The organism is Nocardia bhagyanarayanae (assembly GCF_006716565.1).
In the GTDB taxonomy this organism is placed as follows: Bacteria; Actinomycetota; Actinomycetes; order Mycobacteriales; family Mycobacteriaceae; genus Nocardia; species Nocardia bhagyanarayanae.
In genome coordinates this window covers 805,566-1,265,264 of record NZ_VFPG01000001.1, presented here as the reverse complement: position 1 = coordinate 1,265,264, position 459,699 = coordinate 805,566, and the positions used below count along the sequence as shown (strand labels likewise).

The 459,699-nt window shown below is 68.9% G+C and carries 415 protein-coding genes, 7 tRNA genes, 1 other RNA gene, 2 pseudogenes and 2 riboswitches (2 of these 427 running past the window's edge); of the genes and pseudogenes, 233 read left to right on the top strand and 192 right to left on the bottom strand.

Annotation, left to right across the window (positions count from 1 at the left end; all coding sequences use genetic code 11):
* From FB390_RS05120 to FB390_RS05090, 7 genes are all read left to right on the top strand, one after another.
* Positions 1-208, top strand: the final stretch of a protein-coding gene (locus tag FB390_RS05120; protein ID WP_141807909.1) for an alpha/beta hydrolase-fold protein. Its footprint begins 1,670 nt before the window's first position; only the last 208 of its 1,878 coding nucleotides appear in the window; its start codon lies off the left edge, out of view; its stop codon occupies positions 206-208.
* Between the two features lie 102 nt (positions 209-310).
* The gene (locus FB390_RS05115; RefSeq protein ID WP_141807908.1) at positions 311-862 is read left to right on the top strand and encodes a DUF732 domain-containing protein; all 552 of its coding nucleotides are present in this window, start codon (positions 311-313) and stop codon (positions 860-862) included.
* Positions 853-1,842 carry a cutinase family protein gene (locus FB390_RS05110; RefSeq protein ID WP_141807907.1) on the top strand — a complete coding sequence of 330 codons (990 nt, stop codon included), beginning with the start codon at positions 853-855 and terminating at the stop codon, positions 1,840-1,842. Before FB390_RS05115 ends, FB390_RS05110 begins: the two co-directional genes overlap by 10 nt.
* A 168-nt stretch (positions 1,843-2,010) precedes the next feature.
* Positions 2,011-3,030: an LLM class F420-dependent oxidoreductase gene (locus tag FB390_RS05105; RefSeq protein ID WP_141807906.1), complete on the top strand. Its 1,020-nt coding sequence runs from the start codon at positions 2,011-2,013 to the stop codon at positions 3,028-3,030.
* A 193-nt stretch (positions 3,031-3,223) separates the two neighbouring features.
* Positions 3,224-5,143 carry a long-chain-fatty-acid--AMP ligase FadD32 gene (gene fadD32 / locus FB390_RS05100; RefSeq protein WP_141807905.1) on the top strand — a complete coding sequence of 640 codons (1,920 nt, stop codon included), beginning with the start codon at positions 3,224-3,226 and terminating at the stop codon, positions 5,141-5,143.
* Positions 5,144-5,254: 111 nt separating this feature from the next.
* Positions 5,255-10,477 (top strand): polyketide synthase Pks13, encoded by a 5,223-nt coding sequence (gene pks13, locus FB390_RS05095; RefSeq protein WP_141807904.1) that lies wholly within the window; start codon positions 5,255-5,257, stop codon positions 10,475-10,477.
* Entirely contained in the window at positions 10,474-12,018 is a 1,545-nt protein-coding gene (locus FB390_RS05090) for an acyl-CoA carboxylase subunit beta (RefSeq protein WP_141807903.1), read from the top strand. The genes pks13 and FB390_RS05090 overlap by 4 nt, the downstream gene beginning before the upstream one ends.
* 71 nt (positions 12,019-12,089) lie before the next feature.
* Here FB390_RS05090 and FB390_RS05085 read toward each other — a convergent pair whose 3' ends face one another.
* Positions 12,090-12,587, bottom strand: a complete 498-nt coding sequence (locus tag FB390_RS05085; RefSeq protein WP_141807902.1) for a peptidylprolyl isomerase — start codon at positions 12,585-12,587, stop codon at positions 12,090-12,092.
* A gap of 145 nt (positions 12,588-12,732) precedes the next feature.
* Between FB390_RS05085 and FB390_RS05080 the strand changes: the two genes are divergently transcribed.
* Positions 12,733-16,062 carry an arabinosyltransferase domain-containing protein gene (locus FB390_RS05080; RefSeq protein WP_141807901.1) on the top strand — a complete coding sequence of 1,110 codons (3,330 nt, stop codon included), beginning with the start codon at positions 12,733-12,735 and terminating at the stop codon, positions 16,060-16,062.
* Between the two features lie 157 nt (positions 16,063-16,219).
* Here FB390_RS05080 and FB390_RS33395 read toward each other — a convergent pair whose 3' ends face one another.
* From FB390_RS33395 to dprE1, 6 genes are all read right to left on the bottom strand, one after another.
* Positions 16,220-16,381, bottom strand: a complete 162-nt coding sequence (locus FB390_RS33395; RefSeq protein WP_169810867.1) for a hypothetical protein — start codon at positions 16,379-16,381, stop codon at positions 16,220-16,222.
* A 251-nt stretch (positions 16,382-16,632) separates the two neighbouring features.
* Complete coding sequence (locus FB390_RS05075; protein ID WP_141807900.1) at positions 16,633-19,887, bottom strand: arabinosyltransferase domain-containing protein; 3,255 nt, start codon at positions 19,885-19,887, stop codon at positions 16,633-16,635.
* 107 nt (positions 19,888-19,994) lie between these two features.
* Positions 19,995-21,827 (bottom strand): glycosyl transferase, encoded by a 1,833-nt coding sequence (locus tag FB390_RS05070; RefSeq protein WP_246123860.1) that lies wholly within the window; start codon positions 21,825-21,827, stop codon positions 19,995-19,997.
* 183 nt (positions 21,828-22,010) lie between these two features.
* Positions 22,011-24,047: an arabinofuranosyltransferase gene (locus FB390_RS05065; RefSeq protein ID WP_185757211.1), complete on the bottom strand. Its 2,037-nt coding sequence runs from the start codon at positions 24,045-24,047 to the stop codon at positions 22,011-22,013.
* A 311-nt stretch (positions 24,048-24,358) separates the two neighbouring features.
* Positions 24,359-25,138, bottom strand: coding sequence for a decaprenylphospho-beta-D-erythro-pentofuranosid-2-ulose 2-reductase (gene dprE2, locus FB390_RS05060; protein ID WP_141807899.1), 780 nt, complete (start codon positions 25,136-25,138; stop codon positions 24,359-24,361).
* Positions 25,135-26,622 carry a decaprenylphosphoryl-beta-D-ribose oxidase gene (gene dprE1 / locus FB390_RS05055; RefSeq protein ID WP_246124235.1) on the bottom strand — a complete coding sequence of 496 codons (1,488 nt, stop codon included), beginning with the start codon at positions 26,620-26,622 and terminating at the stop codon, positions 25,135-25,137. Before dprE1 ends, dprE2 begins: the two co-directional genes overlap by 4 nt.
* A gap of 196 nt (positions 26,623-26,818) precedes the next feature.
* Here dprE1 and FB390_RS05050 point away from each other — a divergent pair, with 196 nt between their 5' ends.
* Complete coding sequence (locus FB390_RS05050) at positions 26,819-27,277, top strand: GtrA family protein (RefSeq protein WP_141807898.1); 459 nt, start codon at positions 26,819-26,821, stop codon at positions 27,275-27,277.
* A 121-nt stretch (positions 27,278-27,398) separates the two neighbouring features.
* Here FB390_RS05050 and FB390_RS05045 read toward each other — a convergent pair whose 3' ends face one another.
* From FB390_RS05045 to FB390_RS05035, 3 genes are all read right to left on the bottom strand, one after another.
* Positions 27,399-28,046 (bottom strand): pyridoxamine 5'-phosphate oxidase family protein, encoded by a 648-nt coding sequence (locus FB390_RS05045; protein WP_141811556.1) that lies wholly within the window; start codon positions 28,044-28,046, stop codon positions 27,399-27,401.
* A gap of 231 nt (positions 28,047-28,277) precedes the next feature.
* Complete coding sequence (locus FB390_RS05040) at positions 28,278-30,467, bottom strand: molybdopterin oxidoreductase family protein (protein WP_141807897.1); 2,190 nt, start codon at positions 30,465-30,467, stop codon at positions 28,278-28,280.
* Positions 30,468-30,639: 172 nt separating this feature from the next.
* The gene (locus FB390_RS05035) at positions 30,640-31,122 is read right to left on the bottom strand and encodes a hypothetical protein (protein ID WP_141807896.1); all 483 of its coding nucleotides are present in this window, start codon (positions 31,120-31,122) and stop codon (positions 30,640-30,642) included.
* 255 nt (positions 31,123-31,377) lie between these two features.
* Here FB390_RS05035 and FB390_RS05030 point away from each other — a divergent pair, with 255 nt between their 5' ends.
* Positions 31,378-31,935, top strand: coding sequence for a DUF4282 domain-containing protein (locus tag FB390_RS05030; protein ID WP_141807895.1), 558 nt, complete (start codon positions 31,378-31,380; stop codon positions 31,933-31,935).
* A 223-nt stretch (positions 31,936-32,158) separates the two neighbouring features.
* A complete protein-coding gene (locus FB390_RS05025; RefSeq protein ID WP_141807894.1) occupies positions 32,159-33,037 on the top strand; it encodes a helix-turn-helix domain-containing protein in 879 nt (292 codons plus the stop codon).
* A gap of 1 nt (position 33,038) precedes the next feature.
* On the opposite strand, the gene FB390_RS05020 is transcribed toward FB390_RS05025, so the two are convergent.
* Positions 33,039-33,443, bottom strand: coding sequence for a MarR family winged helix-turn-helix transcriptional regulator (locus tag FB390_RS05020; protein ID WP_141807893.1), 405 nt, complete (start codon positions 33,441-33,443; stop codon positions 33,039-33,041).
* An 85-nt stretch (positions 33,444-33,528) separates the two neighbouring features.
* Between FB390_RS05020 and FB390_RS05015 the strand changes: the two genes are divergently transcribed.
* Positions 33,529-34,995 (top strand): MFS transporter, encoded by a 1,467-nt coding sequence (locus FB390_RS05015; RefSeq protein ID WP_141807892.1) that lies wholly within the window; start codon positions 33,529-33,531, stop codon positions 34,993-34,995.
* 82 nt (positions 34,996-35,077) lie between these two features.
* Here the strand turns inward: FB390_RS05015 and FB390_RS05010 are convergent, their stop codons facing one another.
* Together FB390_RS05010 and rfbA are read right to left on the bottom strand one after the other, a co-directional pair.
* Complete coding sequence (locus tag FB390_RS05010; protein ID WP_067786654.1) at positions 35,078-35,626, bottom strand: dTDP-4-dehydrorhamnose 3,5-epimerase family protein; 549 nt, start codon at positions 35,624-35,626, stop codon at positions 35,078-35,080.
* Positions 35,627-35,628: 2 nt separating this feature from the next.
* On the bottom strand, positions 35,629-36,501 hold the full coding sequence (gene rfbA / locus FB390_RS05005) for a glucose-1-phosphate thymidylyltransferase RfbA (protein ID WP_141807891.1): 873 nt from the start codon (positions 36,499-36,501) through the stop codon (positions 35,629-35,631).
* A 320-nt stretch (positions 36,502-36,821) separates the two neighbouring features.
* Between rfbA and FB390_RS05000 the strand changes: the two genes are divergently transcribed.
* Together FB390_RS05000 and FB390_RS04995 are read left to right on the top strand one after the other, a co-directional pair.
* Positions 36,822-37,814: an alpha/beta hydrolase gene (locus tag FB390_RS05000; protein WP_141807890.1), complete on the top strand. Its 993-nt coding sequence runs from the start codon at positions 36,822-36,824 to the stop codon at positions 37,812-37,814.
* Positions 37,815-37,929: 115 nt separating this feature from the next.
* Positions 37,930-38,340 carry a hypothetical protein gene (locus tag FB390_RS04995; RefSeq protein WP_141807889.1) on the top strand — a complete coding sequence of 137 codons (411 nt, stop codon included), beginning with the start codon at positions 37,930-37,932 and terminating at the stop codon, positions 38,338-38,340.
* Here FB390_RS04995 and FB390_RS04990 read toward each other — a convergent pair.
* A complete protein-coding gene (locus FB390_RS04990) occupies positions 38,315-39,067 on the bottom strand; it encodes a DUF8020 domain-containing protein (protein WP_141807888.1) in 753 nt (250 codons plus the stop codon). The genes FB390_RS04995 and FB390_RS04990 overlap by 26 nt on opposite strands.
* A gap of 384 nt (positions 39,068-39,451) precedes the next feature.
* On the bottom strand, positions 39,452-40,165 hold the full coding sequence (locus tag FB390_RS04985) for a DUF8020 domain-containing protein (protein ID WP_141807887.1): 714 nt from the start codon (positions 40,163-40,165) through the stop codon (positions 39,452-39,454).
* Between the two features lie 305 nt (positions 40,166-40,470).
* On the opposite strand from FB390_RS04985, the gene rfbB reads away from it, so the two are divergent.
* Positions 40,471-41,481, top strand: a complete 1,011-nt coding sequence (gene rfbB, locus FB390_RS04980; RefSeq protein WP_141807886.1) for a dTDP-glucose 4,6-dehydratase — start codon at positions 40,471-40,473, stop codon at positions 41,479-41,481.
* Positions 41,482-41,676: 195 nt separating this feature from the next.
* Here rfbB and FB390_RS04975 read toward each other — a convergent pair whose 3' ends face one another.
* Complete coding sequence (locus FB390_RS04975; RefSeq protein WP_246123859.1) at positions 41,677-43,317, bottom strand: DUF2142 domain-containing protein; 1,641 nt, start codon at positions 43,315-43,317, stop codon at positions 41,677-41,679.
* Complete coding sequence (locus FB390_RS04970) at positions 43,314-44,303, bottom strand: glycosyltransferase (RefSeq protein ID WP_141807885.1); 990 nt, start codon at positions 44,301-44,303, stop codon at positions 43,314-43,316. The genes FB390_RS04975 and FB390_RS04970 overlap by 4 nt, the downstream gene beginning before the upstream one ends.
* Positions 44,304-44,413: 110 nt before the next feature.
* On the opposite strand from FB390_RS04970, the gene FB390_RS04965 reads away from it, so the two are divergent.
* Positions 44,414-44,956 (top strand): GtrA family protein, encoded by a 543-nt coding sequence (locus tag FB390_RS04965; protein ID WP_185756944.1) that lies wholly within the window; start codon positions 44,414-44,416, stop codon positions 44,954-44,956.
* Positions 44,957-45,083: 127 nt separating this feature from the next.
* Positions 45,084-46,982 carry a glycosyltransferase gene (locus FB390_RS04960; RefSeq protein WP_141807884.1) on the top strand — a complete coding sequence of 633 codons (1,899 nt, stop codon included), beginning with the start codon at positions 45,084-45,086 and terminating at the stop codon, positions 46,980-46,982.
* 42 nt (positions 46,983-47,024) lie between these two features.
* Here the strand turns inward: FB390_RS04960 and FB390_RS04955 are convergent, their stop codons facing one another.
* The 7 genes from FB390_RS04955 to FB390_RS04925 form a co-directional block, all read right to left on the bottom strand.
* On the bottom strand, positions 47,025-47,645 hold the full coding sequence (locus tag FB390_RS04955; protein ID WP_141811553.1) for an antibiotic biosynthesis monooxygenase: 621 nt from the start codon (positions 47,643-47,645) through the stop codon (positions 47,025-47,027).
* A 192-nt stretch (positions 47,646-47,837) separates the two neighbouring features.
* On the bottom strand, positions 47,838-48,689 hold the full coding sequence (locus FB390_RS04950) for an SDR family oxidoreductase (protein ID WP_141807883.1): 852 nt from the start codon (positions 48,687-48,689) through the stop codon (positions 47,838-47,840).
* Between the two features lie 153 nt (positions 48,690-48,842).
* Positions 48,843-49,889: a ribosome small subunit-dependent GTPase A gene (rsgA, locus tag FB390_RS04945; protein ID WP_141807882.1), complete on the bottom strand. Its 1,047-nt coding sequence runs from the start codon at positions 49,887-49,889 to the stop codon at positions 48,843-48,845.
* 247 nt (positions 49,890-50,136) lie between these two features.
* A complete protein-coding gene (gene glfT1 / locus FB390_RS04940; RefSeq protein WP_246123858.1) occupies positions 50,137-51,132 on the bottom strand; it encodes a galactofuranosyltransferase GlfT1 in 996 nt (331 codons plus the stop codon).
* Positions 51,129-51,980 (bottom strand): galactan export ABC transporter ATP-binding subunit Wzt/RfbE, encoded by an 852-nt coding sequence (gene wzt / locus FB390_RS04935; RefSeq protein ID WP_141807881.1) that lies wholly within the window; start codon positions 51,978-51,980, stop codon positions 51,129-51,131. The genes glfT1 and wzt overlap by 4 nt, the downstream gene beginning before the upstream one ends.
* A gap of 11 nt (positions 51,981-51,991) precedes the next feature.
* Positions 51,992-52,828 (bottom strand): galactan export ABC transporter permease subunit Wzm/RfbD, encoded by an 837-nt coding sequence (gene wzm, locus FB390_RS04930; RefSeq protein WP_141811551.1) that lies wholly within the window; start codon positions 52,826-52,828, stop codon positions 51,992-51,994.
* Positions 52,829-53,080: 252 nt separating this feature from the next.
* Entirely contained in the window at positions 53,081-53,683 is a 603-nt protein-coding gene (locus FB390_RS04925; RefSeq protein WP_141807880.1) for a bacterial proteasome activator family protein, read from the bottom strand.
* A 356-nt stretch (positions 53,684-54,039) separates the two neighbouring features.
* Between FB390_RS04925 and FB390_RS04920 the strand changes: the two genes are divergently transcribed.
* Positions 54,040-55,242: a cysteine desulfurase-like protein gene (locus FB390_RS04920; protein WP_067789854.1), complete on the top strand. Its 1,203-nt coding sequence runs from the start codon at positions 54,040-54,042 to the stop codon at positions 55,240-55,242.
* 7 nt (positions 55,243-55,249) lie between these two features.
* On the opposite strand, the gene FB390_RS04915 is transcribed toward FB390_RS04920, so the two are convergent.
* On the bottom strand, positions 55,250-56,254 hold the full coding sequence (locus FB390_RS04915) for a zinc-binding dehydrogenase (protein WP_141807879.1): 1,005 nt from the start codon (positions 56,252-56,254) through the stop codon (positions 55,250-55,252).
* A 59-nt stretch (positions 56,255-56,313) separates the two neighbouring features.
* Here FB390_RS04915 and FB390_RS04910 point away from each other — a divergent pair, with 59 nt between their 5' ends.
* The 3 genes from FB390_RS04910 to FB390_RS04900 all read left to right on the top strand — a co-directional run bounded on the left by FB390_RS04910 (position 56,314) and on the right by FB390_RS04900 (position 58,168).
* The gene (locus tag FB390_RS04910) at positions 56,314-57,525 is read left to right on the top strand and encodes a lactate 2-monooxygenase (RefSeq protein ID WP_141807878.1); all 1,212 of its coding nucleotides are present in this window, start codon (positions 56,314-56,316) and stop codon (positions 57,523-57,525) included.
* 123 nt (positions 57,526-57,648) lie between these two features.
* Positions 57,649-58,059, top strand: coding sequence for a MarR family transcriptional regulator (locus FB390_RS04905; protein WP_141811550.1), 411 nt, complete (start codon positions 57,649-57,651; stop codon positions 58,057-58,059).
* A gap of 24 nt (positions 58,060-58,083) precedes the next feature.
* Positions 58,084-58,168, top strand: a tRNA-Ser gene (locus FB390_RS04900).
* Positions 58,169-58,689: 521 nt separating this feature from the next.
* Here the strand turns inward: FB390_RS04900 and FB390_RS04895 are convergent.
* From FB390_RS04895 to FB390_RS04870, 6 genes are all read right to left on the bottom strand, one after another.
* The gene (locus FB390_RS04895) at positions 58,690-58,944 is read right to left on the bottom strand and encodes a hypothetical protein (protein WP_141807877.1); all 255 of its coding nucleotides are present in this window, start codon (positions 58,942-58,944) and stop codon (positions 58,690-58,692) included.
* 434 nt (positions 58,945-59,378) lie between these two features.
* Positions 59,379-59,921, bottom strand: coding sequence for a hypothetical protein (locus tag FB390_RS04890; protein ID WP_141807876.1), 543 nt, complete (start codon positions 59,919-59,921; stop codon positions 59,379-59,381).
* Between the two features lie 2 nt (positions 59,922-59,923).
* Positions 59,924-60,640: a hypothetical protein gene (locus tag FB390_RS04885; RefSeq protein ID WP_141807875.1), complete on the bottom strand. Its 717-nt coding sequence runs from the start codon at positions 60,638-60,640 to the stop codon at positions 59,924-59,926.
* The gene (locus tag FB390_RS04880; RefSeq protein ID WP_141807874.1) at positions 60,637-60,957 is read right to left on the bottom strand and encodes a type VII secretion target; all 321 of its coding nucleotides are present in this window, start codon (positions 60,955-60,957) and stop codon (positions 60,637-60,639) included. Before FB390_RS04880 ends, FB390_RS04885 begins: the two co-directional genes overlap by 4 nt.
* A 720-nt stretch (positions 60,958-61,677) precedes the next feature.
* Complete coding sequence (locus FB390_RS04875) at positions 61,678-62,499, bottom strand: phosphatase PAP2 family protein (RefSeq protein ID WP_141807873.1); 822 nt, start codon at positions 62,497-62,499, stop codon at positions 61,678-61,680.
* Between the two features lie 141 nt (positions 62,500-62,640).
* Entirely contained in the window at positions 62,641-63,729 is a 1,089-nt protein-coding gene (locus FB390_RS04870) for a nitric oxide synthase oxygenase (protein ID WP_425465894.1), read from the bottom strand.
* Positions 63,730-64,194: 465 nt separating this feature from the next.
* Here FB390_RS04870 and FB390_RS04865 point away from each other — a divergent pair, with 465 nt between their 5' ends.
* Complete coding sequence (locus tag FB390_RS04865; protein WP_141807872.1) at positions 64,195-65,247, top strand: alpha/beta hydrolase; 1,053 nt, start codon at positions 64,195-64,197, stop codon at positions 65,245-65,247.
* Between the two features lie 36 nt (positions 65,248-65,283).
* On the opposite strand, the gene hisC is transcribed toward FB390_RS04865, so the two are convergent.
* The gene (gene hisC / locus FB390_RS04860; protein WP_141807871.1) at positions 65,284-66,360 is read right to left on the bottom strand and encodes a histidinol-phosphate transaminase; all 1,077 of its coding nucleotides are present in this window, start codon (positions 66,358-66,360) and stop codon (positions 65,284-65,286) included.
* 151 nt (positions 66,361-66,511) lie between these two features.
* Here hisC and FB390_RS04855 point away from each other — a divergent pair, with 151 nt between their 5' ends.
* The 7 genes from FB390_RS04855 (at position 66,512) to FB390_RS04820 (ending at position 74,405) form a co-directional block, all read left to right on the top strand.
* Positions 66,512-67,228 (top strand): dienelactone hydrolase family protein, encoded by a 717-nt coding sequence (locus FB390_RS04855; protein WP_141807870.1) that lies wholly within the window; start codon positions 66,512-66,514, stop codon positions 67,226-67,228.
* A 91-nt stretch (positions 67,229-67,319) separates the two neighbouring features.
* Positions 67,320-67,409 (top strand) — tRNA-Ser (locus FB390_RS04850).
* Between the two features lie 36 nt (positions 67,410-67,445).
* Positions 67,446-67,518, top strand: a tRNA-Arg gene (locus FB390_RS04845).
* A 97-nt stretch (positions 67,519-67,615) separates the two neighbouring features.
* Positions 67,616-68,995: an IS607 family element RNA-guided endonuclease TnpB gene (gene tnpB, locus FB390_RS04840; protein ID WP_185756942.1), complete on the top strand. Its 1,380-nt coding sequence runs from the start codon at positions 67,616-67,618 to the stop codon at positions 68,993-68,995.
* Between the two features lie 175 nt (positions 68,996-69,170).
* On the top strand, positions 69,171-69,758 hold the full coding sequence (locus FB390_RS04835) for a hypothetical protein (RefSeq protein ID WP_141807868.1): 588 nt from the start codon (positions 69,171-69,173) through the stop codon (positions 69,756-69,758).
* Positions 69,759-70,209: 451 nt separating this feature from the next.
* On the top strand, positions 70,210-71,616 hold the full coding sequence (locus FB390_RS04825) for a lipase/acyltransferase domain-containing protein (RefSeq protein WP_141807867.1): 1,407 nt from the start codon (positions 70,210-70,212) through the stop codon (positions 71,614-71,616).
* A 2-nt stretch (positions 71,617-71,618) separates the two neighbouring features.
* Positions 71,619-74,405 carry a CHAT domain-containing protein gene (locus FB390_RS04820; protein ID WP_141807866.1) on the top strand — a complete coding sequence of 929 codons (2,787 nt, stop codon included), beginning with the start codon at positions 71,619-71,621 and terminating at the stop codon, positions 74,403-74,405.
* Between the two features lie 6 nt (positions 74,406-74,411).
* Here the strand turns inward: FB390_RS04820 and FB390_RS04815 are convergent, their stop codons facing one another.
* The 5 genes from FB390_RS04815 to FB390_RS04795 all read right to left on the bottom strand — a co-directional run bounded on the left by FB390_RS04815 (position 74,412) and on the right by FB390_RS04795 (position 78,180).
* A complete protein-coding gene (locus FB390_RS04815) occupies positions 74,412-75,140 on the bottom strand; it encodes a maleylpyruvate isomerase family mycothiol-dependent enzyme (RefSeq protein WP_141807865.1) in 729 nt (242 codons plus the stop codon).
* Positions 75,137-75,550, bottom strand: coding sequence for a RidA family protein (locus tag FB390_RS04810; protein WP_141807864.1), 414 nt, complete (start codon positions 75,548-75,550; stop codon positions 75,137-75,139). The genes FB390_RS04815 and FB390_RS04810 overlap by 4 nt, the downstream gene beginning before the upstream one ends.
* Before the next feature lie 40 nt (positions 75,551-75,590).
* Complete coding sequence (locus FB390_RS04805) at positions 75,591-76,295, bottom strand: DUF998 domain-containing protein (RefSeq protein WP_141807863.1); 705 nt, start codon at positions 76,293-76,295, stop codon at positions 75,591-75,593.
* Positions 76,296-76,622: 327 nt separating this feature from the next.
* Entirely contained in the window at positions 76,623-77,042 is a 420-nt protein-coding gene (locus FB390_RS04800; protein WP_141807862.1) for a very short patch repair endonuclease, read from the bottom strand.
* A 4-nt stretch (positions 77,043-77,046) separates the two neighbouring features.
* Positions 77,047-78,180, bottom strand: coding sequence for a DNA cytosine methyltransferase (locus FB390_RS04795; RefSeq protein WP_185757208.1), 1,134 nt, complete (start codon positions 78,178-78,180; stop codon positions 77,047-77,049).
* Between the two features lie 313 nt (positions 78,181-78,493).
* Here FB390_RS04795 and FB390_RS04790 point away from each other — a divergent pair, with 313 nt between their 5' ends.
* The 5 genes from FB390_RS04790 (at position 78,494) to FB390_RS04770 (ending at position 86,463) form a co-directional block, all read left to right on the top strand.
* Positions 78,494-79,744, top strand: a complete 1,251-nt coding sequence (locus tag FB390_RS04790; protein ID WP_141807860.1) for a KasA/KasB family beta-ketoacyl-ACP synthase — start codon at positions 78,494-78,496, stop codon at positions 79,742-79,744.
* A gap of 141 nt (positions 79,745-79,885) precedes the next feature.
* Complete coding sequence (fadD32, locus tag FB390_RS04785; protein WP_185756941.1) at positions 79,886-81,805, top strand: long-chain-fatty-acid--AMP ligase FadD32; 1,920 nt, start codon at positions 79,886-79,888, stop codon at positions 81,803-81,805.
* 176 nt (positions 81,806-81,981) lie between these two features.
* Positions 81,982-83,835, top strand: a complete 1,854-nt coding sequence (locus FB390_RS04780; RefSeq protein WP_141807859.1) for an ABC transporter ATP-binding protein — start codon at positions 81,982-81,984, stop codon at positions 83,833-83,835.
* Positions 83,836-83,837: 2 nt separating this feature from the next.
* A complete protein-coding gene (locus FB390_RS04775; protein WP_141811547.1) occupies positions 83,838-85,745 on the top strand; it encodes an ABC transporter ATP-binding protein in 1,908 nt (635 codons plus the stop codon).
* Between the two features lie 112 nt (positions 85,746-85,857).
* Positions 85,858-86,463, top strand: coding sequence for a putative glycolipid-binding domain-containing protein (locus tag FB390_RS04770; protein ID WP_141807858.1), 606 nt, complete (start codon positions 85,858-85,860; stop codon positions 86,461-86,463).
* 166 nt (positions 86,464-86,629) lie between these two features.
* Here the strand turns inward: FB390_RS04770 and FB390_RS04765 are convergent, their stop codons facing one another.
* A complete protein-coding gene (locus tag FB390_RS04765; RefSeq protein ID WP_246123854.1) occupies positions 86,630-87,580 on the bottom strand; it encodes a prephenate dehydrogenase in 951 nt (316 codons plus the stop codon).
* 58 nt (positions 87,581-87,638) lie between these two features.
* Here FB390_RS04765 and FB390_RS04760 point away from each other — a divergent pair, with 58 nt between their 5' ends.
* The 5 genes from FB390_RS04760 (at position 87,639) to FB390_RS04740 (ending at position 89,693) form a co-directional block, all read left to right on the top strand.
* A complete protein-coding gene (locus FB390_RS04760) occupies positions 87,639-88,178 on the top strand; it encodes a tRNA adenosine deaminase-associated protein (RefSeq protein ID WP_141807856.1) in 540 nt (179 codons plus the stop codon).
* 72 nt (positions 88,179-88,250) lie between these two features.
* Positions 88,251-88,727, top strand: coding sequence for a nucleoside deaminase (locus FB390_RS04755; protein ID WP_141807855.1), 477 nt, complete (start codon positions 88,251-88,253; stop codon positions 88,725-88,727).
* Positions 88,728-88,792: 65 nt separating this feature from the next.
* Positions 88,793-88,883 (top strand) — tRNA-Ser (locus FB390_RS04750).
* 115 nt (positions 88,884-88,998) lie between these two features.
* Positions 88,999-89,256: a hypothetical protein gene (locus FB390_RS04745; RefSeq protein WP_141807854.1), complete on the top strand. Its 258-nt coding sequence runs from the start codon at positions 88,999-89,001 to the stop codon at positions 89,254-89,256.
* The gene (locus tag FB390_RS04740; protein WP_141807853.1) at positions 89,253-89,693 is read left to right on the top strand and encodes a hypothetical protein; all 441 of its coding nucleotides are present in this window, start codon (positions 89,253-89,255) and stop codon (positions 89,691-89,693) included. The genes FB390_RS04745 and FB390_RS04740 overlap by 4 nt, the downstream gene beginning before the upstream one ends.
* Here FB390_RS04740 and FB390_RS04735 read toward each other — a convergent pair.
* Complete coding sequence (locus FB390_RS04735; protein WP_141807852.1) at positions 89,633-90,064, bottom strand: winged helix-turn-helix transcriptional regulator; 432 nt, start codon at positions 90,062-90,064, stop codon at positions 89,633-89,635. The genes FB390_RS04740 and FB390_RS04735 overlap by 61 nt on opposite strands.
* An 83-nt stretch (positions 90,065-90,147) precedes the next feature.
* On the opposite strand from FB390_RS04735, the gene FB390_RS04730 reads away from it, so the two are divergent.
* A complete protein-coding gene (locus tag FB390_RS04730) occupies positions 90,148-90,882 on the top strand; it encodes an NADPH-dependent F420 reductase (protein WP_425465843.1) in 735 nt (244 codons plus the stop codon).
* Between the two features lie 227 nt (positions 90,883-91,109).
* Here the strand turns inward: FB390_RS04730 and FB390_RS04725 are convergent, their stop codons facing one another.
* Complete coding sequence (locus tag FB390_RS04725; protein WP_141807850.1) at positions 91,110-91,382, bottom strand: hypothetical protein; 273 nt, start codon at positions 91,380-91,382, stop codon at positions 91,110-91,112.
* Between the two features lie 236 nt (positions 91,383-91,618).
* On the opposite strand from FB390_RS04725, the gene FB390_RS04720 reads away from it, so the two are divergent.
* On the top strand, positions 91,619-91,819 hold the full coding sequence (locus FB390_RS04720) for a hypothetical protein (protein WP_067789709.1): 201 nt from the start codon (positions 91,619-91,621) through the stop codon (positions 91,817-91,819).
* A 173-nt stretch (positions 91,820-91,992) separates the two neighbouring features.
* Here FB390_RS04720 and FB390_RS04715 read toward each other — a convergent pair whose 3' ends face one another.
* Positions 91,993-92,949, bottom strand: a complete 957-nt coding sequence (locus FB390_RS04715; RefSeq protein WP_342780392.1) for an NADP-dependent oxidoreductase — start codon at positions 92,947-92,949, stop codon at positions 91,993-91,995.
* 106 nt (positions 92,950-93,055) lie between these two features.
* On the opposite strand from FB390_RS04715, the gene FB390_RS04710 reads away from it, so the two are divergent.
* Positions 93,056-94,030 carry a GlxA family transcriptional regulator gene (locus FB390_RS04710; protein ID WP_141807849.1) on the top strand — a complete coding sequence of 325 codons (975 nt, stop codon included), beginning with the start codon at positions 93,056-93,058 and terminating at the stop codon, positions 94,028-94,030.
* 147 nt (positions 94,031-94,177) lie between these two features.
* Here the strand turns inward: FB390_RS04710 and FB390_RS34085 are convergent.
* Positions 94,178-94,462: pseudogene (locus FB390_RS34085) on the bottom strand (EamA family transporter); the annotation flags it as partial.
* On the opposite strand from FB390_RS34085, the gene FB390_RS34080 reads away from it, so the two are divergent.
* Together FB390_RS34080 and FB390_RS04700 are read left to right on the top strand one after the other, a co-directional pair.
* A complete protein-coding gene (locus FB390_RS34080; protein ID WP_185757277.1) occupies positions 94,358-95,008 on the top strand; it encodes a hypothetical protein in 651 nt (216 codons plus the stop codon). The pseudogene FB390_RS34085 and the gene FB390_RS34080 overlap by 105 nt on opposite strands.
* Before the next feature lie 152 nt (positions 95,009-95,160).
* On the top strand, positions 95,161-95,406 hold the full coding sequence (locus FB390_RS04700; protein ID WP_246123853.1) for a hypothetical protein: 246 nt from the start codon (positions 95,161-95,163) through the stop codon (positions 95,404-95,406).
* 43 nt (positions 95,407-95,449) lie between these two features.
* Here FB390_RS04700 and FB390_RS04695 read toward each other — a convergent pair whose 3' ends face one another.
* Together FB390_RS04695 and FB390_RS04690 are read right to left on the bottom strand one after the other, a co-directional pair.
* Complete coding sequence (locus tag FB390_RS04695; RefSeq protein WP_141807847.1) at positions 95,450-97,747, bottom strand: MMPL family transporter; 2,298 nt, start codon at positions 97,745-97,747, stop codon at positions 95,450-95,452.
* Between the two features lie 227 nt (positions 97,748-97,974).
* Positions 97,975-100,275, bottom strand: coding sequence for an MMPL family transporter (locus FB390_RS04690; protein WP_141807846.1), 2,301 nt, complete (start codon positions 100,273-100,275; stop codon positions 97,975-97,977).
* 203 nt (positions 100,276-100,478) lie between these two features.
* On the opposite strand from FB390_RS04690, the gene FB390_RS04685 reads away from it, so the two are divergent.
* The 4 genes from FB390_RS04685 (at position 100,479) to FB390_RS04670 (ending at position 105,285) form a co-directional block, all read left to right on the top strand.
* Positions 100,479-101,072: a TetR/AcrR family transcriptional regulator gene (locus tag FB390_RS04685; RefSeq protein WP_141807845.1), complete on the top strand. Its 594-nt coding sequence runs from the start codon at positions 100,479-100,481 to the stop codon at positions 101,070-101,072.
* A 36-nt stretch (positions 101,073-101,108) separates the two neighbouring features.
* Complete coding sequence (locus tag FB390_RS04680) at positions 101,109-101,567, top strand: RrF2 family transcriptional regulator (protein ID WP_141807844.1); 459 nt, start codon at positions 101,109-101,111, stop codon at positions 101,565-101,567.
* A 68-nt stretch (positions 101,568-101,635) separates the two neighbouring features.
* Positions 101,636-103,369, top strand: a complete 1,734-nt coding sequence (locus FB390_RS04675; protein ID WP_141807843.1) for an ABC transporter ATP-binding protein — start codon at positions 101,636-101,638, stop codon at positions 103,367-103,369.
* Complete coding sequence (locus FB390_RS04670; protein WP_141807842.1) at positions 103,366-105,285, top strand: ABC transporter ATP-binding protein; 1,920 nt, start codon at positions 103,366-103,368, stop codon at positions 105,283-105,285. Before FB390_RS04675 ends, FB390_RS04670 begins: the two co-directional genes overlap by 4 nt.
* A gap of 49 nt (positions 105,286-105,334) precedes the next feature.
* Here FB390_RS04670 and FB390_RS04665 read toward each other — a convergent pair whose 3' ends face one another.
* The gene (locus tag FB390_RS04665; RefSeq protein WP_141807841.1) at positions 105,335-105,967 is read right to left on the bottom strand and encodes a TetR/AcrR family transcriptional regulator; all 633 of its coding nucleotides are present in this window, start codon (positions 105,965-105,967) and stop codon (positions 105,335-105,337) included.
* A 49-nt stretch (positions 105,968-106,016) separates the two neighbouring features.
* Between FB390_RS04665 and FB390_RS04660 the strand changes: the two genes are divergently transcribed.
* Both FB390_RS04660 and tgt read left to right on the top strand, forming a co-directional pair.
* The gene (locus tag FB390_RS04660) at positions 106,017-106,964 is read left to right on the top strand and encodes a saccharopine dehydrogenase NADP-binding domain-containing protein (RefSeq protein ID WP_221639212.1); all 948 of its coding nucleotides are present in this window, start codon (positions 106,017-106,019) and stop codon (positions 106,962-106,964) included.
* Between the two features lie 390 nt (positions 106,965-107,354).
* A complete protein-coding gene (tgt, locus tag FB390_RS04655) occupies positions 107,355-108,608 on the top strand; it encodes a tRNA guanosine(34) transglycosylase Tgt (protein WP_141807839.1) in 1,254 nt (417 codons plus the stop codon).
* Positions 108,609-108,967: 359 nt separating this feature from the next.
* Here the strand turns inward: tgt and FB390_RS04650 are convergent, their stop codons facing one another.
* Positions 108,968-109,750, bottom strand: a complete 783-nt coding sequence (locus FB390_RS04650; RefSeq protein ID WP_141807838.1) for a queuosine precursor transporter — start codon at positions 109,748-109,750, stop codon at positions 108,968-108,970.
* Between the two features lie 182 nt (positions 109,751-109,932).
* On the opposite strand from FB390_RS04650, the gene FB390_RS04645 reads away from it, so the two are divergent.
* Complete coding sequence (locus FB390_RS04645; RefSeq protein WP_141807837.1) at positions 109,933-110,490, top strand: DUF4190 domain-containing protein; 558 nt, start codon at positions 109,933-109,935, stop codon at positions 110,488-110,490.
* 269 nt (positions 110,491-110,759) lie between these two features.
* Here FB390_RS04645 and FB390_RS04640 read toward each other — a convergent pair whose 3' ends face one another.
* From FB390_RS04640 to FB390_RS04630, 3 genes are read right to left on the bottom strand one after another with little or no spacing between them, the layout of a single operon-like run.
* Positions 110,760-111,521, bottom strand: coding sequence for an RDD family protein (locus tag FB390_RS04640; RefSeq protein ID WP_141807836.1), 762 nt, complete (start codon positions 111,519-111,521; stop codon positions 110,760-110,762).
* A gap of 46 nt (positions 111,522-111,567) precedes the next feature.
* On the bottom strand, positions 111,568-112,515 hold the full coding sequence (gene gluQRS, locus FB390_RS04635; protein WP_141807835.1) for a tRNA glutamyl-Q(34) synthetase GluQRS: 948 nt from the start codon (positions 112,513-112,515) through the stop codon (positions 111,568-111,570).
* Between the two features lie 24 nt (positions 112,516-112,539).
* Positions 112,540-113,085: a DUF309 domain-containing protein gene (locus FB390_RS04630; protein WP_141811544.1), complete on the bottom strand. Its 546-nt coding sequence runs from the start codon at positions 113,083-113,085 to the stop codon at positions 112,540-112,542.
* Positions 113,086-113,505: 420 nt separating this feature from the next.
* Here FB390_RS04630 and FB390_RS04625 point away from each other — a divergent pair, with 420 nt between their 5' ends.
* Positions 113,506-113,715, top strand: a complete 210-nt coding sequence (locus FB390_RS04625; protein ID WP_141807834.1) for a DUF397 domain-containing protein — start codon at positions 113,506-113,508, stop codon at positions 113,713-113,715.
* A 77-nt stretch (positions 113,716-113,792) separates the two neighbouring features.
* Here the strand turns inward: FB390_RS04625 and qcrB are convergent, their stop codons facing one another.
* Complete coding sequence (gene qcrB / locus FB390_RS04620; protein WP_141807833.1) at positions 113,793-115,439, bottom strand: cytochrome bc1 complex cytochrome b subunit; 1,647 nt, start codon at positions 115,437-115,439, stop codon at positions 113,793-113,795.
* A 119-nt stretch (positions 115,440-115,558) separates the two neighbouring features.
* On the opposite strand from qcrB, the gene FB390_RS04615 reads away from it, so the two are divergent.
* On the top strand, positions 115,559-117,169 hold the full coding sequence (locus FB390_RS04615) for a WS/DGAT/MGAT family O-acyltransferase (protein WP_185756940.1): 1,611 nt from the start codon (positions 115,559-115,561) through the stop codon (positions 117,167-117,169).
* 10 nt (positions 117,170-117,179) lie between these two features.
* Here the strand turns inward: FB390_RS04615 and FB390_RS04610 are convergent, their stop codons facing one another.
* Positions 117,180-117,632 carry a hypothetical protein gene (locus FB390_RS04610; RefSeq protein ID WP_141807831.1) on the bottom strand — a complete coding sequence of 151 codons (453 nt, stop codon included), beginning with the start codon at positions 117,630-117,632 and terminating at the stop codon, positions 117,180-117,182.
* Positions 117,633-117,777: 145 nt separating this feature from the next.
* Here FB390_RS04610 and FB390_RS04605 point away from each other — a divergent pair, with 145 nt between their 5' ends.
* Positions 117,778-120,006 (top strand): hypothetical protein, encoded by a 2,229-nt coding sequence (locus FB390_RS04605; protein WP_246124234.1) that lies wholly within the window; start codon positions 117,778-117,780, stop codon positions 120,004-120,006.
* A complete protein-coding gene (locus tag FB390_RS04600) occupies positions 120,003-120,449 on the top strand; it encodes a GtrA family protein (protein ID WP_141807830.1) in 447 nt (148 codons plus the stop codon). The genes FB390_RS04605 and FB390_RS04600 overlap by 4 nt, the downstream gene beginning before the upstream one ends.
* Positions 120,450-120,471: 22 nt before the next feature.
* Here the strand turns inward: FB390_RS04600 and FB390_RS04595 are convergent, their stop codons facing one another.
* Complete coding sequence (locus FB390_RS04595; RefSeq protein ID WP_141807829.1) at positions 120,472-121,152, bottom strand: hypothetical protein; 681 nt, start codon at positions 121,150-121,152, stop codon at positions 120,472-120,474.
* A gap of 269 nt (positions 121,153-121,421) precedes the next feature.
* Here FB390_RS04595 and FB390_RS04590 point away from each other — a divergent pair, with 269 nt between their 5' ends.
* On the top strand, positions 121,422-122,231 hold the full coding sequence (locus tag FB390_RS04590) for an NmrA family NAD(P)-binding protein (protein ID WP_141807828.1): 810 nt from the start codon (positions 121,422-121,424) through the stop codon (positions 122,229-122,231).
* A 142-nt stretch (positions 122,232-122,373) separates the two neighbouring features.
* Here the strand turns inward: FB390_RS04590 and FB390_RS33385 are convergent, their stop codons facing one another.
* Together FB390_RS33385 and FB390_RS04585 are read right to left on the bottom strand one after the other, a co-directional pair.
* Positions 122,374-122,544, bottom strand: a complete 171-nt coding sequence (locus FB390_RS33385) for a hypothetical protein (RefSeq protein ID WP_185756939.1) — start codon at positions 122,542-122,544, stop codon at positions 122,374-122,376.
* A gap of 543 nt (positions 122,545-123,087) precedes the next feature.
* Positions 123,088-123,175, bottom strand: a tRNA-Ser gene (locus FB390_RS04585).
* Positions 123,176-123,347: 172 nt separating this feature from the next.
* On the opposite strand from FB390_RS04585, the gene ffs reads away from it, so the two are divergent.
* Positions 123,348-123,442: signal recognition particle sRNA small type (gene ffs, locus FB390_RS04580), an RNA gene on the top strand.
* A 223-nt stretch (positions 123,443-123,665) separates the two neighbouring features.
* Positions 123,666-124,955, top strand: coding sequence for an aspartate aminotransferase type Ic (locus FB390_RS04575; RefSeq protein WP_141807827.1), 1,290 nt, complete (start codon positions 123,666-123,668; stop codon positions 124,953-124,955).
* A gap of 138 nt (positions 124,956-125,093) precedes the next feature.
* Here the strand turns inward: FB390_RS04575 and FB390_RS04570 are convergent, their stop codons facing one another.
* Entirely contained in the window at positions 125,094-125,531 is a 438-nt protein-coding gene (locus FB390_RS04570) for an SRPBCC family protein (RefSeq protein ID WP_141807826.1), read from the bottom strand.
* 10 nt (positions 125,532-125,541) lie between these two features.
* The gene (locus FB390_RS04565) at positions 125,542-126,390 is read right to left on the bottom strand and encodes a methyltransferase domain-containing protein (RefSeq protein WP_425465842.1); all 849 of its coding nucleotides are present in this window, start codon (positions 126,388-126,390) and stop codon (positions 125,542-125,544) included.
* A gap of 96 nt (positions 126,391-126,486) precedes the next feature.
* On the opposite strand from FB390_RS04565, the gene FB390_RS04560 reads away from it, so the two are divergent.
* The 3 genes from FB390_RS04560 to FB390_RS04550 all read left to right on the top strand — a co-directional run bounded on the left by FB390_RS04560 (position 126,487) and on the right by FB390_RS04550 (position 129,526).
* Positions 126,487-127,071, top strand: a complete 585-nt coding sequence (locus FB390_RS04560) for an HhH-GPD-type base excision DNA repair protein (protein WP_141807825.1) — start codon at positions 126,487-126,489, stop codon at positions 127,069-127,071.
* 118 nt (positions 127,072-127,189) lie between these two features.
* Positions 127,190-127,906, top strand: a complete 717-nt coding sequence (locus FB390_RS04555) for a DUF8020 domain-containing protein (RefSeq protein ID WP_141807824.1) — start codon at positions 127,190-127,192, stop codon at positions 127,904-127,906.
* A gap of 351 nt (positions 127,907-128,257) precedes the next feature.
* Positions 128,258-129,526, top strand: a complete 1,269-nt coding sequence (locus FB390_RS04550; protein WP_141807823.1) for an ROK family protein — start codon at positions 128,258-128,260, stop codon at positions 129,524-129,526.
* Positions 129,527-129,704: 178 nt separating this feature from the next.
* Here the strand turns inward: FB390_RS04550 and FB390_RS04545 are convergent, their stop codons facing one another.
* On the bottom strand, positions 129,705-131,330 hold the full coding sequence (locus FB390_RS04545) for a DUF2207 family protein (protein WP_141807822.1): 1,626 nt from the start codon (positions 131,328-131,330) through the stop codon (positions 129,705-129,707).
* 317 nt (positions 131,331-131,647) lie between these two features.
* Here FB390_RS04545 and FB390_RS04540 point away from each other — a divergent pair, with 317 nt between their 5' ends.
* Positions 131,648-132,568, top strand: a complete 921-nt coding sequence (locus tag FB390_RS04540; protein ID WP_141807821.1) for a neutral zinc metallopeptidase — start codon at positions 131,648-131,650, stop codon at positions 132,566-132,568.
* Between the two features lies 1 nt (position 132,569).
* A complete protein-coding gene (locus tag FB390_RS34075) occupies positions 132,570-133,748 on the top strand; it encodes a neutral zinc metallopeptidase (protein ID WP_141807820.1) in 1,179 nt (392 codons plus the stop codon).
* Between the two features lie 6 nt (positions 133,749-133,754).
* Here FB390_RS34075 and FB390_RS04530 read toward each other — a convergent pair whose 3' ends face one another.
* The 3 genes from FB390_RS04530 to FB390_RS04520 form a co-directional block, all read right to left on the bottom strand.
* Entirely contained in the window at positions 133,755-134,444 is a 690-nt protein-coding gene (locus tag FB390_RS04530) for a TetR/AcrR family transcriptional regulator (RefSeq protein ID WP_141807819.1), read from the bottom strand.
* Entirely contained in the window at positions 134,441-136,690 is a 2,250-nt protein-coding gene (locus FB390_RS04525) for an MMPL family transporter (protein WP_141807818.1), read from the bottom strand. Before FB390_RS04525 ends, FB390_RS04530 begins: the two co-directional genes overlap by 4 nt.
* A 113-nt stretch (positions 136,691-136,803) precedes the next feature.
* Positions 136,804-137,628: a hypothetical protein gene (locus FB390_RS04520; RefSeq protein WP_141807817.1), complete on the bottom strand. Its 825-nt coding sequence runs from the start codon at positions 137,626-137,628 to the stop codon at positions 136,804-136,806.
* Between the two features lie 494 nt (positions 137,629-138,122).
* Here FB390_RS04520 and FB390_RS04515 point away from each other — a divergent pair, with 494 nt between their 5' ends.
* From FB390_RS04515 to FB390_RS04500, 4 genes are all read left to right on the top strand, one after another.
* Complete coding sequence (locus FB390_RS04515; protein ID WP_141807816.1) at positions 138,123-140,984, top strand: DNA polymerase III subunit gamma and tau; 2,862 nt, start codon at positions 138,123-138,125, stop codon at positions 140,982-140,984.
* A 335-nt stretch (positions 140,985-141,319) separates the two neighbouring features.
* A complete protein-coding gene (locus FB390_RS04510) occupies positions 141,320-142,534 on the top strand; it encodes an acetyl-CoA C-acetyltransferase (RefSeq protein ID WP_141807815.1) in 1,215 nt (404 codons plus the stop codon).
* Between the two features lie 40 nt (positions 142,535-142,574).
* The gene (locus tag FB390_RS04505) at positions 142,575-144,725 is read left to right on the top strand and encodes a 3-hydroxyacyl-CoA dehydrogenase NAD-binding domain-containing protein (RefSeq protein WP_141807814.1); all 2,151 of its coding nucleotides are present in this window, start codon (positions 142,575-142,577) and stop codon (positions 144,723-144,725) included.
* A 133-nt stretch (positions 144,726-144,858) separates the two neighbouring features.
* The gene (locus FB390_RS04500; RefSeq protein ID WP_246123850.1) at positions 144,859-145,947 is read left to right on the top strand and encodes an esterase-like activity of phytase family protein; all 1,089 of its coding nucleotides are present in this window, start codon (positions 144,859-144,861) and stop codon (positions 145,945-145,947) included.
* Between the two features lie 18 nt (positions 145,948-145,965).
* On the opposite strand, the gene FB390_RS04495 is transcribed toward FB390_RS04500, so the two are convergent.
* Positions 145,966-146,406, bottom strand: coding sequence for a MarR family winged helix-turn-helix transcriptional regulator (locus tag FB390_RS04495; protein WP_141807812.1), 441 nt, complete (start codon positions 146,404-146,406; stop codon positions 145,966-145,968).
* A gap of 341 nt (positions 146,407-146,747) precedes the next feature.
* Between FB390_RS04495 and FB390_RS04490 the strand changes: the two genes are divergently transcribed.
* A complete protein-coding gene (locus FB390_RS04490) occupies positions 146,748-150,278 on the top strand; it encodes a protein kinase domain-containing protein (protein ID WP_425465893.1) in 3,531 nt (1,176 codons plus the stop codon).
* Between the two features lie 18 nt (positions 150,279-150,296).
* Here FB390_RS04490 and FB390_RS04485 read toward each other — a convergent pair whose 3' ends face one another.
* Complete coding sequence (locus tag FB390_RS04485; RefSeq protein ID WP_141807811.1) at positions 150,297-151,613, bottom strand: class I SAM-dependent methyltransferase; 1,317 nt, start codon at positions 151,611-151,613, stop codon at positions 150,297-150,299.
* Entirely contained in the window at positions 151,610-153,052 is a 1,443-nt protein-coding gene (locus FB390_RS04480; RefSeq protein ID WP_141811540.1) for an FAD-binding oxidoreductase, read from the bottom strand. Before FB390_RS04480 ends, FB390_RS04485 begins: the two co-directional genes overlap by 4 nt.
* A 225-nt stretch (positions 153,053-153,277) precedes the next feature.
* Here FB390_RS04480 and FB390_RS04475 point away from each other — a divergent pair, with 225 nt between their 5' ends.
* Positions 153,278-153,712, top strand: coding sequence for an SRPBCC family protein (locus FB390_RS04475; RefSeq protein ID WP_141807810.1), 435 nt, complete (start codon positions 153,278-153,280; stop codon positions 153,710-153,712).
* 94 nt (positions 153,713-153,806) lie between these two features.
* Here the strand turns inward: FB390_RS04475 and FB390_RS04470 are convergent, their stop codons facing one another.
* From FB390_RS04470 to FB390_RS04460, 3 genes are read right to left on the bottom strand one after another with little or no spacing between them, the layout of a single operon-like run.
* Entirely contained in the window at positions 153,807-154,157 is a 351-nt protein-coding gene (locus FB390_RS04470; protein WP_141807809.1) for a VOC family protein, read from the bottom strand.
* A gap of 6 nt (positions 154,158-154,163) precedes the next feature.
* Positions 154,164-154,991: a MerR family transcriptional regulator gene (locus FB390_RS04465; protein ID WP_141807808.1), complete on the bottom strand. Its 828-nt coding sequence runs from the start codon at positions 154,989-154,991 to the stop codon at positions 154,164-154,166.
* Positions 154,992-155,037: 46 nt separating this feature from the next.
* Positions 155,038-155,616 carry a hypothetical protein gene (locus FB390_RS04460; protein ID WP_141807807.1) on the bottom strand — a complete coding sequence of 193 codons (579 nt, stop codon included), beginning with the start codon at positions 155,614-155,616 and terminating at the stop codon, positions 155,038-155,040.
* A gap of 130 nt (positions 155,617-155,746) precedes the next feature.
* On the opposite strand from FB390_RS04460, the gene FB390_RS04455 reads away from it, so the two are divergent.
* From FB390_RS04455 to FB390_RS04445, 3 genes are read left to right on the top strand one after another with little or no spacing between them, the layout of a single operon-like run.
* Positions 155,747-156,088 carry a YbaB/EbfC family nucleoid-associated protein gene (locus FB390_RS04455; RefSeq protein ID WP_141807806.1) on the top strand — a complete coding sequence of 114 codons (342 nt, stop codon included), beginning with the start codon at positions 155,747-155,749 and terminating at the stop codon, positions 156,086-156,088.
* Positions 156,089-156,103: 15 nt separating this feature from the next.
* Positions 156,104-156,712: a recombination mediator RecR gene (recR, locus tag FB390_RS04450; RefSeq protein ID WP_097246155.1), complete on the top strand. Its 609-nt coding sequence runs from the start codon at positions 156,104-156,106 to the stop codon at positions 156,710-156,712.
* 14 nt (positions 156,713-156,726) lie between these two features.
* Positions 156,727-157,347, top strand: coding sequence for a LysE family translocator (locus FB390_RS04445; protein WP_141807805.1), 621 nt, complete (start codon positions 156,727-156,729; stop codon positions 157,345-157,347).
* Between the two features lie 3 nt (positions 157,348-157,350).
* Here FB390_RS04445 and FB390_RS04440 read toward each other — a convergent pair whose 3' ends face one another.
* Complete coding sequence (locus FB390_RS04440; protein WP_141807804.1) at positions 157,351-157,995, bottom strand: hypothetical protein; 645 nt, start codon at positions 157,993-157,995, stop codon at positions 157,351-157,353.
* A gap of 104 nt (positions 157,996-158,099) precedes the next feature.
* Here FB390_RS04440 and FB390_RS04435 point away from each other — a divergent pair, with 104 nt between their 5' ends.
* Positions 158,100-158,735 (top strand): Uma2 family endonuclease, encoded by a 636-nt coding sequence (locus FB390_RS04435; RefSeq protein WP_141807803.1) that lies wholly within the window; start codon positions 158,100-158,102, stop codon positions 158,733-158,735.
* A gap of 11 nt (positions 158,736-158,746) precedes the next feature.
* Here FB390_RS04435 and FB390_RS04430 read toward each other — a convergent pair whose 3' ends face one another.
* Positions 158,747-158,953 (bottom strand): hypothetical protein, encoded by a 207-nt coding sequence (locus tag FB390_RS04430; RefSeq protein WP_141807802.1) that lies wholly within the window; start codon positions 158,951-158,953, stop codon positions 158,747-158,749.
* A 371-nt stretch (positions 158,954-159,324) separates the two neighbouring features.
* On the opposite strand from FB390_RS04430, the gene FB390_RS04425 reads away from it, so the two are divergent.
* Both FB390_RS04425 and FB390_RS04420 read left to right on the top strand, forming a co-directional pair.
* Entirely contained in the window at positions 159,325-162,201 is a 2,877-nt protein-coding gene (locus tag FB390_RS04425) for a circularly permuted type 2 ATP-grasp protein (RefSeq protein WP_141807801.1), read from the top strand.
* The gene (locus FB390_RS04420; protein ID WP_141807800.1) at positions 162,198-163,112 is read left to right on the top strand and encodes a transglutaminase family protein; all 915 of its coding nucleotides are present in this window, start codon (positions 162,198-162,200) and stop codon (positions 163,110-163,112) included. The genes FB390_RS04425 and FB390_RS04420 overlap by 4 nt, the downstream gene beginning before the upstream one ends.
* A 79-nt stretch (positions 163,113-163,191) precedes the next feature.
* Here the strand turns inward: FB390_RS04420 and FB390_RS04415 are convergent, their stop codons facing one another.
* The 5 genes from FB390_RS04415 to FB390_RS04395 form a co-directional block, all read right to left on the bottom strand.
* Complete coding sequence (locus FB390_RS04415) at positions 163,192-163,902, bottom strand: type 1 glutamine amidotransferase (RefSeq protein WP_141807799.1); 711 nt, start codon at positions 163,900-163,902, stop codon at positions 163,192-163,194.
* Positions 163,895-165,115 (bottom strand): MurT ligase domain-containing protein, encoded by a 1,221-nt coding sequence (locus FB390_RS04410; protein WP_141811539.1) that lies wholly within the window; start codon positions 165,113-165,115, stop codon positions 163,895-163,897. The genes FB390_RS04415 and FB390_RS04410 overlap by 8 nt, the downstream gene beginning before the upstream one ends.
* Before the next feature lie 229 nt (positions 165,116-165,344).
* A complete protein-coding gene (locus tag FB390_RS04405; RefSeq protein ID WP_141807798.1) occupies positions 165,345-165,977 on the bottom strand; it encodes a pyridoxamine 5'-phosphate oxidase family protein in 633 nt (210 codons plus the stop codon).
* A 246-nt stretch (positions 165,978-166,223) separates the two neighbouring features.
* A complete protein-coding gene (locus FB390_RS04400) occupies positions 166,224-167,933 on the bottom strand; it encodes a hydroxysqualene dehydroxylase (RefSeq protein WP_141811538.1) in 1,710 nt (569 codons plus the stop codon).
* 243 nt (positions 167,934-168,176) lie between these two features.
* The gene (locus FB390_RS04395) at positions 168,177-169,109 is read right to left on the bottom strand and encodes an EamA family transporter (protein WP_141807797.1); all 933 of its coding nucleotides are present in this window, start codon (positions 169,107-169,109) and stop codon (positions 168,177-168,179) included.
* A 122-nt stretch (positions 169,110-169,231) separates the two neighbouring features.
* On the opposite strand from FB390_RS04395, the gene FB390_RS04390 reads away from it, so the two are divergent.
* Entirely contained in the window at positions 169,232-170,128 is an 897-nt protein-coding gene (locus tag FB390_RS04390) for a LysR family transcriptional regulator (protein ID WP_141811537.1), read from the top strand.
* Between the two features lie 18 nt (positions 170,129-170,146).
* Here FB390_RS04390 and FB390_RS04385 read toward each other — a convergent pair whose 3' ends face one another.
* Positions 170,147-171,925 (bottom strand): MinD/ParA family ATP-binding protein, encoded by a 1,779-nt coding sequence (locus tag FB390_RS04385; protein WP_246123848.1) that lies wholly within the window; start codon positions 171,923-171,925, stop codon positions 170,147-170,149.
* Between the two features lie 379 nt (positions 171,926-172,304).
* Positions 172,305-174,098: a 2-isopropylmalate synthase gene (gene leuA / locus FB390_RS04380; RefSeq protein WP_141807796.1), complete on the bottom strand. Its 1,794-nt coding sequence runs from the start codon at positions 174,096-174,098 to the stop codon at positions 172,305-172,307.
* Positions 174,099-174,364: 266 nt separating this feature from the next.
* Between leuA and FB390_RS04375 the strand changes: the two genes are divergently transcribed.
* From FB390_RS04375 to FB390_RS04360, 4 genes are all read left to right on the top strand, one after another.
* Positions 174,365-175,132: a sulfite exporter TauE/SafE family protein gene (locus tag FB390_RS04375; RefSeq protein ID WP_141807795.1), complete on the top strand. Its 768-nt coding sequence runs from the start codon at positions 174,365-174,367 to the stop codon at positions 175,130-175,132.
* A gap of 139 nt (positions 175,133-175,271) precedes the next feature.
* Entirely contained in the window at positions 175,272-176,945 is a 1,674-nt protein-coding gene (locus FB390_RS04370; RefSeq protein ID WP_246123847.1) for an alpha/beta hydrolase, read from the top strand.
* A gap of 138 nt (positions 176,946-177,083) precedes the next feature.
* Positions 177,084-178,670: a GMC oxidoreductase gene (locus FB390_RS04365; RefSeq protein ID WP_484213829.1), complete on the top strand. Its 1,587-nt coding sequence runs from the start codon at positions 177,084-177,086 to the stop codon at positions 178,668-178,670.
* Positions 178,671-178,766: 96 nt separating this feature from the next.
* Positions 178,767-179,615 carry an ion transporter gene (locus tag FB390_RS04360; RefSeq protein ID WP_141807793.1) on the top strand — a complete coding sequence of 283 codons (849 nt, stop codon included), beginning with the start codon at positions 178,767-178,769 and terminating at the stop codon, positions 179,613-179,615.
* A gap of 1 nt (position 179,616) precedes the next feature.
* On the opposite strand, the gene FB390_RS04355 is transcribed toward FB390_RS04360, so the two are convergent.
* From FB390_RS04355 to FB390_RS04340, 4 genes are all read right to left on the bottom strand, one after another.
* The gene (locus FB390_RS04355; RefSeq protein ID WP_141807792.1) at positions 179,617-180,831 is read right to left on the bottom strand and encodes a low temperature requirement protein A; all 1,215 of its coding nucleotides are present in this window, start codon (positions 180,829-180,831) and stop codon (positions 179,617-179,619) included.
* 131 nt (positions 180,832-180,962) lie between these two features.
* Entirely contained in the window at positions 180,963-181,484 is a 522-nt protein-coding gene (locus FB390_RS04350) for an SRPBCC family protein (RefSeq protein WP_246123846.1), read from the bottom strand.
* A 180-nt stretch (positions 181,485-181,664) separates the two neighbouring features.
* A complete protein-coding gene (locus FB390_RS04345; RefSeq protein ID WP_141807791.1) occupies positions 181,665-181,859 on the bottom strand; it encodes a DUF1918 domain-containing protein in 195 nt (64 codons plus the stop codon).
* A gap of 58 nt (positions 181,860-181,917) precedes the next feature.
* Positions 181,918-182,490 (bottom strand): TetR/AcrR family transcriptional regulator, encoded by a 573-nt coding sequence (locus tag FB390_RS04340; protein ID WP_141807790.1) that lies wholly within the window; start codon positions 182,488-182,490, stop codon positions 181,918-181,920.
* Positions 182,491-182,563: 73 nt separating this feature from the next.
* Here FB390_RS04340 and FB390_RS04335 point away from each other — a divergent pair, with 73 nt between their 5' ends.
* Both FB390_RS04335 and FB390_RS04330 read left to right on the top strand, forming a co-directional pair.
* Positions 182,564-183,130 carry a dihydrofolate reductase family protein gene (locus FB390_RS04335; RefSeq protein WP_141807789.1) on the top strand — a complete coding sequence of 189 codons (567 nt, stop codon included), beginning with the start codon at positions 182,564-182,566 and terminating at the stop codon, positions 183,128-183,130.
* Positions 183,131-183,177: 47 nt separating this feature from the next.
* Positions 183,178-183,753 (top strand): dihydrofolate reductase family protein, encoded by a 576-nt coding sequence (locus tag FB390_RS04330; RefSeq protein ID WP_141807788.1) that lies wholly within the window; start codon positions 183,178-183,180, stop codon positions 183,751-183,753.
* Positions 183,754-183,759: 6 nt separating this feature from the next.
* Here FB390_RS04330 and FB390_RS04325 read toward each other — a convergent pair whose 3' ends face one another.
* The gene (locus FB390_RS04325) at positions 183,760-184,170 is read right to left on the bottom strand and encodes a YjbQ family protein (RefSeq protein WP_141807787.1); all 411 of its coding nucleotides are present in this window, start codon (positions 184,168-184,170) and stop codon (positions 183,760-183,762) included.
* Positions 184,171-184,335: 165 nt separating this feature from the next.
* Here FB390_RS04325 and FB390_RS04320 point away from each other — a divergent pair, with 165 nt between their 5' ends.
* From FB390_RS04320 to FB390_RS04310, 3 genes are all read left to right on the top strand, one after another.
* Positions 184,336-185,601 (top strand): aspartate kinase, encoded by a 1,266-nt coding sequence (locus tag FB390_RS04320; protein WP_141807786.1) that lies wholly within the window; start codon positions 184,336-184,338, stop codon positions 185,599-185,601.
* 78 nt (positions 185,602-185,679) lie between these two features.
* On the top strand, positions 185,680-186,714 hold the full coding sequence (locus FB390_RS04315; protein ID WP_141807785.1) for an aspartate-semialdehyde dehydrogenase: 1,035 nt from the start codon (positions 185,680-185,682) through the stop codon (positions 186,712-186,714).
* A 116-nt stretch (positions 186,715-186,830) separates the two neighbouring features.
* On the top strand, positions 186,831-187,442 hold the full coding sequence (locus FB390_RS04310; RefSeq protein WP_141807784.1) for a hypothetical protein: 612 nt from the start codon (positions 186,831-186,833) through the stop codon (positions 187,440-187,442).
* A gap of 98 nt (positions 187,443-187,540) precedes the next feature.
* Here the strand turns inward: FB390_RS04310 and FB390_RS04305 are convergent, their stop codons facing one another.
* Both FB390_RS04305 and FB390_RS04300 read right to left on the bottom strand, forming a co-directional pair.
* On the bottom strand, positions 187,541-188,899 hold the full coding sequence (locus tag FB390_RS04305; RefSeq protein WP_141807783.1) for a serine hydrolase domain-containing protein: 1,359 nt from the start codon (positions 188,897-188,899) through the stop codon (positions 187,541-187,543).
* Between the two features lie 76 nt (positions 188,900-188,975).
* A complete protein-coding gene (locus tag FB390_RS04300; RefSeq protein ID WP_141807782.1) occupies positions 188,976-190,244 on the bottom strand; it encodes an APC family permease in 1,269 nt (422 codons plus the stop codon).
* Between the two features lie 363 nt (positions 190,245-190,607).
* Between FB390_RS04300 and FB390_RS04295 the strand changes: the two genes are divergently transcribed.
* Both FB390_RS04295 and FB390_RS04290 read left to right on the top strand, forming a co-directional pair.
* The gene (locus FB390_RS04295; RefSeq protein ID WP_141807781.1) at positions 190,608-191,924 is read left to right on the top strand and encodes an ATP-binding protein; all 1,317 of its coding nucleotides are present in this window, start codon (positions 190,608-190,610) and stop codon (positions 191,922-191,924) included.
* A gap of 13 nt (positions 191,925-191,937) precedes the next feature.
* Positions 191,938-193,023, top strand: coding sequence for a tetratricopeptide repeat protein (locus FB390_RS04290; protein ID WP_141807780.1), 1,086 nt, complete (start codon positions 191,938-191,940; stop codon positions 193,021-193,023).
* Between the two features lie 47 nt (positions 193,024-193,070).
* On the opposite strand, the gene FB390_RS04285 is transcribed toward FB390_RS04290, so the two are convergent.
* Positions 193,071-193,688, bottom strand: coding sequence for a TetR/AcrR family transcriptional regulator (locus tag FB390_RS04285; RefSeq protein WP_246123845.1), 618 nt, complete (start codon positions 193,686-193,688; stop codon positions 193,071-193,073).
* Between the two features lie 169 nt (positions 193,689-193,857).
* On the opposite strand from FB390_RS04285, the gene FB390_RS04280 reads away from it, so the two are divergent.
* The 6 genes from FB390_RS04280 to FB390_RS04255 all read left to right on the top strand — a co-directional run bounded on the left by FB390_RS04280 (position 193,858) and on the right by FB390_RS04255 (position 198,797).
* Positions 193,858-195,075, top strand: a complete 1,218-nt coding sequence (locus FB390_RS04280) for an alkane 1-monooxygenase (RefSeq protein WP_141807779.1) — start codon at positions 193,858-193,860, stop codon at positions 195,073-195,075.
* The gene (locus FB390_RS04275) at positions 195,075-195,260 is read left to right on the top strand and encodes a rubredoxin (protein ID WP_141807778.1); all 186 of its coding nucleotides are present in this window, start codon (positions 195,075-195,077) and stop codon (positions 195,258-195,260) included. The genes FB390_RS04280 and FB390_RS04275 overlap by 1 nt, the downstream gene beginning before the upstream one ends.
* Positions 195,257-195,442, top strand: a complete 186-nt coding sequence (locus FB390_RS04270) for a rubredoxin (RefSeq protein ID WP_141807777.1) — start codon at positions 195,257-195,259, stop codon at positions 195,440-195,442. The genes FB390_RS04275 and FB390_RS04270 overlap by 4 nt, the downstream gene beginning before the upstream one ends.
* Positions 195,439-196,668 (top strand): NAD(P)/FAD-dependent oxidoreductase, encoded by a 1,230-nt coding sequence (locus FB390_RS04265; RefSeq protein ID WP_141807776.1) that lies wholly within the window; start codon positions 195,439-195,441, stop codon positions 196,666-196,668. The genes FB390_RS04270 and FB390_RS04265 overlap by 4 nt, the downstream gene beginning before the upstream one ends.
* 117 nt (positions 196,669-196,785) lie before the next feature.
* Entirely contained in the window at positions 196,786-197,235 is a 450-nt protein-coding gene (locus tag FB390_RS04260; protein ID WP_141807775.1) for a Fur family transcriptional regulator, read from the top strand.
* A 71-nt stretch (positions 197,236-197,306) separates the two neighbouring features.
* Complete coding sequence (locus FB390_RS04255; protein WP_141807774.1) at positions 197,307-198,797, top strand: catalase; 1,491 nt, start codon at positions 197,307-197,309, stop codon at positions 198,795-198,797.
* Between the two features lie 85 nt (positions 198,798-198,882).
* Here the strand turns inward: FB390_RS04255 and FB390_RS04250 are convergent, their stop codons facing one another.
* Positions 198,883-199,620 (bottom strand): TetR/AcrR family transcriptional regulator, encoded by a 738-nt coding sequence (locus tag FB390_RS04250; protein WP_141807773.1) that lies wholly within the window; start codon positions 199,618-199,620, stop codon positions 198,883-198,885.
* Positions 199,621-199,774: 154 nt separating this feature from the next.
* Here FB390_RS04250 and FB390_RS04245 point away from each other — a divergent pair, with 154 nt between their 5' ends.
* The 3 genes from FB390_RS04245 (at position 199,775) to FB390_RS04235 (ending at position 203,335) form a co-directional block, all read left to right on the top strand.
* Entirely contained in the window at positions 199,775-201,325 is a 1,551-nt protein-coding gene (locus tag FB390_RS04245) for an MFS transporter (protein WP_141807772.1), read from the top strand.
* Between the two features lie 489 nt (positions 201,326-201,814).
* Positions 201,815-202,306, top strand: coding sequence for a hypothetical protein (locus FB390_RS04240; RefSeq protein WP_141807771.1), 492 nt, complete (start codon positions 201,815-201,817; stop codon positions 202,304-202,306).
* A 360-nt stretch (positions 202,307-202,666) separates the two neighbouring features.
* Complete coding sequence (locus FB390_RS04235; protein WP_141807770.1) at positions 202,667-203,335, top strand: arsenate reductase ArsC; 669 nt, start codon at positions 202,667-202,669, stop codon at positions 203,333-203,335.
* A 68-nt stretch (positions 203,336-203,403) separates the two neighbouring features.
* Here FB390_RS04235 and FB390_RS04230 read toward each other — a convergent pair whose 3' ends face one another.
* From FB390_RS04230 to FB390_RS04195, 8 genes are all read right to left on the bottom strand, one after another.
* On the bottom strand, positions 203,404-204,648 hold the full coding sequence (locus FB390_RS04230; RefSeq protein ID WP_141807769.1) for an FAD-dependent monooxygenase: 1,245 nt from the start codon (positions 204,646-204,648) through the stop codon (positions 203,404-203,406).
* A gap of 148 nt (positions 204,649-204,796) precedes the next feature.
* Positions 204,797-206,524: an allophanate hydrolase gene (gene atzF, locus FB390_RS04225; protein ID WP_141807768.1), complete on the bottom strand. Its 1,728-nt coding sequence runs from the start codon at positions 206,522-206,524 to the stop codon at positions 204,797-204,799.
* On the bottom strand, positions 206,521-210,123 hold the full coding sequence (gene uca, locus FB390_RS04220; protein ID WP_141807767.1) for an urea carboxylase: 3,603 nt from the start codon (positions 210,121-210,123) through the stop codon (positions 206,521-206,523). The genes atzF and uca overlap by 4 nt, the downstream gene beginning before the upstream one ends.
* Before the next feature lie 9 nt (positions 210,124-210,132).
* A complete protein-coding gene (locus FB390_RS04215) occupies positions 210,133-210,840 on the bottom strand; it encodes a GntR family transcriptional regulator (protein ID WP_141807766.1) in 708 nt (235 codons plus the stop codon).
* Between the two features lie 819 nt (positions 210,841-211,659).
* Positions 211,660-211,941 (bottom strand): hypothetical protein, encoded by a 282-nt coding sequence (locus FB390_RS04210; RefSeq protein ID WP_141807765.1) that lies wholly within the window; start codon positions 211,939-211,941, stop codon positions 211,660-211,662.
* Between the two features lie 158 nt (positions 211,942-212,099).
* A tRNA-Pro gene (locus FB390_RS04205) sits at positions 212,100-212,173 on the bottom strand.
* Positions 212,174-212,233: 60 nt separating this feature from the next.
* The gene (locus FB390_RS04200) at positions 212,234-213,148 is read right to left on the bottom strand and encodes a DUF8017 domain-containing protein (RefSeq protein ID WP_141807764.1); all 915 of its coding nucleotides are present in this window, start codon (positions 213,146-213,148) and stop codon (positions 212,234-212,236) included.
* A 121-nt stretch (positions 213,149-213,269) separates the two neighbouring features.
* Entirely contained in the window at positions 213,270-214,232 is a 963-nt protein-coding gene (locus tag FB390_RS04195; RefSeq protein ID WP_141807763.1) for a metallophosphoesterase, read from the bottom strand.
* Between the two features lie 166 nt (positions 214,233-214,398).
* Between FB390_RS04195 and FB390_RS04190 the strand changes: the two genes are divergently transcribed.
* Entirely contained in the window at positions 214,399-214,863 is a 465-nt protein-coding gene (locus FB390_RS04190) for a GatB/YqeY domain-containing protein (RefSeq protein ID WP_141807762.1), read from the top strand.
* Positions 214,864-214,976: 113 nt separating this feature from the next.
* Here the strand turns inward: FB390_RS04190 and FB390_RS04185 are convergent, their stop codons facing one another.
* Positions 214,977-217,331, bottom strand: coding sequence for a penicillin-binding protein (locus FB390_RS04185; RefSeq protein WP_141807761.1), 2,355 nt, complete (start codon positions 217,329-217,331; stop codon positions 214,977-214,979).
* A 377-nt stretch (positions 217,332-217,708) separates the two neighbouring features.
* Here FB390_RS04185 and FB390_RS04180 point away from each other — a divergent pair, with 377 nt between their 5' ends.
* A complete protein-coding gene (locus tag FB390_RS04180; protein ID WP_011206869.1) occupies positions 217,709-218,032 on the top strand; it encodes a WhiB family transcriptional regulator in 324 nt (107 codons plus the stop codon).
* A gap of 86 nt (positions 218,033-218,118) precedes the next feature.
* Here the strand turns inward: FB390_RS04180 and bagB are convergent, their stop codons facing one another.
* A complete protein-coding gene (gene bagB / locus FB390_RS04175) occupies positions 218,119-219,231 on the bottom strand; it encodes an ATPase BagB (RefSeq protein ID WP_141807760.1) in 1,113 nt (370 codons plus the stop codon).
* Positions 219,228-220,247 (bottom strand): ATPase BagA, encoded by a 1,020-nt coding sequence (gene bagA / locus FB390_RS04170; protein WP_141811532.1) that lies wholly within the window; start codon positions 220,245-220,247, stop codon positions 219,228-219,230. The genes bagB and bagA overlap by 4 nt, the downstream gene beginning before the upstream one ends.
* Positions 220,248-220,446: 199 nt before the next feature.
* Here bagA and sp36 point away from each other — a divergent pair, with 199 nt between their 5' ends.
* Genes sp36 through FB390_RS04155 form a run of 3 tightly spaced genes read left to right on the top strand, consistent with a single transcriptional unit; the run spans position 220,447 to position 221,920 of the window.
* Positions 220,447-220,611, top strand: a complete 165-nt coding sequence (sp36, locus tag FB390_RS04165) for a Sp36 family protein (protein ID WP_085999251.1) — start codon at positions 220,447-220,449, stop codon at positions 220,609-220,611.
* A gap of 3 nt (positions 220,612-220,614) precedes the next feature.
* The gene (locus FB390_RS04160; RefSeq protein ID WP_141807759.1) at positions 220,615-221,088 is read left to right on the top strand and encodes a RidA family protein; all 474 of its coding nucleotides are present in this window, start codon (positions 220,615-220,617) and stop codon (positions 221,086-221,088) included.
* Between the two features lie 40 nt (positions 221,089-221,128).
* Positions 221,129-221,920: an MBL fold metallo-hydrolase gene (locus FB390_RS04155; protein WP_141807758.1), complete on the top strand. Its 792-nt coding sequence runs from the start codon at positions 221,129-221,131 to the stop codon at positions 221,918-221,920.
* A 75-nt stretch (positions 221,921-221,995) separates the two neighbouring features.
* On the opposite strand, the gene FB390_RS04150 is transcribed toward FB390_RS04155, so the two are convergent.
* Together FB390_RS04150 and FB390_RS04145 are read right to left on the bottom strand one after the other, a co-directional pair.
* Positions 221,996-222,670, bottom strand: a complete 675-nt coding sequence (locus FB390_RS04150) for a Crp/Fnr family transcriptional regulator (RefSeq protein WP_011206875.1) — start codon at positions 222,668-222,670, stop codon at positions 221,996-221,998.
* A gap of 136 nt (positions 222,671-222,806) precedes the next feature.
* Positions 222,807-223,049: a hypothetical protein gene (locus FB390_RS04145; protein WP_067790206.1), complete on the bottom strand. Its 243-nt coding sequence runs from the start codon at positions 223,047-223,049 to the stop codon at positions 222,807-222,809.
* Between the two features lie 244 nt (positions 223,050-223,293).
* Here FB390_RS04145 and nth point away from each other — a divergent pair, with 244 nt between their 5' ends.
* From nth to FB390_RS04125, 4 genes are all read left to right on the top strand, one after another.
* On the top strand, positions 223,294-223,974 hold the full coding sequence (gene nth, locus FB390_RS04140; RefSeq protein ID WP_185756935.1) for an endonuclease III: 681 nt from the start codon (positions 223,294-223,296) through the stop codon (positions 223,972-223,974).
* Between the two features lie 62 nt (positions 223,975-224,036).
* Positions 224,037-224,654, top strand: coding sequence for a TlpA family protein disulfide reductase (locus tag FB390_RS04135; RefSeq protein ID WP_185757205.1), 618 nt, complete (start codon positions 224,037-224,039; stop codon positions 224,652-224,654).
* A 133-nt stretch (positions 224,655-224,787) separates the two neighbouring features.
* On the top strand, positions 224,788-225,507 hold the full coding sequence (locus tag FB390_RS04130; RefSeq protein WP_141807755.1) for an NUDIX hydrolase: 720 nt from the start codon (positions 224,788-224,790) through the stop codon (positions 225,505-225,507).
* On the top strand, positions 225,504-226,697 hold the full coding sequence (locus tag FB390_RS04125) for a MarP family serine protease (RefSeq protein WP_141807754.1): 1,194 nt from the start codon (positions 225,504-225,506) through the stop codon (positions 226,695-226,697). Before FB390_RS04130 ends, FB390_RS04125 begins: the two co-directional genes overlap by 4 nt.
* Before the next feature lie 67 nt (positions 226,698-226,764).
* On the opposite strand, the gene FB390_RS04120 is transcribed toward FB390_RS04125, so the two are convergent.
* From FB390_RS04120 to acs, 4 genes are all read right to left on the bottom strand, one after another.
* On the bottom strand, positions 226,765-227,700 hold the full coding sequence (locus tag FB390_RS04120) for an alpha/beta fold hydrolase (RefSeq protein WP_141807753.1): 936 nt from the start codon (positions 227,698-227,700) through the stop codon (positions 226,765-226,767).
* Positions 227,701-227,752: 52 nt separating this feature from the next.
* Positions 227,753-228,259, bottom strand: coding sequence for a phage holin family protein (locus FB390_RS04115; RefSeq protein WP_141807752.1), 507 nt, complete (start codon positions 228,257-228,259; stop codon positions 227,753-227,755).
* Positions 228,260-228,383: 124 nt separating this feature from the next.
* Positions 228,384-229,604 (bottom strand): Na+/H+ antiporter NhaA, encoded by a 1,221-nt coding sequence (gene nhaA, locus FB390_RS04110; RefSeq protein ID WP_141807751.1) that lies wholly within the window; start codon positions 229,602-229,604, stop codon positions 228,384-228,386.
* 164 nt (positions 229,605-229,768) lie between these two features.
* Positions 229,769-231,724 (bottom strand): acetate--CoA ligase, encoded by a 1,956-nt coding sequence (gene acs / locus FB390_RS04105; protein WP_141807750.1) that lies wholly within the window; start codon positions 231,722-231,724, stop codon positions 229,769-229,771.
* 294 nt (positions 231,725-232,018) lie between these two features.
* Between acs and FB390_RS04100 the strand changes: the two genes are divergently transcribed.
* Genes FB390_RS04100 through FB390_RS04080 form a run of 5 tightly spaced genes read left to right on the top strand, consistent with a single transcriptional unit; the run spans position 232,019 to position 238,013 of the window.
* Positions 232,019-233,626: a peptide ABC transporter substrate-binding protein gene (locus tag FB390_RS04100; RefSeq protein ID WP_425465841.1), complete on the top strand. Its 1,608-nt coding sequence runs from the start codon at positions 232,019-232,021 to the stop codon at positions 233,624-233,626.
* 60 nt (positions 233,627-233,686) lie between these two features.
* A complete protein-coding gene (locus tag FB390_RS04095) occupies positions 233,687-234,613 on the top strand; it encodes an ABC transporter permease (protein WP_141807748.1) in 927 nt (308 codons plus the stop codon).
* Entirely contained in the window at positions 234,606-235,559 is a 954-nt protein-coding gene (locus tag FB390_RS04090) for an ABC transporter permease (RefSeq protein WP_141807747.1), read from the top strand. Before FB390_RS04095 ends, FB390_RS04090 begins: the two co-directional genes overlap by 8 nt.
* Before the next feature lie 8 nt (positions 235,560-235,567).
* A complete protein-coding gene (locus FB390_RS04085; RefSeq protein ID WP_141811531.1) occupies positions 235,568-237,238 on the top strand; it encodes a dipeptide ABC transporter ATP-binding protein in 1,671 nt (556 codons plus the stop codon).
* 28 nt (positions 237,239-237,266) lie between these two features.
* Entirely contained in the window at positions 237,267-238,013 is a 747-nt protein-coding gene (locus FB390_RS04080; RefSeq protein WP_141807746.1) for a Fic family protein, read from the top strand.
* A 764-nt stretch (positions 238,014-238,777) separates the two neighbouring features.
* Here FB390_RS04080 and FB390_RS04075 read toward each other — a convergent pair.
* Entirely contained in the window at positions 238,778-239,647 is an 870-nt protein-coding gene (locus FB390_RS04075; protein ID WP_185756934.1) for an HAD family hydrolase, read from the bottom strand.
* A gap of 367 nt (positions 239,648-240,014) precedes the next feature.
* Between FB390_RS04075 and ssd the strand changes: the two genes are divergently transcribed.
* From ssd to FB390_RS04040, 7 genes are all read left to right on the top strand, one after another.
* Positions 240,015-241,127, top strand: a complete 1,113-nt coding sequence (ssd, locus tag FB390_RS04070) for a septum site-determining protein Ssd (protein WP_141807745.1) — start codon at positions 240,015-240,017, stop codon at positions 241,125-241,127.
* Positions 241,124-242,311, top strand: a complete 1,188-nt coding sequence (locus tag FB390_RS04065) for a TadA family conjugal transfer-associated ATPase (RefSeq protein ID WP_141807744.1) — start codon at positions 241,124-241,126, stop codon at positions 242,309-242,311. Before ssd ends, FB390_RS04065 begins: the two co-directional genes overlap by 4 nt.
* Positions 242,312-242,390: 79 nt before the next feature.
* Complete coding sequence (locus FB390_RS04060; protein ID WP_141807743.1) at positions 242,391-243,179, top strand: type II secretion system F family protein; 789 nt, start codon at positions 242,391-242,393, stop codon at positions 243,177-243,179.
* 33 nt (positions 243,180-243,212) lie between these two features.
* The gene (locus tag FB390_RS04055; RefSeq protein WP_141807742.1) at positions 243,213-243,827 is read left to right on the top strand and encodes a type II secretion system F family protein; all 615 of its coding nucleotides are present in this window, start codon (positions 243,213-243,215) and stop codon (positions 243,825-243,827) included.
* 420 nt (positions 243,828-244,247) lie between these two features.
* Positions 244,248-244,490, top strand: coding sequence for a DUF4244 domain-containing protein (locus FB390_RS34600; protein WP_281292415.1), 243 nt, complete (start codon positions 244,248-244,250; stop codon positions 244,488-244,490).
* A gap of 122 nt (positions 244,491-244,612) precedes the next feature.
* Positions 244,613-244,918 (top strand): TadE family type IV pilus minor pilin, encoded by a 306-nt coding sequence (locus FB390_RS04045; protein WP_246123843.1) that lies wholly within the window; start codon positions 244,613-244,615, stop codon positions 244,916-244,918.
* The gene (locus FB390_RS04040; RefSeq protein WP_141807741.1) at positions 244,915-245,325 is read left to right on the top strand and encodes an Rv3654c family TadE-like protein; all 411 of its coding nucleotides are present in this window, start codon (positions 244,915-244,917) and stop codon (positions 245,323-245,325) included. The genes FB390_RS04045 and FB390_RS04040 overlap by 4 nt, the downstream gene beginning before the upstream one ends.
* Positions 245,326-245,620: 295 nt before the next feature.
* On the opposite strand, the gene FB390_RS04035 is transcribed toward FB390_RS04040, so the two are convergent.
* Complete coding sequence (locus tag FB390_RS04035) at positions 245,621-247,972, bottom strand: DEAD/DEAH box helicase (RefSeq protein ID WP_246123841.1); 2,352 nt, start codon at positions 247,970-247,972, stop codon at positions 245,621-245,623.
* Between the two features lie 499 nt (positions 247,973-248,471).
* Here FB390_RS04035 and FB390_RS04030 point away from each other — a divergent pair, with 499 nt between their 5' ends.
* The 3 genes from FB390_RS04030 to FB390_RS04020 all read left to right on the top strand — a co-directional run bounded on the left by FB390_RS04030 (position 248,472) and on the right by FB390_RS04020 (position 253,092).
* Entirely contained in the window at positions 248,472-248,678 is a 207-nt protein-coding gene (locus tag FB390_RS04030) for a cold-shock protein (protein ID WP_011206895.1), read from the top strand.
* A 1,025-nt stretch (positions 248,679-249,703) separates the two neighbouring features.
* Positions 249,704-252,529, top strand: coding sequence for a type I DNA topoisomerase (topA, locus tag FB390_RS04025; protein ID WP_246124231.1), 2,826 nt, complete (start codon positions 249,704-249,706; stop codon positions 252,527-252,529).
* A 59-nt stretch (positions 252,530-252,588) separates the two neighbouring features.
* The gene (locus FB390_RS04020) at positions 252,589-253,092 is read left to right on the top strand and encodes a mycothiol transferase (RefSeq protein WP_141807738.1); all 504 of its coding nucleotides are present in this window, start codon (positions 252,589-252,591) and stop codon (positions 253,090-253,092) included.
* 57 nt (positions 253,093-253,149) lie between these two features.
* On the opposite strand, the gene FB390_RS04015 is transcribed toward FB390_RS04020, so the two are convergent.
* Positions 253,150-253,695, bottom strand: coding sequence for a DJ-1/PfpI family protein (locus tag FB390_RS04015; RefSeq protein ID WP_141807737.1), 546 nt, complete (start codon positions 253,693-253,695; stop codon positions 253,150-253,152).
* Between the two features lie 171 nt (positions 253,696-253,866).
* Here FB390_RS04015 and FB390_RS04010 point away from each other — a divergent pair, with 171 nt between their 5' ends.
* From FB390_RS04010 to FB390_RS03995, 4 genes are all read left to right on the top strand, one after another.
* Complete coding sequence (locus FB390_RS04010; RefSeq protein ID WP_141807736.1) at positions 253,867-255,060, top strand: DNA polymerase III subunit delta'; 1,194 nt, start codon at positions 253,867-253,869, stop codon at positions 255,058-255,060.
* Between the two features lie 71 nt (positions 255,061-255,131).
* A tRNA-Thr gene (locus FB390_RS04005) sits at positions 255,132-255,207 on the top strand.
* A 209-nt stretch (positions 255,208-255,416) separates the two neighbouring features.
* Complete coding sequence (locus tag FB390_RS04000) at positions 255,417-255,974, top strand: hypothetical protein (RefSeq protein WP_141807735.1); 558 nt, start codon at positions 255,417-255,419, stop codon at positions 255,972-255,974.
* An 8-nt stretch (positions 255,975-255,982) separates the two neighbouring features.
* On the top strand, positions 255,983-259,951 hold the full coding sequence (locus FB390_RS03995) for a WD40 repeat domain-containing protein (RefSeq protein ID WP_141807734.1): 3,969 nt from the start codon (positions 255,983-255,985) through the stop codon (positions 259,949-259,951).
* 1 nt (position 259,952) lies between these two features.
* On the opposite strand, the gene FB390_RS03990 is transcribed toward FB390_RS03995, so the two are convergent.
* The gene (locus tag FB390_RS03990) at positions 259,953-260,306 is read right to left on the bottom strand and encodes a DoxX family protein (protein WP_221639209.1); all 354 of its coding nucleotides are present in this window, start codon (positions 260,304-260,306) and stop codon (positions 259,953-259,955) included.
* 91 nt (positions 260,307-260,397) lie between these two features.
* Here FB390_RS03990 and FB390_RS03985 point away from each other — a divergent pair, with 91 nt between their 5' ends.
* Positions 260,398-261,291 carry a LysR family transcriptional regulator gene (locus FB390_RS03985; RefSeq protein WP_141807732.1) on the top strand — a complete coding sequence of 298 codons (894 nt, stop codon included), beginning with the start codon at positions 260,398-260,400 and terminating at the stop codon, positions 261,289-261,291.
* A 51-nt stretch (positions 261,292-261,342) separates the two neighbouring features.
* Here FB390_RS03985 and FB390_RS03980 read toward each other — a convergent pair whose 3' ends face one another.
* Positions 261,343-262,398: an alpha/beta fold hydrolase gene (locus FB390_RS03980; RefSeq protein WP_141807731.1), complete on the bottom strand. Its 1,056-nt coding sequence runs from the start codon at positions 262,396-262,398 to the stop codon at positions 261,343-261,345.
* 600 nt (positions 262,399-262,998) lie between these two features.
* Between FB390_RS03980 and FB390_RS03975 the strand changes: the two genes are divergently transcribed.
* From FB390_RS03975 to FB390_RS03965, 3 genes are all read left to right on the top strand, one after another.
* Complete coding sequence (locus FB390_RS03975) at positions 262,999-263,376, top strand: glyoxalase superfamily protein (RefSeq protein ID WP_141807730.1); 378 nt, start codon at positions 262,999-263,001, stop codon at positions 263,374-263,376.
* Between the two features lie 110 nt (positions 263,377-263,486).
* A complete protein-coding gene (locus tag FB390_RS03970; RefSeq protein ID WP_141807729.1) occupies positions 263,487-263,948 on the top strand; it encodes a DUF2752 domain-containing protein in 462 nt (153 codons plus the stop codon).
* A 224-nt stretch (positions 263,949-264,172) separates the two neighbouring features.
* Positions 264,173-264,358: a hypothetical protein gene (locus FB390_RS03965; protein WP_141807728.1), complete on the top strand. Its 186-nt coding sequence runs from the start codon at positions 264,173-264,175 to the stop codon at positions 264,356-264,358.
* Between the two features lie 6 nt (positions 264,359-264,364).
* Here FB390_RS03965 and FB390_RS03960 read toward each other — a convergent pair whose 3' ends face one another.
* From FB390_RS03960 to FB390_RS03950, 3 genes are all read right to left on the bottom strand, one after another.
* Entirely contained in the window at positions 264,365-265,714 is a 1,350-nt protein-coding gene (locus tag FB390_RS03960; protein WP_141807727.1) for a M1 family metallopeptidase, read from the bottom strand.
* Positions 265,714-269,676 carry a Pls/PosA family non-ribosomal peptide synthetase gene (locus FB390_RS03955; RefSeq protein WP_141811527.1) on the bottom strand — a complete coding sequence of 1,321 codons (3,963 nt, stop codon included), beginning with the start codon at positions 269,674-269,676 and terminating at the stop codon, positions 265,714-265,716. Before FB390_RS03955 ends, FB390_RS03960 begins: the two co-directional genes overlap by 1 nt.
* 229 nt (positions 269,677-269,905) lie before the next feature.
* Entirely contained in the window at positions 269,906-270,535 is a 630-nt protein-coding gene (locus FB390_RS03950) for a LysE family translocator (RefSeq protein WP_185756933.1), read from the bottom strand.
* 99 nt (positions 270,536-270,634) lie between these two features.
* Positions 270,635-270,748: riboswitch (SAM riboswitch) on the top strand.
* Positions 270,749-270,795: 47 nt separating this feature from the next.
* Here FB390_RS03950 and FB390_RS03945 point away from each other — a divergent pair.
* On the top strand, positions 270,796-272,115 hold the full coding sequence (locus tag FB390_RS03945) for an aminotransferase class V-fold PLP-dependent enzyme (protein ID WP_141807725.1): 1,320 nt from the start codon (positions 270,796-270,798) through the stop codon (positions 272,113-272,115).
* Between the two features lie 81 nt (positions 272,116-272,196).
* The gene (locus tag FB390_RS03940; RefSeq protein ID WP_141807724.1) at positions 272,197-272,796 is read left to right on the top strand and encodes a Uma2 family endonuclease; all 600 of its coding nucleotides are present in this window, start codon (positions 272,197-272,199) and stop codon (positions 272,794-272,796) included.
* 6 nt (positions 272,797-272,802) lie between these two features.
* Here FB390_RS03940 and FB390_RS03935 read toward each other — a convergent pair whose 3' ends face one another.
* Positions 272,803-273,354, bottom strand: a complete 552-nt coding sequence (locus FB390_RS03935; RefSeq protein WP_342780389.1) for a flavin reductase family protein — start codon at positions 273,352-273,354, stop codon at positions 272,803-272,805.
* A 99-nt stretch (positions 273,355-273,453) separates the two neighbouring features.
* Positions 273,454-273,930: a YbaK/EbsC family protein gene (locus FB390_RS03930; RefSeq protein ID WP_141807723.1), complete on the bottom strand. Its 477-nt coding sequence runs from the start codon at positions 273,928-273,930 to the stop codon at positions 273,454-273,456.
* A 112-nt stretch (positions 273,931-274,042) separates the two neighbouring features.
* On the opposite strand from FB390_RS03930, the gene FB390_RS03925 reads away from it, so the two are divergent.
* From FB390_RS03925 to FB390_RS03905, 5 genes are all read left to right on the top strand, one after another.
* Entirely contained in the window at positions 274,043-274,864 is an 822-nt protein-coding gene (locus tag FB390_RS03925) for a crotonase/enoyl-CoA hydratase family protein (RefSeq protein ID WP_141807722.1), read from the top strand.
* A 79-nt stretch (positions 274,865-274,943) separates the two neighbouring features.
* Entirely contained in the window at positions 274,944-275,441 is a 498-nt protein-coding gene (locus FB390_RS03920; protein ID WP_141807721.1) for a MarR family winged helix-turn-helix transcriptional regulator, read from the top strand.
* Positions 275,438-277,231, top strand: coding sequence for an MDR family MFS transporter (locus FB390_RS03915; RefSeq protein WP_141807720.1), 1,794 nt, complete (start codon positions 275,438-275,440; stop codon positions 277,229-277,231). The genes FB390_RS03920 and FB390_RS03915 overlap by 4 nt, the downstream gene beginning before the upstream one ends.
* The gene (locus FB390_RS03910) at positions 277,228-278,478 is read left to right on the top strand and encodes a sensor histidine kinase (protein WP_141807719.1); all 1,251 of its coding nucleotides are present in this window, start codon (positions 277,228-277,230) and stop codon (positions 278,476-278,478) included. The genes FB390_RS03915 and FB390_RS03910 overlap by 4 nt, the downstream gene beginning before the upstream one ends.
* Positions 278,466-279,125: a response regulator gene (locus FB390_RS03905; protein WP_141807718.1), complete on the top strand. Its 660-nt coding sequence runs from the start codon at positions 278,466-278,468 to the stop codon at positions 279,123-279,125. The genes FB390_RS03910 and FB390_RS03905 overlap by 13 nt, the downstream gene beginning before the upstream one ends.
* Here the strand turns inward: FB390_RS03905 and FB390_RS03900 are convergent.
* Together FB390_RS03900 and FB390_RS03895 are read right to left on the bottom strand one after the other, a co-directional pair.
* Positions 279,095-280,600 (bottom strand): alpha/beta hydrolase, encoded by a 1,506-nt coding sequence (locus tag FB390_RS03900; RefSeq protein ID WP_141807717.1) that lies wholly within the window; start codon positions 280,598-280,600, stop codon positions 279,095-279,097. The two genes, FB390_RS03905 and FB390_RS03900, sit on opposite strands and share 31 nt — an antisense overlap.
* Positions 280,601-280,671: 71 nt before the next feature.
* Positions 280,672-281,835 (bottom strand): serine hydrolase domain-containing protein, encoded by a 1,164-nt coding sequence (locus FB390_RS03895; protein ID WP_141807716.1) that lies wholly within the window; start codon positions 281,833-281,835, stop codon positions 280,672-280,674.
* 329 nt (positions 281,836-282,164) lie between these two features.
* Between FB390_RS03895 and FB390_RS03890 the strand changes: the two genes are divergently transcribed.
* On the top strand, positions 282,165-282,407 hold the full coding sequence (locus FB390_RS03890; protein ID WP_067789945.1) for a hypothetical protein: 243 nt from the start codon (positions 282,165-282,167) through the stop codon (positions 282,405-282,407).
* 147 nt (positions 282,408-282,554) lie between these two features.
* Here the strand turns inward: FB390_RS03890 and FB390_RS03885 are convergent, their stop codons facing one another.
* Positions 282,555-283,046 carry an inorganic diphosphatase gene (locus tag FB390_RS03885; RefSeq protein WP_067789948.1) on the bottom strand — a complete coding sequence of 164 codons (492 nt, stop codon included), beginning with the start codon at positions 283,044-283,046 and terminating at the stop codon, positions 282,555-282,557.
* Between the two features lie 231 nt (positions 283,047-283,277).
* Here FB390_RS03885 and FB390_RS03880 point away from each other — a divergent pair, with 231 nt between their 5' ends.
* The 4 genes from FB390_RS03880 (at position 283,278) to hpt (ending at position 287,768) form a co-directional block, all read left to right on the top strand.
* Complete coding sequence (locus tag FB390_RS03880) at positions 283,278-284,684, top strand: D-alanyl-D-alanine carboxypeptidase/D-alanyl-D-alanine-endopeptidase (protein WP_141807715.1); 1,407 nt, start codon at positions 283,278-283,280, stop codon at positions 284,682-284,684.
* Positions 284,685-284,697: 13 nt separating this feature from the next.
* Entirely contained in the window at positions 284,698-285,813 is a 1,116-nt protein-coding gene (locus tag FB390_RS03875; protein ID WP_141807714.1) for a zinc-dependent metalloprotease, read from the top strand.
* A 227-nt stretch (positions 285,814-286,040) separates the two neighbouring features.
* Complete coding sequence (tilS, locus tag FB390_RS03870) at positions 286,041-287,156, top strand: tRNA lysidine(34) synthetase TilS (RefSeq protein WP_141807713.1); 1,116 nt, start codon at positions 286,041-286,043, stop codon at positions 287,154-287,156.
* Positions 287,157-287,210: 54 nt separating this feature from the next.
* Positions 287,211-287,768 carry a hypoxanthine phosphoribosyltransferase gene (hpt, locus tag FB390_RS03865; protein WP_141807712.1) on the top strand — a complete coding sequence of 186 codons (558 nt, stop codon included), beginning with the start codon at positions 287,211-287,213 and terminating at the stop codon, positions 287,766-287,768.
* A gap of 18 nt (positions 287,769-287,786) precedes the next feature.
* Here hpt and FB390_RS03860 read toward each other — a convergent pair whose 3' ends face one another.
* Genes FB390_RS03860 through FB390_RS03850 form a run of 3 tightly spaced genes read right to left on the bottom strand, consistent with a single transcriptional unit; the run spans position 287,787 to position 293,363 of the window.
* On the bottom strand, positions 287,787-288,494 hold the full coding sequence (locus FB390_RS03860) for a cyclase family protein (protein ID WP_141807711.1): 708 nt from the start codon (positions 288,492-288,494) through the stop codon (positions 287,787-287,789).
* A 16-nt stretch (positions 288,495-288,510) separates the two neighbouring features.
* Positions 288,511-290,667 (bottom strand): serine/threonine protein kinase, encoded by a 2,157-nt coding sequence (locus tag FB390_RS03855; RefSeq protein ID WP_141807710.1) that lies wholly within the window; start codon positions 290,665-290,667, stop codon positions 288,511-288,513.
* The gene (locus tag FB390_RS03850) at positions 290,664-293,363 is read right to left on the bottom strand and encodes a serine/threonine-protein kinase (RefSeq protein ID WP_141807709.1); all 2,700 of its coding nucleotides are present in this window, start codon (positions 293,361-293,363) and stop codon (positions 290,664-290,666) included. The genes FB390_RS03855 and FB390_RS03850 overlap by 4 nt, the downstream gene beginning before the upstream one ends.
* A gap of 271 nt (positions 293,364-293,634) precedes the next feature.
* On the opposite strand from FB390_RS03850, the gene FB390_RS03845 reads away from it, so the two are divergent.
* Positions 293,635-295,020 (top strand): amidase, encoded by a 1,386-nt coding sequence (locus FB390_RS03845; protein WP_246123839.1) that lies wholly within the window; start codon positions 293,635-293,637, stop codon positions 295,018-295,020.
* 18 nt (positions 295,021-295,038) lie between these two features.
* Here the strand turns inward: FB390_RS03845 and FB390_RS03840 are convergent, their stop codons facing one another.
* The 3 genes from FB390_RS03840 to FB390_RS03830 form a co-directional block, all read right to left on the bottom strand.
* Entirely contained in the window at positions 295,039-295,923 is an 885-nt protein-coding gene (locus tag FB390_RS03840; RefSeq protein ID WP_141807707.1) for a LysR family transcriptional regulator, read from the bottom strand.
* Between the two features lie 470 nt (positions 295,924-296,393).
* Entirely contained in the window at positions 296,394-297,227 is an 834-nt protein-coding gene (locus FB390_RS03835) for an SDR family oxidoreductase (RefSeq protein ID WP_141807706.1), read from the bottom strand.
* Positions 297,224-298,831, bottom strand: a complete 1,608-nt coding sequence (locus FB390_RS03830; RefSeq protein ID WP_141807705.1) for an aldehyde dehydrogenase family protein — start codon at positions 298,829-298,831, stop codon at positions 297,224-297,226. The genes FB390_RS03835 and FB390_RS03830 overlap by 4 nt, the downstream gene beginning before the upstream one ends.
* 144 nt (positions 298,832-298,975) lie before the next feature.
* Here FB390_RS03830 and FB390_RS03825 point away from each other — a divergent pair, with 144 nt between their 5' ends.
* Complete coding sequence (locus tag FB390_RS03825) at positions 298,976-300,274, top strand: PucR family transcriptional regulator (protein WP_246123838.1); 1,299 nt, start codon at positions 298,976-298,978, stop codon at positions 300,272-300,274.
* A gap of 6 nt (positions 300,275-300,280) precedes the next feature.
* On the opposite strand, the gene FB390_RS03820 is transcribed toward FB390_RS03825, so the two are convergent.
* Positions 300,281-300,529: a DUF2277 domain-containing protein gene (locus FB390_RS03820; RefSeq protein WP_141807704.1), complete on the bottom strand. Its 249-nt coding sequence runs from the start codon at positions 300,527-300,529 to the stop codon at positions 300,281-300,283.
* A 132-nt stretch (positions 300,530-300,661) separates the two neighbouring features.
* Between FB390_RS03820 and FB390_RS03815 the strand changes: the two genes are divergently transcribed.
* Positions 300,662-301,498 (top strand): DUF1266 domain-containing protein, encoded by an 837-nt coding sequence (locus FB390_RS03815; RefSeq protein WP_141807703.1) that lies wholly within the window; start codon positions 300,662-300,664, stop codon positions 301,496-301,498.
* A gap of 226 nt (positions 301,499-301,724) precedes the next feature.
* Here FB390_RS03815 and FB390_RS03810 read toward each other — a convergent pair whose 3' ends face one another.
* Positions 301,725-302,738: a hypothetical protein gene (locus tag FB390_RS03810; RefSeq protein WP_246123837.1), complete on the bottom strand. Its 1,014-nt coding sequence runs from the start codon at positions 302,736-302,738 to the stop codon at positions 301,725-301,727.
* 474 nt (positions 302,739-303,212) lie between these two features.
* On the opposite strand from FB390_RS03810, the gene ftsH reads away from it, so the two are divergent.
* The 19 genes from ftsH to FB390_RS03715 all read left to right on the top strand — a co-directional run bounded on the left by ftsH (position 303,213) and on the right by FB390_RS03715 (position 322,258).
* Complete coding sequence (gene ftsH, locus FB390_RS03805; RefSeq protein WP_141807702.1) at positions 303,213-305,621, top strand: ATP-dependent zinc metalloprotease FtsH; 2,409 nt, start codon at positions 303,213-303,215, stop codon at positions 305,619-305,621.
* 143 nt (positions 305,622-305,764) lie between these two features.
* Entirely contained in the window at positions 305,765-306,379 is a 615-nt protein-coding gene (gene folE, locus FB390_RS03800; protein ID WP_141811523.1) for a GTP cyclohydrolase I FolE, read from the top strand.
* A 62-nt stretch (positions 306,380-306,441) separates the two neighbouring features.
* Positions 306,442-307,269 carry a dihydropteroate synthase gene (gene folP / locus FB390_RS03795; protein WP_141811522.1) on the top strand — a complete coding sequence of 276 codons (828 nt, stop codon included), beginning with the start codon at positions 306,442-306,444 and terminating at the stop codon, positions 307,267-307,269.
* Positions 307,266-307,703, top strand: coding sequence for a dihydroneopterin aldolase (gene folB / locus FB390_RS03790; protein ID WP_141807701.1), 438 nt, complete (start codon positions 307,266-307,268; stop codon positions 307,701-307,703). Before folP ends, folB begins: the two co-directional genes overlap by 4 nt.
* Positions 307,700-308,248 carry a 2-amino-4-hydroxy-6-hydroxymethyldihydropteridine diphosphokinase gene (gene folK / locus FB390_RS03785; protein WP_141807700.1) on the top strand — a complete coding sequence of 183 codons (549 nt, stop codon included), beginning with the start codon at positions 307,700-307,702 and terminating at the stop codon, positions 308,246-308,248. Before folB ends, folK begins: the two co-directional genes overlap by 4 nt.
* Positions 308,245-308,721, top strand: coding sequence for a DUF3180 domain-containing protein (locus FB390_RS03780; RefSeq protein ID WP_246123836.1), 477 nt, complete (start codon positions 308,245-308,247; stop codon positions 308,719-308,721). Before folK ends, FB390_RS03780 begins: the two co-directional genes overlap by 4 nt.
* A gap of 70 nt (positions 308,722-308,791) precedes the next feature.
* Entirely contained in the window at positions 308,792-309,820 is a 1,029-nt protein-coding gene (locus FB390_RS03775) for a DUF6779 domain-containing protein (RefSeq protein WP_141807698.1), read from the top strand.
* Positions 309,821-309,954: 134 nt separating this feature from the next.
* Positions 309,955-310,887, top strand: coding sequence for a Rossmann-like and DUF2520 domain-containing protein (locus FB390_RS03770; RefSeq protein ID WP_141807697.1), 933 nt, complete (start codon positions 309,955-309,957; stop codon positions 310,885-310,887).
* The gene (gene panC / locus FB390_RS03765) at positions 310,887-311,813 is read left to right on the top strand and encodes a pantoate--beta-alanine ligase (protein ID WP_141807696.1); all 927 of its coding nucleotides are present in this window, start codon (positions 310,887-310,889) and stop codon (positions 311,811-311,813) included. The genes FB390_RS03770 and panC overlap by 1 nt, the downstream gene beginning before the upstream one ends.
* Positions 311,814-311,829: 16 nt before the next feature.
* Complete coding sequence (gene panD, locus FB390_RS03760) at positions 311,830-312,249, top strand: aspartate 1-decarboxylase (protein ID WP_141807695.1); 420 nt, start codon at positions 311,830-311,832, stop codon at positions 312,247-312,249.
* A gap of 28 nt (positions 312,250-312,277) precedes the next feature.
* Positions 312,278-313,072 carry a type III pantothenate kinase gene (locus tag FB390_RS03755; protein ID WP_067790002.1) on the top strand — a complete coding sequence of 265 codons (795 nt, stop codon included), beginning with the start codon at positions 312,278-312,280 and terminating at the stop codon, positions 313,070-313,072.
* A gap of 189 nt (positions 313,073-313,261) precedes the next feature.
* The gene (locus FB390_RS03750; RefSeq protein WP_246123835.1) at positions 313,262-313,858 is read left to right on the top strand and encodes a cysteine dioxygenase; all 597 of its coding nucleotides are present in this window, start codon (positions 313,262-313,264) and stop codon (positions 313,856-313,858) included.
* 8 nt (positions 313,859-313,866) lie between these two features.
* Positions 313,867-314,289 (top strand): rhodanese-like domain-containing protein, encoded by a 423-nt coding sequence (locus tag FB390_RS03745; protein ID WP_141811520.1) that lies wholly within the window; start codon positions 313,867-313,869, stop codon positions 314,287-314,289.
* Between the two features lie 411 nt (positions 314,290-314,700).
* Positions 314,701-316,206 (top strand): lysine--tRNA ligase, encoded by a 1,506-nt coding sequence (lysS, locus tag FB390_RS03740; protein ID WP_141811519.1) that lies wholly within the window; start codon positions 314,701-314,703, stop codon positions 316,204-316,206.
* Positions 316,207-316,361: 155 nt separating this feature from the next.
* Positions 316,362-316,721, top strand: coding sequence for a histone-like nucleoid-structuring protein Lsr2 (locus tag FB390_RS03735; RefSeq protein WP_067790005.1), 360 nt, complete (start codon positions 316,362-316,364; stop codon positions 316,719-316,721).
* A gap of 231 nt (positions 316,722-316,952) precedes the next feature.
* Positions 316,953-317,513: an FHA domain-containing protein gene (locus tag FB390_RS03730; RefSeq protein ID WP_246124229.1), complete on the top strand. Its 561-nt coding sequence runs from the start codon at positions 316,953-316,955 to the stop codon at positions 317,511-317,513.
* A 148-nt stretch (positions 317,514-317,661) separates the two neighbouring features.
* Complete coding sequence (locus tag FB390_RS03725; RefSeq protein ID WP_141807693.1) at positions 317,662-318,252, top strand: anthrone oxygenase family protein; 591 nt, start codon at positions 317,662-317,664, stop codon at positions 318,250-318,252.
* Positions 318,253-318,364: 112 nt separating this feature from the next.
* The gene (locus FB390_RS03720; protein WP_141807692.1) at positions 318,365-319,309 is read left to right on the top strand and encodes an esterase/lipase family protein; all 945 of its coding nucleotides are present in this window, start codon (positions 318,365-318,367) and stop codon (positions 319,307-319,309) included.
* Between the two features lie 390 nt (positions 319,310-319,699).
* Positions 319,700-322,258, top strand: a complete 2,559-nt coding sequence (locus tag FB390_RS03715; protein ID WP_141807691.1) for an ATP-dependent Clp protease ATP-binding subunit — start codon at positions 319,700-319,702, stop codon at positions 322,256-322,258.
* Positions 322,259-322,376: 118 nt separating this feature from the next.
* Here FB390_RS03715 and FB390_RS03710 read toward each other — a convergent pair whose 3' ends face one another.
* The 4 genes from FB390_RS03710 to FB390_RS03695 all read right to left on the bottom strand — a co-directional run bounded on the left by FB390_RS03710 (position 322,377) and on the right by FB390_RS03695 (position 326,164).
* Positions 322,377-323,186: an LLM class flavin-dependent oxidoreductase gene (locus tag FB390_RS03710; protein ID WP_141807690.1), complete on the bottom strand. Its 810-nt coding sequence runs from the start codon at positions 323,184-323,186 to the stop codon at positions 322,377-322,379.
* A gap of 13 nt (positions 323,187-323,199) precedes the next feature.
* Positions 323,200-323,454: an SHOCT domain-containing protein gene (locus tag FB390_RS03705; RefSeq protein WP_141807689.1), complete on the bottom strand. Its 255-nt coding sequence runs from the start codon at positions 323,452-323,454 to the stop codon at positions 323,200-323,202.
* 176 nt (positions 323,455-323,630) lie between these two features.
* Entirely contained in the window at positions 323,631-324,314 is a 684-nt protein-coding gene (locus FB390_RS03700) for a response regulator transcription factor (protein WP_141807688.1), read from the bottom strand.
* On the bottom strand, positions 324,314-326,164 hold the full coding sequence (locus tag FB390_RS03695; protein WP_141807687.1) for a histidine kinase: 1,851 nt from the start codon (positions 326,162-326,164) through the stop codon (positions 324,314-324,316). The genes FB390_RS03700 and FB390_RS03695 overlap by 1 nt, the downstream gene beginning before the upstream one ends.
* Positions 326,165-326,400: 236 nt before the next feature.
* On the opposite strand from FB390_RS03695, the gene FB390_RS03690 reads away from it, so the two are divergent.
* Positions 326,401-327,324, top strand: a complete 924-nt coding sequence (locus tag FB390_RS03690; RefSeq protein ID WP_141807686.1) for an ABC transporter ATP-binding protein — start codon at positions 326,401-326,403, stop codon at positions 327,322-327,324.
* Positions 327,321-328,169: an ABC transporter permease gene (locus tag FB390_RS03685; protein WP_141807685.1), complete on the top strand. Its 849-nt coding sequence runs from the start codon at positions 327,321-327,323 to the stop codon at positions 328,167-328,169. The genes FB390_RS03690 and FB390_RS03685 overlap by 4 nt, the downstream gene beginning before the upstream one ends.
* Before the next feature lie 71 nt (positions 328,170-328,240).
* Here FB390_RS03685 and FB390_RS03680 read toward each other — a convergent pair whose 3' ends face one another.
* Positions 328,241-328,849, bottom strand: a complete 609-nt coding sequence (locus tag FB390_RS03680; RefSeq protein WP_141807684.1) for a TetR/AcrR family transcriptional regulator — start codon at positions 328,847-328,849, stop codon at positions 328,241-328,243.
* Positions 328,850-328,950: 101 nt separating this feature from the next.
* Between FB390_RS03680 and FB390_RS03675 the strand changes: the two genes are divergently transcribed.
* From FB390_RS03675 to FB390_RS03660, 4 genes are all read left to right on the top strand, one after another.
* The gene (locus FB390_RS03675) at positions 328,951-329,598 is read left to right on the top strand and encodes an FMN-dependent NADH-azoreductase (RefSeq protein WP_185756932.1); all 648 of its coding nucleotides are present in this window, start codon (positions 328,951-328,953) and stop codon (positions 329,596-329,598) included.
* A 1-nt stretch (position 329,599) separates the two neighbouring features.
* Entirely contained in the window at positions 329,600-329,920 is a 321-nt protein-coding gene (locus FB390_RS03670; protein ID WP_141807682.1) for a DMT family transporter, read from the top strand.
* 60 nt (positions 329,921-329,980) lie between these two features.
* Positions 329,981-330,436, top strand: coding sequence for an SRPBCC family protein (locus tag FB390_RS03665; RefSeq protein WP_141807681.1), 456 nt, complete (start codon positions 329,981-329,983; stop codon positions 330,434-330,436).
* A gap of 90 nt (positions 330,437-330,526) precedes the next feature.
* Positions 330,527-330,967, top strand: coding sequence for an OsmC family peroxiredoxin (locus FB390_RS03660; protein ID WP_141807680.1), 441 nt, complete (start codon positions 330,527-330,529; stop codon positions 330,965-330,967).
* A 47-nt stretch (positions 330,968-331,014) separates the two neighbouring features.
* Here FB390_RS03660 and FB390_RS03655 read toward each other — a convergent pair whose 3' ends face one another.
* From FB390_RS03655 to mhuD, 4 genes are all read right to left on the bottom strand, one after another.
* A complete protein-coding gene (locus tag FB390_RS03655; protein ID WP_141807679.1) occupies positions 331,015-331,482 on the bottom strand; it encodes a hypothetical protein in 468 nt (155 codons plus the stop codon).
* Between the two features lie 35 nt (positions 331,483-331,517).
* The gene (locus FB390_RS03650) at positions 331,518-332,360 is read right to left on the bottom strand and encodes a CbtA family protein (RefSeq protein WP_246123834.1); all 843 of its coding nucleotides are present in this window, start codon (positions 332,358-332,360) and stop codon (positions 331,518-331,520) included.
* Positions 332,351-332,545 (bottom strand): CbtB domain-containing protein, encoded by a 195-nt coding sequence (locus FB390_RS03645; protein WP_141807678.1) that lies wholly within the window; start codon positions 332,543-332,545, stop codon positions 332,351-332,353. The genes FB390_RS03650 and FB390_RS03645 overlap by 10 nt, the downstream gene beginning before the upstream one ends.
* 65 nt (positions 332,546-332,610) lie before the next feature.
* Positions 332,611-332,792: riboswitch (cobalamin riboswitch) on the bottom strand.
* A 52-nt stretch (positions 332,793-332,844) separates the two neighbouring features.
* Positions 332,845-333,162 (bottom strand): mycobilin-forming heme oxygenase MhuD, encoded by a 318-nt coding sequence (gene mhuD, locus FB390_RS03640; RefSeq protein WP_141807677.1) that lies wholly within the window; start codon positions 333,160-333,162, stop codon positions 332,845-332,847.
* Positions 333,163-333,233: 71 nt separating this feature from the next.
* Here mhuD and FB390_RS03635 point away from each other — a divergent pair, with 71 nt between their 5' ends.
* Positions 333,234-333,977 carry an alpha/beta fold hydrolase gene (locus FB390_RS03635; RefSeq protein ID WP_141807676.1) on the top strand — a complete coding sequence of 248 codons (744 nt, stop codon included), beginning with the start codon at positions 333,234-333,236 and terminating at the stop codon, positions 333,975-333,977.
* Between the two features lie 161 nt (positions 333,978-334,138).
* Here FB390_RS03635 and FB390_RS03630 read toward each other — a convergent pair whose 3' ends face one another.
* The gene (locus FB390_RS03630; protein WP_141807675.1) at positions 334,139-335,065 is read right to left on the bottom strand and encodes an HhH-GPD family protein; all 927 of its coding nucleotides are present in this window, start codon (positions 335,063-335,065) and stop codon (positions 334,139-334,141) included.
* Positions 335,066-335,164: 99 nt separating this feature from the next.
* Here FB390_RS03630 and FB390_RS03625 point away from each other — a divergent pair, with 99 nt between their 5' ends.
* Together FB390_RS03625 and FB390_RS03620 are read left to right on the top strand one after the other, a co-directional pair.
* Positions 335,165-335,788: a carbonic anhydrase gene (locus FB390_RS03625; protein WP_141807674.1), complete on the top strand. Its 624-nt coding sequence runs from the start codon at positions 335,165-335,167 to the stop codon at positions 335,786-335,788.
* A gap of 124 nt (positions 335,789-335,912) precedes the next feature.
* The gene (locus tag FB390_RS03620) at positions 335,913-336,575 is read left to right on the top strand and encodes a DUF7974 family protein (RefSeq protein ID WP_141807673.1); all 663 of its coding nucleotides are present in this window, start codon (positions 335,913-335,915) and stop codon (positions 336,573-336,575) included.
* Between the two features lie 6 nt (positions 336,576-336,581).
* Here FB390_RS03620 and disA read toward each other — a convergent pair whose 3' ends face one another.
* From disA to FB390_RS03605, 3 genes are all read right to left on the bottom strand, one after another.
* Positions 336,582-337,862: a DNA integrity scanning diadenylate cyclase DisA gene (gene disA, locus FB390_RS34070; RefSeq protein WP_246124228.1), complete on the bottom strand. Its 1,281-nt coding sequence runs from the start codon at positions 337,860-337,862 to the stop codon at positions 336,582-336,584.
* Positions 337,863-337,951: 89 nt separating this feature from the next.
* The gene (radA, locus tag FB390_RS03610) at positions 337,952-339,352 is read right to left on the bottom strand and encodes a DNA repair protein RadA (RefSeq protein ID WP_141807672.1); all 1,401 of its coding nucleotides are present in this window, start codon (positions 339,350-339,352) and stop codon (positions 337,952-337,954) included.
* A gap of 99 nt (positions 339,353-339,451) precedes the next feature.
* Entirely contained in the window at positions 339,452-340,096 is a 645-nt protein-coding gene (locus FB390_RS03605) for a copper chaperone PCu(A)C domain-containing protein (protein ID WP_141807671.1), read from the bottom strand.
* A 421-nt stretch (positions 340,097-340,517) separates the two neighbouring features.
* Here FB390_RS03605 and carD point away from each other — a divergent pair, with 421 nt between their 5' ends.
* From carD to FB390_RS03575, 6 genes are all read left to right on the top strand, one after another.
* Positions 340,518-341,006 (top strand): RNA polymerase-binding transcription factor CarD, encoded by a 489-nt coding sequence (gene carD / locus FB390_RS03600; RefSeq protein WP_011206964.1) that lies wholly within the window; start codon positions 340,518-340,520, stop codon positions 341,004-341,006.
* Positions 341,007-341,008: 2 nt separating this feature from the next.
* On the top strand, positions 341,009-341,701 hold the full coding sequence (ispD, locus tag FB390_RS03595; RefSeq protein ID WP_141807670.1) for a 2-C-methyl-D-erythritol 4-phosphate cytidylyltransferase: 693 nt from the start codon (positions 341,009-341,011) through the stop codon (positions 341,699-341,701).
* A gap of 13 nt (positions 341,702-341,714) precedes the next feature.
* Entirely contained in the window at positions 341,715-342,182 is a 468-nt protein-coding gene (gene ispF, locus FB390_RS03590; RefSeq protein ID WP_141807669.1) for a 2-C-methyl-D-erythritol 2,4-cyclodiphosphate synthase, read from the top strand.
* Between the two features lie 134 nt (positions 342,183-342,316).
* Positions 342,317-343,720, top strand: coding sequence for a cysteine--tRNA ligase (gene cysS / locus FB390_RS03585; protein WP_141807668.1), 1,404 nt, complete (start codon positions 342,317-342,319; stop codon positions 343,718-343,720).
* Positions 343,720-344,700, top strand: coding sequence for a 23S rRNA (guanosine(2251)-2'-O)-methyltransferase RlmB (rlmB, locus tag FB390_RS03580; RefSeq protein ID WP_141807667.1), 981 nt, complete (start codon positions 343,720-343,722; stop codon positions 344,698-344,700). Before cysS ends, rlmB begins: the two co-directional genes overlap by 1 nt.
* Before the next feature lie 147 nt (positions 344,701-344,847).
* On the top strand, positions 344,848-345,126 hold the full coding sequence (locus FB390_RS03575; RefSeq protein WP_141807666.1) for a DUF4190 domain-containing protein: 279 nt from the start codon (positions 344,848-344,850) through the stop codon (positions 345,124-345,126).
* Positions 345,127-345,137: 11 nt separating this feature from the next.
* Here the strand turns inward: FB390_RS03575 and FB390_RS03570 are convergent, their stop codons facing one another.
* Together FB390_RS03570 and FB390_RS03565 are read right to left on the bottom strand one after the other, a co-directional pair.
* Positions 345,138-345,947, bottom strand: a complete 810-nt coding sequence (locus FB390_RS03570; RefSeq protein ID WP_141807665.1) for an enoyl-CoA hydratase/isomerase family protein — start codon at positions 345,945-345,947, stop codon at positions 345,138-345,140.
* A gap of 19 nt (positions 345,948-345,966) precedes the next feature.
* Complete coding sequence (locus tag FB390_RS03565; protein ID WP_141807664.1) at positions 345,967-347,136, bottom strand: acyl-CoA dehydrogenase family protein; 1,170 nt, start codon at positions 347,134-347,136, stop codon at positions 345,967-345,969.
* 234 nt (positions 347,137-347,370) lie between these two features.
* On the opposite strand from FB390_RS03565, the gene FB390_RS03560 reads away from it, so the two are divergent.
* A complete protein-coding gene (locus tag FB390_RS03560; RefSeq protein WP_141807663.1) occupies positions 347,371-347,892 on the top strand; it encodes a hypothetical protein in 522 nt (173 codons plus the stop codon).
* A 69-nt stretch (positions 347,893-347,961) separates the two neighbouring features.
* A complete protein-coding gene (locus FB390_RS03555) occupies positions 347,962-351,126 on the top strand; it encodes an AfsR/SARP family transcriptional regulator (protein ID WP_141807662.1) in 3,165 nt (1,054 codons plus the stop codon).
* Between the two features lie 43 nt (positions 351,127-351,169).
* Here the strand turns inward: FB390_RS03555 and FB390_RS03550 are convergent, their stop codons facing one another.
* The 6 genes from FB390_RS03550 to kstR all read right to left on the bottom strand — a co-directional run bounded on the left by FB390_RS03550 (position 351,170) and on the right by kstR (position 358,304).
* On the bottom strand, positions 351,170-351,781 hold the full coding sequence (locus tag FB390_RS03550) for a maleylpyruvate isomerase family mycothiol-dependent enzyme (RefSeq protein WP_141811517.1): 612 nt from the start codon (positions 351,779-351,781) through the stop codon (positions 351,170-351,172).
* A 35-nt stretch (positions 351,782-351,816) separates the two neighbouring features.
* Positions 351,817-352,686, bottom strand: a complete 870-nt coding sequence (locus tag FB390_RS03545; RefSeq protein WP_141807661.1) for a metal ABC transporter permease — start codon at positions 352,684-352,686, stop codon at positions 351,817-351,819.
* Complete coding sequence (locus tag FB390_RS03540; protein WP_141807660.1) at positions 352,683-353,591, bottom strand: metal ABC transporter ATP-binding protein; 909 nt, start codon at positions 353,589-353,591, stop codon at positions 352,683-352,685. The genes FB390_RS03545 and FB390_RS03540 overlap by 4 nt, the downstream gene beginning before the upstream one ends.
* Positions 353,592-353,611: 20 nt before the next feature.
* Positions 353,612-354,445, bottom strand: a complete 834-nt coding sequence (locus tag FB390_RS03535; protein WP_141811516.1) for a metal ABC transporter solute-binding protein, Zn/Mn family — start codon at positions 354,443-354,445, stop codon at positions 353,612-353,614.
* Positions 354,446-354,690: 245 nt separating this feature from the next.
* A complete protein-coding gene (otsB, locus tag FB390_RS03530) occupies positions 354,691-357,261 on the bottom strand; it encodes a trehalose-phosphatase (protein ID WP_141807659.1) in 2,571 nt (856 codons plus the stop codon).
* A 392-nt stretch (positions 357,262-357,653) separates the two neighbouring features.
* The gene (gene kstR / locus FB390_RS03525; protein WP_067790127.1) at positions 357,654-358,304 is read right to left on the bottom strand and encodes a cholesterol catabolism transcriptional regulator KstR; all 651 of its coding nucleotides are present in this window, start codon (positions 358,302-358,304) and stop codon (positions 357,654-357,656) included.
* A gap of 147 nt (positions 358,305-358,451) precedes the next feature.
* On the opposite strand from kstR, the gene FB390_RS03520 reads away from it, so the two are divergent.
* From FB390_RS03520 to FB390_RS03490, 7 genes are all read left to right on the top strand, one after another.
* Positions 358,452-360,620 (top strand): acyl-CoA dehydrogenase family protein, encoded by a 2,169-nt coding sequence (locus FB390_RS03520; protein WP_141807658.1) that lies wholly within the window; start codon positions 358,452-358,454, stop codon positions 360,618-360,620.
* A 23-nt stretch (positions 360,621-360,643) separates the two neighbouring features.
* The gene (locus tag FB390_RS03515) at positions 360,644-361,708 is read left to right on the top strand and encodes an acyl-CoA dehydrogenase family protein (RefSeq protein WP_141807657.1); all 1,065 of its coding nucleotides are present in this window, start codon (positions 360,644-360,646) and stop codon (positions 361,706-361,708) included.
* Positions 361,693-362,853, top strand: coding sequence for an acyl-CoA dehydrogenase family protein (locus FB390_RS03510; RefSeq protein ID WP_141807656.1), 1,161 nt, complete (start codon positions 361,693-361,695; stop codon positions 362,851-362,853). Before FB390_RS03515 ends, FB390_RS03510 begins: the two co-directional genes overlap by 16 nt.
* Before the next feature lie 16 nt (positions 362,854-362,869).
* Positions 362,870-363,808, top strand: a complete 939-nt coding sequence (locus tag FB390_RS03505; RefSeq protein WP_141807655.1) for a bifunctional MaoC family dehydratase N-terminal/OB-fold nucleic acid binding domain-containing protein — start codon at positions 362,870-362,872, stop codon at positions 363,806-363,808.
* Entirely contained in the window at positions 363,805-364,224 is a 420-nt protein-coding gene (locus FB390_RS03500) for a MaoC family dehydratase (protein WP_141807654.1), read from the top strand. Before FB390_RS03505 ends, FB390_RS03500 begins: the two co-directional genes overlap by 4 nt.
* Positions 364,217-365,395, top strand: a complete 1,179-nt coding sequence (locus tag FB390_RS03495) for a lipid-transfer protein (protein WP_141807653.1) — start codon at positions 364,217-364,219, stop codon at positions 365,393-365,395. The genes FB390_RS03500 and FB390_RS03495 overlap by 8 nt, the downstream gene beginning before the upstream one ends.
* Positions 365,396-365,493: 98 nt before the next feature.
* Complete coding sequence (locus FB390_RS03490) at positions 365,494-365,931, top strand: NUDIX hydrolase (RefSeq protein WP_141807652.1); 438 nt, start codon at positions 365,494-365,496, stop codon at positions 365,929-365,931.
* 56 nt (positions 365,932-365,987) lie between these two features.
* Here the strand turns inward: FB390_RS03490 and FB390_RS03485 are convergent, their stop codons facing one another.
* Entirely contained in the window at positions 365,988-366,566 is a 579-nt protein-coding gene (locus tag FB390_RS03485; RefSeq protein ID WP_141807651.1) for a TetR/AcrR family transcriptional regulator, read from the bottom strand.
* Positions 366,567-366,644: 78 nt separating this feature from the next.
* Here FB390_RS03485 and zapE point away from each other — a divergent pair, with 78 nt between their 5' ends.
* From zapE to FB390_RS03455, 6 genes are all read left to right on the top strand, one after another.
* Positions 366,645-367,682, top strand: coding sequence for a cell division protein ZapE (gene zapE, locus FB390_RS03480; protein ID WP_141807650.1), 1,038 nt, complete (start codon positions 366,645-366,647; stop codon positions 367,680-367,682).
* 182 nt (positions 367,683-367,864) lie between these two features.
* Positions 367,865-368,785 carry a DUF4129 domain-containing protein gene (locus tag FB390_RS03475; RefSeq protein WP_141807649.1) on the top strand — a complete coding sequence of 307 codons (921 nt, stop codon included), beginning with the start codon at positions 367,865-367,867 and terminating at the stop codon, positions 368,783-368,785.
* Positions 368,782-369,279 carry a hypothetical protein gene (locus FB390_RS03470; protein WP_141807648.1) on the top strand — a complete coding sequence of 166 codons (498 nt, stop codon included), beginning with the start codon at positions 368,782-368,784 and terminating at the stop codon, positions 369,277-369,279. Before FB390_RS03475 ends, FB390_RS03470 begins: the two co-directional genes overlap by 4 nt.
* Positions 369,280-369,306: 27 nt before the next feature.
* Positions 369,307-370,269: an AAA family ATPase gene (locus FB390_RS03465; RefSeq protein ID WP_141807647.1), complete on the top strand. Its 963-nt coding sequence runs from the start codon at positions 369,307-369,309 to the stop codon at positions 370,267-370,269.
* Positions 370,266-371,549 carry a DUF58 domain-containing protein gene (locus FB390_RS03460; protein ID WP_141807646.1) on the top strand — a complete coding sequence of 428 codons (1,284 nt, stop codon included), beginning with the start codon at positions 370,266-370,268 and terminating at the stop codon, positions 371,547-371,549. Before FB390_RS03465 ends, FB390_RS03460 begins: the two co-directional genes overlap by 4 nt.
* Entirely contained in the window at positions 371,546-372,004 is a 459-nt protein-coding gene (locus FB390_RS03455) for a hypothetical protein (protein WP_141807645.1), read from the top strand. Before FB390_RS03460 ends, FB390_RS03455 begins: the two co-directional genes overlap by 4 nt.
* Positions 372,005-372,144: 140 nt before the next feature.
* Here FB390_RS03455 and FB390_RS03450 read toward each other — a convergent pair whose 3' ends face one another.
* Positions 372,145-373,005 (bottom strand): MaoC/PaaZ C-terminal domain-containing protein, encoded by an 861-nt coding sequence (locus FB390_RS03450; protein WP_141807644.1) that lies wholly within the window; start codon positions 373,003-373,005, stop codon positions 372,145-372,147.
* A 275-nt stretch (positions 373,006-373,280) separates the two neighbouring features.
* Positions 373,281-374,999 carry a 3-oxosteroid 1-dehydrogenase gene (kstD, locus tag FB390_RS03445; RefSeq protein WP_141807643.1) on the bottom strand — a complete coding sequence of 573 codons (1,719 nt, stop codon included), beginning with the start codon at positions 374,997-374,999 and terminating at the stop codon, positions 373,281-373,283.
* A 114-nt stretch (positions 375,000-375,113) separates the two neighbouring features.
* Between kstD and FB390_RS03440 the strand changes: the two genes are divergently transcribed.
* The 6 genes from FB390_RS03440 (at position 375,114) to FB390_RS03415 (ending at position 380,649) form a co-directional block, all read left to right on the top strand.
* The gene (locus FB390_RS03440) at positions 375,114-376,739 is read left to right on the top strand and encodes an FAD-binding protein (RefSeq protein WP_141811515.1); all 1,626 of its coding nucleotides are present in this window, start codon (positions 375,114-375,116) and stop codon (positions 376,737-376,739) included.
* Between the two features lies 1 nt (position 376,740).
* The gene (locus FB390_RS03435) at positions 376,741-377,526 is read left to right on the top strand and encodes a 2-keto-4-pentenoate hydratase (protein ID WP_141807642.1); all 786 of its coding nucleotides are present in this window, start codon (positions 376,741-376,743) and stop codon (positions 377,524-377,526) included.
* Positions 377,527-377,536: 10 nt separating this feature from the next.
* The gene (locus FB390_RS03430; RefSeq protein WP_141807641.1) at positions 377,537-378,445 is read left to right on the top strand and encodes an acetaldehyde dehydrogenase (acetylating); all 909 of its coding nucleotides are present in this window, start codon (positions 377,537-377,539) and stop codon (positions 378,443-378,445) included.
* A gap of 12 nt (positions 378,446-378,457) precedes the next feature.
* On the top strand, positions 378,458-379,495 hold the full coding sequence (gene dmpG / locus FB390_RS03425; RefSeq protein ID WP_141807640.1) for a 4-hydroxy-2-oxovalerate aldolase: 1,038 nt from the start codon (positions 378,458-378,460) through the stop codon (positions 379,493-379,495).
* 149 nt (positions 379,496-379,644) lie between these two features.
* The gene (locus FB390_RS03420; protein ID WP_141807639.1) at positions 379,645-380,451 is read left to right on the top strand and encodes an SAM-dependent methyltransferase; all 807 of its coding nucleotides are present in this window, start codon (positions 379,645-379,647) and stop codon (positions 380,449-380,451) included.
* A gap of 51 nt (positions 380,452-380,502) precedes the next feature.
* A complete protein-coding gene (locus FB390_RS03415) occupies positions 380,503-380,649 on the top strand; it encodes a DUF1059 domain-containing protein (protein WP_141807638.1) in 147 nt (48 codons plus the stop codon).
* Between the two features lie 61 nt (positions 380,650-380,710).
* Here the strand turns inward: FB390_RS03415 and FB390_RS03410 are convergent, their stop codons facing one another.
* The 4 genes from FB390_RS03410 to FB390_RS03395 form a co-directional block, all read right to left on the bottom strand.
* Positions 380,711-381,109 (bottom strand): ArsR/SmtB family transcription factor, encoded by a 399-nt coding sequence (locus FB390_RS03410; protein WP_141807637.1) that lies wholly within the window; start codon positions 381,107-381,109, stop codon positions 380,711-380,713.
* On the bottom strand, positions 381,109-381,765 hold the full coding sequence (locus FB390_RS03405; RefSeq protein ID WP_141807636.1) for an SRPBCC family protein: 657 nt from the start codon (positions 381,763-381,765) through the stop codon (positions 381,109-381,111). Before FB390_RS03405 ends, FB390_RS03410 begins: the two co-directional genes overlap by 1 nt.
* Positions 381,766-381,891: 126 nt before the next feature.
* The gene (locus FB390_RS03400) at positions 381,892-382,662 is read right to left on the bottom strand and encodes an SDR family NAD(P)-dependent oxidoreductase (RefSeq protein WP_141807635.1); all 771 of its coding nucleotides are present in this window, start codon (positions 382,660-382,662) and stop codon (positions 381,892-381,894) included.
* Positions 382,663-382,744: 82 nt separating this feature from the next.
* Positions 382,745-383,359, bottom strand: a complete 615-nt coding sequence (locus FB390_RS03395) for a DUF2867 domain-containing protein (protein ID WP_141807634.1) — start codon at positions 383,357-383,359, stop codon at positions 382,745-382,747.
* Between the two features lie 132 nt (positions 383,360-383,491).
* Here FB390_RS03395 and FB390_RS03390 point away from each other — a divergent pair, with 132 nt between their 5' ends.
* Positions 383,492-384,046: a TetR/AcrR family transcriptional regulator gene (locus tag FB390_RS03390; RefSeq protein WP_141807633.1), complete on the top strand. Its 555-nt coding sequence runs from the start codon at positions 383,492-383,494 to the stop codon at positions 384,044-384,046.
* 8 nt (positions 384,047-384,054) lie between these two features.
* On the opposite strand, the gene FB390_RS03385 is transcribed toward FB390_RS03390, so the two are convergent.
* A complete protein-coding gene (locus FB390_RS03385) occupies positions 384,055-384,627 on the bottom strand; it encodes a YdeI/OmpD-associated family protein (RefSeq protein ID WP_141807632.1) in 573 nt (190 codons plus the stop codon).
* A gap of 137 nt (positions 384,628-384,764) precedes the next feature.
* Here FB390_RS03385 and FB390_RS03380 point away from each other — a divergent pair, with 137 nt between their 5' ends.
* On the top strand, positions 384,765-385,523 hold the full coding sequence (locus tag FB390_RS03380) for an SDR family oxidoreductase (RefSeq protein WP_141807631.1): 759 nt from the start codon (positions 384,765-384,767) through the stop codon (positions 385,521-385,523).
* A gap of 164 nt (positions 385,524-385,687) precedes the next feature.
* Here the strand turns inward: FB390_RS03380 and hsaB are convergent, their stop codons facing one another.
* The 4 genes from hsaB to hsaA are packed head-to-tail and all read right to left on the bottom strand — an operon-like array spanning position 385,688 to position 389,251.
* A complete protein-coding gene (gene hsaB / locus FB390_RS03375) occupies positions 385,688-386,275 on the bottom strand; it encodes a 3-hydroxy-9,10-secoandrosta-1,3,5(10)-triene-9,17-dione monooxygenase reductase subunit (RefSeq protein WP_141807630.1) in 588 nt (195 codons plus the stop codon).
* A 23-nt stretch (positions 386,276-386,298) separates the two neighbouring features.
* A complete protein-coding gene (gene hsaC / locus FB390_RS03370; RefSeq protein WP_141807629.1) occupies positions 386,299-387,204 on the bottom strand; it encodes an iron-dependent extradiol dioxygenase HsaC in 906 nt (301 codons plus the stop codon).
* A 2-nt stretch (positions 387,205-387,206) separates the two neighbouring features.
* Positions 387,207-388,088, bottom strand: coding sequence for a 4,5:9,10-diseco-3-hydroxy-5,9,17-trioxoandrosta-1(10),2-diene-4-oate hydrolase (hsaD, locus tag FB390_RS03365; RefSeq protein WP_141807628.1), 882 nt, complete (start codon positions 388,086-388,088; stop codon positions 387,207-387,209).
* Complete coding sequence (gene hsaA / locus FB390_RS03360; RefSeq protein ID WP_141807627.1) at positions 388,088-389,251, bottom strand: 3-hydroxy-9,10-secoandrosta-1,3,5(10)-triene-9,17-dione monooxygenase oxygenase subunit; 1,164 nt, start codon at positions 389,249-389,251, stop codon at positions 388,088-388,090. The genes hsaD and hsaA overlap by 1 nt, the downstream gene beginning before the upstream one ends.
* A gap of 198 nt (positions 389,252-389,449) precedes the next feature.
* Here hsaA and FB390_RS03355 point away from each other — a divergent pair, with 198 nt between their 5' ends.
* Positions 389,450-390,670: a 3-ketosteroid-9-alpha-monooxygenase, oxygenase component gene (locus FB390_RS03355; protein WP_141807626.1), complete on the top strand. Its 1,221-nt coding sequence runs from the start codon at positions 389,450-389,452 to the stop codon at positions 390,668-390,670.
* Positions 390,670-391,002, top strand: coding sequence for a hypothetical protein (locus FB390_RS03350; RefSeq protein WP_141807625.1), 333 nt, complete (start codon positions 390,670-390,672; stop codon positions 391,000-391,002). Before FB390_RS03355 ends, FB390_RS03350 begins: the two co-directional genes overlap by 1 nt.
* 64 nt (positions 391,003-391,066) lie before the next feature.
* Here FB390_RS03350 and FB390_RS03345 read toward each other — a convergent pair whose 3' ends face one another.
* Positions 391,067-391,477 carry a cupin domain-containing protein gene (locus tag FB390_RS03345; RefSeq protein ID WP_141807624.1) on the bottom strand — a complete coding sequence of 137 codons (411 nt, stop codon included), beginning with the start codon at positions 391,475-391,477 and terminating at the stop codon, positions 391,067-391,069.
* A 32-nt stretch (positions 391,478-391,509) separates the two neighbouring features.
* Positions 391,510-392,553 carry a saccharopine dehydrogenase NADP-binding domain-containing protein gene (locus FB390_RS03340; protein ID WP_185756931.1) on the bottom strand — a complete coding sequence of 348 codons (1,044 nt, stop codon included), beginning with the start codon at positions 392,551-392,553 and terminating at the stop codon, positions 391,510-391,512.
* A 96-nt stretch (positions 392,554-392,649) separates the two neighbouring features.
* On the opposite strand from FB390_RS03340, the gene FB390_RS03335 reads away from it, so the two are divergent.
* Complete coding sequence (locus tag FB390_RS03335) at positions 392,650-393,567, top strand: AraC family transcriptional regulator (RefSeq protein ID WP_141807622.1); 918 nt, start codon at positions 392,650-392,652, stop codon at positions 393,565-393,567.
* Between the two features lie 84 nt (positions 393,568-393,651).
* On the opposite strand, the gene FB390_RS03330 is transcribed toward FB390_RS03335, so the two are convergent.
* Genes FB390_RS03330 through FB390_RS03320 form a run of 3 tightly spaced genes read right to left on the bottom strand, consistent with a single transcriptional unit; the run spans position 393,652 to position 395,871 of the window.
* On the bottom strand, positions 393,652-394,056 hold the full coding sequence (locus tag FB390_RS03330; RefSeq protein ID WP_141807621.1) for a hypothetical protein: 405 nt from the start codon (positions 394,054-394,056) through the stop codon (positions 393,652-393,654).
* Positions 394,056-395,273: an FAD-dependent oxidoreductase gene (locus FB390_RS03325; protein WP_141807620.1), complete on the bottom strand. Its 1,218-nt coding sequence runs from the start codon at positions 395,271-395,273 to the stop codon at positions 394,056-394,058. Before FB390_RS03325 ends, FB390_RS03330 begins: the two co-directional genes overlap by 1 nt.
* Positions 395,260-395,871 carry a TetR/AcrR family transcriptional regulator gene (locus FB390_RS03320; RefSeq protein ID WP_141807619.1) on the bottom strand — a complete coding sequence of 204 codons (612 nt, stop codon included), beginning with the start codon at positions 395,869-395,871 and terminating at the stop codon, positions 395,260-395,262. Before FB390_RS03320 ends, FB390_RS03325 begins: the two co-directional genes overlap by 14 nt.
* 162 nt (positions 395,872-396,033) lie before the next feature.
* Between FB390_RS03320 and FB390_RS03315 the strand changes: the two genes are divergently transcribed.
* Positions 396,034-397,215 carry an NAD(P)/FAD-dependent oxidoreductase gene (locus tag FB390_RS03315; RefSeq protein WP_141807618.1) on the top strand — a complete coding sequence of 394 codons (1,182 nt, stop codon included), beginning with the start codon at positions 396,034-396,036 and terminating at the stop codon, positions 397,213-397,215.
* A 756-nt stretch (positions 397,216-397,971) separates the two neighbouring features.
* Here the strand turns inward: FB390_RS03315 and FB390_RS34810 are convergent.
* The 11 genes from FB390_RS34810 to FB390_RS03265 form a co-directional block, all read right to left on the bottom strand.
* Positions 397,972-398,190: an MmyB family transcriptional regulator gene (locus tag FB390_RS34810; protein ID WP_425465892.1), complete on the bottom strand. Its 219-nt coding sequence runs from the start codon at positions 398,188-398,190 to the stop codon at positions 397,972-397,974.
* 145 nt (positions 398,191-398,335) lie between these two features.
* Positions 398,336-399,427: an NAD(P)/FAD-dependent oxidoreductase gene (locus tag FB390_RS03310; RefSeq protein ID WP_246124226.1), complete on the bottom strand. Its 1,092-nt coding sequence runs from the start codon at positions 399,425-399,427 to the stop codon at positions 398,336-398,338.
* 174 nt (positions 399,428-399,601) lie between these two features.
* The gene (gene sigJ / locus FB390_RS03305) at positions 399,602-400,546 is read right to left on the bottom strand and encodes an RNA polymerase sigma factor SigJ (RefSeq protein ID WP_141807617.1); all 945 of its coding nucleotides are present in this window, start codon (positions 400,544-400,546) and stop codon (positions 399,602-399,604) included.
* A gap of 27 nt (positions 400,547-400,573) precedes the next feature.
* Positions 400,574-401,326 (bottom strand): DUF427 domain-containing protein, encoded by a 753-nt coding sequence (locus tag FB390_RS03300; RefSeq protein ID WP_141807616.1) that lies wholly within the window; start codon positions 401,324-401,326, stop codon positions 400,574-400,576.
* Between the two features lie 83 nt (positions 401,327-401,409).
* Complete coding sequence (locus FB390_RS03295; RefSeq protein WP_141807615.1) at positions 401,410-402,651, bottom strand: MFS transporter; 1,242 nt, start codon at positions 402,649-402,651, stop codon at positions 401,410-401,412.
* Complete coding sequence (locus tag FB390_RS03290; protein WP_141807614.1) at positions 402,648-403,115, bottom strand: MarR family winged helix-turn-helix transcriptional regulator; 468 nt, start codon at positions 403,113-403,115, stop codon at positions 402,648-402,650. Before FB390_RS03290 ends, FB390_RS03295 begins: the two co-directional genes overlap by 4 nt.
* A gap of 196 nt (positions 403,116-403,311) precedes the next feature.
* A complete protein-coding gene (locus FB390_RS03285) occupies positions 403,312-404,358 on the bottom strand; it encodes an acyl-CoA dehydrogenase family protein (protein ID WP_141807613.1) in 1,047 nt (348 codons plus the stop codon).
* Positions 404,355-405,386 carry an acyl-CoA dehydrogenase family protein gene (locus tag FB390_RS03280; RefSeq protein WP_141807612.1) on the bottom strand — a complete coding sequence of 344 codons (1,032 nt, stop codon included), beginning with the start codon at positions 405,384-405,386 and terminating at the stop codon, positions 404,355-404,357. The genes FB390_RS03285 and FB390_RS03280 overlap by 4 nt, the downstream gene beginning before the upstream one ends.
* On the bottom strand, positions 405,383-406,525 hold the full coding sequence (locus FB390_RS03275; protein ID WP_141807611.1) for an acyl-CoA dehydrogenase family protein: 1,143 nt from the start codon (positions 406,523-406,525) through the stop codon (positions 405,383-405,385). The genes FB390_RS03280 and FB390_RS03275 overlap by 4 nt, the downstream gene beginning before the upstream one ends.
* Complete coding sequence (locus FB390_RS03270; RefSeq protein WP_141807610.1) at positions 406,525-407,421, bottom strand: enoyl-CoA hydratase; 897 nt, start codon at positions 407,419-407,421, stop codon at positions 406,525-406,527. Before FB390_RS03270 ends, FB390_RS03275 begins: the two co-directional genes overlap by 1 nt.
* Positions 407,421-408,980: a FadD3 family acyl-CoA ligase gene (locus tag FB390_RS03265; RefSeq protein WP_425465840.1), complete on the bottom strand. Its 1,560-nt coding sequence runs from the start codon at positions 408,978-408,980 to the stop codon at positions 407,421-407,423. Before FB390_RS03265 ends, FB390_RS03270 begins: the two co-directional genes overlap by 1 nt.
* Before the next feature lie 77 nt (positions 408,981-409,057).
* Here FB390_RS03265 and FB390_RS03260 point away from each other — a divergent pair, with 77 nt between their 5' ends.
* From FB390_RS03260 to FB390_RS03240, 5 genes are all read left to right on the top strand, one after another.
* Positions 409,058-410,251 (top strand): acyl-CoA dehydrogenase family protein, encoded by a 1,194-nt coding sequence (locus FB390_RS03260; protein ID WP_141807608.1) that lies wholly within the window; start codon positions 409,058-409,060, stop codon positions 410,249-410,251.
* Entirely contained in the window at positions 410,248-411,048 is an 801-nt protein-coding gene (locus FB390_RS03255; RefSeq protein ID WP_141807607.1) for an SDR family oxidoreductase, read from the top strand. Before FB390_RS03260 ends, FB390_RS03255 begins: the two co-directional genes overlap by 4 nt.
* 146 nt (positions 411,049-411,194) lie before the next feature.
* Complete coding sequence (locus FB390_RS03250; RefSeq protein ID WP_141807606.1) at positions 411,195-411,926, top strand: hypothetical protein; 732 nt, start codon at positions 411,195-411,197, stop codon at positions 411,924-411,926.
* 129 nt (positions 411,927-412,055) lie between these two features.
* Entirely contained in the window at positions 412,056-412,361 is a 306-nt protein-coding gene (locus FB390_RS03245; RefSeq protein ID WP_185756930.1) for a hypothetical protein, read from the top strand.
* The gene (locus FB390_RS03240; protein WP_141807605.1) at positions 412,354-412,887 is read left to right on the top strand and encodes a hypothetical protein; all 534 of its coding nucleotides are present in this window, start codon (positions 412,354-412,356) and stop codon (positions 412,885-412,887) included. The genes FB390_RS03245 and FB390_RS03240 overlap by 8 nt, the downstream gene beginning before the upstream one ends.
* Before the next feature lie 179 nt (positions 412,888-413,066).
* On the opposite strand, the gene FB390_RS03235 is transcribed toward FB390_RS03240, so the two are convergent.
* From FB390_RS03235 to FB390_RS03205, 7 genes and pseudogenes are all read right to left on the bottom strand, one after another.
* Positions 413,067-414,251: an acetyl-CoA C-acetyltransferase gene (locus FB390_RS03235; RefSeq protein WP_425465839.1), complete on the bottom strand. Its 1,185-nt coding sequence runs from the start codon at positions 414,249-414,251 to the stop codon at positions 413,067-413,069.
* An 8-nt stretch (positions 414,252-414,259) separates the two neighbouring features.
* Positions 414,260-414,877: a TetR/AcrR family transcriptional regulator gene (locus tag FB390_RS03230; RefSeq protein WP_185756929.1), complete on the bottom strand. Its 618-nt coding sequence runs from the start codon at positions 414,875-414,877 to the stop codon at positions 414,260-414,262.
* A 398-nt stretch (positions 414,878-415,275) separates the two neighbouring features.
* Positions 415,276-415,422, bottom strand: a pseudogene (locus tag FB390_RS34065) (oxidoreductase); the annotation flags it as partial.
* Between the two features lie 292 nt (positions 415,423-415,714).
* Entirely contained in the window at positions 415,715-416,791 is a 1,077-nt protein-coding gene (locus FB390_RS03220) for an NAD(P)H-dependent flavin oxidoreductase (protein WP_141807603.1), read from the bottom strand.
* A 73-nt stretch (positions 416,792-416,864) separates the two neighbouring features.
* On the bottom strand, positions 416,865-417,623 hold the full coding sequence (locus FB390_RS03215; protein WP_141807602.1) for a CoA-transferase subunit beta: 759 nt from the start codon (positions 417,621-417,623) through the stop codon (positions 416,865-416,867).
* Between the two features lie 4 nt (positions 417,624-417,627).
* Positions 417,628-418,506: a CoA transferase subunit A gene (locus FB390_RS03210; RefSeq protein WP_141807601.1), complete on the bottom strand. Its 879-nt coding sequence runs from the start codon at positions 418,504-418,506 to the stop codon at positions 417,628-417,630.
* A 26-nt stretch (positions 418,507-418,532) separates the two neighbouring features.
* Positions 418,533-419,297, bottom strand: coding sequence for an enoyl-CoA hydratase family protein (locus FB390_RS03205; protein WP_141807600.1), 765 nt, complete (start codon positions 419,295-419,297; stop codon positions 418,533-418,535).
* 86 nt (positions 419,298-419,383) lie between these two features.
* Between FB390_RS03205 and FB390_RS03200 the strand changes: the two genes are divergently transcribed.
* The 5 genes from FB390_RS03200 (at position 419,384) to FB390_RS03180 (ending at position 424,347) form a co-directional block, all read left to right on the top strand.
* Complete coding sequence (locus tag FB390_RS03200) at positions 419,384-420,175, top strand: SDR family oxidoreductase (RefSeq protein WP_141807599.1); 792 nt, start codon at positions 419,384-419,386, stop codon at positions 420,173-420,175.
* A gap of 32 nt (positions 420,176-420,207) precedes the next feature.
* Positions 420,208-421,116: an SDR family oxidoreductase gene (locus tag FB390_RS03195; protein WP_141807598.1), complete on the top strand. Its 909-nt coding sequence runs from the start codon at positions 420,208-420,210 to the stop codon at positions 421,114-421,116.
* A 657-nt stretch (positions 421,117-421,773) separates the two neighbouring features.
* Positions 421,774-422,802 (top strand): hypothetical protein, encoded by a 1,029-nt coding sequence (locus tag FB390_RS03190; RefSeq protein WP_221639202.1) that lies wholly within the window; start codon positions 421,774-421,776, stop codon positions 422,800-422,802.
* A gap of 10 nt (positions 422,803-422,812) precedes the next feature.
* The gene (locus FB390_RS03185) at positions 422,813-423,328 is read left to right on the top strand and encodes an ImmA/IrrE family metallo-endopeptidase (protein WP_141807596.1); all 516 of its coding nucleotides are present in this window, start codon (positions 422,813-422,815) and stop codon (positions 423,326-423,328) included.
* Positions 423,325-424,347: a hypothetical protein gene (locus FB390_RS03180; RefSeq protein ID WP_141807595.1), complete on the top strand. Its 1,023-nt coding sequence runs from the start codon at positions 423,325-423,327 to the stop codon at positions 424,345-424,347. Before FB390_RS03185 ends, FB390_RS03180 begins: the two co-directional genes overlap by 4 nt.
* Positions 424,348-424,772: 425 nt before the next feature.
* Here FB390_RS03180 and FB390_RS03175 read toward each other — a convergent pair whose 3' ends face one another.
* Both FB390_RS03175 and FB390_RS03170 read right to left on the bottom strand, forming a co-directional pair.
* The gene (locus tag FB390_RS03175) at positions 424,773-425,189 is read right to left on the bottom strand and encodes a helix-turn-helix domain-containing protein (protein ID WP_011207048.1); all 417 of its coding nucleotides are present in this window, start codon (positions 425,187-425,189) and stop codon (positions 424,773-424,775) included.
* Positions 425,190-425,552: 363 nt separating this feature from the next.
* Complete coding sequence (locus FB390_RS03170; RefSeq protein ID WP_141807594.1) at positions 425,553-426,716, bottom strand: steroid 3-ketoacyl-CoA thiolase; 1,164 nt, start codon at positions 426,714-426,716, stop codon at positions 425,553-425,555.
* Between the two features lie 131 nt (positions 426,717-426,847).
* Between FB390_RS03170 and FB390_RS03165 the strand changes: the two genes are divergently transcribed.
* Positions 426,848-428,113, top strand: coding sequence for a cytochrome P450 (locus FB390_RS03165; RefSeq protein ID WP_141807593.1), 1,266 nt, complete (start codon positions 426,848-426,850; stop codon positions 428,111-428,113).
* Between the two features lie 85 nt (positions 428,114-428,198).
* Here FB390_RS03165 and FB390_RS03160 read toward each other — a convergent pair whose 3' ends face one another.
* From FB390_RS03160 to FB390_RS03145, 4 genes are read right to left on the bottom strand one after another with little or no spacing between them, the layout of a single operon-like run.
* A complete protein-coding gene (locus tag FB390_RS03160) occupies positions 428,199-428,618 on the bottom strand; it encodes a nuclear transport factor 2 family protein (RefSeq protein ID WP_141807592.1) in 420 nt (139 codons plus the stop codon).
* Positions 428,615-429,784 (bottom strand): thiolase domain-containing protein, encoded by a 1,170-nt coding sequence (locus tag FB390_RS03155; RefSeq protein ID WP_141807591.1) that lies wholly within the window; start codon positions 429,782-429,784, stop codon positions 428,615-428,617. The genes FB390_RS03160 and FB390_RS03155 overlap by 4 nt, the downstream gene beginning before the upstream one ends.
* Entirely contained in the window at positions 429,781-430,815 is a 1,035-nt protein-coding gene (locus FB390_RS03150) for a thiolase domain-containing protein (RefSeq protein ID WP_141807590.1), read from the bottom strand. The genes FB390_RS03155 and FB390_RS03150 overlap by 4 nt, the downstream gene beginning before the upstream one ends.
* Positions 430,816-430,827: 12 nt before the next feature.
* On the bottom strand, positions 430,828-431,793 hold the full coding sequence (locus FB390_RS03145) for a Zn-ribbon domain-containing OB-fold protein (protein ID WP_141807589.1): 966 nt from the start codon (positions 431,791-431,793) through the stop codon (positions 430,828-430,830).
* A 220-nt stretch (positions 431,794-432,013) separates the two neighbouring features.
* Between FB390_RS03145 and FB390_RS03140 the strand changes: the two genes are divergently transcribed.
* Both FB390_RS03140 and FB390_RS03135 read left to right on the top strand, forming a co-directional pair.
* Positions 432,014-433,051 (top strand): LLM class F420-dependent oxidoreductase, encoded by a 1,038-nt coding sequence (locus tag FB390_RS03140; RefSeq protein ID WP_141807588.1) that lies wholly within the window; start codon positions 432,014-432,016, stop codon positions 433,049-433,051.
* Positions 433,052-433,091: 40 nt separating this feature from the next.
* A complete protein-coding gene (locus FB390_RS03135; protein ID WP_246123832.1) occupies positions 433,092-434,630 on the top strand; it encodes an acyl-CoA synthetase in 1,539 nt (512 codons plus the stop codon).
* A gap of 1,084 nt (positions 434,631-435,714) precedes the next feature.
* Here the strand turns inward: FB390_RS03135 and FB390_RS03130 are convergent.
* Complete coding sequence (locus tag FB390_RS03130) at positions 435,715-436,707, bottom strand: sigma-70 family RNA polymerase sigma factor (protein ID WP_141807586.1); 993 nt, start codon at positions 436,705-436,707, stop codon at positions 435,715-435,717.
* Positions 436,708-436,885: 178 nt separating this feature from the next.
* Here FB390_RS03130 and FB390_RS03125 point away from each other — a divergent pair, with 178 nt between their 5' ends.
* A complete protein-coding gene (locus tag FB390_RS03125; RefSeq protein WP_067791250.1) occupies positions 436,886-437,305 on the top strand; it encodes a VOC family protein in 420 nt (139 codons plus the stop codon).
* A gap of 61 nt (positions 437,306-437,366) precedes the next feature.
* Here the strand turns inward: FB390_RS03125 and FB390_RS03120 are convergent, their stop codons facing one another.
* On the bottom strand, positions 437,367-438,149 hold the full coding sequence (locus tag FB390_RS03120) for a crotonase/enoyl-CoA hydratase family protein (protein WP_141807585.1): 783 nt from the start codon (positions 438,147-438,149) through the stop codon (positions 437,367-437,369).
* A 60-nt stretch (positions 438,150-438,209) separates the two neighbouring features.
* On the opposite strand from FB390_RS03120, the gene FB390_RS03115 reads away from it, so the two are divergent.
* Positions 438,210-439,859, top strand: a complete 1,650-nt coding sequence (locus FB390_RS03115; RefSeq protein WP_141807584.1) for an acyl-CoA synthetase — start codon at positions 438,210-438,212, stop codon at positions 439,857-439,859.
* A 54-nt stretch (positions 439,860-439,913) separates the two neighbouring features.
* Here FB390_RS03115 and FB390_RS03110 read toward each other — a convergent pair whose 3' ends face one another.
* A complete protein-coding gene (locus tag FB390_RS03110) occupies positions 439,914-441,095 on the bottom strand; it encodes an FAD-dependent monooxygenase (RefSeq protein WP_141807583.1) in 1,182 nt (393 codons plus the stop codon).
* A 101-nt stretch (positions 441,096-441,196) separates the two neighbouring features.
* Between FB390_RS03110 and FB390_RS03105 the strand changes: the two genes are divergently transcribed.
* On the top strand, positions 441,197-441,808 hold the full coding sequence (locus FB390_RS03105) for a TetR/AcrR family transcriptional regulator (RefSeq protein ID WP_141807582.1): 612 nt from the start codon (positions 441,197-441,199) through the stop codon (positions 441,806-441,808).
* A gap of 78 nt (positions 441,809-441,886) precedes the next feature.
* Here FB390_RS03105 and FB390_RS03100 read toward each other — a convergent pair whose 3' ends face one another.
* A complete protein-coding gene (locus tag FB390_RS03100; protein WP_141807581.1) occupies positions 441,887-442,990 on the bottom strand; it encodes an acyl-CoA dehydrogenase family protein in 1,104 nt (367 codons plus the stop codon).
* A gap of 20 nt (positions 442,991-443,010) precedes the next feature.
* The gene (locus FB390_RS03095) at positions 443,011-444,204 is read right to left on the bottom strand and encodes an acyl-CoA dehydrogenase family protein (RefSeq protein WP_141807580.1); all 1,194 of its coding nucleotides are present in this window, start codon (positions 444,202-444,204) and stop codon (positions 443,011-443,013) included.
* Between the two features lie 151 nt (positions 444,205-444,355).
* Between FB390_RS03095 and FB390_RS03090 the strand changes: the two genes are divergently transcribed.
* The 12 genes from FB390_RS03090 to FB390_RS03035 all read left to right on the top strand — a co-directional run bounded on the left by FB390_RS03090 (position 444,356) and on the right by FB390_RS03035 (position 456,049).
* Positions 444,356-444,544, top strand: coding sequence for a ferredoxin (locus FB390_RS03090; protein ID WP_141807579.1), 189 nt, complete (start codon positions 444,356-444,358; stop codon positions 444,542-444,544).
* Between the two features lie 44 nt (positions 444,545-444,588).
* Positions 444,589-445,494 carry a 3-oxoacyl-ACP reductase gene (locus FB390_RS03085; RefSeq protein WP_141807578.1) on the top strand — a complete coding sequence of 302 codons (906 nt, stop codon included), beginning with the start codon at positions 444,589-444,591 and terminating at the stop codon, positions 445,492-445,494.
* A 298-nt stretch (positions 445,495-445,792) separates the two neighbouring features.
* Positions 445,793-446,557: an MlaE family ABC transporter permease gene (locus FB390_RS03080; RefSeq protein ID WP_141807577.1), complete on the top strand. Its 765-nt coding sequence runs from the start codon at positions 445,793-445,795 to the stop codon at positions 446,555-446,557.
* Positions 446,558-446,561: 4 nt separating this feature from the next.
* On the top strand, positions 446,562-447,413 hold the full coding sequence (locus FB390_RS03075) for an MlaE family ABC transporter permease (protein WP_141807576.1): 852 nt from the start codon (positions 446,562-446,564) through the stop codon (positions 447,411-447,413).
* 6 nt (positions 447,414-447,419) lie between these two features.
* On the top strand, positions 447,420-448,589 hold the full coding sequence (locus FB390_RS03070) for an MCE family protein (protein ID WP_141807575.1): 1,170 nt from the start codon (positions 447,420-447,422) through the stop codon (positions 448,587-448,589).
* The gene (locus FB390_RS03065; protein ID WP_141807574.1) at positions 448,586-449,611 is read left to right on the top strand and encodes an MCE family protein; all 1,026 of its coding nucleotides are present in this window, start codon (positions 448,586-448,588) and stop codon (positions 449,609-449,611) included. Before FB390_RS03070 ends, FB390_RS03065 begins: the two co-directional genes overlap by 4 nt.
* Entirely contained in the window at positions 449,608-450,672 is a 1,065-nt protein-coding gene (locus tag FB390_RS03060) for an MCE family protein (RefSeq protein ID WP_141807573.1), read from the top strand. Before FB390_RS03065 ends, FB390_RS03060 begins: the two co-directional genes overlap by 4 nt.
* Positions 450,669-451,931, top strand: coding sequence for an MCE family protein (locus FB390_RS03055; protein ID WP_141807572.1), 1,263 nt, complete (start codon positions 450,669-450,671; stop codon positions 451,929-451,931). Before FB390_RS03060 ends, FB390_RS03055 begins: the two co-directional genes overlap by 4 nt.
* Positions 451,931-453,178, top strand: coding sequence for an MCE family protein (locus FB390_RS03050; protein WP_425465838.1), 1,248 nt, complete (start codon positions 451,931-451,933; stop codon positions 453,176-453,178). Before FB390_RS03055 ends, FB390_RS03050 begins: the two co-directional genes overlap by 1 nt.
* Positions 453,175-454,593 (top strand): MCE family protein, encoded by a 1,419-nt coding sequence (locus FB390_RS03045; RefSeq protein WP_141807570.1) that lies wholly within the window; start codon positions 453,175-453,177, stop codon positions 454,591-454,593. Before FB390_RS03050 ends, FB390_RS03045 begins: the two co-directional genes overlap by 4 nt.
* The gene (locus FB390_RS03040; RefSeq protein WP_141807569.1) at positions 454,590-455,564 is read left to right on the top strand and encodes a hypothetical protein; all 975 of its coding nucleotides are present in this window, start codon (positions 454,590-454,592) and stop codon (positions 455,562-455,564) included. The genes FB390_RS03045 and FB390_RS03040 overlap by 4 nt, the downstream gene beginning before the upstream one ends.
* Positions 455,561-456,049 carry a h domain protein gene (locus FB390_RS03035; protein ID WP_141807568.1) on the top strand — a complete coding sequence of 163 codons (489 nt, stop codon included), beginning with the start codon at positions 455,561-455,563 and terminating at the stop codon, positions 456,047-456,049. The genes FB390_RS03040 and FB390_RS03035 overlap by 4 nt, the downstream gene beginning before the upstream one ends.
* Before the next feature lie 188 nt (positions 456,050-456,237).
* Here the strand turns inward: FB390_RS03035 and FB390_RS03030 are convergent, their stop codons facing one another.
* The gene (locus tag FB390_RS03030) at positions 456,238-457,260 is read right to left on the bottom strand and encodes an NADPH:quinone oxidoreductase family protein (RefSeq protein WP_246123831.1); all 1,023 of its coding nucleotides are present in this window, start codon (positions 457,258-457,260) and stop codon (positions 456,238-456,240) included.
* A gap of 105 nt (positions 457,261-457,365) precedes the next feature.
* Here FB390_RS03030 and FB390_RS03025 point away from each other — a divergent pair, with 105 nt between their 5' ends.
* Positions 457,366-457,977, top strand: coding sequence for a TetR/AcrR family transcriptional regulator (locus FB390_RS03025; RefSeq protein WP_141807566.1), 612 nt, complete (start codon positions 457,366-457,368; stop codon positions 457,975-457,977).
* A gap of 114 nt (positions 457,978-458,091) precedes the next feature.
* On the opposite strand, the gene FB390_RS03020 is transcribed toward FB390_RS03025, so the two are convergent.
* Together FB390_RS03020 and FB390_RS03015 are read right to left on the bottom strand one after the other, a co-directional pair.
* Positions 458,092-459,546, bottom strand: coding sequence for a sensor histidine kinase (locus tag FB390_RS03020; RefSeq protein WP_141807565.1), 1,455 nt, complete (start codon positions 459,544-459,546; stop codon positions 458,092-458,094).
* A 98-nt stretch (positions 459,547-459,644) separates the two neighbouring features.
* Positions 459,645-459,699, bottom strand: partial view of a response regulator transcription factor gene (locus FB390_RS03015; RefSeq protein WP_141807564.1) — the end only. The gene runs 683 nt beyond the window's last position; the window shows 55 of its 738 coding nt (coding positions 684-738); the start codon falls outside the window, past its right edge; its stop codon occupies positions 459,645-459,647.

Here is a 459,699-nt window from a genome sequence, read left to right as displayed (position 1 = left end):
CGGCAACATCTATTGGAGTCCGCTCTCCGGAGCCTGGGCGGTGCGCAACGGGCCGATGATGGACGCCTGGCAGGGCGTCGGCTTCGAGAACGGCAAACTGGGGTATCCGATCAGCGACGAGTTCGCGATTCCGGGCGGCGTGCGGCAGAACTTCCAAGCCGGGTTCATCACGGTGGTGAACGGCAAATCGGAGGTTCACGGTCTTTGATTCCGACCGGTCTGTCGGCTGACTCGCGCCGGTCGGCCCGTCGTTGCCATTACCCTGGGGGCGACCGATCCCCCTTGCCCAATAGATCGAGGACAGAAATACATGCATCGGACCCGAGGAAAGGTACTCGGCGTCGCCGTGGCGATCGCCGCGACCGGCCTGCTCAGCGCCTGCGGTGACAACGACTCGACCGCGACGAGCACGCCGACTCTGAAGCCGACGACGACGACCTCGTCGCCGGCCGCCGCCGCGCCGACCAGCCCGGCCGAGACCGGCCACGAAGGCCACGAGACCGCCCCGGCTCCCGCGCCCGAGCAGGCGCCGCCGCCCGCCGAGACCGTCGCGCCGGAGCGCCCGGAGCCGGTGCCGACGAACGTGGTGCCGCCCGCCGACACGTCGAACCTCACCGAGAAGGACCGCAAGTTCCTCGACGCGCTGAAGGCGCAGGGCATCACCCCGTCCAGCCCGGATATCGCGCTGAGCATCGGTAGCTACGTCTGCCAGGGCGTCGCCTCGGGCGCGTCCGAGCAGGACCTGACCACGTTCGTCAACGCGATGGCCGGTTCCGACCCGTCCTTCGACCCGGCCAAGATGCCGGTCGAGCAGGCCGGTCAGATCTACATTCAGACGGCCAAGCAGAACTACTGCCAGTGAGCGCGCGCGGTTCGAGACCCCGCCGGCTTCGGCCGGTGGGGTGCCTGGTCGCGCTGGCGGTCGTCGCGCTGATCGTCGTCGTGGTGATCTTGCTGTGGTTCCTGCTGGCCGGACGGCTGCGGGTGCCAGAGCCGGGCCCCGAACCGCCGCCGAAGCCGCCGATCTCGCAGCCGGCCACCTGCCCGGACGTGCAGATGATCTCGGTGCCGGGCACCTGGGAGTCGAACAGCACCGACGACCCGCACAACCCGGCGGCCAACCCGCTGTCGCTGATGCTCAACATCTCGGGGCCGATTCAGCAGCAGTTCCCGGCCGAGCGGGTCGACGTCTACACCGTGCCGTACGTGGCCCAGTTCTCGAACCCGATCGCCATCCCGCCGGACGGCCAGGAGTCCTACAACAACAGCCGTTCCGAGGGCACCCAGCGGATGGTCGACATGATGACCGAGCGGTCCCGTGAATGCCCCTTGACGACCTACGTGATCGCCGGGTTCTCCCAGGGCGCGGTGATCGCGGGCGACGTGGCCGCGCAGATCGGCGCGGGCAAGGGACCGGTTCCGGCCGACCGGGTGCTCGGCGTGACGCTGATCGCCGACGGCCGACGCACACTGGACACCGGCCCGGGACGGGCCATCCCGATCGGCACGCCGCCGCCCGGCGTCGGCGCGGAGGTCGCGCTGGCAGGCCTGAAGGTGCCCGGCATCACTATGACGGGTCCGCGTGACGGTTTCGGAGCACTCGCCGACCGCACCTACACCATCTGCGCACCGGGCGACATGATCTGCGATTCGCCGCCGCAGGCGCTGAATCCGGTGAACTGGATCCCCAGCGTGCTCGCGCTCGTGCGGGCGGTCGGAAATCCCGTGCACGCCTTGTACAACGGATACGTGGTGGACGGCAACGGCACCACGGCGACCCAGTGGACGGCGAGCTGGGCGAGCGGTCTGATCGAGGGCGCCCCTCGACCGCCGCATTCGTGAGATGGCACAAACCACGCCGATGTGGTCGTGTGTTCGGCCAGCCACTGGCGCAGCAACCGTACGGGAGTTCGTCGCTACGTTGTAAAGTGCGCTGATGATCGCGACTACCCCCGAGTATCAGGGGCGCGAGTCGCGCCGCATTTTCCTTACAGCCAGGAGCATGAGTTCATGACACAAGCCGCCGCCACGGCCGGTGAGCTGACCGCATTGGGCACCCCGTTGCGTCCTTTTCGCTTCGCGGCTGCGGGCGAGGGAAACAAGCAGGAGGGCGGCGCCCGCAAGTTCGTTCAGACGGCGCAGCAGGCCGAGGAGTACGGCTACGACACCTTCGTCGTGCCGGATCACCTCGGTGACCAGATCGGTCCGATCGCCGCGCTCGGCGCACTGACCCAGGCCACCGAGAAGATCCGCCTCGGTACGTCGGTGCTGGCCAACGGCTTCCGCCACCCCGTGGTGCTCGCCAAGGACCTGGCCACCATCGACGTGTTGTCGAAGGGCCGCCTCGAGGTGGGGCTCGGCGCGGGCTGGAAGCAGGACGAGTACCAGGCCGCGGGCCTGGTCTACGACTCCCCGGGCGTGCGTCTCGCCAAGCTGGACGAGGCGCTGACCATCCTCGACGTGCTACTGCGCGGCCAGGAGTGCACGTTCGAGGGCAAGTATTACCAGGTCAACGGCATCAAGGGCACCCCGCGTCCGCGGCAGGGCCCGCGCCCGCCGATCTGCACCGGCGGCGGCGGACCGAAGATGCTGCGCCTGGCCGCCAAGCACGCCGACATCATCTCCGTCGTTCCGGTCACCACCAAGAACGGCAAGGGTCTGCTCTCCGGCATCACCATGGAGAAGACCATCGAGAAGGTGAATCTGATCAGGGAGGCCGCGGGCGAGCGGTTCGACCAGATCGAATTGAACTGGGCCATCACCGCGATCGTCATCACCGACGACCGGGAGAAGACCGCGGAGATGGCGCTCTCGGCCATCGATCGCGGTCTGCACCCCGATCTCGAGGTCGACACCAAGCTCTCGGTCGAGGACATCCTGAATTCGCCCTACGTGGCGATCGGGACGTTCGAGGAGATCGCCGAACAGATCCGTCGTGTGCGGCAACTCACGTCGATGTCGTATGTCGGCGTCTTCCCCACCCAGATGGACGCGTTCGCACCGGTTATCCCCCTGCTGCGGGACGAGTGACCCGGTCTTCTCTGTAACATGACTCTGGTTTGAGAACATTTAGCCGATAGCGGTCACCGCGCAGACCGCGTGAAAATCTGCAGGTTCGGCTCTAGGACGACGAGCACCCGCGGGCGAAAGCGAGTCGGGGCCTCACAGGTAACAAGCGGCGGTACCGCCGTCTTGCTGCGTGTGCCTCGGAGGAGAAGAAGGAATGGAAGAGACTTTCGACGACTACCTGGACGAAACCGGGAACATCCGTATTCCCGAGGATCACACCCTGGTTGATCACGTCGAGAAGCACACCCGCAACGACGCGAACACGCTCGCGTACCGCTACATCGATTACTCGCGGGAACTCGATGGCGAGGTACACGAGCTGACGTGGCAGCAATTCGGTGTTCGGCTGCGCGCGGTGGCCGCCCGTCTGCAGCAGGTCACCAAGCCGGGCGACCGGGTTGCGATCCTGGCTCCGCAGGGCCTCGACTACGTGGTCTCCTTCTTCGCCGCCATCTACGCGGGCACCATCTCGGTGCCGCTGTTCGACCCGGACGAGCCCGGCCACACCGACCGCCTGCACGCGGTGCTCGGCGACTGTGAGCCCTCGGCCATCCTGACCGCGAGCTCCTCCGCGGCCGGGGTGCGTCAGTTCTTCCGCGCGCTACCCGCCGCCCAGCGCCCGCGCATCATCGCGGTCGACGCGATCCCGGACAGCGTCGGTGAGACCTGGGTCCGCCCGGACATCAAGATCGACGACATCGCCTACCTGCAGTACACCTCGGGCTCGACCCGGGTTCCGGCCGGTGTGGAGATCACCCACCGCGCCGTCGGCACCAACCTGCTGCAGATGGTCCACTCCATCAACCTGGACTGGAACTCGCGCGGCGTCACCTGGCTGCCGCTGTTCCACGACATGGGTCTGCTGACGGTGATCCTGCCCGCGGTGGGCGGCAAGTACATCACCATCATGTCGCCGAGCGCGTTCGTGCGCCGGCCGTACCGGTGGATCAAGGAACTCGCCGCGGTCTCCGACGGCGCCGGGACCTTCGCCGCAGCACCGAACTTCGCGTTCGAGCACGCGGCGGCGCGCGGTCTGCCGAAGCCGGGCGAGTCGCTGGACCTGTCGAACGTCATCGGTCTGATCAACGGCAGCGAGCCGGTCACCACGTCCTCGATGAAGAAGTTCAACGAGGCCTTCGCGCCGTACGGCCTTCCCAAGACCGCAATCAAGCCCTGCTACGGCATGGCCGAGGCGACCCTGTTCGTCTCCGCGACCAAGGCCGAGGACGAGGCGAAGGTCGTCTACGTCGACCGCAACGAGCTCAACGCCGGTCGGATGGTGAAGGTCGACCAGAACGCCGAGAACGCCATCGCGCAGGTGTCCTGCGGTTATGTGGCGAAGTCGCAGTGGGCCGTGATCGTGGACCCGGAGACCGTCGAGAACGACGGCGGCGGACACGAGCTGCCCGACGGCCGGGTCGGCGAGATCTGGTTGCACGGCAACAACATGGGCATCGGCTACTGGGGCCGTCCCGACGAGACCGCGAAGACCTTCCAGAACAAGGTCACCGAGCGGCTCGCCGAGGGCAGCCACGCCGAGGGCGCCGCGGCCGACGGGAACTGGATGCGCACCGGTGACTACGGCGTGTACTTCGAGGGCGAGCTCTACATCACCGGCCGGGTGAAGGACCTGGTGATCGTCGACGGCCGCAACCACTACCCGCAGGACCTCGAGTACTCGGCGCAGGAAGCGAGCAAGGCGCTGCGCCCCGGCTTCGTCGCCGCGTTCTCGGTGCCCGCCAACCAGTTGCCGCCCGAGGTGTTCGAGCAGGGCAGCCACTCCGGCCTGAAGACGTTCGACGCCGACGACGCCTCCGAGCAGCTCGTCATCGTCGGCGAGCGCGGGCCGGGCGCGGGCAAGGCCGATCCGCTGCCGATCGCCGACGCGGTGCGCGCGGCCGTCTCGCAGCGCCACGGCGTGACCGTGCGCGACGTGCTGCTGGTTCCCGCGGGCTCGATCCCGCGCACGTCCAGCGGCAAGATCGCCCGGCGCGCCTGCAAGACTGCTTATCTGGAGGGAACCTTGCGCGGTGGTTACACCCAGCAGGCTTTCCCCGATGCACCGGAAGAGTAATAGCCCAGGGTGAGCTAGAGGCCGACCAGCGACGCTCGGCGCGGATCTCATCCACGCCGAGCGTCAATTCACGGCGCGCCCGGTTACGCAGACAGGTAGCTTGAGGAATTGATGGCTGACAACGAGGGCACGCCCACCCAGACGACCGAAACCGCGTCCGCCGCCACGGAAGGCACGGCCGCTCCTGCTGCCACGGACATCTCGGTGGCCGAACTGCGAGAGTGGTTGCGCCGCTGGGTCGCCGACGCGACCGGGCAGCCGATCGAGCAGATCACGGTGGATCGGCCGATGGAGGAATTCGGGCTCGCCTCGCGCGATGCCCTCGCCCTCGGCGGCGACATCGAGGAACTCACCGGCGTCGTGCTGAACGCGACCGTCGTCTACAAGCACCCGACCATCGCGTCGCTGGCCGAGGTCATCGTGCACGGTGAGCCCGAGGCGCCCGAGGAGTCGGCGGACGACGCTTTCTACACCGCCGGTTACACCCCGGGCGAGGCGCACGACATCGCGATCGTCGGTCTTTCCACCCGGCTGCCCGGCGCGGGCGATACCCCGGAGTCGACCTGGGAGTTCCTGATGAATCGCGGCGACGCGATCCGGGAACTGCCGGAGGGCCGTTGGTCTGAGTTCACCGCCAGCCCGAACATCGCGAAGATCGTCGAGGAGAGCAACACCCGCGGCGGCTACCTGGACCAGGACGTGGTCAAGGGCTTCGACGCGGAGTTCTTTGCGATGTCCCCGATCGAGGTCGAGCGGGTCGACCCGCAGCAGCGCCTGATGATGGAGCTCACCTGGGAAGCGCTGGAGCACGCCAGGATTCCGGCCAGCGAGCTCAAGGGTGAGTCGGTCGGCATGTTCATCGGCTCGTCCACCCAGGACTTCCAGCTGATCGCCGCGCTCGGCCTCGGTGATCGCGACCCGAATCTGCCCATCTCGGCGGAGGCCTACGCGCTGCTCGGCGCGTCGACCGGCATCATCGCCAACCGGGTCTCCTACTTCTTCGACTTCCGTGGTCCCTCGGTCACAGTCGACACGGCGTGCTCGTCCACGATCGTCGCCGTGCACCAGGCCGTGCGCGCGCTGCGTGACGGAGACGCCGACCTGGCGCTTGCCGGTGGCGTGAACATGATCCTGGCCCCGGTCGCCACGCTCGGCTTCGAGAAGAACGGCGCGGTCGCCAAGGACGGCCGGATCAAGGCGTTCTCCTCCGACGCCGACGGCATGGTTCGCTCCGAGGGCGCCGGTCTGGTCGTGCTCAAGCGCCTGGTCGACGCCGAGCGCGACGGCGACAAGATCTATGCCGTGATCAAGGGGTCCGCGGTCAACAGCGACGGCCGCTCCAACGGTTTGTTCGCGCCGAACCCGGATGCGCAGGCCGACGTGCTGCGCGCCGCCTACCGCGACGCGGGCATCAAGCCCTCCACCGTCGACTACATCGAGGCGCACGGCACCGGCACCCCGATCGGCGATCCCATCGAGGCCGACGCGCTCGGCCGGGTGATCGGTCGCGGACGCGATGCCGACAAGCCCGCGCTCCTCGGTTCGGTGAAGACCAACTTCGGCCACTTGGAATCCGGCGCGGGCGCGCCCGCCCTCGCCAAGGTCGTGATGGCGTTCCAGCACAACGTCATTCCGCCGAACATCAACTACGCGGGCCCGAGCCCGTTCATCCCGTTCGAGCAGGCGCGGCTGAAGGTCGTCGACGAGCCGACCGAGTTCCCGCGCTACAGCGGCGTCGCCACCGTCGGCATCTCCGGCTTCGGCTTCGGCGGCACCAACGCCCACGTCGTGCTTCAGGAGTACGTGCCCACCGCGGCCGCGCCCGCCGAGGCTCCCGCCGCGAACCTGGACGACGAGAACACCGACGTGGTCGCCGAGGCCACCGAGATCGTCGCCGCGGCCGAGGCGGAGAACGCCGAGGTCGAAGCCGCCGAAGCGTCCGCCGAATGGTCGACCGACCGCGAAGAGCCGCTGCCGGTGATCCTCGCGGTGTCCGGCTACCTGCCCTCGCGCCGTAAGCGCGCCGCCGCGGTGCTCGCCGACTGGCTGGAGTCCGACGCCGGTCGCGACGTCCCGCTCGCGGACGTGGCCCGTTCGCTGGCCAAGCGCAGCCACTGGCGTTCGCGCGGCGTCGTGATCGCCAAGACGCACGAGGAGGCCGTCGCCGGTCTGCGCGCGATCGCCGCGGGCAAGCCGGGCAACGGCGTGTTCACCGCCGACGCCCCCGCCGCGCAGGGCCCCGTCTGGGTGCTCGCCGGATTCGGCGCGCAGCACCGCAAGATGGGCAAGCAGCTCTACCTGGAGAACGCGATCTTCCGCGCCACCGTCGACCAGGTCGACGAACTGGTACAGGACGAGGCCGGTTACTCGATTCGCGAGATGATCCTGGACGACGCCCAGGACTACAACGTCGGCACCTCGCAGGTCGGCATCTTCACCATCCAGATCGGTCTGGCCGCGCTGCTGCGCGCGCACGGCGCCGAGCCCACCGCCGTCGTCGGTCATTCGATGGGCGAGGTCGCGGGCGCCTACATCGCGGGCGGTCTCGCGCTCGAGGACGCGGTGCGGGTGATCTGCGCCCGTTCGCGCCTCATGGGCGAGGGCGAGCAGATGATCAGCGACGACGACGTGCGCAACATGGCGCTGGTCGAGCTGAGCGCCGCCGACGTCGAGGCCATGCTGCCGGAGTACCCCGACGTGGAGGTCGCGGTGTACGCCGCGCCGACCAACACGGTGATCGGCGGCCCGACCGAGCAGGTGCAGGCGATCGTCGCCAAGGTCGAGGAGGCGGGCAAGTTCGCCCGCGTGCTCCAGACCCGCGGCGCGGGCCACACCTCGCAGATGGACCCGCTGCTCGGCGAGCTGGCCGCGGAGCTGGCCGGTATCGAGCCGACCCGCATGAAGGCGGGCCTGTACTCGACGGTGAACAAGGAGCAGTTCTACCGTCCCGGCCACGACCCGATCCACGACGAGGACTACTGGGTCAAGAACATGCGCCACAGCGTGTACTTCACCAACGCGGTGAAGCTCGCGGTGGACTCCGGGCACACCACGTTCCTGGAGCTCGCGCCGAATTCCGTTGCGCTGATGCAGGTTCTGGGCACCACCTTCGCCGCCGGGCTGCACGACGCGCAGCTCATCCCGACGCTCAAGCGCAAGGAAGACGAGTCGGCGGGCGTGATCTCCGCGCTGGCCCAGCTCTACGTGCACGGCCACGCCGTCGACCTGCCCTCGCTGCTGCCCGCCGGTGACTACGCCGACGTGCCGCGAACGGTGTTCCTGCGCAAGGAGTACTGGCCCAAGACGCAGATCAGCAGCGGCAGCGGCAACACCAAGGTCCCTGGCGCGCACGTCGCGCTGCCGGACGGCCGCCACGTCTGGGAGGTCCAGGCGGGCGTCGTCACCGAGCTGCCCGCGCTCGTGCGTGCCGCGGCCGCGCAGGTGCTCAGCGATGTCGCCCTTGGCGCGTCCGTGCCGCACGGCGCGCTGCCCGCGGCGGGCACCCTCACCACCACGCTGACCCCGCACCTCGGCGGCGCGTCGGTGCAGGTGCACGCCAAGGAGGGCGACGCCTTCCGCCTGCTCTTCGAGGCCGTCGTCACCTCCGGCGCCGCGCTGCCGGAAACCGCTGTCGCGCAGCCGGTTACCGAGACCGCGGTCGCCACCGTCGCGGCGGCCGAGGTCGTGGAGACCTTCGGCGACCGCTGGGATCCCAACGGCAGCCAGACCATCGAGGAGCGGCTCGCGATCATCGTCGCCGAGTCGATGGGCTACGCGGTCGAAGACCTGCCGATGGAGATCCCGCTCATGGAGCTGGGTCTGGACTCGCTGATGGCCATGCGCATCAAGAACCGCGTCGAGTACGAATTCGACATCCCGCAGCTGCAGATCCAGGCCGTGCGCGACGCCAACCTCAACGAGGTCGGCAAGGTGCTGCGCTATGCCATCGAGCACCGCGACGAGGTGCAGGCCATGGCCGACAAGCAGGCCGCGGGTGAGGAGATCGCCGTGGACGGCGACTTCATCGCCGCGGCGCGCTCCGCCCTGGAGGCTGGCGAGGACCCGGCCGCCGCGGTGCAGGCCGCCGGTGCGCCGGTGCCGGGGCTCGACGCCGAGAACACCACGATCGAGGCCGAGGCGGAAAAGATCGTCGCCGAAGCGGAATCGGCCGCGGCGCCGACGGTCGCGGAGCCCGAGGAAGACGCCGCCGCCGCGCTCTTCGGCGAGCAGCAGTCGCAGGCCGACGAGGACGGCGTGCCGCCGCGCGACGCCGCCGAGCGGCTGACCTACGCGAGCTGGGCCGTCGTCACGGGCAAGTCCGCGGGCGGCATCTTCAACACCCTGCCGATCTTGGAGGAGGAGGTCGCCGAGAAGCTGGCGGCCCGCCTCACCGACCGGGTCGGCGCCGAGGTCACCGTCGACGACGTGCTCGACTCGGAGACCATCGAGCAGCTCGCCGATATCGTGCGCGGACTGCAGGACAGCGGGGCCGACGTCGAAGGCTTCATCCGTCCGCTGCGCCCGCGTCCCGAGGGCTCGAATGCCGTGCCGGTCTTCGTCTTCCACCCGTCGGGCGGCAACACGCTGGTCTACGAACCGCTGCTGAAGCGGCTTCCTGCCGACACCCCGATGTACGGCTTCGAGCGGGTCGAGGGTGATATCGAGGAGCGCGCGCGGCAGTACCTGCCCGAGCTGCGCAAGATCCAGGGCAACGGTCCCTACGTGCTGTACGGCTGGTCGCTCGGCGCGGTCTTCGCGCTCAAGGTGGGTCAGCTGCTGCGCGCGGAAGGCGCCGACGTGCGCTACGTCGGCCTGATCGACCTCGCGATCCCGGCCGAGCCGGAGGACAACAGCCCCGCCGAGCGTGTCCGGCGCATCCAGCGCTACCAGGAATTCGCGAAGAAGACCTACGGCATCGAGGGTGAACTGCCCGAGGAGCAGCTCATGGAGCTGGCCGACGCCTCGGACGAGGAGCAGTACACGATCGTCACCAACCTGATCAAGCTGACCGGCGCCAAGATCCCGGGCGGTGTGCTCGAACACCAGCGCACCTCCTGGATCGAAGGACGGCACCTGGCCAAGACCACGCCGACCCGCTACGACGGCAACGTGGTGCTCTATCTCGCCGATCGCTACCACGATGGGATGATCGAACTCGAGCCGCGTTACGCGGACCGGCGCCCCAACGGCGGCTGGGACGAGTACATCCCCAACCTCGAGGTCATCCACATTCCGGGTGACCATCTCCAGATCGTCGACGAGCCGCGGATCGGCAAGATCGGTGCCGACCTGACCGCGAAGCTCGGGGAAATCGAGGCGAAAGGCGCACAGTGAGCACTACTGCCGAGAAACTCGCCGACCTGCGGAAACGTCTGGATCTGGCGCAGGAACCGGCGGGTGAAGCGGGGGTCGCGAAACGGGCCAAGAAAGGCATCCCCAGCGCCCGCGACCGGATCAACATGCTGCTCGATCCGGGGACCTTCGTGGAAATCGGGGCCCTGGTGCGCAAGCCGGGTGATCCCGCCGCGCTGTACGGCGACGGCGTGGTCACCGGCCACGGCCTGGTGGACGGTAGACCCGTGGCGGTGTTCTCCCACGACCAGACCGTGTACGGCGGGTCGGTCGGCGAGATGTTCGGCCGCAAGGTCGCCTACATCATGGAGTACGCCGCCAAGGTCGGCTGCCCGGTCGTCGGCATCAACGACTCCGGCGGCGCGCGCGTTCAGGAGGCGGTCACCTCGCTGGCCTGGTACGCGGAGCTCGGCAGACGCCAGGAGCCGCTGTCCGGCCTGGTGCCGCAGGTCTCGATGATTCTCGGCAAGTGCGCGGGCGGCGCGGTGTACGCCCCCATCAACACCGACGTGGTGGTGGCGACCGAAGAGGCGTACATGTTCGTCACCGGTCCCAAGGTGATCCGCGAGGTCACCGGCGAGGAAGTCAGCCTGGAGGAACTGGGCGGCGCGCAGAGCCAGGCCGAGTACGGCAACATCCATCACGTCGCCAAGGACGAGCAGGCCGCGTTCCAATGGGTGCGCGACTATCTCGGCTTCCTGCCCACCAGCTGCCAGGAGCGGGCGCCGATCGTGAACCCCGGCCTGGAGCCGGAAATCACCGATTCCGATCGCGAACTGAACTCGATCGTGCCCGACTCCGACAACGCGGGCTACGACATGCACGAGATCCTGCTGCGCATCTTCGACGACGGCGATTTCCACGAGATCGGCGCGACCGCGGGCCGCAACGTCATCACCGGATTCGCCAGGGTGGACGGTCGCAGCGTCGGCGTGGTCGCCAACCAGCCGATGGTGTACGCGGGCGCGCTGGACGCCCGCGCCTCGGACAAGGCGGCGCACTTCGTCCGCCTCTGCGACGCCTTCGAACTCCCGCTGATCTTCGTGGTCGACACGCCCGGCTTCCTGCCCGGCGTGGAACAGGAGAAGATCGGCGTCATCAAGCGCGGCGGCCGCTTCCTGTTCTCCTTCGTGGAGGCGACCGTCCCCAAGGTGACGGTGGTGATCCGCAAGTCCTACGGCGGCGGCTACGCGGTGATGGGCTCCAAGCAGCTCGGCGCCGACGTGAACCTGGCCTGGCCGACCGCCCGCATCGCGGTGATGGGCGCGGAGAGCGCGGTGAGCCTGATCGGGGCGCGACAGATCGAGGCCGCGCCGGAGGAACAGCGCGCCGCGATGCGCCAGCAGATGATCGACTTCTACAACGCGACCGTGGCGACGCCGTGGGTGGCCGCCGAGCGCGGGTACATCGACGCCGTCATCGAGCCGGCGACCACTCGCCTGGAGCTCCGCCGCGCCCTGCAGCTGCTGCAGGACAAGCAGCTCGAGCGCAACCCCCGCAAGCACCACCTGCTGCCGCTGTAATCTCCTCGCGAACCAGGATCGGGCCGTACTCCCTTGGGAGACGGCCCGATTCGCGTTCCTTCGATCGGTGCTCAGCCGATGGTCGCGGAATTGATGACGACCGCGTCGAGCGGCACGTCCTGGTGCATGCCCGCCGAGCCGGTCGCCACGCCCGCGATCTTGTCGACCACCTCGTTGCCGTCCACGACGGCGCCGAACACGGTGTAGCCCCAGCCGGACGGCGTGGGCGCCGAGTGGTTCAGGAAGTCGTTGTCGGCGACGTTGATGAAGAACTGCGCGGTGGCCGAGTGCGGGTCGTTGGTGCGGGCCATCGCGACGGTGTACTTGTTGTTCTTCAGGCCGTTGTTCGCCTCGTTCTGGATCGGGGCGTTGGTGCTCTTCTGGCGCATGTTGGGCTCGAAGCCGCCGCCCTGGATCATGAAGTTCGGGATCACGCGGTGGAAGATCGTGCCGTTGTAGTGGCCGGCGTTCACGTAATCCACGAAGTTCTGCACCGTCTTCGGCGCCTTGTCCGCGTCCAGCTCCAGGACGATCGTTCCGAAATTCGTCTCGAGATTCACCTTGGTCATACCCACACCTTTCCATTCGACCGGTAATGGGTCGGCACGTCGGGTCGACTTTCGGGGTGAAAAGGACCCCGGCCCGGAATTCGGCGAACTCACAGCACGCTTCCGGGACCCGGTGCCGTCCCTTTACCCGCTAGCATTGCCAACCGTGTCCGACGCCGCAACTGCTGTCCTGACGAAGCCTCCCGCCGAGCCCGAGGTCCGCCCGAAGGATTTTCGGACGGCGCGCATAATCGCGCTGGTGGCCGGGCTGATGGGGGCGCTGCTGGCACTGGCCACGCCGTTCCTGCCCGTCGAGCAGACCACCGCGGTGCTGAAGTGGCCGCAGGGCGGCACGCTGGGCAACGTGCAGGCGCCGCTGATGTCTCAGGTGCCGACCGACCTGCGAGCCAGCATCCCGTGTTCCACCGTGGCGACGCTGCCCGCGCAGGGCGGCATGCTGCTGGCCACCGCGCCGCCGCAGGGCGACCGGGCGGCGCTGGAGGCCATGTTCGTGCGGGTCTCCGAGTCGTCCGTCGACGTGGTGGACCGCAACGCCGTCGTCGCGTCGGCCGAGCGCGAGCGGATGGGGGAGTGCTCCTCGATCGTCATCACCTCCGATCGCGAGCGCACCCACGCCGCGTTCGAGGGGCTGACCAGGACCGTCGAGCAGCCGGTCGAGGGCGGACGCGGCGTCGAGAGCGTCCAGGCTCCGGTCGAGGGACAGCTGATCGGTGATCTGCGCCCGCAGGTGGTCGGCGTCTTCTCCGATCTGAAGGGCGCGGTTCCCGCCGGTCTGTCCTTCGACATGACCGTGGACACGCGGTTCAGCTCCAGCCCGACGCTGGTCAAGATGATCGCGATGATCGCGGCAGTGCTGTGCACCCTCGTCGCGCTCGCGGCGCTGGCCCGCCTGGACAGCAGCGACGGCCGCGGGCATCGCCGCTTCCTGCCCGCCAACTGGCTGAAGCCGACCTGGGCCGACGGCGCGGTCATCGGCACGCTGCTGCTGTGGCACTTCGTCGGCGCCAACACCTCCGACGACGGCTACATCCTGAGCATGGTGCGGGTGGCCCCGGAGGCGGGCTACATGGCCAACTACTTCCGCTGGTACGGCGTGCCGGAGGCGCCGTTCGGCTGGTACTACTACGTGATCCAGGTGTTCGCCGAGATCTCCACGGCGAGCCCGTGGGTGCGCCTGCCCGCGCTGGCCTGCGCCATCCTCTGCTGGATGGTGATCAGCCGCGAGGTGGTGCCGCGCCTCGGGCGCGGCGTGCGCCACAGCAAGGTGGCGCTGTGGACCGGCGGCCTGGTGTTCCTCGCCTTCTGGCTGCCGTTCGACAACGGCCTGCGCTCGGAGCCGATCGTCGCGCTCGGCGCGCTGCTGACCTGGGTCTCCATCGAGCGCGCCATCGCGACCGGACGCCTGCTGCCCGCCGCGGCGGCGGTGCTGATCGCGGCCTTCACGCTGGCGGCCGCGCCGACCGGTCTGATGTGCGTCGCGGCGCTGCTCGCCGGTATCCGGCCGCTGGTGTGGATCGTGGTGCGCCGTCACCGCGAACACGGCACGCTGCCGCTGCTCGCGCCGATCGCGGCGGCGGGCGTGCTCGTGTTGACGGTGGTCTACAGCGATCAGACCTTCGCGGGCATCCAGGAAGCGAACCGGGTGCGCCAGGCGACCGGCCCGAACCTGGCCTGGTACGAGGACTACCTGCGCTACTACTACCTGTTCGTGGAGACGGTGGACGGCTCGCTGTCGCGCCGCTTCGCCTTCCTCGTCATGCTGCTGTGCCTGTTCACCACGATGCTGGTGCTGCTGCGGCGCAGGCGGGTGCCCGGCATCGCGAGCGGCCCGACCTGGCGGTTGATGGGCATCGTGCTCGGCACGATCTTCTTCATGATGTTCAACCCGACGAAGTGGACCCACCACTTCGGCGCGTACGCGGGCATCGCCGGTTCGCTCGCGGCGGTCACCGCCGTCGCGGTCTCGGCCAGTGCGCTGCGGGCGCGCAAGAACCGGGCCATCTTCCTCGCGGGTCTGCTGTTCGTGCTGGCGATCGCGTTCTCCGGCATCAACGGCTACTGGTACGTCTCCAGCTTCGGTGTGCCGTGGTTCGACAAGCAGATCTCGCTGAGCGGTTACCAGTCCAACACGCTGATGCTCGTCCTGTTCGGCCTCGCGCTCGCGCTGGTCGCCTGGTTCGCGCTGCGCGAGGACTACACCAAGCCGCAGCCCTCCGCGAAGACGGTGCGCGGCAGGCGGATTCGCAAGTTCGCCGCGATCCCGCTGACCGTCGTCGCCGCCTTGATGGTGCTGCTGGAGGTGGCGTCGCTGGCCAAGGGCGCCTACTCGCAGTACCCGGCCTACTCGCTGGCGCGCTCCAACTTCGACGCGCTCGGCGGCAACATGTGCGGCCTGGCCAACGACGTGCTGGTGGAGTCCGACCCGAACGGCGGACGGCTGAACCCGATCATCGATCCGGCCGACCCGCCCGCCAACGGCGACCCGCTGGCGGGTGCGAAGCCCGTGGGCTTCGATCCCAACGGCGTGCCGGACGACCTGTCCGCCGACAGTGTCGAGGTGAAGCCGGGTACCGGCAACACCTCCACCCAGTCGGTCGGCGCGGCCTTCGCCGAGGGCGAGAGCGCGGGCACCGGCGGCGGTCAGGGCGCGCTCGGCGTCAACGGCAGCACCGTGGCCCTGCCCTTCGGACTCGACCCGGCGACCACGCCGATCATGGGCAGCTACCAGGAGGGCGTGCAGCAGCCCGCCAACCTGACCTCGAGCTGGTACGAGCTGCCCGCGCGCTCGGCCGACCGACCGCTGGTCGTCATCTCGGCCGCCGGACGCATCCTCTCCTTCGACGACACCGGCTCGATGAAGTACGGCCAGTCGTTGACGGTGGACTACGGCCGCCGCCAGCCCGACGGCAGCGTGCAGAAGCTCGGCACGTACCTGCCGCGCGACATCGGCCCGTTCCCGTCCTGGCGCAACCTGCGGGTGCCGCTGGACGAACTCGCGCCGGACGCCGACGCGGTGCGCATCGTCGCCAACGACCCGATTCTGATCGGTGACCAGTGGCTCGCGTTCACCCCGCCGCGAATGCCGAAGCTGAACTCGCTCAACGACTTCCTCGGTTCCGAGCAGCCGATCCTGCTGGACTGGGCGGTCGGCCTGCAGTTCCCGTGCCAGCGGCCGTTCTACCACGAGAACGGCGTGGCCGAGGTGCCGAAGTACCGCATCCTGCCGGACCGGCCGCTGGCCATCAGCTCCACGAACACCTGGCAGGCCGAGGAATTCGGCGGCCCGCTCGGTTTCGCGCAGATGCTGGCCAAGTCGACCACCCTGCCGACCTACCTGAAGGACGACTGGGCGCGCGACTGGGGTTCGCTGGAGCGCTACGACCAGTACGACCCGAATGCCAAGCCCGCCCGCCTGGAGACCGGGACGGCGAACCGTTCCGGCATGTGGTCGCCGGGCGACATGCGGGTGTTCTGACCCCGACAAATAGGCAGGGCCGTGCCGCAGGTGAGAATTCACCGGCGCACGGCCCTGTGCGTTTTCGGGGGGACGTAGTAGGGATTTCGGACAGACTCGTACTCACGGCTTTTCGGCGTTCGCCGGGCTGCCGCGGGTGAGGTTTCGGGGGGTCGGCTCAGACCTCGAGCATGCGGCGCCCGAGTTCCCGGCGCAGGACCTCCTGGGAAGGGAGGCGGCCGAGTACCCGCTGCACCGCAGGGCGTATTTCGCGCTTTTCCTCGTCGGTGAGCAGATCGACGAGATCGCGCAGATCCATGTCATCGAAGGCTGCTGTCATACCCACAAGATTACGGTCCAAACGCGGCGGCGTCTCGTATTCGAATCATCGGTTACGGAGGTGTCACCTCATCGAAACCGACAGTGCGTCAGGAGGTTTCGCGGACACCGCAGGACGGGGGTTCGCCGCCGGACGGCGGTTCGAAACCGACCGTCCAGCCTCCCCGCCGGTACGCGACCGGCGACCCGTTCGGCGTCGAACTCGCCGTCGTCCCGGCGGATCGGCAGCTGGGACGAAGGCGGAGGAACGCTTTACTTCACCCGAATCGGGTCGTCCTGCGCGATGCCGCCGCGCGTCACGGTGGTGACCTCGATCGACGCGGGCCGCGCCTCGGGATCATACGGCGTGAACTGTTCCAGCGAACCCCAATCGCGTGCCCAGTCGTGGTCGAGATAGCTCGGCACGGTCTCGGCCTTCAGCAGCAGTCCGGTCCAGCCGAGCGGGCCGCCGCCGATGTCGTCCTGCCAGGCGTTGGAGGCGTCGGAGCCGACCCGGTCTGGCAGGATTCGCCACTTCGGCGCCTCGGCGACGCCGTCGTGGTGGTCGAACGGCCGCTGGCACGGGAACGCCAACCCGACGTGCCAGTCCAGCAGCACCGGGTCCGTTTCTCCGACAACCGAATTCAGCGTCGCGAGGCGCGGCAGGCGCGGCGGGGTGACGGCGAGCCACTGCCGCGCGGTGATGTCGTTGTCCACCGCGACCAGGCGCACCGCGTTCGCCTCGACGGGCAGCCGATCGAGCGGCACCCGCAGATTGCGCCAGGACGGTGCCCCGCCGATGTCGAGCGGGTTCACCGAGCCCAGCGTGGTCACCGCGCCGTCGGTGCCGCGGGTGCCGTACTCCAGGTGCAGGTCCTGGCCGTAGGTGACCACGCCGTCGGCGTCCACCGACCTGATCCGGCCCGCCGCGGTGATGGCGAGCACCCGGTAGGCGGGGTCCTGGCGCATGCTGTCGGTGAGCTCGAGGCGGTACCACTGCGAGGTCAGCGACGACTGCTTCTGCTCGCCCTCTTCGTAGGAACCCATGACCGGGGTGCGCGCGGGGTCGAGGCCGAACGGCAGCGCCACGGTGCTGCCGTTGATGCCCGCCTGCTCGGTCGAACCGCCGCCGGTGCCCGCGCCGGTGGTGTTGGTGGTCTTGTTCTTCGAGTCCTTGTTCACCGTGTTCGCGCCGCCCGTGGTCGTCTCCTCCGCGTCGGCGGTCAGGTCGCTCGCGACGCCGTTGGGGGAGAAGCCCTTCGACTCGGCGTTCAGGCCGTCGGCGGGCGCACCCTCGTAGGGCAGCAGCAGCGAGTCGGCGGTGTCGGTCTCGACGAGCACCTCGTCGGCCAGCGCGCACGGATTGCCGCGCAGGGATTCGACATTCGACTTGGCGATCGAGTACGCCGGGTACTGGGTCGCCGCGGCCTTGGCGAGCGAGGCGAACTCGAACAGCACGAGCAGCGCGGCGGCGATGGTCAGCGGCGCGGACGCCAGCCGGTCGAAACCGTTGGCGGGCTTGGTCCTTTCGCGCCGGTAGGGCTCGCGGTAGTGGAACCAGAGCGCGAGCAGCAGCGCGACGCCGGTCAGACCGAGGAACAGCGTCGAGATGCCCTTGCCCGCCACCAGCGGCGCCTTGTCCCACCACGGCACGCCGTAGCTGGAGACGTACCACCAGCCGTTGGAGCCGGTGAAGGTGATCGCGAGCAGGAACAGCACGGCGGCGGCGAACAGCGCACGGTTGCGGGCGGAGCGAATCGCCGCGGTTCCCACCGCGACGGCGGCCAGCGCCGCGAGCGATCCGGCCAGGCCCGCGTAGACGCCGAAGTGGTGAGTCCACTTGGTCGGCGTGAACATCATCAGGAACAGCGAGGCGAACACGATGCCGAGGATGCGCACCGAAGGACCGCGCGAGGTGCCGGGTATGCGGCCCTTGCGCAGCACTTGGAGCACGCAGACCAGCAGGCACAGCAGCATGAGCAGCACGCCGAAACGCCGGGACAGCGAGCCGTCCGGCGCGAGCATGAGCAGCGAGTCCCAGCGGGTTCGCTCGTCGAACCAGGCCACGTTCGGGCCGACGACGGTGCGCACGCGGGTCGCCTCCATGACCGTCGACAGCGTCTGATCGGCGAAAACCGCGATCAGCACGAGGGTTCCGGCCGCGAGCCCCGGAAACACCAGCGCCGAGTAGCGGAAGACCTTGGCGCCGAACGAGTCCGTCGCGGAGCCGCGCGCCCGCTTCACGATGATCTCGAGCACCGGCCGCGATCCGGCGATCAGCGCGGCGACGCAGATCAGGCCGGTCGGACCGGCCGCGAGCGAGAAGGCCGCGATGAGCACGGCGACGGCGGCGGGCAGCAGCCTGCCGGTGGCGATGGCGCGCTCGATGGAGCACCAGGTGAGCAGCGCGCCCGCGGCGATCAGCGGTTCCGGGCGCAGTCCGTTGTCGTAGGGGAGCCAGAAGGCGAGGAAGACCAGTCCCGCCGTCCACAGCGCGACCCGGTCGCGGCGCACCCGAGCGCCCAGGCGCGGCAGCACCTCTCGGCTGATCACCAGCCAGGACACGATCCCGGCGAGCAGCGTCGGCAGGCGCATCCACGGGCTGGCGTCGGAAATCTTGGTCATCCAGGCCAGCACCTCGTAGGACCAGCCGAACGGGGCCTCCGGCACCGCGAACCAACGGTAGTAGTTGGCCATGTAGCCCGAATGCTCCGAGGCGCGAGCCATATTGAGGATGTAGCCGTCGTCGGAGGTGTTCGCGCCGATGACGTGCCAGGCCGCCAGCGCGCCGAGTACCACGGCGTCGGCGGGGGAGAAGCGCCACCAGTGCGCGGGCAGGAAGCGGCGCGCTCGCCTGCCGTCGCCGGTGTCGAGCAGGTGCAGTGCGACGAGCGCGATGATCGTGCAGACCGCGGCCGCGATCATGGCGGCCAGTTTCAGTGCGCTCGGTGTGGAGGAGAACCGGGAGTCGATGTCGGCGCGCAGCTTCGCGCCGCCGAGCTGTTCGGCGGTCAGATCGGTGAACACGCCGACCACCTGCGGGCGGATGTCACGGTCGATCGTGTTGCGGAAGGCGGTGCCGTCTTCGCGTCGTACGCCGGTGAACTCGACCGTGGTCGCGGCCGCGGTCGAGACGATCTCGATCCCGCCGCACGCCCCGATCTCGGCCACCGGCGCGGACAGCAGCGGAATGTCGCGTTGCAGCACCGAGAGCGTGCCGTCCGCGATCGAGACCACCAGGCCCTTGCTGTTGGCCTGGCCGGAGGCGGCCGGGATGGTGGACAGCAGCGTGGCGGCGCCGGACTGGAGCGTCGAGCACGGCAGCGTGGCCTCCAGCCGCATCGGCACATACGACACCAGCGGCGCCTCGACGTCGGTGGCGCCCGGCTGGGGCCAGTCCAGCGTCGCCCGGTCCTGCTCCACCGGCAACAGCGGCGTGAGCAGGGCCAGCACGAATCCGAGAAGTCCGGAGACGAGGGCGATCAGGCGGTATCGGGTGAACGCTCGAGTAGATCGGTCCGGTCGCACGATCGTTCATGCTAGGCGTACCTCCGCATTCGCTCCGGCCGTGCGCGGGTTTCGGACGGACTTCGTCCGGCTGCGCCTATTCGGCGTACCTCCGCATCCGCTCCGGTTCAGTCCAGCGCGCGGACGTCCCAGATCCACACGTCGTCGACGCGCGCCGGGGCGAAGCCCAGCAGCTGGGTGACGGCGCTGGCGAGCACGTCGGAATTCTTCGCGGTCGGTAGCACGAGCACGTCGGCCCGCCAGTACCGCAGATCCGCCAGCGCCGCGGCCCGCTCCTCGGCGCCGATCGGCGGCACGGCCCCGGTGTCCTGCGCTTTCACCAGGAGCATGGCGGTCCGCCGGGCCTCGGGTCCGTAGCTGCCCTTCTTCTCGGCTCCGGTCGGTCCGACGAAATAGCCGTCGGCGAGCGGGAATACGAAGTTCGCGTCGGCCTGCCAGCGCAGCGCTCGCGCGTCGGGCGGACGCGGGGGCGGGATCACGACGACCGAGCCGTCGTCCACGTACTGCCGCACCGCCCCGTCGGTGAAGAAGCGCGGCGCGGGCGCGCGTTCGGTCACGGGCAGGACGGTCGGCGTCAGCGGCACCAGCGCGAAGGTCAGCGCCGTGAACCAGGCCAGCGGCTTCCAGTCCGCCGCCGACTGTTTCCAGGACGCGACGGCGCGATCGGAGGCCAGCGCGAACACCGCGGCGATCGCGGGCACGGCGGCCATCGTCAGCCGGGTCTCCAGCACCGAATTCAGCAGCGGGACCCGCTCGGCCAGCGCCCACGGCAATTCGACGCCGGTCGGGCGCTTGCCGACGGTGGCAACGGAGCCGAGCGAGAGCACGCCGAACACCGCGATCACCACGGCCGCCGCGCGCACCACCCGATCGCGCCAGAGCAGCGCCACGGTGGCGGTCAGCACCAGCAGCAGCGGCCAGCCGAAGTAGGCGTTCTGTTCGGTCTCGTTGATCGCCACGTACTGGCCGGGAGCCCACGCGCCGCCGAGGGATTCGGACGGGAACTGCACCAGGGTCTTCAGATCGTTGCCCATCGGACCGTGGTCGATCGAGCGATAGCTCTGCGGACCGAAGAACTGCCACCACAGCGGGACCGCCGTGAGCAGCAGGGTGAGTCCCGCGGCCGCGGCGACCGTCGGGGCGAGCGCACGCAGCACGCGCGCGCCTTGCCGGGGCTCGTGCAGGTGGTACACGACCACGAACAGCCCGAACGCGAGGGCGAAGATCAGCAGCGGCTCCTCGCCGAGCGCGATCTGCGCGGCGACGAGCAAGGCGAGCACGATCGCGTCCCTGATCCGGTTGCGCGGCGCGGCATCGGTGACCGCGCGCGCTAACCGTATGAGCAGTCCGGCGATGATCGGCAGCAGCGCCAGCGCGACGAAGTTCGGGTGCGCGTTGGCGTGCGAGATCATCGCGGGGGCGAACCCGCAGAACAGGCCGCCGATCGCCGCGGCCGCGCGCGAGCTCACCAGTTCGCGCGCGAACAGCCAGTACCAGGCGTAGGCCGTCGTGGCTAAGCCGAGGGTGAGCGCGAGCACGAACGTGACCGTCGGACCGAAGAGCAGGGTGACCGGCGTGAGCGGGACGCCGACGCCGAACATGGCCGTGTTGGCCATCATGTTCACCCCGGCCGGGAAATTCTGCAGGTTCGTCCCCAGCGGGCTCTCCAGCTGTGCGACCGAATGCGCGGTCACCGCGAAGAACCACTCCCACATGGTCTGGTCCTGACCGCTCTTGATCAGGTAGCCGCTGTCGGTGTCGCGCCATTGACCGGAGAGCACGGCGGTGGCCAGGACGAGATAGCCGAGGCCGGCCAGCAGATCCGCCCGGTTGGCACGCAGTCGCGCGATCGCGGGGCGCTCGAGCAGGCCCGGCCTGGCGGCCGCGCTACCTCCCGCCGATCGCTGTGTCGTATCCCGATCGGCGCTGTCCAAAAGCACGCGCGAACTCTCCCTCTGCCCTGCCGGAAATCAGCCGCCAACGTATCGCCGGAGGCCGGGAGCGCACGCTCACCGAGCCCGGGCGGAACCTGGCAACAAGAGTTCGGTTGCCCAGAAGTCGCCGCCTCGACACATTTGTCTGGCCGCCGAGCCTGTGACCTGCTTGTTTTATTCGCTGGGCGATCAGCGCCGGACGGTGATCAGCGTGAAGGGGCCGATATCGGTGGTGGTGAAGGCCGGGTCCTCGAACAGTTCCTTCGGGAAGCTCACCGAGTAGCGCTTGACGTTCGGGTCGTTCGGGTAGACGTCCTCGGCCAGGCGCAACGTGTAGGCGTCGCCGCCGCGGCGGAACAGGAAGGCGTCCGGCGCGCGCCACGGGCTCTTGTCCATCGCCTCCAGCAGCTTCGCGGGCGAATCCAGTTTGCTCCAGTCCTTGATGGTCGCCGCCCGGCCGGCGAAATGGGCGAGCGGGTTCGCGTAGTGCGAGGTGAGGGCCTGGAAACCCCAGTACGGATAGAAGGAGAGGAAGCTGGTGTCGGCGGTCAGGACGACCGACTCGTCGCGCGGGCGGCCGGTCTGCGCGAGCAGCGCCGCGTCGATCTCGTCGTAGTAGGAGACCGCCGAGGGCGGGCGCTTGTCGGCGCGGTTGCCGTCGCCGTCGGTGTCGGTGTAGGCGGTGGTGATCTCCGGGGTCAGCACGTGCGGGATGTCCTGGACGAACGCGAGCGCGCCGACGATCGCGAGCGCGACAACGGCGACCCGGAACCGCGCGGGTTCGTTGAACGCCTGGTACGCGGCCCGCGCCCCCTCGACGAAACCGAACGCGCCCGCCGCCGCGAGCAGCACGAGCAGCGGCGCCTCCAGCCGGAACGACAGCAGCGTGGTCCCGGCCGCAGTCGCCAGCATGGACAGCAGGCTCCACAGGTAGATCGCGACCACGCCGATGCCGAGCGCCTGCGCCCGCCGGGAGGAGCCCGCGCGCACCACCAGCCACACGGTTCCGATCAGGCACAGGCCGCCGAGCAGGGTGAACTCGGTCATCGGCAGGGGGAGTTCCGCGCCCGACTCGGGGAGATAGTGCAGGGCGGTGCCGGAGCTGGGGGTTGTCGTCGTGAGCGACTCCAGCAGATACGGCAGCCAGACCACCGACGCGACCAGACCGGAGATCACCGCGATCGCCGCGAGACGCACCAGCGGCGGCACGGCGGCCCGCCACGCCGGTCCGGACGGAACGGCGGTCGGCGAGGTCGCCGCGCGGCGTGCGGCCCTGGGGTGTTGCGCGGCCCGCCGCTGGTACACCTCGGCGACCGCGGCGACGAGACCCATCAGCGCGATCGCGAAAGCGGCCACCAGGAAGTGCAGGGTGTAGAACGTGGCGGCGACGCCGAGGAACAGACCCGCGCCGACGACCGCTCCCCAGCCTCCCGCGGTCCGGGGTGCGCGAGTGACCGGGGCGGCTGGTGCCGTCGCGGTTGCGGCTCGATCATCCGTCTCGACCTGATCGGCACCGACCGCCCCAGGTCCGTTCGGCGGGTTCGTGCCGTCCGCGCGGACGGCGGTGGCGCGTGCCGCGTCCTCGACCGGCCGATAGAGCGCACCCCAGGCCAGCACCAACGCGGGCGGCAACAGCACGACGATCACCGCGCTGTACGCCTCGGGCGACGCGTACGTCACCGTGACCGCGGTGGTCGCCGCCGTCACCGCGACGGCCCAGTCGGCGCGAATCAGTCGCGTCCACAGCACCAGCGCGAGCACGGCCGCCACGGCCAGCGACCCGATCGCGTACGGCTTGAACGCCTCCCAGCCGTCCATGCCGAGCACATTCGCCACGCGCCCGCCGACCCAGAACCACCCCGCCGGATAGAACGGCGGCACATCCGCGTACGTCATATCCCGCAGCGCCGCACTGTCGGTGAGCCGCGTCAGATACTCGGTCCGAAACTCCTGATCCACCGAAACGCCGAACAGGTACAGCTTCGTCGCCGCCAACGGCATCCCGAGCGTCACCGTGACGAACGCCGAGATCCCCACCCACGAAAGCACTTTCGCCACCCACGGCCACCGCCGCACCCGCAACAACCACACCGCGGCGACAACGAGCACCGCCGCCCCCACCTGCCCCACCGTCGTCAACGCCCGCGTCACATTCGACGAATTGAACGCAGGCCACTCCACCAACGAAAACGCGAACAACCCCACGGCAGCCACCACCCCGGCCATCCCCGCCGCAACCACCCCTTCCCCCACCCCGGCCCCAACCTGCCGGGCCAGCGCCGCGATACGGCTGCCCTCCCGGCTCGGCGCGGTCTGCGGTTGTGTGGTGGCGCTCAACGAATCACTCCGTTCGTCTTCCGAATGCCCGCCGCGCACGGTCTGCTCCGCGGGCGCGGGACCGCGACGATGGTATCCAGCGGAGGTCACCGCGGCCCGACAAGCGTCGAGCCGCGCCCGTACCGCGCCTCGGGGCGGTGACGAACGCGGCTCGATGGAACAAGCTCAGCGCGCCTCGAAGACCGGGCGCGATCCGAAACTCAGAGGGGGAGTTTGCGGAAGATGGGGCGGGGGATGTGGCGGATGATGGACATGAGGTAGCGGACGGGGCCGGGGGCCCAGATGAGCTCCTTGCCCTTTTGGGAGGCCGCTACGGCGAGTGCCGCCACTTCTTCCTTGTCGACGGTGAACGGGGCTTCCTTGGCGCCGGTGGCCTTCCAGTGGTCCAGGGTCGTCTTGGTGCGCACCTGGCCGGGGCGGATGACGAGGACGCGGGGGCCGAAGGGGCGCAGCGCCTCGCCGAGGCCGAGGTAGAAGCCGTCCAGGCCGGCCTTGGTCGAGCCGTAGACGAAGTTGGAGCGGCGCACCCGCTCACCGGCCACCGAGGACATGGCGATGATGCGCCCGTAACCCTGCGCCTTCATCTTCTCGCCGACCAGCACGCCGACGGAAACCGCCGCGGTGTAGTTGATTCCGGCGATCTGCACGGCCTTGCGCTGGTCCTGCCACAGTTGTTCGGCGTCGCCGAGCAAGCCGAAGGCCACGATGGCGACGTCCACGTCACCGCCGGACCAGGCCGCGTCGATCACCTTCGGGTGCGAGTCGGTGTCGAGCGCGTCGAAGTCGACGACCTCGACCTTGCTCGCGCCCGCGGCCTCCATCTGAGCCACCGCGCCCTCGCGCAGCGGATCGTTGGGCAGGGTCGCGAGGACGATCCGCGCCGGCCCCTTCTTCAGGTACTCGGCACAGATCGCGAGCCCGATCTCCGAGGTACCGCCCAGCAGCAGGATGGTCTGCGGGTTGCCTACGGCATTGATCACTGAAGCTCCAGCCTTCTCGCCATATCGGACATGAAAACGCCTGTGGGATCAACACTTCGGCGGACCTTGATCCACTCGTCGATCCGCGGGTACATCTGGTGGAAGGTCTCGGCGGTGGTGCGCGAGTCCTTGCCGGTGTAGAGCCGCCCGCCGAATTCGAGCACCCGGCGGTCCAGATCGGTGACGAACTCGTTGAGGCCCGCCGAGATCGGGAAGTCGACGCAGATGTTCCAGCCGGGCATCGGGAAGCTCAGCGGCGCTTGGTTACCCGGGCCGAAGAGCTTGAAAACATTGAGGAACGAGTAGAACCCGGACCGCTGGATATCGATGATGATCCGCTTGAACTCGTCCACCGACTCCGGCGGCACCACGAACTGGTACTGCAGGAAGCCGTTGGAGCCGTAGCCGCGGTTCCATTCACCCAGCATGTCGAGCGGGTGATAGAACTGCGTCAGGTTCTGCACCTTGCCGCGGTAGGTGCCCGACTTGCGGTACCAGAGCTCGCCGATCGGGGTGAAGGTGTACTTGTTGGCCAGCCCGTTCGGGAACACGTCCGGCAGCGTGAAGAACGTCTTGCCGTTGAACCGCAGCGGATCCTTCTGCAACTTCTTCGGCAGCTGATCCAGCTTGGCCAGGTTGCCGCGCGAGATCGCGGCCCGGCCCAGCTTGGGTTCGGGGCTGATCGCGTCGAACCACGCGGAGCTGTACTCGTAGCGGTCCTCGGAGCCGTCGCTGTGGAAGGCGATGGTGTCGTCCAGCGTCGGCGTCACATCACCGTCGGCGATGAAGTACGCGGTCTCCGTCGGCGTCATCTCGATGGTGGCGCGCAGGATGATGCCGGTCAGACCGCAGCCGCCGATGGTGGCCCAGAACAGCTTGGCGTTCTTCTTCGGCGTGATGTGCTGCACGGTGCCGTCGGCGGTGAGCAGCTCCATCGAACGCACGTGGTTGCCGAAGCTGCCCGCGCTGTGATGGTTCTTGCCGTGGATATCGGAGCCGATCGCGCCGCCGATGGTGACCTGCCTGGTGCCGGGCAGCACCGGGACCCACAGGCCGAACGGCAGCGCGGCCTTCATCAGCTGGTCGAGGTTCACGCCCGCGTCCACGTCGACCAGGCGGGTGTCGCGGTCGATGCGGTGGATCTTGTTCAGCGCGGTCATGTCGACGACGAGGCCGCCCGCGTTCTGGGCGTTGTCGCCGTAGGAACGGCCTAGCCCGCGGGCGATCACGCCGCGGCGTAGATGGGCGGGCTTGCCGTCGTTGTCCTCGGCGACCATGGCGACGGCCTTGGCGATCACTTCCGGATCGCTGGTCGAGAGCACTTCGGCGGAGGTTGGCGCGGTGCGACCCCACCCGGTCAGCGCCAGGGTCCGGGTCGGCAGCGCGAAGCTGTCGGCGCTCGCAGCGCCGTTGTCGGTGCTACCTGCGGTCCCGCTGACACCGTTCGTCGTGGTGGCGGTCGAAGCTTTCGTGGACATCGGCATAGAGGCTACAGGCATGACGGCGAGAGGGGTCGATCTCACCGTACTCGTCAGTATGGGAGCACCTCCGCCTGCGCTCCGGCCGTGCGCGGACTGAGGGCGGAGTTCGTCCGCCGGCGCTCACTGGGATGAGTCTCTCCAGCGTTCGCGCCCTGCGCGGGCAGACGACGGACGAGGTCCGGCCGCGCCCGTTACGCTCGTGCGCGTGCAAGCCGAACCCCACCTGCCGCTCCCGGCCGAACTGCCGCTGGTCGACGAGCCCGCCGGTACCGATGTCGACCTGAAGACGCAGATCATCCGGTTCACCGTGACCGGCGGCCTGTCGGCGATCGTGGACTTCGGGCTGTACGTCCTGCTGTACGCGCTGGGCCTGCCGGTCTGGCTCGCCAAGTCCATCGGCTTCATCGCGGGCACCACCACGGCGTACCTGATCAACCGCAGGTGGACGTTCCAGGCGCCGCCGAGCCGCGCCCGCTTCGCCGCCGTCGTCGCGCTGTACGCCACGACCTTCGCCGTGCAGGTCGGCATCAACCAGGTGCTGTACTACGCGATCGGCGAGCAGTGGTGGCGGGTGCCGCTGGCGTTCGTCGTCGCGCAGGGCACCGCGACCGTCATCAACTTCGTCGTGCAGCGGCTGGTGATCTTCAAGATCCACTGAGGCGCCGTCCGAAGACGCGGTCCGTCACCGGCCGCGCACGGCCGAACGAATGGGAAGGGTTCCGCTTGCCTGCCGGACGTAGCTCGTCACCAGCCGCGCACGGCGAACGCGAGAGTTCCGCTCATCTGACGAGCGCGGGCGCCGAGTCCGGTAGGTCCGCGAGTTCCGCGCGCGCCTGGGCTTTCACACCGAAGTAGTCGCCCCCCTTGGCCCGTATGTTGTCGGTGCCCCAGTCCCGCTGCTCGCGTTCCGCGGGCACCAGGTGCGGAATGTGTTTGCGGCAGTGGATGTATGCCTCCTCGACGTCGACCACGACCCAGAGTTCCGCGGTCCTTCCCTTGACGTTCGAAGGTAGGCCGGGCACGCTGCGCCGCAGCGTCTCGTCCTCCACGATGCGGGCCGACCCGTTGATGTGCAGGCCGATGAGATCGCGCACGAAATCCATTAGCAGGATGCCTACGTGCGGGTTCTCCAGAATATTGCCGAGACTGGCCATCACGCCGTTGCCGCGGTACTCCGGATAAGCGACCGTACGGTCGTCCAGCACGTGCAGAAATCCGGGCGGGCCGGCGCGGAAGCTGGTGTCGCATTCACCGTGTTTGTCGGCGGTGGCGATGAACGCCATGTCCATCCTGCCGATGAATTCGATCATCGTCTCGTTGAGTCGATCGACCACCTGATCTGCGTAGAATCGGTCGGCTCTGCCCTGTGTACCGTATCTTTCCTGTAGTTCGTGCTCGCCGTCGCTGCCACATCGTGTACCGGGCATCGCGCCCCCTCTGGTCGCCGGAATCCGGGTACCGCGCGACTCGACGCTGAACCGCGACTTGACCGAAATCCTGTCCATTTTAATGGGATCGGGCATGGCAAATCTGCGAAACCGACATCGAGGATGCACTCGATGTGAAGTTAGCGCAAGGCTTTCCACAAGTTTGCTGAATTCCGACCGGCCGGAATCGTTTCCGGCCGGTCGGCGCCGCGACAGGCGCGGCGTGCGATTTCACGCGGGCGTCAGCGTCACCGGCACGCCGTTGAACACCGCGTTCCCCGAAGGCACGTCGACCACCGAATCATCGGTCAGCGCATTGGCATTCACCCCGGCGTTGGCCTTGGCCACCGTCTGGGCGCTGCCGTCGTGGCCCCAGCCGTGCGGCAGGCTCACCACGCCGGGCATGATCGCCTCGGTCGGCTCGAGCGGCACGGTCAACGTGCCCGCCGCGGACTTCACCACGGCCTGGTCGCCGAGTCCGAGTCTGCTCACGTCGTCGGGGTGAATCTGCAACGTGCACCGGTTGGTACCGCTCACCAGACTCGCGACGTTGTGCATCCAGCTGTTGTTGGAGCGCAGGTGCCGCCGCCCGATCAGCACGAAATCCGGTGCGTCCTCGGCCAGTTTGGCGCGCAGCCGCGCCACGTCGGCGAGCAGCGGTGCGGGCGCGAGCTCGACCCGCTTCGAAGCGGTGCGCAGCGCCTCCGGCAGCCGAGGCCGCAGTGGCCCGAGATCGATGCCGTGCGGATTGTCCAGCAGCACGCGCAGATTCAGCGTGCCGCCGTTCCATTCGCCGTAGGGACCGAGCCGCAGCATCAGATCGAGGCGCTGCTCGGTGCTGGTCTCCCCGTGCAGTTCCGGCCGACGCTCCGGAATGCCCGCTTTGTGCAGCATGCCGGCGATGATCAGTTCGTCCACCATGGTCAGCGGATCGCTGTCCCCGGTTCCGTTGTGCGGCTTGCCGGTGAGCGCGGCGCCGAGCCGGGCGAGCACCCCGGCCTCCGACGGGCGGTCGCCGAGCGGCACCAGCGGTCGCGAGTAGCGCGCGTAGTTGCGGACCGCGAATTGGAGCAGCGCGAAATCGTAATGCGGGGACTGGAGCGGGCGCGGCGGCGGCAGGATGACATCGGCGTGCTTGGTCGTCTCGTTGACGTAGCGGTCAACGCTCACCATGAACTCCAGCCCGGCGAACGCCTCGTCCAGGCGTGCCCCGCTCGGCGCGGAGAGCACCGGATTGCCCGCGACCGTCACCATGGCGCGTACCTGACCCTCACCCGGCGTGCGGATCTCGTCGGCGAGCGTGGCCACCGGAAGTTCGCCCATGGACTCGGGCAGCCCGCGCACCCGGCTGGTCCAGCGCCCGGTGCGGAACGGTTTGGTGCGGGTGATGCCGCCCGCCGCGGCGGTGGCGAACATGGCGCCGCCGGGGGAGTCCAGATTGCCGGTGAGCACGTTGAGCACGTCGACGAGCCACTGGGTGAGGGTGCCGAATTCGGCGGTGCAGGTGCCGATCCTGGCGTAGACCGCCGCGGTCGGTGCGGCGGCCAGCTCTCGGGCGATGCGGACGACGGTCTCGGCGGGCACCCCCGTGCGCGCCGCGACGACGTCCGGCGTGAAATCGGCGGCTGCCGCGCGCACTTCGTCCAAGCCGGCCACCTCGACCCGCACGTCGGTCAGTCCCTCGGCGAAGAGCGTGTGCACGATGCCGAACAACAGGTACGCGTCGGTGCCCGGCCGGACGAAAAGGTGCTCGTCGGCCAGCTTCGCGGTGCGCGTCAGCCGCGGGTCCACCACGACGAACTTCCCGCCGCGGCGGCGCAGCGCCTTCAGGCGACCTGGGAAATCGGGCGCGGTGCACAGCGATCCGTTGGATTCGAGCGGATTGGCTCCGAGCATCAGCAGATAGTCGGTGCGGTCCAGGTCCGGCACCGGCACGGTGAGCGGATCACCGAACATCAGTCCGCTGGCCACCTGCTTGGGCATCTGATCGGCGGTGCTGGCGGAGAACAGATTCTTGGTGCCGAGCGCGCGGATCAGCACCGGCAGGTACAGCGCGCCCGCCACGGTGTGCGCGTTCGGGTTGCCCAAATAGAGTGCGGCCGCCTGGTTCCCGTGCTCGGCGACGATCGGCGGAAAGCGCTCGGCGATGTAATCGAATGCCTCGTCCCAGGTCGCGGTGCGCCGTTCGCCGGTCGCCCGGTCGCGGATCAGCGGTTCGGTGACGCGGTCCGGGTCCTCGTCGAGGTGTCCGAGGCTGGCGCCTTTGGGACAGATGAAGCCTTTGCTGAAGGGGTCCTGCTTGTCGCCGCGGATCGAGGTGACGTGATCGTCGCGGTCGAGGGTGATCTCCAGCCCGCATACCGCTTCGCACAGCGGGCAGGTGCGCAACAGGTTGCGGGAGAGCTCTGTGATCGGGGCCATACCCCATCTTGACCCGGTGGCCGTCCGGAAGGGAAGGCTAATTTGCGACATTTTTGGTAAATGTCGCATAGCCGCGAGGCGGCGGTGGAAATGAGGACGACCGGCATCCGTCGGGCGGATGCCGGTCGTTCAGGGTCGGTAGTGCGGGCCGTCCCCTACCTCGGGGAGCGGGTCAGCAGGCGACGCTGGTCAGCTGAGCCCGGCGACGGATGCCCGCCGAACGGACCGCGGCGCTGATCGCGACCACCGGCGGGACCCAGCGGGCCTCGTGCGGAGCGACGCCCCAGCAAGCCGAACCGGCCGAGAGCTTGCTCGGCGGCAGCGGGATGCCCGCGCCGTCGGTGTACACGATGGCGCCCGCCTCGCGCAGCGCCTCCAGCGCCATCGCGGCCTTGCGCAGGCCGGTGACGAGGTGGATCTCGCGACGGTCGGCGCCGGGGTACTCGATCACCGGCCCGGACAGGTTGTTGGCGCGCAGGAAGCGGCGGACCGCACCGGCCAGCTCTCCGCTGACCTCGATGCCGGAAATCTCGTCATCGGTGATCAGGCAGATCCCGTTGGCCGTTTCGGCGACCGTCCACCCGCGCTGGATGTAGTCCTGCGCCGCGGCGTCCATGTCGGCCGCGGAGACGGAAGTCGGAAACGAGGTGCGCACTGTTTTCTCCATTCCCCGATAGATCTGGGTCCTGCGTTCATGGTTCGTATCGAGGGGCGGTGGCCCCGGCGTTACGCGATTCGGCAAAGTTTCTCGAACTGTGGACTAGGTCTCATTCGGCGGAGGTTCGGTCGGGGTCGTTCGGGTCGCTGCCACGGGCCAACTTTCGGCCACCTCCCTGTCGCGCCGCTGAGACCGAGCTGTGTGGTTCCTGGGGGCTGGTTCAGGGAGCGGAATGCGGGGAAGATTCGCGACATGACCGACGAACCGACCACTCCCGCGGAGCTCGACCCCGAGGAGTACGAGACCGAATCTCGTTGGATCACTTGGAAAGAGTCGGCCGCCAAGCGCTTCCGGGCGCAGCAGCGCGACGAGGAGCCCGCCGAGCCGTTCCGCAGCCCGCGCGCCTTCCGGCAGTGGAGCGCGGAGACCGCGCGCGCCTTGGTCGATGTGCAGTTCCACCGCACCGCGACCACCACGCTGCTGCCGCTGGCCTACATGCTCGGCCTGATCTTCGCCATCGCCCTGCCGATCGCGATCACGGTGTGGATGTGGCAGATCTCGGCGGTGCTCGGCGTGCTCGCCGGCCTGGTCGCGGTGCCGCTCGGCCTCTCGATCGCCGCCGCCGTGCGCCTGATGCTGGAGTTCCTGGTCAACGCTTCGCGATTGGCGACACGAGTGGAGCACATCAGCGAGCTGGCCGACGATCTGTTCCAAGCGCTTTCGGATGTCGCCGAGCCGGTGAACCAGCTCTCGGAGGACGTGCGCGCGGTGCAGTTCTGGCGCTTCCGCAAGCGCGGTACCCGCAAGTAGGCAACCAGACAGAGTTTCCACGTGGTGACCCTGCCGAACCTGATTGTCTCTCTTGCGACATCGACCTGCCTGTGACAGCAATCCTGCACTATGTCAGTTTTGCTGTGAAACAATGCTGTTCGAGCGTCCGGGATGGCTCCGGGCACTGGGTAGGGAGCGTCGATTTCGGGTGACACGGGAGGTTTCGCCGTGTCTCGTCGGCGCATGGCGCGAGGGGGAAAGCATGGCTTTACCGCAGGCAACAACCGGATCGACCATGCCGCGTCGGCAACTCGGCCGACACCTGCGCGACCTGCGTAACCGCGCCAGGATGACCACCAGGATGGCCGCGCAGCAGCTGGAGTGGTCGGAGGCCAAGATCTGGCGGATCGAGACCGGCCAGACCTCCCTGCGCAGCCTGGATGTCGAGGCGATGTGCAAGATCTACGGCGCCCCCGGCGATCTCGTCGGCCCGCTCACCGCGCTGGCCAAGGAGACCAAGGCCAGGGGCTGGTGGACCGCCTACAGCGATGTGCTCGGCGAGGGTTTCGAGATCTACATCGGTCTCGAGGAGGCGGCGCGCCAGCTGTCCACCTACGAAAACGAGCTGGTGCCAGGTCTTTTGCAGACCGAGGAGTACGCGAGGGCGCTGCTGAGCGCGGCGCGGCCGGACGCGCCGCCCGCCGAGATCGAGCGCCGCGTCCAGTTTCGCCTGGCCAGGCAGGCTTTGGTGACTCGAGGCGAATCGCCGGTGCAGCTCGAGGCCGTGATCAGCGAGGCGGTGCTGTGGCGGCGCGTCGGTGGCGCAGATGTGACGGCGGGCCAGCTCGAGCATCTGCGGAGCATGTGCGACCTGCCCAACGTACGGATCAAGACCGTGCCGCCGGAGTCCGGGTATCACGCCGGGATGGAGTCGGGCCGGTTCGTGATGCTCGAATTTCCCGAGGGGCGCATGGGCGAGGCGCCCGAGCCGCCGGTGGTCTACGTCGAGGCCTTCACCGGCCCGGTCTACCTGGACAAGGACAACGAAATCGACCGGTACCGGAAGGCTTTCGCCGACATCAAGTCGGTCGCGGTCGACGCGCGCCAGGTGCTCGACGACGCACGCGCGGCGATCGCCTGAGTTACCGCCAGGTGCGGCCCAGAATCTCGCGGTGGGTGGGTAGCGCCTCGTCGTAGGCCTGCTTGCCCTTCTCCGTCATGCAGACGAAGATCGCGCGCCGATCGTCGGAGCACATGCTGCGCTCGACGAGCCCGTCGCGTTCCAGGCGCGCCACCGCGCGCGAGAGCGCGCTCTGGCTGAGATAGATGTCGTTGGCCAGGTCGCTCATTCGGTACTTGCCGCAGGCGGCGTCGACCAGCCGGTCCAGCGTCTCGAACTCGCTGAGGCCCATCTTGTGCTTGCCCTGCAGGGCTTTCTCCAAGGCACAGCTGACGGCGGCGTGCCGATCGAGCAGTTCGCGCCATTCGCCAACCAGCTCGGTGGGCGCGACGCTGCGCCGAGCGGTGTCTGTGGTCGGCTTCGACATGGCCCCATCTTAGTGGTCCGCGCCAATCCATGCAACGGCATTTAATGTGTTGGCATTTAATGCGTGTGCATGTAATGTCCTCCGCATGACTTCACCGGCAACGCTTTCGGCCGCCGCCGCGACGGCGACCGATCCGACCAGATGGTCCGCACGGCTCTGGGGCATGCTGATCACTCTCTGCATCGTGTTGTTCCTCGACGGCCTCGACGTTTCGATGATCGGTGTCGCGCTGCCGTCCATCGGCGCCGAACTCGATCTGTCCACCTCGACCCTGCAGTGGCTGGTCAGCGGCTACGTGCTCGGTTACGGCGGCCTGCTGCTGCTCGGCGGACGCACCGCCGATCTGCTCGGGCGGCGCAAGGTCTTCCTCATCGCGCTGGCGGTCTTCGCCCTCGCCTCGCTCGCCGGCGCCCTGGTCAGCTCCGGTCCGCTGCTGATCCTGACCCGTTTCATCAAGGGCCTCGCCGCCGCGTTCACCGCGCCGACCGGTCTGTCGATCATCACCACCAACTTCGCCGAGGGCCCCGCCCGCAACAAGGCGCTGTCCATCTACACCGTGTTCGGCGCGGGCGGTTACTCCTCCGGCCTGCTGTTCGGCGGGCTGATGACCGGCGTCGGCTGGCGCTGGACCTTCCTGCTCCCGGTGCCGATCGCGGTGGCCGCGCTGGCCGCGGCGTGGGTGCTGGTGCCCAAGGACAAGCCCGCCGAAGAGGGCGGCCACGACATCCTCGGCGCCGTGTTCTCCACCGCCGCCATGCTGCTGCTGGTCTACACGGTGGTCACCGCTCCCGAGGTGGGTTGGGGTTCGGCGCGCACCATCGTTTCGTTCGTCGCGGTGATCGCGTTGTTCGCGGCCTTCCTCGCCGTCGAGCGGCGGGTCGCGCACCCGCTGGTCCGCCTCGGCATCCTGCGCAAATCGTCGCTGGTCCGCGCCAGCCTCGCCATCGTGGCGGTCGCGGGGTCGTACTTCAGCTGGCAGTTCATCGTGACCCTGTACATGCAGGACACCCTCGGCTGGTCGCCGTTGAAGCTGGCTATGGCCCTGCTGCCGGTCGGTCTGCTCGTCGCGCTCTCGGCGGTGTTCTCCGACAAGCTGGTCGACCGCTTCGGCACCGGCCCGATCATCGCCGTGACCATGGTCGTGATGGCCGTCGGCTACCTGCTGTTCCTGCGGCTGGACACCGACCCGTCCTACCTGACGGTGATCCTGCCCGCGGTGCTGCTGATCGGCATCGGCTGGATCGGCTTCCCCGCCATCAACATCCAGGCCACCAACGGCATCGATGACGAGGAGCAGGGTCTGGCCGCGGGCGTTCTGCAGACCTCCATGCAGGTCGGCGCGGCCATCGTGCTCGCGGTGACCACCGCGATCATCTCCTCCGGCGGGCACAGCGCCTCGCCCGCGGACATGCTCGACACCTACCGTCCCGGTTTGGCATTCGCGGGCGGTGTCGCCATCGTCGGCGCGCTGGTCGCCCTGCTGGCCTTCGTGCCGAAGCGCGGCAAGCGGCCCCAGGCTGCCGCCGAACCGGAACTCGAGCTCGTCGGCTGATCCGCAGCGGCCGGCGAAAAATCGGAAGCCACGTCCAGCGGCCCACTGCCGCCGGACGTGGCTTCCGGCTATGTACCAGGATTCAGGAGAACGGCGGCGCGGCGGCGTCCTTGGGCGAGCGCAGGTAGGTCAGCGGTGTGCCGTCGCGGCCGACCTTCGGCCACTCGATCGCCAGCCGCGGATCGAAAGCATCCAGGTCCCTGTCGAATTCGGGGGTGTACTCGATGGAGCACAGATAGGTGACCGTGGACTCGTCCTCCAGCGAGAGGATGGCGTGCCCGAGCCCCTCGGACAGGAAGACCGAGCGCCGGTCGACGTCGTCGAGCAGGACGCTGTCCCAGCGACCGTAGGTCGGCGAGCCCGGCCGCAGATCGACGACCACGTCCAGGAACGCGCCGCGCACGCACGTCACGTATTTGGCCTGGCCGGGCGGGTCTTCGGTGTAGTGGATGCCGCGCAGCACGCCCGCCGCCGAGACAGAGCAGTTCACCTGGTGCAGCTCGAACGGACGTCCCGTCGCCTTCTCGAACTCGGAGGCCTTGAACGATTCGACGAAGGTGCCGCGTTCGTCCTCGAACCGGCGCGGCGTGATCACCCAGGCGCCGGGCACCGCGAGTTCGCGAATCTCCATGCTCACCAATCCCGTCCGCGTTCCAGCAGATCGAGCAGGTAGGCGCCGTAGCCGGAACGGACGAGCGGCTCGGCGCGAGCGCGCAACTGCTCGTCGTCGATATACCCCATCCGCCAGGCGACTTCCTCGGGAACGCCGATCTTCAGTCCCTGCCGTTCCTCGATGGTGCGCACGTAGTTGGCGGCGTCGAGCAGCGAGTCGAAGGTGCCGGTGTCGAGCCAGGCGGTGCCGCGGGCGAGCACGTCGACGCGCAGCCGTTCCTGTTCCAGGTAGGCGCGGTTGATGTCGGTGATCTCGTATTCGCCGCGCGCGGAAGGCCGCAGGCCGCGGGCGATCTCCACCACGTCGTTGTCGTAGAAGTACAGCCCGGGGATGGCGTAGTTGGAACGCGGGACCTTCGGCTTCTCCTCGATCGACACCGCGCGGCCTTCGGTGAATTCGACGACGCCGTAGGCCGTCGGATCCGAGACCCAGTAGGCGAACACCGCGCCGCCGTCGATCCCCGAGAACCGGTTCAGGCTGGTGCCGAGGCCGGGGCCGTGGAAGATGTTGTCGCCGAGCACGAGCGCCGCGCACTCGCCGCCGATGTGGTCGGCGCCGAGCACGAAGGCGCGCGCGAGACCGTCCGGTTCGGGCTGCACGACATAGCTGATCGATATGCCGAACTGGGAACCGTCGCCGAGCAGCCTGGCGAAGGCCTCGGCGTCCTCTGGCGTGGTGATCACCAGGATGTCCTTGATGCCCGCGAGCATCAGCGTGGACAGCGGGTAGTAGACCATCGGTTTGTCGTAGACCGGGACCAGCTGCTTGCTCACCCCGCGCGTGATCGGGTGCAGCCTCGAACCGGTGCCGCCCGCCAAGATGATTCCGCGCATGCCCTGGAGTCTGCCAGTTCGACCGCTCTCGGATTCGAGGAGGTTCCGACTCGTGCACGAATTCATCACGAACGTTTCGCCGCCCGGCGCGGCGGGCGATTGCTGTTGCATAGATCACTTTCGCGTGGTCTTCTGAAAAGCGCTGCGACGTGAGCGACGGGCGCGGAGGCGGTAGCTTGCGTGACCACGCAGGGCCCCGGGAACGTCGCGAATGGCCGCAGCGTGAGATGTCAGCGTCGACTCTCGCCCGTGGCCACGCCCGCATCCGGGCTCGGTTCCGTCTCGGTCGGTTCGGCGCGCCAGTGTGAGGTAGGTGCGCGATGACAGCGACCACGGTCGACGGCTCCGCCATCGTGATGAATCCGGACGGCCCGAGCGCCGCGGCGCGGCTGCTGCTGGCGACCTGCCGCGGCGTGGTGCGGCCGATGCTGCGGATGGCCCCGATCACCCGGGCCACCATTCCCGTCGGCGCCTTCGCCATCGACGGGCTTGCCCGATTGCGCCCCGCACCGCGCGGCATCGAACGCGAGCAGGTCACCCTCGGTGGATTCCGGATGGAGATCGTGCGCCCGTCCGGCGCGGCACGGGCGCTGCGGCACGGCGCGGTGCTGTACATGCACGGCGGCGGCTTCGCGGTGTGCGGGCTGGAGACGCACCGGCCGGTCGCGGCCAGCCTGGCCAGGCGCATCGGTCTTCCGGTGGTCAATGTCGACTATCGCCAGTTGCCCGTCGGCAGCATCGGCGAGTCGGTCGAGGACTGCCTCACCGCCTACCGCTGGCTGCTGCGGCACGGCGCCGATCCGGCCCGGATCGTCTTCGCCGGTGATTCGGCGGGCGGCTACCTGACCTTCGCGACCGCGCTGCGCGCGGTGCAGGCCGGACTTCCGGTGCCCGCGGGGCTGGTCGGGCTGAGCCCGCTGCTCGACCTGGACTACGCCGCCAAGCGCGAGTACGTCAACGTCGCGCGGGACCCGTACATCCCGCTGTCGGCGCTGGAAGCCGTCGTGAAACTCGGCGCGGAGATCGACGGCGCGCTCGATCCGCTGCTCTCGCCGGTGAACGGCGCGCTCTCCGGCCTGCCGCCGGTGCTGATGATCGCCGCAGAGGACGAGGTGCTGCGCTACGACTGCGAGCTGATGGCGCGACGGCTCACCGCCGCGGGCGTGCCGCACGCGGTGGAGCTGTGGCGCGGACAGGTGCACGCGTTCATGAGCATCGCGCCGAACCTGCCCGAATCCCGGGCGGCGCTCGGCCGGGTGGCGCGTTTCGCGCGCACCAGGTTCGAGCAGTTGGAGCAGGCTCGGACGGCCTGATCACGGTCGGCCGGACGAGTCTTGTCCCGCCCCGGGCCCGCGCCCGGGGCGGGATGCTGTCGCGCTTACCTCGGACGTAATCGACTCCGGTGTCGCGTTTCGGCAGGCTGAGGCCATGGTGGCTACAGAGACGACCCCGACGACACTCGACCGGGCTCTTTCGGCGCTCGCCTACGGTCGCATCGCGCTCGGCGCGACCGCGCTGGCCGCGCCGCGCACGGCGGCGCGCCTGGCGCTGACCCGCCCGACTCCCGAACTCGGCTACATGACCAGGATCTTCGGCGCCCGCGCGCTCGCGCTCGGCCTCGGATACCTGACCGCCGCGCCCGCCGACCGCCCGCGCTGGCAGCGCCTCGCGCTCATGGTCGACATCCTCGACACCGCGAGCGGAACGGCACACGTGGTCCGCGGCGACATCCACCGCGGTGTCGCCGCCGCGCTGGTCGCCCTGACCGGCGGTTACGCGACCGTCGGCGCGCGCCGCTTCCTGCGCGACCGGCTCACTTCGCCGGGAACGGCGCGTTGATCGTGGTGAAGTACTGGGCGACCGCCGCGATGGCGACGGGAGCCGTCACGAACAGCTGACCCGCGACCGCGCCGAGTGCGCCGATCGCGGCGATGCCGCCGAGGCAGCCGACCGCGGCCGCGGGCAGGAACGGCCCGAACAGTCCGGCGATGGTGGCCGCCGCCACGGTCGCGCCCGCGATGCCGCCGAGGACGCAGCCGACGGCCGCGCCGCCGAGTCCGCCGAGCAGCGCCCCCATGCTCACGCCCAGGCCGATCGTGCTGGTCATCCGCGACCACGCGGCCTGCTCGCGATCGTATTCGTTCTTCCACGGGGCCTTGTCCTCGAACGGGAGGGCCACGGGCCGGTAGCGCGCCTTGTCGAGGGCGAGCTGCGGCGTGAGGGCCGCGGTGCGGCCGGAGATCTCGGCTGCGATGGGGAACTCGAAGTCGTCGACGCGGAACCTCAGCGGCGTGCCCGCGAGGACGATGCCGTCGTCGCTTCGGATCTCCAGGACGTCGTCGGCGATCACGAGCGCTCCGGCGTCGATGCCGATCACGGCGGTGTCGCCGGTGGCGGTGGCCGTGAACCCCACCACCTCGGCGAGGCCGGTGCCATCGGTCGCCGCGATGCCATCGGCGCTCGCAGTGACGCCCATCCCCTCGGGTTCGGCGGCGGCGGTGCCCGCGGTGCTCGCCACGACGGCGACCAGCAGCCAGGCGGTTGCGGCGAATTTCCTCATCAGCATTTGTCCGTATCCCTTATTCGCGGGGTGCCGGGAATTGCGCGCCCCAGTCGAAAACAATTGGTTAACCGTATGAATCGGTAATGTTAAGATTGTGTTCACTCTTTACCGGTCCGCTTCGGCAATTCCCTGTTCGGAGTCGTTCTGTGCTCGGCTCCGGCTCGACGTTAGAACCTGAACTTTTGTTCGGGTCAAGTGCGCAGTGGCGCGGAACACAGCCGCCGCGTCCGGCATGCGAGCAGGTTGCGGGGAGTGTGCGCCGCGCCATGGCGCCGGTGTGGAGGCCGGAACCCCCGACAGGCGAAAGCCCCGCCCGATGAAACCGGGCGGGGCTTGCTGTCTCGCGACTCTATCGCGCGGATTCAGTTGTGCGGCAAGCTGTTCGAATTACTTGGCCGGGGGCACGAACGGCTGGTTGATGGTGGTGAAGTACTGGATCGCCGCACCGATGGCCACCGGGGCGGTGATGAAGATCTGACCCGCCAGGGTGCCGAGGGCGCCGACCGCGAGGATGCCGCCGATGCAGCCGATGGCGGCGGCGGGCAGGAACGGGCCGAACAGGCCGACGATGGTTGCCGAGGCGACGGTCGCGCCGACGATGCCGCCGAGCACGCAGCCGACAGCGGCGCCGCCGAGGCCGCCGACCAGGGTGCCGATGGTGGCGCCCATGGCGATGGTGTCCTTCATGCGGTTGAAGGCGGCGAGCTCACGGTCGTACTCGCTCTTCCAGGGCGCCTTGTCCTCGTAGGGCAGCGCGACCGGCTTGTACACGGCCTTGTTCATGTCGAGCTGCGGGGTCAGGGTCGCGGTGCGGTCGGAAATGTCCGCGGCGATCGGGAACTCGAACTCGTCGACGCGGAAGGTCAGCGGGGTGCCCGCGACCACGCTGCCGTCGGCGGCCTTGATCTTCAGGGCGTTGTCCTCGACGACGAGCGAGCCCGAGTCGAGGGTGATGATCGACTGGGTGTCGGTGGACTGCGCGGTGAAGTTGATCGGTGCGTCGGCGGCCGGAGCCTCGGGGGCCGCGTTGACGGTGCCCGCGGTCACGCCGAGCGCGGCGATCAGCAGCGCCGAGGTGGCGGCGAATTTCCTCATCAGCATTTTGTTTGGAACCTCGATGTGAAGCGTTCGGAGGGGACTAGATGATCGAAATCTAGACCAGCTAACGCGTGGTGAACCGTTTGTGACCGTTAATTCAAATTTTGTTCACCATTGGGCCTCATGGGTTGGTGCGGTGCCGGAAACGTGCACCCAGAACCAGGCTTTTCGGCGGCGAACCAAACCGGTCGTCATTCTCCTGCCGAAACGCGGTGAGACGAAGGTCACAAGTGCCGGGTTCGGAATGTTCGTGCCTTTCATAGCCCTCCGCCATCGAAGTCGCCACCCGGTCGACGTAAGGTCGTGGGGTGCGATTGCTCGTAACCGGCGGCGCCGGATTCATCGGTGCGAATTTCGTCCAGCAGACCGTGGCCGAGCGGCCCGAGACGAGGGTGACCGTGCTGGACGCCCTGACCTACGCGGGCAACAAGGCGTCGCTCGATCCGGTGGCCGATCGCATCGAATTCGTGCACGGCGACATCGCCGATCTCGACCTGGTCGACGAGCTGGTCAGCGGTGTCGACGCGGTGGTGCACTTCGCCGCCGAATCGCACAACGACAACTCGCTCACCGAACCGTGGCCCTTCGTGCAGACGAACATCGTCGGCACCTATTCGCTGCTGCAAGCCGTTCGCAGGCACGACGTTCGCTACCACCACGTGTCCACCGACGAGGTGTACGGCGATCTCACCCCCGACGCACCCGCGTTCACCGAGACCACTCCGTACAACCCGTCGAGCCCGTACTCCGCGACGAAGGCGTCCAGCGATCTGCTGGTCCGCGCCTGGGCGCGCTCGTTCGGTGTGCGCGCCACACTGTCCAACTGCAGCAACAACTACGGCCCGTACCAGCACGTGGAGAAGTTCATCCCGCGCCAGATCACCAACCTGATCGACGGCGTGCGTCCCCGGCTCTACGGCGCCGGTCATCAGATCCGCGACTGGATCCACGTCGACGACCACAACCGCGCGGTGTGGGACATCCTCGACCGCGGCCGCGTCGGCCAGACGTATCTGATCGGCGCGAACGGCGAACTCGACAACAAGACCGTCGTGCGGATGCTGCTCGAGGCGTTCGACCGCGATCCCGACGATTTCGACCACGTCACCGATCGCCCCGGCCACGACCAGCGCTACGCGATCGACGCCACCCTGCTGCGCACCGAACTCGGCTGGACCCCGCGCTACGCCGACTTCCGCGCGGGTCTGGCGGCCACCATCCAGTGGTACCGCGACAACGAATCCTGGTGGCGCCCAGAGAAAGCCGCGACCGAACGCGCCTACGCGGCGGCGGGCGAGCAGACGCTGGGCCGTGCGTAGTTCGCCGGTCGGCCAGCGGGCAACGCCCTGGATCCGCTCGCTACGACAGCTGTAGCCGCATTACGACGATCCGCGGCGACCGCCCACCACCGGTGCGCCGAAGGTGGAACCGCGCTTGGCGCCGACCAGCAGTGCTTCCGGAGCGGTTCCGCGCTGATCAGCCGGATAATCGGCGCACCGTGCGGCTCGACCGGATCAGCCCCAGACGATCGTGCTGTACTTCGCGACCGAGGCGATCAGCGCGACCAGCGTCGCGACCACGACCGTGACCGCCGGTCCCCACGTCGGAGTCTGCCCGCGAGCGTCGGTGAGCCGCAACGGCATCCAGCGCAGCAGCGCCGCGAACGCGACCAGCGCCAAGGGCACGAAGTAGCGGCCCTGCACGCCGTCGATGATGTAGTAGCCGACCGGCGTGAACGACATGTACAGCGTCACGTAGATCATCGCGACGCTGGCCGCCACCGTGAGCGCCACGACCAGCGTCCGCGCGAAGGTGGCGGTGCGCGGGTTCATCCGGTCCGCGATGCCGACGCTCACCGCGAAGGCGAGCAGGCAGGCGAGCACCGCGACGGCGGGCACGTCGATGTAGGCGAAGCCGAGTTCACCGAAGAACTGGGTGAACCAGCGCTGGTCGCGGTAGGAGATGCTGTCGCCGAAGACGCTCAGGAAATGCAATGGATCGCCGAGGATCTCACCGAGCTGTTCACCAGGCTTGACGGTGTACCACTGGTGCGGCGGTCGCATCAGGCTCATGCCGTCGCCGGTGGGCGCCGCGATCTTCATCCAGACCGCGAAGGCGAGCGCGCCCGCGGCGGCGAAGGCCCACGGCACGAGCCTGCGCCAGGTGAAGCCGGAAACCGCCGCACCGCCGAAGAATCCGAAGCGGTCCACCGGCACCAGCACCACCAGCATGGCGAGCAGCACGTAGGTCGGCTTGCTGACCGGCAGCAGCAGCGTCGCGCCGAGCAAAGCGACCGTCTCCGTACGGCTCAGGCCGTCGCCGAGGAACAGCGCCTTGATCAGCAGCGCGGACACCATGATGGCCAGCGCGTTGGTCAGCGTGTCGGCGGTGACCGTGCCCGCCTGGAACACCGCGATCGGCAGCACCGCGACGGTGAACGCGAGCCACTGCACCCGGTGCGCGCGCAGCGCGTACAGGCCGAAACCGACCACGACCAGGTAGGCGAGCAGACCCGCGAGCCGGGTCAGCAGCACCGTCGAGCCCACATCGAGGTCGAACAGCGCCGCGGCCCGAATGCCGACGGCGGCGGGCACATACGGCACGGGGGAGTAGGCGGCCGTGTTGGTGAACCAGACCGAGGTCATGGGCGAGTCGACCGGAGCGCTCTTCAGCCGGTCGTACTCGCCGGGATCGGCCACCATGGGGTCCGGCTCTTGCGGGTTGTCCTGGTAGTCGCGGAACGCATAGCCCATCAGCGCGTCGACGTTGACTGGCACATCGCCGCCGTAGGCGAGACCGCGACCGTCCTGGATCTGCTGCGGCAGGAAGCCGCCGTACGCGACCTGATAGGCGCGGCCGAACTGGGTGATCTCGTCGTGGCCCCAGAACGGCGGGGAGAGTACAGCGAACAGCGAACCGAAGAGTGCCGTGATTACCGCGAACGCGACCGTCGCAGCGCCGAAGCGAGTGACGATGGCGCGACCGGCCTTTCGGGCCGCGCCGGAAGACGCGGAATCCTCTTCGCGTGCGGCTGTGGACGGTTCCGTGCCCTCCGCGGGCTTAGCGCTGTCGGCCGGCTCGTGCTCGCTGTCGGCCGTGTCGGGCGTTTCGATAGTGGTCCCCACTGTGCTGCCGCGATCGGCGGAGGTGGTCACCGCGCGTCTCCACGGGCCGGCGCGTCACCGCCGTTTCGGAACGGGTCGTCCTCCGCGACGACGGCCGAATAGCGCAGGTAGACCAGGCGCGCCGCCTCGTGGCGGGACCGGCGGATGCCGTCGAGGATCAACCCGGCGGTCCAGGCCAGGCTGCCGAGCAGCAGCAGCGTGAAGCCGAGGAACAGGGTGGGGAAGCGCGGAACCTCGTGCGTCCTGGTGAATTCGATGACGATCGGGATGGTCAGCACGATCGAGACCAGCCAGCTCAGCGTGCCGAACAGGCCGTAGAACGCGACGGGCCGCTCGTGCCTTGCCAAGCCGATGATCAGCGCGAGGATCTTGAAACCGTCGTGGTAGGTACGCAGTTTGGATTCGCTGCCTGCCGGACGATCGCGGAAGCCGACCGGAACGGCGGTCTGCGGCACCCGCAGGTGCAGCGAGTGCACTGTCAGCTCGGTCTCGATCTCGAACTCGCGGGAGACCGCGGGGAAGCTCTTGACGAACCGGCGCGAGAACACGCGGAAGCCGCTGAGCATGTCTTCGACGTTCTCGCCGAACACCTTTCCGACCACGCCGTTGAGCACCCGGTTGCCGGTCTCGTGGCCGGTGCGGTACGCGGTGCCGGAGGAGTCCTGCTTGCGCACGCCGAGCACGTGATCGTAGGGGCCGTCGAGCAGCGTCTTGATCATCAGCGGGGCGTCGGCCGCCTCGTAGGTGTCGTCGCCGTCGATCATCAGGTAGACGTCGGCCTCGATGTCGGCGAACGCGCGCCGCACCACGTTGCCCTTGCCCTTGGTGTGTTCCTGGCGGACGATCGCGCCTGCCTGGCGGGCGAGTTCGGCGGTCCGGTCGGTGCTCAGGTTGTCGTAGACGTAGACGACGATTCCCGGCACGGCGGCTTGGAGGTCGGCGACAACCTTGGCCACCGAGGCCTCTTCGTTGTGGCACGGGACCACGGCGGCAATACGAAGCTCGGTGGAGTCCACCCGGGGTCATTCCTCGATGTCGGCGTGAATGGGGAACACGGGGGAGGGTACATGGCTCGGGACCTCCGGCGCGCACCCGAGGCATTCGGGTGCTGGGGTACCGTCGCCCGGTGTCTTTCCCCGAGCAGCCCGTGACGGCGCCCGAGCGCTCCGTGTCCGCCGAGGCGTCCGCGCCGACCCCGGTCCCGCCGAGCGAGTCGCTGATCACGAAGCTGGTCGCGGCGCTGCGCAAGGGCGCGGCCTTCCTCGTGGTCGGCGCGATCGGTTTCCTCGTCGACGCGGGCACCTACAACGTGCTGGTGTTCTGGGGCGGCGAGGGCGTGCTTTTCCACGCGCCGCTGCCCGCCAAGATCATCGCGATCGCGGTGGCGACGGTGGTGACCTACTTCGGCAACAAGTGGTGGACCTTCGGCGACAAGCAGACCGACAATCCGGCGCGCGAGTATCTGCTCTACGCCGTGTTCAATGTCGTCGCCATCGGACTGCAACTGGGCTGCCTCGGGTTCTCCCGCTACGTTCTCGACCTGTCGAGTCCGCTCTCGGACAACATCTCGGGAACGCTGGTCGGTCAGATCGTCGCGGTGGTCTTCCGGTATTGGGCGTACGACAAATTCGTCTTCACCGGCAAATCGGCAAATAGTCAGCAACAATAACGGGTGCGGTACCCCTGGTTGCTGGACGGGCGGGCTCCGACGTCGGTTGATATCCTCGCTCCCGCCGCGCACGGCATCCAGGGGCGTGTCTGTCCCGTCGGCAAAAAATGAGGATTTCGAGGACTTCATGGAGCAGTCGGCTACCCAGGCCGTTACCGAACCGAACGAGCACGCTACGCCTGCCGCCGCGCCCGCCTCGCTGCGTGCCGATCATCGGGCGCCGGACCGGATGGTCCTGCAGCGGGGCATCTTCACCGGTCCATCGGCCAAGGTGAGCGACGAACTCTACGCGGTGGTCAAGGGGCGCGCCGCACGCGAACGACAGGCGCTGCGCCTGGAGAAGGGCGCCACCGCCCACACCAACACCTACTTCGGCCGGTTCGCTGCCAGCTACTGGCAGCGCTGGACAACGGTCACCGAGGTGCGCGCCACGATGGTGCTCGACGTGACGAAGAAGGCCAGGGTCCGCCTGGTCGCCTCCGACATCGCGGGCCACCGCAGGATCATCGACACCGCCAAGGTCGACGCGAGCGGCCCGCTCACCCTGACCGCGCCGCTCGACCAGTACGTCGACGGCGGCGCGCTGTGGCTGGAGTTCGACGCCGACGGCGGCGAGCTCGGCATCTCCGAACTCACCTGGACCTCCGTCGCGCCCGAGCGGGTTCGCCCGGTGGCCATCGCGATCTGCACGTTCAACCGCGCCGCCGACTGCGCCGAGACGGTGGCCGCGCTGGCCTCCGACCCCACGGTGCTCGCCGCCATCGACGCGGTCTACGTGGTGGACCAGGGCACCGACCTGGTGCAGGACCGGCCGCGCTATCAGGAGGTGCAGCCCGTCTTCGGCGACAAGCTGCGCTACATCCGGCAGCCGAATCTCGGCGGCGCGGGCGGTTTCACGCGCGGTCTGTACGAGGTCTCCGCGGTCAACGAGCACGCGGACGTCATCCTGATGGACGACGACATCCTCTGCGAGCCGGAAACGGTGCTGCGGCTCAACGCCTTCGCCAACCTGACCGTGGAACCCACCCTGGTGGGCGCGCAGATGCTGTTCCTGCTCAACCCCGACTACCTCAACGTCGGCGCCGAAGAGGTGCACCTGCACGAGCTGCGGCACGGCCAGAAGGTGCCCAAGGCGCTGCGCAACACGAGCATGCTCAAGAAGAACCAGGAGCGCCGCGTCGACGCCGGCTACAACGCCTGGTGGACCTGCCTGATCCCGGCCGAGGTGGTCGCGAAGATCGGCCTGCCGATCCCGATCTTCTTCCAGTGGGACGACGTCGAGTACGGCGTGCGGGCGCGCGAGCACGGGTTCGTGACCGTCACGCTGCCCAACGCGGCGGTCTGGCACGCGGACTTCTACTGGAAGGACTACGACGACTGGGCGCGCTACTTCAGCACGCGCAACTCGCTGATCGTCGGAGCCATGCACGCCGATCTGGACGGCAAGAAGATCACCAAGCAGCTGTTCCGCAACATCGCCGAGCACCTGGTCGCCATGCAGTACGGGCTGGTGCACACGACGTTGCAGGGCATCGAGGACTTCCTCGAGGGCCCGAAGATCCTGCGCGACGGCGGCATCGCCGCGCTGGCCGCCGCCCGCACCAGCCGCGCCGACTACGGCGAGACGATCAAGCACCCGGCCGCGACGCCGCCGGTGCGCGCGGCCGACATCCAGCTGCGCAGGGCGAGCGGCGAGCCGAGCCGGGAAGCGCTGGTGCTCGTCAAGCGCGCGATCAACCAGTGGTTCGGCCGCACCCAGCACGGCCTGATCGGGGTCACCCGCGAGGACGCGCACTGGTGGCACGTCTCGCTGTTCGACCACGTCGTGGTCACCGACGCCTCGCAGTCCGGCGTCCGGGTGCGACAGCGCGACAAAGCCCGCGCCCGCCAGCTGCTGCTGCGGACGTTCCGTGTGCTGCGCCGCCTGCGCCGCGAGCTGCCCGACCTGCAGGAGCGCTACCGCGCCGCCATGCCGGAACTCACCAGCCGTGCCAACTGGGAGCGCCTCTACGGCATCAACGACTGAGCCGGGCCGCGGCGCCGTCCATCCGACGGCGCCGCGCTGGTATCAGACCAGTTCGGGTACGCGCAGATGCGCGAGTGCCAGCTCGAATTCGGCGACGTCGGTCACCCGGAGGCCCATGTTCCGGGTGTTGGCCTCGCGGATCCGCTTGGCTTGCTCGCGGTTGCGGTCCATCGCGTCGGCGCTGTCGAACGTGGTGCAGGAGACGCCGCGTCCGGAGGCCCGGTGGACCATCAGGCTCGCGCTGCAGAAACCCTCTAGCTCTTCCATCCCCGGCAGCGCACGGGACTTGTAGCCCTCGATCGCCGCGTCGGCTCGATTCGGGTCGCCCTCGACCCAGACCGCGCGCACGCAGGCGCCCTCTTGCGAGCGATGGTCGCGGTGCAGCACCGCGATCTCCCACTCTTCGACTTCCGCGTTACCGCGGAACGTCTCCGCCGCCCGTTCCCGGATCGGCCGGACCCGGACCGCGCTGTCGCGCATCGCCTGCTCGGTTTCCCACGCCGTCGTGATGATGCAACGCCCGGATCCCCGGTCGACCAGCAACGACAACCCGATACAGCCCGGCATGCCTTCCAGCGCGGGCATTACTTCGTCGCGCACGTGCGCAATCCCGGCCTCTATAGCGGTGGGTTGCGCGTGAATAGTGGTAGAACGTGCGAACACGATCCACCCCCTTTCTGCACGAGGCAGCGCCCGGTGGCGCCACCGGTACATCCCACACTTCTCCGCCAGCGACTTTCAGGCAATAGGCGATCGGTGGCCCGTGGGCAGCTTGCCGAACATTCCGACCGAAGGTGACCTCGACCCCGCCGGACCCGGTGAAGGTGACCTTCGGTCGGTGAACCGGTGGTGTGTTCAGAGGAAGAGGTCGGTGGTGAGCTCGGCGTCGCCCGGGACGACGCGGTATTTGTCGAGATCGGTGATGCCGTGGGCGGCGAGCACCTCGTCATCGATGAAGAAGTTGCCGGTGGTCTTCTCAGCGGGCGAGGTGAGCACCAGGTAGGCGGAGTCGGCGTAGATGTCGGGGGTGCGCGAGGTGGCGATCATCTGGTCGCCGCCGAGCAGGTTGCGGACCGCGGCGGTGGCGATGGTGGTGCGCGGCCACAGCGAGTTCACGCCGATGCCGTCGTTCTTCAGCTCTTCGGCCAGGCCGAGCGTGGTGAGCGACATGCCGTACTTGGCGATGGTGTAGCCGAGCGAAGCGCCCGCCCACTTGGGGTCCAGATTCAGCGGCGGAGACAGGGTCAGGATGTGCGGGTTGCGCCCGGCCTTGGCCGACTCGCGCAGGTACGGCAGGCTCAGCTTGGACAGCAGGAAGCTGCCTCGGCAGTTGATGTCCTGCATCAGGTCGTATTTCTTCATCGATAGGGCGTCGGTGTTGGACAGATCGATCGCCGAGGCGTTGTTCACCACGATGTCGATGCCGCCGAAACGTTCGACCGTCTGGCGCACCGCTTCGGCCACCGACTCATCGATGCGCACGTCGCCGACGAAGGGCAGCACCTGCCCGCCCGCCTCCTCGAGTTCCGCCGCCGCGGTGTGGATCGTGCCGGGGAGCTTGGGGTGCGGCTGATCGGTCTTGGCGATCAGCGTGATGTTGGCGCCGTCGGCCGCGGCGCGCTTGGCGATCTCCAGACCGATGCCCCGGCTGCCGCCCGACATGATCAACGTCCTGCCCGCCAGCGGCTTCGAACCCGGTTCCGTCATGACCTGCTCCTGTCGTTCGTGCCGCGGACGAGACGCGCCCGCGACGCCACGTCTTGCAGGCTAAGCGTATCGCAGCGCCCTATGCAACCAGTTGCATAGGTGGCGAGGCCGCCGAGCGCCCGTTGCCGGTGCTCGGCGGCCTCACTCAGGAGATCAGCGCCGCGATCCCCGCTCCCGGTACATCTGGCGTTGCTGCTTCCTGATGCCGCGCCAAGCGCGATCGCGTTCGGCCTGCAACCGTTTGTCGGCCCTGGCCTCCATCCACGCGTTCTCCTTGGCGAGCTTGCGATAGCTGTCGAACCGGCGCTGGGTGAGCGCCCCGGTCTCGATGGCCTCGCGCACCGCGCAGCCGGGTTCGCCCTCGTGCGAGCAGTCGGCGAAACGGCAGTCCGCCGCGAAGGTTTCGATGTCGCTGAAGGTCTTCTCGATGCCTTCGGCGGCATCCCACAGACCGATCCCGCGCAGACCTGGCGTGTCGATGAGCGTTCCGCCGTTGGGCAGCGGGCGCAACTCCCGGTGCACGGTGGTGTGCCTGCCCTTCTTGTCCACCGCGCGAACGGCGTTGGTGGCGAACACTTCCGCGCCGAGCAGCGCGTTGGCCAGCGTCGACTTGCCCGCGCCGGACGGGCCGATCAGCGCGACCGTCCCGTCGAGCACGGCGGTGAGCACATCGATCCCGTATCCGCTGGACGCGCTGACCGCGAGCACCGTCGCACCGGGCGCGACGGCCTGCACGCTTTCGATGGGAATGTCCTCGGCCGCATCGGCTTTGGTGAGCACGACGACCGGTTGCGCGTTGCTCTCCCACGCCAGGGCGAGCATCCGTTCGATCCGGCCGAGGTCGACATCGCCGTCGGCTGCCGTGCAGACCAGCACGGTGTCCACATTGGCGGCGAGCACTTGACCCTCGGACCGCCGCGACGCCGTGGAGCGCACGATCGCGGAGCGGCGCGGCAGCAGCGCGCGCACGTTGCGCTGCGCGTCGAGGCTCACCCAGTCGCCGGTGCACAAGCCGCTCGGCTCGGCATCCGAGCGCGGGCACTTGGCCCGCGCCCACCCTTCCGGCGTCGCCACATCGCATTCGCTGCGATCCATCCGGATCACCCGCGCAGGCACGCACCCGTCGTCGATGAGCGCGGCGTATTCATTGGCTACGGCTTCCGTCCAGCCGTAAGGGACGAGCAGGTCGTAGTCGACCATGATGGGAGGAATCCATTCGTCGGGCGCCGAACCCGACCGGGGTTCAGCGAGAGGAAACAGAGGTGGAGTGCGGTGCGGCGGCACGCGGCAGCGCGGCGCACGCGGGCACGACAACCCGAACGTTCGTCGTCACGATCTCCACCTCCTCACTTCCGTCTCGAACCGCCAACTCCCCGAAACCTTGCCAGACGCCGAGCCACCCCCGCAACCGATTTATCGGCCCGCTTGTGCTCTCGCCGGGATCGAACTACTTCTCCGGCTTGCCGAACTGCTCGTTTCGCCCGAGCGAGCGCAAGTGGAACCACTCCTTCAGACCCGCGGGATCGCGGCGGGTGACGAGGAAGAACCAGGAGAATCGGATCCACTCCTGCGGCAACAGCTTTCGCATACCCGGCTGAGCCATCAGGTAGCCGCGGTTGCGGTAGGTGAAATAGCGCTTCACCGGGTCGTCGGGGTACTGGGTGTGCATCCGGCCGCCCAGGATCGGCTTGAACTCGGCGGCGCCGTTGGGATGCAGGTAGGCCGTCTGTAGGCAGGTGCCGAAGGGTAGGCCCGAGCGGACCAGCCGCCGGTGTACCTCGACCTCGTCGCCGCGCACGAACAGGCGCAGGTCCGGCACGCCGATCAGGTCGACCGCCGCCGTGGCGATGAGCGCGCCGTTGAACAGCGACGCGATGCCCGGCAGGAAGTCCTCGTCGCCGAGCTCGGAGCGCAACCGCCGCCACACCACGCCGCGGCGCAGCGGGAAGGCCAGCCGGTCCGGGTCGTCGATATCGCAGACGACGGGGGAGACTTCGGCGAGGCCGTGCCGCTTCGCGCAGCCCAGCAGCGTGGCGAGCACCTCGGCGCCCTCGGGCCTGCCGTCGTCGTCGGCCAGCCACACCCAGTCCGCGCCCTGGGACAGCGCGTGCAGGATGCCGAGCGCGAAACCGCCCGCGCCGCCGAGGTTGTGGGCCGAGCCCAGGTAGGTCGTCTCGACCGGCTGCTGCTTCACCAGTTCGGCGACCTCGGGCTCGTTGCCGTTGTCGATCACGATGAGGTGATCGACCGGCCGGGACTGCGAGGCGACGACCTTCAGCGATTCGGCAAGCAGCTCACGGCGCTTGTGGGTGACCACGACGGCGATGACGCGGGCGTCCGGCCCGGTGTCGGTGGGCGTGTAGACCACCTCCGGCGCGGGCGAGTCGACCGGGGCGTCGGCCCCAGCGGTGATCGGGGCGTTCTGCCCGGTCGGCTCGTTCATGCGTTGTTCCGCTCCAGTTCTCGTGCGCTGTCCTCGGTCTTTTCGGTCGCCGCCCGCTCCGCTGCCATTTCCTTCAGCACGGTCGCGACATGGTTTCCGGCGTCCGGACCCTCGTAGGCGCGCACCACCTCTTCGATGCCGCCGCGCAAACGGATCTGTCCGTGATCGATCCACAGCGCGGAATCGCAGAGCTGAGCGAGGAATTCATTGGAATGGCTGGCGAACACCAGGATGCCAGAACGCGCGACGAGTTCCTGTAACCGCAGCCGCGCTTTTTTCATGAATTCCGCGTCGACCGCGCCGATGCCCTCGTCGAGCAGCAGAATCTCCGGGTCGATGGAGGTGACCACGCCCATCGCCAACCGCACCCGCATACCGGTCGAATAGGTGCGCAACGGCATCTGCAGATATTCGCCGAGCTCGGTGAACTCCGCGATCTCGTCGATCTTGGAAAGCATCTGCTTGCGGGTCTGCCCGAGGAAGAGCCCGCGAATGATGATGTTCTCGTAACCGGAGATCTCCGGGTCCATGCCGACGCCGAGATCGAACACCGGCGCCACCCGCCCGCGAATGCGCGCGCTACCCCTCGACGGTTCGTAGATGCCCGAAAGCAGCCGCAGCAACGTCGATTTCCCGGCGCCGTTGTGGCCGACCAGACCGATCCGGTCGCCCTCCTTCAGCGACAGCGAGATGTCGCGCAGCGCTTCGACGACCACCACGTCGGACTGGTTGCGCCCGATCGCGCCGCCCGCCTTGCCGAGGAACGCCTTCTTCAGGGACCGCGATTTGGCGTCGAAGATCGGGAACTCGACCCACGCCTGGCGGGTTTCGATACTCACACGGCTCATCGCAGCGGCTCCTATACCCAGTACGGTACGCGCGAACGGTACTGCTTCATGGCGAAGGCGGCGACGATCCAGCCGACCACGGTGATCGTGCCGACGATCACCCAGTGCCGAAGCTCCTGCGGCTCGCCGAGCAGCGGAGCGCGCACGATCTCCAGGTAGTGGAAGGTCGGGATGATCTCCACCAGCCGGGCCCGATCGCTCGCGCCGCCGATCTGCTCTTCCAAGGTCTTGGTCGTCCACATGACCGGCGTCAGCACGAACAGCATCAGCGTGGTGCTGCTGAGAATCGGCGCGATATCGCGGTAGCGGGTGCTGAAGATGCCGAACACGATCGACACCCACATCGAATTGAGGAAGATCAATCCGATCGCGGGTATCGCGAGCAGGCTCGACCAGCGCAGGTTCTCCCATATCCCGAACGCGCCGAGCAGCACCACATAGATGACCATGTTGTGGGCGAAGAACAGCAACTGCCGCCACACCAACCGATAGACGTGCACGCTCAGCGCGGACGGAAGCTGTTTGATCAAGCCCTCGTTGGCGATGAACACCTCCGAGCCCTCGAGAATGCTCGCCTGGATCACATTCCAGACGATCAACCCGACGGTCACGTACGGCAGGTATTCGCGCAGCGGCTGGTCGAGCAGCGTCGCGTACAGGACGCCCATCGCCGCAGCCTGCACGCCGGTCGCGATGGTGATCCAGAACGGACCGAGCACCGAGCGCCGGTAGCGCTGCTTGATGTCCTGCCAGCCGAGCGAGAGCCATAGTTCGCGCTGGCGGAAGCCGTCGCCCATGTCCTTGACCGCGCGCCGGAAGGTCTGCGAGTCGGAGACCAGCGGCGGCATCGCCTCGGCTCCGCTCGGCTGCGCCGGCGCGGTGCTCTCGGCACTCACCGGACCCTCATCGGTGGTCTCGGAACTGTCTGAACGCAAGCTGTCATCTGAACGCACTGGGCTCTCTTCAGGACGCGCCGTACTCTCATCGGAGTCGGGGCGAGCGGCAGCGGCGGGCACGGTGCTCGACCCTACCCCTGCATCCTCGCACCGGGTCCGCTGGTACACGCGGGACGCGCGAAACTCGTCACCCGCAAGGTGGGGTTACAGATACTGGCCCGAACCGCCCATCGCCTGGTCGCCCCGCCCGCCGCGCGGGTCGACGGCGTGGATGCCGGGCGGCAGCGCGCCCTGGCGCATCTGCTCGAGCTGCGCGCGGGCCGCCATCTGCTGGGCGAACAGCGCGGTCTGGATGCCGTGGAACAGGCCCTCCAGCCAGCCGACCAGCTGGGCTTGGGCGATCCGCAGCTCGGCGTCGGACGGCACCGCGTCGTCGGTGAACGGCAAGGTCAGCCGCTCCAGCTCGTCGCGCAGCTCGGGCGCGAGACCCTGCTCGAGCTCGCGCACCGAGGACTTGTGGATCTCCTTGAGCCGGGTTCGGCTCGCGTCGTCTAGCGGAGCCGCGCGCACCTCCTCGAGCAGCTGCTTGATCATGGTGCCGATACGCATGACCTTGGCGGGCTGCTCCACCATGTCGGCGAGTGATTCGCCCGAATCCTCGCGGTCGTTGGAGCTGTCGGCCTTCTTGTCGCTGTCGGTGACCACCTGTCCGGTCAGCGGGGTGCCCGCGTCGGCCGGAATGACCAGCGGCTGCCCGTCGGGTCCGACCACGACGATGGAATCGGGTGACTCATCCGAATGCGTCATGTTCCCTATCATGTCGCGTCCGCGCCGAAGGCGCTAAATGGGGCAGTCGCCGGAGGCGCTGAACGGGGCAGTCGCCGGAGGCGCTGAACGGTCCGGTCGCCGGAGGCGCTGAACGGGCCAGGCGGGTCGGTGCCGCGGCAGGGCGGCGCCGACTATTCTGTGCGGGTCGTGTGGTTCGGATTTTGCTGAAAGTCGGTTGCCATGCTGATTCGTATGCCCAGCTCCGCGGCGCCCTCGAAGCCGCGGCCGGGTGCCGATGGCCGGTCCGGGCGGGCTCCCTCGTCGTCGCGTTCGCGAGCGGCCGGGGAAGGGAAGGCGGTTACGCGGCCTCGCCCGCTGCCCTTAGAGTGGCCAACATGACTTACGACGTCGCGAGGGTTCGGGGCCTGATACCGTCCCTGGGCGACGGCTGGATCCACCTCGATCCGCAGGCGGGCATGCTTGTCCCGGACTCGGTATCTCGTGCCGTGTCAACGGGTTTCCGCACGTCGTCGTTCTCGCATATCGGCCGCAACGGCGCGGCGGTGCGCAGCGCGGCCATCCTCGACGCCGCCCGCGAGGCCGTCGCCGACCTGGTCGGCGGCGATCCGGCGGGCGTCGTGCTCGGCCCGGATCGGGCGGTGTTGCTCGCCTGGCTCGCGGAGTCGCTCAGCTCCCGGCTCGGCCTCGGCACCGGGATCGTGCTGTCCCGCTTGGACGACGAGGCCAACGTCGCGCCCTGGCTGCGTATCGCCAATCGCTACGGCGCGCACGTGCGCTGGGCCGAGGTCGAGATCGAGACCTGCGAGATGCCGTCCTGGCAGTTCGAGGAGCTCATCGGACCGACGGCCCGGCTGGTGGCGTTGACCGCGGCCTCGCCCATCGTCGGCTCCGCGCCCGCCGTGCGGGTGGCGGCCGACCGGGTGCACGAGGTGGGCGGTCTGCTCGTCGCCGACGCGTTCGGCGCGGCGCCGTACGCGCTCATCGATATCGACGAACTCAACGCCGACGTTGTCGCCCTGAGCGCGCCCGCGTGGGGCGGGCCGCAGATCGGCGCGCTGGTGTTCCGCGATCCCGCCTTCCTGGACCGGATTCCGTCGATGTCGTTGAATCCCTACGCGAAAGGCGCCGAACGGCTCGAGGTCGGCGGGCACCAGTACGCGCTGCTCGCCGGGCTCACCACGTCCATCGACTTCTTGGCCGGTCTCGACGAGCGGGCCACGGGCACCCGCCGCGAGCGGCTGGAAATCTCCATCACCTCGCTGCAGGACTACCACGATCAGCTGTTCGAGCACCTGATGGACGTGCTGGACAAGATCCCGAACCTGACCGTCATCGGCCGCGCCTCGACCCGCATCCCGACCGTCAGCTTCACCATGGCCGGGATGCAGGCGGAGAAGATCGCCGCCAAACTGGCCGATGCCCGCATCGGCACGCTCAGCGGCGTGCACGGCGGAAGCAGGCTGCTCGACGCGCTCGGCGTCAACGACGAGGGCGGCGCCGTGACCGTCGGACTCGCGCCCTACACAACCAAATTCGAGATCGACCAGCTCGGCCGCGCGCTCGCCGCGCTGGAGTGAGCCCGGCTCAGCTCGCGTCCACCCGCAGGACGACCTTGCCGAAGGTGTCGGCGGCGTCCAGCATGCGGTGCGCCTCGGCGGCCTCCGCGATCGGCAGTTCGGCGTGGATCACCGGCACGATGGTGCCGTCGGCGATCAGCGGCCAGACGTGCCCGCGCACCTCGGCGATGATCTCGGCCTTGCTTCCCGCGCCGGTGGCCGGGCGGTTGCGCACGTTGGTCGCGTGCACCGAACCCCATTTCGACAGCAGCGCACCCAAGTTCAGTTCGCCCTTCACCCCGCCCTGCATGCCGATCACGACCAGGTGGCCGTGCGCGGCCAGCGCCTCGACGTTGCGGGACAGGTAGGCCGCGCCCATGTTGTCGAGGATGATGTCGGCGCCCGGGCCGTTCGCGCCGGACCGCTCGGCGCGGACCACGGCGACGAAATCGTCCTCCCGGTAGTTGATCAGGACGCTCGCGCCGAGTTCGGCACAGCGCGCCAGCTTCTCGGCCGAGCCCGCGGTGACCGCCACCCGCGCGCCCTTGTGCACGGCCAGCTGGATGGCGTGCGTGCCGATGCCGCTGCCGCCGCCGTGGATGAGCACCAGCTGACCCGCGTGCAGACCGGCCGTCATCACCAGGTTCGACCACACCGTCGCCGCCACTTCGGGAAGCGCCGCCGCCGCGGCGAGGTCGAGGCCGTCCGGCACCGGAAGGACCTGGCCCGCGGGGACGACCACGCGTTCGGCGTAGCCACCGCCGGACAGCAGCGCGCACACCCGGTCGCCGACCCGCCAGTCCCGCACACCATCGCCGACCTCGGCGATGACGCCCGAGCACTCCAGGCCGATGATCTCGCTGGCGCCCGCGGGCGGGTTGTAGCGGCCTTGACGCTGGAGCAGATCCGCGCGGTTCACCCCCGCGGCCACCACATCGATCAGCACCTCGCCGTGAGCCGGCGCCGGGTCGGCGGCCTTGCCCCAGCTGAGTACTTCCGGTCCGCCGAATTCGGTCAGCTCGATCGCGCGCATCACCCCATAGTGCCCCGCCGACCGCTCGTGACACAGGCGCGGCCGATCGGCCGAGCATCATGCGGGAACGAACACAACGGACTAGCGTTCCCCGCGTGAGCAGCTTCATCGACTTCCAGAACGAGATCTACCTGGGCGGATTGGGCGGCATCGTGCCCGAGTTGCCCATGACCGCGGACGGTTTGGAGAAACGCGCGAAGGAAGTCCTCGGACCTGCCGAATACGCCTACGTCGCGGGCAGCGCGTCGGCGGAACGCACCGCGGCCGCCAACCGCGCCGCCTTCGACAGGTACCGGATCATCCCCCGCATGCTGCGCGGCACCACCGGCCCCGGCGCGCGCGATCTCTCCGTGGAAGTGCTCGGCACCCGGCTGGCCGCGCCCGTGCTGACCGCGCCGATCGGCGTTCTCGAACTGATGCACGAGGGCGGCGAGGTGATCGTCGCCGAGGTCACCAAGGAGCTCGGGATCGGCTCGGTGCTGTCCACCGCGGCGTCGTCCACCATCGAGGAGGTCGGCGCGGCCGCGGGCGAATGGTGGTACCAGCTCTACTGGCCGAACGATCCGGAGCTTGCGCGTTCCTTCGTGCAGCGGGCCGAGCGCGCCGGAGCGAAGGCCATCGTCGTCACCGTCGACACTCCCACCCTCGGCTGGCGGCCGCAGGATCTGGAGCTCGCGCACCTACCGTTCCTGCACGGCAAGGGCATCGCCAATTATCTGTCCGACCCGGTGTTCCGCGCGAAGCTGCCGACGCCGCCCGAGGAGAGCGAGGACGCCATGCGGATCGCGATCCTCACCTGGGTCGGGCTGTTCGGCAACCACAACCTGCGCGCCACCGACCTGGCCCACCTGCGCGAATGGACCGATCTGCCGATCGCGGTGAAGGGCATCCTGCATCCCGACGACGCCCGCCTCGTGGTGGACGCGGGCGCCGACGCGGTGGTGGTGAGCAACCACGGCGGCCGCCAGGTCGACGGCTCGATCGCGGCGCTCGACGCGCTGCCCGCGGTCGTCGCGTCCGTCGGCGACCGCGCCGACGTGCTGTTCGACTCCGGCGTACGCAGCGGCGCGGACGTGCTGATCGCGCTGGCGCTCGGCGCCAAGGCGGTGCTGTACGGGCGGCCGTACGCCTACGGTCTCGGCATCGCCGGCCGCGACGGCGCCCGGCACGCGTTGCGGCTGCTGCTCGCCGACTTCGACTCGGCGCTGGGGCTGTCCGGATGCGCGAACGTCACCGATCCGAATCGCGGCACGATCGCCGCCGTCCGGTGAAAAGAACCCAAGTTTGCCCAGTTCAGGGCCGCTTAGAATAGGTCCGTGGAACCCGAACCGAGCGGTCGCACGGCCGAGCCGCGCTGGCTGAGCCCGACGGAGCAGCAAGCATGGCGTGCCTACATGGACGGCCATCAGCGACTGATGACGGCGCTGAACAAGCAGTTGCAGCGCGACAGCGATCTGAGTCTCGCCGAGTACCGAATCCTGGTGCTGCTCTCCGAAGCGCCGGGCCGCGCGCTGCGCATGAGCGAACTCGCCGACGGTGTGCTCTCCTCCCGCAGCAGGCTCACCCACCAGATCCGGCGCATGGAGGCGCAGCACATGGTGCGCCGCAACACCTGCGAGGAGGACGGCCGCGGCGTCGTCGCCGAGCTCACCGACGAGGGCATGCGCCGCCTCGAAGCGGCCGCCCCCGGCCACGTCGAAGCCGTCCGCAACGACTTCATCGACCTGCTGGTCCCCGAACATCTCGCGGTCGTCGGCGAGGTGTTCGCCCGCATCGACAAGATAATCGGCGAGCGAGCCGATTGAGCCGTCCGTTAGGATCGTGGGCCTGGAGACGTGGCAGAGCGGCCGAATGCACTCGCCTTGAAAGCGAGCGTCGCGAGAGCGACCGGGGGTTCAAATCCCTCCGTCTCCGCTGCGCTCATGGGTGAACCATGCTCATGGAGAGCATGAGCTGGGTTCGCTTCGCAATGTTTTGTGGGGGTGCGACCCCCACGCCCCGCCCGGAGGGCTTCGCCCCCGGACCCCCAGGTTGTGGTTGGGCTGAACATGATTCGGATACTCGGCTCAGGTAGAGCAGAGATCCGAATCGTCGAGCCTTCCGCTGGGGCGTAGCAGAGATCCAAATCGTTGGGCCCTTCGCTCAGTTGGGCATAGATTGGAATAGTTCACTCCGTACACGGAAATGGGCTGCGGCAACGGTTTTGACCGCCACGACAGCAGGCCGCGCCGACCTCGGGGTGAAGATCACCGAGGTGCACGCCGACTCCGCAGGCGCCCACGGCTCCCCGCGGATCACTGCCGAACTATGTGAGCGGGGCGAGGTTTTGGCGTTGCCGCGGATCCGTCCGACTACGGGTCCAGCCGTGGATCTCGCCTTGGCGTCGAGCCATCCACAGCAGGTCCACTCGCCACAGAGCGAATGCCCATCCCCACTCAATCCAAGGGTGGCTTGTAACGCGGGTCCTTCTCGACCGCCGCTCGGAAGCGGGGATGAGCCTGCGCGAAGGCGAAGCGTACATCGTAGATGGGGCGGAATATCACCGGTTCGACTCCCTTCTTGGTGATCCAAACCGCCGCTAACAGACCGAGCGGGAGTGAACCCGGTAGGATCGCAGCCGAAACCGGGATGATCAGGGGCTCGAATTTCGTTGCCGCCACGATCACGAACGCTGCCAGATTGGCAGCCATCGCTGCATACAAGAACCGTGCGATACGGCGACCCAGTCGGCCGGAGCGTACACACCGGTCGCAGAGTGGCCATTCCCCAACGATGACGGTCGAGACTCTTCTCTGACGCAACTCCGGCTGTAGCACGGATGCGACCGAGAATTCGGGCACAACTGAGGGAGATCGGCGACGGGAATGGGAGTCGAAGAAATACACACGAACCGGACGGCGCGAAACCTCCGAACGTCCATGTCTGCTACATATCGGTGGCAGCGGTTGATCGATCTCGAGTTCGAGCGGTGGGGGTGCCATGGCTCTCAGTCGATCCAACCACACAGGCCCGGTATTCGCGGCAGATCCGGAGGACCGGCGCAACCGAATTACGACATCGCTCGCGTTCGTCTCTGGCCGCTGATAGGTCATTGGCGGGCCGAGGCTTCGTTCATTACTTCCGGTCACTGTAGCCAGCCCCGCTGGTTACGATCCCGGAAGTACGCGTCGTCTTCGTCCAGATCGTCGTCCGGCCATACAATTCTGTCGCGGTTGGGCTTCCGTGTTCCTGGCAGTGTTGGAGAATCCCGCGCAAGGTCGCGGAAATCAACGCCTACTGAATTAGGAGCCGCATCTCGAGTCGGGCTTGAATGTTTCGATTCATAACTAGCATCCTGTTCCGGCTGAGGCTGATTGGCTGGAACCTCATTCCGGTACCGATCCAGGACCGCATTTCCCTGATCTGCGAGGCGCTGCATCTCCTCCGGGGTCAGTGACTTCAATTCCGCGATAGCAGGGGGAACGACGGTCTCGCCGAGGCGAAGGAACTCCTCGTTGCGTATGAGGTCTCGAATGCTGCCTCGGCCACTCAAGATCTCCCGCAACAGACCCTTGAGATTGTTGTCGTGAGTGCGATCGGCAATGACAGTAAGGGCATTCGCAATATGCCGCGACATTCCTATATCGCCGCCAACGGTGTCAAGCATCGGCTCGTTATCTGGTTTCATAGTTACACCGCACTGTGATTGTAGGACTTTCCGAGGCTGGGAAGCTGCGTACGCTTGTCCTCACCCTGCGCTGCAGCAAGTCCGGTAAGGATCAGGCCCAAAACCCCTTCGGCGATGACAAGGCTTTCGCCGATGAGTTTCATGGCTGCCGCGACTTTAGCGATCATCGACGCCGAAATAGCGGCACTTACCGCCGACGCCGCCGCTCCGATTCCGGTACCGTAAGCGATGATTGACGCGATCAAAATGATCGCGAGGTCGACAATCATCTGAACGATGTTGTTCATCGCTTGAATCATCAGGTAGGACGCTTCGGCAAAAAGGTTTATCTCGTCTGCGAGCTTGTTCAGCGCCGCCGCCTGATTTTCCAGGGCCGTGCAGAGTGCGTCGAAGTATTCGACTGCACTAGTCGCCGCATTCCCCTGCCATGAAGTGCTGAAGTATTCAGTGGAGGCCTTTACCGACGCGGCATATGCATTGTTGTACTCGGCTAGGTTTCTGAACGCATCAACGGACTTGCGGAGCCCCTTCCAGTCCCCGCCGAAGTTACTGGTTACCGATTCAACCGCGTTCCACCCAGTGATCGTGTCGATAATCTGATTCACAACGCCGGAGATGCTTAGTAAATCGCCGCCGAGAATGAATTGGGCGACGCTTGAACCTGGAAACCAATCCACATCGTCTGGCGCGGTCAGTTTTTCGATCGGAGACTCGGTCATTCGCCTTCCGCCTTGACGTATAGCGCATCCTGATTGGCTGCGTTCTTTGTGTCGGTTGTCCGGTACATCTGGGCGGCTTTCCGCAGCTCCTGCTCCGACAAGTTAGTCATCACGCCGAGGCGTTCATAGTTGTACGCGATTCTGGAGCAATTTTCGTCGAGCGCCTGAATTATATCTTTCAGAATAGCGCCGGCATTTCCTTCCAGGTCCATCCATTCCTTGGCGTAGGCAACGGCTTTGACGTTTTCTTCGGCAATTTTCAGCAATGCCGCTGCTGCCTTGTCCAGGTCATCGGGAATAACCTTGAAATCGGTCATGATTTTCCTCTATTCATAGAATCACCACAGGGCCCGGTGTCGTCGGAAACACCAACGACCACGCCATTCACCAACCGCATCCTCACCCCCAAACCAAGAAATCGCGGCGATTCGGCGATCTTGGCCTGCCGCTGCGCGCCGTCAGCGGTTGTATGTCGGGTTTCATACGAGGTTGGACGAAGAACGGGCCGCTTCGGTTCCATCTCAGCGAGAATTCTCCCCGGCACACTGCTCCGTTGCGCCAGCTGTGTCGCCATCCGCAGTGGCACGAAGCACCTTCGTCCGGACCATGCTGGCGAAATCGGCCAGCGCCACGTCGCCGTCGACCACGCCGGTCGCCAGCATGCTTCCAGCACCGGTGATCAGGCACACCCGCCGGTCGTTCAGCGGCCGTCTATTCGACGCTTCGAGTCTCCCCCCTCTGTGCAGCACGTCGATCTTAAGCTGTGGCAGTTCAGGATTCTACTCTGGTCGCTACTCTGGCCTCGACGGCCCGCTATACAAGATCAAGGGCGCGGCGGCATGGGCCGCGCCGCCGCCGCGCAGGTCAAAACTCGAGTTACCGCCGCGCCCAGAGTGATCGATGCGGTAACCGACCGAAGGCCACCCTCCTCCGCCAGACCGACTGGACGTGGCCTCCGCGGTGGACCGGCTTACGGTGACTTTCGGCCGCTTACGGTGACTTTCGGCCGGATTGCGTGCCTTGGTGGACGGGGGGCGCTAGCCGCGACTCGGAGGGTGTCGCGGGGTTGCCGGTGGTGCCCAGGTCGATGGGGCGGGCAGGATCATGCGGTGCAGCACCGCGATAGCGGCTAGCAGGAGTACCGCGATGATGGCGTCGAGCCAGTAGTGGTTGCCGGTGCCGATCACGATGACGGTGGTGAGGGCGGGGTGGGCGAGGGCTAGCCAGCGCCAGCGGGTGCGGGTCGCGGCGATGACGGCGACGGCGAGTAGCAGTGCCCAGCCGACGTGGAGCGATGGCATGGCCGCGAATTGGTTCGACATGCCATCGGCATGGCTTGGGCCGTAGACGGATTGGCCGTGCAGGGCGGCCAGGTCGACGAAACCGCGTTCCGGCAGCATGCGCGGCGGTGCGAGGGGCAGCAGCACGTGCAGCAGCAGTCCCGTGCCCGTCAGGCCGACCATGAGGTTGCGGGTCAGCCGGTAGTGCCGGGGGCGGAAGACCCACAGCCATACGATCACTCCGACGGCGACGGTGAAATGGGCTGTCGCGTAATAGAAGTTGGCGGAGACGGCCAGGAGATCCCAGCGCAGGAACGGCGCCTGCACCGTGGTCTCCGCCAGCATCCCGAGCCGGTCTTCGACACCGAGGAGATCGTGCGCGTTGCCGAAGGCGCGGGCGGTGTCGTCGGCGGTGATCAGCCGACCGAACCGGTAGCCGAGATAGAGCACCGTGATCAGCGCCAGCTGCCGGATCGCCTCCCCGCCGCGACCGTGCACCGCCGTCCGCAATCGTTCCAGCGTTCCGGCGACCGAAACTCCGAGTTCCAGCTGCGGACCGGGAAAACCGACAGCCACCATCGCCCGTGGCCTCCTTCGCCATTGAACAAAACGCCCGAAACGTTTAACCGGAGGTGCATTCTCCGTTTACCGTAACAGCGTCTGCCCGTTGGCAAACTGGTCTGTGACCCGCGGAACAGCGCGGACCGGACCGGCGGGGACTCAGGTGGTTTCGCGGTGGACGAAGTTGGGGCGCAAGTTGTCGTCGGGCGGGTCGAAGTAGCGGTGGAAGGTCGGGGTGAGGCTCGCGGAGATCGGCGGGTTGATCCAGCTCCAATCGGTGGGGCAGGCGCGGCCCGCCTGCTGTTCCTTCGCCACGTGATCGCAGAACTGTTTCGCGACGGTGTGGTGGTCGACGATGTGCACGCCCGCCTTGCGATAACTGTGCAGCACAGCGCGATTCAGTTCGACAAGGGCTTGGTCGCGCCAGAGGGTGCGCGGATGCGAGGTGTCCAGGCCCATCATGTCGGCGATCAGCGGGAGCATGTTGTAGCGGTTGGTGTCGCTGAGATTGCGCGCGCCGATCTCGGTGCCGACGTACCAGCCGTTGAACGGCGCGAACGGGTAGGTCATGCCGCCGATCTCCAGATTCATGTTGGAAACCGCGGGCACCGCATGCCATTTCAGGCCAAGCCCGGCGAACCACTCGAAGTCGGGATGCTCGATGTGCACTTCGCGCGCCAGCTCTTTCGGCACGTCGAACCACCTGATCGGTTCGTCGGGCGTGCTGATCAGCACCGGCAGGATGTCGAACGGCGTGCCCGCGCCGCGCCAGCCGAGCTTCCCGGCGAATTCGGTGATCGCGACATTGGCCGCGTCGCCGGTGACCGTCCCGTCGCCGTTGCGGTAGCCCGCGTAGCGCAGCAACTGCGGGCTGACGATGCGGTACTCGCGCCCGTCACCTTGGCGCGGCGGCCCGACGGTGATCATGGACTGCACCGCGCCGCCGTTGGTCGCCATGTGCAGGTGCTGCCAGCACACCTCGGCCAGATCGCGCGCCGAGCGCACCCGCCGCGCGTCGAGCAGTTTCAAGGAGCGCCAATGCTTCCGGCCGACGCAGCGGGCGTGATTTCGCCAAGCCAGCTTGGCTCCGATCAGGATCTCCTCGGCGGTCTGCACGTAAGTGCCGGTCTGGCGGAGCTGTTCCAGCGCGGTGCGGCGGCGCTGCGGGCTGAGGTGGGCGAGTTCGGGTTGTCGATAGAAGTCGTCGCACTCGCGGAGGCGACGGGCCAGCGCCGAATCGAAAGGCACGGTGTCGGCGGTGTTTTCGAGCGATGGAACGGGCAACACGTGGTTCACGATCTTTTTCTCCGGTCGGGCATCAGGTACTGCGGCGAAACAGACGGACACAACGATCGAGCAGAGAATTCGCGCGCGGGCGCGTCGGACATACCGGTCAGTTCGGTGGGGCGCGGTTCGGCGTCAGCAGGATCCGCTGAATTAGCCTCCGCGTTGCCGAAAAACCGATCGGACGGTGTGGACGCGCGCGCGCCGAAGGCCGACCTCTGCCGGGGTCACGGCTGTGTGCGGTCATCGCGGTCCCCATCGACGCCTGAAGAATCGCCCGAGTGGGAGCGTAAGGCCGGTGTGCTGGCGGTGTGCCCGAATTCGAAACAATCGTGAACGCCCGAATCGTGAAAGTGGTGCTCGTCACAAATCTTTCGAATGTGGAAGGAGAGTCGAGATCGCGGCACACGTTCTGGCACCATGGCAGACATGCTGTCTCGGCGTTGGGCGCGGCGACGGCTCGCAGTCGTCGCCATGAGCGCCGCATTGCTAATCGGCGCCATCGGCGCGGGCGCACCTCTCTCGGTGGCCGCACCCGACAAGCCGAGCACCGGCTCCTCCGACGGGCCCAACCCGGCCGAGCCGACCACGGCGCCCCCTGTCACGCCATCGATCGAGCGCATCGAACCGATCACCGACCGCCGGGTGCGCGTGTTCGTGAAATCGCCCGCGATGCGCCGCACCGTGCAGGTGCAGGTGCTGCTGCCGCGTGACCAGAGCCGCAGCAGGCCAACCGTCTACATGCTGGACGGGCGCAGCGCCGAAGCCGACACCAACAATTGGATCGAACTCGGCAAGGCCGACCGGTTCTACGAAGACAAAGACGTGAACGTGGTGCTGACGGTCGGCGGCCCGGCCAGCTTCTACACCGACTGGCAGCGCCCCGATCCGGTGCTCGGCACCAACCAGTGGGAGACCTTCCTGACCAAGGAGCTCCCGCCGCTCATCGACGCGGAGTTCGACGGCAACGGGCGCAACGCGATCATGGGCGTCTCGATGGGCGCCGAGGCCGCGATGATGCTCGCCTTCCGCAGGCCGGAGCTCTACCGCGCGGTGGCCGCGCACAGCGGCTGCTTCTCCACGGGCACCGATATGGGACAGGCTCAGGCGCGCGCCGTGGTGGCCACCTATCAGGGCGAGCCGGACAACATGTTCGGCGACGAGGACCATCCGGACTGGCTCGCCCACGATGTCCTGCTGCACGCGGAAGCGTTGCGCGGCAAGGCGATCTACCTGTCCGTTGGCAGTGGCCTGCCGGGCAAGTACGACGCGCCCGGCAACCCGGACCTGGTCAGTACCATCGCGTTCGGCGGACCGCTGGAGGCGGCGACCAACGCGTGCACCCGGAGGCTGGTCGACCGATTCACCTCGCTCCGGATCCCGGTCACCGCGAATTTCCGTGCCACGGGCACACATTCGTGGCCGTACTGGGGCGACGAGCTCGCCGCGTCATGGCCGACGATCTACCCCGCGATCCGCTGACGGAGCGCGGAGTTCGCTCGCCGAGCCGCGCCTCCGTCAGACGAAGCGGGCCAACACGTCGGGATCGGTGGCGAAGCCGAGGAACTGGTCGTTCTCGTGCGAGTCGCCGACGGTGACCCGCACGCCGTCGGCGCCGTACGGCCGCACCAGCACGCCCGCTTCCGCGCTCGCCTCGCCGAACTCCGCGCTGCGCGCGCCGAGCGGCAGCCAGACGAAGTTCGTCTCGCTCGGCGGCACCGAGTAGCCCGCCGCGAGCAGCGCCGCCCGCATCCGGTCGCGCTCGAGAACCACCGCGTCGGTGCGATCCAGCAGCTCGAGGCGCGCCTCCAGCGAGGCGATCGCGGCGGCCTGGGCCACCCGGTTCACGCTGAACGGGATGTGCACCTTCATCAGCGCCGCGATCACCTCCGGATCGCCGACCGCGTAGCCGACCCGCAGGCCCGCGAGACCGTACGCCTTCGAGAAGGTACGCAGCACAACCACATTCGGCCGGGTGCGGCCCAGCTCGACGCCGTCCGGGCGGTCCTGCGGTGTGAGGCGCAGGTACTCGTAGTACGCCTCGTCCAGCACGACGAGCACGTGCGCGGGGACCGCGTCCAGGAAACGGATCAGCGCCTCGCGGCCGTGCGCGGTGCCGGTCGGGTTGTTCGGGTTGCAGACGAAGACGAGGCGGGTGCGCTCGGTCACCGCGGCCGCCATCGCGTCCAGGTCGTGCGTCAGCTCCGGCGTCAACGGGACCTGCACGGCCGTCGCGTTGCCCACCTGGGTGACGATCGGATACGCCTCGAACGAGCGCCAGGCGAACAGCACCTCGTCGGTCGGTGCGGCGCAGGTGATCTGAACCAGCTCCTGGCACAGCGCGACGCTGCCGCAACCCACCGCCACGTGCGCGGGCGTGACCCCGAGGAAATCGGCGAGCGCGGCGCGCAGTTCGGCCGCCTGGTTGTCGGGATATCGGTGCGCGAGCTCCGCGGCCTCGGCGATCGCCTTCGCCGCCGCGGGGAGCGGCGGCAGGGTGGTCTCGTTGCTGGCCAGCTTGACCGCGCCCGGGTGGCTGCGGCCGGGGGTGTAGGCCGGGATGGCGGAGAGATCGGGGCGGATGCGCGCTGTCACCCCTCCACCCTAATTGGCGCTGCCGGACCGATTCCGTCCCCAGCCGCGCATGGGCGGAGCGAAGGCGGAGGCGCGGGGACCGACCCGTCGGATAATGGCTGCTCACGTGCAATTTCTCGCGAAGATCAGCGGCTCGCCCTACGCTGGTTTCATGTCGGGCATTTATGACGATATCGCCCCGCTACGCGGCGGCGACGACCTCGAGCAGCGCCCCACCGAAGGCAGCCGGGTGCCCATCACCGTGATCGAACCAGAGGGCAACTCGCGCGGCGGAATCGTGGTGTTGCACGAATCCCGGGAGTTCAGCGGTGCACTGCTGGAGTTCATGCGGGCGCTGGCCACCGAGGGATGGACGGTCGTCGCACCCAACCTCTTCCACCGCGCCAACGGCGACGAGCCCGGGCACGAGGTCTTCGGCGACGAACTCTTCGAGGACTTCGACGCCTGCTTCGACTGGCTCACCCGGCGCGGCGTCTTCCCCGACTGCATCGGCGTGCTCGGTTTCGACCACGCGGGCACCGCCGCCTTCCTCGTCGCCACCAACCGCCCGATCGGCGCCGCGGTCAGCATCGCCGCCGCGGGAATCACCGAACCGCTCACCGACGAGGCCGAGGCCCTCGTGCGCGTCGCCCCCAACCTTCAGGCGCCATGGCTCGGTCTGTTCGGCTCCGACGACCCGACCACCCCGCCCGCCGATGTCGACCGGCTGCGCGACGCCACCGCCCGCGCCTCCGTCGCCAGCCTCGTGGTGACCTACCCCGGTCTGCACCACCGCGCCGACAACCCCGGCGCCGATGACGACGACAACACCACCGCCATCGCTTCCCAGACCCGCATCTTCGACTGGTTCGACAGCAACTTACGCTGATAACCAGGCGTTTTGTTATCTGGTCGTTGGGTCATGTAACCTTCATGCTCGGCGGTTCGAAAGGACCGGTGCCCTCGAAGAGAAGGCTCCAGGAGGCGTGCCAGAGCGGCCGAATGGGACTCACTGCTAATGAGTTGTCCCTTCACGGGGACCGGAGGTTCAAATCCTCTCGCCTCCGCCACACCCGGTTCGCCGGGTAACAACTGAACACAGCTATGCGCCCGTAGCTCAACGGATAGAGCATCTGACTACGGATCAGAAGGTTGGGAGTTCGAGTCTCTCCGGGCGCACAACGCGAAAGCCCTCACCGGACAGGTGGGGGCTTTCACATTTGTATGACTCCGCCGTCGCATGGTTTGTGTCACACCTCTGTGCCAAGGTGTCGGCATGGCCGAACCCGAGCGCGTGATGCAGGCGTACCGGTACGCGCTCGATCCGACGCCGGAGCAAGAGATCAGGTTGCGGTCGCACTGCGGGGCGCAGCGGTTCGCGTTCAACTGGGGGCTGGCGACGGTTCAGGCGAACCTTGCTCAGCGGGCCGCGGAACGGTCCTACGGAATCGCGGAACCGGATCTGACTCCGCCGACCGGATGGTCGGCGTATGAGCTGCGCAGGCGTTGGAATTCGGTCAAGGAGAGTATCGCGCCGTGGTGGGCGGAGAATTCCAAGGAGGCCTACGCCAGCGGGCTGGCGAATCTGGCAGCGGGATTGTCGAACTGGGCCGATTCACGGTCGGGGAAACGGCGCGGAAGGGCGGCGAGGTTTCCGCGGTTCAAGTCGAAGAAGTCGGCGATGTCCTGCCGCTTCACAACCGGCGTCATGGGTCTCACCGCCGACGATCGGCGGCATGTGAAGCTGCCGCGCATCGGGACCGTGCGGACGTGGGAATCGACCAGAAAGCTGGCGCGACGGCTCACGTCCGGGACAGCGCGGGTTCGATCGGCGACGGTGGCGCTGCGAGGTGGCCGTTGGTTCGTCTCCTTCTCGGTGGAGGTCGAACGTCACGATCGAGGTCCACGCAGACCAGCCGCGGTCGTGGGCGTCGATCTCGGCGTCAAGCACCTCGCGGTGCTCTCGGAGGCAGTGCCGGGCGTGACCGATACGGACGGGATGGTGGCGAATCCGAAGCACTTGAACCGTGCGCGGCAGCGTTTGCGTCGGCTCCAGCGGCGAGCCGCTCGGCGACGACGACCCAAAGGGACCGAACCGTCACAGCGCTGGCTGCGGACCAACAGGTCGATCGCCCGGGCCCACGCGCGCGTCGTCAATGCTCGGGGTAACGGACTACATCAGTTGACCGCCGCGCTGGCCGATCGATTCGGGACGCTGGTCGTCGAGGACCTCAATATCGCGGGGCTGCTTTGCAATCGGCGACTCTCCCGAGCGATCGCGGACACCGGGTGGGGTGAACTGCGACGACAGCTGGAATACAAAGCACGGTGGCGAGGCGGTCGGGTTGTGGTCGCGGATCGCTGGTACCCCTCGTCTAAGACATGCTCCAACCCGCGCTGTGGTGTGGTGAAGGCCAAACTGCGCCTCGACGAGCGGGTCTTTCAGTGCGAACACTGCGGGCTTTCCCTCGACCGGGACCGCAATGCGGCTCGAAACCTGGCCGCGCTGGCACGCGCGGTGACAACGTGCCCGTCCTCCTCGAGTTGCGGGGCGACGCTAAACGAGCCCGATGGAAACCCACAGAAGTCCGGCGCTGTCGTCGGCAGCGGGTACGGCCACGGGAACACCTCGATGTACGGGGTGAACGTCGTATGAGCAATCACGCGGCTGCGGTGTTCTTCGCCGCAACGGTTCGAATCCCTTCGGGCTCCAGTCGGAGTGATCGGGGATATGCGTAGTGGATATCGGAGAACGCGGGTAGCGAAGTACGCGTCTGGTGGAGGTGGGGTCGCGGGAGTCTTGGGCGGAGGCGGGCCGATCGGGTCCGGGGGTGTGCGAACAGCTCGCGGTGCAGTTCACGGTCGACTCGAAGGTCGAACCAGAGGCGTTGGAAGCCCTGAACACCGAAGCTATTCCGGATTCCATCGAGGTGGACGGCGTCGCCGTGCCGACCGATGTGATCCAGCGCAGTTGCGAACCGTCGTTCCGTGTCGGCGCGGAACCGGAGCCGCCGCCGACCAAGGTCAGGTGCGATCCGATTCGGCCCGGCATCAGCGTCTCGAACGTCAAGGGCACGGTGGGCACGGTCGGCTGCATCGTGTACGACAAACACGACGGCACACCGCTGGTGCTGAGCAATTGGCATGTACTGCACGGCCCCGGCGGCCGGATCGGCGAGAGCGTCGTTCAGCCGGGGCCGCGCGACGACAACCGGATCGACCGCAATCGCCTCGGGGTGCTGAATCGCTCGCATCTCGGGATCGCCGGCGACTGCGCCGTCGCGACCGTCGATTCGATGACAGCGTTCTCGGAATCGACATCACCCCAGCACAATTGGGCGAGCCCGAGCTCGGTGACAAGGTCGTCGAGAGCGGCCGCACCACCGGCGTCACGCACGGACGGATCGACACCATCGTGAAGTTGCGATACGGCGGCGCGGGGGTGCACAACATCGGGTGCTTCGAGATCGGACCCGACCCGGCCAGGCCCGCGGCCCACGACGAGATCAGCCGAGGCGGTGACTCCGGATCGGTGTGGTTGTTCGAAGAAGGCGACGGGACGACCACGGCTCTACCGCGACAACCGTCTCGACCGCGGACATATCGCCCGCCGCGCCGACCTGCTGTGGGCGGCGCTTCCGGGGGTGCGCTTCGGTGCGGAACTTCGCAAAGCGGACACATTCACCGTGCCCGAAGGCATCGAGCGACGACGGCCACTGGACACGATCGCCGATATCCAATGGTGCCGCCCGCCGCCGCGAAAACCGTCTGACCACCGCATTCGAGTAGCGGAGTACTCGTGATTCCGGCCGCGAAACGCGGGACGATGAAGATCGAACTCTTCCGCGGACGAACGGACGGAGGCCAGTCATGCGGGACGTGGTCGTGTTGATACCGGGTATCGGCGGTTCCGTGCTGGCACGCGACGGCAAGGAGTTGTGGGCTCCGACGCCGGGCGCGGTCCTGCGCGGAGTGTTGTCCCTCGGACGCAGCATCAAGAGACTGCGGCTGGACGGCGATGATCCCGCTGCCGCCGACGTGGACGGCGTCGTCGCGACGCGGGTCGTGCCGGATCTGCACATCGTGCCCGGTCTGGATTGGAAGATCGACGGATATACCCGATGCCGCGACCAGTTGGTGAAGCGGTGCGGGGCGGTCGAGGGCGAGAACTATTTCGAGTTCCCCTACGACTGGCGGCGCGACAACCGGGCGGCCGCGGCGAAACTCGCCAGGTCGGCGCACGACTGGCTGCGTAATTGGCGGGAGAAGTCCGGCGCAGCCGACGCGAAACTGGTCCTGATCGGGCACTCGATGGGCGGCATCGTCTCGCGGCTCTACCTGGAGCAGTTCGACGGATGGAAGGACACCCGCAGGCTGATCACCTTCGGGACGCCCTATTCCGGGTCGGTCAATGCCCTCGAATTCCTGGCGAACGGGTTCCGCAAGAGCTGGGGACCGTTCGACGTCGACCTCTCCGATCTGCTGCGCTCGTTCACCTCGGCGTATCAGCTGCTGCCGTCGTACCGCTGCGTGGCCGGGGCGGACGGCAAATGGCTGAATCTCGATGACGTCAGCCTGGACTGGAGCCGCACCGGCGTGGACGTCGCCCGCCTGAAGGATGCCGTCGAGCTGCACCGCGGCCTGCGCGAACAGGTCGACGACCGGATCCGCGCAAACGGCCCCGGTTACGAGATCCGGCCGGTCATCGGCGACTTCCAGCCGACGCGGTGGGCCGCGAAACTCACCGACGGCCGGCTCGAGGTGCTCTGGGCGCGCAAGGCGGCGGGCGAGGACGGCGGCGACAGCACGGTCCCGAAGGTGTCCGCCGTCCCGCACGAGCTGATGGACGGCTGGCGCAACGTCTCGTTCGTTAGCCAGAAGCACGGGTCGCTGCAGAACGACGATCCGGTGCTCGACCACGTCGTCGGCCTGGTGACGGCACCCGACCTCGACCATGTCGACGTCTTCCCCGCCGTGAAGGACCCGGTCGCGCTCGAGGTGGAGGACGTCACCACCGACGAACCGATGGTCGTGCGCGCGAAAACCGCCGACCCCGCGGCGCCCTTGGTCGCGACGGTGGAGGATCTCGGCCGCGGCGTGACCACCAGGTATCCGCTGACCGAGGCGTCCGACGGTTGGCGACAGGCCACTCTGGCCAACCTGCTCCCCGGTGACTACCGGGTGACCGTGGCCGCCGAGACCGTCCACCCGGTGACCGATCTGGTGAGCGTAGTGGACATCGATGAGCTCGCCCGCAGCGCGGAAGGACCGGGATAGCGATGCCCCCGGACCCCGCGCAGGCCTTCCACCGATTCGACATCAGCGTGCTGGATGCCGGTGGGCGCGTGTGGGTCTCGGCGTCCTCGCCGCAAGGCGCGGTGTACGCCGTGCCGCGCCCGCCGCCCACCTGGACCCTGCCGGAGGGCTTCGGATCGCCGTCCGAGTGGCTCAACGCGGTCGTGCGCAATGCTTGTTCCGGCGTCGAATCGACGGCCGTCGACATCGGGCGTGTCCTGACGCGACTGGTGTTCGAAGTACCCGAGATCGACAATCTTTTCGGGCGAACGCGAGGCGCGGCCCGGCACGCCGGGGCGCAGGTGCTCGTGCGCGTCCAATCGGCGCCCCAGCACGTCAACGCCTGGCCGTGGGAACTGCTGCTCGACCCCGAGGACGGCATCGCCGACGGAGTCGACTTCCTCGGCTGCGCCAAGGACACCCACATCCTGCGGCTCGGGCGTTTCCGCACCTATCCGGTTCAGCAGGCGCCGGAACCGATCGAAGCGCCGTTGAACGTCCTGATCGTCATGTCCAGCCCGATGCCGAAGGTCGGCGAGGAGAATCGGGAGGCGCTGTTCGACCTGTACGCGGCGAAGCGCGCCTTGCTCGACGGGCTGCAACCGCTCGTGCGGCAGGGCAGGCTCAACATCGTTGTCGAGGACCGGCCGTCGACCGAGCGAATCCGGCAGACGATTCGCCGCCAAGCCGACGGGTTCCATGTCTTCCACTACCTCGGGCATGCCGCGCCGAACGGCTTCAAGCTCGAAGACCCCAGCGGCCGTGGCCGTTTCGTGCACAACGCGGAACTCTGCAAGATCCTCTCCGAACTACCCGACCTGCGACTGGCGGTCTTCGCGGGGTGCGAGACCGCCCGGGCCCCCGCCGCTGCCGCCGGTGACGACTGGCGCGGTCAGATGTCCACCGCCGACCACTTCGTGCGCGACGTCTGCCCGATGGTCATCGGCATGCAGACGGTGCTGCCGTTCGGCACCGAGAAGATCTTCACCAGCTCCTTCTACGAATCGCTCGCCGCGGGGCACACGGTGGCGACGGCGCTGCGCCTGGCCAGACAGGCGATCGCGACCGACGAATTCTCCGGCGGGGCCCTGCTGAACTGGGTGGTGCCGACGCTGCACGTCGGCGCCAACGAGCCGGGCGCGCTGATCGACAAGCGCACTCGCGGCAGGCCGATCGTCTTGCGGCCGCGCGTCTACCGCCCGTTCGGCATCGCGCAGGGCGACCCGAGGTTCATCTCGCGCCTGACCGAACTGCGGCAAGCCATCGATGTACTGGCCGGGAAGACGCCTGCCAGGCTCCTGCACGTCAAAGGTGTCGCGGGCAGCGGCAAGTCGGCGTTCGTGGACCGCGTGCTCGACGATCTCGACGACGACGTCGTCCGGGTGTTCGTCGGCGCTCGCTGGTTGCTCGAAGAGTCCGAGTTCAGGCGCCGGGATCACAATCCGGTCGGGATACTGCACGACGCCGTGGCCGCCGCGATGACGGACAGCGGCATGCGGCTGCCACGCGGCAGCCTGGCGAAGGACCCGATCGATCTGTGGGGAAACCTGCTCGGCAAGCTCGAGCACACGCGCTTCGTCCTCGCCGTCGACGAGGCGGAACTGCTCGCGGGCGACGAGCGAGGCGCCGCCGCGTTGCGCGCGCTCGCGGAACTGCTGGAGCGCCGCCTGCCCGCCCGGGTCGCGATCACCTCGACCAACGGCGTAACCGGGCTGACCGACCGCGCCGACATGCCGTCGCGTACCAGGGAGATACGGCTGGACCTGCTGGCCTGGCCGGAGGTGTGGCAGTGGATCCGCAGCAACCAGCCGGTCCTCGTCCGGTTCGGACCCGCCGTGCTCTCGCGCCTGTACGCCGATCTGCCGCGCCTCGAACAGTGGGACCAGCTCGCCGATCGAGTGCGCTCACTAGCCACTCCACCATCGGCGGAATCGCTCGCGGTCCTCGCGCGCGAGAACGTCGAGGAGGTCGCCGCACCGGCGGACGCGCAGGACCTGTTCACCGCGGCGGCGGACCCGGGCAGGACGAAGCGCCCGCTGCGGCTCGCCCTCGCCGGGGCCGAGTCGGACACCGCGAGTGAGCTCGCGCGCACGATCACCCAGTTCGCCGGAGAACGCGGCGTCGCGGGCCGTGCGGTCCTCTTCGGAACCAGCGACAGCGCGGCCGTTTTCGCCGAAGTGGTTCCCCTCGACGGTGTGCCGGATCGAGATCGGTTCGCCCAGCAGGCCTGCGCCGACATCGTCGTGGTGGACGACGTCTCGGACGCGGCGATGCTGCACGGCCGGGACCACCTCGTCGTCGGTGCCGCGGCCTCGGGGGTCGGGCACGCCTCGGGCGCCGCGCGGCGGCGCCTGTTGATCGCGGGCGCCGTCGACCATGCCGGGCCGGTCGATGTCGTCGTCGACCCGACGCAGTCCGGCACGTCGGCGGAGACCGAAGCGGCCATCGCGGCGCTGATCGTCTGGGCGACCGACCGCACGCTCGACGCCGCGCACGTCCGAACCCTGCTGCTGGAGACCGCCGAAAAGAAGCAGCTCGCGGACGGGCGCGTGGTGCGCAGGCTCGATGTGACGACGGCGCTGGACACGCTGCGCAAACGCGACATCGTCGAAACGATCGGATCGAACAAGCTCGACCTGCCCCAGGTGCTCGCAAGGACGGGGGCGCGGTCGGATCAGGCCATCTCCTTCGTCGACAAGCTGGTCGAGAACGGCACGCTGGTCAAGACCGTCAACGACGGCGTCGAATGGTTCACCCGGCCGGATCGGTGACGCCGCTCAGCGCCAGGCTGGGAGCTCCGGCAGCGGACCGGACAGATCCTGGCCCGGAGAGCGGCCGATGAGCCAGGCGAGCAGGGAGGCGGCCGGGCCGAGGACGGTGTGGGTGGGGGCGCCGGGGGTGAGCGAAGTGGTGAAGTCGAGGTCGGTGGCTTGGATGTCGAAGGGCGGAGTGTCGGGGGTGAGGAGGTTGGCGATGTCGCCGGAGACGCGGGGGAGGGCGCGGGTGACGAAGGACGCGGGCCAGTCGGCGGGGGTATAGGAGGCGGCGAGGTCCACGTGGTGGATCTCGACTTCGAGCAGGCGCATCCACGGGATCTCGGCGGCCGGGATGGCGCGGCCCGCGCGGGTGCGGACCGTGGCGGTCCAGGCTTCCCGCGGCGCGGTGGTGGCGAGGGCGGACCAGCGGCCGGCCGCGGCTTCGATGTCGCGGAGCTGTTCGGCGACCGGCCGCGGCGCGCCCGCGTCGATGTCGAACTCGCGCAGGAACGGGCTGGCGTACTGCGGGGTCTCGATGCCGGTGCGTGCCCAGATCAGAAGGTTGACCAGGCTGTCGGCGTTGCGCGCGAGGTGGGCGAGCACGTGCCCGCGAGTCCACCCCGGCAGCAGCGAAGGTTCGATGACATCGCCGTCGCCGAGACCGCGCACGGTGTCGAGCAACCGTGCGGTCGCGTCGGCGACCTCGTCGAGCAGTTCGTGCGGTGTGGGATCCTGCGCGTCGCTGGTCACGCCATCGACTCTAATGTGTGCCGCCGCACGATCGCGTCGGCCTCGATCTCCACCAGCAGCGCGGGCGTGATGAGCGCGCGCACTTCGTACATCGACGCGGCGGGCCGGATCGATCCGAACACTTCGGCGTGCGCGGCCGCGACCTCGGGCCACCGCGCGATATCGGTGACGAAGATCCGCGTGCGGACGACGTCGGTCATGCTTGCCCCGGCTTCGTCCAGCGCAACGGCGATGCGGCGCAAGGCTTCCCTGGTCTGCTCGCCGATGTCGTCGCCCCCGACGGCGGTCCCGCCCGGCCCGGCCGCGGTGGTCCCGCTGACCGCGACGAAGTCGCCGACGCGCACCGCTCGCGAGTAGCCGACGACGTCTTCGAACTCGGATTCGGAGGAGATGTTCACGCGCTCTGCCATGGCGACAGCATGCGTCAGCGCCAACCGCCCTGGCCACCAATTAGTCTGCGGGTTCGGCCCACTCCCTGCCCTCCACGACCACGGCGGCGGCCAGCGTGAGCAACCACAGCGACATCGACCCGACCTGGATCCGCTGCGCGATGCCGAGCGCGTAGTCGCCGGACAGGTTGTCGGCCACCAGCATCCACACCGTCGCCGCGGACCCGGCCACCAGCGCGACAACCCCGAACTCGCGCAGAATCCGCCAGCGGTGATAGCGGAACGCCGCAAGGCTGAAGGCGAAGACCGAGACGGCGATCGAGGTGACCGCCAGCGTGCTGGTCAGCGCGTGCGGTTGGTGCAGCTGCGGGAACAGCTGGTTCGGTTCGCCGCAACCCGGCTCGCCGGGAGTGCAGTCGCGCAGCGGGAGCAGCGCGTCGGCGATGGTCGCCGCGCCGAAGCAGGCCAGCGCCACCCAGCCGACGTTGGTGAGCGCGCGCCGAGGAAAGATCAGCAGTCCGGCGATCGCGGCGGGTATGAGCAGCGCGCCGACGATCTTGTCGGCCGTCCCGAACACCTCGCGATAGGGCTTGCCTTCCGCGTCGAGTTCGCTGAGGAAGGAGTTCACCGGGTCGGAGTCGACGGGCAGCACGAACTCCAGCACCCAGGACGAGTAGCAGAGACCGGCGATCGCGATCGCGGCGGCGATCAGCCAGGACGCGATCGGCGCACGTCGTTCGGCGAGCCTGCTCCCGTCGTCGGTCATCCTCCCCATTGTCGGCGAACCGTCCGGTGCTCGGTTCGAGGCGAAGAATGCGTGTTTTCCGCGGTTCGCACGGCTTCTACACGCGATGCACAGGCTACTGTCAGCTTGTCCGGCCAGTCTGGAGTGGAAGCGAGGAGGTTTCCATGATCGGATACGCGACAGCCGCCGCCGGTTTGGCGATGATGGCGACGATGGCGGTGTCGGGTTATCTCGCCGCCCACGCGCCGCGGACGCTGGTGCGCGTGCGCCACCGTTAGGCGTACCTCCGCCTTCGCTCCGGCCATGCGCGGTGTCGACGGACTGCGTCCGGCAGTGCCTGTCCAGGCGTCAGCCGGGTTCCCGGCCCAGCGCGGCCTGCACCCGATCGGCCGCCGCGGCCGGATTCTCGTGTTCCCAGATCCGCACCACCTGCCATCCGGCGGCGTGCAGTGTCGCGTCGGTGGCGCGGTCGCGGGCGACATTGCCCGCGAGCTTGGCCGCCCACCATTCGGCGTTGTTCTTCGGATAGGTCGCGTGCTCCGGACAGCTGTGCCAGAAGCATCCGTCGACGTACACCGCGACCTTGCGCCGCGGAAAGACGACGTCGGCGCGTCGGCGTTGGCCGCGAAGGGGCGCGCGGTCCACGAAATAGCGCAGCCCGCGCCGGTGCAGCTCCCGCCGTAGCGCCAGCTCGGGCGCGGTCCCGCTGCGCCGCTGCCTGGCGAGCCGGGCGCTGGTCGCGGCATCGGTGCGTGGGCGTTCGATCATCGGCTCAGGCCGCCCAGCCGCCCATGCGGTCCAGGTGGTTCTCCACGTCGGTGAGGAAACCGTCGGGGAACCGCAGCGAGCCCATCCCCGCCCGGCGCAGGAATCCGGCGGTGGCGCGCGCGGAGAGCAGGCGCGAATCGGTGAGGAAGTTCTTCAGGTCCTCGTACGGGTGGTGCACCGGCCAGGTGGACACCGGCACCCGGTAGGCCGTCCCGCTCCGGCCCCACGCCGCCGTCGGCCACGGCTGGCCGGTCAGCAGAACCCGGTCGTGCGGAATCGGATCCAGCGGCGCGGCAAGTCGCGCGCCGACCCAGGCCGCCATCCGCACGCTCACCGCGTTGCCGATCAGTTTCCAGCGGTGTCCGTGCCGGATGCCGCGGACCGTGGTGGCGGGCGCGGTCCAGTCGGCGGCGAAGCCCTGCAACCGTTCTCCGTCGACCAGGCCGGGCGTCACGATCTCGCCCGAGGGCAGTCGCACGGCGGGCGGGCTCGCGATGCCGAGCGCCGACCCGCCTTTCAGGGTTGGCACCGCGTTCACCGCCCAGCCGAGCCCGCGCACGCCCTCGGTCCAGTAGAACCCGCAGGGGTCGCTGCCCGCGTCGCCGAGCTCGAGCGGTCCCGCGTCCTCGCCGAAGAGCACGCGGCGCGGATCCTCGGTACGGGAGGCCAGCATCAGTACGCGCTGGCGGCGCTGCGGCAGGCCGAATGCGCGCGCGTCGACGACGCGGTATGCCCAGGTGTAGCCGAGCTCGTCCAACCTCTCGGTGATGTGCCGCATGGCCGCGCCGCGGCCCAATTGCAGCATGAACGGGACGTTCTCGATCAGCAGCCAGCGCGGCCCGCGCTTGCGGCGCACCAGACGGAACACCTCGTCGACCAGACCCGAGCGCTGGCCGGTGATGCCCGCGGTGCGTCCGGCTTGCGAGAGATCCTGGCAGGGAAACCCGGCCGCGACGAGTTCGGTGCCCGCCGGGATGCCGCGCAGGCGGGTGATGTCGGAATGCAGCGGGACGTCGGTGAAGTGGGCGGCGAGCACCGCTTGAGCGCCCGCGTCGATCTCGCAGAGCAGCTCGGAACGCCAGCCGTGCTCGGCGAGACCGAGCTCGAGCCCGCCGATCCCGGCGAACAGCCCGACCATCCGCCCGCCCGTCACAGTCGTCCCTTCTCGCGATTCCACGACGGGCGCCAACACGTCCGCGCTCCGTGCCCCGCACAGCACGTTACTCGAGCCCGTCGGCGCGGACCACCGGCAGGACCACCGGTTCGTGTTCGCGGCCATCGTGTCGATTCGCGCGTCTTGCTGCGGATTAGCTCGGCCTCCCCCGATAATGCCAATCGGCCGAATTTAGATCACGGCTGCTTTTCTGCTCTTCCGCTTGGCCTTTCGACGCCGACGGCGTCGACGCGCAGTTCCCGGAACACCCATGCGAACGCCAGGAAAGTGAGTCCTGATGCAGTTTCCGTCCACCGAGCGTGGCAACTTCCCCGACGTCGTGGTGACCAGCCTCGCGGCGACCACCTCTCTCGCGGGTGATGTCGACTCCACCTGGAAGGGGTTGCTGAACGGCGAGAGCGGCATAGACGTTCTCGAGGATCCCTTCATCGACCAGTTCGAGTTGCCCGTCCGCATCGGCGGGCACCTGAAGGTCACCCCCGCTTCCTGTATGGCCCCCGACGAGGTCCGCAGGTTGGCGTACGTGGAGCAGATGGCCACCGTGCTCGCCCGCGAGGTGTGGCGCAACGCGGGCAGCCCGGAGGTGGACCGAGATCGGCTCGGCGTCTCCATCGGCACCGGCCTCGGCGGCGCGGACGCCATGGTGGACCAGCGCGACAAGATGAACAACGGCGGCTATCGCAAGGTCTCGCCGCTGGCGGTGCAGTGGATCATGCCGAACGGGCCTGCCGCGTGCGTCGGTATGGAGGTCGGTGCGCGCGGGGGCGTCTGCACCCCGGTCTCGGCGTGCTCGTCCGGCTCGGAGGCGATCGCCAACGCCTGGAAGATGATCGTGATGGGCGACGCGGACATGGTCGTCGCAGGCGGCGTGGAGGGCTCCATCCAGGCGCTGCCGATCGCGGCGTTCACCATGATGCGAGCGATGAGCACCCGCAACGACGACCCGAAGGCGGCCTCGCGCCCGTTCGACGCGGACCGCGACGGATTCGTCTTCGGCGAGGCGGGCGCGATGATGGTGCTCGAGACCGAGGCGCACGCCAAGGCCCGCGGCGCGACCATCCACGCCCGCCTGCTCGGCGCGGGCGTCACCTCCGACGGCTTCCACCTCGTCGCCCCCGACCCGGAGGGCACCGGCGCCGCGCGCGCCATGACGAGGGCGCTGCAAACCGCCGGTCTGTCGAAAAGCGATGTCGCGCATATCAACGCGCACGCCACCGCGACCCCGATCGGCGACACCGCCGAGGCGCTGGCGATCGGCAAGGCGGTCGGCTCGCACCCGTCGGTCTACGCGCCGAAATCCGCGCTCGGCCATTCGATCGGCGCCGTCGGCGCGCTGGAGTCGGTGCTCACCGTGCTGAGCGTGCGCGACGGCATCGTCCCGCCGACGCTGAATCTGGAGAACCAGGACCCCGAGGTCGACCTCGACATCGTCAAAGGCGGCGTGCGGCAGGGCCGCATCGACTACGCGATCAACAACTCGTTCGGCTTCGGCGGGCACAACGTGGCGATCGCGTTCGGAAGGTATTGATACGCGGGGAAGGCGGTGGGTGATGCTGGCGCCGCATGACTGCGGACAGCTGGACCTGCTAGCCTTCCCGACGCTCCGCTGTCGATCTGTGTTCGGTGTCACCGCGCGGGGTTTCGCGCGGTGCGTTGGAAAAGGATGGCGATGATCCGCGAGACCTACGGCGAATATCTGGACGAGCAGGGCAACATCACGATCCTGGGTGACAAGACCCTGATCGACTTCGTCGACCAGCACACCGCCGCGAGCCCGGACGGTCTCGCGTACCGGTTCATCGACTACTCGCGCGAGCGCGACGGCGAGTACCAGGACTTGACCTGGAGCCAGTTCAGCGTGCGGCTGCGCGCGGTGGCGGCCCGGCTGCAGCAGGTGGCGCAGGCGGGCGACCGGGTCGCGATCCTGGCGCCGCAGGGCCTGGACTACGTGATCTCGCTGTTCGCCGCGGTGTACGCGGGCGCCATCGCGGTGCCGCTGTTCGATCCGGAGGAGCAGGGGCACACCGACCGGCTGAACGCGGTGCTCACCGACTGCGACCCCGCGGTGATCCTCACCGTCTCCACGGCGGCATCGGGTGTGCGGAACTTCTTCCGGCACCTACCCGCCGCCCAGCGGCCGCGCATCATCGCCGTGGACGCGATCCCGGACGGTGTCGGCACCAGCTGGGTCCGCCCGGATATCGACCTCGACAGCGTCGCCTACCTCCAGTACACCTCCGGCTCCACCAGGACGCCCGCGGGCGTGGAGATCACCCACCGCGCGGTGGGCACCAACCTGCTGCAGATGATCGACGCCATCGGCGTGAGCGAGAACTCGCGCGGTGTCACCTGGTTGCCGCTGTTCCACGACATGGGTCTGCTGTGCGTGATCCTGCCGACCGTCGGCGGCGGGTTCATCACGATCATGTCGCCGAGCGCGTTCGTGCGCCGGCCGTACCGCTGGATCAAGGAGCTGGCCGCGGTCTCCGATGGCGCCGGAACTTTCGCCGCCGCACCCAATTTCGCGTTCGAGCACGCCGCGGCGCGCGGTCTGCCGAAGCCGGGCGAGGAACTGGATCTTTCGAACGTCATCGGTCTGATCAACGGCAGCGAGCCGGTCTCGGTGACGTCTATGAAGAAGTTCAACGACGCGTTCGCCCCGTATGGCTTGTCCAAGACCGCCATCAAGCCCTGCTACGGCATGGCCGAGGCGACCCTGTTCGTCTCGGCGACGCGGGCCGAGGACGAGGCCAAGGTGGTCTACGTGGACCGCGGCGAACTGAACGCGGGCCGGATGGTGCAGGTCGAGCCGGATGCCGACAATGCCATCGCGCAGGTGTCGTGCGGTTACGTGTCGCTGTCGCAGTGGGCCGCGATCGTCGATCCCGAGACCGGCGTCGAGCGGGCCGACGGCGAGGTCGGCGAGATCTGGTTGCACGGCAACAACATGGGCATCGGTTACTGGGGCCGGCCGGAGGAATCGGCCGCGACCTTCCGCAACCGGCTGCACCGACGGCCGGAAGGCAGCCGCGCGGAAGGGGCCGCCGAGGACGCGAACTGGATGCGCACCGGCGATTTCGGCGCCTACTTCGACGGCGAGCTCTTCATCACCGGCCGGGTGAAGGACCTGGTGATCGTGGACGGCCGCAACCACTACCCGCAGGACCTGGAGTACACCGCGCAGGAAGCGAGCGACGCGCTGCGCCCCGGCTTCGTCGCCGCGTTCTCGGTGCCCGCCAACCAGTTGCCGTCCGAAAGCTTCGAACAGGGAGGCGCGGCAACCCGATTCGCCGCCGAGGACACCTCCGAGCAGTTGGTCGTCGTCGCCGAGCGGGCCACCGGCGCGGCGAAGGCGGAGCCGGGACCCATCGCCGACACGGTGCGCGGCGCCATCGCGCAGCGGCACGGCGTGACGGTCCGCGACCTGCTGTTGGTGCCCGCGGGGTCGATTCCGCGCACCTCCAGCGGCAAGATCGCCCGGCGCGCCTGCCGCGCCGCGTATCTGGAAGGCACGCTGCGCGGCGGTTACCGCCAGCAGTCGTTCCCGGACGCGGAGGAGCGGGAACCGGAAGGCGCCGGCATTCGCTGACCCGGCGTCCATCCGGTCTTCGGGCAGCTCAGAGGCACGGGGGGAATGCGGTGGGGCGAAAAATCGGTTGGCCGGAGCGGGTCTTGATGCGACCCTGAGATGTCGGATCCCGGTGCGAACATCGCCGGGCGGCTGATTCTCGGACACCGCGATCCACGAAACCTCGAGGGGGAGCCTTGTCAGTAACGCTGGAGTTGCCGTCGGCCGAATCGGACGCGGACAGACCCGAGCGGCCCGCCGCGACGACGCCGGGCCGCCTGCATTCCCTGCGGCGCTTCGCGCCATACCTGCGCCCGCACCGGGCCGCCCTGATCGGGGCGACCACGCTGGCGGTGCTCGCCACCCTGACCGCGGTCGTCATTCCGCTGCTGATCGCGCGCATCATCGACGGCCCCATCGCGCACCGCGATCTCGGCGGTGCGGTCGTGCCGGTGCTGCTTGTACTGCTGCTCGGCCTGCTCGAGGCGTTCGGCATCTGGGGCAGGCGCTGGCTGGTCTCCAAGCCCGCGACGGCGTTCGAGATCACCTTGCGCGCCAAGATCTTCCGCAAACTGCAAGCGCTGGCGATCGGCCGCCACGATGCCTGGGAGTCGGGTCAGCTGCTCTCGCGCGCCGTCGACGACTTGGCCACCATGCGCCGGTTCGTCGCGTTCGCGGGGCCGTTCCTGGTGATCCACATCGTGGTGATCCCGGTCGGTCTGCTCGTGCTGTGCGCGCTGAGCTGGCGCGTCGGTCTGATCTTCGGCTTCATCGCGATTCCGTTGGTGTTCATCGCGACCAGCTTCGAGCGGCGCTACGCGGTGGCCTCGCGGCGCTCGCAGGACCAGTCCGGCGACCTGGCGACCACCGCGGAGGAATCCGTGCAGGGCGTGCGCGTCCTCAAGGCGTTCGGCCGCGGCCTGTTCTTCGGTTCGCGGTTCACCACGCAGTCGCGCGAGTTGCAGCAGACCGAACTGACGAAAGTGCGCCTCGACGCCAAACTCTGGTCGGCCATGATGGGCATGCCCCAGCTCGCCATCGCCTTCGCGCTCGGCTACGGCGGTTACGCGGTGGCGCACGGCACGATGACGCTCGGCACCCTGGTCGCGTCCATCACGCTGGCGACCTTCCTGCAGTGGCCGATCATCTGGACCGGCTTCCTGCTCGCCGAGCTGAACGACGCGCGCACCGCGGCCGACCGCTACTGGGAGATCATCGACACCCCGATCGACATCACCGATCCCGCCGATCCCGTGCGTTTGCCCGAGCGAGTCGCGGGCGAACTGACCTTGGCCAACGTGCGTTTCGCGTTCCCGCGCGGCGACGACGAGGGCACGGACGCGACGCCGGAAGCGGAACGCGAAGTGCTGCGCGGCGTCTCGCTGACGGTGCGACCGGGCGAGACGGTGGCGCTCGTCGGCGCGACGGGCAGCGGAAAGACCGCGCTGCTCAACCTGATTCCGCGGCTCTACGACGTGACCGGCGGCGCGATCACCATCGACGGCATCGACATCGCCGCGATGCGGGTCGCGGACCTGCGCTCGCTGGTGACGGTGGCGTTCGAGGATCCGGTGCTGTTCTCGGCGAGCGTGCGCGAGAACGTCGCGCTCGGCGATCCGGAGGCCACCGACGCGGACGTGCGCCGCGCGCTCGACGTCGCTCAGGCCACGGACTTCGTCGACAAGCTGCCGTGGGGTCTGGACACCAGGATCGGCGAGCAGGGGCTGAGCCTGTCCGGCGGTCAGCGGCAACGGCTGGCCCTGGCCCGTGCGGTGCTCGGCCGCGACGGCGCGGATCAGCGCGGCAGGATCATGGTGCTCGACGACCCGCTGTCGGCGCTGGACGTGGAGACCGAGGAGCGGGTGCAAGAGCGGCTGCGCACCGTACTGGCGGGCGCGACAACGCTGCTCGTCGCGCACCGGCCATCCACCGCGGCGCTGGCCGATCGGGTCGCGCTGCTCGCCGAGGGCCGCATCGTCGCCGAGGGCAGCCACGATCACCTGCTGCGCACCAGTGCCCGCTATCGCGAACTGATGGGAGGTGTGTCGTGAGTGTGACCGAGGCGGCGACGAAAGACGCTGCGAGCGAGCCGGATTCGGCCGCGCGCGACGAGGTCGCCGACTGGCGCGGTATCGCCAGCGAGGACAAGGAGGTCACCGAGACCGGAAACCTGGTGCTGGCCGGGCGCTCTCGGCGGCTGCTGCTCGATCTCGTGCGCCCGTACCGCGGCCTCGCGGTGCTCGCGCTGGTGCTGATCGTGGTCGACAACGCGGCCACCGTGTCGGCGCCGCTGTTCATCGCCTACGGGCTCGACACCGGTATTTCCGAAGGCGTCGAAGGCAATTGGACGCCGCTGACGCTCACCGTCGCTGGGTACCTCGGCGTGCTCGGCATCAGTGTGCTCACCACTTTCACCTTCTTGCGGGTGTCGGGCAGGCTCAGCCAGAGCGTGCTGTTCGACCTGCGGGTGCGGCTGTTCGAGCACATGCAGCGGCTGAGTGTGAGCTTCCACGAGAAGTACACCTCGGGCAAGGCGGTCGCCCGGCTCACCGGCGACATCGAAACCCTCCAGGAGCTGCTGGAGAGCGCGCTGAACCAGGCGCTGAGCGCGATCCTCTCGGTGGTCACCATCGCGGTGCTGCTCGTGTACCTGGACCAGACGCTCGCGGCGATCGTGCTCGTCGGTTTCGTGCCGCTGGCGCTGGTCACCAGGTGGGCACAGCGCAGGCAGCGCGCCGGCTACCGGCGCACCCGCGGCGCCATCGCCAAGGTCGTCGTGCAGTTCGTCGAGTCCATGGGCGGCATGCGCGCGGTGCAGGCTTTCCGCCGCGAGCAGCGCAACGAGGCGGTGCTCGCCGTCGAGGACGCGGAGTACCGGACCGCGACCACCGCCGCCATGCGCGGCATGGGCGATTACGCGGGGCTCACCCGGCTGCTCGGCAACCTCACCACGGTGATCGTCATCGTGGTCGGCGCGTGGCAGGTGATCGAGGGCAACCTCGCCGTCGGCGTGCTCGCGGCCTACCTGCTGTACCTCAACGAGTTCTACGGTCCGCTGGACGAACTCGCCCAGGTGTTCAACTCCTACCAATCCGCGGCGGCGGCGCTGGAGAAGATCTCCGGCGTGCTGGAGGAGCAGCCCTCGGTGCCGGAACCGAAGGACCCGGTGCCGATCGGCAAGGCCGCGGGCGCGGTGCGGATGGAGGCGGTGTGGTTCGGCTACGACTCCGCGCCCGGCCCGGAGGCGCTCGACGCGAAGGCGTCGCCCGGACGCGGGCCGGTGCTGCCCGAGTTCTCGCTGGAGATTCCGGCGGGGCAGGTCATCGCGCTGGTCGGCGCGACGGGCGCGGGCAAGTCGACCCTGGCCAAGCTGCTGACCAGGTTCTACGACCCGTCCGGCGGCACGGTCACGCTGGACGGGATCGACCTGCGCCGCGTCTCCGACGCGGACCTGCGGCGCAATGTCGTGATGGTCACCCAGGAGTCCTATCTCTTCTCCGGGTCGGTGGCCGACAACATCCGGCTCGGCAGGCCGGAGGCCACCGACGCCGAGGTGCACGCGGCGGCCCGCGCGGTGGGGCTGTACGACTTCGTGGTGAAACTGCCCGAGGGTTTCGACACCGATGTTCGCAAGCGCGGCGGCAGGCTTTCCGCTGGTCAGCGGCAGTTGGTCGCGTTCGCGCGGGTCTTCCTCGCCGATCCGGCGGTCATCGTGCTCGACGAGGCCACCTCCAGCCTGGACATCCCCAGCGAGCGGCTGGTGCAGCGGGCGCTGGAGACGGTCTTGCGGGACCGCACCGCCGTGATCATCGCCCACCGGCTGTCCACGGTGGCGATCGCGGACCGCGTGCTGGTGCTCGAGCACGGCAGGATCGTCGAGGACGGCGCGCCCGCCGAACTGATCGAAGGCGCGGGCCGGTTCGCCGGACTGCACGCCGCATGGCGTGAGTCACTCGTGTGATGGCCGCGGCGTTCGCGACGGGCCCGGAGGAGGTGGCGCAGCGTGACCACGCGGGGACCCGCGAGCGCCGTAAAAAATCAGGGTGGCGGCTTTTTTCGCTTACGGTAGATACGTGACCAATCCAGCCCCTGCCCCCGACAGCAAACCGGCGGCACCTCGGTGGCCGGCGATTCTTACCTGGCGCGCGCACAACGCGACACGGATGGAGTCGGTGCGCGTGACGCTCAACGGCAATCGCATCCGCGCGGCCGGTCGCATGATCGGCGGCGCGTGCGAGGACCATCCCGCGTTCAGCGCGTCCTATGACCTGGTCACCGACGAGAACGGCGCCACGAAACGGCTCTCGCTGCGCACGACCACCGCGGCGGGGGAGCGGCACGCCTCGATCGCGAGGGACGAGGAGAACTACTGGCTGGTCGACGCGGGCGGCAGCCACGTCCGCTCCACCTTCGCGGGCGCGCTGGACGTGGACGTGGTGCTCAGCCCGTTCTTCAACACCCTGCCGATCCGCCGCTACGGTTTGCAGCACGCGGTCGACGACCTCGAGGTGCCGGTGGTGTACGTGCGCCTGCCCGATCTCCTCGTGCAGGAGGCCAGCCTGATCTACAGCGCGGCCGCCGACGGGATCAGCGTGCTGTCGCCGGTCTCCAGCGCGACCGTCACGGTCGACGAGGACGGTTTCCTGTTGGACTATCCGGGGCTGGCCGAACGCATCTGAACGGCGCCGCCTGCGCGCGCGCTGGTCCGGGTCAGCGGCTCCTCGCCACGGGTGCACCGGTGATTCCACTTGCCGTCCTCAGGGCGCCCGTGGTTACCAGCCGCTCGGAGTCGTAGCCGTGGCGATTACCCGGCCATGTGCCGGTAGGTGTCGATACCGCCTTCGATCAGTCGATCGCCGTGATCACTCCGCCGCGCTGTCCCGCCTCGCGCAGTCGCTCCAGCCAGTCGTGGTCGCCCGGGCGTACGTCGGTGATCTCCCAGCGTCGCGCGGTCTCGTAGTCGTTCCGTGCGTCGTGGCCGGCCCGCGTGAGGTCGGCGAGCGAGCCGTCCTCGGCCAGGGTGTCGCGGGCCGCGCCGAGCACGATCAGCGTTTCCTCGAGCACCGCGAGCAGGGCGTCGGCATTCGGTTCGCAAATGGCGCGCACCAGCTCGGGCGCGGTCCCCGCGACCCGGGTGCCGTCGCGGAACGAGCCCGCGGCCAGGCCGAGTGCGAGCGCGCCGCCGCCCGCGCCCGCGATGGCCAGCGCCTCCGCGAGCACATGCGGCAGGTGCGAGATCCGGGCGACGGCCCGATCGTGTTCCTCGGCGACGACCGGAACCACCACCGACCCGCAGTCCAGCGCCAGCGCCGCAACTCGTCGCCACGGGTCCGCGTGTGTGCCGGGATCGACGCCGACCGCCCACACCGCGCCGCGGAACAACTCGGGATCCGTCGCCGCCCAACCGGATTCGGACGTTCCCGCCATCGGATGCCCGCCGACGTAGCGTGCGGCCAGACCGTGCTCGTGTACGGCCGCCGCGACCGGCGCCTTCACGCTCACCACGTCGGTGAGTACGCAATCCGGCGCGAAGGTGGCCACCGAGGCGAGGATGTGGTCGACGGCGGGCATCGGCACCGCGATCACGATCAGCGCGTCGTCGGCCGCGGCCCGGCCGAGCACGCCGGGCAGGTCGTCGTCGACGTCGAAACCATCCGCCCGCGCGGCCGCCACCCCGGACTGCGATCTGTTGTAGCCGAATGCCGGATAACCAGCCGCCACGGCGGCGCGCAGCAGGGAACCGCCGATCAGGCCCGTCCCGAGGACACACACCGGTGCTTTCTGGTCGCGAGTCACCGGAACAGATTCGCATACGACTTCAACATTTGAGCTCGAGCCGACTACCGTTGCGGCCATGGCAGCACAGCGCTCGGGCACGAACAGGGCGGCGTCGGAAGACTACGACGACGTGGAAGGGTTCGCAGTGGCGGTTGTCCGCGAAGAAGGCAAATGGCGGTGTAGTCCGTTGAGCCAGGCGGCACTCACCGATTTGTCCGTCGCGGAAAACGAGCTGAAGGCATTGCGCAGCTCCGGGGCGGTCTTCGGGCTGCTGGACATCGACGACGAGTTCTTCATCGTGCTGCGCCCCGCGCCGAGCGGCACCAGGCTGCTCGTCTCGGACGCCACCGCCGCGATCGACTACGACATCGCCGCCGATGTGCTCGAGGCCTTGAATATCGAAATCCCCGATATCGATCCCGACGAAATCGACGACATCGAACCGTGGGAAGAGGGCGATCTCGCGGTGCTCGCCGACCTCGGTCTGCCCGAGCCCGTGCTGAGCGTAATCCTCGCCGAGACCGACCTGTACCCGGACGAGCAGCTCGGCATGATCGCGCAGCGGCTGGGCTTCGCCAACGAACTCTCGGCGGTGCTGGACAAGCTGCCGCGGTGATCGCGGTGCGCGCATGGTGATGTGTCAGCGTGCCTCGCGCATGCCAGAGCCGAGCGTCGGTGAGGCGCAGGCATGACTGTGCTGCCCGAGAACCCGCTCGTGTCCGACGTCGCGATGATGCGCGCCGCGCTCGAGGCGGCCGCGGCCGCCGATCCGCGCGACGTGCCCGTCGGCGCGGTGGTCTTCGACGCGTCCGGCCGGGAGCTGGCCCGCGCGGCCAACGCCAGGGAAGCCCTCGGCGACCCGACCGCGCACGCCGAAGTACTCGCGCTGCGCCGGGCTGCCGAGGTGCACGGCGACGGCTGGCGGCTGGAAGGCGCGACCCTGGCCGTCACCCTCGAGCCGTGCACGATGTGCGCGGGCGCGCTCGTGCTGGCCCGTGTCGGACGGCTGGTGTTCGGCGCGTGGGAGCCGAAGACGGGCGCCGTCGGCTCGCTGTGGGACGTGGTGCGCGACCGTCGGCTCAACCACCGCCCGCAGGTCCGCGGCGGCGTCCTCGAACCGGAATGCGCCGCCCTCCTCGACGACTTCTTCCGCACCCAGCGCTGAGCGCCCCACACCCCACCTCGCCAGCCGATTTAGCGATCCGCACCCGGTCGGGTAACCTAGTCGGCGGTGGCGTGTCCGAGCGGCCTAAGGAGCACGCCTCGAAAGCGTGTGAGGGGTAACCCCCCTCCGAGGGTTCAAATCCCTCCGCCACCGCCAAAGCCCCTCACTTGCTCCGCAGGTGAGGGGCTTTCCAATTTCCCTGCACGGACACGCCGTCAGGACTCGCCGTCGATGAGTTCCATGTCGCAGCCATGGTGGCTATGGTTTTTTCATGACCGAAAAGCCGACCACCATAACCACATCTCGGAAAGTGCACGCTGACCTGCAGCGACTCACCCCGAAAGGGGACACTCTCGGTGACACGGTGGCCCGCTTGATCGCCGAGCACGAGCAGCGCCGGACCGTCAATCGCCTCGCCTACGAGTCCCGAATGGCCGCCGCCAGGAGCAACGCACAGGCCGTGGCAGCCGCCGACCGGCTTACCCGACGTCTGGTCGCCGAAGCCGAGGCGCGGGCGGCTCGCCCGTGATCAATCTCGGGTATGTCCTCGATGACACGGTGATCCGCGCCTACCTCGACGGCAGCGACACGGTGACCCTGCTGTTGTCGAACCTCGCCGCTCAGCCGATGCAGATCGCTGTCCCCGCCGTCGCCATGGCGGTTGCGCAGGCCGGTCATACCAACGAGCGACTCGCGGAATGGGCCGGTGTCGTGGAGAACGTCGACAATATCGAGTTGTCCGGCCTCGGCAACATCAGCGAGATCGGGGCGGTGTCGGTGGTGCTCGGCGACCTCACCGAGGACCGCCCAGCCGTCGCCGACGCCTCCGCCGCCCACACCGCCGCTGTCGCTGCCCATCTCGGCTTGGCCGTGTTGACCGTCGAGGCGCAGCGGTGGGCTCCCTATCAACCCGCGATGCCGTGGCTGGAAGTCACGCTGCTGGCCGAGGAACCCGGGGATCTTTGAGGGGCCTTTTCGGGTAGCTCCTGGGCAGCGAGGAGGGCGTCGCCGTGGTGCCGGATCCACTCGGCCATGGCTTGCATCGGGCCGTCGACCAGGCTCGCGCCCAACGTGGTCAGGCCGTATTCGACGCGCGGTGGCGCTTGGGCGAAGCGGTGGCGCTCGATCAGGCCGTGGCCGAGTAGGCGGTGCAAGGCTTCGGTGAGGGCTTTGTCGCTGATTCCACCGATGGCGGCGCGCAATTCGCTGCGGCGGCGGGGTGCGCCGTGCAACGCGGCCAGCACGACCGGGTCCCAGGTGTGGGCGAACAGGTCGGTCACCGCACGGAGCCGGCAGTCCGCGACGAGTTCACCGCAGTGGTCCTGGTAGTCGCTCATGCCTGCGCCTCGCTGGCGCTCGGCTCCGGCATGCGCGATGCGCGCTGGCACATGATTCGCTCACTGCGTTCGCTCATGTCGCGATGATCACCCGTCTGTCGCGCACCGATCGGTGTGCATCGGTTTCCTACCGTAGCCGTCGACGCAACGGACACAAGGGAGCAAGAATGCGGATCGGAATTCTCGGCACCGGCGCGATGGCCGCCGCGTTGGGCGGGCGCTGGGCGCGAGCGGGACATGCGATCACGGTTGCCGGGCGATCGTGGGACAAGGCACAAGCGCTGGCGGCCCGACTAGGCGGCGGAACGCGGGCGACCACGGTGCGCGAGGCCGTCGCCGAGGTCGACGCGGTACTGCTCGCGGTGGCCTGGGACGGCGTTTCCGACATGCTGCGCAGCGCCGAAGCCCACACCGGGACACTCGCGGGCACCACATTGATCGACCCGACCAATGCCGTCGACCACGGGGTCGGCCAGCTGACCACCCCGCCCGGCGGCTCAGCCGCCCAACGCATTGCCGAACTCGCGCCAGAAGCCCACGTGGTCAAGGCATTTCACCTATTCCCCGCGGAGCAGTGGAGCGACTCGGCCGCCCTCCCGGTGACCGTAGCGATCTGCGGAGACCACCCTGAAGCGCTGCGCGTCACCGAGATCCTGGTCCGCGACGCTGGCGCGCAAGCCGCCGTAATCGGCGGACTCGACCGCGCCCGCCAGCTGGAAGAAGCGGCCGGATTCGTCATCGGCCTCGCCTTCAAAGGCTTCGACCCGCGCGCCGCGGTACCGCACGTACCGGCGGGCGCGACCGTCGCGGCAACATAGCCGCTGTGACGAGCCCGCCGCTGCCTCAGGTTCGCCTGCGGGTCGAGGACGAAAGCCCTCGGTGAACCGGCGCCACGTGATCGTGCTGGCGCGAGCCCTGCGGGCAACCCTGGTACTCACCTCCGACCCCGGCGACTTGAAGGCCCTCGATCCGGCGGTGCGGCTGCACGTCGTATAGGAGCGGCGCGTGAAGTTCCCGCCCGGCGGGCCGGGCGGGGTGAGGGTCCTCAGCGGGTGAGCAGGAGCAGCGCGGCGACCAGGATCCATCCGAAGGACGAGATCAGGGCGCCGATCGCGAGATCCCGGCTGTTTCGGTCTTCTTTCGGCGTGCGAAACAGCGCGAAGATCGCCAGCGGAATGGCGAGGAACACCCCGCCCAAGAAGCCGGTGATCCAGGCGGTCGCGGCGAATTTGTTGGTCTTGAAATTCGGATCGCTGAAATCGAGCGGTAGGCGGCGTGTGCTCGCCCCGCCGGCGATATCGCCGATTGCGTCCAGCATGGGTGCGTCTCCTCCCGGCCGCCGCTCATGTGGACCCACCATGACTCCCCCCGGCGGCGACCCGCGAGCCAAGAGTAGTACCCGGGTGCGGCCTCCGCGAACAAGCGGATGAAAGGGTCGATTCTCGCGGTGAAACGGCGAATTTCGGGTATACGCGGAACAGATGGAAGCGGGAAGGGATGTGACGCCTAATGCGCCGCCGAGCCGTCCGCGTGGGAACGATGCGCGAGAGTTACATGAGAATCGGAAGTGTGATTGTCCTGATCTGGCTGTTGATCGGTGTGGTCGCCGCGGCGCAGCGGGACTACTTCGACAGCGGTCCGGTGAACTGTGCCGGATTCGGCACCATCGCGGTCACCGTGATCGCGGGCCCGCTCAACTACATGGGCGTGAACCCGAAGATCGCGGATTGCAATGTGCCGGAACCGAGTCCGTAATCGGCGCGGTCTGCGTACCGAGTGACGGAATCGCGGCCCCGGTGGTCCTCGCTGACCGCCGGGGCCGACTTGGTCGGTGCACGAGTTCCGGCACGACCCGCTCGAGGCCAGTTCGCCGCCGCCGCCTCGCTCCTCTCGGTGCAGACCTTCGAGCAGGCGCGCCGCCGCGACCGCTACGCCCCGGGCTCGGCCACTTGGAGCACGATCTTGCCGCGGGTACGTCCGGTCTCGCCGTAGGCGTGCGCCTCAGCGGCATCGATGAGCGGCAGCACCCTGTCGATCTCCGCACGAAGTTTGCCCGCCGCGACGAGCTCGGCGATGGCGGTCAGACTCGCCGAATCCGGTTCGACCACCGGCCAGTCGGCACGGACACCCCGCGCGTCCGCATCCGCCGCACTGGGTAGACCGTCCGGTCCGGCCAGCGTCACCAGGCGTCCGCCACGCCGCAGCACCGGGAGCGAGCGGACACCGTAATCCCCGCCGACGCTGTCGAGCACGATATCGACATCACGCAACACCGCGGCGAAATCGACTGCAGTGTAGTCGATTACCTCGTCCGCGCCGATCGCACGCAAGAACTCGTGCTTGTCCGCGCGCGCCGTGCCGACGACGTAGGCGCCGTGCGCCTTGGCGATCTGGACCGCGAGGTGTCCGACGCCGCCCGCCGCGCCGTGGATCAGAATCCGCTGTCCCGCACGCAGTTCGGCGGTATCGATCAGCGCCTGCCACGCGGTCAGGCCGGCCAGCGGCAGGGCCGCCGCCTCGATATGGGAAATGTTCTCCGGCTTGCGGGTGAATTGACGCGAAGGCGCGACGACGAATTCCGCGTACGCCCCGGCCTGGCGCGGGAAGGCGGGCATGCCGAAAACCTCGTCGCCGGGTTCGAACCGGGTGACGCCGGGCCCGACGGCCTCGACGGTTCCCGAGACGTCCCAGCCGACGATCGGCACTTCGCCCCAGGTGACGAAGGCGCCGCTGGCCCGTGTCTTCCAATCGACCGGGTTGACCCCGGCGGCGTGCACGCGCACCAGGATCTCGGTCAGGCCTGGCTCGGGGCGTTCGATCTCGATCGGGGTGAGCACCTCGGGCGCGCCCCATTCGCGGGCGGTGACGGCGAGCATGGTTGGCATTTACGCGGTCCTTTCGGTCTGCTCGTTCGGTGAGCGGAGACCAGATTGCCGTCCGATTCCTGTCCGCGGTGCTGGCCGGACGGACAATATGTGACAGGATCTGGCCATGACCGCTCGACCGCACCGCGTCGTGGTGCTCGCCCTCGACGACGTACCGCTGTTCGAATTGGGTATGCCCGCCAGGGTTTTCGGCCAGGCATTCGACGCCGAGGGCCGCCCGCTCTATCAGGTGACCGTCTGCACGGTCGACGGTGCGCCGATCCGCTCCGACGCGGGCATCATGTTGGCCGTCGAGCACGGACCCGAAGCGCTCGAACAGGCCGACACGGTGCTCATCCCGCCCACGTGCGCCCTCGGTGACCTGCACGTCGGCGGACCGCTTCCGCCGCGCCTCGCCGACGCGTTCGCACGGATCAGGCCGGGCGCGCGGCTGGTCTCCATCTGCACCGGCAGCTATGTGCTCGCCGCCGCCGGCGTCCTCGACGGCCGACCGGCCACCACGCACTGGATGCGGACCGAGGAGTTCCGCCGCGCCTACCCCCTGGTGCGCCTCGACGAGGATGTGCTCTTCGTGGACAACGGCGATGTGCTCACCTCGGCGGGCACTGGCGCAGGCATCGATCTATGCCTGCACCTGGTGCGCCGCGATCACGGCACCGCGATCGCGAATCAGGTCGCCCGCCGCTGCGTCGTCCCGCCCTGGCGTGACGGCGGCCAGGCACAGTTCATCGAACGTCCCGTGCCCGAGCCGACGATGACTTCCACCGCCGCCACCCGCGCCTGGCTGCTCGATCGGCTCGGAGAGCAGGTCTCGCTCGAGGAGATGGCGGCACACGCGCGCATGAGTGTGCGCACCTTCACCCGCCGTTTCCGTGACGAGGTGGGCTCGACGCCCGGGCGCTGGCTGCTCGCTCAGCGCCTGGAACGTGCCCGCGACCTGCTGGAAAACAGTGATCTCAGCATCGACATCGTCGCCCACCGCGCCGGTTTCGGTACCGCCAATTCGCTTCGGCAGCACATGCGTTCGGTTCTCGGCACCTCCCCGAACACCTACCGCAGGGCCTTCCGGCGTACGGCCTGACCGGTCGCGCCGCGATCGACGTCCGCCGACGGGATGCGGCCGGTCCTGCGCGCGAAGGCCCGAGCCGGCCGCGAACCAAGCCGAGGCAGCCGCGGCGACGACCACCATCGCGACGCCGCCCCACTGCGCCCCGCGCAGACCTTCACCGAGCAGCGCCATCCCCGCCACCGCGGCGACGGCGGGCTGCAAACTCATCCACACCCCGAACACCGACGCCTCGATCCGCCGCAGCGCGGTCAGCTCGATGGCGTGCGGCACCAGCGACGAACACACCGCGACGACCGCGACCCCGGCCAGCAGCATCGGGTCCAGTAGCGCCGAACCACCTTGCGCCACAAGGAAAGGCAGGACGAGCACGCCGCCGAACGCCATGGCGAGCGCGAGTCCGTCGTGTCCCGCGGTGTGCCTGCCGACCACCGCGCCACAGGCGATGTACGCGCCCCATCCAGCGCCGGCGAGCAGGGCGAAGAGCACGCCCGTCCACGACATCGGCCCGCCGGAATCCATGAGCAGCAGTACGCCCGCGCCGGCCACGAGGGCGAGCGCCGCGTCGCGCGGTTTGCGCGATCCGAGCAGGGCGACGGTGAGCGGCCCGAGGAATTCGATGGTGACCGCGACGCCGAGCGGTATCCGCTCGATCGCCGCGTAGAAGCTGAGATTCATTGCGGCGATGGCGATTCCGAGCCCGGCGATGCCGGGAAGCGCGCGCCGGTCGACCCGGAAAGCGGGCCGCCAGAGCAGCAGGGCGATCGCACCGGCGACGACGATGCGCAGGCAGGCGACCACGTCCGCGCCCGCGAGCGCGAAGAGTTGTTTGGCCACGGCCGCGCCGAGCTGAATGGACACCATCGCACCGAGCACGAGCAGCGGCGCGGGCACCCGATCGACGGGGCTTCGAGTGGGGATTGGAGTAGAGGTACGCGGCGGTATTTCGACCGAAGTGACGACCACGGCCGAAAAGCTAGGTGTGCAAAGTAAAAGTAAATTGACTGTCCGGTTGCCGCACAAGCCTTTCCCCGTGGCGAAATGTCGCACGGAATGTGGTCGAGCGCACTGGGAGTAACCGGTGGGCATGGGGGTACCTCCCCCCTTACGCCGGTTGGCGCGAGTTGCGGAAGGAAGCGATGACTATGCGCGAGCGAGTGACTTACGGGCGGGCTCCGCGCGAATCCGGGATGCGGTGGTTCAGTCTGCTGCTCCTGGTGTGGTTGGCCATCGGCATGATCGCCGCAGGCCAGCGTCAGTACTTCACCAGCGGACCGATCAACTGCGCCGGATTCGGCACGATCGCGCTCACCGCGGTCTCCGGCCCGTTGAATTACCTCGGACTGAACCCCAGAGTGTCGAACTGTGTCATGCCGCGGCCGAGTGAGTGACTCGGTAGCAATTCGGTAGCGCCGGGCGGGCAGCTACCGATCGTCAATCGCGGACGGCGACGGATTCTCGCGCCGCGGCCGACTCGGCTCGCAGCGCGCGCAGCCGCGCGCCCTCCACATCGATATCCGGCACGATCCGGTCCAGCCACTTCGGCATCCACCACGCCCACTCGCCCATCAGCACCAGCAGCGAGGGGATCAGCACCATCCGGACCAGGAACGCGTCGAGCGCCACACCGGCCGCCAGCGCGAAACCCATGGACTTGGCGGTCGGGTCGGATTCGAGAAGGAACGAACCGAACACCGAGATCATGATGATCGCCGCCGCGGTGACCACGCGCGCGCCGTGGTGGTAGCCGTTGACCATGGCCTCCTTGGGCGACGCGCCGTGCACGTACTCCTCGCGCATGCGCGTCACCAGGAAGACCTGGTAATCCATCGCCAGGCCGAACACCAGGCCGATCAACATGATGGGCAGGAAGCTGACGATCGGGTGCGGATCGTCGATCAGCCCGAGCTCGCCCTCCTGGAAGATCAGCACGGTCGCGCCGAAAGTGGCCGCCATGGAGAGCAGGAACCCGAGCGCGCCGGTCAGCGGCACGAGTATGGAGCGGAACACCAGAATCAACAGGACGAACGCCGCCCCGGCGACGATCGCCATGTACGGCACGATCTTGCTGAGCAGCACGTGGTCGATATCGGCGTAGATGGCGGTGGTGCCGGTGATGCCGTAGTGGATGCCGTACTCGGCGTTCAACCCCGCCTCGGCTTCCCGGGCGTCGCGCACCAGGTCCTTGGTGTCCTGGTTGTTCGGTCCCGCCTTCGGCACCCCGTCGAGCAGCGCACCGTTGCCGTCCGGGCTGAGCGTCGGCTCGGTGACGTAGTCCATGTCGGCATAGGACACCAGCTTGTCGCGCAGCGCGGTCAGCGCTTCGGCCCGGCGCTCCTGCGGCACGTCGGTGAGGTCGACCGCGACGTTGAGGACGCCGTTGCTGCCTTCGCCGAACCCTTCGGTGCGCAGCTCGTAGGCCTTACGCACGGTGGAGGTCTTGGGCATGCTGTCCTCGCCGGGCAGGCCGAGGTTCAGACCCGCGGCCGGGGCGGCGAGCAGGCCGAGCACCACGATGCTGAGCACCAGCGTGACGACCGGGATGCGGCCGATCAGCCGGGCGACGCGCATGCCGTTGGTGACGACTGTGTCGTCTTCCGGGTCGTGCTGGGCGATTAGCGGCAGTTTCGGCTCGAACAGGAACCGTCCGAGCGCGCCGAGCAGCGCTGGCATCAGCGTCAGCGCGACGAGCACCGCGAAGGCCGCCGCGACCGCGCCGCCGAGACCCATGAACGTCAGGAATCGAACGCCGACGATGCTCAGGCCGACCAGCGCGATGATCACGGTCAGACCGGCGAACACCACCGCCGAACCCGCCGTGCCCAACGCGGTGCCCGCGGCTTCCTCGGCCGAATCCTGCACGGCCAGTTCGTGTTTGTACCTGGACACGATGAACAGCGCGTAGTCGATGGACAGCGCGATGCCGATCATCGATGCGAGGAAGGTGGTGAAGCTGGGGATGGACAGCACCGAGGTGCCGAGGAGGATCAGCGAGGTGGCCGCGCCGAGGCCGACGATCGCGGTGACGATCGGCACGAAGGCGGCGACGATGGCGCCGAAAGCCACGACCATGACGATCAGCGCGACGCCCATGCCGATCATCTCCGACTTGCCGCTCGGCGCCTGCTGCTCGATCGCGATGGTGCCGCTGAGTTCGACGGTCAGCCCGGCGGCGCGGGCGTCGTCGGCGACGTCGTAGGCGGCCGCCCGGTTCTCCGGCGTGATGTCGGCGAATTCCTCGAGCGTGAACGGCACGCTCAGGACCGCGACGGTGTCGGGCGCGGTCTTGTTCAGCACGTTCAGCGGGGCGCCGCTACAGATCGAGACGTTCGGCTCGGGCACGAGGCAGCCCATCTGCTGTGCCGCGGCGATCGGGTCGACCAGCGGCTTGCCGTGGTCGACGATGTCGAGCTGGTCGAGTCGGCTGATCAGCGCCTCGATCGCCTCGTGGTTCGCCGGATCGGTGAGTTTTTGACCCTGGGGCGCGCCGATCACGTAGGTGCCGGTGACAGCGTCGAATTCGAATGCCGCCGACATACCGGGAAAGTGTTCGTCGAGGATCTCCGTGGCCCGCTCCGACGGCAGGTTCGGCAGGCTGAAGTCGTCGGTCATCGGCTCCTTCAGCTGGGCGCCGAGCGCGCCGAGCAGCAGGAAGAGGACGAGCCAGACGGGCAGGACCAGCCACTTGCGGCGAAAGGCGAACTTTCCCCACCGGTACAGATAGACGGACACAGGGTTCTCCTCGCGGTGATCGGGTCGAGCCGTCCTGGAACGAACACGCGGGCTCACCCGCCGCGCTCGCGAACTACTTCCGCCGCGCCGACGCGCTTGCGGTCTACCGAGCAAAGAGTCGAACACCCCGAGTCTGCTGCGGACTGGGCACGAGATCAAGAACCCTTGGAAACACGTCGGCCCCGCACCCTGGCCGGGGTGCGGGGCCGACGGTCGGCGGAATCCGATCAGCTCACGGCGACCGGTTCCTTCTTCTTCAGCTCGACGGACTTCTGCTGCAGATCGCGCAGCTTCGTGCCCTCGACGTCGATGTCCGGCACGATCCGGTCCAGCCACTTCGGCATCCACCAGGACCACTTGCCCATGATCACCAGCAGCGACGGGATCAGGACCATGCGGACGATGAAGGCGTCGAACAGCACGCCCGCCGCCAGCGCGAAACCGAAGGACTTGGCGGTCACGTCCGACTCCAGGATGAAGGAGGCGAACACCGAGATCATGATGATCGCGGCGGAGGTCACCACGCGGGCGCCGTGGTGGTAACCGGCCACCACCGCTTCCTTCGGCGACTTGCCGTGCACGTACTCCTCGCGCATGCGGGTCACCAGGAACACCTGGTAGTCCATGGCGAGACCGAACACCAGACCGATGAGCATGATCGGCATGAAGCTGACGATCGGTTGCGGATCGTCGATCAGGCCGAGCTTGCCCTCCTGGAAGATCAGCACGGTCGCGCCGAAGGTCGCGGCCATGGAGAGCAGGAAGCCGAGCGCCGCGGTCAGCGGCACCAGGATCGAGCGGAACACCAGGATCAGCAGGATGAACGCGGCGCCCGCCACGATGGCGAGGTACGGCGCGATCTTGCTGAGCAGCACGTGGTCGACATCGGCGTAGATGGCGGTGGTGCCGGTGATGCCGTACTCCATGCCGTACTGCGCCTTCAGTTCGCCTTCCGCGTCGCGGGCGTCGCGCACCAGATCCTTGGTGTCCTGGTTGTTCGGGCCCGACTTCGGCACGCCGTCGAGCAGCGCGCCCGCCTTGTCCTCGCCGCTGAACTGCGGCTCGGTGACGTAGTCCATGTTCTCGTAGGACGCGAGCCGCTCGCGCAGGGCGTTGACCGCCTCGTCGCGCTGCTCGGGCGCGACGTTGCTGAGGTCGACCGCGACGTTGAGCACGCCGTTGCTGCCCTCGCCGAAGCCCTCGGTGCGCAGCTCGTAGGCCTTACGCACGGTGGAGGTCTTGGGCATGCTGTCCTCGCCGGGCAGACCCAGGTTCAGACCCGCGGCCGGGGCGGCGAGCGCACCGAGCGCGACGATCGACAGCACCAGCGCGGCCCACGGGGCCTTGCCGATCAGGCGGCCGAAGCGCATGCCGTTGGTGACGATGGCGTCGTTCTCCGGGTCGTGCTTGGCGACCAGCGGCAGCTTCGGCTTGAACAGGAACCGGCCGAACGCGCCGAGCAGCGCGGGCATCAGCGTGGTCGCCGTGATCACGGCGAAGCCCGCCGCGATCGCGCCGCCGAGACCCATGAAGGTCAGGAACTCGACGCCGACGATGCTCAGGCCGGCCAGGGCGATGATGACGGTCAGACCGGCGAACACCACCGCGGAACCGGCGGTGCCGAGCGCGGTGCCCGCCGCCTCCTCCGGCGAATCCTGCACGGCGAGTTCGTGCTTGTAGCGCGAGACGATGAACAGCGCGTAGTCGATGGACAGCGCGATGCCGATCATCGAGGCGAGGAACGTGGTGAAGCTCGGGACCTCGATGAACGAGGTGCCCAACAGGATGACCGAGGTGGCCGCGCCGAGGCCGATGATCGCGGTGACGATCGGCACGAACGCCGCCACGATGGCACCGAAGGCCACGATCATCACGACCAGCGCGACGCCCATGCCGATCAGCTCGGCGGTACCGCTCGGCTGCTCCTGGGTCTGGGCGATGGAACCGCTCACCTCGACGACGAGGCCGGAGTTGCGCGCGTCGGCCCCCACGTCGTAGGCCGCCTTACGGTTCTCGTCGGTGACGTCGGTGAACTTGGCGATGCTGAACGGCACGCTCATGAACGCGACGGAGTTCGGGTCGTCCTTGCTGAGCACGTTCAGCGGGGCGCCACTGCACTGCGACGGATCGGGGTTCGCCAGGCAGCCCATCTTCTCCGCGGCGTCGATCGGGTTCACGATCGGCTTCTCGTGGTCGACGATGTCGAGCTGGCCGAGCTTGGCGATGAACGCTTCGACCGCCGCGCGGTTCGCGGGATCGGTCAGCTTCTGCCCCTCGGGCGCGCCGATGACGTATGTTCCGGTGACGGCGTCGAACTTGAAAGCCTCGGACGCACCGGGGAAGTGCTTGTCGAGAATGTCGTTGGCTCGTGCGGAGGGCAGCTCGGGCATGCTGAAGTCGTTGCTCATCGGTTTGCTGAGCTGCGCGCCCAGACCACCGAGGAGCACGAAGAGGACAAGCCAGACCGGAAGCACTATCCATTTCCGGCGGAAAGCGAACTTTCCGAATCTATAGAGGTAAACGGACACGTGGGTACTCCTAGCGATGACTGGGACGTGCTGGATCGTGGCGTGTAGACAGCACTCTCGCGGGGCGCCCTGCCTGTCCCCGCCTCCACTTACGCTTTCTGCCTACCGTGCGGTAGGTAGACTACCGAGCGACTAAGTGGAGGTACAACCTCAATTTTGGTGGCAACGTTAGCCCCGCGCAGGATTGATGAGAGGATCATCCAATGGCCGGACCCGACGCACCCGACAGCGTTATCGCAGGTAGCGGCACTAAGATTGCGATACGCGACGCCGCCGTGAAGCTGTTCGCGGCCAAGGGATTCGAGCAGACGAGCCTTCGTGAGGTCGCGGATGCGGTAGGAATCACAAAGGCTTCGCTGTACTATCACTACCCCTCGAAGCTCGATCTGCTATTGGCGATCATCGATCCGATCATCGACCATCTGCGTTCGGTCGTCGAAGACATCGACGCCGTCCCCTACAACGCCGAGGGTGTGCGGGCCGTGTTGCGGGCGCATCTGCGCGGGCTCATCCGGCACCGCGACGCGGGGGCGCTGTGCGTGCGCGACGCGGTGGCGATCGTCAACGCGATGGCCGACCGATATCCGGACCTGATGGATTCCAATCGGGTGCTGCGCGATTGGCTGGCCGGTCCGAACCCCACCGACGAGGCGCGGGTACGGGCCTGCGCGGCGCTCGAGGTGCTCGGGGTGGCGTTGATCTCCAAGGAACTGGTGCCCGGCGCGGACGACTCGTTGCTGGAGACCACGCTCCTGGACTCGGCCACCTGCGTGTTGACCGCCTGCGGCACGGCGTAGATTCGTGCGCGTCGTCGAACACGCCTGGGAGTAGCCGTGCACATCACCGCGAAGGTCGATTACGCGGTGCGAACCCTGCTGGAGATCGCCCGGGCCACGCCCGACGCCAAGATCAAGGCCGACGCCGTCGCGTCCGCGCAGCGGATTCCGCCCAAGGTGCTGGAGACCGTGCTCGGTGAGCTGCGCCGCGCCGAGCTGGTCGTCAGCAGGCGCGGACCCGACGGCGGGTATTCGCTGGCCAGACCGGCCGCCGAGATCTCCATCGCCGACGTGATCCGCGCGATCGAGGGCCCGCTCGCCTCGGTGCGCGGGCAGCGGCCCGAGGACGTGAAGTATCCGGGCGTGGCCGAGCCATTGACACACGTGTGGATTGCTGTGCGTGTGAACATCCGCGCGGTGCTGGAGAACGTGACCGTCGCGGACATCGTCGCCGACCGGTTGCCCGGGTTCGTCGATGCGCTCACCGGCGACCCCGGCGCTTGGGCGCGGCGCTGAGCTGCGGTTCCGCCTGGAGAAAATCGCCACGACGGCTGTCACCGATTGCCGGTAGCCTGCCAAGCATCATGTTGATCAGACTGCTCAGAGCCCATTTGTACCCCTACCGCGCTCAACTGGCGGGGGTCGTTGCGCTCCAGCTGGTTTCGGTCATCGCGATGCTCTACCTGCCGAGCCTGAACGCCGATCTCATCGACAACGGCGTCACCAAGGGCGACATCGGCTACATCTGGACCACGGGACTGTGGATGCTCGCGGTCACGGGCGTGCAGATCGTCGCGTCCGGGTTCTCGGTCTATCTCGGCGCGCAGGCCGCCATGGGCGCGGGCCGCGACCTGCGCGGCGCGCTGGTGCACCGGGTCGGCACCTTCTCCGCGCGCGAGGTCGGCATGTTCGGCGCGCCCTCGCTGATCACCCGCAACACCAACGACATTCAGCAGGTGCAGCTGCTCATCGTGATGTCGGCGACCATCCTGGTGATGGCGCCGATCATGTGCGTCGGCGGCATCGTGATGGCGGTGCGCGAAGACCTGAGTCTGTCCTGGCTGCTGCTCATCGCGGTGCCCGCGCTTGCGCTGGCGATGGGACTCATCGTGGCCAGGATGGTGCCCGGCTTCCGCGACATGCAGGAGCGCATCGACTCGGTCAACCGGGTGCTGCGCGAGCAGATCACCGGCATCAGGGTGGTGCGCGCGTTCGTCAGGGAGCGACAGGAGACCTGGCGGTTCGGCATCGCCAACAGCGAGCTCACCGAGGCCTCGCTACGCGTCGGCAGGCTGATGGCGTTGATGTTCCCGCTGGTCATGCTGATCAGCAACGTCACCGCGGTGGCGGTGATCTGGTTCGGCGGGCACCTGATCGACTCCGGCGAGATGCAGATCGGCTCGCTCACCGCGATGTTGTCCTACATCATGCAGATCCTGATGGCGGTCATGATGGCGTCGTTCCTGGCCATGATGGCGCCGCGCGCCGCGGTCTCGGCCGACCGGATCGGCGAGGTGCTGGCCACCGAGTCCTCGGTGCTGCCGCCGCGCCTGCCGCAGCCGTTCGAAGGCGACCCGGCCTCGGTCGACCTGCGATTCTGCGAGTTCGCCTTTCCCGGCGCGGAGAAGCCGGTGCTGCGCGCCATCCGTTTCCAGGTGAAGCCGGGCACCACGACGGCCATCGTCGGTTCCACCGGTTCCGGCAAGACCACACTGCTGAATTTGATACCGCGCCTGATCGACGTCACCGACGGCGCGGTGTATGTGGGCGGCACCGACGTCCGCGACCTCGACCTGGAAGTGCTGCGCGAACAGATCGGTCTGGTGCCGCAGAAGGCGTACCTGTTCTCCGGCACGGTCGCGAGCAACCTGCGCTACGGCAATCCGGACGCCACCGACGAGGAACTGTGGCGCTGCCTCGAGATCGCGCAGGCCGCCGACTTCGTGCGGGAGATGCCGCAGGGTCTCGAAACGCCGGTGGCGCAGGGCGGCACCACGGTCTCCGGCGGGCAACGCCAGCGCCTCGCAATCGCGCGGGCGCTGGTGCGCAGACCGCGAATCTACTTGTTCGACGACTCGTTCTCCGCGCTCGACGTCGCCACCGACGCCCGGTTGCGCGAGGCGCTGAAGCCGGAGACCAAGAACGCCTCGGTGATCATCGTGGCCCAGCGCATCGCCACCATCCGGGACGCGGACCAGATCATCGTGCTCGAAGACGGCGTGATGGCGGGGATCGGCACCCATGAACAACTGCTGCGCGACTGTCCCGAATACCAGGAGATCGTGGCGTCTCAGCTGAGCGCGGAGGAGGCGCGATGAGGCCAGGAGCTCCCACTCCCGGGTCGCCGGACGCGAAGGCGAAGTCGTTCGGGCCGTCGCTGAAGCGGCTGCTGCGCAGGCTCGCCCCGGAACGGTTCTACGTCTGGTGCATCGTCGGCCTCGCGGTCGTCTCCGTGGTGCTCAACACCCTCGGCCCGTACCTGCTCGGCAAGGCGACCAACCTCGTCTTCGACGGCGTGGTCGGCAAGAACCTCGAGGCGATGCGCGGCCTGTCCAAGGAGCAGGCCGTCGAGCGGCTGCGCGAGGGCGGCAACGACACCCTGGCCGACATGCTCAGCGCCATGAACGTGATCCCCGGCGTCGGAGTGGATTTCGGCGCGGTGGGCCAGGTTCTGCTGATCGTGCTCGCGCTCTACATCGGCGCCTCGGTGTTCGGCTGGTTGCAGGGCTATCTGCTCAACATCGTCATCAACCGGACGGTCAAGCGGCTGCGCAGCGAGGTCGAGGACAAGATCCATCGGCTGCCGTTGCGCTACTTCGACTCCCAGCCCCGCGGTGATGTGCTCAGCCGCGTCACCAACGACGTCGACAACGTCTCGCAGAGCTTGCAGCAGACCATGAGCCAGTTGCTCATGTCGGTGTTCTCGGTGATCGGCATCCTGATCATGATGTTCTGGATCTCGCCGCTGCTCGCGCTGATCGCCTTGCTCACCGTGCCGGGCGCGATCGTCGTCACCGCGCAGATCGCCAAGCGGTCCAAGCCGCACTTCGTGGACCAGTGGAAGTACACCGGCCTGGTCAACGCGCAGGTCGAGGAGGCGTACACCGGCCACGAGGTGGTCACCGCGTTCGGTCGCAGCCGCGAGGTCGGCAAGGAGTTCGACGAGCGCAACCAGGCCCTCTACGAATCCAGCTTCAAGGCGCAGTTCATCTCGGGCCTGATCATGCCCGCGATCATGTTCCTCGGGAACGTGAACTTCGTGCTGGTGGCGTTGGTCGGCGGTCTGCGGGTGGCGACAGGCCACCTCTCGCTCGGCGAGGTGCAGGCGTTCATCCAGTACTCGAGGCAGTTCAGTCAGCCGCTGACCCAGATCGGCGCGATGGCGAACCTGCTGCAATCGGGCGTGGCGTCGGCCGAGCGCATCTTCGAGATCCTCGACGCGGAGGAGCAGAGCCCGGATCCGGTCATGGAGAACACCCGGCCGGTCGATCGCGGGCGGGTCGAGTTCGAGGCCGTCTCGTTCCGGTACGACCCGGAGAAGCCGGTCATCGAACGGCTTTCGCTGGTCGCCGAGCCCGGTCACGTGGTCGCGATCGTCGGGCCGACCGGCGCGGGCAAGACCACGCTGGTGAACCTGCTCATGCGCTTCTACGAGCTGGACGCCGGGACGATCACCATCGACGACGTCGACATCACCGAGATCACCCGTGATCACCTGCGTTCGCGCATCGGCATGGTCTTGCAGGACACCTGGCTGTTCCGCGGCACCATCCGGGAGAACATCGCGTACGGCAATCCGAACGCGAGCGAGGAGGAGATCCTCGCCGCGGCGCGGGCGGCCTACGTCGACCGGTTCGTGCACGCGCTGCCCGACGGCTACGACACGATCATCGACGAGGAGGGTTCGGGCGTCAGCGCGGGTGAGAAGCAGCTGATCACCATCGCCCGCGCCTTCCTGGCCAAGCCGTCGATCCTGATCCTGGACGAGGCGACCAGCTCGGTGGACACCCGCACCGAACTGCTCGTCCAGCACGCCACCGCAGCGCTGCGCCGAGACCGGACGAGTTTCGTCATCGCGCACCGGCTTTCCACCATCCGCGACGCCGATCTGATCGTCGTCATGGAGGCGGGACGGATCGTCGAGCACGGCACGCACGAGCGGTTGCTAGAGGAGCGCGGGGCGTACTACCGGCTCTACAGCGCGCAGTTCGCGGCGGCCGCGGCGGAGGCCTGACGCGGCAGGCATCCTGTGGCGATATGGACTGACCGACCGGGTGGCGTGGTCAGGCGCAGAGCTGGGGAAGAAGGGTCGCGTAGACCCAGTCCTCCCAGCGCTGCGCCGTCCAGCCCCTGGTGCGGACCAGCAGCAGGAACAGTTCGGTGCTGAGCATGCCGTAGAGCAGGTCCGCGGCTTCTTCCGGCGAGACGTCTTGGCGCGCACCAGGTTTGGACATCAGCGCGGTGGCGGTGCGCAGCTGCACGGTGTAGCGGGGGTCCGGCTGGTCCGCGGGCCACATCGCCGCGACTTCCGGGTCGGTCGCGGCGGCCGTCTCGATCACCTTGTGTATCGGCGCGATTCGTTCGAGCACCGGGCGGGTGCCCGCGATATGCGCGCGGAGATGTTTCTGCGCTGTCGCCGCGGCCATCGCGGTCCGGAACCACTCCCGTTCCATGGTCGCCACCGGTTCGTCGTCGCCCGCGATCGTGACGTCGACCAGCTCCTTCAGCAGCGTGCGCTTGTTGCCGAACGTGAAGTAGATGGTCTGCACGGCCACGCCCGCCCGCGCGGCGATCTCTTGCAGGTTGGTCGCGCCGTAGCCTTGCTCGACGAACAACTCGCCTGCGGCGGCCAGTATCCGCCGCCGCGTCTCCTGGGCTTTGAGTGCCCGCTTGTTCGTCCCCTTGACGGCGCTCATGACCGAAGTCTATATCTGATTAGAGTCGAACTCTAGTAAGGAACCGATCATGACGGTGGTCATCCTCGGCGGATACGGTGCGGTCGGGCGCGAGGCGGCCGCCGTGCTGGTCGCCGCCGGGCGGCGGGTGCGGCTCGTCGGCCGTCGTCCCGAGCGAGCGCGGGCGGTGGACGGCGCCGAGATGGTTCGGGCGGACATCGCCGACGACGGGCAGCTGGCCGGTGTTCTGGACGACGCGTCGGTCGTGCTGATGTGCGCCGAACTCGACAACGCGAGAGTTGCGCGCGCCTGTTTCGAACGCGGTGTGCACTACCTGGACGTGAGCGCGTCACATCCGCTGCTGTGCGAGATCCAGGAACTCGATGCGCTGGCTCGCGCACACGACGCGGTCGGGGTGCTCAGCGCCGGCCTGATACCCGGCGTATCCAATCTGCTTGCGGCGGCGGTGCTCGCGGCCTCGGGGCAGGGCGCGGTCCGGATCGGCGCGGTGCTCGGATCCGGCGAGGCGCACGGACCGGCCGCGGTGCGGTGGACGCTCGACGGGCTCGGCGCTGTCGAAGGGTCTTGGCGGATGGTCTTTCCCGACGGCCGCCGCACCGTGCACCGGTTCCCGTTCTCCGATCAATACACACTCCCGCACACCCTGGGGACAACCGACGCGCGGACCGGCCTGGCCCTCGATTCCCGTCTCTTCACCGCGCTGATCGGCGCGGCCCGCCGTCCCTTCCTGGCCCGTCTCATGCGCGGGCGCGCGGCCGAATGGCTGCTCACCCGCGTCCACCTCGGGTCGGAGCGGTTCGCGGTGGTCGCCGAGTCGGGGGATGCGTCGGCCTGGGTCGCGGGCAGTCGACAGAGCCGCGCGACCGGTGTGGTCGCGGCCCTCCTGACACAGCGAGTCGCGTCCTTCCCTCCCGGCGTCCGGCACATCGAGCAGCTGGTCGAACCGGCGGAGTTCCTCGCCGAGCTGCGCGCCTACGGTTTCGAGTCGCACGTTTGACGACTGCGTCCCGGCGTGGCACGAAGTGCTGCCCCGAGCGGCGAGGTCGGCGGACGGCCGGGTGGTGGTCGCAGTGGGCTCGCGGCGGGTGGTTGTGGCGGGCCTGCAAGGGGGCGGACGTAGGCCTGGTGGCGGTGGTCGCGGGCGAGCGGCGGGGCAGTAGACGGGCGGTCGGCCGGAGGGCGCGGTGGTCGAGCGGTGTCCGGCGAGGACCGCAGGGTGCGGTGTGCGGCGGGGCAGTCGACGGCGGCGGCCGGAGGGCGCGGCGTGCGGCGATGACAGCGGACGGGTGTCGGATGGCCGGTGCCGGCTGGCAACGATGGCGCCGGGCGGGCGGCGGGGCGATTGCAGTGGGCGGGTGGCGCGGAGCGTGTAGGGACGCCTGAGAGGATGAGTGGCGTGTCAGCACCGGAATCGTTCTCCTTCACCGTCGGCGCCCGGCTGGACGGACGGCACGGTCGGTCGGGTGTCATCCAGACGCCGCACGGCGCGATCGCGACGCCCGCGTTCATCCCCGTCGGCACGAAGGCGACGGTCAAGGCGGTGCTGCCGGAGACGATGAGCGAACTCGGCGCGCAGGCGCTGCTGGCCAACGCCTACCACCTCTACCTGCAACCGGGCGCCGACATCGTGGACGAGGCGGGCGGACTCGGCGCGTTCATGAATTGGCCCGGGCCCACCTTCACCGACAGCGGCGGCTTCCAGGTGATGTCGCTGGGCGTCGGCTTCAAGAAGGTGCTCGCGATGGAGGCCGTCGACGTGCGCAGCGACGACGTGATCGCGGCGGGCAAGGAGCGCCTCGCCACCGTCGACGACGACGGCGTCACCTTCCGCTCGCACCTGGACGGCTCCAAGCACCGGTTCACCCCGGAAGTCTCGATGGGCATCCAGCACCAGCTCGGCGCGGACATCATGTTCGCTTTCGACGAGCTCACCACGTTGCTGAACACCCGTGCCTACCAAGAGAAGTCGCTACAGCGCACGCACGAATGGGCGCAGCGCTGCATCGACGAGCACGAGCGGCTGACCGCTGCCCGCACCCACCGCCCCTACCAGGCGCTGTTCGCCGTCATCCAGGGCGCGCAGTACGAAGATCTGCGCCGCAAGGCATGTCGTGAACTGGAGGCGATCCGCGGCGCGGGCGGAACGGGTTTCGACGGTTACGGCATCGGCGGCGCGCTGGAGAAGCACAATCTCGGCGCCATCGTCGGCTGGTGCTGCGACGAACTTCCGCAGGACAAGCCGAGGCACATGCTCGGCATCAGCGAGCCGGAGGACATCTTCGTCGCGGTGGAGAACGGCGCGGACACCTTCGACTGCGTGAATCCGTCGCGCGTGGCCCGCAACGCGGCCATCTACGTCGCCGAGGGCCGCTTCAACATCAACACCAGCCGTTTCCGCCGCGATTTCACCCCGATCGACGAGACCTGCGACTGCTACACCTGCGCGCACTACACCCGCGCCTACCTCCACCACCTCTTCAAAGCCAAGGAGATGCTGGCCGCCACCCTGTGCACGATCCACAACGAGCGCTTCACCGTCCGCCTGGTCGACCGGATCCGCGCCAGCATCGACGACGGCAACTTCGACGAGTTCAAAGCGGAAACGCTGGGCCGCTGGAAGGGCCGGATCCGCACGCCCTAGACCGGGCGTCAACGCCTGCGCGCGCAGCCAGGCAGAGGCGCGGCGCACGCGCTCGACGCGGTGTGCACGCTAAACCGGCAGACGCACCAACTCCGCCGACGCGCTCGACGGCGGTGTGTGCGCTCGCGCGATAGATGCGCCGGCCCCGGCGCACGCGCTCGACCACGGTGTATGCGCTGGCCCGGCGGACGCGCTGGCCCCGGCGCACGCGCGCGATTGCGGTGTGCGCCGGGGCGGTCGCGTCGAATCCGCGCGTGGCCCGGCTTGCAGGCTGCCGTCGGGGCGCATGCGGCAGCGCCATCCAGGCCGACCTTCGCCTGCGCTCTGGCCGTGCGCGGAGGCGCGGTATGTGGTGCGCCCTAAGCGTGCAGCGGGTCGACCGCGCGGGGCGCGTAATCGGGTTCGTGCTTCTTCAGTAGTGCGATCACCCGGTAGGTGATCGGCATGACGAGTACCTCGACCAGCGTCTTCCACAGGAAGCCGATGATCACGTAATTCACGAACTGCTGCCACGTTTCGATGCCGATGGCGCCCGCGGCGATCGAGCAGAAGATCAGGGTGTCGGCGAATTCGCCCACGATGGTCGAGCCGATCAGCCGGGCCCACAGGTATTTCTCCTTGGTCCGTTCCTTGATCAGCACCAGCGTCGCGGAATTCAGCAGCTGGCCGACGAAATACCCGGCGAGACCGGCGATCACCAGCCGCGGCACCGGCCCGACGATGGCGCGCAGCGCCTCTTGGTTCTCGTAGAAACCCGCGGAGGGCAGGCGGAGCACGATCGCGAAGCACAGCACGGTCAGCACCAGGGCGCCGAAGCCGTAGTAGATGGCGCGCCGGGTGGCGCGGAAGCCGTACACCTCGCTCAGCACGTCGCCGAGAACGTAGGCCAGGGGGAAGAGGAAGAACGCGCCGTCGGTCACGATCGGCAGGATCTGGAACGGTCCCACCGTGACCGATTCGTCGCGGAAGAATTCGACGCCCTTGGTGGCGCAGATATTCGAAATGATCAGCGTCGCGGTGAACAGCGCGACGATCGGTGTGTAGTACCCCCGCGCGACCTGGGCGAATGCCGCGTGGTCCGGCGCGGGGCGTCCAGACCCGTCGTGTTCTTCGGATTTATGCACATCACTCACGGGCATCATCCTCCCAGCCGCGGCTCGTCCGTGTCGGCCTGTCGGCTGTGACGCCCGGCCGCGCGCAACCCGACGGAACCGAAGCGGGCCCGAGTCCGCCTGCGCTGATACGGGTACCTCCGCCTTCGCCGAGGCTGACCCTGCGCAATCAAGGCGGGCCCGAGTCCGGCTGCGCCCATTACGCTGTACCCATGACGAATCCCGGCGATTCCGACGAGTGGTGGAAGCAGTACGGCGGCCAAGGCGTGTCGCCGGACTCCGGCGCCCAGGGCTCGGTACCGCAGTATCCGAACTCCGAACCGACCGGGTACCCCTCCGCCCCGCAGTACCCGCAGCAGCCGCCGCCTTCGCAGCCGCAGTATCCGCAGCAACAGCAGCCGTACCCGAACTACCAGCAGCCGGCGGGCGGCTCGCCGTACAAGTCGGGACCGACGCCCTACCCGCAACAGCCGAATTACGGCTATCCCCAGGGCTATCAGCCGTACGGCACGCCACCGAGCCAGGGCTCCAACGGACTGGCGATCGCCGCGATGATCGTCTCCATCGCGGGTGTCGCGTCCTGCTGCTTCTTGCTGCCCAGCATCATCGGCTTGGTGCTCGGGGTCGTGGCGCTGAACCAGATGAAGCAGTCCGGCAACTACGAGGGCAAGGGCATGGCCCAGGCCGGCGTGTGGGTCGGCGTCGGCGGCATCGTGCTCGGCGTCTTGTATTGGGTGCTCAACATCATCGGCATCGTCGCCGGGGTCTGAGAGTCGCGGAACGATCCGCGCCGAGAACGGCTCGCGCCGAATCGACTCGCGCCGAGAATGGCTCGCGCTGAACCGACCTGCGTCGAGAACGGCTCGCGCTGAACCGATTCGCGCCGAGAATGGCTCGCGCTGAACCGATTCGCGTCGAGAACGACTCGCACCGACTCGACTCGCGCAGAGAATGATGTGCGCCGAAACGACTCGCGCAGAGAACGACTCAGGGGCGCTCCCGATCGCCGGGAGCGCCCCTGAGTGTTTGCCGGAGTGGATCAGCCCTTGACGACCTGGGTGCCGCCAGCGAACTTGTCGTGCCAGCCCTGCTTGTTCGGGTCCTGCTCGATGGTGATGGCGATGTAGATGCCGAGACCGAACGCGATCAAACTGCCCAGGCAGTAGACGACGTTGGCCGCGAGGAAGACGTTGCGCTTGAGCGAGGTGACCGGGTCGATCTTGGCCGCGCCGCCGGGCGCGACAACCCGCAGGCCGAGGATCTTCTTGCCGAGGGTGGTGCCCTGCGTGGTCTCCATGCCGACGAAGTAGCCCAGTGCCGCGAGGCCGGACAGTGCGGTGGTGACGATGTCGGCGACGAAGCCGCCGCCGAGCGCCGCTCCCACGAAGAGGAGGAGGATGCCCGCCGGGATACCCACGATGAGGCCGTCGATCAGACGCGCGGCGAAACGCGGCCACAGTTCACCGGGCTGCGCGCCGCCGAAACCACCAGCCCCGTAGCCCTGCTGCTGCGGGTACTGCTGCTGGCCGTACGGATCCTGGTTGTATTGCGGCTGCTGCGCGTACTGCGGCTGCTGCCCATACTGCGGCTGCTGCTGCCCGTAGGGATCCTGACCGTACTGCGGCTGCTGCCCGTACTGCGGCTGCTGCTGGCCGTACTGCTGCTGCCCGTAGGGATCCTGACCGTACTGCGGCTGCTGCCCATACTGGGGCTGCTGCCCGTACTGCGGCTGGCCCTGCGGGTACGGCTGGCCGTACCCGCCCTGGGGATTCTGGTTGGGGTCGTACCCACCGCTCGTCATGCTGTGTCCTCGTGGTGATCGGTTGATCAGTGGTCGATTCGGTACGTTACGGACACCCGCTGGGTTGCAACAACCCGTCGACGGCCAGGATCCAAGGTTCGCGCGGCAGCCGCGCCGGATCGAAATGTTCGAGGAGCTGCGACGGCGTCCTCGCGGTATAGCCGAGCGAGTCGGCGAGCAAGCTCACAACCTGTTCGGGCGTGTTGCCGAGGGCACGCCGGTCGGCGAGCGTCACCGCGCCGTCGCGTTTGGCCAGTCGCTGACCACTTTCGTTGAGTACCAACGGCACATGCGCGTAGCGCGGAATGGGCAAGTCGAGCAGGCTCGCCAGGTAGGCCTGGCGCGGAGTGGACGGCAACAGGTCGTCGCCGCGCACCACCTGGTCGATGCCCTGCGCGGCGTCGTCGACCACCACCGCGAGGTTGTAGGCGGGCGTGCCGTCGCCGCGGCGCAGCACCACGTCGTCGACCGGGCCGCGGTAGCGGCCGTGCAGGTCGTCGACGACCTCGAAATCGGCGGCCGCGGCACGCAGGCGCAGCGCGGCGGGCCTGCCCTCGGCCCTGCGGCGCGCGCGAGCGTCGGCGCTCAGGGTGCGGCAGATTCCCGGGTAGGCGCCCATCGGTCCGTGCGGTGCAGTCGCGGCCTGCTGGATTTCCCTTCTGGTGCAATAGCACTCGTAGGTCAGACCAGCGGCGGTGAGCCGCTCGATGGCGGCGTCGTAGTGCGGCAGGCGCTCGGATTGGCGCACCACCGGGCCGTCCCAGTCCAGTCCGATGGCCGCGAGATCGGCGAGCTGGCGCTCCGCCGCGCCGGGGCGCACCCGATCGAGGTCGTCGATCCGCATCAGGAACCGCCGTCCGCTCGAGCGCGCGAACAGCCAGGCGAGCAGTGCCGTGCGCAGATTGCCCAGGTGCAGGTCGCCCGACGGGCTCGGCGCATAGCGGCCCGCGCCTCGGGCGAATGAGTCGAGCTGGGCGGCGGGCACGACTGCCATGGTAGGCGTCCGCACCGACGGCGCTCAGACGCGCAGCCGCGGCTTGAGGTCGTCCTCGGTGATCGCCGCGCCGGAGTCCAAGGCGGCGAGCAGCGCTTCGGCGCGCGCGATCAGTCCCGCGCCATCGATGTCATAGGGCAGAGCGCGGTTCGGGAGTTCTCCCGAGTCGTCCGCACTGCGGTCGTGACAATCGTCGTCCGAATTGCCGCTATCGCCTGGTTCGTAGGCCCGCAGCCGACCGACCGCGCGACCGAGCAGGGTCCGCGCTCCCTTCGGATTACCGCGTTGTATGTGCGTCAGACCGACCGCGTATTGCGCGAGTCCCTGCCACAGCATCCTTTCGGCGAACGGTCCGTTCTTCCATGCCGCCTCCAATACTTCGTGGGCGTTGAATGCCAGACCGTCATCCAAGAGTTGCTGCGCGAGGGTAAGAGTTTGCTGGGGCGGCAGATTCAGATCGTCCGGAATTCTCGGCACGCCCTCGCTACCGAGCGGTAGCGGGCGGCCGAACCGGTCTCGTGGGCGGGGGTTGCGGGCGCGACCTGCCTCGTCGCGTGGGCGTTCGACCATAAGATCCATGATCCACACTGTGTCCAGGCAGTGCCGCGAGAGGCCGGCCCGCGGTGCCTCGATCGACGGATCACAGACCAATCACACCGGAACAAATGTTTGTCCTCCGCGCCTTTTCGTCGGAAAGCTCAGGACCGGCAATGTCCCCGCAACTCAACGTCTTCGCAAGCTTGGCAAATGAGATGGTTGAACTGGCAAGAGACCGGCAAATACTTCGGTGAACCTGCTAGGGTTTAGCCCGCGGGGGCAACCCGCGGGGCGTATTCGCCCCGAACTTCAGTGCGATACCGCGCACCGATTCGGTTGCGCGCTACCACCAGGCGCACCACGGTATTCGGCGTTCCCCGCCGGATACCGGTGCTAGTTAGAACGATCTCGATTGGAAATTCTCGTTCTCGACGCAGCAAAGGAGCTAGTGCCGTGGAAGTTGATTTGACGGGCGCTGTGTGGCGTAAGAGCACATACAGCGGCCCCGACGGGAACTGCGTGGAAGTGGCATTTCTCGACGGTGGCAATGTGGCTGTCCGCGACACCAAGGACAAGGGCGTCGGCCCGGTCTTGGCGTTCACGCCGGGCGAGTGGGACGCATTCCTGAGCGGAGTGTCGGCGGGGGAGTTCGACAAGGCCTGAACGTTCCGACGAGCTGTCAGCACGGGCCCCGGGTCCAATCGGCTCGGGGCCTTCGCGCGCTCGAATTCTACTGTCGGCTATTCGGTTTCGTCGCGGCCGTGGCCGTTTCCGGTGGTGCGATCCTGATAGCGCCGCAACACCGCCAGCTGCCGGTGTTCCTCTTCGTGCTCGATGGCGAGGTTGCGGCTGGACTCGGCCGCCGGATCGGCGCGCAGGAAGCTGCCCGTGCCCGGCTTGCCCGCCGAACCGAGGCGGTTCATCTTCTTCGGCACCGCCGCGCCCTGGTACTCCAGCGGGATCGGGTGGCCGTGTTCGTCGACCGGCCCGAGCGGCTGGTGCACCTCGATGTACTCGCCGTGCGGCAGGCGCTTGACCACGCCCGTCTCGATGCCGTGGTCGAGCACCGTGCGGTCGCTGCGTTGCAGGCCGAGGCACAGGCGGTAGGCGATGAAGTACGCGATCGGTGGCCCGAGGAGGACGCCGATGCGGCCTGCCCAGGTCGTCGCGTTCAACGAGATGTCGAACTTGTAGGCGATGATGTCGTTGACGCAGGAGATCGTGAGGACCACGTAGAACGTGATCGCCATGGCGCCGATCGCGGTGCGCACCGGAACGTCGCGCGGGCGCTGGAGCAGGTTGTGGTACGCCTCGTGGTCCTTGGTGAGGCGCTTCTCGATCCAGGGGTAGGAGATCAGCAGCACGAACACCAAGCCCATGGTCAGCGCCACCCAGAACGAGGCGGGGACCGTGTATCGACCCAGGTACAGCTCCCACGGCGGCATGAGGCGCGCCAGACCGTCGGTCCACATCATGTAGAAGTCGGGCTGCGAACCGGCGGAGACCTGGGAGGGGTTGTACGGCCCGAGGTTCCAGATCGGGTTGATCTGGAACAAGCCGCCCATGAGGCCGACGACGGCGAGGGTGAAGGCGAAGAACGCACCCTGATCGGCGGCGAACACCGGCACGATGCGCGCGCCGACCACGTTGTTCTCGGTGCGTCCCGGTCCGGGGAACTGGGTGTGCTTCTGATACCAGACCAGCGCGATGTGCGCGGCGATCAGTGCGAGCATGATCCCGGGGAAGAGCAGGACGTGGGCGATGTAGAGGCGCGGGATGATGATGTCGCCGGGGAAGTCGCCGCCGAACATCAACCAGTGCATCCACGTGCCGATCACCGGGATCCCGATCGTGATTCCGGAGAACGCCGCCCGCAGGCCGGTGCCCGAGAGCAGGTCGTCGGGCAGGGAGTAGCCGAAGAAGCCCTCGAACATCGCCAGGATCAGCAGCAGCGAGCCGATCACCCAGTTCGCCTCGCGCGGCTTGCGGAACGCGCCGGTGAAGAAGATGCGGAACAGGTGCACGATGATCGAGGCCGCGAACAGCAGCGCCGCCCAGTGGTGGACCTGGCGCACGAACAGACCGCCGCGCACCTCGAAGGAGATGTTGAGCGCGGTCTCGTATGCCCGCGACATGCCGACACCGCGCAGCGGCTGATACGCGCCGTCGTAGGTGACGTGCGCCATCGACGGATCGAAGTACAGGGTCAGATACACACCCGACAGCAGCAGGATGATGAAGCTGTACAAGGCGATCTCACCGAGCAGGAACGACCAGTGGGTCGGGAAGACCTTGTTGATCGACCGCTTCATGAATGCCGCGCCGCGATATCGCTGATCTGCCGCATCAGCTTGTTCGCTGGTTGTTCGCGCGAGTCCGTTCGCCATGGCCGACACTCCGCTCGTGCGTGTGTGGAATGGGTCTACTACAGACGGTAGCAGCGTTGCCGCGCGGAATCGAGAGTTTTCGAAAGGGCTTGTGCGCAGTGCCCGATAAGGTCTCCCTCGTGAGTTCGATGGCGCCGCAGGACGCGACCATGTTCTGGCTGTCGGCCCGGACCCGCAACGATCTGTTCCTGCTCTACAGCTTCGCCGACACGGGCGCGCCGACCGAGACCCTGCGCACCGCCGTGGCGGCCCGCAGCGCGCGGATACCGGATCTACGGGTCCGGCTGCGTGAGACGCCCGGCGACCTCGGCTATCCGTCCTGGGTGTCATGTGAATACTCCGCGGATCAGTTCGTCGAGCACCCGCTGCCGCGCGCCGACTGGGCCGCGGTGGAGGCCGCGCTCGGCGACCTGCTCGCCACCGGCGTCGACGCCACGCTCCACCCGTGGAAGTTGCACGTCTTTCGCGGCGTCGCGGGGGCGCCCATGCGGGACGCAGACGACGAGCTCGCCACCGTGGTGGTGCTACAGATGTCGCACGCGCTGGCGGACGGGCGGCGGGCGGCGGCGATCGCGCGGGAGTTGTTCTCCGAGGAGGGTCGGGGCGAGTCGAGTGGATTGGGTGTCGCGGCTGCGCGCGCGGCGGATGTCCGGGCTGTCGGCGCGGAAGCGGCGCGGACGGCGAGGGCCGACTCGACAGGCTTGGCGGCCGACGAGAACGGTGCCGGATTTCGGGTGCGGCTGGAGTCTGGACGCGCGGCCGTCGGCCGGGTGGCTGGGCAGGTGGCGGGTGCGCGAAACCGCTCGGGCGCGACCGACGGCGTGGGTCGGACCAGGGCTTCGACGGTCTTCGAGTTCGCCGCCAACTGGTTTGCGGGCATACGGGATTCGAGCATGGCGGGGACGGTGTGGGGTGCCGCTCGGATACCCGCCGGGATGGTTCGGACGGCGGTTCGCGGATATCGCGCGTACCGGGCGCAGATGGAGTTGGCCGAGCTGACGGCGGCGGGAAAGGCGCCGCCGCCGGGTCCGGGGTTCGCGCCGAGTGCGGTGAACAAGTTCGGGGCCGAAGGGGTTATCCGTCATCGGGCGCGGATGATCGTGTGCGAGGCCGAGGAGCTTCGCGTTCCCGGCTGGACGATCACCGTGGTGGTGTTGACCGCCGTGTCCGTGGCGCTCGCCGAATACCTTGCGACGCGAGGTGAACCGGTTTCGCGGCTCGGCGCTCAAGTGCCGATGGCGCTGCCGGGTGCGTCGTTGTCCCACAACAACTATCGGAGCCTCGGCGTCGAACTCTTCATCGAGGAACCGGATCTGCGCCTGCAAGCCGACCGGATCGCCGCCGCACTCGCCGAACGTCGGCTCCGTGCTCGGCATCCGCTGCTGTCCGCTCAGGATCGCGTCACCGACGTGACCCCGGCCCCCATCCTGCGTCGTGACGTCGATCGCTATCCCATCGACAACGTGCCCGACTCGATCGCCGGTCACACGGTCGTCTCCAGCGTGTACCGCGGACCCGCCGATCTCACCTTCGGCGGCGGACCCGTCCGCTGCACCGGCGGCTTCCCCGCCCTCGGCGCGGTCATGCACCTAACCCACGGCGTGCACGGCCTCGGCGACACCGTCACCGTCTCGATCCACGCCGACGCGGCGGTCGTCGACCTGGATTCATACGCGGACTTGCTCCGCACGGCGCTGCGCGAGGTGGCGGCGACGCTCGCGGACCGCTGAAGGCAAACTGCTACCGCCCCTCCTCGACCAGCCGATCGAAGACCCGCCGGTAATAGTTGACGAAGAATTGCCGCCCCATCAACCGCGCCATCGCCAACCCCACCTGGGAGGACGGGCGCAGGGCGGTGTTGTCCCACACTCCGTGCACATCGCTGCCGCCGTCGTCGGCCGGCCGGATCGTCAGTTCGTGGAAGCTGCCCGGCGCGAGGTAATCGCTGTCGACCACCCGCATGCGCACCGTCCCCGGCGTCGACCAGTCGTAGTTCCAGCGCGCCGTGATCTTCGGAAAGTCCTGCCCCTCCAGCACGTCCGCCGTGTGCTCACCCACCTCGAACACCCGATACTGCCGCGCCGACAGCGCGGGCCACCGCCGCGGCCGCTCCGCGGAGAAATCGGTGTACAACTCGATTACCTGCTCCGGCGAAGCCACGGTATGCAGGTCGAACTCGAACCGAGTACGCATCTCCCTCGCTAACCACGGAAGCTCGCAGAGCCCGAGTCTAGGCCCGCCCACCTGCGCGTGAGTTCGCTTTTCGTCCACGCGGGGCGTGCTGGGGTTCATCTTGCGTTCGGTCGGGGGCGGTTGCCTGTAGGGTCTGGGACTCGTGGTGGACAGTGGAACTCTCGCTCCGCGCGAGGTGTACAAGTGGGGCTTCATCACCGGGCTCGGAGTGGTCGCGGGGTATGTCGCGGTTCTGCTGGCCAACGCTCGGCATTTCTATACCGACGACACGGAGTCCCAGTACGCCCCGCTGTGGGTGATGATGGGCAGGCGGCTGCGCGACGGTGACTTCCCGATGCTGGTGCCGGAGCACTGGATGGCGGGCAACTACACCATCGAAGAGGCCGGCCTGTTGAATCCGCCGCAGCTGCTGATCGATGTGATCGCGCCGTCGGTGGACAACCTCGCGCTGTACGCCACGGTGGTCAAGCTGATCTTCGCGATCGTGCTCGGCCTGGGCGTCTACCGGATCTGCCTGGCGTACGGGTCGCGGGCGCCGTGGGCGGCCCTGGCGGGCGTCGCCATCCCGTTCAGCGGCTGGTTGCTGTTCTTCGACGAGGCCAGCTGGATGACGGCGTTCACCGGTACCGCCTGGTTGGCGCACGCGTGGGCGTCGGGCGTGCGCTACGCGCGCGGGCGCTCGGGGCCGATCCCCACCTTCGTCTTCCTGTATCTGGCCATCTCGGTGCAGTACATCTTCCCGGCGGTCGAGGCCGGGATCATGATCGCCGCGGTGGCCGTCGGCGAGTTGGTCCACCAGCGGAAGTGGCAGCCGTCGCTGCGCTTGCTCGCGGTGGCGGCCTGCGCGGCGCTGGCCGGGCTCGCGACGTACCTGCCGAGCATGCTCTCGGCCAAGGTCACCTGGCGAGGCACCGCGCAGATCAACAACGAGCAGCTGCTGACCGTGCCGTGGTCGGAGTCGCTGAACGCCAGCCTGCCCAGCACCCTGCCCGCGTTCACCAGCTGGTGGGGTTACGTGCAGCCGATGCCGGTGGTCTACATCGCCTGGTTCGTCATCCCAGCGCTGGCCTTCGTCGACTGGCGCAAAGCGCTGGATTCGGCGCGCGAACTCACCGCGCCCGCGCTGTTCACGGCGATCGTGCTGATGTGGACCGCGGGCCCCGGCGCCATCGGCCCGCTGCGCTGGCCCGCCCGCGTGCTGCCGATGGTGGCGCTCGGGCTGCTGGTGCTCGTCTGCGTGCTGCTCGGCCGCTTCGCGACGTTCGACGACTGGCGCAGGCGCGGGCTGATGGCGGCAGGCTTGATCGGCTTGCTGTGGCTGCGTTCGGTTTCGGCCGCACCGCAGGAAGTAGTGTGGCACGTGGTCGCCGCCCTCGCGGTGGCGGCACTCGGCGCGGCCGTGGTGTGGCTGGCGCGTAATCGTGGCGCCGCGGCGGCGTGCGCGCTGGTGCTCGTCTCGATCTTCCCCATCGCCTACCTCCAGGTGTGGTCGGCTCAACCAACCCCGCTCGGCTGGAACCTGCCGGAGCAGCGCTCGGACATGAAGGCGGCCTTCCCCGATTTCCCCGGCACCACCCTGCAATTGGGCGACCGCGCCCTCATCCCGCGTGCGGAACGCACATTGGACGGCGCGTACGGATCGCTGGTCTTCGGCAACTACGCCAAGGATCTGGAGCTGACCTACGTCAGCGGATACACGCCGAACGGCCATTTCCAGTTCGGCGAGATGCTGTGCATGCTCTGGGACACCAGCGTCTGCCCAGACGCCTTCCGCAGGGCCTTCGCCGTCGAGCCGACCACCGGCAAGACCATCGTCGACCTGATGAAGGTGGACCGGGTCGTGCTGCACACCGCCCTGTTCCCGGGCGCGCGCAACCAGCCGGCGCCGCAGGGCTGGAAGTGGGTCGACTATCCCGGCCACGAGAAGTACATCGCCGTGCTCGAACGCGAGAACGGCCTGCTCTCGACGGTCGACGGCCGCATATCCGCCACGGACGGCGTGACCGCAACCTCCCTCGCCGAATCGGACACCACCAGCCGCGTCCGGGTGAGTTCGGAGCGCGGTGGCCGGGTGGTCTTCGCGCGACTGGCCTGGCCCGGCTACCGCGTCACCCTCGACGGCCGCGACCTCCCGTTCCAGAACGTCGCGAAAACCTTTGTCGCCGTCGATATTCCGGCGGGCACCCAGAACGCCGAGTTGGAACTCGCCTGGCGGCCGCCCGGCTGGCAGATCGGCGCGGCGAGCGCGCTGGCCGGGTTGCTCGGCGTCGGCGTGCTGCACTGGCTGTATCGCCGCGGCCGCCGGGAAGACGAGCCCGCCCCGACCCCCGCGGACGAGTCCGCCGAGGCCGAGCTGGCGGACGCCGTCCGATGAACTCCGTCGACCAGGCCGAACTGGATCCCGGGCCGCTGCTTCGCGTCGTGCGGCGGCAGGAGATCGCGTTCGCCATGGTCGGCATGGTGAACACCGGACTCGGCATCGCGCTGACGGTGATGTGGCTGGCGATCTTCGACGGCCGCGTCTCCGCAGCGCTCGCGCCCGCCGCCGCTTACAGCATCAGCATCGTGATCGCGTTCGTGCTGCACCGCACCCTGGTCTTCCGGGTGCGGGGGCAGGTAATGCGTGATTTCTTCGCCTTCGTCGCGGTGAATTCCGGTGGGCTGCTGATGAACATGGTGCTGCTGCAAGCGGCCGTCTCGCTGCTGCACCTGCCGAGCATTCCGTCGGCGGTCGTGGTGATGGCGCTGGTCGCGGTCGCGAGTTTCTTCGGCCACCGGCATATCTCGTTCCGCCGCAAGGCCGTCGAGCCGGTCTGATGGCGGCCCGGCCTTTTCGCGCCTAGGCGGCCGAAGCGGGGACGCGCTCGGCGGTCGGGAGCGGTTCGATGCCGAGTTCGGCCCGCGTGGCCTTGACGACCGAAAGCTCCTGCTCGACGGTGCTCGCAATGGCTTTGTGCCACAGCGTCCGGATGTCATCGAGATCTTCGACGGTCGCGTCGCCATCGAGGGTCAGCGTCAGCTTCTGGACGGTGATGTTCGCGGCGGCGGTGAGGGTGCGCAGCAGGTCTTCGCAGCGGTTGGGGAGGCGCGGGTTCGACAGAATGCGCAACCGGGTCACCGATCCGCCGCACTGCCCGATGCTTTCGTGCAGATCGAGGCCGAACCTGTCGATCTCCCCGATGTAGGTGAAGTCCTGACTGGACAGCTGCTGCCGGACCGTGGCCGAAGTCTCCAGCAAGGCGGTGACGGCCGCGAGCACCGACTCGCGCCGCCACTTCTCGTGCTCACGCTGCTCGGCAGATTCCGTATTCCGTTGCGCCGCTTCGATCGCGTCCCTGCTCCGCTGCTCGGCCGCCGCGTTGACCGCCTCCACGTTCCGCTGCGCGGCCTCCAGCGCGATGCTGCCGCGTTCGTCGGCCGCGTCGATCGCGCGACGGTTCGTGCGGTTGGTGAGGAGGACGCCGACCAGCACGACGAAGGCGACGACCAGGGAACTGAAGAGGGGAAGCCACTGAGTCACCCCGGAATCATCGCAGCCGAGGCGCGTTCCCCGCGTCGGCCTCGCCGACAACGCGTTCGGATCTCGGCGCGCCCGCCGTTACCTGGCGGTTCGGGGCGGGTCTTCTGGAGAGTTCGCCCTCGAGTTCATCGACCCGGCGGACTTCGTCGTCGGCCGCGAGCCGGACGGCGTCGGTGCGGATTCCGCTGCTGGCGCGTGGATCTCGGAACGGCGCTCTTGACCTCGAGCAAAGTTGAGGTCTTAGCGTCGGCGGCGACGAAAGGAACACCGTGACAACACTGGTAACGGGCGCGACCGGCAACACCGGCCGCCATGTCGTGGCAGAACTGGTGCGTCGAGGCGAGCGCGTCCGTGCGCTCACCCGCGATCCGGCGGCCGCGAAACTCCCCTCGGGCGTCGAACTGGCGACGGGCACTCACACCGCACCCGAGACTTTGGGCGCGGCGCTCGACGGAATCACCCGGCTGCACATCACCGTGACGGCCGGGCTCGCGGAGGTCGGCGAAGAACTGGTCCGCCGTGCCGTCGACGCGGGCGTTCGACGCATCACCATCGTGTGGGGCGGTGCGGTCGGACCTGTCGAGCGAGCGGTCGCCGATTCGGGTGTCGAGTGGACGCGCCTCGAACCGCAGGAGTTCATGTCCAACACGCTGACCTGGGCCGACTCCATCCGCGCCGAGGGCGTCGTGCGCGAACCGTACGACTTCCCGAGCGCCCTGGTGCACGAGGCCGACATCGGCGCGGTCGCCGCCGCCGCGCTCGTCGAGGATGGCCACGCCGGTCGGGCCTACAACCTCACCGGACCGGAACCGCTCACCTTGCGGGAACGTCTCGCGATTCTGTCCAAGGCGATCGACCGCGACATCGCCTTCGACCGGATCTCACATCAGCAGGCGATCGACCGGCTCATGGCCATGGGCGTCTCCCAGGCCGACGCCGACTACGTCATCGGCTGGTACGCCGCACCGCCGACCGAAGCCGCCACCGTCGACGACACCGTCCCCCGAGTGCTCGGCCGCCCCGCCCGCACGTTCACCGACTGGGTCACCGAACACGCCCACCGCTTCCGCACCCCCTGACCCGGCGCGCGAAATCGACGGGAGAGAAATGGTGGCTCCGAGGGCACGCACAACCACCATTTCTCTCCCGTCAGAACCATTCGACTACGGTCGATAGAGAAATGGTGGTGGGCGTCCGCTCGGGGCGGTGGGCCGGATTCGGTCAGCTGCTGCCGAACAGGTCGAAGGGGAAGAAGTTGTTCCACCCGCGGTCCCACCCCGGGCCCCGCTCGCGTTCGCAACGGTCGTAGTCGCCGCGCCGATCCCAGCCGTATCCGCCGCCGTTCCAGTTGTCGTGGCCACGCTCGCACGGGTCGTAAACGCTCTTGCACATGAACTCATGCTTCTCGCACGGCGGGAATTCGGTCCGCACCACGCCGGGCGATGCTGGGACAGCCGCCGCTGGAACCGCCGCCGCGATGGGAGCCGTCACCGCGACCCCGACCACCGCAACCCCGACGAGCAACCGAAACTTGCCTACCTCACAGGTTTTGTTGGTCTTCATATCTGCCTCTTCCGGCAAGCCCGGCAGGCGGCCCGACGACTCGCCGATCGGTCGAGTAGTGACATCCCCGACGCCCTCAGCCTAGGCCCGTACTTCCACTCGCCACCAGGCTCGCGCCGCTCGATGGCTCGCCGTTCTCCGTCGCCTCCCGCGGGGGTCGGCGCATCGGCGAGGTCATTCGACTGGCTCGTTGGTGAGCGACTTCTGGCGACGGCGGGATCGAGGCCGCCGTGCCCGGCGGTGCCGGCGGCGGTGGTCGCCGTTGTTCCGCGCTTCGGGGGCTGCCGGGCCGCGGATGGAGTGTTCGCCGGGCGGGAGATGCGAAACGGCCCAGGTCGGGAAACGGGAAACCGTGTCCGACCTGGGCCGTTGTGGCGGAGGATAGGGGATTTGAACCCCTGAGGGCGTTAACCCAACCCGCGTTCCAGGCGAGCGCCATAGGCCACTAGGCGAATCCTCCGTGGAGCAGCATACCGGTTGCCCCCGGTCGGACACCAAATTGGGCTCGGCATCTGGACGGGGAAGGCGGCTTCGCGCTGGTCGAAGCGGGTTCCGGCGGAAGGGGTCGGCGAGGGTGGTGGACGTGGCCCGGCCCCGTGCGGACGGGGCGGCGCGGACCCGCTACACTGGCCGACGGATCCCGCGCGGCGCGCATCCTGTGAACTCCCCCAGGGCCGGAAGGCAGCAAGGGTCAACGGGCTCTGCCGGGTGCGCGGGGTCCCCTATATTTCCGGCCGATGCCGAAGATCGGGCACTCGCCCTCAGTTCCGGGAGATCGCAGAGCGGGTGCGGCCGTCGTCGAACCGCGGATGCCCGTTGCGCAGGCGGAGGTATCGCCCCAATTCCGAGCAACACACGGGTAACGTGGTCAACGGTCCACCGACGGTCGGACGACTTCGGTACGGACATCGACCCCCACGCCACTTCGCTGCTTCGAAAGGCTGCTCAGGATGCCCCGGCAAACGCAGATCGGTTTGATGAGCCATGAGGAGCTCGTGTCCGAACACGAGTCCCAGACCGCGAACTACGCGACGCTCAAGACCGAGAAGCTCACGCTGGACCTGACCCGCGGAAAACCTTCGCCGGAACAACTCGATCTCTCCGCGGAACTGCTCTCGCTGCCAGGCGAAGGCGACTACCGGGACGGCACGGGCACCGACTGCCGCAACTACGGTGGGCTGCACGGCCTCCCGGAACTGCGCGCCATCTTCGGTGAGCTGCTCGGCATCCCGGTGGAGAACCTGCTCGCGGGCAACAACGCGAGCCTCGAGCTGATGCACGACGTCATCACCTACGCGATGCTGTACGGCACCAACGATTCCGAGCGGCGCTGGGCCGCCGAGCCTGCGCTGAAGTTCCTCTGTCCCGCACCGGGTTACGACCGCCACTTCGCGATCACCGAGGCGCTCGGCTTCGAGATGATCCCGATCCCGATGCGCCACGACGGCCCCGACACCCACCGCATCGCCGAGCTGCTCGCCGCCGACCCGCAGATCAAGGGTCTGTGGGCGGTGCCGAACTACTCCAACCCGACCGGCGTCGTGTTCTCCGAAGAGATTGTGCGCGAACTTGTTTCGATGCCGGCCGCCGCCCCGGACTTCCGCTTGTTCTGGGACAACGCCTACGCGGTGCACCCGCTGACCGACACCGCGGCGCCCGTTTTCGACGTGCTCGGCATGGCCGCCGCCGCGGGAAACCCGAACCGGCCCATCGTTTTCGCCTCCACCTCGAAGATCACCTTCGCCGGCGCGGGCGTCAGCTTCCTCGGTGCCTCCACCGCGAACCTGGACTGGTACCTCTCGCACGCCGCGAAGAAGAGCATCGGCCCCGACAAGATCAACCAGCTGCGCCACCTGCGCTTCTTCAAGGACGCCGACGGCGTGCGCGCGCACATGCAGAAGCACCGCGAGATCCTGGAACCGAAGTTCGCCCTGGTGCTGAAGATCCTGGAGGACCGGCTCGGCGCGTCGAAGGTGGCCTCCTGGACCGAGCCCAAGGGCGGCTACTTCATCAGCCTCGATGTGCTGGAGGGCACCGCGGCCCGGGTGATCGCGCTGGCCAAGGACGCGGGCATCGCGCTGACCGCCGCCGGTTCGGCCTTCCCCTACCGAAACGACCCGGAGGACAAGAACATTCGCATCGCCCCCAGCTTCCCGAAGCTGCCGGAACTGGAGAAGGCGATGGACGGCCTGGCCACCTGCGTCCTGCTGGCGGCCACCGAGAAGCTGCTCGGTAAGTAGCACCTGGCAGCTGCCCGACGACCAGGACCGGGCAGCTGGTCGGCCACCGAGAAGCTGCTGGTCGACCAGAACGAACGACGGCCCTCCGCACCGTGTGCGGAGGGCCGTCGTTTCGTTCTACTAGTGCTGCGGCCGCACCTACCGCGATTCCAACAGCGCTTTCAATCGCGCCAGATCCGCGCGATTCGCCCGACGCATCGCCGCCTCCATCACCGGCGCGACCACTTTGCCGAAGCCCGCGGGTTCGCCGCGGTTGCGCAGCGTCATGCGGGTGCCGGTACCGGCCGCCTCCCAGGTGTAGGTGGTCTCCATGGGAAACGGCCCCTGCGCGGTGCTCATCACCAGCCGCGAACCGGGCTCGTATTCGACGATCTCGTAGGTGTAGACCAGCCGCTTGCCGAGGAAGTGCGCGACGAACTCCATGCGAGAGCCCACCCGCAGCGGCGGCGCGGTCCGCCACTCGACGCTGCGGATGTTGGCGTACCACTCGGGCGCGTTGGCTGGGTCGCCCGCGTACGCGGACACGACCTCGGGCGGCCGTTCGATGACGATGTCGGTGAGCACGTCGACAGCCATCGCGTGCGCCTCAGTGCGGCTTGTGCGCCAGCACCGCGAACATCGTCACCGACAGATGGATGTCGCCGCTGTCCGCGCCGCGCTCGAGATCGTCGAGCAGCTGGTCGCGCTGGGCCTCGGTGATGGAGCCCCGCGCCACCGCCATGGCTGAGATACGGGTGACCAGCGAGCCGGGACCCACGCTGCGGTCCTGTACCAGCGCGTGCGAGCCGATATCGTCGATGACCAGGCCTGCCTGGGTCAGCAGGCCGGGCAGCCTGCGGCCGGAGAGCGGGTTCGTGGTCGCCGAGACCAGCGTGTCCAGCACCTGCCGAACCACCTGCCGGTCGCCGGGGTGCACGATCGCGGTGTCCCAGTCGACGTCGACCACCACCGCGCGTCCACCCGGGCGCAGCACCCTGGCGATCTCGTTCGCCGCGCGAGCCGGGGCGGTCAGGTGCTGGAAGACGCGCTCGCACAGCACCGCGTCGAAAGTGTCCGCGCCGAAGGGAATGCCGTAGGCGTCGCCGGAGTGGAATTTCGCGCGCGAGCCAAGCTGGGACGCGCGGCGCTCGGCGGAGGCGAGCAGGTGCGGATCGGGCTCGACCCCGACCGCCTCGCCGGTCGGTCCGACGGCGTCGGCGAAGGCGATGACCTCCGAGCCGGTGCCGGAGCCGACGTCGACGGCGTGTTCACCGGGCTGCAACGCGAGCGCGTCGTGCGCCCAGGTGCGTAGCCGCCGGATGCCGGGCAGTGTGGCCTGCAGGTCGCGCACGTCGACCAATTGATCCTGGCCCGCGCTGTCGAAGCGATCCGGGCGCAATGAATAGGTGTCCATGGGCGCGTGTCCGTCCCTAGGTATTGCCGTCGTCTGAGGCATGGCCAGAGCCTACGCGCGGCTGTGGCGTACCGCACAGCTGGACGCGGGTGAGATGATCGTCGGACGGAACGCGCCGACAAGCCGAAAGGAACGACGGTGACCGTCACACTGTGTCTCGCGCAGGAACCGGAGGCCGACAAGCTCCTGTCGGAAGACCCGTTCGCTCTCCTGACGGGCATGCTCCTCGATCAGCAGTTCCCACTCGAACACGCCTTCCGCGGTCCGAAGAAGATCGCCGACCGGATGGACGGGTTCGACATCCACAAGATCGCCGAGGCCGATCCGGAGGCGTTCGAGGAACTCGCCGCGACGCCGCCCGCCATCCACCGATACGGACGCTCCATGGCGCGTCGCACCCAGGAACTGGCGCGCTACGTCGTCGAGCACTACGACGGCGACACCGCCGCGATTTGGACGAACGGTGATCCGGACGGCAAAGAAGTGCTGCGCAGGCTGAAGGCGCTGCCCGGTTACGGCGACCAGAAAGCACGCATTTTCCTTGCCCTCCTCGGCAAGCAACTCGGAGTGCGCCCGAAGGGCTGGGAAAAGGCCGCGGGAGCCTATTCGGAGAAGGATTCGCGACGTTCGGCGGCCGATATCACCGACGCCCAGTCCCTGCTAGAGGTGCGTGCGTTCAAGAAGCGGATCAAGGCCGAAGCGAAGGCGACCGCGGCGAAATAGTGCTTCGCTCGGCGATTGCCCATTCGAATCTCGCTGCTTTTTTCCCTCGTCCCGGACGCGCCGGTGCTCGATGCTTTCCCCTCGAACACGCTCCATCGGATGAGGGATAGCAGTACATATGAAGATCAGGAAGCTCGCCGTGGTCGCGGCACTCGTGACCATGGCGACCGGTGTCACCGCGGGAACCGCGGTGGCCGGTCCGGAGACCCCCGCCGGGGACGTCATCAACTACACCGCCACGCAGACCGAGACCGCGGCGATCATCAGCACCGACGCAGGCTCGATCGTCGCCGAGGACGGCGCGCTGAAGATCAAGGCCGCCGACGGCACCGTGGTCGCGGGCACGCCGCTGAAGTTCCGGCTCGACGAGTTCGAGTTCCCGATCGCGGCGCAGATCTCGGATCGCACCGCGACGCTCACGCCGCAGCTCGATCTCGACCACGCGACCTACAAGCCGGTCGCGCTGCCGTTCGAGGACAAGGCGCCGTGGAAGTCCGAGTACGACCGTGAGGTCGCGGCCTGGACCCGGCTGACCAGCACCATCAGCATGGGCGCCACGATCGGCACGCTGGTCGGCGGTCTCGGCGGGGCCGCGGTCGGCTGCGTGGTCGGCGGCATCCTCGGCGGCGCCGCGGTCGGCGGCACCATCGTCGGACTGTTCGGCCCCTTCCTGCCCGCCGCGGCCGTCGGCTGCGTCGCCGGTGCGGCCGCGGTCGGCGCGCTCGGCACCATCGCGGGCCAGATCTTCGTGACGGCGCCGGTCGCCATCGGGGCGCTCATCCAGTACTTCTCGACGGTCAACGCGCCGTTCAACCCGCCGGCTCCCGCGAAGTAGTCCGTTCGCACACCTGGAAAACCGCCCCGCCCAACGCCTTTCGCGTGGGCGGGGCTTCGGCGTGCCCGCCTCTGACCAGGCGAAACGCTGTGTCCTCGACCACCGAAAATCCCGGAAGCTTGGTGCGCCGGTGAATTCGGTGTTACCTTTTTTTGCATGTCCAACAGCAGCCCCTCCGCCTTGCGGGTCACCTACGTGACCGCCGCGCTCGGCCTGCGGCTGCCGCTGACGCGGGAGCTGTGTCGCTCCTGTCGTCGCAGCTGAGCCGCCTTTTCGGCGCGCGCGCTGCCTCGTCGCCGCTCGTGTAGGCACGTCCCGTTCTCAGACGGGACTTCAGCAAGGACTTTCAATATGTCGATCCCCACCCTGGAACGATCCGCTTCGCGGGTCGCCACCGGTCGTGTCCGTGTCCAGCGCCCCGTCGTCGCTCCGGAACTCCGTATCTCCGACAATCCGGCGGCCGCCGTGCTGCGCGCCGCGACCGGCGGCCCCATCTCGCGCGACAATGCCGCGCGCGCAACGGGTTCGAGTATCGCGACGGTCAACCGGCAGGTGTCGGCGCTGCTGAACGCCGGACTGCTGCGTGAGCGCCCGGACCTGACCACGTCGGGTGCGGTCGGCCGTCCCCGGGTGCCGTTCGAGGTCGACCACGACACCTATCTCACCCTCGGCATCCATATCGGCGCCGCCGTGACCAAGATCGTCGCCGCCGACCTGCGCGGCCGGATCCTCGGCGGTCTCGCGATCGCCACCCCGCAGACCGGCCAGGAATTCGCGACCACGACCGTCGCGCGCAGCGCGAAAGCCTTTCTGCAGCGCTGGCATCGGCGAAAACCGCTGTGGGCGGGCGTCGCCATCGGTGGCCGCGTCGACCCGCTGACCGGCGTGGTCGACCATCCCAAACTGGAATGGAAGGGCGCCCAGGTCGGCGCGGTGCTCGGCGACGTGCTCGAGCTGCCGGTCTCGGTGGCGCCGCACGTCGAGGCGATGGCGGGTTCGGAACTGCTGCTGCCGACCCCGGAACCGCGCGAGGGACAGCAGCGCGGCAGCAGCCTGTTCTTCTACGTGCGCGAAACCGCGGGTATCGCGGTCACTCTGGACGGCCGCGTGCACACACCGAGCAACGGCCCAGGTTCGATCGCGCACCTGCCCACCGGCTCGGACGTCGAATGCACCTGCGGAAGGCGCGGCTGCTTGGAGGTCACCGTCGGTGACCGCGCGCTGCACGCGCGGGCGGTCGGGCGCGGAATCATCCCGGCGTACAACGGAACCGCGGGCTCGACCATCGCGGATCTGTACCGCGCGGCCGCGGGCGGTTCCGTCCCGGCGCGCGAGCTGCTCGCGGAGCGGGCCGCCATGCTCGGCAGCACCGTCGCGCTCGTGCGGGACATGCTCAACCCGGATCGCGTCATCCTGGGCGGACAGGCGTTCACCGGCTACCGCCCCGGCATCGCGCACGTCGCCGAGTCGTTCCGGCGGAGTTCCACCCTGCCGCCCACCGACATCCGCATCAGCGGATTCGGCGGAAAGGTCCAGGAATTCGCCGCCGTGGTGACCTCGCTCAGCACGCTCTACGCCGATCCGCTCGCCGCCATGCGGCGGACCGCGTTCGCCGACTGACCCGACTGCGTTCGCCGGCTGCTGCGCGGCATTCGCCGACTGGCGGCGGGCGGCGTTCGCCGACCGACGCCGGATCGCGCTCCACCGACTGGCGGCGGACCTCGCTCGCCGGGTGGCAATGCGCGGAACGCCGAAGGCCGGGTCCTCTTCGGAGAACCCGGCCTTCGGCATGCGTCCGTCAGCGGGCCGGCGACCCGGTGAACAGACCCTCGAGCGCCGTGATGAAGAACGGGAAGTGGGCGGCGAACCGGTGCAGGTTCTGGTCGCGTTCGAAGCTGCCGAACCAGTAGAGCCCGGGTTGGGCGTCGGCGGCCGGGTTCAGATCGCGGAACGCTCGAATCCAGTTGTCGGCGCGGCCGCCGACCACGGTGAAGGGCAGTGCGCGGGAGAACACCGTCTCCTGGTCGGTCGGCGGAATCTGTTCGCGCCGGGTGGCATCCAGACCGCGTTGCAGTGCGCGCACCTGGCCGGCCAACCTGCGACCGTCCTGGGTGCGCACCGGTAGGTACTTCGGCATCAGCACGGTCGCCACGCCCGCGAGCAGAATCGCGACGCCGACCAGCGCGGAGCCCGAGGTGACTGCCAACCCCACCGTCGCGGCGATGCCCGCGACGATCAACGCGCCGCCCACCCAGACCGGAAGCCCAATGCGGGACCGGTCGGCGAACGCGCCGCGGCGCACCGCGTCGTCGATCATGGCCTTGCGGATCGGTTCGGCCTGCACCCGTCCCGGCGCGCGCAATTCGGCGACGGTGACCGCGTCGGCGCCCTCCGGCAGCAGCGCCGCGTACACCGCCTTCTCGTAGTCGCGCAGCTGGTCGTCGGCGGCGTTCACCCGGGTGATGCGCCAGTCGTTCTCGCCGATCGGCGTGATCCAGATGTAGCGCCGCACCGCGAGATCCACCACGGTGGCGGCGATATCGATGGGATCGGCGTGCTCGTCGAGCAGCACGCCCGCCTCACCGGGCAGGATGCCCTCGGGTGAGGTGAACTGCACCTGGTTGCCGTCGCGCAGCAGCGGTTCGACGGTTTCGGAACCGCTTCCCGCCGCGGCGTTCTCGCGACGGGCGCGCAGCACGAAGGCGGCCAGACCGGCCAGCGCCAGCAGCAGCACGCCGAAGGCGGCCAGCACCGGGCCGGTCACCGAGAACGGGCCGGGCGCGCTCTCGTCCTCGATGTCCGCGTTCGCGGGTACGGTGCCCGGCGGCAGTTGCAAGGTCAGGTCGATGGCGTCGCCCTTGTGCAGGTCGGTCTGCTCCAGCCAGAGCACGCCGTCGGCCTCGATGCGCACGTCGGCGCACGGCCTGGTGTTGCCCGGCGGCCCGAGTTTGCAGTCCACGATGGCCATTTCGTAGCTCGGGCTGATCACCGAGGCGCTGATGGACGCGATGTCGGTGTTCATCACGCCGAGCCAGTGGAACACCTGGGTGCCGGGCGCATCGCTGACGGTGTTGTGGATCGAGTACTTGTAGCTGGACTCGCCGGGCTTGGCGTCGATGGTGAACTGATCGTTGGCGACCGTCGCGGTGCCCGCGCCCTGCGCGTCGATGCCGGTGACCTCGAACCGCCGTTCCACGTCGTCCTTCAACTGAAGGCGCAGTGGCAGAGACATCTTGAACGATTCGCCGGGCGGCACGGTCACCGTCTCGTCGACTTCGAGCACGCCCTCGCGGCTGAGTTTCAGATCCGCGACGATGGTCACGCCCTCGGGCGTCGGTTCGCTCTGGGCACCCGGCGCGGTCGCCGCCAATCCCGCGAAGGCGAGAATCAGCGCGCTCGCGGCGGCCCCCCGAAATGTCAGCATGGGTGCCTACTCTAGACAGGTTGCTATTCTTCGTCAGCGGCTGTCGACGATCATCTGAGGCGAGGGGGTACGGGGGAGTGACCCAACCACCGTACGGATATGGACCGGTTCCACCTGGTGGACACCAGGTTCCGCCGCCCGGCTACGGGCCACGTCCCGGTTATGGCCCGCCGCCCGGATACCCACCCGCGCCGGTTTACGGTCCGCCGCCCGGATACGGCCAGCGCCCGGGTTACGCTCCGCCACCTGGCTATTCGCCTCCGCCCGGCTACGGCCAGCCGCCCGGCTATGGCCAGCCGCCCGGGTATCGCCCGCCGATGCCGCCGCCGATGCCGTACGGCCCGCCGGGTCGTCCGCCGCGGCCGCCGCGCAAGGGCGGCGGAAGCAAGATCGTCTCGCTGCTGCTCGTTGTGGTGTTCCTGGTGGCGGGTGCGTTGGTGCGCACCGCGATTCGCAGTGACCGCGACGACCGCGCCTCGGGCCCCTCGCCCAGCTTCACCTACACCCCGGACGGTTCCCAGGGCGCCGCGGAGACGGGCAACAACCCGCTGCTCACCGATCCGAACGCGACGCTGATCCCGGCCGATTGCGATTACTCCCCGTGGAGCACGCAGGTCGAGACCGCGCGCAAGTTCTTCGAGACCGCGGCGGGCTGCCTGGAAGCGGCGTGGAAACCGGTGTTGCAGAAGGCGAATCTGCCGTTCACGCCGCCGACGCTGAACGTCAGCGCCTCCACCGCGGGCATCTCCACGCCGTGCACCGGCACCACCACCAACTTCGCCGCGTTCTACTGCCCGGCGAACAAGACCATCTACATGCCGATCAGCCAGTTGCAGACCGACCTGTTCAAGGACAACTGGGTGGTCTACCTGTCGGTTTTCGCGCACGAGTACGGCCACCACGTGCAGGCCGTTTCCGGCATCCTGCGCAAGGCCAACAGCGAGCGGGTGGACGCGGGCACGCGCAGCCAGCGCGGACTGGAGCTCTCGCGGCGAATCGAGTTGCAGGCGCAGTGCTTCAACGGCATGTACCTCGGTTCCTCCGAGGACGGCGGCGCGCTCACCTCCGCGCAGATCGGCGTCGCCAAGCGTGACGCGCGCGGCCGCGGTGACGGCCCGACCGACGCGCGCGACCACGGATCCTCGGAGAACAGCGGCGACTGGTTCGAAGAGGGCGTCGACAAGAACCGCACCAACCAGTGCAACACCTTCACGGCGCCGGCCAACCGGGTGAGCTGAGATGACCACGCCCCCGTACGGTTACGGTCACCAGCCACACTATCCGCCGCCGTACGGACCGCCCGGTTACGCGCCGCCGCCCGGGTATCCGCCCCCCGGCTACCCGTATCCCGGGCCCGCGCCCTACGGTCCGCCACCCGGCTACGCGGTCCCGCCCTACGGCCCGCCGGGCTACGGGCGTCCCTATCCGCCGCCGCGGCGCGGAGGTGGATTCGGGGCGGCACTGGGGGTGCTGGGGATCTTCCTGATGGTCGGCTCGCTGATCGCCGCGGCGGTCGCGGTGGCGAGCAGCGAGAGCGAGAACGACCGCAGGGCAACGGCTTACACGCCGAGCTACACCTATACGCCGACGACTCCGTCGACCTCGGCGGCGACCACCACGTCAGCGGCACGCCCGACCACCAGGGCGAGCAGTTCGGTTCGCACCACCTCGGCGACTCCGACCAGACCCGCGGGGCCGCAACCGGTCGCGAAGCTCGGCGACCATCCGCTGTTCGCCCACGCGGACACGGGACTGAACAACATCCACTGCACGTTCCCGCGCTGGGCGCCGAATGTGGCGGCGGCTCAGGCGTTCTACCAGGCCGCCTCCACGTGCCTGGGGCAGATGTGGAAAGACCTGCTCGATTACGAGAAACTGCCGTTCTCGCCGCCGAACATCAGCGTCCCCGCGCGCGGCGTCGACGCGGTCTCGCCGTGCACCAGCTCGGGCGGCGACTACGCGGCGTTCTACTGCTCGATGAACAACACCATCTACATGCCGATGGACAAGATTCAGGCCAACTTGTACGGCGACAACTGGATCATCTACCTGATGGTGTTCGCGCACGAGTACGGCCACCACGTGCAGGCGATCACCGGTATCTCGAAGCGAACGCACGAGGAGCGATACAACGCGGGGCCGCGCAGCGCGCGGGGTCTGGAGTTGTCGCGCCGCCTCGAGTTGGGCGCGCAGTGCTTCGGCGGTATGTTCATCGGCTCGTCCGCCTACGTCGGCTCGGTCACCGGAGCCCAGGCCGAGTACGCGGTACGGGACAACTACACGCGCGGTGACGACGCCGGTGACGCCCGCGACCACGGATCGAAGCAGAACTACGGCCTCTGGTACGAGTACGGCTACCGGAACAACCGGGTCCAGCAGTGCAATTCCTGGGTGGCCTCGGCCGACGCGGTGTCCTGAGCCGGCTCACGGGGTCTTTCGCCACTGCGGGAGGTTCTGGTCCAGCCAGGTATCGATCTCGTCGGGGCTCGGGCTGCCGCCGATCATGTTCAGCACGGTGTGCCCGAGGCAGGCCGCGCTCATGATGCGATCGGCGAGCTGCTCCTGATCGCCCCACGGCAGATGCGGTTTGGCGATCAGCAGCGAGGCGACGCCGTGCGCGACCGTCCACATGTCCAGCACGATCGGCAGCGGGTCGCCCGGCGCGATCGAGCCCTCCGCCATGCAGTCGCGCACGGTCGTCGCGAAATGCTGGAACGCGCCGCTGGTGAGCACTTGGTCCACCGCGCTGCCGCTCTCGGTCGGCCCGGTCGCCACCCGGTACTGCTCCGGATGCTCCAGCGCGAAGCGCACATAGGCGAGGCCCTGGTCGCGCAGCCGGTTCATCGGCGAAACGGTGGGGTCGGTGGCCGCGCGCAGCGCTTCGGCCAGATCCTCGAAGGCCTTGGCCACCGCCGCCTCGATCAGCTCGTCCTTGTCGGCGAAGTGCCGGTAGATGGACGGCGCGCTCACGCCGACCAGCTTGCTCACCTCGCGGATCGACACCGCGTCGGCCCGGCCGGTGCGTGCGAGCAATTCCATGGTGGCGGTGAGTATCTCGGTACGCAGCTGGGCGCCGGAACCGCGCGGTGATCGGGGTCGGCGGTGAAGGGTCATGAACGTCCTGCGTGCTCCGGTTCCCGTGCGATGGTTTGGTGGTCGACGTCTTCGGTGAGGCCGATCCGGTCGTGCAGTCTGGCAAGCGGTTTCGGCGCCCACCAGTTGGCCGAGCCGAGCAGGCGCATCAGCGCGGGCGCGAGCAGGGCGCGGATGATCGTCGCGTCGACGAGGACGGTCAGGGTGAGACCCAGACCCATCAGCTGCATGAACGAGACGTTCGAGGTGACCATCGCGCCCAAAACGATAGCCATCAGCACCGCGGCGGCGGTGAAGATCCGGCCGGTGCGTGCGACGCCGATGGCGACGGCGCGATCGTTGTCGTGCGTGCGCAGCCACTCCTCCCGGATCCGCGAGAGCAGGAACACCTCGTAGTCCATGGACAAGCCGAAGGCCAAGCAGAACATCAGGATCGGCATGGTCGGCACCATGTAACCCACCGCGGTGAAGCCGAGCAGGTTCGACAGGTGCCCCTCTTGGAACACCCACACCATCGCGCCGAACGCCGCCGCGAGCGACAAGGTGTTGAGCGCCAAGGCCTTGATCGGCAGCACGACGCTGCCGGTGAACAGGAACAACACGACGAAGGTGGCCAGCACGATGAGCGCGGCCGCCAAGGGCAGGCGGTCGCCCAGCGCCGCAAGCGAATCCGCGTTGACCGCCGCCGCGCCGCCGTACAGCGCGGGCGCCGGAGCGGGCACCGCCTTGATCGCGTCCAGCTGACGTTCGCCGTCCGGGGAGAACGGATCGACGTAGCTGACGACGGTGAGATAGGTCCCCGTGTCGTTGGCCATGCCGGGCGGCGCGACACCGACCCGCGCGCCCTTCGCGAAGGTCCCCGCGCTGGACAGCACGGCGGGCACGTCCGGAAGCTCGGACAGTCGCGCGGCATAGGTGCCCACCGCCGCGGCGTCGCCGGTGTAACCGTCCAGCACGATCGTGGTGCTCGCGCCGGGATCGGCCTGCGGGAAGTGCGCGCGCAGTTCGTCGCCGACCTGCCTGCTGGTCGACGACGTCGGCAACACCCGGTCGTCGGGGTAGCCGAACTTCACCGAGAGGAACGGCGCGCCGAGGAAGAGCAGCAGCGCGATGATCACCACGGCCACCGGCATCGCGTACCGCATCACCACCGTCACCAGCCGGTACCAGCCGGACTGCTCCGGCGGCACCGGGCCCGCGGGCGCCGGTCGGCGGAACAGCCTGCGCAGCGGGACGCGCAGATCGAGCGCGTTGACCCGGTAGCCGAGCAGCACCAGCGCGGCGGGCAGGATCACGATCGCCGCCACCGCCGCGGTCACGACCACCGCGACGCCCGCGTAGGCGAAGGATTTCAGGAAGTACAGGTTGAACACGCTGAGCGCGGCCAGCGACAGCGCGACGGTGAGCGCGGAGAACAGCACGGTGCGCCCAGCGGTCTGGACGGCCCGGATGGTCGCCGCCGTCGGGTCGAGGCCGTTGCCGAGTTCCTCGCGGTACCGGCTCACGATGAACAGGCTGTAGTCGATCGCCAGCGCGAGCCCGAGCGCGGTCGTCATGTTCAGCGCGTAGATGGACACGTCGGTGACCAGGGTGAACAGCCGTAGGATGGCGAGGGTGGCGGCGATCGCGAACAGGCCGACGGCCAGCGGAAGGGACGCCGCGACCAGGCTGCCGAACACCAGAACGAGCACGATCATCGACAGCGGTATCGCGATGCCCTCGGCGACGGCCAGGTCGCGGGTCGTCTGCTCGTTGACGTCGTGATAGATCGCGGCGATGCCGCCCTGGCGCACGGTGATGCCGTCGGCGGTGCCGGTGAGCTGCTCGGTGAGCTCGCCCGCGGTCTTCTGGACGGCGGTCTCGTCACCGGTGAGGAACGCGGCGATCAGTGCGCTCGCTCCGTTGTCGGTGCTGCGCAGCGCGGTCGAGAAGGGCGGCGGCGTTGTCCAGTAGGACTGGACGGCTCGTACGTCCTCGTGTGCGCGAAGCGCGTCGACCAGCCGGATGCCCGCGGCGCGCGCGGCGGGGCTGTCGACGCCGTCCTCGGCGCTCACCAGCAGCACGAAATTGGGGGAGGCGCCGCCGAAGTTGTCCTCGAGCATCCTGGCGACCTGCGAGGATTCGGCGTCGTCGGAGGTGAATCCGCCGGACTTCAAGTGCGCGGCGGCGGTGGCTCCGAAGAGACCGCAGCCGATCACCAGTGCCAGCGCGGTGACCAGGATGGCGCGCGGGTATCGCGTGGTCAGTCGTGCGATCCGATAGAGCATCGCGGCTCCCCTCCGTGAGTTAACGGGGTTAGCGTAACGCCGTTAACCAACGGATGTCGAGGGGGTGAGACGGGGCCAGCGGGCAACTGGCGAGCGGTCCACGTGATCGCGGCTCAGGCGCGGTTCTTGCGGGTCAGCGCGCGCCTGCCGCGGCGGCCAGGGAACGGCAGATCGTCCTCGACGGCGACCCACTCGGCGGTGGTCAACCACAGTTCCTGCGCCCGCGCGTCGGCGGTGTCGTGGAAGACGCGCCGTCCGCGATCGTCGCGCAGGTCGCGCGCGAGGCTGGACCAGCGCGGTGGGTGGCCGTGCTCGTCCAGGTGCTCGGCGAGATATCCGGTTACCAGCGTCCCGATCGTGTTGACCGGCCGCAGCGAGACCCGGTTGCCGTACTTGGCCGCGTGGAAACGCCTTGCCGCGCAGAGCGATTGCGGATTCGCGTTGGACGCGATCCAGCCCGCGCGCTGGGCGCGTTCGATCAGCCACAGATGCTTGACCGCGTTGGGCGCGATCACGCCGATGCGCTCCCTGATCAGCGTCGTCACCGGCTCCGAGGAGAGGATGTCGCGGCGGGTGGGGCCGGTGCCGTGTGTCATCCAGTGCTCGTGCGCGAGGCGGGCGAGCACGCGGCCGAAGTCGTCGATGCTGCGCTGGGCGCGGCGGCCGAGGCGCTCGATGCGTTCGGCCTCGCGGCGCATCTCGTTCTGCGCGGTGAGGGTGCGGATCGCGGCCATGGTCGGCACCTGCCCGCGTTCGAGTAGTTCCAGGATGGCCGAGGCGGTGGACGGATCGGCGGCGGCGGCCACCGGCAGCGAATCGCGTTTGAGCGCGAAATCCTGAGGGCTGATCGCGCGGCTGAGCAGTCCGACGGCGGCTCGATCGTCCGCGAAGTCGGTATTCGAGAGCCAGGCGGCGGCGATGTCGTCACACGACGGCACGGGGAACGTTCCTCCGAATTTGCGCGGTGGGAGTTCGGCGATGTCGCCCTGGGGCCGGGAGTTTGCCCAGGTTGTGCCCCGGTCGGGATGAGGGACCGGCCGGGGTCACCAACCTGATGAAGGTTTGGCTACCGAAGTTGCCAATAGCCACCGTAGCCAGCGCCGCGGGTAACTGTCACCCGGGTTGACTTATTCGTTATCTCGGTAAAAATTGGATAAACCGGGGCGGGAGTACGCATTTGGCCTGGCTGGAAAGTCGAACGGACGGCTACGCCCGCGCGTGAATGGTTCGAGGTTTCAAGATTGCTGTCGAGTTGCCATTTCATGAGAGGAACGAAGCGGCGGAAGAAGTCTTCGGGAATTATGTGATCTAGATCACTATTTCGACGGGTTTCGTGATGCTGCGCGGGGAGTGCGAAGGCGCGCGGCGGGCGGTCGGGCGTGAGCCCCCGGTCGCCGCCCGCTTTGTCGGTGGTCGCCGGTAACCTCTGGCCGTGGCTCTGTACCGGAAGTACCGACCGGCAACGTTCGCTGAGGTGGTGGGTCAGGAGCACGTCACCGACCCGCTGAGCACCGCGCTCGACACCGGACGGATCAGTCATGCCTATCTGTTCTCCGGACCCCGGGGTTGTGGCAAGACGTCCTCGGCGCGCATCCTCGCGCGCTCGCTGAACTGTGTGCAGGGCCCGACGTCGCGGCCGTGCGGCGTCTGCCCGTCCTGCGTCGCGCTCGGGCCGGGCGGGCCGGGCAATCTCGACGTCATCGAACTCGACGCCGCGAGCCACGGCGGCGTCGACGACACCCGCGAGCTGCGGGACCGCGCCTTCTACGCACCGGCCGAATCCCGGTACCGCGTCTTCATCGTCGACGAGGCGCACATGGTCACCACCGCGGGCTTCAACGCGCTGCTCAAGATCGTCGAGGAGCCGCCCGCCCACCTGATCTTCATCTTCGCCACCACCGAGCCAGACAAGGTGCTGCCGACGATCCGCTCGCGTACCCACCACTACCCGTTCCGGCTGCTGCCGCCGGCGACGATGCGCGGGCTGCTCGGCAAGATCTGCGAACAGGAAGATGTTCCGGTCGAGGAAGCGGTGTACCCGTTGGTGATTCGCGCGGGCGGCGGCTCACCGCGCGACAGCCTCAGCGTGCTCGACCAGTTGCTGGCGGGCGCCGGGCCGGAGGGCGTCACCTACAACCGCGCGGTCGCGCTGCTCGGCGTCACCGATGTCGCGCTCATCGATGACGCGGTGGAGGCGCTGGCCGCCGGCGATGGCGCCGCGTTGTTCGGCACCGTGGACAGCGTCATGGAGGCCGGGCACGATCCGCGCCGTTTCGCCGTCGACCTGCTCGAGCGCTTCCGCGACCTGATCCTGTTGCGCGCGGTGCCCGACGCCGCCGACCGCGGCCTGGTCTCCGGCCCCGGCGACGTGCTCGACCGCATGCGCGACCAAGCCCAGCGCATCGGCCCCGCCACCCTCACCCGCTACGCCGAACTGCTGCACGAGGGTCTCGGCGAGATGCGCGGCGCGACCGCGCCGAGGCTGCTGCTCGAGGTCGTCTGCGCCCGCATGCTGCTGCCCTCGGTCTCCGACACCGAATCCGCCACCCTCCAGCGCCTGGAACGACTCGAGCGCGGTTTCGCAGGCGGAGCCGTCGCCCCCCTTCCGCCCGCGACCTCCGCCCCCGACGCGACTCCCACCGCCGCGCCCGCCCCCGCCCGCGCACCGGGTGAGCCGCCGCGGCGCAGGGGTGCGGAGGCGCTCGCCGCGCTGCGCGAGAACAAGACTCGTGGCGCGAGCCCCGGAGCCGGCGAAAGCGGTGCGGATGCAAGCGCTTCCGGCGGGGCGGTCGGCCGAGACCAGGCGGGAACGGTGAGCGGTGCGCCGTCGTCCGCGAGCTCCGATATAGACGACGCAGACGCCGCCCGCGGTGGTGCGTCGGCTCAGAACACGGGTGGTCGGGCTCCGGCCCCCACCGAGGCAGCTCGGCCCGGCGCCTCGGGACCGGTCGCCGGTCAGGAAGACGTATCGGTTCCAGGGGCGAACGCCGCTGGCGAGCGAGGTGGTGCCGCCGAGCCCGGTCCGGGTGGGCGTGGCGACATCGGCGGTTCGGTGGCGGGCCAGTCCGCGCCCAGCGATGCGGGTCGTCCGGCGAGGCGGCCCGGCGATCACTCGGCCGCGCAAGCCGAGCGCCCGGCGGACGCGCCCGCGGGGGATGCCGAGGTGCCGGGCGACGGCTTGGTCGAGGGTCGAAGCGCGACGGCGGTCTCGTCTGCGCCGGGCGCGGCGGGGCAGTCGGACGCCGCGCGGGACGTCGCGAGCGAGGGCTCTGCGAATGCGCCCGATCCGGCCTTGCGTCGTGCGGCGGGAGCCGGCCGTCCGGCCGAGTCGTCCGGCCAGCCCGGAGCCGAGTCCGCTGTATCTCAGCGAGCTGCCGCGACCGGACCCACCGATGATGTGGGATATCAAGCCGCGCAACCAGTTTCGGGAGCGACGACAGATCCTGGTCCAGTGACCGGGGAATCGGCGGCGAGCCGTCGCGCCGACGGCGCGGCCGGTGCGCAAGCCCCCGCGAGCGCCGAATCGATGACCGCGGCGTCGCCGGACGAGCCCGCGGGCGCGCAGGGCGACGATCTGCTGCGGGTCGTGGAAGGGGCGTGGACGGAGATCCGGGCCAAGGTTCGGGAGTTCGGGCCGACGGTGCAGGCGTTGCTGTCGGGTGCCTCGGTGGCGCGGGTCGACGGCACGGTCATCGTGTTCGCCCATCAGCACGCGCCGCTGGCGCAGCGACTGTCCGAGGCGCGCAATGTCGAGGCCGTGCGGTCTGCGGTGCGCGCCGTGCTCGGCAGCGATCACGAGATCCGGTGGGAGGCGGGCGGCGCCGCGCCGCGTGCCGCGGCACAGCAGGCGACCCGGGCGCGGGGAGCCGGGCAGGCAGCGGCCGGGCGGGGTTCGGGCAATCCGGCTGGACGCGGTGAGGGAGGCCCGCCTCGGTTCTCCCGACCCAGCCAGACCAGGGCGAACGCCGCGGGCGACGCACCGGCCCGGCAGCAGCGGCCCGCCGCGCCCCCACGGTCCGGCGACGACGACATCCCGCCGCCCGACTACCCCGACCTACCGGACGATCCGGGTCCCGGCGACTACCCGCCGCCGGATCCCGGCGGGTACGAAACGAGCTCCGGCGGACCGGGGTACGGCTCGGGCGGAGTGCCCGGTCCGTCGACTCCGGAAGAGGAGCAGGAAATGCTGGCCGAGGCCGCCAAGCCGGTGGCTCCCGAGGCTCGCCACGACCCCGACGAGGTCGCCCTGGAATTGCTCAGGAGTGAGCTGGGTGCCACACGGCTGGATGGTTGACAACCACCGCCTCGAGGACGTTAAGTTAACCGGAGTTCGCACACGACGGTAGTATGAACGGGTGGCCGTGAGCTCCGGTGTGGCGTCGTTCTATGGTATGCCCAGGCGTACGGGCGTGTCCGGAACGTGCGTCCGCAGGTGCTTGCCAAGTTTTGTACAGCGTTATGCGGTGCGAGCGACGGGCCCGGAGACGGAACCTCGCGTCACCACGCTGGGCCTCGTGAGCACGGCAAACTGAATACGGACGGTCGGTCTCATGGCCGGTCGGCGAGGTTACCCGCGGCCGTGCCGCACAACGCGGTGCAGGCGCACCCCAAGGAAGGAAACACTCCGATATGACCACAGAGGCCTACATTTACGAGGCCATCCGCACTCCGCGCGGCCGCGGCAAGAAGAACGGTTCGCTGCACTCGGTCAAGCCGATCGACCTGACTGTTGGTCTGATCCAGGAGCTGCGCAACCGCTTCCCGAACCTCGACGAGGACCGGATCTCCGACGTCGTCCTTGGTGTCGTCAGCCCGGTCGGCGACCAGGGCATGGACATCGCGCGCACCGCGGTGACCGTGGCCGGCCTGCCCGACACCGTCGGCGGCGTCCAGCTGAACCGCTTCTGTGCCTCGGGTCTCGAGGCCGTCAACATCGCCGCCCAGAAGGTGCGCTCCGGCTTCGACGACCTGGTCATCGCCGGTGGCGTCGAGTCGATGTCGCGCGTTGCCATGGGCTCCGACGGTGGCGCCTGGGCCCTCGACCCGGCCACCAACTACGACACCTACTTCGTTCCGCAGGGCGTCTCCGCCGACCTGATCGCCACCATCGAGGGCTTCAGCCGCGACGACGTCGACGCCTACGCCGTGCGCTCGCAGGACCTGGCCGCCAAGGCCACCACCGGCGGCTACTTCGCCAAGTCCATCGTTCCGGTCAAGGACCAGAACGGTCTCGTCGTGCTGGACCGCGACGAGCACATGCGCCCCGGCACCACCGCCGAGGACCTCGCCAAGCTGCAGCCCTCCTTCGCCGTGATCGGCGAGATGGGCGGCTTCGACGCGGTGGCGCTGCAGAAGTTCCACTTCGTGGAGAAGATCAACCACGTGCACCACGGCGGCAACAGCTCGGGCATCGTCGACGGCGCCGCGCTGGTGCTGGTCGGCTCCGAGGAGGCCGGCAAGGCTTCGGGTCTGACCCCGCGTGCGCGCATCGTGGCGACCGCCACCAGTGGCGCCGACTCCACCATCATGCTGACCGGTCCCACCCCGGCCGCCAAGAAGGCGCTGGCCAAGGCGGGTCTGACCCTCGACGACATGGACCTGGTCGAGATCAACGAGGCGTTCGCCTCCGTGGTGCTGAAGTTCCAGAAGGACCTGAACATCCCGGACGAGAAGCTGAACGTCAACGGCGGCGCCATCGCGATGGGCCACCCGCTGGGCGCCACCGGCGCGATGATCACCGGCACCATGGTCGACGAGCTGGAGCGCCGCAACGGCCGCTACGCGCTGATCACCCTGTGCATCGGCGGCGGCATGGGCGTCGCGACCATCATCGAGCGGGTCTGAGCCCCAACCGACAGCTGAGAATTCAAGGAGACACAGAGCTGTGAGCGAAACCAACATGATCGGTTGGGAGCAGGATTCGGACGGCATCGTCGTGCTGACGATGGACGACCCGAACCAGGGCGCCAACACGATGAACGAGCTGTACAAGACGTCGATGACCGCGACCGTCGACCGGCTCGAGGCCGAGAAGGACAGCATCACCGGTGTGGTGCTGACCTCCGCGAAGAAGACCTTCTTCGCAGGCGGCGACCTGAAGAACATGATGAAGGTCGGCCCGGAAGACGGCCAGGCCCTCATGGACGAGCTGGCCACCATCAAGGGCGCGCTGCGTCGCCTGGAGCAGCTGGGCAAGCCGGTCGTTTCCGCGATCAACGGCGCCGCGCTCGGCGGCGGCCTCGAGATCACCCTCGCGACCCACTACCGCATCGCGGCGGACGTGCCGGGCGTGCAGCTGGGCCTGCCCGAGGTCAGCCTGGGCCTGCTGCCCGCCGGTGGCGGTGTCACCCGCACCGTGCGCATGCTCGGCCTCCAGGGCGCGCTCATGCAGGTGCTGCTGCAGGGCCAGAAGTACCGCCCGGGCAAGGCCAAGGAAATCGGCCTGATCAACGAGGTCGTCGGCTCGGTCGAGGAGCTGGTTCCGGCCGCCAAGGCGTGGATCAAGGCCAACCCCGAAGGTGGCGTGCAGCCCTGGGACAAGAAGGGCTTCAAGATCCCCGGTGGCACCCCGTCCACCCCGGCCTTCGCGGCGAACCTGCCCGCATTCCCGGCCAACCTGCGTAAGCAGCTCAAGGGCACCAACATGCCCGCGCCGCGGGCCATCATGGCCGCCGCGGTCGAGGGCGCGCAGGTCGACATCGACAACGCCTCGCTCATCGAGTCGCGCTACTTCGTCCACCTGCTGACCGGCCCGGTCGCGAAGAACATGATCCAGGCGTTCTTCTTCGACCTGCAGTCGATCAACAACGGCGGCTCGCGTCCCAAGGACGTGCCGAAGAAGGACATCAAGAAGGTCGGCGTGCTCGGCGCGGGCATGATGGGCGCGGGCATCGCGTACGTCTCCGCCAAGGCCGGCTACGAGGTCGTGCTGAAGGACGTCACCATCGAGGCGGCCGAGCGCGGCAAGAACTACTCCGAGAAGATCGAGGCCAAGGCCCTCTCCCGCGGCAAGACCACCGAGGAGAAGTCCAAGGCGCTGCTGGACCGGATCAAGCCGACCGCCGACGCGGCCGACTTCGCCGGCGTCGACTTCGTGATCGAGGCCGTCTTCGAGAACACCGAGCTCAAGCACAAGGTGTTCCAGGAGATCGAGGACATCGTCGACGCGGACGCGCTGCTGGGCTCGAACACCTCCACCCTGCCGATCACCGGTCTCGCGACCGGCGTGAAGCGCCAGGAGGACTTCATCGGCATCCACTTCTTCTCGCCGGTCGACAAGATGCCGCTGGTGGAGATCATCAAGGGTGAGAAGACCTCGGACGAGGCGCTGGCCCGGGTGTTCGACTACACCCTCGCGATCAAGAAGACCCCGATCGTCGTCAACGACAGCCGCGGCTTCTTCACCTCGCGCGTGATCGGCACCTTCGTCAACGAGGCGATCGCCATGCTCGGCGAGGGCATCGAGCCCGCGACCATCGAGCAGGCCGGCTCGCAGGCGGGCTACCCGGCCGCGCCGCTGCAGCTGTCGGACGAGCTGAACATGAAGCTCATGCTGAAGATCGCCAAGGAGACCGAGGAGGCCATCGCCCGCGGTGACGCCACCATGGGCAAGCAGCGCCACCCGGCCATCGACGTCATCGAGTACATGGTGAACGAGGGTCGTCCGGGTCGCCTGGAGAAGGCCGGCTTCTACGAGTACGACGAGAACGGCAAGCGGACCGGCCTGTGGCCGGGCCTGCGCGAGCACTTCAAGTCGGTCACCGACTTCAACGTGCCGATCCAGGATCTGATCGACCGCATGCTGTTCATCGAGGCGATCGAGACCCAGAAGTGCTTCGACGAGGGTGTGCTCGAGACCACCGCCGACGCCAACATCGGCTCGATCTTCGGCATCGGCTACCCGGCCTGGACCGGTGGTGTGCACCAGTTCATCGTCGGTTACCCGGGCGGCCAGGAGGCCTTCGTGGCTCGCGCCGACGAGCTGAAGGCCAAGTACGGCGATCGCTTCGAGGTTCCCGCCTCGCTGCGCAAGTAATCGCGCCGCGTAAGTAGTTACGCAACGGCGAAGCCCGCCATCGCTTTTCGCGGTGGCGGGCTTTCGCCGTCTCCGGGCCGGATTTCCGATGGCGTTCACCGCGCGGTTCGCGAGTGTCGATACCGTGTGGCTCGTGCGCAGCAAGATCGGACTCCTTCTCGCCCTCGCGGCCTCCACCGTCGCGCTGACCACCTCGACCGCCGCGCAGGCCGAACCGAACGTGCGGCTGTTGGGTGAGCGAGTCCTGCCGCACGGCATGGACTTTCACGGCACCACCGTCGGCGGGCTGTCCGGGATCGACTATCTGCCCGCCACGGGCGAGTACTTGCTGATCAGCGACGATCGCTCGGAACGCGCACCGGCCCGCAGCTACACCGCCCGCTTCCCGGTCGACGCGAACGGCGTCGGGCCGATGACGTTGACCGGCACGCGGCCGCTGCGCACCGCCGACGGCGGGTTCTATCCGCCGAAATCCGTTGACCCCGAGGAGATCCGGGTCGACCCGTGGACCGGCGACTACTTCTGGACCCAGGAGGGCGAGCGCGCGGGCGACGTGCTCGCCGACCCGGCCGTGCGCGTCGCGCGGCCGGACGGTGCGTTCGTGGCCGAGCTGCCAATCCCGGACAACGAGCGGATGCGGCCGGATTCCGGGCCGCGCCGCAACGCGGTGCTCGAGGCCGCGACCTTCGCCGCGGGCGGCGCATTGTTCGTCACGGCCGTCGAGGGGCCGCTGCTGCAAGACGGACCCGAGGCGACCGTGACCTCCGGCGCGGTCTCGCGCATCACGGTGCAGGCGCGCTCCGGGCCGCCGCTCGCGCAGTACGCGTACCCGATGGAGCCGGTGTTCGCCGAGTCGCGGCCCGAGCCGGGGCGCGGCGGCAACGGCGTCGCCTCGATCCTGGCCGCCGACCCGCTCGATCCGACGAAGTTCCTGGTGCTCGAGCGCGCGTTCGTGGACGGTGTCGGCAACAAGATCCGCGTCTACGAGGCCGACATCGCGGGCGCGACCAACGTGCTCGACGCTCCGCTGGGCAATGCGCGTCCGGTCGCCAAACGACTGCTCGTCGACCTGGACGACGTCGGCCTTCCGGACATCGACAACATCGAGGGCATGACCTGGGGACCGCGGCTGCCGTCCGGCGAGCGGACGCTGGTGCTGGTCAGCGACGACAACTTCGCCGAGAACCAGATCACCCAGATCGTCGCGCTCGCGCTGCGCTGAGCCTTCGGAAACCCGAACTCAGTCGGCGCGGAGTTCTTCCGCCGCTTCGAAATACGCGTCGGTGGCTTTGCGGAAGTAGTCGAGCAGTAGCTCGCGCTGCTCGGGCCGGTATCCGGCGATGATCTCGCCGACGCGCCGCCGGGCGGGGCCGAGCACGCGATCCAGTTCCGCGGACGTGCCGACCAGTTCGACCGTGAGCTTGCGCCGGTCGCCGGGGACCGGGACCCGCCGCACGTACCCGGCCGCTTCCAGGCGGTCGACCAGCCGGGTGGTCGGTCCGGTGGTGAGACCCGTGCGCGCACCGAGTTCACCCGGCGTCATCGGGCCGCCGAGTTCCAGCACGTTGAGCGCGTAGAGGTCGGTGGCGCCCAGGTCCACCGCCCGCGCTCCCGCCTGCCCGTGCAACATGAGTGCGCTCAGGTAGCGGCGATAGACCGCGCTCGTGTCCGACTGCTCCATCGGCACCTCCGGCTCGATCACTTCTCCGGTAAAGAAAAGTCTTCGGCGAAGAAAGAGCCTACAAGCCCGGCGCCGGATCCGTCGCCGAATGCCGCGCGCGGGCATTCGCAGGTGGGGACGACACTGCGGCAATCTCCACCCACCCGGCCCCGCACCGCGCTACGTTGGAGTATGCGCAGACAATTCGGACACCAGGTCGGCACCGGTGCCCGATGTCGGCGTGTCCCACGATCGCCGGTGACGCCGATTCGATGTGCATTCGAGGTGGTCACGTGAATCCACAGAGGGATTCGGGCAAGATGAGTCCCGAAGCGGTCCCGGCCGATTCGAATACGCGCGGCATGGACACGCGACGCGGCCTGGACACCCAGCGCGATACCCAACGCACCGATCTGGTCGGCATCGCCGACGAGCTCGAGGCGATGGGACTCTCCGGCGCCGTCGAGATCGGCAGGGGCGGCTTCGGCGTGGTGTACCGCTGCCTGCAAGTCGCGCTGGAACGGGTCGTCGCGGTCAAGGTGCTCTCCTCCGAGATCGACGCCGAGAGCCGCGAACGGTTCCTCCGCGAGGAGCAGGCGATGGGCAGGCTCTCCGGCCACCCCAACATCGTCGACATCCTCCAGGTCGACGTCACCGCCAGCGGCATGCCGATCATCGTGATGCCGTACTGCACACACGGCTCGCTCGAGCAGCTCATCCGCGAGCAGGGCCCGCTCACGTGGGCGGACTCGCTGCGAGCGGGCGTGAAGCTCGCGGGCGCGATCGAGAGCGCGCATCGCGCCAGGATCTTGCACCGCGACGTCAAACCGGCCAACGTGCTGCTCAGCGGCTACGGCGAACCGCAGCTCACCGATTTCGGCATCGCCAGGATTCCCGGCGGCTTCCGCACCTCCAGCAGCCTGATCACCGGTTCGCCCGCGTTCACCGCGCCGGAGGTGCTCAAAGGCGAGGAGCCGACCGTCCGCTCCGACGTCTACGGCCTCGGGGCGACGCTGTTCGCCGTGCTCACCGGTCACGCCGCCTTCGAGCGGCAGGCGGGGGAGCGGGTGGTCGCGCAGTTTCTGCGGATCACCACCCAGCCGGTGCCGGATCTGCGCGAGCAGGACATCCCGCCCGATGTGGCAGACGCGATCGAGCGGGCCATGGCGCCCGATCCGGCCGATCGACCGGATTCGGCGTACGAACTCGGCATGCTGCTGCGCTCGGTCCAGGTGCAACACGGTCAGCTGCCCGACGAGATGGCGCTGCTCGACACCAGCGGGTTGCTGGACGAATTCGACGGGGCACGTCCGGTGGTGGAAGCGCAACCGTCCACGCGGACCCGTCCCGCGGTGACCCGGCGCAGCTGGCCGTTGACGCTGCGTCCCGCCGTCTCGCAGCACCCGAGCGGCTCGACCACCATGCCGCCCACCGCCGCCACGAAATTCCGTCCGCCGACCCCGGCCCTCGCGCCGGTGCCGCGCCCCCGCTTGCTGGACATCCTGCGCGCGGGCGGGCGACGCAGGCTCGCGGTCATTCACGCGCCCGCGGGATTCGGCAAGAGCACGGTGGCCGCGCAGTGGCGCGCGGAACTGAGCAGCGGTGGGGTGCCGGTCGCGTGGATCGGCATCGACGGCGACGACGACAACGAGATCTGGTTCCTCGCCCACCTCATCCAGGCCATCCACCGGGTGCGGCCCGACGTCGGCGCCGGTCTCGACCAGGCGCTGGAGGAACACGCGGGCGACGCGGTGCCCTATGTCATCACCACCCTCATCGACGAGATCCACGCGGGCGGGGAGACCATTGTGGTGGTGGTCGAAGACTGGCACCGCATCACCGATCCCGGGACGCACCGCGCGATGGAGGCACTCCTCGACAACGGCTGCCACCACCTGCGCTTCGTGGTCACCAGCAGGGAACAGTCCGGCCTGCCGACCAGCCGGATGCGGGTGCACGACGAACTGGTCGAGATCGGGTCCGCGGCGCTACGGCTCACCGTGGCCGAGACCAAGCAGATCTTGGTGGACCGCAACGGTTTCGCGCTCACCGAGGCCCAGGTGGAACAGATCCACGAGGCGACCGACGGCTGGCCCGCCGCCATCCAGTTGATCAGCCTCTCGCTGCGCGGCAACGTCGACCCGGACCAGTTGATCGCGACGCTTTCCGAAGGCAGTCACGGCATCCGCGAATACCTCGCCGAGAACGTGCTCGACGCGCTCGAACCGCGGATGCTCGACTTCCTCAGCTCGATCTCGGTGACCGAGCGCGTCTCGGCGTCGCTGGCCGCCGCCCTGTCCGACGACAGCGAGGCCGAGCTGCTGCTCGCCCAGGCCGAGCAGCGCGAGCTGTTCCTGCGGCGCATCGAGCACGACCCGGAGTGGTACCGGATGCAGCCGCTGTTCGCCGAGCATCTGCGCGCCCGGCTGGAACGCACTCAGCCGGGGAAGTTGAAGTCGTTGCACCGCAAGGCGTCCCGCTGGTACGCCGAACACCAGCTGCTGCGCAAGTCGGTGGACCACGCGCTGGCCGCGACGGATCTGAAGATGGCGCTGGATCTGGTCGAGGGCGGCGGCATGGATCTGATCGACGCCTCCCGGCTGGCGACCCTGCTCGGCACGGTGTCGAAACTGCCGGTGCAGCAGGTGGCTTCGCGATCGAAGCTGCTCATGGCGGTGGCGCGGGCCAATGTGAACCTGCAACAGTCCAGCGCGGCGCGCAGCGCGCTCGGCAGGCTGTCCAACATGCTCGCGCGCGGTTCGTCCGGCGACGCCGACGTGGGCAGGCAGCGGTGCGAGGCCGCGGTGCTCGCCGCCGCCGACCAGATCGCCCGCGATCACACCGAGGGCGTGCTCGACCGTGTCGCGGACTGCCTCGAGCGCCCCGACGAGCTGCCCGCGTGGACGGTATCCACCGCGGCGAATCTGACCTCGTTCGTGCGGCTTTGCCAGTTCGACTTCGACGGCGCCCGCAGCATCCAGGACTGGGCGGCCGAGTACCACGCCAGCTCGAAGGACCCGCTCGGCGTGGTGTTCGGGCTGTGCGGGCAGGGCGCGGCGGCCTACGAGCAACTCGACATCGCCACGGCGATGCAGTGTTTCCAGCAGGCGTGGGAGACGGCGCGGCTTCGCTCGGGTCCGCGATCACACGCGGTGCGGGTGGCCTCGGCGCTGCTGGGCGAATTGAACTATCGCCGAGGCGATCTCGAGGTCGCCGACCGCCTGTTCGACGAGAGCCACCAGCTGGTCACCCGGATCGGCCCGGTCGACTTCCTGATCTCGACGTTCGTCACCGGCGCGCGGGTCAAGGCGGTGCTCGGCGATCTGGCGACCGCCGCGGCCCGGCTGGACGAGGGCGCCCGGGTGGCCGCCGAGCACCGCCTGGTCCGGCTCGCGGCGCACATCCGCGCCGAACGGCTGCGGCTCGGCCTGCCCGTGGAGTACCTCGCGCGCGGCGACGGGCATTCCGAAGCGCTCGGCGTCGTCCATCACCGGCTGGTCGGCTCCGCCGCGCTCACCGCCGAGGCCGAGGAGATCGCGGGCATCCGCGGCCTGCTCGCGCAGAAGGCGCTGCGCTCGGACGACACCGCGGTGCGCCGCGCCCGCGCCCTGCACGGCCGGATGCTCGAACAGAACCGTCCCCGAGCGGAATTGGACACCGCGCTGCTGCTCGCCGAATGCCTCGCCGCGTCCGGCTGGGTCGGCGAGGCCACCGGCCTGCTGCTCCCCGCCGCCGCCACCTGCGCCGAGCTGGGCTGGACCCGTCCGCTCTTGGACGCTGGTCCCAGCGTTGTCGCCATCCTGCGCGTGCTGCGCTCCGAAATGCACACGTCCCCCGACCAATTGGAGGACGTGGCGCTACCCGCCCGGTTCCTGGAGCAACTCCTGGACTGACAGGCGGGCAGCGTCAGCTCAGGCCTCCCACCAGGGGCGCAGGGGGACCGTCCACGCGCCGTTGGGGGGCAGCTTGACGCCGAGGACCTGGTGCAGCTGGACCACGTTGCGCTGGAAGCCGAGTCGACAGCCCGCCATGTACAGGCCCCAGACCTTGGCGGTGCCCTCGCCGACCTCGGCGACGCAGGCGTCCCAGTTGGCGACCAGGTTCTTGCACCATTCGTGCAGGGTCAGCGCGTAGTGCTCGCGCAGGTTCTCCTCGTGCAGCACCTCGAGCCCGACGTTCTGGATCTCGGAGATGATGCGGCCGGAACCGATCAGTTCGCCGTCCGGGAAGACGTACCTGTCGATGAAATCGCCAGCCTTGGTGGTGCGGGTGTTGTCCGGGCGGGTGATGCAGTGGTTGAGGAACAGGCCGCCGTCGCGCAGCTTGTTCTTGATGAATTCGAAGTAGAACGGGTAGTTGTGCACGCCGATGTGCTCGGTGAGACCGATCGAGGACACGGCGTCGAACTCGCCCTCCGGCACGTCGCGGTAGTCGGAGTGCCGCACCTCGGCCAGATCCGAGAGACCTTCCTCGGCGATCTTCCGCTGCGCCCACTCCGCCTGCTCCGCCGAGAGGGTCGCGCCGATGACCTCGACACCGCGCCTTGCCGCGTAGCGCACCATGCCGCCCCAGCCGCAGCCGATGTCGAGCAGCCGGTCGCCCTCCTTCAGGCGCAGCTTGTCGAAGACGAGACGGTACTTGTTCTCCTGCGCCTGCTCCAGCGTCCAGTTCTCGTCGCCGTAGGTCGCGCAGGTGTAGGTCATCGAGGGACCTAGGACGTACTCGTAGAAGGTATTCGAGACGTCGTAGTGGTGGTGGATGGCCTCCGCGTCGCGGGTCTTGGAGTGGCGCAGACCCTCGAACGCGATCCGGCGCCAGCGCGGCAGCGTCTCCTGCGGCGGCGGCGCGACCGGCTTGAGCCGCTCCCAGCCCAGCGAGCGCGCGATGGTGACCAGCGCGAGCGCCGACGGGCGGCGGAACTTCAAGTCCTGCATCGCCTTCAGGATCTCGTACGGGTCGCCGGGGTGGACGCCCTCGGCGGTCATGTCGCCCGCGATGTAGGCGCGCGCCATGCCGAGATCGCCGGGCGCGGTGGCCAGATAGTTGATGCCGCGCGGCGTCTTGATGTCGAGGGTGTAGTCCGAATCCTCCGGCCCGGTCGCGCTGCCGTCGTAGGCCGTCAGGCGAATCGGGACCTCGCCGTCGACGAGGGTCTCGAAGATCTCGGCAATGCTCAGCTTGGTTCCCAGGTCCGCGAACACGTCGGACCGGTCCTTGAATGTCGTCATTTCCGTTGCACCGCCTTCGAATACAAATCCAGCAAGCGCTGGTCCGGGTCGTAGCGTTTCTTCAGTTCGGTGTAGGCCTCGCCGCCGTAGAGCGCCGCGAACTCGTCCTCGTCGTAGAAGGCGTCCGAGTACAGCGATTTGTGCCCGTCGAAATCGGTCACGGTGCGTTCGATGGCGCGGTTGGCCGCGCCCTCTCGCTGTCCGGGAACAATGGGCACGGACGACCAGAATCCCACGTTGACGTAGGTGCGGTTCGGCTCGATCGGGTAGAGCGGCCAGACGCGTCCGTTCCTCGCGGCGGGCGCGCCCGTCTCCCGCAAACGCAGCGGGCACAGCCAGATCGGCTCGATGGGAATCTCGCGCAGGAACCATTCGACGAAATCCGCGGTGCGCTCCACCGGGACCTCGATGTCCTGCACCACCCGCTCGCGCGGCGGCTTGCCCTTGCGGGCTTCCAATTTGTCGCCGATGTTGTATTTGTGGTCGAGGGCGACCAGCTTCCAATAGAAGCTGCTGCGCCGGTAGCGCTTCGGCCAGAACCGGCGGACGCTCGGGTTCTGCGCGCCGAAAGCGCGCGAGCACCAGAACCAGTCGGTGTCCCAGCGCCACAGGTAGTCGTGGATGGTCAGCCGATCGCGCTTGGGCTGCGCGCCGTCGTGCTGGATGGAGCGGTAGTAGATGTCCATCCCGGTGTAGTCGCTGACCGGGCCCGGCTCGTCGGTCTGCCTGCCGAGGGTCAGGTAACTCTCCTCGGCGGTGAACACCACGCCGTCGAGATAGTCGACCCGCTCGCCGTCGTAGGACTTCTCGTCCACGATCCGCGTGATCGCGGCCTCCAGTTCCCGCAGGTCGCGGAACCGCAAATGGCGCAGCGCCACGTAGGGCAGCACGGGCTCGAGCTCGATCTTCAGCCGGACGGTGTACCCCAGCGTGCCGTAGGAATTGGGAAAGCCGTGGAACAGATCCGCGTGCTCGCCCTCCGGCCGGGCGGTGATCAGCTCGCCCGCCCCGGTCAGCACGTCCATCTCCAGCACCGACTCGTGCGGTAGGCCGCTGCGGAACGAGGTGGACTCGATGCCGAGGCCGGTCACCGCGCCGCCGAGAGTGATCGTCTTGAGCTGCGGAACCACCAGCGGCGCCAGCCCGTACGGCAGGGTCGCGGCCACCAGGTCCTCGTAGGTGGTCATGCCCGCCACGTCGGCGGTTCGCGCGTCCGAATCCACCTGGACGACCTGGGTGAGGCCGGAAACGTCCAAGCCGGGTGCCGTGTTCTTGGCCCTGGCCCGGAACAGATTGGAGGTCTTCTTCGCCAGCCGCACGTTGGCGTCGGCGGGTATGGCGCGGTAACTCGCCAGAAGGCGCTCCACACCCGCTCGGTGCGCGGCAAACCCTGATTCGCGTGCGGCCGGACTGTGACCGGCCTTCCCCAACAGACTCACTGCCACCCCTCGACGCTAGTACGCACCGTGATCTTCGACCACCGAGAAATGCTCGAGCCGGGATAAATGTCACGGGAATGTTGCATCGGGAATACCCGGTGTTCGGCGTGGCAGCGGCCCGGCCGAACACGCGGTCGGACAACGTGAGCCTGGACGCCGCGCACGCGCGGGCGCAGGGCAGGATAGGGGGCGGTCGAGACACCGCATCCGGACAAGGAGCTCATTGTGGGACAGGTCAGCGCCAGCAGTTCGATCACCGTCGACGCGGATCCGAAGCGCGCGCTCGAGGCCATCGCCGACTACGACACGGTGCGCCCGCGCATTCTCTCCCCGCACTACCGCGACTACAAGGTCGTCGAGGGCGGCAAAGGCGCGGGCACCGTCGCCGAGTGGACTCTGCAGGCCACCGAGAAGCGCTCGCGCAACGTGCACGCCGTCGTCTCCGTGGCGGATTCCATTGTCACCGAGCGTGACTCGAACTCCACCATGGTCAACACCTGGACCGTGACGCCGGAGGGCGCCGGCGCCCAGGTAACGCTGCGCACCACGTGGAAGGGCGCGGGCGGCATCTCGGGCATCTTCGAGGGCATCTTCGCGCCGCTGGGGCTGAAGAAGATTCAGGCCGAGGTGCTGGAGAACCTGAAGCGCGAATTGGCCTGAGCCGGTAGGTCATTCAGGAACGGCGCGACCGGACCCTGAACAGGTCCGGCCGCGCCGTCGTTCTCGCCGCACGGAATCCGCGCGACAGCTGCGATCAGGCCTTGCCGATGTCGAAGAGGTTGCCCTCCGGGTCGGCGAGCGTCGCCCAGTTCCCGCCGTACTCGTCGAAATCGCCGATGTGCTTCGCGCCGAGGGCGACCGCGCGGTCGATCTGTTCGCGCCACTCGGTCGACGCCAGATCCAGGTGGACGACGTTCTTACCCGGCGTCTTGTCCGGCACCTTGATGAACATCAGCAACGGCTTGTGGCCGGATTCCCGTCCGACCGTCGCGAAGAACTCGCTGGCTCCTTCGTCGACGCGCTGGTCGAGCAGCTCCGCCCAGAATCCGGCGAGCGCCGCGGCGTTCTCGCAATCGAAGGTGACGTTGGCGATGGACAGCGTCATGATCGTTCACTCCTGTTCCAGGTGTCCGCCGATGGGCCAGCAGACTTCGGTTCGGTATGTGGTCGGTTCGTCGGTGTCGTTCGGGGCCACCACGTACAGCTCGCGGATCGGCTCCGGCAGCGCCGTGTCGTGTTCGGCGACGTGGCTGCCCAGCGCGCCGTAGGTGCGGTCGAAGTCCTCGAAAGGGCCGCTGTGCACGGCGATGGCGAAGCGGCGCGCGGGCAGCTCGAGCACCGCGAGTCCCTCGGGCGGTTCGATGGCGTCGCGGCTCGGGATCGGCACGAAGGCGACCACCTCGCCCGTGTCGTCGGCGAAGAACTCCGGCGAGTACGTCGCGCCGCCGACTCCCGCGGGCCGCACGCCCGCCGCGGCCAAGGTTTGGTAGAGCAGCGCGAACGACCGGCCGCACCAGGCCTCGATGCCGTCCCGCTCGACGAAGCCGACGACGGCGAGCGCCGGAAACGCCGGAATCGAGCGGTAGCTCACGGTGATCGGCGCGGGCTCGGTCAGCAGCGAGCGCAGCGATGCGACCACCGCCCGGGTCCGCTGCAATTCCGCCTCCATGCGCTCCAGATGCGCACGCAGCGCGCTGTCCCGGGTGGTGATGTCCGGCGCGGCGAGCACGGACTTGATCTCGGGCAGCGGCATGTCGAGGCGGCGCAGGCGGCGGATCAAATGAGCCTGCGCCACCTGGTCTGTCGAGTAGCGCCGATAACCCGAGACCGGGTCCACCTCGACCGGCTCGAGCAGTTCGATGTCGTGGTAGTACCGCAGCGTTTTCACGCTGAGGTAGGTCAGTCTGGCGAACTCACCGATCGAGACGGTCGCGGTCATGTGTTCAGCGAACACCCTCCAGCCACTGGAGAGTCAAGCGACACGATCACGCCAGTGCGAAGGTCAGCAGCAGGGTGGTCTGCACCGCGCCGCGCCACCACGAGTAGCCGAACCACACGCCGGGGGTCACCTCGCGGATCTCGTCGTAGAGGGCCGGGGTCGGCGAGGGGGCGTAGTTCAGCGCCCAGGCCGGGCCGCCGTCCAGCACCGCGGGCGCGCGGTACACGTCGGCCTTCCAGCCCTCCATGTCCGCGCGGGTCAGGCGGTTCAGCAGGTAGCCGCCGTCGGGACCGGTGTAGAAGTTCTTGCCGAGCCACAGACCGGTTGTGATGCCCTGGGCATAGTTCGGCCGGATCACCCAGCCGTCCTTGACGCCCATCGGGACCGCACCTTGCGGGGCATCGTGGAAGATCGCGTCCTGCTGCTCGGGCGAGCAGCGGAGCCGCAGCGAATCCAGGGTGGCTGCCTTGTCGTCGGGATACAGCACGCACCCGCCGCCGTAGTCGGACGCCGCGGGGGTCACGTCGAAATCCGCGGGCTGCACGTCGGAATCCGCGGCGGCCGCCGGGGCGCAGAGCATCGAAAGTGCCATGGCGGCCACGAGAAGTGCTCGGTTTGTGCTCATTACTGTCTCCAGAATCAACCGAACCGGTAACCGACCCAGGTCCAGGTTAGGCGGGTCGGGGCTGACTGTCTCGGTATATCCGGGAGGACTAGGCTGAACCGTGACAATCTCCCCTGAGAGAGGACGAGCAGTGCAGCCCGGTGGTCAGTTCGACATGCAGCAGTTACTCGCCCAGGCACAGCAGATGCAGCAGGCGGTGATGGAAGCGCAGGCCGAGATCGCGGCCTCCGAGGTGGACGGACAGGCCGGTGGCGGCCTCGTTCGAGTTCGGATCAAGGCGACGGGCCAGGTGGTCTCGCTGACCATCGACCCGAAAGTCGTCGACCCGGAAGACGTCGAGGGCCTGCAGGATCTGGTGATCGGCGCGGTCAACGACGCGATGAGCAACGCGCAGCAGCTGGCGGCCGAGCGCCTCGGCCCGCTCTCCGGCGGACTCGGGGGCGGTTCGCTGCCCGGGCTGCCGGATTTCTGATCGAGGACGGGACGGTTGTACGAGGGTCCGGTACAGGATCTGATCGACGAGCTGGGCAAGCTGCCCGGCGTCGGTCCGAAGAGCGCGCAGCGCATCGCGTTTCACCTGCTCCAGGTGGAGCCGCCGGAGATCGACCGGTTGCAGGCCGCGCTACAGAAGGTGCGCGACGGCGTGCAGTTCTGCGTGGTGTGCGGCACCGTCTCCGACGGTGAGCTGTGCCGGATCTGCGCCGACCCGCGGCGCGATCGCAGCATGATCTGTGTGGTCGAGGAGCCGAAGGACGTCCAGGCGATCGAGCGCACCCGTGAGTTCCGTGGCCGCTACCACGTGCTCGGCGGTGCGCTCGATCCGCTCAGCGGCATCGGCCCGGATCAGCTGCGGATACGGGAACTGTTGGCGCGCATCGGCAATCAAGAGGACGGCGTCGACGTCAGCGAGGTGATCATCGCGACCGACCCGAACACCGAGGGCGAGGCGACGGCCACCTACCTGGTGCGGATGCTGCGCGATTTCCCTGGGCTCGCGGTGACGCGATTGGCCTCCGGCCTTCCGATGGGCGGCGATCTGGAGTTCGCCGACGAATTGACCTTGGGCCGAGCCCTTTCCGGCAGGCGCGCACTCTGATTACTGTGCGGGGGATGAGCATCGAGTTTCTGTTGACGACGCTCGTCATCGTCGCCACGCCCGGTACCGGCGTCCTTTTCACCCTCGCGGCCGGACTCTCGCGCGGCGTGCGCGCCAGCGTCGTCGCGGCCTTCGGCTGCACGCTCGGCATCGTTCCGCACATGATCGCGGCGGTAACCGGTCTCGCCGCGCTGTTGAACACCAGCGCCGTCGCTTTCCAGACGCTGAAGTACCTCGGCGTCGCGTACCTGCTGTACATGGCGTGGAACACGCTGCGGGACAAAGGCGCTCTCGCCATCCCCGATGCCGGGCCGGAACGGGCTGCGCCCCGTGCTCGTCAGGTGATCACCTCGGCGGTGCTGCTCAACATCCTGAACCCGAAGCTGACCATTTTCTTCTTCGCGTTCCTGCCCCAGTTCGTGCCCGCGGGCGCGCCGAACGCGCTGGCCCGCATGCTCGAGCTGAGCGGCATCTTCATGCTGGCCACGTTCGTGGTGTTCGCCGGATACGGCGCGTGCGCGGCGGCGGTGCGCACGTACGTCATCGCGCGGCCGGTCGTGGTGACGTGGATGCGGCGGGTGTTCGGCGCGTCGTTCGTGGCGCTCGCGGGGCGGCTCGCCGTGCAGAACCAGTAGGGGTCAGAACTCCACGCGGGTCCACGGGACGCGCGCGAGTGCGTCCCGCTCGCCCGTTGTCCAGGCCCAGATCAGGGCGGCGACCGCGGCGGGGTCCGCGAGGGTGGCGCCGTAGTGCCGTTCGGGACCGCCGTCGCGGTATTCGACGGTGTACTCGCCCGGCTTGCCGCGGTAGGTCTGGATGTAGTCGTGATCGCCCCGCTCCACGATCAGGTACGGGTTCGGCGGCGCGAGCTCCGGAATCCACTGGTCCACAAGCGCTTTGGTGAGGTACGGGAACGTGCCCGCGCCGCCGTGGGTGACGGTGACCGGCACGTGCCCCGCGGGATCGATCAGCCAGGCCAGCTGCGGATCGTAGATCGCGTAGTCGCGCGGGGTCGCGATATCGAACAGCAGCTGCCGCACGTAGCCGATCGCGTCGTACGGGCACGCCACGTGCAGCACCGACCCGTTCGCCGTCCCACCCACCGACTCACCGCTGAGAAAGCTGTCCTCTTCCGGCAGCTCCAGATTCGCCTCGTTGATCTCGGCCGCCATCTCGGCGACCACCTCGGCCTCGTCCACCCCCTGCTGCCCGACCAGATACGCCTCCACCTCGGCCAGGTTCGCAGCAACACCGGACGGCAACAACACGTGGTCGTAGTTCACCCGGCCAGCGTACGGGGAGCTACCTACCGGCACTCCGCCACCACAGACCGAGACGTGCCGACTGACCTACGATTACTGCGACTACCAGCCTGAAGGACGGTCACATGTCGGAGCTGTTCGACTGGTCTTCGCCGAAGACCTACAGCCTGCCGGTAGATATGGACGACTACCTGGCCATGCCCGAGGAGATGTCGCGCGACGTCGAGGTCAAGGACGGGATGATCGTTCATTGCGAGTCGGCCTCGCCCAACCACAACGCCATCGCGCGCAACATCGAACGCGCGCTGCTGGACGGCCGAGCCAAACGCGAATCGGCCGAGCCGTGCCTGCGGGTGAACCGCGATATCGACATGCTCGTCTCCGAGGTCCCACTGCACTACAAGCGCCCGGATGTCATCGTCTACCGCTGTATCGAGCAGCCGAGGCCCAAGTGGAAGATGAAGCCGACCGTCGCCGATACCGTGCTGGTCGTCGAGGTTGTGTCGCCGACGACCATCACCGCGGACCTGATCGACAAGCGTGCCGAGTATGCCCGCTTCGGCATCGAGAACTACTGGATCGCCCGGATGGCCAACAACGACGGCCCCGCCTTGTCCATCGAGATGCTGACCCTGAACTCGGCAGGTGAGTACGTATCAGCCGCGCACCGGAGTCGAGGGAACAGCTCCGCGGCAATCGAGACCGTGGTGCCTTTCGAAACCTATGCCACCTGGCAGGACCTGGACGACGGAATCGATTGATTCAGAGGCTGTCAGGCTTGGCGGCGGGTGGGGGTTGGTCGCGTCGAGCAGGCGCAGCCGCCGGCTACGTCGGCGCAGTCGACGATGAAGGTGTGGCGGGCGTGGTCGAAGGCGACACAGTCGTCGTCGGTGCATTCGAGGGTGCGGGTCGCGTGGACGATGAGGGTGCCGTGGCAGTGGTCTACCGCGGATTCGCAGGCTGGACAGGTCGCGCGCATGGGACCTCCTGACGAGATCGGTTGGTGATTCGGTCTTAGCACTCGGGTCCGGACGGCGGTGGGAGGCGGGGCCGGGTGTGTCGGCGACCCACGCGGGGTGGAATCGCCGCCGAAGACCTTGTCCGCCAAGCCCGGCGGCCGGGGCGTGGCCGTGCGATCGCCATGTCAAGGCGGGTGGACACACCGCGACTCCGGGCGATCGCGGGGATCCGCGTGCGAAGATGGCACCGACGGTCGACCGACGTCGGCGCGCGCGGCATGCTGGAGCTACGCCGGATCGCGCCGCACGCGGACCGACCGGCGACCGGTGCGGCGCGGACCGGACGCACGTCCGTCACGGCGAAACGTCTGACAGCGGAGGTGAGGTCGGCATGGTCGCCGATGCGGTGCCCCCAGCGGCGACGGCCGCCGACGTGCGCGAGCAGATCGCCGAGCAGCTCGCCCGCTACCGGGCCGAGGGCGGTCACACCGGCGCCTACGACGAGTGCGGCAGGCCGACCGGCGGCTACTACGACGAGCTGGTGGACGCCGACGGCATCGTGCGGCCGATGTGGTCCGAACTCTCGGCCGACTTCGTCGAGATCGGCCCCGCCGGGCTCGGCAGGCTGGACACCAGGGTGCGCAGGCTGATCGATGACGACGGCATCACCTACACCGAGGTGATGCGCGCGGGCGAGGCCGCGATCCCGACGCCGTGGCGGCTCGATCCGATCCCGCTGCTGGTCTCCGCCGACGACTGGACCCGGCTGGAGGCGGGCCTCGTGCAGCGCTCGCGGGTGCTGGACGAGGTGCTCACCGACATCTACGGCTCACGCCGCACCATCACCTCCGGGCTGCTGCCACCGGAACTGGTCTTCGGCAACGCGGGTTACGTGCGTGCCGCGCACGGCATCACGATCCCCGGACGCCACCAGCTGTTCCTGCACGCCTGCGACATCAGCCGGTGGAGCGACGGCGAATTCCGCGCCATCGCCGACTGGGCGCAGGCCCCCTCCGGCGCCGGTTACGCGCTGGCCGACCGGCGCGTCGTCTCGACAGCGATCCCGGAAGCCTTCGAGCACTCCAGCCCGCGCCCGCTCAGTCCGTTCGCCAGGGCGATGCGGCTCTTGCTGATCGAGGCGGCGCCGGTCGCCGAGGACAATCCCGTCGTGGTGGTGCTGAGCCCTGGCGTGCAGTCCGAAACCGCCTTCGACCAGGCGTATCTCGCCTCCACGCTGGGTTTCCCGCTGGTGGAGAGCGCCGACCTGGTGGTGCGCGACGGCGCGCTGTGGATGCGCTCGCTCGGCACTCTCAAGCGGGTGGACGTGGTGCTGCGCCGGGTGGACGCGGAGTTCTCCGATCCGCTCGATCTGCGGCCGGATTCGCATCTGGGCGTGGTGGGGCTGGTCGAGGTGTTGCGCCGCGGCGCGGTCACCGTGGTGAACACGCTCGGCAGCGGGTTGCTGGAGAATCCGGCGCTCGCGGGTTTCCTGCCGCGGATCTCCCGCGCGCTGCTCGGCGAGGAGCTGCTGCTGGACAGTGCGCCCGCGTACTGGGGCGGCGACGCGAGCGAGCGTTCGCATCTGCTGGCCAGGCTGGACCAACTGATCATCCGTTCGACGGTGGACGGGGCCACGCTGTTCGGACCGGATCTGTCGGCGACGATGCGCGAGGAGTTGCGGCGGCGCATCGAGTCGGACGGCTGGAAGTGGGTCGGCCAGGAACCGGCCCAGTTCTCCGTGGCCCCGGCCGTGCACGGGTACGGCGGTCTGGCCGCGGCGCCGGTGGGCATGCGGCTGTTCTCGCTGGCCCGCCGCGGCGGCTACACGGCGATGGCGGGCGGCCTCGGTCAGCTACGCCAGCGCACCCAGCCGGACCGGGTGGTGATCAAGATCGCCGCCAAGGACGTCTGGGTGCGCGCCGCGCCCGCCACGACGACCGCCGTCGGCGCCGAAGCGCCGCGCGAGGAGCGCGAGCGGCGGGCCGCGCCGATCGTCGAGGAGATCAGCTCGCCGCGCGTGCTGAACGACATGTTCTGGATGGGCCGGTACTGCGAGCGCGCGGAGGCAGCGGTGCGCCTGCTGATCGCCACCCACGACCGCTACCAGGACTATCGCTACCGGCCGTGGTTGGAGGGCGCGGAGGCGCTGCCGGTCCTGATGGCGGCTCTGGCCGCGACGACCTGCACGGTCGCGCCGGACGCGGTGATCGGAAACGGCGGTGAGCTGGCCGAGGGTCGGTCGGGTGGCGGGGAGCAGCCGGAAGCCGTTGGCGCGGACTCCGCGTCGGGTGGCGGCGAGCCGAAGTGGGGCGGTGCGAAGACTGAGCCTGGCGGCGAGGAGTTGGGGGCGGACGGCGGAGAGCTGGAGCTGGGTGGCGGGGAACGCCAATCTCCAGGCGCTGAACTGGGGGCAGGTGGCGTGAAGTCCGAGCCGGGCGGCGACGGTGGGGTGGCCGCGGTGGCGGGCGCATCTCGCGAGGGGCACGACTATCTCGAAGCGTTGACCATCGATCGGGAGCTGCCCGGGTCGCTGGCCTATGCGATCGACCGATACGGCTCGTCGGCGCGCGCGGTGCGCGATCAGCTCTCGCACGACACGTGGATGATTCTCAGCTCGGTGGACCGGGCGCTGGCCGAGTACCGGGAGGGCGATGGCGACGAGACGGCGCTCTCGGCGGTGCATTCGCTGACGCTGGCCGCCCTGCTCTCGTTGTCCGGCATCGGGGCCGAGTCGCTGGTGCGCGACATCGGTTGGTGCGTCATGGATATCGGCAAGCGCATTGAGCGCGGGCTGGCCGTGACGGCGCTGCTCTCCGCGGCGCTGACCGAGACGTATCCCGCGGAGGCCGAGCGGGTGGTCACCGAGGCGGTGTTGCACGCGGCCGAATCGTCGGTGAGTTACCGTCGGCGACACCGGGATTCGGTGCGTGTCTCGGCGGTCGCCGGGTTGCTGCTGTTCGACAGGGGCAATCCGCGGTCGCTGGCCTACCAGCTGGAACGGCTCGACGCGAACTTCGCCGCGCTGCCGGGCGCCTCGGGATCCTCACGGCCGCAACGCTTGCTGGCCGATGCCCAGCGCATGCTGCGCCGCGTGGACCCGGACGACCTGAACGTCACCGACGAGAACGGCAGGCGCACCGAGCTGGCCGAACTGCTCGACGGCGTGCACCTGCGTCTGCGCAAGGTGGCGGAATCCTTCGAGACGACGAAACTCTCGCTGCCGGTGGGCATTCAGCCGCTGTGGGGCAGCACGCGGGTGGTCGGATGATCGGCGGCGACGGCGCGACGCGGCGGTATCGGGTAGCCCATCGCACCACCTACTCCTACTCCGGGGAGGTCACCAGCTCCTACGGTCGCGCCTATCTGACCCCGCGAGAGTTCCCCGGTCAACGGGTCCTCGCGCACGAGGTGAACATCGACCCGGCGCCATCGGACCGGTCCGTCGGCACCGATGTGTACGGCAACACCACGCACTACTTCCACGTCACGGCCGAACACCGCGAGCTGGTCGTCAGCGCGGAGTCGACGGTCGAGGTCGACCCGCCCGCCGAGTTGACGGACGATCCGGCGCTGCTGCCGTGGGAGTCCGCCAGGCCGAGCAACGTGAACGGACCACTGGCCGTGGAGTTCACCCTCGACCTGCACCCGCCGGAGATCACCGAGGAGATCACCGCCTACGCGGCGCGATCGCTCACGCCGGGGCGGCCGCTGATCGCCGCGGTGACCGAGCTGACCACCCGCATCTACAACGACTTCACCTACTGGTCGGGTTCGACGAACGTCTCGACCAGGGTCTCCGACGTGTTCTTCGCGCGCGCGGGCGTCTGCCAGGACTTCGCCAGGATCGCCGCGGCCTGCCTCCGGTCACACGGGCTCGCCGCGCGGTACGTCTCCGGCTACCTCGCGACGGACCCGCCGCCGGGCAAGGAGCGCATGGTCGGCGCCGACGCCACGCATGCCTGGGCGGCGGTATGGGTGCCCGGCCAGAACTCATCCGAACGCGCGGGCCGCTGGATCGGCTTCGATCCGACGAATGACCAGCTCGCGGACGAGCGCTACGTGGTCGCCGCGTGGGGGCGCGACTACGCGGACGTGCCGCCATTGCGCGGCATCATCTACACCGAGGCCAAGGAGAGCTCGATCACCGTCGCGGTCGACGTCGCTCCGGTCGAGGTGTGAAGTCCGTTTCGCGACAACCCGCCGCCGTTCTCGAAAGACGCGGTTGGTCGACGACCGCGCGCGAGCTTGTGACCTGCGCTCAGGCGCGAAGGCGTTCGCGGCGGAGTTGGTCGACCTCCGGAAGGTTCAGCGGTTCGAGGGTGTCGACGCCGAGGGCCCGGGTGAGCAGCAGGTCGGCGAGCTCGGGGTTGCGGGCGAGTGCCGGGCCGTGCATATAGGTGCCGATGACCGAACCCTGAACGACACCCTCGAGTCCGTCGCCGACGCCGTTGCCGACACCGCGGGTGACGCGCGCCAGGCCGGTCGCCTCCGGGCCGAGTTTCGTTCCGCCACGGTGGTTCTCGAATCCGGTGAGCGCAGCGGTGAGCCCGGCGAGCATGGGGCTGGTCGTCACCTCGCCGATGGCGCGCTTGGCCTGAGGCGAGGTCGTCACGTCGATGAGGCCGACGCCGTCAACGCGCTCACCCGAGGAGGTCTCGTACCAGTTGCCGAGCACCTGAATCGCCGCGCAGATGGCAAGCACCGGAGCGCCTTTCGCGGCCGCCTCCTGCAGGCCGGGATAGCGCTGCAGGTGCCGGGTGGCCAGCCGCTGCGCGGAATCCTCCGCGCCGCCGAGGGTGTAGATGTCCAGTGAGTTCGGAACCGGTTCGGGCAGCGTGATTTCCACGATCTCGGCGTCGTAGCCGCGCATGCGCAGCCGCTGGCGCAGCACGAGCGCGTTGCCGCCGTCGCCGTAGGTGCCCATCACATCGGGCAGCACCAGGCCGATCCGTACCGTCGAGTCACCCATGATTCTCCAAGTCGCGGTTGAGGTCGCGGAACGCGGTGTAGTTGGCGAGCACCTCGACATGCCCGGGTGGGCAGGAAGCGATGGCGCGCAAGGGATCCGGCACAGTGGTGTGTTCGACGCCCGCGTACGTGAGGCGGACCGCGAGGTCGGTGGCGCGCTCGCCGGAGGCGACGACCTGCACACCCTCGAAGTGCTCGAAGCGCACGTCCCACAGCCAGGAGAGGTCCTCGCCGTCGGGCACCTGCCCGTTCACCGCGATCACCAGTCCGGCCGCGGTCGGCTCGATCATCGACAGGGCTTCCTGCCAGCCCGCCGGGTTCTTGGCGAGCAGCAGCCGCGCGGCGTGCTCGCCGACCTGCACGGTCCGGTAGCGGCCCGCGATCTCGCGCACCGTACCCGCGGCGACGACGGCCTTGCTCGTTTCGGCGCCCAGCGCGACCGCGGCGGCGACCGCCTGAGCGGCGTTACCCCGGTTGGCCCGGCCGGGCAGGGCCAGCTCGAGCAGGTGGCGTTCGCCGTCGGGGCCGACGAGGTCGTTCCCCTCCAGGTGCCAATCAGGTTGCGGCCGTTGGAAATCCGCGCCGGTGCTGCGCCAGTGCTCGCCTTCCCAGAGGATCGGCTCGCCGGAGCGCGGACAGCTCGTCGCGTCCATCGCCCAGCCGCTGCCCGCGGCGACCCACACCACGTTCGGGTGGTCGTAGGCGATCGAGGTGACCAGCACGTCGTCACAGTTGGCGATCACCACCGTGTCGGGGTGACGGGCGAGTCCGGCGCGCAGCTTGCGCTCGATCATGTTGATCTCGCCGACCCGGTCCAGCTGGTCGCGGCTGAGGTTCAGCAGTACCACCGCTGCCGGGTTCAGCGAGTCGCTGACGTGCGGCAGATGCAGTTCGTCCACCTCGATGGCGGCCAGCGGCACACCCTGGTGCGTGCTCAGCGCGGCGACGATGCCCGCGTCCATATTGGCGCCGTCGGCCTGCGTGGCGACCTGACCGAGGGTGCTCAGTGCGGCGGTGGTCATCCGCGTCGTCGTCGACTTGCCATTGGTGCCGGTCACCAGGACCGTCCGCCTGCCACGTCCGAGCTGGTCCATGATCGTCGGGTCGATCTTCAGCGCGATCAGGCCGCCGATCATCGAACCCTTGCCGCGTCCCGCCTTCTGCGAGGCCCACGAGGCTGCCGCCGCGGCCCGCAGGGCGATCCGCCCACGCATCGATATCTTCGCCACGCCGAGAGTCTATGTGGGGGGTTCGCTGTGTGCCGCGACAGAGTACGCGGGGTGAGGTCGGCCTCACCCAGCCGCGGTGCGAGCCCCTCGAATCGACGGTAGTCGAATGGCGGCTGGTTGATCTTGGAAAGCAACCATATGACTACCGTCGAATCCATTTCTCTATCGACGGTAGTCGAATGGTGGATGGGGCCTTGACGGGCGGCGGGCGGCGTCAGTCGCGGTACAACTTCGCGGCGTAGTGCTCGGGGGAGTAGTACCGCTCCAGTTCCTCCACCGTCTCCGTCACGTTCGCCTGCACCTCCTTGACCAGGCAGGCAGTGCTTGGCAACGCATCAGGCGCCCACTGCTCCGGCTCCCACAGGTGGCTGCGGATGAACGCCTTGGCGCAGTGGAAGAAGATCTGTTCGACGGCGACCTCGACGGCGAGGATCGGGCGATGGCCCTCGACCACCATGTCGTCGAAGTAGGCGGCGTCGCGGACCAGGCGGGCGCGGCCGTTGATGCGGAGGGTGTCGCGGCGGCCGGGGATCAGGAAGAGCAGGCCGACGTGCGGGTTGGCGAGGATGTTGAGGTAGCCGTCGGCCCTGCGGTTGCCCGGGCGCTCGGGGATGGCGATGGTGCGGTCGTCGAGCACCTTCACGAAACCCGCCGGGTCGCCCTTGGGTGACGCGTCGCAGTTGCCTTCGGCGTCGCTGGTGCTGATCACCAGGAACGGGGAGTTGGCGATCCACTCGCGGTCGCGCTGGTGCAGTGCGACGCGCTCCTTGGTCGCCGCGCGCGGCATCACCGCGCCGAGCAGCGCACGTAGGTCGTCGGGATCGGTGATCTGCTTGGTCTCGCCCATATTTCGATTCAAACATCGCGGCGGTCGCCGGAACCACCTTTGCCATGTACTTGTGCGGAGACGGCGCACAGCAGGCGTGTGTTCTCCCGTTGTCAGGCGTTCACCCAGAGAACCGCTTTTGTGCAGGTACACCCGCCCAAGTCCTTGGCGGGTGTACTTGTGCGGAGACGGCGCACAGGAGGCGTGTGTTCTCCCGTTGTCAGGCGTTCACCCAGAGAACCGCTTTTGTGTAGGTACACCCGCCCCTCACACGTCGAACAGATTCGGCTGTCCCGCCGCGTACCGATCGGCGTCCATGCGCCGCAACGGTTCCAGTTCGGTCGCGCGGTACAGCGTGTACATCCGGCACCGCGGCGCGTCCGAACCCGCGACGTCCAGCAGCGCGTTCACCGCGGCCCGCGCCGACTCGTTGGCGCCCTCCATGGTCGCGAGGTCGACGTTGGTGCGCACGTAATCGCCCGCGAGGAACAGGTTTTCGAGATCGCCGTGCGGTTCGGGGCGGTGTTCCCAGGACCCCGCGGTATTGATCAGCAGGGGATCGGCGTTGGTGTTGCGGCGCTGTTCGGACTGCCAGACGATCGCGGGGTCGAGGAACCAGGAATGCAGGTCGGCGTCGCGCAGCTCCTCGCCGCGATCGTTGAGGTGGGCCTGCAACTGCGCCCACACCTCGCGCGCGATCTCCTGGTGCGTGCACTCCTTGGCGGTCTTGCCGTACAGGATGCCGGGGGTGTTCCAGTCGGAGATGTCGACCGAGAGGCAGTCCTGCACGGTGCCGTCGCCGAATTCCGCGAGCTTGCGCGTCCACAGCTGGTTCTGGCTGATCGAGGTCAGCGACCACGGCGCGTCGATGTAGGCGGTGTGGCCCCTCGAGATCTCGGCCGGTCTGCGCAGGTAGAACTGGATGCCGGTCATCCAGTCCACGAACAGCCCGTCCATCGCGGCCAGCTCCGGGCGCACCTCGAGCACGTCGGGCGACCACAGCGCGCGGGCCTGTTCGGCGGCCAGCGCCACCACGAAGTAGTCGGCCTCGACCGTGCGGCTGCCGTTGCCGTCGACGATGCGGGCCCCGCTGATGCGCCGGTCCCGCACCTCGAGCGCGCGCACCTCCGCCCCCAGTTCGAACTCGACACCCAGTTCGCGCAGCCGCGCCGTCCACGGATCGATCCACGCCGCGTTGGTCGGGCCGTTCAGCACGCGGTCCAGCGCGCCGTCGTTGCCGACCTCGAACGGGTTGCCGAGGAACTGCTCGCCCATGTTGCCGATGGTTCGCACGCTGGCGAGATTGTCCTTGGCGGCGACCATGATGCTGGTCAGCGTGCGCGAGATCAGCGCGCGGAATTCGTGCGAACGGCGGTGCGCGCCGACGAAATCGCGCCAGGCCATGTGCTCCCACTGCCCGTAACGGCGGGCGTCGCAACTGGTGTTGAACACGAGCAGCCGATTGGCGAAGTAAAGTCCTTCCGCGGCGGGCATTTTCAGTGCCGTCGCGATGGCGGCGCCGACGGTCTCGCGAAAGTCCTCCGGCCGCGGATTCGGTCTGGCGCGGAAGCCGAGCGGGATCTGGAAGTCGTCGCCGTCGCGGCGGGACATGCGCGCCTCGGGCATCGCGATGAGGTTGTTCCAGACGCCTTCGGCGTTGCCCGCGAACGGGATTCGCCGCATTGTGTCCGGAATGTGCTGGTAGAAGCCGGGAAAGAAGCGGAAGCCGTGTTCGCCGGGTAGATCGGGGCGTCCGCCGGATCCGCTGCCCGGCACCGGAATGCTGCGCGCCTTACCGCCGAGCGCTCGTCTCTCGTAGACGGTGACCTGGAAGCCGCGTTCGGCGAGTTCGTGCGCCGCGGTGAGTCCCGCGACCCCGCCGCCGAGCACCGCCACCCGTCTGCCGTTGGGAGCGCCCGATGCGCGCCCCGGTGTCAGCGCACCGGCCGTGAAAGCCCCCGCCGACGCAACCCCCATTGCCACCGTGCCGCGAATCATCGATCTTCGCGAGACGGCCCACCGCTGTTCTGCCATGCGCGACTCTGCTGCCTAGCCTTCGGGACCCTACCTTCACCGCCGCACTCACTGTAAAGCGCCTGCTCGGGGCCATCCCACCCACCCCTGCCGCCGCAGAGCGCAGCGCCCCGAGAGTACCGCCGACCTCGCGCGACGCGAGCTACTTCCCGAAACTCGCAATTCGCAAACTCGCACTCCCGGCGCTCAGTGCAGCGCGGGTTCGGCCGCCTGTTCCGGCTCGGCAGTCTTCGCCGCTCTCGGTCGTCGGCCGCCGGTGGTGGCGACGAACGCGCCGGTGATCACGATCAAGCCGCCGAGCAACTGCGAGGCGGTGGGCGTCTCGTGGAGGAAAGCCCAGGCAGCGGCAATGCCGATGACCGGGACGAGCAGCGAGAGCGGCGCGACCGCGCCCGCCGGGTAGCGGCTCATCAGGAACGTCCACAGCCCCGATCCCACGACCGTGCCCAGCGCGACGATGTAGGCCAGGCCGACCAGCGCGGGCCACCCGGTCGGCGACGCGATATCGGTCAGCGCGTGCCAACCGGTCGCCGGGCCCTCGGCGAGAGCCGAAAGGGCGAACAGCGGAAGCGGCGGCACCACCGTCATCCACAGGGTCAGGTGCAGCGGGTTGACCTCGCGCGAAGCCGCCGCCAGTCGCGAGCCGATATTGCCGAAGGCCCAGCCGAGCCCACCCGCCAGGGTGAGCAACAGTGGCAGCAGCGGCGCGACGTGCACGCGGTCGGCGCCGATCACCACGATCCCGGCCACCGCGACGAACAATCCGCCGAGCTGGATCGGGCGCAGCCGCTCACCGAGCAGCAGCGCGCCGAGCACCACCGTGAACGGCGCCGAGGATTGCAGAACCAGCGAGGCCAGTCCGGTCGGCATGCCCTCGCGCATCGCGGTGAACAGGAACGCGAATTGCAGCACGCCGAAACCCGTGCCGTACAACAAGAGCCAGCGCAGCGGCACGTTCGGACGCGGAACGAACAGCAGCACCGGCACCGCGAGCACCGCGAAACGCAAGGCCGCGAAGAACAGCGGCGGGAAGTGGTCGAGGCCGACTCGGATGGCGATGAAGTTCAGGCCCCAGAGCAGGACGACGGTGAGGCCGAGCAGGCGGTCGCGGTTGGTCACGCTCACCATGGTCGAGCCAGGGAACCATCAGCACAATCGAATAAATCTGCACTGATAGTGTAGGAATGCTTCACTATCAACGAGAGGATGCGCCGGTGCCGGTAGAGCCACAGGGGCCGCCGATGTCCGTCGACCGGCTACGGGTGCTGCGCGAATTCGCCGATCGCGGCACGATTTCCGCCGTGGCCGACGCGCTGTCCATGACGCCGTCGGCGGTCTCCCAGCAACTCAAGACGCTGGCCAAGGAGGCCGGCGTCGCCCTGCTGGAACCCGATGGCCGCCGCATCCGGCTCACCGACGCGGGGCAGGCGCTGGTCGTCCGCGCCGACGAGGTGCTCGCCGCCATGGACCGGGCGGTCGCGGAGATGGCGCACTATCGCGGCTCGCCGCGCGGGCAGGTGCGGGTGGCGCTGTTCCCGTCCGGCGCGGCGCTGCTGCTGCCGCTGGTGTTGCCCGCGCTGGCGGGCAGCGACGTCGATGTGGTCGCCCGCGACGAAGACGTGCCGCCGAGCGGAGCGCCCCGGCTGCTCGCCGATTACGACATCGTCCTGACCCACCGCGACGAGCGCTCCGGCTCGGTGGCCGGACCGCGCATCACCTCGCGGTTCCTCATGCGCGAACCCATCGACGTGGTCGTCGCCCCGACGCACCGCCTTGCCGGGCAGCGCTCGGTCGCCCCCGCCGAACTCGCCGACGAGACCTGGCTCAGCGTGCGCGGCGGCTTCCCGGTCGACGACGTGCTCGAATCGATCGCCACCGTGACCGGAGTGCAGCCGCGAATAGCCCAGCGGCTCAACGATTTCCGCGTTATCGAGACGCTGGTCGCGTCCGGCTACGGCGTCGCGCTGATGCCGCGCTTCGCCGTCGCCCACCCCGACCTCGCGGTGCTGCGACTCTCCGGCGTGCGCGCCGCACGCAACTACGACCTGGTCACCCGCCCGCACGCGGAGAAGCGGCCCGCGATCGCCACGGTGCTCGCGGCCTTCCGCGCCGCGGCGGAGCAGGTCACCGCGGAGTAGCGGTTGGGCGCAGCGCGCCTAGCGCAGACCCATGGGCCCCGGATGCTGGTACTGCTGCGCGCCGATGTATCCGAAATCGTCGGCGACCATCGCGGCCAGTTCGAGCAGTGCCCGCCGGGTCGGCTTGCTGACGAGCTCCAGGTCGATCTCGGCGCCCTCGGCGAGGTGATCGTCGAACGGCACCACCTGCACCGCGCGGGTGCGGTCCAGGAACAGCTTGCGCAGCTGGTCCAGGTCGACGGTGGAGGCGCCGCGGCGCGAGGCGTTGACCACCACCACGGTGCGCTCGACGAGCTTGCCGTAGCCGTGATGGTCGAGCCAGTCCAGCGTGGCCGAGGCGCTGCGCGCGCCGTCGATCGCGGGCGAGGTGACCAGCACCAGCGAGCTGGCCATATCGAGCACGCCGGACATCGCCGAGTGCATCAGACCGGTGCCGCAGTCGGTGAGGATGATGTTGTAGAACGACTGGAGGATGCTGATGGCCTTGCGGTAGTCGGCCTCGCTGAACGCCTCGGAAACAGCCGGATCCTGTTCGGAGGCAAGCACTTCCAGTCGGCTCGGTGCCTGCGAGGTGTGCGCGCGGACATCCGAGTACCTGGAGATCTGCTGATCCTCCAGCAGGTTGCGCACGGTGGAGCGAGTCTGCCGCGGCACCCGGTGCGCCAGCGTGCCGAGGTCCGGGTTGGCGTCGATCGCGATGACCCGGTCACCGCGCAACGAGGCGAAGGTGGAGCCGAGACCGACCGTGGTCGTCGTCTTGCCGACGCCGCCCTTGAGCGAGAGGATCGCGATCCGGTAGTCGCCGCGCACCGGCTGGTTCACCCGGTCGACGAGGTCGCGAAAGACGATGTCGGCCGCGGATTCGCCCGGGTTGATCATGCCGCCGGAGGCTTTGTGGACGGCGCGACGCCACCCGCTGCGCGGCGCCCGGCGGGCCCGCTTCAGCAGGTTGAGGTCGTTGACCGAGTGGCCTGGCTGACCCGGCTGCTGCATGTGCTGCGGCTGGAACGGCTGGTGCTGTGGCTGCGGTCCGCCCTGCCACTGCTGACCGGGACCGGTGAGTCCGGGCGGTGTCTGGCCGGGACCTGCCAGTCCGGGCGGTGTCTGGCCAGGACCGGTGAGCCCGGGCGGCGTCTGGCCCATCGGCGCCGGCGGCTCCTGGTACATCGGCTGCGGCGGAGCCATCGGCTGGACCGGCGGAGGCGGCGGCGCCCAGCTGTAGATGGGGCCGCTCGATTGATCCTGTGCCGCACCGGCTTCCGGCCCGCTCTCCTGCGGAACCCGCCGGACCAGACCGTCCGGTCCGATCTCCTGACGGTACTCGCCGTAGGGCGCGCCCTGCTGGTCGTGCGCGGGCGGCGGCGGAAGCTGTTCGGGGCCCGGCTGATACGGCCCGGCCTGGTAGGGGCCGGGCTGCTGCGCGAATTGGCCGCTGCTGTACGGGCCGTACGGCTCCGCGGCGCCGTTCGGCGCGAAACCCTCGGCGGGACCGGGACCGTAGCCGGGCGGGGCGACGGGCTGCGGATACACGCCGGTCGGATCGCCGGGGCCGATCGGGGGCGGATAGCCGGTCGGGTCGGAGGGGCCCGCCGCGGGCGGATAACCGGTGAACTGACCCGGTTTCGCAGCGGCGTCGGCCTGCGCCGGTTCGGGAACACCCGGTGCGGTCTCCTGCCCTTCGGGGGCTTCGGCCGCTGCTACGGCGTCCTTTTCGGGCGCCTCGGCGGGTGTCTCGTTCGTCTCGTCCTGCGCCACATGCGATCCGGAGGGTTCGGCGGTGACCGCGGCCGTATCCACCGAAGGACTCTGCAGCCAGGGCGGAGAGGTCGGATTGTGGTCGTTGTTTGTCACAGTTCCCCCATCTGCTCGGGATTCGAGCAGAGAGCTCGGCGCTTGAGTGCAAACCAACGCTAGCAGGTGAGCAAACCTCCGCGCAGGCTGTGTCCGGCTGCGCAGTGCTACTGCGCTGTGACGGCAAACCTTTCGCCACGGTCGTCCGCTACGGGTACGAGACGCCGTGGGTCACCGGCGAACTGCGCGCGGACGATCCCGAGGAGTTCGACAGATTCGATCGCGCGGGTGCGCTGGAGCGTATTCGCCGGATTTCCTGGACGGCTACATCCAGTGGCGCTGGTGACGTGGCCGGAGCGCGAAAACCCCGGCCACGTCGGACGCGTCAGTTGGCGCGGTTGACCGCGGAGACGACCGCGCGCAGCGAAGCGGTGGTGATCGAGGTGGCGATGCCGACGCCCCAGACCACCTTGTCGCCGACCGCGCACTCCACGTAGGCGGCGGCCTGCGCGTCGTCGCCCGCCGACATGGCGTGCTCGGAGTAGTCCAGCACCCGGACGTCGAAGCCGATGGTGGAGATGGCGTCGACGAACGCGGCCAGCGGCCCGTTGCCGTTTCCGGTGACCTCGTGCTCGACGCCGTCCACCTTCACCGTCGCGGTGATGGAGTCGACGCCGCCGTCGGTCTCCGAGGCGGTGACTCGCTGGCGGATCCGCTCCAGCGGCCGGATCGGGGCCAGGTACTCCTCGTGGAAGACGTCCCACATCTCCTTCGGCGTGACCTCGCCGCCCTCGCCGTCGGTGATCCGCTGGATCGCCTGGGAGAACTCGATCTGCAGGCGGCGCGGCAGCACCAGGCCGTGGTCGGTCTTCATGATGTAGGCGACGCCGCCCTTGCCGGACTGCGAGTTGACCCGGATGACCGCCTCGTAGGTGCGGCCGACGTCCTTCGGGTCGATCGGCAGGTAGGGGACCTCCCACACGATGTCGGACACGTCGGCGTTCTGCGCGTCGGCCGTGGCCTTCATCGCGTCCAGGCCCTTGTTGATGGCGTCCTGGTGGCTGCCGGAGAACGCGGTGTAGACCAGGTCGCCGCCGTACGGGTGGCGCTCGTGCACCGGCAGCTGGTTGCAGTACTCGACGGTGCGGCGGATCTCGTCGATGTCGGAGAAGTTGATCTGCGGATCGACGCCACGCGAGAACATGTTCATGCCCAGCGTCACCAGGCAGACGTTGCCGGTGCGCTCACCGTTGCCGAACAGGCAGCCCTCGATGCGGTCGGCGCCCGCCTGGTAGCCCAGCTCGGCCGCGGCGACCGCGGTGCCGCGGTCGTTGTGCGGGTGCAGCGACAGCACGATCGAGTCGCGACGGGCCAGGTTGCGGCTCATCCACTCGATGGAATCGGCGTAGACGTTCGGCGTCGCCATCTCGACGGTCGCGGGCAGGTTGATGATCAGCGGCTTCTCGGGGGTCGGCGCGATGATCTCGGAAACCGCGTCGCACACCTCGCGCGCGTACTCCAGCTCGGTGCCGGTGTAGGACTCCGGGCTGTACTCGTAGCGCCAGTTGGTGTCGGGGTAGCGCTGCTCGACCTCCAGGCACAGCTTCGCGGCGTCGGTGGCGATCTTCTTGACCGCGTCGCGCTCGGCGCGGAAGACGACGCGCCGCTGCAGGATGGAGGTGGAGTTGTAGAAGTGCACGATGACGTTGCTCGCGCCCGCGCAGGCCTCGAAGGTGCGTTCGATCAGCTCGGGGCGGCACTGCGTCAGCACCTGGATGGTGACGTCGTCCGGGATGGCGCCGTCCTCGATGATCTCGCGGACGAAGTCGAAATCGGTCTGGCTGGCCGACGGGAAGCCGACCTCGATCTCCTTGTAGCCCATCCGCACCAGCAGGTCGAACATGCGGCGCTTACGCGCGGGGCTCATCGGATCGATCAGTGCCTGGTTGCCGTCGCGCAAATCCACGGCGCACCAGCCGGGGGCGCGGTCGATGATCTTGTCCGGCCAGGTGCGGTCGGGCAGGGTGATCGGCTCGACCTCCTCGGCGAACGGCCGATACCGGAACGTCGGCATCGAGGAGTTCTTCTGCTTGTTCCATCCGGGCTGGTCGGCCGGCGCGGCCTTGCTCGGAGCGGTGATCGTGCGCGAGCCGGATACGTAGGCGTCAGCAGGGGACATGCGATTTCTCCATGGTGTGGGGGTTTCCCGATTATGGGGCGACCGGCAGGCGAAACCCCGCGACGGGAGCCGGTCCGATCAGACCCCGTCGCGGCGGCCGAGAAGAAGTGCCCGCTGCATGATTCTGACGAGTTTAGCGTGTCGCGGCGCAGCGCTGGAAGCCCGGTCCGATTGCGCGTGGTATGCGGGGGTGTCGATAGCGTGCCTGAAGAACTGAACGCTTGTACGGGCCGCGGGTCCGACGGGACGTCTAAGGAACGTATCGGATGACTTGGCTCGAACTACTCGCCGTCCTCGGGGCGGGCATCGCCGCGGGCGGGATCAACACCATCGTCGGCTCCGGCACCCTGATCACCTTCCCGGTGCTGCTGGCCTTCGGGCTGCCGCCGGTCACCGCGAACGTGTCGAACACCATCGGCCTGGTGCCCGGCTCGATCAGCGGCGTCATCGGCTACCGGCGCGAACTCGCCGGTCAACGTTCCCGCCTGCTCCAGCTCGGCACGGCCTCGCTGCTGGGCGGCATCACCGGCGCGGTGCTGCTTCTGGTGCTGCCCGCGGCGGCGTTCAAGGCGATCGTGCCCGCGCTGATCATCGTGGCGCTGATCCTGGTCATGGTGCAGCCGCGGCTCGCGGCCTGGGTCAAGCGGCGGCGCGAGAACGGCAACGGGACGGTGCCGGAGCACGGCGGACCGATCCTGCTCGCTGCGGTGTACGGCACCGGCATCTACGGCGGCTATTTCGGCGCGGCGCAGGGCGTGCTGCTGATCGGCCTGCTCGGCATCTTCGTGCACGACGAGCTCCAGCGGCTCAACGCCGTCAAGAACGTGCTCGCGCTCATCGTCAACGCGGTCTCGGCGGTCATCTTCATCGTGGTCGCCGAGGTGAACTGGCAGGCGGTGGCGATGATCGCGATCGGTTCGATCATCGGCGGCCAGCTCGGCGCGCACTACGGCAGGCGGTTGTCGCCCACCATGCTGCGGGCGGTCATCGTGGTGGTCGGCGGCATCGCGGTGGTGCGGCTGCTGGCGGCCTGACCCGTGCGAGCTGGTAGCCCGGCCGCGGCGGACCGCAGGACGAGACGGCAAGGCGCGGCGGCGAACTCGGGGATCTCAGGGGCGAATTCGTCACTAAGGATGACGACGCGCGCGGTGCCCGCGGCACAGGATGGTCACCGTGCGTAGGTGGAAGTTCATGCTGATCGTGGTCGCGGCGGCGGCGCCGGTGCTGACCGCGTGCACCGCGGTTCAGCAGGCGTCGGCCGTCTCGGAGCTGGTCCGGCAGGCCGACGCGGCGCCGACGCCGGAACTCGACTGGCGGCCATGCTCCGACGCCGATCTGATCGGCTTCGAGTGCGCTACCGCCGCGGTGCCGCTGAACTACGCCGAGCCCGAGGGCAAGACCATCGAACTCGCGGTGGTCCGGCAACTCGCCACCGATCCCGAGCGCCGCGTCGGCACCCTGTTCACCGCCGTCGGCGGGCCCGGCGGCTCCGGTCTCGACTGGGCGCGGCAGGGCGAGCTGGCCGAGGGTGAGCTCCGCGAGCGCTTCGATGTGGTGACCTTCGACCAGCGCGGTATCGGCCGCAGTGCCGCGGTGCGCTGTTTTGCCGACGACGAGCAGCAGCGCCGGTTCTGGGACGCCACGCTGCTACCGCCCGCGAACGCCGAGCAGGAGCGCGCCGCCGAGCAGTCCGCGCGCACGCTCGCGGAGGGCTGTGCGAAGCACAGCGGCGAATTGCTCGGGCACCTCACCACGGTCGACGCGGCCAGGGACCTGGATCTGCTGCGGCGCGCGGTCGGCGAGGAGCGACTGACCTACACGGGCGGGTCCTACGCCAGCTATCTCGGGCAGGTGTACGGCGCGCTGTTCGGCGAGCGGGTGCGCGCCCTCCAGCTGACCTCCATGGTCGACCCGAAGGTCTACACCGACGACGTCCGCGCCTCGGTCATCGATACCGCCGCGGGCACCGCGGAGATCCACGCGGAGTTCCTGCGGCTGTGTGCCGAGGCGGGAAAGGCGAAGTGCGCCTTCGCCGGTGGCTCCGAGCGCTCCGACCTGACCGGTCCCGCCGCGCCGCCGGAGCGGGCCGAGAAGGCGGGCAGCGCCGGGCCCGAGCGCGTCGAGACCACCATCCCCGAGCCCGTCGACACCGGGGCGGATCGGTTGCGCGCCAGGGACGATGCGCTGCTCGAGCGGCTGCGCCAGGGCCCGATCACGGTCGGCGCGGGCGAGCACGCGTTGCCGGTGCGCTACAGCGAGGTCGCGCAGGCGCACGCGCTGCTGCTCTACAGCCCGGAGCGCGGCTGGCCCGCGCTCGCCGAGCTGCTCATCGAACTGGAACGCGGCCCGGCGGGCGATCCGGCGAAGGTGCGCGAGATCCTGGCGGCGGGCGCGCCCGGCTACGACTTCCTCGACGCCTTCACCGCGATCACCTGCGCCGACCAGAGCGCAGGCTGGCGGTCCGCCGACTGGCCCGCTCTCTCCCGCGAGATCGCCTCCGCGGAACCGCTTTTCGGCCCGTTCTGGCTCGCCATGCACCAGCCGTGCGCGATGTGGCCCGCGCCGGACGACGGCTACCCGCAGCGCCATACCGACCCGTGGACGCTCGGCTCCGACAAACCCGCGCTGCTGCTGAACAACCGCTTCGACCCGGTGACGCCGCTGACCTTCGCCAAGCGCGCGCAGCAGGAGTTGGTCAACGCCAGGCTGGTGGTGGTGGCCGATGGCTACGGCCACAATCCGGACGGCGACTGCGTGCGACAGCTGCGCGAGGGCTACCTCGTCGACCTGAAACTGCCCGCACCCGGCGCCACCTGCGCCGCCGATCGGCGGCCGTTTGCGTCCTGACCCACACCGCTCGTCGGGGGACCGTGACGTTTCACAGTGGAGTGCGTTCTCCCGGTCGGGCGCGCTATTCTGCGCTCGGCCATGCGTGATGAGGGAGGTGGCCTGGTGCACAGACGCGCCTTTTTCAAGGCGGCGGGTTTGGCAGCGCTTTTCGGCGCTGTTGGTTCGACGCTCGACTCGCGGCCTGCCGCGGCCGACCCGGTCTGGCACACGATGTTCCAGAACTGGGTGCCGGAAATCTTTGCGCCACTTCCCGATCCGCCCGAGCATTCGCCCGCGATCGTCGTCGGCTCCGGTTTCGGCGCCGCCGTCACCGCCCTGCGGCTCGCCGAGGCAGGCGTGGCCAACACCGTGCTGGAGCGCGGATCGCGCTGGCCCAACGACCCGTGGCGGGAGATCTTCACCGGCGACGACCTGCCCGACGGCCGCGGCTTCTGGCACCGCACCGATTTCACCGGCGTCACCAAGGTTCCGGTGCATTTCGCCAAGTTCGGCGGCGTGCTCGACTGCACCGAATACCCGGGCATCGATGTGTGGCGGGCGGCGGCGGTCGGCGGCGGCTCGGTGATCTTCTCGGGCGCGATGATCGCGCCGGAGCGCCGCTTCTTCGACGAGGTCTTCCGCGGTTCGGTCGCCTACGACGAACTCGAGCGCGTCTACTACCCGCGGGTGCGCCAGATGTTGCGGCTGGACCCGATTCCAGCCGACATCTACGCCTCGGCCCCGTTCGCGCACTCCCGCGCCTGGGACGACCAGGTGCGCAAGGCCGGATATCACCCGCTGCCCAACGATTCGATCTTCACCTGGGACATCCTGCGCGGCGAGCTGGCGGGCACCACGCGGCCGTCGGCCACCGTGGCGCGCAGCAATCTGGGCAACTCGAACGGCGCGAAGTTCGACCTCAACCAGAACTACCTGCGCTACGCCCAGCAGACCGGCAGGTCGACGGTGTTCCCCGGCCACCGGGTCGACGCCATCGGCAAGGAGTCCGGCGGTCGCTACACGGTGAGCATCAGCAAGCTGGCGCCGACCGGCGAGGTGCTCGGCACCCGCACGCTTACCTGCGACCGGCTCTTCCTCGGCGCGGGTTCGATCGGCACCTCCGAGCTGCTGGTCCGCGCCAGGGCCACCGGCGCGCTGCCGGATCTCAACGAGCACATCGGTGAAGGCTGGGGCACCAACGGCGACGTGGTGCTCGCGCGCGGCGCCAGCTCGGTGGCCGGGTTCGGTCAGGGCGTGCCGAGTGCGAGCCGCATCCTCGACGAATCGTCGGTGCCGGTCACCCTGGAGAACTGGTACATCCCCGGCATCCCGTTCGAGACGGGCGCGCTCGCCTCGCTCGGCATGGTGCTCGACCCGACGCGCAGCCGCTTCGGCTACGACCGGGCCAGCGACTCGGTGGGGCTGTCCTGGTCGACGCGCAATCGCGACGAGGTGGTCGCCGCCGCGCGGGCCGTCGACCGCCGCATCGCCGAACGCGCCGACGCGCTGGTGGAATACGGTGCGCTCGGCTACGACGCGAACGCGCTGTTCACCGCGCACCCGCTGGGCGGCGCGGTGCTCGGCCTGGCCACCGACGGCCACGGCCGGGTGCACGGGCATCCGGGTCTGTACGTGATGGACGGCGCGGCCATGCCGGGCAGCGCCGGCGCGGTGAATCCCTCGCTGACCATCACCGCGTTGGCCGAGCGCAACATCGAGGAGATCATCCGCTCCGGGCGCTGAGCCGAGGATTTGCCGAGAACCGGGTCCGGTCGGCCGTTTTCGGGCGGCGGGCCGATTACGCTCGGCGGGGACGTCGGCGTCGAAGGGATCTTTTCCGTGACAGTCCCCACCACACCATCGGACTTCGCGAAGGCACCGTACGCGGACGAGTACCCGCGTAAACCGCCCGCGCTCTGGACCGATTTCGTGATGCTCGCGCTCGCGGTGGTCTCGGTGGCGCTGGTCGTGTGGATCACCTTCTTCCCGGTGTCCGACCGCACCTACCGGACCATCGTGATCGTCGACTACGGGATCTGCGCGGTGTTCGCCGCGGAGTTCCTGTGGCGCTGGCGCAGGGCGGGCTGGCCGTGGACGTTCCCGTTCGTCTACTGGTACGAGGTCATCGGCATGATCCCGGTGGCGAACCCGTTGTTCCGCGGATTCCGGCTGTTGCGTCTCGTGGTGATCCTGGTGCGGCTGGCCAGGGTGGCCGACCGGGTCTTCGGCGATCGGGTGACCGCGGCGGTGGTCAACCGGTTCGTCAAGACCATCGTCGACGTCATCCGTCGGCCGATGACCATCGCGGTGCTCGACGAAGTGGCGCACGTGCTGCGCACCGGGCACTACACCCGCAACATCGCCGCCGCGCTGGAGGAGAACCGCGCGGAGATGGACGAGATGATCCTCGAGCTGATCAAGAAGGATCCGCAGGCCGGGAAGGTCCGCTACATCCCGTTCCACGACGACATCATCCGGCTGATCGCCGACACCAGCTTCCGCATCGTGTTCCAGGTGCTCGCCGATCCGCGTACCGACGAGCTGGTCTCGGACATGATCAGGGAGAACGTGGAACAGATCCGGCAGGCGGTGCGCGACGGCGTGCGCGTCGAGCCGTCCGCCTACGGCCCGACCCCGCACGAGCGCACGCTGCGCTACCTGCTCGCCAACGACAAACCGCTGGCCTGATTCATCCGGCGTGCGTGCCGTGCCGGATCTCGTCGCGCGGCCGCGCGTATCGCACGGTCTCCCAGAGAATCAGCCCGATGAGCACCACGCACAGCATGACCAGCGAGGCCAGCGCGGGCAGCGCGGACGCCAGCGGGGTGAGGGCGAGCAGCAGGGCCGCCGCGACCACGCGCGGGACGGTGATCGTGCGGGTCGCGTAGTGCTTGAAGCCGACCAGCGCGAGCAGGTAGATCACCACGCCGCCGTAGAGCGCGAACAGCGGGATGCCGTAGAGCGCGTCCTTCAGTGTGTGATGGGCGGAGTCGCCGACGTAGTAGAGCACCTTCTTGAGGCCGAGCGAGAGCGCGATGATGCCGACGACCATCGGGAAGTGCCAGTACGTATAGCAATTGCGGGCGATCTTGATCTGGCGTTCGCCCTCGGCGCGCTTCAGTTCGTGTTCCACCGAGAGCGCCGCGACGTCGAAGTATGCCCACCACAGCAGGCCGGAGACCGCGAGCCCGAGCATCGAGGCGAGCGCGATCGGCCAGGAGATCGGCAGCCCGGCCACGCCGATGCCGATCGAGACGATCGATTCGCCGAGCGCGACGATGATGATCAGGCCGTGCCGTTCGGCGAAGTGGGTGGCCGAGTTGAGGCGCCAGTCCTCGCCGGCGAGCATCGTCCACAGCATGTCGCCGACGATCGCCGCGATCCACAGTCCGATCTGCACCGCGCCGTCGGTCATCGCGGCGATCACCAGCAGCGTGGTGCCGATGGTGATCGACCCGAGTCCCCAGCGCACCACCTGTCCGCGCAGCTGCGCGTCCTCGGCGCTGGCCAGCAGGAAGACCCCCAGGTGCACCACGCGCACCAGCAGATAGGCGATCGCGAAGACCAACGGGCCGAACCAGCCGCCCGCCATGTCGTCGAAGGCCTCCGGGATGGTCAGCGCGGCGAGGAACGCACCGCCCATCGCGAAGAACATGGCCACCCGCGTGATGCCCTCGTCGGCGCGGACCACGTTGCCGATCCACGCGTAGGCGATCCACACCCACCACATGACCGCGAGCACGAGCAGCGCGCGCAGGATGTTCTTGGCGCTGGTGTCCCCGGCCGCGAGGGCGGTCACCATGGTGAACGCGAAAACCAGGACGAGGTCGAAGAACAGCTCGAGCTGGGTCACCGAGGCGCCTTCGGCCATCGGTTGGAACCGAACCCGTTTGGTACCGATCATGCTGCTTATCGTCGCACTCGGGCCGGTCCGGCGCGGCCTTGAAACAAGGTCCGACCGTGGTTTTTCGCTCAGGGCGTCATCGGCGATCCAGAATTATGCGCGCTCGCTATATAGCGAATTATGCGCACTCGCTATACGGAATGAAAACTCTCGGATTCCGGGTAGCTTTCCGCGAATTCGATGAAGTTCTGCACCACCGTTTCATTCCAGCGTTGCACGGTTCGTTTCATCAGCAAGCCGGGCAGCGGGAGGCGGGAATGCAACTCGGAGTGGTACCAGACGTCGGTCCCGCCCGCGCCCTCGGAGACCTCGAACCAACCGCCGCCGCCAATACCGCGCGAGCTGTCTACGACCTGCCAGGACGAGCGGTTCTCGGTCCATTCGTATTCCAGCACCTGCAAATCGGAGCTGCCGAGCACGTCGGCGGTGACGTAAACGCGGTGCGGCCTGCCGTATTCGTCGCGAGTGGCCACGCGCGCGTCCTGATACATCGACCATTCCGGGAGCATTTCGATCGCCGCCAAAGCGTCGAGAACGTGAGCCGGACTTGCCTCGACGGTGAAGCGGATATCGGTTTTCGTGCGCATGCCTGTACCTCCGCCCCCCGGTGGATCAACTCGCCGATTCTGCACAGCGCTCTTCCCATTCGTCAACAACGAGGTCTATGGTGCGCGGTGCTACTGGCCAGTAGATATCGGTGGGGGCCGGAACGACTTTCGCGTCGGCCGGGGCAGCGCGTATTCGATCGCTATTCGCGGTGGTCGGGTCGGCGACCCGCCGGGAATCGGCGGGTCTGTTCGTCCTATCGGCCGGGCGGCGCGGTTCAGGTGCCTTTACGTGCGATCACTCGGGTGCTCGATCGTCGCGTCCGGTCCGGGATACACCAGGGATTCGTGTCCGTCCGTGAAACGAACCACGTAGGGCGGGCCGCCATCCGATCCGCGGACCTCGATGATCTCGCCTTGGCGATCACCTTCCCCCACCACGTGTCCGTGCACGTGCAGTCGGTCTCCAACGTTCGCCATCATCGGTCCATTATCGGATGGCCGTGACGTGTGTCACAAGGTTCCGGCGAATTCGCGCCGTTCAGTCGCGGACGAGTCGGTCGACCGCCGTCTCGATCAGGTGCATGCTCTGTTCTTCGGAGAAGATGTCGGGCAGCGTCATCCGGTCCACGATCAGCCAGTTCAGCGCCAGGTAGAGCAGCCGGACGGTGTCGGCGTCGCCGGGCTGGCCGGATTCCAGGTGGTTGCGCACGTTGAAGTCGAGGTCCTCGCGTACCCGTTCGGTGAGCACCGCGCGCAGCTCCGGTCGCCGGGTGGCCTCCAGGCGCAGTTCCAGCATGGCGAGGTAGCCGGTGCGGAACGCCTCGATGCGCGCGACGATGTCCTTCATCAGCTCGGTGATGTTGGCGCGCGTGCGCGGCCCCTCGGTCACCTTCGCCATGGTCTCCTCGCTCGGTTGCAGCCGCTCGTAGAAGCGGCTGCCCACCTGGTTCAGCAGGTCGTCGCGGTTGGCGAAGTAGTTCGACGCCGTGCCCGCCGGGACCGCGGCCCGTTTGTCCACCGCGCGGAAGGTGAGGCCGCGCGCGCCCTCGTCCGCCAGTACCTCGATCGCCGCATCGATGAGCGCCTGCCGCCGTTCCGGGTTCGTCCGCATGTTGACACCACTCCAGTCGTAGTACTACAGTTCAAATCACTACAAACAGAGTACAACACGTCAGGTGGTCCGAATGCGAAAGCTTGTCTATTACGTCGCCGTCTCGCTGGACGGTTACATCGCGGGCCCCGGCGGGGAGTTCGACTTCTATCCGCTCGCGGACGACATGTCCGCCTGGATCGATGCGCACTACCCGGAGCCGATGCCGACTCCGATCCGGCCGCTCACAGGGATGCCGGTGGATACGCCGAACAAGAACTGGGACACGGTTCTGATGGGGCGCGGCACCTACGAAGCCGGCGGGATCACCAGTCCCTACGCGCACCTGAAGCAGTACGTCGTCTCCAGCAGCTTCGACCCGAGCAACGATCCGGCCGTCGAAGTCGTGGCAGGCGACCCCGTCACCCTGGTGCGGGAGCTCAAGCAGGCCGATGGCCTCGACATCTGGCTGTGCGGCGGCGGCAACCTCGCGGCCCAGTTGGCCGACGAGATCGACGAACTGATCATCAAGAGCTACCCGGTCGTCGCGGGCAGCGGCATCCCGGCCTTCGCCGGCGCCTTCACCCCGACGCTGTTCACCCCGGCCCGTCGCATGGAATTCAGCAACAACGCCCAGGTCACCTGGTACAGCCGCGCCTGAATCGCCCGCCGACACCGACCGAACCTTCCCCAGAAAGCAGGATCCCCATGCGAAAGCTCGTCTACTTCGTCGGCATGTCCCTCGACGGCTACATCGCCGGTCCGGACGGCGGCATCGAGTTCTTCCCCTTGGCGCAGGACTTCACCGAATGGCTCGGCGCCGAGTACCCGGAAACCCTTCCGACGCATGCACGTGCGCACTTCGGTGTCGCGGCCGACGCGCCCTGCAAGAACTTCGACACTTTGGTGATGGGTCGCGGCACCTATGAACCCGCCTTGCAGGTCGGCATCACCAGTCCCTACTCGCACATGCGGCAGTACATCGTTTCCGGCACGCTCGGCCGGATCGACGACCCCACCGTCGAGCTGGTCGACGGCGATCCGGTGAGTCTGGTCCGCCGGTTGAAGCAGGAGGGCGGCATGGACATCTGGCTGGCCGGCGGCGGCAAGCTCGCGGGCGCGCTGCTCGAGGAGATCGATGAACTCGTCGTCAAGAGCTATCCGGTCACGGCCGGTGCGGGCGTCCGCGCGTTCGACGGGCCGTTCCGGCCGACGATGTTCGCCCCGATCCGGCGTCAGGAGTTCGGCAACGGCACCCAGGTCACCTGGTTCAGCAGGGCATGAGCGTCATCATCCATCGGACAGGAACGACAGCCGAACCTGGCGTTCCGGGTTGTCCACGTTCAAATCGACCATGGCGATGGACTGCCAGGTGCCGAGCATCAACGTCCCGCCGATGACCGGCACCGTGGCATAGGGCGGGATCAGCGCCGGCATGACGTGCGAGCGGCCGTGCCCGCGCGAGCCGTGCGCGTGCCGCCACCGGTCGTCGGCGGGCAACAGATCGCGCAGCGCGGCGAGCAGGTCGTCGTCGCTGCCCGCGCCCAGTTCGATGATGGCGATACCGGCCGTGGCGTGCGGCACGAAGACGTGCAGCAGCCCGTCGCCGCCCGCCGCTCCGGCGAACTCCGCGCACTGCGGCGTGATGTCGTGCACCACCTCGCGGCGGCCGGTGGTGACCGCGATCAGTGAGCTCTTCATGGGCCCATCATTCCCGGTTCGCGGCGCTCCGCGGATGATCATTCGAGAGTTCCTGCGCGTGTGTGCTTTTGCACAGCTCGGGGAGGTAGCGACAAATCCCGTGGACGGCGGCCGGTAGTCTTGGTGGCTGTTACCAGCTGATTGTCGATCTTGGAGGACCCTGTCGTGGCTCTCGTTGTTCAGAAGTACGGAGGATCCTCGGTCGCTACCGCCGAGCGTATCCGGCGCGTCGCTGAACGGATCGTCGAGACCAAGAAGCAAGGCCACGACGTGGTGGTCGTCTGCTCGGCGATGGGTGACACGACCGACGAACTCCTCGATCTCGCCCAGCAGGTGGCGCCCGCGCCGCCTGCCCGCGAGATGGACATGCTGCTCACCTCCGGCGAGCGCATCTCCAACGCGCTCGTCGCCATGGCGATCCACTCGCTCGGCGCGGAGGCGCGTTCGTTCACCGGCTCGCAGGCGGGTGTGATCACCACCGGCGCGCACGGCAACGCGAAGATCATCGACGTCACCCCGAGCCGCCTGCGCGAGGCCTTGGACGAGGGCACCATCGTGCTCGTCGCCGGTTTCCAGGGCGTCAGCCAGGACAGCAAGGACGTCACCACGCTCGGCCGCGGCGGCTCCGACACCACCGCGGTCGCGCTGGCCGCGGCGCTGGAAGCCGACGTCTGCGAGATCTACACCGACGTGGACGGCGTCTTCACCGCCGACCCGCGCATCGTCTCCGACGCGCAGCGGCTCGAGCAGGTCTCCTACGAGGAGATGCTGGAGATGGCGGCCTGCGGCTCCAAAGTGCTGATGCTGCGCTGCGTCGAGTACGCGCGCCGCTACAACGTGCCCGTGCATGTGCGCTCGTCCTACACCGACAAGCAGGGCACCTACGTTTACGGATCGATGGAGGACATCCCCTTGGAGAAAGCAATCCTCACTGGCGTCGCGCACGACCGCAGCGAGGCCAAGGTGACCGTGGTCGGGCTGTCGGACGAACCGGGATTCGCCGCCAAGGTGTTCCGTGCCATCGCCGACGCCGAGATCAACATCGACATGGTCCTGCAGAACATCTCCAAGGTGGAGACCGGCAAGACCGACATCACTTTCACGCTGCCCAAGACCGAGGGCGCGCGCGCCGTGGAGATGCTGACCAAGCGCCAGAGCGAGATCGGCTTCTCCCAGGTCCTCTACGACGACCACATCGGCAAGGTGTCGCTGGTCGGCGCGGGCATGAAGAGCCACCCGGGCGTCACCGCGACGTTCTGCGAGGCGCTTGCCGACGCGGGCATCAACATCGATCTGATCTCCACCTCCGAGATCCGGATCTCGGTCCTGGTCAAGGACACCGAGCTGGACGACGCCGTGAAGGTGCTGCACCGCGCCTTCGATCTGGGCGGCGACGAGGTGGCCGTGGTGCACGCCGGAACGGGGCGCTGACATGATCGGGTCAAGCCCGGAGGCGGTAGCGGAGCGTGGCCACGTAGGGCTCCCGATCATGTCGAAAGGACGCTGACGATGGGTATTCGAGTAGGAGTCGTCGGCGCGACCGGACAGGTCGGCGCCGTCATGCGCAAGCTGCTGGAGGAGCGCGACTTCCCGGCCGACGAGGTGCGGTTCTTCGCGTCCGCGCGCTCGGCGGGCAAGAAGCTGCCGTGGCGCGGCGGCGAGATCGTGGTCGAGGACACCGAGACCGCCGATCCGTCCGGCCTCGACATCGCGCTGTTCTCCGCGGGCGCCACCATGTCCCGCGTGCAGGCCCCGCGGTTCGCGGCGGCGGGCGTCACCGTCATCGACAACTCGTCGGCCTGGCGCAAGGACCCCGAGGTTCCGCTGGTGGTCAGCGAGGTCAACCCCGAGGCGACCCGCAACCTGGTCAAGGGCATCATCGCCAACCCGAACTGCACCACCATGGCCGCGATGCCGGTGCTCAAGCCGCTGCACGACGAGGCGGGCCTGACCAGGCTCGTCGTCTCCAGCTACCAGGCGGTCTCCGGTTCCGGCCTGGCCGGTGTCGACGAGCTGGCCTCGCAGGTGCGCGCGGTGATCGACGACGCGGAGAAGCTGGTGCACGACGGCAGCGCCGTGGCGTTCCCCGCGCCGAACAAGTACGTCGCGCCGATCGCCTTCGACGTGATCCCGCTGGCCGGTTCGCTGGTCGACGACGAGTCCGGCGAGACCGACGAGGATCAGAAGCTGCGCAACGAGAGCCGCAAGATCCTCGGCATTCCGGAGCTGCTGGTGAGCGGCACCTGCGTGCGGGTTCCGGTCTTCACCGGGCACTCGCTGTCCATCAACGCCGAGTTCGCCGACCCGCTGTCGGTCGCGCGGGCCAAGGAGCTGCTCGCCGGCGCGCCCGGCGTGAAGCTGGTCGACGTGCCGACGCCGTTGCAGGCCGCGGGCGCCGACGAGTCGCTGGTCGGCCGCATCCGCCAGGATCCCGGTGTGCCGGACGGTCGCGGTCTCGCGCTGTTCGTCTCCGGTGACAACCTGCGCAAGGGCGCGGCGCTCAACACCATTCAGATCGCCGAGGTGCTGCTCAGCGACCGCTGAGCCGGCTTGTCGACCCGGGCCGTCCGATCCGCCGCCGGATCGGGTCGGCCCGGTCGTCGTATCCGGGGCTGGCACAATCGCTGCGGTAGGCGAGTTCGGCGTGGAGAGGTGGGCCGGTGGGTTCGTATGTCGCCGTGCACATCGCGGACTGGCCGCGGCTGGCGCGGACGGTGACCGAGCGGGCGCCGCGCCGGTTCGCCGACCTGGACTGGCCCGACGAAGACCACCGCCAGCGGTATCCGATCGGCTTGCGCTGGCTGGACAGCGCCGAGCACTGGATCGCCGAGTACCGCTTCCACGCCTACAGTTCCGCCGCGCTGCACTCCGAGTTCGAAGCGGTCTGGCGCGAGGCCCGCCTCTTCGTGCCGTGGGACGCGCCGACCGAAACGGCGGAGCTGATCGCCGATACCGACCTGTTCCTACGCGGTCTGTACGGCGGTGACCTTCCCGTCGAGCCTGCCGCCCACCACCCGTGGCGCCCGCACAGCGACACCATTCGGCCCACCACTTGGCTCGCCCACTCCCCGGCCCATCTGGCCACCCTGGCCAACCTCTGGGGCCGCATCGCTCCCCGCATCTCCGATCTGCGGCCGCATCTCGAACGCGAGACCAGCAACCGCCACCGCATCACCAACCCCGCCACCTTTGAACGCCTCCTCCGCGACTGGGGCGAGGTGGTCCACGAAGCCGACACCCGCCGCTGGGGCATGCTCGTCGACATGTGGTGAGCGCGCCACGGCGAGGCCGTACGCGATCCAAGCCGGTGCCGCTGTGTCGATCGGAGTCGCGGTGCCGCAGGGCGACATTCAGACGGTTCGCTGCCCGGTCAGTGGATGCCAGGGGTGCGCGGATCGGGCCCGAGGCAGGCGACGATGAAGCAGCCGGGGGCGAGATCCGCGAACGGGGGCGCGAGCTGGTAGTTCAAGCAGGAGAAGACATTGCAGCCCGGATACGCCGCCGGGCCGATACCGAATACCGCGAGCAGCAGGTTGGCGTCGACGAATTGGCGCGGATTCAGTCGCACCGGCGGCTCGACGTACGGCCCGGGATCGGGGACGGGATTCTCGGGCATGGCGGCGAAGAGCATGCGGAAGAACTCGTACGGCAGCTCGTCGGTGTTCTGCAACATGCCGGCAGTGCCCTGGCTGCTGACGTTGCCGAAGACGCCGGTCCACATCACCATCAAATCGAGCGAGGGCAGCACGAAGACGTTCTGCAGACCCAGCCCGGCCATCATGTACATATCGGGCGGCATGAACGAGGGCGATTCCGCGCAGTCGGGGCCGAGCCAGAAGAGGTAGCCGTAGCACGGGTTCGGCCGCGACGGCGTCAGCGCCATGCGGAGATACTCCTCGGACACGAGTTGCGCTGTGCCCCAGCGGCCTTCGTTGCTCACCAGCAGGCCGAGCTTGGCGAGGTCGTTCGGCGGGATCATCAGATGCGCGTAGCCGTAGGTGTTTCCGGCGCGATCCTTGGCCCAGTAGTAATCGGTGCGAAGGATGCCGAGCGGGGCGAACAGCTCGCGCTGCGCGAACTGCTGAAACGGCTCACCGATGGCCAGTTCGATGACGAACGTCAGCAGGTCGACGTTGCGCTGGCTGTAGCTGAAGACCGTGCCCGGCGGATTGTCCAGCGGCACCGCGAGCGCCTGCACCGCGCTGTGTGGATCGATGGGGACGACTCCGGTGATGCCCTCGGTGAGCACGCCCACCGTCATGCCCGATGTCTCGGTGAGCAGGTCCTCGACCCGGATGGCGCGGTGCGCGGCGTCGCCGAGGCCCGGGGGCAGGTACCTGTCGACTGGGGCGTTCAGGTCGAGCAGGCCACGGTCCCACGCCATGCCCGCGATCAGCGAGACCACACTCTTGGTCACGCTCCAGACGTTCCACGCCACATTGTCGGTCTTCGCGTTCTTCGGCCCTTCGCCGATCAGGCAGTTGTGGCGAAAGACCTGGACGTTGAAGCGGTTTCGGTGACTGGCGAACTCCAGCGCCGCCTGAAGCAGTTCGGCGTCGAACCCGGCTTGTTCCGGAGCGGCGCGCTGCGCCTCCCGACCGGAACTGACCTCGCAGCGAGCCTGTTTCGCGGTGGCGGCCGGGGCCGCGTGTGCGGTCGCGCCGAAGAGACTTCCCGCGACCAGCGTCACCGCCGCGATTCCAGCGAGGAAACCACAGAAACGCCCCATGAGAATGAGGCTAGCGCGACGCGCCCGCGCATACGGGCCAACAGGCGGCGGCGCGCGGCACGAAAATCGGGGCGGCTCAGCGAGCCCGGCGAGTCACCGCGTAGAGGGCGGCGCCGAGCGCGAGAACCCCGGCTCCGACGAGCACCGAAGCCGACGGCAGCGCCGCCGCGACGGTCACGCATCCGAACGCTCCGACCACCGGAATCCAGCGGGCGGGCCGGTCCTCCGCCGCGGTGAGCGTGCCGGCAGAGACATTGGCGACGAGGTAGTAGACCAGCACGGTGAACGACGAGAAACCAATGGCCGCACGCAGATCGAAGCTCGCCGCGACGACGGCGACCACGGCGCCGACGACCAGCTCCGCCCGGTGCGGCACGCCGAAGCGTGGGTGCACGGCGGCGAGCGCGTGCGGCAGGTACCGGTCGCGGGCCATGGCCAGCGTCGTGCGCGAGACGCCGAGGACGAGCGCGAGCAGCGAGCCCGCCGCCGCGACCACCGCGCCGATCCGCACCACCGGAGCCAGCGCCGGAGCGCCCGCTTCGGCGACGACCCGCGCCAGCGGATCGGTGGCCGCGGCGAGCCCGGCCGAGCCGAGCACCGCGAGCGCGGCGGCCGCGACGACGGCGTAGACCACGAGCGCGACGGCAAGCGCGACCATGATCGCGCGCGGAATGGTGCGCCGCGGCTCGCGCACTTCCTCGCCGAGGGTGGCGATCCGCGCGTATCCGGCGAAGGCGAAGAAGAGCAGCCCGGCCGCTTCCAGCACGTCGCGCGGACCGATCCGGTCCGGCAACGCCGTCGCGGTGGTGTGCGTTCCGGAGAAACCGACCACCGCCACCAACGCCAGCACGGTGAACACGATCCCGACGATGACCCGGGTGGCCAGCGCGGATTTCTGCACGCCGGTGTAGTTGATCGCGGTGATGGCGAGCACCGCGACGACCGCGACCGCGCGGGACTGCTCGGGCCAGGCGTAATGGCCGACGGTCAGCGCCATCGCGGCGCACGAGGCCGTTTTGCCGACGACGAACGCCCACCCGGCCAGATATCCCCAGAACGGGCCCAGTCTTTCCCGTCCGTATACATAGGTGCCGCCCGACACCGGATAGCGAGCGGCCAACCGGGCCGACGACATCGCGTTGCAGTGGGCGAGCAGCGCGGCGATGGCCAACGCGAGCAGCAGCCACGAGCCCGCTGCCCCGGCCGCCGGCGCGAGGGCGGCGAAGATCCCGGCGCCGATCATCGAGCCGAGACCGATCAGCACCGAGTCGGTGAGTCCGAGCCTGCGGTGCAGTGCCGGACCATGTGCGGCCGAACCGTGCGCGGCCGGATTGTGCGAGGTCATAGCAGCATCTTGGACCGTTCAGGTGAACGGCGCCTGTCATGCGAAACGCCGCCAGGTCGGGGGGTAACCTGGCGGCGCCGCGACGAGTAGCGGGACGCCACGCCAGCATCCCGACTCGGGTGTCGACGTCCCACAAGCGCCTCTCGGCGAGTGGTCGCTCGAAGCGACGAAGGGTGCGGCCCGGGGCTGTCCGGACGCCGACGGTGAGCTACAACCGGCGCCGGAATGGAACTATTCCAGCGCCCAAATGTGTTGTGCGTCACGCTGCGTGCATGTCGGGACGCGACCGGAGGACGCGGGGTTTCCGGACGGTGACCGTTTAGGATCAGCAAGGTATTCATGTGCTCGAACGGGGGGATCGCCGTGACCGATGATCCGGTGCTGATCGAAATGCTTGCCGCGCTGGACCGGAGCCCCGATGTGCTCGCGCTGCGGTTGCGGGTCATCGAACTGCTCGCCGAGCGGGGCCGCCACGCCGAGGCGCTCGCGCAGTGCGGCACCGCGCTGACCCAGGAGCCCGGCAACGCACGGGCGGTGGAGCTGCTGCAACAGTGCACCGCGGCGCTGGCGGGTGGCGCCGCGCCTCTCGCGCCTGCTTCCGCCGAGCCCGCGGCGCTTCCGAACACGCCCGCGGTCTCGGCGCCCGATGGGCAAGTGGCGGACGTGGAACCTGCTTCGACGTCGAACCCCGAATCGGTCGCGGACTACGACTGGGATGCCGCCGAGGACCAAGTCGCCGACATAGTCGCCCCGGCCTTCATCGACTCCGGCCCGGCGGAATACGCCGCGTCCTCCGACGCGGGCTTGTTCTCTCGCACCCGGGTGACGCTGGCCGACGTCGGCGGCATGGACGAGGTCAAGCGCCAGCTGGACCTCACGTTGCTCGGCCCGCTGCGAAACCCGGAGTTGGCCAAGGCGTTCGGCACGTCCGCGCGCGGTGGTCTGCTGCTGTACGGCCCGCCCGGCTGCGGCAAGACCTTCATCGCCTCGGCGGTGGCGGGCGAGCTCGGCGCGAACTTCTATCCGATCGAGATCGCCGACATCCTCGACATCTACACCGGCTCCAGCGAACGCAACCTGCACAGCGTCTTCGAGGTGGCGCGGCGCAACGCGCCGTGCGTGCTCTTCCTCGACGAGGTGGACGCGCTCGGCCACAAGCGCAGCCAGATGTCGGGCAACTCGGCCATGCGCACCGTGGTGAATCAGCTGCTGAACGAGATGGATTCGGCCACCGTCGACAACGAGGGCGTCTACATCCTCGGCGCGACCAACCACCCGTGGGACATCGACGTCGCGCTGCGCAGACCGGGCCGCTTCGACCGGATGATCCTGGTCGCGCTGCCGGATCCCGCCGCGCGCAAGGCGATTCTGCACTACCACCTGAGGGAGCGTCCGGTGGCGGGCATCGATCTCGGCGCGATCGCCGCGCGCACCGAAGGGTTCTCCGGCGCCGACCTCGCCCACGTGTGCACCTCGGCCACCCAGCTGGCCATGGCGGAATCGATCCGTACCGGCACCGTCCGCCCGATCGGCATGGCCGACGTGGAGGCCGCGATGGCCCAGATCAAGCCGAGTGCGGGCGCGTGGTTCGAATCGGCGCGCAACGTGGTCGAGTTCGCCAACGGGGACGGCAGCTACGACGAGCTCGCGATGTACATGAAGCGGATGAAGATGCGCTGAAAAGTCCTGCGGCATGATCAGTTTCGCGCACGACGAGGTCGCGCGGGCCAAAGTGCTCATCGACCTCGGCCGGATCGAGGCGGCGCAGGCGAAGCTCGGCGCGGTGCTGGCGGGCGAACCCGACAACGCCGACGCGCTGATGTTGATGGGCTACGCCTGGTTCCGCGTCGGCGAGTACGAGAAGTCCATCGGCTACAGCGCGGCCGCGCTGGCCGCGTTTCCCGATTACCAGTCCGCGCTGCGGGTACTGGCGCTGGCCGAACAGGAATTGGCGCACCTGGCCGAGCACGACCCGGCGGAACAGCAGCGGCACTACGATCGCGCGCTCGCCGCGGCCACCCGCAGCGCCGAACTCGACCCGGAGTACGTCGAGAACCTGCGCCTGCTCGCGGGGGTCCAGTCGGTGACGGACCCGGTCGCGGCGCTGGCGACCATCGACCGCGCGATCGAGATCGACCCCGCCCACGCCGACCTGCACCGCGTCCGCGGTTCGATCCTGCGGCGCGGCGGCTTCCCCGCGGCGGACGCGGAAGCGGCGCTGCGCGAAGCGCTTCGGCTGCAACCCGAGCACGTCGACGCCACCCAGGAACTCGCATTGCTCGACCTGGACCGCGGCGATCGGGAAGCGGGGGAGCGGGGCCTTCGCCTGGTCGCCCAGTGGGATCCGAGCCGCGCCGATTTCGTGCGCGCCACCCTCGCGGCCGTCGACGCCGAGGCTCGCCGCGAGCCGGAACCGTTGTCCACGCCCATGCCACCACCGCCGGAAGTGCGGTACCTGCCGGAGACGCCGCGCTCGAACTGGCGGATCTGGGTGTCGCTGATCTTCGGCGGCTTTTTGGTACTTCGGCTGATCTTCGCCGCGGCGGACTCCAACCCCGAAACGGAACCCTCGCGCCGGTCGCCGACGCATCAGGTGCCGACGTACCGCGTCCCGGGACACATTCCCACGCCGTCCTTTCCACCGGCCCCGCAACCGTGGCCGCCCTACTTTCCGCCGACCGCGTACCCGTGGCCGTCGAACTTCCCCCGGCCCGGTCTCACACCGCCGCGACCGCCCTACCGGACGCCGCCGGTCACGATCCCGCCCCGCGTGCCCTGAGCGGATCGGCGGAAGAGCCGCCGTATCCGCGTGACCGACGCGCATGCTCAAGAAGCTGGAGCTTCGACCGGCGCGAACAGCGCCCTGAGCGTCGCGGCGACCTGCGCGACCGCGCGCTCGACCGGGCCGAGCGGCTGGAAGAGGTGACTGAGGGTGAGCCGGATGACGATCTCCGTGCGCGCCGCGAGTTCCTCCTCGGACAGGTCGGCCAGCTCGTATCGCGCCCGCACCGCCGCGCCGACCGCGTCGAGCGCCCGGCCGAGAACCGGCTCCGGATCGGTCATCAGCGTGGGCAGCAGCTCGGTGTTGGCGGTCGAGCGCCCGGAAAGCACCGCTTCGAGCAGTGCGTTGTCGGAACCGGTGCGCAGCGTGAAGTCGACCGCGGCGGTCAGTCCCGCGATCACGTCGTCCGGGTGCTCGGCGAGGCTGTCGGAGATGCCGACCACGAAGGTCGCCAGCTCCTCCCGGATGACCAGGTCGGCCAGGTCCCGCTTGGTGCCGACCTCTTTGTAGAGCGCCGCACGGCTGACGCCTACCTCCTTGGCCACCCGCGACATGTTCACCGCACCCCACCCCTCGGTGCAGAGCAGCTCGCGCGCGGTCTCGATGACCCGTTCGCGCAGCAGTAACCGCATCTGGGAGTGAAATCTCGGCGCTTCCGGCACGCTGTCCATCGTACATAGATATCAATTTTGTCCGTCTTGTTGACACTAGGCGGAAAAGTGTATTCCAATTGGACACAGCAGCGCTGTTTGTAAAGTGCTCCACGCCACACAAGATCGCCCGGGCCCAGTGGCTTCCCGGGCAAGCGCGAGTTCCACGAGGAGACGAAGAATGACGACATCGCGATCGGAAGCGCAGGCACAGGCGCTGCAATGGCGCGACAGCAAGCGGTATCTGTGGCTGTTCGGCCTGGTCGCCCCCACTGCCGTGTTTCTCGCGGCCTGGTTGGTCTGGATGTTCAACGAATTCGGATTGCAGCCGGTGGCGCCGGTGTGGTGGTGGATCGGCCCGCTGCTCGTCTACGTGCTCCTGCCGATCCTGGACCGATTCTTCGGCCCCGACGGACAGAATCCACCCGACGAGGTGATGGAGCAGCTGGAGAACGACAAGTACTACCGGTACTGCACCTACGCGTACATCCCGCTGCAACTGCTGAGCCTGGTGTTCGCCTGCTACCTGTGGACGGCGACAGACCTGTCCTGGCTCGGCATCGACGGCGGACTCGGCCTGGTTTCCAAGATCGGCCTCGCGCTGAGCATCGGCACGATGGGCGGCGTCGGCATCAACACCGCGCACGAACTGGGCCACAAGAAGGACGAGCTGGAGCGCTGGCTGTCCAAGATCACCCTGGCCCAGACCTTCTACGGCCACTTCTACATCGAGCACAACCGCGGCCACCACGTGCGCGTCGCGACCCCGGAGGACCCGGCGAGCGCCCGTTTCGGCGAGACGTTCTGGGCCTTCCTGCCGCGCAGCGTGTGGGGCAGCCTGCGTTCGTCCTGGGAGTTGGAGAAGACCCGGTTGGCGCGAATGGGTAAGAGCCCGTGGACGATTCACAACGACGTGCTCAACGCCTGGCTGATGTCGGCGGTGCTGTGGGGTGCGCTGGTCGTGGTGTTCGGCCCGGTCGTGCTGCCGTTCCTGATCATTCAGGCCGTCTACGGCTTCTCGCTGCTGGAGACCGTGAACTACCTCGAGCACTACGGCCTGTTGCGCAGGCGGACCCCGGGCGGTCGCTACGAGCGCTGCACGCCGGAGCACAGCTGGAACTCCGACCACATCGTCACCAACATCTTCCTGTACCACCTGCAGCGCCACAGCGACCATCACGCCAACCCGACCCGGCGGTATCAGACCCTGCGCAGCATGGACGGCGCCCCGAACCTGCCGAGCGGCTACGCCAGCATGATCGGCCTGGCCTACTTTCCGCCGCTGTGGCGCAAGGTGATGGATCACCGGGTGCTATCGCACTACCAAGGCGACATCACTCGAGTGAACATCCAGCCGAGCAAGCGCCAGCGGGTGTTGGCGCAGTACGGGGTGCGGTGATGGCCGTCTACCGCTGCCCGATCTGCGAGTACACCTACGACGAGAGCGCGGGCGCGCCACGCGAGGGCTTCCCGCCGGGCACGCCGTGGTCCGCGGTGCCCGAGGGCTGGTGCTGCCCCGACTGTGGCGTCCGGGAAAAGCCCGACTTCGAAACCCTTTCTCTCACTACCGGAGACAAGCGATGAACACCGATTACAAACTCTTCCGATGCGTCCAGTGCGGCTTCGAATACGACGAAGCGCTCGGCTGGCCCGAGGACGGCATCGAGCCCGGCACCCGCTGGGACGACATTCCCGAGGACTGGTCCTGCCCCGACTGCGGTGCGGCCAAGGCGGATTTCGAGATGGTCGAGGTCAGTCGCGCATGACCGAACAGATCGTGATCGTCGGCGCGGGCGTCGCCGGAGCCACGGCCGCCAAGACCCTGCGCGCCGAGGGGTTTTCGGGCCGCATCGTCCTGGTCGGAGCCGAGGACGGCTTGCCGTACCGGCGACCCATGGTCTCGAAGGAACTGCTCGCGGGCGCCGCCCTCGAGCGAAAGGCGCTGCTCGAGTCCCCGGAATCCTGGCGTGACAAGGACATCGAGTTGTGCACCGGCGTCACGGTCGAGGACATCGATACCGAGCGTGGACGCGTGCGGCTGAACGGTGGCGAAGCGCTCGGCTACGACCGCTTGCTGCTGGCGACCGGCGCCCGCGCCCGCACCCTGCCCGCACCGCAGCGCAATGTGCACACCTTGCGCGGCGCCGCCGACATCGAACCGCTGCGCTCGGCGATCGACGCGGGCAAATCGCTGTTGATAGTCGGCGGCGGTCTGGTCGGCTGCGAGGTCGCGGCGACGGCGCGTTCGCTCGGCGCCGAGGTGACCGTGGTGCACGCCGGTTCGGCCCCGCTCGACCGCGTCGCCCCGCCCTCGGTGGGTTCGTTCTATCGAAAGCTGCACGCGGACAACGGCGTCCCGATCCTGGACGACGTCCGGCTGACGCGCGTCGAGGGCCACGAGGACGGCGTGACGGCGACCGCGCACGACGGCCGCGAGTGGACGGCGGGCGTGGCGCTCGTCGCCATCGGCTCGGTCCCCGACACGGCGCTCGCCGAGGCCGCGGGGCTGTCGGTCGACGACGGCATCCTGGTCGACGAGCACTACCGCACCTCCGCGCCGGAGATCTATGCCGCGGGTGACGCGGCGAAGCGCTTCGATCCGGGGCTCGGTGCTCACGAACGCACCGAACACTGGAACAGCGCGCTGGCGCAGGGCGCGGCCGCGGCGAAGTCGATGCTCGGTAAATCCGCTGTACGCCAAGACGTCTCGTGGGGCTGGTCCACCCAGTACGGTCTGAACCTCCAGTTCGCCGGACGCCTGCGGCACGACGACGACTTCGTGCTGCGCGGCACGCTCGCCGAGCCGAACTTCACCGTTCTCGCGCTGCGTCACCGTCGGCTGGTCGGAGCGGTCGCCATCGCCCGCCCCTCGGACATCCGGGCCGCCCGCGAGCTGATCGGCCACGGTGCGCTCCTCGACCCGGTCGCGTGCTCCGACGAATCCGTGGACCTGACCGAACTCCTCGTCCGGCACCGCGCGGAGCGGCGCTGATCCTTCGAGCAGCCTGGGTGTCGGTCTCGAACGACATCGCTGAGCATCCGAGGCGGCGGCAAGATTGGAAGAGTTCATTTTCTTGACTCATTCCAGATAAGCCGCCATGATGGGTTCATGCACACCAACCACACCGACCCGCGCGCCTTGCTGCGAGCGGCAGGCCTACGGGTAACCGCTCCCCGGGTCGCGGTGCTGGACGCGGTCGCGGCCCGGCCGCATTCGGACGCCGACCGGGTGGCTGCCACGGTCCGGGAGGCCCTGGGTTCGGTGTCCACACAGGCCGTCTACGACGTGCTCAACGCCTGTGTGCGCGCCGGCATCCTGCGGCGGATCGAACCGGCGGGCTCGCCCGCGCGGTACGAGACCAGGATCGGCGACAACCACCACCACCTGGTGTGCCGGAGCTGCGGCACGGTCGTCGACGTCGACTGTGCCGTTGGCAGTGCCCCGTGCCTGCAACCGCTGAACGATCACGGTTTCGTCGTCGACGAGGCCGAGGTCGTGTTCTGGGGCCTGTGCCCGACCTGCGGCTCGCGGGAGCGGCAGCCCGACGGGGCGGAGTGAACCCCGCCCACCCCGACAGCCCGGGCCGGCCCACCCCCCGGGACGATGCTCATCTGCGAAGGAGGCTTCGAATGACCAAGCCGACAACCACGAACACCGGAATCCCGGTCGAGAGCGACAACGAATCGCTCACCGCCGGCGCGCAGGGACCGATCCTGCTGCACGACCACTACCTGATCGAGAAGCTCGCCCAGTTCAACAGGGAACGGGTGCCGGAGCGGATCGTGCACGCCAAGGGCGCGGGCGCCTACGGTGAGCTGGTCGTCACCAACGACGTCAGCGAGTACACCAAGGCCAAGCTGTTCCAGCCCGGCGCGCGCACCGAGTCGCTGGCCCGGTTCTCCACCGTCGCGGGCGAGCAGGGCAGCCCCGACACCTGGCGCGACCCGCGCGGTTTCGCGGTGAAGTTCTACACCGAGGACGGCAACTACGACCTCGTCGGCAACAACACCCCGATCTTCTTCATCAAGGACCCGATCAAGTTCCCGGATTTCATCCGCTCGCAGAAGCGTCTGCCGGGCAACGGACTTCGCGACCACAACATGCAGTGGGATTTCTGGACCCTGCGTCCGGAGACCGCGCACCAGGTCACCTGGCTGATGGGCGATCGCGGCATCCCGAAGACCTACCGGCACATGAACGGCTACGGTTCGCACACCTACCAGTGGATCAACGCCGCCGGTGAGCGCTTCTGGGTGAAGTACCACTTCAAGACCGATCAGGGCATCGAGAACCTCACCCAGGCCGAGGCCGACCGGATCGCGGGCGCGGACGCCGACTATCACCGCAAGGATCTGTGGGAGGCGATCGAGCGCGGCGAATTCCCGAGCTGGACGGTCTACGTGCAGGTCATGCCGGTGGCCGACGCCGAGGGTTACCGCTTCAACCCGTTCGATCTGACCAAGGTGTGGTCGCACAAGGACTACCCGCTGATCGAGGTCGGCAAGTGGACGTTGAACCGGAACCCCGGCAACTACTTCGTCGACATCGAGCAGGCCGCGTTCGAGCCGTCGAATGTCGTTCCCGGCATCGGCTTCTCGCCGGACAAGATGCTGCTCGGCCGGGTCTTCGCCTACGCGGACGCGCACCGCTACCGCATCGGAACCAACTACGCGCAGCTGCCGCCGAACCGGGCCCGCGCGGCGGAGGTGAACTCCTACTCCAAGGAGGGCGCCATGCGCTACGACTACAACGACGCGAGTGTGCCGGTGTACGCGCCGAATTCGTTCGGCGGCCCGCACGCCGACCCGGAGCGAGCGGGAGACGCAGGCATCTGGGACTTCGATCCGGCCATCGTGCGCGCCGGGTACGTCCAGCACGCGGAGGACGGCGATTTCACCCAGGCGGGCACGCTCGTTCGCGAGGTGTACAACGACGAGCAGCGTGATCGGTTGGTGGACAACATCGTCGGGCACGTGCTCGGCGGTGTCCGCGAGCCGGTGCTGTCCCGGGTCTTCGAGTACTGGAAGAACGTCGACGCGGATCTGGGCAAGCGCGTCGAGGAGGGCGTGCGCGCCGGCCTGAACGGCAACGGCGCGACCCCGCCGCCCGCGCAGGGCTGATCCGGACTGACACGGGCACGACAAAGGTGCGCACCGACTACCGGTGCGCACCTTTTTCGTTCTGCCGCAGCGATTCCCGCGCCACTCACGCTCGCGCGCGGAGCGCGGGATCCAGGCCGTCGAGAATCATCTCGATCTGTTTCGCGAAAGTGTTGTCGGGCATCCGCACCTCGGCGGCGACCAGCCGAGACGCATAGCGCTTGTGCATCCGCGGGTATGGCCGGGACGCGACCTCGCCCGCCTCGAGCATCTTGCCGAGCCAGTCCGCGGTGTCCAGCCCGCTGCGCCGAATCACCGCCAGCGAGGCGGCTTCCGCCGCGGTGATCCCGATGACGTAGCCGAACAGCACGTTCATCGCGTTGTCGGCTTGCTCCTCGTCGAACCCGGCGGACTCGAGCACCGTGATCACGCCCTCGGCGGAGCGCATCATGTTCGGCCCCAGGTACAGGGTGCCGATTTCGCCGAACACCGTCGCCATCCACGGGTGGCGCAGGATCAGCTCGCGCAATTCCGTCGCGAACTCCCGCATGGCCGCGCGCCAGCCGCCGGGGTGCGCGGGATCGGGCACGGTCAGCTCGCCGATGACCTTGTCCGCGGCGAGCTCGACGATCTCGTCCTTGTTGGTGACATGCGTGTAGAGCGAGGTGGCCCCCGCGTTCAGTTTCGCGCCGAGCTTGCGCATGCTCAGCGCCTCGATGCCCTCGCTGGCCAGCAGCTCGATCGCCGTATCGACTATCTGCGCGCGGGTCAGCGCGGGCTGATCGCGCTTGCGTCGCTGCGGCCGTGTCCATACGGACTGGATCTCCCCGTCGTCGGCTTCCACCTGCGTTCCTCCTCGGTCGTCTGGTCAGCCTATCGCGTCCTCGCACGGCGTTCGTACAGATGGACGCCGTGCGGTATTGCGAACACTGTTCGGTGAACGTACAGTGTTCGGAGTAACGCACGCCGTACGGAACGGCTACTCGAAAGGGCTCCCGATGAATACGACCGATCTCGCGGAGGCGGCCGCGACCAGCCGCGACCCGCGGCGCTGGCTGATCCTGATCGTGCTGTGCCTGAGCACCCTGGTGCTGGTCATCGACAACATGGTGTTGAACGTGGCCATCCCGCAGATCGCCACCGACCTCGGCGCGAGCGCCCAGGACATCCAGTGGATCATCGACTCCTACATCCTGGTGTTCGCCGGACTGCTGCTCACCTCGGGCAGCCTGTCCGACAAGTTCGGCCGCAGGCTGGTGATGATCATCGGCCTCGCGCTGTTCGGTGCGGCGTCGGTCCTCGCGGCCTTCGCGACGACGCCCGAACTGTTGATCGCGGGCCGGGTGGTGATGGGCATCGGCGGCGCGCTCATCATGCCGAGCACCCTGTCGATCCTGATCACCGTCTTCGACGAGGACGAGCGTCCCAAGGCGATCGCGGCGTGGAGCGCGGTCGCGGTGGTCGGCATGGTCGGCGGACCGGTGACCGGCGGACTGCTGCTCGATCACTTCTGGTGGGGTTCGGTGTTCGTGTTGAACGTGCCGATCGTGGTGCTGGCGATCGTGGCCGCGCTGGTGCTGATGCCGGAGTCGAAGGGTCCGTGGCGCAAGCCGGACCTGCCGGGCATGGTGCTGTCCGTCGCCGGCATGACCGCGCTGGTCTGGACGATCATCATGGTTCCGACGCACGGCTTCACCGACAGCGGCACCATGACCGCGGGCGCCGTCGCCGTGATCTGCCTGGCGGGCTTCGTGATTCGGGAACTGACCACCGACTCGCCGATGGTGCCGCTCGGGCTGTTCGGCAACCGGGTCTTCACCGGATCGAGCTTCTCGCTGGTGCTGCTCACCTTCGCCAACGGCGGTCTGCTGCTCGCGCTCACCCAGTACCTGCAGTTCGTGCTGGAGTACACGCCGACCGAGACCGCGTTCGCGTTCACCCCGATGGCCGTGGCCGTGCTGGCCTTCAACGGGCTCGGCGCCACGCTGGCCGGCAAGGTCGGCAACCGCAGCATCACCGCCGTCGGCCTGACCGTGACCGCCGCGGGCTTCGGACTGCTCACCCTGCTGGAGCCCACCTCGGACTTCTGGCTGCCCGCGCTCGCCATGGCCGTCATGGGCAGCGGCTTCGGTCTGGCGATGCCCGCGACGATCGGGGCGCTGATGGGCGCGGTGCCCGGCGAGCACGCGGGCGTCGGATCCGCGCTCAACGACACCATCCAGCAGGCGGGCGCGGCCCTCGGTGTCGCGGTGCTCGGCGCGGTGCTGTCGAGCACCTACTCCGACGCGATGCCCGCCGACGCGCCGGAATCCGGTCGCGAGTCCATCTCCGACGCGTTGGCCATCAGCGCCGCCACCGGCGACACCGGTCTGGCCGCCGCCGCCCGAGACGCCTTCACCTCCGGCATGTCGACCACCTTCATCGTCGCCGCCTGCTCGGTACTCTGCGCCGCCGCGCTCTCACTGGTCCTGCTGCGGGAACGCAAGGACCCGGACGCGCCGATCCCGGAATCGGACGAGGACGCCGAGATGCTCGCCGAATCCCGCTGAGCGACCGACCAACGGCGGAGAGAAGCCGAGCGATCGAAGGATCGCGGACAGACAAGGTGCGCACCCGTACGGTGCGCACCTTTCGCGTTCCGCCACAACGGTTGTCGCTTCCGAAGCTGTCCCCGGACGCGAGGTCTCGTGCCACTCCGCCGGCGGCGTCCCGATCGAGCCGACCGGCTGTGGTCGGCGGATCGACCCCGAGGTAGACCTGGCCGGTTACGCGGCCAGGCTGCGGCTCACTACAGCAGACCCCACCAGTACAGCACTGCGGCAAGGATCCAGACCACCACGGTTTCCATCGTCGCTCCAATCATCGATCGCAACGATTCCATCATCGCTCGCGCGGCGGGGAAGTGTTAGCAAATCCGGATCTACCAGGCATTTCTCCCATACAAGGTGTTCTTAAGGGCGCGCCAAGACGCGGGCCGCATTGTTTGTGTCAACACCGGTTCGACCGGAACCCCGGACCTCACGAAGGACGCACAGACGATGATCGGCAAGCTGACCACCGCCCTCGCTCTCTCCGCCACCACCGCGGCGCTCGTGTTCGGCGCGGGCGCCGCCTCGGCCGACACCGGCGTCCCCGGCGTCGCGCTCACCGGCCAGGCGACCTGCACGCACAAGGACGACCGGATCGAGATCGAGATCGCCGCCCCGATCGTCTACGCGCAGTCCGGCTACCGTCCCGGCGAGCACCAGCAAATCCGGTACCGCACCGTCGTCTACGACGCCGCCCAGCACACGCTGGCCAGCGCGGGGGAGTGGGAGAAGGGCAAGGCCACCGATACCAAGCCCGCCGAGATGGACGACACCAAGGTCAAGGTGCTGCGCAACGACCCGAACGCCTACCAGGTCGTGCAGCAGGTCGAGTGGCTGGCGCCGGACGGGGAGAACCCGGTCGCCAGCGCGGATCTCGCCGCCACCGGATACCTGATCAAGGACGGCCGTACCGAACTCGGCACGTTCGAGTACTGCCAGTAACAGGGGGGAAGGGGGGAACAAGCCACCACCGGGGGTGGGGAACCGGGCTCGACCTGTCCACGAGGGGTGACAGGCCGGGCCCCGGGGATAACCCGGCCGGGTCGGTCCACGAGGGGTGACCGACCCGGCCGGATCTCCTCCGGCGGCGCCATCGACGGCTCTTCCTGGAGCTGGCGGGCGAAGGAGGATCGCCCCCTGCCGAAGGTAACCGTCCGGTCGCAGGCCAGGAGTCCCACCCGAAGGTATGGGCGGGCCGGTTCACGAGGGGTAACCGGCCCGCCCCATCGTTGTCACCTCGGTGAATCGCGTTCACGGTAAGTTCGTTTGCGGCGTCGGACGCGTGGCTGTCAGGCTGGATGGATGGAACGATCGGTCAAGCCGACCGGGCCTGCCTACCGCTTGCTGGCCCTCGATCACGAGATGCAGTTGAGCGCCGCCGAGAAGCGGCTGCTCGACGAGTTCGCCACCATGTTCGAGCCGGAAACCGTTGTGGCTTACCTCTTTTCGTCGTACGAGGAGTTCATCGCACGGGCCACGGTGACGCTGTACCTGCCGACACTGGCGGAGAAGTTCGCCCGCCAGCGACTGGAAGCGAGGGCGAGGCTGGAAGGCAAAGTGGCGCAACCCCGTCCGACTGTCTTGTTCCTCTGCACCCACAACGCGGGCCGTTCCCAGATCGCCCTCGGCTTCTTCAACCATCTCGCGCGCAGCCGCGCGGTGGCTTGGTCGGGCGGCTCGGAGCCGAGTTCGCGGCTCAATCCGGCCGCGATCGACGCGATGGCCGAGATCGGCATAGACATCTCGGGGGAGTACCCGAAGCCCTGGACCGAGGAGATCGTCCGCGCCGCCGACGTCATCGTCACGATGGGCTGTGGAGACACCTGCCCGCTGGTGCCGGGCCCGCGCTACCTGGAGTGGATCATCGAGGACCCGGCCGGATTGGAGCTCGAGGACGTGCGGCCCATCCGGGACGACCTGGGCCGGCGGGTCGAGGGTCTGCTCGCGGAACTCGGTGTGCCGGTTCGCTAGTCGCTTCGCTCGGCCGCGGACTGCGCCGAGTGAAGGCGTACCTCCGCCTGCACTCCGGCCATGCGTGGCTACCGACGGACCGCGTTCGGCTGCGCCGAATATGTGGGCAGATCGTAGGACTCGGTCGCGGTGAGCATCCGCATCATCAGCGGCTTCATCACCTTGGCGGTCATCAATCGCGCCACCGCGCGCCCCGCGCGGATCCCGAGCCGGGTTTTCGGGGTCATCGCACGCAGACCGCCGGGCGGCAGCTCCTGGGCCTTGGCGACGAAGGGGCGCAGCACCTCCTCGTAGCGGGCCAGTGCGGCTTCCGGATCGGCTGCGCGCGAGGCGATCTCACCGGCGAGCACGTACGCGCCGACCAGCGCCATGGCGGTGCCCTGTCCGGTCAGCGGCGAGCCGCAGTATCCGGCGTCGCCGAGCAGGGCGACGCGGCCGCGGATCCAGCTCGGCATGTCGATGCGGGCCAGTTCGTCGAAGTAGAAGTCCTCGGCCTCGGTCATCGCGGCGCTGATGGCGGCCGAATGCCAGCCGCCGCCCGCGAGCCGATCCCTGATCAATCGCTGTTGCGCGGCGACATCGCGGCGCAGCGCCGGATCGGCGGCGCCGCGCAGCATGACGATCGCCTTGCACGTCGCGGGGTCGGCGTCCGGTCGCAGTCCGATCCCGGTCGCGCCGACCAGTGAATGCATCGAGAACCAGTGCGGCTCGGTGCCTTCCGGCGTCGGCATGGTGAAGAACGACATGTATCCGCCCAGGTAGGTGGCGAAATCCTCGTCCGGCCCGAACACCAATCGCCTTGTCGCGGAATGCAATCCGTCGGCGCCGATCAGGATGTCGAAGCGCTCGACGGCGCCCGAGGCGAAGGTGACCTCGACGCCCTCCGCGTCCTGGCCGATCTCGGTGATCCACTCGCCGTAGCGGTAGTCGACACCGCCCGCCTCCGTCAGCGCGTCCAGCAGAACCTGGTTCAGATCGCCCCTGGTGATCTCGATTTCGGCGACGCCGCCTTTGCCGTCGAACAGTTCGGCGGGCACGCGCAGTTCCTCGCGGCCGGCGTGGTCGAGGTAGAGCATGCCGCGTTCGTCGAGCCGTCGGGCCACGATGCCGGGCATCAGTCCCATTCGCTCGGCGACCTCGCGGCTTGGTCCGCGCAGGTCCACCGCCTGCCCGCCGGGGCGCGGCGCGGCGGCCCGCTCGACGACGGTGGCGCGGATGCCCGCGCGAAGCAGTTGCAGCGCAACGGCATTGCCGCCGATGCCGCCGCCGCTGATCAGCACGCGGAGGGAGTTGGTGGTTGGGGTGATGCTCATGTCGGCGCTCCTGGCTCGAATGTCTTAGACAAATGTCTAACAGATGGGTTGCACGTTTGTCTAGTACAAATGTCTAAATCGGCGGAGGTGCAGACGCCGATGGCCCGGCAGCGGGTCGGCTGCCGGGCCATCGAAAGGGTGCGCGGGCTCAGTTCGCGGCGTTCAGATATGCCTTCCAGCCACCGAACTCGGTGATGTCGGTGGCGGTCAGCGCCGCGTCGTAGGTGCAGGCGAAACCGACAACGGACCGTCCATCGGCGAGTTCGATGCTGGTCAACGCCATGGGCGGGGGCAGCTCCGCCAAGAAGCCGCCGAGCCCGGCACGCGAGACGGTGAACAACTCGCCGAGGATCGGCGCGCCGCGGCCCGCACCGTGCCGGACCAGTCCCGGCTTGGCGGGGACGGTGTCGAGAGCGGTCAGCCGATAGGCATCGGTGGTGTGGATCTCGCCGGCGAACCGGGCGCCGATCCGCTCCAACTGCCAGTGCAGCGGCTGGCCGCGCAGGTGCGCGCCGAACACGGCGAGCTGCACCCCGTCCTCGATCAGTAGCGGCGCGTGCGCGAGTCCGCCGATGCGGGCGGCGATATCGATCGCGACCTGATCGCCGAAGGCCGGCGTCACCACCATCACGCCGAAGGGGGTGCCCGACGCGGTCGGTCGGCCGGGCACGGCGACGGCCGCCATGTCCAGCAGGTTGCAGAAGTTGGTGTAGGTACCCATGCGGCGGTTGATGCCGACCGGGTCCGCCTGCACCGCCGCGATACTCGGGTGCTCGGTGGTGGTCGGCAGCAGCAGCGCGTCGCAGTCCCGCAGCAGCTGCGCGGTTCTCGCGCGTGTGCGCGTCAGCGTGTCGAGGTCGGCGGCGAAAGCGGGACCGGTAGTGGACTCGGCCGCGCCGATGATGGCCGCCACCGTCGGATCCGCGCCCGCCGGACCGGTCGCCAGGAATCGCCCCACCGCGGCATAGCGTTCCGCGACGATCGCGCCGTCGTAGAGCAGCAGCGCCGCGTCCAGCAGCGGCGAGATGTCCAGCTCGACCGTCTCGATGCCGGAATCAGCTACGGCGGCAACGGTTCTGGCGAAGGCGTCGCGGTATTCGTCGCTCAGGGCGACGAGGTCCGCGGCCCGCGGCACCGCGACGCGCGGGGTTCGCGGCGCGGCGAACCGCACGTCGGCGGGCCAGTCGCGACTGCGCGGATCGTCCGCTTCGGGACCAGCCATCACCGCCGCGGCGGTGACCGCCCGGTCGAGGTCCGCGGCGAACACCGTGACGGCGTCGTAGTCCGCGCAGGCCGGGACGACACCGTGCGCCGGGATGATCCCGAGCGTGGCCTTGATCCCGACGATGCCGTGCAGCGCGGCGGGCACCCGGCCCGACCCGGCCGTGTCGGTGCCGACGCCGATGTCGGCGAGGCCGAGCGCGACCGCGACCGCCGAACCCGAGGACGAGCCGCCGGAGATCAGCTCGGGATGCTCGGCATGCCGCACCGCGCCGTACGGGCTCCGGGTGCCGACCAGGCCGGTGGCGAACTGGTCCAGGTTCGTCTTGCCGAGCACGATGGCGCCTGCCGCTTGGAGCCGAGCCACGGACGCCGCGGTGACGGTCGCGGTATAGGCGAATTCGGGGCAGGCCGCGGTGGTGGGCAGGCCCGCCACGTCGATGTTGTCCTTGACCGCGACGAGCTGTCCGGCCAGCGGCAGCGTCTCGCCCGCCGCGAGCCGCCGTTCCACTTCGGCGGCGTCGGCGGCGGTCTCGTGCTCGGGACGCAGCGTGATCCACACCTCGGGGCGGTCGACCTCGGCGATGCGCCGATACGCGGCCGCGACCCGCGCGGTGGGCGAATCCTGCTGGATACCAACGACACCTGCGGTCATTCGTCCACTCCGATCACGGCTAGCGGGGTACCAGGGGCCACCTTGGCGCCCGGCGCGGTCAGCACCCTGAGCACGGTGCCCGCGCCCGGACTGTGCACAGGCAGCTCCAGCTTCATGGCCTCCAGGATGGCGACCGGCGCGCCTGCCGCGAGCCGCTGCCCTTCCTCGACCTCGACTCGCCACACATTGCCGATCATCGGCGCCGTCACGACGGTGGCGTCGGGTGGCAGCCCGGCCAACGGGTCCGCGACGGATTCGAGCTGCTCCGGCTCCGTCGCCGTACGCTCGAATTCGCCCGCCGCGTGCCACGCCCGCTTCTCCGCCTCGAACGCGGCCGTCTGCTTCGCCTCGAATTCGGCGATGGATTCGGCGTTTTCGGTGAGCAGACGCAGATGATCGGCCAGCGCGAAGGTCCCATCGCTCACCTCGGCGTCGAACCGGCCCGCGGCCGCCGCCGCGCGATGCTCGAGCAGTTCCTCGGGGCTCACCGGCTCCCACACGATGCGGTCGAAGAACCGGAACAGCCAAGGGGTGCCCGGCTGGAAGGGCGCGGACTGCCGGTAGCTGGACCAGATCGGCACGGTCCGGCCGATCAGCTGGTAACCGCCGGGGGACGCCATGCCGTACACGCACAGGTACTTGCCGCCGATGCCGACCGCGTCGGAGGGTGTCCAGGTGCGCGCCGGGTTGTACTTGGTGGTCACCAGGCGGTGCCGCGGATCGAGCGGAACCGCCAGCGGCGCACCCAGATACACGTCGCCGAGGCCGAGCACCAAGTACTCGGCGTCGAACACGGTATCGCGAACTTGCTCGACGCTGTCGAGTCCGTTGATGCGCCTGATGAATTCGACGTTCGACGGCAGCCACGGCGCGGTGTCGCGAACACCGCTGCGGTAGCGGTCGATCGCTTCGGCGATGGAGGGGTCGTCGAAGGAGAGCGGCAGCCGGATGGTGCGGCTCGGCACCACGAGATCGTGGGTGGCGGGCAGCACCGCTTCCAGCTCGACCAGTGTGCCGAGCAACCGGTGCTGGGCGAGTACGTCGGGATCGAAGTGGATGTGCAGCGAACGGACGCCCGGGGTCACGTCCACGATGCCGGGCAGGCCTGCCGCGGCCAACGCCTCGGCGAGCGCGTGCACCCGCATGCGCAGACCGAGATCGAGCACCATCTCGCCGTATTCGACCAGGATGTTGTCGTCACCGCCGCGCAGGTACGCGACCCGCGGTCTGCCTTCGTCCTCGGGCGCCGTGCCGAGGACGCCGCGATCGCCGAGTGCGTCGCTGGTGGCGGAGACCGTCGCCTTCGCGCGCCGGTCGCCGGAGCGGCGCAGCGCGGTGGCCTCGGCGTCGTCCACGGGCACGAACCGGACCGTGTCGCCGGGGCGGAGCTGGCCGAGTTTCCACCGGTGCGCCGAGATCACGGTGATCGGGCACGCGAAACCGCCGAGGCTCGGTCCGTCCGGGCCGAGCAGGATGGGGGTGTCGCCCGAGACGTTGAGCGCGCCGACGCTGTAGGGGTTGTCGTGCAGGTTCGACGGATGCAGACCGGCGTCGCCGCCGTCGGCCCGCGACCAGGTCGGCTTGGGGCCCTCCAGCCGGATGCCGGTGCGATTGGCGTGGCTGCCGACCCGCCACGGGTGCGCCGCGAACTGCTCCATGTCCGCGTCGGTGAAGTAGGCGGGAGCGGTCTGCGGGCCGATGCCGACGGCCAGCTGCCATTCGTGGGTGAACTCGGGCCGCGTCTGCGCCGGAGCCGGTTCGGTCAGTCCCGCGCGGTCGGTGACGACGTGCAGAACATCGCCCGCAGCGACGGCTTTGCCCGTGGTGCCGCCGAATCCGCCGAGGGTGAACGTGGCCGCGCTGCCGTGATAGAGCGGGGCGTCGAGGCCCCCGCGTACGGCGAGATAGGTGCGCAGGCCCGCGTCGTTCGGTGCGCCGATGTCCAGCACCGAACCGGCGGGGATCGTGATCGGCTCCCACATCGGCGCGGGCTCGTCGTCGACGGTGACGGGTGCGTCCGCGCCGGTCACGCAGACCACCGTGGTGGCGGCGAAGCGCAGCCTCGGGCCTTGCAGCGTGCACTCCAGCGCTGGCACACCCGGCGGATTGCCGACGGCGGCGTTGGCCAGGGTGAACGAGAGGTCGTCCATCGGGCCGGACGGCGGGATTCCGACCTCCCACAGACCGATTCGGCCGGGAAGGTCCTGGATGGTGGTCATGGTGCCGCCGCGCAGCACGTCGATGCGTGGTGCGGTGGGTTGGATGTCGGCGAGCGTACCCGTGACGTGATAGGCCGCGCGGACCCGCGAATCCGTTGCCGCGGCGTGTAATTGGGCGAGATTGGTCTGGACGCCGTGGATCCGGGTCGCGGCGAGGGCATCGGCCAGATCGGTGAAGGCGGCGTCACGGGTGGGCCCCGCGGCGATCACCTTCGCCAGTAGCGGGTCGTAGTACGGGCTCACCTCGGTGCCGGTGTCCACCCAGGTGTCGACGCGCACGACGACGGGGAATTCGGCCGCCGTGATCAGTCCGGCGTTGGGCCGGTAGTCCTGACCGGGATCCTCGGCGTAGACGCGGGCCTCTACAGCCCAACCCGCTTGGGCGGGACCGGTTTCCGGCAGCACGTCCAGCATCGTGGCGTCGCCGCCCGCGAGCCGCAGCATCCATTCGACCAGGTCGACGCCGGTGATCGCCTCGGTCACGGGGTGTTCCACCTGGAGGCGAGTGTTCATCTCCAGGAACGAGGCCGCGCCGCGTTCGGCGTCGTAGACGAATTCCACCGTGCCCGCCGAGCGGTAGTCGACCGACTTGGCAAGTTCTCGTGACGCGGCGAGCAACTGGTCTGTCAGCTCCGCGCCGAGGCCGGGCGCGGGCGCTTCCTCGATCACCTTCTGATTGCGGCGTTGTAGTGAGCAGTCCCTGGTGCCGAGACTGACCACCCTGCCGTGCCCGTCGCCGAAGAGCTGCACCTCGACGTGCCTCGCGCGGGCGACGAAACGCTCCAGGAAGACGCCCGTCGAGGAGAAGTTCGTCGCGGCGAGGCGCTGGACACGCAGGTAGGCCGCGCGGAGTTCGTCGGCGGTGAAACAACTCTGCATGCCGATACCGCCACCGCCGCCGACGGCCTTGAGCATGACCGGGAAACCGATCCGCTCGGCCTCGGCCACCGCGTGATCGGCCGACTCCAGCAGTCCGCTACCGGGAATCAGCGGCACGCGGACGCGTTTCGCGGCCTCGCGCGCGGCGTGCTTGTCGCCGAAGATCCGCAGCTGTTCCGGCGTCGGGCCGACGAACGCGATGCCCGCTTCCGCTACTGCGGCGGCGAAATCCGCGTTCTCCGAGAGGAATCCGTAACCCGGGTGGATCGCGCCGGCACCGGTCGCGAGCGCCGCCTCGATCACCAGGTCGGCGCGCAGATACGACTCGGCCGCCTGCGCCGGGCCGAGCCGGACCGCGGCGTCGGCGGCCGCCACATGCGGCGCGGCGGCGTCGGCGTCGGAGTAGACGGCGACGGTCTTCAGGCCGAGCGCCTTCGCGGTGCGCAGTACCCGGCCCGCGATCTCGCCGCGATTCGCGACGAGCACAGTATCGAACTCCACCGTGACTCCCTATTCAGTTGCCATCGACATCGCCGCGATGGCGCGGGTGACCCGCTCCAGGACGACGTCCAGTGATTCCCCGATATGGGTGTGCAGCAGGCGATACGCCAGCGGCAGATCGTCGGCGAGCACCGCGTCGAGGATCGCGAGATGCTCGGTGATCGTGGTCTCGATCCGGTTGTTGACCATGAAGTCGTACATGCGCACGTGCCGGATGCGGGAGTTGACCGATTGCAGCGCGCGCACCAATTCGGCGTTGCCCGCCGCGGTGAGCAGGGTGACGTGGAATTCCTCGTCGCGCACCACGAAACCCGGTTCCTGCTCGGGCGGATCGGCCTGGAGTTCGAGCCAGCTCGTCCGCTCGGCCTCCAGCAGGGCGTGGTCGTGGCGCACCGCCGGATTGCCGATGGCGCGCTGAATACCGCCGAGCTCCAGGGTGATTCGCAACTCGTAGAGATCGCGGATGAGCGGGATGCTCGGCCGTACCGGGCTGAACCCGTACTCCTCCCGGCGCAACAGTCCGTCCGAGCAGAGCACGGTGAGCGCCTCGCGGATCGGAGTGCGCGAAATACCGAACCGCGCGGACAGTTTCGGCTCGGTGAGCCGCTCGCCGAACTTGATGTCACCGTTCATCAGCTCATCGCGCAACGCCGCATAAACCACGTCCCGCAACGGCCGCCCCGCCGCATCGGCCAGTGTGGTCACCCTTGTCGACATGCGTGTATACGCTATGGACCTCGCGTTTCCACCATGTGTCCGCAAGTTATCAAGCGGTAAGCGTCTCCTCACCGACCACCTTACCGCCGCCCCATATCGAAGCTCGGACTACGAATCCTCAAGGGGCCGAGGCGCTTTCACGCGCAGCGCCGCTAGTAATCCGCTGGTCGAGGGTGACCCGGGCGCGGGTGCCACCGCTCGTCGATGGTTACCCGGTCGCTGGGCGCCACCGCTCGTCGATACCGAACGGCGCGGCGTAGCGGCATGTGACGCGCCGACGCGACGCGCCGATCAATCCGAACGTTACTCCGGACATGCTGTGCGACAGGACAATTGACCGAGCGCATCGCATAAGGTGTGCACACCTCCCGTCGAGGGGCGGTGGACTCTGGTCCAGACACCGCGCCCAGAAGGGAGGTGGTGGGGAATGGCGAAGCATCGCCGGAAGAAGAGCAAGGCCCCGGTCGATTACGGCATCCTGTTCACAGCAGCTGTCGTGACCGCCGGGGCGCTCTCTCTGGTCCGCCGAGTGCGGGTCAGGTGACCCACCGGGTGGGGCGTCGTTCACAGCGGCGCTCCACCCTCTCGACATCACCGAAGTGACGCCCCGAACTATACCGCCTCGCCGTCGCCTCCGTCTCGAAAGCGTTCGCGGCCAGACGCGTGCGTCAGCGCAGTCCTTCGAGCAGGTCGCACATCAATTCGGTCGCTCGAGGACGTCCGCCGTCCACCTCGGCGAGGGTCGGTGAGAGCTCGGTGAGCGCACTGCACAGAGCCCTCGCCAGTGCCCGAGGTGCGAACCAGCAGCAGGGAGCTTTGTCAGGTCTGGACCGGCGTTGGCGTGCCCTTGATCCGGTAGACGACTTCGGTGCCCCGCTGGTTCGGAGTCCAGCCCCGGTGAAGCGCTCTGTGTATCACCATCGCGACCAAGCGTGGGGTAATGATCGTGCCGTGATCCACCCAGGTGACCATCCGCTGCCCGTGTCCCTCGGCTATCTCCACGACGATCGCCAACCCTGGCTCATCGTCCGGTGAGACAACCCACCGGTAGCGTTCGCCATCGAGGTTCAGGATCCGTGTTCCCCGCCGCGCGATTCCCATGTGCCGACTGAACACGCTTCCGCACCCGTTCTCAACGGATTTTGGGCCTTGGCCGGGGCCACGCGGCCACCGGTCGCGGTCGGCGGAAAGGATCGGGATATAAACGAAGGACCCCGACCTGGTGATCAGGGTCCTTCATCGTGTCTCAACCACACGAGTCGGGGTGACAGGATTTGAACCTGCGACCTCTTCGTCCCGAACGAAGCGCGCTACCAAGCTGCGCCACACCCCGTGAAGCGAACCTGGAGTAGCTTACAACAGGGATGGTCCAGACGTTAAACCGGCAGGTCAATCACCCTTCGTAGATGCGAACGCTGCGGAAGATCCGCTTGGCGGTCTCGGCGTCGACGGCGTTCGGGACGCCGGTGTCGGCGGCGATCACCATGACGAAGCTGCCGATGTCGGCGCCGGTGGCGAAGGTGTACACCGAGTACTCGGTGGCGCAGCCGGGCTTCGCGTCGGTGATGGCGCCCCTGGTCTCGACGAAGGTGCCGTGCTGGGCGCCGTCGAGGGAATCCAGTGGCTGCGGTGCGCCGGGGACGCCGCCCCCGGGCGCGTTGGGGTAGGCGATCTTCGCCGTCTTAGTGCCGAGTTCGGTTGCGGCGCGCACGGTGTCGGTGTTCTCCGAGCCGGTGACGAACGCTACGGTGCGCGTGGAACCGGGGCAGTAGTCCTTGCCCTCGGTGGCGTAGCCCTTCCCGCCGACGGCGTTGGGCGGCTTGCCGAAGCCCCCGGAGTCGCCGACGGTCCAGTCGGCGGGCACGTCGTACGCGGCGCCGCTATCGGGCGCGACGACGACTTGGTAACCCGGTACCACCGGCGGCCCCGCGTGCGTCTCCTGCCGCCGCGCCGGGGCTCGCGTGGCGGACGAGGTGGTCAGCGCGCTCACCAGCGACGGGGTCCCGTCGGCACTGGCCTCCTCCGGCCCGCCCGCGACGACCACGGCCGCCGCGCCCGCCGCCAGCACTGTCGCCGCGACTCCGACGCCTACCCAGGCCCGTGCGCCGCCGTTCCCGGACCGAGGGGACTCGGTCACCCATTGGGGAACCGACCCGTCCGCGGCGCTCCACTGCGGAGGCGGGCCACCCGCCAAAGGATTCGACGCACTCCCGAACTCCGAACCGCCCTGCGCCACCGTGTGGTCCGGAACTCCGGGCATGCCGATGACGCCGGGTTCGGTGCGCGGGCCGTCGAATCCTCTGCTCAAAGTCGTCCCCTAGTCGACTGATTCAAGTTTCGGCACGCGACCCTACCGGGTCGGCACGAGACGGTGCGCGCCCGGGAGCGCGGACAATCCCTGTGCCGCTTGACAATCGCCTAGCGGATGCTCAGCGCGAGACGGTCTCCGAAGTCGAGAGCCCGTGATTGCTCTCGGCGGCCGGACGCTTCGGCGGTGCGGCCACGAGGGTGAGCAGGGTGGCTTCGGGGCGGCAGCAGAAGCGGTAGGGCGCCCACGGCGAGGTGCCGATGCCGGCGGAGACGTGCAGCTGCGTGTGCTCGCCCCACTTCGACGGACCCTTGACGCGCGACTTGTCGATGCCGCAGTTGGTGACCAGCGCGCCGTAGCCGGGCAGCACCAGTTGGCCGCCGTGGGTGTGACCGGCCATCACGAGGTCGTAGCCGTCGTCGGCGAAGCGGTCCAGCACCCGCGGTTCGGGGGAGTGGGTGAGGCCGATGCGCAGATCGGCGAGCGGGTTCGGCGCGCCCGCGACCGTGTCGTACCGGTCGCGCTGCAGGTGCGGGTCGTCGACGCCCGCGGTGGCGATGCGGACGCCCGCGACCTCGAGATCGCGGCGCACGTGGGTGAGGTCGAGCCAGCCGCGTTCGGTGAACGCCGCCCGCAGGTCCTTCCACGGCAGCGGCGCGCCGTAGACGCGGCGGTGGTCCTTCTTGAAGTACTTCAGCGGGTTCTTCGGCACCGGCGCGAAGTAGTCGTTGCTGCCGAAAACGAAAAGGCCGGGGCGGGAGAGCAATCCGCCGAGTGCCTGCACCACCGCGGGCACCGACTTCTGGTGCGAGAGGTTGTCGCCGGTGTTGACGACCAGGTCCGGCTCCAGCCGATCCAGCTCGCGCAGCCACTGCTGCTTGAGCTTCTGACCGGGCATCATGTGCAGATCGCTGATGTGCAGCACGCGTAGGCTCGACGAACCGGGCGGCAGCACCGGCATGGTCGCCTCGCGCAGGACGAACGCGTTGCGTTCGATCAGCGAGGCGTAGCCGATTCCGGCTACCGCGGCCCCGGTGGCTCCCAGCGCGGTTCGGCGGACGGCGGCGGTCGAGATTACGGGCATTTGCCCAGCATAGGTGAGGGTGCCTCGGAACGCCGAGTGTGTTTCCGCACAGCGCCGCCGAATCGGCGGAGAGGGTCCGCGAGCAGCGGTAACGAGTGTTCGAGCGCGGAACCGCCACGGCGAAATGTGGTGGGCCGGGCGACGGCGACCGGCTACCGTGTGCCTCATGTCGGAACTCAAAGAACGGCTGCGGACGGACATGACCGCCGCGATGAAAGCCAAGGACACGTTGCGCCTCGCGACGTTGCGCATGCTGCTTGCCGCGATCCAGACCGCCGAGGTCGCCGGCTCGGAGGCGCGTGAACTCTCCGACGCCGAGGTGATCGCGGTGCTGCAGAAGGAGGCGAAGAAGCGCAACGAGTCGGCCGAGGTCTACACCCAGGCCGGTCGCGGCGAGCTCGCCGCCAACGAACACGCCGAGGCCAGGATCATCGACGAATACCTGCCCACCCAGCTGACCGAGGCCGAGATCGCCGACCTGGCCGACACCGCGATCGCCCAGGTCGCCGAGCAAATCGGCGAACGACCCGGTATGCGTCAGATGGGTCAGGTCATGAAGATCGCGACCGCGCTGGCCGAGGGCAAGGCCGACGGCTCGCGTATCTCCGCGGCCGTCAAAGCCCGCCTCTGACATAGCGCCCCGAAAACCAGAACCGCCGACCGGCAGCAACGCCGGTCGGCGGTTCTTCGTTTATCGGCACCACCGGACGGAGTCCGCCGACAGCCCGCGCATGGCCGGAGCGCTTATCTCGGCCACCAAGGCGGCAGCGGGAAGCCCGGCGGCAGCGCCGGAGGCGGCGGCAGCGGACCCGGAGCGGCCGGCGGCGGCGCCTGACGCTGGGTGCCGTCACTGATGTAGATCGTGATGACCGATCCGGGGATGGCCGAACCGTTCGGCGCGGTGCTCATCACACTGCCCTTGGGCGGCGGGCCCGCCCCGTTGACGGCCGAGACCTGGAAGCCCGCGGCGATCAGCGCGGTGGTCGCCTCGCCCTGCGACATGCCGACCACGTCGGGCACCTGCGAGTTGTTCGCGCCGCGGACGTACTTGTCGTCCAGCGGCGGCAGCACCGGCGGCGGGAAGTTGCCGATCACCGGCTTGATGGCGTTGAACCAGGTGCGCGCGGGTTCGTTACCGCCGAACAGGTTGCCGTCACCGCAGTTGCGCAGCGGGAACGAGCAGATCTCGCCGGGCGTCGGGCTGTCGCCGTAGACGTAGACAGCGGCGGCCAGCGAGTTGGTGAAGCCGAAGAAGGCCGAGGAGCGGTGGCTTTCCGTGGTTCCCGTCTTGCCCGCCATCGGCAGGTTCCAGCCGGTGGCCTGGGCAGCGGCCGCGGCGGTGCCCGCGGTGTCGTCCTTGCTCATCGCGTTGGCCAGCGTGTTGGCCAGGCCGGGCTCGACCACCTGCTCGCAGGCCTGCTGGGTGAGCGGAACCTGCTTGCCGCTGCGGTCGATGACCTCCTTGATCGGCGACGGCGGGCACCAGCGGCCGCCGGAGGCCAGCGTCGCGGCGACGTTGGACAGCTCGAGCGGGTTGATCGCGACCGGGCCGAGGGTGAACGAGCCGAGGTTCTGGTCCTTGATCATGTCGGCCAGGCTCTGGTTGCCGTGCCCGGAGCTGCCCGGGTTGGTGAACGAGCGCATGCCGAGCCGCACCGCCATGTCGACGGTCGGCGTGACGCCGACGGCCTGGATCAGCTTGACGAACGCGGTGTTCGGCGAGGTGGCCAGCGCCTCGGTCACCGACATCGGCGACTTGTAGCGGCCCGCGTTCTCGACACAGTAGGTGGCGGGCGGGCAGCCACGCGCGCCGCCGTTACCCATGCCGCGCGCGTCGAAGCGGCCGGGCACGTCGAGCTGGGAGTTGATGCCGAGGCCCTTCTCCATGGCGGCCGCCGTGGTGAACACCTTGAAGACCGAGCCAGCGCCGTCGCCGACCATCGAGAACGGCTGCGGTTGCACCGTCTCGTTGGCGTCGCGGTTGAGGCCGTAGGTGCGGCTGCTCGCCATGGCGACGACGTCGTGCGAGTCCTGGCCAGGCGCGATCACCGACATCACCTCGGCGATGTCGTCGAGGTTCGGGTTGGCCGCCTCGGTGACCGCGCGCTTGACCGAGTCCTGCACGGCCGGATCGAGGGTGGTCCTGATCAGGTAGCCGCCCTTGTCGATCTGTTCGCGGCTGATGCCCGAATTGGCCAGGTACTGCAGCGCGTAATCGCAGAAGAAGCCGCGATCCTGGGCGGCGATGCAGCCGCGCGGCAGGCCCTTCGGCTCGGGCAGCACGCCGAGCGGCTCCGACTTGGCCTTGCGGAACTCCTCGGCGCGCGCCGGGATGTTCTGGATCATCGTGTCCAGCACGGTGTTCCGGCGAGCCAGCACGCCCTGGGCATTGGTGTAGGGGTTCAGCTTGGAGCTGGACTGCACCATGCCCGCGAGCATCGCCGACTGCGGGACGTTCAGCTCGGCCGCGTCGATGCCGAAGTAGGTCTGCGCGGCGTCCTGGATGCCGTAGGACGAATTACCGAACGGCACGAGATTCAGATACCTGGTGAGGATCTCGTCCTTGGTGAGTTCCTTGTCCAGGGTCAGCGCCATGCGGATCTCGCGGATCTTGCGCGCCGGTGTGGTCTCGATCGCCGCGCGGCGTTCGGCGTCGGTCTTGGCGACGACGAGCAGCTGGAAGTTCTTCACGTACTGCTGGTCGAGGGTGGACGCGCCCTGCTGCACCTCGCCACTGGTGGTGTTGGTGAGGAACGCGCGCATCGTGCCCTGCCAGTCCACGCCGTCGTGGTCGGCGAAGCGGCGGTCCTCGATGGAGATGATCGCCAGCTTCATGTCGTTGGAGATCCGCTCGCTGGGCACCTCGAACCTGCGCTGCTCGTAGAGCCAGGCGATGGGAGACCCGTTCTTGTCCACCATGGTCGAGACCGCTGGGACATTGCCCTCGACCAGTTCCGCGGAGACGTTGTCCACGGCGTCGGCGGCCCGGTTGGAGACGAACCCGAATCCACCGGCGAGGGGGAACAGGAGCCCGGCGACGAGCACCGCGGCCAGCGCGCAGCTGCCCGCCAGCTTCGCGAGCGTATGTGTGATCGGCACATTCGACACGTTCCCAAGGGTACGGGTTGCGCTTCTCGCCCTCTCGGGTGTGCTTGTCCGAAGACGAGATCCGGCGTTAGTCCAGGCCTATTGGGCGTGTCGCGCAGGCGTGTCCGGCGTGTCGGACACTGGCGTGTCGCGAATCGGCCCGACCGACCGGTTCCTTATCACGTTTGCATGGACGGGCGTACCAAAAAATCTCGAGACGGTCTTGCGCTCGGGCCATACCTTTACCTAGATTGAGAACCCAGTGTGATGGAGCTAACACTCAAAGTGGAATGTGGTTCAGAGCGCAGCGGGGTTCGGGTTGCTGCGATCTGGCACGCGATTCTGGAGCGCCGTTGACCCGGTGTTCGGACTGCAAAGGGGCACACCAAATGCATATGACAACCCCCATCGCTCGATTGGACGTAGAGCAGGCCGAAGCGCGAATCGCCTGGGTATCCCAGGCCCGATGCAAGGAAGTGGATCCCGATCAGTTGTTCGTCCGCGGCGCGGCGCAGCGCAAAGCGGCGACGATCTGCAGGCACTGTCCGGTGCTGATGCAATGTGGAGCCGATGCTCTCGACAATCGCGTCGAGTTCGGCGTGTGGGGTGGGATGACCGAAAGGCAGCGAAGGGCGCTGCTGAAACAGCATCCCGAGGTGACCTCTTGGGCCGATTTCTTCCAGGCCCAGCGCCAGCACCAAGTGGCGATGTAGTCGAAAGAACGAGAAACCGAGCCCGCGATTGCGGGCTCGGTTTCGTTTGCGCCTATAGCGATTCCGCGTCAATACCGAACGTTTTGTTAAGCGGAGGCGAGGGCTCCGGTCAGCTGGTCGCCTACCGCGCGCAGTGCCTCGAGATCGGAGACCTCGAACGGCAGCGCGGTCACCGGGACCATCGGCACTCGCGGATGCGCACCGGTGAATCGGTGCAGCAGGTGCTGTTCGCGCTTGGCCGTGGCGACCCGTTCGGCGTGGATGCGCAGCACCGAGCTGGTGAGCGGATCGGATTCGGCCAGTTGGTCGGCGGCGGTGAGCGCGTGATCGGCGGGCAGATCGCTCAGCGCCGGATGCGTCCTGTTGAGTACCAATCCCGCGAGCGGCATCTGCTCGGTGGAGAGCCGGTCGACGAAGAACGACGCCTCCCGCAACGCGTCCGGTTCCGCGGCGGCCACCACCAGGAAGTGCGTGCCCGGCTTGGAAAGCAACGCGTAGGTACGGTCGGCGCGGTCCTGGAAACCGCCGAACAGCGATTCCAGCGACTGCAGGAAGACCGACGCGTCCTTGAGCAGTTGCCCGCCGACCACGGTGGACACGCCGCGCATGGCCAGGCTCATCGCGCCCGTGACGAACCGGCCGACGCCGCGTCCCGGCGCCATGATGAGCCGGATCATCTTGCCGTTCAGGAAGTTACCGAGGCGCTTGGGCGCGTCGAGGAAGTCGAGTGCGTTGCGCGACGGCGGGGTGTCGACCACGATCAGGTCCCATTCCCGCTTGTTGGCGAGTTGCCCGAGTTTCTCCATGGCCATGTATTCCTGCGTGCCGCCGAAGGACGACGCGAGGGTCTGATAGATCGGGTTGGCGAAGATCTGCTCGGCCTTCTCCGGTGTGGTGTGCTCGAGCACCATGTCGTCGAACGTGCGACGCATGTTCAGCATCATCGCGTACAGCTCGCCCTTGGCCTCCGGGCCGAGCGCCACCCGTTGCGGGGTGTTGTCCAGGTCGGCGACGCCGAGTGACTGGGCCAGTCGGCGCGCCGGGTCGATCGTCAGCACGACGACCTTGCGGCCCAACTCGGCGGCGCGCAGCGCGATCGCGGCGGCGGTGGTGGTCTTGCCGACGCCGCCGGAGCCGCAGCACACCACGACCCGCGCGGTGGGATCGGCGATGATCTTCGAGATATCCAGCGTCGTCATCGCACTCCCTGCGCGCTCAGATGTTCGGCTAGCTCGTACAGTCCGCCGAGGTCCATGCCGTCGGCCAACGCGGGCAGGTGCAGCTGCGACACGTCGACCTTGTTCAGTTCGGCCGCGCTGGCGTCCTGGGCCTGCAACCGGGCCGAGTGCTCGAAGGTCTCGGTGATCAGGCCTTCGAAACTGTCCTCCGGCAAGGCGATTCCGGCTCGCTCGAGTCCGGCGCGGATGGCGGCCCGGTCGATGTCGCCCTCGGCGGCGCGGTTGCGCACGTCGGTGGGCAGGAAGCTCTCGCCGGCGCGGTTCACGATCACCGTGCCGATGCGCAGGTTGTTGGCGGTGAGTTCGGCGACGGCGTCGGCGGTCTCCTGCACCGGCAGCGCCTCGAGCAGCGTGACCAGGTGGATCATCGTCTGATCCGAATGCAGCAGCCGGGAAACGCCCTCGGCCTGCGAGGCGATCGGCCCGCCCTTGGCGATCTCGACCATCGCGGTGGTGACGTCGAGGAAGCTGGCGATCCGGCCGGTAGGCGGTGCGTCGACGACGATTTCGTCGTAGACCCGCTTACCCGTGCTGTCCACGCGGACCGCGCACTCCTTGATCTTGCCGGTCAAGATGACGTCGCGCAGACCGGGCGCGATCGTGGTGACGAACTCGACGGCGCCCATCCTGCGCATCGCCCGTCCCGCGAAGCCCAGGTTGTAGAACATGTCGAGGTATTCCAGAAAGGCGTGCTCGATGTCGAGCGCCAGCGCGACCACCTCGCCGCCGCCGTCCGCGGTGGCGATTCTCGTCTCGGTCGGTGGCAGCGGCGGCAGGTCGAACAGCTGCGCGATCGACTGTCTGCTCTCGACTTCGACCAGCAGCACCCGGCGTCCGCCCGCGGCCAGTGCCAGCGCGAGCGCGGCGGCGACCGTCGACTTGCCCGTTCCCCCTTTGCCGGAGACGTAGTGCAAGCGGGCCTTTTCCGCGCGCTTCGGCCAACCCGTTTCCAGCCCCGGCTCCGCCGAAATAGGCACTGCTGTTGGTACTCCCACGTTCGCGAGCCTATAACCCGTTATGCGATCACGCCCTAGGGATACGGTCACACTGCCGTTTTCGGCACCTTCTGTACCAGACAGTCCCTCCGGCCGCTATCATCCCGCCGGCCGTCGAGGCATATCGCGACAAGCGAGCCCGGAACGCGCGGCGCCGCGGGCTCGCCCATAAACTCACCGCATGAGTGATGTGACCCTGTGGGAGTACGCGACCGTTCCGCTGCTTACGCACGCGACCAAGCAAATTCTCGATCAGTGGGGCGCCGACGGCTGGGAGCTGGTGACGGTGCTGCCCGGCCCGACCGGCGAGCAGCATGTTGCGTACCTGAAGCGTCCGAGGCAGTAGGCCGTGGCTGTCGACGCGGCCACCCCGTGGCGGAAGAACCTGGAGCGGCTCGGGCTGGCCGTGCCCGCCGTGGCCGCGCCGGTCGCGGCGTACATCCCGGCGGTGCGCAGCGGTTCGCTCGTCTACACCTCCGGCCAGCTGCCTTTCGTGAACGGCGAGCTGTCGGCGACCGGCAAGGTCGGCGCCGAGGTCTCGCTGGAGGCGGCGGCCGAGGCGGCGCGGCTGTGCGCGCTCAACGCGCTGGCCGCGGTGCACGACCTGGTCGGGCTGGACGAGGTCGTGCGGATCGTCAAGGTGGTCGGTTTCGTCGCGTCCGCGCCGGGATTCACCGATCAGCCGCTGGTGATCAACGGCGCCTCGGAGTTCCTCGGTGAGGTCTTCGGCGACGCGGGCGTGCACGCGCGTTCGGCCGTCGGCGTCTCCGAACTTCCGAAGAACACCCCGGTCGAGGTCGAACTGATCGCCGAGGTGCGTTAGACAGGTTGTCGGACAACGATTCCGAGACCGAGGTAATGCGATGACGCCTTCTCATCCCGCGTACGGGCAATTGCGCCAGGTGACGCCGACGGCGGCGGTGCTGCTCGCGGACAATCCCGGCCAGATGACCCTGGACGGCACCAACACCTGGATCCTGCGCGCGCCGGATGCGTCGGAGTACGTCGTGGTCGACCCGGGGCCGAAGGACAAGAAACACAGCGAGGCCATCGCCAGTGTCACCGACGGCAAGATCGCGCTGACCCTGATCACGCACCGCCACCACGATCACACCGGCGGCATCGAGCGACTGGTGAAGCTGACCGGCACGCCGGTGCGCGCGAAGGATCCCGAATTCCTGCGCGGCGCGGACGCGCCGCTGGCAGACGGCGAGGTGATCGAGGCCGCCGGGCTACGGATCGGTGTGCTGGCCACACCTGGGCACACCGCCGACTCGCTGAGCTTCGTGCTCGACGACGCGGTGCTCACCGGCGACACCATCCTCGGCAGCGGCACCACCGTGCTGGACTCCACCGACGGCACCCTCGCCGATTACCTCGGTTCGCTGGACCGGCTCATCGAGGCGGGTGCGGGCAAGGCGCTGCTGCCCGCACACGGTCCGGACCACCCGGATCTGGAACCGGTCGCCCGGTACTACATCCAGCACCGCAGGGAGCGGCTCGACCAGGTGCGCGCCGCGCTCGCCGAGCTCGGTCCGGACGCGGGCGCCATGGCGGTGGTGCGCAAGGTGTACGCGGACGTGGACAAGCGGCTCTGGCCGGCCGCCCGCAGCTCGGTGCAGGCGCAACTGGAGTATCTGCGCGCCGAGCGGTAGCTCACCCGAAACGCGACGGCCCGCCGGATCCAGTGGAGCGCTGAATCCGGCGGGCCGTGCCGTGTCGGAAGCGGGTCAGCGAGCGCGCCGCGCGAGCCGCTCGGAGTCGGAGATGAGCACGCTCTTGCCCTCCAGCCGCAGCCAGCCGCGGTGCGCGAAGTCGGCGAGCGCCTTGTTGACGGTCTCGCGAGACGCGCCGACGAGCTGGGCGATCTCCTCCTGGGTGAGGTCGTGGGTGACCCGGAGGGCGCCGGCCTCCTGCGTGCCGAACCGCTGCGCGAGCTGCAGCAGAGCCTTGGCGACGCGACCGGGGACGTCGGTGAAGATCAGGTCGGCGAGGTTGTTGTTGGTGCGCCGCAGACGGCGGGCGAGCACGCGGAGCAGCTGCTCGGCGATCTCGGGCCGCTGGTCGATCCAGGACTTGAGGGCGTCGCGATCCATCGTGACGGCGCGGACCTCGGTGACCGTGGTGGCGGTCGAGGTGCGCGGGCCGGGGTCGAAGATCGACAGCTCGCCGAACATGTCCGACGGGCCCATGATGGTGAGCAGGTTCTCCCGGCCGTCCGGGGAACGTCGGCCGATCTTCACCTTGCCCGAGGTGATGATGTAGAGCCGATCGCCGGGTTCGCCCTCGTTGAAAATGACATGGCCGCGCGGGAAATCCACCGGCTGCAGTTGTTTGGCGAGTGCCGCCACCGCGGTGGGCTCTACGCCTTGGAAGATGCCTGCTCTGGCGAGGGCCTCGTCCACGAATGTGCTCCTTATGGGAAATGGCTCTGGGCTGGACCGAAGCGAATCGGCCAACAGCGCAGTCTACGCGGCATTGTGGCGGCGTAGTGACAGACACCACGTAACGAGTGGATTGCGTGGTGTCCAGGTAGTGGATTCAGCTCGCCCGAGCGACGTCCAGGTCGTCGTTACGGGAACGGCGCTTGCGCATCCGGGCCACCGCTGCGGGCAGTCCGGCCTTCGTCAACTCCTTGACCTCGGCGTTGCTTGCCCTGTCCAGGTACTGCTGAACCTCGGGGTCGGGTTCGAGAAGTTTGCGGAGCCGATTCTCGACCCGCTCCATCAGCAGTGCGAACAGCATCAACACCACTGGGAAGAGCACCACAGCGAGTCCTTGCATATCGAGGAGTAAACACGCTGAAGGTCTCAGATGGAACACGGCAGTAGATCTGAGCGGCCAACTTGTCGGAGCGGTTCCGTAAGGTGGACGCGTGCGTGCCTCCCCGTCTGTGACCGATGTGAACGGGTCGTCGGCTGCCGCCGGGGCGACCGATGCGCAACCTGCGGGGGTGGCCGTTCCGAAACGGAAATCTCGCGCGCGACAGGCGGAAACGAAGCTCGGGCTTGTACGGAGGGCGCGCCGGATGAACCGCACCCTCGCGGCCGCTTTTCCCGACGCGCACTGTGAGCTGGATTTCACCACTCCGCTCGAATTGGCGGTCGCGACAATCCTTTCCGCGCAGTGCACCGACGAGCGCGTGAATCTCACCACTCCCGCCGTCTTCGCCAAGTACCGCAGCGCGCGCGATTACGCCGAGGCGAACCGCGCGGAGCTGGAGGAATACATCCGGCCGACGGGGTTCTACCGGAACAAGACGAGCTCGCTGATCGGCCTCGGGCAAGCCCTGGTGACCCAGTACGATGGTGAATTACCTCACACCCTCGCCGAACTGGTGAAGTTGCCCGGCATCGGCCGCAAGACTGCCAACGTCATCCTCGGCAACGCCTTCGACGTGCCGGGCATCACGGTCGACACGCATTTCGGCAGGCTGGTCCGCCGGTGGGGCTGGACCACCGAGGAAGATCCGGTCAAGGTCGAACACGCCGTCGGCGAACTCGTCGAGCGCAAGGAATGGACGATGCTGTCCCATCGCGTGATCTTTCACGGTCGGCGGGTGTGCCATGCCAGGAAGCCGGCGTGCGGCGCGTGCGTGCTCGCCGGCGACTGCCCGTCGTTCGGTGCCGGGCCGACCGAGCCGGAGCTCGCGGCGAAGCTGGTGAAGGGTCCGGAGCGCGAACACCTGCTCGGGATGGTCGGCCTGTGAGATCGCGGGCCGCGGACGAAACGCCGCGGGAAAAGGATTCCGGTACGGCGAGATTTTCCTCCGTGGTGCGCTGGGCGCTGGTCGGCTTGATCGTGGTCGTCGCCGCGGTGATCGCGCTGTGGCCGCGCGGCGGTGGCGAGGACACCGCGTCGGATTCGCGACCCGCGTCCGGCGCGCAGCAGGTTCCCGCGCAACTGCGCGCCGATGCCGCGCTCGCACCCTGTCCCCGGGCCGCGCCGGACGCGACGGGAGCGGGACCGCTGGCCGGGATCACCCTGACCTGCCTGGCCGACGGCGCGCCCGTCGACCTCGCCGCCGCGCTCGCGGGCAAACCCGCGCTGCTCAACCTCTGGGCCTACTGGTGCGGACCGTGCGCCGAGGAGTTGCCGTACCTGCGCCAGTACGCGGAGCGAGCGGGCGACGCCCTGACGGTGCTCACCGTGCACAGCGATCCCGAAGAGGCCAAGGCGCTTTTGCGTCTCACGGGATTGGACGTGCGTCTGCCCGGTGTGCTCGACGGCGACGCGAAGGTGCGCGCGGCCGTCGGCGCCCCTGCCGTGCTGCCGATTTCGCTGCTGGTTCGCCCGGATGGTTCCCTTGCACAGGTTGTCGTGCGAACGTTTACCGGCGTCGACGACATTGCCGATACGGTGGCAACGGCGCTCGGAGTGCGAGCGTGACGGCGCGCGTGGTCGGACACGATGTTTGCGATGCCGTGAGAAGGTCTACACCGCAAGACATCTCGCAGCGTCTGTTGCGGGCGGACAGAACGGTTGTGGAGGTGGTGGTGCGCAGGTTCACCGGGGGAGCGGCATGACGATTCCGCTGCCGACCGACGTTCCGCATTGGCTGCGCCGGGCCGTCGAGCCCGCGCACGCCGACGCGAGCGACACGTTGACGATCGCGCGCGCTCTGCGCCGAGCCATGACGATCACCGGCGAGCCGCGCCAGGCCGCCGTGCTGGTGCTGTTCAGCGGTTCGACCGAGGACGATCCGACGGCTCCCGGCGGGTTGCCCCCCGACGCCGACGTGCTGCTGACCCAGCGCGCCTCGACCATGCGCCAGCACCGGGGACAGGTCGCCTTCCCCGGCGGCGCGGTCGATCCCGAGGACGAGGGGCCGATCGATACCGCGCTGCGCGAGGCGTGCGAGGAGACCGGCGTTTTGCGCGAGCACGTCCAGCCGCTCGCGGTGCTGCCGAAAGTCTTCGTGCCGCCGTCGCGGTTCGATGTGACACCGGTCGTGGCCTACTGGCACACGCCAGGTGAGGTGCGGGTGGTGAACGAGAGCGAGACCGAGCGGGTGGTGCGAGTGCCGCTCTCCGAGATGCTCGACCCGGCCAATCGCTTCCTCGTCCGCGGCAGCCTCGGCTACCAGAGCCCGGCCTTCCAAGTCGACGGCATGCTGGTCTGGGGATTGACCGGCGGGATACTCGCGGGCATCTTCCAGTCCGCGGGCTGGGAACTGGAATGGGACCGCGACGATGTGCGGGACCTGGAATCGGCGCTCGCCGCAGTGGGGATGACCTTATGAGCTCCTCGGCCTGGCTCGACATCATCGTGGTGCTGCTCGCCTTGGCCGCGGCCGCGTCCGGCTGGCGGCAGGGCGCTGTGGCCTCGGCGCTGGCCTTCCTCGGCGTCGTGCTCGGCGCCGTCGCGGGCATCCTCATCGCGCCGCACATTCTGGTGCACGTCGACGAGGGGCGAACCAGGGTGCTCACCGGTGTGCTGCTCATCGTGCTGTTGGTGATCGTCGGCGAGGTCGCGGGCATGGTGCTCGGCCGCGCCGCGCGCAGCGGGATGCGGCATCCGTTCACCCGCAGCGTGGACAGCGTGGTCGGTGCGATGCTGCAGGCGGTGGCGGTGCTGGTCACCGCGTGGCTCTTGGCGCTGCCGCTGGCCACCTCGTCGCAGCCCGCGATCGCCACCGCGATCAACGGTTCGCGGGTGCTCGCCGACGTCAACCAGGTCGCGCCGAACTGGCTGCGCAAGGTCCCCAACGAATTCTCCAAGCTGCTCAACACTTCCGGCCTGCCGGACGTGATCGGTCCTTTCGGCCGCGCGCCCATCGCCGCGGTCGAGCCGCCGGATCCGAGCGTGCTCGCCAGCCCCGTCGCGGCCTCGCTGCAACAGAGCGTGCTGCGCATCCGCGGCGTCGCGCCGAGTTGCCAGCGCGCGCTGGAGGGTTCGGGCTTCGTCATCGCGCCGGAGCGGGTGATGACCAACGCCCACGTGGTCGCGGGCACTACCAGCGTCGCGGTGGACACCCCGCGCGGACCGCTGGACGCCAGCGTCGTTCTTTTCGATCCGTCCAAGGACATCGCGGTGCTCTCGGTGCCCGGCCTGACCTCACCGGTCGTGCCGCAGGCCCCGGCGCCCGCGCGCTCCGGCGACAGCGCGATCGTGCTCGGCTACCCCGGCGGCGGACCGTACACGGCCAGCGCGGCCCGCGTCCGCGAGACGCTGGACCTCACCGGCCCGACGATCTACCGCAACGGCACCGTCGAGCGCGAGGTCTACACGGTTCGCGGCCTGGTGCGCGCGGGCAACTCCGGCGGCCCGCTGGTGGACACCGAAGGCCAGGTGCTCGGCGTCGTCTTCGGCGCCGCGGTCACCGACGACGACACGGGTTACGTGCTGACCCTCGACGAGGTCCGCTCCGACCTCGACGCGGCCCCCAACGCGAACCTCCCCGTCGACACAGGCGCCTGCGTACTCAGCTGAGTGCTGAAACGACCACGGCCGCCGACTGCTCGATCAGTCGGCGGCCGTGCGGCGTTCCGAGGACTTGTCAGCCGAGGAACTTGGCCAGTTCCGCGGTGACCACGTCCGGGTTCTCCTGGTGCGCGAAGTGGGCGGCGTTGGGGACGGTGACCATTCGGCGGTGCGGCGACCATCGCAGGCCGCGGTGGAAGGTGGAGCGCAGCAAGTAGTTGTCGGATTCGCCGCGCAGGGCGAGTACCGGGATGCCGATGGGGACGCGGACGGTGGCCATGAAGCGGCGGCCGTCGGGGCGCCACTGGCTGCGGAACGCCCAGCGCTGATATTCCAGCGCGCAGTGCGCGGCGCCGGGGATCTGGATGGCCGAGCGCATGCGCCGGGCCGCGTCCACGAATTCGGCGGTCCCCGACCATGATCCGGTGACCCGCTGCCGCAGCAGACGCTCGACCTCGAACCCGTCGTTGGTGGTCAGCCGGTATTCCGGGTAGCGGGGGAGCTGGTAGCGCAGGAAGTTCGGCAGCCAGGTCCTGCGTTGCCGCCGATCGCGCAGCACGGCGCTCTTGAGCGCGCCAGGGTGCGGCGAACTCACCAGGGCGATGGCGCGCACCAGCCTCGGATGCAACACAGCGGTGGCCCAGCAGACCAGCCCGCCTTCCGCGTGGCCGACCAGCGCGGCCTCGGTGTGCCCGAGCGCGCGAATGAGTCCGGCGATGTCACCGGCGAGTGTCCAGCCGTCGTAGCCGCGCGGCGGTTTGTCGCTGTCGCCGTAGCCGCGCAGGTCCACCGCGACCGCGCGGAAACCCATCTCGGTGAGCCCGGTCAGCTGATGTCGCCAGGACCACCAGAAGTCGGCGAAGCCGTGCAGCAGCACCACCAGCGGCGCATCGGTGCGCTCGGGCGCGGCCTCCACGACATGGAATCGAATGCCGTTGGCATGAACGTCCCGGTGGGTCCACGGACCGTCGTAACGGACGCTGGACGGATCCGGAAGGAAGTTCGACGACACGCCGACCGAGCCTAGTGGTCGGCGGGCGGCGCCGCGACGACGACCCGCACGGTCAGTTGGTGCGCTTTTCCAGCGCCAGGTGCTCGTCGTGCGCGGCGGCGCCGAATCCGCTCGGCAGCACGGAGCGCGCCTGCTTCAGCGAATCGATCGTCTTCTCCGGCGCGCGCAGCTTCTTCACCCGCCGATAGCCGAGGAACGCGAGGGCCGCGGTCGCGACGACCATCAGAAGGAACACGATCAGGAACGCGGCCCACCTGACCAGCCACACGTCGAGCAGCTCGCCGAGGAAGAAGAAAAAGAAGAAGGTGCTGAACAGCAGCACGGTCAGCGCGAGGATGAAGTAGACGCTGCCCTGCAGGCCCTTCTTGATCTCGCCGGTGACCTCGGCCTTGGCCAGCTCGACCTCGGCGCGCACCAGCGTCGACATCTGCTCGGCCGCGTCGCGGACCAGGGTGCCGAAGCTGGCGGAGCCGATCGGATTGGCATCGGTCAGCGGAATGGAGGTGACCGTGCGCCCGCTCTGCGCGTCGTTCCCGTTACCGCCCTGGGTGAAACTCACTTGGTCGACCCTTCTCCCTGTCCCGGCACTGCTTTCGGCTCCGTCACGCAGGCTACCGCCTGCGGGCCCGTCGCTCGCATGGTGTTCCTGCTGTGGCGCGCTCCCGGGCTCGCTCGCGCCGCTTTCACTCGTCCGGTTCTAGCGCACGAGCCGCGCGCCGCGCCTGGTGGACACGCCCACGCCGCAACAGTAGCGCCGAACCGGCGAGCGATGCCGCCATGGAGGTCACCAGCACCGCGGCCTTCGCCAATTCGACGGCCGAGCCGTCGCCGACGTCGGCCAGCGCGAGTTCCGCCACGAGAAGGCTAACCGTGAAGCCGATCGCGCCGAGCACCGACAGGGCGAACATGTCGCGGTATTCGAGGTCGGCCGGTTTCTTGGCGATGCCGAACCGAATTGCCACGCAGGTGATTCCGAAGATGCCGATGGTCTTGCCGAGCAACAGCCCGAGAATGATCGCCAGCGAGAGCCGGTTGGTGAACAGCTCGCCGAAGACCTTGCCGTCCAGCGGAACTCCGGAGGCGAACAACGCGAACAGCGGCACGCACAGCCCGGCCGAGATCGGCTGGAACCGATGCTCCCACCTGGTCGCGGGCGCTTCGTCTTCGCCGGGATCCGCGCGCACCCTGGTCAGCAGGCCGAGCGCGACACCCGCCAGCGTCGGATGGATGCCCGCCTCGTGCAGCGCGTACCAGGAGACCAGCGCCAGCGGCGCATACACCACCGGCGAGGTGACCCGCCGGTGCTGCGCCAGCGCCCACGCCGCGAAGCAGGCCGCGGCGGCGAGCAGCCACAGCAGCGAGAGCGCGGTGGTGAACAGCACCGCGATCAGGATGATGGCCAGCAGATCGTCGACCACGGCCAGGCTGAGCAGGAACACCCGCGCGCCCGCCGGAATGCGCGAACCGGTCATGGCGAGTACGGCCAGCGCGAAGGCGATGTCGGTGGCGACCGGGATGGCCCAGCCGCGGTCCATGCCTTCGACCCCGAATCCGACGATCGCCGCGATCAGCGCGGGCGTGACCACGCCGCCGACCGCGGCGATGATGGGCAGCGCGGCGCGTTTTCGGTCGGCCAGCTCACCGACCACGAGCTCGCGTTTGAGCTCGAGCCCCGCGACGAAGAAGAAGACGGCGAGCAGACCGTCCTTGGCCCAATCGGCGAGCGTGAGCTCCAGGTGCAGCGGCTCGATCGGCAGCACCGTCTCGGTCATCGTGACGTAGCTGTCGACCCACGGGGAGTTAGCCCACAGCAACGCGATCGCCGCTGCGGCGAGAAGCAGGGCGCCACCGACGGTTTCGGTTCGCAGATAGCGAGCCAGCTCGGAGCGCACCTGATTGATCACGGAAAACCTCTCGGCCGGGCGTGCAGAACCACGGACCCGCGACCCGAGCCGTTCCGGCTCACACCACCTGCCCGCACGCCGACCAGACTTCCCGGCACACCTGACGCAATTCTAACGGGTACGGCCGGTGACAAGATCGGTCACCGGCCGTACCCTGCATGCCGTCAGGCGCGGCTGGCGCGGATCGCCTCGAAGACGTTCGGGTCGACGAGGGTGGAGGTGTCGCCGAGTTCGCGGCCTTCGGCGACGTCGCGCAGCAGGCGGCGCATGATTTTGCCGCTGCGGGTTTTGGGGAGTTCGGGCACGACGTGGATTTCGCGTGGTTTGGCGATGGGGCTGATCTCGCGGGCGACTTCGGCCTTGAGTTCGTCGATGAGTGCTTCGCCGGTGTCTTTGGCTTCGGCGGTGAGGATGACGAAGGCGACGATGCCTTGGCCGGTGGTGGCGTCGCTTGCGCCGACGACGGCGGCTTCGGCGACGCCGGAGTGTCCGACGAGGGCGGATTCGACTTCGGCGGTGGAGATGCGGTGGCCGGAGACGTTCATGACGTCGTCGACCCGGCCGAGCACCCACAGGTCGCCGTCGGCGTCGAGCTTGGCGCCGTCACCGGCGAAGTACCAGCCCTGTTCGGCGTAGCGCTCCCAGTAGGTGGCCTTGTAGCGCTCCATGTCGCCCCAGATGCCGCGCAGCATCGACGGCCACGGCTGGTCGAGCACCAGGTAGCCGTTGGCCTCGGTCTCGCCGCGCTGCACCGGCTTGCCCTCTTCGTCGACGACTTGAGCGGAGATGCCGGGTAGCGGTGTCATCGCGGCGCCGGGTTTGGCGGCGGTGACGCCGGGCAGCGGGGAGATCATGATCGCGCCGGTCTCGGTCTGCCACCAGGTGTCCACGATGGGTGCGGTGTTGGCGCCGACGACCTCGCGGTACCAGCGCCATGCTTCGGGGTTGATGGGTTCGCCGACCGAGCCGAGCAGCCGGATGCTGGACAGGTCGTGCGCGGCCGGGATCTCGCGGCCCCATTTCATGAAGGTGCGCACGAGGGTGGGGGCGGTGTAATAGATGGTGACGCCGTACTTTTCGACGATCTGCCAGTGGCGGTGTTCGTCGGGGAAGTTGGGGGTGCCTTCGTAGACGACCTGGGTGGCGCGGTTGGACAGTGGTCCGTAGACGATGTAGCTGTGGCCGGTGACCCAGCCGATGTCGGCGGTGCACCAGTAGACGTCTTGTCCTGGTTTGTGGTCGAAGACGTAGTGGTGGGTGTAGGAGGTCTGGGTGAGGTAGCCGCCGGAGGTGTGCAGGATGCCTTTGGGTTTTCCGGTGGTGCCGGAGGTGTAGAGGATGAACAGCGGGTGCTCGGCGTCGAAGGGCTGGGCTTCGTGCTCGGTCGAGGCCTGGGCGACGGTCTCGTGCCACCACAGGTCGCGCCCCTCGGTCCACGGCACCTCAACGTTCGTGCGGCGCACCACCAACACGTGCTCCACACTGTGCGGCACGTCGCCGTGCGCGTAGAGCGCCTCGTCCACGGCCTCCTTGAGCGGCGCGGACTTGCCGCGGCGCCACTGCCCGTCGGTGGTGATGACGAGCCGGGCGCGCGCGTCGTCGACGCGCTGGCGCAGGGCGGTGGGGGAGAAGCCCGCGAACACCACCGAGTGGGTCAGCCCGAGCCGCGCGCAGGCGAGCATCGAGACGATCGCCTCGGGGACCATGGGCATGTAGATGGCGACCCGGTCACCCGCCTCGAGCCCGAGCTCGGTCAGGTAGTTGGCGGCCTGGGACACCTCGTCGAGCAGCTGACGGTAGGTGATGTCGCGCGAGTCACCGGGTTCGCCTTCCCAGTGGATGGCGACCTGATCGCCGTGTCCGTCCAGGACGTGGCGGTCCACGCAGTTGTAGGCGACGTTGAGCTCGCCACCGACGAACCACTTGGCCACGGGCGCGTCGCTCCAGTCCAGCACCCGGTCCCATTTCCGATGCCAGTGCAGTCTCTCGGCCTGCTCGGCCCAGAAGGCGTCGCGATCGTCGGCGGCCGCCCTGTACAGCGAGGCGTCGGCGTTCGCCGCGGCGGCGAACTCCGCGCTGGGCGGATACGAGTCCCGGTGGTCGGCGGTGGTTTCGGTCATCACGTCTCTTCTTTCGCGTCGGCTCTGCCCAACCTCGACACTAGCCAACTGTGACCTACGCCGCGCCGAGGAGTACGCGCCCGGCCGCGCCGGTTCGGTGGCATAGTTTCGGTGTTTCCCCGATGTTGCCGCGTTGGTAACAAGTGAAACGAACATAGGGCGATCCGATGACAAGGTCACCCGCCGATGGCTAACGTCGCTGACATTCCGAGGCGGGACGTGCGGGTACGCGCTGGAGAGGATCAGGTGGCGCCGCACAGCCGCCTTCGACCTTCTCGAAATCGGGAGTACGCGTTGCGATTCCACAGAGTTACCGCGCTCGCCGCGGCGGTCTTGCTGGCCACAAGCCTAGGACTGTCCGCATGTTCGTCCGACGATGCGGCCGCGGCCGACATCGTCACCGTCAACGGCGCCGAACCGCAGAACCCGCTGGTGCCGACCAACACCAACGAGAACATGGGCGGTCGGGTGGTCGACCGGCTGTTCGCCGGGCTGAAGTATTACGACGCCGACGGCAAGGCGCACAACGAGATGGCCGAATCGATCGAGACCACCGATCGTAAGAGCTATCGAATCACCATCGAGCCGAACTGGAAGTTCACCGACGGCACGCCCGTGACGGCCAAGTCGTTCGTCGACGCGTGGAACTACGGCGCGCTCGGCACCAACGCGCAGTTGCAGAGCTACGTTTTCTCGCCGATCGTCGGTTTCGACGAGGTGTCCGCGGAAAAGCCGACGGCGCAGACGATGTCGGGCCTGAAGGTGGTCGACGAACGCACCTTCACCATCGAGTTGAAGGCGCCCTCCATCGATTTCGAGAGCGAACTCGGCTACGCGCCGTTCTATCCGCTGCCCGAGGCGGCGTTCGAAGATATGCAAGCGTTCGGGCAGAACCCGATCGGCAACGGCCCGTACAAGTTCGCCGACGCGGGCGCGTGGGAACACAACGTCAAGATCGATCTGGTGCCCAACCCGGACTACCAGGGCGGCCGTCCGGCCAAGAACAAGGGCCTGCGGTTCGTGATGTACCAGTCCTTCGACACCGCCTACGCCGATCTGCAATCCGGCAACCTCGACGCGCTCGACACCATCCCGTCCAGCGCCCTCTCGGTGTACAAGCAGGAGCTCGGTGATCGCGCGATCGCCAAGCCGGTCGCGCAGAACCAGCACATCGGCGTGCAGTCCAACGTCCCGCATTTCGCGGGCGAGGAGGGTCTGCTTCGCCGGCGCGCGATCTCGATGGCGATCAACCGGGAACAGATCTGCGAGAAGATCTTCCACGGCACCCGAATCCCGGCCCGCGACTTCACCGCGAGCACGCTGCCCGGCTTCGACGGCAACCTGCCCGGTTCCGAGGTGCTGAAGTACAACCCCGAAGAGGCCAAGCGACTGTGGGCGCAGGCCGACGCCATCGCGCCGTGGTCGGGCCGCTACGAGATCGCCTACAACTCCGACGGCGGCCATCAGGCCTGGATCGAGGCGGTGGCCAACAGCGTCAAGAACACCCTCGGCATCGACGCGATCGCGGTGCCCTACCCGACCTTCAAGAACATCCGCGACGAGGTGAACGCCGAGACCATCGGCAAGTCGTTCCGTTACGGCTGGCAGGGCGACTACCCGACGATGCTGCAATTCCTCACCTCGCAGTACTACAGCTACTCCGAGACCAACAACGTCAACTACGCCAACCCGGAATTCGACCGCCTGCTCGACGCCGCGCTGGCCGCGCCGACCCAGGAGGAGTCCTACCGGCTCGTCGCCCAGGCGCAGACCTTGCTGATCCGCGACATGGCCGATATTCCGGTGCTGGATTACGTTGCGGCGGCGGGTCATTCGGATCGAGTCAGCAGTGCGCGCCTGGCTTGGAACGGCCTGTTCGACTTCGAGAACATCGAGAAGTAGCCGCGCGGGAGCCGGGCCGACGGTGAAAGCCGGCCCGGCTCGGCACTTTCCGGAGGAAACATGGCTTGGTACATACTGCGCCGACTGCTTCAGATGATTCCGGTGTTCCTCGGCGCGACGCTGCTCATCTACGCGATGGTCTTTCTCATCCCCGGCGACCCGATCAAGGCGCTGGCCGGTGAGAAGCCGCTCACTCCGGCCGTCGAGGCTCAGCTGCGGGCCAGGTATCACCTCGACGAGCCGTTCCTCATGCAATACCTGCTCTATCTGAAAGGCATTCTGACCTTCGATTTCGGCACCGCCTACTCGGGGCGTCCGGTCCGCGACGAGCTGGCGCGCGCCTTTCCGATCACGATCAGGCTCGCTCTCATGGCGGTGTTCATCGAGGGCGTTTTCGGCATCGTGTTCGGCCTGATCGCGGGGTTGCGCAAAGGCAAACTGTTCGATTCGACGATGTTGGTGGCCAGCCTGGTCATCATCGCGGTGCCGGTGTTCGTCGTCGGTTATCTCGCGCAGTTCGTGTTCGGGGTGAAGTGGGGCATCGCACCGACGACCGTCAGCGGGAAGGCGAGTTTCGCGGAACTGCTGCTGCCCGCGATCGTGCTCGGTTCGCTCTCCTTCGCCTATGTGCTGCGGCTGACGCGAAACTCGGTGGCGGACAATATGTCCGCCGACTACGTGCGCACCGCGACCGCCAAAGGGCTGGGCAGGCGGCGCGTGGTGACCGTGCACATTCTGCGCAATTCCATGATCCCGGTGGTCACCTTCCTCGGCGCCGACCTCGGCGCGCTGATCGGCGGGGCCATCGTCACCGAGGGAATCTTCAACATCCCCGGCGTCGGCGGCACGCTGTATCAGGCGATCCAGCGGGTGGAGCCGCCGACGGTGGTCTCGTTCGTGACCGTGCTGGTGGTGATCTTCCTGATCGCCAACCTCGTCGTGGATCTGCTCTACGCCGCACTCGACCCGAGGATCCGCTATGCCTGAGCTGGAGAAAGACGTGAGCCGGCCCGGCCAGGAGTACTACGTCGCGCCGCCGGACGAGGTCGAGGTGCTGGCCACCGACCGCGTCGACGCCTCGGGCGAGCCGACGAGCATCTGGGGCGACGCCTGGCGGCAGCTGCGGCGCAATCCGATCTTCCTCGTCGCGGTCCTGTTGATCGTGGCGGTGGCGGTGGTCGTGCTGTGGCCGGGATTGCTCACCGATCAGGACCCGCGCCAGTGCCTCGGCGACGACATCATGGCGCCCCCGCGCCCCGGGCATCCGTTCGGTTTCGACCGGCAGGGCTGCGACGTGTACACCCGCACCCTCTACGGCGCACGCGCCTCGGTGCTCGTCGGGCTCGGGGCGGCCGCGTTGTTCGTGCTGATCGGCGGCACGCTGGGTGCGTTGGCCGGGTTCTTCGGCGGCGTGCTCGACGAGATCGTCTCGCGCATCGCCGAGATCTTCTACGCCATTCCGATGGTGCTCGCCGCGATCGTCCTGCTGCAGATGCTGCGGCCCGCGACCATGTGGAACGTCGTTCTGGTGCTCGCCTCGTTCACCTGGCCGCAGGCGGCCCGCATCGCACGCGGCGCCGTCATCGAGGCCAAGAACAGCGAATACGTCACGGCGGCGAAGGCGTTGGGCGTCTCGCGGACGGGAACGCTGGTGCGGCACGTACTGCCCAACGCGGCGGGACCGCTCATCGTGGTATCCACCATCTGGCTGGGAGTTTTCATCGTCGCCGAGGCGACGCTGTCGTATCTCGGCGTCGGTCTGCCGCCCGACATCGTGTCCTGGGGCGGCGACATCGCCAGGGCCAAGAACGATCTGCGGACCTCGCCGATTTTGTTCTACCCCGCCGCCGCGCTGGCCATCACGGTGCTGAGCTTCATCATGCTCGGCGACGCGGTGCGCGACGCGCTCGACCCGAAGGCAAGGAAGAGGTGAGCGTCGCGATGCCGGACCGTCCGTTGCTCGAGATCCGCAATCTGAACGTCTGTTTCAGCTCCGAAGGCAGGCGGGTGCCCGCCGTGCAGGACGTCAGCCTCGCCGTATACCCGGGGCAGACCGTGGCGATCGTCGGGGAGTCGGGTTCGGGGAAGACCACCACCGCGCACGCCGTCATCGACCTGTTGCCCGGCACCGGTCAGGTCACCTCGGGGTCGATCGTCTTCGACGGCAAGGATCTCACCAAGGCGTCGAAGAAGGAGATCGTGGCGGTGCGCGGTCGCGGCATCGGGCTGGTGCCGCAGGATCCGATGTCCAATCTGAACCCGGTGTGGAAGGTCGGCTTCCAGGTGCGGGAGACATTGGCGGCCAATGGGATCGCCAAAGGATCCGCCGCGCGCAAGCGGGCCGTCGAACTGCTCGAGGAAGCCGGTATGCCGGATGCCGCGCGCCGGGTGAACCAGTACCCGCACGAGTTCTCCGGCGGCATGCGGCAGCGGGCGCTGATCGCGATCGGGTTGTCGTGTCGTCCCAAGCTGTTGATCGCGGACGAGCCGACTTCGGCGCTGGACGTCACGGTGCAACACCAGATTCTCGACCATCTCGATTCGTTGACCAGCGAACTGGGCACCGCCGTCCTGCTCATCACGCACGATCTCGGGCTGGCGGCCGAGCGAGCGGAGCACCTGGTGGTGATGTACCGCGGGCGGGTGGTGGAATCCGGTCCCGCGCTGCGCATCCTGCGCGATCCGCAGCACGCCTACACCAAGAAGCTGGTGAACTCCGCGCCCTCGCTCGCCTCGCAGCGCCTCTCGGCGGTGCGCAAGCGGATCGAGATCCGGGAGCAGGCGGTGGAGGTGGCCGAACAGTCCGCGGTCGAGTCGGTCGATGTCGTTGTCGCCGAGCGCCTCACGAAGGTGTTCCCGATCCGGGGCGGCACGCCGTGGAAGTCTTCGGAGCTCCGCGCCGTCGACGACGTGTCCTTCCGGCTGCGCCGCGGGACCACTACGGCCATCGTCGGCGAATCCGGTTCGGGCAAGTCGACGGTCGCGCAGATGGTGCTCGGCCTGCTCGCGCCAACCTCCGGCGCGGTGACCTTCGACGGACGCGATGTCGCGAGGCTGGATGCAAAGAGCGCGTTCGCCTTTCGCCGACGGGTGCAGGCGATCTTCCAGGACCCGTACGGCTCGCTCGACCCGATGTACTCGATCTTCCGCACGATCGAGGAGCCGCTGCGCACGCACAAGATCGGCACTCCGAAAGAGCGCGCCGCGACGGTGCGGGATCTGCTGGACAAGGTGTCGCTGCCCGCCTCGGTGCAGCGGCGATATCCGAACGAGCTGTCCGGCGGTCAGCGTCAGCGGGTCGCGATCGCGCGGGCGCTCGCGCTGTCGCCCGAAGTGGTGGTCTGCGACGAGGCCGTGTCCGCGCTGGACGTGCTCGTGCAGGCGCAGATCCTGAACCTGCTCAACGACCTGCAGGCCGAGCTGGGTCTGTCGTACCTGTTCATCTCGCACGACCTGGCCGTTGTGCGCCAGATCGCCGACGACGTGCTGGTCATGCAGCAGGGCCGGGTCGTCGAGGCAGCGGCCGCCGAGGAGGTCTTCGACCATCCGCGCGAGGACTACACGCGCAGGCTGCTCGACGCGATCCCCGGGCGGGATCTGCTCGCGGGGTGAGGCGGGCGCGCAAGTAGCCTCGTCTTTCGTGACCGACCCGCTGCAGCCCCTCGTCGACCTGCCCGGCGTGCGCGACGCCGCCGACCGCGCCCGCGATGCCCTCGCCGCGGTGCACCGGCACAAGTCGAACCGCCGCGGGTGGGCGGTCACCGCGGCCGAGGCGGCGGTACGTGCGGCCCGGTCCTCGGCGGCCATCGACGGCGGCAGCACCGAGCTGCCCGCGGACGGGCAGGTCGGGGATCCGATCCTCGCCGGTTCGCTGCGCGTCGGGCAGGCGCTCGACGGCGATGCCCTTCGCAACCTCGCGGGCACCTGGCAGCGCGCGCCGCTCCAGGCCTTGGCCCGGTTGCACCTGCTCGCCGCCGCCGACCTGGTCACCGACGAGGAGCTGCTCGGGCGGCCGCGCACGGATCCGGGTGTCGCCGAGCGGCTCGACCTGCTCGCGCAGACGGTGTTGACCACGAAAGCGCCCGCGCCCGTCGTCGCGGCGGTGGTGCACGGCGAGCTGCTCGCGCTGCGGCCGTTCGGCACGGCCGACGGGATCGTCGCGCGCGCGGCCTCGCGGTTGGTCTCGGTGGCAAGGGGGCTCGACCCGCACAGCCTGGGTGTGCCGGAGGTGTTCTGGTTGCGGCGCAAGCAGGCGTACGACGCCGCGGCCGCGGAATTCGGGACCGGTCGGCCGGACGCGGTCGGCGGATGGGTGATTTTCTGCTGCGGTGCGCTGGAGGACGGCGCCAGGGAGGCGACGTCGATCGCGGACGCGGCGGCGGGGTAGCGGCTCGGCTTCGGTGCCGCGGTGTTCGGAATTCCCCCTGCACATCAAAGCGGGCGGCGTTGTCGTTGACGACCTCACCGCCCGCTAGCACGGACTACCGGGTTACCAAGCGTGCTAGGTGGGTTGTGTTCTGCGGCCTCGGCGACTATTCGGACTCCGCCGGTTCATCCCCGCAACCTGTGCGAGGCCTTCGCCGTCGACAATCCGAATCTCGCAGGCCCACAACGCTTCTGCCCTTGTCGCGGCGTGCTCCGCGTGGGTGCCTGGTGTCCGTGCTGGGAAGGGTGGGATGGGAGACTGAGCCTTCTCTTCCGGCTCCGCCTTGGCCTTCCGTCCTTCCGTGCCTCCTTTCTACCACTGTGAGCGGGCTCACTCAAGGGTCGAGAAAGCACTGAATTATCGGCATGTCTGTCGGCGTTTCGTGGTTAAATGCCTGGTCGCGGGCGCCCCGGCCTCGGGTCGGCAGACCCCTCCGGCAAGCCCTCCGCTGCCCCACTGAACAGCGCGGCGGAGCGTGTTCGGGCACGCAGTCAATGATCAGCGCCGGGCCTTAGGGGTGCTCTTGTGCGTAGGAGGCGTACAAGCAGGTCCTGTCTTTCCGTTGCAGGTAGTCACCCGGAGAGCCGCACCACGGAGAGGTCCACCCCGTCCGTGCGCCTGCTGGGCGGGTGCTCTTGTGCGGAGACGGCGCATCAGCAGGTCCTGTCCTTCCGTTGCGGGTACCCACCCGGAGAACCGCAGCATGGAAGGTTTACCCGTCCCCGTCAGCGGCGGCGGCGCAGCAGGCGGTAACTGATGGCTCCGGCCAGCACCGCGCTGAGTCCGACAGCCGCCGTCGCGGCAAGGGTGGTGGACGAGGGCGACTGGAACCGCGCCCACAGCGAGACGGGGTTGGAGAAGGTGAGGATCGGCCAGCCGCGCGCGACCGCCTCGCGGCGCAGATTGCGATCCGGGTTCACCGCAGTCGGGTGGCCGACGGCGCTCAGCATCGGCAGGTCGGTCACCGAATCGGAATAGGCGTAGCAGCGTGAGAGGTCGTAACCCTCTGTGGCGGCAAGCTTTTCGATGGCCTCGACCTTGCCAGCGCCGTAGCAGTAGAACTCGACCTCGCCGGTGTACTTGCCGTCCTCGACGACCATCCTGGTGGCCGCGGTGTGCGTGGCGCCGAGCGCCTCCGCGATGGGCCCGACCATCTCCTCGCCCGAGGCCGAGACGATCACCACGTCGTGGCCCCGAATCTTGTGGTCGGCGATGAGATCCGCGGCCTCGGCGTAGATCAGCGGATCGACCAGCTCGTGAAGCGTCTCGGCGACAATGGATTTCACCTGTTCGACGTCCCAGCCCGCGCACATCTTGGTGAGATGTTCGCGCATGCGCTCCATCTGGTCGTGGTCGGCGCCGGAGAGCAGGAACAAGAAGTGCGCGTAGCTGCTCTCCAGCACCGCTCTGCGGTTGAGCAGACCCTGGGCGAAGAACGGCTTGCTGAACACGAAGGTGCTCGATTTGGCGATCACCGTTTTGTCCAGATCGAAGAACGCGGCGACGCGCCCGCGTCTGCTCGGGGTGCTGTTCGCCGTCGTCGCGGCGCCCGCCCGGTGGTCGGAAACGGTTGTCTGGTCGCCCTCGGCCGTCACCCGTTCAGAATATGCACGCGATGCAAATGGTGGTGGCCGGGCCGGGTCTGCGGGGGCGGCCACGAGTTTGCCCGGGAGACGCCGGAGCCGCGGCGACGGCAAAGTTCTTCGCCGACAGACTTGCGTGACGGCCGGGGATTGGGTGTAGTATTGCTGGCACCTGGACATGGTCCAGGCGCGTTCAGCCCGACCCCCCGGGGCTGAACCCGACGGCCCCAGCCTCCTCCCCCCCCGGCTGGGGCCGTCCTCTATTTCGGGGACGGATCCCCCTCATCGTCGGCTCGGCGGTTGTCCACAGCGGCGGAGTTATCCACATTCGGCATCTCGGGTCTTCTGGCGAGTCGCCAATTGCATCACGCTGACCTGCATGGATATCGACGCCGCGCAGAACGCCCGCACCTCGCCCGCGCTCGTGCTCATCCGGGATGCCGGGTTACGCGACGAGGTCCGCCGGGTGGCGGCGGCCGCGGAACGCGAGCTCGACGAGCGTGAGCCGCCGGTCGGCAGGCATGTCTGGTCCGGAACGCCCCTGGTGATCCTCGACACAGTGGGCGCGCGCTCGTGCGCGGCGGCCGGTTGTGCCCGGCGGGCCGGCGTCGTTCTGGTGACCGACGGGGAGCCCGGACTGTCCGAGTGGCAGGCCGCGGCGGCGGTCGGAGCCGAGCGCGTCATCGCCCTGCCGGGGGCCGCCGAGGGGCTTGTCGAGAAGTTTGCTGAGCACGGCGAGCGGCGTGCTTCCGACGGCATCGCCGTGGCCTTCGCGAGTGGATCCGGCGGCGCGGGCGCCTCGGTTCTCGCCGCCGCGACCGCCCTGCGAGCCGCCGCCGAAGGGTTCCGGCGCGACGTGGTGCTCGTCGACGGCGCGCCCTTCGGCGGCGGTCTCGACCTGCTGTTGGGCATAGAGACCGGTATGGGCCCCCGCTGGCCGGACCTGGTCGTCGAGGACGGCAGGGTCGCGGCCTCGGCACTGCACAGCGCGCTGCCGAGGGCGGCGCCGGGGCTCGGCGTGCTGTCCTGCGGCCGCGGCGGTGCCGGTAGATTGCCGAGCCGCATCGGGGCGGGTGCGGTGCGCGCGGTGATCGAAGCAGGCCGTGCCGCAGGCGATCTCGTGATCTGCGATGTGTCCGGCGAGCGCGGCCCGCACGCGGAGCAGATGCTCGACCGTGCGGATCTGGTGGTGTTGGTCGTGCGGGCGACGCTGCGGGCGGTGGCGGCGGCGGAGTCCGTCGCGGCGTTCATCGGCAGGCGGAATCCCAACCAGGGCTTGGTGGTTCGGGGTCCGGCGCCGGGCGGTCTGCGCGGCGGCGAGGTGGCCGAGGTGCTCGATCTGCCGCTGCTCGCGGCCGTGCGCGCCCACGGGGGTCTCGCGGGTCGCTTGGAACGCGGCGGGCTCCCCACACCGCGGCGCGGACCGCTCAAGGACGCGGCCGATGCCGTGCTGGCCGTGCTCGGTGCGCCGACGGTGGGGAGCGGACGGTGAGCGCGCTCGTGACGGCCGAGCTGCTGGATCGCGTGCGCGAACGGCTGGCGGGCACGCCCGGTGCGCCGGAACCGGCGGCCGTTGCGGCGGCCATTCGCGCCGAAGCGGGTGGCGTGCTCGGCGACACCGACCTGCTGCGGGCGCTGCGGCTGTTGCAGACCGAGATGACCGGCGCGGGAGTGCTGGAACCTCTGCTGCACGACCCGCGGGTGGCGGACGTGCTGGTGACGGCGCCCGACGCGGTCTGGATCGACCGGGGGCACGGGCTGGAGAAGACCTCGGTCACGTTCCAGGACGAGGCGGCGGTGCGCAGGCTGGCCCAGCGGCTGGCGCTCGCGGCGGGCCGCAGGCTCGACGACGCGCAGCCGTGGGTGGACGGCAGATTGACCGGAAGCGAAGCGGCGCTCGGTGATTCGTTCGGCGTCCGCCTGCACGCGGTGCTCGCGCCGATCGCGCACGGCGGCACCTGTCTCTCACTGCGGGTGCTGCGACCCGCGACGCAGGGGTTGGACGCGCTCGCCGCGTCCGGCGCGGTGCCGTCGGAGGCGAAGACACTGCTGGAGCGGATCATTCGGGCTCGGCTCGCCTTTCTCGTGGTGGGCGGCACGGGCGCGGGAAAGACCACGCTGTTGTCCGGACTGCTCGCCAAGGTCGATGCCCGCGAGCGGATCGTGTGCGTCGAGGACGCGGCCGAACTCGCGCCGCCGCACCCGCACGTGGTTCGCCTCGTCGCGCGCACGGCGAACGTCGAGGGCGTCGGCGTGGTGACGGTCCGCGACCTGGTGCGGCAGGCGCTGCGCATGCGACCGGACCGGATCGTCGTCGGCGAGGTGCGCGGCGCCGAGGTGGTCGACCTGCTGACCGCGCTGAACACCGGCCACGACGGCGGCGCGGGCACCGTCCACGCGAACTCCCCGCGCGAAGTGCCCGCCCGTCTGGAAGCCCTGGCGGCGCTCGGCGGCATGGACCGCGCGGCCTTACACAGTCAACTCACCGCCGCGGTCCAAGTGGTGCTGCATGTGGAGCGCCGGTCGGACGGTTCGCGTGGACTGCGGGAGATCGGGGTGCTCGACCGTGCGGAGAGCGGGAGGGTGCGGATCGTCGCCGCTTGGCGGGCCGATGGTGGGGCGGTGCCGGGAGCGGGGGCGTTGGAAGGTCTTCTGGCGGAACGGGCCCCGCTATGAGCGCGGCGATGTTGGGGGTGGCGCTGGCTGCACTGACCGAGGGCGCATGTGTGGACCCCCTGGCGGGGTGGGTTCGGCAATGACAGCGGCGATGTTGTGCCTGGCGCTCGCGGTGCTGCTCGTGCCTGGTGCGGGTGCGGAACGGCGGTTTCGTGGGCTGTTCTCGGTGAATGGTGCGCGAAAGGCGGACTACAGCAATGTTTTTCGCGTCTCGGTGGTTCTGGGTGTGGTTTCCACCGTGCTGTTGGGCGTCGGGACCTTCCTCGCGGCCGCGCTGCTGGCAGGCACCGTGGGGCTGCGTAGGCGGCGGGCTCGCGGCGACTGTCACCGCGCGGAGGAGTGCGCTCACCTTCTCGACGCGCTCGAAGCGGTCATCGGCGAACTGCGAGTCGGCGCGCACCCGAGCGCGGCCGCGGACGTCGCCGCTGCGGAATCTCGCGGTGCGGCATCACGTGCTTTCGCGGTCAGCGCCGCCCGCAGCAAGCTGGGCGGGTCCGCCGCCGATGGGCTGCGCGACCCGGATGCCGTGGTCGATACCGAACTCGCTCGCATCGCCGACGCGTGGCGGATCGCGGAAGACCACGGCCTGGCCCTCGCCGAACTGCTGACGGCCGCCCGCGCGGATCTGCGGGGCCGCATTCGTTTTCGTGCTCGCGCCACCGCCGCTCTCGCCGGTGCTCGCGCCACGGCCACGGTCCTGTCCACGCTGCCGGTGCTCGGACTTGCCTTGGGACAGCTCATGGGAGCAGACCCGCTACGAGTCCTTTTCACCTCCTCGATGGGGAGCCTGCTGCTCCCACTGGGCGTGGGCCTGGCCTGCGCGGGACTGCTGTGGAGCGATGCGATCACGCGAAAGGTGCTGGTGTGACAGGGCGCAGTGCTTCTGGGAAAGGGATTCGCCATGGCGATCGAGACGGGAGTCGCGACGCTGGCGCTGGCCGGAGCCTTTGCGCTGTGGCCAGGGCGCGTTGGCGTCAGTCGACGACTGCGGGTGCTGGCACCGGTCGACGACGCGACGGGCGCGAAACCGACGAAGCCGAGCGCGGGCGACCCGCTCGATATCGCCTCGGTGTTCGACCTGCTGGCCGCATGTCTGCGGGCGGGTCTCCCGATGGCGGGTGCGGCGCGGGCGGTCGCGGGCGGAGCGCCGCCGTCGATCGGTGCGGCGCTGTGCACAGCCGCGGACCTGCTGGCGCTCGGATCGGAACCGAGCGCGGCGTGGGAGCGCGCGGCGCTGGAAGCGGCGGGGCGACCGGGTGCGGCCGAGGTCGACTCACTGGCCCGGATGGCACGACGCTCGGCGCGCTCCGGCGCGTCGCTGGCGGTGGCCGTGGGAGAACTCGCCGACCAGCACCGCGGCGCGGTCGAGGATGCGGCGGCGGCCCGAGCCGAACGCGCCGGCGTGCTGATCGGCGGCCCGCTAGGCCTGTGCTTCCTGCCCGCGTTTCTCTGCCTGGGCATCGTGCCCGTGGTGATCGGTCTGGCGGGTCGGGTCTTGGATGGCGGTCTCCTATGAATGGGCGTCGCCTCGCCGATCGCCCTCGGCCGCAGCAGTCCTACCCGCGCGGAGGGGCCGCGCGGGCCGAAAGGAAAGGGGAAGCCGGTGCGAATCGACAAACCGACGGATCGCGCGCCGCGACGAGTCGGCGGCCCGCTGCTGGCCGAACGATGGGCTCGCGCCCACGCGGCCGCCCGGGATTCGACGGCTCGAGTGGTCCACGCGCTGCGCGGTTCCGCGACGAACACGGTGAGCTCGCCAGGAAGCTCCATCCGGTGGGCCGCCCGCGTGGCGGGCATTCGCTTGGCCCGGATGCGCGTGAAGTCGCGCAGGAGAGCGGCGCACCGCGCGGATTCGACAAGTCGGCACATGGCGTCCGGGAGCGCCGCGCTCGTCGTCCGGCACGGGCATACCGTGTCGACGAGAACCGAAGCGGGTATGGCGGTTTCGTGGTTTCACTCCCGGCGACTGCGCGCACGCGTACGAGAAGCGATCGCGCGACTCCAGCTCCGCACGGTACGGGCAGCCGCTGCCGACGACGGCATGAGCACAGCCGAGTACGCCATCGGCACGATCGCCGCGGCTGCGTTCGGCGCGGTGCTCTACGGGGTGGTGACCGGAGATTCGATCGTCGACGCGTTGACCAAGATCATCGACCGCGCTTTGAACACCACGGTGTAGCGGCGGGCGCCGTGCGGCCACTCACTCTGGTGGCGGATGCCGCTCGGCACTCTCTGTTCGCGGCGGGCGCTGCGGGGAGCCGTGGATCGGCGCGGGTCGCGGACGATCGCGGTGCCGTCACTGTGGAGGCGGCGATCGCGCTCGGGTCTCTCGTCGTCGCGGTGATGGCCTGCCTCGGCGCACTGCTAGCGGCGTCGACGCAGGTCCGCTGCGTCGACGCCGCCCGCGAGGCGGCGCGCTTGGCGGCGCGCGGTGACGAACCTCGCGCGGTCACCACCGCCAGGCAGGTCGCCCCACCGAACGCCACCATCGTGCTCCGCACGGAAGGCGCTCACGTCGTCGCTGTGGTCTCCGCACGAGCACCCCTCCTTCCCCTCGAGCTGCGCGCAGAGGCTGTGGCGGCCCTGGAACCGGAGGTGACGCGGTGAACGGGAGATCCGGATCGTCGACGCTCTGGTGCGGCGGCACCGGTAGGCCGCGATGGCGAGCGGAGCGGGGTGGGGCGACGGTGTTCGCGTGTGTGGCGTTGGTGGGGTTGATCGCGGCGGCGTTGTCGATCGGGCAGGTGGGGGCGGTGGTGGTGGCGCGGCATCGGGCGCAGGCCGGGGCGGATCTGGCCGCGTTGGCGGCGGCCGGTGCTTTGGACGGCGGGGTCGAGGCGGGGTGTGCGGCGGGGGAGAAGGTGGCGCGGCGGATGGGCGCGCGGATTAGTGAGTGCCGGGTCGACGGATGGGATGCGACGGTGACGGTGACGCGAAATGTACCAAGGGGTCTGTTCGGTGCGCGGACAGTGCGCGCGATCGCGCGGGCAGGTCCGGTCGAAGAAGAAGAGTGACCGGTACGTACTAACACCCGTCAGTGTTTGTTCTATCCCCTAATGGGCATAGGATTAATCGAATAATTACGATGCGATATCTATTTCCCGCGCGAGTGCGGAATATGTTGGCTATGAATCCGCACGTCGAGTGCCGAAGGCCACGGCAATACCCCAGTTAACATGAATCTAATCCTTTTTATTCGGCCGGACGGCACCCCTGCGCCTGGAGGTGCAGATGAGGCAGATGAAGGCAGCCGACTCGCGGTGACCCCCGCGTCGATGGCGGCCCGGTCACGCTCGGAGTACGCAGCTGTCACGAACCGAGATCAGCACCGTGACCTGGGCTGAAGGAACCGCCGGGTCGGTCGTTCAGCTCGGCGAGGACAGCGGTCAACAGGCGCGCCGCAGCCCCCTTGTCGAGCGGGTGATTGCCGTTGCCGCACTTGGGTGACTGCACGCACGACGGGCAGCCCTCCGCGCACGCGCAGGACTCGATGGCCGACAGCGTCGCCGAGAGCCAGCGGTGCAGCTGGGCGAACCCGCGCTCGGCGAAGCCCGCCCCGCCGGGCTGGCCGTCGTAGACGAAGACGGTGGGCAGGCCGGTGTCCGGGTGCTCCGCGGTCGAGACTCCGCCGATGTCCCATCGGTCACAGGTCGCGACAAGGGGCAACAGGCCGATCGCGGCGTGCTCCGCGGCGTGCAGCGCGCCGGGCGCCTGCCGCGGATCGATACCGGCGGCGGCCAGGAGCGCGGGTGTGACGGTGTAGAGAACGGCGCGGGTGGGCAAAGTCTGCGGCGGCAGATCCAGTTCGACCAAGTCGAGCACCTCGCCGCTGGGCAGGGTGCGCAGATAGCCGATCACCTGGCTGGTCACAGTGACCTGCGCCAACGCGCTGGTCACCGCCCCGTGCCGGTGCTGTTCGGTGAACGCGTCGACGGCGATGTTGGTGACCTGCCGCGCGCTGGTCGTCCACCCGGGTTCGGCCGCGTGCACGAACGCGACGCCACCCTCCAAGTCGAGCTCGTCCACCACATAGGTCTCGCCTTGGTGCAGGTGGACGGCGCCTTGGTGCAAGGTCGCCGGGGCGCGCCCGGCGTCTGCGGTACCGAGCAGCCTGCCGGTCTCGCCGTCCACGATGGCCACCGGCGCGCCGATGCCACCGCGCACGTCGACGTTGTCGTGTGGGTGCGCGTCCGCGGTGACGTACCAGCGGGCGGCGCCGTCCGCACCTGCGACACGACGCCGGATGAGGCCTTCGGCGGCGAGGTCGGCGAGCACTTCCGCGGCGCCGAGTTCGTCGACTTCGGCCTCGGTGAGCGGCAGCTCGAGCGCCGCGCACAGCAGCTGCGGGCCCAGTACATAGGGATTGCGTGGGTCGGTGATGGTGGCCTCGACCGGCTTGTCCAGCAGCGCTTCGGGATGGTGGACGAGGTAGGTGTCGAGCGGGTCGTCCCTGGCCACGAGCACGACGAGCGAACCCTGGGTACGCCGGCCTGCCCGGCCCGCCTGCTGCCAGAAGGAGGCGACGGTGCCGGGAAAACCCGAGATCACCACCGCGTCCAAGCCGGCGATGTCCACGCCCAGTTCCAGGGCGTTGGTGCTGGCCGCGCCGAGCAGGGAACCGTCGGAGAGCGCGGTCTCCAGGTCGCGCCGATCTTCGGCGAGGTAGCCGGCGCGGTAGGCGGCGATCCGCTCGGCGAGGGCCGGATCCACCTCGGTGAGCAGCCGTCGCGCCTCCATCGCGGTGAGTTCGGCGCCGCGCCTGGACCGGACGAAGGTCAGCGTCCGCGCGCCCTCGACCACCAGATCGGCCATGATCCGTGCCGCCTCCGATGTCGCCGAGCGGCGGACCGGCGCACCGTTCTCGCCGGTCAGCGTCGTGAGCAGGGGCGGCTCCCACAGCGCGACGGTGCGCGGGCCCTGCGGCGAACCGTCCTCGGTCACGGCGACGCAGGGCGCGCCGGTCAGGCGGGACGCCGCTGCCGCGGGCTCGGCGGTGGTCGCCGAGCACAGGATGAAGACCGGATCGGCGCCGTAGCGGGCCGCGATCCGCCGCAGCCTGCGCAGGACCAGCGCGACATGCGAGCCGAAGACGCCCCGGTAGGCATGGCATTCGTCCACGACCACGTAGCGCAGCCTGCGGAAAACGCGAGCCCAGCGCTGATGCGAGCGCAGCATGCCGACGTGCAGCATGTCCGGGTTGGTGAAGATCCACCGTGCGTTCGCCCTGACCCACTGCCTGATCTCGGCGGGAGTGTCACCGTCGTAGGTCGCCGGATGCACATCCCGCAGCGGACCTTCGTGGGTGAGCGCGCCGACCGCGCGCAGCTGGTCCGCGCCCAGCGCCTTGGTCGGCGAGATATATAGGGCGGTGGCCTTCGGGTCCTCCAATAGAGCCGTCAGCACCGGCAGCTGATAGCCGAGGGATTTACCGGACGCGGTCCCCGTGCTGACCACGACGTGCCGTCCAGCGGCGGCCAGCTCCGCGGTCCTGGTCTGATGCGTCCACGGAGCGTCGATTCCGCAGGCACGCAGGGCTTCGACCACGTCGCGAGCGGCCCAAACCGGCCACTCGGTGGTGCCCGCGACCCGCGCCGGTAGCTCTACGACGTGGGTGAGCCTGGGGTCGCCATCGAGGCCGCTACTTTGGACACGATTCAGCAACGATAGCCCGTAGCTGGGGGTCCTGCCGGGCTCGGTTCGCGCCGCCTGGTCGGTCGGATTCACGATGCCGCGACTCCGACACGCGAGGAAAGTGTGAAACGTGTGCGAGTGGGAAGCCCCACCAGCCATTTCGATACCAAATAGCGACCTGGATCACATCTGGTTTGCCAGATGCTGTCCCGGTTATCCAGGGGCAAACGAACCTGAAGTACGGATTCGAGCATTGTGTCCCTCACCTGCACATTCGCAAGATCAACTTTTTTGCAAATTGTCGGTAACTCGACTGTTGAATTGCTCGAAGACATGGTTCACTGGTTCCTGGTCGCAAGCTTCTGTGTTCGAGGGACGGATCCAAAGTCCAAACCGTCAGCAGGATCGATGTTGCGAACGGTGTGCTTGGTGCTTTCCTGCAGGGGGAACCAAGAGTACAGCGGTCGGAACGGACCCGGTGGACGAACCCAGTTGTCCGCCGTTCCGGTAAGAAAAGAGAAGGAACAGAATGGCACAGGGAACTGTGAAGTGGTTCAACGCGGAGAAGGGGTTCGGCTTCATCGCGCCCGAGGACGGCTCCGCTGACGTCTTCGTCCACTACTCCGAGATCCAGGGTTCGGGCTTCCGCACCCTCGAGGAGAACCAGAAGGTCGAGTTCGAGGTAGGCCAGGGCACCAAGGGCCCCCAGGCCACTGGAGTCCGCGCGCTCAGCTGAGCGACGCTCAATCCACAGCTCGTCCCCCACCACCGGTGAGCCGGAGGTGGGGGACGAGCTATATCCGGGCTAGGTCGGAAACGGCATTCCGTGAAAAATATGAACTAAATGCCGAGCTGCCGACCGGCGCGGACTCCGCGTGCCGCGTTGCTCGAAGGATGCCGGTTCACGCACTTCCAACCGGGTTCTGGAGTGAGAACGCCTTGCCGAGGCGGGGTCGTTTCAGACGGTAAAACCCCAGCGTGTGGCACCTGAAAGGTCGCGCGAGCCGCATCTTCGGTCCCACCGCTGGCTGGAACATCCGTCCCAGCCGTGGCACCTGCGGTACCGACACGCGTCGCAGACGTTCGTCCCGCCGCAGGCGATCAACCGTCGAGCCCAGCACACGCCGGATGCCGACCCATGGTTCCGCGACCCGCGAAGGCGGAACACCGCGCTCGCGAACAGGTCTGCGCAAGCTGATCCCCGGTCATGAACAGCACTGCGGAACCTGGGGCTGCGAGCAGACCGCCGTCCACCTCGAAAACCCTCTCCAGTGGCGAAGCACCTTGTTATTCAGAGCGATTGGCGCACCCGAACACATCCAACCGGCCCACGCTCTCCGTATATATCGGCGACAACCGCAACATCCCCACCCCACCAACCACCCCCGGCGAGTCTACGAGCCCGTTCGCGGCCGTCTCGCTTCCGAGCGGTCGAAGCGCATGCGACGCAGTCGCGAGTCTCGACCGTTCGGAAGCGAGACATAAGAGGCCGCGAACACGCGCGCACCAGCGCGCCAAACAACAGGGCATACTGATCGGCAACGATCACGTACGCTCAGTGGTTCGGGTCGCAAGCACTCGACCACAACCAGCGTCAAGGTATAAACGTGACTGGTAGCGATGTCAGCGTCGCCGCCGCTTGCCCCAAACCGCGCACAAACGCGCACCAGCGCGTCGCGCGGGTCGAGAAGGAAAGGTTATTCGCCGGTGGCAACACGAGACCGCGGTGCAGCCGACCAGGGCCGTCCCCTGCGTCGTCTCGTGATCGTCGAGTCCCCGACCAAGGCCCGCAAGATCGCGCCCTATCTGGGCCGCAACTACACGGTGGAGGCCTCGGTCGGCCACATTCGGGACCTGCCGCGGGGAGCGGCGGACGTGCCGGCCAAGTACAAGGGACAGCCGTGGGCGCGTCTCGGCGTGGACGTGGACAACGATTTCGAGCCCATCTATGTGGTGAGCCCGGATAAGAAGGCCAAGGTCACCGAGCTCAAGAGCCTGTTGAAGGACGCCGACGAGCTGTACCTCGCCACCGACCCCGACCGCGAGGGCGAGGCCATCGCCTGGCATCTGCTCGAGACGCTGAAGCCGAAGGTGCCGGTGCGCCGGATGGTGTTCCACGAGATCACCGAGCCCGCCATCCAGGCCGCGGCCGCGGACACCCGCGAGCTCGATCCGGATCTGGTCGACGCGCAGGAGACCCGGCGCATCCTGGACCGGCTGTACGGCTACGAGGTCAGCCCGGTGCTGTGGAAGAAGGTCATGCCGCGGCTGTCGGCGGGCCGGGTGCAGTCCGTGGCGACCAGGGTGATCGTCCAGCGCGAGCGGGAGCGGATGCAGTTCCGTTCAGCGGAGTACTGGGACATCGCGGCCAAGCTGGACGCCGGTACCGGCGAGGCGGTCGACGCCTCGAATCCGCGGACCTTCGGCGCGCGGCTGGTGAACGTCGACGGCGCGCGGGTCGCGACCGGTCGAGATTTCGGGTCCGACGGGCAGCTCAAGTCGTCCAACGGCGTGATCGTCCTGGACGAGGGCTACGCGCGACGGCTGGCGGAGGCGCTCGACGGCGCTGATCTCGTGGTGTCCTCGGCGGAGGCCAAGCCGTACAGCCGCAAGCCGTACGCGCCGTTCATGACGTCCACGCTCCAGCAGGAGGCGGGCCGCAAGCTGCGTTTCACCTCCGAGCGGACCATGCGGGTGGCGCAGCGGCTCTACGAAAACGGCTACATCACCTACATGCGTACCGACTCCACCACGCTGTCGGAGTCGGCGATCGCCGCGGCCCGCTCACAGGCGACCCAGCTCTACGGCGCGGAGTATGTGCACCCCACACCGCGCCAGTACACCCGCAAGGTGAAGAACGCGCAGGAGGCGCACGAGGCGATCCGCCCCGCGGGTGACACCTTCGCCACGCCGGGTCAGCTGCACGCGCGGCTCGACAACGACGAGTTCCGCCTGTACGAGCTGATCTGGCAGCGCACCGTCGCCTCGCAGATGGCCGACGCGCGCGGCACCACGCTGACGCTGCGCATCACCGGCGTCGCGGGTACCGGCGAGGAGTGCGTGTTCTCCGCGTCGGGTCGCACGATCACCTTCCCCGGCTTCCTCAAGGCGTACGTGGAGAGCGTGGACGAGGAGGCGGGCGGCCAGTCCGACGACGCCGAATCCCGGCTTCCCGCACTGGAAGAGGGCCAGGGCGTCACCGCGGTCGAGCTGAATCCCGATGGGCACAGCACGAATCCGCCCGCGCGCTACACCGAAGCCTCGCTGATCAAGACGCTCGAAGAGCTCGGCATCGGCCGTCCTTCGACGTATTCGTCGATCATCAAGACGATCCTGGACCGCGGGTACGTGTACAAGCGCGGCAGCGCGCTCGTGCCGTCGTGGGTGGCGTTCGCCGTGGTCGGTCTGTTGGAGGCCTACTTCGGCAGGCTGGTGGACTTCGACTTCACCGCGGCCATGGAGGACGATCTCGACGCCATCGCCGGCGGCCGTGAGCAGCGCGGAAATTGGTTGTCCAGCTTCTACTTCGGCGGCGATCACGGCGTCGAGGGTTCGGTCGCGCGCTCCGGCGGGTTGAAGAAGATGGTCGGCGAGCAGCTCGACGACATCGACGCCCGCGAGGTCAACTCGATCAAGCTCTTCACCGACGACGAGGGCCGCGACGTGGTGGTCCGGGTCGGCCGTTTCGGGCCGTACCTGGAGCGCATGGTCGCCAATCCCGATGACCCCGAAGGTGATTCGATCTCGCAGCGGGCCAACCTGCCCGACGATCTGCCGCCCGACGAGCTGACGGCCGAGGTCGCCGAGAAGCTGTTCGCGACACCGCAGGAAGGGCGCAGGCTCGGCGTCGATCCGGCGACCGGGAACGAAATCGTCGCCAAGGAAGGACGTTTCGGTCCGTACGTCACCGAGATCCTGCCCGAGCCCGCCGCCGAGGAAACGCCCGCCAAGAAGACCGCCAAGAAGGCGGCCGCGCCCAAGCCGCGCACCGGTTCGCTGTTCAAGTCCATGGATCTGGCCACGATCACCCTCGACGACGCGCTCAAGCTGCTGTCGCTGCCCCGGGTGGTCGGCGCGGATCCGGCCTCCGGCGAGGAGATCACCGCGCAGAACGGCCGCTACGGCCCGTACTTGAAGAAGGGCACCGACTCGAGGTCGCTGGCGTCGGAGGATCAGATCTTCACCGTCTCGCTCGACGAGGCGCTGAAGATCTACGCCGAGCCGAAGCGCCGAGGCAGGCAGGCCGCGAGCGCGGCGCCGCTGCGTGAGCTCGGCAACGACGCGGCGACCGGCAAGCCGATGGTGATCAAGGACGGCCGCTTCGGCCCGTACGTCACCGATGGCGAGACCAACGCCAGCCTGCGCAAGGGCGACGAGGTCGAGACCATCACCGACGAGCGCGCCTCGGAGCTGCTCGCCGATCGGCGCGCACGCGGGCCGGTGAAGAAGGCGGCAAAGAAGACCGCGGCGAAGAAGGCCCCGGCCAAGAAGACCGCCACCAAGACCGCGACGGCGAAGAAGACCACCGCCAAGAAGACGACCGCGAAGAAGACCGCGACCAAGAAGGCGGCCGCCGAGAAGTCCTGAGCCCCGGCCGCGGTTGGGCTAGCGTACGGTCCGTAGCCGTACCGGGGAAAGGACCGACCATGGCCGATCGGGAGCGCGAGGATCTCATCGCGATGCTGGCGGATCAGCGCGAGCTGTTCCGGATCACCGTCTGCGGCATCGACGACGAGCAGGCGCGCAAACGCACGACGGTCAGCGAGCTGACCCTCGGCGGTCTGCTGCATCACCTGATCAACTGCGAGCGGCACTGGACCTCGGTGATCGCGACCCGCGACGAGCACGCCGAACTGGACGTGTCCAAGTTCGCGGGCGAGTACGTCATGGCGCCGGACGAGACGGTGCAGGGTCTGCTGGACACCTGGGACGAGGTGGCCGCCGCCACGGCCGAGCTGATCCGCACCGTGGACGGTCTGGACACCTCGATCCCCACTCCGACCGCACCGTGGACGCCCGAAAGAATCTGGCAGACAGTGCGTTTCACGATCCTGCACATCCTGCGGGAGATCGCGCACCACTCCGGGCACGCCGACATCATCCGCGAGGCGCTGGACGGGCAGAACAGCACCTATTCCAGGGTGTCCTGACGGTCGATCGGCGCTGCCGGACGTAGCCGTGCGTGGGCGGTGAGAAGGCGGTACGCCCTACTCGCGCAGCAGCCGGAGGAATTCCCGCATCCACGCGGGATGGTCGGGCCAGGCTCGGCCGGTGACGATGTTGTCCTCGACGTGCGCCTCGCTGTCCACGAACTTGCCGCCCGCCGCCTCGATGTCTGGGGCGAGGGCGGGGTAGGCGCTGCAGGAGCGGCCGGTGAGCACGCCCGCCGCGGCGAGGATCAGCGGGCCGTGGCAGAGGGCGGCGATGGGCTTGCGCTCCTCGGCGAAATGCTGGACGACGCGCTGGCAGTCCTGGTTGTTGCGCAGGTACTCCGGCGCGCGTCCGCCCGGAACCACGAGCGCGCCGTAGTTTTCCGGCACGACGTCGGCCAGCGCGATGTCGGCGGGCCAGCTGTGGCCGAGTTTCTCGGTGTAGGTGTCGAAGCCGTCCGCGAAGTCGTGGACGACGAATTGGAGCTTCTTGACGGTCGGCGCCGCGACGTCCACCGCGTGCCCCTCTTCGAGCAGGCGTTGGTAGGGGTAGAAGACCTCGAGGTCTTCGGCGGCGTCCCCGGCGATCAACAGGATTCTCACGATGATTGCACCTCCGCATCGAGGATCCGCCTGTGCGATGAGACGGGTCAACGACCTGCGCGCTCGCTACCGCGTGTCGTGGCGGGACAGGCCGAGAGCGGGCCGGACAGGGAGCACCTGCGGTCGCCCGGGCTGCGCGCTTTGTCGGACGGCACCACTAGGGTGTAGCGCGTGGCGGGAGTCTTCGATCGGTTGGTCGGCCAGGATGCGGTCGAGTCCGAGCTGACGGCTGCCGCGATCGCCGCCCGCGCGGGGGTGGTCGAGGGCGCGATGACGCATTCCTGGTTGTTCACCGGTCCGCCCGGATCGGGAAGATCCATTGCGGCGCTGTGCTTCGCGGCGGCATTGCAATGCACCGATCCCGGGGTGCCAGGCTGCGGAAAGTGTCACGCCTGCACCACGACCATGGCCGGTACCCACGGTGACGTGCGGCGGGTCGTGCCCGAGGGGCTGAGTATCAGCACCAAGGAGATGCGCGAGATCGTCCAGATCGCCTCGCGCCGCCCGAGCACCGGACGCTGGCAGGTGGTGGTCATCGAGGACGCCGACCGCTTGACGGAGGCGGCGGGCAACGTGCTGCTCAAGGTGGTCGAGGAACCGCCGGACCGCACGGTGTTCCTGCTGTGCGCGCCGTCGGTGGACCCGGAGGACATCTCCGTCACGCTGCGCTCCCGGTGCAGGCACGTGCACCTGGTGACCCCGTCCGTGCCGGCCATCGCCAAAGTGCTGAAGGAGCGCGACCGGCTCGACGAGAAGACCGCGAACTGGGCGGCCTCGGTCAGCGGCGGCCATGTCGGACGGGCGCGGCGGCTGGCCACCGACGAAGAGGCGAGGGCGCGCAGGCAGCGGGCGCTCGCCCTGGTGGCGGCCGTCGGGCGACCGGGCGCGGCCTACGCCGCCGCCGACGAACTGGTGAAGGCCGCCGACGACGAGGCCAAGCAGATGAGCGCGGCCCGCGACGAACGCGAACGCGAGGAGCTGGCCACCGCGCTCGGTGCGGGCGGCACCGGCAAGGGCGCGGCGAGCGCGACCCGCGGCTCCGCCGGCGTGCTCAAGGATCTCGAGCGCCGCCAGAAGTCCCGCGCCACCCGCACCGGTCGCGACGCACTCGACCGAGCGTTGATCGACGTGGCGGGCGTGTACCGCGACGCGCTGGCCGTCCGCTTCGGCGGCTCGGGCGTCGCCCTCACCCACCCCGACATGTCCGACCAGATCCACGACCTCGCCGATCGCGTGCGCCCCGAAGGCCTGCTGCGCTCCATCGAGGCGGTGCTCGACTGCCGCGAAGCCCTCGACCTCAACGTCAAGCCCCGCTTCGCCCTCGCCGCCATGGTCGCGGCCATCATGGCCGCCCAATCCGCCTGACTCCACCCCGGGGACCACCCGTTTTCGCGATCCGGGGGCGGAGACGATAGACTCGCGTGGCCGAGAGGCACGCCGCCTTAGCTCAGTCGGTAGAGCGCTTCACTCGTAATGAAAAGGTCGGGGGTTCGATTCCCCCAGGCGGCTCCACAAAAATTCAGGTCGTGGTCTGTTCGAGAGTCTGAGACAGGCCATGCGTCATGGCTGTGCCCCCTCGGGCGACTGTTGCCGTACTTCGGTTGAGGAGCTGACGAGGGGCTTCGTCGTGCCGTCGGCAGCCGGTATTCCGCGAACGGGCAACGGATCGCGTTGTGGTGGGACAGAATTGGGGCGGTCCTACTGCGCGGGAGGGAGCGTCGATGACGGAGCCGTTGACATTGGCCGGGGTGGGGGCATTGGCACTCGCACAGGGCATTACGTTTCTATACGGGCAAGTAGGCGAGATACTGCGGCGCAGGCGGGAGCGGCGCGCGGCGGAGAACGATACCGAGACCGCGATGCTGCCGGGTGGTGGCGGTGACGTGCTCGACGGTGAGTTGCGTTCGACCCCGGTGGATTTCGATCTGGTGGAGGGGCGAATCGGGGAGTTCGAGCGGCTGTACGAGCAGCTGTCGCGGTACGCGCAACAACTCGCGGATGTCGACCCGGCGGACGTGGAGCTACTGGAGCGCGTCGAGGCGCTGCGGCGGTTGCTGGAACTCGTTTACCGGCAGCGGATCACCTTTCGCGGCGAGCACCGCGACACGTCGGGCACCACGATCGAGGTCGCGGTGGAGGCCGAGCGCGTCGACGGATACCTCGCGGGCGTGCGGGCGCGGACGCTCAACAGTGCCGATATCGATGTGCGCACGAAGGCCGGTGATGTCGGCGCCGGTGGCCGCGTGGTCGGTGTGGACGCGGACCGGATCGGCGGCTGACGAAAAGCATGACCGGCATCAAGGTCGGTGATCTTTTCTATCAGCCGGTCGTCGAGATGCACCTCGACCGGTTCTTCGTCGAACGGCCCTGGCTCGCCGAGGCACTCACCGAACTGCTCGACGAACCCGACTGCCGCTTCGTGTTGGTCACCGGCGGTCCCGGTAGCGGAAAGTCGTCGTTCGCCTCCTGGCTGGTCGAACACGAGCCGAGCGCGCTGCGCTACTTCATCCGCCGCGACAGCATGTCGCGCGCATCGGCCGGTGACGTGCGCTCGGTCCTGCTCACCCTCGGGCACCAGTTCGCGGTGCTGCACCCCGAGGCATTCGAGACCGACGCGTTGCGGCTGGTGATCGAGCAGCAGGCGGGTCGGGTCGGCCCTGGCGGCCGGATGGTCGGTATCAAGGTGGACGATCTGGTCGTCTCGCCGTTCGCTGCGACATCGGCGGTGGTGAGGCAGCGCGCCGGGGAGATCGACGGTGAGGTCGTCGCGGTGCAGGCGGGGCGGATCGTCGCCGACGAACGCCTGCTCGATTTCGAGAATCTCCAGTACCTCGCGCTGCTCGCACCGGCCATCGCGCTGGCCCGAATCCGCCCGGAAAGACGGGTTCTCGTCGTCATCGACGGCGTGGACGAGTTGCGCTTCCTGCCTGGTGACCAGGTCGCCAACGTGCTGAACTGGCTGGCCGTCTGCCCCGAACTGCCCGCGAACATCCGGGTGGTCGTCACCGCGCGCCCGGACCGCGTCCTGCTGTCCAGATTCCGGGGCGCGCAGCGGCGCTGGCTGCGGGAACTGGCGATCAGCGAGGAGTCCACGGAGGTCGACCGGGATCTGCGCCGCTACACCAGCCGGGTCGCGTCGGTCGAGCCGCTGCTCGGCGCTGGTTTGCGCGCGGTGGACCTGGTGCCGGAGCGCTTCCTCGCGGAGGTGGCCGAGCGCGCCGACGGCAGCTTCCAGTACGCGCGTTCGGTGCTACGCGCCGTGCTCGACGCGAGCGCCAACGAACGGCACGGCGACCTGGCCGCACTGGCTCGCCTCGCGGAGCTGCCCGGCGAACTGAACGAGCTCTATGCCTTCTTCCTCGGGCTCATCCGGGAGAACGCGCCGACCAAAGTGCCGGTGACCAGCGATCCGGAGCGAGAAGACCCGGCGTGGGCGGCGCTGTATCACCCGCTGCTCGCGGCATTCGCCCTGGCGCAGGAACCGTTGACACCGAACGCTGCCGCCGAACTGATCGGGCTGTCAGTCGCGCCGGAGTGGATCGCCGACGCGGTGCAGAGCCTCGCACAGTTCCTCGACGAGGTCGACGGCGGATATCAGCTCTACCACGAGAGCTTCGGCGAATTCCTGGAGTCGGAGCGAACCGACCCGCTGCTGCGCGTCGATTCCACGCACTGGCACAACCGGATCACCGCTCGCGCCCTGCGCCGATTCGGCGGCGGCGCGGGCTGGCAGGCGGCCGACCCCTACCTGCGCCGCTACCTGGCTGTTCATGCCGCGGCTGCGGGCAGACTGGACGAGCTGGTGCTCGATGCGGGATTCCTCGTCGCAGCTGAGCCGGACGTGCTGCTCCGTGAGCTGCCGCTGCTCCGCGGCGCCGAGGCCAAGGCCGCGGGTTGGGTGTACGAGGCCGCTGCCCGCAGGTTCTCGGGCCGCCCGGTTCGGGAACGTCCCGGCCACCTGGAATTCGTCGCTCGGCAACAGCGGATGGACGCGCTCACCGCTGGTCTCGCCGACCTCGATGTCGAGCGCGACCTCTCGGTGCGGTGGTTGCACACGTGGCTGTGGCACCCGCATCACCGGCTCGGTCGATTCGGTGACACCCATCCCGTGGCCATGGCCGCCGATCCCGAACTGGACGAAATCGTGCTGCTCGGCGGCGACGGCGTCGTGCGGACAGTCGACCGCGTCACCGGACTGGTCTCGCGGGCGTTCGATCTCGCGGCCGTGGTGGGTACGCCCTTGGCGCTGAATCTCGGTACCGCGTTCGGCCGCATCGTCGCCATCGTCGGGGCCGCCGATGGTCGCGTGCACATTTTCGATCCGGTGACCGGCGCGCCCAGCGTGCCGCCGCTCTCGGGCCGGGCGGGCTTCGACAGACTGCCCCGGCTGGTCGTGGCGGGCCGGATAGCCTCGGGATCGGTGACGCTCGGCGCGCCTGCCGAACTCGCCGCGGTTGCCGTGGCCGACATCGACGACCATGCGTACGCGGTCGCGGGGGATTTCGACGGCGTCGTCACCGTCTGGGATCTCGCCACCGGTGAGCCGCGCGCCCTGCTCAATCCCTTCGAGTACGGAACCCCCGAGTCGTTCGCCTTCACCTCGCTCGACGGTGTTCCCGCCGTGGTGATCGGCGACCAGTACGGCAGGCTCGCGGTGCTGCACCTCGGCGACATCCCGGCCGATCTCGGTCCGGCCCCGATCCACGAGCAGGAACCCGAGGCGGTCATAGCGGCCTTCCACAACATCAATGCCTGTGTCGCCGTGGATGTTTCGGGCCAGGCGGTCGTCGTCACCGCAGGTGACGACGGCGTGGTCCGCTTCTGGAACCCTCACGACGGCAGCCACATCGGCGACCCGATCGTCGTCGACGCCGAGTCGCTGCACGCGCTCGCGGTGCTGCCCGGCGACATCCTCGCCGTCGGCGGACGCTCGCTGAACCTCTACGCGCTGGCGGACCGCCGTAGGCTCGCCACCGTTCCCGTGCCGCACGACAGCGCCACCACGGTCCTGGCCACCACGCGCTTCCGCGGCGAGGTCGCGCTGGTTTCCGCCGGCTACGACCGGGTGGTCAACATCTGGCCGGTCGCGGAGTTGCTGTCGGCCGCCACGGCGGAGGCGCCGGGCCTGGCGACTGTCTACGGGGTGGTCACGGGCGAGGTGGCCGGGCGCGCGGTGGTGGTTTCCGGCGGTTCCGACAGCACTTTGCGCCAATGGGACGCGGACAGCGGCGAGCCGATGGGCGCGGCGATAACCACCGGGCAGGACGGTATTCGTTGTCTCGCCTCGATCGCATCCGGGGCGAACCTGCTGGTCGCCGCGGGCGGATTCGACAACACCATCGTCCTGGCGTCGTTTACAGCGACCGGGGGCGCGGTGGTCGGGACACTCACCGGACACGGGCGATACATCGCCGCACTGGCATTCGGCTGGGTCGGCAAGCGGTTGATGCTCGCGTCCGGCAGCGGGGACCACACGGTACGGCTGTGGGACGTGGCGAATCACACCTGTGCGCAGACCCTCGCCGGGCACCTCGGCACGGTGGAGGCGGTCATGTTCCTGCCGCCGCGGCGGTCGATGTTCTTCGGGTCGCACCCGCGGCTGCTCTCCGGCGGCGACGACGGCGCCCTGCGGCTGTGGGACCTGCGCGACGGCACCCAGATCGGGGCGCCGCTCGTCGACCCGGACGGGCTGCTCGTGGACGACAACGACCCGCCGCCGCCGGACCTTCCCCCCGACGATTCACAGTGGACCCGCGAGGACTACTTCCTCGCCGCCGAGGACGCCAGAAGCCGTGCCGACCTCGCCTTCTGGCGCGCCGAGAAGGCCAAACAGATGAGCGGCACCGCCCCGGATCCGGTATGGATGGAGCGCATGGGCGGCCGCTACCGGCCGTACCTCGCGTTCGCCCGGATCGGCGCCGCCGAACACGAGCCCGTCTATGCGGCGACCATTTCCGGTATCCGGGTCTGGGATCTGGAAGCCGGGCTCGCGGGCGCGTGGATTCCGCTGCATCCGGGCGCGATCGACGCCATTCGGGCCGACGAAGTCGACGGCGGCCACCGGCTGCTCGGTGCCGGTAACCACGGCGAGCTGACCCTCAGCTACCCCGGCGAGGAACAGCCGCGGGTGCGGTTCGACACCAGCGGCCACCTCTTCGCGATATGCACCCACCCCGCCGACCCGCGCATTCTCATCCTCGGCGGCGTGCACGGACTGATGTCGATCGCGCTGACGCGCAGGGGAGAAGTTCACTAGCTCAGCCGATCCGGTACGCCAAGGTGGCGGCGAGGGTGGCCACGGTGAGGGTGAGAGCCGCGGATACCCGGCCGAGGTTGAAGTCCGAGACCCGCAAGTGGGCGATGACCGCGCCGATGAAGTAGAGGACGAGGCCGGTCGCGGCGGCGATGCCGACGATCGGTACCGCGAAACCGGCGACGAGGCCGATCGCTCCGATTCCGAGCAGCGAACCCAGCGGAAGCATCCAGGAGTGCGGCACCCGCACCTCGTCGGCCGCGGCCACGGGAATGGGGTGGCGGACGAAGTTCATCCAGGCGGCGGTCGCGGCGCCGAGCGCGGTGATCGTGGTGAGAGTGACGTAGAGGGCGAACACAGCGGGACCTTTCCGAGGAGACGACCTTGCGCACCCAGTCTCGATTCGGCGGTCGTTGTGGCACCAATACCTGTATCCATAACCTGGGGGCATGGATGTCGACACTCGGCTGCTGCGCTACTTCGCCGCCGTCGCCGAGGAGGGGAACCTGACCCGCGCGGCCCAACGGCTGTACGTCTCGCAACCGGCGCTCACGAAGCAGATCAAGCAGCTCGAAACATTGCTGGGAGCAACGCTTTTCACGCGTTCGCGGGCGGGAATGGCGCTCACCGAGGCGGGGCGCGCCCTGGCGCGACGGGCGCCCGCTTTGCTCGACGACTGGACTCGCGCGGTATCCGAAACCAATGCCGCCGCCGCGCGAGAGGCCCGCGTCCTGCGCGTCGGTTTCCTGGCCAGCGCCGCCAACGAGGCCACCACGGAGATCATCGCCGAATTCGCCGCGCGCAGGCCGGGCTGGCGAGTGGACATGCGCCAGAGTGCCTGGTCGGATCCGACCGCGGGATTGGCCGACGGCCGGGTCGACGTCGCGATACTGCGGCTGCCGATCCCCGGCCAAGAGAAGTGGCGCGTCGAGGTGCTGCTCACCGAGCCGCGCTGCGTCGTCCTGCCGAGTACGCACCGGTTCGCCGATCGCGACGAGATCCCGTTCGCGGAGTTGCTGGACGAGCCGTTCGTGGCCGCACCGCAGGCGACCGGTCCATGGCGGGACTATTGGCTCGCGATCGACGAGCGGGGTGGCGTTCCGCCGCGCATCGGCGCCGTCACCCAGCACCCGGACGACTGGCTCAACGCGATCGCGAACGGGTACGGGATCGCCTTGGCGCCGGAGTCCGCGGCGCGTTTCTATCAGCGGCCCGGCGTCGTTTTCCGGTCGGTGGTCGGCATCGCCGCCAGCCAGGTCGGTGTCGCGTGGAATCCGATCGATGACGAGAACGCGCCGGTCCAGGACTTCGTCCGCAGTTGCCTGCGCTACGAGCAGACGTGAATGTCGCTCCCGGGCCGGGCGCCGTCGACCGGCCCGGGAGAACGTTTCGGGTCAGACCGCGGTGGCGCGCTGATTGCTCGCGCCCTGGGCGATCCGATCGATCTCGGCGTTGAAGCGGTCGGCGGCCTCGATATTGCCGAGGTGACCGGTGGGCCAGACCTGGTAGTCGGCGAGGGAGCCCGCGGCGCCGAGCGCCTCGACGATCGGACGGTTCATCCTGGCGGGCAGCAGGTAGTCGTGCGCGCCCGCGATGACGGTGGTGGGGACGGTCAGATGCTTGGCCGCATCGCCCAGATCGAGGGTGGCGAGCGCCGCGGCGTGCAGGCCGCGGGTGAGCGGACGGCAAGAGCGGACGATGCCGAGTGAGAAGGCGACCTCGTCGGCGGTCGCGTTCTTCGTCATCAGCCTGGCTTTGATGATGGCGGTCACCAGCGGGCCGCCCGGCAGCGGCACCGGTGCGCTCAACAGCGTCTCGGCGAACACCAGCGGCATGCGCACACCCGCGCCCAAGAAGGTGACCGGCCGACGCGCCATCGTCAGCGGCTTGTTCAGCAGCGGAAGGAGATCGGTCTCGTGGCGGATCTCCCGGGAGGCGGTGTTCGCGAGCACCACGGCGTTGGCGCGGGCGGGCACCTGCTCGGGGTAGCGGGCAGCCCACGCTTGCAAAGTGATGCCGCCCATGCTGTGGCCGACGAGGGTGGCGCGCTTGCCGCGCGGCAGGGTGGCGTCGAGGACGGTGGCCAGGTCGTCGGCGAGGGTTTCGCCGCTCGGCGCGGTGCGGCCCAGCGTGCTCTCGCCGTGTCCGCGCTGGTCGTACGCGATCACACGGTAGCGGTCCGCGAGTGCGTTGATCTGCGGGTTCCAGTACTCGATGCAGCAGCTCCAGCCGTGGATGAGCACGATGACGTCGCCGTCGGCGGGTCCGTACGCGTGAACTCGGAGCTTGGCGCCATCGACGGTTGTGACCGGGATGATCTCGCAGGGTGCGGTCGGCTTGTTCAGCGAAGCTGTCGCGAAAGTGCGGGACCGCAGTCCGGCACGGTAAGCCGCGGTGAGCGGCTCGGCGCCGCGCACCCCCGCCAGTGTCTTCATCGACGTCACCAGCATTGTGCACTCCTTTGTGTCATCCGCCACAGTACGATGCGAACAAAGTGCTTGCAACTGCAAGCGGTCGATGGCGGAAATCCTGGCGTATATCTGTGGATACCCAATATTCGGTCCGATGAACTCTGCCGGGAAGGAGAAACATCGCGCGCGAGCGAAGTTTCCCCGGAGTGCACACGGCTCGAACAGTCACATCCGGTACATCGCGGGCCGAGCCCGCGCCGGTATCGGCGGTACTCGATCGTTATCAGCTCGAAGCCAGGGGCTCGCTCGTTCTCGGCGGTTTCGGGCCGCTGACCTGCGGCTCGCTGAGGACGAGGAGTCCTGGGACCGGGATTCTGATTCGTCGTTCTCTGCGGATGCGCCGCGCGACCCGCCCTTCATCGATCCGGGCTGTGCTGGCGTGGGTCGGATAGCCGCCGCGTCTCGGAGGTGCTGGCGTGGGTCGGTAGCCGCCGCGTCTCGAGCGAGGGCGGCGTAAATGGTGCTTCGGCGTCTTGAGCCATGGGCGGCCTGCGCGGTGGTTCGGCGTCTCGGGCGAGGGTCGGCCTGCGGGCGTCTCGAGAGACGGGCGCTGTCGGTGCGTGGTGCGATGATCGGCCGATGACCTCCGAGGACATCCGCTTCGCCGCGCCGATCCCCGTGCTGCGCATGTTCGACACCGCCAAGACCTACGAATTCTATTGCGACTACCTGGGTTTCATCGTCGACTGGGAGCACCGGTTCGGCGCGGACTTCCCGCTCTACGCCCAGGTGTCCCGGTCGGACGCGAAACTGCACCTGAGCGAGCACCACGGGGACGGCACCCCCGGCTCGGTGGTGTGGATCGCGGTGGGCGACATCCATGCCCTGCACGCCGAGCTCGCCGCCAAGGACTACCGATATGCCAAGCCGGGCAGCCCCGAGGACGGTCCCGGCGGTCCCGGTTTCGATCTGACCGACCCCTCGGGCAACGTACTGCGCCTCGCTCAGCCGGATTAGCGCGGTCCGCAAAAACTTTCGCACTCGGAGCAGGCACGGCCGACGGTCTCCTTCCGCCGCGCCCGGCGGCTGTAGCGCCGACCCGCGCGCCCCCGCTACCGTGGTTTCTCGTGGAGACCACGCACCTCGCAGGCCAGCCCTCGTTCCCGCCACCGCAGCGGGTGCGGCGCACAGGGTGGCGCGCGCTCGGTCTGCCCGCGCTCGCGGCGGGCGCCGCGGTCGGGGCCGTGGTTCTGCTGCACTTCCGCGACCCGCACGTGGAGGGCTCCTATGGCATCTGCCCGATCTACGGCCTGACCGGGTTGTACTGCCCCGGCTGCGGCGGCATGCGCGCAGTGCACAACCTCACCGACGGCCGCCTGCTGGACTCGCTGCACAGCAACCTGCTCGCGATTCCACTGCTGCTCGCCTTCGCGGTGTTCCTCGGCGACTGGGCGATGCGCGCCTGGCGCGGCGAACGTCCCCGCGTCCCCGATCTACCCCGCCCGTTCATGTGGACGGTGCTCGTGCTGTTCGTCGTGTACTCGGTGCTGCGCAACACGCCCTGGGGGACCTGGCTGGCGCCGGTTTAGATCTCCGCCTTCGCTCCGGCGTGCACGAGCTGTCGGCGGACTGCCATCCCGCTGTGTCGTCAGGGTGTACCTCTACCCCGCTACAGCCATGGCCCGGGCTGATGGCGGACTCCGCCGGGCAGCGTGCCGCCAGCGTGGCTTCGGCTGTGCCTGGCTGATGGGCTGCCGACCGGCGGTGTCGGACACGCGAGATTCCCGCGCTCCGAACCGGGCAAGCTCTCGGTATGAAGGATTCACTCAAGGCGCGGGTACGCGAAAAGCTGCTGCGCCAGCTCTCCGAGGACGCGCCCGACAACGAACACGACGACCCGAGGCAGATCTCGGTGGCGGCCGATCTGGACACCCTGGACAGCGTCGCCGAGGATGATCCGATCGTCGAGGAACTCGCCGCCCGCTACCTCGTGTTCTGAGCGGACTCAGCGCGCGCCGACCTGCCCGCCGTACGGCGGCAGCTGCGGCAGCGGCTCGTCGCGCAGCCAGCTGTCCCACAGCGGACGCAGCGGCACCAGGCTGTAGTGCCCGGCCAGGTCGGTGAACTCCTCGGTGCTCACCGAGGAATGCCGGTAGCGCAACACCCATTCGCGCAGCAGGTCGAAGAAACCGGGCTCGCCGAGCTCGAGGCGCAGTGCGTGCATGGTGAGCGCGCCGCGCTTGTACACCCGATCGTCGAACATGCGCTTGGGACCGGGGTCTCCGATGACGATGTCCTGCGGCTGCCGCGCCAGGTTGTGCCGGGCGGCGCGGGCCAGCTGATCGGCGGTCGGTCCGCCCGAGGCCTCGGACCAGATCCATTCCGCGTAGCAGGCGAAGCCCTCGTGCAGCCAGATGTCGCGCCACTGCCGCAGGGTCAGGCTGTTGCCGAACCACTGGTGCGCGAGTTCGTGCGCGACGAGGCGTTCGGAGCCGCGGCGGCCGTCGCAGTGGTTGGCGCCGAACACCGAGATGCCCTGGGCTTCGATCGGAATCTCCAGGTCGTCGTCGGTGACCACTACCGTGTACCCGCCGAACGGATAGGGGCCGAACTTTTCGGTGAAGACCTCCATCATCCGCGGTTGGCGCGCGAAGTCGTGTTCGAATTCGGCGCGCAGCCGTGGCGGCACGACCGCCTGCATGGGCACCGGTCCGTGCGCGGGGCCGACGCGGTGCTTGCGGTAGTGCCCGATCTGGATGGTGGCCAGGTAGCTCGACATCGGCTCCGGCTGCTCGTACACCCAGGTGGTCTGGCTCGCCTTCGTCTGCTTGCGCGTCAAGGTGCCGTTGGCGACGGCGTAGTACGGGCTGTCGGTGGTGATCGAGATCCGGTAGCTCGCTTTGGAACTCGGGTGGTCGTCGCAGGGAAACCAGGACGCGGCCCCGTTGGGCTGGCTGGCGACCAGTGCGCCCTCGGACAGCTCCTCCCAGCCGACCTCGCCCCACGGCCCGCGCACCGGCCTCGGCACGCCGGCGTACTGGATCACCACCGAGAGCACGCCGCCCGCCGGAATCCGTTGCTGCGGCGTGACGACCAACTTGCCGTGCTGGTGACCGTACTTCGCGGCCCTGGCGCCGTTGACGAACACCTTCGACACCGTCAGCGCCTGCGCGAGATCGAGGCTGAACCGGGGCTGGACGGCGGTGGTGACCGCGGTGATCTCCGCGCGCCCGCTCAGCCGGTTGCTCGCCACCCGGTAGACCAGGTCGAGCTCGTACCGCGAGACGCGGTAGCCCCTATTGCCGTTCTGCGGCAGGTAGTCATCGATGGGTTTCTCGTAGAACTTCTCACCCATCAGCCCTCCTCGCCCGGTTCGTGCCACGGCGCGATGGGGTTGCCCCACCATCTGGTCGACGGCGGCACGGTGTCGCCGCGCATGACGAGCGAGGCCGGGCCGACGGTCGCGCCCGCGCCCAGACCCGCCGCGGGCAGGGCGACGCAGTGCGGGCCGAGGGTGGCGCCCGCGCCGAGGGTGACGGTGTCCATGGCCATGATCCGATCGTGGAACAGGTGGGTCTGCACCACGCAGCCCCGCTCCACCGTCGCGCCGTCGCCGAGTGTCACCAGATCCGCCTCCGGTAGCCAGTAGGACTCGCACCATACCCCGCGGCCGATGCGCGCGCCGAGCGCGCGAAGCCACAGATTCAGCACCGGCGTTCCGGTCGCGGCACGGGCGAACCAGGGCGCGGCGACGGTCTCGACGAACGTGTCCGAGACCTCGTTGCGCCAGACGAACGAGCTCCACAGCGGATGCTCCTCGGCCTGGATCCGGCCGACAAGCAACCACTTCGCGGCCACCGCGCTGCCGCACGCGACCGCACCCGCGACCAACAGCACGACGCCGCTGAGCAGGGCGGTCGGCAGGTGACCGATCCGCTGGGCCAGCCAGGCCAGCGCGAAGAGCACGCCGAGGCCGATGGCGAAGGTGACGAGCACCGGGATCAGCCTGCACGTCTCGACGATCGCCCGCGCGACGCGCAGCCGCCGCGGCGGATCGAAAGTGCGGCGAGCATCCGCTGTTTCGGAGGCGCGGCGCAGGCGCACGGGCGGGCTACCGAGCCACGAAGACCCCGCCTTCGCCTTGGACGGCGCGGCCGAGAGCACGGCGACCAGCCCGTTCTTCGGTACCCGGCGGCCGGGCGCGGTCATACCCGAGTTGCCGAGGAACGCGCGCTTGCCGACCTTGGCCTCGCCGATGCGCAGCCAGCCGCCGCCGAGTTCGTAACCGGCGACCATGGTGTCGTCGGCGAGGAAGGCGCCGTCGGCGACGGTGGTGAACTTCGGCAGCAGCAGCACGGTCGACGCCTCGACGTGCTTGCCGACCTTCGCGCCGAGCAGACGCAGCCACAACGGCGTCAGCAGGCTGGCGTAGAGCGGGAACAGGAAGGTGCGCGCCGAATCGAGCAGCCGTTCGGTGGCCCAGGCCTGCCAGCCGACGCGGCTGCGCACCGGATGGTGGCCCTCGGTCAGGCCGATGGCGAACAGGCGCACCAGGACGACGGTCGCCGCGGCGTACACGCCGAGCACGAGCAGCACGGCCACCGGCAGCACGGCGAAGGCGCGGCCGAGCGCGGCGGTGAGCGTCGTGGTGTCCCGGATCCACCAGGCCAGGAACGCGCCGCCCGCGCCGAGGCCGAGGATCGGGAGGGCGGCGAGCGCCATCGAGGTGATGCCGAAGATCGGGACCCAGTGCCGGGCGCGCGGTGGCGTGTGCGCGGGCCAACGATGCCTGGCGCGGCCGACCTTCACGGCCGGGGACCCCGCCCATTCCTGTTCGGCCTTGACCTTCCCCGAGACCGCGGAACCCGGCGCGATCTCGGCGTTCTTACCGATCCTGGTACCCGGCAGCAGGATCGAGCGCGCGCCGACCACCGCGCCGGGGCCGATGCTGATCGGTCCGATGTGCACGAGGTCGCCGTCGATCCAGTAGCCGGAGAGATCGACCTCCGGTTCCACGCTGCACCCGTCGCCCAGTTCGAGCATCCCGGTCACCGGCGGCAACGTGTGCAGGTCGACACCTTTGCCGATGCGCGCGCCGAGCGCCCGCGCGAAGGGCACCATCCACGGTGCGCCGGAAAGATTCTCGGCGCCGCTCGCCTCGGACAGCCGCACCGCGGCCCACAGGCGCAGGTGCACGGAGCCGCCGCGCGGATAGCTGCCGGGCGCGATGCCGCGCAACAGCACGCGCGACCCGGCCACGCACAGCGCCATCCGGCCGGGCGGCGAGATGAAGAGCAGGAACGCGATCAGCGCCCACCACCAGGACAGCCGAGGCAGCCAGGGCAGCGATCCCGACCACGCCGCGATATTGCCGACGATGGCCAGCCAAGTGAGCCACTGCAAGCCGGTCAGGGTGGTCAGCGGCACGGTGGCGAGCACCTGAACCCACTGTGCCGCGCGCGGGGTGGGGCGCACCGTGCGTTCCTCGACCGCGGCGGCGGGGGCGCTGGCGTCGAGCAGATCGGCGAGCGCGCCGAGGCGCGGATGGTCGTAGAGATCGGCCACGGCGATCCGTGGGTAGCGCTCGCGCAGCGCGGTGACCAGCTGGGCGGCAGCCAGCGACCCGCCGCCGAGGTCGAAGAAGTCGGCGTCGGGACCGGTCGCCTCGGCGCCGAGGATGGCGTCCCAGAGCCCGGCGACCCAGCGCGCGGTGGGGGACATGTCGGCGTCGGCGGGCTTGGTCTCGGGCAGCGGCCAGGGCAGCGCGTCGCGGTCGACCTTGCCCGAGGTGCGGGTGGGCAGCTCGCCGACCACCGCAAGGCGCGGCACCAGCGGTGCGGGCAGCTGGCCGGCGAGCAGTTCGCGAGCGGCGTGCACGTCGAAGTCGCCGTCCGGGCCGGTGAGGTAGCCGACCAGGATCTTGTTGCCCGCCTTGGTCGTCCGGATCGCGGCGGCCGCTCCCGTGACGCCAGGCAGATGCTGGAGCGCGTTGTCGATCTCGCCGAGTTCGATGCGACGGCCGCCGAGCTTGATCTGATCGTCGGCGCGGCCCAGGAAGACGAGCCCGGCGCTCTCGTTGCGGACCAGATCGCCGCTGCGGTAGGCGCGTTCCCAGCCGAGTGCGGGCAGCGGCGCGTACTTCTCAGCGTCCTTGGCCGGATCGAGGTAGCGGCCGAGTCCGACGCCGCCGATGACGAGTTCACCCGATTCGCCCTCGCCGACCGGGTTGCCCCGCGCGTCGATCACGGCCAGATCCCAGCCGTCCAAAGGCAATCCGATGCGAATCGGCGGCTCGCCGGTGAGCAGGGCCGCGCACGCCACAACCGTCGCCTCGGTGGGGCCGTAGGTGTTCCACAACTCGCGGCCCGAATCCTCGTCGCCCGCAAGGCGTTCGGCGAGTTCCGGCGGCACCGCCTCGCCGCCGAAGATCAACAGCCGGACCGGTTCCAGCGCCTCGGCGGGCCAGGTCGCGGCCAACGTCGGCACCGTCGAGACGATGCTGATCTCGCGACGGACCAGCCAGGGGCCGAGGTCGGCGCCGGTGCGCACCAGCGCGCGCGGCGCGGGCACCAGGCAGGCGCCGTGCCGCCAAGCCAGCCACATCTCCTCGCAGGAGGCGTCGAAGGCGACCGAGAGACCGGCGAGTACACGGTCACCGGGACCGATGGGCGCGTCGCGCAGGAAGAGTCGCGCCTCGGCGTCGACGAAGGCGGCGGCGTTGCGGTGGGTGACCGCGACGCCCTTCGGCGTGCCGGTGGAGCCGGAGGTGAAGATGATCCAGGCGTCGTCTTCGGGAGTCGGGAACCGGTGACCGGAATCGGTGGCTTCGCCGTCCGTCTCCACTTCGGTCGTGAGTGCTGTTGCGGCGGAAGATGTTTCGTCGGCGACGCGGATGCCGTCGGCGGTGACTACGGCGCTGACCCGCGCTTCGCCGAACACCAGCCGGGCCCGCTCGTCGGGATCGTCGGCGTCGACCGGGACGTACGCGGCGCCCGCCCACAGCACGGCCAGGATCGTGATGTAGAGATCGCCACTCCCGGAGGGCATTCGGACGCCGACCCGGTCGCCCGCGCGGACTCCCGCCTCGGCCAGCTCGGCCGCTCGCGCCTCCACCGCGGTGAGCAGCTCGCGATACGTGATCAGGATCTCGCCGTCATCGATGGCGTGCGCGTCCGGATGGGCACGGGCGGTAGCGGTCAGGATGTCGACCAGGGTGCGCGGCGGGGGCGCCGCCGCGCCGCGTAGCAGGGGGTCGGACAACGACTGCCCGGTCGTCGGGCTGGCGCCCACCGCGGTGTCGACCTGCGGCTGGAGCATCACGTCCGGCCCACCTCTCATAGACCTGCCTTGCGTTTCCCGATGGTTGTTTCACATGAGGGTTACCGATTGGCAAACACCACGGTGACCAACTGACCACGGTACCCGCGGTATCGGTGAAATCGCCCGGGCCGCGGTGTGATGTCGATCCGCGAGCCTCGGCAGGCTGATCGGGGGCGTCAGGCGTACTTCCGCATTCGCTCCGGCCGGTTTTCGGCGGCAGCGCCTGTCAGGTCGCCGAGGCCGCGGTGCCGAGGCCCAGCGCGGTGAGTATCCCGGCGCTGGCCTGCTCGAGCCGATCGCGGACCTTCGGGCTGCGCAGGAACGCCACCGCGCGGGCGGCGAGCAGGGCGAGCAGGATCATCTCCACGGCGGCGACGGTGCATTCGATCGCGCCGAGCGCGAGCGTGTTCAGGAAGGTGACCTCGGTCAGGAACTGGGGCAGGACGGCCAGGTAGAACAGGCCGACCTTCGGGTTGAAGAGACACGAGACGACACCCGCCGTGAACGCCGAGCGAACCGATGGCGCTTTCCCGCTGCCGGAATCGAATTCGGCCTCGGCCTGCGCCCGCCGCTTGCGCAGTTCGATGAGCGTGCGAATTCCCAAGTACACCAAGTAGATTCCGCCGACGATCTTCAGCGCGCGATACGCGGTCGCGGATTGCTCCAGCAGCGCCGCGACGCCCGCGGCCACCACTACCGCCCACACCAGGCCGCCGAGCGCCGAGCCCACCGCCGCGGCGATGCCGGGACGGGCGTCCACGATCGAAAAGCGCAGCACCAGAAACGAATCCGGCCCCGGCGTCAAGGAAAGCAGGACGCACAGTCCGACGAAGCTGAGCAGCAGCGAGGGCGTCACCCAACGAGTGCAGCGCAGTTCCCGCGGCGGCGCAACCGACTTTCGGCCGCGAAATCCGGAGGTTGACAGACTCGCGTGCGGTCTGCCAACCTCGGAATAGGTCATGAGTGCCAGCGCTAAGCCCCGGCTAGCTGGTCGGCAACCCTCCTCCGCGGTGGGGTGCTCCGGGTGACGACCGGGCCGCCGCCCGATCGGGCGCGGCAAGCGCGGACTCGAAAACACAATCGATCGTCGAGTCCCTGAGCCGACGGGATTACGTGATGACCGCTGTTGTGGACCAGACCTGTGCCGCCCTCGCCCGCGTGTCGGGTGACGAGCTGCCGGTGCCGCTCGTGCAGGGCGGAACCCGCACCTACGCCAACTTCGACTACGCCGCGAGCGCGCCGGCGCTGGCCCAGGTCACCGACCGGATTCAGCGGCTGCTGCCGTACTACGCCAGCGTGCACCGCGGCGCGGGCTACGCCTCGCGCATCTCCACCGAGTGCTACGAGGCCGCGCGCGGCTCGGTCGCCCGTTTCCTCGACGCCGCCGACGACCAAGTCGTGGTGTTCACCCGCAACACCACCGACTCGCTGAACCTGCTCGCGTCTTGCGTGCCGGGTGACACCGTGGTGCTCGACATCGAGCATCACGCCAATTTCCTGCCGTGGACGCGGCACGGACGCCGCGTGGTGCGCGCCGCCGACACCGTCGCCGAGACCATCCGGTTGCTGGTGGCGGAGCTGTGCAGCAAGCCCGCCGCACTGCTCGCGGTCACGGGGGCGTCGAACGTCACCGGGGAGGTGCTGCCGCTGGAGCGGCTCGCCGACATCGCGCACCAGTGCGGGGCGCGCATCCTGGTCGACGCGGCCCAGCTCGCTCCGCACCGGCGAATCAGCCTGCGGGAGAGCGGGATCGACTACCTCGCCTTCTCGGGCCACAAGCTGTACGCGCCGTTCGGTTCCGGCGTGCTGGTCGGCCGCCGCGACTGGCTGGATCGGGCCGAGCCCTATCTCGCGGGCGGAGGTGCGGTGCGCGCGGTGAGCACCGAGGGCGCCGAGTGGGCGCCCGCGCCGCAGCGGCACGAGGCCGGGTCGCCGAACGTGCTCGGCGCTGCCGCGATCGCCGCCGCCTGTGACGCGCTCGCCGCCATCGATCCGGACGAGTTGGCCGCCCACGAACGCCTGCTCGCCGACCGCCTGCGCGACGGGCTGTGCGCCATCCCGGGCGTCGAGACGCTGCGCATCTGGTCTGACAGTCCCGATTCCGTCGGCATCGTGGCGTTCACCGTCGCGGGCTTCGCGCCCGGCCACGTCGCCGCCTACCTCTCCGCCGAACACGCCATCGGCGTCCGCGACGGTCGCTTCTGCGCCCACCCCCTGCTCGCCCGCCTCGGCCTCGACGCCGCGCTGCGCGCCAGCATCGGCCTCGGCACCACCTCCGCCGACATCGACCGCCTCGTCGACGCCGTCGCCACCCTGGTCCACCGCGGCCCCTCCTGGAACTACGCCCGAACCGACGGCCTCTGGAACCCCACCCCCGAAACCCGCCCCTTCACCGCCACCCAAACCTCCGGCGCCACCCCCTGCCTCATCGCCTGAGTCACCGGGCTTCGCGGCCGGTCGGGGGCGGTGGCGGCGGGATACTATCGGCGAGACCGTTCCCGACTCGGAGGTGGACCGATGAGCATTCTGCCTGCGTGGGCGACCGATCCAGGGGCGCTGCTCATCACCGAGGCAGGCTACGACGCGCTGCCGGAGGACGTGCAGCGGCAGATCGAGGTGGTCGACGGTCACGTCATCTTCTGCCCCAGCGGTAGTTTCCAGCACAACAATGTGGCCAGGCGGCTGGCCAACGCTCTGGAGCAGGCGCGTCCCGCCGAACCGTGCACCGGCGTCGTCACCGATTTCGAGATGCACTACGTCAAGGGCAGGCCGGGCAGTCCCGGGTTCTCCTTCCGCAGGCCCGACGTGGTGCTGCATCGGTGCGTCGAGGAGGACCGCAAGCTCACCACCGCAGACGCACTGCTGGTCGTGGAGGTCGTCTCACCGGGATCGGAGTACACCGACACCGTCGACGAACGAGCGGAATACGCGCACGAGGGCATTCCGATCTACCTCGTGGTGCACCTCGACGCCGAGCGCCGCGTCAAGATCGTTCAGGAGTATCGCTTGGACTGGGCGAGCCGGACCTATCGGCTCGCCGAAACCCATCAGGACGCGCTGCGGTTGACCGGCCCGTTCCCGATGGAGGTCGCGTTCAAGGAGCTGGACGGCTCCTGAGCTCCCTCAGTCCTCCAAGGAGGACGGGCGGTGGTAGCGGCCGTTGTAGTAGAGCAGCGGGGCGGCGGCGGGCTCTTCGTCGGTGTTGTCGTGGACGCGGGTGACCAGGCCGACGACGAAGGTGTGGTCGCCGATGGGGATCAGTTGCTGGACGACGGCGCGGACCCAGATGGGGGTGCCGTGCAGGACGGGTTCGCCGGTGTCCAGGGTGGTCCACAGGGAGCGGTCGGTGAAGCGTTCCTCGGCGGAGCGGGAGAAGCGCTTGGCGATGTGCTGCTGGTGTTCGCCGAGGAAGTGGATGACCACGGAATCGGCGTCGAGCATCGCGGCCATGCTTGACGAGGTGTGCGCGATGTTGAACGACACCAGCGGCGGTTCGAGCGAGAGCGAGGCGAACGAGGTCGCGGTGAAGCCGACCGGTCCCTTCGGGCAGGAGAGCGTGACCACGGTGACGCCCGCCGGATAGTGACGCATGGACGCGCGGTACTGCTCGGCGGTGATGCCGCTCAGGTCGTCGGGGATCCGGACGCCGGTGTGCGGCTGCGGTGCTTCGGTCACATGACGAAAGTACGCCCGATTCGCCCGCTCCGGGCCCGGCGATTGTTGTTCGATTGCCGTTCGCCCGGGGAACCCGCAGCTCACGCGGCGGTGTGAGATTCAGTCCACATCGATCGGAAGCCCCGCGGTGATCCGCACCAACTCGCGAAAGGACGTGCGGAACAGCGTGTTCGGATGCCCGCCCGCCGCCCACAACTCCTGGTGCCTGGCCAACGCGTTGTCCACCCAGGTCGGCAGGTTGGTGGGATGCCCGACCGGCGCGACCCCGCCAATCGGCTGACCGGTCACCTCGCGCACCAACGCCGCGGGCGCGCGGGTGAGCGTGCCTTCCAGCCGCGCGCCGGTCTGCGTCAGGTCGACCTCGTGCGCGCCGGAGACCAGTAGCAGCACCGGATTCTCGTCGAGCAGGAAGACCAGCGATTTGGTGATCGCGCCCACCTCGACGCCGAGGACGCGCGCCGCGTCGGCCGCGGTGCGGGTGGGTGTCTGCTGGCGGAGGATGACGCCGTGATGGCCGCGCGCGATCAGCGTGTCGGCGACCCGGCAGGCGACCGGAGGTAGCTGGGCCCTGCTCATGGATCCAGGGTAAGTGGACCGGCCCAATCGCTCCTGCCGTGCGCGGGGCGACGACGAACCGCGCGGCCCATTCCCCGGGACGGCCCGCGGAAGCGGCGTATACGCTGTACAAATGACTGACTGGCAGGCTTTCACCGTCGAGACAAAGGACCACGTCGCGCAGGTGACGTTGACCGGCCCCGGCAAGGGCAACGCGATGGGCCCGGACTTCTGGCGGGAACTTCCCGAAATCTTCCGCGGCCTCGACGCCGATCCCGAGGTGCGCGCCATCGTGCTCACCGGCTCGGGCAAGCACTTCTCCTACGGCCTCGACCTCCCGGCCATGGCGGGCACCTTCGGGCCGCTGCTCGCCGACAAAGCGCTGGCCGCGCCGCGCACCGACTTCCTCAAGGAGATCCGGCGGATGCAGGACTCGGTCACCGCGGTGGCCGAGTGCACCAAGCCGGTGATCGCGGCCATCTCCGGCTGGTGCATCGGCGGCGGCCTCGACCTGATCGCCGCCGTCGACGTCCGGCTGGCCAGCGCGGACGCGCAGTTCAGCCTGCGCGAGGCGAAGGTCGCGATCGTCGCCGACATCGGTTCGCTGCACCGGCTGCCCGGCATCATCGGCGAGGGCCACCTGCGCGAGCTCGCCTACACCGGCAAGGACATCGACGCCGCCCGCGCCGAGAAGATCGGCCTGATCAACGACGTGTACCCGGACCAGGAGGCGGTGCTGGACGCGGCGCACGCGATGGCGCGCGAGATCGCCGCGAACCCGCCGCTGGTGGTGCAGGGCGTGAAGGACGTGCTGGACCACAAGCGCGCGTCGGAGGTGGCCGATGGCCTGCGTTACGTCTCGGTGTGGAACGCGGCCTTCCTGCCGTCGGAGGACCTGACCGAGGCCATCCAGGCGGTCTTCGAGAAGCGCGCGCCCCAGTTCAAGGGTCGATAAGCGTTTGCCTCCGGCGTCCACGCACCGACATACTTGCGACGAACAACTAATTGATTGGCGCAAGTAAAGGCGGCGGTGCGTGGACGCGGACGACCTTTCGATCGACACCATCGCGGTGCAACTGACCCGGCTCCAGCGCATCCGCGACCGGACCGCCTTGCAGATCCGCACCACGGACGGCGTCGACCCGGCCGTGTTCGCCGTGCTGTTCCGGTTGCTGTGCGACGGCCCGATGCGCTCGGGCGCGCTGGCCGAGGCGGTGTACTCCGACGCGTCGACCGTCAGCCGTCAGGTCGCCCAGCTGGTCGAACGCGAGCTGGTCCGGCGGACGGCCGACCCCGCCGACGGGCGCGCCACGGTGCTCGAGGTGACCGAACGCGGGCGGGAGGTGGCCGAGCGGATCCGCAGGCGCCGCCACGACAACCTCACCCTGGTGATGGCCGACTGGACCCCGGACAACCGCGCGCTCTTCGCGGACCTGCTGCGCCAGTTCGTCGACGATTTCGAACGCGCGCGACCCGCGATGGTCGCCGGGCCGCGGCTGCCGAAGCCGGATGAAGCGGAGCGGAATTCGTGACCACTCCGACCGCCGTGCCGCCGCAGGCGGGTTTCACCCACCGGCAGATCCTGACCATTCTCAGCGGGCTCATGCTCGGCATGCTGCTCTCCTCGCTGGACCAGACCATCGTCTCGACGGCGATCCGCACCATCGCCGACGACCTCGACGGCTACGCGCTGCAAGCCTGGGCCACCACCGCGTACCTGATCACCGCGACACTCACCACGCCGCTGTACGGCAAGTTGTCCGACATGTTCGGCCGCAAGCCCTTCTTCATGGCGGCCATCAGCATCTTCGTCGTCGGCTCCCTGCTGTGCACGCTCGCGCAGTCGATGTACCAGCTGGCCGCCTTCCGGGCCGTCCAGGGCATGGGCGCGGGCGGGCTCATGTCGCTGGCGCTCGCCATCCTCGGCGACATCGTCGGCCCCCGCGAACGGGCCCGCTACCAGGGCTATTTCCTCGCGGTGTTCGGCACGTCCAGCGTGATCGGCCCGGTGCTCGGCGGCGTTCTCGCCGGGCAGGACACGATCCTCGGGGTCAGCGGCTGGCGCTGGGTGTTCCTGGTCAACGTGCCGGTGGGCTTGGTCGCGCTCGCGGTGGTTTCGCGGGTGCTGCGCCTGCCGAAGAAGCCGCATTCCACCGACCGGGTCGACTGGTGGGGTGTGCTCGTGCTCGCCGTCGGACTGGTGCCGCTGCTCATCGTCGCGGAGCAGGGTCGCGAATGGGGGTGGAGCAGCGCGCCTTCGGTGGTCTGCTACGTGATCGGCGCGCTCGGCGTCGCCGGATTCGTCGTGGTCGAGAAGGGGCTGAAGGACGCGGCGCTGATCCCGCTGCGGATCTTCGGCAACCGGACCTTCGCGCTGGGCGTCGTCATCTCGTTCGTGGTCGGCGCGGCCATGTTCGGCGGCATCTCGTTGCTGCCGCAGTACCTCCAGGTGGTGCGCGGGGCGAGCCCGACGATGGCCGGTCTGCAAATGCTGCCGATGGTGCTGGGGTTGATGCTCGGTTCGATACTGTCCGGCCAGTTGATCTCGCGGACCGGCCGCTACCGGATCTTCCCGATCATCGGCGCGTCCACGCTGACGCTCAGCCTGTTCCTGCTGCACTTCCTCGACGCGGACAGCCCGCTGTGGCTGGCGATGCTCTTCATGGCCTGCACCGGCTTCGGCCTCGGCAACCTCATGCAGCCGCTCACCCTCGCCTTGCAGAACGCGTTGCCGCCCAAGGACATGGGCGTCTCCACCGCGGCCGCCACCTTCTTCCGCCAGATCGGCGGCACGCTGGGCGTCGCGGTGTTCCTGTCCATCCTGTTCGCGCGGATGACGCCGAACATCACCGACGAACTGCGCGCCGCCGCGCGCGACCCGGAGTTCGCGCAGGCCGTCCGCGCCGGTGCGCAGAGCGGCAATCCCGCCGACGCCGCGCTGGCCAAAGGTCTCATCGCCCAGGACACTTCGGCCGCGGGCGAGGTGCTGAAGGACAGCTCGATCATCCAGCAGCTCAGCCCTGAGCTGGCCAGGCCATTCCAGGTCGGTTTCGCGGATTCCATGTCGACGGTGTTCCTCGCCGCCACCGGTCTCGCGCTGGTCGCGCTGGTACTCGTGCTGTTCTGGAAGGAAGTGCCGCTGCGCATGGTCGGCGGCATCCAGGCGGCGAACGACAAGGCCGAATCGGTGGTGGATGTCGAGGCGCGGATCGTCGAGCAGACCGGCTTGCCGCTGCCGGGCGGTGCGACGGTGGAGCCGCCGCTGGACCAGAGCGCGGCCCGGGAGAGCGCGCGGCGCGGTGTGGACGGTCCCGGCTCGTGACCGACGGCTGGTGGCGCCGATTCACCGAACGGCTGCGGCGATTGCCCGCGGCCGTCGGTTATCTCGCGATCGGCGGCGTCACCGGTCTGCTCGCGCTGTTCGCGGCGCTGGGGTTGTTCGTCGTGGCGGTGCTGAGCCTGATCGGAGTGGGCATACCCGCGCTGCCCGAAGCGGCGCGGCTGCTTCGTCCGCTGCTCGGGTTCGAAAGGCGAAGGGCGGCGGCGCGACTCGGCACGCCGATCGAGCAGGTCTACCGGCCGCTGACCGGTGACCTGCGGGAACGGCTGGCAACGCTGGTCGCGGATCCGGCCAACCGCCGCGATCTCGGCTGGCTGGTGCTGCACGCGCTGACCGGGTTCCCGCTGGCCGCGCTCGCGGTCGCGCTACCGCTGAGCGCCGTGAATCAGGCGCTGATCCCGGCGTATTGGCGGCTGCTGCCCGAGGGCGCCATCACCAATTACGGATTCGTCGTCGACTCCTGGCCGCGCGCCTTCCTGAGTCTGCTGATCGCTGTTCCGGTCGGCGCGTTGGCGTTGCGCCTTCCGGCGCTCGCCGAAGGTCAAGCGCGGGCGGCGCGGGTGCTGCTCGCGCCGGACGAGGGCGCGGTGCTGGCGCACCGGGTGGCCGAGCTGACCGCCACGCGGGCCGCCGCCCTCGACGCGCACGGCGCCGAACTGCGCCGTATCGAACGCGACCTGCACGACGGCGCGCAAGCCAGGATCGCGGCCGTGATCATGCAGCTCGGGCTCGCCGAGCAACTGCGTGCGCGAGATCCCGAGGCGGCCGCCGATATGGTGCGCACCGCGCAGGACACCGCCGCCGCGGCGCTCGCCGAACTGCGCGACGTGGTGCGCAGCGTCTACCCGCCCGTGTTGTCGGACCGCGGTTTGGCCAGCGCCGTCTCCGCGCTGGCCGCGCGCAGCCCGATTCCGTGCGTCGTGGATCTCGGCGCCGCGGGCCGGCGTCCCATGGCGGTCGAGGCGGCGGCCTATTTCGTGATCGCCGAGGCGCTGACCAACGCCACCAAACATTCCCGAGCCGAACGTCTTTCGGTCGCCCTCGGTGGTTCGGCGGAGCTGTTGACCGTCGAGATCCGCGACGACGGCGTCGGCGGCGCCGAGCCGGCCGAAGGCGGCGGGCTGGCAGGTATCCGGCGCAGGGCCGAGGCGCTCGACGGCCGGATGACGCTGGACAGCCCGCGCGGTGGGCCTACTGTGGTGCGGGTGGAGCTGCCGTGCGGGTCGTGATCGCCGAGGACGACGCCCTCCTTCGCGAGGGTCTCGTGCTGTTGCTGAAGACCGCGGGCATCGAGGTGGCCGCGGCCGTCGACAACGCCGACGACTTCCTGGCCGCCGTCACAGCCGACCGTCCCGACGCGGTCGTCGTCGACGTCCGGCTCCCGCCCACCTTCACCGACGACGGGCTGCGCGCGGCGGTGCGCGCCCGCGCGATCCACCCCGGGCTGCCGGTGCTGGTGCTCTCGGCCTACGTGGAGGACAGCTACGCCGCCGAACTGCTCGGCGACGGCGCGGGCGGCATCGGCTATCTGCTGAAGGAACGGGTCGGCAAGGTGGACCGGTTCCTGGAGTCGCTGCGCCGCGTCGCCGCGGGCGGCACGGCGATGGACCCGGAGGTGATCTCCCAGCTGCTGGTGCGGCGCAGGGCCGACGACCCGCTCGCCACGCTCACCGCGCGGGAGCGGGAGGTGCTGGCGCTGATGGCCGAGGGCCACGCCAACCCGGCCATCGCCGAACGGCTCGTCGTCACCGAAGGCGCGGTGCACAAACACATTCGGAGCATCTTCGCGAAGCTCGGCCTGTCCGCCGACGAGGCCGGACACCGCAGGGTGCTCGCCGTGCTCGCCTACCTCAACGCCCGTCCCGGCTCGTCCTGACAGGTCAGGTCGCCGTCGGGCAGCGTGCCGTCGCGGAAGTAGGCGTTGACCGCGGCGTAGACGCAGTCGTTCGGGTAGCGCCCAAAGATTGAGTGGATCGGCACGTCCTGCAAGGTGACCATGCGGGAGCCGGTCAGCGCGCGGTGCATGGCGAGCGCACCCGGATAGGTGGTGCGGGTGTCGCCGGTGGCCTGCACGATCAGGCTCGGCACGGAATTGCCGATGGTCGTGGGACTTTCGATCGGCCCCGGCCAGAACGCGCAGGGCGTGATGTTGTCGGCGAACGCGCCGAACAGCGGCTGGCTCGCCCGGCTCGCCTCGATGTTGCGCCAGTACCAGGACGGGTCGTGCGGTGCGTCCACGTCACCGCACATGATCGCCATCTGCGCCGAGTTGTCGCTCGGCCGCGCGGCCAGCATGAACCCGAGGACGGCGGCGAGCTCCGGACTCGGTTCCACGGGTGCGCCCGCTGCCGCGTCGAGGAGCTGGCGCAGCTGGTTCGCCACCTGCTCGTACTGGCGCGGGTCGTCCAGGCCGACGAACAGCACCATCGGCACGCTGTGGTCGTCCAGCTCGAACTCGCCGAGCCGGATGGGCCGCTCGTTCGCGCGCCGGACCAGGTCGAGCACCGTGGCGCGGATGGCGGCGCGATCGGCGCCGAAGCGGTACTCGCCGTCGCGGGCGGCGGCCCAGTCGGCCCACCGATCGAACGCCGCCTCGTTGGCTGGACCCATGTCCTGGACCATGCCGACCGGGCCGTAGCGCTGCGGGTCCACCGAGCTGTCCAGCACGACGCGGTCGGTGCGCTGCGGGAACATCTGGGTGTAGACCGCGCCGAGGTAGGTGCCGTAGGAGGTGCCGAAATAGCTGATCCGGTCCTCGCCGAGCGCGGCGCGGACGACGTCCATGTCGCGCGCGGTGTTGCGGGTGGTTATGTGCCGTATCCGGTCGCCTTCGGTCGCCACGCAGCGTGCCGCGAGTTCCGCTTGTTGTGCGACGGATTCGGCGTAACTCGCGGCGTCGACGCCCGCCGACTGCAAGGCGAAGCCGCGCGGCCAGTGGCAGTTCACCGGGTTCGACCGGCCGACGCCGCGCGGGTCCATGCCGATGAGGTCGTAACGGGCCCGCACCTCGTCGGTCATCGCTTCGCGGACGTCCACCATGGCGTCCAGGCCCGGACCGCCGGGGCCGCCCGGGTTCGACAGCACGACTCCGCGCCGTTGCGCCGGATCGGCGGCCGGGATGCGCGAAATGACGACGGTGAGGGTCCGGCCCTGGGGCGCAGCGTAATCCACCGGGACCGTGACGTCGGCGCACTGCGCGCCGAGCGGGTCGAGGCGCGGATCGTCGCAGGACTTCCAGGTCAACCGCTGGTGGTGGAAGCGGTCGAGTCCAGCGTCGGCGGTTGCCGGCGCGGCGGTCAGCAGCGCGGCGAGAGTGGCCGTCCCTGCCGCGATCACCTTTCCGAGATGCATTGCGAAGACTCCGATTTCGTTCGACCGAGCCGGGCGCGGCGCGGTGCGGGACAAGGACCGTTGGAGCGGGATCACGCCGCGCACACGGCCGCGTCGAACGCTTGCTGCACGAGAACCGCATTCTCCTCGCTGGTCGGCAGCTGGTTCACGATCACGGTCACCGCGTGTCCGTCGGCGGTGACGCCGTTGCGGGTCCCGAAGCCGGGGATGCTGCCGCCGTGCCCCCACACCTCCTTCCCGCAGGAGGACGGCAGCTGGATGAGGCCCAACCCGTAACCGGCCCCCGGCATCCGGTCGAAGGGCACGGTGCGCCGCATCTCGTCGAGTTGCGCGGCGGGCAACAGGCGGCCGTCGAGCAGCGCGCCGAAGAAGCGGTTCAGGTCGGCGCCGGTGGAGATCATCGCGCCCGCGGCGTCGGCCCACGAGGGATCGAGCTGGGTGAAGTCCACGCGCGCGCCGTCGATCTGGTGGTAGCCGACGGGATGCGGGCCGCGGATACCGGTCTCGCCCTGCGCCGGAAACCAGGTGTCGCGCAGGCCGAGCGGCTCGATGATCCGCGCCGTGATCTCGTCGGCGGCGGTACGGCCGGTCGTTTGCTGGATCAGCATGCCGAGCAGAACGTAGTTGGTGTTGGTGTACACCGCGCGAGCGCCGGGCTCGTAACGCGGCGGCATCGTCATCGCCAGGCGCACCAGTTCGGCGGCGTCGTACCGGCGCAGGCGCACGGCTTCGGTGTCCACCTCCAACTGCCGGGTGCCGTGCTCGGCGCGCAGTTCGGGATCGCCCCCGGCCAGGTAATCGGGCAGGCCGCTGGTGTGCTGGAGCAGCTGACGGACCGTGACGCGGTTCCCGTCGTTGCCGTTGCCCCGAACCACTCCCGGCAGGTAGCGCTCGACGGGCGCGTCCAACTCGACCTTGCCCTCGGCGACCAGTTGCAGCACGACCGTCGCGACGAAAGTCTTCGTGTTGCTGCCGATTCGCACGCGCGCGTCGGCGGGAATCGGGGCGCCCGTCGCGATGTCGCCGACGCCCGCGGTAACGGTGCGGTCGCCCGCGTCGGTGGTGAGCACCGCCTGCGCGCCGGGGAAGCCGCCGCGCACCGTCGCGTCCAGCGCCCGCTGGATCGCCGCGGTGCGGTCGTCGTCGGAGGGCGCGGTGTCGCCGCAGGCCTGGGCGCCGAACAGCGCGACCAGGCAGATGCCCGCCGCGGCCGTGTGGCGTCGAAAAACGGTCATGAGCTGTGCGTTCCTCCCGTACCGGATGCGGCGCGACGGTTGTGCGCCTTACGGTTTCGAGGCTAGGAACGCGGGCGCGCGGTGCCCATGACGTAGGCACCCGGAATCGCGGTGGTGCGCACCGGATCCCCGAGGTAGTGCCAGCACTACCTCGCCGGTCCCGTTGTCACGCTCCGGCAGGCCGCGGCGGCGCGAACCACGCGCAGGGTGGAGAAGGTGGAATCGCCCGAGGGGGCTGGTCTTCGAGCCCTAGGGGTGGCTGTTTCGCGGCTTTTCGCTCCCTACCTTGAGAGAGGTCAACATCAACCTCGCTTTCCAGGAGCAGTGAAATGCGAATCAAGTCCTTCCTCGCCGCGGGCCTTCTTGCCACCGCAGCCGTCGCCGGGGTGTCGACGGCTGCCACGGCCAACGCCGCGCCGACCTACCAGGCCACCGGCTACGGGGCCACCTACATCGGCACCTACGCCACCTTCGAGGCCTGCCGCGCCGACGGCGTCTCGCCCAGCACCGGCGGCTACTACTGGGAGTGCGTCGAGGCCTGGGACGGCTGGGATCTCTACATCTACTACTGACCCGCGAAACCACCCGTAATCGGTGCTCTCGCAGCACCGTGATCGGATCCCCAGGGACGTCCGGCACAGGCCGGGCGTCCCTATCGCGTGCGGGGGCAACGAAAAAGGCGGGAGGTCCGTACGGACCTCCCGCCTTCGTCGTGTGGCTCAGTGGCCGCCCTTCTCCTGCAGACGCTTGAAGGAGGCTTCCACCTCGGCCTCGGCCTCGGCGCGACCGACCCACTCCGAGCCCTTGACGTACTTGCCCGGCTCCAGGTCCTTGTAGCGCTCGAAGAAGTGCTTGATCGCGGCGAGCTCGAACTCCGGCACGTCGGCCAGGTCCTGGATGTGGTCCCAGCGCGGATCGCCCGCGGGCACGCACAGCACCTTGGCGTCGCCGCCCGCCTCGTCCTCCATCTTGTACATCGCGACCGGGCGCGCCTCGACGATCACGCCGGGGAACACCGAGTCGGGCAGCAGAACCAGCGCGTCCAGCGGGTCACCGTCCTCGCCGAGCGAGTTCTCGATGAAGCCGTAGTCGGCCGGGTAGGCCATGGAGGTGTAGAGGAACCGGTCGAGCCGAACACGGCCGGTCTCGTGATCGACCTCGTACTTGTTGCGGGAACCCTTGGGGATCTCGATGGTGACGTCGAACTCCACGCCATCTCCTTCTGTGCTGCATCCGGTGGCTCGAGCGGGCACGACCGCCGACTCGCCAGGTTGTTCGGGGGAACGGTAGCGGAACGAGGATAGTGTGATCGGTGGGGCCGAGGTTCGAAAGGGCATGGGTGCGCCGGTGGTGCGCGGCAGCCGAGTCAGGGAGACGACGGGTACGTGGTTGGTGGGAACAAGAGAAATATCGGTGGCTTGGCCGCGCGGCGACGGCGCAGGATGTGGATCGGATTCGGGGCGACCTTCGGGGTGCTGCTGATCGCGGCCGCCGGTGCGTTGGTCGTCGTCCAGCCGTGGACCCCGGAATTCCGGCACGGTGGGCTGACCATCGCCGCGCCGCCCGCTCCGGTGAAGCCTTTTCCGCGGGTGGCTCCCGCGCCGTCGAACGCGCCCGCGCCGAGCCCGGCCGGTGTCGCCGCGGCGCTCGGGGGCGCGCTGGCGAATCCTGATCTCGGCACGTTCGCCGGTGTCGTCACCGACGCCGACAGCGGGACCACGCTGTGGAGCCAGGACCCGGGCACGCCGATGATTCCGTCGTCCACCGCCAAGATCCTCACCACCGCGGCCGCGCTGCTCGCGCTGCCTGCGGACCAGCGCGTCACCACCAAAGTGGTCGCCGGGGCCGCGCCGAACGAACTGGTGCTGGTCGGCGGCGGCGACCCGACGCTCACCGCGCAGCCCGACGGCAAGGGCTACTACCCGAACGGCCCGCGCCTCGCGGACCTGGTCGCGCAGATCCGGCTGGCCGGCAGCGCGGCGGACACCATCGTGGTCGACACCACCGCCTTCGCCGGGCCGACCATGGCGAAGGGCTGGGAGGACTCCGACATCCCCGGCGGCTCGATCGCGCCGATCGAAGCGGTGATGATCGACGGCGGCCGCCTCGAACCGCTCGTCGAATACTCCCCGCGCACCTCGACCCCCGCACTGGACGCCGGACGCAGGCTGGCCACCGAACTCGGGCTCGACCCGTCTCGGGTGCGCGCGGGCAAGGCGGCGCCGGGCGCGGCCGAGGTGGCCAGCGTGCAGTCCGCGCCGCTGCGCGACCGGCTGCGCGACATGATGGTCTACTCCGACAACGTGCTCGCCGAGACCATCGGCCGGGAGATCGCGGTGGCGACCGGACACGAACCGTCGTTCGGCGGTGCGGTCGCCGCCGTGGCCGCCACACTGGAGAAGGCGGGCTTCGATCTGAACGGGGTGGTGATGCACGACACGAGCGGACTCTCCACCGACGACCGCGTCACCGCGCGTCTGCTGGACAAGATCGTCGCCACCGCCGCCCAGTCCGCCGGTGACGCGCTCACCCGGCCGACCGGCACCAAGGCCCGGCCCGCGGGCGAGAAGCTCGCGGCCACCCTCGCGCCGATGCTGGACGATCTGCCGGTCGCGGGTGCGACGGGCTCGCTGGCCGGCCGCTATGTCACCCAGAACCGCGGCGGCGCCGGATGGGTGCGCGCCAAGACCGGAACTCTCTCGGTGGCCAGCACGTTGGTCGGGTATGTGCTCGACCGGGATGGCCGGGTGCTGACCTTCGCGTTGATGTCGAACGATCGGCCGCCGGAGGTGAGCAGGCCCGCGTTGGACGCCATCGCAGGCACGCTGCGCAACTGTGGATGCTCGTGACGGGTGGTTGACCATGATCGAAGGCGCTGACAAGACACGCGAATCCGCCGTCGCCGATCCGGCATCGGACGGCAAGGCGCGACGTCGCTCCGGCCTGTCCGGCGCCGTCGACTGGCGGTTGGCCGCGCGCACCGGGGCGGCCCTGGTGCCCGCGGGTCCGCGCACCTCGCGGTACTCGGCCGAGCAGGTGGTCACCGAGCTGGCCGAGGCGTCGGTGCGGGCCGAGGGACCGGTTCGCGAGGTGAGCGGACTGCTCGACGACCAGCCCGTGCCCGCGGCGCGCATCGTCGACCGGCCCGGCTGGATCGGCGCGGCCGCCGAATCCATGGCCCTGCTCACCGGAACCGGCGGCGATCCGCATGGCCGCGGCGCCTTCGCGGGGAAGCCCGCGGGCGTGCAGGCCGGCGCGATGCTGGCGTTCCTCTCCACTGCCATCCTCGGCCAGTACGACCCGTTCACCGGGCAGGACGGCACGTTGCTGCTGGTCGCGCCGAACATCATGGCCGTCGAGCGCGCGCTCGGCGTCCCGCCCAGCGACTTCCGGCTCTGGGTGTGCCTGCACGAGGTGACCCACCGGGTGCAGTTCTCCTCCGCGCCCTGGCTGGCCGACTACATGCGCGGCAACGTCGACGTCCTTTCCGAGGTCGGCGACGAACCGCTGACCGACATGCTGACCCGTTTGGTCGACGAGCTGCGCGACCGCCGCCGCGGCACCGCGTCCGACGATCCGGCCACCCGCGGCGTCGTCGGTCTGCTGCGCGCCACCCAGGCGCAACCGCAGCGCGAGGCCCTCGACCGGCTGCTCATGCTGGGCACCCTGCTCGAAGGCCACGCCGACCATGTGATGGACGCCGTCGGCCCCACCGTCATCCCGACGGTCGAGCAGATCCGCGCGGCCTTCGACAAGCGCCGCAAGCGCCCGACCAACCCGGTGCAGCGAATCCTGCGCGCCCTGCTCGGTGTGGACGCGAAGGTCGCGCAATACATCCGCGGCAAGGCGTTCGTCGACCACGTCGTCGGCCGCGTCGGCATGGAGCGCTTCAACGTCGTGTGGTCGAATCCCGAGACGCTGCCCCGGCCGGACGAGATCGACAATCCGGACCGCTGGATCGCCCGCGTACTGGGCTGAGCGGACTACGGCGACCTGTAGCGCGGATCATCGCGGAGCCGCTTTCGGCACGCGGACTATCCACACCGACGCGGCGGCGAAACGCACAGCGCGCGGTGGGCCGACGACTCGGCTCCCTGCGCTGCCGAGCACGGTCGGTGTCGGCGCGCCGAGCGGCGCGCCGGATTCGCGGGTCACCTGATCCGGTCGTGGCATCGGAGGCGGGGGACGTCGGTAGTGTCCTCGGTATGGGCGGTGCGGTGCGAGCGACGCCCGGGCAGCGCGAGGCGGCCACGGGCAGTGGTGCGACTGCGGGCGGCGCTGGTTCGGGTGGGCCGCGGAGGTTGCCGGAGACCGCGGCGGTGCTCGAGGTCAGGCGTGCGGTGCGGGCCTGGGCGGGGGAGTATCTGGCCCAGGGCGCTTCGGTAGCGGTGGGCCTGTCCGGTGGGGCGGACTCGCTGGCTCTGACGGCCGCGGCGGTCGTCGAGATCCGGCACGTCGACGCGCTGGTCGTCGACCATCGCCTGCAAGAAGGCTCGGGGCAGGTGGCGGCGGACGCGGCCGCCGCGGCCCTCGCGCTCGGCTGCCGATCGGCCCGCGTGCTCGCGGTGGACGTCGGCACCGAAGGCGGCTTGGAGGCGGCGGCGCGCACGGCCAGGTACGCGGCGTTGGACGCCGCCCGCCACGGCGCGCCCGTCTTGCTCGGCCACACCCTCGACGATCAGGCCGAGACCGTGCTGCTCGGACTCGCCCGCGGTTCCGGCGGACGCTCGATCCAGGGCATGGCGGCCTACGCCGAACCGTGGGGCAGGCCCCTGCTCGGCGTCCGCCGGGCCACGACCCGCCAGATGTGCGCCGATCTCGGCCGTACCCCGCACGAGGACCCGCACAACCTGTCGCCCGAATTCACCAGGGTCCGGCTGCGCACCGAGGCGTTGCCGCTGCTCGAGGAAGTACTCGGTGGCGGCGTCGCGGCCGCGCTCGCCCGCACCGCCGAGCAACTGCGCGAGGACGGCGCGCTGCTGGACGTGCTTGCCGACGAGTTGCTGGAGGCCGCGAAGGTGCCCGCACCCGCCGCCGACGGTCCCGGCGCCGCCGATGATGAGGCGGCGCTCTCGATCGAGATGCTCGCCACTGCGCCCGCCGCGCTACGCCGCAGGGCGATCCGCTCCTGGCTGCTGCAAAGCGGAGCGAAAGCCCTGACCGACAAGCATTTACGGGCGGTGGACGCGCTGGTCACGGCGTGGCGCGGGCAGGGAGGGGTGGCCGTCGGCGGCGGGTCACCGGACACGAGGTTGGTTGCCGCGCGCGAACATGGCAGGCTGACACTGCGTGGACACGACAGATGTCTGCGCAGTGACTGATGCCGAGCGGGATCGATCGAAACCAGCGGCGCACAGGAAGGGAAACCAACTGACGTGTACGGGGACGACATCGCGTCGGTGCTGATCACCGAGGAACAAATCGCCGCCAAGACGCAGGAGCTCGCCGAGCTGATCGCCAAGCGCTATCCGGCCGACGCGCCGGAAGGCGACCTGCTGCTGGTCGGCGTGCTCAAGGGCGCGATCTTCTTCATGACCGATCTGGCCAAGGCGCTGCCCATCCCGACCCAGATGGAATTCATGGCCGTCTCCTCCTACGGCTCGTCCACCTCCTCCTCGGGCGTGGTGCGGATCATGAAGGACCTGGACAAGGACATCGCGGGCCGCAACGTGCTGATCGTCGAGGACATCATCGACTCCGGCCTGACCCTCTCCTGGCTGAAGCGCAACCTGTCCACCCGCAACCCGGCCTCGCTCGAGGTTGTCACCCTGCTACGCAAGCCGGACGCGCTGCGCACCCACGTCGACGTGGCCCACGTGGGCTTCGACATCCCCAACGAGTTCGTCGTCGGCTACGGCCTCGACTACGCCGAGCGCTACCGCGACCTGCCCTACATCGGCACCCTCGACCCGAAGGTCTACGGCGGGTCCTAGGGCATCGGCCCCGACGACTCAGGGCAGCAACGCGAAAATCGTTGCGGGCGAGCCCGACCCACCCCGATAGAGCGGCCCGCCGACCAGCACCCACGCACCCGTCGCGGGCAGCTCGGCCAGATTCGCCAGGCACTCCAAGCTGATCCGGTGCTCTCGGTAGAGCAGCTTGGACACCGTGTACGAGTCGTCGGTGCCCACATCGGGCCCGAAGGTGTCGATGCCAAGCGCGCCGCGCCTGCCGAGCCGTCCGGTGCGCAACAGCCACTCCACCGTCTCGACCGCGAATCCGGGCTGGCGACCGGCCGATTCGTCGACGCCGATGAAATCCGGGCCGCCCCACTTGGCGTCCCACCCGGTCCACGCGATCACCGCCGCGCCGTCCGGGATGCGGCCGTGCCGCGACTCCCAGCGCCGCAGATCCTCCACGGTGACGGCGTAATCGCGGTCCGCCGCGCACCGCTCGCGCACATCGATCTTCACCACGGGCAACAGCAGATCGGCCAGGTCCAGCTCGTCGGCGGCCAGCCCATCGGCGTGAAAGTGAATCGGCGCGCCCCAATGCGTTCCGGTGTGCTCGCCCTGCTGGATGTACCGCAGGTAGTACCCGTCGTTGGCGACGGTGGCGACGATATCGGTCCGGAACTCCGGGTCGCCGGGGAAGATCGGCGTCGTCGCCGCATCGTGCACATGCGACAGGCTGACCAGCCTGCCGAACGGTGACTTCATCGCGCTCCCGAGTAGGTTAACCCGCCCGTCGCCGTAGCGCGTCCAGATCCTGTTCCATGGCACGGAACATCAGGTAGACCACGACGAAGGCGACGATGCTCGCGATGCACATTATCCGCAGTGTGACGATGATTTTGGCGAGGTCCGGCGGAGGCAACAGGGTCGAACCCGCGACCGCGATGAGCGGAATCGACGCGGCGAGCACCAGATACAGGCCGCTGCGACGGCGCAGTGCGCGCAGCTCGGCCGCCTCGGATGGCTCGATTCCGCCCTGCCCCAAGAACATCGGGTACACGCACCGGACGATGTAGAAGTTCGTCAGCAGGAACGGATACGTCAGTGCCACGACGCCCGAGACGGTGTGCAGGACCACGAAATGCGCGTAGTCGCTCGGGGATACCACGTCGGAGGTGCCGCGCAGCGCGAGCGGATAGACGAGGCCGGAGACCAGCCACAGGGAGAAGATGATCAGCGCCGCCCAGTCACCGAGCCGCACCGCCGAGGCCCGAGCCTTGCGCAGCACGCCCTCGTCGTAACGGACGCCCGCGGCCAATCCGTGCGGCACCGTGATCAGGTACCTGGCCAGGTAGACCAGCGCCACCGTGCCGAAGGCGAAGCCGAAGCCGTTGACGATCACCGAGTAGATCTCGAACTGCCGCTGCGTCTGCTCGGACTGCCTGCTGTGCATGAGCATGTTGTTGTGGTCGATGTTGTAGATCGAGGCCAGGATGTTGGGCACCGCGATGGCCAGACTGATCAGCACCACCCGCCACGGGCGCAGCCGCACCCGCCAGCTGCGCTCCGGCGGGTCGACCAGGTCGCGGGCGCGCGGGTCGAGGCACAGGTCCAGCTGTTCGGCCAGCACCGTGCCGTTCGGCCAGCGCCGCCCCGGATCGGGATCGAGACAGGTCAGCAGGACGCGGCGCAGTGCGGGCGGGCAGTCGGCGGGCAGCGTCGCGAGCGCCGCCGCAGGCACGCCCGCGCGGCGTTCGCGCAGCGCCTCCGCCACGGTCGGCGGATCCTCGGTAAAAGGCCGCGTGCCCGTCAGCAGTTCCCACAGCAGGACGCCGAGCGCGTAGAGATCGCTTCGGGTGTCCGGCGCGGGGGCGTCGGGGTCGAGCGCGGCGGCGAGCTGTTCGGGGGAGCGGTACGCGAGCCAATCACGCAGCGCGGTGGGCGAATCGGGCGGTGTCGAGGTTCCGTCGCCGGGTGCGAAGTCGGCGAGCTTGGGTATGCCCTCGCTGGTGAACAGGACGTTGGCCGGGTCGATGGCGTGGTGGGCGATGCCGTGGCGGTCGGCGTAACCGAGCGCGTCGGCGAGGCGGCGCCCGATCCACGCCACCGTCTCCGGCCAGCTCAGCGTGGCGATCTCGGCGCGCACCAGGGAATCCGCCGGCCGGATCTCGCCTTTCGCCTCGGTCGCGGCGTCCAGCGCGCCGAGCAACAGCGCGCCGCCCGCTCCCTCGCCCGCTGCGCGACGACGCCGCAACAACTCCGCCGCGGTGCCGCCGGGCAGGTACTGCATGTAGACGAGGCTGCCGATCTCGCCACCCGAGGTGAGCACCCGCTCGTCGAAGACGCGGACGATATGGGGGTGATCGAGCTGGACCATCGGCTGCGGATCCGCCCCGCCCGCCACCGCGACCCGTACCGCGACCACCCGCTGCATGGACAGCTGCCTGGCCAGGAACACCCGCCCGTTGCGGCCGCGGCCGAGCTCGGTCCGCAGGTCGAAATCGTCGACCCGCTGGCCGGGTGCGAGTTCGGTGAGGTCGCGATCGACGCGCACCACTCCCGCGTGGCCGTGGTCGCCGGTGAGCCGGTCGCGCACCGCCTCGGCGAGTTCGGGGTACTCGGCGAGGAACTCCTCCAGCGGGAGCGGGCCGCGGCCGCGGCGAGCGAGGAACTCCTCGCAGACCAGATCGACCAGCTCCGGGCTCGCGTCCACCTCGGGAAACTCCGCGCGATAGTCGGCGATGCGCTTCGCGGGTCCGCGGCCGCCCCAGCGGTGCCGCAGATCGATACGGACCAGGTCGGCGAGCACCCCGGCCCGGACAACGGTGCCGTCGGGCACATAGTCCGCCAGGCGCGGCGGGCTGTCCCGGGCGGCGCGCAGGCAGTGCTGCCAAGCGGTGGTGAAGCGGGCGACCGGGTCGGCATGCGTAACGGTCATGGACGCTCCGCGGCCGCGCGCGGCCGGTTGTCGTACCGGTGTGCGCGGCTTTGCGCACCCTGCTGCGGGCCGGTCTCGCCGCTGGCGACGACCCGTTCCAGCGCGCGCAGGTCGGCCTCGAGCGAGCGGAACAGCAGATAGGACCCGACGAAGGCGATGATGGCGCCCGCGCAGAGCACCCGCACCGCCACGATCACCATGGGGATGTCGTCGGGCGGCAGGAAGGTCACGCCCGCCACCGCGAGCAGCGGCACCGAGGCCGCGATCGCGAGGTACAGGTTGCAGCGCCGGTCGAGCCCGCGCAGTCTGCTCGCGTCCTCGGGGCAGATGTCACCGTGCCGCAGGAAGATCGGGTAGATGCAGCGGATCAGGTAGAAGGTCGCCAGGAAGAACGGGTACGACGCCGCGATCGCGCCGCAGACCACCAGCGAGGCCATGAAGTGCACGACGTCGCGCCCGGTGACGTCGCCGGTGGAGAGCTCCATGACGATGGGGAAGGTCAGCGCGGCGAGCACCCACAGCATGAACGGGATGGCCACCGCCCGCTCGCCGAGCAGCAGCGTGTCGGTTCTGGCGCGGTTCAGCGTGTCCGGGTCGTAGCGTTTGCCCCGGCGAAGTCCCCTGGTCACCCGCAGCATGTAGCGCATCGAGTAGATGATCGTGAAGAACCCGATGGGGAAGAACACCGCGTTCACCGCGCTGGTGAGGATCAGGAACGTGCGTTGCGCGTCCTCGGGCATGCGGTCGACGATCAGGTTCTGGTTGTGCTGGATGTTGTAGATCGAGGCCAGCATGTTCGGCACGGCGATGGCCACCACCATCACCGGGAGGATGTAGGGCTGGAGCCGCTCCCGCCAGCTGCCCGGTTTCGGGTCGACCAGGCCGCGCGCTCGTTCGTCCAGGCAGAGATCGAGCTGTTTGGCCAGTGTCGCGCCGTTCGACCAGCGCTCGCTGCGCTCGGGCCGCAGGCAGGTCAGCAGCACCCGGCGCAGCGCGGCCGGGCAGTCCTTCGGTACCCGTGCCAGTGCCGCGGCGTCGACGCCGACGGCGCGCCGCTCCAGCATCGCTTCCAACGTGGTGTCGTCGCCGCGCTGACCCGCGCCCGCGGTGCTGTCGTCGTAGGGCTTCGCGCCGGTGAGCAGCTCCCACAGCACCACGCCGAGCGAGAAGATGTCCGAGCGGGTGTCGAGGTCGGCGGCGGAGCGGATGCGGCCGGGGTGGCAGGCCTCCAGCTGTTCGGGCGACATGTAGGCCAGGGAGCCGCCGAAGTAGGCGACCGGGCTGGTGCCCTCCACGTTGCGGCTGAAGCTGATGTTGAAATCGGCCAGCTTGGGCACGGCCTCGGCGGTGAGCAGCACGTTGGCCGGCTTCACGTCGCGGTGCAGCACGCCGTGCGCGGAGGCGTAGTCCAGCGCCTCGGCCAGCCTGCGGCCCAGCCACGCGACGGTCTCCGGCCAGCTCAGCGCGGCGATCTCGGCGCGCACGCTGGAATCGGTCGGCCGGATCTCGCCCTTCTCCTCCATCGCCGCGTCCACCGCGTCCAGCAGCAGCTGGCCGCTGCGTTCCTCCGGTGGGGTGGCCCGCACCCAGCGCAGCACGCCGAGCAGCGTGCCGCCGGGCAGGAACTGCATGTAGAGCAGGCGCAACCGCCGCGCGGCTCCGCCCACCTCGCCGGCGTCGAGCAGGCGCTGATCGAAGACCCGCACGATGTAGTCGTGATCCAGCTGGGCCAAGGTCTGCGGCTCGGTGCCGTGGTCGGCGGAGATCTTCACCGCGACCAGCCGCTGCATGGACCGCTGCCTGGCCAGGAAGACCCGGGCGAAGGCGCCGCTGCCCAGACCGGTCAGCAGGTCGAAGTCGTCGACGCGCTGACCGATCTCGATGCGGTCCAGCGGGTCGAGGCGACCAGGTCCGGTACCCATCGTTGTGCCGATCGCGGTTTCGGTTCCGCCCAGATCGGCGGCTCTCGTAGCCTCCGCCGTGTGGTTCACCTCCGTACCACGAACGGACGCCGTGGTTCGGTTCAGCCCGGAGGTCTGGTCGGGGCCGTTCGCGGGCACGGTTCCGTCGGACGCGGCGCGGGTGGATTCGTCGGTCGGGGACTGGCGCGTCTCGTCGAGGTCGGCCGAGCTGGTCTCGTCAATCGAGGGCCGGGTGGAGTCGTCGAGGGCCTCGGGCGGGGTTCGGCGGGTGCTCTGATCGACCTCGTCGGCATTCAGCAGACCGCGTAACTCGGCCGCCTGGTTCGGATATTCGCGCAGACATTCCCGCGGGTCGACGCGCTCGCCGCTCTGGCGCCGGACGACGAATTCCTCGTACACCAAACCGGCCGGTATGTTCTCGCGTTCGAGCTCGGGGAATTCGGCGCAGTATTCGGCCAATCGTTTGCGCCGCGGCGCGGGCGGACGCGTTTCCGCGCGGCGCGCTCCGAGCGCTGGCTTGCGCAGCCATCGGTGCCGCATATCCACCCGGATCAGTTCGATCAGCGCCTCACGGCGCAGGGTGCGCGCGTCGGGCAGGAACGCCGTGATCTCCGGTAGGGGTCCGGGGCCCTCATCTGGGGCGATGTTGCTCGCGGCGGCCCACGCCGCGGCGAAGGCCTCGACCGCGACGAGCTCGGATCTGAGCAACTGGCCGCCGGGCTCGGAGTCGGAAGCCGCGTCCGGGCGGGTATTTCTATCGGAGTCGGCACTCATTCTCGGACCTACTAGCTGTGGCGGCGTTCAGGAAATCCGCACTGGTCGGTCGGTGGCTGCACCGGATAAAATCCGCCACACCCGACGTCATCGTCCCCCGAGCAGTATCGGGAATGATAACTTGCGCCACAACAGCGGATCACCCGATTTCGACAACGATGCGACGGGGGCGAATCAGCACATGCACAACAAGGCTACGGCGGTGGCGGAAGGCTTGGCCGCGATCACCGAAACCACGAGTACCGAACCATTGTCCGCCCGGGAGGCACCCATGGGCGAGAGCGAGCGAGGGGGACCGCCCGCCGAGGGGCAAGCGGAGTCGCCGCGTGGTCCCGCGGTGACCATCGCCGCCGGTGTGCGCGAGGGCTCGCTGACACCGACCGAGGTCGTCGACGCGACCATCGAACTCGTCGCCGCCGAGGACGCTACGACCAACGCGTTCAGCGTGGTGCGCGCCAAGCGCGCGGTCGCCGAGGCCATCGCGCTGGAACAGCGGCCGGATCTGGACGCGCTGCCGATGGCGGGTGTGCCGGTGGCGATCAAACACAACATCCCGGTGACCGGCGAGACGGTGCTGTGCGGTTCGGCGGCGACCGACACCGGCCCGGCCACGGCCGACCACCCGGTGGTGCGCAGGCTGCGCGACGCGGGCGCGGTCGTCATCGGGCTCACCACCGTGCCCGAGCTGGGGCTCTGGGCGATGACCGACGACGAGCACCGCGTCACCAGGAACCCGTGGAACGTCAAGCGCAGCGCGGGCGGCTCCTCCGGCGGCGCGGCCGCGGCGGTCGCGGCCGGATTCGTCCCGGTGGCGCACGGCAACGACGGACTCGGCTCGGTGCGCATTCCGGCGGCCGCCTGCGGCGTCTACGGCATCAAACCGGGCAGGCACACCGTGCCCTCGGACGTCGGCCTGGACTCCTGGGGCGGCATGGTGGAGAACGGCGTCCTGGCGACGACCGTCGGCGATGCCGCGCTCGCGCTATCGGTCATGGCCGGCCGCCCGGACCTAGCCGAGCTGGAACCACCGGGCCGACTACGCATCGCGCTGGCCGTCACCCCACCCTCCCGGTTCGTCCGCGTCGACCCGCACTGGGCCGCCGCCGCGCACAAGGCCGCGGCCGTCGCGGCCGCCGCGGGACACCGGGTGGAGACGACAGCGCTGCCGTACGGCAACGCCGTGTTCGCGTTGCTGGTCCGCTGGCTGACGGTGGCGCTGCCCGAGGCCGCCACCCTCGCTCATCCCGAACGTCTGCAACCGCGCACCCGCCGTCATCTGGCGATCGGCCGCTTCGTCCAGCGGCTCGGGCTGGTGCGCGCCGCACAGGTAGACCGGATCGAAGCCCGGTTGCTCGAATTCTTCGAAGACTACGACGTGGTGATCACGCCCACGTTGGCCACTCCGCCTCCGCGGGCGCGGGCCTGGCACCGCAGGGGCTGGCTCGCCAATGTGCTCACCGGCTTCCGCTTCTCCCCGTTCACGCCGATCTGGAATCTGGTCGGCTGGCCCGCCGCCTCCGTGCCGATGGGCACGCATCCCTACTCGGACACCCCCGTCGCCGCCCAGCTGGCCGGTCCGCCCGGCAGCGAGACCACCGTGCTGCGGCTTTCCGCGCAACTCGAACAGCTGCACCCCTGGCGGCGCACCGTGCGCTGACGGTGCGCCGGGAACCGCTCAGCTGGCCAGCGGCTGCTGGGTGGCGAAGCCACCCTCGACGGCGCGGGCCGCGAACTCCAGGATGGTCGGACGGGTGTCGTCGGCCCGCCACGCGACGGCGAGTTCGCACGGTGCGAGTCCCGTCAGCGGTCGCGCGGTGAGACCCGGCCAGCGGTACATCGGCACGTTGTTCTCGGCGAGCAGGCAGACACCGAGGCCGAGGCTCACGGCCTCGAGCTTGTCTTCCGGCGTCGCCGCTTCCGCGCCGATCTTGGGCTGACGGCCGTTGCGCGCGTCGTTGCCGAGCCAGAAGTCGCGCACCGCGCCCGCTTCAGAGGGCAGCGCGATGAACGGCTCGTCGAGCAGGTCGGCGAAGTCGATGCTGTCCTGATCGGCCAGCGGGTGGTTCTCGGGGAGCAGCACCCAGCGCGGCTCGGTGCGCAGGACTTCCCAGCGGTACCGGTTCGGGTCGGGCAGCGGCAGCCAGACCAGGGCCAGGTCGGCCTGCCTGCCCGCGAGACCGCTGGACGGGTCGGTCCAGGAGGCGGCGTGCAGTGCCAAGCGGTGGCCGCTCGCGCTCTCCAGATCGTTGAGCAGCCCGCGCCCGAGCGCGGACTGGATGCCGACGCGCAGCACCTCGCCCGCCTCCTGCAGCGAGACGTTGGTGACCTCCCAGAGCTCCAGGATCTTGCGGGCGCCTTCGAGCAACTCCTTGCCCGCGACGGTCAGCGCGACGCTGCGCTGGTTGCGGTCGAACAGGACCACGTCGAGCTGGCGTTCCAGCTGCCGGATCTGACGCGACAGGGTGGGTTGTGCGATGTGCAGCCGCTGAGCGGCGTTGGTGAAATGCAGTTCCTCAGCGACGGCGACGAAATACCGCAGGTCGCGCAAATGCGGGTCCATAGCCCCTTGCTATCAGAATCAGTCCTCAATTTCCAGCCTTATCAGGCCGGAAAGTTTGGATACGGGCACCGAAACAGTCGGCAGGTTTGTTAGGGACAGCATATTGCCTGACTTGGTCGTCTGCACCATCGGCTCGGCGAATTTCCGGCACCCGCCTCGGCTTTGCTGTCGCCCGTATTCTTTGGTCGATTGACCAGGGCTTATGTTACAGACCCGTGATCTGCGGGCTGGTGGGCGGGTACGAGTCGCAAACCCAGTGATCGAACAGAAACCCTTCGCTGAGCGGCCAGATCTTGTTACGGGCGAAAAGAGTGACTTTGGTCACAAATTGGTTCGGTACCGGCATACGTCGAGTGACGGCAACTGCCACCAGGTGCCAACCGGGGTGCGACATCGGGCACACACGACGAAGGCGCTGTGATCGGCGGCAAACCGCGATCACAGCGCCTTCTGACCCGCCCGGGGGTACCTCAGATGCTTCTGGCGCGCTCCTCGTAGGCCTTGCGCTTCTCCGCGTCGACGTCGTCGAGGAACGCGTGGCTCGCGCCGAGCGCCCGCGCGATACCGTCGCCGATCGCCTGCGGAAGCAGGCCGACGACCTGGGAAACGATTCCGGCCACCGCGGTGACCCTGACCTTCGACCTCGGCGTCTCGATCAGCCCGACGATCGCGTCGGCGATCTCCTCCGGCTCGGCGGGGCGCAGCAGCTTCGGCGCCGTCACGCCGGAGCCCAGTTCGGTGTTGGTCAGCGTCGGCAGCACCGAGGAGAAGCGCACGCCGGAGTCGCGGTACTCCTCGCGCAGGGTGTCGGTGAAGCCGAGCACCGCGTGCTTGCTCGCGTTGTAGGTGGCCAGGCCGGGGATGTGCGTCTCACCGGCGAGCGAGGCGATGTTGATGACGTGCCCGCTGCGGCGCGGCAGCATCCTGGCCAGCGCCAGCTTGGAGCCGAGGATCACGCCGTAGACGTTGATGTCCAGGATCCGGCGGGTGATCTGATCCGGCTCGTCGACCAGCTTGCCGGTCGGCATGATGCCTGCGTTGTTTATCAGCACGTCGATCGGGCCGACGGTGCGCTCGACCTCGTCGAGGAAGGACTCGAACGAGGTCGCGTCGGTGACGTCGAGCTTGCCGTACAGCTCGAAGTCGCGCGCGGATCCGGACTCCTTGACGGTGGTCTCGTCGACGTCGCCGATCGCGATCTTGGCGCCGAGCGCATGCAACGCGGTGGCGGTGGCCAGGCCGATGCCGCGGGCGCCGCCGGTGATGACGACGACTTTGCCTCGGATCTTCGCCGGGTCGGTCACTTGTTGTCTCCCTTGAGTTTCAGCAATGCGGGGATGTCGATGCGGCGCAGCCCGCGCGCGCCCGCGGCGCGCATGGCGCCGAGCGCGGTGAGCAGCTTGGCGTTCTGGTACGGGTACCAGAACAGTTCCTTCTGCAGGGTCGGCACGATCGGCTTGGTGATCGCCTGCTGGCGGCAGTACTTGCGCACGCCGTTGGCGCCGCCCCAGCGCGCGCCGACACCGGAGAGACCCCAGCCGCCCATCGGCAGGGCGTAGCTGAACAGGTTGGCGAAGACGTCGTTGATGTTGACCGCGCCCGCGTTCAACTGGCGGGCGATGCGCTCGCCGCGGTCCTTGTCGCCGGTCCACACCGAGGCAGAAAGACCGTAGACGGAGTCGTTGGCCAGCCGGATCGCCTCGGCCTCGTCGGCCACCTTCATCACCGGCAGCGTCGGGCCGAAGGTCTCCTCGGCGACGCACGACATGCTGTGATCCACGTCGACGAGCACCGTCGGCTCGAAGAACGTGCCCTGACCGGTACGCTTGCCGCCGGTGAGCACCTTGGCGCCCGCCGCGACCGCCTCCTCGACGTGGCGCTGCACGATGTCGACCTGGTTCTCGTTGGCCAGCGCGCCCACGTCGTGCTTCAGCTCGCGGCCGTCGATGCCCTGGCGCAGCGCCTTGACGTTGGCGGTGAGCTTGGCGACGAACTCGTCGTAGACCGGCGCCTCGACGTACACGCGCTCCACCGAGATGCAGACCTGGCCCGCGTTGAACATGCCACCGAAGGCGATGCCGTGCGCGGCGCGATCGATGTCGGCGTCGGCGAGCACGATGGCCGGATCCTTGCCGCCGAGCTCGAGGCTGTACGGAATCATCCGCTCGACGCAGGCCGCCGCGATCTTGCGGCCGGTGGCGGTGGACCCGGTGAACTGGATGTAATCGGCATTGCCGACCACCGCCGCGCCGGTCTCGCTCGCACCGGTGACCACCTCGAACACCGGCGGCGCGCCGATCTCGCGCCAGCCCCGCGCCAGTTCGAGCGCGGACAACGGGGTCACCTCGGACGGCTTGAGAACCACCGCCGCCCCCGCGGCCAGCGCCGGGATCACATCCATCACCGGCATGGCCAGCGGGAAGTTCCACGGGGTGATCACGCCGACCACCGGGTACGGGCGGTAGGCGGTGGTGAGCTTCTTGACCCGCGCCAGCGGGCTGTGCGGCGACGGGTGGTCGTCGGCGAGGAACTTGGCCGCGCGGCGGGCGTAGTAGCCGATCAGGTCGGCCCCGAAGGACGGATCGATCAGGGCGTCGGCGCGCGGCTTGGAGGTCTCCGACTGGAGCACGTCGGCGAGGTGCTCGGTGTTGTCGATCAGCCAGTCCTGCAGTTTCAGCAGCCATTCCTTGCGGCCGTCGGGGCCGATGGCCTCCCACTCCGGCTGGTAGAGCCGCAGTTCGCGCACCGTGGCCGCGACCTCGTCGGCGCTCTGCGCGGGCACCGTGCCGACGATCTGGCCGGTGCCGGGATTGCGCACCTCGATGACGGTCGGCGCGTCTTTCTTGGCGGCCGGTTTGCGCGCGGACGCCTTCTTCGCCGCGCTCGGCGCGGACTCGGTGTTGGTCACTGCTGTTCTCCCACTGCCTCGTGCGCGCCGCGGTGCTCGCTGCCGAGCCGCACCGGCGCTGTGAATCAGCTCACTGAACTATGATCGTGACACAATGGCGGGGGAGTTTCTTGGCCCATTTTGTCAAGTGGATCGGGTCTGATTGTGTCGAAAGTACAAAGCGGCGCGGCCGAATCGGCGGGCCGCATCGGGCCGAACAGCGCGGTGGTGCGCGACTGGCTGGCCGACTACGTCTTCGAGACGATGCGCACCGAGACGCTGGAGCAGGTGGTGGACCGGCTCGACAACGCGATCGTCGCGCGTGTCCCCGAGCTGGCCGATCGCGACATGAGCCGCGACCTCGCCGCCAGCACGCGCGCCCACGCCAGGACCATGCTGAGCGGATTGACCAGCGACACCTTCGAATTGGCGATCCCCGAGGAAGCGCACGCCTTCGCGCGCACCATCGCGCGGCGCGGCTTCGATCTGCGCCTGCTGCTTCGCACCTACCACGTGGGCATGGAGGCGGTGCTCGACTACATGACCGACGCCGTCGAGCAGCGCGACGTGCCGCAGGAGATCGAGCGCGCCGTCATGTTGCGGCTGTTCGACCGGTCGACCAAGTGGGTCAGCATGTCGGTGGAACTCCTCACCGACACCTATATGGAGGAGCGCGAGCGAGTGCTGCGCGCGGCGCTGAACCGCCGCACCGAGACGGTGCACGCGCTGCTGGCCGGCGAGGAGATGGACGGCGACCAGGCCTCGATCCGGCTCGGCTACCGGCTCGCGCAGCAGCACCTCGCCTTCGTCCTGTGGACCGACGCGTCCGAACCCGGCGGCGACGGCGAGTCGACCGGGCTGCTCGACCGCGCGGCCGGGCGGGTGGCCGCGGAACTCGGCGGCGCCCGGCTGCTCACCGTGCCGTCCGGAGCCAGCGGTATGTGGGCGTGGATCGGCCTCGAGGACGCGGCGCACGCCGCCGACCTCGCCGCGCCGGGCCGGCTCGAGCGGCTGCTCGCCGCGCACGTCGATGCCCCGGTGCGGGTCGCTTTCGGAGTGCCCGCGGCGCGGGCGGGCGGCTTCCGCGCGAGCCACCGCGAGGCGGTCGCGGCCCGGCACGTCGCCGAGCTCGCACCCGGCAATGGTTCGCGCGTCACCGCCTATCGCGACGTCGAGATCGCCTACCTCGCCGGAACCGACGAGACGGCGATGCGCGGCCTGATCCGCCGCGAACTGCGCGAGCTGGCAGGCGCCGACGCGAACGCCGTCCGTTTACGCCGGACCTTGCACGCCTACCTGGCCAATCACCGCAGCCCGGAGGCCACGGCGAAGCTGCTCGGCGTGCACAAGAACACCGTCCGCTACCGGATCCAGCGGATCGAGGAACTGCTCGGCCATCCGATCGAGCAGCGCAGTCTGCCGCTGGAGGTGGCGCTCGCCTGCGTCGACGCCTACGGGGTCTGAATTCGCTCAGTCCACCTCGGCCCGCCGCACCGGCGGTTCGGTGGACGGCGAGATCGTGGTGTCCGGCAGCTCGGCGAGCAGGGTCGTCGTCGCCGCCGCGATGGTCGCCACGGCCTTGTCGACGGCCGCTTTGGTCGTGCTGCTGAGGCCGGACACGCCACCGACCTTGCGCACGTACTGCAGTGCGGCAGCATAGATTTCCTGCTCGGTAGCGGCAGGCTCCAGGCCACGCAGGACGGTGATGCTCTTACACATGCGTGCACATTAGCTCTCCACCCGCCGATGCGGCAGGCCAAGGAACGAGGGACCTGAAAATCGGCCGTGAACTCGTGGACGTGTCGGCGATAAGCACGGTCGCCGGACGCCGCATGGTGAACAATCGGAGACATGCCTGCCCGCGGTATACCAACGTTGACGACCTTCCCCTACGAAGAGCTCGACAAGCGGGAGGAGGACCACTGGTCCGGGGCCGCGATATCCGACGACGAGCTGCGCGCTCTGGCGCTCGGCGGCTTCTACTCGGCCCGTTGGGACGCGTTCCACGACGCCCTGCTGCTCGGACCCGAGCGTGAGCATCCGCTCGGCGACCGCAAGGAGCTGGCCATCGACACCCTGACCGGAGCGTGGGGCATCACCGACGGCACCGAGGCGCAGGCCTCGATGGAGCAGTTGCTGGACGGCATGCACGCCCCCCTCTACGCGATGGTGCACCCGCTCGTCATGGCCTCGATCAACGCCAGCGAGCGCGACCGCTTCGGCGAGCGCGCCGACCGGCACCGCGCGTTCCTGCGCCAGGTCGGCGCGTTCCGCGGTATGGACAACCCGGAGGCGCTGGTCCGCGACTACGACATCTGGTCGCAGGCCATCAAGATCGGCTTCACCGAGCATCTGGCCCGTCCGCTGCCGAGCGACATCCACGCCTGGGATCTGGCCCGCGTCGTCGCGGTCGCCAGGATGGCGTTCACGGCCGGTTACCTGGAAGCCGACGTTGCCTGGGGTTATCTGATGCGGGCGCTGCCGCTGGCCCAGCGCAAATACCGCAACTGGCGCCAATTCGGCGACGCCTACCTCACCGGCTGGACCTACTGGCAGGCCTGCGAAGACCTCGCCGAACTCAAGAACGGCGGCGTCGACCGTCGCATGGAACTACTCCGCCTCTGGACCCGCCCCACCAGCCCGTGGCGCCGCATCGCGCTGAACGACAAGGGCCCGGATCAGGGCTGATCGATCCGTCCCGGCGCAGCGGCGTCCGGGCCCCGCCGCGCGATTCGTGGCTGCTGCGTGTGGCGTTTCCTGCGCTGCGCCAGGGTGCTGCCTCCGCGCGAGGATACCGACTGCCGAGCCTGCTACCGCTGCTCACGGTGTGCTCCCGCCGCGCCAGTTCCTTGCCGCTGCATGGGGTCGCTGTTCACAGGCTTCTGCCGTTGCGCGAGCCGGCCGCCGCGCGACGTCAAGGAGTCGCGACGGAATCCGGTAGCGAGCGCAGGATCCCGCGCCCGTAGCGCTGGAACTGGCCGTCGTCGACCATGCCGAGCGAATGCCGCTCGACGAGCAGCTCCCACTCCGAATACAGCTGCGCCACACCGGGATCCGCGGGTCCGGCGGCACCGTCCGCGGAATCGCGGCGGACCGCGAAGTTCACCGCGCAGGCGACCCGCTCGGTGTCGGCGCGATCGGTGCCGGTGAAACGCAGGGTGATGTTGCCGTCGTGCACGTCAACGCTGGTCTCGCCGCGCGCGCCGATCTCGCCGGGCGCGGTCGGCGCGCCCTCGGTGGACCTGGCCCACAGCACCGCGGGGATCGGCAGCTCGTGCGCGTACCGCTCGCCGGGGCCGATCGAGATGAACAGCAGCCGTCCGGTGGTGACGGCGAGCAGGCCGGGGCCGTTGCCCGCGGGCGGGTGCGCCACGGTGACTGCGGTCTCCAGGACGTACTCGTCGGCCGTCACGTAACGATGCAGTGCGGCTATCGCCGGCTTGGCCTCGCGGCGCGGCGCCATCCTGCGCACCGCGCGCTCCACGTCCGCGCGCGTCGGACCGGCCTTCGTCCAGGTCGGCGCGGGCGGGTTCAGATCGGGTGCGGCGACGTCGATGCGCTGGGCGGCCATGATCTGATCGTTGATCCGCTCCACGATCTCGCTCGCGGCGGGCACGTCGTGCTCGGCGATGAGCACCGGAAGCGGGGTCCGGTCGGCGGGCACGCCGGTGAGCACCGGGGTGGGATAGCGCAGGTAGATCTCGATGACGACGGCGTCGTCCGCGCGCCTGTTGAGCCGAACTTTGAGCAGATCGGTGACCGGCACATCGAGGACGCGCTCGCCCTCGCTGCCCGGCCGCAGGACGATCAGCCGTCCGCGACCGTGGCGCACAATCGCTGTGGGTGTCCGTAGCTCGACTATGTCCATACCCCCTGCGCTCTTGTCGGACGGGCGGCGGTCGTGGCTCTTCGCGTTCGTGCGAGCCACCGCCTCCGTGCCGATCGCTCGCGCGCCGCTCGCGTCTGGTTCGCGGCGCTGCCGTGGGCCTTCAGTGGTACGCGAGCCACCGCATCGTTGCCCGTCGCTCGCGCTGCTGCCGTGTTCAGTTGTGTGCCGTCACCGGATACCCAGAGCCGTCGCATGGACGCCCGTCGCCGGTGCCGCGATGTCATGTGTCGTCGCTCACGATAGGCCGAACATGCCATGATTGTGACCACTCGAGGTAAACCGGAGCGAGGAATCGGGAACCACCGTCGTCCTCCGACCGTTTACCTGTCGAACTGCACCAACTGCCGAACTGCGCGATGTATCGAGTAGACCGTACGCGGTAACGTGGCTTGTCCGCATCCGAACCCTCCCGGAATCGGGTAGGACCGGGCGGAATGCATCACGACGCGCCCGACGTTTCGCTAGGCAGAACCCGGAGACACCGGAAAGGACTGGCCGCCCGGCCTACGCTCTATGAACCGCAAGACAGTGTTCCGCACCCTGGCCATAGTCTCGGGCATCCTGCTCGTGATCTATGCGTTCAGCTATTTCGGCAATGACACGCGCGGCTGGAAGAGCGTCGACACCTCGGTGGCGTTGAGCCAGCTGAACGACAAGGGCAACGTCAAGAACGTCCAGATCGACGACCGCGAGCAGCAGCTGCGGATCGAGCTGAACAACGGTAACGACGCGACCGACGGCCAGAACAAGATCATCGCGAAGTTCCCGGGCGGCAGCGAGACCTCGGCGCAGATCTTCGACGCCGTGCAGAAGTCGGGCGCCCCGTACAACACCGTGGTCAAGCAGGAGAGCTGGTTCACCCAGATCCTGCTGTTCGTGCTGCCGATGGTGATCCTGCTCGGCCTGTTCATCTTCGTGATGGCCCGGATGCAGGGCGGTGGTCGCGGCGGCATGATGGGCTTCGGTAAATCGAAGGCCAAGCAGCTGTCCAAGGATATGCCCAAGACCACGTTCGCCGACGTCGCGGGCGCCGACGAGGCCGTCGAAGAGCTCTACGAGATCAAGGACTTCCTGCAGAACCCGGTGCGTTACCAGACGCTCGGCGCGAAGATCCCCAAGGGCGTTCTGCTCTACGGTCCGCCCGGCACCGGTAAGACGCTGCTGGCGCGTGCCGTCGCCGGCGAGGCGGGTGTGCCCTTCTTCACCATCTCCGGCTCGGACTTCGTCGAGATGTTCGTCGGTGTCGGCGCCTCCCGCGTGCGCGACCTGTTCGAGCAGGCCAAGCAGAACAGCCCGTGCATCATCTTCGTCGACGAGATCGACGCGGTCGGCCGCCAGCGCGGCGCGGGCCTCGGCGGTGGTCACGACGAGCGCGAGCAGACGCTGAACCAGCTGCTCGTCGAGATGGACGGCTTCGGCGACCGCACCGGCATCATCCTGATCGCCGCCACCAACCGTCCCGACATCCTGGACCCCGCGCTGCTGCGTCCCGGCCGCTTCGACCGGCAGATCCCGGTCGGCAACCCCGACCTGGCGGGCCGCCGCGCGATCCTGCGGGTGCACTCGCAGGGCAAGCCGATCTCGACCGAGGCCGATCTGGACGGTCTGGCCAAGCGGACCGTCGGCATGTCCGGCGCGGATCTGGCGAACGTCATCAACGAGGCCGCGCTGCTCACCGCGCGCGAGAACGGCGCGGTCATCACGGGCGAGGCGCTGGAGGAGTCGGTCGATCGCGTGATCGGCGGCCCGCGCCGCAAGAGCCGCGTCATCAGCGAGCACGAGAAGAAGATCACCGCCTACCACGAGGGCGGCCACACCCTCGCGGCCTGGGCGATGCCCGACATCGAGCCGGTCTACAAGGTCACCATCCTGGCCCGCGGTCGCACCGGCGGCCACGCCATGACGGTGCCCGAGGACGACAAGGGCCTGATGACCCGCTCGGAGATGATCGCCCGCCTGGTCATGGCGATGGGCGGCCGCGCGGCCGAGGAGCTGGTGTTCCACGAGCCGACCACGGGCGCGTCCTCCGATATCGACCAGGCCACCAAGATCGCTCGCGCGATGGTCACCGAGTACGGCATGAGCGCGCGCCTCGGCGCGGTCCGCTACGGCCAGGAGCAGGGCGACCCGTTCCTCGGCCGGTCCATGGGCATGGGCTCGGACTACTCGCACGAGGTCGCCCGCGAGATCGACGAGGAGGTGCGCAACCTCATCGAGGCCGCGCACACCGAGGCGTGGGCGATTCTGAACGAGTACCGGGACGTGCTCGACGTGCTGGCCACCGCGCTGCTGGAGCGCGAGACCCTGCATCGCAAGGATCTCGAGGAGCTGCTGGCCGCGGTGGAGAAGCGCCCGAGGATCACCGCGTTCAACGACTTCGGCGAGCGCGTCCCCTCGGACAAGCCGCCGGTGAAGACGCCGGGCGAGCTGGCCGCCGAGCGCGGCGAGTCCTGGCCGCCGGAGCCGGTGCCGCCTTCGCTGGCCGCCGCCAAGCGAGAGGCCGTGCCCGCCAACGGTTATCCGCAGCAGGGTGACCGTCAGCCCGAGCCGCAGTACGGCTACCCGAGCCAGCCCGCGGCCGGTGGCTATCCGAGTCCGCACGCGCCCACCCAGGCGTACCCGCGCCAAGGGGGCACACACGGCTCGCGTCCGGACTACGGCGCCCCGGCCGGTTGGTCGGCGCCGGGCTGGCCGCCGCGGGAGGAACCGCAGCAGCCCGCCGGGCAGCCGAGCTACGGCGGCGGCTGGGGTGGCCAGGGCGAGGCCAGGCACGGCTACCAGCCGTGGAGCAGCCCGCAGCCGGGCGGTTCCGGCCACGAGCACGGCGGCTACGACAACGGCGGCTACGAGGAGCCGGGTCGTCCGAGCCAGCGCGGCGAGGGCGAGAACCACGAGTGGGATGGACCGAACGGACGGCGCTGAGCGGGCGCCGATTACGCTCGACCATCGGGGTGCCGAGTGATTGCCGGCGCCTGAGATTTTGGAGGTGTCCTCGATTGTCGGCCAATCATCATGCCGTCGGCTCGGCGCTCAACGGTCGCGACGAGGTCGAGCGCAACGGTTCCATGCCTGCGTCGACCCGGCCTGAACTGGTCGCACTGGAGACGGGGCGGCCGTTCGACCAGGACAGGGCCGAAGCCGCGGTCCGGGAATTGCTGATCGCGATCGGCGAGGACCCGGACCGCCCCGGCCTGATCGAGACGCCCGCCCGCGTGGCCCGCGCCTACCGGGAAACCTTCGCCGGGCTCTACCAGGAGCCGGACGCGGTGCTGAACACCACGTTCGACGAGGGACACCAGGAACTCGTACTGGTGCGCGACATCCCGATGTACTCCACCTGCGAACACCATCTGGTGTCCTTCCACGGCGTCGCCCATGTCGGGTACATCCCCGGCGAGCACGGCCGGGTCACCGGGTTGTCCAAGCTCGCCAGACTGGTCGACCTCTACGCCAAGCGCCCGCAGGTGCAGGAGCGCCTGACCAGCCAGATCGTCGACGCCGTCATGCGCAAGCTGGAGCCGCGCGGCGCGATCGTCGTGGTGGAGGCCGAGCACCTGTGCATGGCGATGCGCGGCATCCGCAAGCCGGGCGCGAGCACCACCACCTCGGCCGTCCGTGGCCTGTTGCAGACCAACGCCGCCTCGCGCGCCGAGGCACTCGAACTGATCCTGCGCCGGTGAGGGAGGACGCGGTGCCCGGTCGCACGAACGTCGTCGCGCGCGGCGGCCGCCGCTGCGTGGTGATGGGCGTCGTGAACGTCACCAGCGATTCGTTCTCCGACGGCGGCCGCTACCTCGATCCAGACCTGGCCATCGAGCACGGCGTCGAGCTGTACCGGGCCGGCGCCGACATCATCGACGTCGGCGGCGAGTCGACCAGGCCCGGCGCGGACCGCGTCGATCCGGAGACCGAGGCGGCCAGGGTCGCGCCGGTCATCCGCGGGCTGGTCGCCGCGGGCGTGCCGACCAGCGTGGACACCATGCGGGCGAGCGTCGCCGAGGCCGCGCTGGGCGCCGGTGTGTCGGTGATCAACGACGTCTCCGGCGGGCGCGCCGATCCCGATATGGTGAAAGTCGTTGCCGCGGCCGAAGTTCCGTGGATCCTCATGCACTGGCGCGCGGGCGCCGACTACCGGCACACCGGTCCGGCCGACCACTACGACGATGTCGTCGCCGAGGTGCGCGCCGAGTTGAACGCTCAGGTCGAGCTCGCCGTCGCCGCGGGCGTCGACCCGTCCCGGCTGATCCTGGATCCGGGGCTCGGCTTCGCCAAGAACGCCGACCACAACTGGGCGCTGCTCGGCGCGCTGCCCGACTTCGTCGCCGACGGCCTTCCGGTACTGATCGGCGCCTCGCGCAAACGCTTCCTCGGCGCCCTGCTCGCCGACGCCGACGGTCCGCGGCCGCCGGACGGCAGGGAGGTCGCCACCGCCACGGTCTCGGCACTGGCCGCCATGCACGGCGCCTGGGGAGTTCGCGTGCACGACGTGCGCGCCTCCCTGGACGCGATCGCCGTCACCGACGCCTGGCAGCGCGCCGCCCGGCCGATTTCGCGAGGAGCGCAGGAATGAACTCGTCCACGGCGCCGGTGACCCACGAGGGCCGACCGGGGGAGTACCGCGGCCTGCCATCCGGTCCCGACCGGATCGAACTACGCGGGCTGCGCGCCTTCGGGAACCACGGCGTCTTCGAGCACGAGCGCCGCGACGGACAGGAGTTCGTCGTCGACCTCACGGTGTGGGTGGATTTCGCGGCGGCCGCGGCCTCCGACGACCTGGCCGCCACGGTGGACTACGGCGCGCTCGCCGAGCGCGCGGTGCGGATCGTGCAGGGCCCGCCGCGCAATCTGATCGAGACGGTGGTCTCTGAGATCGCCGACGACGTGATGACCGATCCGCGCATTCGCGCTGTGGAAGTGGTGGTGCACAAGCCGTCCGCCCCGATTCCGCACACCTTCGCCGATGTCCGCGTGGTGACCGCACGCGTGCGCGAGGGCGCCGAATGAGCCGCGCCGTCCTGTCGATCGGCTCGAACATGGGGGACCGCCTGGCACACCTGCGCAGCGTTGTGGACGGGCTGGCACAGCGGGTCGTCGCGGTGTCGGCGGTGTACTCGACCGCGCCGTGGGGCGGCGTCGATCAGGACGATTTCCTCAATGCCGTTGTGCTGGCGGACGATCCGGAGCTGGATTGTCTCGGCTGGTTGCGCACGGGCCAGGAATTCGAGCGGGCCGCGCATCGGGTCCGCGAAGTGCGCTGGGGCGCACGAACTCTCGACGTGGACGTGGTGTGGTGCGCCGAACCCGGTCCGTCGGGGCCGGTGCCGTGCGTCAGCGCCGATCCGGAACTGACGCTGCCGCACCCGCAGGCGCACAACCGGGCCTTCGTGCTGATCCCGTGGCTGGACGTGGAACCCGAGGCGCGACTGTCCGTCGCGGGGGACGACCGGCCGATCCGGGAATGGCTCGCCGCGCTCGACGCCGACGAGCGGGCCGGTGTGCACCGGACCGAGCTGTCGCTGCACCGGACCGCGGGGGGAGCGGCATCGTGAAGCTCAAACCGACCCGGGTGCTCGACCTGGGAGCCAACGTGCTGATCGCGGCGGTCGTCGCGTGGATCGCCACCAGGGTCGCCTACGCGAATTTCCCGCCGATCTCGGTCTACGCGGGCGCCTCGCTGTATCCGGTGGCCGCCATCGAGGTGGTGCTCGCCTTCGTCATCCGCGCCAGGGTCAGCGACCACCAGATCGGGGACGGCAGGCACCAGCTGCATCCGATCACCGCCGCGCGCGCCGTCGCGCTGGCGAAGGCCTCGTTGCAAGTGGGTTCGATCGCCGCCGGCATCTGGCTCGGCTTCCTGTGCTGGGTCTTCCCGCAGCGCGGCACCCTGCGGGCGGCCGCCGCCGATTCGCCGGGCGCGGTCGTCGGCATGTTCGCGGGGATCGCCCTGGTCGCCGCCGCGCTGTGGCTCGAGTATTGCTGCCGGGCTCCCGACGAGCCGCCGGACGAATCAGCAACTACATAGCAAATCTTCTGAATGGAAGCACCAGGCCGATTTCTGGGCGTACCGCGCCAACCCCGCTACCCTGGCGTGCATGGTTTCACCCTCCCGTAGCAGCACTTCCCGTCCACGGCGGGATCAGGCGGGAAAATTGTTCGTCGGCGCTCTGATTCTGCTCGGTCTGATTGCCAGTGTTTTCCTGGTCTTCAGCAACAGCCTGCAGTTCATCAGGATCGGTCTGATCGCCGCGCTGTGGGCCGCCGCGATCGGCGCGCTCGCCGCGACCAAGTACCGCAAAGACGCCGATGTGGACAAGGCGAAGGTGCGTGACCTGCAGACGGTCTACGAACTTCAGCTCGAGCGGGAGATCACCGCGCGCCGCGAATACGAGCTCGGCGTCGAGGCGAGGGTGCGCGAGGAAGTCGGCGCCGACGCCGCGGAACTGGCCGCGCTGCGCGCCGAGCTGACGGTGTTGCGGCAGAGTCTGCAGCGCCTCTTCGACGGCGATCTGCCGATGGATCGGCCCGCGCTGCGCGCCGACGCCACCCGGATCCAGGAGTTGCCGAGCGCGTACGGCGATCCGGCGAACGATAGCTCCGCGAATGCCGACGGGTGGGTCGGTCCGCTGGGACAGCAACCGCGCAGCGCGGTCACCCCGGTCTTCGTTCCGGACCATCCCGAACCCCCTGTCTTCGCGAGCCCGTTCGACGAGCCGGTCACCGCGGAGACCGCGGTCGTCTCGCCCGACGACTACCCCGGCGAGGACTACGACGACTACGCGGACGCCGAGTACGCGAAAGACTTGGCCGCCGACGACTATCCCACCGACCCGCCGAGCGCCCCCGCGGGCTGGTCGGACGCCTTCACCGATCCGGCCGAACGCGAAAAGCCGCAAGCCGGGCCGTCCGTCCCGTTCCGCCTTCCACCGCTGGAGGAAGACGCTGCCCCGCATCCGACCATCTCACCCGTTTCGACTCCGCACCCCACGCCGACGGTCGGCACCGCCAGCTCCCGCCGTCGCCGCCGCGTCGACCCCGACACCGACTCCGGCAACGCCTCCCGCCGCCTCTCGGTCGCGGAGATCATGGCGAACCTCCAGTCCGAGCAAAACGGCCACGGCTGACACTGTTCGTTAAATCACGCCCGGGGGCCATGGCATCGGCAAACTTCGGGCCGATATCCTCGACCTCGTAACGTCTGGTACCCGCGGTGCGGGACTGGAACGACATCGAGAGGACAGTGTTGACCTCGAGAAGCGTGACTTCTGACAACGCGGCTTCGGGCTTCGACCCTGCGCCCGCACGCCTGACGGTGGGAATCGTCTCGGCGGGACGCGTGGGTTCCGCGCTCGGCGCCGCGCTCGAGCGGGCCGGACACATCGTGTTCGGCGTCGCCGCCATTTCCGACGCCTCCAAGCACCGGGCTCGGCTTCGGCTGCCCGATTCCGAGATCCTGCCGATCGAGGAGGTCGCGGCGCGCAGCGAGTTGTTGCTGCTCGCGGTGCCCGACAGCGAGCTGGCCGGGCTGGTGCGCGGCCTGGCGAGCTCGGGCGCGGTCCGGCCGGGCACCATCGTGGTGCACACGTCGGGCGCCAACGGCGTCGGCGTGCTCGCGCCGCTGGCCGAGATCGGCGCGCTGCCATTGGCCATCCACCCCGCGATGACCTTCACCGGCCACGACGAGGACGTCAGCAGGCTGGGCAACGCCTGCTTCGGCATCACCGCCGCCGACGACATCGGCTACGCGATCGCGCAGTCCCTGGTGATCGAGATGGGTGGCGAACCGGTGCGGGTCTCCGAGGAGAACCGCGCGCTCTACCACGCGGCGCTCGCACACGGCAGCAACCATCTGGTGACCGTGGTTCTCGACGCGGTGGAGGCGTTGCGCGAGGCGCTGTCCGGTCCGGGTCTGCTCGGTCAGCAGATCGTGGACGACCAGCCCAACGGGCTCGCCGAGCGACTGCTCGCCCCGCTCGCGTCGGCCGCGCTGGACAACGCGCTGCGCCGCGGTCAGTCCGCGCTGACCGGCCCCGTCGCTCGCGGCGACGCGGAGGCCGTCGCGGCGCATCTCGCGGCGCTCGAGGCCACCGACGAGCGGCTCGCCGCCGGATACCGCGCCATGTCGCTGCGCACCGCCGAGCGCGCCAAGACCAACCCCGCCCTGATCGAGCTCCTGGAAGGACGCCGTTGATGGATCCGAAATTGCGCGGCGCCTACAAGCCGGGCGAACTCACTGTGCACCACGATCCCAACGTGGTCGCCGCCGTGGCGAAGGCCTTGCGCGGCGTCGGCCGCACCATCGGCCTGGTGCCGACCATGGGCGCGCTGCACGAGGGCCACCTGGAGATCGTGCGCCGCGCGAAGCGGACCAACCAGGTCGTGATCGTCTCGATCTTCGTCAACCCGTTGCAGTTCGGCGCGAACGAGGACCTGGACAAGTACCCGCGCACGTTGGACGCCGACGTGGAACTGCTGCGCGCCGAGGGCGTCGACCTGGTGTTCGCCCCCAGCGTCTCCGACATGTATCCCGACGGCCCGCGCACCACGGTGCATCCCGGCCCGATCGGCGCCGAGTTGGAGGGCGCGAGCCGTCCGACGCATTTCGCGGGCATGCTCACGGTGGTGGCCAAGCTGCTCCAGATCGCCCGTCCCAGCGAGGCGTTCTTCGGCGAGAAGGACTACCAGCAGCTCACGCTGATCCGGCAGATGGTGCGCGACCTGAACTTCGACGTGAAGATCGTCGCGGTGCCGACCGTGCGCGAGCAGGACGGTCTCGCCCTCTCCTCGCGCAACCGCTACCTGGATCCGGCGCAGCGCGAGGCCGCGCTCGCCCTCTCCGCGGCGCTGTCGGCGGGCAGGCACGCGGGCGGCCTCGGCGCCGACGGCGTGGTCGCCGCCGCCCGCGCCGTGCTCGATGCCGCGACCGGCGTCGACGTCGACTACCTCGAACTGCGCTCCTCGACCCTCGGACCGGCCCCGGCCTCCGGCAACGCCCGGTTGCTCGTTGCCGCGAAGGTCGGCGCCACCCGGCTCATCGACAACATCGCCGTCACCCTCGGCGCCCCGATCGACGGCCACCCGAATCTCGAATCCCAGCCGGCACCGGCAGCTTTCTAGAAAGGCGACGACGAAGATGTTGCGCACCATGATGAAGTCCAAGATCCACCGTGCCACCGTCACCCATGCCGACCTGCACTACGTCGGCTCCGTGACGGTGGACCAGGATCTGCTGGACGCGGCCGATCTGCTCGAGGGCGAGCAGGTCTGCATCGTCGACATCGACAACGGCGCCCGCCTGGAGACCTACGTGATCGCTGGTGAGCGCGGTTCCGGCGTCATCGGCATCAACGGCGCCGCCGCGCACCTGGTGCATCCCGGCGACCTGGTCATCCTGATCGCCTACGGGATGATGAACGAGCAGGAGATCGCCGACTACGACCCCAAGGTCGTCTTCGTCGACGAGCGCAACCGCCCGATCGAACTCGGCTCCGATCCGGCGCACGCTCCCGAGGGTTCCGGCCTGACCTCCCCGCGCTCGCTCACCTTCGCCTGACGGCCCCAATTCGAAAGTCGGGTGAGCAATGCTGCTGACCATCGACGTCCGCAACACCAGCATCGAGCTCGGCCTGTTCTCCGGCAGCGGCTCGCACGCGAAACTGGTGCGGCACTGGCGGATGCACACCAATCCGCTGCTGACCGCCGACGAGTTCGCCATGCAGGTGCGCGGGCTCGTCGGGGCCCAGCTGGACGAGGTGATGGGCGTCGCGGCCCTGTCCACGGTGCCGCCGGTGCTGCACGAGCTGCGCGCCATGCTGGAGCGGTACTGGTCGCACGTGCCGCACGTGGTGGTGGAACCCGGTGTGCGGACCGGGATTCCGCTGCTCGTCGACAATCCGAAGGAGATCGGCGCGGACCGGATCGTGAACGCGCTGGCCGCCCAGCAGCGCTTCGGCTCGGCCGCGATCGTCGTCGACTTCGGCACGGCGACCACCGTGGATCTGGTCTCGTCCAAGGGCGAGTTTCTCGGCGGCGTCATCGCGCCGGGCGTGGCCATCTCCAGTGAGGCGCTCATCGAGCGAGCGGCGCTGCGCCGCGTCGAGCTCGCGCGCCCGCGCTCGGTGGTCGGCAAGAACACCGTCGAGGCCATCCAGTCCGGCGCGGTGTTCGGTTTCGCCGGGCTGGTGGACGGTCTGATCGACCGCATCCGCGACGAGTTCGACGCGTTCGCGGGCGACGACGTCGCCGTGGTCGCCACCGGCATCAGCGCGCCGCTGATCGTGCCGGAGTCGGAGACCATCGACCATCACGAGCCGCACCTGACCCTGACCGGCCTGCGCCTGGTCTACGAACGCAACCAGCAGCGCCGCAAATCCTGACCGCGCGCCCGGGGTGGGGCGTGTATCACCCCGGGTGGGTCTGTTCTTCCGGCGAAGGGCGCTGCTAGACTCGCCGACGTGTCTTACCGCGTGAGCACCCAGGAGTGTTGTCGAGGCTGATTCCGGCCTCGACCGATCGAGGCCGACCACGAGTCCCTCGACCGATCCCCACCTCCTGGAGTTTCGCTCATGCGTTCCTCTGTTCTTTCCCTTTCTTCCGCACGTGACAGCCTGTCGGCCAGGCCGCCGGTGGACCGTGCCGTCGCGCCCGCGCTCCCGACGAGGCTGCGTCCCGCCGATCTGCTGCGGCTGACCGACGAGGGCGCCGAGGACGTGCTCGCGGGCCGCTACGACCACCTGCTTCCCGCCGGCGGCGTCTGGCCCGCCGAGGAACGCTGGGCGACCCGGCTGCTCTCCGACGACGAGGTCGATGTCTGGCTGATCAGCTGGACGCCGGGCAAGTCCACCGAGTTGCACGACCACGCCGGATCGCTCGGCGCGCTCACCGTGCTCAGCGGGGCGCTCTCGGAATTCCGTTGGAACGGCACGGAATTGCGCAGGCGCACGCTGACCGCGGGCGATCAGGCTTCCTTCCCCATCGGCTGGGTGCACGACGTGATGCGCGCACCGGCCGCCGCCGAATCCGCGGGCCCGCTCGATCCGACGTTGAGCGTGCACGCCTATTCCCCGCCGCTGACCGCCATGTCCTACTACGAGGTGACCGGCCACGGCACCCTGCGGCGTACCCGAACCGTTCTCACCGACCAGCCCGAAGGTGATATGTGATGGCCCCCTTGACCATCGATCAGATGCTCGACAACGCGCGCGAGCAACTCGACCGGATCTACGCGTTCGAATTGCCCGCCGCGCTCGCCAGGGGCGCCATTCTGGTGGACATCCGTCCGCAGGCGCAGCGCGATCGGGAGGGCACGCTGCCGGGCGCCCTGGTGATCGAGCGGAATGTGCTCGAATGGCGGCTCGACCCGACCAGTTCGGCGCGTTTGGCGCTGGCCGCCGATCACGACGTGGAATGGATCGTCGTCTGCTCCGAGGGCTACACCTCCAGCCTGGCCGCCGCCTCGCTGCAACAACTCGGGCTGCACCGGGCCACCGATCTGATCGGGGGTTACCAGGCGCTCAAGGCGGCGGGGCTGCTCACCATCGCGAGCCGGGCGCCGCACTTCGCCCGCGAGGTCACCGCGCTCGCCTCGTTGTAATTCGGCACGAGATCCTTCTATCTCGAAATAGTCCGTAGCGCAGTCGGTTTCGGTATTCTCAGATGGCCTTTCGCGCCGAAGGCCGTCCGCTGAAACGCGGGCGGGGTTTCACCGCCCCCGGCAGGTGTTCTTGTGCGGAGACGGCGCACGAGCAGGCCCCTGCCATTTCCGTTGGCAGGTACTCACCCGGAGAACCGCACCACGAGCAGGTACACCTGTCCGCGTGGAAACCGATGCCGATTCGTTACTATCGGGCGGAGCCCGGGCGGCCCGCAAAAGGATTTCCGGTGCACGCTAGGGTTGTCGGATGTGAGCACCCCGAACACGCCCTCGTCCGGTCGCTCCGCGGGTTCGGTTCCTGCGGCGCAATCCCGCCGACCCGCCCCGGAAGTCGACGACGTCCCGGAGCAGATGCGGATTCGCCGGGAGAAGCGTGAGCGACTGCTCGCGCAGGGCGGCGAGGCGTATCCCGTCGTGGTGCCGCGCACGCACTCGCTTGCCGAAATTCGGGCCGCCTTTCCGGATCTGCCCGCCGATACCCAGACCGGGCAACAGGCCGGCGTCGTCGGCCGCGTCATATTCCTGCGCAATACCGGCAAGCTGTGTTTCGCCACGCTCCAGGAGGGCGACGGCACCAAGCTGCAGGCGATGATCAGCCTCAACGGCGTCGGAGCCGACGCGCTCGCGGCCTGGAAGGCCGATGTGGACCTCGGTGACTTCGTTTTCGTGCACGGTGAGGTCATCGCCTCCCGCACCGGGGAATTGAGCGTCATGGCCGATTCCTGGTCCATGTCGGCCAAGGCCTTGCGGCCGCTGCCGGTGGCGCACAAGGAGATGAACGAGGAGTCCAGGGTCCGGCAGCGCTATGTCGACCTGATCGTGCGTCCCGAGGCCAGGGAAATGGCCCGAACCAGGGTCGCGGTGGTGCGCGCGCTGCGCGCCGCGCTGGAGCGCCGCGGTTTCCTCGAGGTGGAGACGCCGATGCTGCAAACGCTGCACGGCGGCGCGGCGGCCCGGCCGTTCGTCACCCGTTCCAATGCCCTCGATATGGACCTCTACCTGCGCATCGCGCCGGAACTGTTCCTCAAGCGGTGCGTGGTCGGCGGTTTGGAGAAGGTCTTCGAGATCAACCGGAACTTCCGCAACGAAGGCGCCGACTCGACCCATTCGCCCGAGTTCGCAATGTTGGAAACGTATGAGGCCTATGGCACCTACGACGACTCCGCGAAGATGATCCGGGAATTGGTGCAGGAAGTCGCGCAAGAGGCTTTCGGCACCCAGGTGGTGACCCTCGCGGACGGTACCGAATACGATCTTCGGGGCGAGTGGGCGACCGTCGAGATGTACCCTTCGCTGTCCGATGCGCTGGGTGTCCGAGTCACCCCGGAAACGTCTGTCGAGGAATTGCTGACACTCGCCGATCGGGTCGGACTGGAAATTCCGGAGGGCAAGGGCTACGGCCACGGCAAACTGGTCGAAGAACTGTGGGAGCACGAGTACGGCGACAAGCTCTATGCGCCGACATTCGTGCGAGACTTCCCGATCGAGACCTCACCGCTCACTCGGCAGCATCGCAGCAAGCCCGGAGTTACCGAGAAGTGGGATCTGTATGTCCGCGGCTTCGAGTTGGCCACCGGCTATTCGGAGTTGGTGGATCCGGTGATCCAGCGCGAGCGTTTCGTGGACCAGGCTCGGCTCGCCGCGCAGGGCGACGACGAGGCAATGGCGCTGGACGAGGACTTCCTTGCCGCCATGGAGCACGGCATGCCGCCGACAACTGGAACCGGTATGGGAATCGATCGGTTGTTGATGGCGCTCACGGGATTGGGAATCCGCGAAACGATACTGTTCCCAATTGTGCGTCCGGTCACTCAGCGAGGTGTGAGCGAGCGGCGCGCAGGCGACGCCGAAGCGTAACCAGCCAGCAGTCGGCGAACATCGCAAATCAAACAGAGCCGGGTGCGTTTCGATTGCCGAAGTCTCGTCTTGGAATTTTCTGAATTCGAGGTATTCTTGCCTCGGGTAATCGGCCTAGTATGCGGGTCGCACGATTTCGAGAGGACGTTCATCTCATGGCAAAGAAGGTCACCGTTAGCCTGATCGACGATGTCGACGGTGAGTCCATCGCGGACGAGACCATCGAGTTTGCGATCGACGGTGTGTCGTACGAGATCGACCTGTCGTCGGCAAATGCCGCGAAGCTGCGTGACGGGCTGGAACAGTGGGTTTCCAGTGCGCGCCGGGTCAGCGGACGTCGCCGCGTGAAGGCCGCCGCCGGTACCGCCGCCACCCCGAAGAGCCGGGTCTCCATCGACCGGGAACAAAGTGCGGCAATTCGCGAGTGGGCGCGCCGGAATGGCCACAAGGTCTCCGCCCGCGGCCGTATCTCCGCCGACATCACCGACGCGTACAACAAGGCCGCGAAGGGCTAGTCCTTTTTCCACCGCTGCCGCCTGGGCGAATCGTGCGACGCCCGGGCGGCAGTAGCATTTGTGCATCGACCGGCCTGGCACGATCTTGCTCGTGGTACCCCGAAGCGGCACCATGGAAACTGTGCGAAGGTCGTCACTGGCGGTATGGAGAGATGAGGTATCGGCGCAGTGACTGGATTCGTCGGATCATTGTTGCGATTCACCGATGACTCGGGCCGCCAGCAGGAGCTGATGCTGAGCCCGGATCAGCAGCGAGTCACGATCGGCCGTTCGCCCCATGCCGATCTCGCGTTGCGCTGGGACGCGGAGGTCTCGCGCGTGCACGCGGCCGTCGAATATCTGGGCGCGCACTGGACGATCGTCGACGACGGGCTTTCCCGCAACGGCACTTTCGTCAACGGCGAGCGACTGGTCGGCAGGCGCCGCCTGATGGCGGGCGACAAGATCCGGGTCGGCACCTCGCTGGTGTCCTTCCACGATTTCGGCTCGGTCGCCGACGACGCCACCCGCACCTCCACCGGCTCGATTCCCACCCTGCGTTCGCTCACCGAGACCCAGCGCGCGGTCCTCGTCGCGCTGTGCCGGCCGTACAAGAACGGCACCGGCTTCGCGACCCCGGCCTCCAACCAGCAGATCGCCGAGGAGTTGTTCCTCAGCGTCGACGCCATCAAGACCCACCTGCGCGCGCTGTTCGCCAAATTCGGCGTGGAGAGCCTGCCGCAGAACCAGAAGCGGGTGCGCCTCGCGGCCCTTGCCTTGCAGAGCGGCATCATCTCCGACCGGGATCTCTGAATCCCCGAGCACCGCTGAACCGCGCGTGGACGCCCGCTTAAGCGGGCGAGCGTCTCGACCATGGAAGCGCGGGCCCGTTCGCGATTGACTTGTCCTCGTCGCCGGACCGAAACGATTCGGACCCGGACTGTGAGGCAGGAGAAACCGAATGTTCGCGCTGAGAATCGCCGCGCTGGTGGCGGCCGTGCTGGCGACCGGGCTGACCGCCGGGGTGTTCTACGCCTACGCCATCTCGGTGATGCCCGCGCTGAACCGCAGCGACGATCGGACCATCGTCGACGTGATGCAGAAGATCAACGTGGTCATCGTCAATCCCTGGTTCATGATCGCCTTCCTCGGCACCGTCGCGTTCGGCATCCTCGCCGCGGTGCTGCACCTGGGCCGGGAGCACCGCGCGACCCTGGTCTGGATCGCGATCGCCCTGGCGCTCAACGTGATCGCGTTCGCGGTGACCGCAGGTTTCAACGTCCCGCTCAACGATCAGCTGGCCGCCGCGGGCGACCCGGCGCAGATCGCCGATATGGCGGCGGTCCGCGCGAACTACGAGGCCGCGTGGGTGCGCTACAACGTGATCCGCGCGGTGGTGCACACCCTGGCCTTCCTGGTGCTCTGTGGCGCGCTGTTCGCGGCGGGCGTCCAGCAGGGCAAGGCCGAAGCCGCGGGTTCCGCCCAGGGTGTGACGGCCTACGCCGCGCCCGCCGGACTGGGTGCGCCGCACGCGGCAGCACACACCCGCTGACCTGATCGTCGGCAGTAGAACGGGTTACACAAAGTTACCCACCGGTATCGGCACTATCTGGGACACGTCCTCGGTAGCTTCTTCTGGAACAAGTTTCAGAATTGGAGGCTCCATGCGACGTGTCCCAGTTCCGTTCGCGGTGGCCTTCGTGCTCGCCGCGCTGTGGATCGGCGCGGCGGGTTCGGCACACGCGCAGCGCTATCCGGTCGTCTACAACTTCTTCTCCGGCATCCCGGCCGAGCTGACCGATCCGGGCGGCTCCCTGCCGGGAGCCAACGACTGGTCCTGCCGCCCGAGCGCCGAGCATCCGAACCCGGTGGTCCTCGCGCACGGCACCGGCGGTGGCGCACAGACCAATTGGGGCGTCTACGTGCCGCTGCTCGCCAACGAGGGCTACTGCGTCTACGCGCTGACCTACGGCGCGCACGCGCTGCCGTGGCCGCTGTCCGCCATCGGCGGCATGCGGCCGATGGAGCAGAGCGGGCTGGAGTTCGCCGCCTTCGTCGATCGCGTGCTCGCCGCGACCGGCGCCGCGAAAGTGGACGTCATCGGGCACTCGCAGGGCAATTTCATCGGCAATTACTACGTCAAGCGCCTCGGCGGCGCGGACAAGGTGGACAAGCTCGTCGGGCTCGCGCCGCCCTGGCTCGGCACCAACGCGGCGGGCCTCGGCGACGCCGCCGCCTTCGCCGCCCGCCTCGGCGCGGGCGCGGCCTTCGACACGGCGGTGGGCGCCTCGCTGTGCCACGCCTGCCGCCAAATCATCGCGGGCTCGCCTTTCCTGTCGGCGCTCAACGCCGACGGCGTCTACCACCCCGACGTCGCCTACACGAATATCGCCACCCGGCTCGACGAGGCCGTGATCCCGTACACCGCGGGCCTGGTGCCCGGCCCGAACGTCACCAATGTCGTGGTTCAGGACGGGTGCGCGCAGGACTACTCCGAGCACGCGGGCATCGCGGGCAGCCCGAGGGCGGCGGGATTCGTCCTGAACGCACTGGACCCGGCCCATCCGCGGCCGGTACCGTGCCAGTTCGTCGCGCCGTTCACGGGCTGACCGCGGCAGTGGCGGCCGCCCGGCCGCGGAATCATTCGAAAATCGGGGCTTGCCGGGAACACGGCGAGCGGTTCGGTCGTTTGCACTGGCAGGGGCGTCAACGGGGCGACGATGGCCCGTGGATCGCGGCGAGATCGCCGGATCAGAGGGTGTTCGCTGTCGGCAAAACCGCATCGGAAACGAAACCCGAAACGCTCACGTTATGAGTGAATGACCGTGCTGTCGCTGGTCCCCAATAGGGTGGACTGGAGGCGGCCCGGACCCCCGCCAACTAGAGTGGAGGCGGGGGCCGCAACCCCCGGGCTTCATGGCAGGCTGACGACCGAAGGTTGACCACAGCACTGAAGCGTCGGACGCCTATGAAGGTCTGAGCAGGAGAGTGAGGGAGCGATGTTCGAGAGGTTCACCGACCGCGCGAGGCGTGTCGTTGTCCTGGCCCAGGAAGAGGCCCGGATGCTCAACCACAACTACATCGGCACCGAGCACATCCTGCTTGGCCTCATCCACGAGGGCGAGGGGGTCGCGGCGAAGTCGTTGGAGTCCCTTGGCATTTCGCTGGAGGGTGTGCGCAGCCAGGTGGAGGAGATCATCGGCCAGGGTCAGCAGGCCCCGTCCGGCCACATCCCGTTCACCCCGCGCGCCAAGAAGGTGCTGGAGCTGAGCCTGCGCGAGGCGCTGCAGCTCGGCCACAACTACATCGGCACCGAGCACATCCTGCTCGGCCTCATTCGCGAGGGCGAGGGCGTTGCGGCGCAGGTGCTTGTCAAGCTCGGCGCAGACCTCAACCGGGTCCGCCAGCAGGTCATCCAGCTGCTGTCCGGGTACCAGGGCAAGGAGCCGGTGGAGTCCGGCGCCCGCGGCGAGGCCGGGACCCCGTCCACCTCGCTGGTGCTCGACCAGTTCGGTCGCAACCTGACCCAGGCGGCGCTCGAGGGCAAGCTCGACCCGGTCATCGGCCGCTCGAAGGAGATCGAGCGGGTCATGCAGGTGCTCAGCCGCCGCACCAAGAACAACCCGGTGCTGATCGGCGAGCCCGGCGTCGGTAAGACCGCCGTCGTCGAGGGTCTCGCGCAGGCCATCGTCAACGGCGAGGTCCCCGAGACGCTGAAGGACAAGCAGCTCTACACCCTCGACCTCGGTTCGCTGGTCGCGGGCAGCCGCTACCGCGGTGACTTCGAAGAGCGCCTGAAGAAGGTGCTCAAGGAGATCAACACCCGCGGCGACATCATCCTGTTCATCGACGAGCTGCACACGCTGGTCGGTGCGGGCGCGGCCGAGGGCGCCATCGACGCGGCCTCGATCCTGAAGCCGAAGCTGGCCCGCGGTGAGCTGCAGACCATCGGCGCGACCACCCTCGACGAGTACCGCAAGTACATCGAGAAGGACGCCGCCCTGGAGCGCCGCTTCCAGCCGGTCCAGGTGGGCGAGCCGACCGTCGAGCACACCATCAACATCCTCAAGGGTCTGCGCGATCGCTACGAGGCGCACCACCGGGTGTCCATCACCGACGGCGCGCTGGTCGCGGCCGCGACGCTGGCCGACCGCTACATCAACGACCGGTTCCTGCCGGACAAGGCGATCGACCTGATCGACGAGGCGGGCGCGCGCATGCGCATCCGTCGCATGACGGCTCCGCCGGACCTGCGCGAGTTCGACGACAAGATCGCCGACGCGCGCCGGGAGAAGGAGTCCGCGATCGACGCGCAGGACTTCGAGAAGGCCGCGCGTCTGCGCGACAAGGAGAAGCAGCTCGTCGCCAAGCGCGCCGAGCGGGAGAAGCAGTGGCGGTCCGGTGACCTGGACGTCGTGGCCGAGGTCGACGACGAGCAGATCGCGGAGGTGCTGGCCAACTGGACCGGTATCCCGGTGTTCAAGCTCACCGAGGAGGAGACCACCCGTCTGCTCCGCATGGAGGACGAGCTGCACAAGCGGATCATCGGCCAGGAGGACGCCGTCAAGGCCGTCTCCAAGGCGATCCGCCGCACCCGTGCCGGCCTGAAGGACCCGAAGCGTCCGTCCGGCTCGTTCATCTTCGCCGGTCCGTCCGGCGTCGGTAAGACCGAGCTGTCCAAGGCGCTGGCGAACTTCCTGTTCGGCGACGACGACGCGCTCATCCAGATCGACATGGGCGAGTTCCACGACCGCTTCACCGCGTCGCGGCTCTTCGGTGCCCCTCCGGGCTACGTCGGCTACGAGGAGGGCGGCCAGCTCACCGAGAAGGTGCGCCGCAAGCCGTTCTCGGTCGTGCTGTTCGACGAGATCGAGAAGGCCCACCAGGAGATCTACAACACCCTGTTGCAGGTCCTCGAGGACGGCCGCCTGACCGACGGCCAGGGCCGGACCGTGGACTTCAAGAACACGGTGCTGATCTTCACCTCGAACCTCGGCACCTCGGACATCTCGAAGGCCGTCGGTCTGGGCTTCTCGCAGTCCAACAACGAGGGCTCGAACTACGAGCGGATGAAGCTCAAGGTCAACGACGAGCTGAAGAAGCACTTCCGGCCCGAGTTCCTCAACCGCATCGATGACGTGATCGTCTTCCACCAGCTCACCAACGCGCAGATCGTCGAGATGGTGGACCTGATGATCGGCCGCGTCGCCACGCAGCTGAAGAACAAGGACATGGCGATCGAGCTCACCGAGAACGCCAAGAACCTGCTCGCCAAGCGTGGCTTCGACCCCGTGCTCGGTGCCCGGCCGCTGCGCCGCACCATCCAGCGCGAGATCGAGGACCAGCTGTCGGAGAAGATCCTCTTCGGCGAGATCGGCCCCGGCCAGACCATCGCCGTGGATGTCGAGGGCTGGGACGGCGAGGGCTCCGGCGAGGACGCCAAGTTCACCTTCACCGGCAAGGCGAAGCTGACCAAGACGCCTATCGAGGAGAAGCCCGAGGTCGTGCTGACCGGCGCGGGCGAGGGCTCCACCACGGAGGCCGCGTCCGGCGAGTAAGCCGCAACGAAAAGGCCCGCCCCCAACGGATCACCGTTGGGGGCGGGCCTCTTTCGCTTGACTTCCGGGCGGGGCGGGTTCCGGTTGCCTCGGGCTCTGCCCTATTCGGCGGCCATGATTACCGAGGATCCGTGGACGGCGGCACGAAGCGACGCATGACCGGTGTGAAGGCCTGTGCGAGTTCGTCCGGGACGACCAGTTCATCGATTCCGTACTTCTCCCTCCGGGTTTCCAGCAGGTCGGCGGCCGCTGCCGGGGTCTCGGGCAGCAGTGCCGCGGCGTTCGCGGCGCGCAGTCCCTCGGCGGTGAGGCCCATGTGCTTCCCGAGCCAGAACGGCAGGCGGTCGCCGATGCCGACGAGTTGGTGGGTGAAGCGGATGTCGCGGTCGGTGTGGTCGCGTACGACGCGCACCATGTCGGCCCAATCGGCTTCGGTGGCGGCGGGTTGGGCCGCGAGCAGGATGCGGTCGGCGATCTCGGCCGCCGCGGCGAGCATGCGGGGGCCGCTCGCCGCCACGACGATCTCCGGTGCGGGTTCGACGGCCGCACGGACCGCGGCGACAGCCTCGCGCAGCTGCTCGCGGCGCTGTCGCGCCGAACCCCAAGGCATGCCGAGTCTTGCGGCCTCGCCGGCGGCATCCGGGCGGCCGATGCCGATGCCGAGCTCGAAGCGTCCGCCGGACAGCAGTTGCAGGGCCGCTACATCCCGTGCGAGTGCGGCGCTGTGTCGCAGCGGGGCGGCGAGCACATTGGGCCGCAGCCGCACCGTGCCCGTGACCGCCGCGGCCGCCGCCAGCATCGGCAGCGGCGATGGGGTGTACATGGTGTCGGGCAGCAGAACGGTTCGGTAGCCCTCGTTTTCGGCCGCCCGCACCGACTCGGCCCACTGCGCGCCCGAGCGGGGCGTGACGATCATGCCGAACTTCATCGCGTCGTCTCCCTCACCGGCGGGTTTCGCGGAGGACGGCCAGGCGCTCGCGGTATTGCGCCTCGGTGATCTCGCCGCGTGCGAAACCGTCGCGCAGGGCGTCGATGCCGGTATGGCGGCGGAAGCGATTGCGGGACAAGAGAATTACGGCGACGAAGGTGAGCCAGAAGAGTAGCGGGAACAGCCAGAAGAACGGCCACGGGTGCCAGTCGCCGTCGTGGTGGTCCGCCAGCAGGGACAGTGTTTCGGGTTGCGTGAAAAGAGTCATGCTCCGAGCGTGCGCGTTGTGACCGTACCGAGACATCGGTCGTGCGGCCCTGGTCCCGATACGCCTACCGACGTATTGGGTTCGGTCGGCAACCAGCATGAACTGGCAATTTGCCGAAAGACGCCGGTCGTGAGTTGCGGAACAATTGCCGCCGCGTGGCTCGCGAACGGTCGAGTTCAGTGCCAACCGGGGCGGACCAGGCCGGATTCGTAGGCGAGGACGACGAGCTGGGTGCGGTCGCGGGCGTCGAGTTTGGTGAGAATGCGGCTGACGTGGGTGCGGGCGGTGGCCGGGCTCATGTAGAGGCGTTCGCCGATTTCGGCGTTGGTGAGGCCCTCGGCCACGAGCGTCATCACCTCCCGCTCGCGGTCGGTGAGTTCGTTCAGCGCGGCGGGCGGCGGCTGTTTGGCGTGCGCGGCGAATTCGGCGATCAGGCGGCGGGTGACGCCGGGGGAGAGCAGAGCGTCACCGGCGGCCACCACGCGGACAGCGCGCACCAGGTCGGCCGGTTCGGTGTGTTTGACGAGGAAGCCGGTCGCGCCGGAGCGCATCGCCTCGAAGACGTATTCGTCCAGCTCGAAAGTGGTCAGCACGACCACGCGGACCTCGGCCAGCTTGGGGTCCTCCGCGATCATCCTGGTCGCGCACAGCCCGTCGAGCACGGGCATGCGGATGTCCATCAGCACGACGTCCGGCCGCAGCGTGCGAGTCATCCGCACGGCCTGCTCACCGTTCTCGGCCTCGCCGACCACCTCGACGCCGTCCTGCGCGTTCAGCAGCGCGACGAACCCACCGCGCACCAACGCCTGATCGTCGGCGACCAACACCCGAATGCTCTGGGCCTCCCCGCGCTCGTCCATCAGGGCCCCGCGGTGCTCGAGTCGCCGGACGATGCGGGCGCGGAGTCCCGGACCGCCGGGTCCCTGTCGGGCGGGGACACGCTGCCGTTGCGGACGGTGCGATCACCGGTTGCGGAGACCACGTTGCCGGTGTCCGACGCGCTGCCGCCGTGCGGGCTCCGGTTGGCTGTAGCGGTGTCGGAGCCGCCGGAAGACGCTGCCGCCGAGTGCGCGCTCGGGTTGCCTGGCGCGGTACCGAAGTCGTCGAGAGATGCGGACGCGGAGCTTTCCCGTCTGTCAGTGGCGTCCGGGCCGCCGGTGGGGGTCGACGCGCTGCCGTTGCGGTCCGTGCGGTCGTCGGCCGCGGCGTCCGAGCTGTCGGTGGACGCGGAACCGGAGCCGTTGAGCGCGTCCGGCTCGGCGCAGACCCCCTCCGCTACGCCGTTGCCGTTCTTCGCCGCGGATTCGGCCGGCCGGACCGCCGGGCGTTGCCGCACCGGAACGATCTCGCTGGGTAGCCGGGCCGCGACGCGGAACCCACCGCTCGGACGCGGGCCCGCGGTCAGCGCTCCCCCCAGCGCGTGCGCCCGCTCGCGCATCCCGATGATGCCGTTGCCGCCGGAACCAGAGCGGACGGCGGGCGCGGTGGGGCGGGCGTTGTCGATCGTGAGGTCGACGGAGCCGGTCGCGTAGCGGACGGTGACCGTGGCGCTCGCGCCCGGCGCGTGGCGCACGACGTTGGTCAGGGATTCCTGGATGATCCGGGCCGCGGCCGCGTCGATCACGCTGGGCAACTTCTGCGGCTCGCCGATGATTCGGGTCTCGACGGTCAGCCCCGCCTCGCGTGGCCGCCGAAGCAGCGTGTCCAGGTCGGCGATGCTCGGCGCGGGCGCGCGCGGCGCCTCCTGCTTCTTCGGCGGCTCGGCTGGGCGCGGTTCGAAGCGCGGCTCCCGTGCGACGGTGCGCGGCTCCTCCGGCTGCTTGCCCGGCTCCGCCGAACCGGATGCCCGCCGCTGGTTCGGCGCGGCCCGGCGCAGACCACGGCGGCCGCGCGCGGGACGGGACGGCTCGGTCGAATCACGCTGCACCGGTGCGGTTTCGGGGTCCGCGAGGGTCGCGCCCATGCGGATGGTCTGGAGCAGGGTATGCACCTCGGCCAGCGATTCCTTGCTCGCCGCCTTGATCGCGGCGAGCGCCGTCCTCGCCTGCTGCGGCCGCTTGTCGAACAGCTCCAGCGCCACCGACGACTGCACGTTGATCAGCGAAAGACTGTGGGCGAGCACGTCGTGCAGCTCCCTGGCGATGGCAAGCCGCTCCTCGGTCGCCCGGCGTTCCCGCTGCGCCTGCTCGTCGCGGCGGGCGGCTTCCGCGCGCTGCTTGCGGGCCTCCATCGCCGCTTGGCGCTGGCGCAACCCTTCGGCCGCGCCGATGAGCACGGCCAACCACGCCATCAGCCCGAAGATCTGCCAGCCGTTCACCGGCTCACCGAGCATCGCGGGCAGCGGCCACACGAAGAGCAGGTAGCCGATCGGCACGAGCGGGTATGTCCACCAACGGGATCCGATCGTCCCCGCGGTGAGGAAGGCGATCACCAGCGAAAGGAAGATCGGACCGTATCCGTAGCCGAGCGCCAGGTAGATTCCGCACGCGGCGAGCGCGATCACCAGCACCGGCAGCGGCTGGACGCGCCGGAAAGCCAGCGCCACCGGTCCCGCAAGCAGCAGCAGGTAGCCGAGCACATCCAGCGACTGCGTGCCGGTCTGGTGCAGATTGGCGCCGCGACCCCCGGCCACCTGGACTACCGCGACGATGAACGCGAGGCCCCAGTCCCATACGACCGAGCCACGATTCGCTATGCCTGGCGCACTCACCCTTGCAGCCTAAGGCGTACCTTCGCCTTCGCTCCGGCCATGCGCGGGTTTTCGACGGACTTCGTCCGGCTGCGCCCCCCGATGCCGACCGCCGATCGGCGTCCGTCACCGCACGTATTGGGCGCCTACGTTCGGGGTTCGTTGGGCTGGGCGGGCCGGACAGAGTCGCGATACGTACGCGGGACATCGCCGCGCGACGGATGTGCCGCCCCAGTTCGGCGGTGGATTCTCGGCTCATGACGAATTCCATCGTGGTCACCTCGGGGCTGACCAAACGCTACGGAGCGCACACGGCCGTCGACGACGTCGGCATGCGTGTGGACGCCGGGGAGATCTACGGATTCCTCGGTCCGAACGGCGCGGGCAAGACCACCACGCTGCGCATGCTCGCCGGGCTCATCCGGCCGAGTGAAGGTGCCGCGACGGTGCTCGGCGGCATGCCCGGTGATCCGGCGGTACTGCGCCGGATCGGCGCGCTGATCGAGAGCCCCGGCTTCTACCCCTACCTCTCCGGGCGCGACAACCTGCGGGTTCTCGCGAAATATCGCGGGCTGGGTCGCGCGGAAGTGGCGGAAGCGCTGGATCGGGTCGGCCTGGCCGATCGTGCCGACGACAAGTTCCGTACCTACTCGCTCGGCATGAAGCAGCGCCTCGGCGTCGGCGCGGCGCTGCTCGGCCGCCCCGATCTGCTGATCCTGGACGAGCCGACAAACGGTCTCGATCCGGCGGGCATGGCCGAAGTGCGGGAGCTGATCACCGAATTGGCCGCCGACGGGCACACCGTGCTGCTGTCCAGTCACCTGCTGAGCGAGGTACAGGAGATCTGCGACCGGGTCGGGGTGATCTCCGGCGGCAGGCTGATCGCCGAATCCACGGTGGCCGAATTGCGCGGCGCCGCTTCGCTGTTGCTGCGGGCGGAACCCATGGACGTCGCCATCGCCGCGGTGCGGGATGTGCTGGGCGGTTCCGAAGTGGTGCTGGGCGGTGGCGGAGCAGTGCTGCGCACGGACGTGGGCATCCGCATCGAGGCGCATCCGCGGATCGCGCCCGTGATCGCCCGCGCCGTGGTCGAGGCCGGAGCCGACCTGCTCGAGCTGCGCATCGACGAGAAGTCCCTGGAAGAAGTGTTCTTCGAGATCACCGAAGGAGCGATGCGATGACCGACCTGTTGGCGAGCACTCGCGCGGAACTGCTGCGGCTGCGCGGGTGGCCCGCGTTCTGGATCGTGCTCGGGACGTGGATTCTGTTGAATCTCACCTTCTCCTACCTGTTCAACTACCTTGCCTACACCTCGGGCGAGCAGAGCGCGATGTCCGACGGACTGCCGAAAGAAGTTCTGCTGCAACAGATGCTGCCTGCTGCGGTGCCGGAGGTGTTCACCCAGGGGATGGCGATGTTCGGCGGCGCGCTCATGCTGATCCTCGGCGCGCTCGCCGTCGGCAGTGGATACGGCTGGGGCACCTGGAAAACCGTGCTCACCCAGGGTCCTTCGCGGACAGCGGCGATCGGCGGCGTGCTGCTCGGCCTCGCGCTGGTCGTCGTCGCACTGGTCTGCGCGGCGTTCGCGGTGGACACCGGGGTGGCCGCGCTGATCGCAAGCACCGAGTCGCAATCCCTCGCGCTGCCGAGCACGGCTCGGGTCTTCGACGGACTGCTCACCGGCACAGCCATTCTCGGCATGTGGACGCTAGCGGGCGCGCTGATCGGCGCACTCGCTCGCGGCCCGGCGCTCGCCGTGGGCCTCGGTCTGGTCTGGGTACTGGTGGTGGAGAACCTGCTACGCGCGACGGCCGCGATCTTCGCCCCGATCGAAGCGTTCACCAACCGCCTACCCGGAACCGCCGCGGGTTCCCTCGCTGGCGTTATGCGCACGGTGGACGGCCCGGCCACACCCGGCGTCCTCGACCTCCTCTCGCGCACCGAATCCCTTGTCCTGCTGGGCATTTACACGGCCGTCTTCGCCGCGACCACCCTCGCCCTCATCCACCGCCGCGACCTCGTCTGACCGCACGCGGTCTTTCGGACGCCTCGCAGCCCGCCCAAGATCTGCGAGGCGTGTGGCGGCAGCGCCGGTACCTATTCGGGACTGGCGAGGACGGCGTGGGCGATGCGGGCCAACCCTCGGGCGATCGCGGACGGGTCGAGTCCGCGTTCGCGTTGCGCGGTGTAGACCTCCGCGGCCAAGGGCGCGAGCAGTGAATCGACCAGCGCGTCCGGATCGCGGATGTCCGCCGCGACCAGCAACGCACGCACATGGGCGTACCAGAACCCGTACGCCCCGGTCGTGAAGCGGGCGCCGCCGGTCTCCGCGCCCAAGGCCAGGTGGGCGTGGCTGTCGAGGAGCTCGACCATCGCCTCGTAGAAGGCGGCCAGGCGGTCGGCGGGGGCCGCGCCGGGGCCGAGGGGTGGTTCGCCGTGCAGCAGGCGCTCCTGGAGGGCGCGTTCGTGCTCGTCGAGGAGTGCGACGGCGATCGAATTCGTGTCCGGGTAGCGGCGGTACAGCGTGCCGCGGCCGACGCCCGCGGCCTTGGCGATGTCGTCCATGGTGACCGCGCGCGGATCGCGGCCTGCGAAGAGTTCCGCCGCGGCCGCGAGGACCTTGGCGCGGTTGCGTGCCGCGTCCGCGCGTTCGCTCGGTGGTTGGTCGAGCGGTGCGCCTGTGAGCAGATCCGAGTGGGCGTCCATGACAGCGACTCTAGCGGAGTTCGGAACAACTGGACATAGTGTCCGTTTGACTGTTAGCGTTGAACCGGACAATGTGTCCGCTTGATCGAAGGATTTGGATGATGAGCACCTTGTTGCACCTCGACGCGAGCGCGCGTCGGCGTTCCATCAGCCGGGAACTGAGCGCGGAGTTCGCCGCCGCTTGGCGTGCGGAGCACCCGGACGGCGGCTACCTGTACCGGGATCTGGCCGAACGGCCCGTGCCGTTCGTGAGCGAGCCGTGGACCGAGCTGTGCGATGCGGTCCTGGCGCGCGGCGGTTTCGACCCGGGCGAGCTCGACGAACTGGCGACGACTCCGGCGCAGGCCGCGGCGCTCGCGGTGCTGCGTCCACTGTTGGACGAGGTGCTCGCCGCCGACGTGATCCTGATCGGCACCCCGATGTACAACTACTCGATTCCCGCGGTGCTGAAGGCCTGGCTGGACCAGATCACCTTCCCGCGAATGTCGTTGGGGCACCGTCGTTTCGTGGTCACGTCCGCGCGCGGCGGCAGCTATTCGCCCGGTGCGCCCAAGGCGGCCTTCGACTACCAGGAGCGCTACCTGCGCGACTTCTTCGCCGGCCACTTCGCCGTCACCGACACGGTCTTCCTGCACGCCGAACTGGCCAACTCACGCCAGGACCCGGCACTGGCCGACCGCCGAGCCGAACACGACGACGCCTACGCCAAGGCCATCGAAACCGCCCGCTCCCTCGCGGCGCAGTACTGAAATGAACTGGCTCGTATTGGGTCTCGCGGGCCTCGTCGAGATCGTCTGGTCACAGAGCATCAAACCGACCGAGAACTTCACCCGCCCGCTACCCACGCTCGTGTGCTTCGTGCTGGGCAGCCTCGCCGTATACCTGCTGTCCAGGGCCATGCAGACGCTGCCCGTCGGCACCGCCTACGCCGTGTTCACCGGAATCGGCGCGGTGGGCGCGATCGGCCTCGGCATCGTGGTGCACCGGGATCCGTTCAGCGCGGGGCGATTGCTCGCGCTCGCACTGATTCTCGGCGGCATCGTGCTCGCCCGGGTGACCAATCCCGAGTGACGACCGGTCACCTCGGGGCAAATGCTGTGGGGGCTCTGGGCACGCGGGTATGGTCCGGTGATGGTCGACCAGTCAGTTCGTCTCCCGGATCTGTCCGCACGGCCCCACGACCTCACCGTGGAGCGGGTGATGAAAGCACCGCCCAGCTTGCTCTACGCCGCATGGACACAGGGGTTCGACATCTGGTTCGCCGCCCCGGATTCGGTGCGGATGAGGCCCGCGGTGAACGAGCCGTTCTTCTTCGAGACCGAGTTCGAGGGCAAGCGCAATCCGCACTACGGCCGGTTCCTGCGGCTGGAGCCGGAGCGCCTCGTCGAACTCACCTGGGTCACCGGCGAGGGCGGCACCGAGGGCGCCGAGACAGTGGTGAGCGTGCAGTTCGTCAAGCAGCCGCGCGGCATCCGGCTTCGTCTGCGCCACGCGGGGTTCGCGAGCGAGGCGGCCAGAGACCGGCACCGCGCGGCGTGGCCGCAGGTGCTCGAGCAACTCGACGTGAAGCTCGGCGCGGCGGGCTGACGGCTCGCCCGCGGAAGCGGTGCGCACGATTCGGCTGTGCGGGTAGGTTCTAGCCTGCACGAGTTCGGCTCACTTCGTGAAAGGACAATGATGCCAACACGTACCGCGCGCACCGCTTGGACCGGAGGTCTGCAGGACGGCTCCGGACAGGTCGAGCTGACCAGTTCGGGCGTCGGCAAGTACGACGTGTCGTTCCCGAAGCGTTCCGCGGAGGAAGCCGACGGCACCACCAGCCCCGAGGAACTGATCGCGGCCGCGCACTCCTCCTGCTACGCCATGGCGCTCTCGGCGCAGATCGGCAACGCGGGCGCCACCCCCGAGAGCCTGGACGTCACCGCCGACGTCACCCTCGGCCCGGACCCGGCGGGCGGCTTCCGCATCACCGGCATCAAGCTGACCGTCCGCGGCCGGGTCTCCGGCATGGACGCCGACGGCTTCCTCGCCGCCGCCGAGGCGGCCAAGGCGGGCTGCCCGGTCTCCAAGGCGCTGGCCGGTGTCGACACCATCAGCCTGGACGCCGCGCTGGCGTGACCGCTTGATTCTTCGCACCCCTCGCGCCGAGCGGGGAGTGCGGGGAGTCATACGGTCGCGCGGCGGGCGAAGTACGCGCGGGCGTCTGGCGCGTACATGGCGGGGATAGCCACGAGCACGGCGAGCACGTGGGTCGCGCGCAGAACGCCGAGGATGAGCGAGCTCGGGGTGACGGACACCGCCTCGCCCGAGAGCAGCGCCGTCACCGGTTCGGCGAGCAGCGAGGCGAGACCGAGCACACCGATGCCGAGCGCGAGCACGAGCCGCGCGACGCGGTCCCCGCGCGCCATTCGCACTACGACGGCCAATACGGCCAGGTAGATCGCGAAGCGCACGGCCAAGCCGACGGCGAGCCCTGGCAGGTCGGCGTCGGACCGTTCGAGCGTCATCGCCGTGCGCGCCAGCGCCTCGCCGACACCGGCGAGCAACGCGACGACGAAGGCCGTCACCGCGAGCGTCACGGAACGCGGCGAACCGAAAGCCGGAGCGGAACGAGAAGGGGCAGTGCCGGTCATGAGAACGACACTGCCCCTGGTTTTCTCGACGCGGATCACCCCGCGGTAGCGACCTCGCTCCGTACCCGGGTGCTACGTCCCGCGAACTCGGTGAGCGCCGCGAAACCGAGGCCGAGGGCCGCCCACAGCGTGGCGGAGACGGCGAGCGACGCGACACGGAACTGCCACAGCAGGCTCGGCGGGAAGTCGGCGGACACCTCGTCGACGCCGGGCAGCAGGACGTACCCCAGCGTGGTGATCAGCGCGAACGCCGCGACGCCCGCGATCAGCCGAACGGTGTCCAGCTGCCCGCGCAGCAGCTTGTACACGTACACCCCCGCGCCGACGGCCGCGAGACCGAGCAGCACCGAGGCCACCCACAGCAGGGTGCGATCGTTGATGGTCTCCGGATCGCCCACCGCGGGTGGGTTCGCCGGGTACTTGAAGAACGGCACCGCGACGATCGCGGCCCAGCCTGCGACACCGAGCCCGATCGCCAGTTTCGGACCGGACAATGCGGTGTGGCGCCGCGCGAAGTGCGCGACCGAGGCGAAGATGGCGCCGAAGGCCAGACCGCTGAGGCCGAGGGCGAGGAACTGACCGAATTTCTGTCCGGTCCTGCTGACCAGCGCTTCCTCTTCGTCGCCGTGGGAGTGACCTTCGTCGCCGTGGGAGTGGCCCGCGGTGGGTTCTCCCGGCGCGTGGTGCGACCCTTCGGTGGCCGCGTTGGCCTCTTCGATGGCGATCGCCGCGTCGACCTTCGGTTCGCCGACGAAATAGCCCACCGTGGCGGCCAGCAGACCGGCGATCAAACCGGCGAGCAGGCCGCGCAACAGCAGGGTTTTCAATGTTCCGGCCAGGGGAGCCGGAGTCGACGGAGTGGGTGGGTTCAGTGGCACGGAACACCCAGCAGATGCCGTCCGTCATGCATCAGCTCGTGCATGAACATCCCGCTGCGCGAGATGGCGCCCTGATCGAAGCCGACCAGGTACAGCGTGAGCAGTGCGAGAAGAACGACACCTACCGTGACGAGCACGGTCGCCAGGGAATCGGTTGTCCGGCTCGGTGAATGCGCGATGGCCATTCGAGTCCTCCTAGGGATACGTCCCGGCCGGATCTCGTCCGGCAGGGCGCTTTCGCGTCCCGTGAGATAAGTGGTGCGACGGTGCCGGTGTCTGGCTTTCCGGCACCGCGCCGCCCCGGCCGCACGGCCGGAACCGGACCCGATGCATGGAACACAGTGGCGCGACCGCTCCGGAATCACACCGGAATTACCGCATCACCCTCGCTTGGTCACCTCGAACTGTGACACCACGGCGCGCCCGTCGTCAACACGGTCGAAGCCTGTTGACCACGGTGTGGGCGAGTCGTTACCCGCCGGACTCAGGACGCGGGCTTGGCCGCGACGTCCAGCACGACCTCGAATTCGAGCAGCGACGCGCCGGTCGAAACCGGCTTCTTGTCGCCGCTGCCCGCGTGGGCGGCACGGGCCGGACCGTCCCGCCAAGCGGCGAAGGACTCCTCGGAATCCCACTGGGTCACCACGAAGTAGCGGTTCTCGCCCGCGACCGGACGCAGCAGCTGGAAGCCGAGGAAGCCGGGCGAGTTCTCCACCGCGTGCGCGCGGTGCGCGAACCGCTTCTCCAGCTCGGGTCCGGCGCCTTCGGGGACCTCGATCGCGTTGATCTTCACGACAGCCATGGACTCGACAATACGTCGCCCGCGCGCGGGCGAGCGCGCGCCCGGACGAGCCGGGAGGCACAATCGACCCGATGTGGTACGACGAAGGCGGAGCAGGCGTGCCGATCCTGCTGCTGCACGGCTTGATGGGCAGCGCGCGCACCTGGGGCGACCAGCTGGACTGGCTGCGGGCGCACGGGCACGTCTACACCTACGACGCCGCGGGCCACGGCCGCCCGGCGCCGCCCGAATTGACCACCGAGGCCTTCGTCGCGGATCTCGCCGAAGCCACCGCGCACCTCACCGAGCCGATGGTCGTGATCGGCCACTCCATGGGAGCGCTGCACGGCTGGGTCTTCGCCGCGCACTATCCGGAGCGGGTGCGCGCGCTGGTGGTGGAGGACATCGCCCCCGACTTCACCGGACGCACCGCCGCGGACTGGGCCGCCATGATCGAGGCGTGGCCGCAGCCGTTTCCGGACGCCGACTCGGTGCTCGAGTACTTCGGCCCGGTCGCGGGTCGCTACTTTCTGAACTCCTTCGAGCACGGCCCGGACGGCTATCGGCTGCACGGCTCGGTCACGACCTTCCGCGACATCTCCGAGGAGTGGGGCACCCGCCATTTCTGGGAGCAGTGGCGGGCGGTGCGCGTCCCGGTGCTGCTCATCGAGGGCGAGCACACCATCACCCCGGCCGGGCAGATGCGCGAAATGGCCGAGAGCAACGCGAACGCGGAGTACGTGCTGATTCCGGACGCGGGGCATCTGGTGCACGACGATCAGCCCGAGCGCTATCGCGCCGAAGTGGAGCGATTTCTGCACCGGATCCTCGCCTGATACCGCGTCCAGAACGGTCCGCGCGGGTAACCGACCGAAGGCCGCCTTCATCCGGCCAGATCGACTGGACGTGACCTTCATTCGCCCGACCTGCGTGCCCGCTCAACCGACCGCGGGTGACCTTCATCGCGGTGGGTCGGCTGACGGTGATCTTTGGTCGGTCAGCGATCACCCTCGCCGGCGAGGGCGAACAATCCATCGGCCGTCTGCTCGATCAGCCCGTCGACCAGCAGCGAGTCGAGTGCCCTGTCGCGCTGGCCCGGATCGCGGGTCCATGCCAGGTCCAGGCGAACCCGCTCGACCGGCCCGGTCGCGGCGCGCAACACGTCGAGCAGGCGGCCGCGGGCCTGGCGGTCGGTGCCCTCGTACTTCTGCGTGCGGCGCACCACTTCCGACACCGGGCGACCCGCGGTCACCCAGGCGCAGGCGGGCAGTGGACAGCGCGCACAGTCGGGCGTGCGCGCGGTGCAGACCGTCGCGCCGAGTTCCATCAGCGCGGCGGAAAACCTTGCCGCGCGGTCGATTTTCGCGGGCAGCAGCGCCTCGGTCTCGGCGAGATCGCGCGCGGCCGGGTTGCCCGCTTCGGCGCGACCGTGCACGGCGCGCGCGACGACCCGGCGCACGTTGGTGTCCACCACCGGCACGCGCTGGCCGTAGGCGAAGCAGGCGACCGCACGCGCGGTGTAAGCGCCGATGCCGGGCAGCCCGAGCAGCACGTCCACGTCGGCGGGGACCTCGTCGCCGTGTTCCTCGGCGAGCACCCGCGCGCACTCGTGCAGCCGTAGCGCGCGCCGCGGATAGCCGAGCTTGCCCCACGCGCGCAGCACCTCGGCCTGGGAGGACGCGGCCATCGCCGAGGGCACCGGCCAGCGCGCCACCCACTCCAGCCAGATCGGCTCGACCCGCACGACGGGGGTCTGCTGGAGCATGATCTCGCTCATCAGGATCTGCCACGCGGTCACGCCGGGGCGTCGCCACGGCAGGTCGCGGGCGGTCTCGGCGTACCAGTCCAGCAACACGTCGGCGTCGATGCCGCGATCGCCGATCTGTTGCGGGGTCGGCGTGATCCGACCTGTGCCGCTGAGCATTACCCTCACCGTCTCCGCCGCCCGGCGGCCAGTCGATATTTGCCGACCCGTAACGCAACCGACTCGCCGGTAGCGAATGCCTTGTGCACAATGGTCGGTATGTCTGATTCAAACCCGATCAGCGCCTGGAAATCCCTCCGCGAGGGCAACGAGCGTTTCGTCAACGGCACGCTTTTGCATCCTAGTCAGGGTGCCGCCGACCGGGCGAAGCTCGTCGGCGGTCAGCATCCTTCGGCCATCGTCTTCGGGTGCGGCGACTCGCGCGTGGCGGCGGAATTGATCTTCGATCAAGGCCTCGGCGACATGTTCGTAGTGCGCACCGCGGGCCACGTGGTCGACAGCTCGGTGCTCGGTTCGATCGAGTACGGCGTGCACGTGTTGAGCGTTCCGCTGATCGTGGTGCTCGGACACGACAGCTGCGGCGCGGTGAAGGCGACCATCGACGCGCTCGACGGCGGTGAGGTACCCGGTGGGTTCATCCGCAGCGTCGTCGAAAAGGTGACGCCCTCCATCCTGATCGGCCGCCGCGAGGGTCTCTCCGGCGTGGACGAGATGGAGGCCAGGCATGTCGTGGAGACCAGCAGGCTGCTGATGCAGCGGTCGATGATCATTTCCCAGCGGGTCGCGACCGGCGAGCTGGCCATTGCCAGCGTGACGTACAAACTGGCCGAAGGCCAGGTCAAGCTGCACCGTGTCGTCGGCAACATCGGTGAGGTCGTCTGACCCGTTCTCGGAGCGGAGTTTCCCCAGCGTGCCGGGTGCACAGCACCCGGCACTGCGGCGTCGTCCAGTCCGACACGCCGAGGTCCTGAGACACCGCGCCCGGTGCTGCCCGTAAGTTTGAATCGTGCTGGAACCGACTGGACCGCTGCCTCCGGAGATCTACTGGCGACGTCGCGTTTTCGCCATCGGAATCCTGGTCGTGGCGCTCGCGCTGGTGATTTGGCTGGTGGTGATGGTCGTGCGCGGTGGCGGCTCACCCGGTGACGCCAAGGTGGCCGCGTCGAGTTCGACTTCGTCGGTGAAGAAGTCGGGTGACGCGCCGAAGTCCTCCATCAGCGCGGACGCGCCCAAACCTTCGGTGACCCCGGCGGCCAGTCCGGCTCCCGTGGCGGCCGGGCAGTGCCCCGATCAGTCGCTCGCGGTGAAGGTGACCGTCGAGCAACCCACCTACAAGGCGGGCGAGCAGCCGGTTTTCGGCATCGTGATCACCAACATCTCCTCGGTGACCTGCTCCCGCGACGTCGGTTCCGGGTTGCAGCAGATCTCGGTCTACACCCTCGACGGCACCCGGAAACTGTGGTCGAGCACCGACTGCTATCCGGACGGTCAGCCCGACGTGCGCAATCTGAATCGCGGTGAACAGGCAGCTTTCCAGGTCACCTGGTCGGGCTCGACATCCCAGCCGAACTGCGCCGGTGAGCGGGTTCCGGTGCCGCCGGGCGCGTATTCGGTTGTCGCGCAACTCGGTTCGGTGCGTAGCGCGGCCGAGCCGTTCAACATCGCCTGAGCCGCTTCATCGTTCCCGCTCGAACGGGTTGTCCGCGCCCGCTTCCGCGAGGCGGGTCAGCCCGTCGCGGATCTGCCGCGCTCTCGGCACTCCGATGCCGTCGACGGCCTGCAGATCGCTCGTTGTCGCGACCAGCAGTCCCTGGAGCGAGCCGAACGAGTCGACCAGCGATTCGATGTGGGTGAAGCGCAGCCTGGGTATCCGGGTGAGCACCCGGTAGCCCCGCGGGCGCATCGGCAGGTCCAGCGCCTCGATGGTGCCCGGATAACCGAGCGGCGCAGCCAGATTGGTGAGATCGAGCAGTTCGCCGTCGCTGAGCGAGTCCAGCCCGGCCATCGCCCGCTCCACCTCTGACACATACACATGTCCGTGGCCGGCACACGAGCATGCCGTGTTCTCCCGTTGCGGGGTACTCGTACGGAGATCCACACCATGAGGAGGCACACCTGCCCCCGTCATCGCGCGCTCCAGCTCTGACACATACACATGTCCGTGGTCGGCACACGAGCAAGCCGTGTTCTCCCGTTGCGGGGTACTCGTGCGGAGAACCGCATCATGAGCAGGCACACCTGCCCCTGCCGGCTCGCAGGCGAGGTAGTCACGGATGAGCAGCTCGCGCAGCCAGGCGCTGTCGCCGACCAGATCCTCCAGTTGCAGCGCGAGCTGGCGACCGTCGGCGCCGAGTTCCAGCACGCTCTGCTCGATCTCCTTGGCAAGACGCCGGACGAGTTCCAGGCGCTGGGCCGCCGACAGCGCGTCGCGCAGGGTGACGACGTCCTCGAGCTCGCTCTCCGACAGCTGCTCGCACACCTGATCCAGCCGCGCCTTGTAGCGCTCCAACGTGCCGAGCGCCTGGTTCGCCCTGGCCAGGATGGTGGCCGACGGTTCGACCAGGTGGCGGACCTCGTCGATGTAGAGCGTCACCGTGCGCATCGACTTGCTCACCGCGATCACCGGGTAGCCGGTCTGGGCGGCGGTCCGCTCGGCGGCCCGGTGCCTGGTGCCGGATTCGGCGCTCGGCAGGTTCGGATCGGGCACCAGGTGCACGTTGGCGCGCAGGATGCGGGAGCCGTCGGTGGAGAGCACGACCGCGCCGTCCATCTTCGACAGCTCGCGCAGCCGGGTAGGCGCGAACTCGACGTCCAGCTCGAATCCGCCGTCGCAGATTCGCTCGACATCCGCGTCGTAGCCGAGCACGATCAGGCCGCCGGTGCGACCCCGCTGGATGCGTTCCAGTCCGTCCCGCAGCGGCGTGCCGGGAGCCAGCCGGGTGACGATCTCGGGCAGCCGGTTCCGCGCGGTCGTCGTCGGGACCGGAGGACATGGCGCGACGGGAGCCGGTCTGCCGAGCAGATACGCCGCCCACCGCCCCGGTATCACTCGGCCGCCTCGTTCCGCGCCGCCCGCCGCGCGCGCAGGCCGCTGATCCGCAGCGCGGAACCGACGTCGGTCACCTCGTGAATCTTCATGCCCCCGCCCTTCACTCGATCCAGCCCCGGCGGCACCAGCGCGGTGGTGAAGCCGAGCCGCTGTGCTTCGGCCAGCCTACGTGCCACGCCGGTCACCTTCCGCACCTCGCCCGCCAGGCCGACCTCGCCGAGTATCACCCAGCCGGGCGGGAGCGCGGTGTCGGATTCGGCGCTGGCGATGGCGAGCGCGATGGCGAGGTCCGCCGCGGGCTCGACGAGCCGCATGCCGCCGACCGTCGCCGCGTAGACGTCGTGCTTGCCGAGGAAGACCCGGCCGCGGCTCTGCAACACCGCGAGCACCATGGCGACCCGGTTGTAGTCGAGCCCGCTGACGGCGCGGCGCGGCGCGGGGATCTCGGTCTTCACCGTCAGGCCCTGCACCTCGCCGACCAGCGGCCGCTTGCCGTCCATCGCGACGGTGACCGCCGTGCCGGGCACCGAATCGGTGCGGTGGTGCAGGAACAGCCCGGACGGGTCGTCGACGCCCGCGATGCCTTCCTCGTGCAGCTCGAAACAGCCCACCTCGTCGGCGCTGCCGAACCGGTTCTTGATGCCGCGCACCATGCGCAGCGTGGAGTTCTTGTCGCCCTCGAACTGCAGCACCACGTCCACCAGGTGTTCGAGGGTGCGCGGGCCCGCCACGTTGCCGTCCTTGGTGACGTGGCCGACCAGCAGCACGGCGATCCCGCTCGCCTTGGCGAGCGAGGTGAGCGCCGCCGTCACCGCGCGCACCTGGGTGACGCCGCCGATCACGCCGTCCACGTCCGGCGCGAGCATGGTCTGCACCGAGTCGACGACGAGCAGCGTCGGCCGCACTTGCTCGACATGCCCGAGCACGATCGACAGATCCGACTCCGCCGCCAGGTACACCCGCTCGTGCACCGCGCCGGTGCGATCCGCGCGCAGCCGGACCTGACCCGCGGACTCCTCCGCGGTCACGTAGAGCGCCTTCTCGTCGCGCTGCTTGGCCCACCGGTGCGCGACCTCGAGCAGCAGCGTCGACTTGCCGACGCCGGGCTCGCCGGAGAGCAGCACGACCGAGCCCGCGACGACCCCGCCGCCGAGCACCCGGTCCAGCTCGCCGACACCGGTCGGCCTGGCCTTGGTGACCTGCGAATCGATCGTGGAGATCGGGGCCGCCGCGGTGCTCGGCAGCATCGCGCGCCTACCCGGCGCGGCGGCCGACGCGGCCGAGACGGCTACCTCGTCGACCGTGCCCCACGCCCCGCAGTCCGGGCACTTGCCCACCCACTTCGCGACCTCGTGCGAGCAGGCGGAGCACCGGAAGATCGGCTTGTTCTTTGCCACACGCGCACCTTACGTACCGGTCCCGACAGAACCCCGGATAGGGAAAAGGCTGCCGCACCGTGTGCGACAGCCTTCGTTCTCAGTCCGCGACGGACGCGCTCAGTGGCCGCCGCCGTGGCCGCCGCCGGCGGCCGGGCCCGACTTGTCGGACTCGTGGCGCTCGGCCTCGGTGCCCGCGTCGACCGGCACCTGGACCTGCACGGTGCCGTTCTCCTTGAAGTTGAACGAGACGGTGTAGGTCAGGCCGGGGGTGATGTCCTTGGAAAGGCCGGTGATCTCGATGGTGGCCGGCTTGGCCTCGGGGTCGGCGGCCTGCTGCTTGGTCGGCTGCGAGCCGTGGCTGTCCGAGCCGTGGTCGTCGCCGTGCGAGCCGGCCGAGCCCTGGCCGCCCTTCTCGGTGGCCGCCGCGACGATGGTCTGCTGCGGCGCGAGCTTCACCGACGACGCGCCGGACGGCGGGGTGATCTTCACCTGGCCGAGGTCGGTGGTGACGCTGGTCAGCTCGTCGGTGACGGTCTCGCTGTTGTTCACGATGGACAGCGCGATCAGCGCCTTGCCGCCCTGCGCATTGGTGTAGCCCTCGGACGGGTACACGATGTGCACGTTGCGCAGCGAGATGTCCTCGACCTCGGCGTTGTTGCCGTTGATGGCCGGGGCCTGGTTCGCGGTCTGGGAGACCTGCCCCGCGCTGCAGCCGGACAGCGCGAGCGCGGCGCCCGCGGCGAGTGCGGCAACAGTCACCATGAGACGTGGCTTCCGCGCCCCCGACGAGGCGGTCACAGCATTCAGGGCAGTCACGGGTTGTCCTCCATGTCGACCGGGATCACTCCGCTACGGAGAGTAGTAACTAGGCAGCGTAGTAGTCGACACCGGGGACCCGTCGGTCGGCCCGGGGTGTCCGCCCCGCGACACCGCCGTCGGTCGGCATCCGTTGCATAACGGTTCGGTGGCCCGGCGGTGCGGTTGCGGGCCGAGTGCCGGGGCGCCTCGCGGGACAGGGGCGAGTCGGCGCCGGTGGATAACTCGTTCTGGCACAACGTAATGCACACCGCGCGGGTTCTGTCAACCCCCACGGTCCGCTCGTTGTGGCCCTGACCTGCACAGTTGATCGCGCCGTTACCGAGTCGCATGTTAAACTGTGAACATCGAAAGGGGCACGGGACACATGATTTTTAAGGTCGGAGACACCGTCGTTTACCCCCACCACGGAGCGGCGCTGATCGAAGCAATCGAGACTCGCACCATCAAGGGTGAGCAAAAAGAGTATCTGGTCCTGAAGGTCGCCCAAGGCGATCTGACCGTTCGCGTACCCGCGGAAAACGCCGAATACGTCGGCGTGCGCGACGTCGTGGGCCAGGAGGGTCTCGACCGGGTCTTTCAGGTGTTGCGCGCGCCGCACACCGAGGAGCCGACCAACTGGTCTCGCCGCTACAAGGCCAACCTCGAGAAGCTCGCCTCCGGCGATGTGAACAAGGTGGCCGAGGTCGTCCGCGACCTGTGGCGTCGGGAGCAGGATCGTGGGCTGTCCGCCGGTGAGAAGCGCATGCTGGCCAAGGCTCGCCAGATCCTGGTCGGTGAACTCGCGCTCGCCGAGGGTACCGACGACGGCAAGGCCGAGACGCTGCTCGACGAGGTCCTCGCAGCGGCTTCCTGACCGTGAACAACTCTGACAGCGACAGTCCTGTCGTTGCCTTGGTTCCTGCCGCCGGTCGCGGCGTTCGTTTGGGTGAGAACATGCCCAAGGCGTTCGTCGCGGTCGGCGGCACACCCATGGTCCGGCTGGCCGTGGACGGCCTGCTGGCCTCCGGGGCGGTCGACCGCATCATCGTGATGGTCCCCGTCGAACTGGTCGAGAGCGCAGTCGCCCTGCTGCCGCCCTCGGACGCCGTGCGCGTGGTCGTCGGCGGCGCCGAACGCACCGATTCGGTGCGCGCGGGTATCGCCGCCGCGCCGGACGCGGGCTATTACCTGGTGCACGACGCCGCCCGCGCGCTCACCCCGCCCGCGTTGATCGCCCGGGTCGCGGCCGAGTTGCGGGCGGGTCATCGCGCGGTGGTGCCCGCCCTCCCGGTTGTCGACACCGTCAAGACCGTCGACCCGCACGGCGTGGTGACCGGCACCCCCGACCGCGCGGCCCTACGCGCGATCCAGACACCGCAAGGTTTCGCGGCCGATCTCCTGCGCGCCGCCTACGAGACGAACGTGCTCGCCACCGACGACGCCGGACTCGTCGAACGGCTTGGCGCCGAGGTCCACACCATTCCGGGCGACCCGATGGCCTTCAAGATCACCACTCCGCTGGACCTGATGCTCGCCGAGACGGTGTGCAACGCGGCGCGGAGCGTGTGAGAACGTCGTGACCATGCGAGTTGGTATCGGCAGCGACGTGCACCCCATCGAACCCGGTCGCCCGTGCTGGATGGCTGGTCTGCTGTTCGACGGTGACGACGGCTGCTCCGGCCACTCCGACGGTGACGTGGCCGCGCACGCGCTGTGCGACGCGTTGCTCTCGGCGGCGGGGCTCGGCGATGTCGGCGCGGTGTTCGGCACCGGCCGCCCCGAGTGGAAGGACGTCTCGGGCGCCGCGATGCTGACCGAGGTCCGCAGGTTGCTCGACGAGGCGGGATTCGACATCGTCAACGCCGCGGTGCAGGTCATCGGCAATCGGCCCAAGATCGGACCGCGCCGCGCGGAGGCGCAGAAGGTGCTCGGCGAGCTGCTCGGCGCGCCGGTCTCGGTGTCGGGAACCACCACCGACGGACTCGGTCTCACCGGTCGCGGGGAAGGCGTCGCGTCGATCGCCACAGCGTTGCTACAAGCCCGCGTATAACACCGCAGCGGCCCGCGGTCGAGCCGAGGCGAGAACGCCCTGCTCCGACCGGCCGGGCGAACCTCAGAGTCAGCGCCGGTCGTGTGTGAGCCTGGACGGAAGTCCCTCGACGGCGCCGACTAGGATCGACTGCCGTGACACTGCGCCTCTTTGACACCGAACGCCGAACCATGCGCGATTTCGCGCCGCTGGTTCCCGGCCGCGCTTCGGTGTACCTCTGTGGCGCCACCGTCCAGGGGGAACCCCATATCGGTCACGTCCGCAGCGGCGTCGCGTTCGACGTGCTGCGCCGCTGGTTGCAGGCACACGACTACGACGTGTACTTCATCCGCAACGTCACCGACATCGACGACAAGATTCTGAACAAGGCCGCCGAGGCGGGCCGCCCGTGGTGGGAGTGGGCGGCCACCTACGAGCGCGCCTTCGACCGCGCCTACGAAGCGCTCGGCGTGCAGCCGCCTTCCGCCGAGCCGCGGGCCACCGGCCACATCACCCAGATGGTCGACCTGATGCGGCGGCTCATCGACCGCGGGCACGCCTACGCCTCCGAGGGCAACGTCTACTTCGACGTGCAGAGCTACCCGGACTACGGAAAGCTGTCCGGCCACAAGCTCGACGACGTGCACCAGGGCGAGAGCGCGGGCGAGGGCAAGCGCGATCCGCGCGATTTCACGCTGTGGAAGGCGGCCAAGCCGGGCGAGCCGAGCTGGCCGTCGCCGTGGGGCCCCGGCCGCCCCGGCTGGCACCTGGAGTGCTCCGCGATGGCCGAGTTCTATCTGGGCGCGGAATTCGACATCCACTGCGGCGGTATGGATCTGGTTTTCCCGCACCACGAGAACGAGATCGCCCAGTCCAAGGCCTCCGGTGCCGGCTTCGCGCAGTACTGGCTGCACAACGGCTGGGTGACCATGGGCGGCGAGAAGATGTCCAAGTCGCTCGGCAACGTGCTCTCGGTGCCCAATGTGCTGAAAAAGGTTCGCGCCGTGGAACTTCGGTTCTATCTCGGCAGCGCGCACTACGGCTCGATGCTGGAGTACTCGGACAAGGCGCTGTACGACGCCGCGGCCTCCTACCAGCGGATCGAGGCGTTCATCCACCGGGTCGCCGAGCGGGCCGGTGAGATCCCGGTCGGCAAGTGGACCGACGCGTTCGCCGAGGCGATGGACGACAACCTGGCCGTGCCACGGGCACTCGCCGAGGTGCACCGCGTGGTGCACGAGGGCAACAAGGCGCTGGAATCGGGCGCGGTCGACACCGCGCGCGAGCTGGCCGGACAGGTGCGGGCCATGCTGAACATTCTCGGCGTCTGCCCGTACGACCCGAAGTGGTACGCGCCGGAGGACACCTCCGCGGCGCAAGAGGCGCTCGACGTGCTGGTGCGCGCCGAACTCGACCGTCGCCAGCAGGCCCGCGCCGACAAAGATTGGGGCACCGCCGACGCCGTGCGCGACCGTCTGGTCGCCGCGGGCATCGAGGTGACCGACACCGCCCAAGGACCCGAGTGGTCGCTGGGCGCCGCGCGCGGAAAGGCGAACTGATGGCAGGGAATTCGCAGCGCCGCGGCGCGGTGCGCAAGACGGGTAGCAAGAAGGGCGCGGTCGTCGGTTCCGGCGGCAAGCGCAGGCGCGGGCTCGAGGGGCGCGGCGCGACGCCGCCCGCCGAGATGCGGACCAAGCACCCCGCGGCCAAGCGTGCCGCGGCCAAGGCCAAGGCGGAGGCGAAGGGCCGCCCGACCGGTCGCGCCGCAGGTGGCCGTCCGGCGGGCCGCAAGACCGAGGACGGTCCCGAGTTGGTGCTCGGCCGCAATCCCGTCGTCGAGTGTCTGCGCGCGGGCGTCCCGGCCACGGCGCTGTATGTCGCGGTCGGCACCGAGAACGACGAACGGCTCACCGAGAGCGTGCAGACCGCGGCCGACGCCGGCATCTCCATCCTCGAGGTGCCGCGCACCGATCTGGACCGGATGAGCAACAACGGTCTGCACCAGGGCCTCGCGTTGCAGGTGCCGCCGTACCGCTACGCCCACCCGGACGATCTGCTCGACCGGCTGCGCAGCACGGCCGAACCCGCGCTCCTCGTCGCGTTGGACAACATCTCCGATCCGCGCAACCTCGGCGCGGTGATCCGCTCCGTCGCGGCGTTCGGCGGCCACGGCGTGCTCATCCCGCAGCGGCGCAGCGCGAGCGTCACCGCCGTCGCGTGGCGGACCAGCGCGGGCGCCGCGGCCCGGCTTCCCGTCGCGCGCGCCACGAATCTGACTCGCACGCTGAAGGATTGGGCCAACCAAGGCATCCAGATCGTCGGCCTGGACATGGGCGGCGACACCACGCTCGACGAGTTCGACGGCACCGCACCGACGGTGATCGTGGTCGGTTCGGAAGGCAAGGGTCTTTCGCGCCTGGTCCGGGAGAACTGCGACAGCATCCTCAGCATCCCGATGGCCGGTCCGGTGGAGTCGCTGAACGCGTCGGTCGCGGCGGGCGTGGTGCTCGCCGAGATCGCGCGGCAGCGCAGGGCCTGACGGCCGCCGGGCCGAATGCCCCTGAGCGCCAACCGTTTCGGTGACGGTGCAGGTGAACGGCGTTTCCGGCCGGACACGAAACGCCCCGAGTCACGCGCGATCCGCAAAATACGCGGAGTTCCCCGGTAGCCCCGTAGAATTCGGCTGGTGGTGATACCCAACCAGCCCATCGGTGCGACGGTCGAGCATCCGAATGCCACGGCCGTATTGTTTCTCGGCGCGGCGAGCATCTTCTGCTGCGGGGCGCTCGGCCCGGTGGCGTGGGCGTTGGGCAAGCGCGCCCTCGACCAGATCGAGGACTCCGGCGGCGCACTCGGCGGCCGAGCGCAGGTACTGGTCGGCTACGTCCTCGGCGTCATCGGAACCGTCCTCATGGTTCTGATGGCGATCCTGTTTCTGCTCATCGTGCTGGGCGGCAACGCGTAAGAGGTCGCGATTCAGTCGAGCACCGGCCGGTCGGCGTCGGCCTTGCTGTCCCACGCGGGCCATTCGGAGCTGATGCTGCCGGTCCAGTTCGGTTGCCTGCGGTCGCGGAAAGCCGCCATCGCCTCGCCGCCGTCGACGCTCTTGGCGACGTGGGCGTTGAGTTCGGTCTCCAACCGACCGACCATGGCCGGGCTCATGCCGAGGCCCTCCCATAGCAGCCGCTTGGACAGTGCGACCGGCAGCGGCGCCGAACCGTTGGCCAGATCGTGCGCCACCGACAGCGCGGTCGGCAGCACTTCGCCGCCGGCCAGGCAGGCGTTGGCCAAGCCCATCGCCTTGGCTTCGTCACCGTCGAAGGTGCGGCCGGTGAGCATGATGTCGGCCGCGTTGGCCATGCCGACCAGCCGCGGCAGCGTCCAGTGCGCGTAGCCGTCGGCGAGCACGCCGCGGCGCACCTGGGTCAGTCCGTAGACCGCGTCGCGCGCCATGTACCGCAGGTCGCACTGCAGGGCGAGCGCCAGCCCGATGCCGACCGCGTGCCCGTTGACCGCGGCGATCACCGGTTTGCGCACCCGCCACGGCGCGGGCTCGATGGTGGCGCTGACCTCGCCGACCCGGTTGGACAGATCCGCGCCCGCGCAGAACGCGGGCGGCGTCCCGGTGATCACCACCGCGCGGATGGCGTCCTCGCTGTCGCAGCGCTGCAGCGCTGCGCCGAGCTCGGCGGCCATCGCCGGGGTGAACGCGTTCTGCTGGGCGGGCCGGTTGAGCGTGAGCACGGCGATGCCCGCGGAGACATCGACGAGCAGTTCCGAACTCATGCCACAGGATCGTAGTGGCTCAGCGCAGAATCTTGCGTCCGATGGCGTACTTGTGGACCTCGGTGGGGCCGTCGTACAGCCGGAAGGCGCGCATGTCGCGGAAGATCATCTCGACCACCGTCTCGTCGCTGATGCCGATGCCGCCGAGCACCTGCACGCAGCGGTCGGCGACCTTGAACAGCTCCTCGGAGACGTAGGACTTCGCGATCGAGCTCTCGTGCCGCGCCTTCTCGCCCTGGTCCATCAGCCAGCAGGCGTGCCAGATGGTCAGACGGCACTGGTGCAGCGCGATCTCGTTGTCGGCCAGCATGAACGACACGCCCTCGTGTTCGCCGATCGGCTTGCCGAACGCGGTGCGGGTCTTGGCGTGCTGCACCGCGATGCTCTGGGCCCGTTCGGCCGCGCCGAGCCAGCGCATGCAGTGCGTGAGCCGGGCCGGGGCCAGCCGCAGCTGGGCGTAGCGCAGCGCCTGTCCGGCCTCCCCGAGCAGCGCCGACTTGGGCAGTACCAGGTTGTCGAAGCGGACGACACCGTGTCCGGCGACGTAGTTGCGGTCCATCGTGTTCATGGTGCGCTCGATGACGATGCCCGGCTGGTCGCCGTCGGTCAGGAACAGCGTCGGTCCCTCGGGCAGGTGCGGATTGGCGGCGAGGCGGGCCATGATGATCCAGGTCTTGGCGCCGTTGGCGCCGGTGATCAACCATTTGCGACCGTTGACGGTGAAGTTCTCGCCGTCGAAGACGGCCTCGGTGGCCAGCTGCGCCGGGTCGGAGCCCGCGCCGTCGGGTTCGGTCATCGCGAAGACCGAGCGCTGGTGTCCGTTGATCACCGGCATCAGGTAGCGGTCGGTCTGCTCCTGGTTCGCGACCTTGGACAGCAGGAACATGTTGCCCTCGTCGGGCGCGGCGCAGTTCATCGCGATCGGGCCGAGGGTGGACCACCCCGCTGCCTCGTAGATGACGGCCTGCTCGACGTGGCTGAGCCCGCGCCCGCCGAGCGCCTCGGGCGCCTGGACTGTCAGCAGTTTCTCGGCGCGCGCGAGTTCCACCAGCTCCTGGCGCAACTCGTCGGTCGGACCGTGCGCGGTCAGGCGCGGGTCGCGCTCGAACGGAACGATCTTGTCGATGACGAACTGGCGGACGCGGTCGCGTTCGGCGGCGAGTTCGGCGGGAATCGAGAAGTCGATCATCGTTGGTCACCATTCGTTCGGAGGCGTGTGGGTCCGAGCATACGAAACCTGACACGACAGACTGAAGGCGGCCGCCATCAATGCGGGCTCGCCCGGCCGGATTTCGCCTCTACCTGCATTGACAGGCACTGTCAGTGCGCTGTGAACGGCCTGTCAGCCGGGCCGGACATCTTCGGTTCATCGAGAGCGCGGGCCACACCGGCCCACGCGAGACCGAGGATCCGGAGAACCGCCATGCTGACCGCCGCCGCTATCGCCCAACTGCTGATCGCCCTCGCCTTCGTGAGTATCCCGCTGGTCCGCCACCGCTACGGCGCCGCCGCGAAGGCCGCCGCCGAGGCGGAACTGAACCGCCAGGGCGTACGGCCCGGCGTGTTGGCCGAGCACGGCATGCGGTTCGACGCGGGCGGCCACGAGACTTGGGCTCCCTTGTTCTTCGCGCTGATCATGACCGCGCTGGCCGCCTTGAACCTCGCGGGCAACCCGTGGGGCGAGACGCTCACCTGGATCGGCCAGGCGCTGATCCTTCTGGTCAATGTCGTCATCCTGTACAGCAACCTGACCGCCGCGAAGGGCGTCGAGGCCGCCTTCGCCAAGACCGGCGATCCCGAGCTCGCCCGCATCGACGTGCGTCGCTTCCTCTCCGCCGCCGAGGGCGCGTTCCCGCGCTGGGTGATGCCGTGGTTGCAGAACGCCCGCCACGCGATCGTGTTCGGCGGCTCGATCCTGGTCGTCGTCGCGTTGGTCGCCGCCTGAGGTTGTAGGCAGGATCCTCGGCCTGTACCAGCCCCCGCGCGTCCACGACCCTTCTGACAGGCTGAACCGGTGCGTGTTGCTCTACTCGGCCCGGTCGCCGCTTTCACCGACGACGGTGCCTCTCTGGACCTCGGCGGTGTACGGCTTCGAATGCTGCTGGCCAGGCTCGCATTGGAGGCCGGTCGCCCCGTCTCCGTAGACGCGCTCATCGACGGACTGTGGGGCGAGCACCCACCTGCCGAGGCCGCGGGGGCGCTGCAAGCTCTGGTCTCCCGTCTGCGCAAGGTGATACGCGGCGCGGGCACCCTCGAACTCGGCCCCGGCGGCTACCGGCTCTCGGTGCGCCCCGAAGACGTGGACGCGCACCGCTTCGAGACCGCTGCCGCCGAGGGCCGCCGCGAACTGGCCGCGGGCAAGGTCGAGGCGGCGGCGGCCGCACTCGCCGACGCCCTCGCGCTGTGGCGGGGGCCCGCGCTCGCCGACGTACGGGACGCCCCGTTCGCCGACCTCTCGGTCGCCCGGCTGGAGGAACTGAAAGCCGCTGTCGCCGAGGACAATTACGACGCCGCGCTCCAGCTCGGCAGGTACGCCGAGGTGCTCGCCGACCTGGAGACCGCCGCCGCCGAACGCCCGCTGGCCGAGCGGCTGGCCGGTCTGCGAATGCGGGCTCTGTCCGCCGCCGGTCGCCAATCCGACGCGCTCGCCGTCTACGAACAGATCCGCGAGCGCCTGGGCGACGAACTCGGCGTCGACCCCTCCGCCGAACTGCGCGACATCCACTTGGCCCTGCTGCGCGGTGAACTGGATCGTCCCGCCCCACGTCCGGAGCCGTCGGCGAGCCGAATTCCGCTGCCGCGCACCAACTTCGTCGGACGGGACCGCGAGCTGTCCCGCGTTTCGGAGCTGCTCGCCGCGGGCCGTCTGGTCACGCTGGTCGGTCCGGGTGGCGCGGGCAAGACCCGACTGGCGGTCGAGACCGTCACCCGGCACCGGGCTTACGAGCGCGGCCGAGCGTGGTTGGTGCCGCTGGCCGGCGTGGGCACCGCGGAACAGCTGACCGACACCGTGGTCGGTGCGCTGGCCTCCTGGGATATGCGGGTCTCCGACAACCGGCAGCCGCTCACCGGCGCCGACCGCATCGCCGAGCTGCTCGATGTCGGCCCCGCCGTGCTCGTGCTCGACAACTGCGAGCACCTGATCGAAGCCGCTGCCGAACTAGCCGACTGCCTCCTCGAAAGACTGCCGCAGCTGCGGATCCTCGCGACCAGCAGGGAGCCGCTCGCCATCGCGGGCGAGACCCTGTACCAGCTCGGGCCGCTCGAATTGCCCGGCGAGACAGCAGAACCCGCCGATGCCACCGATGCCCCGGCAGTACGGCTCTTCCTGGATCGCGCGGTCGCGGCACGACCCGACTTCGTCCTGGACACCGAGACCGTCGGACCGGTCGTCGACATCTGCCGACAGCTCGACGGCCTGCCGCTCGCACTCGAATTGGCCGCCGCCAAGCTGCGTTCGATGAGCGTCGAGCAGATCGCGCGCAGACTCGACGATCGCTTCCGACTGCTGACCTCCGGCAGCCGCACCGCACTACCGCGCCAGCGCACGCTGCTCGCCCTGGTGGCGTGGAGCTGGGACCTGCTCACCGAGCCGGAAAGGCTACTGGCCCGCAGGCTTTCGCTGTTCCCCGGCGGCGCGACACTCGACGCGCTGGAAGCGATCTGCTCCGACGCGACACTGCCCGCCGCGGACGTGCTGTACGTGGCCGACGCGCTGGTGGAGAAGTCCGTCCTCACCGTCTCGGGCGAGCGCTACCGCATGCTCGCGACCATTCGCGCCTACGCGGCCGACCGGCTGACGGAGACCGGCGACGATCTCGCCGACCGCTTCGCCGAGTACTACCTGGCGCTGGCCGAAGACAACGAACCACTGCTGCGCACGCGAGAACAGTTGCGCGCCATCGGTGTCTTCGACGCCGAACACGAAAACCTGGTAACCGTATTGCGATCGACACTCGACGCGGGCGACGCCGTGCACGCCGCGCGCTTCGTCGGCGCGCTGTTCTGGTACTGGGGCATCCGCGGCATGAGCACCCAGTTCGACACCTTCCTCGCCGCCGTGCTTCGCCTCGACGAGGCCCTGCCCGTCCGCGAACGGTCCGCGCTGCGTCTCGTGCAGTTGCTCGCGGGCGCGCCGATCACGGAAGACATTCCGGTGCGGACACTCATCGAGGACTGCGTGGCCGCCGACGGACTCGACTTCCACCCCGCGCTGCTCCTGTGGACTCCGCTGCTTGCCGCATTGGTGGGCGCCGACGACCTCGGCGACCACGCGCTCGACCGGGCGCTGACGAACCAGGACCCCTGGGTGCGGGCCAGCGCGCACTGGGCGCGGGACTACGTGCTGACGGAGCGGGGCGACCGGGCCGCGGGCGCCGAGGCACGCGCGGCGGCGTTGCGCGGGTTCGAGGAGGTCGGTGACCGGTGGGGTCTCGGCATGGCGCTGCTCGCCCTCGGGCGCGACCACTCGCTGCGCGGCGAACACGACCGCGCCATCGCCGTATTCGAGCGCGGCGTCGCGGTCAGCAGCGAGCTGGGCGGCCAGGACGACCTGTTCCACTGCCGCGCCCGGCTCACCGTCGAACGTATGCGCGCGGGCGATCTCGTCGGCGCGCTCCGCGACATCGAGGCCATGCGACGGCAGGCCACCGCACGCGGCCACCGCCGCAGCGCCGCGGAAACCCTCTTCGAACTCGCCGAATGGCACCGCCGCGCGGGCGACGTGGCCGCCGCCGATCACACCATCGACGAACTCGCCGCGATCGCGGACCGCCTCGGCCTCCCGGAAACCATGGCCGCCGGTCTGATCGCCGCCGCCCGCCTGAGCAACCGTCTCGCCGAAGGCGACTCGGCCGGGGCGCGCGCCCACCTCCCGCAGGCCGCCGCGGGCCTGTTCGCCCTGGCCGACGCGACGAACACCGCCCACGTCGCCGAACTCCTCGCCGAATTGCACTTCCTCGAAGAGGCCCCCGAGTCGGCCGCCGAAGCACTCGGCCTCAGCGAAGCCCTACGCGGCGACTTCGACGCGGGCGAGCCCCGCCTCACCGAATTGGTGAACGCCCTCACCGACCACCTGGGCCAGGAAACCTACAAAGCCGCCTACCACCGCACCGCCACCTTGCCCCGAGCCGAAGCCCTAGCCCGCCTCCGCACGGCCGTAGGCCTCGCCGACGATTGACCGGCGCCCGAGCCGCGACGAGGCGGTCGACACGTCCCGGGGCTCAGAAGCGCCGCACGAGTCGCGGATGCCCGGGACCGGTCAGATCCTCGAGAACCGCGGGCCGCCCCGCCATTGCCATGAGCAGCGCCTCACCGGTGCCGCGAACTTCCGGCCCGGCGCCGTAAGTCCAGTCGATGTCGGTGGCGACCAGCCGCAATCCACGCACCCGCCACGCGCCCCGAATCAGCGGTGCGTAGCGGACGAAGTCGAGCGCCGCGCGTAGTCGAAGCGGCGGGATCGTTCGCGTCAGTCTCAACGGCCGTCGAATGTCCTGCTGATGAATCATCGCTTCGGCGAGAGCGACCCGTCCGCCGAACCAGGCGGTCGATCCGGCTGGTTGCCGCCGAGTGCGCATCAGCTCGACCAACTGCTCCGGGCTCGCATCGTTGTACCTCGCGATGTCGGCCGCGTTGATCCGAGCCAACGACCAGCCGCGGACGCGGCGGGCGGCGAACCGCATCGGCGTCAACTCGCCGTAGCCGATGACGTGCGCCGCCACGTCGCGCACCCGCCACTGCGAACAGAGGCTCGGCGCCTCCCACTGGTCGTCGGAGAGGCTCGCCAACAGGTCTGCCAGCGCTGCCCGCCGAAACGCGATGTCGGCAGGCTGTATACGACGTGCTGTGCGCGATCGGTGGTCGCGCCAGTTCAGCGGACGCGCGCCAGTTGGCGTCGCCGGTTGCCGACCACCCGGCACACCACATAGATCACGAAGGAGATCGCCGTGACGAAGGTGGACACCGGTACTCCGGGAGCCAGGGACAGCAGGATCCCGCCCACCGCCGCGAGTTCGGCGAAGACGATCGCCAGCACCGTGGCGCGGGCCGGGTTGGCGGTGAGCTGAGCCGCCGCCGCGGCCGGGGTGATGAGCAGGGCGAGGACCAGCAGTGCGCCGACGATCTGAACACCGAACGCCGCCGTGATGCCGAGCAGCACGGCGAAGATCACCGCGAGTGCGCGCACCGGAACGCCGCGCGCGACCGCGACCTCAGGATCCGAGCTGGCGAACAGCAGCGGCCGGTAGATCACCGCGAGCACGGCGAGCACCAACACGGTGCAGGTGATGAGCAGGGCGAGTCCGCTGTAGCCGACGCTGACCACCTGGCCGGTCAGCAGCGAGAACTTGGAACCGGCGCGCTCCGGCCCGAGCCAGAGGAAGAGCACGGAGAGCCCGAGGCCGAACGAGAGCACCACCGCGATCACCGAATCGCGTTCTCGCGCGCGGGTTCCGAGCACGCCGAAGAGCACGGCGGCCACCACCGACCCGATGATCGCCCCGAGCCCGACACCGATTCCGGCGAGCAGCGCGGCGGCCGCGCCGGTCAGCGAGAGTTCGCTGGTGCCGTGCACCGCGAACGACATCTGCCTGCTGATGATCAGCGGCCCGATCGCCCCGGCGAGCAGACCGAGCAGGGCGGCGGCGAGCACCGCCTGCTGCACGAAGTCGTAGGAGAGCAGATCGGCCGTGGTGGACAGGTCGAACATCTTGGCGAACACGTCGGCGAGCTTGTCGTTCACGCGCGGACTCCGCTCGTGTCCGGCTCGGCGTGGCAGTGCTGCGCCCCAGCCGCGCCGAGCGCGTCCATGGTGTCACCGGTGCCGACCACCACCAGCCGTCCGCGCACGCGCAGCACGTCGACCTCGGTCTGGTACAGCTCGGAGAGCACCTCGGAGGTCATCACCTCGTCGGGCGCACCGATCCGGAACTTGCCGTCCACCAGGTACAGCACCCGATCCACCAGGGGCAGAATCGGATTGATCTCGTGGGTCACGAAGAGGACCGCGGTGTCGTGGTCGCGCCTGCGCCGGTCGATCAGCTCGGCGACCAGCCGCTGGTTGGCCAGGTCCAGGCTCAGCAGCGGTTCGTCGCAGAGCAGCACCTTCGGATCGCCGACCAGCGCTTGGGCCACCCGCAGCCGCTGCTGTTCGCCGCCGGACATGGATTCCAGCGGCGCGTGCGCGAACTCCTCCGCGCCGACGGCCGCGATAGCGGCGGCCACCTTCCGGTTGCGTTCGGCCCGCCCGCGCAGCCCGAGGCCCCACCGGTGCCCGTCCACGCCGAGACCGACCAGGTCGACACCACGCAGCTGCACGCCCGCGTCGATCGTCTTCTGTTGCGGCACATAGCCGATGTCGGGATTGCCGGCGCGCGCGGGCGAACCGGCGACGAACGCCCGCCCGGACCCCAGCGTGAGCTGGCCGAGCAGCACCTTCAACAGCGAGGTCTTGCCGGAGCCGTTGGGCCCGAGCACGGCGATGAACTCGCCGGGCGCCACGTCGAGGTCGAGGCCCTGCCAGAGGGTGCGGTCGCCGAACGAGAGCCGGGCGTCGTCGAGCCGAACGGCGGCCGCGCCGTCGGTGTCCGCGCGCCGCCGCACCGGTGCGATGTGTTCGGTGCGCGGGGCTCTCTCGCTCGTGACCATCTCGACCAACTGCTCTTCGATCAGCCCAGCGCCTTGGCGAGCGCTTCGGTGTTCTTGGTCTGCCACTGGATGTAATCCATTCCCTCGGGCAGGGTTTCGGTCACCTCGACGACGGCGACGCCGTTGGTTTCGGCGAGGCCGCGCAGGTCTCGGGTGATCTTGTCCTGGGTCTGCACGTTGTAGACGAGAGCGCGAACCTGCTTGCCGGTCAGCAGATCCCGGGTCTCGGCGACGGCCGCGGGCGCGGGATCGGTCTCCTGCTCGATCGCTTCCTGGAACTCGTGCGGGGTGCGGTCTTCCGCGCCCGCGGCGCGCAGCAGGTAGTGCGCGAGCGGTTCGGTCTGCAGCACGGGCGCTTTCGGGTGCGCGGCGGCGATCGCGCCGGTGGCCGAGGTGATCCCGGCCAGCTGCGTCTTGAAGGTCGCGGCGCGGGCGGTGTAGTCCGCGGCGTGCGCCGAGTCGATCTCGCCGAGCGCGGCGGCGATCTGGTCGGCGACCGCGCCGACGGTGCGCACGTCGTACCAGACGTGCTCGTTCTCGTCGGCCTTGTCGGGCCGGGACTCGAAGGCGTCGACCGTGCGCTTGTCCTTGCCGGAGACGGCCTTCTCGATGAACTCGTCGTAGCCGCCGCCGTTGTAGACGACCAGGTCGGCGTCGCTGATCTTCGCCGATTCCACCGCGGAGGTCTCGTGCGAGTGCGGGTCGGCGGCCGGATCGGTGATGATCGAGGTCACGGTGGCGTCCGATCCCGCGACGGCGGCGGCGATATTGCCCCACACGTTGGTGGAGGCGACCACCTCGGGCTTGTCCGAGGTGTCGGAGCCGCCGCCACAGGCGGTCAGCAGGAGAGCCATTCCCGCGGCGGCACCGGCGAACTTCAGGGCAATGCGACTACTCACGCGGGAAAACTCCTGGCAATGCGATCAGAGCACCGCGAGTGCTCCAAATCATAATGGAAACCGTTACCGTTTTACTTTATCAGCAACCCGCAACTCGACCACCGCCCGGCCGCCGCCACACCGCTGCCGAATCCGGCCCGGACACGCGAAGGCCCGCGAACCGCTCGGTCCGCGGGCCTCGAAGGCCGGTCAGCGACCGCTCAGACGAGCACCTCCACGGGCTGGCTCAGCAGCTGCGCGCAGCGCAGCAGACCGAGGTGGCTGTAGGCCTGCGGGTGGTTGCCAAGCGACCGCTCGGCCACCGGGTCGTATTCCTCGCTGAGCAGACCGGTCGGCCCGGCGACGTCCACCAGCTGAGCGAACAGCGCCTCGGCGTCCGAACGCTTGCCGATCAGCAGGTACGCCTCGACCAGCCAGGCCGCGCACAGGTGGAACCCGCCCTCGCCGCCGGGCAGGCCGTCGTCGTGGTGGTACCGGTACACGGTCGAACCGCTGCGCAGCTCGGCCTCGGTGGCCACCACCGTCGCGGCGAAGCGCGGGTCGGAGGGGTCGATCAGTCCGCTCAGGCCGATGTGCAGGGTGGCCGCGTCCAGGTCGGTGCCGTCGTAGGCCGCCGTGAAGGACTGGACCTCGTCGTTCCAGCCCTTGGTCTTGACCTCCTCGGCGATGGTCTCGCGCAGTTCGAGCCATTCCGGGTCGATCTCACGGTCGAACTTCTGCGCCAGCGTCAGCGCCCGGTCGACGGTCAGCCAGCCCATCACCTTCGAGTACACGTGGTGGCGCGGGTTGCCGCGGATCTCCCAGATGCCGTGGTCCGGTTCGGTCCAGCGCCGCTGCACCGCGGAGACCATGGCGTGCACCAGCTCCCAGTCGGCGTCCGGCAGCGCACGGGCCGGATCGGTGACGCCCTTGCGCTCGCGTGCGTGCGCGAGCGTCGCGATCAGGTCGACGATCGGGCCGAAGACGTCCAGCTGAACCTGCATGTTCGCCGCGTTGCCGACGCGCACCGGCCGCGAACCGGCGTAGCCGGGCAGCTGGTCGATGACGGCCTCGGGCGGCAGCGTCTCGCCGTAGATCGTGTACAGCGGGTGCAGCCGCTCCGGACCGGGCAGGGTCTCCAGCACCCGATGCACCCAGCCGAGGAACTCGTCGGCCTCGGTGAGCGAACCCAGGTTGACCAGCGCCTGCGCGGTGAGCGCCGCGTCGCGCAGCCAGCAGTAGCGGTAGTCCCAGTTGCGCACGCCGCCGATGTCCTCGGGCAGCGAGGTGGTCGCCGCGGCGAGGATCGAGCCGGACGGCGCGTGCACGAGCCCGCGCAGGGTCAGCGCCGAGCGCTTCATCAGGTCGGGCTTCAGCGGCGGCAGCTCCAGCGCGCTCGACCACTCCGACCAGTACCGCTGCGCCTCCCTGCGGCGCTCCGGCTCGCCGGTCATGGCGGGCGCGAGATCCTGTGTGCCGCAGCGAAGTTCCAGCACGATCGGACCGGTCGACGGATCAACCACCGCGCGCGCCACATCGTGCGTGCCGTCGCTCTCGATCGTCCAGCGGACACCGGGGGAGCGCAGCACCATCGGGTCGTTCGTGCCGAGCACCCGCAGACCCGACGGCTCGGATTCGAGCGTCACCGGCACCTGGCCGAACTCCGGTCGCGGCGCGAACGTGACGACCGCCTTGGCGATACCGGTGATCACCCGGGTCAGATCGGTACGGTTGGGCGCCACGTCGTGCGGCAGGTAGTCGACGACTTGCAAACTGGCCCAACGGGTCTCGACGGTCATGGTGCCGTCCACGTAGCGCTGCGAGAGCGGCAGCCCCGGCCGCTCCGGCGCGATCGTGAAGTGGCCTGCCTGCGGCCCGCCGAGCAGGTGCGCGAACACCGCAGCCGAATCCGGCTCCGGGTGGCAGAACCAGGTGACCGTGGCGTCGGGGGTGAGCAGCGCCACCGAGCGCGGGCTGGCCAGCATGGTCAGTCGCTCGATGCGCGGCGCGCTCGCGCCCGCCAGCCAGGTGCGCCGCTCCTCCAGCAGGAAGGCCAGCGCGCAGGCGACCTGTTCGGTGGTGTCCACCCGGTACTTGGCCAGGCTGTCGCCCTCGCCGACCTTGATGCCGACATCCGGGCCGGAGAGCACGCGGAAGGCCTTCTCGTCGGTGACGTCGTCGCCGAAGAACACCGCCGCCGTCGCGCCCTCCTGATGACGGATGGTGTCCAGCGCGGTGCCCTTGTCGGTCGCCACGACGGCCAGCTCGATGACGGCCTTGCCCTCGGTGACCTGAACGCCGACCCAGCAGGCGGGCCCCTGGCGCACCGAGGTCAGCGCCCGTCGCCCGATCTCGGGGCTGGCGTTACGCACGTGCAGGGCGACGCTCGCCGGTTTGATCTCGACGGCCACGCCGGGATTGCCCGCGGCGATGTGCGTCAGCGCGGTCTGTACTTCTTGCAGTAGCTGCTTGGCGTCGTTGTCGATCGCGTGCACGAAGCCGACGTCGAACTCCGAGCCGTGGCTACCGATCAGTTGCACCTCGACCGGAAGCCGGGAGAGTGCCGCGAGGTCGCGCAGCGCGCGGCCGGAGATGACGGCCGCCGTGGTTCCGGTGAGACCGGCGAGGGCGCGTAGCGCGCTCACCGATTCTCGGTGCGGATACGCCTTAGCCGGGTCGGAGACGATCGGGGCCAAAGTCCCGTCGTAGTCCGACGCGACCAAGAGTCTCGGCTCGCGCGCGACCGTCGACAAAGCTCGTCGAAGTTCCTGTGGCAGATCCTGTGCGCTCACGCATCCAACCTAGTGATCGGAGGAGTTGTTTCAGGGGCGGGCAAAACAATACTGTGTTGAATTCATCGCACCGCAGCGCGCCGGTATGCGTGCGCACGATTGCAACCCGGTTATCGGGATTTGCCCAGTTAACGCACAGGTAACCAGCAAGTAACTTTCCGCGGACGCGAGCGAAGTCGGGTCGCGCGGCGATCGCGAGAATCGGCACGCCAGTACCGATTCGCTCCGGCGGGCAAGCCGGATGCGAGTCGCTTTGGCGGACAGGGCGGTTCGCGGTCTGCTCCGCGTGCAGTGGCAAGCGCGGCATAACACCACGGTAGCCCGGTCGCGGGCGGTGTGCCCGTCGACCGGGCTCGCCGATCCGAATCAGTTGGCGCGGTAATCGCCTCCGGCTATTTCGCCGCTTGATCTCCGAGCAGGAGATCCACAGTCAGTTCGAGACGATCTGTGACATCCGTCGCGGAAGCCCGTCGAGTGAGCCACGCCACCAGATTGGAAAGCCACACGTCGCTGATGACGCGGGCAATGGCGAGTTGCCGTTCGGTCGGTTCTCCGTCGTTCATGGCGCGGGCGAAAACCCGGTCCATCACCTTGCCGACTCGGTCCACCTCGGCGGCGGCCGAGGCGTCGGCGAACATGAACGCGCGCGTCATGGCCTCGGTGAGCAGCGGGTCGCGCTGCATCATCCTGGTGATCTGGGTGAGCAGCAGGTGCATGCGCTCGCGCGGCGTCGTACCGGCAAGCGGCTTGCGTTTGCCTTCGATCTGCTCGAATTCCCTGGCCAGCGCCGAGACCAGCAGGTGCACCTTGGACGGGAAGTACCGGTAGAGAGTGCCGACGGCCACGTCCGCGCGCTCCGCGACGGCGCGCATCTGCACCGCGTCGTATCCGCCCTTGGAGGCGAGCGCCAGCGTCGCGTCCAGGATGCGCTTGCGCCGCTCGCGCTGCGCGGCCGAGCTCAGATCGTCCTCGCTGAGCGTTGTCACGGTCGCTGGGCGGGCAGCGCTCGTGTCGGCGGGCTGCGATCGGGAGGGGCTGGCCATCGAAAAGGGTCCTTTCCTCGAACGTCGTACGGCGGCCTGGCGCGCGGTGCTCACCGATGCGGATTGGCCGTCTCTTGACTTCCGCCCGGCCAGGATATTAGAACATGTTCTAGGTGTGGGAGTCACGCCGGAAAGGCGGGTTGGAGTGTGACCATCGCCACCACTGACGAGCATAAAGCCGTTCAGGAGTCGATGCGGGGTTGGGCAGGATCGGTCCGGCCGATTGCAACAATGCGAGCCGAGCCGGTCGGCTTCTGGCACGCGTACTGGCCCGCGCTGGCCGAACTCGGGATCTTCCGTGTCGCGGTGGCCGAGGAGGCGGGTGGCGACGGCGGGTCGGTCGCCGATCTCGCCGTCCTGCTGGAGCAGGCGGCGCACGATCTGGTGGGCGGCCCGGTGCTCAGCACCGCCCTCGCCAACCTGGTCACCGCGGGCGCTCTTGCCGATGACCTCCCGTGCGGTGTCGCGCTCGACGTCGTTGTCGGTCCGGATGTTTCATCCGAGACGGGTGTGAGCGTACCCGCCGCCGACGCGGACGTGTTGCTCACCGGTGTCTGGGACCTCGTGCTCGGGGCCGCTTCCGGCACCGCCGTGCTACTTCCCGTGACCACCCCGGACGGACAGCGCTGGTGCCTTGTTCCGCCGGACGCCGCGGGTCTGCGCGTCGAGGAGCTGACCTCGGCCGACCCGAGCACCCCGCTGGCCCGTGTGCACTGCACCGATGTCGCGGTGCCGGCCGAGCGGGTGTTCACCGCGGCGCACCGCGTCGAAGACCTGCTCGTGGCGCTCGTGGCCGCCGAGCTCGCCGGTCTCGCGGGCTGGTGTCTGGAGACCGCGGTCGAATACGCCAAGGTGCGTGAGCAATTCGGCCGCAAGATCGGTTCCTTCCAGGCGGTCAAGCACATCTGCGCGTGGATGCTGTGCCGCACGGAGCTGATCCGCTCGGTCGCGCTGGACGCCGCCGCCGCCGTCGACGAGGGCGGCGCCGAGCTGCCGATCGCGGCCGCCATCGCCGCGGCCATCTCGCTGGACGCCGCGGTCGAGACCGCCAAGGACTGCATCCAGGTGCTCGGCGGCATCGGCTTCACCTGGGAGCACGACGCCCACTTCTACCTGCGCCGGGCGACGGCGCTGCGCCAGCTGCTCGGCGGCTCGGCGCGCTGGCGGGCCAGGGTCACCGAACTGACTCGCGACGGAATGCGCCGGACCACCGGCGCCGACCGGGTCTTCGCCGCCGAGGGCGTCGACGTGGACGGCGCGGCAGGCAACGACCTGGCCGCCGAGGTGGCCGCGATCGCCGCCCTGCCCGCGGACCGGCAGCGCGACGCCCTGGTGGACGCGGGCTTGGCGATGCCGCACTGGCCCGCGCCCTATGGCCGCGGCGCCGACCCCATGACCGGGCTGGTGATCTCCGAGGAGTTGCGCCGCGCGGGCGTGACCGCACCCGACCTTGCTATCGGCGGGTGGGCGATCCCGACCCTGTTGCAGCACGGCACCCCCGAGCAGATCGACCGGTTCGCCTGGCCGACACTGCGCGGCGAGGTGGTGTGGTGCCAGCTGTTCAGCGAGCCCGGCGCGGGTTCCGATCTCGCCGCGTTGCGCACCACCGCGAAACGGGTCGAGGGCGGCTGGGTGCTCAACGGCCAGAAGGTCTGGACTTCGCTGGGCGACAAGGCGAACTGGGGCATCTGCCTGGCGCGCACCGACGCCGACGCGCCCAAGCACCGCGGCATCTCCTACTTCCTCGTCGACATGCGCAGCAAGGGCCTGGAGGTCCGCCCGCTGGTGCAGATCACCGGCGAGGCGCGGTTCAGCGAGGTGTTCCTCGACGACGTCTTCGTCCCCGACGACTGTCTGGTCGGCGCGCTGAACAACGGCTGGAAGATCGCCCGCTCCACGCTGTCCACCGAACGAGTTGCCATGGGCGGCAATGGAATAGGGCCGGTGCTCGAGGAGCTGATCGCCAAGCTGCCCGCCACCGGCCCAGGTGCGGAGCTGCGCAACGACCGGCTCGGCGGCTTCGTCGCCGAGGCCATCGCCGGGCTGCTGCTCGAACAGCGGGCCGCGGTCGCGATGCTGGCGGGCGCCGACCCCGCCGCGCAGAGCAGCGTGCGCAAGCTGGTCGGCGTGCGGCACCGCCAGGCGGTCGCGGAATTCGCCGTCGAGGCGGCGGGACCGAACGGTGCGCAGGATTCGGACGAGGTGACCGAATTCCTGCTCACCCGCTGTCTTTCCATCGCGGGAGGCACCGAGCAGATCCTGCTCACCGTGGCGGGTGAGCGGATTCTCGGACTGCCGCGCGACGCGGACAGCTGACGAAACTCGACTGGGAGAACAGCGTGGACTTCACCAGGGACGAGCGCCAGGACGCCGTCGCCGAAGTAGTAGTGAGCTTGCTGGAGCGCGAATCCGCGCGGGATATGGAGCTGTGGCCGACCCTCGTCGAGTCGGGACTGCTCGCGGTCGCGCTACCGGAGCGATTCGGCGGCGACGGCATGGGCCTGCCGGAGGTCTCGGTGCTGCTAACCGAGCTGGCCACCGACGCGGTCGCCGTGCCCGCCTTGCCGACATTGGGTTTCGGCCTGCTCGCGCTGCTACCTGTACTGCCCGACGAGCAGGCCGAGGCCGTCTATCCCGAGCTCGCCAAGGGCGCGGTGCTCACCGCGGCGCTCAGCGAGCCCGGCGCGCCTTTCGCCGCGACGCCCAAGACGACCGCGGTCGCCGAAGGGGCTGTCGTGCGCATCAGCGGGCACAAGGTCGCGGTGCCCTACGCCGAGCAGGCGCGCTGGCTGCTGATCCCGACCGATTCCGGTATCGCGCTCGTGGCGGGCGATACCGCGGGCCTGACCATCACGCCGTCGCCGACCTCGGGCGGCCTGCCCGAAGGCAGCGTCCTGTTGGACAACGTGGAGATCCCCGCCGAGCAGTTGCTTCCCGGCGATCTCGCGCGGTTGCACCGGCTGGCGGTCGCGAGCATCGGCTCGGTCGCCGACGGACTGCTGAAGGGCGCGCTGGTGCTCACCGCCGAACACCTGCGGGTGCGGCGGCAGTTCGGCAGGCCGCTCGCCGAATTCCAGGCGGTGGCGCAGCAGATCGCCGACCTGTATGTGGTGTCGCGCACCCTGCACGCCGCGGCCGTCTCGGCGAACTGGGCGCTCGCGCTGTCCGACGCCGATTCCGCGCACCTGGAGCGCGTCGACGACGACCTCGACGTCCTCGCCTATACCGTGGCCTCCGAGCTGCCCGCCGCCATGCAGAAGTGCCACCACCTGCACGGAGGTCTCGGCGTCGACGTGACCCATCCGATGCACCGCTACTACTCCCAGGCCAAGGACATCGCCCGCTGGCTCGGCGGCGCGTCGTTCCGCCTGGATCGTCTAGGAGCAAGATGTTCATCGATCTGACCGCCGAGCAGCGCGCGCTGCGCGACGAACTCCGCGCCTACTTCGCCGATCTCGTCACTCCCGAAGAGGAGGCCGAGATGGCGGTGAACCGGCACGGCGACGCCTACCGCGCCGTCGTGCGGCGCATGGGCCGCGACGGCTGGCTCGGAGTCGGCTGGCCGAAGGAATACGGCGGGCAGGGTTTCGGGCCCGTCGAACAGCAGATCTTCTTCAACGAGGCGGTGCGCGCCGATGTGCCGCTGCCGCTGGTGACGCTGCTGACCGTCGGCCCGACCTTGCAGTCCTACGGCACCGACGCGCAGAAGAAGAAGTTCCTGCCCGGAATCCTTTCCGGTGACATCCATTTCGCGATCGGCTACTCCGAGCCGGAAGCGGGCACCGACCTGGCCGCGCTGCGTACCAGCGCGGTCCGCGACGCCTCCGGCGACTGGATCGTCAACGGGCAGAAGATCTTCACCACCGGCGCGCACGAGGCCGACTACGTCTGGCTGGCCTGTCGCACCGGCACCGCGGAATCGCGCCATCGCGGCATCACGATCCTGATCGTGGACACCAAGGATCCCGGCTACTCGTGGACGCCGATCATCACCTGCGACGGCGCCCACCACACGAACGCCACCTATTTCGACAACGTCCGGGTCCCCGCCGACATGCTGGTCGGCGAGGAGAACCGGGGCTGGCGGCTGATCACCACCCAGCTCAATCACGAGCGGGTCAGCCTCGGTCCGTCCGGCAAGATCGAGCAGCTCTACGATCGGGTGCGCGACTGGGCGCGTCCGCGCGGGCTGCTCGTCGAACCCGACGTGCAGCGCTCCCTGGGCCGCATGCACGCCATGGTCCGGCTCAACGAATTGCTGAACTGGCAGGTCGCTGGGACGGTCGACGGCGACCAGTCGCAGGTCATCGCCGACGCCTCGGCCACCAAAGTGTTCTCCACCGAATCACTTCAGGAAGCGGGCCGCCTGGCCGAGGAGATCGTCGGGCGCCACGGCGATCCGGCCGAGCGCGCCACCGCCGAACTGCTCACCTGGCTGGACCGGCGCACCAAACAGAACCTCGTGGTGACCTTCGGCGGCGGCGTGAACGAGATCATGCGCGAGCTCGTCGCCACCGCCGGATTGAACCTGCCGCGAGTACCCCGATAGAAGAAGGAGCCGCGTCGTGCCGGACACGTCAACGCCGGAAGCGATCGTCGCCGCCGCCGAGAAGATCATCGCGGCGGGCGAGTGCGCGCCGCGCCTCGCGCGCGACCCGGTGAACCAGCCGATGATCAACAACTGGGTCGAGGCCATCGGCGACACCAACCCGATCTACGTCGACGAGGCCGCCGCCCGCGCCGCGGGCCACCCGGGCATCGTCGCACCGCCCGCCATGGCGCAGGTGTGGACCATGTTCGGGCTCAACGGTGTTCGCCCGGCCGACGACCCGATGGGCGCCACCACCGAACTGCTCGACGAGGCGGGCTTCACCTCGGTGGTCGGCACCAACTGCGAGCAGATCTACCACCGCTACCTGGTGCCCGGTGAACAGGTGAGCGTCACCAGCCGGCTGGAGAGCATCACCGGACCCAAGCGCACCGGGCTCGGCGACGGCTGGTTCGTCACCTTCCGCACTTCGTGGCGAGTCGGCGACGAGCTCGTCACCGAAATGCTGTTCCGCATCCTGAAGTTCGCGCCCGGCACGGCCGCCGCCCCGGCGAAGCCCGCGGGGGAGCGGGTCAAGCCGCTGGTCTCGTGGGACACCGAATTCTTCTGGGAGGGCGCGAAACTCGGCGAACTGCGGATCCAGAAGCTGCCGGACGGCACGCTGCGGCATCCGCCGATCCCCGCCCTGTGGAAGGACAAATCCGAGCAGACCGACTACGTGGTCGCCTCGGGGCGCGGCACGGTGTTCAGCTACGTCGTGCATCACGCGCCGAAAGTGCCTGGACGGCAACTGCCGTTCGTGGTCGCGCTTGTCGAATTGGAGGAGGGCGTGCGCATGCTCGGTGAACTGCGCGGCATCGACCCGGCCGAGGTCGAGATCGGCCTGCCGGTGCGGGTGGAGTTCGAGAAGCTCGACGACGAGGCCGTGCTGCCGTATTGGATGGTGAACAAATGAGGGCCACCGCGGAACCCACTTCCGTGCAGGTCGGCGCGACGCTGCCGGAACTGGTCGTGCACGCCGACCCGACCTTCGTGATCAGCACGGCGCTCGCCACCCGCGATTTCCAGGACGTGCACCACGACAGGGACAAGGCCGTCGCGCGCGGATCGAAGGACATCTTCGTCAACATCCTCACCGACACCGGCCTGGTGCAGCGCTTCGTCACCGACTGGTCGGGCCCGCGCGCCATCGTGAAGTCGATCGCGCTGCGCCTCGGGGTGCCGCTGTACGCGGGCGACACCTTGACCCTCACCGGCACCGTGAGCGCGGTCGACGGCGACGACATCCACATCGACGTCGTCGGGCGCGACAGCCTCGGCGACCACATCACGGCGAAGGTCGTCATGGCGCTGCGGGGTAACAATGACTGAGCACGAACTGTCGGGACGCGCGGCCATCGTCGGCATCGGCGCCACCGATTTCTCCAAGGACTCCGGCCGCAGCGAGTTGCGCTTGGCGGCCGAGGCGGTGACGGCCGCGCTCGCCGACGCGGGCCTCACGCCCGCCGACGTGGACGGCCTGACCACCTTCACCATGGACACCAACACCCAGGCCGCGGTCGCAAGGGCGACGGGGATACCGCAGCTGAAGTTCTTCAGCCACATCGGTTACGGCGGCGGCGCGGCCTGCGCGACCGTGCAGCAGGCCGCCATGGCGGTGGCCACCGGCATCGCCGACGTGGTGGTCGCCTATCGTGCGTTCAACGAGCGTTCGGTGTCGCGGTTCGGTCAGTTCTCCACGGCGCTGGCCACCGCGCCGACCTCCTCGGGCATCGACGCGGGCTGGTCCTATCCGCATGGGCTGGGCACGCCCGCCGCGCAGGTCGCCATGGTGGCTCGCCGCTACATGCACGTCTACGGCGCGACCAGCGAGGATTTCGGCCGGGTCGCCGTGGCCGACCGCAAGCACGCCGCGGTGAACCCGGACGCCTTCTTCTACGGCAAGCCGATCACCCTGGAGGACCACCAGAACTCGCGCTGGATCGCCGAGCCGCTGCACCTGCTCGACTGCTGCCAGGAGTCCGACGGCGGCGTCGCCATCGTGGTGACCAGCGTCGAGCGGGCCCGCGACCTGCCGCAGCGGCCCGCGGTGATCGTCGGCGCCGCGCAGGGTTCCGGCGCGGACCAGTACGTGATGACCAGCTACTACCGCGACGCCATGACCGGTCTGCCGGAAATGGGCCTCGTCGGCGAACAGCTCTGGGCGCAAAGCGGTTTGGGGCCGCAGGACATGCAGGCCGCGATCCTCTACGACCACTTCACCCCGTTCGTGCTCATGCAGCTCGAGGAACTCGGGTTCTGCGGTCGCGGCGAGGCCAAGGATTTCATCAAGGATGGCGCGATCGAGCTCGGCGGCAGGCTGCCGCTCAACACGCACGGCGGCCAGCTCGGCGAGGCGTACATCCACGGCATGAACGGCATCGCCGAAGCGGTGCGCCAGATTCGCGGCACCTCCGTCAACCAGGTCGACTCGCTGCGCAACGTTCTGGTCACCGCGGGCACCGGCGTGCCGACCTCCGGTCTGGTGCTCAGCGCCAACTGATTTCGCGCGGCGATCGGGTTCGCGCCCGCGCACGGTATCGAGCGCCGGTCGCCCCGCGTAGGTTGGAGCGGCAATGTCGCCGCGACGGGAGGAGTCTCATGGCCGACCGGCACCTTGTGGATGTCCACATCATGCTCGTCCGTGGCGGCGAGGTGCTGTTGAGCAGGCGGCGCAGCGACGACGAATTCGATGGTCGCTGGCACCTGCCCGCGGGCAAGCTGGAAGCGGGCGAGTCGGCCACGGCGGGCGCGGCCCGCGAGGCGATGGAGGAGATCGGCGTGGTCGTCGATCCCGCCGACCTGCGCCACATTCACACCGCGCACGTCGTCGGTTCTGGGCGCGAAGCTCGCCTCGGGCTGTTCTTCGAGGCCGTGCACTGGTCCGGCGAACCCGTCAATCGCGAGCCCGACAAGTGCTACGAGCTGGCCTGGTTCGCCTTGACGGCATTGCCGGGTGATGTCATCGAGTACCCGGCCGCGGGTATCCGCGCCTACTTCACCGGCGCCACCTACTCCCAACGCGGCTGGTCCGTCTAGTTCCACCGGTTTCGGTACGCGCGCCGGTGCTCTGTGCACGGCGTCGCCGCGGCGGGTCAGTGGCGAAGGTAGGCCGTCAGCAGGGTGGTCAGCTGCGTGATGCTGGCCGGGGTGCCCGCGGGCAGAGCGCTGCGGTTGCCCGCGAAGCGGTCGAAGACCGCGCCCTCCAGGACGGCGACGAAGTCGGCGGCGGCGGTGTCCGGGTCGGGGAAGCCGGTGGCGCGGAACAGTTCTCGGGCGCGTTCCGTCGAGAAGAGACTGTTGGCAAGGCGACCGTGCAACTCCGGGTCGCCGATGAGGTCGACGATCAGTGCGTGCCGGGCGATCAGGTGGTCGCGGCGTTCGAGGAGCAGCCGGTCCAGCCAGACCGCGATGCCGTGTGCGATGGATGGCAGGCCGGCCGTCTCGGGCGCCTCGAACCGCGCCGCGCCGAAATCGCTTCGGGAACGGTCGGCTATCCGGTCGGCGATCGCCTCGATCAGGGCGCGTTTGGTGCGGAAGTAATAGGAGGACGATCCGGGCGGCAGTTCCAGCTCGGTGTCCAGCGCTCGGTGCGTCAGCGCGCGCAGGCCACGCCGGGCGATCAGTTCGATTGCCGCGTCGACGATCCGGGTGCGCCGGTCGGTTGTGGACATCGTCACCTTCTCTGGTCGCATGCGGCCTCGTGCTCTACAACTGTAGAGGACTCTACAGCTGTAGAGACAGGAGGTGGGATGACGATCGAACTCGACCAGGATCAGCGCGCGGCGGCCGACCGGCTGGCTCGTCTGGTGGATCGGCGCGGCCGCCCGGTCAAGGGTGCGCGCGGCGTCTACCTGCACGGCCGACCCGGCCGCGGCAAGACCATGCTGATGGACCGCTTCCTCGCCACCGTCGACGCCGAGCGCGCGAAGCGCTACCACTTCCACTGGTTCTTCGCCGAATTGCACAGGGCAGCCCACGAAACCGGTTCGATCGACACCGCCATCGAGCGTCTGCTCGGTGCCGCGCGCTTGGTCTGCTTCGACGAGTTCCACGTGCACGACATCGGCGACGCCATGCTGGTCGCCCGCATGCTGGAGGCGCTCTTCGCCCGGCGCATCTCGTTCGTGCTCACCTCGAACTACCCGCCCGAGCGGCTGCTGCCGAATCCGCTGTTCCACGACCGGTTCGTGCCGACCATCGCGCGCATCGTCGAGCATTCGGACGTGGTCTCGGTGGACGGCCCCACCGACTACCGCACACTGCGCAAGCGTGACGCCGCAAGGGGTTTCGCCGCCGGACGCTACCTGATCGGCTGCGTGCCGAGCGAGAGCGAAGCGGAGACGCTCGCCGAACCCGCCCTCCGCCGTGCCTCCGCAGCCGATCCGATGACGGTCCCCGTCGGCACCGCTCGCGTGGTCGCGGCGCTCACGATCCCGATCGGCGATCGCACACTCCGAGCCCGCGCGGTCGAAGGCGACGCGATCACTCTCGACTTCACCGCGCTGTGCGGCACCCCCACCTCGGCCGCCGACTACGTGGACCTGGCCCGGCGCTTCCGGCGCTGGACGATCCGGGACGTCCCTCGGTTGCGCGAGGTGCCGCCGGACTGGGCGATGCGTCTGGTGAATCTCGTCGACGTGCTCTACGACGCGGACCTGGAACTGACGTTCTGCGCCGCGGCGCCCCTGCCGGAACTGGTCGACGGGGTGGTCGGCGTTCCGGACATTTCACGCACCGCCAGCCGTCTCTGTGAGATCTCACAAGCGGTGAGCGCCGCGGCTGGGTAGCCGCACTTTTCCCGCTCTACCTGCGGCGACTCGCCGATGAACCCGGTTAAAAAGGACATGATCCGAAGTATTCGATTCGCTCCCGAGCGGACCGTTCGGCATGTAACTATGTGGCTGATTCGAGCAGTTCCGAGGTTTGGTGGTAAACGCTGGTGGTCCGGGCGCGAGCGGCGATATCGCGCGTGATCGTGCTGATCACGCTGCTGGCCGTTGCCGCCATCGCGTTGCGCGGGCACATTCCCGGCGTGGTCGAGACCGCTGATCGTCGCTCGGGCCCCTCCGCGCTCGCCTTGGCGCTGATGCCGGTGTTGCTCACGGTCTCGGTGGTGATCCTGATCGCGGGAGTGATCGCCAGCCAGCACCGGCTGCCGCTCGCCATGCCCGAAGTCGATCGTGCGGAGGAACGCCCCCAATGGCGACTCGGCCGGGTCGGTCTGCTGGTGCTCGCGGCGCTGGCCGGGCTCGCGCTGGTCTTGGCCGCCGCCTCCGCCGTGTTCTTCGTCGGCGTCGGAAGGGAAGTGCAGCCGTCCGAGCCGACACCCGCCACCGGCGAGGGCGCGCCGCCCGAACACCTCCCCACCACGCCGCCGCCCCAGCCCGGCGGAGCCGAGAGCCTGACCGGAACCAGTTTGGTTCTGACGATCGTCGGCGCGGGCGTCCTGGTCGGTGTCGCGCTGGTCGGTCTGGTGGTGGTCGCCGCGACGGCCCGCCGCAAGCCGGTCGCCGCGCCGCCATTGGAGACACCCGCGCCGCCGACCGCCGTCGACTCGCTCGCCAGGGCCGCCGAAATGGGTCTTGCCGCGATGAACGCGCCTGGCCAGGAGCCGCGCGACGCCATCATCGCCTGCTATGTCGCCATGGAGCGCGGTCTGGCCGTCGACCGCGCGGCCGCACCGCTGGCCTCCGACACCCCGATGGAAGTGCTGGCCCGCGCTTTCGAGCGCGGCGCGCTGCACGACGCGTCCGCCCGCGAGCTGGTCGCGCTCTTCGAGGAGGCCAGGTTCAGCCCGCACTCGATGCTCGAGTGGCAGCGCATGCGCGCCGAACAACTGCTGCGCATCGTGCTCGCCGACCTGCAAGGAGAGGTGGTGGTGGCCGGATGAACAGGGCCGGGATCGCGGCCGCCGCGATCGTCGCGGTGGTGGTGCTGGAACTGGTCGCGTTCGGCAAGGCGCGCGGTGCGATGCTGCTGCTCGCCGCCGTCCCGGTCGCCCTCGCGCTGTTCCAGTTGATCCTGACGTTGCGCGAGCGCGGGAACGCGGAAGGCGACGACCGCGCCGACGACATCGAGAACGGCCCGCTGGAAATGCTGAACCGCTGGCAGGCGCGGGCGCAGATGCTGGCCGACCGCGCCGACGGCAGCAGGGCCGACTGGGATCGGCACCTGCGGCCATTGCTCGCCAAGGAATTCGAGTTGTCCACGGGCATGCGGGTAGCCAAGAACCGCAGGGCGACCGAAGCGGCCGGGATTCTGCAGTTCGGACCGGAACTGTGGCGCTGGGTGGATCCGGCGAACTCGGCACTGCGCGATCAGACGACGCGCGCACCGGGTCGGGCGGCACTGGACGAGATCCTGCGCCGCCTGCAGAGAATGTGAAATGGGTTGACGAGTGCGAGTAGACAAATGACGATGCCACTGGACGTGACCGTCCAGCGAACCGAGGCGGTGCTGCGGGAGCTGGGCCGCGTCGTCGTGGGCAAGCGCGACGAACTACAGCTGATCATGATCGCCGTGCTGTCCGGTGGGCACGTCCTCATCGAGGACCTGCCCGGACTCGGCAAGACGCTGATCGCCAGATCCTTCGCCGCCGCGCTCGGCCTGGACTTCACCCGGGTGCAGTTCACCCCCGATCTGCTGCCCGCCGACCTGCTCGGCTCCACCATCTACGACATGAACTCGGGCCGGTTCAACTTCCGGCGCGGCCCGGTCTTCACCAACGTGCTGCTGGCCGACGAGGTGAACCGCACCCCGCCGAAGACCCAGGCCGCGCTGCTGGAGGCGATGGCGGAGGGACAGGTCAGCATCGACGGCGAGACCTTCCCGCTGCCGCAGCCGTTCATCGTGCTCGCCACCGACAACCCCATCGAATACGAGGGCACCTACCCGCTGCCCGAGGCGCAGCTGGACCGCTTCGCCATCCAGCTGCGGCTCGGCTACCTCTCCGAGCACGACGAGACCCAGATGATCCGCAGACGCCTCGAGCGTGGCGCGACGCCGCCGCAGGTCGGTCAGGTGGTCGACGCCAACGGGCTGCTGGAGATGCGGCAGTCGGTCGAGTACGTCACGGTGCATCCCGACGTGGTGGGTTACGTCGTCGCACTGGCGGGGGCGACCCGCGGCCACCCGCAGGTCGAGGTCGGCGCGAGTCCGCGCGCCGAACTGGATCTGGTGCAGATGTCGCGCGCCCGCGCGCTGCTGCTCGGCCGGGACTACGTCATCCCGGAAGACGTGAAGGCGCTGGCGATTCCAGCCATGGCGCACCGGATCACGCTGCGCCCGGAGATGTGGGTGCGCCGGATTCGCGGCGAGGACGTTATCGCCGAACTGCTGCGCCGCCTTCCGGTCCCGCGCGCCACCGTGACATGACCCGCTCCAGGCACCGCGACGCGAGCGCCACCGTCGAGGCCGAATTGCGGTGGCGCCCAGCGCCGCTGGTGTACATGCTGGCCTGCTGCGCGGCGGTGGCGCTGGTGGTCGCGGTCGTCGCCGCGCGGTGGCAGCTGGTGGTATTCGCCGCGCCGCTGCTCGGCGTGCTCGCGACCGCGCCGTGGCAGCAGTCGCGGACCAGGATCCAGGTCGACGGCGGCGGCACGCTGCGCTGCTTCGAGACCGAGGAGGTGGTGCTCACCGTCGCCGCCTTCGTGGAGGCGGGGCACGCGCTGCTGCGCCTGAAACCGCAGACGGTGCAAGGACTCGGGGTCGAGATCGAGGAGGCGAGCGACTCCGGGGCGGCGCCCGCCGGGCTGCGGCTGGCTCTCTCGGCCGGGCGCTGGGGTCGCTACCCGGTGTCGGTGCGGGTGTCCGCGCTCAGCCCGGCGGGGCTCGCCGTCGCGACGGCGATACTGCCCGCGGGCCAGTTGTTCGTCTACCCGGTGACCGATCCGCAGCGAATGCGCCTGCCGCGCACCGAACTTCCGGAACGGCTCGGCACCCATCTGACCCGCAGACACGGTCCGGGCGTGGAATACGCCGACATCCGCGCCTACGCGCCGGGTGACCAGCTGCGGATCGTGAACTGGCCGGTCAGCGCCCGGCGCGGGCGGCTCTACGTCACCGAGCGGCTGACCAACCGGTCCGCCGACGTCGTCGTGCTCGTCGACACCTCGCAGCAGGCGCCGGGCCCCGCGACCGATTCGCTCGAGCTGTCGGTGCGCGGCGCGGCCCAGGTCGTGCAGTCGACATTGCAGGCGGGCGACCGGACCGCGGTCGTCTGCCTCGGCCAGGGCCCGCGCTGGTTGCGGCCCGACATCGGGCGGCGCCAGTTCTACCGGATCGTCGACACGGTGCTCGATGTGGGCGACGAGCACATCCCCACCACCGGCACACTGGCGCCGCACGCCGCGGTGCCGCTCGGCGCGATCGTGGTGGCCTTCTCCACGCTGCTCGACACCCAGTTCGCGCTCGCGCTGATCGATCTGCGCAAGCGCGGGCACGTCGTGGTGGTGGTGGACGTGTTGCGCGGCACGCCGTTCCGGGACGGACTCGATCAGACGCTCGCGCGTATGTGGCAGCTGGAACGCGCCTCCATGTATCGCGACATGAGCACCGTCGGCGTCGACATCGTGCCGTGGGCGCAGGACGCCAGGCTCGACGAGATCATGCGCCTGCTGCCCGAACATCGCAGGACAGTGCGGGTGCGCCGATGACCAGATTCCTGGCCGTGCTCGCCGGTGTCCTGCTCGTGACGTCGGTTCTGCTGATGTCGCCGCTCGCGGCCCTTCCCGCGCTGATCCTGACGGCGGCGGGCTGGTGGTTCCGTCCCGCCGCGGTCGCCGCCGTGCTCGTCGCGATCGGCGTGCTCGCCTGGGCCGACACCGGTGTGCTCGCCGCGGCCGCGACGGGTTTGGTGGCCACGACCTATCTGCTGAACACCGCGACCGTGACTGCGCCGATCGGCGTCGTGCCGACCACGCTGCCCTCGGTCGTCGGCGCGATGGGATTCGCGGCCTGCGCGGTGGGCGCGGCGCTGCTGCCGCTGCGTCTGGCCTGGGCTCCCGCGGTCGCGCCGGTCGTGGTGATCGTGTTGTACGCCTTGGTGATTCAAGGACTCGGCCCGCGCCGCAGCCGACCGGAGGCAATGGTCGGCCCGCCGTCCGGTTAGCCGGGCAGACGTCGGGTCGTCAGCAACTCTGCTCGCGCCGCGATCGACCGCGCCCGGTGCGACCAAAGGTCACCATCAGTCGGCCCACCGCACTGAAGGTCACCCTCGGTCGGGTTACCGCGCCGACATCTGGACGCGGTCTAGCTGAACTTCAGGCTGACATCCGCGAGCACCGGAGCGTCCTCGCGCTCGACCACGGTCGCGGCGATGACGAGTTCACCGTCGGTGCGCCAGATCCGGGTCCGGATGGTCTCGCCCGGGTAGAGCACACCCGCGAAGCGCGCGCGGAAACCGGTGACGCGGCTCGCGTCGGCGTCCAGGGCGGTGTCGGTCGCCGTCTTGCAGACGATTCCGTACGTGCACAGGCCGTGCAGGATCGGGTTGGGGAACCCTGCGGCGCGGGCGAATTCGGGGTCGGAGTGCAGCGGGTTGCGGTCGCCGAGCATCCGGTACAGCAGCGCCTGCTGCGGCAGGGTGCGTGTCGTGACGTCGAAATCCGGTGCGCGATCGGGCAGTTCCGACTTGGTGCTCGGGCCTCGCTCGCCGCCGAAGCCGCCTTCACCCTTGGCGAAGATGGACGAGCGGGTGGTCCACAGCGGCGCGCCGTCGGAGCCGGTGATGGTGTGCTCCTGCACGACCACCGCGGCCGAGCCCTTGTCCCAGAGCTCGCTGATCCGCCCGGTGCTCGTCGCCTTGCCCGCGGCGGGGATCGGGCGGTGCACCTCCACCTCCTGGTGTCCGTGCACCACCTTCGCCAGGTCGATGTCGATACCCGGGAAGCTCACCTTGGGCGGCTCGGTCTCGTGCAGAGTCTGCGCGACGGTCGCGAAGCTCGGCAGCACCTGCGGCTCCCGGTCGTCGAGGTAGCGCAGCTCGGCGGCGTCGGTCCACCGCGCGCCGGCGCCGAGCCCGAGCTGATAGAGCTGCACATCCGACGGCGTCCACGCGAACTCCCGGCTCGGCAGTTCCGCGCCGAGCGCGATCTTCGGGTCGATGGGCATCAGTTCTCCTTGTGCATGGTTGTGGACGGATTCGTTCGCCCCGGCCCACGATTCGATCCTGCGGGTAGGCGCGCCCCGCCTGCAACGCCGTATCCACTCGCCGGGACAGCGGCTCCGCCGTAAGCCCGGCCGCCGGGAGGCGGAGCTGCGCTGAGCCCCTGGGCGCGCCCGGTGCGTGGCCCGGTGTCGCGGTCGGACCGGCGGGGGTCGGTCGCCCGCGTCAGTTCGGCCGGCACGGTGCGGGCTTCGCCCCGGCGAGCGGGCTGGGCACTCGGTCAGGCCTCGGAGGTCGCCGCCGCCGTGGCCTGCTCCTGCTTGCGCTTGGCGATGTCGAGGACGGCGAGGTAGCCGAAGGTGATCGCGGGTCCGATGGTCGCGCCGGGTCCGGCGTAGGTGTGGCCCATGACCGGCGTCGAGCAGTTGCCCGAGGCGTAGAGGCCCTCGATGGTGCTGCCGTCTTCGCGCAGCACCCGGCCCGCCGAGTCGGCGACGAGACCGCCCTTGGTGCCGAGATCGCCGGGCACGATCTTGGCCGCGTAGAACGGGCCCTGCACCAGGCCGGCGAGGCAGGGGTTCGGCTTCACCGTGGGGTCGCCGTAGTAGCGGTCGTAGTGGCTGTTGCCGCGGCCGAAGTCCTCGTCGGTACCGGTCTCGGCGAACTTGTTGAACCGCTCGACGGTCGCGGCCAGATTCTCCGCCGGCACGCCGATCGCGGACGCCAGCTCTTCCAGGCTGTCGGCCTTGACGATGTTGTCGTTTTCCATCCAGCGGGACGGAAAGCGCAGACCAGGCTGCAATCCGGCGAAGATGTAGCGGTTGCGATAGCGCTGGTCGAACACCAGCCAGGCCGGGATGTTCTCGCCCGGCCCCTCGCCCTGCCCGTATTCGCCGCCGTACATGGTGTGCCCAGCCTCGACGTAAGGAGCCGACTCATTACCGAATCGCTTGCCGTCGCGGTTGACGATGATGCAGCCGGGCAGATTGCGCTCGGCGAGGGCGAACCACGGGCGGCCACCCTTGAAGACGGTCGGCCCCCACCAGGCGTCTTCCATGAAGTCGATCGCGCCGCCCGCCTCGATGCCCGCGCGGATGCCGTCGCCGGTGTTGGCCGCCGCGCCCGTCGTCCACTCGGTGGTGATGGGCTGGCGCTGGTACTTCGCGCGCATCTCCGCGTTGTGCTCGAAACCGCCGCTGCCGAGCACGACGCCGTGGCGCGCGGTGAACACGACTGGCTTGCCGTCCACCAGCGCCCGCACGCCCGTGACCACGCCGTTCTCCACGACGAGTTCCGTCATCGGCGTGTTCAGCAGCACCGGCACGTTCGCGTCCATGAGCCCCTTGCGCATGGCGGCGATGATGGCCTGACCCATGCCCACGATGTGCTTGCCGGTGAACTTCGCCCAGTAGGTGCGCGCGCCGACGCGCATGGCGCGCATCATGCCCTTGGGGTGGCGGCGGATGAGGTTGAGGCGGACGAAATCCGCCTGCATGACGACCACGTTCAGCGGCGCCTTGGCGTACGGAGGTTCCAGCTTGTCCTTCTCCGCGCCCAGGACTTTGAGGTTGAACGGCTTGGGCTCGCAGGAGCGTCCCTCGCCGAGACCGCCGGGCGCCTCCGGGTAGTAGTCCGAGTACCCGGGCACCCACTTCATCTTCAGCGGTGTGTGGTCCAGCACGAAGTCGAAGGCCTCGGCGCCGCGGTCGATGTAGGTGTCGATCCGGTCCTTGGGCACCACGTCGCCGACGATGCTGTGCAGGTAGGTGCGCGCGTCTTCCCGGTCGTCGGGGCGACCCGACGCACGCAGCGCCTTGTTGCCGGGAATCCACACGCCGCCACCGGAGCGCGCGGTCGACCCGCCGTAGTGCGCGGCCTTTTCGATGATGACCGCGCTGAGGCCGTGGTGGGCCGCGGTGAGGGCGGCGGTCATGCCCGCGGCGCCGCTGCCGACCACCACCACGTCGTAGCTGTGTGGCTCGAGAACCGGATCTGTCATGTAGAACACGTTATAGAATGGACGCGCCATTGGTCTATGTTGTGTGGCAGAAGACTTGCTCGGCGTTCCATTTGTCGAGGAAACTTGTTTCAGTTTCGGACCGGAGTGAACTACATGGGCCTCGAATGGGACCTGACCGCTGACGTGGTCGTCGTCGGATACGGCGCCGCGGGCGCGTCCGCCGCCTTGGAAGCGACGGAGGCGGGCGCGCAGGTAGTGGTGCTGGAGCGGTTCAACGGAGGCGGCGCGTCGGCGCTGTCCGGCGGCATCATCTACGCAGGTGGCGGCACGTCGGTGCAGCGCGAGGCGGGGGTGGCCGATACGCCGGAGCAGATGCTCGCCTATCTCGAACGCGAGGTCGGCACGGCCGTCACACCGGCGACGTTGCGCCGTTTCGTGGACGAGAGCCCGGCCATGATCGAGTGGCTGAAGGGGCACGGCGTGCCGTTCGAGGCCTCGCTCTGCCCGTACAAGACCTCGTATCCGAACGACAGCTACTACCTGTACTACTCCGGCAGCGAGGTCTCCGGCTACGGCCGCGAGGTCGCCGAGCCCGCGCAGCGCGGCCACCGCGTCAAGGGCAAGGGCACCTCGGGCAAGCAGCTCACCGGCCCGCTCGCCGCCTCCGCCGCGCGTCGCGGAGTACGCGTCGAAACCTTGACCACCGCAACGCGATTGATCACCGACGACAACGGCGTGGTGATCGGTGTCGAATGCCGGTCGCTGCGCGACGCCCCCGGCCGGGTCCGGGACCGCTACAGCCGCATGGCCAACGTCGCGGCCAAGCCGGGCATCTACTATCCGCCGCTGCGCAAGTCGCTCGAGAAGCGCCTCGACCTGCTCGATCGCCGTTACGGCACGACGATCCGGGTGCGGGCCAGGCGCGGCGTCGTGGTCAGCGCGGGCGGCTTCATCGCCAATCGCGCCATGCTCGCGGAGTACGGTCCGCAGTACCGCGCCGGTCTCGCGCTCGGCACCACCGGCGACGACGGCAGCGGCATCCTGCTGGCGCGGCAGGCCGGCGCGGCCACCGACCGCATGGGCAACGTCTCGGCCTGGCGATTCATCCTGCCGCCCAGCGCTTTCACCGGCTCGCTGCTGGTCGACGCGCGCGGCCGCCGGGTGATCGACGAGACCCGCTACGGCGCCGCGGTCGGCAACAAGCTGATCAACGAGCACGAAGGCAAGGGCTGGCTGCTCGCCGACGCGCGGCTGATGCGCACCGCGATCGAGCAGATCCGCACCCAGGCGACCTGGTTCCAGCGTGGCCAGTTCGAGGTGATGCGCCGCAACGCGGTGCGCGGCGCGACGCTGGAAGCCGTCGCGGCGAAGGCCGGTATCGATCCGGCCGGGCTGCGCGCGACCGTCGACGCGCACAACGGCGCCATCGCCAACGGCACGCCCGACCCGGTCGGCAAACCCGTCGAATTCACCGAACCCGTGCGCAGCGGCCCGTACTGGTTGTTGGATGTGGGGATCAAGCCGAGCCTCACCAACCCGTGCCCGATGCTCACCCTCGGCGGCGTTGTCGTCGACGAGCACACCGGCGCGGTGAAAACCACCGGGGGCGACGACATTCCGGGCTTGTTCGCCGCGGGACGGACCGCCGTCGGCATCTGCTCGGATTCCTACGTCAGCGGTCTTTCGCTGGCCGACTGCGTCTTCTCCGGTCGCCGCGCGGGACGGTCCGCGGCGGGCCAACAGGCCGTCCTCGAAAAAGCAACAGTGGAAGGAAATTAGCGTGCTGTCCGACGCGGTACGAACCGAACTCGCCGACGAACTCGCGCGGGCCGAGAACGATCGGGTCGCCATCGACCCGCTGGTCGCGCGATACCCCGACATCGACGTGGTCGACGCCTACGAGATCCAGCTGATCAACATCCGCCGCCGCCTCGACAGCGGCGCGCGGGTGGTCGGCCACAAGGTCGGCCTCTCGTCCAAGGCCATGCAGCAGATGATGGGCGTGGACGAGCCCGACTACGGGCACCTGCTCGCGGAAATGCAAGTGTTCGAAGACGTTCCGGTCGAGGCGGGCCGCTACCTCTTCCCGCGCGTCGAGGTCGAGGTCGGTTTCGTGCTCGGCGCCGACCTGCCCGGCGCGGACTGCACCGAGGAGGATGTGCTCGCCGCGACCGTCGCCTACGCGCCCGCCATCGAGCTGATCGATTCCAGGATCAAGGACTGGAACATCGGCCTGTGCGACACCATCTCGGACAACGCGTCGTCGGCCGGTTACGTGCTCGGACCGGAGCGGGTCGCGCCGAAGGACATCGACATCAAGTCGATCGACGCGGTGCTCACCCGCAACGACGAGGTGGTCGCCGAGGGGCGCAGCGACGCGGTGCTCGGTGATCCGGTCATCGCCGTGGCCTGGTTGGCGCGCAAGGTCGCCTCGTTCGGTGTGCGGCTGAAGAAGGGCGACATCGTGCTGCCCGGCTCCTGCACCCGCGCCATCGACGCCCGTCCTGGCGACAAGTTCCACGCCGAGTTCGCCGGACTCGGTTCCGTCCGTCTGCAATTCATCTAGGAGGCCTGTCGTGTCCAACGGGACCGTCACCGCCGCGATCGTCGGGTCCGGCAACATCAGCACCGATCTGCTCTACAAGCTGCTGCGCTCGGATGTCATCGAGCCGCGCTGGATGATCGGCATCGATCCGGAGAGCGAGGGCCTGAAGCGCGCCCGCGGGCTCGGGCTGGAGACCTCGCACGAGGGCGTCGACTGGTTGCTCGGGCAGTCCGAGCTGCCGGACCTGGTCTTCGAGGCCACCTCGGCCTACGTGCACCGCGCCGCCGCGCCGAAGTACGCCGAGGCGGGCATCCGCGCGGTGGACCTCACCCCGGCAGCGGTGGGTCCGGCCGTGGTGCCGCCGGTGAACCTCGGCGCCAACCTGGACGCGCCGAACGTCAACATGATCACCTGCGGCGGCCAGGCCACCATCCCGATCGTCGCGGCGGTGTCGCGCGTCGTGCCGGTGCCGTACGCCGAGATCGTCGCCTCGGTGTCGTCGGTGTCCGCCGGTCCGGGCACCCGCGCCAACATCGACGAGTTCACCAAGACCACCAGTCGCGGCGTGGAGACCATCGGCGGCGCCGAGCGCGGCAAGGCGATCATCATCCTGAACCCGGCCGAGCCGCCGATGATCATGCGCGACACCATCTTCTGCGCCATCCCGGAGGACGCCGACACCGACGCGATCGCCGACTCCGTCCACCGGATGGTCGCCGACATCCAGCAGTACGTGCCCGGCTATCGCCTGCTCAACGAACCGCAGTTCGACGAGCCGTCGGTGGTTTCCGGCGGCCTGGCGAAGGTCTCGGTCTTCGTCGAGGTCGAGGGCGCGGGCGACTTCCTGCCCCCGTACGCGGGCAACCTCGACATCATGACCGCCGCGGCCACCAAGGTCGGCGAGGTCATGGCACAGCAGATCAGCTCGACCCGGGTGTAAGGAGCGTTACCCATGGCTTACTCAGCAGAACTCGACATCCGCGTCACCGACACCTCGCTGCGCGACGGCTCGCACCACAAGCGCCACCAGTTCACCGCCACCGAGGTGCGTGACATCGTCGCCGCGCTCGACGGCGCGGGCGTTCCGGTCATCGAGGTGACCCACGGTGACGGGCTCGGCGGTTCCTCGTTCAACTACGGGTTCTCCAAAACCCCCGAGCAGGAACTGGTTACGATCGCCGCCCAGACGGCCAAGCAGGCCAAGATCGCGGTGCTCATGCTGCCGGGCGTCGGCGTCAAGGAAGACATCAAGGTCTCGCAGGACAACGGCGCGTCCATCTGCCGCATCGCCACCCACTGCACCGAGGCCGACGTCTCCATCCAGCACTTCGGCCTGGCCCGCGAACTCGGGCTGGAAACCGTCGGCTTCCTGATGATGTCGCACACCCAGCCGCCGGAGGTGCTGGCCAAGCAGGCGCGCATCATGGCCGACGCCGGGTGCCAGTGCGTGTACATCGTCGACTCGGCGGGAGCCCTTGTCCTGGAACAGGTTTCCGATCGTGTCGCGGCGGTGGTCGCGGAGCTCGGCAACGACGCGCAGGTCGGTTTCCACGGTCACGAGAACCTCGATCTCGCGGTGGCCAACTCCATCTACGCCATTCGCGCCGGTGCCACCCAGATCGACGGCAGCGCACGGCGTTTCGGTGCGGGCGCGGGTAATACGCCGGTCGAGGCGCTAGTCGGCGTCTGCGACAAGCTGGGCATCAAGACCGGCATCGATTTCTTCGCCATCGCCGACGCCGCGGAGGACGTCGTCCGCCCGGCCATGCCGCAGGAATGCCTGCTGGACCGCCAGGCCCTGATGATGGGCTACGCGGGCGTGTACTCGAGCTTCCTCAAGCACGCCGAGCGCCAGGCCGAACGCTACGGCGTTTCCGCCGCCGAGATGCTTGTCCGCGCAGGCAAGCGCAAGCTCGTGGGCGGTCAAGAGGACCAGCTCATCGACATCGCGCTGGAATTGCAGCGGGAGCAGGCCGCGGTTTCCGCCTGAGCTGTGCGATCCGGCCCGCGCGGGTGGTCCCGCGGGCCGGATCGCCGGTCGGCGAATTCGACTGGGGTCCTTGGTAGTCGGACGTCAGGGCAGGCGGGCGTCTCCTAGTATTGGGCGGAGACAATGTCCGGCGAGTCGGGGGTGCGAACGTGTCCGATAGCTCGAACGTGATAGATCCGTCCAAGCCGAGCATCGCTCGGGTCTACGACTACCTGCTCGGCGGTAAGGACTACTACCCGGTCGATCAGGAGATCGGCGACCACTTCAAGATCAATCTTCCCGGTTCGGTGGTCATCGCGACCTCCAACCGCGAGGTGCTGGTCCGCGCCGTCGGCGAGCTCGCCAAGGCGGGCCTGCGGCAGTTCATCGACCTGGGCAGCGGTCTGCCGACCGCCGACAACGTGCACCAGGTCGCGCAGCGGCACGCACCGGACGCCAAAGTCGTCTACATCGACAACGATCCGATCGTCCTCGCGCACGGGCGCGCGCTGCTGGAGGCCGACGATCGGACGGTCGTCATCCAGGCCGACGTCCGCGACGCGAAGGGAATTCGCGAGCATCCCGACGTCATCCGGCTGATCGATTTCGAGCAGCCGGTCGCCGTCGTTTTCAGCGCCATCCTGCACCACCTCAACGACGACGAGAACCCGGCGGACATCGTTCGTTTCTGGACCGACCAGATCCCCTCCGGCAGCGCGGTCTTCATCTCGCACTTCCGGTCCGGGCACAACGCGGAAACCGAAGCGGTGGAGCAGAAGTTGCAGTCCACCTTCGGCCGCGGCCGGTGGCGCACCGACGAGGAGATCGCGGAACTCTTCGGTGATCTCGAGATCTTGGAACCCGGTATCGTCCCCGTCACGCAGTGGCGGCCCGAGCCCGTCACCGGACCGACCGCCGTTCGCGAGCTCACCGTCTGGGAGCAGCTGATCGTCGCCGGTCTGGCCCGGAAGCCCTGATACCACCATCCCTTCGGCCGGCGGCCCGCCGACCGCGACCTAGGACGAACAATGAAGCGAAACCTGAACTGCCCCTGCGGTGAGTCCATCGTCGGCGCCGACGAGGACGATCTCGTCGCCAAGACCCAGGCGCACCTCGCGGAGAAGCACCCCGGACACGAGTACTCGCGCGACGAGATCCTCTTCATCGCTTTCTGATCCGGAGCGCTTCTCGAGCAGCCCGCAAGCCGCCGCGGCCATGGTGTGTCCATGGATTCGGTCAGGCGCCGCGGGCGTTCCTGTCCGCCTGCTCGACCGGCGGCTCGGCGGTGCGCCGGGCCCGTTTGCCGCGGGCGATTTCCGTGGCGAGGGCATCGAGGGGCTGGGCGAACTGGTGCAGCGGTTCGGTCAACGCGGTCAGCCAGGCGCGGGCCGCGTCCAGACCGGCGGCGTCGAGCGCGTACAGGCGACGTGTGCCCTCGGCGCGCACGCTCACCAACCCGGCGTCGCGCAGCACCTTGAGATGCTGGGAGACGCCGGGCTGGGAGATGGCGGCGCGCTGTTGCACGGCCGCGACGAGCGCGCCCGCGGGCTGCTCCTCGACCGCGACCAGCTCGAGGATGTAGCGGCGGATCGGATCGCCGAGCGCCTCGAAGATCCTCGCCGGAGAAGCGACCATCAGGACCCGGCGCCGTCCTCGGGCTCGGTGGTGTAGAAGGTCACCGTCTGGTCCGCGGCCGTGATCGCCGCGGTCGGGTCGTCGCCGTCGGCGACCGCCGCGTCCGCCCACCCGTTGGCGGCCCGCCTGATGAATTCCACACCCTCGGGAGTGGTGTGGAAAGTCAGCACCTCGGCCGGATCCAGCGCCGCCGAAGACTCCACGTGCAGGCCAAGTCCCAGCAGCGCGAGATCCCAGCCGACACCCACGGCCCCCGGGCCGTACTGCTCCCAGAACTCGGGATCGACCGGCGCTTCGTGCTCGAGCTCGAGCACCGTCCCGTCCTCGCTCGCGGTCAACGTCACCGCCAGCCACGAAACCTGCGGCCCCATCTCCCACGTCACCGCGAACCGCCGCGGCGCCTCGCATTCCTCGATCACCCCGCTCGCGTTCCCCTCGAGCTGGTACTTCCCGCCCAGCTCCAGATTCCCGCTCACCGGCAGGAACCACCGCGGAATCCGCTCCCCATTCGTCAACGCGTCCCACAGATCCGCCTGATCCGTCGGATAACTCCGCCGCGCCACCGCGATCCGCGTAACCTCCCCACCCCGCTCCCCGGTCCGAACCTCCCGAACCACCAGCCCGGCGATCCCCGCGGGATCCGTCAACAAGGGCATACCAACCTCCTTCGATAAGTTTGTACTTATATTAACCCACGCACGACCCCCTGACCACGAATCCAACCGGACCGCACGCCGACGCCCGGCTCGCATCGGTCGAACCGGGCGTCGGCCCCTGTGCTTCTACAGCATGCGGTCGGGGATGGCGGTGATGAGGCCGCCGTCGACGAGGAGGTCTTGGCCGTTGATGTAGGAGGCTTCGTGGGAGGCGAGGAAGGCTACGGCGTCGGCGATGTCCTCTGGGGTGCCGAGGCGGCCGGCGGCGACGGCGGTGATGGCGGCGGCTTTGGCTTCGGGGGAGACGTTGTCGCGGTAGGAGGGGGTCTCGATGTAGCCGGGGCTGACGGAGTTGACGCGGATCTTCCTCGGGGCCAGTTCGGCGGCGAGGGTGCGGGTGAGGTTGTGCACGGCGGCCTTGGTGGCGGAGTAGAGGGAGGCGCCGGGGACGCCGCGGTGCAGGGCCCAGGAGGCGTTGACGACGATGGCCGCCTCGTCGGCGAGCAAGGGGAGGGTCTTCTGGACGGTGAAGAAGACGCCCTTGAAGTTGATGCCGACGACGCGGTCGAACTCGTCCTCGGTGATGTCGGTGGTCGGCTGGAAGGCGGCGATGCCCGCGTTGGCGAAGAGCACGTCGAGGCGACCGTGGCGCTCGCGGATCGTGTCCGTCAGCGCGTCGATGTCGCCGAGTTCCGCTACGTCACTGCGGATTCCGAGAAGCCGTTCGCCGCCGCCCAGTTCTTCGACGGCCGCGTCCAGGCGGGTCTTGTCGCGGCCGGTGACGATCACCCGCGCGCCCTCGTCGAGCAGGCGACGGGCGGCCGCGAGTCCGATCCCGCTGGTGCCGCCCGTGACCAGGGCGATCTTGTCGTCGAAACGAGAGTTATTGGCGTGCACGGGCGAAACCTCCGAGGAATCGGGTTGCTGGTACGAACCCTTACGAACAGCCGGCCGCCCGCCGCGATTCCGCCGACTGCGGCTACGCGGGCTGCCGCTGCCAGCCGCGCTCGAAGATGCGCATCAGCGCCGGGTACACCAGCGTGTACCGGAAGGGCGCGATCGCGGCCATGTACACCTTGCCGAACAGCCCGTTCGGCTTGACGAGCACGGCCATCTGCCCCCGGTAACCGGAACCGTCGGGCACCCAACCGATGTGCATCACGGTGTGGACGGTGCGGTTGGCCATCTCGGCGGCCCATTCGTTCTCGGTGAGATACACCGAGGTGAACGGGAAGTTCTCGGTGTCGGGTCCACGCGGCCCGGCGCGCAGATCGTCGGGCAGCCGCTCGCGCAGCGAGGTGACGCGCGCGCCGACGCCGGAGTCGGGGCCGTCCCAGCCGAGCAGCGCGCCCAGTTTCCAGCGAATGTCGAACAGGACCCGGAATGCCAGCGGTTGCGGGGTGTCGTCGCCGGTCGTGATGAGCCGGACCAGCCGCGGGAGATCGTCGGGACCGCCCGGCGTCGGCAGCGCCCACACGTCGTACAGCTCGAACTCGGGGGCGATCTCGTGGATGCGCCACGGTCGCTCGGTGTGCTCGGTGTCGGGGATCTTCCCTTCGTGCCTCGCTGTCGGGACAGGATAGGGAGTCGTCATATCGGCCTCCTCCGTTGGACGCGCAGCATCAATTACCTTGCGCGGCAGGTAATCTCATCTATACGTAGCCGTATATTATCGATCGTAGACCGCCGCGCCCCCGGTGTCGACACCCTCGGCGATACTGGTGGCATGGTCGCCGTCACACGCACACCCCGCAGCCGGTGGGTCGAGCAGGGACTCGCCGCCCTGGCGGCGGGCGGCCCCGACGCCGTGCGCGTCGAGAGCATCGCCGCCGCGCTCGGCGTCACCAAGGGCGGGTTCTACGGGCACTTCGCCGACCGCAACGCCCTGCTGGAGGAAATGCTCGACACCTGGGAGCGGGAGAGCACCCGCGCGGTGGTCGAGCGGGTCGAACAGGAGGGCGGCGACGCCCGCACCAAGATCCAGCGCGCCGGCCTGCTCACCTTCTCCGACGACCGCCTCCGGCCGATCGACCTGGCCGTGCGCGACTGGGCGCGCCGCGACGAGGCGGTCGCCGAGCGCCTGCGCCGGGTGGACAACGAACGCATGGCGTATCTCCGCGAACTGTTCGGCACCTACTGCTCCGACCCCGACGAGATCGAGGCCCGCAGCATGCTCGCCTTCAGCCTCGCGGTCGGCAAACACCTGCTCGCCGCCGACCACGGCCCCCGCAGTCGCCGCGAAGTAGTCGCCTTGGCCTCGGCGTTCCTCCTCGAACGGTGACGCGCGGATCAGCTTGCGCCGCGGTCGAGTTCTTCGACCATCTGCCGCAGTCGCGCGGCGCGTTCGCTCTCGCTGCGTGCCTTCATCAACCGCAGGAACAGCGCGTACTGCCCGGTGCGGCCGAGCTGATCGAACCGCCCGCGCGCTCGCGGGTTCCGGTCCAGCGCCGCGCTCAGATCGTCGGGGATGGTCGCGGTGCGCTGCCGTTCGTAGGCGGCGGACCAGCGGCCGTCCGCTCGCGCCGCGCGAACGGCGGCCAAGCCGGGTTCGCGCATCCGGCCCGCGACGGTCAACGCCGCCACCTTGTCGACATTGACCTGCGACCACGGGCTTTTCGGGCGACGCGGCGAGTAGCGCTGTAGGTAGTGGTCGGCATCGAGCGCGCGGCGGTGGCTGTCGATCCAGCCGTAGCAGAGCGCGCCGTCGAGCGCCTCGCCGATGGTGATAGTGGCGCTCGCCGCGTTCTTCTTGGCGATCCTCAGCCAGACGCCGCTCGACCGGCCGTGGTTGGCGGCCAGCCAGGACTCCCACTCGGCGGGGTCGCTGAGGTCGAGGATCTCGGTGCCGTCGAGCTGGTTCATGGTGGTCTCCGAGGTGCTGGGATGGTTTCTCCCTCTGATCCTCCGCGCATAAGTGCTCACCAATTGAGCAGTTTTGTAATCCGACTCGCAAGTCGCGGCACTTGTGGTGTGCGACCAGGAGGGAGTATCAGTTACTCATGGGTAACATTCTTGTCGCCGGAGGAACCGGGGCGCTGGGCAGGCACATCGTCGCGCTGCTTCGCCGGGAGGGGCATGCGGTGCGAGTTCTCTCGCGCCGGCCGGGCGCGGGCACGCACGTGGGCGATCTGCGGACCGGTGAGGGTGTCGCGGAGGCGGTGGACGGCGTGGACGCCATCGTGCACGCGGCCTCGGACTTCCGTAAGTTCGGCGGGCCCGACATCGAGCAGACCCGCAATCTGCTCGCGGCCGCCACGGACGTCGGCCACCTGCTGTACGTCTCGATCGTCGGCATCGACCGCATCCCGTTCCGGTACTACCGCAACAAGCTCGCCTGCGAACAGCTCATAACGGAAAGCTCTGTGCCGCATACGATTCTGCGCGCGACCCAGTTCCACGAGCTGATCGCGTCGGTCCTGTACGGCGTGGAACGGCTCCCGATCGCGCCGCTGCCCACCGACTTCCGGTTCCAGCCGGTCGCCGCGACGGACGTGGCGGCACGTGCCGCCGAACTGATCCAGGGCCCGCCACTCGGCCGCGCCCCCGATTTCGGTGGCCCCGAGGTGCTGACGCTGGGCGAACTCGCCGACACATGGCGCACGATCAGGTCCCGACCGCGCAGGGTTGTCCGCGTACCCGCGCCGGGCGAGGTGGCGCGGGCGTTCCGCGAGGGCCGGAACACCTGCCCCGACCACACCGACGGCACCCAGAAGTGGGCGCAGTTCGTCAGCGCCGACCAGGGGAACGCCTACTTCTGACGCTGCCGCAGCGCATGCGGAGGTACGCGTAGCAGGCGCTGCCGGACGCAGTCCGTCTTCAGTCCGCGCACGGCCGGAGCGCATGCGGAGGTACGCATAGCAGGCGCTGCCGGACGCAGTCCGTCCTCAGTCCGCGCATGGCCGGAGCGAAGGCGGAGGTACGCCTACAACCAGGTATCCAGCGTCGTCGTCGTGAGGAAGTGGTCGAGGTCCGCCCGCCACGGCGCGGGCACCGTCTTCTCCGGCTCGATGGCGGTGTACTGACCGCGGTAGAACAGCAGGGGCCTGCCGGAGTCCGTGGACTCCGACAGGACCTGCACGCGGCCGATCACGATGTAGTGATCGCCGCCGTCGACGACGCTGTCCACCGTGCACTGGATCGTGGCCAGCGCGTCGTCCAAAACCGGGAGCTCCAGTTCCGAAGTGTGCCAGGAGGTTCCGGCGAACTTGTCGGGTTCGCGGGAGCCGAAGCGGGCGCACAGCTGCTGTTGTTCCTCGGCGAGGATGTTGACGCAGAAGCGTCCGGTCTTCTCGATCGCCGCCCAGGAGCGCGACGCCTTGGTGGGGCAGAACAGCACCAGCGGCGGATCGAGGGACAGGGCGGCGAACGATTGACAGGCGAAGCCGATCGGCGCCGCGTCGTCGCCGAAGGCGGTGATGACGGTGATGCCGGTACAGAACTGCCCCAACACATTTCGGAATTGGCGCGGATCGATCACCGGGTGGCCGTCGGCGGTCGGTTTCGTCTCCATCACAGGCTCGCTCACCCCGTCGGTCATTGCTGGCGCTGGCCCACCGTGAAGTCGTGGCCCCACAGGCTCACGGCGGTGGACTCCCTGGCGATCCAGTCGTGGTCGTCGACTTCCAGACCCTCGCAGCCGAATTCGACATCGAAGCCGCCGGGCGTCTTCATGTAGAACGACAGCATCTTGTCGTTGACGTGCCTGCCGAGGGTGGCCGACATCTTGACCTTCTTGCGCAGCGCGCGATCCAGGCACAGGCCGACGTCGTCCGCGTTCTCCACCTCGAGCATGAGGTGGACGATGCCGCTGGGAGTCGGCATCGGCAGGAAGGCCAGCGAGTGGTGGCGCGGATTGCAGCCGAAGAACCGCAGCCAGGCGGGTTCGCCGTCGGCGGGACGGCCGACCATCTGCGGTGGCAGCCGCATCGAGTCGCGCAGACGGAAGCCGAGCACGTCGCGGTAGAACTCCAGCGCGGCCTTGTCGTCGGAGGTGCTGAGCACCACGTGGCCGAGACCCTGCTCCTCGGTGACGAACCGGTGCCCGTACGGGCTGACCACCCGCCGGTGCTCCAGCGCGACGCCGTGGAACGCCTCGAGCACGTTGCCGGACGGGTCCTCGAAGCTGATCAGCTCGTAGACGCGCCGATCGGCCTTCTCCGCCGCGCTGCCCTCCTTGTAGGGCACGCCCGCGGCTTCCAACCGATTCCGGATGTCTTGCAGCTCTTCGGCGTTGGCCGTCTCCCAGCCGGAGACCTGCAACCGGTCCTTCTCACCGGGGACGATGACCAGCCGGGCCGGGAATTCGTCCATCCGCAGGTAGAGCGCGTCCGGGATGCTGCCCTTGCCCTCAATCATGCCCAGCACCTTGAGGCCGTATTCGCGCCAGGCCGCCATATCGGTGGCCTCGATGCGCAGATAGCCGAGCGATCGAATGCCCATGTCTACTTCTCCTTGCCGGAGCCGGACAGGAAGTCCGTTGCCAGCCGGTTGAATTCGTGGAACTTCTCCAGCTGCGCCCAGTGGCCGCAGCCGCCGAACACGTGCAGTTGCACCCGCGGGATCATCTTGGTCGCGATGATGGCGCCGTCGAGCGGGTTGACCCGGTCCTCCCGGCCCCAGATCAGCAGCACCGGCTGGCGCAGCTTGTAGGCGTCGCGCCAGAGCATGCCGAGCTCGAAATCGGGTCCGGAGAACGATTTGCCCATGGCGCGAGTCGCGGCCAGCGCCTCGGGGGTCTTGGCCGATTCGAAGCGTTCGTCGATCAGTTCCTCGGTGATCAGCTTCTGGTCGAAGACCATGATCCGCAGGAACGCCTCGAGGTTCGCCCTTGTCGGCTCGAAGTTGAAGCGGGAGAGCAGCTTCACGCCCTCGGTCGGGTCCGGCGCGAAGGCGTTGAGGCTCAGCCCGCCCGGGCCCATCAGCACGAGCTTGCCCGCCCGGTCCGGGTAGTCGAGAGCGAACCGGACCGCCGCGCCGCCGCCGAGCGAATTACCGAGAATGTGCACCCGGTCGGTGATCTGCAGGTGGTCGAGCAGATCCTTCAGCGCCGACGCCGAGTGCGCGAAGTACTGCGGATGCTCGACCGGCTTGTCCGACTTGCCGAAACCCGGCTGATCCACCGCGAGCACATGGAAATTCTGCGCCAGCACGGGGATGTTTCGTGCGAAATTCGACCAGGACGACGCGCCGGGGCCGCCGCCGTGCAGCAGCACGATCGTCGGCCCGTTGCCGCTGCCCGCCTCGTGGTAGTGCAGCCGCAGGTCCGGCCGCACCTGCGCGTAGCGCGAGGTCGATTCGTAGGTGAGTTCCACCGTCGAGGTCATCACACCATCCCGTCGGTCACCGGAAGGCCGAACTCGTGGGTGCCGTACATGACGTACGCGCGCTCGGGATCGTTGGCCGCGTGCACCCGGCCCGCGTGCGCGTCGCGCCAGAAGCGTTGCAGCGGAGTGCCGTTGGCGAGCGCGGTCGCGCCCGAGGCTTCGAAGAGCTTGTCGATGGAGGAGATCGCCCGTCCGGTCGCGCGCACCTGGTCGCGGCGGGCGCGGACCCGCAGGTCGAACGGAATCTCCTTGCCCGCCACCAGCAGCGCGTATTCGTCGGCGACGTTGCCGGAGAGCTGACGCCACGCCGCGTCGATGTCGCTGGATGCCTCGGCCACACGGACCTTGGTGAACGGGTCGTCCTTGGCCTTCTCGCCCGCGAAGGCCGCGCGCACCCGCTTGCCCTGGTGCTCGACGTGCGCGGCGTAGGCGCCGTAGGCCATGCCGACGATCGGCGCGGAGATGGTGGTGGGATGGATGGTGCCCCACGGCATCTTGTAGACCGGGTCCGGGTTCTGCTCCAGGCCGGGCGACTTCAGCTCGCTCATGGCGCGGAAGCTCAGGAACCGGTGCTTGGGCACGAAGACGTCTTCCACCACAACGGTGTTGGAGCCGGTGCCGCGCAGGCCGACCACGTTCCACACGTCGTCGATGCGGTAGTCGGTGCGTGGGATGAGGAAGCTGCCGAAGTCCACCGGCTTGCCGTCCTTGATGACCGGACCACCGAGCACCGCCCAGGTGGCGTGGTCGGAGCCGGAGGACCAGGCCCACGCGCCCTTGACGATGTAGCCGCCGTCCACCACGGTGCCCGCGCCCATCGGAGCGTACGAGGAGGAGATACGTACCTCGGTGTCCTCGCCCCACACGTCGACCTGCGCCTGCTGGTCGAACAGCGCGAGGTGCCAGTTGTGCACGCCGACGATGCCCGCCACCCAGCCGGTGGAACCGCACGCGCTGGCCAGCTTGCGGACGGTGTCGTAGAAGACGACCGGGTCGGCGGCGTATCCACCCCACTGCTTGGGCTGTAGCAGTCGGAAGAAGCCGGTCTCTTGGAGCGCCTTGATCGATTCGTCGGGGATGCGCCGCAGGTCCTCGGCCTCCTGCGCGCGCTCACGCAGTGTCGGCAACAGCGCTTCGACCCGCTCGGTCACTTCTTGCGTCATCTCGGGACCTGCTCCTGCCTGGTCGGATTGGTAACCGGTACTCATTTGTCTCTGAGACTAGAACAGGTTCTTATTTCTGTCGAGAACCGGCGTTCATCGCAGGTCGCAGATGGACATGCGCAGGAAGTGACCCGAATCGCTGGCATGGAGCACGACATTTTTGTAACGTGTTCTAGTACAGAAGGAGGAGGAAACGCGATGGCAGTTACCCCCAAAGGGAGCGGTGGCAAGGTCAGGGAGCTGGATGTCGGCTCGGTGCCTACCCGCTATGCGCGGGGATGGCATTGCCTCGGCCTGGCCAAGACGTTCCGGGACGGTAAGCCGCACGCGGTGAACGTGTTCGGTACCAAGCTGGTGGTCTGGGTCGACAGCGCGGGCGAACTGCGGGTGCTCGACGCCTACTGCAGGCACATGGGCGGCGACCTGAGCATGGGCGAGGTCAAGGGCGACGACATCGCCTGCCCGTTCCACGACTGGCGCTGGTCCGGCGTCAACGGCAAGTGCAGCTCCATTCCTTACGCGCGGCGCGTTCCGCCGCTCGCGCGCACCAGGAAGTGGACCACGCTGGAGCGCAACGGTCAGCTGTTCGTCTGGCACGACCACGAGGGCAACGAGCCGCCGCCGGAGATCACCATCCCGCACATCGAGGGCCCCTACACCGACGCGGACGGCAACCCGACCGACCAGCTCGACAGCGGCTGGACGGACTGGACGTGGAACTCGATGCTCATCGAGGGCGCGAACTGCCGCGAGATCATCGACAACGTGGTCGACATGGCCCACTTCTTCTACATCCACTTCGCCTTCCCGACGTACTTCAAGAACGTCTTCGAGGGGCACATCGCCACCCAGTTCCTGGAGACCAAGGGCAGGCCCGACATCGGCATGGCCTCCAAGTACGGCGGCGACACCTTGCTGAAGTCCGAGGCCTCGTACTTCGGCCCCTCGTACATGATCAACCCGCTGATCAACATCTACAGCGGTTACGAGGTCAAGAGCGTCCTGATCAACTGCCACTACCCGGTGACGCAGGACTCGTTCGTGCTGCAGTGGGGCATCTCGCTGGAGAAGCCGAAGGGCGTCGACGGCGAGATGGCCGACAAGCTGGCCGAGAAGATGACCGAGGGCATCAGCGTCGGCTTCCTGCAGGACGTCGAGATCTGGAAGCACAAGTCCAAGGTCGAGAACCCGCTGCTGTGCGAAGAGGACGGCCCGGTCTACCAGCTGCGCCGCTGGTACGACCAGTTCTACGTGGACGTCGCCGACGTCACCGAGAAGATGACCCAGCGCTTCGAGTTCGAGGTGGACACCACCAAGGCGAACGAGGCGTGGGAGGCCGAGGTCGCGGAGAACCTGCGTCGCAAGCACGAGGCCGAGGCGGCCGAGCAGGCGACGAAGGAAGCCGAGGCAGGCGTCTGATGGCCGCCACCTGGGCCAAGGCGCCGGACTTCGCCGATCAGCCCGCGCGGCGGGCGGCGGTGCAGGCCCAGACCGTGGTCGACAAGCAGCGCTATCTGGAGGAGGGCCTGACGCCGTTGCGGTGTCAGGCCTGCCGGAGCGAGGTGCTGGTGCGCAAATCCAGCTCGCACCAGACCTCGGTGCAGTGGACCGAGCCGCCCGAAACGCACTGCCCGGTCTTCGCCGAGCTCGCCGCGTCGGGCGGTCGCCCCGGTCGTCCCGAGACCTGTCCGCAGTTGGAGAAGACCATCAAGTGGGCGGTCGACGAGGGCGTGATCGAGGTTCCGAAGTAAGTTCCGCTCGCATTCGCTCGGCCCGGGCGTTGGACTGCGGGGCTTCGGGACGACGGGCGGCAGCTCAGTCGAGCCGGAAGTCCGCGAAGTCGAAGCCCGGGGCGACGATGCAGCTCACCAGGACGTACTCGTTGCCGAGCGGCCGCGCGGCCTGGCTGACACCGCCGGGGACCACGGCCTGCAACAGCTGACCGCGCTCGACATCGGGCCCGAGGACGATCTCCTCGCCGCCGATGTCGAGCGCGAGCGGTCCGCCGCGGTGCCAGAGCCACAGCTCGTCCGACCGCACCGTGTGCGGGGCCGAGCGCTCACCCGGCATCAGCAGAAAGTGGATCGCCGTCGCCGCCGCGCGCGTCCCCGGATAGCCCTCGGGCGTGAATTCCACAGGGCTGCGCCAAGTTTGGCGATACCACCCGCCCTCGGGATGCGGTTGCAGATCCAGGGCGATGGCGAGTGCGGGCCGGTCGTCGGTCATGACCCGACTCTATGCCCCGTCGCCGTGGGGCTTCAGGATTCCTCGATGCGCCAGGTGATGCCGAAGCGTGCGAGAGCGTCGAGGAATTCGGCGGGCTCGAACGCTTCGGCCGGAGCCAGCGCGCCCGGCTTCGCGGCGCCTGCGGCCAGTCTGGTCGCGATCTCGACGGCGAGCAGGGCGGAATCGCGGTAGGAGTCGACGCCATCGACCACGCCGCGCACCACTTTGCCGCCGCCGTGCGCGTCCACGATCACTTCGTAGCGCAGGTCCGAACTCGGCTCGTCCGGGATCTGCTCGATGAGTTCCTCGGTGAAAGAGCCGAGCGTACCGAGAATTTCGGCGGCGAGGACGCCCTCCACCGACGCGACCTCGGTGTGCCGTGGGACCGTGAGCACGGGCGGCTGCGGGAACTTGCCGACGGCCGTGGGCGCGGTGTCTCCCGGGAAGGTCATCTCCGGATGCCGCGCGGGACCGGTGCGCAGCTCACCGTCCGCGAAATGCCAACCGCCGCTGCTGAACCAGTCGAGGCTGGCGAACACCGTCTTGGCGCTGCCTTTCGAGCCGTTGCCCCCGCTCTTGCTCAGGTGGCTGATGACGATCTCGGCCGGGCCGCTCACCCGGCGCGCGACGAGATTGGCGAGCAGGTCGCCCGCGATGTTGTTGTCGGTGATACCGGAAATAACTGTGACACCGGCTGTTTCGGCCGCGGTGGCGTAATCGTCGAAGACCTTCTTCAGGAACAGCTGTTCGCCGGAGATGTCGGTGTAGTGCGCGCCCGCGGCGATGGCGGCCGCGAGGACCGGTTCGCCGTTGCGCACGTAGGCGGAGAGGCTGCTGATCACCACGTCGGCGCCGGTGAACGCGGCGACAAGGGCGGCGTGGTCGCTGAGGTCGGCGACGCGGATCTCGGCGTCGGTCAGGCCCGCGGCTTCGGCGGCGGCGCGCATGCGATCGGCGTTGCGGCCCACCAGGATCGGGGTGTGGCCGCGGCGGTGGAGTTCGGCGAGCAGGTAGCCGCCGGTGTGGCCGGTGGCGCCGTAGACGGCGATGGTGGGGGAGGTTGTCCGCTGTGTCATAGGTATGAACTTATGAGTCCACTGCGAGCAAATGAATGGCTGAAATGCTCGCATTCATGTCTTGAACGCTCACTAGTTGAGCGTATGGTTGCTGTCGTGGACATACTCAGCGAGACCATAGCGGCCATTCGCACCGGCAATCCGGCGTCCGGCTTGTTCATCAGGCACGCGCCGTGGGGTCGCCGCTATCCGGTCGTGCCCGGAGCGGGGTTCCACGTCGTGCTGCGCGGATCTTGCTGGGTCGTTCCGCCGGAAGGTGAGCCGATCGCGCTCGGAGTCGGCGATGTGCTTTTCATGCCGCGCGGCGCCGATCACGACCTGGTCGACAACCTCGAGAGCGCGGTGACCGAAACCGCCCGGCCCGGTGAGCCGCGGGAGATCGTCGGGCCCGGGGTGCGCACCGAACTACTCTGCGGCGCATACGAACTGGGTCGAGCGCGCTCCCACCCGCTGCTCGACGAACTGCCGGAGTTCATCCACCTGCCCGCCCGCCCCGGCCGTCATCCCGCGCTGCGCGGTGCGGTGGATCTGCTTGCCGCCGAGATCGCCGAACCGAGCCAGGGCAGCGACGCCGCGGTGCCCGCGCTGCTGGAGACCATGCTGCTGTTCATCCTGCGCGCCTGGTTCGACGAACAGGCCGACGCCCACCCCACCGGCTGGGCCGGCGCGTTCGCCGACCCCGCCGTCGCCGCCGCCCTGCGCGCCGTCCACGAAGACCCGGCTCGTGCCTGGACCGTCCCCGACCTCAGCGACATCGCCGGCGTCTCCCGCGCCACCCTGGCCCGCCGCTTCACCGCCACCGTCGGCGAACCCCCGCTCTCCTACGTCACCCGCTGGCGCCTCCTCACCGCCGCCCGCCTTCTCCGCGACACCGACGCCCCCCTGCACACCATCGCCCGAAAAGTCGGCTACACCTCCGAATTCGCCTTCGCCAAGGCCTTCAAACGCGAATACGGCCAGGCCCCAGGCCACTACCGCCGCAACCCAACCCAGCCCGCGGTGATCGCGGTGTGAATTTCCTCGACGAGCCGCACGCCACCGGTGGTGACGTTCGACGCGCCTGCGACTTGTTCGGGCTCGGCATCGCCGGCGCGACGTCTAGGTAACGTCGGAAACCGGGCCTTCGAGATCGAAGATCGGGATTCTCCGTTCATCACCCAGACGCGAGACCGATAAGAGCCACTCACCGTATGGGAAGTCGCTGAAGATTTTTAGGATTCGTCCTTCGCGGGTTACCACGTACAAGTCCCGTGCGAATCGAACGCCTTGGAGACCGACGTCGACCACTTCATCGCCTATGAGATCTTCCAGGCCGTAGTGTGACGATCCCTCCCTCGCAAGACCCGGTGAAACGATGATCTCGGCGCCTTCGGTCACCCGCCAGCTCGTATTGATGCGCAGTCGCCAACGATCCCCCTGAAGGCAAATACCATCAGTATCTGCTTCAACGGCGGTGATACCGAGCGGAAGAAACCGTCGGATCTCCTCCAGCACCGACTCCATCACGGCTCCACTTTGTCGGCGATATGTTCGGGACGGATGCCGAGTCCGATGAATCGTCCGGTGGCGCGGCGCAGAATCGGTAGTGCTCGGAACACTCGGAAGATCGGGGGCACATGGGCTGTGGTGTCGTCGCCGAGACTCTTGGGGTAGAGGTCGCGAAGGATGGCCAGCTGGAACAGTTGGGTGAGTTTCACCGGTAGCTCGCGGCGAGCTTGGACGCCGGCGAGATCGTCGTCGGACAGGCTGTGGCCCAGTAGTTTCGGGCCGAGGATGTTCGCGGTCGCGACCGCGTCCTGGATGGCCAGGTTGATTCCGACCCCGCCTGCTGGGGACATGGCGTGTGCCGCGTCGCCGATGCACAGCAGGCCGGGGCGGTGCCAGGTGTCGAGTCGGTCGACCCGGACGGTGAGTTGATGGACATCGTCCCAGGTGCCGAGTTCGTCTACCCGGTCCGCCAACGCGGGCGCGAGTGCGCTGATTCGGTGCCGCAACTCGCCGATTCCGAGCGCCCGGAGTTCGGGGTAGGTATTCGTGGGAATGGTGTAGGCGATCTGCCAGTAGTCGCCCCGGTCGATGGCGACCAATGCTCCTTTGCCGCCTTGGAAGAATTCCACGTGATCGGTGGCTCTGCGGGACAACCGGAACCACAGCACGTCCATGGGCGGTGAACCCGCGACGGCGCGCAGGCCCGCTCGGTCGCGCAGGCGCGAGTGCCGGCCATCCGCGGCGACGACGAGGTCGGCGCGGATCTCGATGATCTCGGTCTCCGTGTTCGCCCGGACGCCGACGACGCGACCCTCGTCGATGAGCAGATCGCTGGCTTCGGTGCGCCGCAACAGTGTGAAACCGGGGAAGCCCGCGGCCTTGGTCGCCAGGAAGTCGAGGAACTCCCACTGCGGCATGAAGGCGATGTAGGGACTGCGAACCGGCAGTTTCCGGAAGTCGGCGAACGTCACCGGAGTGCCGCCGACCGCGACGGTGACCCGGTCCATCTTGGTGTGCGGAAGCCGGTGGAACTCCTCGAGCCAGCCCAGTTCGTGGATGAGTTCCTGCGTCGAGGGGTGGATCGTGTCGCCGCGGAAATCCCGGAGGAAGTCGGCGTGCTTCTCCAGCACCGCGACCTCGACCCCTTGCCGAGCGAGCAGGGTGCCGAGCATCAACCCGGCAGGTCCGCCGCCGACGACACAGCACTGCACGCGCAATTCACGAACCTGCATTGTCTTCGTTCCCTTCCGTGGGCGTATCGGCATCGGATCGAACAAGCCCGTGCAGCACGAGGCCGGCCAGTTCTTCGACGTCGATGACGAGGCCGGAGCTGTGCGCGACGGCAAGAGGTGCGAACAGAGCGGTGGCGATCGTGCGCGGATCGTGTGCGCGCAATTCGCCGGCCTCGACTCGTGAACGCAGATATTCCGCCAGCGCCGACTGTCCCTCGGTGAGGAACTCCGCGAACGCGGTCCGCACCGGCTGATGTGAACGACCGGCGGCGAGGAACAGTGCGACCAGCTTGGCGTTATCGGCGAGCAGGGTGTCGAACTTCCGCATCACCTGCGGAACGACCTCGACCGCCGAACGCCCTCCCGCCTGCGCCAGCGATTCGCGCAACTGCTGCGAGAAACCCCGTTCTCGCAGCAAGGCGATCACCAGATCCTGCTTGCTCGCGAAGTAGTGATACAGCAGGCCCGGTGTCACCTCCGCCGCGGCCGCGATGTCCTTGACCGAGGTCCCATCGATTCCTTTCGCGGCGAACGCGTCCAATGCCGCGTCCAGCAACCGCTCGCGTCGCCATTCGGCCTGCTCTCGCCTGCTGCCCATGTGACCCACCTGATTGACTAAACGTTCATTCAATGAAAGAGGCTACACCTGCCGGGCGGTGATCTGCCTGTGGCGCGAATCACAGCGGCGGATCGTCACGTTCTTCGGGGCTGCCTTGTCCCATAGCCGACCCCAACGAACGAGCCCCGCAGGGAGCACGCGATGAGCACCAACAACACCCACGAGATCGTTGTCCTCGGCGCCGGCTACACCGGCCTGATCGCCACGGCTCGGCTGGCCCGCTACACCCGCAAGCTGAACACCCGCATCACCCTGGTGAACCCCTCGCCGCGCTTCGTCGAGCGGCTGCGGATGCACCAGGTCGCCGCGGGTCAGGAACTGACCGACTTCCAGATCCCGGAGCTGCTCGCGGGCACCGGGGTGGAATTCCACCGGGCCGCCGCCACGGCGATCGATACCGCCGCCCGCGCCGTCACCCTCGACGACGGCGCGGTCCTGCACTACGACCGGCTGGTCTACGCACTCGGCAGCACCACCGACACGAGCACCGTTCCGGGCGCGGCGGAACACGCCTGGACACTGAACGATCCCCTTCTGGCGCACCACTTCTCGCGGCGGCTGCCCGAGATCGCCGCCGCGGGCGGCACGGTCACCGTCTGCGGTGGCGGGCTCACCGGGATCGAGGCAGCCGCCGAAATCGCCGAGGCGCATCCAGGTCTGACCGTCGAGCTCGTCAGCGCCGCCGAACCCGGCTCCATGATGGGCGAGAAGGCTCGCGCCTATCTGAACCGTGTCCTGGACCGGCTCGGTGTTGTGCGCACGGTCGGGGTGAAGGTCACCAAGGTGCTGCCCGACGCCGTGCGGTTGGACACCGGCGAACTCGTCGCCTCGGACCTGATCCTGTGGACCACCGGCGTGCGCGTATCGCCGCTCGCCGCCCAGGCCGGAATCGCCACCGACGCAAAGGGTCTCATCATCACCGACCCCACCCTGCGCTCGGTGTCGCACCCGGAGATCCACGCCATCGGCGACGCCGCCCTGGTGCGGCAGGCCTGGGGACAGCTGCACGGCACCTGCCAGAGCGGCGTCGTCACCGCCGACTACACCGCCGCGGTCATCGCCCGGCTGGTGCGCGGAAAGACCGTGAAGCCCTTGCGATTCGGCTACTTCCACCAGCCGGTGAGCCTGGGCCGCAAGGACGCGGTCATCCAGTTCACCAACGCCGACGACACCCCGAATCGGTGGTACCTGAAGGGCAAAGCCGCGGTCGTCTACAAGGAGCAGGTCAGCGGCACCCCGCCGGTGGCCGCCAAACTGAGCCGCTACGTGAAACTTCCGGTGCAGCTGTCGAAGGGCGGACGCGCCACCCGTAAGACCGCATGACGATCCGAAGTCCTGGGCCGAGGAACCACTGGGTTCCTCGGCCCGCTGGACGTCCGGGCTGAACCGTCTCAGCTCCGCCCGCGCCACCCGCTCCCGCTGCGAAGCGGTTGATGCGGCGCGTCGAAATGCCTGCGACGAAGGGGTTCAGGCCGACACGACGCGAACGGGAACGCTGCCCGCGCCGAACCGGTGATGGCGGTGGCGATCTCCCCGATGTCGGCAGGGGTCAGCTCGAAGGCTCCCGCGCCGATCCAGCCGTCCACCTGGGCAGCCTTGCGCGCGCCCACGATCGCCCCGGAGACGCCGGGCCAAGCGAGCGCTCAGGCGATAGCCACCTCGGCCACGGTGCGCTCATGGCGTTGCGCGATCGGCCGCAGTGCCTCGGCGGGCCGCAGATTGGCGGTCGGGTCGGTCGTGAAGTAGTGGTGGGCCCTTGCACCGATCCTCGGTGGGCAGACCGGCCACACGCTCAGCGGACGAACTTTCCGGCGAGCAGGCCGGATTGCAGTGGCGAGTACACGATCACACCGGTCTCATGCGCGCCCAGGCGAACTCAGCGGCGGACGACCGGTTGGTCGCCGAGAACGGCACCAGCGGGGTGGCGTTGGGCGACACGGCGCCGAAGCCGCCGCCGGCCTACTCCAGCGATTCGCCGGTGTCGGGATAGTGCATCTGATACAGGCGATGTGGTCGGCCCTCAGCCACCGCAGGGAGTCCTCGACCTCGCGGCGCACGGACCCCAGCCCGAGGACTGCCTCAAAATGCGAGTGCTTTCTCGGCGGGAGATCCCTCCACCGCGCTGTGGACGACCAGGAAAAGGTCGGGATGGTGTGGCAGCCGGGGCGTTTCGTAGGTCGATTCGATCTCGCCGACCAGCGGATGCCGGTATCGGTGGCTACCGTGCGCCGGGGCCATGATGTCGTGCTCGGCCCAGATCTCGCGGCACTCTTGGCTTGCGGCCGACAGTTCCTCGATCAGTACAGCTTGGGCAGTAGCAGGGGCAGACGGGCGCGCCGTGTCCGGCGCTGCCGTCTGTGGGAGGTCAGGCCGAATTCCTCCGGGCGGAGCCTGGCGCGCCGCGATCGGAGGAACTCGTCCAGTTCGGTATGCCGATCGAAGATCACGCGGTGGTCACGGTGGTCTTCGGAGCCCCGGTGATGCGGCGGCGGCGCGACGGGAGCATCGACGTCGGATGCGAGATGCTCCAGGCCGCGGACTTGCAGATCAGTTCCTTGAGGCGTGCGGCCGCTGTGCCGGTGAGGGCGGACGGCTTGGGCTGATCGTCGGGGGTGACCCACTGCACGATGGCGTCGCGGCGGCCGAGGCTGATGCACTGACCGGTGTAGCCGATCGAGTTGCGGGGGACCTCGCGGCCGGTGAGACGTGCGGCGATGGCGTCGGCCGCCTGGTAGGCCGTCGGGACTCCCGAGGCGCAGGACATGCGCAGCGGATCGCCGCTCGCCCCGGGCGCGAATGCGGCGTCGCCGATGGCGTATACGTCGGGGTGCGAGACCGACCGCATCGTGTCGTCGACGACGATCTGCCCGGTCTCGGAAACCCGCAGGGTCGTGGCCGCGGCGAGGGGATGCACGGCGAAACCGGCCGTCCACACCGTGACCTGGGCCGGGATCGTGCGGCCGTCGGCGGTGCGCGCGCCGGTCGCCTGAACGCCCGCGATGTCGGTGTGCTCGTGCACGGTGATGCCGAGCCGGTCGAAGGCCTTGCGCAGGTGCCGCTGGGCCTTCTCGCTCAGCCAGTCGCCGAGGACGCCGCGGGCCGCGAGTGCGACCTCGAGGTCCGGGCGGGCTTCGGCGATCTCGGTGACCGCTTCGATGCCGGTGAGGCCACCGCCGACGACCAGCACGGACGCGCCGGCGGCGAGCTCGGCCAGGCGGTCCCGCAGCCGCTGCGCGGACTGCTTGCCCGCCAGGTCGTAGGCGTGCTCGGCCACGCCGGGAACGCCGAAGTCGTTGACGGCGCTGCCGAGGGCGTAGACGAGGGTGTCGTAGGCGATCTCGCTCGGGCCGTCGGCGTCGACGACATCGACGATCTTGCGTTCGGCGTCGACGGCGGTCACCCGCGCCAGCCGAACTCGCACGCCCGTGCCGGCGAAAACGTCGGTCAGCAGGCGGCGCTTCAGGTCCTGACCGGTCGCCAGCTGATGCATCCTGACCCGCTCGACGAACTCCGGATCGGCGTTGACGAGGGTGATCTCGGTGTCGGCGGGGTGCAGTCGCTTGGCAAGGCGACCGGCGGCGTGGCTCCGGCGTATCCGGCCCCGAGAACGACGATGCGGTGGGTCATGATCTCACTCCTGTCTGGGTGGTGTTCGCTACCTGAACCGGACAGCGGCCCGAACCCTGACAGAAGTGAGATGTGATCTAGCTCACCAATTCTCGACGAGGGGTTCCCCGTGCTCGGAGGCGACCCAGTGGCGTGTGGCGCGTTCGAGCTTGGCCGGGTTGCCCTGGGTGTGAATGGCCGCGATCCCCTCGGTGGTCACCTCGAGGGCGATCACGCCGACGACCCGATCGCCGACCACGATCACCACCGCGGGCACGCCATTGACCAGCGCGGCGAACATGTCGGCACGACCGCCGATCATCGCCCACTTGTCGGCGGAGGGTTCGAAAAGGCGGCGCAGGAATCGCGCGACCCGCAGTGCGCCCGTGATCGGCTCCGGCAGCGACACGACAACGCCGCCGCCATCGCCGACGCTGATGGTGTCGTCGGTCAGCAGCCGTACCAGCGAGTCGGTGTTGCCGCTCAGTGCCGCGGCGAGGAACTCCTCGACGATCTTGCGGGCGGCGGCCTCGTCGACCGCAACGCGAGTCCGGTCGGTGGCCACATGTTGCTTGGCCCGTCGGTAGATCTGCTGACAGTTCGACTCGGACAGGTCGAGTACCTCGGCGATCTCGCCGTGCGAGTACCCGAACGCCTCGCGCAGCACGTACACCACGCGTTCCTTGGCCGACAGTCGCTCCATCAGCGTGAGCATCGCGATCGAGACCGATTCCCGCTGCTCGACGGTGTCGGCAGGCCCGAGCATGCGGTCCGAGGCGAAGACCGGTTCGGGTAGCCACTGGCCCACGTAGGTCTCCCGCTTCGCCCGCGCGGAGGTGAGCCGGTTGAGGCAGATGTTGGTGAGCACCTTCGTCAGCCACGCGTCCGGCGTCTCGACGAATTCGCGGTCGGCGACCTGCCAGCGCAGAAACGTATCCTGCACCGCGTCCTCGGCGTCGCTCGCCGAACCCAGCAGGCGGTACGCGATCGCTTCCAAACGCGCCCTGGCATTTTCGAAAACCTCGACCTCGTGCGTACCGACCAGCATGGACCGAAGTCAACCACGTCGCCGAGTTCAGCTGAAGGGGGAGCGGGGGCGTTCTTCGAGGACGCCGTCGATCCAGACGTCCACCTTCTCGTTGTAGAAGCAGGCCAGGCCCGCGATCTTCTGGCTCTCGGGGAGCGGCGTGCGGTAGATCCAGGCGATGTCGGGGTATTCCTTGTCGCCGATGCGGACGGTCCAGTAGTCGGCGGTGCCCTTGTAGGGGCAGCGGGAGTGGGTGTCGGAGGGCTGCAGGAGGTCCAAGCGCACGTCGGTGAGAGGGAGGTAATAGCGTGCGGGAAGGCCGGTTTCGAAGAGGATGCGCGGGCTGTGGGAGTCCGCGACGACGACGCCGCCGATCTCGACCCGGATGTGCCGGGAGCTGGCGAGGATGTCGACGCGCGAATACGGGTCGCGCGGGTGGACGTACACCGGCTCGTCCTCCTCGAACCACTCGCCCATGGCGTCCCAGTCCAGCCGGACCAGCTCGTTCAGTTCCGGTAGCGGGGAATCGTGGTAGCGCAGCGCACCGCCCGGCGCGGTGACGCCGTCGACGATCACGTCGTAGATCGTGGCCTCGCCACGGCTGGGGGAGTGGGTGGTCTCGCCGTTCGGCTCGAGTTTGGCGTGCACGTCGGCGACGGGAATGTAGTAGGTCGGGTAGTAGGGGATCTCCCATACCAGCACCGGGCGGTCCGTATCGGCCACCAGGTGCCCGCCGAGATAAGCCCGGACTCGCTTCTGGCTGGTCGCGACCTTGACGCGGCCTCGCTGCTCTTCGGTCATACCTCTCGACGGTACGCCGAACGGGTGACATGTTCCGCAGGCCGAACGGGCCCCGCCGCAGGGGCCCGTTCGACGCCGAAATCTCAGTCGCCGACGGTGATCGCCTGCGCCTCTTCGATCGAGTGCGGCGCGGGATCGTGCTCGTCGATGTGGGCGAGCGCGGCGCGTCCGACGACGAGCACCAGCACGGCGGCCGCGGTGCACGCGGCGCCCACCCAGAACGGCAGCGCGATGCTGTGCTCGCCGAGCTTGCCCGCCAACCACGGCGCGGCGGCGCCGCCCGCGAACCGAACGAAGCTGTAGGCGGCCGACGCGGTGGAACGCTCCACCGGCGCGGAGATCATCACGGCCTCGGTGATGAGGGTGTTGTTCACGCCGAGGAACAGGCCGGCGAGCACCGTGCCGACGATCAACACCGTCTTGTTCTCCGCGAACAGCGCCATCACCGCCAGGTCCGCGGCGAACAACCCGAGCGCGAGACCCATCATCGGCAGCGTCCCGAACCGGCGCTGCAAACCGGGCGCCAGCAAGACCGAAGCGAGCGCGAGCAGAATGCCCCAGCCGCAGAAGATGAACCCGATCGCGTAAGTGCCCATGTCCAGCGGGAACGGCGTGTAGGCGAGCAGGGTGAAGAAGCCGAAGTTGTAGAGCAGCGCGGTGATGCTGACGGTGAGCAGCCCGCGGTGGCGCAGCGCCTGGAACGGCGCGGCCAGCGAGGTGCGGTGCTCGGGCTTGGGGCCCTCGGGCAGCAGCACGACGATGCAGACGAACGCGATCGCCATCAGCACCGAGACGCCGAAGAACGGTCCGCGCCAACTGATTCCGCCCAGTACGCCGCCGACCAGCGGGCCGGTCGCGATGCCGATGCCGAGCGCCGCCTCGTACAGGATGATGGCGCGCGCGACGCCGCCGCTCGCCGCGCCGACGATGGTGGCCAGCGCGGTCGCGATGAACAGCGCGTTGCCAAGACCCCAGCCCGCGCGGAAGCCGACGATCTCCCCGACGGTGCCGGACATGCCCGCCAGCGTCGCGAAGACCACGATGATGGCCAAGCCCGCGAGCAACGTCTTCTTCGCGCCGAAGCGGCTGGACACGACGCCCGTTATCAGCATCGCAATGCCCGTCACCAGCATGTAGCTGGTGAACAGCAGCGAGACCTGCGACGGCGAGGCGTGCAGTTGCTCGCCGATCGGCTTGAGGATCGGGTCGACCAGGCCGATGCCCATGAAGGCGATGACGCTGGCGAAGGCGACCGCCCAGACCGCTTTCGGCTGTCTGGTCGATGCCGGCGCTCCGGTGCCGGCGCGGGTGATTACGGTGCTCATCGGTGTTCCCTCGACGGATCGTGCTGGGGAGCGGCCTTTTTCAGCGCTTCCAGCAGTTCGTTCAGATCGGTTTCCATTCGCGCGAGTCGTTCGACGTCGAAATCGGCGAGCCGAGAGGCCATGGCCGTGCCGTAAGCGGCACGGGCTCGGGCCAGTCGCTCGCGTCCGGCCGGGGTGAGGTCGACGACGACCGCCCTCGAGTCCTCGGGGTCCTTGGTCCTCGTCGCGAATCCGTCCTCGACGAGCCTGCCGAGCAGCGCCGTTGCCGCCGGTTGGGAGCATCGATCGATCCTGGCGAATTCGCTGACCCGCACCGCGCCGTGCTCGTCGAGGACGGCAAGGGCCCGCAGCGCGGCTCGCGGCAGATCGTCGTCGCCGATCACCCCGGCCAGCCGGGTCAGCCTGCCCGCGGTGACGAGGAGATCGACCACGATGTCGGCTGTCGTCTCGGGAGCATGCTGCACCCAAATATTATTACATAAGCTAACTATCTATTTTCCGTGAGATAGCCCACCGCCCTCGGCGTGCCTCGGCCGAGCTGCGCACCGCGACCGGCAGGGCAGCGTTGCGGCATGGCCGAGAGAACCGCACCAGAGCTACCTGGCAACACGAAGGCCCCGGCGAGTCGAGGACTCACCGGGGCCTTGGGGGTCGGATGCGCTAGGTGTGCGCCAGCGGCCGGTGCGGCGTGCCGAAGAGCTGGGCGTCGCCGTGCGCGCGCTTGAAGAACAGGTGCGCGTCGTGCTCCCAGGTGATGGCGATGCCGCCGTGCAGTTGCACGGTCTCGGACACGATCTCGGTGAGCGCCTCGGAGCACTGCGTCCGCGCGACCCACACGTCCTCGGCGGCCGACGGCAGCCCCTCGGCGACCGCGGTGGTGGCGGCGTACGACGCCGACTTGGCCGCCTCGAGCAGCACGTACATATCGGCCATCCGGTGCTTGAGCGCCTGGAAACTGCCGATCGCGCGCCCGAACTGCACCCGGGACTTGGTGTACTCGACCGTCATCTCGAGGCACTGCTCGGCCGCCCCGACCTGTTCGGCGGCCACCGCGGCCCACGCGATCTCCCGCAGCCTCGTCGCGACAGCGAGCGGATCGCCGGTGCCGAGCTTGCGCGCGGCGATGCCCTCGAAGCCGATCTCGGTGAGCTTGCGCGTCGGGTCCATGGTCGCGACCGGACGCCGGGTGATCCCGGCGGCGCCCGCCTCGACCTCGAACAACCCGCTCGCGGTGACCACGATCAACGTATCGGCATGCGCGCCGTCGAGCACGTAATGTGCTGTGCCGGTGAGCTTCTCGCCGTCATCGCGGACTCCGGGCACGTCCCAGCCGGTCTCGCTCGCCCAGCACACCGCGAGCGTCGTCGTACCTTCCGCGACGCCGGGCAGCAGCCGCGCGCAGGCGTCCTCGTCGCCGGAGAGCAGCACGGCCTGCGCGCCGAGCACGGCCGAACCGAGCATCGGCACACCCGCCAAGGTGCGGCCCAATTCGGTTACCACCAGCAGGGATTCGACCAACGAGGCGCCGAACCCGCCGTACTCCTCTGGCACGGCGAGCGCCGCGACACCGATCTGCTCGCAGAGCAGCCGCCACAGCTTCGGGTCGTAGCCGAGTTCGGTGTCCATCGCGGCGCGCACGGCGTCGCGGCCCGCGTGTTTGGCGAGCAGCGCGCGCACCGAGGCGGCGAATTCCTCGTGTTCCCTCATGCGGTGCCCCTGATCGCTCGGTCCCGGACCGCCTCGTCGCGCAGGGCGCGGGCAATCCTGGCGCGGTGCAGGTCCGGCGTGCCCCACGCGGCGCGCAGCGCGGTGACCTTGGTCAGCCACAGCGACAGGTCGTACTCGGCGGTGTAGCCGATCGCGCCGTGCACCTGCAAGGCGGCCCGCGCGGCGGTGTGCGCGGCGTCGCCGCAGGCCAGCACCGCGGCCGACACGTCGCGGCTGCGGGTCGGCTCGCCCATGGTGAGCGCGGCGCGGTAGAGCAGCGGCTCGGCCAGATCGAGCGCGATCAGCACGTCGGCGAGTTTCTGCTTCACGGCCTGGAATTCACCGATCGGCTTGCCGAACTGCTTGCGCTGCTTCGCGTATTCGGTTGCGGCGTGCAGCAGGGCACGACCGGCGCCGAGCAGCTGGGCGGCGGCGGCCAGCGCACCGGTGTCGAACGCCAGCGCGCCCGCCTCCAGCACCCGGTCGTCGTTGGCGACCAGCTCGGCGGCCGTCACCGCGAACAGCTTCCGTGCGGGGTCCACCGAGCGGATCGCCGCGCCGCGCTCGCCGAGGAACACCTGCGCGCCGTCGACGAGCAGCGTCACGTCGGCGACGTCGGCGTCCAGCGCGACCGGATCTACGCCGGGGGTGGCGAAGGCGACCGTGCCCAGCGCGGTGCCCTCGGCGAGCCCGGGCAGCCAGCGCTCGGCCGCCGCGGAATCCGAGAGGGATTGCAGCAGAACGGGAATCGCGGCGGCGGTCTCGACCAGCGGTCCAGGGGCCGCGGACCGGCCGATCTCGACGAACGCGACGACGAGATCGATCGGATCCGCGCCGACACCGCCGTGCGCCTCGTCGACCGCGAGGCCGAGCACACCCGAACCGGCGAGCTGCTGAATCAGCGCGCGACCCGGCCGCGAGTCACCGCTCGCCCAGGCGCGCACCGCGGTCGGCGTGCGTCCGGCGTCCAGCAGTTTGCGCACGCTGGCCGCGAAATCGATCTGTTCCGGACTGAGCGCGAATCTCATCGGCTACTCCCTCTCGGCAGGCCGAGAATTCGCTCGGCGATGATGTTGCGCTGGATCTCGTTGGTACCGGCGTAGATCGGGCCGGACAGCGAGAACAGGTAGCCGTCGGTCCACGGCCCGGACCGTTCGCCGGTCGCGCCGAGCACGTCCAGCGCGGTCTCGTGCATGGCGATGTCGAGCTCGGACCAGAACACCTTGGTGATCGAGGATTCCGCGCCGAGCTTGCCGCCCTCGTTCAACCGGGTGACGGTGCCGAAGGTGTGCAGGCGGTAGGCCTCGCTGCCGATCCACGCGTCGACAACGGCGTCGCGCTGGGCGGTGTTGGTGCGGTCGCCGCTGTCCAGCCACAGGTCGACCAGTCGTCGGGCGGTGGCGCTGAACCGGCCGGGGCTGCGCAGCGAGAGACCGCGCTCGTTGCTCGAGGTGCTCATGGCGACCCGCCAGCCCTCGCCCGGCGCGCCGATCACGTCGCGGTCCGGCACGAAGACGTCGTCGAGGAAGATCTCGGCGAAACCGGGCTCACCGTCCAGCTGCGGGATCGGCCGCACCGAGACGCCGTCGGCGGTGAGCGGGAACATCACATAGGTGAGTCCCTTGTGCCGCTCCGCCTCCGGATCGCTGCGGAAAAGGCCGAAGGCCCAGTCCGCGAAGGCCGCTCGCGAACTCCACGTCTTCTGACCGCTGAGCAGCCAGCCGCCCTCGGTGCGCCGCGCCGTCGACCGGATGCCCGCCAGGTCGCTGCCCGCCTCGGGCTCCGACCAGGCCTGCGCCCAGATGTCGTCGCCGCGCGCCATGCGCGGCATGATGCGGTCGAGCTGCTCGGGGGTGCCGTGCTCGAACAACGTCGGCGCGAGCAGGAAGATGCCGTTCTGGCTGACCCGCCCCGGCGCGCCCGCGGCGTAGTACTCCTGCTCGAACAGCACCCATTCCAGCAGCGAGGCGTCGCGCCCGCCGTACTCCTTCGGCCAGGAGACCACCGACAGCCGCGCGTCGGCCAGTTTGCGCTCCCAGTCGCGGTGCGCCTCGAACCCGGCCTTCGTGTCCATCGAAGGCAGCGGTGTCGAGGGTTTCTCGGCGGCCAGGAATTCGCGGACCTCCCGCTGGAATTCCTGTGTCGCCTGGTCCAGATCCAGATCCACTACGTCGTCCCGTTCTGTTCGGCCGTGCTCGCGCTGGCCTTCATCGTCTTGGCGTTCATGCCGCCCAGTGAGTCCGCGCCGACCTCGGCGTTGTGCGCGTGCGCGAAGTGGTGCAGCCCGAAGACCGAATCCATGCCGGTGCGCATGCCCATCAGGTCCTCGGCCTGGTTGACGGCCTTCTTGGTGAGCGCGAGACCGAAACGCGGCATGGCGGCGATCTTCTCGGCCAGCGCCATGGTCTCGGCCTCCAGTTCGGCGCGCGGGACCACCCGGTTGACCATGCCCCATTCCTTGGCCTGCGCCGCGCCGAAGCGGTCGCCGGTGAACAGGAACTCCTTGGCCGCGCGCGGTCCCATCACCCACGGGTGCGCGAAGTACTCCACACCCGGAATGCCCATGCGCACCACGGGATCGGAGAAGAACGCGTCCTCGGAGGCGACGATCAGATCACAGACCCAGGCCAGCATCAGCCCGCCCGCGATGCAGGCGCCCTGCACCATGGCGATGGTCGGCTTGGGCATCTCCCGCCAGCGGCGGCACATGCCCAGGTAGACCTCGGACTCCCTGGCGAAGCGCTGGTCGCCGCCCTGCTTGTCGACGTGGTCCCACCACAGCGTCGCCTTGTTCTCGTAGCGCACGTGGTGGTCGCGACCCGGAGTGCCGATGTCGTGCCCGGCGCTGAAGTGTTTGCCGTTGCCCGCCAACACGATCACGCCGACCTCGTCGTCCTCGACGGCTCGTTGGAAGGCGGCGTCGAGCGCGTAGGTCATCACCGAGTTCTGCGCGTTGCGGTAGTCGGGCCGGTTCATCGTGACGATGGCGACCCGCCCGCGCCGCTCGTAGGTGACGACCTCGCCTTCGTCCGGCACCGAGCCGTTCTCCGGTTGGTCTGGCATTACGACTTCTCCTCACGTAGTTGACGCTTGAGCACTTTCCCGGCGGCGCTGTAGGGCAGCTCGTCGCGGAATTCGACGAAGCGCGGCACCTTGAAATTCGCCAGCACGGTGGTGGCGTGGGCGAGCACCTGGTCCTCGGTCAGCGCCGAGCCGGGCTTGCGCACCACGTAGGCCTTGCCGACCTCGCCCATCCTGGTGTCGGGCACGCCGACCACCGCCGACTCGGCCACGCCGTCGAGCCGGGCCAGCGCCTGCTCGATCTCGGCCGGATAGACGTTGAAGCCGCCGGAGATGTACATGTCTTTGAGCCGGTCGGTGATCCGGAGATAGCCGCGCTCGTCGAGCGTGCCGATGTCGCCGGTGTGCAGCCAGCCGTCCGCGTCGATGGTCTCGGCGGTGCTCTTCGGATCGTCCAGGTAGCCGAGCATGACGTTGGGGCCGCGCAGCAGCACCTCGCCCGCGTCGCTGAGCTTCAGCTCGAAGTCGGCGATCGGCCTGCCGCAGGTGGTCGCGATGGTCTCGGCGTCGTCGTCGGGGCGGCACATGGTGCCGAACCCGGCGGCTTCGGAAAGGCCGTAAGCCGTGAGGACGACGGCGAATTCGAGCTCCGACCGCATCCGCTCGACGAGCACGACCGGCACCGTCGCCCCGCCGGTGGCCGCCACCCGCAGGGTGCTCAGGTCGTAGGAGTCGCGGTCCGGGAAGTCCAGGATCGTCTGGTAGATCGTCGGCGGGCCGGGCAGCACGGTGATCTTCTCCTGGCCGACCAGCCGCATCGTCTGCGGCACGTCGAAGGTGGCCTGCGGGATGATCGTCGCGCCGGTGACAAGGCACGCGAGGATGCCCGCCTTGTAACCGAAGTTGTGGAAGAACGGGCTGACGATGAGGTAGCGGTCGTCGCTGTTCAGCGTTGCGCACTCGGCCCATGCCCGCACCACCGACAGCGCCTGCCGGTGCGCGACCAGCGTGCCCTTGCTGCGACCTGTGGTGCCGGAGGTGAACAGGATGTCGGAGATGTCCTCGGCGTCCACGGCGGCGGCGCGCTTCTCGGCGTCCTCGACCGGGATGGTCTCGGCGATCACCGGGAGATCCGACCAGTTCAGCACGGCTTCGTCGCCGCTCGTCACCTCCCCGCCGGGCTCGACGGGGATCACGACGATGGTGGGAATGGCCAATTCCGGTGCGGCTGCACGCAGTTCCGCGAGGCGGTCGCGGCCGAGGAAGGTCCCCGCGATGAACAGCGCCTTCGCGTCGACCCTGGACAGCACGTCCGCGGCCTCGTCGGCGACGTAGCGGGTGTTCAGCGGCACCATGGCCGCGCCGGCGTAGTGCGCGGCCAGCGCGGCGACCACCCAGTGATAAGTGTTCGGCGCCCACATGGCCACCCGGTCGCCGGACTGCACGCCGCGCGCGATCAGCGCGCGCGCCGTCTCCTGGACCGCGCCGAGTAGCTGGGTCCAGTCCAGACGGACGTCGCCGTCGGCCAGTGCCGGGGCGGCGCCGAAGGTCCGCGCGGCATCGTGCAGGGCCATTGGTGTCGTTTGTGCAGGGGTTGTCACGGGTGTTCCTCACCGTTCACGCGAGTACTTATGCATGCACTCTACAAAGCAAGTGCTTGGTAGGTTATCCTACCGGCGTGGTTGCGATCCAGACCTCAGATTCCGACACTGCCGCGCAGGACGCGCGGTTTTCCGCCGAAGTGCGGGAATGGCTGGCCGAGAATCTCAACGGAGAATTCCGCGAACTGCGCGGACTAGGCGGTCCCGGCCGCGAACACGAGGCGTTCGACGAACGCCTGGCCTGGGACCGGCACTTGGCCGCGTCCGGGTGGACCTGCCTCGGCTGGCCCAAGGAGTACGGCGGTCGCGAGGCCACCGTGCGCCAGCAGGTGATCTTCCACGAGGAGTACGCCAAGGCCAACGCGCCCGCGCGGGTCTCACACGTGGGTGAGGAGCTGCTCGGCCCGACCGTGCTCGCCTTCGGTACCCAGGCGCAGAAGGACCGGTTCCTGCCCGGCATCCGCAATGTGACCGAGCTGTGGTGCCAGGGCTACTCGGAACCGGGCGCGGGTTCGGACCTCGCGGCGATCAGCACGGCCGCGCACCTCGACGGGGACGAATGGTCCATCAACGGCCAGAAGATCTGGACCTCGCTGGCCCACGTGGCCGACTGGTGCTTCGTCGTCGCCCGCACCGAGAAGGGCTCGTCCCGCCACAAGGGCCTGTCCTACCTGCTGGTTCCCATGAAGCAGCCGGGCATCGAGGTGCGTCCGATCATCCAGCTCACCGGGACGTCGGAGTTCAACGAAGTCTTCTTCGACAACGCCCGCACCGCCGCCGACCTGGTCGTGGGCGCGCCCGGCGACGGCTGGCGCATCGCGATGGGCACGCTGACCTTCGAACGCGGCATCTCCACCCTCGGCCAGCAGATCCGCTTCGCGCGCGAGCTGGCCGACATCGAAGCGCTGGCCCGCCGCATCGGCGCGGCCGACGACCCGCTCATCGCGGACCGGATCGACCGGGCCTGGGTGGGTCTGCGAGTGTTGCGCGCGCACGCGCTGCGCACCATGGAGGGCACCGGCGTCGACGACGGCGGGCAGGCGTCGGTGGCGAAACTGCTCTGGGCCAATTGGCACCGCGGCCTCGGGGAGCTGGCCATGGCCGTGCTCGGCGCGCGCGGCCTGGTGGCCGACGAGGACGACGATCTCAACGAATGGCAGCGGCTGTATCTGTTCACCCGCGCCGACACCATCTACGGAGGTTCGAACGAAGTGCAGCGCAACATCATCTCCGAGCGCGTGCTCGGTCTGCCGCGCGAGGCTCGGCCGTGACCGCGCGGCCCCTTTCGGTCGCCCCCGAGCCCGTCGCCGGGCACGGCCTGCTGACCGGACGCGTCGCCGTCGTCACCGCGGCCGCCGGGACCGGGATCGGCTCGGCCACCGCGCGCAGGCTGCTCGCCGAGGGCGCCGACGTGGTCGTCTCCGACTGGCACGCGCGCCGGCTCGCCGAGACCGAGGTCGAGCTGAAGGGCGAATTCCCGGATCGCAGGGTCGCCGCGATCGCCTGCGACGTGCAGAGCACCGAGCAGGTGGACGCGCTGGTCCGCGATGCCGCCGAAGCGCTCGGCCGCATCGACATCATGGTGAACAACGCGGGCCTCGGCGGTGAGACGCCGGTCGTCGACATGACCGACGAGCAGTGGGACCGCGTCCTGGACATCACGCTCAACGGCACGTTCCGCTGCACCCGCGCCGCGCTGTCCTACTTCCGTTCGGCCGGGCACGGCGGCGTCATCGTGAACAACGCCAGCGTCCTCGGCTGGCGCGCGCAGTACGGTCAGGCGCACTACGCGGCCGCCAAGGCGGGTGTGATGGCGCTGACCAGGTGCAGCGCGATCGAGGCCGCCGAACTCGGCGTGCGGATCAACGCCGTCGCGCCGAGCATCGCCAGGCACGCCTTCCTCGACAAGGTCAGCTCGACGGAACTGCTGGATCAGCTTTCCGAACGGGAGGCCTTCGGCCGCGCGGCCGAGCCGTGGGAGGTCGCCGCGACCATCGCGATGCTGGCCAGCGATTACACCAGCTACCTCACCGGCGAGGTGGTTTCCGTGAGCAGTCAGCGGGCCTGAGGCGCCCGATTGAGATCGCCTTCGGGCGTCCGCTTCCGTACCAGGAAATGGGCGCCCGATCAGGTGAAAAAGGGTGGCGCGCTGGGGGCCGGGGTGTGCCATGCTGGGGATGGACGGATCCCGCAATTTCGTAAGGGGCGTTGGCTATGGGCCTGGATCGCCCACCTGCCCGCGAACAACTGGAACTCGACGTCGTGCGCGAGGTCGTGCTGGCCAGACGTCGGCTCGACAGCATGGTTCTAGCCGCCTTGACACTCGGCGCCGAACTGATGAACCACGAATCCACGCGGGCGACAGCGCGCCGCGCCGCCCAGATTCTCGAGTTGTACGCGGTCGACGAGAACGAAGTCGAGCGCGATCCGAGGGCCGCGTTGCGCGCCGACATGATGCGCGACAACGCCCGCGCCCGGCGGATCGGATTGAAATCTCCCGCCGGCGTTCCTTCCGAGCAGGATCGGCGGCGACAGCGCCAGACCGCCCTGTTGCGCGAGGTCCGCGCCGACCTGATCGAGGTGCTGCGCCGCTGCCGCAAGCACCACTACGACCGCGGCGCCGTCGCCGACGAGATCGCCCAGGGTCTGTGCGCCGCCACCGACAAGCTGGTTGTCGGCGCCGACATGGACGCCTACCACGCTTGGCAGCGCGGCATGGTCCTGAAACTCATCGAAGAACCCGTCCCATACGGCCCGCCCCGGGTCATGGCGACCGTCGACGCGGGCCCCGGCCGCGGACCACTCACCGTCGAATGGGACACCCCCGAAAGAAGATTGGCCCTCGTCGCCCGCATGGCCCGCGCCGGAGTCTCCCCGGTCATCATCTGCGACCGCCTCCTCGCCGACCTCTCCGTCTCCTCCCCGATCCGCTACTCCCTGCGCTAGTTTCACTCCAGAGTCGCGGTCGGTGGTTCCCGCTGTCGGTGACGCCACCGGCTGTGCAGCACGAGCCGGGCGTTCGACAAGGTGCCCTCCCTCACCGACATCGCTACCAAACTCGCCGCTATCGTCGTCATGAAGGTGTATCTCGATGCCGATGACGCCGAGGACATCAACTCGGGAAGTCCGAGTGGAGCCTTCACAAATGCCTCGCTGACGACCAAGGTCAACAAGATCGCGAGTTACTACGGAGTCCCCGCAGAGGAAGTGAGGCAAGCAATTCACAAAATCAAGGCGCAAGGTGGTTGGCGCGGGGATGGTGCCAACAAGAATCCGGATGTTGTCGTGGACTTGGACACAGGCGAGGTGTATGTGAAGCTTCCTGGCGGTGAAGTGTCCGAGGACAGCCTCGGGAACATTCTCGATGAGTTGGATGAATAACGTGACGCAGAATACCCGATCGGAGATCAAAGAGTACGAAGACAGATGGGTCCTGCAGCCCATGCGCGGAGGCCATATCGTTCATACGATCTGGCATACCGAACAGGTCGAGTTCGAGACGGATACTTCATTCCGAATCGTTGTCGGGTACCGAGCTGAGATGGCGCACGGGTCTATCGCTGAGGACGCCCCCGCTCGTCACCCGATCAATCATTGGATGAGGAGCGAAGTCGAGCGGATGGTGTCCGCACCGATTCTCTCCCCGGTCCTCTTCAAATCTGGAGGCATGAGACTCGCCTTCGGTAATGGATGGAAACTCTTCGTTTCCGACCGGCACCCCGAGGTGTCGGCCGCCGTATTCTTCGGTGACTCCCCGATATGGAATCGCTCTGGCTTGGTCGGCCACGCAGATTTCTCCGTCGTTGCAGTCGACCCGTGGACCGGACAACGGATCGATGCTCCACCGTGGCCACCGCGCCCCCGAGATATCGATATCGACAACAACTCGGACGACATCAACGGCTGAGCAATCCCGTCTGCACCCGGAGTGCCAGGACACGGCTGATTCGATCCGACAGGCCGATGCGGCCGAGCGTGTCCTCAGGGGTAGAGCACGCGTGGGTGGAGCGGGCGGCGGACAGGTGCGCGCAATGAAAACCGCGCCGGGCGAACAGCATTCGCCCGGCGCGGATCGTGTTTTGCCTCTTACAACCGCTCGATGATGGTGGCGTTGGCAGTGCCGCCGCCTTCGCAGATGGTGAGCAGGCCGTAGCGTCCGTTGCGGCGCTCGAGCTCGTTGAGCAGGGTGGCGAAGAGCTTGGCTCCGGTGGCGCCGAGGGGGTGGCCGAGGGCGATGGCGCCGCCGTTGACGTTGACCTTCTCCGGGTCGGCGCCGGTCTCCTTCAGCCAGGCGAGCACCACGGGGGCGAACGCCTCGTTGATCTCGACCACGTCGATGTCGTCGATGGTGAGGCCGGTCTTCTCCAGCGCCCACTTGGTGGCCGGGATCGGGGCGGTGAGCATGAAGATCGGGTCGGCGCCGCGGGCGCTGACGTGGTGGATGCGGGCGCGCGGCTTCAGGCCGTACTCCTGCACCGCCCATTCCGAGGCGAGCAGAGTGGCGCTCGCGCCGTCGGAGATCTGGCTGGCGACGGCGGCGGTCAGCGGGCTGCCCTCGGCGAGCGCGGGCAGCGAGGCCATCTTCTCCAGCGAGGTCTCGCGCGGACCCTGGTCGATCCAGAAGTCGCCGACCGGGACGATCTCGTTGTCGAACTTGCCTTCCTTGATGGCCTGGCGGGCGCGCTCGTGGCTGCGCAGCGCCCACTGCTCCATGTCCTGGCGGCTGATGCCCCACTTCTCGGCGATGAGCTGCGCGCCGCGGAACTGCGAGACCTCGTCGGTGCCGTAGCGGTGGTCCCAGCCCTGCGCGCCGACGAACGGCGACTCGAAGCCGTACTCCTTGCCCGCGAGCATGGCGGCCGAGATCGGGATGGCGCTCATGTTCTGCACGCCGCCCGCGACGATCACCTCGGCGGTGCCGCTCATGATGGCTTGCGCGCCGAAGTTGATGGCCTGCTGGGAAGATCCGCACTGCCGGTCGACGGTGACGCCGGGGACTTCCTCCGGGTAACCCGCGGCCAGCCACATGGTGCGGCCGATGTTGCCCGCCTGCGGACCGACATTGTCTACACAGCCGACGATCACGTCGTCGACGTTGATCGGGTCGACCGGGTTGCGGTCGAGCAGACCTCGCAGCGCGGCCGCACCCAGATCGGCCGGGTGCACACCGGCGAGCGCGCCGCCGCGCTTGCCGACCGGGGTGCGCACCGCGTCGATCACATAGGCGTCCCGCAGCGGGGTGTACGGGCGGCGGGCGGAAGGTGCAGACATGAAGACTCCTAGTCGGTGTGCCGCGAGACGGTGAGACCGTCGAGCACGATGGTGAGGTACTGCTTGGCGAGGTTTTGGACGGTGATGGGTCCGCCCGGCTGGTACCAGCGCACGGCGACCCACACGGTGTCGCGCAGGAAGCGGTAGGCGAGTTCGACGTCGAGCTCGGGGCGGAAGCTGCCGTCCTTGACACCGTTGGTCAGCACCTGGTGCCACAGTTCGCGGAACTCGCGGTTGTATTCCTCGATGTAGGCGAACCGCTCGGCATCGCGCAGCCGCTTGGCCTCGGCCTGGTAGATCGCGACCGCCGCGTGGAAGCGGTCGAACGACTCGTAGGACGCGGTCACCAAGGCTTCCAAGGTGTCTCGCGAGCTGAGGCCGGAGCCGACGATCTCGCGGTAGCGGCCGAACAGGTCGTCCAGGAAGCCGCGCAGAATCTCGTCCACCATCGACTCCTTGGAATCGAAGTGGTGATAGAGGCTGCCCGATAAGATTCCGGCCGCGTCGGCGATATCGCGCACCGTGGTCGCGCGCAAGCCGCGCTCGGCGAACAGTTCGGCCGCCAGCGCGAGCAGTTCGTTGCGCCGTGCTGATTTCGAGGCGTCTGGTGCGGTCACGAGGGCCATAATACAACCAAGCGTTTGCTTGGTGCTAGGTGCATTGTCGGTGCGGTCCTGCGTGCAGGGCGCCGCCACGTACGCGGCCTTGGGCAACCCGCCAGATCTCATGCGTGACGCTTTCTCGCACGGCGGACGCCGCCGCCGACGCGCTGGAGCGCGGCCTCGTCGAGGTGGTCCTCTGGGAATGGTTGATCTCCTCGGCAAGTTCGGCGGTCAACGTCGAGGCCAACTGCCAAGCTGGTCGGGGCACGACTCGGAGACCTCCCGACTCCGGGCAACAGCATTCAACGCTGGCGGGCTCGCGCCTGCTTGGTGAATTCAGTGATCCCCTCGGGGCGGTGAGAGTGGGTCGCACCAGCCGAGGTGGGGGTTGACGATGAACGGACCCTGCCAGTTCTTCGTAACCGGATCCGGTTGGCGATCGACCCGCCGTATTCGTCGGTGCGCTGATTGGTGTTGTCGGACAGGAACTGGTGCCGCAGAAAACCGTTCGCGCTGTGCACTTCGACGCCGTCGAATCCCGCCACGATGGCGTTGCGGGCCGCTGCGGCGGCAGGTCCGGATTTCGTCGACCGAGCGCCGCTGCACGATCCACAATGTGGAGCAAGACGCCCCGTCATCGAAGGGCTACGCGAGGGGAGCACCTGCCAGGCCGACCGGTCTCGACGGTGTGAGGCGGGTAAATCGACGGTAGTCATATGGTGGCGTTTCTAGATCGAACAGCAACCATATGACTACCGTCGAAACCATTTCTCTATCGACGGGAGAGAAATGGTGGTCAGGGGGTTGACAGGCTGCCCGGGGCCGAGGGGGCCGAGCAGCCTTGTCGGCGGTGATCGGGAATCAGTGAGCAGCCGTCTGACCGGTCAGCGCCGAGATCTCTTCGATCCGCGCGACCGCGTCGGTGACCACCCGCTCGATCAACTCCTTGCAGGTCGGCAGATCCTCGATGATTCCGGTGACCTGCCCCGCGGCCAGCACACCCGCCTGGGTGTTGCCCTCGACGAGCCCGGCGCGCAACAACATCGGGGTGTTGGCGGCCATGACGACCTGGGACCAGCTCAGGTCCTTGGCCTTTCGCATGGCGAGCCCGTCGCGAACCATGGTCGACCACTTCATGCCGGTCATGCTCTTGAACCGCGCCGCGTTCGACACCGCGGCGGCGAATCCGCGCCAACGGCCCGAATTCTCCAGCTTCTGCACCAGCTCGGTGTTCAGCACGCGGTGCGGCATGCCGTCGACCTTCAGTGAGACCACGGTGTCCTGCAACTGCCTGCGCAGGTACTCCTGCTTCACCGCGTCGGGCACCGAGCTCTCCTGGGTCAGCAGGAAGCGGGTGCCCATCGCGACGCCCGCCGCGCCGTACGCGAGGGCGGCGGCCAGGCCGCGTCCGTCGAAGAAGCCACCCGCAGCGACGACCGGGATGTCGACCGCGTCGAGCACCGAGGGCAGCAGCAGGGTGGTCGCCACCGGACCGGTGTGCCCGCCGCCCTCGCCGCCCTGCACGATGACGGCGTCGGCGCCCCAGGAGGCCACCTTCACCGCGTGCTTGGCCGCGCCGATCGACGGAATCACCACGACGCCCGCGTCTTTCAGCTTCGCGATGAGATCCTGCTTCGGCGCGAGCGCGAACGACGCGACCTTCACCTTCTCCCGGATCAGCAGGTCGATGCGCTCGTTGGCGTCGCTGGCGTCGGCGCGGATGTTCACGCCGAACGGCTTGTCGGTCTGCGCCTTGGTCTTCGCGACCGCCGCTTCCAGCTCCTCGAAGGTCATGGTCGCCGAGGCGAGAATGCCGAGCCCGCCGGCGTTGGCGGTGGCCGAGACCAGGCTCGGGCCCGCCACCCAGCCCATGCCGGTCTGCACGACGGGATGCTCGATGCCGACCAGCTCGGTCAGCGGGGTGCGCAGGCGGGTCATGCCGTGTCCTTTCTCGCATGCCCGAGGGGCCCTACGTGGTTACGCAAGCTGCCTCCTCCGGGCCCTGACTCGGTCATGCGGCTACCTCCTTGTCGCGAATACCCTTGGGATCCAGCACAGTTCGGATGATCCGCAGCTCTTCCTCGGTCGGGAGCCGCGTCTCACCCGCCTCGCCGAGCCCGGCGATCTCGAACGCGGTGTTCTCCGCGACCTCGTCGGCGCCGACGCCCGGGTGCAGCGAGAGCGCCCGCATCGTGTGGTCGGGCCCGCCGAAATCGAAGACGCCCAGATTGCTCACGACCCGGTGCAGGTGGTGGAAGCGGAAAGCCGGGTTCGCCGGGTCGACCTTGTCGTAGCCGATGCCGGAGACGATGTCGACCTGCTCGCAGAACACCCGCCTGTTGTGCTTGGGCACCCAGTAGCTGGTGGCGTGGTTGATGGTGTTGCCCGGCGCGCCACGGACACCGAACATCTGCCTGGTCGGCCGTTGCAGCGGGCCGAAGGCGGACAGGTTCTGGTTGCCGTACTTGTCGATCTGGTTGGCGCCCATGACCACGTGCCGCCGTCCGGAGGCGACGACGTCGAACACCTTGGAGAACGGAATCCAGCCCTCGATAGGGGCTTTCGCGCCGAGCGCGGGAGTCTCGGCCAGGTACAGCGCCTCGCCGTCGGAGAGCAGCAGATCCGGTTCGAAGGTGAGGCGGGCCAGGCGCGCGCCGATCGTGGTGACCGGCGACATCGGGCTCGCCATGATCTCGCCCGCGCCGCGGAAGATCTCCGCGCAGGCGACGACGCAGACTTCGGCGCGGGTGCTGGTGGTGGTCTCGGTCATCGAATCAGCCCTCCTGCGTGGCGAAAGCGCGGACGGCCGCCTGGTATTCGTCTTCGGAGACGTCCAGGTACGTGGCCTTGAACTCGGCCCACGACTCGGGCGTCTTGGCGGCGTCCACGTAGTGGCGCTGGAATTTCTCGTCCCGGCCGTAGCTGCCGGAGAAGGTGAAGTGCGCGCCACCCGGGGCCTCGACGACACCGTCCACCATCATGCGGTTGAGGATGATCGCCTGCTGCGGAACGGCTTTCACCAGTTCCTCGGTCTCGACCAGCCGATCCACCGACAGGTAGCGGCGCTCGGCCGACAGGCAGTACAGATCGTCGAAGTAGGGGTCGACGCCGGTGTAGGCGGCATTGCCGTGCTTGTCGCCGAGATCCAGATGCACCAGTGCCGCATCGAGATTCAGCGCGGGCATCGCCACGAGCGTTTCGGTGCGGCCGTCGGCGGCGGGGTAGGGGGACTCGACGGTCTTCAGCTCGCCCTCCCAGAAATCCATGACCGCGGAGCCGAGCCCAGCGCGAATCGGCAGGAACGGCAGCCGCGCCGCCGCCGCCTGCAAGCCGCACTTGACCATGCCCTCGTCCATCTCGCGGACCGTGATCGCGCCCTCGGTGCGCGCCTTCGCGAACCACGGATCGTAGAACGGCGCCGAATCCAGCGACACGAAGCCGTAGTAGGCCTTGCGCACCTTGCCCGCCGAGCACAGCAGACCCAGATCGGGCCCGCCGTAGCCGACCACCGTCAGATCGGTGAGATCCGAGCGCAGGATGGCTCGCACCAAGGCCATCGGCTTTCGCCGGGAACCCCAGCCGCCGATGCCGATGGTCATTCCGCTGCGCAGCTCGCCGACCACGTCGTCGAGCGACATTCGCTTGTCCCGCATGTGTTCTCCTGTATCCGGTGGGCGGGCTACTTGTCGGCCTTGCGCGCCGCGAGGTCGTCTTCGAACCTGGCGCGGATCTCGTCGGCGACGCCCGCGAGGTTCAGCTCGAAGGTGAAACCCTGCTCGTAGCGGTAGCTGCGGTGCACGTCCTGCACGTCGATGCCGTTGAGCGCGCGCTTGGCGGCCCGGATCACCCGGCCGTCCTTCGCCGCGATGTTCTTGGCGACTTCCATTGCGGCGGCGTCGAGTTCGGCGCGCGGCACCACCTGGTACACCGAGCCGTAGTGCTGGAGCTGCTGGGCGGTGATGGTGCTCGCGGTGTAGAACAGCGCGCGCATCAGGTGCTGGGGGACCAGCCGGGAGAGGTGGGTGGCCGCGCCGAGCGCGCCGCGGTCCACTTCGGGCAGGCCGAAGGTGGCGTCGTCGGAGGCGACGACGACATCGGCGTTGCCGACCAGGCCGATGCCGCCGCCGAGGCAGAAGCCCTGCACCACCGCGATGACCGGCACCGGGCAGTCGTACACCGCCGCGAACGCCTCGAAGCAGCCGTGGTTGGCGTCGATCAGCGCCTGATGGCCCGGTTTGCTCTGGATCTCCTTGATGTCGACGCCCGCGTTGAAGCCGCGGTTCTCCGCCCGCAGCACCACGACCTTGGTCTCGGGGTCGCGCCCCGCTGCGCGCACGGCGTCGGCGATGGCGAACCAGCCGTCGGTCGGGATGGCGTTGACCGGCGGGTAGTCGACCGTGACCACGGTGATGCCGGTTGATTCGGAGTGACGGTTGATCCCCATCGCATGTCCTTCGTTTCTGAGCTCGTGGTGCGTGCCGAAGTATGTCGGCATTGGCAAAGCAAGCAGTTGCTTGGTAGGTTAGCACGGTGGGACTCGAAATCGATCTGACCGATCGCGTCGTTCTGGTCACCGGCGGCGTGCGCGGCGTCGGCGCCGGCATCAGCAAGACGTTTCTGGCCGCCGGCGCGACCGTCGTCGCCTGCGCGCGGCGTCCGGCCGACGCCCCGGTCGCGTACGACGGCCGTGAGATCGAATACCTGCCCTGCGACGTCCGCGACGGCGACGCGGTCCAAGGCATGATCGATTCCGTGCTCGCCCGCCACGGTCGGCTGGACACGCTGGTGAACAACGCGGGCGGCGCACCCTTCGCGCTCGCCGCCGAGGCGAGCAAGAACTTCCACGCCAAGATCGTCGAGCTGAACCTGCTCGCGCCGCTGCTGGTTTCGCAGGCCGCGAATGCGGTGATGCAGAAGCAGGCCGACGGCGGATCGATCGTGATGATCTCCAGCGTCAGCGGCCACCGGCCCTCGCCTGGCACCGCGGCCTACGGCGCGGCCAAGGCGGGCATCGACAATCTGACGCAGTCGCTCGCCGTCGAGTGGGCACCGAAGGTCCGGGTGAACTCGCTGGTGGTCGGCCTGGTCGAGACCGAACTGAGCGAGATGCACTACGGCGATCGCGACGGCGTCGACGCCGTCGCCGCGACGGTTCCGCTCGGCCGGATGGCGCGACCCGAGGACATCGGCCGCGCGGCCGCCTTCCTCGCCTCGCCCCTGGCCGCCTACGTCAGCGGCGCGTCGCTGCCGGTGCACGGCGGTGGCGAGCGCCCCGCCTTCCTCGCCGCGTCCACCGCGGCGCACGACCAGCAGCGGGCCTGATACCGAACGCCAACGAAAGAGGACAACAGGTAATGAGCGAGCAGATCTGCGCCGGGCGCACCGTCATCGTCACCGGAGCGGGCCGCGGCATCGGCCGGGCGCACGCGCTGGCCTTCGCGGCCGCGGGCGCGCGCGTGGTGGTCAACGACCTCGGCTCGGCCCTCGACGGCGCGGCCACCGCCGAGACCCCGGCCCAGCAGGTGGTCGGCGAGATCGAGGCGATGGGCGGGCAGGCCGTGGCCAACGGCGACGATGTCGCGGACTGGGAGGGCGCGCGCAACCTCATCCGCCAGGCCGTCGACACCTTCGGCGGCTTGGACGTGCTCGTCAACAACGCCGGTTTCGTGCGCGACCGAATGCTCGTCAACCTGAGCGAGGACGAGTGGGACGCGGTCGTGCGCGTCCACCTCAAGGGCCATTTCGCCACCATGCGCCACGCCATCGAGTACTGGCGCGGTGAGAGCAAGGCGGGCCGCCCGGTCGACGCCCGCATCATCAACACCAGCTCCGGCGCGGGTCTCCAGGGCAGCGTCGGCCAGGGCAACTACGGCGCCGCGAAGGCGGGCATCGCCGGTCTGACCCTCACCGCGGCCGCCGAGTTCGCCCGCTACGGCGTGACCGTCAACGCGATCGCGCCCGCCGCCCGCACCAGGATGACCGAGACCGTGTTCGCCGAGACCATGGCCAAGCCGGAGGACGGGTTCGACGCCATGGCGCCGGAGAACATCTCGCCGCTGGTGGTCTGGCTCGGCAGCCCGCAGTCCGCCGGGGTCACCGGCCGCATGTTCGAGGTGGAGGGCGGCAAGGTCGCGCTCGCCGACGGCTGGCGGCACGGCGTCGCGGTGGATCGGGGCGCGCGCTGGGAACCCGCGGAGTTGGGGCCGGTCGTTGCCGACCTCATCGCGAAAGCTGTTCCGCCGGAGCCGGTTTACGGGGCGTGAGGTGTAGATCCGCCTTCGCTCCGTAGTACTGGAGCTGAGGGCGGACTGCATTGGTCGGTGTCGCCGGGCATACCTACGCTTTGCTTCGGCCGTGCGCCCGCTGAAGGCGACTGCGCCCGTCCGTATCCGCCAGACGTGCCTCCGCCTTGGCTCCGGCCGACGACGGGCCGAGGACGGACTGCGTTCGCCCGTATCTGCCGGGCGTACCTGCTCCTTCGGCCGGGCGATCGACGGAGTTGTGCCTGCGATTTCGGTTGGGCGTCCCTCCCGGTTGCTTCCGGCCATGCGCGGCTACCGATGACCTGCGTCCGTCAGGGGGCGTTCCCTGCCCGCGCTCCAGCCCTGCGCGGCCGGGGGCGCATCTCCGCCTTGATCTCTGACGGACCACGTGCTGTGAAGGCCTTCGTGCAGGTGCGTTTGCTAGGCGGCCCTGCGCGTCCTCCAGTGAAGTTCGGGCTAACCCGAGTGATTCGAGCCGCGCGTCGCTCGGGATGTCGCCCAGCGCGCCCAACCTTTTACTGCGAGGTTCGGAACGGGGGTTTACTATTGGCACCCGTCGTCGAAAAGTCCCGGATGAGGTGTTGCGACCGGGCATAGATCTGCGCTGTACGAAGAGGGGAAGGCTGGCGCATGGCCGTTGGTCGCACTGTCCGTGCGTTGGCTCTAGCCGGAGCGGTGACCGGTTTCGCGCTACTCGGCTCCGTCGCCGCCGTCGCGCAACCGGGTGGCATACCGCTCGAGGAACCGGCACAACCGAGCATTCCCGCCCCGGGCCCTGGATTGCCCCTCGTCCCCATGACCCCCGAACCCGCCGCCGCGGAAATCGGTTCGTCCGGTACCGGTTCGGTCGGTGCCGCAGGTTCCGCTGGACTGGGTTCCGCCGGCGCCGCGGGTTCCGCAGGCCTCGGCTCGGCTGGCGCCGCGGGTTCCGCCGGGCTCGGTTCGGCGGGCGCGGCCGGTTCGGCCGGGCTCGGCGCTGTGCTCGGTACCGGGTCTGCGGGATTGGGTGCGCTGCTGGGTACCGGGTCTGCCGGTTTGGGTGCGTTGCTCGGCACCGGTTCGGCCGGAGTGGGTGCGTTGCTCGGAACCGGTTCGGCCGCTGTGGGTTCCGCGGCCGTGGGTTCCGCTGGCGTTGGCTCGGCCGGAGTCGGTTCCGCCGCAGTCGGTTCGGCGGGTGTCGGTTCGGCGGGCGTTGGTTCCGCCGCCGTCGGTTCCGCAGGTGTCGGCTCTGCGGGCGTTGGTTCCGCGGGTCTCGGCTCCGCCGCCGTCGGTTCGGCCGCGGTAGGTTCCGCGTCGCCCCTGTTGCTCCTGCTGATCCCGCTCCCGGCCCCGCCCACGATTCCCGCCGTGCCCCTTGTCATTCCGCCCGTGCCGGTGCCGAACATCCAGGCTCCGCAACTCGCGCCGGTCCTCGTCGCCGAGCCGCACGCTCCCGAGGCGGTCCCCGAACAGGCGCCCCCACCACCGCCTCCCGCGCCGCAGGCGCCCGCCAAACCGGACCACGACGTGCGCCCGACGAGCGCCGACGACGGACTGCCCGAACCGGACATGCTCTCGGTCGTCGGCGGCCTCATCGCGCTCGCGCTCGCCGGAACCGGTTCCGGCGCGGTGAGTTTCCAGAGCGCCTCCGCCGCGCAGGCCAGGGTGGACGCCGCCCGCGCCCAGTTCTTCGGCCCGAGGTCGTGAGGGAGCAGCGATGAGTGAGAGCAGGACCCAGAGCAGCTCCCGGTCCTATCGGCGGGTGGCGGCCGCGGTCGACGCGGTGTGCGCCGTGGCCGCCGACTTCGACGCGACCACCCTGGACGAAGTGGTCGCCGCGGTCGCCGCGGAACGCAAGCGGGAAATCGAGATCGCCAGCGCGCAACTGGGTCCCGGCGTATGCGGACAGCGCAGGTTCTATCCCGATCGCGACGTCATCGTGCTGGCGACCGCGCTGCCAAGCCGAGATCACACGCTGGCACACGAACTCGGCCACATCGTCTTCGATCACGAGGGCGCGCCCGCGCCCGAGGTGACGCTGGAGGCCAGCGACGACCTGATCGCCTACATGCTGAGCCAGCGGGCCCATCAGCAGATCGTCGACGACGGCGCCGACGAACTCGCCGAGTGGGAGGCCGAGACCTTCGCCGCCATGCTGATGACCCGGCTGCGCGTCTTCAACAGCCGAGGCGCAGGCGTCTCGGTCCTACGATTCGATGAGGCACTCGGATGACGCTCTGGTTGACGGCCATGCTGGTGTGGGTCGCCGCGGGCGCGCGCGTGGGGCGCGTGCTGGTGAAGCCCGCGACGACGGCGCGGGTGGCGATCGTCGTCGCGGTGGCCGCGGTCGCGCTCGGCGCGACGGTCGCGGTGCCCGAGATCGCCCTCGCCATAGACGATCTGCGCCCGCACGGCCTGCGCTCGGGACTGCTGTCCGATGGCGTCGTGGTGTCGGCCTGGCTCGCGTTCGTCACCGCGACCTCGGTGGTGGCCGCCGCGGCGTGGCCGGTGGTCTCCCGGCGCAACCTGCGCCAGATCGCGATGGTGATCTACGCGGCGGGCGCCACCGCCGTGGCCCTCGCGCTTGCCTTGTCGTACACGTTCGGCTGGGGCCTCGTGGTGCTCGGCGCGATCTTCGTCGTCGTGACCGGTCTGCGGAACCTGGACTGGACCACACTCGGCCGCGGCATCGCCATCTACACCGCGGGCACCGCGCTGGTCGGCGTGCTCGCGGCCCTTCATGTTCAGCGCGCGCTTGCCGACGAACCGCGCGCGCCCGCGGGTGAACCGACGTGGGGCTGGCCCGCGTGGGAAATCGCCGCTCTCCTAGTCGCTTTCGGCGCCGTGTGGATCGTGGTGGAGCTGTGGGTGCGAGCGAGGGTGCTACTGCGCCGGATTCGGCCGCTGCACCGCCTGATGGTGGGCCGGTTCCCAGAAGTGGTGGCGCACGAGCAGACCGGAACCTCCACGCAGCTGCGGGCTTCGGACCAGGTCGCCCAGATCATGGACGCGCTCTACCTGCAATCGGGCGGCGGTGTCGAGCTGGTCGCCGCGGGAGCGCCGCCTGCCGCCGTGGCCGACCGCGCTGATCGGGTGGCGCATTGGGCGCGAAATCCCTTGGGCGACATAGTGATCGACGCGCGCTGGATCGCTCCGCCGGAAGGCGTCAGTCCGCGCGGCTGGGTGCAGGCGATCGCTCGCGCCTACCAATCCACAACGGGCGCGCACGCGGAGCGCTCCGCCTCCCGATGACCCGACCCGCTCACAGCGCTGACGGCCGGGCGGTGATGGTATCCGTCACCGTGACGACAGCGAGGCATACCTGAAGTTGGACCGGTGTCCATGGAGGGAATGGGAATGCCCCTGGAAATAGGGGCGACCGAAAAGAGACAGAACTGTCTCGGCTCCGATGACGTTGTGTGACACGCGTTTGCGCAATGGCGATCACGTCCGCCGCAGTATCGATCGGCGATGCACTTTCAAACGTTCTTGCGCAGCGCGGATTGCGAATCGTTGCGAACGCAATCCGCGGAACTACGGAATGCGACTACGCCGCCGAATTGACTTCGGCGGAAAGGTCTGCGCCGTCGACGGTCTCGGCCCGGTCACGGACTGGCTCGCGCACAACGCAGCACAGTGCGACCGATGGCCGCACTGTGCTGCGCTGTGGGAGAACCCTATTCGGTTCCATCCGGAGGAATTTCGGGCAAGCCCTCGCTGGCCCGAAGCTTCTCCGCCATGGAGGTGAGGAGGTTCTGCGATTCTTCGGACAGATCGAACGCCCTACTCGACAGCCGACGCAGTCCGTAGCCCTGCAGCTGGGACAGCAGCTCTAGATCGTGATCGATCTTGGCGGCATAGATGTCGTTGAAGAAGTAGTCCGGCTTGACCTTGAAGAACTTGGCCAGTGCAGCCACCGTTTCGTCCGACGGGTTGGTCCGCTGGCCCGACCGCAACTGCGAGAGATACGGTTTCGAGATCGGATGCCCGGAGGCCGTCAGCGCAGCCGCAACCTCCGCGTTGGTGTGCGGCTTGCGCCCCGGGGGATGCACGGTTTCGAACAGCTTGTTCAGCCGCGCCGCGAAATCAGCCATTGTGAGCCGCCCAATTCCCTTCGCTGTACTAACAGTCGTTATCTCGGATACGTATCATTGATATTAGCGGCTCAGTAACTGAAAACCTACGCCTGATTCAGGATTTCCTTGAAGCTTCTAGGTGCGCCGTCGGCGAAGTCACTGAGACGGTTGCGTTTGCGGGTCGCGCCAACGTCTCTAGTCCAAGGGCGGTACGACCCGGTTCTGGCCCGTCGCGGGGTTCTTCCCGGACGAGGCAATGATAGCGAAAAGATAGCTGACATCTCATCTAGTCGGCTGTACTGGCCATTGTGTGGCGTACGACACGTTTTGCGGGCTTTGGGATGAACGTTCAACCAACGGGTGCGAAAATGGTTGAAGTTGCTACAACCTCTCGATGATCGTACCTGTCGCCAGTGCGCCACCGGCACACATGAGCACCATCGCGGTACTACCCCCGGTGCGTTCCAGTTCGTGCAAAGCCGTTGTGATGAGCCGGGATCCGGTGGACCCGACGGGATGGCCGATCGCAATGGCGCCGCCGTTGACATTTACCCGGTCCATGTCCGGCTGATGTACAGAAGCCCAGGAAAGTGCGACCGAAGCGAATGCCTCATTGATCTCGAAAAGGTCGATGTCACCGATATTCATCCCGGAGCGCTCGAGCAGGCGGGTGCAGGCCTGCACCGGACCGTCCAAGTGGAACTCCGGCTCGGCGCCGACGAGCGCCTGCGTCACGATCCGCGCCCGCGGCCGCAATCCCGCTCGCTGCGCGGCCTTTTCGTCCATCAGGAGAACGGCGGCCGCGCCGTCGGAGATCTGCGACGAACTGCCCGCCGTGTGAACGCCGCCTTCCAGCACGGGCTTCAGCTTGGCGAGACCCTCCACCGTCGTCTCGCGCAGACCCTGGTCTCGCGTGACGTCCAGCTTCTCGCCGGTGAGGTTCCCTTCCTTGTCCACCACGGGCGCGGTGATCGGCAGCACCTCGCGGTCGAAGCGTCCCTCGGCCCACGCCTGCGCGGCCAGCCGCTGCGAGCGCGCGCCGAACGCGTCCACATCGTCGCGAGTGATGCCGCGCCGCTTGGCAATACGCTCCGCGGCCTCGAACTGGTTGGGCAGGTCGATATTCCATGACGCGGGCCTGCGCGGGCCCGCGTGCTCGCCGACATTGGCGCCCAACGGAACTCGGCTCATGGCCTCGACGCCGCATGCCATGCCGATGTCGATCGCGCCGGCGGCGATGAGGCCGGCGACCAGGTGATTGGCCTGCTGGGCCGAACCGCACTGCGCGTCGATCGTGGTCGCGCCCGTCTGCCACGGCAGTCCGGCGTGCAGCCACGCGACCCGGGTGACGTTGTTGGACTGCTCGCCCGCCTGGGTGACGCAGCCGCCGATCACCTGTTCCACCTGGGCCGGGTCCAGGTGGGCGCGCTCGAGCAGTCCGCGCTGGGTCAGGCCGAGGAGTTCGGCGGCGTGCAGACCGGAAAGCCAGCCGCCGCGCTTGCCGATTGGGGTGCGAGCGGCCTCGACGATGACGGGTGTGCCCATCTTTGAACCTTCCACTAGGGGACAGAACTGAAACGTGTGCCAGCCGGATCGGCCACGCTTATTTACTAGTCCTTCCGGCTGTGCTGCAATTGATTGTAGAACGTGTTTCAGTTTGTCGAAGGAGACATCTGGTGGTTGAGACTCGGAATGCCCGCCCGAATCTGCCGGAAGGGTTCGACGTCACGGACCCGGACATCTACGCCGAGCGAATTCCGGTCGAAGAGTTCGCCGAGCTGCGCAGGACCGCGCCGATCTGGTGGAACCCGCAGTCGCCCGAGACCGGTGGCTTCCAAGACGACGGCTTCTGGGTCGTGAGCAAGCACGCCGACATCAAGGAGGTCTCGCGGCGCAGCGATGTGTTCTCCAGCTTCCAGAACACCGCGATCCCGCGCTTCAACGACGACATCACCCGCGAGCAGATCGAGCTCCAGCGCATCGTCCTGCTCAACATGGACGCGCCCGAGCACACCAAGCTCCGCAAGATCATCTCGCGCGGCTTCACCCCGCGCGCCATCAACGGCCTGCGCGCCGAGCTCTCGGCGCGGGCCGAGGACATCGTGAAGAGGGCGGCCGCGTCGGGGGCGGGCGACTTCGTCACCCAGGTCGCGTGCGAGCTGCCGCTGCAGGCGATCGCCGAGCTGATCGGTGTGCCGCAGGAAGACCGGATGAAGGTGTTCGCCTGGTCGAACCAGATGACGGGCTACGACGACCCGGACAACGACGCCGACCCGGTGGCCGCCTCCGCCGAGGTCCTCGGCTACGCCTATCAAATGGCCGTCGCGCGCAAAGCGTGTCCCGCCGACGACATCGTCACCACGCTGATCGAGGCAGACATCGACGGCGACAAGCTCAGCGAGGAGGAGTTCGGCTTCTTCGTCATCCTGTTGGCCGTCGCGGGCAACGAGACCACCCGCAACGCGATCACCCAGGGCATGATGGCCTTCCTGGACCACCCCGATCAGTGGGAGCTGTTCAAGAAGGAGCGCCCGGCGACCGCCGCCGACGAGATCATCCGGTGGGCCAGCCCGATCACCTCCTTCCAGCGCACCGCCCTGGAGGACACCGAACTCGGCGGCGTGCAGATCAAGAAGGGCCAGCGGCTGGTGATGCTGTACCGTTCGGCCAACTTCGACGAGGACGTCTTCGAGAACCCGCTGAAGTTCGACATCACCCGCCAGGACAATCAGCACCTGTCCTTCGGCGGCACCGGCGCGCACTTCTGCATCGGCGCGAACCTGGCCCGCCTGGAGATCGACCTGATCTTCAACGCCATCGCCGACCATCTGCCCGACATCACCAAGCTCGGCGATCCGAAGCGGCTGCGCTCCGGCTGGCTGAACGGGATCAAGGAATTCCAGGTCGACTACAAGACGGGCGGCTGCCCCGTCGCGCACTGACGGACGAGAAAGGCCCTCGAACCGGGTACCCAGCCGGTTCGAGGGCCTTTTGTGTGCTGCCCGAGAGTGGAGCGGGCAGCAGGTCTCAGTCGACGCGCCGGGTGGTCTTCACGGCCCGGTCGACCTCCCAGAACGCGCGCAGAGCGGCGATCTTGCCCGCGTCGTCGACCTTGTAGGTGAACACGCCCTCGGCGTCGATCTCGTGCCCGCCGATGCGGGTGCGGATGGTGCCGGTGAAGGCCACCTCCTTGCCGCAGGCGAAGGAATCGTCGAAAAGGAACTCGATCGATTCGGTCTGCGCGATCGCCTTGTCCCAGAACGCCGCGATGGCGTCGCGCCCGCGATGCCCCTTGCCCTCCGGATCGAAACCCGAAGGGCCGATGGGGTCTTCGACGATGCCGTCGGTCGCGAAGAGATCCAGCCACGCGTCCTTGTCCCGTGCCCGTACGGCGGCTTGGGACGCGAGTCCGGCGAGGCGGGCGGGGTGCTCCGTCGTAGTGGTCATTCCGGCTTCTCCGAACCCACAACCCACATCGAGAAGTATTGCGACCCACCGCCGTACGCGTGACCCATGGCCTTGCGCGCGCCGTCGACCTGGTAGTCGCCCGCCCGTTCCATCACCTGCTTGGCGGCTTCCGCGAACCGGATGAGCCCGGACGCGCCGATCGGATTGGAGGAGAGCACGCCGCCCGACGGGTTGACCGGGATGCGTCCGCCGATCTCGGTCTCGCCCTTCTCGGTGAGTTTCCAGCCGTCACCCGGGGCCGCGAAGCCGAGGTTCTCCAGCCACATCGGCTCGAACCAAGAGAACGGCACGTAGATCTCGGCCGCGTCGATCTCCTCGAGCGGATCGGTGATGCCCGCCGCCTTCCAGAGCGCGGCGGCCGCGTCCCGGCCCGCCTGCGGGTTGACCTGGTCGCGCCCGGCGTAGGTGGTCGGCTCGGTGCGCATCGCAGTGCCGTGCACCCAGGCGACCTTCTTGCCTTCGGCCTCGACCGCCGCGGCCGCCTCCGCGTCGCCGATGACGATCGCGCAGGCGCCGTCCGAGGACGGGCAGGTCTCGTCGAAGCGGATCGGATCCCACAGCATCTGCGAGGCGAGGACCGATTCCAGCGTGATGTCGGCCTGCTGGAGGTGGGCCAGCGGGTTCTTGGCGCCGTTGCGCCGGTCCTTCACCGCGACCATCGCGCCGATGTGGGTCGGCGCGTTCGACCTGCGGATGTAGGAACGTACGTGCGGCGCGAAATAGCCGCCCGCGCCCGCGCCGACCGGCATGGTGAACGGCACCGGAATCGACAACGCCCACATGGCATTCGACTCCGACTGCTTCTCCCACGCCACCGCGAGCACCCGCTTGTGCACGCCCGCCTGCACCAGGTTGGCGGCCACCACACCGGTGGAACCGCCGACCGAGCCGGCGGTGTGCACGCGCAGCAGCGGCTTCCCGGTCGCGCCGAGCGCGTCGGCCATGTGCAGTTCGGGCATCATGACGCCTTCGAACAGGTCCGGCGCCTTGCCGACCACGACCGCGTCGATATCGGCGATGGTGAGCCCGGCATCGGCGAGTGCGCGATCGATTGCCTCGCGGCACATGCCCGCCATCGACACGTCGGTTCGTTTCGTCACGTGATGGGTCTGTCCGGTGCCGAGCACCGCGGCCGGGACACTCATGCGTGCGCCTCCAAAACGGTCACAAGATTCTGCTGTAGCGCGGGGCCGCTGGTGGCGTGGGCGAGCGCGCGGTTGGCGTTGCCGGCCATGATGGCTTCGGCCGCGAAGCCGATGCGCTCCAGTCCCGCCGCGAACATCGGGTTGGCGGCCAGCGCACCGCCCGACGGATTCACCGTGGTCTCCGGCTTCAATCCGATTGCCTCGGTGAGGATCAGCTGCTGGTGGCTGAACTGCGCGTGCAGTTCGGCGATATCGAAGCCGCTCAGGTCGCCGCCGGTAACCGCCTGCGCGGCAGCCGAAGTCGAGGGGGAGACGGTGAGGTCGCGGGCGCCGAGCACGGGGGTGTCGATGCGGTGAGCCATGCCGGTGATCCAGGCGGGGCGCTCACACAGTTCGCGGGCGCGGTCGCCGACCGCGAGCACGATGGCGGCCGCGCCGTCGGTGATCGGCGCGCAGTCGTGCGCGCGCAGTGGATCGGCCACATACGGTGTGGCGAGCAGGCTTTCGACGTCACCGGAACCGCCCGCCGCGACCGCGGCCATGTCGCGCTCGGTCCAGCGGCCCGCGTCCAGACCGGCCCGAGCCTGGAGGCCCGCGATGGACAGCGCGTCCGGCCACAGGGGAGCGACGAGGTACGGGTCGAGCTGCATGGTGAGCACCTGGCGCAGCGTGCCCGCCGAGGACTTGCCGAAGCCGTAGACCAGCGCGGTGCGGGCCTGCCCGGACTTCAGTTTCACGAACGCCTCGTACAGCGCCCACGCGGCGTCCATCTCGACGTGCGACTCGTTGATCGGGGGCACGGCGCCGATGGCGTCCACCGCCGAGATGAACGAGAAGGCGCGTCCGGCAAGGTAATCGGAGGAGCCCGAGCACCAGAAGTCGATGTCGGACTTGGTGATGCCGAGGTCGGCGTAGAGCTGCTGGAAGCAGGGCACCAGCATCTCGACACCGTTGGTGGTGCCGAAGGTCTCCGGCACGTGCGGCGCGTGGGCGAAGCCCACGACCGCGATGTCGGTGGCGTTGTCAGTCAACGTAAGCGCCTCTCACAGGTGGTGCTTGTAGGTCTCGTAGTCGGCGTCCGGCTCGCCGCTCGGCTCGAAGTGGTCGACGTTCTCCAGACCGTGACCCCACTCCTCGCGCGGCTTCCACACCGCCTTCACGCGCATGCCCATCCGTACTTCGCTTGCGTCACAACCGAGTACGAGGTGCAGGACCGGGATGTCGGCGCCGTCCAGCAGCACGTAGGCCGCGACGTACGGCGGTTTGATGCGCTGCCCGAGGAACGGGACGTTCACGATGCAGAAGGTGGTGATCGTGCCGTGATCGGACAGCTCGATGAAGTCGTCGGTCGGCCTACCGTCGGTCGGGTTGGCCCCGCGCGGTGGGAAGTACACCTTGCCCTGGGCGTCGGTGCGCGCGCCGATCAACTTGCCTTCGGCGAGTCCGCGCAGGTAGACGGTTTCCTGCGGGGAAGCGGTGTGCTTGTAGGACAGGTCGACCGGCGTCACGATCATCGTGACCGGCTCGCCGCTCTCGGCGGCGGGCTCGGCGGCGGACTGCTCGCCCGGCTCGAAGCAGACGATGTCCTTGATGGTGCCCTCGGTCTGCTCGGCCCACCGCGCGCGCACCCGCATGCCGGTCCGAATCTGGTCCGGCGCGGCGACATCGACGGCGTGCAGCATGCTGGTGTCCGCGCCGTCCAGCTGGATCAGCGCCCAGGCGAAGGGCCGGTCGAAGGGCTGGCCGGGGAGCGGCTCGTGCACCCAGGTCCAGGAGGCGACCACGCCGGTGTCGGCGACGTCGACGAAATCCGTCAGCGGCAGGCTGGTGACCGGGTCGTATTCGGGCGGCGGCACCAGGACCCGGCCGTCCGTCCCGCGCACGCCGACCACCTTGCGGCTCCGCAGACCGGTCAGGAATCGGCCGATGGTCGGTCCCACCGACCGTGTGTAGTCGAATCGCGCCCGCAGTGGGGCGCTCAGCACATCGGGTGCCGTGCTGGTGTCCAATTCCGACCCTCTCTCAGCTGTTCATCACCCGCCGCTGTTCCGGCGGCCGTCGTCGCGCCGCGCGCCAGGGCGGGTTCGTCCCGCCCAGCTCGCGGCGGTGCTCATCCCGTCGGGCCCCCACCCGTGAATACGCCGGACGCGGTATTCCCCTTGGTCACGCTATCGAGTAGAACAGGTTCTTATTCTGGTGGCAAGGGACGTGGCTCGGAAAGGGACGATCATGAAGTTCGGATTGCAACTCGGATATTGGATGGCGCAGCCGCCGCAGAACGCCGGGGAGTTGGTCGTCGCGGCCGAGAAAGCGGGCTTCGACGCCGTGTTCGCCGCGGAGTCGTGGGGCTCGGACGCCTTCGGTCCGCTCACCTGGTGGGGTTCGTCCACCGAGCGGGTGCGGCTCGGCACCTCGGTGGTGCAGATGTCGGCGCGCACGCCCGCCGCGACCGCGATGCACGCGCTGACCCTCGACCACCTCAGCGGCGGTCGGGCGATCCTCGGGCTCGGGGTTTCCGGTCCGCAGGTGGTGGAGGGGTGGTACGGGCAGCCGTTCGCCAAACCCTTGCAGCGCACCCGCGAGTACGTCGGCATCATCCGCCGCGTCCTCGCGCGGGAGGCGCCGGTGACCAGCGACGGCCCGCACTACCCGCTGCCGTACACCGGGCCGGGTTCGATCGGGCTCGGTAAGCCGCTCAAGCCGATCGTGCACCCGCTACGTGCGGATTTGCCGATCTGGCTCGGCGCGGAGGGCCCGAAGAACGTGGCGCTCACCGCCGAGATCGCCGACGGCTGGCTGGCGATCTACTACGCGCCGCGCCTGGCGAACATGTACAACGACTGGCTCGACGAGGGATTTGCCAGGGCGGGCGCTCGCCGGTCGCGCGAGGACTTCGAGATCGCGGCGAGCTGCCAGGTGGTGATCACCGACGACCCCGCCGCAGAGTTGGAGCGGATGCGCTGGATCATGGCGCTCTACATCGGCGGCATGGGCGCGCCGGAGCTGAATTTCCACGCGCAGGTCTATCGCCGGATGGGCTACGACCGCGAGGTCGACGAGATCGGCAGGCTGTTCCAGGCGGGCAAGAAGGCCGAGGCGGCGGCCGTCGTCCCGGACGAGCTGATCCTGGACACCGCCATCATCGGCGACGAGGAGCATGTGCGTAAGCAATTGAAGGTCTGGGAGGCCGCAGGCGTCACCATGATGCTGGTGTCGGTTCCGGACGTGGCGCAATTGCACCGGCTCGCACCCCTTGTCGATCAGTAGAACGCGTTCTAGATTCAATGGGGTGACGGCGCAGGAGTCAGTGCAAATTCTCGGTCTGTGGAACATCGCGAACGCCGAACCCGATCGGATCGCCATGGTCGATCCCTCGGGCCGGGAGGTGACCTATCGTGAACTGGCCACGCTCGCCAACCGCTACGCCAACGGGCTGCGCGCCCTCGGCCTGCGGACCGGCGACGTGCTGGTGAGCATGGTGCACAACTGCGTCGAGGCGGTCGCCGCCTACTTCGCGGCCTACCAGTCCGGCCTGTACATCGTTGCGGTGAACTGGCACCTCACCGGTCCCGAGGTGGCCTACATCCTCCAGGACAGCGAGGCCAAGGCGTTCATCGCGAGCGACCGGTTCGCCGCCGCGGCCAAGGCGGCCGCCGACGAGGCCGGTTTGCCTGCGTCCGCGCGCTTTTCGGTCGGCGAGATCGACGGCTTCAAGTCGGTGGCCTGGCTCGGGGCGGCCGACACCGGTCGTCCGTCCGAGCGCAGCACCGGCGCGCCGATGCTCTACACCTCGGGAACCACGGGGCGGCCCAAGGGAGTTCGCCGTCCGCTCACCGGCGCCGACCCCGACGCCATCCCGCCGCACACCACCGCCTTCTTCGGCTTGTTCGAGCTGGCGCCCTACGACGATCACGTGCACATTTGCGGTTCACCGCTGTACCACACCGCGGTGCTGAACTTCGCGACCATCTCGATCCAGTTGGGGCACACCCTCGTTCTCATGGACAAGTGGGAACCCGAGGAGATGCTGCGCCTGATCGACAAGTACCGGGTCACCCACAGCCACATGGTGCCCACTCAGTTCCACCGGTTGCTCGCGCTGCCCGCGGAAGTGCGCGCGAAGTACGACGTCACCTCGCTGCGCAGCATGGTGCACGGCGCGGCGCCGTGCCCGCGGGAGACCAAGCGCCAGATGCTCGAGTGGTGGGGACCGACGGTCACCGAGTACTACGCCGCGACCGAGGGCGGCGGCACGGTGATCAACGGCGCCGACTGGCTGCGCAAGCCCGGCTCGGTCGGCAAGGCGTGGCCGTGGTCGGTGATCAAGGTGCTCAGCGAGGAGGACGGCAGCGAGGTCGCCGCGGGCGAAACCGGTTTGGTGTACATGAAGATGGGCGCCTCCAGCTTCGAATACCACCACGACAAGGCCAAGACCGAGGACGCGCGCGTCGGCGACCTGTTCACCGTCGGCGACATCGGCTACCTCGACGAGGACGGCTACCTCTACCTCTGCGACCGGCGCTCGGATCTGATTCTTTCCGGCGGGGTGAACATCTATCCGGCCGAAATCGAGAGTGTGCTCGTCACGCATCCGAAGGTCGCCGACGTGGCTGTCTTCGGTATCCCGCATCCCGATTGGGGGCAGGAGGTGAAGGCGGTGGTTCAGCCCGCGGATGGGGTGGAGGCCGGTGCGGAGCTCACCGCTGAGTTGCTTGGTTTCGCGGCAACGCAATTGGCCAAGTACAAGATGCCGCGGTCGGTTGATTACCTGGCGGAGCTTCCGCGGGATCCGAATGGGAAGTTGTACAAGCGGAAGTTGCGGGAGAGGTACGTGGCGGCGTCGTAGGGGTGGTGCGAGGGGGTGCCTACCGGCTCGGTTGAGCGCGAGGGTTGGGTTGGTTGACGGTTCCCAATGTTGCGGGTGGCCAAGAGGGTTTGCCTACCTAGGTTTCATCCCGATGTTGTAGGTGCCCGGATGGTCTGCCTACCAGGGTTTTATCTCAATGTTGTGAGTTCCCAGGATGTTCTGCCTATCCAGGGTTTATCCCAATGTTGCAGGTGCCTGGATGGTCTGCCTACCAGGGTTTCATCCCAATGTTGTGGGTTCCCAGGGCGTCTGCCTACCAGGGTTTCATCCCAATGTTGTGGGTTCCCAGGATGTCTGCCTACCAGGGTTTCATCCCAATGTTGCGGGTTCCCAGGATGTCTGCCTACCCAGGTTTGCCTCTGAGCAGTGCTGGGCACGTCGTCTGCCGTACCCGACTTACCTCCCGCAGTCAGGTGCGCGGGGTTCGGCTTCCGGCGTGGTCGACCGGCTCTGGTTGCGTCTAGAGAGTGCGCAAACGGGAAGAGAGCTCTCAGCCTGTCAAGGGCCCAACCACCATTTGACTACCGTCGATAGTGAAATGGTTTCGACGGTAGTCAAATGGTGGCTTTCGAAGATCAAATAGCAACCATTTGACTACCGTCGATTTCCCCGGCTCCCCAGCACCCGCCCCGGAGCGCGCCACCGCCGGATCCGGGCCCGCCACCGCCCGCCCTGTACGCGCTACCGCCACCTAGGGCAGCCCCCCGCCGCCACCGCCCCGCGCCACCGGAGCCTGCGCGGAGAGTGCACGCGCTACGCACGCCGACCCACCCACACACACCGCAGCCCACCCCACCAACTCCTCCGGCTGCCCTCTCTAGACGCAACCACAGCCAGATGACCACGCCGGAAGCCGCACCTACGCCCACCAACTGCGGGAGGTAAGCCGGGTACGGCACCCAACGCGCCCAGCACTGTTCGAGGAAAACACTGGTAGGCAAACTATTTGGACAAGTCGACCCGGGATTACGTGACCCAACCGGACCACCGACCCCAACCTTTCGCCCCGGCAGGAACCCGCCCGACCGCCGCACCCTCCGATCGCGACCAAACGCCCGCCCGACTAGTCGCGCAACTCCATCGGCAACCCGAACAACGGGAACAACCGCTCCGTATCCAAAAAGAAGTTCAGCCCAGAAATGGTCTCCCCATCCAGCTCCAGCACCGTGATCGACCACGGCACGAACACCCCCGGCTCCTCGCTCGGCTTGTAATGTCCGAACGCGGGCAGACCGTTCGCCCCCTCCAGCCGCACCATCCGCGAGCCCGCGCAAGCGCTGCCGGTGCCGAGCATGAACTCGGCGACGTTCTCCGGGCCGGAAATCCACAGGTCGAAGGGCGGCATGGACAGTGCCACATCGGCTTTCAGGAGTGTGGTCAGCGCGTCCATGTCGTAGGCCTCGAAAGCGGCGACGAAGTCGTCGACGAGTTTGCGCTGATCGTCGTCGGAATCGTCGTAGCCGTCGGTGCTGGTGGGCTGCACCTTGGACATGGTGGCGCGGGCGCGCTGCAGGGCGCTGTTCACAGAGGCGGGCGACATGGTCAGCGCCTCGGCGGTCTCGCTCGCCGAGAAGCGCAGCACCTCGCGCATGATCAGGATGGCGCGCTGGGTCGCGGGCAGATGCTGACATGCCGCGACGAAAGCCAGGCGCAGGGTGTCCTTGGTGGCGGCGTGTTCGGCCGGATCCGCCCCGAAGGCAAGGGCATTCGGGATCGGCTCGATCCAGACGTAGTCGGGCTGCGGCGGGGGTAGCGGCGAATCCGGCGTGCCGGGGCCGGAGAGGTCCATCGGCCTGGCTCGCCGCTGGGGACCGTCGAGCATGTCAAGGCAGACGTTGGTGGCGATGCGGTACAGCCAGGATCGCAGGCTGGCCCGGCCCTCGAAGGAGCCGTAGGACTTCCACGCCCTCGTGAAGGTCTCCTGCACCGCGTCCTCGGCCTCGAAGGACGAGCCGAGCATGCGGTACGCGTAGGCGCACAGCTCCCGCCGGTGACCCTCGAACGACGCGAGAACGTCGGGGGAGAGGGTGGTGGACGAGGTGGACGGTTCGCTCATGGGTGCCACCATGCCACAGCCCACCGACACAAAACAGGCCCGAAAACCGGCCGGCACCTGGACCAAGATCGGCCGGAAACGGGGTGACCGTAGTCACACGCGGCCGCAGCGATTAGTTCTCGCGGCCGGGTCCGTCTCTACCTGTGAACACGCCGACGCGCCCCGAGAGGACGAGAACATGAGCAGCAAGATGATCTTCATCAACCTTCCGGTCACCGATCTGGACCGGTCGAAGGCCTTCTACGAGGCACTGGGCTGGAAGGTCAACCAGGACTTCACCGACGAGAACGCCTCGTGCATCGTCGTCGACGACAACATCTGCCTGATGCTGCTGACCAGGGAATACTTCACCACCTTCAGCAAGCGCCCGATCGCCGACACCGTCTCGGCCACGGCCGCCGCGTACGCGCTGTCGCTGTCCAGCGCGCAGGAGGTCGACCAGCTGACCGACGCCGCCGTCGCCGCGGGCGCGACCGAGGAGGTCAACGAGGAGAAGCGCGCCCAGGAGGCCCAGGTCGGCATGCACGGCCGCACCTTCATCGACCCCGACGGCCACCAGTGGGAGCCGTTCTGGATGGACTACCCCGGCGCCAACTGACGCCCGAAGACAACGCGGCCCCCGAACGCGAACGCGCCGGGGGCCGAGCCGTATCCGGCGCTCAGTTGCCGGTGAAAGTGGGCTTGCGCTTCTCCGCGAAAGCCTTCGGGCCCTCCTTGGCGTCCGCCGACTTGAAGACCTCGGTCCCGAGTTCGGCGTCGATCTTGAAGGCCTCTTCCTCGTGCATGCCCTCGGTGTCGCGGATAGTGCGCAGAATCGCCTGCACCGCGAGCGGACCGTTGGCCGCGATCAGATCGGCCAGTTCGAGCGCCTTGTCGAGCGCGGTGCCGTCCGGGACGACGTGCCCGATCAGGCCGATCTCCTTGGCCTCCGCCGCGGTGACGTGCCTGCCGGTGAGCAGGATGTCGGCCGCGACGGTGTAGGGGATCTGGCGCACCAGGCGCACCGCGGAGCCGCCGAGCGGGAAGAGGCCCCAACGCGCCTCGGACACACCGAACTTCGCGCTCTCGCCTGCCACGCGGATGTCGGTGCCCTGCAGAATCTCGGTGCCGCCCGCGATGGCCGGGCCCTCGACCGCCGCGATCAGCGGCTTGGTAAGCCTGCGGCCCTTGAGCAGCGCCTCGATCTTGGACAGGTCCCAGCCGCCGCCCTTGAACGAATCGCCGGGGTGCTGGGCGGTCATCGCCTTGAGGTCCGCGCCCGCGCAGAACGCGCCGCCCGCGCCGGTCAGGATCGCCACCCGGATATCCGGATCGCTGTCCACCTGGTCCCAGGCGTCGCGCATGATCGCCATCATTTCGGCCGACAGCGCGTTGCGGGCCTCGGGCCGGTTCATGGTGACGATGAGAACGTGGTCGCGCTTCTCGACGAGGCAGTGCGGCATTGCTGATTCTCCTGACTTTCGAGCCTTGTCAAGAACAGTAACACGTTCTATTTTTAGCGTGTGAGCCACAACATAGCCGACCTCGTCGAACATGCCATCGACCTCATGCCCGATCGCGTCGCGCTGGCCGACGACGGCCGTGAGGTGACCTATGCCCAGCTGGAGGAGCGCGCCAACAAATTGGCCCACTACCTGCTGGAACACGGTGTTCAGCCGGGCGACAAGGTGGGCATCTACTCGCGCAACACCATCGAGGCCGTCGAGGCCATGGTCGCGGTGTTCAAAGCCCGCGCCGTGATGATCAACGTGAACTACCGATACGTCGAGAACGAGTTGCAATACATCTTCGACAATTCGGACATGGTCGCGCTGATTCACGAGCGCCGCTACAGCGACAAGGTGGCCGCGGTCCGGCCTGCGATCGAGAAGCTGCGCACCGTCATCGTCGTGGACGACGATACGACCGGCACGATCCCCACCGCAGCCGATTCGGTCGAATACGAGGCGGCCCTCGCGCAGTCCTCCGCCGCGCGCGACTTCGGCGAACGTTCGCCCGACGACCTGTACATGCTCTACACCGGCGGCACCACCGGCATGCCCAAGGGCGTGATGTGGCGGCAGGAGGACGTGTGGCGCGTGCTCGGCGGCGGCATCAACTTCCTCACCGGTGAATACGTCGCCGACGAATGGGATCTCGCCAAGCTCGGCGCGGCCAACCCGCCGATGACCCGGTTCCCGATTCCGCCGATGATCCACGGCGGCTCCCAGTGGGCCACCTTCCAGAGCCTGTTCGGCGGCGGCAAGACCGTGATGATCCCGGAGTTCACCGGACACGGTGTGTGGCAGCACATCGACCGGCACGGCATCAACCTCATCTTCATCACCGGCGACGCGATGGCCCGGCCGATGCTGGACGCGCTGATCGAGGGCAACCCGGAAACCGGTAAGCCGTACGACCTTTCGACGCTCTTCGCGATCGCCAGCAGCGCGGCGCTCTTCTCGCCCGCCATCAAGGAGAAGCTGCTCGATCTGCTGCCGAACCGGATGATCACCGACTCGATCGGGTCCTCCGAGACCGGGTTCGGCGGGCTCAGCATGGTCACGAAGGGCGAGGCCCACACGGGCGGACCGCGGGTCAAGATCGACGCCTCCACCGAGGTGCTCGACGAGGCGGGCAATCCGGTGGTTCCCGGGTCCGGCCAGATCGGCATCCTCGCGCGCAAGGGCCACATTCCGCTCGGCTACTACAAGGACGAGGCCAAGACCGCCGCGACCTTCAAAGAGTTCAACGGGATTCGCTACTCGATCCCCGGCGACTACGCGCGGGTCGAGGAGGACGGCACCGTCACGATGCTCGGCCGCGGTTCGGTCAGCATCAACAGCGGCGGCGAGAAGATCTTCCCCGAAGAGGTCGAGGGCGCGCTCAAGTCGCACCCCGAGATCTTCGACGCCCTGGTGGTCGGCGTCGACGACGATCGCTGGGGCCAGCGCGTCGTCGCGGTCGTCCAGTGTCGCGGCGACAACCGCCCCACCCTCGAGGAGTTGCGGCCGGTGCTGACTCAGGAGATCGCACCCTACAAACTCCCGCGCAGCCTCTGGTACGTCGAGGAGATCAAGCGTTCCCCCGCGGGTAAGCCGGACTACCGGTGGGCCAAGGCGCAAACCGAGGCGCGTCCGGCGGACGAGCACGCCGAGGCCGGCGCCAAGTAATCGGCAGAACGGAAGGGCCGCCGCGTAGATCGCGGCGGCCCTTCTTGCTTTCGATCAGCGGGTCGTCAGCTCGGCCAAGCGGAAGGCGAGGCGGCTGCGGACCGCGGGGATTCGGGTCAGCACCGAGAGCACGGTGTTGCGCGCGAGCCGCGCGACGCGGGGACGGAGGGTGGCCATCTTCGTCATGCGGTCGGTGAACGCCACCACCCCCACGGCGACAGGGCGGCGGGTGGCTTCGTACTCGTCCAAGAGGGTCTGCGGCTCGCCCGCCAGCACCCGCGCCAGCAGCGGGCCGAGGGCGGCCGCGTCCTGGATGCCGGTGTTCATGCCCTGACCGCCCGCCGGGCTGTGCACGTGCGCGGCGTCGCCGACCAGCAGGATCCGACCCGCGCGGTAACGGTCGGCCACCCGGTGGTGCACACGGAATCGCGACGACCACAGCACTTCCCGCACGCGAATGTCGCCGCCGGGGCCGCGCGCGTCCAGGATCGCCTGAATGTCGTCGACGGTGGGATGCTCGGGCGCCTCGTCCAGTGTGGCGACCACCCGGTAGCGGTCGGGTTCCGCGGTGTCGGGCAGCGGCGCCACGACGGTCACGCCCTCCGGCGAAAGGTGCAGCGCTACTTCGTCTCTGGCGATCGGCCAGGCCATCCGCACGTCGGCGAGGACGAACGAGGCGGGGTAGGTGTCGCCGGTGAAGCCGATCCCCGCTTGCTCGCGCACGGTGCTGTGCATGCCGTCGGCGCCGATGACGTAATCGGCGCGAATGGCACCCGCGACGCCCGCGGCATCGGTGTATTCGACGGTGACCCCGTCCTTTTCGTTCACGACGCGGGTGACCACGTACGGCCGGCGCACTTGTCCGCCCGCCTTGTGCAGACGCTCGAGCAGCACCGCTTCGGTGGTGTCCTGCGGGGTCATCAGGGTGTACGGGTACGGGGTCGGGAGGTTGCCGAACTCGATGGTCGCTAGAGTGCGCGCGCCGTCGTGCACGGTGAAGCGCGGAACCTGGATGCCCCGCAGGATCAGTTCGTCGGCGATACCGAGTTCGGCGAGTACCTCGAGGGTGCGCGCGTGCACCACGGCCGCGCGAGAAGTGTTGGCGCCCTCGCTGAGTCGATCCAGGACGACCACGTCGACGCCCGCGTCCAAGAGGGTGATGGCGGCGGTGAGTCCGGCGGGTCCGGCACCGACGACGAGTACCGAGGTGGTGGTGGGGAGCGGGGTGGCGGTCATGTCTGGCTCCTATGTCAACAACTGTAGGCCAACGCTTGTTGGCATAACGATAGGGCCCCGCGAGTCCAGAAGTCAACAGTTGTTGGCCTACAATTGTTGGCATGACAGAGTTGTCTGATCAGCCACCCGCCCGCCGCTCCGACGCGACCCGCGCCGCGATTCTCGAGGCGGCACGGGCGCGTTTCGCCGCCGAGGGATTCCGCAGAGCCACGATCCGGGCCATCGCCGCCGACGCCGCCATCGATCCGTCCATGGTGATGCGCTATTTCGGCAGCAAGGACGGCCTGTTCGCGGCGGCCGTCGACATCGATCTCGAACTGCCCGATCTGGCCGCCGCCGAGCCGGACACGTTGGGCGAGTTGCTGATCCGCCGCTTCCTCGCGATCTGGGAGGATCAGCAGAACACCGTCCTGCTGATCCTGCTGCGCTCGTCCATCACCGACGACGCCGTCTCCGACCGCTTCCGTCAGGTCTTCGCCGAGCAGGTGCTCCCCGCGGTCCTCCGCTTCGGCGACCCGGCCGACGCCCCCCGTCGCAGCGGCCTCGTCGTCACCCAACTCCTCGGCTTGGCCCTGTGCCGCTACGTCCTCCGGCTCCCCCCGGTCGTCGCCATGACCCCACCCCAACTCATCGCCGACATCGCCCCCACCCTCCAGCGCTACCTGACCTCCACCCCACCCCCCGCCCAGCCATCGAACGGTGGCGGAAGCTAGTTCGCAGGCCCCCAACGGCGATCGGCCCGTCGGTTGTGCCGACGGGCCGATGTGTGGGGGCGGTTGTGCCGCTGGGGTTCAGGATGGGGTGGCGAGGAGGGCGCCGAGGGCGCGGAGGTGGTCGGTGGCTGCGCCGAGGGCGAACTCGTTGTGTTTGGCGGCGGTGAAGTAGTTGTGCACGATGTGGTCGCGGTCGATGCCGACGCCGCCGTGCACGTGGACGACGGTGTGGGCGACGCGGTGGCCCGCGTCGGCGGCCCAGAACTTGGCCGTGTGCACGGCCTCGGCGGCGGGCAGGTCTTCGGCGAGCCGCCATGCCGCCTGGGTGACCGCGAGGCGCAAGCCCTGCACGTCGATGTAGGCGTCGGCCAGGCGCTGCGCGACCGCCTGGAAGCTGCCGACGGCCTTGCCGAACTGCTCGCGTTCGCGCGCGTAATCGGCGACGAGTTCCAGCGCCTTCTCGACGGTGCCCAACTGCTGGGCGCTGAGTCCGAGCCAGGCGCGGGTGAGGATCCAGTCGAGCAGCTCCGCGCCGCCGTCCACGGTGCCGACCAATTCGGCAGGGGTGTCGGTGAATTCGACGCCGAACTCCGCGCTGAGATCAACCACCTGCTGGGCGGTGACCGACACCGACGCGTCGGCGGGATCGACGAGGAAGACCGCGGGCACGCCGGAAACCGTGGCGGGCACCAGGATCCGGGCCGCGCGATCGGCGTAGGGCACCGTGGTCTTGGTTCCGGTCAGCCGCCACGCGCCGTCGCTCTCCCGGGCGACGGTGGTCGGCTTGGCGGGTTCGTAGTTGTGCTCCTCGGCCAGCGCCGCGGTCAGGATCGCCGAACCCTCGCCCGCCTGAGCGGCCAGCGCCTGCTGGCTCTCGGAACCGAACCGCGCCAGCGCGCCTGCGCCGACCACGATCGACCAGAGGTACGGAACGGCGGCGACCGACTTGCCGAGCTCGCGAAGCACCGCGGTCTGCTCGAGCGCGCCGAGCCCGCTGCCGCCGACGTTCTCCGGCAGCGCCGCGGCCAGAATCCCGGTCTCGGCCAGCGACTTCCACAGCGGCTCGTCGAACCGGCCCGCCACGTCGAGCGCGCGCAGCCGATCGGCGGTGACGAGCTTGCCGCACACCTCGCCGGTCAGTCGGGCCAGGTCGAGCTGAGCTTCGGTGGGAGTGAAATCCATGGTGGTTCTCTGCTTTCTGCTCAGCGCGCGGCGGCGGGCTGGCGGAGGGCGGTCATGGCGATGATGTCGCGTTGCACCTCGTTGGTGCCGCCGCCGAAGGTCAGGATCAGCGCGGCGCGGTGGAAGCGCTCCAGGCGGCCGCGCAGTTCGGCGCCGGGGGAGTCCTGGCGCAGGTAGGCCTGCGGGCCGAGAACCTCCATCAGCAGCCGGTACGCCTCGGTGGCCAGCTCGGTGCCGTACACCTTGCAGGTCGAGGCGTCCCACGGGCGCGGCGCCGCGTCGCCGCCCGCGTCGGCGCGGCTGGCGATCTCCCAGTTGAGCAGCTTCAGGTACTCGACCTTGGCGTGCACCTTGGCCAGATTCAGCTGCACCCATTCCTTATCGATGACGCGCGAGCCGTCGCCCGCCTTGGTGTTGCGCGCCCACTCGAGGGTCTGGTTCAGCGCGACGGTCAGCGGCCCTGCCGAGGTGAGCGCGACGCGCTCGTGGTTGAGCTGGTTGGTGATGAGCGCCCAGCCGCCGTTCTCCTGGCCGACCAGCGAGCTGACCGGAACGCGCACGTCCTGGTAGTAAGTGGCGCTGGTGTCGGGGCCCGCCATGGTGTGCACCGGCGTCCACGAGAAGCCATCGGCCGTGGTCGGCACGATGAGCATGCTGATGCCCTTGTGCTTCTTGGCGTTCGGGTCGGTGCGCACCGCGAGCCAGACGTAGTCGGCGTAGGCGATCAGGCTGGTCCACATCTTCTGGCCGTTGATCACGTACTCGTCGCCGTCGCGCACCGCGGAGGTGCGCAGGCTGGCCAGGTCGGTGCCCGCGCCGGGCTCGGAGTAGCCGATGGAGAAGTGCAGCTCGCCCGCGGCGATCTTGGGCAGGAAGAACTTCTTCTGTTCCTCGCTGCCGTAGTGCATGATCGTGGGCGCCACCGAGTTGATGGTCAGGAACGGGACCGGGGCGCCCGCGATGGCGGCTTCGTCGGTGAAGATCAGCTGGTCCATGGTCGGCCGGTCCTGGCCGCCGTACTCCTTGGGCCAGGCCAGCGTCAGCCAGCCGTCGCGGCCCATCTCCTGCACGATCTCGCGGTAGACATTGCCGTGCCCGTACTCACCGGTCGTCGCGCTCAGCGCGGCCCGGCGCTCCGGTGTGATCAGCCGCGCGAAGTAGTCGCGCAACTCGGCGCGGAGCTCTTCTTGCTGCGGCGTGTACGCAATGCGCATGGCAAAACCTCGTGTCCTTCGATTCGCTTGTCCCGATGATTGCATATCGACTGAAACATGTTCCAGTATTGCCGAGGAATCCGGCCGATGGCGGCGCGCGTGGCAGTGCGGGCTTGTAGGCTTCGATAAGAGTCGCAGTAAAGGAGTTTCCATGAAGGTCAGCGTCGATCTGGATCTGTGCGAGGCGAACGGAATCTGTGTGGGAATCGCCCCCGACGTCTTCGAACTCGATGACGAGGACCAGCTGCACATCCTGACGGCCGACGTGGCGGAGGACCGTCTCGGCGATGTCGAGGATGCGGTGGCGCAGTGCCCGAAAGCCGCGCTGAAGCTTCAGTGAAAGTTTCTTGCCAGTAGGTTGGAACACGTTCTAAAGTCGGCCCGGTGAACGAAACTGATCTGAGCTTGGCGGGCCGTGTGGCGATCGTGACCGGCGCGGGCGCGGGACTCGGCAAGGCCGAGGCGCTCGCACTGGCGGGCGCCGGCGCCTCGGTGGTGGTCAACGATCTCGCGGAATCCGACGCGGTCGCCGAGACCCTCGCCGAGATCCGGGCGCTCGGCGCCAAGGCGGAGTTCGTCGCGGGCAGCATCGCCGAACGGTCGACGGCCGACGCGCTGATCGGCACCGCGAACGAGGCGTTCGGCAGCGTGGACATCGTGGTCAACAACGCGGGCATCACCCGCGACCGGATGCTGTTCAACATGTCCGACGAGGACTTCGACGCGGTGCTCGCGGTCCACCTGCGCGGCCATTTCCTCTTGTCGCGCAACGCCGCCGCCTACTGGCGCGCGAAGTCTAAGGAGGCGGGCGCGCCGGTCTACGGCCGCCTGATCAACACTTCCTCCGAGGCGGGCCTGCTCGGTCCGGAGGGGCAGGCCAACTACGGCGCGGCCAAGGCGGGCATCACCGCCCTCACTCTCTCGGCTGCCCGCGCTCTGTCGCGCTACGGCGTGCGAGCCAACGCGATCGCGCCCCGCGCGCGCACGGCGATGACCGAGGCGGTGTTCAGCGCGGCTCCCGAGTCCGGCACCGACCCGCTCTCGCCCGATCACGTGGCGCGGCTCGTCGCCTATCTCGCCTCGCCCGCGGCCGACGCGGTCAACGGGCAGTTGTTCGTGGTCTACGGACCGATGGTGGCGCTGATGGCGGCGCCCGTCGTGGAGCGGCGCTTCGATGCCGCGGGCGACGCGTGGGACTCCGGCGATCTCGCCGCCACGCTGTCCGGCTACTTCGCCGAGCGACCTGCGGGGCAGACCTTCTCGGCCTCCTCGCTGACCGAACTCGGCTGATCGCCGGCCGCGCGCCGCGGTCGTCGAAGAGGTAACTGATCAACTGTCCAGCTGTTGATCATGAGTCCGGCACTTGGTAGACATGGGTGACCGGTGTGTGACGCCTCACAAAGGCGTCACCGCCCACGTATGACACACGTTTCATATTCGAGGGCCGTCATCTAGAAAACGTGCAGTTCAAATGTGAAGAAAACCGCACGACGACCATGTGAACATGTTCTAATCAATCCGGCGACGCGGCCATGGTGCCGAGTCGCGCCATGCAGCAGTACGTGCAGTTGAGCAAGGAGGATCGCGGATGAACGAGGTCCTTGCTGTCCCGTTGCGGGCCGTCGGTGGGTTCTTCGAACTCACCGCGGAAGTCGCCCGCGCGAGCGTCCGCAGGCCCTTTCAAGCGCGTGAGTTCATCGATCAGTCCTGGTTCATCGCGCGCGTGTCCATCGTGCCGACCCTGCTGGTCGCGATCCCGTTCACCGTCCTGGTGAGCTTCACGCTGAACATTCTCTTGCGCGAGATCGGCGCGGCCGACCTGAGCGGGGCGGGCGCGGCGTTCGGCGCGGTCACCCAGGTCGGACCGATCGTCACCGTGCTCATCGTGGCGGGCGCGGGCGCCACCGCGATCTGCGCGGATCTCGGCGCTCGAACCATCAGGGAAGAGATCGACGCGATGCGCGTCCTGGGCATCGACCCGGTCCAGCGGCTGGTGGTGCCGAGGGTGCTGGCCTCGATGTTCGTCGCGCTCCTGCTCAACAGCCTGGTGTGCACGATCGGCATCGTCGGCGGCTTCTTGTTCTCCGTTTATCTCCAGGACGTGAACCCCGGCGCGTTCGTCAACGGCATCACGCTGCTCACCCACCTGCCCGAGCTGATCATCTCCGAAGTGAAGGCCGGATTGTTCGGGCTGATCGCCGGAATGGTGGCCTGTTACCTCGGCTTGAACGTCAAAGGCGGTCCCAAGAGTGTCGGTGATGCGGTGAATCAGACCGTCGTCTTCGCCTTCATGGCCCTGTTCGTGGTGAACGTGGTGGTCACCGCCGTCGGCATCAAGTTCACGGTGCGGTGACGCGATGGCCTTCGTGATCCAGTCCCGCTTCCCCCGCGCGGTGCGCCGGGTGCGCCGGATGTCGGATTCGCTGGACGCGGTGGGCAAGCACGCCGTGTTCTACGCGCAGGCGGTGGCCTCGATGCCGCGCGCCCTGATCCACTACCGGACCGAGACCATCCGGCTGATCGCCGAGATCAGCATGGGCACCGGCGCGCTCGCCGTCATCGGCGGCACGGTGGTGATCGTCGGCTTCCTGACGCTGTTCGCGGGCGGCACCATCGCGGTGCAGGGCTACAGCTCGCTGGGCAATATCGGCGTCGAGGCGCTGACCGGCTTCTTCTCCGCTTTCATCAACGTGCGCATCGCCGCTCCGGTCATCTCCGGCATCGGCCTTGCCGCCACCATCGGCGCGGGTTCCACCGCCCAGCTCGGCGCCATGCGGGTCTCGGAGGAGATCGACGCGCTGGAGACCATGGCGATCCGCCCGATCCCGTTCTTGGTCGGCACCAGGGTGCTGGCCGGGATGATCGCGATCGTGCCGCTCTACGCGCTGGCCGTGATCGCCTCGTTCGTGGCGGCCCGGTTCGCGACCGTGGTGATCTACGGGCAGTCGGCGGGCGTCTACGACCACTACTTCTCGACGTTCCTCATCCCGAGCGACATCCTCTGGTCCTTCGCCCAGGCGATCTTCATGGCGTTGGCGGTCATGATGATCCACACCTACTACGGCTATTACGCCGCGGGCGGCCCGGTCGGCGTGGGTGTGGCGGTCGGCAACGCGGTGCGGGCCTCGCTGGTCGCGGTGGTCACGGTGACCCTGCTGATCTCGCTGGCCATCTACGGCACCTCCGGCAACTTCCATCTTTCCGGGTAGGGCGGTATGGAAAAGATCAAGTACAAACTCGCCGGGCTCGGCATGGTGATCGTGTTGGTCGCGGTGGTCGCGATCGCGCTGACCATGTTCGTCGGCGGGTTCACCAAAACGGCCGAGGTGCTGGTCGAAGCGCCGCGCAGCGGCCTGGTGCTCGACCCCGACGCGAAGGTGAAGGTGCGCGGCGTCGAGATCGGCCGGGTCGCCGAGGTGACCCAGCAGGCCGACGGCGCCCGGCTGAAGCTGGCGGTCGATCCCGAGATGCTGAAGCTGGTGCCCGCCAACGCGGGCGTCGACATCAGGTCGACCACCGTGTTCGGCGCGAAGTACGTCAACTTCGTTGTGCCGGAAGAGCCTTCGTCGAATTCGCTGAAGCCCGGCGCGACCGTCGTCGCCGAGAAGGTGACCGTCGAGTTCAACACGCTCTTCCAGCACCTGTCCGACGTGCTCGCCAAGGTGGAGCCCGAGAAGCTGAACGCGACGCTCTCCGCGCTGGGCACCGCGTTGCAGGGCCGCGGCGAGACGCTCGGCGAGCTGCTGGTGAACCTCGACGTCTACCTGCGCGAGATGAACCCGACGCTGCCGACGCTGCAGCAGGATTTCGCGGCCACCGCCGACGTGTCGAACATCTACGCCGACACCGTTGGTGATTTGCTGCGAACCGTGGACAACGCGGTCACCACCGGCGAGACGCTGGTCGACGAACAGCAGGGCCTCGACGACGTGCTCGCCAACGTGGTCGGCCTCGCCGACACGACGGGCTCGGTGCTGCGCGAGAACGAGAACAACCTGGGCACCGCGCTCGATCTGCTGCGCCCGACCACCGCGCTGCTCGAGGAGTACGTGCCCGGCCTGAACTGCATGATCAACGCGATCGGACGGCTGATGCCGGTCGCCGACGCGATGTTCGGCGGCATGCAGCCCGGCGTCACGATGAACACCAACTTCATGTTCGGCGCCGAGCCGTACAAGTACCCGGAGGACCTGCCGAAGGTGAACGCTACCGGCGGCCCGCGCTGCGAGGGGCTCGAGGATCGAGTGCCGGGCAGCCACGCGAACTACGTCGTCACCGACACCAGCGAGGGCGCGCCCTACGTGCCGTCGATGAAGATCGAATTCAACGGCCCCAAGGTGTTCCAGCTGCTGTTCGCCGGGCTGCCGGGGGTGAGCGCGCCGTGAAGAACACCGCGACGACGGTGAAGCTGGCCATCTTCACCCTGGTGATGACGCTGATCTTCGCCGGACTGACCATCGTGTTCAGCCAGATGCGTTTCGCGAGGGAGTACGGGTACCACGCCGTGTTCACCAGCTCCTCGGGCATGCTGCCCGGGGCCAAGGTGCGCATCGCGGGCGTGCCGGTCGGCTCGGTCACCTCGGTGAAGGTGGGCAAGGACAACCTGGCGCACGTCGAGTTCGACGTCGACCGCAAGTACCAGCTGCTGACCAGCACCCGCGCGACGATCAAGTACGAGAACCTGGTCGGCGATCGGTACATGGAACTCCTCGACGGGCCGGGCTCGGCCGACAAACTGCGCGAGGGCGGCACCATCGGCACGGACAAGACCGCGCCCGCGCTGGATCTGGACATGCTGCTCGGCGGCTTCAAACCGCTGCTGCGCGGCCTGGATCCGGGCCAGGTCAACGATCTGACCAACGCGCTCTTGCAGATCTTCCAGGGCCAGGGCGGCACGCTGGTCTCGCTGCTCAACAGCGGCGGCTCGTTCGCCAAGACGCTCGGCGAGCGTGACGCGCTGATCGGCAGCGTCATCGACAACCTGAACGCGGTGCTGGCCACCATCGACGAGCGCGGCGAGCAGTTCGACACCACGCTCACCGAATTGCAGCGGTTGGTCAGCGGTCTGGCCGCCGACCGCGACCCGATCGGCGACGCGCTGCCCAGGATCGCGGGCGCCACCGGCGATCTCACCGACCTGCTCGCGCAGGCCCGCCCGGATCTGCGCGGCACCATCGAGCAGACCGGACGCCTGGCCACCAACCTGGACGACGGTTCCGACACCGTCCAGTGGGTGCTGGAACGGTTGCCGGAGACCTACCGGAAGCTGATCCGCATCGGTTCCTACGGTTCGTTCCTCGCGCTCTACGTGTGCAGCACGAACTTCATCATCGACGGGCCGAACGGACAGCCGCTGCACATCAACATGCCCGGCGGGCAGGAAACGGGAAGGTGTGCTCCGGAATGAACGAGCAGCGATCCCCGGCCGTCACGATCGGCATCGTCGGCATCGTCGTCGCGATAGCGGTGGCGCTCTCGGCGTTGCAGTTCGACCGGCTGCCGTTCATCCGCGGCGGCGCCCTCTACACCGCCTACTTCGCCGACGCGGGCGGGCTGGTGCCCGGCGACCCGGTGCAGGTCGCCGGCGTGCGCTCGGGCCGGGTCGACGACGTCGAGCTGGACGGCGCGAAGGTGCTGGTGAAGTTCACCCTCGACGAGTCGATCATCCTGGGCGACAAGACTTCCGCGGCCATCAAGACCAACACCGTGCTCGGCCGCAAGTCGCTGGAGTTGCTGCCGCAGGGCCAGGGCGCGCTGCGCCGCGACGACACCATCCCGCTGGACCGCACCACCTCGCCGTACTCGCTCAACGAGGCGCTCGGCGATCTGGCGGGCACGGTGCAGGGGCTGGACATGCAGAAGGTCGACGAGACACTGGACGCCCTCTCGGCCACCTTCGCCGACACCCCGGCTCCGCTGCGTTCGGCGCTGGACGGCATCACGCAGCTCTCGCGCAGTATCAACGCGCGCGACGAGGCGCTGTCCGAGCTGTTGCGGCGGGCGCAGAACGTCACCAAGATCCTGTCCGACCGCAGCGCCCAGATCAACGCGCTGCTGCTGGACGGCAACGAACTGCTCGGCGAACTCGACCGCCGCCGCACCGCGATCGGGCAGCTCATCGTCTATGTGAACAGCCTCGCGCAGCAGCTGACCGGTTTGGTCGCCGACAACGAGGCGCAGCTCAAACCGGCGCTGGACCGGTTGAATTCGGTGCTCGGCCTGCTCCAGCGCAACCGTGACAACATCACCCAGGCTCTCGACGGACTCGGTCCGTTCGCCGCCGCGCTCGGCGAGCAGGTCGGCAACGGCCCGTGGTTCAACGCCTACGTGGTGAACGCGACGTCCGTCGGTCTGCAGCCGCTGGTCGACGCGCTGGTGTGGCCGCAGCACCTGCCCGACGATCTACGCAACTTCTTCTTGAACCCGCCACCCTCGATCGGGCCTGCGGTCCAGGAGCCGCCGCGATGAAAATGCCGAAAGTTGTTCAGAAGGGCCCACGTTGGGCGTGGGTGCTCGCGGGCGTGCTGGTCGCCGCGCTGGTGCTCGCGGGCACGTACCGCGGCATCACCAAGATCGGGACCACGACCGTCACCGCGTTCTTCCCGTCCACCACGGGCCTCTACGTCGGCGACGACGTGCGGGTGCTCGGCGTCGCCGTCGGCAGGATCGACAAGGTCGAGCCCGGTCGCGATCAGGTCAGGGTCGAGTTCACCATCGATCGCGGCATCGACATCCCCGCCGACGCGCGCGCGGTGATCATCTCGCCCTCGCTGGTCTCTGCGCGTTACATCCAGCTGGCCCCGGCCTACACCGGCGGGCCCAAGCTGACCGACGGCGCGACCATTCCGATCGAGCGCACGGCGGTTCCGGTGGAGTGGGACGACATCAAGGCCGAACTGTCCAAGCTGGCCACGACTCTCGGCCCGGTCGGTGACGACGAGCAGGGCTCGTTCGGACGCTTCGTCAACACCGCGGCGGACAACCTGGACGGCAACGGCGAGCGGATGCGCGAGACCCTGCGCGAACTCTCCGCCACCCTGAGCACGCTCTCCGACGGGCGCACCGACCTGTTCGGCACCATCCGCAACCTGCAGCAGTTCGTCGAGGTGCTCTCGGCGAGCAACGAGCAGATCGTGCAGTTCGGCGGCAGGCTCGCCTCGGTGTCCTCGGTGCTGGCCGGCGTCTCGACGGATCTCGGTGCGGGACTGGACAATCTGGATATCGCGATGGCCGATGTCAAGCGGTTCCTCGACGGCAGCGGAGCCGAGCTCACCGAGGGCGTGCAGCGACTGGCCGAGGTCACCCAGATCCTGGTGGACAAGCGCCCCGAGCTGGAACGGGTGCTGCACTCGGGCCCGACGGCGCTGGTGAACTTCTACCAGCTCTACAAGCCCGCCCAGGGCACCATCACCGGCGCGGTCGCGCTCAACAACACGGCCGACCCACTGAGCTTCCTGTGCGGTTCGGTGCGCGCGCTGGAGGAGAACGATTCCGATCGCTCCGCCGACCTGTGCGCCACCTACCTCGCGCCGGTCATCGACTCGCTGGCCATGAACTACGTCCCGATCATGACGAACCCGGCCACCGGCGTGCACGCCTTCCCCAACCAGCTGACGTACAGCCCGCCGAGCCTGGCGGAGCAGGCGCCCGCGCCGACGCCGCAGACCGCGCCGATCACCGTGCCGCAAGGCCTTGCGGGCCTGGCCATCCCGGGAGGAGGGCGATGATGCGACCTTCGCGAAAGGCGGCCATCCTCGCGATGGGCATCGCGCTGACGCTCGGCGCCACCGGTTGCCAGTGGGACGGCCTGAACTCGCTGCCGATGCCGGGCGCCGAGGGCACCGGCGAGGGCTCGTACCAGATCCGCATCCAGATGCCGAATGTCACCACGCTGACCCAGAATTCGCCGGTGCGCGTGGACGACGTCCCGGTGGGCACGGTGTCCGGCATCGAGGTGGAGAACTGGCACGCGCTGGTGACCGTCTCGCTGAACCGCGACGTGAAACTGCCCGCCAACGCGGTCGCCAAGATCGGCCAGACCAGTCTGCTCGGCAGCAATCACATCGAACTCGGTCCGCCGACCGACGCACCGCCGGAAGGCGAGCTGAAGGCGGGCGACGTCATCCCGCTGGACCGGGCCGGTGCCTTTCCGACCACCGAGCAGGTGCTCTCCTCGCTGTCGGTGGTGTTGAACGGCGGCGGCGTCGCGCAGCTCGAGACCATCACCCGCGAGCTGAACGCCGCGCTGAGCGGAAACGAGGAAGCGATCCGCGACCTGATTCCGCAGTTGAACGAGCTCACCACCAACCTGCAGGCGCAGACCGGCGACATCATCGCCGCGCTGGAAGGCCTCGATCGTCTCGGCGGGCAGCTGGCACAACAGCGCGACGTCCTCGGCGGCGCGATCGAGCGCATCCATCCGGCGCTGACCGTGTTGGCCGACCGCACGGCGAACATCACCCACGCCATCACCGCGCTCGGTGAGCTCAGCGACGTCACCCAGCGGGTCGTCAGCATGAGCGGGGAGAACCTGAAGGCGAACCTCGCCAGCCTCGAGCCGGTGCTCCAGCAGCTGTCCGACACCGGAAACAACCTCGTCGAGTCGCTGAAGATCCTGCTCACCTTCCCGTTCCCGATGAAGAACATCGACAAGGCGATCAAGGGCGACTACCTGAATCTGTTCATGACGGTGGACATGACGGCCAAGCGCCTCGACTCGAACTGGCTCACCGGCACCCCGCTCGGCGGCCGGTTCGGCGGCGTCGAGGGCGTGGTCGGCAGCTTCGCCCCGCCCACCGCGAGCGACAGCGGCAACCCGGCGACCGGCCCGCTGCAGGCCCCGCCCCCTGGCCAGCAGCCGACGCCGACCATCCCCGGTTTGCCGCCGATACCCGGTCTTCCCGCCATTCCAGGTTTGACCGTGCCGCTGCCGGGGGCGGGAAACACTGCGCCGCAAGGGAGTCCGGGCCGATGAAGCTGACCCGATTCGTCCGCGTTCAGCTCGGCATCTTCGCCGTGCTGACCGTCATCGGCCTGACCATCATGGCGGGCACCTATGTGCAGCTGCCCGCCATGTTCGGCATCGGACGTTACGACGTCACCGTGCAGCTGGCGGCGACCGGCGGCCTCTACCCGCACGCCAACGTCGCCTACCGCGGCACCAATGTCGGGAAGGTGGAGGAGGTTCGGCTCACGCCCGAGGGCGTCGAGGCGAAGCTGTCCATCGACAGCGACTACAAGATTCCCTCCGACGTCGACGCCTGGGTGCGCAGCGTCTCGGCGGTCGGCGAACAGTACGTCGATCTGATTCCCGCGGCGAGCCCCAAGGGCGGCAATCTGGCTGCGGGCGCGGTGATTCCGCAGGATCGCACCAAGCTCCCGCAGGACGTCGGCACACTGCTCGACCAGACCGATCGCCTGCTCTCCAGCGTGGCCGACACGCGGTTGCGGCAGGTCATCGACGAGGCCTTCCGCGCCTTCAACGGCGCAGGCCCGGATCTGCAGCGCTTCATCGACTCCGCCTCGCTGCTCGTGCAGGAGGCGCAGAACAGCACCGAGCCGACCAAGAAGCTGATCGAGCAGATCGGTCCGCTGCTGGACACCCAGATCCGTTCGGACGCGGCGATCCGGTCGTGGACCGCCGACCTGGCCACCGTCACCGATCAGTTGCGCGCGCACGACCCGGCGCTGACCGGCATCCTGCGCGACGGCCCGGCCGCCATGCAGCGGGTGACAACGCAGTTCCAGGATCTGAAGCCGACACTGCCGCTGGTGCTCGCGAACCTGGTCAGCGTCGGACAGGTCTCCACGATCTACCACGCGGGCCTCGAGCAGCTGCTCGTGGTGTACCCGCCGCTGGTCGCCGCTTTGATGACGGCCGTGCGCGGCCCGGTCGAATACGGCGTGCTCGTCGACTTCATGGCCACCGTCAACGATCCGCCGGCCTGCACCACCGGCTTCCTTCCCGAAGATGAGCGCCGCTCGCCGAGCGAACTGGACTTCGTGGACACGCCGCCCGGGCTCTACTGCAAGATCCCGCAGGACTCGCCCATCGAGGTGCGCGGCATCCGCAACACGCCCTGCATGGAATACCCGGGCGTGCGCGCGCCGACGCCGGAGCTGTGCCGCACCGGTTACGTTCCCGAGGGCGACAACCCGCCGTTCGGCCCGCCGCGACCGGTGGCGCCCGCGAGCGGTTCCGCCCCCGAAGGGACCGAGGTCGCGCCCGCGTCGTTCAGCACGCCCGCGGCGGCCAAGTCCTACGATCCGGCCACCGGCGTGTACATCGGCACCGACGGTCGCACCTACCGGCAGGGCGATATCGGACCGGGCGGTTCGGGCACGGTACCGTCGACCTGGCAGGCGATGCTCGAGGAGCAGCAACGATGAGTGAAATCAACGGAGATGCACATCGCGCGCGCAGGCGGGCCAGTCGGTCGGCGGGCCCGCCGGAGGACGCGTCCTCGGTGACGGAGAAGGTCACCGAGCGGGTCGGTGCCGCAGCGGTGCAGGGCGCGGGAAGTGCTGGGGCCGCGAAGGGCGTCGGCGCCGAGAGCGGCGCGACTGTGCGTGAGGCCGATTCCGTCAGCCGGGAGGTCAGGGCCGAGCGCGCCGATTCCGTCGGGCTGACGAAGAGCGTTGGCGCCGAGAGCGCCGATTCGGTCGAGCTGACGAAGAGCGTTGGCGCCGAGAGCGCCGATTCCGTCGGGCTGACGAAGGGTGAGGCGGCGAAGGCCGGTTCGGCCGACTCGGCGAAGGATTCGGATTCCGCCGGTTCGCCATCGGTCGACCTCGGTAAGTCGGAGGCTGCGAAGTCGGCCGCCGCCGATTCCGACGAGCCCGACGACGCGTCCGCGGACTCCTCGCGCGACCAGCTCGGCATCGGACGCATCGTCGCGATGGCGGCGTCGGCGGTCCTCGTCCTCGCACTCGTCGCGGGCGCCGTCGTCTCCACGATCGTCGCGCGGTCGGCCGACGCGCGCGAGCAGCGCCGCACCGAATACGTGCAGACCGCGCGGCAGGCGATCCTGAATCTGACCACCATCCGGGCCGACTCCGCCAAAGAGGACATCGACCGGATCCTCTCGATGGCCTCCGGCCAGTTCAAGACCGAATTCGACGGCCGGGTCGACCCCTTCCTGAGCATCGTGCAGCAGGCCAAGGTCGTCTCCAACGGCGAGATCGTCGAGGCGGCCCTGGAAAGCGACGCCGACGATTCGGCGAAGGTGCTTGTCGCCGCCAAGCAGACCCTGACCAACGCGGGCCAAGCCGAGCCGCAGACGCGGTATTACCGGTTCCGGGTCACCGTGACCCGCGGCGATTCCGGCCTGTCCGCCTCGAATGTGGAGTTCGTGCCATGAGTGGAACACGGGGTTTGATCGTGGCGGGCGCCGCAGGCGCGGTAGCGCTCGCGGCGGTGATCGTCATGGCGATCAATGGATTCGGGTACTGGTCGGACCGGCAGGACGAGCAGGCGCGGCAGGACGCGGTCACCGCGGCCGACCGAGCCGTCTCGGCCATGTTCAGCTACGACTTCGCCAGCGTGGACACCGAACTGCCGAAGGCCGCGGACAACCTGTCCGCCGACTTCCGCGAGGATTACCTGAAGCTGATCACCCAGGCCATCGCGCCGGGCGCCAAGGAGAAGCAGCTCACCGTCAAGGCCACCACCCAGGCGAGCGGCGTGGTCTCCGCCGACCGCGACCACGCGGTGGTGCTGCTGTACCTGAACCAGGTGACCACCAGCAAGGAGTCGCCGCAGGGCACCACCACCGGCAGCCGGGTGCGGGTCACGCTGGACAAGACCGACGACCGCTGGCTCGTGGACGCGGTGACGCCGATCTAGAGCCCTGACGCACGTCTAGCTGTAGGCGGCCAGGACGTTGTTGACACGTGACGGTGTCGTCGAGGCGGGCGGCTCTCCGTTGTGTGCGCAGTTCGCCGAACTGCTTGTAGCGATAAGCCACCATCGGCCTCCGGGGTCAGCGGTGCTTTCTTGTGCGTCATGGAATGGTTCTTCGACCCCGGAGGGGCCTACGCCGGGAGCGATGGTGACGGCAGGAGCGCGAGTTTTCCCACTGTGGTCCGCGCCTCGAGTTCCTGGAGTGCTTGCGGGCCGTCCGACAATTCGCGGGCCGTGGGAGCGCCTGGGCCGAGGACCCCGCTCGCGATGAGGCCGAACATCTCTCCCATCACCTGGCCGAAGATGTGCGGCGCGGACTGGATCAGGCTCCCGATGTTCAGCCCGATGAGGTGGACTTGGTGCTTGTAGACGAGGTCCCAGTTGGTGATCGAAGCCTCGCCGTCGGCGAGGCCGAACACGACGACGCGGCCAGTGATCCGCTTTGCGGCGGCCAGGCTCGCCTCGAAGGTGGCGCCGCCGACCGACTCCAGCACGAGGTCGACGCCCGCACCGTCGGTCAGGCGAAGGACCTCGGTAACAAGTTCGCTGCTGCGTGAGTCCATGAGGTGATCCGCGCCCAGCTTCTTGACCACCTCGTGCTTGTCGGGAGACGCCGCGGCGATCACCGTCGCGCCGTAGTGCTTGGCGAGCTTCACGGCTACTTGACCGGTTCCTCCGGCGGCCGCGTGGATCAGAACCGTCTGCCCCGATTCGAGCTGCCCCAGCGGTTTCAGCGCGGCCAAGGCGGTCGGCCAGGACACGACCAGACCCAACGCCTGCTCGTCGGTCCAACCTGGTGGCAACGACACTGTCCCAGCCGCCATCAGCACGGCGTACTCCGCGAATGCCCCTCCCATGATCGTGACGCCAATGACGTGGGTACCGAGTTCGACGCCGGATACGCCTTCGCCGAGCGCGACAACCTCGCCGGCTGCCTCGATGCCCGCCACGTATGGAGGTTGTGGGCCACCGGCGAACACGCCATGGGACTGCGAGATGTCGACGAAGTTGACGCCCGCGGCGCCAACCCGGATCAGCACCTCGCCCGGGCCGGGAGTCGGAACCGGCGCATCAGGTATCAGGTGAAGACTCTTGGGCCCGTCCAGGGACGACTGCTGCAGGGCACGCATCGTTGCAGGAATGCTCATGACCATCCGATCAGATTTGTTTGTTGATTGACAAATAAACCGTGTCACGAGGCCTGGAGTCGGTCAAGCTAATGTTTATCGAACGACAAAAAAGTATGGAGGCGCACCGATATGGCCAGTCGCGGGCGGCCGCTTACGTTCAACCCCGACACCGCCTTGCAGCAGGCGCTCGAGGTTTTCTGGGAGCGCGGCTACGAGGGCACATCGCTCAGTGATCTGACTCGGGCGATGGGGATTGCGTCGGCGAGCATTTACTCCTACTTCGGCAGCAAGGAAAGCCTCTTCCGTCAGGTCATGGACCGCTACGGCGCGACCGCCGGGGCACCGCCACGCAACGCACTCGACGAGCACTCGGCCGTGCGAGAGGCGATCCACGCCATGCTGCGCGCGACGGTCGACCAGATCACGCGGTCCGACGCTCCGCACTACTGCATGCTCATCCTCGCCGCACCCACTGGCGCGATCGAGAACGAGCCCATCCGCGAGTTCCTGGCTGACATCCGGCGGTCGCAGTTCATGGCGATAAGGGATCGGCTGCAACGCGGGATCGACGAGGGCGAACTCACAGCGAGCGGGGTCGACATCGACGCGGTCGCACGCTTTTACGCCACAATCGTGCAGGGTCTGTCGATTCAAGCTCGCGATGGTGCGACGCGCGCCGAACTGGAAGACGTCGTCACAGGCGCGATGACCGGTTGGCCCGCGCTCACAAGAACCCCGTAGACACTCGTCCTGTGCGCGCTTGGGTGCCGATCGCTCCTCGAGGCTTCCGGCATCATCCGATCATCTGCCAGGCTTACGAAGTTCCAACGTCAACAACCTCCTGGCCGGCAACATCTAGCTGTCGCGGGCCTCGTCCTCGCGCGGCAACCGCACCGTGAAGGTGGCGCCTTCGCCGGGAACACTCGTGACCCGGACCGTGCCGCCGTGCGCGACGACCAGCGCCTGCACGATGGAGAGACCGAGGCCGGTGCCGCCGCTGGCGCGGGCCCGTGAGGTGTCGGTGCGGTAGAAGCGTTCGAAGACGCGGTCGGCCTCCTCCTGCGGCAGGCCCGGGCCGGTGTCGGCCACCTCGAGCAGCACTTCGCCGTCGGCAGGGGTGAGGCGAACCGTCACCGAGGCGTCCGGCGGGGTGTGGGTGAGGGCGTTGTTCAGCAGGTTCGCCAGCACCTGGCGCAATCTGGCCTCGTCGCCCCGGACCTCCAAAGTGCCTGAGCCGGAGTTCACTTCGAGCGCGATCGGACGCCGGGGTCCGTCCGGGTCGGCGGCCGCGGCGAGCGCGCGCGCGTTGTGCACCGCGTCGCTGGCGACCGCGAGCAGATCCACCGTGCCGCTCTCCAGCGGGCGCTGCGCGTCCAGCCTGGCCAGCATCAGCAGGTCTTCGACAAGCAGACCCATCCGCTGCGCCTCGCGTTCGATCCGGTCCATGAACATCGCGGGATCGGTGTTCGCGCCCTGCCGGTAAAGCTCGGCGAAACCGCGAATGGTGGTGAGCGGGGTGCGCAGTTCGTGGCTCGCGTCGGCGACGAAGCGGCGCATCTTCGCCTCGGAACGTTTGGCAGCCGCCTCCGATGCCTCGGTCGCGGCGAACGCCGACTGGATCTGCGCCAGCATGCCGTTCAACGAGCGAGACAGCCGGTCCACCTCGGTGTTGGTGCCGCGCACGGGAACTCGGCGGTGCAGGTCGCCCCTGGCGATGGCCGCGGCGATGTTCTCCACCCGGCGCAGCGGGCGCAGGCTGCGGCGGATCACGAAATACGCGGCCAGTGCCAGCGCGGCGAGCACGGCGGCGCCGATCACCAGTTGCAGCATCATCAGTCGCCGCACGGTCTCCTGGTTCTGGGTGAGCGGCAGCGCGATGGTGGTGGTCGTTTCGTGGCTCTGCACGGTCATCACCCGCCACTGGACGTCGGCGTCGCCCGCCGAGCCCACCGTCACCGGTTGTGGAGACGGGGTATCCGGCAGTGCGGGCGCGGCCTCGACGTCGAAGGGCTGCAACACGAAAGAGCCCGTGCCGTTGTGGTTCTCGGTGAAGATGTAGAACGGGCTCGGCGCGCTGCGCTGATCCGACGGCGGACTCAGCGGCGGGCGGGTCATCCGGACGCGGGTCATCGCGGCATCGCGCAACTGCTGGTCGGTTCGGTTCAGCAGTGACCTTTCCAGCGACGACGTGACCGCCATCCCGGAAGCCACCAGGCCGAGCCCCGCCAGCGCGACGAGTGCGAGTACCAGCGTCACGCGCAGCGGGATCGCGCCGAGTCGCTGCGCGAGCGCATCCCGGAACCGGCGCATCCGGCCTGCTTCGCGGGCCGCCCGGCGCTGCTCCGAGGGACGAGTTCGCTTCGCGGCGGGCGCTTTTCGTTCGCGCTGCGGGTCCGCCGAATTCGCGCTCACTGCCCCTGCGGGCGACCGCGCTGCGGCGCCCGCATCACGTAGCCGACGCCG

Bases quoted from the DNA above. Each gene is read 5' to 3' on its own strand.
- lysS (WP_141811519.1), top strand. From the start codon at position 314,701: ATGCGGATTCGCCGGGAGAAGCGTGAGCGACTGCTCGCGCAGGGCGGC.
- glfT1 (WP_246123858.1), bottom strand. From the start codon at position 51,132: ATGAACGAGCCGACCGGGCAGAACGCCCCGATCACCGCTGGGGCCGAC.
- FB390_RS03655 (WP_141807679.1), bottom strand. From the start codon at position 331,482: ATGACCGGCACTGCCCCTTCTCGTTCCGCTCCGGCTTTCGGTTCGCCG.
- FB390_RS04495 (WP_141807812.1), bottom strand. From the start codon at position 146,406: ATGGAGCAGTCGGACACGAGCGCGGTCTATCGCCGCTACCTGAGCGCA.
- FB390_RS03330 (WP_141807621.1), bottom strand. From the start codon at position 394,056: ATGGAGTCGGTGCTGGAGGAGATCCGACGGTTTCTTCCGCTCGGTATC.
- leuA (WP_141807796.1), bottom strand. From the start codon at position 174,098: ATGTCCCCTGCTGACGCCTACGTATCCGGCTCGCGCACGATCACCGCT.
- FB390_RS03750 (WP_246123835.1), top strand. From the start codon at position 313,262: ATGCGTTCCTCTGTTCTTTCCCTTTCTTCCGCACGTGACAGCCTGTCG.
- FB390_RS04435 (WP_141807803.1), top strand. From the start codon at position 158,100: ATGTCGGAGCTGTTCGACTGGTCTTCGCCGAAGACCTACAGCCTGCCG.
- FB390_RS05040 (WP_141807897.1), bottom strand. From the start codon at position 30,467: ATGGCCCCGATCACAGAGCTCTCCCGCAACCTGTTGCGCACCTGCCCG.
- FB390_RS04600 (WP_141807830.1), top strand. From the start codon at position 120,003: ATGAACTCCGTCGACCAGGCCGAACTGGATCCCGGGCCGCTGCTTCGC.
- FB390_RS03280 (WP_141807612.1), bottom strand. From the start codon at position 405,386: ATGAGATTCGCGCTCAGTCCGGAACAGATCGATTTCGCGGCCAGCGTG.
- FB390_RS03995 (WP_141807734.1), top strand. From the start codon at position 255,983: ATGACCGGCATCAAGGTCGGTGATCTTTTCTATCAGCCGGTCGTCGAG.
- FB390_RS33395 (WP_169810867.1), bottom strand. From the start codon at position 16,381: ATGACAGCAGCCTTCGATGACATGGATCTGCGCGATCTCGTCGATCTG.
- FB390_RS04960 (WP_141807884.1), top strand. From the start codon at position 45,084: ATGGAGCAGTCGGCTACCCAGGCCGTTACCGAACCGAACGAGCACGCT.
- FB390_RS03320 (WP_141807619.1), bottom strand. From the start codon at position 395,871: ATGGGCAGCAGGCGAGAGCAGGCCGAATGGCGACGCGAGCGGTTGCTG.
- FB390_RS03985 (WP_141807732.1), top strand. From the start codon at position 260,398: ATGGATGTCGACACTCGGCTGCTGCGCTACTTCGCCGCCGTCGCCGAG.
- folB (WP_141807701.1), top strand. From the start codon at position 307,266: ATGAACTCGTCCACGGCGCCGGTGACCCACGAGGGCCGACCGGGGGAG.
- FB390_RS04400 (WP_141811538.1), bottom strand. From the start codon at position 167,933: ATGGGGGTTGCGTCGGCGGGGGCTTTCACGGCCGGTGCGCTGACACCG.
- FB390_RS03180 (WP_141807595.1), top strand. From the start codon at position 423,325: ATGACGCTCTGGTTGACGGCCATGCTGGTGTGGGTCGCCGCGGGCGCG.
- ftsH (WP_141807702.1), top strand. From the start codon at position 303,213: ATGAACCGCAAGACAGTGTTCCGCACCCTGGCCATAGTCTCGGGCATC.
- FB390_RS03940 (WP_141807724.1), top strand. From the start codon at position 272,197: ATGAGCATTCTGCCTGCGTGGGCGACCGATCCAGGGGCGCTGCTCATC.
- FB390_RS04665 (WP_141807841.1), bottom strand. From the start codon at position 105,967: ATGAGCGCCGTCAAGGGGACGAACAAGCGGGCACTCAAAGCCCAGGAG.
- FB390_RS04390 (WP_141811537.1), top strand. From the start codon at position 169,232: ATGTCCGTCGACCGGCTACGGGTGCTGCGCGAATTCGCCGATCGCGGC.
- FB390_RS04805 (WP_141807863.1), bottom strand. From the start codon at position 76,295: ATGACCGACGACGGGAGCAGGCTCGCCGAACGACGTGCGCCGATCGCG.
- FB390_RS04090 (WP_141807747.1), top strand. From the start codon at position 234,606: ATGCCTGAGCTGGAGAAAGACGTGAGCCGGCCCGGCCAGGAGTACTAC.
- FB390_RS04915 (WP_141807879.1), bottom strand. From the start codon at position 56,254: ATGCGCGCGATCGAGCTGACCGAATTCGGCGGACCGGAAGTACTCAGC.
- FB390_RS03035 (WP_141807568.1), top strand. From the start codon at position 455,561: ATGAGTGGAACACGGGGTTTGATCGTGGCGGGCGCCGCAGGCGCGGTA.
- FB390_RS04030 (WP_011206895.1), top strand. From the start codon at position 248,472: ATGGCACAGGGAACTGTGAAGTGGTTCAACGCGGAGAAGGGGTTCGGC.
- FB390_RS03705 (WP_141807689.1), bottom strand. From the start codon at position 323,454: ATGACTCTTTTCACGCAACCCGAAACACTGTCCCTGCTGGCGGACCAC.
- FB390_RS03055 (WP_141807572.1), top strand. From the start codon at position 450,669: ATGAAAATGCCGAAAGTTGTTCAGAAGGGCCCACGTTGGGCGTGGGTG.
- FB390_RS03450 (WP_141807644.1), bottom strand. From the start codon at position 373,005: ATGCCCATCGACCCGAAGATCGCGCTCGGCGCGGAACTGCCGAGCCGG.
- FB390_RS04270 (WP_141807777.1), top strand. From the start codon at position 195,257: ATGAACACCGATTACAAACTCTTCCGATGCGTCCAGTGCGGCTTCGAA.
- FB390_RS04425 (WP_141807801.1), top strand. From the start codon at position 159,325: ATGGTCGCCGATGCGGTGCCCCCAGCGGCGACGGCCGCCGACGTGCGC.
- FB390_RS03510 (WP_141807656.1), top strand. From the start codon at position 361,693: ATGTTCATCGATCTGACCGCCGAGCAGCGCGCGCTGCGCGACGAACTC.
- FB390_RS03405 (WP_141807636.1), bottom strand. From the start codon at position 381,765: ATGCCCTTGTTGACGGATCCCGCGGGGATCGCCGGGCTGGTGGTTCGG.
- FB390_RS04700 (WP_246123853.1), top strand. From the start codon at position 95,161: ATGCGCGAGCGAGTGACTTACGGGCGGGCTCCGCGCGAATCCGGGATG.
- FB390_RS04985 (WP_141807887.1), bottom strand. From the start codon at position 40,165: ATGCTGATGAGGAAATTCGCCGCCACCTCGGCGCTGCTGATCGCCGCG.
- FB390_RS03535 (WP_141811516.1), bottom strand. From the start codon at position 354,445: ATGGCTCTCCTGCTGACCGCCTGTGGCGGCGGCTCCGACACCTCGGAC.
- FB390_RS03240 (WP_141807605.1), top strand. From the start codon at position 412,354: ATGAATAACGTGACGCAGAATACCCGATCGGAGATCAAAGAGTACGAA.
- FB390_RS04300 (WP_141807782.1), bottom strand. From the start codon at position 190,244: ATGACCTCGCACAATCCGGCCGCGCACGGTTCGGCCGCACATGGTCCG.
- FB390_RS03665 (WP_141807681.1), top strand. From the start codon at position 329,981: ATGGTCGACCAGTCAGTTCGTCTCCCGGATCTGTCCGCACGGCCCCAC.
- FB390_RS03960 (WP_141807727.1), bottom strand. From the start codon at position 265,714: ATGGGTGAGAAGTTCTACGAGAAACCCATCGATGACTACCTGCCGCAG.
- FB390_RS03850 (WP_141807709.1), bottom strand. From the start codon at position 293,363: ATGAGTGCCGACTCCGATAGAAATACCCGCCCGGACGCGGCTTCCGAC.
- FB390_RS03295 (WP_141807615.1), bottom strand. From the start codon at position 402,651: ATGAGCACCGTAATCACCCGCGCCGGCACCGGAGCGCCGGCATCGACC.
- FB390_RS04265 (WP_141807776.1), top strand. From the start codon at position 195,439: ATGACCGAACAGATCGTGATCGTCGGCGCGGGCGTCGCCGGAGCCACG.
- hsaC (WP_141807629.1), bottom strand. From the start codon at position 387,204: ATGGGCATTCGATCGCTCGGCTATCTGCGCATCGAGGCCACCGATATG.
- FB390_RS04460 (WP_141807807.1), bottom strand. From the start codon at position 155,616: ATGAGCACAAACCGAGCACTTCTCGTGGCCGCCATGGCACTTTCGATG.
- FB390_RS04890 (WP_141807876.1), bottom strand. From the start codon at position 59,921: ATGAAACCAGATAACGAGCCGATGCTTGACACCGTTGGCGGCGATATA.
- FB390_RS03220 (WP_141807603.1), bottom strand. From the start codon at position 416,791: ATGACCCGCCTGCGCACCCCGCTGACCGAGCTGGTCGGCATCGAGCAT.
- FB390_RS04810 (WP_141807864.1), bottom strand. From the start codon at position 75,550: ATGGCAGAGCGCGTGAACATCTCCTCCGAATCCGAGTTCGAAGACGTC.
- FB390_RS03410 (WP_141807637.1), bottom strand. From the start codon at position 381,109: ATGGTCGCTTCTCCGGCGAGGATCTTCGAGGCGCTCGGCGATCCGATC.
- FB390_RS03945 (WP_141807725.1), top strand. From the start codon at position 270,796: ATGACCGCTGTTGTGGACCAGACCTGTGCCGCCCTCGCCCGCGTGTCG.
- sigJ (WP_141807617.1), bottom strand. From the start codon at position 400,546: ATGCTGGTCGGTACGCACGAGGTCGAGGTTTTCGAAAATGCCAGGGCG.
- FB390_RS04525 (WP_141807818.1), bottom strand. From the start codon at position 136,690: ATGCTCTATCGGATCGCACGACTGACCACGCGATACCCGCGCGCCATC.
- FB390_RS05105 (WP_141807906.1), top strand. From the start codon at position 2,011: ATGACACAAGCCGCCGCCACGGCCGGTGAGCTGACCGCATTGGGCACC.
- FB390_RS03820 (WP_141807704.1), bottom strand. From the start codon at position 300,529: ATGTGTAAGAGCATCACCGTCCTGCGTGGCCTGGAGCCTGCCGCTACC.
- FB390_RS03690 (WP_141807686.1), top strand. From the start codon at position 326,401: ATGACGAATTCCATCGTGGTCACCTCGGGGCTGACCAAACGCTACGGA.
- FB390_RS04685 (WP_141807845.1), top strand. From the start codon at position 100,479: ATGGCCGGACCCGACGCACCCGACAGCGTTATCGCAGGTAGCGGCACT.
- FB390_RS03845 (WP_246123839.1), top strand. From the start codon at position 293,635: ATGGGCGAGAGCGAGCGAGGGGGACCGCCCGCCGAGGGGCAAGCGGAG.
- FB390_RS04875 (WP_141807873.1), bottom strand. From the start codon at position 62,499: ATGGTGGCTGTCGGTTTTCCCGGTCCGCAGCTGGAACTCGGAGTTTCG.
- FB390_RS03095 (WP_141807580.1), bottom strand. From the start codon at position 444,204: ATGCGCATTGCGTACACGCCGCAGCAAGAAGAGCTCCGCGCCGAGTTG.
- FB390_RS03340 (WP_185756931.1), bottom strand. From the start codon at position 392,553: ATGACACAGCGGACAACCTCCCCCACCATCGCCGTCTACGGCGCCACC.
- FB390_RS03415 (WP_141807638.1), top strand. From the start codon at position 380,503: ATGAAGCGAAACCTGAACTGCCCCTGCGGTGAGTCCATCGTCGGCGCC.
- FB390_RS03570 (WP_141807665.1), bottom strand. From the start codon at position 345,947: ATGAGTTCGGAACTGCTCGTCGATGTCTCCGCGGGCATCGCCGTGCTC.
- FB390_RS03395 (WP_141807634.1), bottom strand. From the start codon at position 383,359: ATGACGACTCCCTATCCTGTCCCGACAGCGAGGCACGAAGGGAAGATC.
- FB390_RS04610 (WP_141807831.1), bottom strand. From the start codon at position 117,632: ATGCGTACTCGGTTCGAGTTCGACCTGCATACCGTGGCTTCGCCGGAG.
- FB390_RS03965 (WP_141807728.1), top strand. From the start codon at position 264,173: ATGAAGGATTCACTCAAGGCGCGGGTACGCGAAAAGCTGCTGCGCCAG.
- fadD32 (WP_141807905.1), top strand. From the start codon at position 3,224: ATGGAAGAGACTTTCGACGACTACCTGGACGAAACCGGGAACATCCGT.
- fadD32 (WP_185756941.1), top strand. From the start codon at position 79,886: ATGATCCGCGAGACCTACGGCGAATATCTGGACGAGCAGGGCAACATC.
- FB390_RS04570 (WP_141807826.1), bottom strand. From the start codon at position 125,531: ATGGCTGTCGACGTGCTCACCGACATCGTCATCGAACGGCCGCCCGAG.
- FB390_RS03130 (WP_141807586.1), bottom strand. From the start codon at position 436,707: ATGAGCGAACCGTCCACCTCGTCCACCACCCTCTCCCCCGACGTTCTC.
- FB390_RS03625 (WP_141807674.1), top strand. From the start codon at position 335,165: ATGTCTGATTCAAACCCGATCAGCGCCTGGAAATCCCTCCGCGAGGGC.
- FB390_RS04820 (WP_141807866.1), top strand. From the start codon at position 71,619: ATGCCCCCGGACCCCGCGCAGGCCTTCCACCGATTCGACATCAGCGTG.
- FB390_RS04735 (WP_141807852.1), bottom strand. From the start codon at position 90,064: ATGAGCGACTACCAGGACCACTGCGGTGAACTCGTCGCGGACTGCCGG.
- atzF (WP_141807768.1), bottom strand. From the start codon at position 206,524: ATGACCGCAGGTGTCGTTGGTATCCAGCAGGATTCGCCCACCGCGCGG.
- FB390_RS04155 (WP_141807758.1), top strand. From the start codon at position 221,129: ATGACGCCTTCTCATCCCGCGTACGGGCAATTGCGCCAGGTGACGCCG.
- FB390_RS05010 (WP_067786654.1), bottom strand. From the start codon at position 35,626: ATGGAGATTCGCGAACTCGCGGTGCCCGGCGCCTGGGTGATCACGCCG.
- FB390_RS04095 (WP_141807748.1), top strand. From the start codon at position 233,687: ATGGCTTGGTACATACTGCGCCGACTGCTTCAGATGATTCCGGTGTTC.
- FB390_RS03215 (WP_141807602.1), bottom strand. From the start codon at position 417,623: ATGACCGAGACCACCACCAGCACCCGCGCCGAAGTCTGCGTCGTCGCC.
- FB390_RS03140 (WP_141807588.1), top strand. From the start codon at position 432,014: ATGAAGTTCGGATTGCAACTCGGATATTGGATGGCGCAGCCGCCGCAG.
- FB390_RS03955 (WP_141811527.1), bottom strand. From the start codon at position 269,676: ATGCTCCAGCCGCAGGTCGACACCGCGGTGGGCGCCAGCCCGACGACC.
- FB390_RS03680 (WP_141807684.1), bottom strand. From the start codon at position 328,849: ATGGACGCCCACTCGGATCTGCTCACAGGCGCACCGCTCGACCAACCA.
- FB390_RS03160 (WP_141807592.1), bottom strand. From the start codon at position 428,618: ATGACCACTACGACGGAGCACCCCGCCCGCCTCGCCGGACTCGCGTCC.
- folE (WP_141811523.1), top strand. From the start codon at position 305,765: ATGCCTGCGTCGACCCGGCCTGAACTGGTCGCACTGGAGACGGGGCGG.
- FB390_RS03045 (WP_141807570.1), top strand. From the start codon at position 453,175: ATGAAGCTGACCCGATTCGTCCGCGTTCAGCTCGGCATCTTCGCCGTG.
- FB390_RS04410 (WP_141811539.1), bottom strand. From the start codon at position 165,115: ATGCGTGGGCGGATCGCCCTGCGGGCCGCGGCGGCAGCCTCGTGGGCC.
- FB390_RS03565 (WP_141807664.1), bottom strand. From the start codon at position 347,136: ATGATCGACTTCTCGATTCCCGCCGAACTCGCCGCCGAACGCGACCGC.
- FB390_RS04145 (WP_067790206.1), bottom strand. From the start codon at position 223,049: ATGCAAGGACTCGCTGTGGTGCTCTTCCCAGTGGTGTTGATGCTGTTC.
- FB390_RS03030 (WP_246123831.1), bottom strand. From the start codon at position 457,260: ATGGTCATGAGCATTCCTGCAACGATGCGTGCCCTGCAGCAGTCGTCC.
- FB390_RS04420 (WP_141807800.1), top strand. From the start codon at position 162,198: ATGATCGGCGGCGACGGCGCGACGCGGCGGTATCGGGTAGCCCATCGC.
- FB390_RS03630 (WP_141807675.1), bottom strand. From the start codon at position 335,065: ATGCTCAGCGGCACAGGTCGGATCACGCCGACCCCGCAACAGATCGGC.
- acs (WP_141807750.1), bottom strand. From the start codon at position 231,724: ATGACCGAAACCACCGCCGACCACCGGGACTCGTATCCGCCCAGCGCG.
- FB390_RS04485 (WP_141807811.1), bottom strand. From the start codon at position 151,613: ATGACGACATTCAAGGACCGGTCCGACGTGTTCGCGGACCTGGGAACC.
- rlmB (WP_141807667.1), top strand. From the start codon at position 343,720: ATGGCAGGGAATTCGCAGCGCCGCGGCGCGGTGCGCAAGACGGGTAGC.
- FB390_RS03880 (WP_141807715.1), top strand. From the start codon at position 283,278: ATGTGGATCGGATTCGGGGCGACCTTCGGGGTGCTGCTGATCGCGGCC.
- FB390_RS03720 (WP_141807692.1), top strand. From the start codon at position 318,365: ATGCGACGTGTCCCAGTTCCGTTCGCGGTGGCCTTCGTGCTCGCCGCG.
- FB390_RS04755 (WP_141807855.1), top strand. From the start codon at position 88,251: ATGACTGTGCTGCCCGAGAACCCGCTCGTGTCCGACGTCGCGATGATG.
- FB390_RS04650 (WP_141807838.1), bottom strand. From the start codon at position 109,750: ATGATGCCCGTGAGTGATGTGCATAAATCCGAAGAACACGACGGGTCT.
- wzt (WP_141807881.1), bottom strand. From the start codon at position 51,980: ATGAGCCGTGTGAGTATCGAAACCCGCCAGGCGTGGGTCGAGTTCCCG.
- FB390_RS04275 (WP_141807778.1), top strand. From the start codon at position 195,075: ATGGCCGTCTACCGCTGCCCGATCTGCGAGTACACCTACGACGAGAGC.
- FB390_RS03775 (WP_141807698.1), top strand. From the start codon at position 308,792: ATGGTTTCACCCTCCCGTAGCAGCACTTCCCGTCCACGGCGGGATCAG.
- FB390_RS03125 (WP_067791250.1), top strand. From the start codon at position 436,886: ATGAGCAGCAAGATGATCTTCATCAACCTTCCGGTCACCGATCTGGAC.
- FB390_RS03250 (WP_141807606.1), top strand. From the start codon at position 411,195: ATGGGCCTGGATCGCCCACCTGCCCGCGAACAACTGGAACTCGACGTC.
- FB390_RS04240 (WP_141807771.1), top strand. From the start codon at position 201,815: ATGATCGGCAAGCTGACCACCGCCCTCGCTCTCTCCGCCACCACCGCG.
- FB390_RS04510 (WP_141807815.1), top strand. From the start codon at position 141,320: ATGACCACAGAGGCCTACATTTACGAGGCCATCCGCACTCCGCGCGGC.
- FB390_RS03815 (WP_141807703.1), top strand. From the start codon at position 300,662: ATGCCTGCCCGCGGTATACCAACGTTGACGACCTTCCCCTACGAAGAG.
- FB390_RS03025 (WP_141807566.1), top strand. From the start codon at position 457,366: ATGGCCAGTCGCGGGCGGCCGCTTACGTTCAACCCCGACACCGCCTTG.
- FB390_RS03715 (WP_141807691.1), top strand. From the start codon at position 319,700: ATGTTCGAGAGGTTCACCGACCGCGCGAGGCGTGTCGTTGTCCTGGCC.
- FB390_RS04640 (WP_141807836.1), bottom strand. From the start codon at position 111,521: ATGACGAGCGGTGGGTACGACCCCAACCAGAATCCCCAGGGCGGGTAC.
- FB390_RS05115 (WP_141807908.1), top strand. From the start codon at position 311: ATGCATCGGACCCGAGGAAAGGTACTCGGCGTCGCCGTGGCGATCGCC.
- FB390_RS05045 (WP_141811556.1), bottom strand. From the start codon at position 28,046: ATGCCCGGTACACGATGTGGCAGCGACGGCGAGCACGAACTACAGGAA.
- FB390_RS03455 (WP_141807645.1), top strand. From the start codon at position 371,546: ATGACCAGATTCCTGGCCGTGCTCGCCGGTGTCCTGCTCGTGACGTCG.
- FB390_RS03925 (WP_141807722.1), top strand. From the start codon at position 274,043: ATGACTGACTGGCAGGCTTTCACCGTCGAGACAAAGGACCACGTCGCG.
- FB390_RS04445 (WP_141807805.1), top strand. From the start codon at position 156,727: ATGAGCATCGAGTTTCTGTTGACGACGCTCGTCATCGTCGCCACGCCC.
- FB390_RS04540 (WP_141807821.1), top strand. From the start codon at position 131,648: ATGCCGCCGCCGATGCCGTACGGCCCGCCGGGTCGTCCGCCGCGGCCG.
- FB390_RS03060 (WP_141807573.1), top strand. From the start codon at position 449,608: ATGAACGAGCAGCGATCCCCGGCCGTCACGATCGGCATCGTCGGCATC.
- FB390_RS03710 (WP_141807690.1), bottom strand. From the start codon at position 323,186: ATGAAGTTCGGCATGATCGTCACGCCCCGCTCGGGCGCGCAGTGGGCC.
- FB390_RS03980 (WP_141807731.1), bottom strand. From the start codon at position 262,398: ATGCTGGTGACGTCGATGAAGACACTGGCGGGGGTGCGCGGCGCCGAG.
- FB390_RS03185 (WP_141807596.1), top strand. From the start codon at position 422,813: ATGAGTGAGAGCAGGACCCAGAGCAGCTCCCGGTCCTATCGGCGGGTG.
- FB390_RS03080 (WP_141807577.1), top strand. From the start codon at position 445,793: ATGAACGAGGTCCTTGCTGTCCCGTTGCGGGCCGTCGGTGGGTTCTTC.
- FB390_RS03380 (WP_141807631.1), top strand. From the start codon at position 384,765: ATGGGTAACATTCTTGTCGCCGGAGGAACCGGGGCGCTGGGCAGGCAC.
- FB390_RS04260 (WP_141807775.1), top strand. From the start codon at position 196,786: ATGCACACCAACCACACCGACCCGCGCGCCTTGCTGCGAGCGGCAGGC.
- FB390_RS04660 (WP_221639212.1), top strand. From the start codon at position 106,017: ATGACGGTGGTCATCCTCGGCGGATACGGTGCGGTCGGGCGCGAGGCG.
- FB390_RS03205 (WP_141807600.1), bottom strand. From the start codon at position 419,297: ATGGGGATCAACCGTCACTCCGAATCAACCGGCATCACCGTGGTCACG.
- FB390_RS03855 (WP_141807710.1), bottom strand. From the start codon at position 290,667: ATGACCGTTACGCATGCCGACCCGGTCGCCCGCTTCACCACCGCTTGG.
- FB390_RS03385 (WP_141807632.1), bottom strand. From the start codon at position 384,627: ATGAACCAGCTCGACGGCACCGAGATCCTCGACCTCAGCGACCCCGCC.
- FB390_RS03390 (WP_141807633.1), top strand. From the start codon at position 383,492: ATGGTCGCCGTCACACGCACACCCCGCAGCCGGTGGGTCGAGCAGGGA.
- folK (WP_141807700.1), top strand. From the start codon at position 307,700: ATGAGCCGCGCCGTCCTGTCGATCGGCTCGAACATGGGGGACCGCCTG.
- ispF (WP_141807669.1), top strand. From the start codon at position 341,715: ATGCGAGTTGGTATCGGCAGCGACGTGCACCCCATCGAACCCGGTCGC.
- FB390_RS04630 (WP_141811544.1), bottom strand. From the start codon at position 113,085: ATGGTCGAACGCCCACGCGACGAGGCAGGTCGCGCCCGCAACCCCCGC.
- FB390_RS04895 (WP_141807877.1), bottom strand. From the start codon at position 58,944: ATGGCTGCCAATCTGGCAGCGTTCGTGATCGTGGCGGCAACGAAATTC.
- FB390_RS03700 (WP_141807688.1), bottom strand. From the start codon at position 324,314: ATGGACGAGCGCGGGGAGGCCCAGAGCATTCGGGTGTTGGTCGCCGAC.
- rsgA (WP_141807882.1), bottom strand. From the start codon at position 49,889: ATGGTCGACTACGACCTGCTCGTCCCTTACGGCTGGACGGAAGCCGTA.
- FB390_RS03500 (WP_141807654.1), top strand. From the start codon at position 363,805: ATGAGGGCCACCGCGGAACCCACTTCCGTGCAGGTCGGCGCGACGCTG.
- FB390_RS04825 (WP_141807867.1), top strand. From the start codon at position 70,210: ATGCGGGACGTGGTCGTGTTGATACCGGGTATCGGCGGTTCCGTGCTG.
- FB390_RS04855 (WP_141807870.1), top strand. From the start codon at position 66,512: ATGTCGGGCATTTATGACGATATCGCCCCGCTACGCGGCGGCGACGAC.
- FB390_RS03605 (WP_141807671.1), bottom strand. From the start codon at position 340,096: ATGGTGACTGTTGCCGCACTCGCCGCGGGCGCCGCGCTCGCGCTGTCC.
- FB390_RS04085 (WP_141811531.1), top strand. From the start codon at position 235,568: ATGCCGGACCGTCCGTTGCTCGAGATCCGCAATCTGAACGTCTGTTTC.
- FB390_RS04375 (WP_141807795.1), top strand. From the start codon at position 174,365: ATGACTTGGCTCGAACTACTCGCCGTCCTCGGGGCGGGCATCGCCGCG.
- FB390_RS04130 (WP_141807755.1), top strand. From the start codon at position 224,788: ATGACGATTCCGCTGCCGACCGACGTTCCGCATTGGCTGCGCCGGGCC.
- FB390_RS03540 (WP_141807660.1), bottom strand. From the start codon at position 353,591: ATGGTCACGAGCGAGAGAGCCCCGCGCACCGAACACATCGCACCGGTG.
- FB390_RS04210 (WP_141807765.1), bottom strand. From the start codon at position 211,941: ATGGGAATCGCGCGGCGGGGAACACGGATCCTGAACCTCGATGGCGAA.
- FB390_RS04925 (WP_141807880.1), bottom strand. From the start codon at position 53,683: ATGACGCATTCGGATGAGTCACCCGATTCCATCGTCGTGGTCGGACCC.
- mhuD (WP_141807677.1), bottom strand. From the start codon at position 333,162: ATGGCTGTCGTGAAGATCAACGCGATCGAGGTCCCCGAAGGCGCCGGA.
- FB390_RS04670 (WP_141807842.1), top strand. From the start codon at position 103,366: ATGAGGCCAGGAGCTCCCACTCCCGGGTCGCCGGACGCGAAGGCGAAG.
- FB390_RS03755 (WP_067790002.1), top strand. From the start codon at position 312,278: ATGCTGCTGACCATCGACGTCCGCAACACCAGCATCGAGCTCGGCCTG.
- FB390_RS03210 (WP_141807601.1), bottom strand. From the start codon at position 418,506: ATGCGGGACAAGCGAATGTCGCTCGACGACGTGGTCGGCGAGCTGCGC.
- FB390_RS03930 (WP_141807723.1), bottom strand. From the start codon at position 273,930: ATGAGCAGGGCCCAGCTACCTCCGGTCGCCTGCCGGGTCGCCGACACG.
- hsaB (WP_141807630.1), bottom strand. From the start codon at position 386,275: ATGGAGACGAAACCGACCGCCGACGGCCACCCGGTGATCGATCCGCGC.
- tgt (WP_141807839.1), top strand. From the start codon at position 107,355: ATGAGTGGCGTGTCAGCACCGGAATCGTTCTCCTTCACCGTCGGCGCC.
- wzm (WP_141811551.1), bottom strand. From the start codon at position 52,828: ATGCCGCCGCTGGTCTCCGACTCGCAGACCTTCCGGCGCGCGGTCAAG.
- FB390_RS04790 (WP_141807860.1), top strand. From the start codon at position 78,494: ATGCAGTTTCCGTCCACCGAGCGTGGCAACTTCCCCGACGTCGTGGTG.
- FB390_RS03440 (WP_141811515.1), top strand. From the start codon at position 375,114: ATGGGCCTCGAATGGGACCTGACCGCTGACGTGGTCGTCGTCGGATAC.
- FB390_RS03635 (WP_141807676.1), top strand. From the start codon at position 333,234: ATGTGGTACGACGAAGGCGGAGCAGGCGTGCCGATCCTGCTGCTGCAC.
- hsaD (WP_141807628.1), bottom strand. From the start codon at position 388,088: ATGACCTCGACGGTGGAACTCACCTACGAATCGACCTCGCGCTACGCG.
- kstD (WP_141807643.1), bottom strand. From the start codon at position 374,999: ATGACAGATCCGGTTCTCGAGCCACACAGCTACGACGTGGTGGTGGTC.
- FB390_RS04340 (WP_141807790.1), bottom strand. From the start codon at position 182,490: ATGCGGACGAACCCGGAACGGCGGCAGGCGCTCATCGATGCGGCGATC.
- FB390_RS05015 (WP_141807892.1), top strand. From the start codon at position 33,529: ATGACTTCACCGGCAACGCTTTCGGCCGCCGCCGCGACGGCGACCGAT.
- FB390_RS04405 (WP_141807798.1), bottom strand. From the start codon at position 165,977: ATGGGCGAGACCAAGCAGATCACCGATCCCGACGACCTACGTGCGCTG.
- FB390_RS04060 (WP_141807743.1), top strand. From the start codon at position 242,391: ATGACAGCGGCGATGTTGTGCCTGGCGCTCGCGGTGCTGCTCGTGCCT.
- FB390_RS04675 (WP_141807843.1), top strand. From the start codon at position 101,636: ATGTTGATCAGACTGCTCAGAGCCCATTTGTACCCCTACCGCGCTCAA.
- FB390_RS03355 (WP_141807626.1), top strand. From the start codon at position 389,450: ATGGCAGTTACCCCCAAAGGGAGCGGTGGCAAGGTCAGGGAGCTGGAT.
- FB390_RS04530 (WP_141807819.1), bottom strand. From the start codon at position 134,444: ATGACCCTTCACCGCCGACCCCGATCACCGCGCGGTTCCGGCGCCCAG.
- FB390_RS03020 (WP_141807565.1), bottom strand. From the start codon at position 459,546: ATGCGCCGGTTCCGGGATGCGCTCGCGCAGCGACTCGGCGCGATCCCG.
- FB390_RS34600 (WP_281292415.1), top strand. From the start codon at position 244,248: ATGGCGGTTTCGTGGTTTCACTCCCGGCGACTGCGCGCACGCGTACGA.
- FB390_RS03090 (WP_141807579.1), top strand. From the start codon at position 444,356: ATGAAGGTCAGCGTCGATCTGGATCTGTGCGAGGCGAACGGAATCTGT.
- FB390_RS03105 (WP_141807582.1), top strand. From the start codon at position 441,197: ATGACAGAGTTGTCTGATCAGCCACCCGCCCGCCGCTCCGACGCGACC.
- FB390_RS04920 (WP_067789854.1), top strand. From the start codon at position 54,040: ATGACTTACGACGTCGCGAGGGTTCGGGGCCTGATACCGTCCCTGGGC.
- FB390_RS04235 (WP_141807770.1), top strand. From the start codon at position 202,667: ATGGAACGATCGGTCAAGCCGACCGGGCCTGCCTACCGCTTGCTGGCC.
- FB390_RS04720 (WP_067789709.1), top strand. From the start codon at position 91,619: ATGAGAATCGGAAGTGTGATTGTCCTGATCTGGCTGTTGATCGGTGTG.
- FB390_RS04415 (WP_141807799.1), bottom strand. From the start codon at position 163,902: ATGGGTGACTCGACGGTACGGATCGGCCTGGTGCTGCCCGATGTGATG.
- FB390_RS03495 (WP_141807653.1), top strand. From the start codon at position 364,217: ATGACTGAGCACGAACTGTCGGGACGCGCGGCCATCGTCGGCATCGGC.
- FB390_RS03120 (WP_141807585.1), bottom strand. From the start codon at position 438,149: ATGCCGCACTGCCTCGTCGAGAAGCGCGACCACGTTCTCATCGTCACC.
- FB390_RS04725 (WP_141807850.1), bottom strand. From the start codon at position 91,382: ATGCTGGACGCAATCGGCGATATCGCCGGCGGGGCGAGCACACGCCGC.
- FB390_RS03100 (WP_141807581.1), bottom strand. From the start codon at position 442,990: ATGGATTTCACTCCCACCGAAGCTCAGCTCGACCTGGCCCGACTGACC.
- FB390_RS04745 (WP_141807854.1), top strand. From the start codon at position 88,999: ATGACCGAAAAGCCGACCACCATAACCACATCTCGGAAAGTGCACGCT.
- FB390_RS03735 (WP_067790005.1), top strand. From the start codon at position 316,362: ATGGCAAAGAAGGTCACCGTTAGCCTGATCGACGATGTCGACGGTGAG.
- FB390_RS04020 (WP_141807738.1), top strand. From the start codon at position 252,589: ATGGCCGATCGGGAGCGCGAGGATCTCATCGCGATGCTGGCGGATCAG.
- nth (WP_185756935.1), top strand. From the start codon at position 223,294: ATGAACCGCACCCTCGCGGCCGCTTTTCCCGACGCGCACTGTGAGCTG.
- FB390_RS04195 (WP_141807763.1), bottom strand. From the start codon at position 214,232: ATGCCCGTAATCTCGACCGCCGCCGTCCGCCGAACCGCGCTGGGAGCC.
- hsaA (WP_141807627.1), bottom strand. From the start codon at position 389,251: ATGACGCAAGAAGTGACCGAGCGGGTCGAAGCGCTGTTGCCGACACTG.
- FB390_RS04355 (WP_141807792.1), bottom strand. From the start codon at position 180,831: ATGATCGGTACCAAACGGGTTCGGTTCCAACCGATGGCCGAAGGCGCC.
- FB390_RS04760 (WP_141807856.1), top strand. From the start codon at position 87,639: ATGGCAGCACAGCGCTCGGGCACGAACAGGGCGGCGTCGGAAGACTAC.
- FB390_RS04315 (WP_141807785.1), top strand. From the start codon at position 185,680: ATGGGTATTCGAGTAGGAGTCGTCGGCGCGACCGGACAGGTCGGCGCC.
- FB390_RS04715 (WP_342780392.1), bottom strand. From the start codon at position 92,949: ATGCCAACCATGCTCGCCGTCACCGCCCGCGAATGGGGCGCGCCCGAG.
- FB390_RS03645 (WP_141807678.1), bottom strand. From the start codon at position 332,545: ATGGCCATCGCGCATTCACCGAGCCGGACAACCGATTCCCTGGCGACC.
- FB390_RS03900 (WP_141807717.1), bottom strand. From the start codon at position 280,600: ATGCATCTCGGAAAGGTGATCGCGGCAGGGACGGCCACTCTCGCCGCG.
- FB390_RS03110 (WP_141807583.1), bottom strand. From the start codon at position 441,095: ATGACCGCCACCCCGCTCCCCACCACCACCTCGGTACTCGTCGTCGGT.
- panD (WP_141807695.1), top strand. From the start codon at position 311,830: ATGTTGCGCACCATGATGAAGTCCAAGATCCACCGTGCCACCGTCACC.
- FB390_RS03465 (WP_141807647.1), top strand. From the start codon at position 369,307: ATGACGATGCCACTGGACGTGACCGTCCAGCGAACCGAGGCGGTGCTG.
- FB390_RS04950 (WP_141807883.1), bottom strand. From the start codon at position 48,689: ATGACGGAACCGGGTTCGAAGCCGCTGGCGGGCAGGACGTTGATCATG.
- bagB (WP_141807760.1), bottom strand. From the start codon at position 219,231: ATGACGACGCTGGATATCTCGAAGATCATCGCCGATCCCACCGCGCGG.
- FB390_RS04215 (WP_141807766.1), bottom strand. From the start codon at position 210,840: ATGTCGACAAGGGTGACCACACTGGCCGATGCGGCGGGGCGGCCGTTG.
- FB390_RS03470 (WP_141807648.1), top strand. From the start codon at position 368,782: ATGAACAGGGCCGGGATCGCGGCCGCCGCGATCGTCGCGGTGGTGGTG.
- zapE (WP_141807650.1), top strand. From the start codon at position 366,645: ATGACGATCGAACTCGACCAGGATCAGCGCGCGGCGGCCGACCGGCTG.
- FB390_RS05065 (WP_185757211.1), bottom strand. From the start codon at position 24,047: ATGGCCGGGGTGGTGGCTGCCGTGGGGTTGTTCGCGTTTTCGTTGGTG.
- FB390_RS03195 (WP_141807598.1), top strand. From the start codon at position 420,208: ATGAGCGAGCAGATCTGCGCCGGGCGCACCGTCATCGTCACCGGAGCG.
- FB390_RS03875 (WP_141807714.1), top strand. From the start codon at position 284,698: ATGATCGAAGGCGCTGACAAGACACGCGAATCCGCCGTCGCCGATCCG.
- FB390_RS04795 (WP_185757208.1), bottom strand. From the start codon at position 78,180: ATGGTCGGGCTGTTCGCCGGGATCGGCGGGCTCGAGCTCGGTCTCGCC.
- FB390_RS03285 (WP_141807613.1), bottom strand. From the start codon at position 404,358: ATGAGGGAACACGAGGAATTCGCCGCCTCGGTGCGCGCGCTGCTCGCC.
- FB390_RS04125 (WP_141807754.1), top strand. From the start codon at position 225,504: ATGAGCTCCTCGGCCTGGCTCGACATCATCGTGGTGCTGCTCGCCTTG.
- FB390_RS04730 (WP_425465843.1), top strand. From the start codon at position 90,148: ATGATCACCCGTCTGTCGCGCACCGATCGGTGTGCATCGGTTTCCTAC.
- FB390_RS03075 (WP_141807576.1), top strand. From the start codon at position 446,562: ATGGCCTTCGTGATCCAGTCCCGCTTCCCCCGCGCGGTGCGCCGGGTG.
- FB390_RS03840 (WP_141807707.1), bottom strand. From the start codon at position 295,923: ATGGACCCGCATTTGCGCGACCTGCGGTATTTCGTCGCCGTCGCTGAG.
- FB390_RS03490 (WP_141807652.1), top strand. From the start codon at position 365,494: ATGGCCGACCGGCACCTTGTGGATGTCCACATCATGCTCGTCCGTGGC.
- FB390_RS05020 (WP_141807893.1), bottom strand. From the start codon at position 33,443: ATGTCGAAGCCGACCACAGACACCGCTCGGCGCAGCGTCGCGCCCACC.
- FB390_RS04885 (WP_141807875.1), bottom strand. From the start codon at position 60,640: ATGACCGAGTCTCCGATCGAAAAACTGACCGCGCCAGACGATGTGGAT.
- FB390_RS04055 (WP_141807742.1), top strand. From the start codon at position 243,213: ATGGCGATCGAGACGGGAGTCGCGACGCTGGCGCTGGCCGGAGCCTTT.
- FB390_RS04905 (WP_141811550.1), top strand. From the start codon at position 57,649: ATGGACGGCCATCAGCGACTGATGACGGCGCTGAACAAGCAGTTGCAG.
- tnpB (WP_185756942.1), top strand. From the start codon at position 67,616: ATGGCCGAACCCGAGCGCGTGATGCAGGCGTACCGGTACGCGCTCGAT.
- FB390_RS03235 (WP_425465839.1), bottom strand. From the start codon at position 414,251: ATGTCTGCACCTTCCGCCCGCCGCCCGTACACCCCGCTGCGGGACGCC.
- FB390_RS04345 (WP_141807791.1), bottom strand. From the start codon at position 181,859: ATGATGGCGAACGTTGGAGACCGACTGCACGTGCACGGACACGTGGTG.
- FB390_RS04330 (WP_141807788.1), top strand. From the start codon at position 183,178: ATGCGAAAGCTCGTCTACTTCGTCGGCATGTCCCTCGACGGCTACATC.
- FB390_RS04305 (WP_141807783.1), bottom strand. From the start codon at position 188,899: ATGGGGCGTTTCTGTGGTTTCCTCGCTGGAATCGCGGCGGTGACGCTG.
- FB390_RS04190 (WP_141807762.1), top strand. From the start codon at position 214,399: ATGTCGGAACTCAAAGAACGGCTGCGGACGGACATGACCGCCGCGATG.
- FB390_RS03975 (WP_141807730.1), top strand. From the start codon at position 262,999: ATGACCTCCGAGGACATCCGCTTCGCCGCGCCGATCCCCGTGCTGCGC.
- FB390_RS04180 (WP_011206869.1), top strand. From the start codon at position 217,709: ATGCATATGACAACCCCCATCGCTCGATTGGACGTAGAGCAGGCCGAA.
- FB390_RS03485 (WP_141807651.1), bottom strand. From the start codon at position 366,566: ATGTCCACAACCGACCGGCGCACCCGGATCGTCGACGCGGCAATCGAA.
- FB390_RS03460 (WP_141807646.1), top strand. From the start codon at position 370,266: ATGACCCGCTCCAGGCACCGCGACGCGAGCGCCACCGTCGAGGCCGAA.
- ssd (WP_141807745.1), top strand. From the start codon at position 240,015: ATGGATATCGACGCCGCGCAGAACGCCCGCACCTCGCCCGCGCTCGTG.
- pks13 (WP_141807904.1), top strand. From the start codon at position 5,255: ATGGCTGACAACGAGGGCACGCCCACCCAGACGACCGAAACCGCGTCC.
- FB390_RS04550 (WP_141807823.1), top strand. From the start codon at position 128,258: ATGTCGATCCCCACCCTGGAACGATCCGCTTCGCGGGTCGCCACCGGT.
- carD (WP_011206964.1), top strand. From the start codon at position 340,518: ATGATTTTTAAGGTCGGAGACACCGTCGTTTACCCCCACCACGGAGCG.
- FB390_RS03070 (WP_141807575.1), top strand. From the start codon at position 447,420: ATGGAAAAGATCAAGTACAAACTCGCCGGGCTCGGCATGGTGATCGTG.
- FB390_RS03315 (WP_141807618.1), top strand. From the start codon at position 396,034: ATGAGCACCAACAACACCCACGAGATCGTTGTCCTCGGCGCCGGCTAC.
- FB390_RS03890 (WP_067789945.1), top strand. From the start codon at position 282,165: ATGCGAATCAAGTCCTTCCTCGCCGCGGGCCTTCTTGCCACCGCAGCC.
- FB390_RS03350 (WP_141807625.1), top strand. From the start codon at position 390,670: ATGGCCGCCACCTGGGCCAAGGCGCCGGACTTCGCCGATCAGCCCGCG.
- FB390_RS05000 (WP_141807890.1), top strand. From the start codon at position 36,822: ATGACAGCGACCACGGTCGACGGCTCCGCCATCGTGATGAATCCGGAC.
- FB390_RS04290 (WP_141807780.1), top strand. From the start codon at position 191,938: ATGATCAGTTTCGCGCACGACGAGGTCGCGCGGGCCAAAGTGCTCATC.
- FB390_RS03675 (WP_185756932.1), top strand. From the start codon at position 328,951: ATGAGCACCTTGTTGCACCTCGACGCGAGCGCGCGTCGGCGTTCCATC.
- FB390_RS03685 (WP_141807685.1), top strand. From the start codon at position 327,321: ATGACCGACCTGTTGGCGAGCACTCGCGCGGAACTGCTGCGGCTGCGC.
- FB390_RS04710 (WP_141807849.1), top strand. From the start codon at position 93,056: ATGACCGCTCGACCGCACCGCGTCGTGGTGCTCGCCCTCGACGACGTA.
- FB390_RS04000 (WP_141807735.1), top strand. From the start codon at position 255,417: ATGACGGAGCCGTTGACATTGGCCGGGGTGGGGGCATTGGCACTCGCA.
- dmpG (WP_141807640.1), top strand. From the start codon at position 378,458: ATGGCTTACTCAGCAGAACTCGACATCCGCGTCACCGACACCTCGCTG.
- FB390_RS04555 (WP_141807824.1), top strand. From the start codon at position 127,190: ATGAAGATCAGGAAGCTCGCCGTGGTCGCGGCACTCGTGACCATGGCG.
- FB390_RS05085 (WP_141807902.1), bottom strand. From the start codon at position 12,587: ATGACCAAGGTGAATCTCGAGACGAATTTCGGAACGATCGTCCTGGAG.
- FB390_RS04230 (WP_141807769.1), bottom strand. From the start codon at position 204,648: ATGAGCATCACCCCAACCACCAACTCCCTCCGCGTGCTGATCAGCGGC.
- FB390_RS04255 (WP_141807774.1), top strand. From the start codon at position 197,307: ATGACCAAGCCGACAACCACGAACACCGGAATCCCGGTCGAGAGCGAC.
- FB390_RS03040 (WP_141807569.1), top strand. From the start codon at position 454,590: ATGAGTGAAATCAACGGAGATGCACATCGCGCGCGCAGGCGGGCCAGT.
- qcrB (WP_141807833.1), bottom strand. From the start codon at position 115,439: ATGGCGAACGGACTCGCGCGAACAACCAGCGAACAAGCTGATGCGGCA.
- FB390_RS04490 (WP_425465893.1), top strand. From the start codon at position 146,748: ATGGACACGCGACGCGGCCTGGACACCCAGCGCGATACCCAACGCACC.
- FB390_RS04990 (WP_141807888.1), bottom strand. From the start codon at position 39,067: ATGCTGATGAGGAAATTCGCCGCAACCGCCTGGCTGCTGGTCGCCGTC.
- FB390_RS03730 (WP_246124229.1), top strand. From the start codon at position 316,953: ATGCTGAGCCCGGATCAGCAGCGAGTCACGATCGGCCGTTCGCCCCAT.
- dprE1 (WP_246124235.1), bottom strand. From the start codon at position 26,622: ATGCCGATGTCCACGAAAGCTTCGACCGCCACCACGACGAACGGTGTC.
- FB390_RS04575 (WP_141807827.1), top strand. From the start codon at position 123,666: ATGCCCCGGCAAACGCAGATCGGTTTGATGAGCCATGAGGAGCTCGTG.
- rfbA (WP_141807891.1), bottom strand. From the start codon at position 36,501: ATGCGCGGAATCATCTTGGCGGGCGGCACCGGTTCGAGGCTGCACCCG.
- FB390_RS04545 (WP_141807822.1), bottom strand. From the start codon at position 131,330: ATGCTGACATTTCGGGGGGCCGCCGCGAGCGCGCTGATTCTCGCCTTC.
- FB390_RS04245 (WP_141807772.1), top strand. From the start codon at position 199,775: ATGAATACGACCGATCTCGCGGAGGCGGCCGCGACCAGCCGCGACCCG.
- FB390_RS03300 (WP_141807616.1), bottom strand. From the start codon at position 401,326: ATGACCGAAGAGCAGCGAGGCCGCGTCAAGGTCGCGACCAGCCAGAAG.
- FB390_RS03170 (WP_141807594.1), bottom strand. From the start codon at position 426,716: ATGGGCACACCCGTCATCGTCGAGGCCGCTCGCACCCCAATCGGCAAG.
- FB390_RS04430 (WP_141807802.1), bottom strand. From the start codon at position 158,953: ATGCGCGCGACCTGTCCAGCCTGCGAATCCGCGGTAGACCACTGCCAC.
- tilS (WP_141807713.1), top strand. From the start codon at position 286,041: ATGGGCGGTGCGGTGCGAGCGACGCCCGGGCAGCGCGAGGCGGCCACG.
- FB390_RS03345 (WP_141807624.1), bottom strand. From the start codon at position 391,477: ATGACCGACGACCGGCCCGCACTCGCCATCGCCCTGGATCTGCAACCG.
- FB390_RS04995 (WP_141807889.1), top strand. From the start codon at position 37,930: ATGGTGGCTACAGAGACGACCCCGACGACACTCGACCGGGCTCTTTCG.
- FB390_RS03050 (WP_425465838.1), top strand. From the start codon at position 451,931: ATGCGACCTTCGCGAAAGGCGGCCATCCTCGCGATGGGCATCGCGCTG.
- FB390_RS04280 (WP_141807779.1), top strand. From the start codon at position 193,858: ATGACGACATCGCGATCGGAAGCGCAGGCACAGGCGCTGCAATGGCGC.
- FB390_RS03155 (WP_141807591.1), bottom strand. From the start codon at position 429,784: ATGAGTGTCCCGGCCGCGGTGCTCGGCACCGGACAGACCCATCACGTG.
- FB390_RS04645 (WP_141807837.1), top strand. From the start codon at position 109,933: ATGACGAATCCCGGCGATTCCGACGAGTGGTGGAAGCAGTACGGCGGC.
- sp36 (WP_085999251.1), top strand. From the start codon at position 220,447: ATGAGTGATGTGACCCTGTGGGAGTACGCGACCGTTCCGCTGCTTACG.
- folP (WP_141811522.1), top strand. From the start codon at position 306,442: ATGGGCGTCGTGAACGTCACCAGCGATTCGTTCTCCGACGGCGGCCGC.
- FB390_RS04565 (WP_425465842.1), bottom strand. From the start codon at position 126,390: ATGCCTCAGACGACGGCAATACCTAGGGACGGACACGCGCCCATGGAC.
- FB390_RS03860 (WP_141807711.1), bottom strand. From the start codon at position 288,494: ATGAAGTCACCGTTCGGCAGGCTGGTCAGCCTGTCGCATGTGCACGAT.
- FB390_RS04910 (WP_141807878.1), top strand. From the start codon at position 56,314: ATGCGGGAACGAACACAACGGACTAGCGTTCCCCGCGTGAGCAGCTTC.
- kstR (WP_067790127.1), bottom strand. From the start codon at position 358,304: ATGGCCAGCCCCTCCCGATCGCAGCCCGCCGACACGAGCGCTGCCCGC.
- FB390_RS03670 (WP_141807682.1), top strand. From the start codon at position 329,600: ATGAACTGGCTCGTATTGGGTCTCGCGGGCCTCGTCGAGATCGTCTGG.
- FB390_RS03175 (WP_011207048.1), bottom strand. From the start codon at position 425,189: ATGGCTGATTTCGCGGCGCGGCTGAACAAGCTGTTCGAAACCGTGCAT.
- FB390_RS04800 (WP_141807862.1), bottom strand. From the start codon at position 77,042: ATGATCGAACGCCCACGCACCGATGCCGCGACCAGCGCCCGGCTCGCC.
- FB390_RS34075 (WP_141807820.1), top strand. From the start codon at position 132,570: ATGACCACGCCCCCGTACGGTTACGGTCACCAGCCACACTATCCGCCG.
- FB390_RS33385 (WP_185756939.1), bottom strand. From the start codon at position 122,544: ATGTGCAAGAGCGTTTACGACCCGTGCGAGCGTGGCCACGACAACTGG.
- FB390_RS04335 (WP_141807789.1), top strand. From the start codon at position 182,564: ATGCGAAAGCTTGTCTATTACGTCGCCGTCTCGCTGGACGGTTACATC.
- FB390_RS04325 (WP_141807787.1), bottom strand. From the start codon at position 184,170: ATGAAGAGCTCACTGATCGCGGTCACCACCGGCCGCCGCGAGGTGGTG.
- panC (WP_141807696.1), top strand. From the start codon at position 310,887: ATGGATCCGAAATTGCGCGGCGCCTACAAGCCGGGCGAACTCACTGTG.
- gluQRS (WP_141807835.1), bottom strand. From the start codon at position 112,515: ATGGCAGTCGTGCCCGCCGCCCAGCTCGACTCATTCGCCCGAGGCGCG.
- FB390_RS03325 (WP_141807620.1), bottom strand. From the start codon at position 395,273: ATGCAGGTTCGTGAATTGCGCGTGCAGTGCTGTGTCGTCGGCGGCGGA.
- FB390_RS04465 (WP_141807808.1), bottom strand. From the start codon at position 154,991: ATGACCGCGACCGTCTCGATCGGTGAGTTCGCCAGACTGACCTACCTC.
- FB390_RS04865 (WP_141807872.1), top strand. From the start codon at position 64,195: ATGCTGTCTCGGCGTTGGGCGCGGCGACGGCTCGCAGTCGTCGCCATG.
- FB390_RS03245 (WP_185756930.1), top strand. From the start codon at position 412,056: ATGAAGGTGTATCTCGATGCCGATGACGCCGAGGACATCAACTCGGGA.
- FB390_RS04880 (WP_141807874.1), bottom strand. From the start codon at position 60,957: ATGACCGATTTCAAGGTTATTCCCGATGACCTGGACAAGGCAGCAGCG.
- FB390_RS03895 (WP_141807716.1), bottom strand. From the start codon at position 281,835: ATGACCGTTTTTCGACGCCACACGGCCGCGGCGGGCATCTGCCTGGTC.
- FB390_RS05025 (WP_141807894.1), top strand. From the start codon at position 32,159: ATGGCTTTACCGCAGGCAACAACCGGATCGACCATGCCGCGTCGGCAA.
- FB390_RS05030 (WP_141807895.1), top strand. From the start codon at position 31,378: ATGACCGACGAACCGACCACTCCCGCGGAGCTCGACCCCGAGGAGTAC.
- FB390_RS03270 (WP_141807610.1), bottom strand. From the start codon at position 407,421: ATGCCAGACCAACCGGAGAACGGCTCGGTGCCGGACGAAGGCGAGGTC.
- FB390_RS03725 (WP_141807693.1), top strand. From the start codon at position 317,662: ATGTTCGCGCTGAGAATCGCCGCGCTGGTGGCGGCCGTGCTGGCGACC.
- FB390_RS04470 (WP_141807809.1), bottom strand. From the start codon at position 154,157: ATGACGCTGTCCATCGCCAACGTCACCTTCGATTGCGAGAACGCCGCG.
- FB390_RS03230 (WP_185756929.1), bottom strand. From the start codon at position 414,877: ATGGCCCTCGTGACCGCACCAGACGCCTCGAAATCAGCACGGCGCAAC.
- FB390_RS03660 (WP_141807680.1), top strand. From the start codon at position 330,527: ATGCCAACACGTACCGCGCGCACCGCTTGGACCGGAGGTCTGCAGGAC.
- FB390_RS03560 (WP_141807663.1), top strand. From the start codon at position 347,371: ATGCTGACCGCCGCCGCTATCGCCCAACTGCTGATCGCCCTCGCCTTC.